This is a genomic window from Halomonas sp. GD1P12 (genome assembly GCF_025725645.1).
Classification (GTDB): domain Bacteria; phylum Pseudomonadota; class Gammaproteobacteria; order Pseudomonadales; family Halomonadaceae; genus Vreelandella.
Genome location: NZ_CP107007.1, coordinates 1358289 through 1814412 on the forward strand (window position 1 = coordinate 1358289; position 456124 = coordinate 1814412).

Consider the following 456124-nt stretch of genomic DNA (forward strand, 5'->3'; position numbering starts at 1 on the left):
ATGAGCCGGCGCGTCGAGTAGAGGTTGCGGTTACGCGAAAGCAGGGCAATATGCATACAGGGCTCCGGTTCGGATCACGATAAGAGGTGCAGGTTTAGGGTTCGCCGTGCAAAAAAGCGGCGCCCGGCGCGACCAGCAGGCGGCGCATGGCGCGACGACCCAGCAGCATCGGATGGCGCATATTGCTGCGGTCGGTGAGCGTTAGCTCGACGGGGAAATTGAGCTCGCCCAGTATCACTGGCGTGCGAATCACGTAGCGCCACTCGCTGTGGCCGTTGGAGCTGGTGACGCGGCGCCGGTCATGCAAATGGAGCGTATAGCGGTGCGAGGGCGTGGCGGGCCCGCCGCTATGGGTAACAAAGCTGATCCAGAGCTGGCCGTGTTCGTCCTCTTCGGTCGTGATCTCCTCGGCGTGAAGCGCCGAGGTGCGCGCGCCGGTATCGGCCTTGCAGCAAAGATGCAGGCCAAGTTCCGGCAGGGTCACCATTTCGCGACGCCCGATGACGGCTTTCGCCTGATAAGGTAGTTCCTTCACGATCACTCCTTGCGCGCCCGGGTCGAAGGCCCGGGCCGAATTCCAGATAAGGCCCGGGTATCGCTACGAAAACGGATTGGCTTCAACCACCGGCTTGATTAACGGCTGACTTTATTAACGACTGACTTTATTTATGACTGGTTTCATTAACGTTAGTGGCGCGGGGCCAACTTCGCCAGCCGCGATTGTACGGCGCTGCCCTCGGGGGCATCGCGCAGCGTCATGAGGACCAGAAGCCGCAGCCGCGGAACCAGCGCGATATCGCGCACCGCGGTGTTGAAGTCGGTGTCGTCGCGCGCCGCCAGGCGGTGCAGAAACAGCGGTAGCCGCTCGGCGTCTTCTAGCCACTCCCAGCCGCGCCCGGCGATCGCCGCCAGTACGTCCGGCCCGCACGCCGCTGAGTCCTCGAGCAGCGCCAGATACCAACGCCCTACGGCCGCGCTTTCACTGGCGCCCACCGCGCGTACGCAGGCGCACAGCGTTTCGATATCGCCTTCGCTTGCGGCAAGCTCGCCGCGCTCGATCAGTGCCATTACCAGCCGCTCGTCGAGCGCGCAGTGTTCCAAACACTGACAGAGTGGGCGAATCACATCGCGCTCAAACTGGTTTGCCGTAATCGAATCGGCCAGGCGTTGCTGGGTGAGCGCGTCGCTGCGCACAGTGTAGTCGGCAATACCCTGAAGGCCCAATGCCTGCCAGTCGATGGTCTGCTGACCGCTCAGGTAAGCCTCCACCGGCTCGAAGTGCTGGCTGGCGGGAAGATGCTGGTCGAAGGTGGCGCGAGCGTTGAGCATGGCCTGAAACGGCAGGCTCGGGGTGAAGGCCAGGGGGTTGTCCTGCATGAAGTGCTCACTGCTCGCCTCATTCTGACCAACGTTTGCCACGTTACGCCCCAGGGTTTCCACCAGGCGGTTCAAAAAGCCGTCGCGGGAAGCCGGCGACAGCATGCCCTGTTCGTCGAGGGCAAAGGCGAGAAACCAGATCGCGGGCTCGGCCATGTCGCCGATGCGAAACGCGACGGCCACGCGCGCCTGCCCCTGCCAGGGCATGGGCCAAGCCGTCTCACCGCGCTCGAAGGCGGCCAGCGTCTCTCGCGGGCACGGGGTGACGCGTCGGCCCATATGGTAAATGGCCACCTCGGCGCCGCTTCGCTTAAAGAACTCGTCCAGGGTATTCAGTGCTTGCATGTGATCCTTTCCTTTCGCGAACGGGCACTCTACCTTGAGCCGCTCCCGGTGTCAGCCGGAGTTTGCGCGCTGACGCCTCTTGATGATCAAAAATTGAACAACTTGACCCAGGGCCCATCGCCGTAAGCGTCTCGTCACCTTTCCATAGTTTATCCACAGCCTCTTGCAGGTTTTCTGTGAATCCGTGGATAACCGTAAAAGTGGCGGCAAAGCGATGCGCGCCCTCATGGCAACGCGGGCGCGAAAAGGCGATAATGGCACGTTCATGCACCGACTCCCCAGGAGCTTATGAGCGTACATCCATCGCTTCACCAGTCGCTGCGCGAGCTCGAAGCCGCGATGAAGGCGGCCGGCCTCTGGCGTATGCCCACCCCGGATGCCCCGGCGTTCGAGAGCCGTCAGCCATTTTGCGTCGATACCATGTCGCTGCCGCAGTGGCTGCGCTTCGTCTTCATCGCAAGACTCGACGCGCTGGTCGAGGCCAAGGCGCGAATGCCGGCAAAGTGCGAGGTCGCCCCGGCGGTCGCCGCCTATCTTCAGCAGGAGAAGGTGCGCGCAAGCGATCAACTGCTGGTCGTTCAGGCCGTCGAGCGCGTCGACAAGGTCGTGACCGAAGGCTAGAAATGCCGCTTACCTGTTAAGCACTGGCATGCCAAAAGCCCGGCGTCGAGCGTCGGGCTTTCTTTTTGCAAGCGTTTGAACGATCCATGGGCTAGAAGCGGTAGCCAATCCCCGCCATGACCACCACCGGGTCGATGTCGATACTGCCGGCCGCGCTTCCCGCCACGGTGGCGTCGCTTTCGATATCCAGGTACCAGGCCGCAGCGTTCAAGCTCCAGTGCTCGTCGATGATCAGATCGAGTCCAAGCTGTCCCGCCGCGCCCCAGCTGTCGTCCAGCGCCAGCCCCACGCCGTCGATATCTACTTCCTCGCTTGAAAAACGGGTGTAGTTGACCCCGGCGCCGACGTAAGGCTGAACCCGCGACTGGGTGCCGCCGAGCGGGTAGTACTGCAGTGTCAGCGTCGGTGGCAGGTGTTTGGTCGAGGCGATGTTGTCGCCGTTCAAGCGAACGTCGTGCTCGAAGGGGAGGGCGGCGAGCAGCTCGACGCCGAGCTTGTCGTGAAAACGGTAGCCGAGTGTAAAGGCGAAGCCCGACTTATCCTCGACATCGACACCAAGGTCGCCCAGCGCCGTATCGAGCGTGCCGTTATCACTTTTAGGGGCGACCTTGGCGACCCCGATGCGGGTGAAGAAATCGCCCTGGCCGTAGGCCAGCGCCGGGGTGCTGGTAATGAGGGCGGCCGCGGCGAACCCGGTGGCAGTGATAGTGGTAGTCCAGAGTCGACCCATGATGCTTCCCTCGTGATAGCGTGACGTTTGGCGCTGATAGCGTTGGTACAGCGTAACGCCAGCGGCAGAGGGCCTTTTTGATCTGGCTCAACGACTTAAGCGACGGGGTACAAAAAAGGCCACCCGAAGGTGGCCTTGCAAGCGTCTGGGCGACTAGCGTTCGATATGGCGATACTCGCCGGCATCGCGAGTGGCGCTACTAACCACCATGATCGCGATGAACGAGGCGATGAAGCCCGGGATGATCTCGTAGATGCCCGGCCCGCCCAGAAATTCGGCGTTGAAGCCCAGCGTGATCCAGAGCATCACGGTCACTGCACCCACCACCATACCGGCAATGGCACCGGCGCCGTTGGTGCGCGACCACATCAGCGACAGCAGAATCAGCGGACCGAAGGCCGCGCCGAAACCTGCCCAGGCGTTACTCACCAGCCCCAGTACCTGAGACTCCGGGTCGGAGGCGATGATCGCGGCAACGATCCCCACCAGCGCCACGCTCACTCGGCCCACGGTCACGGTCTCTTTCTCGGAGGCCTCCTTGCGCAAGAACAGCCGGTAGAAGTCTTCGGTCAGCGACGACGAGGCGACCAGCAGCTGGCTCGAAATGGTACTCATCACCGCCGCCAGCAGCGCCGCGTAGAGGAAGCCGGTGATCAGCGGGTGGAAGAGCAGGTCTGCGAGGATGATGAAGATCGTCTCCGGGTTTTCCACGTCCATGCCGTTACGGATGGCGTAGGCGCGCCCGAAGATACCCAGCGATACCGCACCGATCAGCGACACCGCCATCCAGCTCATGCCGATGTTGCGTGCGATCGGCACGTCCTTGAGGCTGCGAATGGCCATGAAGCGCACGATGATGTGCGGCTGACCGAAGTAACCAAGCCCCCAGGTGACTGCGGAGAGCCAGCCGATGAAGGTGAGCCCGTCCGTCCAGGAGAGCAGCGTCGGGTCGACCTCGTTGAGGGTTTGCGAGGCCTGAGTGAAGCCGCCGCCGCCTTCGCCGAACAGCACCACCGCCGGCATGATGATCAGCGCCAGCATCATGATACAGCCCTGCACGAAGTCCGTCAGGCTGACCGCAAGAAAGCCGCCGACCACGGTATAGACCAGCACCACGCCGAGCGTGATGATGATGCCGGTACCGTAGTCGCTGAACCCACCCAGGTTGATCACCCCGGCGAAAGCGCTCTCGAACAGCCGCCCACCGGCGACCAGGCCCGATGCGGTATAGACCGCGAAGAAGACCACGATGACGATTGCCGACACCGTGCGAAGCGACAGCGCCCGCGTCGGAAAGCGGTTGGCCAAAAACGCCGGAATGGTGATGGCGTTGCCGTAATGCACGGTCTGCTCACGCAGGCGCGGTGCCACCAACAGCCAGTTGAAAAACGCGCCCACGAACAGGCCGATACCGATCCAGGCCGAGCCCAGCCCCGAGACGAACATCGCCCCGGGCAGGCCCAACAGCAGCCAGCCGCTCATGTCCGAGGCGCCGGCGGAGAGCGCGGCTACTTTCGGACTCAAGGTTCGCCCGCCGAGCACGTAGTCCTCGGAGGTGGAGGTCGAGGTGCGCATGGCATAGAGGCCGATGCCCACCATGAGCGCAAAATAAGCGAAAAGACTGATCCACACGCCAATAGCCATGGAAGTTCCCCTTTGGATTTTAAGTAAAGATCGGCGCGACTTATTGTTATCGACTCAAAAGCGATTCGCCGGCCGAGCAGTCAATTTTACTTCACCCCCTGAAGGGGTGAAGGTCAAGGTTTTTATTCATCACACGCTATTCGTCACACGCTATTCGTCACCAAGGGCCAGCAGCGAGGCGTTGCCGCCGAGTGCCGCCGTATTGTTGGTGATGGTTTTCTCGGTGACGAAGCGCTGCAGGTAGTGCGGGCCGCCCGCCTTCGGGCCGGTGCCGGAGAGGCCCTGGCCGCCGAAGGGCTGCACGCCCACCACCGCGCCGATGATGTTGCGGTTGATATAGACGTTGCCGACACGAATGCGCTTGGCGATGTGGGCAGCGAACGACTCGTTGCGGCTGTGAACGCCGAAGGTGAGCCCGTAGCCGCGGGCGTTGATGGTATCGATCACCTTTTCGATGTCGCGGGCTTTATAGCGCACGATGTGCAGTACTGGTCCGAACTGCTCGCGCTCGAGCGCCTCGATGCTGTCGATGGTGAAGGCCACCGGCGCCACGAAGGTGCCGTTCTGGGTGTACTGAGCCGCCATCGGCGTTTCGGCGACCAGACGGTTCTCGCCCTTGAGCTTTTCGATGTGCGCCATCAGCCCTTCGCGAGCTTCCTCGTCGATCACCGGGCCGACGTCGGTGCCGAGATCGCGCGGGTCGCCGATGCGCAGCTCGTTCATCGCGCCCTGGAGAATCTCGATGACCCGGTCGGCGATGTCATCCTGCAGGTAAAGCACGCGCAGTGCCGAGCAGCGCTGGCCGGCGCTTTGAAACGCGGACTGGATCACATCGACCACCACCTGTTCCGGCAGGGCGCTGGAGTCCACGATCATCGCGTTCATGCCGCCGGTTTCGGCGATCAGCGTCGGCAGCGGCGCGTTTTCGCGCGCGGCGAGCGAGCGGTTGATCAGCTGCGCGGTGTCGGTGCCGCCGGTGAAGACCACGCCGGTAATGCGCGAATCGCCGCTCAGCACGCTGCCCACGGTCGGGCCGTCGCCGGGCAGAAGCTGTACCACGTCGCGCGGGATGCCGGCCTCGTGCATGAGCTCGACCACACGGTGGGCGATGATCGAGGTCTGCTCGGCGGGCTTGGCGAGTACGGTGTTGCCAGCGACCGCGGCGGCGACGATCTGGCCGCAGAAGATCGCCACCGGGAAGTTCCACGGGCTGATCGCGGCGAACACGCCCTTGCCGCCCATGGTCAGGCGGTTGGACTCACCGGTCGGGCCGGGCAGCTCGATCACCTCACCAAAGGACTCCTCGGCGCGCATGGCGTAGTAGCGGCAAAAATCCACCGCTTCCTTGATTTCGTCGACGCCGTCGGTCAAAAGCTTGCCGCCTTCACGTGAGCACAGCGTCATCAGCTCCGGCATGTGCTCTTCCATGAGATCCGCCAGCCGGCGCAACATCGCAGCGCGCTCAGAAACCGGCGTGTCGTCCCAGCGCGGGAACGACGCCCAGGCGGCGTCCAGCGCTTTGGCCGCCTGCTCCTTGCTCGTCCACTGCACGGTGCCCACGCTCAGGGAACGATCGAACGGCACCTTGACCTCGTGGGTCGCACCCGCATCGTCTTCGATGTCGAAGGCCAGCAGCGGTTTGACCGTGTACTGCGTGTCCATGAACGCGGCCATCTTTTCCTTGAGCGGGTCATGATGGCTGCGGATGTTCAGGTTCACGCCGCGCGAGTTCTTGCGCTTCGGGCCATAAATGTCGCGCGGGGCCGGAATGCGGGTATTGGTATAGGTATCGTACTGCTTGAGCGTCTCGACCGGGTGCTGGCAAAGCCACTCTACCGGCACGTCCGGGTCGACGAGCTGATGCACGAAGGAGGAGTTGGCGCCGTTTTCCAGAAGCCGGCGGACCAGGTAAGGCAGTAGATCCTTGTGGGCGCCGACCGGGGCGTAGATACGGCAGTACGTACCTTCCGGGGCGCGGGTGAGGGCGGCATCGTAAAGCGCCTCGCCCATGCCGTGCAGGCGCTGGAACTCGAAGGCACGGTTGCCGGCATTGGCCAGCTCTACGATCGCCGTCACGGTGTGAGCGTTGTGGGTGGCGAACTGCGGGAAGATGCGCCCCTGGGTGTCGTCACTGAGCAGAAACTGTGCGCAGGCCAGGTACGCCACGTCGGTACACGCCTTGCGGGTGTAGACCGGGTAGCCGTCGACGCCCAGCTGCTGCGACTCCTTGATCTCGCTGTCCCAGTAGGCGCCTTTCACCAGACGCAGCGGAATCTCGTCGCCCTGCTCGTCGGCCAGCCGGTTCAGGTAGTGGAGCACCGGCAGCGCGCGTTTGGAGTAGGCCTGGACCACGAGGCCGAAGTGGCCCCAGCCGCGGGCAGCGTCGCTTTCGTAAATGGCGCGGAACACCTCGAGCGAAAGCTCCAGACGGTCGACTTCTTCGGCATCGATGGTCAGCGCGACGTCGAGCTCGCGAGCGCGGCGAACCAGCTTGATCACGGTATCGACCAGCTCGGCGAGCACCTGCTCGCGGCGGCCGAACTCGTAGCGCGGGTGCAGCGCGGAGAGCTTGATCGACACCGACGGCTTCGGCGTTTTGGCGTCCAAACGCTGGGAGGTCTTGCCGACAGCCTCGATGGCCTTGGCGTAGTCATCGAAATAGCGCTTGGCGTCGTCACGGGTGCGCGCGGCTTCGCCCAGCATGTCGTAGGAGTAGGTGTAGCCCTTGTTGAACAGCGGCTTCGAGCGCTTGAGTGCCTCGTCGATGTCGCGCCCGAGTACGAACTGCTTGCCCATGATCTTCATCGCCTCGACCATGGCGCGGCGAATCACCGGCTCGCCCATGCGGTTGACCAAGCGGTTGATGAAGTTCGCCGGCTGGCCTTCACGCGGGTGGTCGAGCTTGAGCACACGGCCGGTCATCAAAAGCCCCCAGGTCGAGGCGTTGACCATCCAGGACTCGCTCTTGCCGACGTGGGACTGCCAATCCGCCGGGCCCAGCTTGTCCTCGATCAGCGCGTCCGCCGTGGCCTTGTCCGGAATGCGCAGCATCGCCTCGGCCAGACACATCAGCATCAGGCCTTCGTGAGTGTCCAGGCTGTACTGCTGTAACAGCTCGTCGATGGTGTCGACGGCGGTATCCATTTTACGCACGTCGCGCACAAGCTCGGCGGTGTTGGCACCGATACGTTCGAAATCCTCGCGCCCGGCGTCCAGCACCTTGATCAACTCGGCAACGTAGTGGTCTTCATCGACGATGTAATGATCGCTTACGGTCTTCAAAAGCGAATCGAGATCGGTTTGCCACACGGCAGGGTCACGCATTTTTTTGGCGTTGAGCATTTTGGCCCCCGGGAGTTGGTAGGTGGAAAACGGCCGAGCGGTACGCCCGATGACGCTCGAATGTAGAGCGCCGGGCGAGCGGGTGTATGTCAGTTTCGCGCCAAAACGTGTCGATTTCACGGAAAGCGCGGTGTCGTGTCGCTGGCACGACGCTCTGGGCTCAGTGTCGTTGGCTTAACGCCATCCGTCGAGCGTGGCGTGGGATGACGCGGCGCCGGACGCCGCCGTGCCGGGCGCCGCTGCGCCCGGCGCGGGCGTACTCAGCTGATTGCGCAGCGCCCGCGGTGAGCAGCCGTAGCGGCGACGAAAGGCGTGTGAAAGCGCGCTTTGATTGGCAAAGCCGGTTTGTACGGCAATGTCGGCCAGCGCCAGCCGGCTCTGGGCGACCAGCTCCCGCGCCGCGCTCAGGCGCTTTTGACGAACGTACTGCCAGGGCGAGAGCCCGGTTTGGGTGCGAAAGCGTGCCGAGAAGTGGGCCTCGCTCAGACACGCCAGCCGAGCCAGATCCGCCACCTTCAAGGGCTCAGCGAGCCTTGCGGTAATGAAGCGGTCGATCGGCGCCAAATCCAGCTGGCGGCGCGAGGCGGGCAGGGGGGTCGCCAGGCGCGCCTTCAAGGCGCCGAGCAGGGTTGCGGCGACCCGGTCGGGCTGTTGCTCCAGCGCCTGGCCATAAAAACCGTGATCGAGTTCGCTTTCGACGAACGCCAGGTAGTGGCGAAGCGCGCCGTCGAGGGCGAAAAAGCGCGGCGCGTCGAACAGCGCGATCAGTTCGCGGTGCTCGCCGGTCAGCGCCGGGGCGTCATCGGGAATATCGAAGATGAGCTGGCGGTTGTAGCCCTGCCCGGAGTAGTAGTGTTCGTGGTTGGCGGGCACCAGGCAGCCGGAAAACGCGTTGACTCGCCCGCCGAGCCCCTCGATCTCGAACGTCGACGAGCCGCAGAGCGTGATCACGATCTGATGGAAGTCGTGAGCGTGGCTCTTGACCGCGCTCGAAAGCGGCAGTTGGCGAATGGTGCTAAGCATTGACGAACTCCTCTCGGGCATGGCGGGACGTTAGGGTCTGTCTGAAAAGTCGGTGAGCGAAGACAAGACAAGGCAAAAATTGGCGAAGAAACGGAGTTTTCAGTGTGTAAATGAGTATTCTGATCGAACTCGCGCACGAGCCAATTTTTAACGCCATATTGTCGAGCGCAGGCACTTTTCAGACAGAGCCTAGCGCTGGCGCAGGGCGGTGTGTGCGGCAAGGTGATCGCGCAGCGCCTGAAGCTCCTGCTGGCCCGCCGCGTTGAGAAGCGGCTTGCCCTGGGCGATCTGCCAGCGCCGGCCGTACTGTTCCATGAGCTGTGAGGCCCGGCGGCGCACGCCGTCGAGATACTCGTCATGACGAATGGGGTAGCCGATCATGGCGTTCCACTCGGTTTCGCTGACCCGGCTTGCCAGCGCCTTGTCGAAGAGCGCGAGCAAATCCTTGGGCTCGGTGCGATAACGCGGGGTGCTGGTCGTCATCAAGATGACCAGCACCGAACCGATCACCAGCAAACAAACGCCAAGCACCAATAAATAAAGCGCCATTACTCGTGCTCCTTACCGGTTCGAACGCGGTCGCCGCCCGCTTGCGGGTAGAAAATTTTTGTCCCGTTGAGAACTTTTTACCAAATCGCTGTCAGATAGTGTACAGGCAACGCGTTATAGCCTTCGCTACGGCCGCATCCTTGCGACAGTAGCCGCTAGAAGTGTTGTACTGGCTTCTTTTTCGATCCCTTGCTTCCGCTGCCTTCTGGCAGCGGTTTTTTTTTGGCTTGCCTATACTACTGCTATTTTGACCGGTCTGCATTGATCAGGCGCTTGCGCTAAATGCGGCGAAGCGCCGGCATTGACACACAAGGAGCCGACTATGGATGCCCGCGAATACATGAACCGTAAAGGCGTTGGCGTCGAGCGCGACCCGGATCGGCCCAATACGCTGGAAGAGAAAGCCTGGGCCAGGGCTCGAGGCGCCGGTGACGGGCGGCCCAAATCCGGTACGCCCCACGACTGGGAAGACTGGGAACGCTACCACGAGGATCTGGCGGACGACGCCGATACCCTCGAGCAGAAAATCGATAAAGAGGCGCATCGTAAGGCCGTCGAACGCGAGCGTCGCGAGAAAAAAGCGCAACACGCACCGGTAGAACGCGAAGAAGTGAGCTCGCCCGCCAGGGCCAGCGCCGTCGAGCACTTCACTCCCGAACCCGCTAAGCCCGATAAAGTGGCGGCGCCAACGCCGGACGTCAAATCGCCGGGGAACGACTCAGTTAAAGTCTCGGTCGATGAGCCTGCCGGACTCAAGGCCGCCTACGCGGCGCTGTCGGTACTGCTGCCACCGCTGGGTATCGGACTTGCCGGCGGCGGGGCCAGGCGCGTGGCGATCGCGCTGGTATTGACGCTTTTGGGCTGGCTGCCCGGCATCATCTACGCACTCGCCTGGGTGCTTCGCCGCTAACGAACCTCGTGCGCCGAGCTTTACCTTTTCCCCGAGCGCCGTATAATCCCGTCAACCTTTAATAATAGCTGGGGTTTACTATGGGGTATCTCGTTGGCGTCACGGCGCTCTGGGCGTTCTCGTTCTCGCTGATCGGTGTCTATCTTTCCGGGCAGGTGGATAGCTACTTCGCCGTGCTGGTGCGGGTGTCGCTGGCGCTACTGGTGTTTCTGCCGTTTTTGCGGCCCAGACTTTTGAGCTGGCGCGACCGGTTTACGCTCATGGCGCTTGGTGCGCTTCAGCTCGGCGTCATGTACACCTTTCTCTACCACTCCTTTTTGCTGCTTTCGGTGCCCGAGGTGGTGCTGTTCACCGTGCTCACGCCGATCTACATCGCGCTGCTCGACGACCTGCTCTTTCGACGCTTCACACCGATCTATCTGGTGACCGCGACACTGGCGGTGATCGGCGCCGCAGTGATTCGCTACCAGGGCGTGGACAGCGGCTTCTGGCTCGGTTTTTTGGTGGTCCAGGGCGCGAACTTGAGCTTTGCAATCGGCCAGGTGGGGTATCGCCGGCTGGCCGCCCGGCAGTCTCAAACGCTTGCCTGGCACCACGTGTTTGGCTGGTTTTTCATCGGCGCGCTGATCGTCGCACTGCCGGCCTTTTTGCTATTGGGTGACATTCAGGCGCTGCCCACCACGACGCTTCAGTGGGGCGTACTCGCCTGGCTTGGGCTTGCGGCCTCGGGCGTGGGCTATTTCGCCTGGAACCAGGGGGCGACCCGGGTCGATGCCGGCACGCTTGCGATCATGAACAATGCGCTGGTACCGGCGGGGCTGATCGTCAACCTGGTAATCTGGAACCGCGACGCCGATATAGGGCGGCTGGCACTGGGCGGGCTGATCATCGTCGCCTCGCTCTGGCTCAATCAGTGGTGGCTCAAGCGCCGCCAACTCACCGGCACGCTCGAGCGCGCCTGAGCCGCCAGGTTGTCGCTCTCAAGGCCTGCTTTGCCGATAAGTATCGGATAAACAAGGCGCCGGATTTGCCCGCGTGCGGGCGGGTCTTCATAATGGGCGATAACGACAGTGAGAGCCGCCCATGCCCACCACGCCAACCCGTACGTCCAGCATGACCAACGCGACGGTCGAAAGACCGTTCAATACGATCGGCCTGATCGGCCGGCTCGGCAGCGACAAGGTAGTCGATTCGCTCTCGCGGCTGGTGGCGTATCTGGTCGAACATGACTATCGCGTGTTGGTCGAGGATCGCACTGCCACGATGATTCCCGATCATGGCCAGCCGGAAACCAGCCGGCGCATGCTCGGCGAGCGCTGCGACCTGGTGATCGTGGTCGGCGGCGATGGAAGCCTTCTGGGCGCGGCGCGCTCGCTGTGCCAAAGCGGCACCCTGATTCTGGGCGTCAACCGCGGGCGGCTCGGCTTTCTCACCGATATCTCCCCGGACGAGCTCGAAACCCGGGTCGGTGAGGTGCTGGCGGGGCAGTTCGAGGTCGAAGAGCGCTTTTTGCTCGACGCGGTGCTCTACCGCAACGGCGTGGCGGTGGGCCGGGGCGACGCGCTCAACGAAGTGGTGGTGCACCCGGGCAAGGCGGTGCGCATGATCGAATTCGAACTCTTCGTCGACGGCCGCTTCGTCTACAGTCAGCGAAGTGATGGGCTGATCGTCGCCACGCCTACCGGCTCGACGGCCTACGCGCTCTCCGGCGGCGGGCCGATCATGCACCCCAAGCTCGACGTCGTAACGCTGGTGCCGATGTTTCCCCATACGCTTTCGAGCCGGCCGATCGTGATCGACGCGGCGAGCGAAATCCGGATTCATATCGGCGAAACCAACCACACCTACCCGCACATCAGCTGCGACGGCCAGACCCGCGCGGTGGCCAAGCCCGACGACGTGCTGGTGATCACTCGCAAGCCCGCCCGCGTTCAGCTCGTTCATCCGTTGGGCCACAATTTTTACGACATCCTGCGCAGCAAGCTGGGCTGGAGTCATCGGCTGGGGGATTGATGAGCCAGGGGTATGATCTCATTGGCGACGTCCACGGCTGCGGGGCGACGCTTTCGACGCTGCTCGAAAAGCTGGGCTACGAACAACGCGCCGGGGTGTATCGCCACCCGACGCGCAAGGCCGTCTTTCTGGGCGATTTGATCGACCGCGGCCCGCGTATTCGCCTGGCGGTGCAGATCGCCCGGCGCATGGTCGACGAAGGCGAGGCCTATATCGTGATGGGCAATCATGAGCACCACGCCCTGGCCTACACCCATCCCGCTCCGAGGGGGAGCGAGCGGCGCTGGCTGCGCGAGCATTCGCCGCGCCACAACCGCATCATCGCCGACACGCTCTACCAGTACCGCGACCACACCAACGAGTGGGAAGACACGCTCGCCTGGTTCAAGACGCTGCCGCTGTTTCTGGAGTTCGACGACTTTCGCGTGGTGCACGCCTGCTGGGACGCAGCGCTGATCGAGGCGCTCAAGAAGCGCTCGCCCAACGCGTGTCTGACCGATGAATTGCTGGAGGAGTCCGCCGACTCATCGACCGAGGCGTTTGCCATCGTCGACCGGCTGACCCGAGGGCCCAGCATCGCACTGCCCGAAGGCGTGGCCATCCACTCCGGCGATGGCTTTACGCGCAAAAGTTTTCGCGCCCATTTCTGGGCCGCCAATCCCAAGCGCTGGGGCGACGTGGTGTTTCAGCCGGACAACCTGCCGGATCACCTGGAAACCCGGCCGCTGAGCGAGGCCGAGCGCGAAGGGCTTGGCTATTACGACGCCGAGCAGCGGGCGCTGTTCATTGGCCACTACTGGTGTGAGGGGATTCCGGCGCTGCCCGCGCGCAACATCGCGTGTCTGGATTACAGCGCGGTGAAGTATGGGCGGCTGGTGGCCTATCGTTTCGACGGCGAGCGTGAATTGAGCGCCGACCGCTTCGTTTGGGTGGACGTTCACCGTGAAGAGAGCAGCCGCATTTGAGCGGGCTACCGAGCGCTTTCTAATTCAGATTATGAGTAGATACATTAAGAAACATCTTTTTTTGAAAATGGCTGAACTAACCCCGCCGCTGGCTATCAGAGTAAGTGTTCCCTTGAATGATCCCTTGCTTTAAGCCGGCGGCCCCCTCCGCCGGTTTTTTTATGCGCACGATTTACGCTCATGACGAAACCACCGCGCCGGGCAGCCGATCCTTTACTCCAGGGAGGTGTCATGCACCCCGTCATGCTGTTACCCGTTGATGCCGACACGCGTGAGCTTCGCCAGGCGCTCTGGCACTACCGGATTGGTCATCGGATCACCGAAGAGCCGGAGGGCCTGACGCTGTGGCTCGCCGACCCCCGTCAGAAAACCGAGCTGACCGCGCTGGTGCGCCGCTGGCAGCAGGGCGAAACGCTGATTACCGGCCCGCGCCCCCAAAGCGCTCAGCGCACTCAGGGCGCCACGCTTTTACGCCGCCTGCCCGTTACATCGCTCATCATCGGTTTGAGCGTTTTAGTCTTCGTGCTCATGAATACCCTGGGCGACGGCGTACTTACGGCGCTGACCATCGTGCCGGTGGGCGTCGCCAACGGCCAGCTGGTGGCTCAGAGTCTGATGGAGACGCTGACCGGCGGCCAGCTGTGGCGGCTTTTGACGCCGGCATTTTTGCACTTTGGCCTGATGCACCTGATCTTCAATCTGATGTGGGTGTGGTACTTCGGTCGTCAGATCGAGGCGTTGCAGGGCAGCCGCGTGATGTTGGCGCTGCTGCTGGTGGCGGGCATCGGCTCGAATCTGGCGCAGTACGCCACCGGCACGGTGCTGTTCGGCGGCATGTCCGGGGTGGTGTATGCGCTGTTGGGCCACGTCTGGCTCGTCTCACGTAAGCGCCCCGAAAGCGGCTTTTTCGTGCCGCAGATGCTGGTGGTGTTCATGCTGGGGTGGATGGTGTTCACCATGACCTCGCTTGCCGAGTGGGTGGGCTTTGGCAACGTGGCCAATGAGGCGCACCTGGGCGGGCTACTCGTGGGGCTGGCCTCGGGCTGGTACTATTGCGCCAAACGTCCACGGTCCACGCCCTGACCTTCGATACGACTGGAGCCCTGCATGAATGATATGAGCTTTGAGCGCATGATCAGCCAGATGACCCCGAGCATTTACGAAAGCCTCAAGCAGGCGGTATCACTGCGTAAATGGCCGGATGGCCGCTTTTTGACCGCCGAGCAAACCGAGCTTTGTCTCGAGGCGGTGATTCGTTTTGAAATCGAAAACAACGTGCCCGACGAGAACCGGGTGGGCTATCTCGAGCGGCGCACCTGTGGCGCAGGGGCTACCGGCGCGGGCGTTTCGCCGGAGATGGCGGGCCTGGGCCGGGATGTCTCGGGTGACTGATCTGTTCGCAAGCGAGTCAAGCGCCGTGCGTGTGTCCGGCCATCTGAGCAAAATGGCGGGCACGCTCGAGGCACCTGGCAGTGAAGTCACGTATCACCTGCGCGCCGGCGAGCAACGACTGGCGCTCAACGCGTTGATCGGCACGCCGCTTCGCCTGCACTTTGATGGCCACATTGCCTGCACCCACTGCGGGCGCAAGACCAACAAGAGCTTCGCCCAGGGCTACTGCTACCCGTGCTTCAAACGCCTGGCGCAGTGCGACACCTGCATCATGAAGCCGGAAACCTGCCACTATTTTCAGGGCACCTGCCGCGAGCCGGAATGGGGCGAGGCGCACTGTTTCACCCCGCACATCGTCTATCTGGCCAACTCCTCCGGGCTCAAGGTCGGCATCACCCGCAAGACCAACATGCCCACCCGCTGGATCGACCAGGGCGCCATCCAGGCGCTGCCGATCATGGAAGTGGCCAGCCGCCAGCAGTCCGGCTTCGTCGAGATGCTGTTCAAGGAGCACGTATCGGATCGCACCAACTGGCGCGCCATGCTCAAGGGCGAGGTCGAACCGCTCGATCTGATCAAGGAGCGCGACCGGCTGCTCGAGGCCGTTGCCAGCGGCCTGGACGCGCTACGCGAGACCTACGGGGGGGAGGCGATTCGGTTACTCGATGAAACCCCGCTCGATATTCGCTACCCGGTCGAGTCGTTCCCCCGCAAGATCGCCTCGCACAATTTCGACAAGCAGCCGGTGGTCGAGGGCGTACTGAACGGCGTCAAGGGCCAGTACCTGATCTTCGATACCGGCGTCATCAACCTGCGCAAGTTTACCGGCTACCATGTAAGCGTTGACTCGCTTTGCTAGCCAGCCCGTGGCTAGTTGGCTAAGGTAAGAACAGCCTCAACCCCTGACCGGCCCGGCAGAGGCGGGCGGGGGGCTCGGTGAACGTGCTCACTCGATTGCAAGCCTTCTGGCTGGCTCGGCCTTCCGGCGGACTCCAGCGTCTTCATTTGACGTGCTTCTCATTCGAAAGCGCTTTTAAAGCATTGCAAGGACGCCGTGATGCCCTGGTTAAAACTTCTTCATATCGCAGCGCTGGTGATTTGGTGCGGCTCGCTGCTGTATCTCCCGGCGCTGTTAAATCACAGTCTGGCGCTTCGCCGGGATGCGGGCTTTGCTCAGGGCACCCCGCCCATGCCGCGTTTTTTCTACAACACCGTTGCCACACCCGCCGCACTTTTGGCGATCGGCTCCGGCACCCTGCTGTTTCTACTTCATGACTTGATGGGCGGCTGGCTGATTTTGAAGCTCGGCGCGGTCGTGCTGATGGTGGCAGCCCACGGCGCCTTTGGCTGGCTAATTCTGCGCCTGGAAATGGGGATCTATCGCGGCGTCAAAACCGCCACGCTGCTGGGGCTTCTGCTCAGCCTGGTGGGGATCTTCGGCGTGCTGGGGTTCGTACTGGCAAAGCCCCTGGCGTGGGGCTAGGCGATGAGAAATAAAAGGTGCTTCAAGCGTAAACAGTGTGGCGTGGGCCGTGGGGCGGTGTCATTCGTCGACGTCGACGCCGACCGCGTGTTCGTAAACGAGTTGGCCGCCGAGCCAGCCGGCCAGCGCAATCAGGGCGCCGGTGACCAGCGATATCGCAAGCCCCCAGGGCAGAATGGCTTCCGGCGAATTCAGACGCAACAGCCAGTTCAGCGAGGCAAGCGAGAGCATCACCACGGCGACGATGGCATGGCTCCAGCCAGTGATCAAACGGCGAATACGCGACACCGTGACCAGATCAATTATGCCGGCGATCGAGGCGATCCAGCCGCCAAAGGCACCGACGCCTGCAAGCCACAGGCCGCTGCGCTCCCAGAAGGGGTCACCCGTGTACCAGTAACCCAGATCGCTTGCGACCAGCGCCATCAATGCCGCCACCGGGAAGTGAATCATGACCGGATGAAGCGGGTGACCGGCCAGCGAGGCGCGGCTTTTTATGGAACGCTGCGGAGTGGATGCCATGGACACGTCCTGTGGGCAGACAAAGGGAAAAGAGTATGAGGGAACGTAACCATTCGGCGCCGCCCCCAAGGCGTATTCAACGCGCATCGCGACGGCGGGTCAACCTGGCCGCGTTAACGCTTTTACTGGCCGCGCCGATACTATTGGCCGGCTGCGGCGGCGACCACTCGATCTTGAACCCGGCGGGGCCGGCGGCGCGCGATATCCGCCTGATCTGGTTCGTCATGCTGGGCTTCGGAACCGTCGTGTTCGTCGTCGTGATCGCGCTTTGGCTCTATACCTTCAAAAAGCGTTACGTTACCCGCACTCCCGCCCAGGAGCGGCGCATCGGCCGACGCTGGATCATCGGCGGCGGTATCATTCTGCCCACACTCACGGTCATTGCGCTTTTGATGTTTGGCGTGCCCACCGGCAAGCGCATGCTGACGCTGCCGCTGGACGAGCCGCCGGAGGTGATCGAGGTCATCGGGCATCAGTGGTGGTGGGAGGTACGCTACCCGGGGGCCGAAGGTGGTGAGGTCGTGACCGCCAATCAACTCATGATGCCTGCCGGCGAGCCGGTGGACTTTCATGTCACCGCCGCCGATGTCATCCACGGCTTCTGGATTCCGCGTTTGGGCGGCAAGATCGACATGCTGCCCGGGCGTATCAACCGCATTCGCCTGGAGGCCGACGAGCCCGGCGTGTTCGGCGCCCAGTGCGCCGAGCTTTGCGGCGTGGGCCATGCTCATATGCAGCTTCACGTCGAGGCGCTGCCGCGTGCGGAGTTCGACGCCTGGCTTGCCGCGCGCAGTGACGAGGCGCTGGCCGAGCTTGCCGCCCAAAACGCAGCCTTCGATACCGCCCGCGACAACTTCACTCGGTTCTGTTCTGGCTGCCACCAGGTGGCGGGTATCAGTTCGAGCAACATCGGCCCGAATCTCTCGGATGTCGGTGGCCGCGAAGCCTTGGGCGCCGGCGTAATGGCCATGGAGGAGGGCGCGGTCTACCAGTGGCTGAGAAACCATCAGACGCTCAAGCCCAGTAACCTGATGCCGCGACACGACGATCTGGATAACGAAACGCTTAGGGACCTGGGTGCCTGGCTGGAGACTTTAACCCCATGACAACCATCAATCGTCAAGCGACGCCCCAGGACCCGCAAGAGCCGGGGGACGGCCGCACGCTGCACGACGACCTGCACGACATTTGGGGCAACCCGCGCGGCATCAAGGCGCTGACCATCGTCAACCACACCACGCTCGGGTTACGCTTCATGATCACCGGGATGGCGTTTTTCCTGTTCGGCGGCATTTTGTCGATGCTGGTGCGCACCCAGCTCGCCACACCCGACCAGAACTTCATGACCCCGGAGATCTATAGCCAGGTCACCACCATGCACGGCACGGTGATGATGTTCTTGTTCGCCATTCCCGTGCTCGAGGGGCTGGCGATCTACATGATTCCGAAGATGATCGGCGCCCGTGATTTGGTCTGCCCCAGGCTGACCTCACTTGGCTACTTCTGCTACCTTTTCGGCGGCATCATTCTGGCCTCGAGCCTGGTCATCGAAATGGCGCCCAATGCCGGCTGGTTCATGTACACGCCGCTTTCGAGCAGCGAGTATTCGCCGGGGCTCGGCTCGGATTTTTGGCTGTTGGGCATCACCTTCGTCGAAATCTCGGCGCTCTCCGCCGGGGTCGAGATCGTCGTCTCCATATTGCGCACCCGCACCCAGGGCATGGCGCTGCACAAGATGCCGCTGTTTGCCTGGTACATTCTCGCCATGGCGCTGATGATCGTGGTCGGCTTTCCACCCTTGATTCTGGGCAGTATCCTGCTCGAGCTCGAGCGTGCGGTCGGCATGCCGTTTTTCCAGGTGGCCGGTGGGGGCGATCCGCTTTTATGGCAGCACCTTTTCTGGCTCTTTGGCCACCCGGAGGTGTACATCATCTTCCTGCCCGCCGCGGGCATCATTTCCACGCTGATTCCGGTATTCGCCGGCCGGCCGATCGTCGGCTACGGCTGGGTGGTGTTCGCCATCATCGTCACCGGCTTCATCAGCTTCGGGCTTTGGGTGCACCACATGTTCACGGTGGGGATCCCCCAGCTCGCCCAGGCGTTCTTTTCGGCGGCGAGTATGCTGGTGGCGGTGCCCACCGCCATTCAGGTGTTCGTGTGGCTGGCCACGCTGTGGCTCGGTAAACCGAAATTCAAACTGCCGATGCTCTGGGTGTTGGGCTTTTTGATCATCTTCGTCTGCGGCGGTTTGACAGGCGTGATGCTGGCGCTGGTGCCGTTCAACTGGCAGGTACACGACACCCACTTCGTGGTCGCGCACATGCATTATGTGCTGGTCGGCGGCATGCTCTTTCCGCTGATGGCGGGCTTCTACTACTGGCTGCCGCTGTTCTCCGGGCGCATGCCGTCGGAAACCATCGGTCGCTGGGGCTTCTGGCTCACCTTTTTGGGCTTCAACGGCACGTTCTTGATCATGCACTGGACCGGGCTTCTGGGCATGCCGCGGCGTATCTACACTTATGAAGCGGGTAACGGCTGGGAGATCTTCAACCTGCTCTCGTCCGTTGCCAGCTTCGTGATGTCCGCCGGCATTGCCATGGTGTTGATCGATATCGCGCTGCACTTTCGCTTCGGCAAGCCGGCCAAACACAACCCCTGGGGCGCGGATACGCTTGAGTGGGCCAATACGATGCCGCCAAGCGCTTATAACTTCGTAAGCCTGCCTAACATCGAAACCCGCCACCCGCTGTGGGACAACCCGGATTTACCGCGCACCATGGCCGAAGGCAAGCACGGCCTGGCGGTGGCGAGCCACGGGCGGCGCGAGATGTGGGGATCTGATTCCATTACCGGCAAGGTGCGCGAAATCGTTCACCTGCCGGGCAACTCCTGGTGGCCGTTTCTGGCCGCGCTGGCGCTGGCCGTGGTGTGTGTCAGCCTGCTGACGCGCCTCTACCCGGTCGCCGCGGTGTTCGTCATCGTCGCCGGGGTGTTTTTGCTGCGCTGGGCCTGGGAGAACGGCGCCCACCCCAAAGCCGCCCCGGACGCCGAGGTCAAGGAAGGCGACCCGCCCCTGCATTCGCGCACCATGAGCGGGCCCGGCGTCTGGGCGATGGCGACGTTCTCGATCGCCAACGGGTCGTTCTTTCTTTCGTATCTTTTCGGCTGGTTCTATCTCTGGACCGTCTCACCCGAGTGGCGCATGCCCGAGGTGTCGCCCCTTTCACTGCTGGTGCTGGTCAGCGCCGGCATCGCGCTCACGGTGGGCGCCGGCGTCATGGAGAAGCTGGTACGCGGGCTTCGCGCCCGCCGCGATAGCGGCCTGATGGGCGGGTTTTTCATCGCCGCGCTGCTGGGCGCGGTGCAGGTGGGGCTGGTGCTCTGGTCGCTGCTGAGTGCCGGGCTCGAGCCTACCCAAACCAGCCACGATGCGATTTTACTGGTGGGGCTGGTATACGCGCTGTTCCATGGGGCGCTTGCGATGATTCTCACCGCGATGCAGGGGTTTCGCGTGCGCTACGGCTACGTGGGTGCCCACGCGCCCTTCGAGCCGGCAGTGGTGGTGCAGCTTTGGCGCTACAACCTGATGACGTTCTGGGTGCTGGTCGGCGCGCTCGGCGTGCTGCCCCGCGTAATGGGAGGCTAGATGATGCCAACCGCGTTCAAGCGACTACACCTTGGCCATCCGGCGCATTTGATCGTCGGGCTCACGCTCTGGAGTATCTGGTTCGTGGCGGTGTACGGCGGGCTGTCGGTGGCCTGCGCCGTAGCGCCGCCGGCACCGGATCAAGGCTCACTGACGGGCCTCAACCTGGGGCTTGGGCTTGTCAGCGTCGCCACCACCGTTTTGCTTTTCTGGCTTGCCTGGGCCGGCTGGAAGGTAGGCCGCGAGCTTACCGGCCGGCCGCGCTTTAACGCGCTGGTCTCCGCTGGGCTCTATCTCTTCTCCGCCTTTGGGGTGGTCTTTACCGGCATGCCGATCATCGGCGTGCCGCCCTGTCTGTAACGCCGGTGGGGCGATCGACGCCATGAGCGATAGCGCGCCCGCCGGCCCGACCGCGCTTTTTAGTCTGCACGGCATGTGGTGTACCAGCTGCGCGCTTGCCGTCGAAGGCGTTTTGAAGCGCGCACCCGGCATTACCCAGGCAAGCGTTCACTATCCCACCGCCACGGTGTACGTACAGGGCGAGGCACAGGCCATCGCGCTTGCAACTCTTGCGCCGCGGGTCTCGCGCATCGGCTATCGGCTGGGCGAGCTCGAGGCGGTGCAGGACGCCGCCGAGCGGCTCGAACAAGAGGGGCGCTACCTGAGTCTTCGTTTGGGGGTCGCCGCGGTGTTCGGCATGTGGACGATGCTCGCCTCGATTCTGATCTACGCCGGCGCCGTACCGGCGGGGCGTATCGAGCTGGTCATGGCCTGGGTTTCCGGCGCCTTTTCGCTTCCCGTGGTGCTCTACGCCGGCGTGCCGTTCTACCGCGCCGGGTTTCGTACGCTGTTGGCCCGCCGGCCAGGCATGGACGTGCTGGTGAGCCTGGGCGTGCTGGGGGCGATGGCGGTGTCGGTCTGGCTTCTTGGCCAGGGGGCTGTCGAGGTGTACTTCGATACGGCCGTCATGCTGATCGCGCTCTTGCTGGTCGGGCGACTGGCCGAAACGCTGTGCCGCCAGCGGGGCCTGAAAGCCTTCGAGGCCTTGGCGCTGGCGCCGGGCGACATTACCCTGGAGCGGGAAGGGCAAATCGCGTCGCACCCGCTGAGCGCTGCGTGCATGAACGATGTTCAACGCCTGGCGCCGGGCGAGACCCTGCTGCTCGACGGTGAACTGATGAGCGCCGGCTGGTTCGATACCGCCACGCTCTCCGGTGAAAGCGTGCCGCGCTATCTGGTCACGGGCCAGCGGGTTTACGCCGGCTACCGCTTCATCGAGGCCGACGACGAAGTGGCCCTTCGGCTTCGGGTAAACGCTACCCCCGGCGAGCGGCGCCGGGATCATTTGTGTGAGCAGATGCGCCTGCTGCAAACCCAAAAGGGCGAGCTTCACAAGCTGGCCGACCGTTTCGCGGCCTGGTTGAGCCCTGTCGCGCTGGTACTTGCGCTAATCACGCTGCCCGTGGCCTTCATGCTGGGCGCGAGCCTTGAAGAGGCGGTGGTACGAGCGCTTTCCGTGCTGGTGGTCGCCTGTCCCTGCGCGGTGGGGCTGGCCGTGCCGCTGGCAACGCTTGCCGGCAGCGACCAGGCGCTGCAGCGCGGCGTGGCCCTGCGAGACCCCGGCGCGTTCGAGACGCTGGCCCGAGTGCGTGCGGTGGCCTTCGATAAAACCGGCACGCTCACCGCTGGCCGCCACCGGGTCGTTCACGCCGAGTGCCGCGATGCGCTCGGTGGTGACTTTCATCGAAAGCTCGCCGCCGCCACCCGGCAAAGCGAGCATCCGCTGGCCCAGGGGCTGTTGCGCTGGGCGCTTGAAAGTGGCGATAAAACTGACGAAGAGGAGGGCGCAAGCCGCGTGGTGCGCCTGGACGAAGTCGCCGGCGCCGGGCGGGTGATCGCTTTTGAGCGCGGCGAGCGCTGGTGGATGGGAAGTTTGGGCTGGCTTGGCGAGCGCGGCGTCACGCTTGAAGGTGCGGCCCATCAGGCCGACCATGCCTTTGCCTCCCAAGTGGTGCTGGCCGACGAGCGCGGGTGGCTGGCAACGTTTTATCTAGCCGACCCGCCGGTGGAGGATGGCCGGGCGAGTGTTCGCGCGCTGCAGGCGCAGGGCTATCTCACGGCGCTGATCAGCGGTGACCGCCAGGGCGCGGTGAGCTGGCTGGGTGAGCAGGTGGGTCTGGCGCCCAATGCGTGCTACGCCCAGCGCTCGCCGGAGGCGAAAGCACGGCTGCTGGCGGGGCTGGCGTCACCCACGCTCTATGTTGGCGACGGGGTCAACGACACGCTGTGTCTGGCCGCCGCGGGGGTGGGCGTTGCGCCCATGCAGGCAAGCGACGCCGCCCGTGAAGGGGCGGCGGCCCAGCTGCTTCGCCCCGGCGTTGGCGGCGTGGTCGAGCTTCTGCGCTTGGCCAGGCGTACCCGCAACGTCATGCGCCAGAACCTGGTGTTCTCGGCGGTGTACAACACCCTGGCGCTGGGGCTGGTCATCGTCATGGCGGTGCCGCCGCTGGCGGCGGTGCTGGCCATGGCGGCGAGCTCTTTAAGCGTGACGCTGAACGCCGCCCGGCTCGCCTGGGCGCCGGTCGACGGTGACCCCGCAAAGGCCTCGCCATGAGCCGGGTCATCGTCTGGGTCGAGGCGCAGCTTCTATGGCTGGTGATGGCGGTGGCCGCGCTGGGGCTTTTGTACCCGGCGGCGGGCGTGGCGCTGGCGCCGCTGATTGGCCCGCTGCTGGCGCTTTTGATGTTCGTCATCAGCCTGACCTTCGATGCCCATCAGGTCGGCGCGGTGCTGCGCCGCCCCTCGCGGCCGCTGCTGGCGCTTTGTCTGGTGTACGGGCCGATGTCGCTACTGGGCTGGCTGACCGGGCGGCTCTTTTTCGGCACCGGGGCGCTCGCCGCGGGGCAGACGCTTCTGGGCACGCTGCCCACCGACGTGTCATCACCGCTTCTGGTGCTGATGGCGCGGGGCAACGTGGCGATGGCGGCGGTGTTCAACGCGATCACTACGGCACTTTCACCGCTGCTGGTCCCGCTGCTGTTTCTCGCGCTTACCGGCATCGAGCTCGACGTGCCGCTTTTCGCCATCGTGGTCGAGCTTTTACTGATCGTTTTCGTTCCGACGCTTCTGGGCGTGGCGCTGCGCACCCGGTTCAGCACAACGCTTGCCCGCTTTGACGACCGCTACGCGGGGCTGGGCTCTATCATCTATCTGCTGATACTGCTGGCGGTGGTGGGGCCCAACGCCGCGACCATTCTGGGGTACGGCGCCTACGCGCTAGTGATCGCTGCCGCAGCGCTGTGTTTGAACCTGGCAGGCTACGCAGTGGGCACGGCGTCCAGGCTGATCACCAATGAGCGGTCAGAGGTGGTGGCGTATCTCTTTACCACGAGCAAGAAGGAGTTCAGCATTGCGGCGGCGTTCGTCGCGGCCTCCGGGCTTTCGCCGGAGATCGCCATTCCCGCGGCGTTTTTCGCCGTCATCCAGATGATTACCTCGCCGCTGGCGGCCAGACTGCTCGTCCGTCGCCCCACTAGCACTTGGGTGAGCGATAAGCGCTAGCAGTAGCCCAGCGCCTCGCCCAGCCTTGTGGCGTGCTCTTTTACCCAGCCACGGTCGATCGCGCCCCAGCTCTCGATCACGTAGCGGCCGATGTTGTGCCGCTCGCCTTCTTGCCCCTCAAAAACGCAAACGATATCGAGCTCGTCGAGCGACTTGATCGTGTCCTGAGCGGTGCGCCGGGGCATGCCGGTGGCCTCGATCAGTGCCGGCACGCTGGCCACGCCCTGGTCGATCAGGTGGGCGACGTAGAGGCGGCGGTAGAAACTCGATCGGGTCTTGCTCAGTGGCTCATTCAAGGGCTTTGTCATTGGGCGTTCCGGTTCGATGGTTGGGGAGGGCGTTAATCGAAATAAGTGAGCGCGGTCACGCGGGCGTCATCAGGCTGTCACCTGCGGCGCGCAACGTGAAGGGTGAACGTGCCCCACGTTGCCAACCGCCGGAGGGATCACCATGGTAGAGACGACCCATCGCGCCGCGCCAGAGAGCTACGCTCGCCCGGCGCAAAAGGAGAAGCAGGGCCGCCTGCGCCAGTGGCTCACGCTATTGCTGTTAGTCTACTTTCTGATCTGCGCGGTATCCATCGTCGGCGACGGCTTCAAGCTCGCCACCGGCGATCACGCCGAGCGCCTGTTCGAGTTCGCCACCAACCCCTTCGTCGGCCTGATGGTCGGTATCGTCGCCACCGCCCTGATCCAGTCGTCCTCGACGGTGACCTCGGTGATCGTTGGCATGGTGGCCGGGGGGCTGCCGGTCGCGGTGGCGGTACCCATGGTCATGGGGGCGAACATCGGCACCACGGTGACCAATACGCTGGTGAGCCTGGGCCACGTCAACGACAAGAACGAGTTTCGCCGCGCCTTTGCCGCCGCCACCGTGCACGACTTCTTCAATCTGCTGGCCGTGGTGATTTTGCTTCCCATCGAGATCCTGTTCCACCCGCTGGAGCGCATGGCCGGCGCCGTGGCCGGCGTTTTCTATGGCGATGCCGATCTTTCGCTGGATAACGTCAATATCGTGGGCCAGCTGACTCAGCCGGTGACGGACACGGCAGATCAGTTGGTGGCGAGTTTGCCGGCGGTGGCCGGTGGTATCGCCTTGATCGTCATCGGCGTGGCGCTGATTTTTCTCTCCATTCGCTACATCGGCAAGCTGTTGAAGACGCTGATGGTTGGGCGCGCCAGGCAAATCATGCTCAGCGCCATCGGCCGCGGGCCGTTCACCGGCGTGGCCTCCGGGGCGCTGGTGACGATGCTGGTGCAGTCGTCCTCCACGACCACCAGCCTGATGGTGCCCATGGCCGGCTCTGGCGCGTTCACGCTGCGCCAGATCTATCCGTTCACCATCGGCAGCAATATCGGCACCACCATGACGGCGCTGCTGGCCGCCACGGCGATTTCCGGCGCCACGGCGCTGTTGGCGCTGGAGATCGCCCTGGTGCATCTGCTTTTCAATCTGTGCGCCGTGCTGATCATCGGCGGACTGCCGTTTCTGCGTCTGCTACCGGTGAAAGGGGCGCAGTGGCTGGGCCGGGTCGCCGCCGAGCGCAAGGCGCTGGCCGCCGGCTGGGTGCTGGGCGTGTTCATCGCGCTGCCGGCCCTGCTGATCGCTGTTACCGTACTGTAAGGAGGGCGCCATGAGTATTGAACAAGGTTCCAGGCCAAGCCTGCACACCACCTCGACCGCCGAACTCAAGGCGATGTTGAACGACTCGGTGGAGATCATCGACGAAATTCGCGCTGAGCTCGACGCCCGAGAAGCCCAGACTCAGGAGCTCGAAAAGATGGACACCCTGATGGTCGAGGCGAGGCCGAAGCTTCAGGAGATTCGCGGCTTCTTCGCGCTGGTGCTCGACGAGCTCAAGGCGCGGCGCGGCCCGAACCGTTAGCGCTGGCTAGTCGAACAGGTCGCCCTGAGCGCGGGGTGGCCTGAAGTCGCGCGTGTTGAGCCCCTGCTCGGCGCGGGGCTGCATGCCCCATTGACGGCTGGCGCGCTTGAAGCGCTGCTCGATCATGTCGACGAACACGCCTTCACCGCGAAAGCGCTTGCCGAACGCCGCCTCGTTGGTCTTGCCGCCCCGGCACTGGCGAATCAGGCTCATCACCTTGTCGGCGCGCTCGGGATAGTGGGCCATCAGCCACGCCTGGAACAGCGGCGCGACTTCGCGGGGCAGGCGTAGAAGCATCCAGCTCGCGGTGCGCGCGCCGGCGCCGCGGGCCGCTTCGATCAGCCGCTCGATTTCGTGGTCGGTCAGCCCCGGTATCACCGGCGAGATCAACACCCCCACCGGCACCCCGGCGGCGCTGAGTTCGCGAATCACCTTCAGCCGTGCCTGGGGCGAAGCCGCTCGCGGCTCCAGGGTGCGCTTCAAGTCGCCGTCCAGGCTCGTCAGACTCACCAGCACCCGCACCAGCCGGTGCTCGGCCATGCGCTTTAGAAGGTCCAAGTCGCGCAGCACGAGACTTCCCTTGGTCACCAGCGTGACCGGGTGGCGGCATTCGAGCAAAAACGCGAGCAGGCTCCGAGTGGTGCGATATGTCGCCTCGATTGGTTGATAACAGTCGGTGTTGCCGGAAAGATTGATCGGCCGGCAAACGTAGCCGGGTTTCGCGAGTTCGTCGCGCAGGTGCTCGAGCATGCCGGTACGCGCGATCAGCCGGGTTTCGAAATCGAGCCCCGGCGACATGTCCCAGTAGGCGTGCGAGGGCCGAGCGAAGCAGTAGATGCAGCCATGCTCGCAGCCGTGGTAAGGATTGAGCGAGCGATCAAAGGAGAGATCCGGTGAGCTGTTCCACGCAAGCGCGCTCTTGCTTGGCTCCTCGCGTACCTCGGTGGCAAGGCTTAAAGGGGCGTGCTCCTGCCACCAGCCGTCGAATTCCTCGACGCTGACACTCGGCGCAAAGCGGTTGTGCGGGTCGAACGTTGCCCCGCGGCCCTTGTGAACGATACTGCCCGGGGGGAGGGCGCGTGAATCCGACATGACGCTATCCGATCGGCAATAGGTTGACTGTATGAATATACACTATATTACCGCTCATGCTAACGACAACCGCTGGCCGTGGTGAACGGCGTGTCACTGAAATCGCGCTAAACGTTCATCCCGCTGTCATCTGGCGTGGCTAATTTAAGTCTCTCTTAATCAATGACTTGGATGAACAGCATGGTCGCTTTCAAACGCTGCGCGCTCGCGCTTGCTTTAGGGTCCGTTTTTGCCACGCCGGCGCTTGCCCAACCACACGGTGCCAAAAACGTCATTCTGATGATCACCGACGGCGCGGGCATCGAAACCTTCCGCGCCGCCAGCTACTACCGCCACGCAGTGCTGGGCCAGGAAGTGTACGACGACTTCGACACTCAGGTCTTCACCGCCACCTACCCGCTGACCACCGCCACCGAGCCGACCATGAGCGACGAAGGCAAGGTCGAGTTCGACCCCGCCGAGCTCTGGAGCGATGAGGCGGCCGAGGGCGTGGGCTTCGAGGGCAAACTGGGCGACTACGACGGCTATTTCGCCGGCTACAACTACGCCCGCGAGAACTTCACCGACAGCGCCGCCGCCGGCACGGCGCTGGCCACCGGCCAGAAGACCTACAACAGCGCCATCAACTGGTCGAACAATGACGAGCGCATGAAGCACATCGGCGAGTACGTGGTCGAAAGCGGTCGGGCGCTGGGCGTGGTGAGCTCGGTGCAGCTGAGCCACGCGACGCCCGCCGCGTTTCTGGGCCACAGCCCCAGCCGCAACGAATACGCAGCACTCGGTGAAGAGATCATCGATTCCGGACTTGCCACCGTGGTGTTCGGCGCCGGCCACCCGTACTTCGACGACGCCGGTAACGCGGTCGACAATCCGGACGAAGACGCCTTTCGCTACGTGGGCGGCGAAGCCACCTGGCAGCGTGTGCTCGACGGCGACACCGATTACCAGTTGATCGAAAGCCGCGACGACTTCGAGGCGCTGGCCAACGGCGAGCTGACCCTCGAGGCGGACAAGGTGCTGGGCGTGGCGCAGAACCACGCCACGCTGCAGTTCAACCGCCCGGGCGTGGAAGCTGGCAACCTGATCGAGAACGTGCCGAACTTGCCGACGCTGACCCGCGGCGCGCTCGAAGTGCTCAAGCAAAACGACGAAGGCTTTTTCCTGATGGTCGAAGGCGGCGCCGTCGACTGGGCCGCGCACGCCAACAACCTGCCGCGCCTGGTCGAGGAGCAGGTCGATTTCAATGAAGCGGTGGAAGCTGCGGTCGAGTGGGTCGAGGCGAACAGCGACTGGGACGAGACGATGATCATCGTTACCACCGACCACGGCAACGGCCTGCTGCAGGGCCCGGATTCGGATCAGAACGCCTACAGCCCGATCGTAAGCCAGGGCGCCGGCGCGCTGCCGCTGGTACGCTGGCACTCGGATAACCACACCCGCGAGCTCGTGCCGCTTTACGCCCAGGGCGCCGGCGCCGAGTACTTCCTCGATGTGGCCCAGCCCGATGAAGGCCTCTCCACCTACGGTGTGGACGAAAACGCCCAGCAGTGGGTGGACAACACCGATGTATTCCGCGCCGCGATGAACGCGCTCGGTATCGACGAGGACAGCGACACGCCGTAACGTCCCTGTGCAGGCATAAAGCCCCCGGTGAGTAATGGCCGGGGGCTTTTTTGTGCGTGTTTTAGAACGCGTGCGATGAACGTATGCTGACGGTTTTGCCGGGAGTCTTCATGCGCGCCTTCTCGATCATCGCGATTCGCCTTCTCGCCGTCTATCTCGTGACCCGCCCGCTCATGGCGCTGGCGTCGTCGCTGCCCGCGGCCTTCGCTACGGCAGAGGCGTTCGAAGACTGGCGACTACTGTTCTCCGCCAGTCTCGTGCTGCCGTGTTTGCTGGGCGTGCTTTTATGGTTCAAGGCGCCCGCGCTTGCGCAAAGGCTTCACCCGAATGAGTCGGCGTCTGACAGCGTGGTAGGGGAGGCGGGGCTCGTGCGTGCGGGCAGCTTTCTCATCGGCGTGTATCTGGTGGTACAGCACCTGAGCAGTCTGCTTTCCCGCTGGCAGTGGGGCGGGGGGCTCGACATCGGCTCGCTCGCCGCGCTCCTGATCGGCCTGGCGCTGATACCGGGGGCCAGCGCCATGGGTAAACTGTTCCATCGATTGCGGGAATTTTAATGGGCTTGGGAACTCGCCATGCGCTCGCGTGTCGATTTGGGTAAGATGGTACCCGCTACATCTTTGGTATAAGAATGATGGGCTTGTAAAGTCACTGTCGTAAAAGGTCACCGCCGTTTGAGCCCGCGGCATCAGGTCACCGACATTGGTTAAAGAGGTCGTTAGTCATATGAGAACTCCCCATGACGTGCTCAACGAGTGGATGCAGGCAATCAACAACGCCGACGTCGAAGCGCTGCTGTCGCTCTACGATGAGAACGCCGTACTGATTCCCACCTTTTCCAACCGTATTTCCAACACCCGCGAGAAGCATCGCGACTATTTCGAGCGCCTGGGCGCGCGCCCGGGTCTGAGCATCACGCTGCACGAAAAGACCCTGATCATTCAGGAAGTCTCCGAAACCGTTGCCGCGCTGACCGGCCTCTACAACTGGCGCTTTGAGGTCGAAGGCGAGCTTCTGAACTTCGAGGCGCGCTTTAGCTACGTCGTTGATCTTTCGAAAGAAGCGCCGATTTTGCACCACCACTCCTCGCAAATTCCGCGTATGCTGTAAGGTTGTCGGCACCCGAAAAACGCCAGGCTATTCGAGCCTGGCGTTTTCATTTTTAAAGGTTTTATTCATGTTCGAGCTTCCCGCTCTTCTTATCATCGACATGCAGCGCGGCATGAGCGACCCCGCTGTAGGGGCTCGCAACAATACGTACGCCGAGGCGAATATTGCGCGCCTGCTCGGCGCGTGGCGTCATGCTCAGGGCCCTGTCGTTCACGTACGCCATATCTCCCGCTCGCCAGATTCCCCTTTCTGGCCGGGACAATGCGGCGTCGAGTTCCAGCCGGCACTGGCGCCGTGGGAAGGCGAGCACGTGGTCGAGAAGAACGTTCCCGATGCTTTTATCCATTCGGGTCTCGAGCGCTGGCTTCGCGTGCGCGATATTCAGCGTCTCGTCGTCGTGGGTGTCAGCACCAGCAACTCGGTGGAGGCCAGCGTGCGAAGCGCGGGTAATCTCGGCTTCGATGTCACGGTCGTTCATGACGCTACCTTCACCTTCGCCAAACGCGATTATGCTGGGGTGGAACGCTCGGCTGACGAGGTTCACGCCATGTCGCTTGCGAATCTGAATGGGGAGTACGCGCGTATCCGCTCGACCGAAGAAATGCTCGATGAGGCGTTAGAAGAATGATTGAACTGGCAATGGCGGGAATCTCCCTGTTTGGTTTGGGTGACTGGACCTGTACCTCGGACAATGTCTACCCGGACGGCATGGAAGAGCACATCGAAAGTCGCGTCACGACACGAAAGGATCTCACCTATGAGGAAACGCTGACGCTCGACTATCGAACGAGCAGCGTTCCGGGAAGCCATTCGCGTCTGCAGGTCTTCATCACCGGGCATAAGGACGTTGTCGGCCACACGTTCATTGCCTACCCCGAAGAGATAGAACTCGTTCCTCGCACGGATGAGCTCAGATTGTTTTCGCCCGAGTTTCTCGAAGCAAGCCGCGCTTTTTATCTCGAGCCTTCGGCGCCGATCGAAGTGGTCTCCCGCGATGAACACGCCATGATTCTGCGCCTCAAGGAGTCCGGCGAAGAAACGACCTGCCAGGCAGTGAGCGCAGGGGCATAGCGTTTTTTCAAGCGTTAGAACAGCCAGCGCCAAAGCGCTGCGCAGACGATACCCACGGCGATGGACGCAAGCGGGCTTTTTAACGCGACCGCCACCAGCCCGGCGGCAAGGGCCGCGACGCGGGTGGCGTGATCGCCGTCGACGATCATCGGCGTCAGGATGGCGATGAGTACCGAGCTCGACATGGCGTCGATAAAAAGGCGCACGTTCGGTCCAAGCGTCAGTCGCGCCATGACGATCAGCCCCAGCACCCGCGAGCCATAGCCGACAAGTACCATGATCGAAATGGCCGCAAGCGACGACCAGACGGTCGGTGTCATCATTCGCTCACCTTCACGCTCTGGTATCGGGCAAGCAGCACTGCGACGCCCCCACCGGTCAGTGCCCCTACCATGACGTGAAGAAAGGGCGGCAGCCACCAGTACGCCAAAAGCGCGCTAGTGCCCGCCGCAAGCCAGGGCAGCACCATGAACGCTCGCGGCCGATTGCCGATCACGATCACCAGCAGAAAGCAGAGCATGATCATATCCAGCCCGAAGCGCTCCGGGTGAGTGATGCCACCGCCGAACACGAGCCCCACGCCGGTTCCCAGCACCCAGGCCGCCCAAAGCGCAATACCGCCGCCCAGCAAAATACCGACATTGCGCTCGCCCTGGTGGTATTTGGAAAGCGCCAGCGCCCAGTTCGAATCCGTCACCAGGAAAATGACCGCAAACCGCTGCCGGCGCGGTAAAGGCGCAAGCCAGGGGTAGAGCGAGGCGCCCATCAGCATGTGCCGAGTGTGAATCGCAAGTGTCGTACCTGCCAGTGCCAGCAGCGGCAGCGGCGCTTGCCAAAGTTCCAGCGCGGCGAATTGCGAGGGGGCGGCGAACACCAGCGCGCTCATCGACATCGCCTGCCATGCGGCCAGGCCATGGTGTGAGGCCGCTACGCCAAAGGCAAGCCCAAAGGCGATAGTGAAACACGCCAGCGGCAGCATCAGGCGGATGCCTTGCCACGTACCGGCGATATCGAGCGTTGTCTCGTTTTGTTGACCCATCATGGATTTACCGGCAATGAGAGAGATTTTTCAGTAAAAAACAAACAGGCCTGCTTGTTTTTATTTTTACATAAGTTTAGATTCGATAATGCATTAGCGCTTCAAAGTTTGAAACTTGCAAACGTTAAATACGTAATAACATAACATTAATAATGATGTTTAATTTGCTCCAGGAAACCTGACCATGAACTTCAAACGCACATCACTCGCGGTGGCCGTTTCTGCATTCGTCCTGCCCGCTTTAAGCGTCACGGCCCAGGCTGAAACGTCTTTCATCGCTAACTCCTTTTACGATCAGCAGCACCCCCATTCACGCTACGGCTATATCGAGTGGGCGGAGATGGTCGAAGAGCTCTCCGGGGGAGAGCTGGCGCCCGAGGTTTATACCGGCACGGTGTTACTGGCCCCTCGCGCCAACCTTCAGGGTATTCAGGACAATATCGTTCAGGTCGCGCACCACGCCGCGATTTATACGCCGTCCGAAATGCCGGTCGCCAACGCCGTGCAGGAGCTTGGTTTCAACTACGCCGATCCGCTGGTGAGCATTCTCGCCGTGACCGACTTCAGCATGAACAACCCCACGCAGCTGGCGGAGTGGGAAGATCTCGGTATCGTCTACCTGGGGGCCTACAGCACGCCGCCCTACGTCATGTTCTGCCGCGAGCCGGTGCGTAATCTCGAGGAGCTGCGCGGCAAGCGCATTCGCACCGCGGGTTCGACCGTATCAAATTGGGTGGAAGAGGCGGGTGGTACGCCGGTCAACGTGCCTTCCAGCGAAATGTACAGCGGTCTCGACCGCGGCTCGCTGGACTGCGCGACCAACGCGGCCAACGACCTGATCGACCGCTCGCTGTGGGAAGTGGCGGAGCACACCACGCTTTTGCCCACTGGCATGTACTGGTCTGGCCCGCAGTGGGGCTTCAACGAAGGTTTCTGGGCCGGCTTGAACGATGAAGAGCGTGATGTCTTCAAACAGGCCACCGCTCAGGCCATGACGCGCATGGTGGTTCAGTTCATCGCTGCCGCGGAGTCCGCCATCGAAGAGGCGAAAGAGCACGGCAACAACGTCTACGAGCCGGAAGACGACCTGATGGCTTCCGTCGAAGCCTTCCGCGAAAAGGCGCTGTCCGGCGTTTACGACAAGGCGCGCGACGAGTACGGCGTGGAAGACCCCGAAGCGCTGATCGATGATTTCCTCGCCACCATTGACAAGTGGCAAACCCTGCTGGAAGGCGTCGATCGCACCGATGAAGAAGCGCTGGCCCAGCTTGCGATGGACGAAATCTACAGCAAGCTCCCGGCGGATTACGGTATTTATTGATTTGACGTAGAGTGGCTTTTTTCAAGCCAGCCAATATCTACAAGATCGATAAGGGACCGTCATGACGAAGCGACAGAATCAGGAAGAGCGTTCACGCAATACCCAGGCACGCGTGATGCAGGCAACGATCGAATGCGTGCTGGCCAAGGGCATACGTGACACTTCGACTGTGGATGTCGCTCGTCAGGCCGGGGTCTCTCGAGGGGCGCTGGTGCATCACTACCCGTCGAAAACGCTGTTGATGCAGTCGGCGCTGGAGGATTTGCTCAACCGCGAGGTCGAAAGCGTTCGCCAACTGACGATCAGCGTGCGCGAGGGCAACTTCGATTTCGACAGCCTCTTGAGAGTACTTCATGAGCACTTCAAGGGGGATCTGTACATGGTGACGCTGGAGTATCTGAGCGCCGCGCGTACCGATCCCGACATCATGAAAGTGCTCATTCCCCTTGCAGCCAGGTTCAACGGTTCGTTGGAAGCCATCTGGGAACAGCTGGTGGCAAGCTCTCGGCATACGTCGCGGCAAAACCGCGTGGCGCTGAACGCCACGCTTTGCATGATGCGCGGTATGGGCGCGCAAAGCATATGGCGCGACGACCCGGAGCTTTACCACGACATGCTGATTTTCTGGAGGGATGCCCTCATCGAGCTTGGCTTTTCATCTTCCCAGGCTATGACAAGAGAAACTGTATGATCGCGCGCATCGTTGAATCCTTGAGTCAATGGGTCGCCAAAAGCGCGCTGGTGCTGGCCGCGCTGTTTCTGATCCTGATGGCGCTTCACGTCACGCTGGACGTAGCGCTTCGCTTTTTCTTCGGCAAGTCCTTCACCGGTACCCTCGAGTTCGTCTCGTTCTATTACATGGTCGCGGTGGTCTTTCTGCCGATTGCCTACGTCGAGCTTCAGCGCGAGCACATCAGCGTCGATGTCGTGGTGGGGCGCCTGCCTGCCCGCGTGCAGCTGGCGTTCTACCTGTTCGCAGGCGCTTTGGGGTTGGTCTATTTCGGCATGCTTTGCTACCAGAGCTACCTGGACGCACTGCGGGCCACCCTGCGCCAGGAAACCGCCATGGCCAACTTCACGTTCTACCTGTGGCCCAGCCGCTGGGCGCTGCCGGCCGGCTTCGCCGCCATGTGCCTGGCCATTCTCGCCAACATGATCAAGGCAGTGCGACTGCGCCAAGCCCTGTAGGAGCAACCCCATGAGTAATATCGAGATAGGCGTGGCAGGTATTGCCATCGCTTTGGCCTTGATCGCCTTGAGGGTGCCCATCGGCATCGCCCTGGGGCTTGTGTCGATCATTGGTATCGGCGAAATGACCAGTATGCGCGTGGCTTGGGGCATGATTTCCGCCACGCCGTTTGACTTCGCCGGTACCTGGGAGCTGACCGCCGCCCCCATGTTTTTGTTCATGGGCTATCTATGCACCACCACGAACATGACCCAGGGGCTTTTTCAGGCGATGCGGCTTTACCTGGCGCGCCTGCCCGGCGGGCTTGCGGTCTCCAGCGTCATGGCCTCGGCGTTTTTCGCCGCCGCCTCCGGTTCGAGTGTGGCCACTTCTGCTGCCATGTCGCGCATCGCCGTGCCGGAAATGCTCAAGCACAACTACGACAAGGGCCTGGCCACCGGCACCGTGGCGGCGTCGGGTACGCTTGGTTCGCTCATTCCGCCCAGCGTACTGCTGGTGCTCTACGGGGTGTACGCTCAGGTCTCAGTAGGCCAGCTGTTCATGGCGGGCTTTCTACCCGGCGTGCTGTCGGCGCTTCTCTACATCGCGATGATCATGGTGCGTACCAAGCTCAACCCGAGCCTGGCCGGGGATGCCAACGTGCGCTCGAGCTGGTCTGAAAAGTGGGAGGCGTTCAAGAACATCTGGCCGCTGCCGCTTCTGATCGCGCTGGTGCTCGGCGGTATCTTCACCGGCATCTTCTCGCCGACGGAAGCCGGCGCCGTGGGTACCACCATCGCAGCGGTCATTGCGCTGGCACGGCGCACGCTCACCGTTGCCGCCGTGCGCGAGGCGGTGACGCAAACGGCGGTGAGCACCGCCAGTATCTTCATCATTCTGATCGGCTCGCTCTTTTTCACCCGTTTTCTGGCGATGAGCGGCGTGCCCTCGGCGTTTTCCGAGCTGATTCTTGGCGTGAGCACCGAGACCTGGTGGATCATTCTGGCCGTCGCCCTGATTTATCTGATTCTGGGCATGTTCATCGACTCGATCGGTCTTCTGCTTTTGACCCTGCCACTGATTCTGCCGCTGGTGGAAGGGGCGGATCTCAATCTGGTCTGGTTCGGCATCATCGTCGTCAAGCTTTTGGAGGTCGGGCTGGTCACACCGCCGATCGGTCTCAACGTCTACGTCATCAAGGGGTCGCTGGGTAATAGCGTCAGCCTGAGCGAAGTCTTCAAGGGCGTGAGCTGGTTCATCGTCATGGACATCGTTGCGCTGCTGCTCATCGTGCTGATCCCCGCGCTGTCTCTTTATCTTCCGCAGAAAATGTTTTGACGCCTTCACTTCAAGGAACTTCCATGTCTACGATTCGTTTCATCAACGCTAACGTCATCGATTCCCGCGCCGGCAAAGTGCTGAAAAACCACGAGGTGCGTATCAAGGATGGCCGTATCGACGCGGTCAGCGCCTCACCGCTCGAAGGCAGCGACGACCAAATAATCGATGCCAAGGGCCACTACCTGATGCCGGGGCTCGTGGATTCCCACGTCCACGTCACCGCGATTACGCCGAACTTCGCGCTGCTGGGAACGCTGTCGCCGTTCTACGTTGGCGCCAAGTCGTCCGAGCTTCTGGAAGCCATGCTGATGCGCGGCTTCACCACCGTGCGCGACGCCGGCGGCGCGGATTACGGTTTGGCCAAGGCGGTGGACGAAGGTGCTTTGGCCGGGCCGCGGATCATGTACGCCGGGCGCGCGCTCTCCCAAACCGGCGGCCACGGCGACATGCGCGGGCCGGGCCAGCAAACGTTCGAAGGCTGCTTTTGCTGCGCCGGCCTTGGCCGCGTGTGCGACGGCGTAAGCGAAGTGCGCCAGGCCGCCCGCGACGAGATCCGCAAGGGCGCCACGCAGATCAAGATCATGGCCTCGGGCGGTGTGGCTTCACCCACCGACCGTATCGACAGCACCCAGTTCTCGCTGGAAGAGATCGATGCCATCGTCGAGGAAGCGACGGCCGCCAATATTCACACCATGGCCCACGCTTACACCGCTCGCGCCATCAACCGGCTGATTCCGCGCGGTGTGAAAACCATCGAGCACGGCAACCTGATGGACGAAGAGAGCTGCCGCCTGTTCATCGAGCACGACGCCTACCTGACGCCGACGCTGAGCACCTACGACGCGCTGGCGCGCGAAGGGGTCGAGGCGGGCATGGCCGAAGAGCTGCAGCGCAAGGTGTTCGAAGTGCTCGAGGCCGGCGGCAAGGCGCTGAAAATGGCCCAGGAGCACGGTGTGAAGATGCTTTACGGCTCCGACCTGCTTGGCCGCATGCAGGTCCATCAGCTCAACGAGTTCCACCTGCGCAAGGACGTGGTGCCCGCCGACGAGCTGATCCGCGGTGCGACCAGTCACGCCGCGGATGCCTACGGCTGCGTGGGCGATTTCGGCGAGATCATTCCCGGCGCCCGCGGCGATGTCATCCTTCTCAAGAACAACCCGCTCGAAGACATCACCGTTCTGACCAAGCCCGATGAACAGCTCATGCTGATCATGAAAGGCGGCGTGGCGTACAAGAATACGCTCTAACCCCGCCAAGGGATTTAAAAAGCCGCCGACGCGATTTCGCGTCGGCGGCTTTTTTATGTGTATCGGGCGACAATCCCCACGTGCTGATCGTCTATATACCTTCTTGCAGCGGGCAGGGCGCTGTGCCATAACATCAGACATCGCTAAACGTGACGCGCTGCCCGGGGCGCCGGTTAGCCATCACCCCACGACCTACAACAACAGCCATCAGGGGATTACTGTCATGCCAACGTTTCGCTACCGGCGCCTGGCGCTGAGTATACTCGTCGCCGCCAACGCCTTACCGCTCTCGGCGCTGGCCGCCAGCACGTTCGATGACTCCTTCAACGAGACCGTCTTTTTCGGCGATAGCCTGACCGACAGCGGCTACTACCGCGCCACCATCGGGCAGCTGCTGCCCATCCCGCCCGACCAGCTCGACCTCGTCGGCCGCTTTACCGATAACCCGGGGCCGGTGTGGGCTGAACACGTCGCCGCGCGCTACGACAGCAACGCCGCTCCCGCCAATGCCGGGGGCAATAACTACGCCGCCGGCGGGGCGCGGGTAGCCGCTTCTTCGAGCAGCCTGTTCGGCGCCGCGCCTTCGGTGAGCGATCAACTGACAAGCTACCTGGCTTCGACCGGCGGCGTCGCCGACGGGGATGCGCTCTACGCCGTATGGGGCGGGGCGAACGATCTCTTTACCGTAAGCAGCGGGGCGGACGCCGCAAGCGTCATTGGCAATACGGCCGTAGCCACCGCCGGGCTCATCTCTACGCTGCAAGGCGCTGGCGCCCGCCACGTGCTGCTTTTTAACGTGCCCGACCTTGGCCTGACGCCGCGCTTCAACGGCGACCCGGCTACCCGCGCCGGTGCCACCGCGCTTGCCCGGCAATACAACGAGACACTTTATACCGCCGTGGCGGCAAGCGACGCGGAGGTGATCCCGGTCGATACCTTCGCACTTCTGCAGGAGGTCGCTGCCGCGCCCGGCGCCTACGGGTTTACCAACGTCGTTGATCCCGCCTGCACCCTGCCGCTGCCGCTTTGTAACCAGGCGACGCTGGTCGCGCCGAATGCCGGCGAACGTTACCTGTTCGCCGACGAGATCCACCCCTCGAGTGCCACCCACCGCATCATCGGCGAAGCCGTGGTATCGCTGATCGAGGCGCCGCAGCTGCAGCAGCTGGTGACCCACTCGGCGGTGCTGGGTGGGCGAACCCGCGCCAACCGGGTCGCCGAGCACCTGAACGCCATACCGCTTGATAACGGCGTGCGCTGGTGGGGTGATCTTCGCGCCGAGCGCCAGCAGCCGGGTTCGAGCGATTTGTATGATGCCAATACGCCGTCGGGGCTTCTTGGCGTGGACTGGTACCAGGACGGCGTCGTGCTGGGCGGGTTCGCCGGCTACGGCGATCAGGACGCCGACTTTGGCGGCGGTCGCGGAAGTTTTCAGCAACAGGCGTCGACGCTTGGACTGTTCACCGGCTGGTACACCGACAGCGCCTGGGCCAACGCTCAGCTGAGCTACAGCTGGCTCGATGTCGATACCGACCGCGACGTTCAGCTGGGCAGCGCCACTCGGCGCCACAGCGGGTCCACGCAGGGTAACAACCTGACGGCGGCAGTGAACGCCGGCGTCGATGTAAGCGCCTTCTCCGTTGCCGGAAGCGATATCAAAACCGGCCCCATCGCCGGGCTGACCTGGCAGCGCGTCGAGCTCGACGGGTTCGATGAAACCGAACGCTCCTCGACGGCGCTTGCGTACCCCGACCGGGACGTCGATTCGCTCATCGGGCGGCTTGGCTGGCAGGTTCGGCGCGACGGGGCGACGTTCAACCCCTACCTGCAGGTGAGCTACAGCCGCGAATTCGAAACGAGCGACGCTGGCCGCGCCACGCTGCAAACCCTGCCACAGCTGGGCGATTACCGCGCGCCCCGGCTCGATCTTGACCGCGATTACGTCGAACTCGATGTGGGGGCTCGCGCAACGCTTGGCGGTTTCGACGCTCAGATTGGCGCCAACGTCGATGTCGAAGACGCTGACAGCAGCGCGCTATTCTTGAGTTTGGGTAAGCGATTCTAATTCGGCAGGTTCTCGCGCTCAGTGTATTCAAGCGCCACGGCTACACCCCGCAGTACGGTTTAATCATCGCACGTCGGGGTGTAGCCATTGGTACGCGGCAAAGTGAACCTACCGCTCATACCTTGATATCGATACTGACCGCGGCCGTAGCAGTATTGGCGGTTGAAGTCGGCAGCAGTTGGCCCAGGGTCGAGTAGAGCGCGTGAGATTCGGCCCTGGCAAGCGAATGGTCGACCTTCTCCATCTCTTCTTCGGCTTGTTTGAGCTCGCGGCGCGCTTCTTTTTCTTCCTTATTCAGGGAAAACTTCAGCTCGCTGGCCGCCTCCTGAAACGCTTTTTTGGCATCGGTCAAAATCGAGCGCAGCGCGTGTTCGCTTGCGCTAATGGTTGGGGGGCGTTCGGTGCCTGGTAACGCGAAAGAGAGGGCCTGCGCCAACACATCCAACGGTGCGAGCGTATCCTTTGGCTCCTGCTCCTGCTCCTACTCCTGCGCTTCCAGTTGCTCGCTGTCGCTTGCGGGCTCCTCGGCGGTAGCCGCCTCGGCGCTTTCGAGCGTCGCGTTGGCGGCCTCGACACCGCGTTCGGCGCTGCTGGCCTCGCTTTGCGCGTTCGCGTTGAGCGGCGCCGATACGCCGGCGTGACCGCCTTGGGCCGCGTTGACCGTGGGCGTCATGGTGGGGCCTGCGCTCGCGCCACCGCCACCGCCGCTTAGCTGACGCGCCGCCGCACCCAGCTCCCGGGCAATGGATTTGAGTTCGCTGGCCATCGCCTTGAGCTGCTCTGGCGAGGCAAAGCGCATCATCGCTTTCAGCGACTCCAGCCGCTGCTTCAAAAAGCCCACCTTTTGCGACGCATTCTGCATCGCCGATCCCCTGGGGCTTGGCAGCGACGCCAGCGCTTCGAATGCTTCTTTCTGTTTCTTGAGCCGTTTAGTCTGAGGGTCGTCCGTGCTGGGGGCGGCAACCGACAAGGGGTGGCCTGTTACCCGCGCCGCGCTCGGCCCAGAGGAGGGCTCACGGCGAGTATTGACCATCATCAGGTTGGAAAATCCGATCTTCATGGCCGATCCCTCATTTTTATTAATAGAATCTATCGACTATTCCGATGTTAACTTTAGTAAGATCAGAGCTAATCGTTTTTCCCACTGTCAGGGAGCTGGAAAGATATGGCTTACGTTAACCCCGTTATTCTTGCTGCGCACAGTGTAAAACTTGAGCCACTAGCGCACGACCACGAAGCGGGCCTGCGCGCCGCAGCCGCCGATGGCGAGTTGTGGAATTTACGTGTCACACCGGTGCCTTCACCTGATGAAACACGCGCCTTTATTGAAACCGCCTTGAAAGACCGTGAGGCGGGCCACCGTTTTGCGTTTGCCGTTATCGATGAGGCCAGCGGTACCGTGCTGGGTACTACGAGCTATCACGACATTTTGCCTGAGGTAAAACGGGTGGAAATCGGCCACACCTGGTATGCCAAACGCGCGCAACGTACCCATATCAATACCACCTGTAAGCTGCTGCTGTTGACACATGCGTTCGATACGTTGGGTTGTAACGTGGTGGGCTGGCGCACCGACAACTTCAACTACGCAAGCCAACGTGCCATTGAGCGGTTGGGCGCGAAAAAGGACGGTGTGATACGCGGGCATAAGCTGCGTCGCGATGGCACCATTCGTGACACGGTGATGTATAGCCTGCGCAGTGGAGAGTGGCCAGAAGTGCGCGCGCATCTCAACTACTTATTGAGCCAGCCTCGCAGCTAATCAATAGCGCTCTGGCTCTAATACACACATGGCAATAGGACGCTGGTCAAAGCCCCTCCAATCAAATGTGCTACAGCCAAAGCGAGAAGGCACACGAATTTTGGATAGAAAGGCAAAATTTTCTTTGCTAGCAATAGGATCAATGAGCTAAATTTGACTTGGTCGGCTAGATAACCTCAATGAAGCGCCAGCACGTTCATTAAGGTTATGCAGTCGGGTATATAGTCATTGTTATGCCTAAAAGGAGTTGCCGAGTTTGAGTGAGAAAAACAACCACTATAAAGAGCTTATGAGCAGAATGAAGTCTGCCCATGAAAAAGGGTTTTATCTCGAAGCATGTTGGTTTGCATATACAGTTCTAGAAGACCGGCTTCTATCTGCTCTTAAGCAGTCGGGTGGCACTACTTATGCTAACCATCGCCCAATTCGAATGCTAGGTAAAAAAATGCAGGAAATTCGGCAGCGAAAGCCGAATGACCCGCTACTGGCTGCTTACTTCAACGACCCTCTTATGGATCGTATCCATCAATGGAAAGAAGATCGCAACGATTTAACTCACGCAATGGCTGATGGCACTAAGTCAATCGCAGAAATAGATAAATCGGCTTATCTGCTCAGTACATCTGGGGCAAAACTAGTCAATGAAGTATGTTCAGCGGCAAGACGGCTAAAGAAAAATCGTGAAAAGGTATAATAAACCACACAAATTCGTTCCGGCTGCAAAAGGCGCAGCCTCCACCGGACTCGCTAGCGCTCGCCGTTTAGCGGGGCGTTATGTGTCGTTTTTATTCATCAGTAATAATTAAACTCTGTTGTTTGATATTTTATAGGAAAAGTTTGTGTCATTAATGAGAATGAATCATGTCCGAAGCGAAATCAAAAAGCTCGCAGACGTGATTAAAAAATTGATTAAAAATTACGACGTTGATTTTATGGAGTATGATGAAAGTTGCCTCAGTGTTGAAAGTTCATTTGTAGATAGAAAAAATGCTGCACAAGCGAATCAAGATTATGACCTTCTATATGAAATTAATAAAGAAGAGAGAGAGTTTACAGATCTTCAGAAAAACCTGAAATCTCTTGGACAGTTCCAAAATGAACTTATGCTCGTAAAACATGTTGCACTAATGGAAAGCATGATTGTGAATTTGTTTTGGTGCTTAACTAAAATGCTTCAGCACTCAAATTATGAGAAGGAATACTTTTCCGAGGAGGTGAATTTCTCAGATAGTTTCAAGGCTGCTAGCAAAATTAATGAATTGACAAAAGGAGTGATGAACTTAAAGAAGTATAAATTCTGGTGCCTGTATGAAACCTTAAAGACAATACGGAATGTGGTTGCTCATGGTGATCCACTCTTTGTAATCACTTATAGAAGGGTTGAAAAATTCAATAGTAAAATCAATCTTATTCAATTGAGCTCTGAAAAGAATGAATGCGTACATACTAAGAATATGTGTCCAAGCAAGCTTCACCCTACGTATGATAGCAAATCTAAATGGTACTGTTGCTTAAAAAGTGATTTGCATGGGCTAGTTCAGTTGAATGAGATGTGTCTTGAGTTTGTTGAAGATGTCAGGAGTTCATATATTAGCTATGGTAAAAGCAATGGTATGTCTACTCATGAAATCTATGGCTGCCTTCCCGTAAACTCACAACGACGATAGTCACACCTCAAAAAAGCAATCAAGCGGCATAAATAAGCTTGGCCTGTTTCGCTGTACTCACAATTATAGCCAAGCTTATTTTTCCGCTTATTGCGGCGTTATAAATGGAGATTAAATTATGAAGGTAATATCACTCTTTAACCACAAGGGCGGAGTTAGTAAGACAACTACAGCATTCAATCTCGGATGGATGCTGGGAGAGCTAGGACACAAAACTCTTGTGGTAGACGCAGACCCACAATGCAACCTTACCGCATTAGTGCTAGACTATAATTCAGTCGACGATATTGAGGACTACTATTCAAAGAACCCGGGATGTGACCTTTCGACGGGACTTCAACCGGTAATGTCTGGCAGATTGACTGGTCTTGTTGCGGGAAGTCCTGCAAGAACTGAAAACCCCAATCTATATATTTATTGCGGAAATTTGGCTCTCTCGGAGATCGAAACGCAAGTTAGTGTTGCTTTAACTACCAGCACTGCAATACCCGCGATTAAGAACTTGCCCGGAAGCATTGGAGAATTGCTTAGAATAACCGGTAAAGAGCATGAATTTGACTACATAATAATAGATATGAGCCCAAGTGTTGGTGCTTTGAATGAATGTTTACTGATGTCAAGCGACTATTTTATTGTTCCAACGTCTCCTGATTTTTTCTGTGCTCAAGCTATCAAGTCACTTTCGAACGTGGTTCCCCGATGGAACGCTGATGTTGCTCCGTTCAGAGACGCGACAGTTGACTATCGGTTGCCAGAAAATCCACCAAAGTTTATTGGTTTTATTTCTCAAAGATATAGGCCACGTAGTGGCGCACCAGCAAAATCTTTTCAGCGATGGATTGATGTTATTAAGGAAACCGTTTCAACCAAACTTATTCCATCACTTCACCCAATAGGAATGACGATATCTGAGAAAGACTTTAACAAATACTCGAAGACTGGAGAGCCGTTTAATCTTGCTAATATTGCAGACTTTAATTCGCTGATTGCGCAGTCTCAAAAATTTAATGTTCCAATATTTGCATTAACTGATGACCAACTTGAGCAGGGTGGTGTGATACTTGACAATATGAAAGAAAGTAGAGAGAACTTTAAATTAGTGTTTCGACAAATGGCCGAAGAAATTCATGAAATGACAGAGAATCTATAACCAAGCCAATTACGGCGACGGCTACTGCATTGCGGCTTCGCCTCCATTCAGTAGCCGCGCATACTGGCCGGCGTTATCACATTTATTTAGGATCACCTGCTAGAATTTATTTTAAAACGCTAAAAACCGTAGGTACTGTGCTTAATATCGAATTCGGGAGGTAAAGGTCGGACCCGGTAAAAAAGCGATAAATAGAGTAGAGCCTGCACTACTCAACAGAGTAGTAAAAATGCCTCGGCAAACGCCAAGGCATTTTGCGTGCCATCGTTTAAAACGGTTTTATCAGCTTACCCTTTCTTTTTTCCGGCCTTCTTACCACTTTCCGCTTGGCCATCCTCCTCAGCACTACCACCCGGAAAATGCCCCCGCACCAGCTCCAAAAGCCCCTGCGTCGAAGCGTCAAAATCCGCCGCGTTGGTATCAATACGCTCACTGATTTCGCCGGCAATACGCTTGCCAAGCTGTACGCCCCATTGGTCGAACGAGTTGATATTCCAGATCACGCCCTGGACGAACACCTTGTGCTCGTAAAGCGCGATCAGCGCGCCCAGGTTTTTCGGCGTCAGTTCGTCGAGCAGTAGGGTGCTGGAGGGGCGGTTGCCGGGGCAGCTGTAGGGGTCCTGGCTGAGTTCCTGGCCGGCGCTTTGGCTGCCTTCCATGAAGGCGTTGGCCTGGGCGAGCATGTTGGTCAAGAGCGCGAAGTGGTGCTCCTCCATGCCGGGCTCGGGTTTGAGTGAGGCGATGAAGTCGATCGGCACGTAGCGCGTGCCCTGGTGCAGCAGCTGGAAAAACGCGTGCTGACCGTTGGAGCCGGTCTGGCCCCAGACGATCGGCCCGGTCTTGTAGTTGACCGGGTGGCCGAAGATATCCACCGATTTGCCGTTGGACTCCATGTCCAGCTGCTGCAAAAACGACGGCAGCTGGTTCAGCGCCTGGTCGTAAGGCACGATGGCCTGGGTCTCGGCCCCGATGAAGTTGATGTACCAGATGCCGATCAGCGCCATCAGCACCGGCATGTTCTGGGAGAAGGGCGCCTCGATGAAGTGGCGATCCATCTCGTGAGCGCCTTCCAGCAGCTCGATGAAGCCCTCGAAGCCGATGGAGAGCGCGATCGGCAGGCCAATCGATGACCACATGGAGTAGCGCCCGCCCACCCAGGCCCAGAACTCGAACACGTTCTCTTCACGAATGCCGAATTCCATCGCCGCTTTGCGGTTGGTGGAAGCCGCAATGAAGTGCGCGCCAACGTCGGCGTCATCCCCGGCGTTCTCCAGAAACCAGCGCCGCGCGGTCTTGGCGTTCAGAAGCGTCTCCTGGGTGGAGAAGGTCTTGGTCGAGACGATGAACAGCGTGGTCGCCGGGTCGAGCCGTGAGAGCACCTTCTGGATGTGGGTGCCGTCGACGTTGGAGACGAAGTGAAAGTGAAGCTCCGGGTGGCGGTACTTCAGAAGGGCGCGCACCGCCATGTTGGGGCCCAGGTCCGAGCCGCCGATGCCGATGTTGACCACGTCCTTGATGGGTTTGCCGCTGTAGCCTTTCCACTCGCCGCTTCTGACCGCCTCGGAAAAGCGCTTGATCTGCTCGCGGGTGCGGGTGATCTCCGGCATCACGTCCTCGCCATCCACGTACACCGGCTCGTCGCCGGGGTTTCTGAGCGCGGTGTGCAGTACCGGGCGGTTCTCGGTGACGTTGATGATGTCGCCGGAGAACATCTGCGCCCGGCGCTGAACCAGCGCGGAGTGGTCGGCCAGCTCCAGCAGTTTGGTCAGCACGTCGTCGGAGACGTGATGCTTGGAGTAGTCCAGAAACAGCCCGCCCACGCGCAGGCTCATTTTTTCGAAGCGCTTTGGGTCGCTGGCAAAGTAGTCGCGAATGCGGTCGTGATAAGTTTTATCGCGCAGGCGCTCGAGGGCCTGCCAGGTGACGCTGCGGGTGAGTTGGAACATGGGCAGAAGTACCTTATTGAAAGCGCTGGCCGGTCAGTCGCCAGCGCGTATTGTTGTGTAAAAATACTACATAAAACATGGTGGAGCGCAAACGCCGGGCAAAAAAAAGCGCCTTTAACGTAATAAAACCAACCGTTAAGGCGCTTTTTCAATCATGTGAGCTTAGCTTGCCACGACCACCTGCGCCGCGCCGCGCTTCAAAAAGGCGTAGCTCACCGCGGTAATCAGCGAACCTATGATGATCGCGCCCAGGTAGAGCAGTACGGGGGTGATCGCGCCGGGAATCAGAAGCACGAAGATGCCGCCGTGGGGCGCCATCAGCTTGGCGCCGACCAGCATCGAGAGCGCGCCGGTCACCGCGCCGCCGGCGATGCAGCAGGGGATCACGCGCAGCGGGTCCTTGGCGGCGAAGGGAATCGCGCCTTCGCTGATAAAGCACAGCCCGAGCACGAAGGAGGCCTTGCCCGCTTCACGCTCGGCGGGGGCGTACTTGTAGCGCGCCAGAACGCTTGCGAGCCCCATGCCGATCGGCGGCACCATGCCGGCGGCCATGACCGCCGCCATCGGCCCATAGGTGTTCGAGGCGATCAGGCCTACTCCGAAGGTGTAGGCGGCCTTGTTGATCGGCCCGCCCAGGTCGACGCACATCATCGTACCCAGCAAGAGCCCGAGGATGACCGCGTTGGTCGAATCGAGCGACTCTAGATAGTTCTCCAGCGCCGTCAGCAGGGCGGCGACCGGTTCGCCGATGATGTACACCATCACCAGCCCCGTGATCAAACTCGCGACAAACGGAATGATCAGAATGGGCTTGAGCGACTCGACGCTTGAGGGAAGCTTCACGCCGCGGGTGACGGCCAGCGCCACGTAGCCCGCGAGAAAACCAGCGAGAATACCGCCGATAAAGCCGGAGCCGATGTCGGCGGCGAGCATCCCGCCGATCAGCCCCGGCGCGATCCCTGGCCGGTCGGCGATGGAGTAGGCGATATAGCCCGCCAGCACCGGTACGATCAGCCCCATGGCGCTGCCGCCGATCTGCATCAAGGCGGCTGCCAGTGTTCCGGGCTCTTCGAACGCCTCGATACCGAACACGAACGACAGCGCAATGATCAGCCCGCCCGCCACCACCATCGGCAGCATGAACGACACCCCGGTGAGCAGGTGCTTGTAAACACCTTTCTCCTTGAGGCTTTTGGTCTGGCTGGAAGCGGGGGCGGCAGCGCCGCCATCCTCTACGCTGGCATCAGCCAGCGCCGCTTCGATGGTCACCTGGGGCTTTTTGAGCGCCGTGCCGGTGGAGGTGCGATAGACCCGCTTGCCCGCAAAGCGCGTGGGGTCGACCTCGATATCGCAGGCGAGGATCACCACGTCGGCCCGGGCGATCTCTTCTTCCGTGAGCTGATCCTGAGCGCCGACCGAGCCCTGGGTTTCTACGCGAATCGCGTGGCCAAGCGCGCGGCCCGCCTCGCTGAGCGCCTCGGCGGCCATGAACGTGTGGGCCACGCCGGTGGGGCAGGCGGTAACCGCCACGATGCGTTTGGCGCCCGTGCCCGCAGTGTCGGCGGGTTCGGCGTCGGCCGGCATTGGGGCCGGGGTGTAAAGCGGCGCCTCGCGCTTGGCGGTGGCGAGAAATGCGGCCGGGTCCGGCAGTGCCTGTTGAATGCTGCCGTGATAGAGCCGCTTGCCTTCGAAGCGGGCCGGGTCCGGCACCTGCTCGGCGGCCACCACGATCAGATCAGAAGCGTCGATTTGCTCGCGGCTGGCCTGCTCGACCGGGGCCAGCTCGCCGTGCATCTCGACGTGCGCCTGCCAGCCAAGCCGCGTGGCGGCCTGCTCCAGGCGCCGGGCGGCAAGAAAGGTGGTCGCCATACCGCTGGGGCAGTTGGTGATGAGAATAACGTTCATTGAAAGGCTCCCTCGGGACTACCGGCGTGCAGGCGCTCGACGTGAGTCTCTTGTTCCAGGGTTGAAAAGTCGCGGGCATCGGGGTCGCCAACGCCTGGGTGGCGCACCGACTCCGCGGAAAGCGCCGTTGCAAAGCGAAGGGTCTGCTCTGGCGGCCACTGGCTGAGCAGACCGTGCAGCATGGCGGCCACGAACGTATCGCCGGCGCCCACGGTGTTGACCGGGCGAACGCGCGGCGGCGTCGTGCGCCAAGCGCCCTGGGCGTTGACCCAAGTGACGCCGTGTTCACCGGCGGAGAGAAGCGCGTGGTCGATCCCCGCCCGGTGCAGGCGCTGGGTCGCCTCAAGGCGACGCTCGGCGGTGTCGAGCGGCTTTCCCGCCCAGTCGGCAAGCTCGAGCTCGTTGGGCTTGACCGCGGCTGGGGCGATGTCGATGGCGCACTTGAGCGCTTCATTGCTGGTATCGACCCAGAGCGGCACGCCGGTGGCCTTGAGCCGGCGTAACAGATCGCCGAACGCCTCGAGGTCGAGCCCCGGCGGTAGGCTCCCGGCCAGCACCAGCGCGTCGAGCGGTGCGGCCTTTTGCGCGTTTTCCACCGTGGCGATCAGCGCAGCGATTGAGTTGGCGTCGACCGCGATGCCGGGGCCGTTGATGTCGGTGACCCGGCCGCTTTTTTCGGCAAGCTTGGCGTTGATGCGGGTTTCCCCCGGCACGCGCAAGAACGCATCGGTGAGGCTGAGCTGTTCGAAGGCGCGCTTGAAAGGGCCGTCGTTATCGGCGCCGAGAAAGCCGCCCACGATCACTTCATGGCCGAGCCCGGCCAGCACCCGCGCCACGTTGACGCCCTTGCCCGCGGCGTCGAGCTGGGCGTGATGCGGGCGGTTGACCGCGCCGGGTGCCAGCGTATCGAGGGCGAAGGCAAGATCCAGCGCCGGGTTGAGCGTCAGCGTCATGATCCGCGCCATCAGTTGGCCTCCAGCGCGTCGCGCACGTCACCCGCCGTCGCCTTTGAAAGCGCAAGTGCCGCGCAGCGTTGGGCTTCATCGAGGTCGAACTCGCGAAGCCGCGCTTTCACCAGCGGCACCTGGCGGGCGGTAACCGAGAGCTCGTCGACGCCCAGGCCCACCAACACCGGCACGGCGGCGGCGTCGGAGGCAAGCTCGCCGCACACGCCGACCCACTTGCCCTGGGCGTGGGCGGCCTCGACGGTCATTTGAATCAGGCGCAGCACCGCCGGGTGCAGGCCGTCGGCCTCGGCGGAGAGCGCCGGGTGGCCGCGGTCGATGGCGAGTGTGTACTGAGTCAAGTCGTTGGTCCCGATCGAGAAGAAGTCGACCTCGGCGGCCAGGCTCGGCGCCAGCAGCGCGCTCGAGGGAATCTCGATCATGACGCCCAGCTGCACGTCTGAGGCGCGCTCGGCCTCGGGAATTTCGCCCAGCAGGCGGTCGAAGATCGCCTTCACTGCGCGAAACTCGGCCACGTCCTTGACCATCGGCAGCATGATGCGAAGCGGGCGCGCGTTGCCCTGGGCGTCCGGGGCGGCGGCCATCAGAAGCGCTTTGAGCTGGGTTTCGAGCACCTGGGGCTCGGTCAGCGCCAGGCGAATGCCGCGCAGGCCCAGAAACGGGTTGTCCTCCTGGGGCACCGGCCAGTAGGGCAGCGGCTTGTCGCCGCCGACATCCAGCGTGCGCGCCACCAGCGGCCGGCCGGCCAGCGCCTCGAGTGCCTGGCGGTACTCGCCGGTTTGGGTGGCCAGGTCCGGGGCGCTCGAGTGCGCCATGAACAGAAACTCGGTGCGCAAAAGACCCACGCCTTCGGCGCCGCGCTCCACCGCGTCCGCCGCATGCAGCGTATTGCCCAAATTCGCGGCGACCTCGACCGGGTGGCCGTCGCGGGTTCTGGCGGGCTCGAAGCGGCGCTCCCAGGCATCCGCTTCGCGCGCCTGAAGATCGAGCAGCTGCTGCTCGGCGCGGCTCAGGCGCTCCTCACTAGGCGAGGGCGTTACCCGGCCGCGGTCGCCGTCGAGAATCATCATGCTGGCATTGCCCAGCGCCATCACCGCGCGACCGGCGCCCACGACGGCGGGAATGCCCAAGGCGCGCGCCAGAATCGCGCTGTGGGCGGTGGCGCCGCCGCGCTCGGTCAAAAGGCCTTTCACTTTCTCGGTATCCAGGCGCGCCACGTCCGACGGGCCGACATCCTCGGTCACCAGAATGTAGGGGTGTGCCGGCGGCTCGGGAAGCTCGAAGTCGCACAGCACGCTGAGCACGCGGCGGCCTACGTCGCGAAGGTCCGCGGCGCGCTCGGCCAACAGCCGGTCCGCCAGCATCTCCTGGGCGTGGGCAGCGGTGTCGATCGCCTCCCACCAGCCCGCCTCGGCGGAGCGGCCCTCACTGATCGCGTCTTTCGCGGCGTGATGAAGCTCCGGGTCGTCGAGCATTTCGGCGTGCATCGAAAGAATGTCGGCCACGTCACCACCGGCGGCGTTGCGCACCAGCGCGCTAAGCTGCGCCTTGCTCTGCTCGATCGCGGCCCACAGCCGCTCGCGCTCGATGTCGGCATCCGCGGCCTTTTCCGGGTAGTCGAACTGCGGTGCGCGCAGCACGAACACCGGGGCGATCGCAAGCCCGGGGGAGGCGGCCACGCCCTGATGGGGCGTATCCGGGGCAAGCGCAGGCACCGCTTTCTCCTCATGGTCGGCGGCGGCGGGGGCGGCGAACCCGCCGTCAAAGGGCGTGACCTTCTCGCCCAGGCCCGCTTCGATGGCGCCGGCCACGGCTTCGAGCGCGGTCTCGGCGCCTTCGCCTTCGGCAGAGAGCGCAAGCCACTGTCCGCGTCGGGCGCCCAGGCCGATCACCTTGGTCAAACTCGCCGCGGAGACGCTGGTCGGGCTTCCCTCTTCAAGGCGCACCTGAACGGCCACGGGTTGGCTGCGCGCCACCTGCACCAGCTGTTTGGCCGGGCGGGCGTGCAGGCCGTGGGGGTTAAGCACGCGCACGCGCCGGGTCGGCGTGGCGGCGTTCTCACCGGCCAGCAGCGAAAGCGCCCGGGCGGCGTCGGCACTGGCCAGGGTGTGGCTCTCGACGTTTTGAAGCAGCGTGTCGAGCTGCGTCAAAAGCGGTAAATGGTAGTCGGCGTTGGCCGCCAGGCAGAAAAGGGCGTGCACCGGGTGGCCGTCGTTTTCAAGCGTTTCATCCGCCGGCGTGGCGAGCGCCAGCGCCGGGGTGATGGAGGTACTGGCGTGGCGGGTCAGCCAGTAGCCGTCGCCCAGCCACATCGGCGGTTTTTCGGCGATCGCGGCGATAAAGGCGTTATCCACCAGGCCGCCCTCGTAGAGCCTGGCCGCGGCGGCCAGCGCCAGCTCCTTAACGCCCTGAGCGGGAAACTTCAGGCACAGCGTCTGACTATCGAGCTGGGGAGTCGGCACCTGTTTGGTCAGCAGCGCAGCGATCTCTTCGCGCGAGCCGGCGCGTGCCAGGGCATCGGCCACGCCGTCACGGTCCAGCACGTGGGTGAGCGCGCGTAGAATGTTCAGGTGCTCGTCGTTTTGCGCGGCGATGGTCACCAGCACGTGGACGCGGTGGCCGTCGTGCCATTCGACGCCCTCTGGGAACTGCAGCACGCGCACGCCGGTTTGGCGCACGTGCTCGCGGCTTTCCGGGGTGCCGTGGGGAATGGCGATGGCGTTACCCAGATAAGTCGACGACTGGGCTTCGCGGGCGCGCAGCCCGTCACGGTAGCCGGGGGCGGCCAGCCCCGCCTCGATCAGCGCATCGGCGGCGGCGTCCAGCGCGGCGTGCCAGTCGCTTGCCTGGCAACCCGGCAGGATATCGTGAGGGCCAAGTGTGAGCATTGAATTCTCCTGTAAGGCGGGCAGGCGCGGTGCGTACACCTCGCCCTCGCGTAATGCTATTCTCGATGACGCTATGCTGAAACGATTCACCCGAAGGCACAAGGGGTGTGTTTTTAGACGTTGGTAGGGGCTTAGTCAATAGGGGCTTAGTCAAGGCGCTGATACACTCAACGGCACATTGTGAGGACACGACATGACACTTGCCGACATTGCACGACTGGCCGGCGTTTCGCGCACCACGGCAAGCTACGTGATCAACGGCCAGGCGGAGCAGCGCCGCATCAGCGCGGCGACCATCGAGAAGGTGATGAGTGTGGTGCGGGCACACCGCTATCACGTCGACCCTCAGGCGGCGGCGCTACGGCGCGGGGCGAGCCGGGTGTTTGGGCTGATCGTGCCGGACCTTGAGAACGCAAGCTACGCGCGCCTCGCCAAGCGCCTGGAGCGCGGTGCCCGCGAAAAAGGCTACCAGCTGCTGGTGGTCAGCTCCGACGACTGCCCCGACAGCGAGCGCCAGCTCGCTCTGGCGCTGCGCGCCCGGCGCTGCGACGTGCTGATCACCGCCAGCTGTTTAAGCCAGGATGACCTGTTCTACCTGGAGCTTGCCCGCGACGGCGCGCGCATCGTCGGGGTGGACCGGGGGCTGTCGCCGTCACGCTTTGCAAGCGTGGTGAGCGACGACTTCGAGGCGGCGCGGGAGCTGACCCGCTCGGTGATCGATGAGGCGACCAGGCGGATTCTCTGGATGGAGGCGATGCCCGGGCTTTCGATCAGCCGCGACCGGCGCGCCGGTTTCGAGGCTGCCCTGGCCGAGCGCGAACTGGACGGGCAGATTCTCTGCGCCAGCCGCTACGAGCGCGGCGAGGGCGCCGAGCTGCTGGCGGCGTTCGAACGGGAAAACGCGCCAGTGGATGCCATCGTCACTGCCTCCTATACGCTGCTTGAAGGTGTGTTCGACCACTATCTGGCCAAAGGCGGGCTTTCCGAGCGCGTCCGGCTTGCCACCTTTGGCGACCACCGCCTGCTCGACTTTTTGCCCCAGCCGGTCAACACCGTCGCTCAGGATCACGATGCGATGGCCAGGCGAGTGCTGGCATGTGCGCTCGATGCCATCGAAGGGCGCGCGCAGACCGGTCAGCAAGTGGTGCCGCGCCAGCTGCGCACCCGTTAGGCGCTAAAGAGCAAGGAACCTGGGCGGGTCATTCGGCCCGCTCTGGCGCGCGGGCCTGGGCCCAGGCCTCGGCGTCGGGGATCATCATTGCGTACTCCTCGTCGATGTAGTGTGAGGAGAGCATGAAGTCGGCGCTGGCCGCGTTACAAGCCACCGGCACGTTCCAGAGCGCGGCCAGGCGCAAGAGCGCTTTTACGTCCGGGTCGTGGGGCTGCGGGGCGAAGGGGTCCCAGAAGAAGATCAGCATGTCCAGGCGCTGCTCGGCCAGACGCGCGCCGATCTGCTGATCGCCGCCGAGCGGGCCACTCATCAAGCCTTCGACTTCCAGCCCCAGCGCCTTTTTGAGCCGCCCAGCGGTGGTGCCGGTGCCCAGGAGCGTATGTCGGCGCAAGGTGTCCTGCCAGCGCGTTGCCCACTCCATCAGCTCGGTTTTTTTGCCGTCGTGGGCAATCAGCGCAATACGCTTTTGGGCGGCAAGCGTGCGAGAGGCCTGGCGAGGTGGGCGCGCATCAAGCATGGATCACTCCTGTTCTTTTTCTAATCGGATTAAAACACGACGGTGGCTTTATAAAGGATCACTCCTCTAACGCGAGCACTTTCATCGTGTTGGTGCCGCCGTGGGCGTTCATGTGATCGCCGCGGGTAAGAATGACATGCTCGCCGGCGCGCGCCAATCCGTGGGCCTTGAGCAGCGCCAGCGCCTCGCGATTGACCTCGGCGGCCTCCATGTTTGAAGTATCGAAGGGAATCGAGACCACGCCGCGATAAAGCGCCATGCGCCGCTGCGCGATGGGGCTGTGGGCAAGGCCCACGATGGGCAGCGCCGAGCGGATGCGCGAGGCGATCAAGGGCGTATAGCCGGTCGAGGTCATGCAGGCGATGGCGCGCACGCCGGTCAGATGGTTGGCGGCGTACATCGCCGATAGCGCAATGGTTTCATCGATGCGCTCGAAGCCTTCGTGAATGCGGTGATTCGACGACTGGGCCAGGCGCTCGCGCTCGGCGCCCAGGCAGACCCGCGCCATCGCTTCGACGGTTTCCACCGGGAACTCGCCGGCGGCGGTTTCGGCGGAAAGCATCACCGCGTCGGTGGCGTCCAGCACGGCGTTGGCTACGTCGAACACCTCGGCCCGGGTGGGCAGGGGCGATTCGATCATCGACTCCATCATTTGCGTGGCGGTGATCACCGCCCGGTTGAGCGTGCGGGCGTGTTTGATGATGCGCTTTTGGGTGCCGATCAGCGCCTCGTCGCCGATCTCCACGCCCAGGTCGCCGCGCGCGACCATGACCGCCTCGGAGGCCTCGATGATGCCATCGAGGGTTTCATCGTTGGCCACTGCCTCGGCGCGCTCGAGCTTGGCGACCAGGCCGATTTCACGGCCGGCCTCGCCGAGCAGCTCGCGCGCCTCGATCATGTCCGCCGCGCTTCGCGGAAACGACACCGCCAAATAGTCGACGCCGATCTCGACCGCACTTTTCAGGTCTTCCTTGTCCTTTTCGGTCAGCGCCGGGGCAGAGAGACCGCCGCCTTGCTTGTTGATGCCCTTGTTATTGGAGAGCTTGCCGCCCACGTGCACCGTGGTATGCACCTCCTGACCCTGAATGGCGCTCACGTCGAGCACCACGCGCCCGTCGTCGAGCAGCAGCCGGTCGCCCGGGGAAACGTCATCGATCAGCGCCTTGTAGTCACAGCCCACGCGCTCGGCGGTGCCCTCCTGGCTATCCAGCGCCATGTCCAGCACGAAGGCGTCGCCTGCCTTGAGATTGACCGGGCCATCCTTGAAGCGGGCGATGCGAATTTTCGGGCCCTGCAGATCCCCAAGCGCTGCTACGCTTTTGTTCAGGCGCGCGGCGATCTCGCGCACCGCTTCCAGCCGGCGCTGGTGATCTTCCTTCGCGCCGTGGGAGAAATTGAGCCGCACGACATCGACCCCCGCCTCGATCATCGCCTCGAGCACGCCGGGACGGTCGCTGGCCGGGCCCAGCGTTGCAACGATTTTGGTTCGACGCAGGGGAAGGGCGGGGGCGTTGTTGCTCATTGGGGCGTCTCCTGAACGACGTTGGCCGCGCGGCGAAAAGCGGGCCAAATTCCACGATTAATGATTGGACCAGGATAACGTTTTTATAGTAATTTTACTACATATTAGAGAGGCTAACGGCGAAGAGCGCCTGAATACGACATGATCGGCTTCATTTACGCGTATCTTTCACTTTTTTGTAATTTTTTTACTGAATTGGCGATTTTGCCGCTGCTTGCCTTCTTCCCGTTTCTCGACCGATTTCAACCCCGGTTTTTATCTGCCAAACGAGGTGTCTCATGAGCATCAAGATTGCCATCAACGGTTTTGGTCGTATCGGCCGCAACGTGCTGCGCGCGCTTTACGAAAACGGCTATCGCGACCGCTTCGAGGTCGTGGCGATCAACGATCTGGGCGAGGCGTCGCTCAATGCCCACCTGCTGCGTCACGACACCGTGCACGGCCACTTCCCCTTCGCCGTCGAGCACGACGAAGAGAGCATCACCGTGGATGGCGACCGCATCGCGATCTCCTCCGAGCGCGACCCGGCCAACCTGCCCTGGAAGGCGCTTGGCGTTGAGCTTGTGATGGAGTGCACCGGGCTTTTCTCCAAGCGCGCCGCTGCCGCCAAGCACATCGAGGCCGGTGCCAAGCGCGTGCTGATTTCGGCGCCGAGCCCGGACGCCGACGCGACCGTCGTGTTTGGGGTCAACGATGACATCCTGACCGCCGAGCACACCGTCGTCTCCAACGCTTCCTGCACCACCAACTGCCTAGCGCCGGTGGCCAAGGCGCTCAACGACGCCGTCGGCATCGAGAACGGACTGATGACCACCGTTCACGCCTACACCAACGACCAGAACCTGTCCGACGTCTACCACTCGGACCCGTACCGCGCGCGCAGCGCCACGCACTCGATGATTCCGACCAAAACCGGCGCCGCGGCGGCGGTCGGGCTGGTGCTGCCGGAGCTCGACGGCAAGCTGGATGGTCTGGCGGTGCGCGTGCCGGTCATCAACGTATCGCTGGTGGATCTGACCTTCACCGCTGGCCGCGATACGACCAAGGCCGAGATCAACGAGATCGTCGAAAAGGCCGCGGCGAACTCCAAAGTGCTGGCGGTCAACGCCCAGCCGCTGGTGTCGATCGACTTCAACCACGACCCGAACTCCTCGACGTTCGACGCCAACCACACCCGGGTCAACGGTCGGCTGGTCAAGATCATGGCCTGGTACGACAACGAGTGGGGCTTCTCCAACCGCATGCTCGATACCGCGCTTGCCATGCACAAAGCGGCGCAGTAAGCCGGTCACCCGGGGCTGTGCCTCGGGTGGCTTCTCACATCGAAAGGGGCGGGGCGCCATGGGCGCCGCGCCCCTTTTCGTTAACGCCCGCTTTTGGCACGTGCCGGCGCCGAGGGCGCCTGCACGTGTAAACGCTCAAAGCTTGATGCGATAGCGCGCGAAGCCGTTGTCACCGTCCCCGGCGGGTTCGATGTCCGTGGTCTGTGCCACGTCGTCCAGGTAGCGCTGCGCGCCGGGCCCGGTGTCGAACAGCGCCGTGGTGTCCGGCATCGGCTTGAACGACCAGTTGAAATCTGCCGCCGGGTCCACCGTTCCCTGCTCGACGATATAGCGCACGATGATGTCGCGGTTGGTGTCCGGGCCAACGAAGATGACCGCATCCGCGTCGATGCCGGGGAAGTTGCCGCCGCCGCCGGCGCGGTAGTTGTTGGTGGCCACCACGAACCGCTGTTCCAAATCGATCGGCGCGCCGTTAAAGGTCAGATCGACGATGCGGCGCGCCTCCGGGCGGGCAAGCTCTCCTTCGGCGGTGTAGCGCGCGGGCTTTGACAGATCGATGCGATAGCTCACGCCGTCGATCACATCGAAGTTGTAGGAGGGGAAGTCCTTGTTCAGAAGCGGCGCATCCACCGCGCCCTCGGGCACCCGGTGGAACATGCCGGCGGACATCTCGAGCCACTCGCGCACCTGGGCGCCGGTGACCGCCACGGCGCGAATGGTGTTGGGGTAAAGATACAGATCCGCCACGTGCTTGATGGCGATATCGCCGGCCGGAACGTCGGTGTAGTAGTCGGGCCCGCCGCGGCCGCCGGTCTTGAACGGCGCGGCGGCGGAGAGCACCGGCAGATCCGCGTACTCGCCGTTTTTCAGCATCTCCTTGATGTACCAGGTCTGTGCATTGGCGACGAGCTGAACCGAGGGATCGTCCGCGACCAGCGCGAAGTAGGAGTAGAGCGGCGCGGCACTTCGTCCGACCGGCGTGCGGATGTAGTCGAGTGTCGCCTGGTGCTCCTCGCTGACGGCGGCGGTGACGGCGGCGCTGGAGGTCACGGTGGGCACCACTTCGCGGCTCTCTTCGCGGTGATAGATCGGCCGCGCCTCGGTGGTGAAATCGACAATGCGCCAGCGGTCGCCGTCGCGTTCGAGCATCAGGTCGATCAGTCCCATGTGCGAGCCCCAGAAGCCCGCCATGACCGCCGGCTTGCCCATCAGCGTGCCGCGCTGCGGGTCGACCCCGTCGATGTTCTGAAAGTCGGTGGGACCGGGAAAGACCAGATGCTGATGGCCGGTGAAGATCGCGTCGATCCCCTCGACCCCGGCCAGATGGAGCGAGGCGTTCTCCATGCGCTCAGTCGGCCGCGCGCCGTCGATCCCCGAGTGTGACAACGCCACGATGATGTCCGCGCCTTCCTCCTTCATGACCGGCACCCAGGCGTTGGCCGCCTCGACGATATCGCGGGTATTGGCTGCGCCCGCAAGATGCTTTTCGTCCCATACCATGATTTGCGGCGGCACGAAGCCGATGAAGCCCACCTTGACGGTGCTGGCGCGCCCGGCGCCATCGATGATCGTCTTCTCCTTGATGAGATAAGGGCGCAGGAAAAGATCGTCGTCACGCGGGTTGGCCGCCAGCGCGCCGCGGGTCAGGTTGGCGCAAACGTAGGGAAAGTTGGCCCCGTTGAGCACCTTGAACATGAAGTCCAGGCCTTAGTTGAACTCGTGATTGCCCAGGGTGGCGACGTCGTAGCCCAGCACGTTCATGGCGTCGATCACCGGATGACGGTCGCCTTCACGCATGCCGCGTTCGTAGGCGATGTAGTCGCCCATTGGGTTACCCTGGAGAAAGTCGCCGTTGTCGATCAGCATCGCGTTGGTGGACTCTGCACGCACCGCGTCGATCAAGGAGGCGGTGCGGGCAAGCCCCATGGTGTCGTTGGGCTGATCGGCGTAGTAGTCGTAGGGCAGCACGTTGACGTGAATGTCGGTGGTTTCCATCAGCCGTAGGTGCGCCTGCCGGGGCGAGGCGTGCACGGCGAACGGGTGCAGCAGAATTAGCGAGGAGGAGGCGGCAAGCCCGCCCAGAAAGGTGCGGCGTGACAGGATATACGGCGCTTGGTGTAACGACATGCAGTACTCCAAAAGGCAAAAGGCGGTAGGGTTTTCTTTAAAGCGTAGCGAGACCCTATGACGCTACGTTGACGCCCCTGTTTTTTTAATAGGTTAAGACGCTGTTTTGACTATAAAAGAAAAGGCCCAAAAGCGGATAGCGCGTGGCGCGCCAAAAAAATTTTAAAAAAAGTGCATCCAAACGGGAGGCTCGTGTGTATCCCCTGTACAGCCGCCGGGAATGATGCGGCTGACAACAACCTTTAAGGAGACTGAAATGATTATTCAACATCTAACGCGTGCTACCCTGGCGACCGCCCTGATTGCATCCTTCAGTCACGCTGCTCTGGCACAAACGCCAGAGGACGTCCAGGTACCGGACGGCCACGCCGTTGCGCTCGAAACCGTCGGCGTTGGTGCGATCAAATACATGTGTGAAACCAACGATTCCGGCGACGTCGAGTGGGTCTTCAAGGGCCCGAGCGCGGCGCTCAACGACAGCGACGGCAACCAGGTTGGCAGCTATTACGGCCCGCCCGCCACGTGGGAAGCGCTGGACGGCTCCAAAGTGACCGGTACCCAGCTTGCCACTGCTGACAACGGTGAAGGCAACATTCCGCTTCAGCTGGTCGAAGCCAACCCGGCCGAAGGTGAAGGCGCCATGACCGGCGTTACTTACATTCAACGTTTGAACACCGAAGGCGGCGTCGCCCCGGACATGGAGTGTAACGCCGACCACGAAGGCGCGACCGCCATCGTCACTTACCAGGCCGACTACAACTTCTTCATGGCCGAGTAAGTCTCGCGCTATAAGAAGCAGTGAGGAGGGCTTGGCCCGCCTCAGTTGAATCAAGGGCTCGTTAAGCGGGCCCTTACTCGTTATGCTACCTCCGCGCACAGGGAAATGAGCCAGCGCATCACGAGGGAGCATGGCTGTGTCCGAAAACATCAACGAATTAGATGTCGCCGAAACGCTACGACGCTGCACCAACGGAGAGCAGGAGGCGCTTCACGCCCTCTATCGCCAGGAAGGCGCACGGATGCTCGGCGTCGTTTTGCGTATCGTCAAGGACCGCGGTATGGCGGAGGACATCGTCCACGACGCCTTTCTGTCGATCTGGCAGCGGGCCGATACCTTCGACCCGCAAAAGGGCGCCGCCCGTACCTGGATTTACAGCATCGCCCGTCACTTGGCGCTCAACGCCATTCGACGACGTGACCTGAGTGGTGACGAGGTCGAGCCGGATACCCTCGAGCAGCAGGATGTGAGACGCCCGGAAGGGCAGAGCGTCGACGCCTTCGACTGGCAAACCGGCCAGCGAATGGACGAATGCTTGAAAGAACTCGATGTCGAACGCCGCAACTGCGTGCTTCAGGCCTATGTCGATGGCTTGAGCCATGCAGAAATCGCCGCACACACGGGTGCGCCGCTGGGCACGGTCAAGGCCTGGATCAAGCGCAGCCTGGTGCGTTTAAGGGAGTGTCTGGCATGAAAGCCGCCGATCAACACGATGACAACCACGCCCTGGCGGGAGAGTACGTTCTCGGCACGCTGAGTTTTACCGAGCGCCAGGCATTCGAAGCGCGCCTGGAAAACGACCCAGCCCTACAGCAAGCGGTCCGCGACTGGGAAGAGCGCTTTTTCCCCTACAACGCGCTGACCGAGCCGGTGGCCCCGAGCGATTTTCTCTGGCCACGTATTCAGCGAAGCCTCGACGAGCGCCGCCCGGCGCCGGTCGACACGGCCTCGTTGTCGAACCCGCCCGTCCAGGCGCCCAGCCTTTGGCAGCGCCTTGGCTTCTGGCGCGCGGTGTCCGGGATGGGCGTCGCCGCCACGATCCTGATGGCCGCGCTTTTGCTGCTGCAGCCGCTGGGCCCCGCCACGCCGGAGTACATGGTGGTGCTGCTGGCGCCGCAGAGCCAGTCTGCCGGTTGGGTGGTGCAGGCGGCCAACCGCCGTCAAATCGAGCTGATACCGCTGGGCACGTTCGAGGTGCCCGAAGGCAAGACGCTGGAGTTCTGGACCAAGGCCGACGACTGGCAGCGGCCCGTGTCACTAGGGCTGGTCGAACCCGGCGAGCCCATCCGCCTGAATCTCGATGACCTGCCGCCGCTCGAGGACAACCAGCTCTTCGAGCTCACGCTGGAAGACGCCACCGGTTCGCCCACCGGCCTGCCCACCGGCCCCATCGAGTATATCGGGCGCGCCGTGGAGATCTGAGCCCTCAGAAAAAGCTCAAGCCCACCTGGAAAAGCCGCTCGACGTCGCGAATCCGGCGCTTGTCGATCACGAACAGAATCACGTGATCGCCGCTTTCCACCGTGGCGTCCCCGTGGGCGATGATCACCTCCTTGCCGCGCACCATCGCCCCGATGGTCGTGCCCTCGGGCAGGTCGATGTCGCGCACCGCCCGGCCCACCACTTTCGACGACTGCTTGTCGCCGTGGGCGATCGCCTCGATCGCTTCGGCAGCCCCGCGTCTGAGCGAATGCACGTTGACGATATCGCCCCGGCGCACGTGGGTTAAGAGGCTACCGATGGTCGCCTGCTGGGGTGAAATGGCGATATCGATCTCGCCGCCCTGCACCAGATCCACGTAGGCGGCGTTGTTGATCAGCGTCAGCACCTTCTTGGCCCCCAGCCGCTTGGCCAGAAGCGACGACATGATGTTGACCTCGTCGTCGTTGGTCAGCGCGCAGAAGATGTCGCAATCCTCGATGTTCTCCTCCTCGAGCAGCCGCTTGCTGGTGGCGCTGCCGTGGAGCACCACGGTACGGTCGAGCCGCTCGGAGAGCGTGGTACAGCGCTCGAGACTGTGCTCGATGATCTTGACCTGATGGCTGTGCTCGAGATGCTCGGCCAGGCGCTCGCCGATGTTGCCGCCGCCGGCGATCACCACCCGGCGAAAGCCGCGCTCGACGCGCCTGAGCTCGCTCATCACCGCGCGGATATCGCGCCGCGCGGCGAGAAAGAACACCTCGTCGTCGGCTTCGATCACCGTATCGCCGCGCGGGATGATCGGCCGGTTGCGCCGGTAGATCGCCGCTACGCGGGTGTCGACGTTGGGCATGTGGCGCCCCAGAAAGGCGAGGTCCTGGCCCACCAGCGGGCCGCCGTAGAACGCCTTGACCGCCACGAGCTGGACGAGCCCACCGGCGAATTCCAGCACCTGCAGCGCCCCCGGGTGTTCGATCAAGCGGCGCACGTGATCGGTGACCACCTGCTCGGGGCTGATCAAGACATCGATGGGAATCGCTTCGTGGGCAAACAGGCCCTTGCGGGTCAGATAGGGCGTGGCGCGCACCCGGGCGATCTTGGTCGGCGTGCGAAACAGCGTATGCGCCACCTGGCAGGCGATCATGTTGACTTCGTCGGAGTTGGTGACGGCGATCAGCATGTCGGCGTCCTCGCAGCCGGCCTGGCGCAGCACGATGGGGTAGGAGCCGGCGCCGGTGACGGTGCGAATATCGAGTTTGGTGTGCAGCTCGCGGAGCTTGGCGGCATCGGTGTCGACCACGGTGATGTCGTTCTCTTCACGCGCGAGGTGTTCGGCCAGCGTACCGCCGACCTGGCCGGCGCCAAGAATGATGATTTTCATCGGGGCAGGTTCACTTGATCAACAGGGCAGCGTCGATAGTCCCTTATTCATGGGGAAGCTGTCGAGAGCACGCGGTCGCAAGATCCCTCCAAAACGCCTTGAATGGCGTTTTTTTACGCCTTTTTAACGCCTGAGGCTCCAAACGACATCGAATTTTTACGCCTGCTCTTCTTATGCTCGTTGGGTCAATCACAGGAGGCGTATTGATGAATATTGTACTGCTGATCATCGCGACGGTTACGGCCACGTATCTGTTCTACGCATTAATCTGCCCCGAGCGTTTCTAGGAGATCGCCATGAACGACATGATCGCCATTTACGCGCTGGTGGCACTGCTCGGCGTGCCGCTGGGGCTCTACATGGGGCGGGCGCTGGGGAGTAGGCGAACCCGGATGGATGCGCTGTTCGCCGTCATTGAAACCCCCATCTACCGCCTGGCAGGTATCGACAGCCATCAGAGCATGACCTGGCAGGCCTATGCGCTGGCCATCCTGAAGCTCCATGCAGGGCTGATCCTGCTGGCCTGGCTGGTCTTCATGTTCCAGGGCATGCTGCCGCTGAACCCGGACGGTATCGCCGGCATGCCCTGGGATACCGCGCTGCATACGGCGGTATCGTTTGCGACCAACACCAACCAGCAGCACTACTCGGGCCAGGCGCAGCTTTCGCACCTGAGCCAGACGCTGGCGATTGTCACGCTGCAGTTTCTGACCCCAGCCACGGGGCTTGCGGTGCTGGTGGCCATCGCGCGCACGCTGTTGATCAAGCGCGGCGCCAGCGTGCTCAAAGGCGTGGGCAACTACTACCAGGACCTGACCCGCGGCGTGGTACGCGTTCTGCTGCCTCTGGCCGTCGTGGTGGCGCTGCTGCTCACCTGGCAGGGCGTACCGGCAAGCTATCAGGCGGCGCCTCAGGTTGAAATGCTGGACCCCCAGGTCGAGGAGGTACAGTCCATTCCGCTCGGGCCGGTGGCCTCCATGGTTGCCATCAAGCAGCTGGGCACCAACGGTGGCGGCTGGTACGGACCCAACTCCAGCGTGCCGCTCGAGAACCCCACGCCGCTTGCCAACGTGATTGAAACCGCCTCGCTTACGCTGATTCCGGTGGCGCTGCTGTTTGCCATTGCCCTGATCAGCGGTCGTCGGCGGCTCATGCTGGGGGTGGGGGTGGTGATGCTGGTGTTCTCGCTCGTCTCCACCTCGGTGGTGGTCTACTCCGAACGGATGCCCAACGTCGCGCTTGCCGAGCTTTCCCAGCCCGGGGCCAACCTGGAGGGCAAGGAGCTGCGTTTCGGTACGGACCTTTCCGCGCTGTGGGGCAGTTGGACCACCCAGACCTCCAACGGCTCGGTCAATGCCATGCACGACAGCTTCAACCCCATGGGCGGCATGATGCTGCTGATGGACATGTTCGTGAACGTGACCTTTGGTGGCATAGGGGTGGGGCTGATTGGCTTCTTTCTCTACCTGATGCTGGCCGCCTTTGTCGGCTCACTGATGGTCGGCCGGGCACCGGAGCTTTTCGGCAAGCCCCTGGAGACCCGCGAGATGCGCTGGATTTCCTTGGCAATTCTGGCCCAGCCGCTGGTCATTCTGGGGCTTTCGGCACTCACGGTGGCCATGCCTGGCGCCGTGCAGAATTCGAATCCCGGCTTCCATGGCCTGTCCCAGGTGCTCTACGAATTTACCTCGGCATTTGCCAACAACGGCTCCGGTTTCGAGGGGCTGGGGGACGCCACGCTTTGGTGGAACCTTGCCTGCGTGGTGGCACTTCTGGTGGGGCGTTTTCTGCCCATGCTGGTGCCTCTGGCGGTGGCCGCGTGGCTGGCGGGCAAGCGCGCGGCTCCTGCTGGCCGGGGCACGCTTCCCATGGACAGCCTGGCGTTCATGGGCCTGACCGCCGGGGTGATCGTGATTGTCAATCTGCTGGGCTTTTTGCCGGCGCTGGTGCTGGGCCCCATTGCCGAAGCCGTCGTGCAGGGCTTCTAGGAGAAACGAGATGTCAGATACACCGTTAGTCAACAAGCCACGCCGTTCGCTGCCCGTGGGGCAGGTGGTCACCGGCGCGATCAAGGGCCTGGCGCCGCAGCTTCTGGCCCGCAATCCCGTCATGGCCGTGGTCGCCATTGGCACCGTGGTGTGCTTTGCGCTGACCCCCGTGGCCTTTGCCCAGGGTGAAAACGGTGGCTTTGCCCTGGCCATTGCGCTGCTGCTGCTGGCCACGGTGCTGTTCGCCACCGGCGCGGAGTCGCTGGCGGAGTCACGCGGCAAGGCGCACGCCGGGGCACTGCGCAAGACCAAGGGGGAACTCACCGCGCAGAGGCTCGATGCCGATGGCTCGACCCACCCAGTGTCCGCCGATTCCCTGCGCCGCGGCGATAGGGTGAAGGTGATGGCCGGTGAGCTGATTCCGGCGGATGGCGACATCGTCGAGGGCGCGGCGTCCATCAACGAATCCGCGGTGACCGGCGAATCCGCCCCGGTACTGCGTGAAGCCGGTACCGATAACAGCGGTGTCAGCGCAGGTACCAAGGTGCTGTCGGATCAGCTGATCATTGAGGTAAGCGCCAACCCAGGCGAGTCGCTGCTGGATCGCATGATTGCCCTGGTCGAAGGTGCCAGCCGTCAGAAGACGCCTTCGGAGCTGGCGCTGTCGGTGCTGCTGGCCATGCTCACCCTGGTGTTTCTGATCGTGGTGGTGACCCTGGTGCCCATGGCTGCCTTCGTCGGTGTGGAAACGTCCACGGTGATGCTGGTGGCGCTGCTGGTGTGTTTGATTCCCACCACCATCGGCGGCCTGCTGCCGGCCATCGGCATTGCCGGCATGGAGCGCGCCCTGCGCGCCAACCTGGTGGCCAAGTCGGGCAAGGCCGTCGAGATTGCCGGCAGCATCGATACGCTGCTGCTGGACAAGACCGGCACCATTACCCTGGGGGATCGCCGCGCCACGGAGTTTGCCCCCTGCCAGCAGGTATCGCGCCAGCGCCTGCGCGACGTGGCATTCTTGACCTCACTGGACGATCCGACCCCGGAAGGCCGCTCGATTGTCGCGCTGGCCACCGAGCAGGGCGTGGATAGTCAGCTCAGTGAAGAGGCCGACGGCGCCACGTTTGAAGCCTTCAGCGCACAGACCCGGCTATCCGGCGTTGACCTGACGAGTGGACGCACGCTGCGCAAAGGGGCACCCAACGCCATCGCCGCTTGGGTGACGGCGCAGGGCGGCGAGATACCCGGCGACTACGAGCAGGTGATTGCGCGTATTTCCCGAGACGGCGCCACGCCCATCGCCGTGGCCGAAGGCAAGCAGCTGCTGGGCGTGGTGGCACTGTCTGACGTGATCAAGAGCGGTATTGCAGAGAAGTTTGCCGAGCTGCGCGCCATGGGCATCAAGACGGTCATGATCACCGGCGACAACCCGATCACCGCCTCGGCGATTGCCGCCACGGCAGGGGTGGATGACTACATTGCCGAGGCGACGCCGGAGCGCAAGCTGGCGCTGATTCGCGAGGAGCAGGCCAGCGGTCGCCTGGTGGCCATGGTCGGGGACGGCACAAACGATGCGCCCGCGCTTGCCCAAGCGGATCTTGGTCTGGCGATGAACTCGGGCACTCAGGCCGCCCGCGAAGCCGCCAACATGGTGGATCTGGACTCCGACCCCGGCAAGCTGATCAGCGCGGTGGAAATCGGCAAGCAGCTGCTGGTGACGCGCGGAGCGCTGACCACGTTTTCGCTGGCCAACGACGTCGCCAAGTACTTCGTCATCCTCCCGGCGCTGTTTGCCGCGAGCATTCCAGCGCTTGGCGTGCTGGATGTGATGAATCTGCACTCGCCCACTTCGGCGGTGCTGGCCGCGGTGCTGTTCAATGCGCTGATCATTCCGGCACTGATCCCCTTCGCCCTGCGCGGGGTGTCGGTCAAGGCGGCCTCAGCCACGGAGCTTCTGCGTCGCAATCTGCTCATCTATGGGCTTGGCGGGCTGCTGCTGCCGTTCCCTGCCATCAAGCTGCTGGACATGCTGATCGCCCTGTTCCTTTAGGAGAAACATCGATGGAAACTGTCGAGAACGTCGAGCAAGAAACGTTACACGTGGAAGACGAGGCCCTCCAGACACGCGCCTCGTGGAGCAGCGCGCTGCGCTTTCTGGCCGTGATGGCCGTGCTTTTGGGGCTTGCCTACCCGCTGGCCACCACCGCCGTCGGCGGCTGGCTGTTTCCGGAACAGGCGGGCGGCAGCCTGCTGCGGGACGCCTCGGGAAGGGTCATCGGCTCCCGCCTGGTCGCCCAGACCTTTGTGGGCAATGAATACTTTATCGGCCGACCCTCTGCCGCGGGCAACGATGCGGCCAGTGTATCCGGCTCCAATCTGGCACCCAGCAACGTGGCGCTGCGCGAGCGGGCTGAAGCCGACGCCCAGGCCATTGCCCTGCGTGAAGGTGTCAGTGTCGATCAGATACCTGTCGATCTGATTACCGCCTCCGGTTCCGGGGTTGACCCGCATATTTCGCCGGAAGCCGCCAGGCTCCAGGTGGCAAGGGTAGCGCAGGCACGCCAAATCGACGAAGCTAGCGTGACCGCGCTGCTTGAGCCCGCCCTTGAGAATACCGGCTGGCTGGGGGCGCCGATGATCAACGTGCTGCGTCTGAACGCAAGCCTTGATGAACGCTACCCGGCTGCACCGGGGGCTGACTCGGCAGCAAACGATACCCCTTCAAACACCGTGGAGTGACACGATGTACTCAGCGGATCCGCGGCCCGATCCCGATGCATTACTCAAAGCCGCGCGCCGGGAGGCGCGCGGCTGTTTGCGTGTATTCCTGGGCGCCGCTCCTGGCGTCGGCAAGACCTACACCATGCTGCGCACCGCGCGTGAACGCATGGAAGAGGGCGAGGATATCGTGATCGGCGTGGTGGAGTCCCACGGGCGTGCCGACACCGAGGCGCTGTGCGAGGGGCTGGCGCGCATTCCGCTTTCGCCCCTGCAGCACCACGGGCGAACGTTTCACGAGTTCGATCTCGATGCCGCCCTGGCGCGGCGCCCCGGCATTCTGCTGGTGGATGAACTCGCCCATCGCAATATCCCCGGCAGCCGCCACGCCAGACGCTATCAGGATATCGAGGAGCTTCTGGAGGCGGGCATCGACGTGTGGACCACGGTCAACGTCCAGCATCTGGAGAGCCTCAATGACGACGTCGCCCGGATTACCGGCATCCGCATGCGCGAAACCGTGCCCGATACGCTGCTCGAGCGCGCCCGCGATGTATCGCTGGTTGACCTCACGCCCGAAGAGTTACTCGAGCGTCTGAGGCGTGGCAAGGTGTACATCCCCGAGCAGGCCCGGGCCGCCATGGAGGGGTATTTCAACGAGTCGAACCTCAACGCGCTGCGCGAGCTGGCCATTCAGACCATGGCCGAGCGGGTCGATGCCGATGTAAAGGTGGCCATGGACGCCGGCGGGCGGGCGGGGCCCTGGCCGGTCAGGCCGCATCTGGTCGTGGTCATCAACGGCGGTGACGAGGATATATCGCTGGTGCGCGCGGCCCACCGGATGGCCGAGCGGCGCCTGGCGGTGTGGCGCGCCGTCTATGTAGACAAGGGCGCCGACAGCGCCGAGCAGCAGCTGGCGGTCGAACAGACCTTCAGCCTGGTGACCCGATTGGGCGGTGATTCGCTACGCCTGCAGGGGCAAAGCCAGCTGGGGGAAGTGGTCAATTACGCCCGCGCCATCAATGCCACCACGATCGTGGTGGGGCGCGAGGTCAGACGCCGCGCATGGCCATGGTCGCGGCCGCTGGCTCAGCGGTTGCTGGCCCGTGCCGAGGCATTCGATATCGTCGTGGTGGCAAAGGGGAGCGGCAACCGCCGTCGGCCGCTGCGTCGCCTGGGGGTACGGCTGCGTCCTTCTCAGTTCATCGCCACCAGCCTGGGCGTGGCGGCGTCGCTTGGCGTGGCGCTTTTGCTGGAACCCTGGCTGGAGCTTGCCAATCTGTCGCTGGTGTTTCTGGCCGCGGTCCTGTTCAGCGCCGTATGGGCAGGCACCACCATGGCCATGTTCAGCGCCGTGGCCGGTTTTCTGGTGTTCAATTTCTTCTTTACCCAGCCGCGCCTGACCTTTGCGATGGTGGAGCGCGGCCAGCTGCTGACGGTGGTGCTGTTCTTTCTGGTGGCCCTGGTGGTGGGCCAGCTTGCCGGGCGCGGGCGTCAGCGGCTGATGGCGCTGCGCGCAAGCCGCGATCAGACCCGGCTGCTGCTGCGCTACGCCGAGCAGCTCTCCATGGCGACCGACAGCAAGGGCGTTGCCAAGGTGGGGGTGGATACCCTGGTGGACTGCTTTATGGTGCCTACCGCCTTTCTCGAGAGTGCCGAAAGTGCCAGCGAAGTGCGCGTAGTGCATGCGCTGCCGGCTTCCGAGCACCTGGACATCACCGCCCGGCAGGCCGCGGTATGGAGCTGGCAGCACCAGAAACCCAGCGGCCGCGGCACCCAGACGCTCAGCCAGCAGGCCTGGCGCCTGACGCCGCTGACCGTGCAGGGGCAAGGCGTGGGCATGCTGGCGCTCAAGCTGTCGGCGGCTCCCAAGGCCTTGAGCCACGAGCAGGAAGCGCTGATGGATACCCTGGTGCGCCAGCTCAGCATGGCGCTGGAGCGTACCCGCCTGGTGTCCGAGCTCAACGCCACGCGGGTGTCCGAGGAGAACGAGCGGCTGCGCTCGGCGCTGCTGTCATCGGTCTCCCACGATCTGCGCACGCCGCTTGCCTCGATCATCGGGGCGACCAGCTCGCTGATCGACCTCAGGCCACAGCTCAGCGACAGTGACCAGCGCGAACTGCTCGACGGTATTCTGTCCGAAAGTGAGCGCCTTAACCGCTACATCCAGAACCTGCTGGACATGACGCGTCTGGGCCACGGCACGCTCAAACTCGAGCGTGACTGGGTGGCGTTCGAGGACCTGATCAACTCGGCGCTCAAACGCCTGGGGCACTCCTTGAAGCACGTGACGGTGCGCCGGTTTTGGCCCGCGTCACTGCCGCTTTTGTACGTTCATCCGGCGCTGATCGAGCAGGCGCTGGTCAACGTGCTGGATAACGCCCAGCGATTTTCACCGCCGGGTGGGGAGCTTTCCATCAAGGCGCATCTGCGTGAAGGAGAGCCCGCGACGCTGGTAATCACCATCGAGGATCAGGGGCCGGGCATTGCTCACGATCTGCGCGAGCAGGTATTCGACATGTTCTACAGCGGTGGCGACGGCGACCGCAGTGCTCACGGCAGTGGCCTGGGGCTTGCGATCTGCCGCGGCATGGTCGGCGCCCACGGGGGCACGATCAGTGCCGATACCGCAGAAAGCGGGCGGGGCACCGCCATCATCATGACCCTGCCGCTATTGGAGACCGACCCAGGAAGAGCCGATGAAGAGTGAAGGCAGCACACGCATACTGATTGTTGACGACGAGCCGCAGATCCGGCGTTTTCTGCGCATCAGTCTGGCGTCCCAGGGGTACTCGGTAATCGAAGCCGAGAACGGCGAGCAGGCGCTGGGCGCGGTGTATACCCAGGCGCCGGACGTGGTGCTGCTCGATCTGGGACTGCCCGACATGGATGGCCATGAGGTGCTGCGCGGCATCCGCGAGCACAGCAGCGTGCCGGTGATCGTGGTCTCCGTGCGCGACCGTGAAGAGGAGAAGGTCAGCTCGCTGGATAACGGTGCCAACGACTACGTGACCAAGCCGTTCGGCATTCAAGAGCTTCTGGCGCGTATCCGCGCCGTGCAGCGCCAGGCGCTGCGGGCGAAGGGCGAGGCGGTCGCCCGCTGCTATACAAGCCAGGGGCTCACCATTGACCTGGAGCTTCGCCGGGTAGCGTTGAACCAGGTGCCGGTGCACCTGACTCGCAAGGAGTTCGCGGTGCTGGCCCGCCTGTGCCGCTATGCGGGCCGGGTGGTGACCCAGACCCAGCTACTCAAGGAAGTGTGGGGCCCGACCCACGTGGACGATACCCACTACCTTCGCATCGTGGTCAGCCGGCTGCGCCAGAAACTCGGCGACGACCCCCAGACGCCGGTACTGCTGCAGACCGAAGCCGGCGTCGGGTATCGGCTTCTAGTGGAGCCCGTGCGCGCGCACGCCATCTAGCGACGCCAGAACATCGGTGTCATCAGTACCACCACGGTGAGGATTTCCAGCCGGCCCATCAGCATGCCGATGCACAAAAGCCACTTCGCCGCGTCCGGCAGGGTGTAGAAGTTGCCGGCCGGGCCAATGGTATCGCCAAGCCCCGGGCCCACGTTGGCGACCGCCGTGGCCGCCCCGGTCACGGCGGTTACCAGGTCCAGCCCCAGCACAGAGAGCAGCAGGGCCAGCACCGCGATGGTGATGAAGAAGAAGAAGGAAAACGCCACCACGCTTCTGGAAATATCGCTGGTAACCGGCTGCTGGTTATAGTGCGTGGTGAAGACACCGTTGGCATGAATCAGATAGCGCAGCTGGTTGCGCAGCATCAGCATGGCAATCTGGAAACGGAAGATCTTCATGCCACCGCTGGTGGAGCCGCTGCAGCCCCCGACAAAGGTCAGGTAGAAAAACGCCACCACCGGCAGCGACCCCCACAGCGTGTAATCATCCGACGCGTAGCCGGTGGTGGTGACAACGGAAATCACGTTGAAGGTAACGTGGGTGAGCGACACGAACCAGTCATCGCCCTGAAGCACCCGCCAGGCGCTGAGGATCAGGATCGCCGCCAGCAGCAGCTTCAAGAGCCCGCGTACCTGCTGGTCTTTCCACAGCGCGCTGCGTGAGGTGCGGATAAAGCGGATATACAGCACGAAGGGCAGCGCACCGCTGAGCATGAAGGCGCTGGCCATCCACAAGAGCCAGGGCTTTTCCGCATAAGCCCCGAAGGAGGCGTCGGAGTTGGCAAAGCCGCCTGTCGAAAGCGATGACATGGCATGCACGATGGCGTCCAGTGGGTGCATGCCGCCTAGCCAGTAGCAGATCATGGCCAGTAGGGTCAGCGCCACATAGATGCTCAAGGTGGCCTTGGCAATGCCGCCTGTTCGCGGCATCACCTTGTCCGACCAGTCGGAGGACTCGGTATGGAAAAGGCGCATGCCGCCCACTTTCAGAAACGGCAGAATGGCGATGCCCATCACGATGATGCCTATACCGCCGAGCCACTGCATCAAACCCCGCCAGAGCTTGAGGCCGTCAGAAAGATGCTCGATGCCCACCATCACGGTGGAGCCGGTGGTGGTGATCGCCGACACCGATTCGAACACCGCATTGGTGACGCTCAATTGCGGGGCGCCCAGAATCAAGGGAAGGCTTGCAAAGCCGCTGACGCTCGCCCAGCTTGCCGCGGTTAGCACAAACATCTGCCAGGGTTTAAGCTCAATGGGAACGCGGTGCGTCGCGGCAAGCGCCCCCCCGGCGAGCGTCATCACGATCACGATCGCCAGAATGAAGGCCTTGGCGTCCGGGTCATGTTCCCAGAGCAGCACCACTAGCGGCACCAGCATGAAAAGCGCCAGCACTACCCAGAGCACCGCCAGAATTCGCACGATGGGCGCAAAGCGCCGGCGAAGCGCCCAGTGTTTCACTCTATGCACATTCAAAAAGGGCATTGCGTTCCCTCGAGGATCATCCAGCGCTATCTCAGCACGGGGTAGTATAAAAAGTCTGTAAAAAGTAAGGGATACTTTTTTTATGCCAGCAAGTCTTTAGCGAGCGGTCTTGGCTGGCACGGCGGCGTATTCAGACGCGCTGGCCGAGCAGTGATCATTTAGTAGTAAAATTACATCGTTTATTGCGTATAGTGGCCGCCATCGGATAACTTTTAGGTAATTAAACAACGTTGAGCGGCCTCAAGATTCAAGGAGTCACGATGAGCCAGCCCCAATCCCCTCTGGGCGACCCCAACCACGCCATCGATTTGGCGCTGTTCGGCGCGCTGGGGGACCTTGCCACGCGCAAGCTCTTTTTAGCCCTTTATCATCTCGACCGCGAAGGGCTGATGCCTGAGGCCACGCGCATTTTGGGGCTTGCCCGCCAGGAGCACGATACCGAGGCTTTTCGCGAGCTGGTCAATGAGGCGCTCCAAAAACGTCTCAAAAATGATGATCAGGACCCGGAAAGTCTCGCGCGCTTTTTGAACCGGCTCGAGTACCTGCAGCTCGACTTCAAAGAGGCCGAAGGTTACGCCGCAATCAAACAGTGGCGCGAAGGCTCGAAGCATCCCATGGTGGTGTATCTCTCCGTGGCGGCGCGCATCTACGGCGATATCTGCCATAACCTCTCAACGAGCGAAAGCCTCGACGACGATACCCGCGTGGTGGTGGAAAAACCCATCGGCTACGACCTGGTGTCCTCGAAAGAGGTTAACGACGCCATCGGCGCTGTCTTCCCGGAAGAGCGCGTCTACCGCATCGACCACTACCTCGGTAAAGAAACGGTACAAAACCTGATCGCGCTGCGCTTTGCCAACCCCTTGTTCGGTACCCAGTGGAATCAGAACCACATTTCACATGTGGAGATCACCGTAGCCGAGAAGGTCGGTATCGAAGGGCGCTGGGGCTACTTCGACGACGCCGGCCAGCTTCGCGATATGGTGCAAAACCACCTGCTCCAGCTTCTTTGTCTGATCGCCATGGACCCGCCGTCGAATCTGGACGCCGATGCCATTCGCGACGAAAAGGTCAAGGTGCTCAAGGCGCTCAAGCCGTTTACCGGCGAGGCGCTGGGGCGCGACGTGGTGCGCGGTCAGTACATTGCCGGCACCAGCGATGGCCAGTCCGTGCCGGGCTACCTGGAAGAAGACGACGCCAATACCGAAAGCCGCACGGAAACCTTTGTGGCGATGAAAACCGAGGTGTCCAACTGGCGCTGGGCCGGCGTGCCGTTCTACCTGCGCACCGGCAAGCGGATGCCGGAAAAGCTGTCCCAGATCGTCATTCACTTTCGCCAGCAGCCGCACTACATCTTCGACCCCGACCAGCGCGATATCGCCGCCAACAAGCTGATCATCCGTCTGCAGCCGGAAGAGGGCATCGCGCTTCAGGTACTGACCAAGGATAGCGGCCTGGACAAGGGCATGCGCCTGCGCCCCGGCCCGCTGCATCTGGACTTCAACAGCGCTTTTCCCAAGTCGCGGATTCCCGATGCCTACGAGCGGCTGCTGCTGGAAGTGATGAAGGGCCAGCAGTACCTGTTCGTGCGCCGCGACGAAGTCGAGTACGCCTGGCACTGGTGCGACCAGCTCATCGAAGGTTGGAAAACGCGCGAAACGCCGCCCCGGCGCTACCCGGCGGGCTCCTGGGGGCCGGTGGCGTCGATCGCCATGATCACCCAGGACGGGCGCAGCTGGTACGAGGACTACTGACATGAGCAACGCACGTAAAGCGCTGGCCGAACAGCTGGCCGAAGCGGTTTATCAGGCCCTGGCCGAGGATCTCGAGCGCCAGGAGAAGGTGCTTTTGGTCGTCTCCGGCGGCTCCACGCCGGTGCCATTTTTTACCGCCCTCGCCCAAAGGCCGCTTGCCTGGGAGCGGGTGCAGGTGACGCTGGCCGACGAGCGCTGGGTCGATGTCGAAAGCCCGGACAGCAACGCCCGTCTCGTGCGTGAGCATCTGCTGGTGGGGGAGGCGGCAAACGCCGATTTCATCCCCTTGACCAGCGAGGCCGCAACGCCGGAGCAAGGCGTGGAAGAGGTCGCTCGGCGCCTCGAGCCGCTCGCCTGGCCGGCAAGCGTCGTCATTCTGGGCATGGGCGGCGATGGCCACACCGCCTCGCTCTTTCCCGATAGCCCCGAGCTTGGCCTTGCCATGACCACCGATGAGGCGCTGGTCGCGGTGCGCACGCCCAGCCAGCCGCAGCCGCGCATTACCCTGAGCGCCGACCGCCTGCACCAGGCGCGGCGCCACTTTCTACACATCACCGGCGACGACAAGCGCGCCGTACTCGGCAGCGCCATGGGCGGCGACGATGTTCGACAGCTGCCTATCCGCGCCTTTTTAAGCTGCCCGCTGGCCATCTACTGGGCACCCTGACCCCCCCACTGCACGCCCGCGTTAGGGTTTGGAGATTTTATGACAATCGATAAACAGCTTCCGTCCAGCCGTACCGCCGAGCTCGACAGCATCTGCCTCAAGGCCGAGGTCATCCCGGTGATCACCATCGAGCGTATCGAAGACGCGGTGCCCATGGGCCGCGCGCTGATCGACGGTGGGATCAACGTACTGGAAGTGACGCTTCGCACCGACTGCGCGCTCGAGGCCATCAAGCGCATGAAAAAGGAGCTGACGGGCGCGAGCATCGGTGTGGGCACCGTGCTTACCCCCGCCCAGTATCGCCAGGCCGAAGAGGCCGGCGCGGATTTCGTCGTCACCCCCGGCACGACCGAGGCGCTCTACCGCTATGGTGTAGAGAGCCCGGTACCGATGCTACCCGGCGTCTCCACCGTCTCCGAGCTGATGACCGGCTGGCAGTACGGCTACCGCCGCTTCAAGTTCTTCCCGGCAGAATCGAGCGGCGGCGCCAAGGCGATCAAGGCCTTTGGCGGTCCAATTGCCGAGGCGCGCTTTTGCCCCACCGGCGGCATCACGCTGGACAACGCCGAGGAGTACCTGAAACTGCCCAACGTCATGTGCATCGGCGGCTCCTGGCTGACACCGAAAGCAATGGTCGACGCCGAGGACTGGGAGGGCATCAAAAAGCTCGCCCAGCAAGCGGCGGAGCGTTTTCACCACTAGGCTCTTGCGCCAAGTAAAAAAGGCTCGAGCGGATCAACCGCTCGGGCCTTTTTCGTTCAAGAGGGCATGTTAGGCGCCTATGTCTACTCGAAACCGGGAATATCACCTCGAGTAGGCAAGGCAGCGTAGGCGCCGGGGCGGGTAACGGCGTGGGCGCCGCAGCGACAGGCCAGTGTAAGGGCTTCGATCAGCACGTCAGGGTCTTTTAGCGCGCGCTCGATGTTGTCAAGCCGGCAGAGCCGTGCCAGAAAGCCGCCCATGAAGGCGTCGCCACCGGCGGTGGTATCCACCGCCTTGACCGGCGGCGGGGTGAGGCGATGCTCGAAGTGGGCGGTTTTAAGCACGGCTTCGTGAGGGCCGTCGGTCACCAGTATCGCGTTGGCACTGGCGGCCAGGCGCGCGTCGAGCCACCGGGCCGGGGGCTGGTCGCCGCGCAGGTAGTCGAGCTCTTCGCGGGAGACCTTGATGAGCGCGGCCTCGTCGAGCAGCTCAATCACGCGCTCGATCGAGGCCATCCCCCCGGCCCACAGGTTGTGGCGCAGGTTGGCGTCCACGCTGACCAGAGCGCCTGAGCGGCGCGCCCGGCGAGTCAGGGCAAGGGTGGTGTCGAAAATGGCGGGCTCGGTCAGGCTGTTACTGCACACGTGCCAGATCAACGGGCGTGCGAAGGTATCTCCGGGAAGGTGCTTCTCGCGATACAGCAGATCCGCGGCTGGCGGGCGGTAGAAGTCGAAGGTGCGCTCGCCCTCGGCGTCTCGTGAAACGAACGCCAGCGCCGTTCGCGCTTCACGCGTGGTGACGATGCCTTGAGTCTCCACGCCGTGGTGGGCGAGTTCGGCGGTAATGAAGCGCCCGAAACTGTCATCGCCGACCATGCCAAGAAACCGGCTCTTCACACCCAGCCGTGCGCAGGCCACTGCCACGTTGGCGGGCGCGCCGCCGGCATAGGGGGTGAACGTTTCCGGGCCTGCTTCGTCGCCTAATCGGCTAGAAAGCATATCGACCAGCGCCTCGCCAAAGGTCACGACTGGCGTCATGCATACCTCCTCATACGCGCTTTGCGCTCATTGTTTTATTAAGACCCGGGCGCTTGTTCGTGCCCAACAGAGGTGGCTAAGTAACCTCTTCGTTATGCAGTGCTTCGGCGGCGCCCAGTAGCCCCGTCCAGGGGTGGGTGACCACCTGAATGGGAATATCGGCGTTGTAGGCCTGCATCCGGCCCTTGTCGTTGAAGGCGCTTTTGAGCTCGCTTTGTGGAAGCCAGTCGAGCAGCCGGGGCAAGATGCCGCCGCACAAATAGACGCCGCCGCGTGCCCCCATGGTCAGCGTGGCATCGCCGCACACGTTGCCCAGAATCTTTAAAAAGCGCAGCAGTGCCGCGCGCGCCAGGGCGTCGCCGTCGTCGGCGCCCTGGCTGATCTCGGCCGGGGTTTGAAAGCGCGGGGCGACGCCCTCCAGCTCACAATAGGCAAGATAGAGCTCGAAAAGCCCCTGACCGCACAGCACGCGCTCGACACTGACGCGGCCGTAGCGCTTCTGGAAAAAGCGTAAAAGCGCCAGCTCCTGCTCGTCCATCGGCGCGAAACTGACGTGGCCGCCTTCGGTGGGCAGCGGAATCCAGGCGTGGCGGCCGGGAAAAACGCCGGCCACGCCCAACCCAGTGCCCGGGCCGATGATCAGCCGCGCCGAGTGTGGCTGCGCGCGGCCTGACTGTACCTCGAAAAGATGCGTTTCATCGACGTGGGGTACGCCGAGCGCCTGGGCGGTGAAGTCGTTGATCACCTTGAAAAGCGAAAGGCCGAGCGCTGCCTGAACGTCGCTTTTGTCGAACGCCCAGTGGTTGTTAGTCATCTTCACCCGCTCGGCGTGAACCGGGCAGGCGAAGGCGAGACACGCCTCGACAGGGGCCATCTCATCGATGGCACCCACCCGCTCGAGATAATCCCGAATGGCCTCGATGGGCCCGGCGTAGTCGGCGCAGGGCAGATTCAGCATGTCATAGGGCGCCGTGTCGCCGGGAATGACCAGCGCGAAGCGGGCGTTGGTGCCGCCGATATCGCCGATCAGCGCCGGTCGCATCAGGCGTCCTCCTCGCTGATCTGGCTCTGCTGGCGGGCCAGGTCGTCTGCCTCGAAACCGCCGAACACGCCGGCGCCTTCCTCGCCGCGCATCGCCAAATGGCGGAACCCGCCGAAGAGCTCGCGGCCCATCCCGACGTGGTAGGCATCCAGGTTGGCGTGCGCGAGGCCGCGCTCGGCCCAGGTCGCTGGGTCCACTTTGGCTTCGAGCACGCCGGTGTTGGCATCCAGAAAGACCACATCGCCGTCGCGCAGTTTGGCCAGCGGCCCGCCGTCGAGCGCTTCCGGGCTGATATGAATGGCGGCGGGCACCTTGCCCGAGGCGCCGGACATGCGCCCGTCGGTGACGAGTGCGACCTTGAAGCCGCGATCCTGCAGCACGCCAAGGTAGGGCGTGAGCTTGTGAAGCTCCGGCATGCCGTTGGCCTTCGGGCCCTGAAAGCGCACGACCACGACCACGTCGCGGTCGAGCTCGCCGGCTTCGAACGCGCCTTTCATCTGGTTCTGGTCATCAAAAATGCGCACCGGCGCCTCGAGCACGCGGTGCTCCTCGGTGACCGCAGAAATCTTGATCACCCCGCGGCCCAGGTTGCCGTCGAGTACGGTCAAGCCCCCGGTAGGTGCAAAAGGCGTGGCCACCGGTCGCAGTACGTCTTCGTCCAGGCTCGCATCAACCCCTTCGCGCCAGACGAGCTTGCCGTCTTCCAGGAAAGGCTCCTGGGTGTAGGCGGTGAGGTCAGTGCCGAACACGGTGGGAATGTCGCCGTGCAGAAGGCCCGCGCCGAGCAGCTCGCGAAACAGATAGCTCATGCCGCCGGCGGCCTGGAAGTGGTTGATGTCCGCCTGGCCGTTGGGGTAGACGCGCATTAAACTCGGCGTGACCGCGGAAAGCTCGGTGAAGTCGTCCCAAGTCAGCGTGACGCCGGCGGCGGCGGCCATGGCGATCAGGTGCAGGGTGTGGTTGGTGGAGCCGCCGGAGGCGAGAAGCCCGACCACGGCGTTGACGATGGCGCGCTCGTCGATTTGTTTGTAGAACGGGCGATACGTGCCGCCGGGCTCGGTATTGCGAATCGCCTGTTCGGTGGCAAAGCGGGTCAGCGCCTCGCGCATCTCGGTGCCCGGATTGACGAACGACGTGCCTGGCAGGTGCAGGCCCATCACCTCCATCATCAGCTGGTTGGAGTTGGCCGTGCCGTAGAAGGTGCAGGTGCCGGGGCTGTGATAGGACTCGGACTCCGCTTCCAGAAGCTCCGCGCGGCCCACCTTTCCCTCGGCGAAGAGCTGGCGCACCCGCGCTTTCTCCTTGTTGGGCAAGCCCGACGGCATGGGCCCGGCCGGTACGAACATCGCCGGCAGGTGGCCAAAGCGCGCCGCCCCGATAAAAAGCCCCGGCACGATCTTGTCGCACACGCCCAGGTAAAGCGCGGCGTCGAACATGTTGTGCGAAAGCCCTACGGCGGTGGCCATGGCGATGACGTCGCGGGAGAAAAGCGAAAGCTCCATGCCCGGCTGGCCCTGGGTGACGCCGTCGCACATCGCCGGCACGCCGCCGGCGAACTGCGCGGTCGAGCCCATCGCACCCGCCGCCTGGCGAATGGTCGCGGGGAAGGTCTCGAAAGGCTGGTGCGCCGAGAGCATGTCGTTGTAGGCCGAAATGATCCCCAGGTTGGCGCTGTTCATCAGCTTCAGCGAATCTTTCTCCTGCGGGCTGCAGGCGGCGAAGCCATGGGCCAGATTGCCGCAGGAGAGCTCGGCGCGATGCACGCCGCGCTGGTGCTGGTCAGCCATGCGCTTTTCATAAAGCGCCCGGCGCTCCCTGGAGCGCTCGCGAATGCGCTGTGTCACCTTGGCGACGGTGTCGTTCAACGGGGCGGAAGTGGTGGACGTCATGGAAACCTCGGCTAGGCGTTAGTCAGGGCATGCTATGTAGTAATTCTATGTAGTAATTTTACATGCTTTTAGGCCAGTTTAAGACTGTATGGAGCAGCATTAAACCTTTTGGCGCGGATTTTAGTCGCGATTTTGGTAACTTTCCTACTAAAGCGCCCGCGCGGTCGATGAAAAGGGCGGTGAAGCGTACCTGGCGCTCGCAGCCCAAGCTGTTGGCCAGCCCATGGGCGTTTTTCATCAGCATGCTCGAAAGGTTCAGCATGCCCAAAAGGGCGTTAAAGGTGAAGGGTAAGCCGCGATCCAGCCCCCGAGGGTCATGTCGGGAACAGGCGCCAGCGCCCTCGGGCTTTGTTACCATGGTCTGGCAGTCGCCCTCGGCTCGATGGGTGCTTTTTTATACCCACTTATTATAGCTGCTTACTCGTTTACCCATTTGCTTTCGGAGCTCGCCATGCCCCGCGACTTTTCGCGTATCACGCCTTTCGATACCACCCTTCAAACGCGCGCGCGGGCCTATCTCGATACCTTGACCAAGCCGCCGGGTAGCCTTGGCCGGCTGGAAGATTTGGCGGTGTCGCTGTGTCATATCACCGATACGCTCACGCCCCACGTCGACCCGCCCGGCATCGTCGTTTTCGCCGCCGACCACGGCGTGGCCGAGGAGGGTGTGTCCGCCTTTCCCCAGGCAGTGACCGCACAGATGGTCGCCAACTTCGCCCAGGGCGGGGCGGCGATCAACGTCTTCGCCCGCCAGATCGAGGCGCGTATCGAGGTGGTCGACGTTGGCGTGGCAAGCGATGTCCGCACCGAGGGCGTGGTGGACGCTAAAGTACGCCACGGGACGCGCAATTTCGCCCGCGAAAACGCGATGAGCGCCGCCGAGCTCGACCAGGCCCTGCAGGTGGGCGTCGACGCCGTTGAGCGCGCCGCGCGTGCCGGCTGCAGGTGCCTGATTCTGGGGGAGATGGGGATCGCCAACACCACCGCCAGCAGCGCGGTGCTCGCCGCCCTCTTGAACCGGCCCGTCGGCCCGCTGGTGGGCGCCGGTACCGGCCTTGTCGAAGCGCGTCTGGCGCACAAGATCGACGTGATCGAAAAGGCGCTTGTCGCCCGGGCCCCGGGAAGCGAGCCGCTCGAGGTGCTGGCCGCCGTTGGCGGGCTCGAGCTTGCCGCCATGGCCGGGGCGATGCTGGCAAGCGCCGAGCGCCGCCTGCCGGTAGTGGTCGACGGCTTCATTGCCACCGTCGCGGCGCTGGCGGCGGTGCGGCTCTGCCCGCCGGTGCGCGAGGTTCTGATTTTCAGCCACCGCTCCGCCGAGCCCGGTCACGCCGTCGCACTCGAGGCGCTCGCCGCGACCCCGCTGCTCGAACTCAACATGCGCTTGGGCGAGGGCAGCGGCGCCGCACTCGCCTTTCCGCTGTTAAAAGCCGCCTGCGCGATGATCAGCGAGATGGCCACGTTTGAGAATGCCGGGGTGACGCGCTAGTGGGCGTAACGCTAATACTCTTGGCAGTGGCGATCGATCTGGTGGTGGGCGACCCACGCGGGCTGCCGCATCCGGTGGTCGGCATGGGACGGATGATCACGGTGCTGGAAGCGCGGCTCAACCGCGGCGGACGGTACGCGCGGCGGCTCAAGGGGGCGCTATTGACGCTTCTGGTCGTTGCCGGCACGTTTTGGCTCGCAACGCTTCTTCTCAATTGGCTGAGCATGGTGCATCCTTGGCTGAAGGTCGCGGCGGAGCTTTGGCTACTGGCCACCACGCTTGCCATCAAGGGGCTGGCGGACGCAGGCAGAGCCATCGCCGCGCCGCTCGCCAGGGGGGATTTCGAGGCGGCGCGAGAGGCGCTGTCGCGCGTGGTCGGGCGCGATACCGCCACGCTAAACGAGCCCGAAATCGCCCGCGGCGCGGTCGAAACCGTGGCGGAGAACACCGTCGATGGCATCACCTCGCCGCTGTTTTTCGCACTCATTGGCGGCGCGCCGCTGGCGCTGGCTTACAAGGCGGTGAATACGTTGGACTCGATGGTGGGCTACAAAAACGCACGCTTCGCGGATTTCGGCTACGTCTCGGCAAAACTCGATGACGTCGCCAACTGGCTGCCGGCGCGGCTAACCGCCGTGTGCCTGTGGGCGGCGGGGGCGCTCTGGAATTCCCTGGGGCGCGAGCCGCTGGCGGTGGCTGGCGCCTTTACCCACACCCGGCGCCAGGCGCCGCGCCATCCCAGCCCCAACGCGGGCTGGCCGGAGGCGATGGTGGCATGGCTTTTGGGCGTGAAGCTCGGCGGCGTGAACGTCTATGGCGGCGAGCTTTCGCACCGCGCCACGCTGGGGCCGGGGCGCGTCGCGCTAACGGCGCGCCACATCGATATCACCATTGGTCTGATGCACGGAGCCTGGGGGCTTTTTCTACTCATGATGATCGCGCTGGGTACGGCAGGAGAAGCGGTGTGAAAAGCCCAAAAAAGCCGGCCGGCGGCGCGGGTGAAAGGCTCGCGCCGTGTAATATCACGCGCTGCTCGCACTCGAGCGTACGATGATCGTTTTCGTCAGCGGCGGCGCACGCTCGGGTAAATCCCAACTGGCCGAAGCGCTCACGCTGGCGGCGGGGGGCGAGCGCTGCTACTACGTGGCCACCGCCCGCCAGGACGACGGCGAAATGAGCGAGCGCGCCGCGCGCCACCAGGCCCGCCGTGACGCCCGCTGGGTCACGCTGGAGGCGCCGCTCTACCCGGACGAAGCGGTCGCTTCTGTACCCGACGGCCAGGCAGTGCTGCTCGACTGCCTCACCCTCTGGGCCAGCCAGCTACTGTTTGGCCCGGCGTTCGAGCCGTTTGAGGCCGAGCGGGAGGGTCTGCGCTGCCTAAAAAAGCTGCTCGGCGATGCCCGCACTCGAGGCCTGCACCTGGTCATCGTCTCCAACGATCTCAACGAAGCGCCGCTGCCGTCGGACCCGGGCGTCTGGCGTTTCGTGACGTTTTTGCAGCGCCTTCACCGGCTGCTGGCCCAGCAAGCGGACTCGGTGATCGAAGTAATCGCTGGGTGCGCCATCGAGTGGAAGGCTGATCCCGACGTTCATCCCCACCTGGACACCACGTCCCGAAACAGCGAAGAGTCATCGCCGTGAAAAACGCCCTCTACGGCGCCGTGCTGGCGTTTCAATTTCTGACCCGCGTACCGCTGCCGATCGAGTGCCCCTGGAATGCGTCGACCCGGCGCTGGGCGCTGCGCGCCTACCCATTGGTTGGGCTATTCATCGGTGCGCTGCTGTGGCTTTTTGCGCTGGCGTTTGATGCGCTAGCGCTGCCGGCGCCCATCGCCGCACTGGCGCTTTTGAGCCTGTGGGTGGCGCTCGGCGGCGGCCTGCATCTGGACGGCGCGATGGACCTGGCCGATGCCCTTGGCAGCAATCAGCCGCTTGCGCGGCGCTTGGAAATTATGAAGGACCCGCAGGTGGGCAGCTTCGGGATACTGGCGCTTTTTTTCCTGCTCGCCTGGAAGGCGGTGCTGCTCTGGGCGCTGGTTGATATCGGCGCGCCCGCGCTCTGGTTTTTGATCGTGCCGGCGCTTGCCCGCTTTGCCGGCGCCGCCATGCTGGTGCTGAGCCCTTGCGTCCAACCCAGTGGGCTCGCCTACGCGTTCAAGCGCTCGCTGGCCCCTGTGGACGTGGCGCTTTCGCTGGTGCCGCTTTTGGGCGTGGCGCTTTTTTATCCGCCCTTACTTGGCTGGCTGGCCGGGGCGCTTTTGTTTACCGTGCTGTTTCGCGCCGGGGTGCTTCGCGCCTTCAAGGGCATCAACGGCGACATGATTGGCGCGTTAATAGAAGGAGTCGAGCTTTGGCTAGTGATCTTGATGTGGAGCTGGTGGTGGTTCGCCACGGCGTGACCGCCTGGAACCTTGAACGGCGCTACCAGGGCCAGCGTGATATCGCGCTTTTGTTTCCCGACGCCGAGCCGGGGCTCAATGCGCTCAAAAAAGCGTTGGAGGATGAGCACTTCGATGCGATCTACGCAAGCGATCTGACCCGCTGTCGTCAAACCCTCGAGTGGGCCCGGCCCGACGCTGCGACTGAGAGCGTTTATCTGGAGCCCCGACTTCGCGAGCTCGATTTCGGCGAGTATGAAGGCAAGGTTTACGACGAACTCAAGGACAATCCGGGCTACAGGGCATGGATTGATAGCGTTGGAGAGCTTAAAATCCCCGGCGGCGAATCCGCCGGGGATTTGCGCACGCGCCTTGACGGCTGGCTGTCGACGCTTGCCGACAACGCGCGCGCTTTGGGCCACCGGCGCGTGCTGGCCGTCACCCACGGCGGTGTGATTCGTGAACTGAGACGGCGTTTTGAAACCGTGGATTTCTGGGAGGCCACGGTGACCCAGGCCACCGGCCGGCGCCTGAACCTGTCCCATCGCGCTAGAGAAGGAGAGTGGCAATGCAGCTTTTCATCGGCGGTGCCCGCGCAGGCAAGCGCGACGCCGTAAAAACGCGCTTTCAAAACGCCGCCTGGTGGACCCTCGCCCCGGGCCAGCGGCTGGCGGACTGCCACTCGATTCTGATTCCCGACACGCCGCTGGTGATCAACGGCGTGCTCGACTGGGTGGCCCGCGACGGCGCTTTTGATACCGACAGCGACCGCCTGCGCGCCCAGTGGCGCGAGGATCTGGCCGCGCTTTGCCGTGCCGCGAAGGCGTGCAACGCCACGATCGTGCTGATCCTGAGCGAGGTCGGCCGAGGGCTGGTGCCCATGGCGCGTGAGGAGCGCCGCCTTCGCGATCTCAACGGCTGGTTCAGCCAGGACGCCGCGCGCCACGCCGAGCGTGTCTGGTACGTGCGTCACGGCCTGGTGCAGCGCCTGGCCGCGCCCAGCATTGCGCAAGCGAGCCTGGCCGAGTGCGATTGACCTGGCCTTAACGGCTTGCTAGTTTACGCTCACTTTTGGGTGCCGACCTTGCGTCGGTTAAACGGGAAGCTGGTGTCCATTCCAGCGCTGCCCCCGCAACGGTAATCGAGTCAACAACGGCCACTACGCCACTGTGTCGCACGCGACATGGGAAGGCCGCCGTTTGAAAAAGGCCTCGCCTTTTTGCTCGTCAGCCCGGAGACCGGCCCAAAACCACGGTTTCACTACCATCAATGCCGAGTCGCGGAGGGCGTGCTCAGGGCTGATACGGGGCACTCGACCCCGCATTTCCCCTTGCTCCTTCGCCGCGCGGCCATAAAAAAATCGGCCGTGCGGGTGAGCACGGCTCAAGGGGCTTATCATGACCTACGCGCGACCCACCCTGGGGCTTGCCGCCTTTGCGCTCGCCGCACTGCCGCTGGCCGTTCACGCCCAAACGGTGTCTTCGAACACTCCCGAGGAGAAGCAGGCGCTCAACCCGGTGGTCGTAACCGCGGCCCTTGCCCCGCGCACCGCGAATCAAAGCCTTTCATCCGTCACCGTGCTCGATGAGGCCACTTTTCGCCGGCAGGATCCTGTCAGCGTCACGGACCTCTTGCGTGGCCAGCCCGGGGTCGACGTTTCCAGCAACGGCAGCTTCGGCAAGAATGCGAGCGTGTTTCTTCGCGGTACCGGCAGCAGCCAGAACGTGCTGCTGATCGACGGCATTCGTCTGCGCTCGGCCACCAGCGGCGGGGCGGCCTGGGGAAGTCTCGACCCGCGCCTGTTTGAGCGCGCCGAAATCGTGCGCGGACCAAAAGGAAGCCTTTACGGGGCGGACGCCATCGGCGGTGTCGTACAGCTCTTCACCCACGCCCCGGAGGAGGGCGACGGCCCGCAGCCCCGGCTTTCGTTTGGCGGCGGCTCCTTCGGCACGGCGCGCGCAAGCGCAGGGCTCAGTGGGTCAGAGGGCGGCACCCGCTATAGCTTCGCGGCGAGCCACTTCAACACCGACGGCGTGCCGGTGCGCCGAAGCGGTGACGATAAGGGCTATGACAACACCACGGCACTCGCCCGGGTGTCGCACACCTTTGATAACGGGGGCGAGGCCGGCGTACTGGCGCTGCGCGCACGCGGCAACAACGAATACGACGGCGGCGAGAACGACTTTGTCCAGCAGATCGCCGGCGTCTATGCCGAGCTTCCGGTGGGGGATGCCTGGCGCTCGCGGGTGACACTTTCCGAGGCCCGCGACGAAAGCGATAACGTTGACGAGTTCGGCGACTCCACCTTCGATACGACCATCCGCACCGCGCGGCTTGAAAACACCTTCACCGTGGGGGCTCACGAGTTCATTGCCGGCGTCGAGCAGAGCGAAGACCGCATCGACAGCACCGTCGATTACGACGAGACGAGCCGCGACAACACCGCCGCCTTCACCCAAGCGCTTTTCGATTTCGCCCCGTTCACCCTGCAAACCAGCGCCCGCTTCGATCACAACGAAAGCTATGGCGACGAGGTGACTGGAAGCGTGGCGCTCGGCTTCGACCTCGACGCGAACCATACCCTGCGGGCGAGCGTCGGCACCGCCTTCAACGCGCCGACCTATAACCAGCTTTACTACCCGGACTTCGGCAACCCGGATCTGGAATCCGAGACCTCCGAAACCGTGGAGCTCGGCGCCCGCGGCCAGTACGCCTATTTCTTCTGGGACGCCGCGCTCTACCAGACCGACATCGACAACCTGATCGCAGGGCAAGGCGAGCAGTTCAACGTGCCGACCTCGCGCATTCGCGGCGCCGAGCTTTCCGGCGGCGTGGAGCAGGGCGGCTGGACGGTTGCCGCAGCGCTCACCTACACCGACCCGGAAAACCGCGCCACCGGCAACCGTTTGCAGAACCGCGCGACCCAGAGTCTGCGCCTGGACGTGGACCGCGAGCTTGGCGAGTTTTCGGCCGGCGGCTCCTGGATTGCCCAGAACCACCGCTACCGGGATGCGGCTAACGAGGATCGCTTGGCCGGTTATGGCCTGGTGAACCTGCGCGCCGGCTGGGAATTCGCACCGCTGTGGAGCGCCCGGGTGACGCTGGAAAACGCCCTGGATCAGGACTACGTCACCACGCGCTCGTTCGACGGCGCCGACTACATCAACGCCGGGCGCGCGGCGTTTCTGAGCGTCAACTTTGGTCAATAAATGGCTTGTGGGGTTGGCGGCGGCGCTTTGCGTTAGCGCCGCTCGGGCCGAAGTGTGCGCGCTCGATGACCTGGATCGCGAGGTGTGCCTGAGCGCGCCTGCCAGCCGTATCGCCGCGCTTTCGCCTGGCGCGACGGAACTCGTCTATGCCGCCGGCGCGGGTGATCGCGTGGTCGCGGTGGTCTCTTACAGCGACTATCCGCCCGAGGCTCGAGACGTTATCTCGGTCGGCAGCCATACCCGGCTCGATCTGGAAGCGCTGGTCGCGCTCGAACCGGATCTGGCCATCGGCTGGGTGACCGGCAACCCCGCCGAGCAGCTCGAGACGCTGGAAGCGCTCGATATGGCGGTGTTTTATATCGAGCCGCGCAGCGTCGACGGCGTGGCCGGCGCCATCGAGCGCCTCGCCACGCTTGCCGGCACCGAAGCGGAAGGTCGCCGCGTGGCAGAGCGCTTTTTAAGCGACATGGCCGCGCTCGGGGCGCAGTACGCAGGGGAAGCGTCGGTCGATACCTTCTACCAGGTGTGGGACTCACCGCTGATGAGCGTCAACGACGAACACCTGATTGGCCAGGTGATCCGCCTGTGCGGCGGGCGCAACGTGTTTGGCGAGCTGGGAAGATTGGTGCCGCGCCTCGATGACGAGGCGGTGCTCGCCGCCGACCCGGCCGTGATCGTGGCCGGCGGCATGGGCGAGGAGAACCGCGACTGGCTCGATCACTGGACCCGGTACCCCGAGCTTCGTGCGGTGCAAAACGATCACCTCTACTTCGTGCCGCCGTCCCTCCTTCAGCGGCCCACGCCGCGTTTGGCTGAAGGGGCGAGGCTTCTTTGCGGGCATCTGGCGACGGCCCGGGAAGATGCGCCGTGAATGGCCGCTCCCTGAGTTTCTGGCCCGTGGCGCTGACGGCGCTCGCCCTGGCCGCGCTTTTGCTGGCGCTCGCCACCGGCAGCGCTTCGCTGTCGGTGGCAAAGCTCATGCAGGCGCTGTTCGGGGAGGGCGATAGCCTCGCTCATACCCTGGTGTTCGATCTTCGCCTGCCACGCGCCTTGTCCGCCTTTGCCGTGGGCGGGCTGCTCGCCGTGGCGGGGGCGCTGATGCAGGTGCTCTTGCGAAACCCGCTCGCCGACCCCTACGTGCTCGGGCTTTCCGGCGGGGCCAGCATCGGGGCGCTTGGCGCGATGCTGGCGGGCCTGGGGGGACTGCTGGTGACCGGCTCGGCGTTTGCCGGGGCGCTTCTTTCAACGCTTTTGGTGTTTGGCCTCGCTCAGGGCCGCGGCGGCTGGACGCCGGCGAGACTGCTGCTCATCGGCGTGGTCGTGGCCTCGGGCTGGGGGGCGCTGGTCACGTTGATGCTCGCCATGAGCCCCGCCGAGCGCCTGCCGGGCATGCTCTACTGGCTGATGGGCGATCTTGCCTACGCGCGCACGCCCTGGCCGCCGCTGATCGTTTTACTGCTGACCTGCGCGCTTTTGTGGCCGCTGGGGAGAAGCCTCAACGTGCTCGCCCGTGGTTCGCTGCAGGCCGCCGCCCTGGGGGTGACCGTGCGTGGTTTCGAGTGGGGCATCTATCTTTTGGCAAGCCTTTTGACCGCCGTGGCGGTCACCACCGCCGGCAGCATCGGCTTCGTGGGGCTGGTCGTGCCGCACATGCTGCGCCTGGTGCTGGGCAACGACCAGCGCCGTATCCTGCCCGCCTGCGCGTTGGCTGGCGGCACGCTGTTGCTGCTGGCCGATACGCTCGCGCGCACGCTGATTGCCCCGGAGCAGCTGCCGGTCGGTGTCATCACCGCGCTGCTCGGCGTGCCCACCTTCCTGCTGCTCTTGTACCGGAGCCGCCCATGAACCGGCGTGGTGCGAAAGCGCCCGAGGCGAAAGCGCCACGGCTCGAGGCAGAGGGCCTGAAACTTGCCATCCCCGGCAGAAGCGCAGGTGGAGCGATGGAGTTCGCGCTCGAACCTGGTCAGGTGTGGGGGGTGCTCGGCCCCAACGGCGCGGGCAAGACGACGCTTTTGCACACCCTGGCGGGCCTCACCGCGCCGCGCACGGGACGCGTATGCCTGGATGGGCAACCGCTTGGCTCGCTCAGGCGTCGGTCTATCGCCCGGCGGCTGGGGCTCTTGTTTCAGGAGCGCATGGACGGTTTCCCCGCCACGGTCTCCGAGACCGTGATGATGGGCCGCCACCCGTACCTGTCGCTCTGGCAGCGCGAAAGCCTCGAGGATATCGAGCGGCTGCGGTCGGCCCTGAGCGCGCTCGATCTTGAAGCGCTCGCATCGCGCCCGGTCTCCACACTTTCCGGCGGTGAGCGCCAGCGCGTGGCGCTGGCCACCGTGCTGACCCAGAACCCTGCCGTGTGGCTTCTGGATGAGCCGACCAACCACCTGGACCTTCACCATCAAAGCGCGGTGATGGCGCTGATAAGCGTCGAGGCCCGCCAGGGCCGTGCGGTGATGATGTGCCTGCACGATCTCAACCTGGCCGCACGCTGGTGCAGCCACGTTCTGCTGCTCTACCCGGACGGCGAGGCCCTCGCCGGGCGATGCGACGAGGTGATGACGCTGGGCGCTCTGGAGCGGCTTTATCGTCAGCGCCTGAGCGTTGCGCAAATGGACGGCGCGCCGGTCTACATGCCGCGCGTGGAACGCGCCGCACCTTCCACGGATCTTTCTGACAGTGCCTGGAGGCACCCATGACCCCGTTCCCTTTTGCCGCCGTGGTCGGCCAGCACGCGCTCAAGACGGCGCTGCTGCTCAACGCCGTCAACCCGCGCATCGGCGGGGTATTGATCAGCGGCCCGCGGGGCAGCGCCAAATCCACCCTGGCCCGGGCGCTGGCCGCCATCCTGCCGGCCACGAGCCTTGGTCCGTCGCCGTTTGTCACGCTGCCGCTCGGGGCAAGTGAGGAGCGCCTGACCGGCAGCCTGGATATTCAGAAAGTGCTTACCGAGCGCGAGGCCGCCTTTCACGAAGGGCTTCTGGCCAAGGCGCACAACGGCGTGCTCTACGTCGATGAGGTCAACCTGCTGCCCGACACCCTGGTGGATCTGCTGCTCGATGTGGCCGCCAGCGGCGTCAATATCGTCGAGCGCGACGGCCTGAGCCACTCTCACCCGGCGCGTTTTGGCCTGATCGGTACCATGAACCCGGATGAAGGCGAGCTGCGCCCGCAACTGCTGGACCGCTTCGGCCTCTGTTTGGAGCAGCCGGCCTCGATCAGCGTGGAAGAGCGCATCGCCATCGTGCGCCAGCGCGAAGCGTTCGACCGTGACCCCGCAGGCTACGCGGCGGATTTTGACGCCGAGCAGCGCTCGCTGACCCAGCGCATCGAACGCGCCCGGCAGCGGCTCGACGCGGTAAGCGCCCCGGACTGGGTATACGAGCAGATCGCCAGGCGCTGCGAGGCGGCGGGCGTCGAGGGCCTGCGCGCTGACGTGACCTGGCACCGCGCCGTCCAGGCCCACGCCGCCTGGCAGGGCCAGAAGGCCATCGACCAAACCGATATCGACACCGTCGCCCCCTGGGTGCTTTCACACCGGCGCACCCGGGAAGAGACGCCGCCCGCCTCAAACAATCCGCCACCTGCTCCGCCCTCTGAACAGAGCGGCGGCGGCTCGCCGCCCACTGGCAGCAAGGCTCAAGCAGGCAGCGGCGCGGGGCAGCCGGGCGAGGCGGGGCAGTGGGGTGCGATGCCTCCCGTTAACCAAACCCGGCAGACGGAAGCGGCGACCATACCTGAAGCTCCAATGCTGCCGGGGAGTAAGCGCGGCGCTGCCGAAGGCGGCGCCCGCAAGGGCCACCAGTGGGGGCAAGGGGCGCACACACGCACGCTGCCTCCCGCGCCGCACCTGGATACCTTTGCCACGCTTGCCGCCAACCGCGGCGCCTGGCCCTGGCAAACACTCCGCTACCGCCCGTCGCGGGCCGGGCAGCCGAAGGTGCACCTGGTGCTGCTGGATACGTCTGGCTCGACGTTGGGCCAGCGCCTGCTGGGCCGTGCCAAGGGCTGGGTCGAGTCACTTGCTCGCCAAGCGTATCTGGGGCGCGAGCAGATGGCGGTGTTTGGCTTCGGCAACGACACCATCACCTCGTTGCTGCCCCGCCAGCGCGCGCCCAAGAGCCTGGCAGCCCGGCTCGATTCGGCGGAGGGCGGGGGCGGCACGCCGCTGCGCGCCATGATCGTTCAGGCAGGCCAGCTGGTGCGCCAGTGGCAGCGCCGCGAGCCGGGCCTTGCCATTCATACCTACCTGATTACCGACGGCCGCACCCGGGAGTCCCTTGTGGGTCTGGCGCCGCCAGGCGACTGCCTGGTGCTGGATACCGAAGGCGCCAGAGTCAAGCGCGGCCAGGGGGCAAGGCTTGCCCGAGAGCTTGACGCACGCTACTGCACACTGCCAATCAAGGAGTTTTCATGACGGACCATCAACGCCGCATGCAGCGCAAGAAAGACGTGGTCGATGAGCGCATCAGCCAGGCGACGCAGGAGCGCGGCGTGCTGATTCTCCTGAAGGGCAACGGCAAGGGCAAAAGCAGCTCCGCCTTCGGCACCATGGCGCGCTCTCTGGGCCACGGCCAGCGCTGCGCCGTCATTCAGTTCATCAAGGGTCGCCGCGAGACCGGCGAGTACCTGTTCTTTCGCGACCACCCAAGGCTCGACTGGCACATCATGGGCCACGGCTTCACCTGGGAAACCCAGGACCGCGAGCGGGATATCGAGGCCGCAGAGGCCGCCTGGGCCGTGGCCAAGGGGTTACTCGAGAACCCGGAGTACGGGCTGATCGTGCTCGATGAAATGAGCTACATGTTCAAGTACGGCTACCTGGATACCGCCCCCGTGGTCGAGGCGTTACAGCGCCGCCCGGCGCACCAGAACGTGATCATCACCGGACGCACCATGGCTACACCGCTTCAGGAGATCGCCGACACCATCAGCATCGTGCAAGACGAGCGCCACGCGTTTCGCGGCGGCGTCAAGGCGCAAGCGGGGATCGAATACTGATGAACCAACCTTCTGCCAGCTGCCCCGCGCTGTTTATTTCGGCCCCCGCCTCAGGCCAGGGCAAAACCACGCTAACCGCCGGGCTTGCGCGGCTGCTGCGCAATCAGGGCAAGGTGGTGCGGGTGTTCAAGACCGGCCCGGATTATCTCGACCCGCAGATTCTCGCCCAGGCCTCCGGCCAGCCGGTTGATCAGCTCGACTTATGGATGGCCGGTGAAGCCTACTGCCGCCAGCGCTTTTATGAAGCCGCTATCGAGGCCGACTTGATTCTGGTGGAAGGCGCCATGGGCCTTCATGACGGCGAGCCATCCAGCGCCGATCTGGCCGCGCTGTTTGGCATTCCCATGGCCATCGTGATGGATGTCAAAGGCATGGCCCAAACCGCCGCCGCGCTGGTAACGGGGCTGGCTGGCTTTCGTGACGATATCCATGTTGCCGGGCTGATTGCCAACAATTGCGGCTCCCAGCGCCACCGGGAGCTGATTGAAGGCGCGCTGCCTGACACCCTACCGTTCTTGGCCGCCGTACCCCGTGACCCTGAATTGACACTTCCCGAGCGCCACCTGGGGCTGGTGCAGGCCGAAGAGATTCGTTTTGAGCTGGAAGTTCGTTTTGAAGCTGCGGCGCAGGCGCTGGAAGCCGCGGGGCTGCTGGACGCGCTGGCCACGCTTTCGCCGATCAGTTTCAGTGCGCCGACCGAGGCGCTTGCTGCGGTGCCGCAGGCACTGACCGGGCATACGATAGGCGTGGCCCGCGATGCGGCGTTCAGCTTTATCTATCAGGCCAACCTGGATGTACTGGCGCAGATGGGCGCGCGCGTGCGCTTTTTCTCACCGCTTGCCGATGCCGACCTGCCCGAGTGCGATGCGCTGTGGCTGCCCGGCGGCTACCCGGAGCTTCACGCGCAGGCGCTCGCGGCGAACACCGCCATGCTCGATGCCATTAGAGGCTTCTTTCGCGCGGGCAACCCCATTCTCGCCGAGTGTGGTGGCATGCTGTATAGCCTGGAAACGCTCACCGACTATGCGGAGAACACGCACCCCATGCTCGGTTTACTGCCGGGGCACGGCGCCATGCGCGGGCGCCGAGGCTGCCAGGGTATGCAGACCGCCGAGCTGCCCGAAGGACCCATTCGCGGCCATGCCCACCATCGTTCCATGGCCGGGCAAACGCCTGAGCCCATCGCTTACGGGCGCCGTCAGCGCCACCCCGCACCTGGCGAGCCGATCTACCGGGCCGGCCGCCTGACCGCGACCTACTTGCACCTGTTTTTCCCGAATAACCCGGCCGCGGTGGCGCGTCTTTTCAGCCACGCTCCCGGCAACGATTCAGCGCAGGCCACGGCCGCAAGCTCCCATATTGAGGAATCCTTTCATGCAGTTAAATAAAATTCCCGCCACGGTGGTGACTGGCTTTCTGGGTAGCGGCAAGACCACGCTGCTTGCCAATATCCTGCGCCAGATCACCGGCAAACGGATCGCCGTGATCGTCAACGAATTCGGCGAGCAGGATATCGACTCCAGCCTGCTGCGCAGCTGCGCCCTCGACTGTGAGCCCGGTGAAGGCCAAGCGCTCGAGGGTGACGACGGCATCTATGAACTCGCCAACGGCTGTATCTGCTGCACCGTGGAAGAAGAGTTTCTGCCGGTGATGAAAAAGCTCGTCGAGCGGCGCGGCGATATCGACCATATCCTGATCGAGACCAGCGGCCTGGCGCTGCCAAAACCCTTGGTGCAGGCGTTCAACTGGCCGGACGTCCGCCAGCACTGCACCGTGGATGCCATCATTACCGTGATCGACGGCCCCGCCGTGGCCGCCGGGCGCTTTGCCAGCGACGAAGCCAAGGTCGCCGCCCAGCGTCTGGCGGATGACAGTCTGGACCATGACCCCAGCCTGCAAGAGCTTCTTGATGATCAGTTAAGCGCGGCGGATTTAGTCCTGGTGACCAAAACCGATCTGCTGAGTGTCGATGAAAAGGCCCGGGTGGAAGCGCTGGTGCAGGCGCGGGTACCGGCCTCGGTCAAGACGCTGTTTATCGACCAGACCCAGGCCACTGATACGGCCCAGCTGGAAGCCCTGATGGGCATTGGCGCCGCCAGTGAAGCGCATATCGACAAGATTACCAATCATCACGACAAGCACCACGCCGAAGGCGCACACCACGACCACGCCCACGACCACTTCGATTCCTGCGTGATTACCCTGGGCGAAGTAGACGCCACCGCCCTTGAAAGCAACCTGCAGGCGCTGCTGAAAAGCCACGAGATCTACCGCGCCAAGGGCTTTGCCGCTATCCCCGGCAAGCCCATGCGCCGGGTGATTCAGGCGGTGGGTGAGCGTCTTGAGGGCTACTTCGACCGGCTATGGCGCCAGGACGAGCCGCGCCAGACCCAGCTGGTATTTATCGGCCGCGGGCTTGATAGCACCGACCTGCACGAGGCGCTGGCCGCTGCCGAGACTGCGGCGACACCTTAATGCATCTATTTGCCGCCAAGCCCGGAGGCTTTGTCGACGATGAAGGTATCGTCGATCTTCAACAAAGCCCCGCCGAGATCGTCATCCTGTCCGCCGCCGACAGCAATCTTTCGGCGCTGGCTCAGGCCGCCGAGCGGTTGGGGGAGGCGTACCCCTCGGTGCGCCTGGCCAACTGGATGAACCTGATCAAGCCGGCGGCGTATGATCTCTACGAAGATCGGGTGCTGGAAAAGGCCCGGTTGGTGGTGGTGTCGCTGTTAGGTGGCAAGGGCTACTGGCAGTATGGTCATGAGCGCTTGCTGGCCTGGGCGGCGGCGAAGCCGGAGCGCCAGCTGATACTGGTGCCGGGCTGCGACGCGCCGGATGACGCGCTGCTGGAAGACTCGAGCATCGGCTTCGATGACGCCTACCGCGTGTGGCGCTACCTGCGTGAAGGCGGCGTAGATAACGCCGAAGGGCTTTTGCGCTTTATTGCCAGCCACTGCCTAAGCCGTGCGTTTGCCTGGCAGGAGCCCAAGGTGATTCCGGCGGCAGTGATTTACGCCCCGCAGGAACGTGAATCGAGCCGCCCGGCGGCCAGCCTCAGCGAGTGGCGCAAGCAGTATGAAGACGGCCGGCCGGTGTGCCTGCTGCTGTTCTATCGCAGCCATTTGCAGGGCGCCAACACCGGCGTGATCGACGGCATGCTGGCCGCACTCGAGGCCGAAGGGCTGGCGCCGCTGGCGGTGGCCGTGGCCTCGCTGAAGGAGGGGCCGTGCATCGAGTTTGCCAATCATCTCATCGAGCAGACCGGCGCCTCGCTGATCATCAACACCACCAGCTTTTCGGTGAATCGCAACGCCGATGAAACCGACGGGCTGGGCGATGAAATGCATAGCCTGTTCATCGGCCGGCCCGTGGTGCTTCAGGCGATGCTGGCCAGCAGCACGGTGGAGGACTGGCAGGGCATGGCTGCTGGGCTGCACAGCCGCGATGTGGCGATGCAGATCGTGCTGCCGGAAATGGACGGGCGGGTGATCACCCGGGCCGTGGGCTTCAAGGCCGAGGCCTTTTTTAACGAGCGCTGCCAGCTCTCGATTACTCACCACGCCCTGCACCCGGAGCGTGCGGCGTTCGTTGCAAAGCTTGGCCGGCGCTACTGCTGGCTGCGTGAAACGCCCAACGCGCAAAAACGCATCGCCCTGGTCATGGCCAACTACCCCAACCGCGACGGGCGTATCGGCAACGGGGTAGGGCTGGATACGCCCGCCTCGACGCTGAATATCCTGAGCGCCCTGCAGGGTGCCGGCTACCCGGTGGACGAGCTGCCCGCGGACGGCGACGAGCTGATCCGCCGGTTGCAAGGCGCGGTCACCAACGACCACGGCAGCCTCGATCAGCGCGCCTGCTGGCAAAGCATCAGCGTTGAGGAGTATCTAGCCTGGTTTCAAACCCTGCCCGCTACGCTCCAGAACACCATATGGACGCGCTGGGGAGCGCCGCAAGACGACCCCAAGTGCCGCCAGGGGCGGCTGATGATCTCGGGTATCCGCCTTGGGGACACCTTTGTAGGCATTCAGCCCGAGCGCGACTTTATCGAGGACCTGACCCAGTCCTACCACGATATGGAGCTGGCGCCGCCGCACAGCTATCTGGCGTTCTACCTGTGGCTGCGCGAACACTACCGGGTAGACGCGGTGATTCACGTGGGCAAGCACGGCAATCTCGAGTGGCTGCCGGGCAAGAGCACTGCGCTCAGCGCCGAGTGCTGGCCGGATATTGCGCTGGGGCCGCTGCCCCACTTCTATCCGTTCATCGTCAACGACCCCGGCGAAGGGGCACAAGCCAAGCGCAGAAGCCAGGCGGTGATCATCGACCACCTGATGCCGCCGCTGGCCCGCGCCGAGCTGTACGGCCCCATGGCCGAGTTGGAGGCGCTGTGTGACGAGTACTACCAGGCGCTGGATATGGACCCGCGGCGCGAGGCGCTGATTCGCAGCCAGATTCTTGCGCACCTGCGCGACACCGGCATCGACCGGGAACTCGCCCATGCGGTGAACGGTGAGTGCGAGGCCGAGATACTCAACGCCCTGGATACCTTCTTGTGCGATATCAAGGAAGCCCAGATCCGCCACGGCCTGCACATTCTGGGCACGCCGCCGCCGCGTGAAAAACGCGCGGGCACACTGGTGGCGCTGCTGCGCCTGCCAAGAGGCGAGGGCGTGGCAAGCCGTGGCCTGCTGCACAACCTCGCCTGCGACCTGGCGCTCGATATCGACCCGCTGGCCGCCGGCAGCGAGCCGTGGCAGGGCGCCAGGCCCGCTATTCTTGCCGAGCAGTTGGGTGCCCCCTGGCGCACCGGCGCGGACACCCGCGAGCGCCTGGAGCTTCTGGCCGAATGCTGGGTCAACGAGTACGTGCTGGGTGACCGCCCCCTTGAAGCGCTTACCTCAAATTACCCCGCCACGGCGGAGCAGCTGCGCTTTGCCCGCACGCTGTGGGCGACCATGCAGCGCGGCGTGTCGCTGGAAATTCAGTCCCTGCTCGATGGCCTTGACGGCCTTTTCGTACCCGCCGGCCCCAGCGGCGCCCCCAGCCGCGGGCGGCTGGATACGCTGCCCACCGGGCGTAACTTCTTCAGCGTGGACAACCGCTCGATTCCATCGCCCGCCGCCTGGAAGCTGGGCGAAAAGTCCGCCCAGGCGTTCGTCGAGCGCTACCTGCAGGATAACGGCGACTACCCGCGCCGGCTGGGACTCTCCATCTGGGGCACCGCCACCATGCGCACCGGCGGCGACGACATCGCCCAGGCCTTTGCGCTGATGGGCGTGAGGCCCAAGTGGTCGCTGGGCTCCCAGCGGGTGATCGATTTCGAGGTGATTCCTTCCATGCTGCTGAACCGCCCGCGGGTGGATGTGACGCTGCGGGTGTCCGGCTTTTTCCGCGATGCGTTTCCCAATGTGATCCGCCTGTTCGATGCCGCCGTGCAGGCGGTGGCGAGCTTCGAAGAGCCCGGCGACAGCAACACCATCCGCCAGGCGGTGATGGCGCGCCAGAAAACGCTGCAAGACGAAGGCCTGAGCGCCGAGCAGGCAGCGCAAGAAGCTCGCTATCGCATTTTCGGCAGCAAGCCCGGCGAGTACGGCGCGGGCCTTAACCGGCTGATCGAGAACCGCAGCTGGGAAAACGCCGATGACCTGGCCGAGGCCTACCTGGGCGCCGGGGCCTACGCCTACGGCCAGTTTGCGGATTCCGGCACCGCCGCGCGAGGCGCCTTCGAGCAGCAGCTTCAGGGGCTGGACGCCGTAATGCAGAACCAGGATAACCGCGAGCACGATATCCTCGATTCCAACAGCTACTACGCCTTTCAGGGCGGCATGGCCAATGCCAGCCGCGCGCTTGCCGGTCAGGCGCCGGTGATCTACCACGCGGACCACGCCAACCCGGCGGTACCCAGGATTCGCACGCTGCAAGAAGAGCTTGCCCGGGTGATCCGCTCGCGGGTGCTCAACCCCAAGTGGATCAACGCCATGCGCGAACACGGCTATAAAGGCGCGTTTGAAATGGCCGCCACGGTGGATTACCTGTTTGCCTATGACGCGACCACCGACCTGGTGGCCGACTACCAGTACGCCCAGGTCAGCGACGCCTTGGTGCTCGACCCCGCCAACCAGCAGTTTCTGCGCGACCACAATCCGGCAGCCCTTGAAGAGATGGCCGAGCGCCTGCTGGAAGCCGCCCAGCGCGACATGTGGCAGGCGCCCGGCGAACACGGCGCCGCCCTTGAAGACCTGCTGCTGGAAATGGACGAAGCCCGAGAGCGGGGCGGCCCATGAGCGAGCCGCAAGTAAAGGGCTGGTGCCCCGGCGCCTGGCGGCCCATGGCCACCGGTGACGGGTGGCTTGTGCGCGTGCGCCCGCCGCTGGGCGAGCTGACCCGCACACAGGCACTGGCGCTGTGTGAGGCCGCCGAGCGCTTCGGCAGCGGTTTGCTCGAACTGACCCGCCGGGCCAATATTCAGCTGCGCGGCGTGACCGAGGCCAGCTGGCCACCGCTGATGGCGTTTCTCATCGAGCATCAGCTGGTGAGCGACAGCAGTGAGGCCGAACGCCAGCCCCAACTGATGCTGGCCCCGGCGTGGCAAGCGGGGGACGCCACCCACACCATCGCCCGGCAGTTGCAGGCACGGGGCGCGGAGCTTGCCGAAATGCCCGCCAAGGTAGGCATCGCCATCGACGCGGGCGCCGCGCCGGTGCTGCGCGATAGCCCCGCGGATTTTCGCATCGAGCGCTCGGCAGACGGTGGCCTGCTGGTACGCCTGGAGGGCCTCACGCTGGGCTCGGCGGTGACCGATGCCGAGGCCGCCGTGGCGCTCTTGATTCGCCTGACCCACTGGTTCATGCAAAGCGGCGGCGCGGCGGCGGGGCGTATGGCCAGGCACCGCGCACCGCTGCCCGCCTGGGCAGTGGCAGATACGCCCCCGGCCCCGCCCGGCGCGAAACTGGCCATTGGCAAGCATGAGGGGGGCGTGGTAGCTGGCCTGCCGTTTGGGCGGGTAAGCGCCCAGACGCTGCGCGCGCTGGTCGCCTCGAAGGCGGTGAGCGCCCTGCGGGTAACGCCCTGGCGCAGGCTGCTGATCAAGCAGCCGGGCGCCGCCGCCATGCCAGCGCTTGGCGAGGTCATTGTTCAGAATGACGACCCGCGGCTAGTGATGGACGCCTGCCCCGGCGCGCCTTTTTGCCAGCAGGCGAGTGTCGCTACTCACTCCTTGGCCGAGCGGCTGAAGGAGGTGGGCGCCGCCAGCGTGCATATTTCCGGCTGCGCCAAGGGCTGCGCCCGGCGGCAACCGGCCGCCATTTGCCTGACCGGCCGTAACGGGCGTTTTGATGTCATTATCGACGGCCGCGCCGATAGCGCGCCGGTGGCTACCGGGCTGAGCGAGTCTGACGTTTTCATTTATCTGGAGAGTTTGGGTGCCTTACACCTATGAAACCCACGGCCCGGCGATTTACCGGGAGTCCTTTGCGATCATTCGCCGCGAGGCCGAGCTTGCCCGCTTTTCTGCAGAGGAAGAGACCGTGGCCGTGCGCATGATTCACGCCGCGGGGCTTGTCGAGTTGGCCGCGCATATCCATTTTCAATATGACGTGGTCAACAAGGCGCGCGCCGCTCTAGAGGCGGGCGCGCCGATTCTGTGCGATGCGCGCATGGTATCTGAAGGCATTACCCGCAAGCGCCTGCCGGCGGATAACGCGATTATCTGTACCCTCAATGACGAGCGCACCCCCGCGCTTGCCCTTGAGATGGCCAACACACGCTCGGCGGCGGCGCTACAACTGTGGCGCCCGCACCTTGAAGGCGCGGTGGTGGCGATTGGCAACGCGCCTACGGCGCTGTTTCATCTGCTCAACATGCTCGAAGACCCGGACTGCCCGCGCCCGGCGGCCATCATCGGCTGCCCGGTGGGCTTTGTAGGCGCGGCGGAGTCCAAGGAGGCGCTGCTTGCCACGCCAAAGCTTCCCAGCTGCATCGTGCGTGGGCGCCTGGGCGGCAGTGCCGTGACGGTGGCCGCCATCAACGCCCTGGCGGATCGTGTCGAATGAGCAAGGGTTGCGTGTTTGGGGTGGGCCTCGGGCCCGGCAGCCAGGATCTGATGAGCGTGCGCGCCGACCGGCTGATCCGTGGTGCGACGCATATCGCCTATTTCCGCAAGAAGGGCCGCCGCGGGCACGCGCGCAGCATCGTCGAGGGCCTGCTGGCGCCCGGTGTGGTCGAGCTACCCATGGAGTACCCAGTCACCACGGAAATTCCCTTCGATGACCCGCGCTACAATCAACTGCTCTCGACGTTTTACGAACACAGCGTGGCGCAGCTGATCGAGATGACCGAGGCCGGGTGCAATGTCGTCGTGCTGTGCGAAGGCGACCCGTTCTTCTACGGCTCGTTCATGCATCTGTATACGCGCTTGCGCAACCGCGTGCCGGTTTCCGTGGTGCCGGGGATTACCGGCATGTCGGCGGCGTGGACCGCTTCTGGCGCCCCCATTACCTGGGGCGATGACGTGCTCACCGTGGCGATGGCGACACTCCCGGAAGACACGCTTGTCGAGCGCGTGCGCCAAACCGACGCGCTGGTGGTGATGAAGATCGGCCGCCACCTGGACAAGCTGCGCCGGGCGCTGAAAAGTGCCGGGCGCGAGGCCGACGCCTGGCTGATCGAGTACGCCGCCATGGAGAACCAGCGCGTGGTGCCGCTGAAGGATGCCGGCGACAAAGTGCCGTACTTTTCTATCGTGCTGATTCACGGACACGGGAGGCGCCCATGAGCGGCTGGGTCAAAATCGTCGGGTTGGGGCCGGGGGCGGAATCGATGATTACCCCGGAAGTCACGGCCGCGCTCGACCAGGCCACGGACGTGGTCGGCTACGTGCCCTACGTCAACCGCGTCGCCCCGCGGGCGGGCCTGACCCGCCACGGCTCGGACAACCGTGAAGAGATTCGCCGCGCCGAGGCCGCGCTGCGCATGGCGCACGAGGGCCGCCGAGTGGTGGTGGTATCTTCCGGTGACCCTGGCGTGTTTGCCATGGCAAGCGCCGTATTCGAAGCATTGGAAGCGGGCGATGCCGCGTGGCGGGCGCTCGATATTCAGGTACTGCCGGGGATTTCCGCGATGCTGGCCGCCAGCGCCCGCGCGGGCGCGCCGCTGGGGCATGACTTCTGCTGCATCAATCTATCCGACAACCTGAAGCCCTGGGCGCTGATCGAAAAGCGCCTGCGCCTGGCGGCACAAGCGGATTTTGCCATGGCGTTCTACAACCCGCGCTCGAAGTCCCGCCCGGTGGGGTTCGAGCGCACCCTGGATGTGCTGCGCGAAGCGTGCGAGCCCGAGCGCGTGATCATCTTCGCCCGGGCGGTGTCCACGCCGGACGAGTCGATCCGCGTGACGATACTGGGTGAGGCCACGCCCGACATGGCGGACATGCGCACGCTGGTGATCGTGGGATCAACACAGACGCGGTTGATCGAGCGAGAGGGCGCACCGCTGGTTTATACACCGCGATCAACAGAGTGATCGAGCCAGGCCAGCACCTCATCGACGCCGTGCACTTCAAGCCGGGCGGGAAGCGGCGGGCGCTCGATCATGATGACCGGCACGCCAAGCCTGCGTGCGGCGTTAAGCTTGGCGCGGGCGCCGTCGCCGCCGGCGTTCTTGCACACGATGCGCTCGATTCGCTGGTGCTTGAGCAGGGCTAAATCGCCTTCCAGCGTGAAGGGACCTCTATCCACGGTGGTGGTGAAGTGTGTAAGCGGCGGCGGGGCGGTGGGCGCGTCAACCAGGCGAAGCACATAGTGATGCTGGGGCCTGGCGGTGAACGCTGCCAGATGCATGCGGCCAATGGCGAGCAGCACGCGCTGGGGCGGGCCTTCCAGGGCGCTTGCCGCCGCTTCGATACTCGCGACGTGCTGCCAGTTATCATGAGCGCCACGCCGCCATGCCGGGCGCGTCAGGGCAATCGCCGGTACGCCGGTTTGCCGGGCGGCGGCCAGCACGTTAAGGCTCATTTGTGAGGCAAACGGGTGGGTTGCATCAATAATATGGGTGATGCGCTGTTGGGTGATAAAGGCCGCCAAACCCTCGGCGCCGCCAAAACCGCCCACGCGGGTGGGCAGCGGCTGCGCTTTAGGCGCCTTGACGCGGCCTGCATAGCTGAAGATGGCGGCAATACCGCGCTTGCTTATGGCGCAAGCCAGGGCGCTGGCCTCACTGGTACCCCCAAGAATCAGGACATTTATCATGGCGTTAGTTGACAAGGCTTGCTGGCTCACATTGCTTGGGTGGGGGGAGAGTGGCACAGCGGGCCTGACAGCGGCAAGCCGCGAACTGTTGGAGAGTGCCGAGATCGTGTTTGGCGCCCGCCGCCACCTGCGTCTGCTGCCCCCGCTGAACGCGCAGATACGCGAGTGGCCGGTGCCGTTTATTGAGGGCATCCCCGCGCTTCTGGCCGAGCGCGGCCGCCGGGTGGTCATGCTGGTCTCCAATGACCCGTTCTGGTTTGGCGCGGGTACCAGCCTAACGCGTCACCTGGAGGCGTGTGAATGGAGTGCGGTGCCATCGCCCTCGACCTTCAGCCTGGCGGCGGCGCGGCTTGGCTGGCCGCTTGAGCGCTGCACCTGCCTTGGCCTGCACGCCAAGCCCTTGACCCGCCTTCGGCCCTATCTTCAAAGCGGCCGGCGCCTGCTGGTGCTGCTGCGCGATGGCGCCGCCGTGGCGGAACTGGCCGCGCTGGTTAAAACATTCGGCTTTGCGGAATCCCGGCTACATGTGCTGGAAGCGCTGGGCGGCGCGGAGGAGCGCATCCGCACGCTGGGCGTGGATGACGCGCTTCCCGAAAATATCGCCCACCCGGTGGCGGTAGGCATTGAAGTCGCCGGTAACGGCCCCGCGCTTCCCCTGACACCCGGCCTTGTCGATAATTTCTTCGAGCACGACGGCCAGATCACCAAGCAGGCCGTGCGCGCACTCACCCTTGCCGCACTGGCCCCCAGACCCGGCGAGCGGCTATGGGATATCGGCACGGGCTCTGGCTCCATTGCCATCGAGTGGCTGCTGGCCCACCCGGATAACCAGGCCATCGGCTTCGAGCAGCATTTTGATCGCGCCGCCCGGGCGCGGCGCAATGCGCACAATCTGGGCGTCGATTGGCTGGACGTCAACGAAGGCCGCGCCCCGGAGGTACTCGAAAACGCGCCGCTTCCCGATGCGGTGTTTATCGGCGGCGGGCTTTCCCAAACACTGCTGGACGCCTTATGGCAGGTGTTGCCCAGCGGCACGCGGGTGGTGGCCAACGCGGTCACGCTGGAATCCGAAGCGCTGCTGGCCCACTGGCAGCAGCAGGCCGGCGGTGAACTGCTGCGCTTGGAGCTGGCCCACGCCGCGCCCATGGGCACGCGGCGGGGCTGGAAAGCCAGCTACCCGATCGTGCAGTGGCGCGGCGTTCGATGAGCATACAAACAGCCGTCAGCCCCGCGCACACCGTTGCCGGGTTCGGCTTTCGCTCGCGGGCAACGCAGGCGTCGCTTGCGCAGGCGCTGGATCAGCTGATCGCCGAGTACGGCCCCATCGACCGGCTGGCGGTGGCGCACAGTATGCTGCCTTTGGTTCAAGCGCTGGGAAGCGCCCGCCACATCCCGGTAATCGGCGTGGCGGATGCAGCACTCCCCAGCGCCACCACGCTGACGCATTCGGCCTACAGCCTGCGCGAAAAAGGCACCGGCAGCGTGGCCGAGGCCGTGGCGCTGCTGGCCGCAGGCCACGGGGCGCGGCTTTTGGGCCCGCGTACAGTTTCAGACGATAGAAAGGCCACGGCCGCGGTGGCCACTAAAGCGTTGCAAGGAGTTGGATGATGACGGTTCATTTTATTGGCGCAGGCCCCGGCGCTCCGGATCTTTTGACGCTCAGAGGGCGCGATTTGATTGCCGCCTGCCCGGTGTGCCTGTACGCGGGGTCGCTCGTCCCCGAAGAAATTCTCGAGCACTGCCCATTTGATGCGCGCATCATCAACACCGCGCCGCTGTCGCTCGATGAGATCATGCAGGAAATCCAGACGGCCCACGCGCAAGGCCAGGATATCGCCCGGCTGCACTCCGGCGATCTTTCGGTGTGGTCGGCCATGGGCGAGCAGCTGCGCCGCCTGCGGGCGCTTGCTATTCCCTATAGCGTCACCCCCGGCGTGCCCTCGTTTGCCGCCGCGGCCGCAACGCTAGGCCAGGAGCTGACGCTACCCGGCGTGGCGCAATCCGTGGTGCTGACCCGCACGCCGGGCCGGGCAAGCGCCATGCCGGAAGGGGAGACGCTTGCCCACTTCGCCCGCACCGGCGCGACGCTTGCCATTCACCTCTCCATTCACAACCTGGCCCAAGTGGTAGAAAGCCTGACGCCGCACTATGGCAAAGAGTGCCCGGTGGCGATTGTGTGGCGGGCCAGCTGGCCGGACGAGCACGTGGTGCGCGCTCGACTGTCCACGGTGGAATCCCTGATCGACCACACGCTCCAGCGCACCGCGCTGATTCTGGTAGGGCCGGTGCTCGAATCCGACGACTTCCAGGAAAGCAGCCTGTACGCGGTCGGTTATGATCGCCGCTTTCGGCCCCAATCGGCGGATTCACCATTTGCCAGCGGCGAGGAGGGCACGCCGTGATCGAACTCGCCTTTATCGGCATCGGCACCGGTAACCCGGAGCACGTCACGCTCGCCGCCGTGCGCGCGCTGAACGCGGCGGACGTGGTCCTTCTGCCGCGCAAGGGTGAATCAAAAGCGGACCTCATCGACCTGCGCCGCCTGCTCTGTGACGAGCTGCTGGAGGAAGAGAGCCCCACGCGCATCGTCGAGTTCGACCTGCCCACCCGCGATGGCAAGGCGCCGTACCTGGGCGCGGTCAACGACTGGCACGCGGCGATTGCCGCGGTATGGGCGCAGCTTCTGGACGAACACCTACCCCAGGGCGGGCGCGCCGCCATGCTGGTATGGGGCGATCCTTCGCTTTACGACAGCAGCCTGCGCATCGCAAAGCGCCTGCTGGACGCCGGGCGCGCGCTCACAGTCAACGTCATCCCCGGCATCACCAGCCTGCAGGTGCTCACCGCCGAGCACCGCATACCGCTCAACGCCCTGGCGGGGGCGGTTCATATCACCACCGGCCGGCGGCTGCGCGAGAATGGCTGGCCGACCGATGCCGAAACCGTGGCCGTCTTGCTCGACAGCGGCGGGGCGTTCAGTGTGCTCGAGGATAAGCACGTGCATATCTGGTGGGGGGCGTATCTTGGCATGGAGAAGCAGTGCCTGATCGAAGGGCGCCTGAAAGACGTCGAGCAACAGATTCTCGAGCGCCGGACCGCGCTTCGCGACCAGCACGGCTGGATCATGGATAGTTATCTGCTGGCCCGCGAGCCGCTTCTTTGAGTGCCGGTAGGCATCTGGAAGGTTTTTCCATAAAATGATGGCCACCGTTTTAATCGCCGCTGTTGGGACGACGCCGATGTACGAGAACCTGCCGGTCATTTCGCGCTCGGCCTTTTTCAGCCGCCGAGTGTTTCCGTTTCTATGGCTATCGGTGGTGGGATTCATCTTCCTGGTCGGGCTGATCACCGCAGATTCTTTTACGCTTTTTCTGCTGATACCGTTGATCATGCTGGTGGCGGGCTGGCGGATGTTCAAAAAGGTGTTCGCCGGCGTGGCCGACCGCGTCTACGACGGCGGCGATCGCCTGATTTTCGTTTATGGCGAGCGGCACGAAACGATCAAGCTCAAGGACGTGATGAATGTGAACTACGCCGCCATGAGCTCGCCGGACAAGGTCACGTTAACGTTGCGCGAGGCCACTGCCAGTAGCCGCGTGAGTCGCGAGGTGGCGTTTCTCCCCATCCGCCGCAAGCTCGGGTTCGCGGAGATCTCGTTCAAACGCCTGCGGCTCGAAAACCCTCAGGTCGACGAGCTGATCGAACGCATCGACCAGGCCCGGCGCGACGACCAGCGCGCAGGATAAGGCGCTTCTCATTTCGCGATGCTTAAGGGCACTGAATCTTCCGGCGCTCACGATTTCCAACCATCACCTCACCACGCACTGACACCCAAGGAGCACCCCATGAGCTTTTATGTCTACCTTTCTGGCGAGATCCACACCGACTGGCGCGACGATATCCAGCGCGGTGCCGACGCCGCCGGCCTGGATATCGTTTTCACCGCCCCGGTCACCGACCACGACGCTTCTGATGCCGCCGGCGACCACCTGGGCAAGCCCGAAAACGGCTTCTGGCGCGACCATCAATCCTCCAAGGTCAACGCCATCCGCACCCGCACGCTGATCGAACAAGCCGATCTCGTCGTCGTGCGCTTCGGCGACAAGTACAAGCAGTGGAACGCCGCGTTTGATGCCGGTTACTGCTCAGCACTCGCCAAGCCCTATATCACGCTGCACGCTGAAGATATCGTTCACCCGCTGAAGGAAGTGGATGCGGGGGCGCAAGCCTGGTGTACGACTACTGATCAAGTTGTCGAAACGCTGAAGTACGTTCTTAAAGACTAATTCCCCAGCGCCTCCCGCAACCGCCCTCATTCTGGTGTTGTGGGAGGGCGCTTCAGCGCGCGACGGGCGGCGCCAGCCGCCCCGATGCCGCCAAAGCCCTCGTTATCCGTCATAACATTAACTTAAGCCAATCCCCCGTCATCCCTCTCCAAGCGTCACCACTAGAATTTCACACAGGCCTACGACCTATTGCTGACCGATGTCACTAAATTACCACGTGACCTAAGATAAATTTGTGAATAGAGTATGATTGAAACAGGCAAAACGAGCGGGCACGCGAATAATGAATGTGCTACTCAGGATTTTTGAGAAAATTTATAAAACAGCGAGTTATAGTTATTTTGTGTCGGCTGTATAGCATCAATGAATGTGCTGGCGCGTTTATTGATGCTATGCAGCCGTCTATATAATCACTGTTACGTTCACTGCCACTCCGTACAAAAAAGGATATATGAATGAGTGCATCAAAGATTGAGATTAAAATTGGCGAAATAACTTTCTCCGGTGAAGGGGAGCCGGCCTGGCTATCTGAACAGCTGGATAAAATTTTAGACAGGGCCGAGGATCTCATGGCCCTAGCTCCAGTTATTAACTCATCACCTCCTCACGGCGGCAATAGCGATCATGAAGAGGCTGATCTATCAGGGCATGACGAGATCGCTTCGAAGCCTCTTGGCATATGGCTTAGGGATAGGAATGCCGACACCAACCAGAATCTCAAGTTTCTAGCAACTGCGGTATGGGTCGAGTCTAAGGGCCAAAACAGACTTCAAACGAAAGACGTAACAGGCGCATTAAGCAATGCCAATCAAAAACGGCTTGGCAACGCCACCGAATGTTTGAACCAAAACGTAAAGCAGGGTTTCTGTGAAAAGGAAGGGAAACAATTTTATGTCACTGAGGAAGGAAAGCGTAAATTGGATATAAACTAATATGGCTGAACTTAAAACTCTGCTCGGTTCGTTGCCAGCGGGGCTCCGTACGCCGCTAATTAAAGAATATAAGAAATTAACACAGAACTATATGGAGCATAGGTGGGAGCCAGCCGAGTTAAGTGTAGGCAAATTGTGTGAAATAGTTTACTCAATTATTAATGGTCATGTTGATGGTAACTATCCCACATCTCCATCAAAGCCTCGAAATATGGTTGCAGCATGCAGGCAGCTCGAAAATGAGGCTTCTCTACCTAGAAGCTTTCAAATTCTTATACCGAGAATGCTACCAGCTCTTTATGAAATTCGAAACAATCGTGGAGTAGGGCATGTAGGCGGCGAGGTCAATGCAAATAACGTTGATGCAACTCTTATGCTTACAATGGTTAATTGGGTTATGGCGGAGTTGGTTCGTGTTTTTCATACTGGCTCCCTTGAAGAAGCGCAAACCGCAGTAGACGCGCTTGCTCAACGAAGTACGCCATTAATCTGGGATAATAAAGGCTTTAAAAAAGTATTATCGCCCAATATAAACCTAAAGGATCAGATTTTATTGCTTTCATCATCGACGGATAAGAATGTGAGTATTGCTGAGCTGATGGAGTGGACCGAGTCTACGAATAAAACATATTACAAAAAAATATTGAAATCCTTGCACAAAGAAAAGCTTGTGCACTTTGACGAGAAAGAAGGAAAAGTCACCTTATTGCCATTCGGAAGCAACAAGGTAGCAAGCATCGTGGAGCAGCATGCAAAAACGTAACAATCGCATGTTGTCGGACTGGTTTTTCGCTGCGCTGCAAACCGGTCGCAAATGCGGACGTTAACCATTCTCGATAGGTTATAGGTGGAGACTAATAAATGGAAGAGGTGGCTATTGAAATTGCTAGTCTTGAGGTCTTAAGCGACCTGATAAAAATCGGGATACCAGCACTTTCTGGTTTACTTTCTGGCGTAGTGGTCGGCTTGGTACCTTACTTTATTGAAAAGCAGCGCCTCAGGGATTTAAAACAGCAAGGGGCAGTAAAATTCCAAAGAGAAAAAGTCGCCGAGCTAATCGATGCCCTGTCAATTTTCTCTGGCCACCTATATCGATACGTATCGGCACAGCAATCACTTTTTTATAATTATAATTAAGCGACCGAAGAGTATGTGAGTCAGGCTGGGCAGGAGATGCTTGCAAATGAATATCACTTAAAGAAAGCGCGGGCAATCGCGGGTCTAATCGGTGAAAAAAACCTTTTGAGTTTGCTGGAGGAGTATGATGGACAAGCCTCTGAGACCATTAATGCAGTAATCAAGGGGGTTCCCGATCCCGAAAACTCGATTAAAGACTTAAAGCTAATGGAACGGAAGGTTATAAAGAGCCTCGATGTTCTATTGCGTTACCAGAATGATTAACAAGGCAATGCACGCAACAAGCGCGTGACGGCGGCGTTATGTAGCTGCAATTCAGTAAAAGGACCCGTTGGAATGGCTAGAAAAGCGAAGGGGGGCGGAGTTGCGCTGCTGATAGCGCTTGTAGTCCTAGCGGTACTTTATGAGCTCTTTATATCGTATTGGACGATCATTCTTTTACTCGCCATAGTCGGAATTGTCGCATTCGTGCTCTGTGCAGCTTTTATAGATCCTGTGGAGTACAGTGGTTCAGGAAATTCAAACAATCATAGCGGCATCGAGAAGAAAGACAAAAAGCCTGAGCGGCTTCGAGTCCTAGAAGAAAAATATAAAAATGAGCAGCTTGCTCGAAAAATTTATGGCGGGTACTTCTGGCAAGGTCAATCGGAATCGCAATTACGCGACTCGTTAGGGCAGCCGGAAGCGATCGATACTAAGGTCTTAAAAACAAAAACTAAAGAGGTTTGGAAGTATTATCCAATCGGAAGGCGAAGTTACGGCCTACGAATTACACTAGACGACGGAAAAGTAGTTGGATGGGATAAAAAAACATAACTGTTCGTTGCAGTTGCTCTTCCAAAGCGCTGCCACGTTTCGGGTGTCCTCCGCAGCCTTTGGCTGCTCCGGCGGCAACTAAGCTTAGGCGCTGGCCGGAATGATGTGTGCTATTTCTTACGATTGTTGGAGGATTAAATGATCACTGAAGAAGTCAAGAAATACATCGATCGAAGCGTTTTATGTTGGCTTGCAACGGTGGACCGCGACGGAGATCCGAACGTGTCTCCGAAAGAGGTCTTCGCCGCCTACGAAAATGACCGCCTCGTGATTGCCAATATTGCATCGGCTGGAAGCATGCGGAATATACTATCGAACGATGCTGTCTGTGTTTAGTTCGTGGACGTGTTCGTGCAAAAGGGTTTCAAGTCGCGCGGCCGCGCGAACTGTGTGGCACGGTCAGATTCTCGTTACGCCGGCTTGGCAGAGCCACTAGAGGAAAAGGTCGCGGGCAAATTCAAGATTCATAGTCTAATTGAAGTGCGAATCACTGCCGTCAAGCCGATCCTCGCGCCGAGCTACCAGTTCTATCCAGAAACAACTGAGGATGATCAAGTCCAAAGCGCGTTGACAGCATACGGTGTGTCTCGAGCCTAGAGACGGGGTGCTTCGTTGGGAGGCTAAACTTAACAAGGCTCTCCAGCGCTATACCGCTGCGCGATTAGCCGCGGCTGAGTCCTCACGTTAGTCGTCCAATTGCTATTTTCCGGTGAGGAAGGTGTTATGACTGATCATAATGCCCCCCAATAGCAAAAACGTATATAGAGGTGTCGTCGAATCGGTATATAAGTCTATCTTTCTGTGAAATGCGCCGTGACCATAGGCCTGATAAGTTGTGTTTCAGTGGTTCAGGTTTGCCTATCCCAGTGGAGGGGTCGTCGGAGCGGAGCATCTCTTTCAGCAATTTGCAGAGGGCTTTGTGCAGCTTCTTGTCTTTCTCTCGCATCCTTTCATAGGCTTCCCAGGTGCTGCCCTCAAATACCAGTGATCTCATTCAGCTGCTCATCATTGGGTGTGTATCCTTGGCCACGGCTGTGAGTCTCGAGTGAAGTCGCAATTTGCTGCATCAGGTCTCGGTTCTGGAGCACATGCAGGGTTTCCTGCTCTCTTTCCCAGTCTTCAGCACTCATGATGACGAAAGCCTCTCCGGCGCGACGTGTCACCTTGAGGGGTTCATGGTTGTTAACAACCTGCTCTACAAGGCTTTTCAGGTTGTCTCTAAATTTGTTTACACTGATGATATCCATGATTCCACCATTACGTACGGAAACTCCGTACAACTGTATCGCAATAGCCCTAACAAGACCAGTCACGGCTACGTCTACCACATTGCGGCTTTGCCTCCATTTTGTAGCTGAGCGTGCTGAGCAGCGTTATAAAATAGCGAGTTAAAAAATGACCCTACCAGGCAGCTGCCTCTGCGGCGGCGTCCAATACGAAATAACCGGCCCCCTTACCGACGTTTACCACTGCCACTGCTCCATGTGTCGCAAGCTCCATGCGGCCGCGTTTCGAACCTGCGCCAAGGTGCAGGCTTGTGACTGGCGAACCGTCAAAGGCGAAGAGCTGCTCAAAACCTATGAGTCGTCGCCGGGGGAGTTCAAGGTGTTCTGCTCGACCTGTGGGTCCAGCATTCATACCCGGTTTGCTGAAAAGCCGGAGGTTTACGCGCTTCCCCTCGGCACCCTCGATGTTGATCCCGGTATACGTCCAAACCGCCATGTGTTCGTGGGTAACAAGGCGCCGTGGTTCGAGATTGCCGATGATTTGCCCCAGTTCACTGAAAATGGCTGAAGCAGTGTTGCTCGGGCTTAATATCATTTTCAAAGCCCAGCCATTACTCTATGCACCCAGCTTACCCAAGGCGCTCCATCGATCTTATGACGAGAAAAACACTAGGCTTGAAGGTCAAACGGCAGCAAGAGGCCAAACCCGCCGACGTCGTTGAAGATCAATTCCTGGATGATCCCGAAAAACGCTTTCTAAATGGCGTTGCGATTCATCCGTGCCCACGCATTGGGCTGGAAGCCGGCTCCACCGAGCGCAGCGTGTGGGCGATGGATTTGATCACGCCTATCGGGATGGGCCAACGCGGGTTGATTGTAGCCCCCCCCCAGGCTCCGGCAAGACGATGCTGTTGAAACACATCTGCCAGGCCGTGGCTGAGGAGCACCCGGAGATCAAGCTGTTTGCTACCCGAGTTTTTGAAGAACGGTTTGTTAAAACTATCAGGTTTGAAATGGCTAATAAATAAATTAAACTTAATTCCTAAGATTGCCGAACACTTGTTTCTTGTGTCTTTTATTGTAGGAGTTAGCTCTAATGCCCACGGATCGCATTTTATCATCACCAAGTTACATGGTTTGGGAACTATTCCAAGCACTTCGACGACTTTGTGTTCGCGTCGCTGAATCCAGTGATGTAGAAGATGACTCTACGGCGCGACAAGATGCTGCACTTTGCGTTATCCTCGCGGTGCAATGTGTGGAAGTGTTTTTCAATGTGTACTTTCGAATTCTCATAACTGAACCCGCATATGCGCACGCTGTTGAAAAAATTTCTGCCGATCTAACTAGCACTCGGTGCGGCCTTGATAGAAAGATTAAAGAGTGGCCACTTATCGTATTCGGTCAGAAACTTAATCTCGGTGAAGGTGCCGGACAACAGTTTATAACACTAAAAAATATCCGGCATGAGCTAATGCATTTCACAAGTACCCATGAAACCTTTTCTATTCCCGGTATCGCAATTCATGGCATGGCGGATACAAGCGTCTACCACTCGCTTTCTACGAAGACGGCGATTGAGGCACTTAATACCGCCGAGGAATTTCTGTGCGAGGTATTTATATTGAGAGGTATCTCAACCGAAAACTTGTCACATGCACTACATTCTTGGACAGGCAAGCCACCGACATAAGGATATAACTTATATTAAAAGTAAGCTTCGCCAAAACCCGCGTAGTCGGCTTAACTTCTTATTATAAATAGAGAACTTATGAAAACAATTTTAGCTCAGCAATTTAGACATTTCGCGAGGAGTGACTTTATTCCGAATGAGAGTTTGAAAGAAGCTTTCTTCATTTTCTTTATATGGGCATTTCCAGCATTCCTATTTGTTATTTGGGCTAACGCCTTTTACTCGGAAGTTGAGTTTTATCAGGCCGCAATCAGTGAGGGCTTAGGTCCTAATCTTTGGAATGTAATTGGCTCTTTTGGCTTATTTGCATTCGGTGTAGCATTAATGTTTTCAAAATTTTCTATCCCTGCCTTGATTGCCAAACAGATACTGTCAAATACCTATGCAATAGGTTGTCTTACGTTTGGTCTTCTGGTTGGTCAATGGTCTGTGTTGCTTCCAATAGAGGGGATGGTTTGGTGGCAGCGGGGCTTGTTTAATATTACTTCTGGGTTTTTATTGATTGTTGTTTTTTTATACAATCTGGCGATCTGGTATTTAAGTTTCTTGATTCAAAAAGAATCCGGCAAAAAGTCCGATTTCTTGATAAAGCTGGGGCATATGCACTGGGTGTGGAGATTTGCAATGGGCTTATGTATTGTTTTGCTAATCACTTTGTTATTTATACCGGAAACCTGAAGTGTATTAAACTCATACATATTCGCTACTTCTGGCTGCCGGGCACTCGTATCTTGCGTCGTTTATGCCAAGCTTTAAGTCTGTAAAAAATTCCTTTGAAGGGTGAGTTTTATGGAATCGAGGAAAACAAATAAGTATAGGTTATTATGCCACGCTCCAAGCTCGATAACCATGATCAGAACGCCGTGTTAGTAATCAACTACTAATATCAGGTCTAGTTCGATACCTTTTCATAAAAGTTGGACTTATTCGTTTTTTTACACCGAGTATCGTAATGATATGACCGTTCTGCTACCTGTACTATATATTCAATTGATTTAAAGCGAACCAGCGAACTTATGACACGAAAAACACTAGGCTTGAAGGTCAAACGGCAGCAAGAGGCCAAACCCGCCGACGTCGTTGAAGATCAATTCCTGGATGATCCCGAAAAGCGCTTTCTGAATGGCGTCGCGATTCATCCATCCCCACGCATCAAGCTTGCAGCCGGTTCCACCGAGCGCAGCGTGCGGGCGATGGATTTGATCACACCCATCGGGATGGGCCAGCGTGGGTTGATCGTGGCACCCCCAGGCTCGGGCAAAACGACGCTGCTCAAACACATCTGCCAGGCCGTGGCCGAGGCGCACCCGGCGATCAAGCTGTACGCCTTGCTGATCGATGAGCGCCCGGAAGAAGTGACTGACTTCAAGCGCAGCGTGTCGGCAGAGGTCCATGCCTCCTCGTCAGATGAAAGCTACACCCACCACGTGCAAATGGCCGATAAGCTCTTGGCAACGGCGCGTAGGCAAGCCGGCGAAGGGCACGATGTGATGATCGTGATCGACTCATTAACGCGGCTTTCGCGTGTGCATAACGCCGAGCAGCGGGGCAATGGCCGCACCATGTCCGGCGGGCTGGATAGCCGGGCGATGGAAATACCGCGCAAGCTGTTTGGTGCGGCGCGAAAGATCGAAAACGGTGGGTCGCTCACCATTCTGGCCACCGTGCTGGTGGAGACGGGCAGCCGTATGGATCAGGTGATTTTCGAGGAGTTCAAGGGCACGGGCAATATGGAGATCGTGCTGTCACGCGACGTGGCCAATCAGCGGATCTTCCCGGCCATTGATATCGCCAAAAGCAGCACCCGCCGGGAAGAGCTTTTGATCGATGCCAGGGATATCGAAAAAGTACGCACACTGCGTCGCGCATTGACCCCGCTCAAACCCGTCGAAGGCGCGCAGAAGCTTTATGAGCTATTGGAGAAATACCCGACTAATGCCGAGCTGCTGGACGCGTTTTCACCCGCTTGAAGATTGGAGTAAACGTTGATGGCTCAGCGTTTACTCCTGGGCGGCGGTGATGGGGCCTGATCGCAAAAGTGGTCGTCGCGAAGCTCACTCTATTATTCGTTCAAAACGTGAGCTTCTGGCTTCGTGCTAGCGCTTGGCTTTTTTTGCATGGTTCAGGTGTGAAACGGGCACCGCTTTCTTGACCGGGAAGCCTTCAACTTCCCGGCGCTCGATGAGACTGTTCAGCCGCTTTTCAATGGCGCAAAGGTTCTTGAAGTCGCTGATATCGACCAGGGAGATGGCTTCACCCGTGGCCCCCGCACGGCCGGTTCGGCCAATACGGTGAATGTACTCTTCCGCCGGAAAGGGTAAATCGTAGTTCACCACGCGGCTCAGCTCGCCAATATCCAGCCCCCGCGCGGCAACCCCCGTAGCGACCAGATACTTGAGTTCACCGGATTTGAATTGCCCCAACACCGTTTCGCGCATCGCCTGGCTTCGGCCGCCGTGGATGGAGTCCGCTTTGATGCCGCGCTTTTCGAGCTGGGCGACCAGCTTAGCGGCGCTATGTTTCTTCTCGACGAAAATCAGCGCCTGATCCCACGCATTCTCGGTGATCAAGTGGCTCAACAGCGCCGACTTGGTGTCTTTATCGACCGTGATGAGCCACTGCTCGATGCTGGCAGCGGCGCGCACGTTCGGGGTAATGGAGATGTCCGCCGCCAGCTCGGTCTTCTTGCTGTTGGAAAAGTTTGATGCCAGCGCGCGAACCTCGTTGGTCATGGTGGCCGTGAACAGCAGGTTCTGACGCTTTTCCGGCAGGCGCACGAGGATCTTGTGAATGTCATCGACAAAGCCCATATCGACCATTCTGTCCGCTTCGTCCAGCACCATGGCTTCGAGTTCATCGAAGTGCACCGCCCGCTGATGCGCTAAATCCAGCAGCCTGCCTGGCGTGGCGACGAGAATATCGACCCCTTCGATCAGGCGCTCTTTTTGCGGCGCGGTATCCACGCCCCCGTACGCGGCCATGGAGGTCAGGGGCAAATGCCTGGCGTATTGCGCCACACTTGCCTCGACCTGAACGGCCAGCTCCCGGGTCGGCACCAGAATCAGCGCGCGAATGCGTTTGCCGCGCAGCTCGCCCGCCGTGCTGAAGCGTTCGAGCAGTGGCAGAACAAAGGCCGCGGTTTTGCCCGTGCCGGTCTGGGCGGTGGCCACCAGGTCCTTGCCCGAGAGAATGACAGGAATCGCTTGTTCCTGGATGGGCGTGGGCGTTGTGTAGCCGAGTTCGGTAATCGCTTGAACCAGAGGGCTGGATAAGCCGAGTTTTGCAAAGGGCATGAGGGGCTCTGACGGATCGTCTTGGATGGGGTCGAAAAGAAAAGTGGCGCAGTATAGCGCAGAGCTTGTTACGGTGCCGATTTATCGCCTTGTGATGGCTTTAAAGGCGCTCGCCAATGTCGACCGAGCCTCGTGGTTCTAAATGACGGGTGCCGCCGTGTGATAATTGCGCCGTTGGGCATGAACACGCTGAGTATCCATCAGTTGAACATTGATCGAGTAACAGGCCAAGAGGAATAGATGAGCTGGGTCATTCTGTTTATCGCGGGTCTTCTGGAAATCGGCTGGGCCATCGGGCTCAAGTACTCCGAAGGCTTTACGAAACTCTGGCCGACCGCATGGACGGTATTCTCGCTGGCCGCGAGTTTTCTACTGCTGGGCCTCGCGCTCAAGAGCCTGCCTGTAGGCACTGCCTACGCCATTTGGGTAGGGATCGGCGCGGTGGGCACGGCGGTGCTGGGCATCGTGCTGTTTGGTGAATCCGTGGGCGTACTCAAGCTGGTGAGTTTGACGCTGATCGTGGCGGGGCTGGTGGGGCTCAAGCTTTCCCACGCGTGACGAAGGGTAGGGGGCAGAATGGAAACACCGCACTACTTGCTCGACGGGCAGTACGAAATCACGACCGTCGCTTTCGAGCCGCGCATGTCGCTTTGGGTCTATTCGCCGGTCATTCGGGAGCGCGCCACCGGCTATGTGGTGCTCGATCTCACGAGCGGCCTTTGGGATCTGCGCCGCGTCAACGAGCGCTTGGGGCGAATCCTCCTGATGCTGGCGCGCTTTCCCGAAAGCGACCGCGAGTACGTCGTCGAGGTGGCCCCGGCTGAGGCCATCGCTATCGTAGAGGGCGAGGCGTATCCGCTGTCAGCGCTCGAAGCCGCGCTGAACGCGCGATCACCTAGCGGGTAATTCTACCGCTACCAGCCGCACGAACCCCGCACCGATTCGATGCGCTCTTCGATACCTTCGATGTTGAACGTGAGCTCGATGGGGTCGCCCTCGGCCGGCGTCGCGTTGAGGCTCAGCGTTTGCGCACCGAACAGGCTTTCGATGAACGGGATGGCCTCGTCGCCCTGCCAGAAGCCCAGCGCGTGGCCGTCGTCGATCGGCGCCATGTCGACCGGCTCGGGATCGGCGTCATCGAGCGCTACCGTGACGCTTTCGTACTTGTAGGCCTCGCTTTCGTCCTGATCGAACAGGTTGAAGTAGGCCACGGTCGTATCCTCGAAGCAGCGAAACACCACCGTCGGGTAGGCAAGTCCGGTCGCGTGGGTCTTGAGCACGACGAAGTGGAGATCCAGCTCCTCGTCGTGATGCTCTTCGGTTTGCCACTGCGAGCCGGCGGGTTCGTCCTGGGCGAGGGCCATGGCGGGTATGAGGGTTAAAAGGGCGAGCAGGGTTTTATTGATCTTCATGCATTGTCCTTCGAGCGCGTTCGTTTCGATGGGGGCGTTATCATTTCTCGGTTTCTCGATATTAAACGATAAAACGTCGAGCGGTGCCTTTGCCGTACTCGATAACGCTACTCCTTCGCCGGCCGTTTGCTCAACAGATCCGTTTCACTGGAGGTCTGCGCGATCTCTTCTTCTACCTTTTTCATTAGCTTCTCGTCGGGCCGCGCGTCGAACACGCCGTCGGTCTGTTCGCCTTTGAGTATTTGCTGAGCGCGCGCTTTCGCCTGCTGTTTCTCCTTGTCTGCGGCGCTATCGAGCTCCGGTTCGGTCGCTGCTGGTAAGGCCGAATCGCGCTCGGCGAGCTTCCCGCTTTGAATACGCATCAGCGACTCCTCAAGCTCCGGGCGAAAGCTGAGCCGATAGATCGGCTCGGGCAGGGTGAAGCCGTGATGCTCCAACGCGTGCTTGGTTTCGCGGATAGCGATGCTGCGCGCCTTGCCGAAATCCGTGGTGGACTGGTTCACCCAGCCCTGAAACTCCAGCACGATGTTGGAATCCCCCACGTTGGTGATGACCCCCACGGCCTTGGGTTCGCCCAGCACGAAGGGCAGCCCGTTCAGAGCATCGAGGCCCACCTTGATGGCGGCCAGCGGGTCGTCGTTGGCATCCACGCCCAGCTCGAAATCGAAGCGGCGCTCCGGGTTTTGGGTGTAGTTGAGGATGATGCCCTTGAACACGTCGGCGTTGGGAATGCGCAGCTGGTTGCCTTCCAGCGTCATCAGAATGGTCGCGCGCGAGGTCAGGCGCACCACGATCCCTTCACGGTCGTTGATGACCACGTGATCGCGGGCCTGAAAGGGCTGGCGGATGCTGAGCATGAGTGAGGCGATGTAGTTCTCGATGGTGTCCTTGACCGCAAAGCCGATCGCGATGCCGATCACCCCGGCACCCCCCAGAAGGGTGCCGATGATGGTCTCGGCGCCCACCAGACTCAACGCCATGATCAGCCCCAGTACGATGAACACGACCTTGATCGTTTGCCCCACCAGCTCTGCGACGAAGGGGTTGGGCGTGACTCGCTGCCAAAGATGCGTGCGATTCGAGAGCCACGCCCCGAACCAGGCCACTACGCCAAAAATCAGAAAGCCCACCACGATCAGCGGCAGCGCGCGCAAAAGGCTCTGGCTCTTGGCGCGTAGCCCTTGGTAAGCAGTTGCAACGTTGTCCTGAACATCCAGCGTGCGGTCGATCTGATCATCCACCATGACCACGTCGGTCAGCCGATTGGCCAGCCCCACCGCCTGCTGCGCCTTGCGCTCGTTGGCCGTTTCCCCGGCCAGCGTCACGATCCCCTGGGTCACGCTGACCTCGACTGCCGAGAGCCCCTCGATTTCGGAAAAGATGCCGCCAATGCGCTGAGCGATCTCCGCATCCTTTTGCGGCGAAGGCGTGGTTTCGATTTGTCCTGCTGGCGATTCGCCACTCGGCTCTACCGGGGCAGTAGCATCGTCGCTGGCGTAGGCGAAGGCGCTCAGCAGCATACCCAGCAGCAGTATTGTGGCAGGAAAGCGAAGTACACGAAGTGTGCGGAGAGGGTGAAAATAAGCGGCCATGACCATCCCTGGTGTCGTCATCGAAATCGGTACGCGTTAGCCAAGTCTAGTGGGTTTTTCTGGCTCAACGTGGCCGGGTGCTCAAATACATCGATGCGCTAAATGTTCACCAGCGCTCGGCCTTCCGGCACTGTTTGACGATATGCTGGCGCTGCTGCTGAAGACGTATCCAGCCTTTTTCGGGCAGGCCGGCAGCTAGCAAGCGGCTCTTGAGTTCGTCTGAATCGCTGTACGATTGAAGGCTTTGACGCAGCCGCTCGATTTCGCGCTTGATGAAGGGGTAGCTCATGCGACTTTGCGCGGCCAGCGTCTGCCAGTCCCGTGGCAAAAGCTGCCAAGCGTTGGTTTGTTCGCCGATGGAAAAGGCGAGATGTGGATCGAACCCTAGTACCACCGTTCCGACCAGGTCGTAGGCCGGTGCCATGTGCCACTTGCCTTTCTCATCCTGAAGTAGGGACACGTTCTTTGCGTGTCCGTCGCTATTGCCGACGAGCGCGTTGAAAATTTGCCAGCGAAGCAGCTGCGTAAGCGCTGGGGCCGGCGGTTTGCAGACTTCCCTGATGCGCTGTATGCACTCGCTAAAGTGCGGCCCGCCGTGCTCCTGGTATTTATGTGTACGGGCAAGGCCCAGGGCTTGGCATAAATCTTCCTGATGTATTCGCACGCGCTGCCCGTTTACGTTGCTGCGATCAAAGCGTTCGACGATCAGCAGCGCGTGTTTTCCCGTATGGCGTACGAACGTGGCCGGGCAGGGCAGACCTACCAGGCTTGCGAGCGTATTGAGATACAGCTCGTTATAAATGATCAGGTCGCGCCCCTCGACCGCGAATTTGACGATGTGGGACGAAGACGACAACCCCTGAGGTAAGTGAAAACGTTCGTTTTGCCAGATGACCGGTATCTTATCCTGCGCACCGGCCAGTGACAGGCGCGGCTGAACACTCCCTGGAGATGGATGAAAAAGCGCGTAGCGCTGTTTGAAGCCCGCCCATTCGTTTAGATCGGTGGGTGAAAGAGGCACGCTTTCTGATTGTGTCTCTAGCGCTTCAGGGGTGAGGTGAGGCGGCAGAACCAAAAGCGCGCCGGCGCAATCACCGCCGATCGCGGCCAGTAGTGCAAAATCGTCATCGGGAATGCCCAGCTGGCGGATCAACGCGGCCCGTGCCTGCTCTTCGGGAAGCAGGTTGCCGAACCAGTGGTGGGCCGTCAGCGTCTCGGGCGGCCAGAGGCGTTGATCAAGGGGCAAACTGTTGGAGATGGCGTGCCCGTTGGCCTGCCATTGGGCATCGTATTCGAACCCCATCAGACGTCCATCGTCACCGCGCCACAGCGCGCCAACCCGCTTTCGGCCGGACCATACGTTCAAGTGATCAACTATCATGTATCGATATCCGTAGGCTGTGCCGAAAGCTCGATTCCCAGCGTTTCCAGCACCAGTAGAACCCGGCCCAGGCCGCAGGAGGCTCGGCCGTTTTCCAGCTCGCTCAGAAAGCGCATGCTCACTCCGCAAAGCCCCGCCAGCGTTTCGAGGGTCAGCGCTTGGCGTTTGCGCGTTTGGCGTATGAGCCGGCCCAGGTCTTCTGCGCGGGTAACGGTCAAGGGCATAGCGGCGGCGGTATTTTCAGAAGCGTTCATGAGTTATATTTTTCCCTTTAAGGAAAAAATGGGTCGGATACCGGTCAGTGTAGCGTTTTTATCCCTATTGGGAAAATACGTATTCATCAAAGTGTCAATGCTCTGTTTTTATCCTTGTAGGGAAGATTTTGAGAGTGGGCGAGAGAACGCGTCGAGGGCAAAAAAAGGCTTGTTCTCTTGGGCCATGCAGATTTAATTATTTAAATAGATGCTGAAAATGACACCAGGTTGAAAAGCCGTTGTTTAGGGAAGCCGAAATGACCGGGTATTTCGCCGATAAAGGCGTTGGGCAGCGATATGATCGATATCGTCCGAAAGCCCATCAGGCACTTTTTCAGATCATGAAGCGTCATCTACCTGTCGAGCGTTTTGAACGAGCGGTGGATGTCGCGTGCGGTACTGGCGACTCTACCATTCCCCTGCTGGATATAGCCCGGGATGTCGTCGGTATCGATTCATCGAGCGAAATGTTGAACATTGCACAAGAGCGTGGTCTTGCGGTCAGAAAAGCGGATTACACCGCGCTTGCCGAGCTGGGCCGTTTTGACCTTATCTCCACGTGCATGGCCTTTCACTGGTTCGACGTTGCACAAGCGGTGGCTGTTTATAAAGCTGCGTCCCAGCCTGGGGCTGTCTGGATCGTTTACAATTTCTCATTTTTGGGGCATGCGACATCGCACCTGTTCAATGAATGGTTTCGTAACGACTATCTGACACGATATCCATCACCGCCACGTACGCGCTACGAAAACATGAAGCTCACCGACGACCCCGAACTCTGCACTCTTGCAAGCGAAAAGGGCTGGCTGCCGATAACATTCTCGCTCGACTCTCTGGTGGGGTATCTCACCACGCAGTCGAATATTGAAGACGCCGTTCGAAAGGGCAGGGACCTGAACGCCATTGTGTCCGAACTACGCGAAGACCTTTCCTGTATTGATCTGACCGGCACCTTCCAGTACGCCTACTCCTACGAGATTCTGCAGTACGCCGGGCGCTAATCAAGACTGCCGCACAATCACTTGGCGAATTTCGTTCGAGGTGAACGTGGACTACAAAGAGGTGTGCGCCGGCGAGGTTCCCCTTCCGCTTTTACTTGAAGCGGATCCCTCCGAGCGCAGCATTGCATCCTATCGGAAGAACGCGTGGTGCTTCGCTGTGCACAGCGCCGGTGAAACGATTGGCGCATGTATCGTTAAACCGATCGGCGTGAAGACCGCCGAAATTGTCAATATCGCGGTATGCCCGCCGTTTCAGAAGCAGGGGATAGGCTCTGGCTTGCTGAGCTATACGCTAGGTGAGCTTAAAGCCAGGAACATGCAGCGGGTAGAACTCAATACCGGGGCGTTCGGCTATCAACTGACCTATTATCAGCGCCACGGGTTCAGAGTCGATCGAGTCTTGAAAAATCATTTCCTGGAAAATTATTCCGAACCGATCATCGAAAATGGCCTGCAGCACCTGGATGCGTTGAGACTATATCGTGTACTCGATTGACACCAGATGTTCTCACTCTGCGAGTGGCATCATTGTGGCCCCGCCAGGCTCTGTCAAATGGCGTGCCGCTATGTGATAACTTAATAAGCAATAGCTTATCAACATCGCAAGCGATACGAGGAAAAGGGATGCGCTACCTTGAAACTCACAGGCTGCGGCTTCGTCCGCTTTCTCTAAACGATTTGTCGGCTCTCACTTCAATTCTGGGTGACCCAGAGGTCATGAAATATTCCATGCGCGGTGTGTTCGATGAAGTGGCCACACGCCAATTCATCGAGTGGTGCTGTACGTGCTATGCAGCCCACGGAATGGGCCCAATGGCGCTGGTGGAGAAGGATACTAACCTGCTGATCGGTTTTTGCGGCGTCAGCCCTGAAGAAATCGGTGGCGTTGAAGAGATCATGCTGGGATACCGGCTGGCCGCGCGCTACTGGAATCAGGGCTTTGCTCCCGAGGCGGTAAAGGCAGTGCTCGATCAAGCGTTCAACGAGAAGTCGCTGCCCTCAGTCGTTGCCCTGATCGAGCCAGAACATACGGCCTCGCAAAAGGTCGCCGCGAAAGCAGGATTCGATCATTTCGAGATTCAGGAATATCACGGCTGCACGTTGCGAATGTATCGTCAGACGCGGGAACAGTGGTGCTCTAGTAAAGGAAACATGACAGAGAGTGGACTTGCATCGTAGCGCTGATCGCTTACGGGTCTTCAAGGTTTTTTCACCTGCTTATAGGCTACTGTGAGGCCGTCGTGCACGCCAAAGCACAACACATCAAGCCGCCACTTTTAAGCTGCTCACTCGTTTTGACTGATCGGATGCCGAGTTGATGGACAAGACTGCTCAAAGCCTGGATGGATACCACCGCTGCGCTTGGTGCGCGGTGTCACCCGGCGAGCTCGAGCCTTATCACGACCGCGAGTGGGGCTTTCCGGTCGCCGATGATCAGCGCCTGTTCGAAAAGATCAGCCTAGAGGCGTTTCAGGCGGGGCTGAGCTGGCGCACGATTCTGGCCAAGCGCGAGCATTTTCGCACGGCCTTTGCCGGGTTCGATTTCTACAAGGTGGCGGCTTTCGATGAACGTGACGTCGAGCGCCTGCTCCAGAACGCCGGTATCGTTCGCCATCGCGGCAAGATCGAGGCGGTAATCAATAACGCCCGGCGCGCGGTTGAGATGGTCGAGCAGGAGGGCTCGCTCGCGGCGTACTTTTGGCGCTTCGAGCCCGAGGCCAATGAAGTGGCCGTGCCGCAGAGCGTCTCGACCTCGCCAACCTCCGTAGCACTCTCGAAAGATCTCAAGAAGCGGGGCTGGAAATTCGTGGGGCCGACTACGGTGTTCGCCTTCATGCAGGCGATGGGGATGATCAACGATCACGCCGAGACGTGTTTTTTACGTCCTCATATCGAAGAAGCCCGCCGAACATTTATCCGACCCGCTCATTAACGCGTGAGACTATAAATAGCAAAGCTCGCAGCGGCCACGCGCGTTACAATGGCGAAAAGGCCGCCCGGTAAGACAGCCGCGTCCATTCATTCGATTTTCAAGGTAGTGCTGTGATCAACACCAAAATCCATAAGGCGGTTTATGAGCTGGCCGAGAAGCTGATGAAGGCCGCTCACCACGAGGACCGTGAGAGCTTCGAGGCGCTTTATGGCGAGCTCGAGGCGCTCTGTATCGACAACGAGTACACTGAAAAGGATCACCCGGAGCAGTGGGAGACGCTGGCGGACTTCACCGAGGAGTCGGATGAGGCGCTGGCGCTTTACCAGAAAGCGCTGGATAAAGCCGCGGCCCGGCCCTTGCCGGACTATGTCGCCTCGATCGGCTACTCCATGGCGACGCTTCAGGTGGAACTCGATGAGTCGGATGCCGCTCTCAAGAGCCTGCGCCAGGCCAAGGCCAGCGCCGCGCACATCGAAGATGACGAGCTAAAAGCCGAGATCGACGCGCTTTTAACCACGCTGACCCCCCGTTAGGATTCAATCTTGACCAATAACGATATTTTCCGCCGCCTACGCTACGCCTTCGATTTGAAGGACACCGCCATCGTCACCATTTTCAAGCTGGCTGACGTCGAGGTGTCCCAGGAGCAGGTCACTGCCTGGCTCAAAAAGGATGACGACGAGGCCTTCAAATCAATGCGAGACAAGGATCTGGCGGGGTTTCTGAACGGCTTCATCAGCTACAAGCGCGGCAAGCGTGAAGGCCCGGCACCGACACCGGAGTCCAAACTCACCAATAATCAGGTATTTCAGAAGCTGCGCATCGCTTTGAACCTGCAGGCCGAGGACATTCTGGCGCTGTTCGAGAGTGAAGGGCTGCCGCTGAGTTCCCACGAGCTGAGCGCGTTCTTTCGCAAACCCAGCCACAAGAACTACCGCGAGTGTAAGGACCAGGTGCTGCGCACCTTCCTGATGGGCCTACAGCATCAGCACCGCCCAACGCCACCGGCATCCTGACCGGCGTTGACCGCTGAGCGCGGCGCTCGACATAAAAAAGGCCACCTCGACAGGTGGCCTTTTGCGTGGACGCTTTGATCAGAACTCGAAGCCGAAGTTGGTCAAAAACGCGGTGTTCCAGCCGTCGTCGACCGGCGAGCCGAAGTAGTTCAGCCCGTTCTTGTTCGAGACGATATCGAACCAGGCGAAGAACGGCCCGGCGGTCATCTGCACGCCCAGATCGTTGACCATCGGGTTTTGCTGATCGCCGAAGCCGCCGTTGAGGCTGGTAAAGTCGTTTGAAGGGTCGATCACGCTGAAGTCGTTGAAGAAATAGAGGCTTTCAACCGGGCCCCAGTCCACGTCCATGTTGTAACCGACGCTCGCCGAGTAGATTTCGCCCTGAGCGGGAATCAGGTAGTTGAAGTTGAACGCGCCGATCTGCAGGGCGTTATCGGAAATGCCCGAGGTCGCCTCGTCGGGATTTTTAGCGTTGTACTCGTAGGTGGTAGCCTGGACCAGCGTGCGCCAGTTGCCGTAGCTTCCGTCCACGCCGAGTGCCGCCGACCAATTGTCGCCGCTGCGTTCGGTGTTGCGGTTGTAGAGCTGACCGCCCTTCGCCGAGACGTTCACCTGGGTGGCGTAATCGGTGTCATGGCCGAAGGTGTAGCCTAGGCGCGCCGCGACCTGGTTCTCTTCGCTGTTGCCCTGGGCGCCATCGCCCACGGCGTTGGCGCCGTAGTGCTCGTTGCCATCGCCCAGACTGTCGCTTTTGAAAAACGCAAGCGAGGTGTCCCAGGGCCCGGCGGAGTGATCCCACTTGATGCCGGCGTTCTGGTTATCGTTGAAGCCCGCCAGATAGCCCAGGTTGCCGTACCAGCCCAGGTAGCCGTAATCCATGTTGCCAAAGGGCGTCTGCACCAGGCCCAGCTTGAACGAGTCTTCCTCGGTGGGGTTGTAGCCGATCCAGCCGTGCTGCAAAAAGTGGTAGTCGTCGTAGAAGCGGTAGGCCAGCGAGTAGTCGATAGCGCCGGTTTCACCCTGAACGGTCACGACGAACTTGCCGAAGTCGAGATCGCCCGAGGTGTCCTTGCTCTGGCTATCCCAGTCGTTGACGCTGCCGCTGAGTTCGAGCAGCCCACCGATTTCGACCTGCTGCATCTCTTGAAGCGTTTGCTGGTTCTGCTGGGCGAGCTGGGCCTCTTCGCCGTTGGCCGAGGTGCCCGTGGCGGTGCCCTCACCATAAGCGTCCTTGCTGGCGTTGCTTTGACTGGAACCGCTTTGATTGGAACCGCTCTGGCCAGCGCCGCTCTGGCTGGAGGTGCCCTGATTCGATGCCATCGATTGGTCGTTGTTTGATTCGCCGTAGGACTGCTGGCGTTCGAGCTGCTCGATGCGCTGCTGCATCTGGTTGAGCTGGGCGCGCAGCTCGTCGATGGTTTGCGAGTCACTGGTTTGTGCCTGGGCGCTGGAGAGCATGGCCGCAGAGACGCTAAGCCCGAGTGCCAGTCGCTTGAACTGGCATACGCGTGGGTATGACATGATGTTTTCCTTGCGAGTGTCGTTTTATATGCCGTTTTTTAATTATTGAAGGCTGGCTGGGTTACATACCGCCGATCACCGAAAGCGGTATGCGAGAAGGCGTGAGAGGCGCTGCCCGCTCAATACCCTAGTGACAACGCTTGGCTAAAGCAAATACGGCGCTTGCCAGCGTCACCTGCGCCGGCTGAATTAAACAGGGTCAACGCTTTGCACGTTGAAAGGCGTTGTCACGAGCTAAAGCCCGACGCCGCACGACCGATATACAGAAGACACCCTTTTCCACACGAGCCCCCTTTATGCCTACTTCGCACCGTACCTTAATGGCGGCTTTCGCTTTATCCATACTACCCGCCCACGCCGTTGCCCATAGCGACCCGGCCGAAACCGCGGTGATGGCCTGGCTTGCCAGCATCGACAGCGGAGAGTTCGAGAAAGCCTGGGAGTCGGCGTCGCCGCTTCTACAGCGCCCGCTATCGCCGGATATGCTGGCGCGCACCGTTGAGCTTGCGCGAAAAGACATGGGGCCGGTGGAGTCGCGCCACCCGCTGCGCGTGGTCAGCGACACCTCCATGCCCGGTGCGCCGCGCGGGGATCTCAAGATCTTTACCTTTCAAACCAGCTTCGCCAACAAGCAGGTGACCGAGACCGTCACGCCGCACTTCGAGGATGGGACCTGGCGGGTGAGCGGCTACTACGTGCAGTAGCCGATATTCTCGGGTTCGCCCTTGGCATACATGGTTAGTTCTTGACGCACACGAACAGCGCGTTGCCCGTTTCGCCGTTCCAGGGCGTGATCGCCTGGAAATCATGCTCGAACACTTCGACGGTAAAGTAGGGCGTTAGCAGCGCGATGAGTTCCTTGAAGCTCACGGCGACCATGGCGTGTTCGTCGACCCAGCGCTCGCTCTGCCCGGCGGTGGTTTTCTCGATACAGAGTTTTAGCGACTGACGCTCGCCTTTACCCGGGTAGTGCCAGCCGGAGCTGAACGTGAACGTCTCCTCTTCCCGGCGCGCGGTGTGTTTGACCGAAAGGGCGTTGTCGATCTTCTCCTTGTCCACGGCATTGAAGCAGATTACGCCGCCCGCCTCGAGCGCGCGCCAGGCGCTTTCGATGCACGCCTTTAGGCGCTCGACATCCGCGTTGTAGTGAATCGAGTAGAGAAAACAGGTGATCAGATCCTGCGGCTCACCGACGACGAAGTCGCCCATGTCCTGATGGCTGAAACGCGCCTCGGGGCAGCGCCTGGCGGCCTGCGCCAGCATGGGCGGGTTGAGGTCGAGTCCGATGCTATCAAAGCCTGCGTCGAGAAAGTGGCGCACGTGGGGGCCGGTGCCGCAGGCCAGATCCAGATGGCGACGCCCGCCGTTGCCGAAAAGCTGATTCAAGCGCTGTACGGCGCGGCTCTGCGCCGGGTAGTCGATCTCCTCGCACATGACGTCGTAGTAGCGGGAGAGGTCGGTATACAGGGCGTTGGCAGACATGACAGGCAGCGCTCGAAAAGGGGGTGGCGCATGGTAAACGAGCGCTTTGGATTTTAGAAGCCCGGTGTCAAAAGGCCCTCAGAATGGGCAATCGCCGCTTACGTTCCCATATTTGGTGTGAAGCGCATGCTGACCGCGAGCCGGTTCCAGCCGTTCATGGCGATCACCTCTAAACACCAGCGGTGTTTTCTCCGCTGGTGCCAGGGTCAGCTATGCTTACAGTGGCTTTGAGCCGTGGTGGGGTTTGCCACGGCGGCCATCAACCGATCCAAGGAGGTCATCATGGATGACGCCGTTTACTGGTACGCCGTGGCGACGGTGCTGCTGTTTGTGAAGATGTGGGCGACCGGGCTGTACCAGGGGTATCACCGTATTACCAAAATGACGTTCAAGACCCCGGAAGACGCGCGCATGGCGGGGAAGGAGCCGTCCAGGGAGGAACTTCCTCAGGTGCAGCAGGCGAGTAAGGCCTGGTCCAACGATCTGGAGAATATCCCCATCTTTTTGGCTCTGGGCGTAGCCTACGTGCTGGTCGGGGCGTCGCCCGGGCTTGCCATGTGGTTGTTCATGGTATTCACCGCGGCGCGCTACGCGCATACGCTCGCCTATCTTGCACGCCTTCAGCCCTGGCGCACCATCGCCTACGGCGTGGGGCTTGTGTGTATGATCGTTATGGCGATTCAAATTCTGTTGGCGCTGTAATCGCCATTGGCTGGTCGCGGCGCCACTCGCCGGGCGGGCGTATCTCCACGCGCGCCCAGCAGCGGCGAAGTTGCCGTTCGTCGCCAAAGCCGGACTCTTCGGCGATGCGGTCGAGTGTCCAGGCGGTTTCAATCATTAGGGTTTTGGCTCGCTGTAGCCGCAAACCGCTGATGTAGTCGCTCACCTGCATGCCGGTCAGCTGTTTGAACTGACGCCGGAAATGTCGCTCGCTCATGGCGGCTTGGGACGCCAGCACCTCCGCCCGCCAGGCCTTCACGGGGGCGGCGCTAATGGCGTCCTGCACACGGTGAATACGCTCATCCACGTGATTACGGCCTTCGAGCCAGGCGCCGAGCTGGGGCTCCTGACCGCTGCGGCGCAAATAAAGAACCATCTCGCGCGCCACCGAAAGCCCCAGTGCGTGGCCGCCCATACGGGTCAACCAGTGCAGCATGGTATCGATGCCCGTGGAAATGCCCGCGCTGGTCAAGTAGCGCCCGTCTTCGATGAAGATACAATCGCCCTGCACGCGGGCCCCAGGCGCCTTCTCGCGCAGCTGATCCAAAAGGGTATGATGGGTGGTGCAGCGGCGGCCGTCGAGCAGGCCGGCCTCGGCCAGCAACAGCGTACCGGAGCACACCGTCATCATGGTATCGACCTGGTTAACGTTGGCTCTCAGCCACTCGATACACGCCCGCTGAGCTAACGGGTCGACCGCGCTGCGATACTGACCGGGGATTAGTAGCAGGTCGTGGTGCGAAAGCGCGGTCGGCAGCGGCGCGATGCCGCCGAGGGTAAGAGGCCCTAGCCACTCGAGCGCCGGGCTCGGTCCCAGGTAGCTGATCTCGATTCTCAAGGAGAGGCGCTCAGCGCAGTGCAGTACCTGAAGCGGGCCGATCAGATCGAGCGGCACTTGGCCTGGCATCATCAGCACTGCCACCCGCAGGGGGGCATTCCCACGTGCGGGCGGCGAATTCAGGGGTCGAAAGCTAGTCACGCCGGGTTTGCCACTCATCGATCATGTTTTGAGTATCGATGATACGCGCAAAGCGGCCCTCCAGCACCAGCTCCGTGCGCGCCTTGATATCCTCGGCGGACCAGGTCACACCGTGGCGCGTCATGGGAAACGTGAGCGTGGCGTCGCTGACGAAGTCGACTTCGAAGCCCAGATCCGAGGCGACCCGCGCGGTGGTTTCGCAGCACTGCTCTGTACGAATACCGCTAATCGCCAAGCGAGAGATGGCGCGCTCGCATAGCCATTGTTCGAGCCCGGTATCGCTAAACGCGTTATGTACGCGCTTGTGAAAGGTAATCGCCGTGGGGTCATCAAAGCCGTCGAGCGGTTGAATCATCCCCTGGTCGGGGTCGAACGGCCCTTGGCTTCCCGGCGCTTCATGGAAAATGCGCACCACTGGAATACCCTCAGCGTGGGCAGCATCGAGCAGGGCGCGCTGCTTCGGCTTCCAGGCATTGGCCAGGCTCTCGACCCAATACTCCTTGGCAGGAAAGGAGGCCTGAACGTCGATCAGAAGCAGGGCGGTCGCGGGGTTTGAAGCGTTGGTAGGTGCCATGGTGAACCTCTTGATTTGAGTGAGGTTCCAGCTTAACGAGGCGCTGTCACTACGACGAGACAACTCACGGCCACAAACCGGACGAAAACGGCCATTGCGCCTTTCGGCGCAGGATGCTCGATTTCGGGTTGGCGCTCCCATGTGCAATGGATAGGATGACGATTTCAACACGCCCAGCGAGAAGCCGCCATGCTACTAGCCGCAACGCCCGAACCTCCGTACTACGCCGTGATCTTTACCTCGACGCTTACCGAGCACACCGAAGGTTACGAGGTAATGGCCGCGCGCATGGTCGCGCTCGCCGCCGAGCAGCCGGGATTTTTAGGCGTGGAGTCCGCACGCGAGGAGGTAGGTGTGACGGTTTCCTACTGGGCGGATATCGAGTCGATCAAGGCGTGGAAAAATCACGCCGAGCACCAGGAGGCGCAGCGGTTAGGCCATCAGCGGTGGTATCGCCATTTTCGCACCCGCATTGCCAGGGTCGAGCGTGACTACGGGGTCTAGGACGACATAATCAGTCCCGCTAGAAACTGCAGCAACAGAGCCAACAGCAACACCGACAGGCCGACCACAACGCTGGTCAATAGGGCGTGGCGCTTCCAAAGCACCAATACCCGATGGCCGAAGCGGCTAACCAGCCAGGCCAGCCCATAGTAGCGAAGTCCACGTGCGATCAGGGCCGCCAGCACGAACAGCAGCACCGGATAGTTCGAAAGTCCGGCGGTGATCATGGCGACCTGAAACGGAATCGGCAGAATACCGATAGCCAGAATGGCGGCGAAGCCGTACTGATTGAAAAACGTCTGGAAGGTCTGAAAGCTCTGCTCGATTCCCATGAAGGCGATGAACCAGGTGCCGATCGACTGAAAGAGCAAAAGCCCCACGCCGTAGCCGACCAGCGAGGCCAACAGGCATCCGGCGGTGGTGACCGCGGCCAGTCGCCAGATGCGCTCACGGTTGGCGGCCATCAGCGGAATTAAAATGAGTTCGAGCGGAATGGGCAGAATGATCGTTTCAAGAAACGACAGCGTACCCAAAAGCCAGAGCATGTTTTTGGAGCCGTTAAGGCGCGCAAGCCACGCTTTGGTACGCTTCGATGCCATGGCCATGTGCGTTTCTACATCCCCGGGTTGATGCGGCGATAGATACTCGCGAGCACACTGTAGGCGCCAAAGGCGAACAGCCCGATGGCCACGAAAGCCAGCAGCCACTGACCGAAGGCCTGGGTGCGAAGTGCGCTAAACACCTCTTCGGTACCGCCGGCTTCACTGGGGTTGATATGATACGCCGCCATGATGAAAAAACCGCCGACAATCAAAAATACGATGCCTCTTATGACCAAACCGAAGCGGCATACCGGGTACGCCCAGCGTTTGGTGGATTCAGGCATATCGAAGTGTTTGTCGAACTTGGCTTTTGCGCCCTTGAGGCAGTGGGCCACCCCGGCGCCAATCACACAAAGCCCTACCAGCCCCACCAGGTAGCGGCCGAAAGGCTGCTCGAAAAGCCAGCCCACTGCGCCCTGGGAGCCGCCGGAGCCGCTTGAGGAAGATCCGCCAAAACGAAAGATCAGGCTGGCGGCATAGAACGCCAGCAGCGTATGGGTGACCGCGCTGATCAAAAGTCCTGCACGAATGGCGAGCCCCTTGGGGTCGGTGCCGTGATTGTCGGCGTCCTTGATCGCCTGAATACAGCGCCACATGGCGTAGCCCACAAGCCCCAACGCGATTAGCCCTAGCAGCACCTGGCCGAACGGCGCGCTCAGAAGACGCTCGAGTGCGCCGCGGCTGCCTTCGGTTTGCCCGCCCTGGCCGAAAACGGCCAGCGCCGCCAACCCCCCGACCAGCAAATAGACGATACCGCGTGAGGCGTAGCCCATACGGGCGTAGAGCTGAATGGCGTCTTTATGATCGGGCGTGTTATGAGCCACGACGTCCTCCTGACTAAAATGGCGACGCTTCATAGTCCTGTATGAAGCCGGTGCCCCGAGCTGGGCGCTTGAAAACCTACCCTGTAGGGTAGGTGATCGAGCGCCAAAGGACTAACGCTTTCGGCATGGGCGCTTTTGTCACCCGGTCACGACTCATTTTCGAAAGGTACGGTAATGAACGCATCGACTCCTCTTTTCTGGCGTGACCCGCGTTTGCCTCAGGTAGAGCTTCGCTGCATCAGCGATGCTCGCCAAGTCGCCTACGCACTCCATAGCCATACTCACTGGTCGCTCGGCGCGGTCACACAAGGGAGAAGCTCGTTCTACTATCGAGGCGATACGCACCCCATTCGCGCGGGGGATTTGGTGCTGATGAATCCTGGTTGGGTGCACGCCTGCAACCCCATCGAGCATGAGCCCTGGGCGTATATGATGCTGTACGTGGAGGTCGCTTGGGTGAGCGAGCTACGCTATCGCGCGGGGCTCTCAAGCGGCCCGGAGTGGCAGGATATTGCCACGGCGGTACTGTCAAAGCCCGCGCTCTACCGCCGTTACCGGCGTATGGCGACGTGTTTGAGAAGCGACAAGGCGAGCCTCGATGAAAAACGCGCGGCGCTTACCGAGACACTTTTGCCGGTGCTGACACATTTGGCGATGACCCCTGCGCGCTCACCCGCGCACGTGCCGGCGGCGCTGGAGCGCCTGGCCGCATATCTTGACGATCACGCGCAAGAGGCGCTCACGCTCGAGCGGCTATGCCACGTGAGCGGCTACAGCGAAGGGCACCTGATTCGAGGCTTCAAACGCCATTACGGCATGACGCCTAGAGCCTATCTGATCAATCGGCGCGTCCAGCTGGGGCGCGAATGGTTAAACCAGGGCCACTCCATCGCAGAGACGGCGCTGGCGCTAGGCTTCAATGACCAGCCCCACTTTCAGCGCACCTTCAAGCGGCTACTCGCTGCCACGCCGCATCAGTATCGAACGCCTTCAACGTCGAAGCCTTCGCTAGTCCAGCACGATGAACAGACAGCTCACGGCCAGCAGTAGCGCAAGCACACGGTTGATCACGACCAAAAGGGTCGGATTGCTCACGTAGCGCTTCAAAAACGCCCCGGCGTAAACCCAGCACGACAGCGATAGCCAGCAGATGGGAAGATAGAGCGCGGCAAACAGCAGCGTCAGCTCGGCGCTGGCGCCGGTGTAGGCGCTGATGCCGGAGGCACAGGCAAGCCACGCCTTGGGATTGAGCCACTGCATCACCGCGCCGGTCCAGAACCCGGGGGCTTTGGCGGGCGCACGGTGGGAAAGCCTGCCGTCATCCAGTGCCAGTTTAGCGCTCAGGTAGAGCAAAAACGCCACGCCTGCCCATCGCAGCAGGATTTCCAGCATTGGCCAGTGACGCAAAAGCGAATAAAGCCCGGCGCCTACGCTTAGAAATAGCGCGATGAAGCCAAGCGTGGCGCCGGTCACGAATACCAGGCCGCGCGCAATGGGGTAGTGAGTGCCGCTGCTCAGGCACACCAGGTTGACCGGCCCCGGCGAGATGGAGGCCGCCAGGGCAAAGGCGGACATGGGCAGCAGTAGCGAGATACTCATGGTGATGATTCCATGGTGGAGAAGAGGGCCAGAGTATTTCAATGCCAGCCCCCTGGGTATTGTAAAAAATTGAGGTGGCGCCGCGGCGCTGTCGCATTGTGTGAAAGCGGAATGGTTCAGGGTTGAAAGGAGCGCAGGATTCGGGTCGGCAGCCGGTCACAAGGCGCTTAGACTTCGAAGAGCAGAAACAACGGAGCGGGCAATGGACGAGTACGGGCGGATCGAAAAGGCGATGGCCTACATGGTGGACAACGCGGCGAGCCAGCCAAGCCTTGCCGAGGTGGCCGCTCACGTGTACTGGAGCCCCGCGCACTTTCAACGTGTTTTTCGCCGCTATGCCGGCATTTCGCCCAAGCGTTTTCTACAGGCGCTGACCCTTGAGCGCGCCAAGCGCCTGATGGCCTCGACCGATTCGCTGCTTCAGGCCGCCCATGCGGTGGGGCTTAGTGGCGGCTCCCGGCTTTACGATCACTTCGTCTCGCTCGACGCGGTGACCCCGGGCGAGCACAAGCGACAGGGCGACGGGCTCACCATTCGCTACGGCGTTCACTCAACCCCCTTTGGCGCGGCGCTGGCGGCCACCACCGAGCGGGGTATCTGCCGGCTGGGGTTTATCGGCGCCAATGGAATGGGCGAGCAGCTCGCCGGGCTAACCGCTGCGTGGCCCAAAAGCCAGCTAATTCACCAGCCCGAGGCCACGCGCTACGTGGTGGAGGCGCTTTTCGACGGCGCGTTTGGTGACGCGCGAGCACTGTCGCTGCACGTGGCGGGCACCAATTTTCAGGTTGCGGTATGGCGCGCGCTGCTCGCGATTCCCGCCGGGGAGCTTGCAAGCTACGGTCAGCTGGCCAAAGCGCTTGGCAAGCCCGGCGCCTCAAGGGCGGTCGGCAGCGCCGTTGGGGCGAATCCGGTCGCGCTCTGGATCCCATGCCACCGGGTGATCCAGCAAAGCGGGGCGCTGGGCGGCTACCGCTGGGGCGTGGCGCGCAAGCAAATGGTGCAGGCCTGGGAGAGCAGCCAGCAGAGTGCGAAAGAGGGCAGCCCCGGGTCGGGTCGGCTATCGTTAACCTGAACGAGTTAAACAAGGGAGAGCCCCATGAACGTCGATGCGATTCAGGCCGATATCACGACACTCGATGTTGATGCGATCGTCAACGCCGCCAACCAGTCGCTGATGGGCGGCGGCGGGGTGGACGGCGCGATCCACCGCGCCGCCGGGCCCGAACTCAAACAGGCGTGCCGCACGCTCGGCGGCTGTGAGACAGGCGATGCCAAGCTGACCGACGGCTTCAGGCTACCGGCTCGCTATGTGATCCACGCCGTTGGCCCGGTATGGAACGGCGGACAGCGCGGCGAGGCCGAGAAACTCGCCGGCTGCTACCGCCGCGCGCTGGAACTCGCCGCGTCCGTCAATGCCCGCTCCATCGCGTTTCCCAGCATCAGTACCGGTATTTACCGCTTTCCCATCGAGCGTGCCGCCGAGGTCGCGGTTGAAACGGTCAAGGCGGCGCTGAGTGAACACTCGACGGTCGAATCGGTCACGTTTTGCTGCTTCTCGGAAAGTGACCTGGCGGTGTATGAGGCGCTGCTCAATCGATCAGCCCGTTAGCGTCGAAGAACGGGTAGGGGCCGGGGTAGCGCTCGATGAACCCCTGGTGGGTGATCAGCCCGCTTTGCGGGGTATAGGCGTGCAGCAAATAGCCCGGCGGCTCCAGCTGAAAGTGCGCCGGCCCATCCATGCTTAGATCCAGGCTCACCTGGTGCGACACCCCCGGGCAGCTGAGTGCGAGAGTACCGCCAAAGCGCGCTTGCAGGCTGCGATGCAGGTGCCCGCACAGTACGCGCTCGACCTGCGGATGGCGCGCGATCACCGCTTCGAACGCCCCGGCATCGAGCAGTGGCTGATGATCCATATGGTCGATACCGCTGACAAACGGATGGTGGTGCAGCATGACCAGCGTCGGGGTGTCCGGGCGCTTTGCCAGGGTAGCCTCCAGCCACGCAAGGCTTGCGGCATCGAGCTCGCCGTGGGGCTTGCCGGTTACCAGCGTGTCCAGGCCGATCAGGCGGATCGGGTAGTCGTCGATTACCCAGTGCAGATATTCGGGGTGCTGGAACAGGTAGCGATGGCTCTCAAGCGCCTCGCGCAGGTTGGCGCGGTGATCGTGGTTGCCGGGAATGACGTAGAAGGGCCGCGTCAGCGCCTCGGTCAGCCTGGTGAACGTGGCGTACTCCTCGGGATGGCCAAAATCGACCAGATCGCCGCTGATGAGTACCAGATCCGGGCGCGGTGTCAACGCGTTGAGCGTGTCGATCGCTTGGGTCAGGGCACGCGCCGTATCGACCTGGCGGTAGGAGAGCTTGCCGCCGGCCTTGATATGCGGGTCGGTGATCTGGGCAATCAGAAAGGGCTTATCCATGCGCGCTTGCTCCGCTGGCCGATGGGTGAAACAGCGCCTGCTCCGGGATCATCAGGCCGATTTCACTGCCCGTCGGCCAGCTTTGGCGTGACGAGACGCGTACCGATAGCGTCGTGTCATTGCCGGTATCCACTGCCAGCTGCTGTGCCTGGCCCAGAAAAACGCTCTCGATGATGCGGCCCTTGAGCTGGGCGTTCTCGATGGGCACCACCTGGATGTCTTCCGGGCGGCAGTAAAGGGTGTTGGCCGTGGCCAGGTGCGAGGCGCGCAGCGTGCCGCCGGGTACGCAAAACGTGCCGTCGGATATCTGCGATTGCACCGCGAGGCGGTTGACTGCGCCGATGAAGTCCGCCACGAACGCGTTGGCAGGCTGGTGATAGATCTCGCGCGGGCTGCCGAGCTGGGCGATGCGCCCGGCCTGCATCACGGCGATGCGATCGCCGAGCGCCATGGCCTCGTCCTGGTCGTGGGTCACGTACACCGCAGTGATGCCGAGCTCGCGCAAAAGCGCACCGATCTCCAGGCGCAGCCGGTCGCGAAGCTTGGCGTCGAGTGCGGCCAGCGGCTCGTCGAACAGCAGCACGCGGGGGCGCACGGCAATCGCCCGGGCCAGCGCCACGCGCTGCTTTTGCCCCCCGGAAAGCGCACCGATCGAGCGCTCGGCGTAGCCCTTTAAATCCACCATCTCCAACACCTCCGCTAGGCGACGGTCGATCTCGGCGCGGGAAAGCTTTTGAATGCGAAGCCCGTAGGTAATGTTGTCGGCCACGTTCATGTTGGGAAACAGCGCGTAGTTCTGAAACACCATGCCGACATCGCGCTTCTCGATGGGCAGGGCGGTGACATCACGCTCGCCGAACTGCACCTGACCGCCCGGGTCCGGGCGCTCCAGGCCGCTGATGATTCTGAGCGTGGTGGTCTTGCCGCAGCCCGAGGGGCCCAAAAGCACCAACGTTTCGCCCGCCTTGATGTGAAGATCCAGCGGCTCAAGGGCGACGTGCCCGCCGGCGAAGGTGCGGCTGCACCGGGTCAGCGTGATACTCGAGGATAAGGACATGATCGCTCTCTAAAACGTATTCAATGGAGGGGGCGGGGTTAGCGGCGCGGCCCGGTCAGCTTTCCGGCCCACTGGATCATCACCAGAAGCGGCACGATCATGAGCAGAAACACCAGCGTGTAGGCGGAACCCACTTCCAGGCGCATCGAGGCGTAGCTGTCGGCAAGGCCGACCGGCAGAGTCTTGGTGAGCGGAGTGTGCAGCATCCAGGTGATGTTGAATTCGCCGATCGAAAGTGTGATCACCATCAAGGCCCCGGCCAGAATGCCGCTGGCGCAGTTGGGCACGACCACGCCGAAAAAGCGCTGCCAGGGGCTCGCCCCGAGACTCGCCGCGGCTTCCTCCAGAAGCGGCAGGCGGGCGGTGTGCATCACCGAATGCACCGCGCGCACCATGAACGGCAGAGTGAACAGCACGTGGCCGATCAAAATGAACAGCCAGCTCGAGCGAAACTCGCGGAAGCTGCCGTAGGCCAGCAAAAGCGCCAGCGCTGTGGCAAGCCCCGGTACCGCCACCGGCAGCAGCAGAAGTTCCTCGATGGCGTGCGCGACGCGGTGGCGGCTTCGCAGAAGCCCGTAGGCCGCCGGCACACCGATCAACGTGGTGATGACCAGACACGCCAGCGCCAGCTTGATCGAAAGCCAGATGGTGTCCGAGTAGAGCACCCACACCTCGCTGACCCAGCGCAGCGTCAGCCCGCTTTGCAAGCCCTGAAAGTAGTTCTCGGTCAGCCCCGCCATGACCGACATGGCGATGGGCACGATCATGAAAAGGCAGACCAGCAGGGTGAACCCCAGCTGCAGTGAAAAACGCAGGCGCTGACTCATACCGAGGCTCCCAGGGCGTTGCTCGCAAGCTTTCGCGCTAGCGCCAGCGCCGCCCAGGTAATCAGCCCAAGCACCACTGAAAGCGCCGCCGCCATCGCGAAGTTGGCGTAGTTGGTGAATTCGCCGTAGATGTTCAGCGGCAAAATGGGCAGCCGCGTCCCCAGGGTGAAAGCGGTGCCGAAGGCGCCCATGCTGGTGGCGAAGCAGATCGCGCCGGTGGAGAGCAGCGCCGGGGCGATGCCGGGAATGATCACATCGCGCATCACCCGCCAGTGGCTGGCGCCGAGCGCGCGCGCGGCCTCCTCCAGGCTCTGATCGAGGTTGTCGCAGGCCGCCATCACGGTGGTGATCACCCGCGGGATCGAGAAGTAGAGATAGCCGATGAACAGGCCCAGCAGCGAGTAGGCAAACACCCAGCGCTCACCGAACAGCCACAGGCTGGTCTGCGCCAGCGCCCCCTGGCGCCCGCCGAGCATGATGACCAGAAAACCCACCACGACGCCGGGAAAGGCGAGTGGGAAGGTCAGGATCGCCACCAGCAGCGATTGGCCCGCAAAACGGTGGCGCGCTAGAAAGAAACCGGCGAAGCCGGCAATCCCGACCGCCGCGACCGACACCGCCAGCGAAAGCGTGACGGTGGTCGCCAGGCTGATCAGGTACTGGCGGTGGGTCAAGAGCGTCAGGTAGGCGCTAACGCCGCTGGCGCGATCCGCCTCCGCCCCCATCAGCAGAAGCCGCGAGAACGGTAGTAGCCAGAACGCCGTGAAGATGGTCAGCGCTGGCACCAGCGCGACCAGGGTAATCAGCTGCGCCCGGCGGGAGGTGCGCCGGTGTCGGTCGAGAAAAGCAGCCCCGAAGGGCTGCTTGAGTGTGGCGGACATGATCAGCGAACCTCCGAGAGATACCGCTCGGAGAACTCGCGCTGCGCCTGCGCCATGGCCGCGTAATCCACCGCGCTTGCGCGGGCGTAGTCGCTGTCGGGCAAAAACACCTGACGCGCTTCGTCGGAGATCGCCTCTTCGCGTACCGGGCGCAGGTAGGCGTCGGCCCACACCGCCTGGCCCTCGTCAGATAGCACGAAATCGAGCACTTCGCGGCCGTTGTCCGAGTGGGGCCCGTTCTTGACCAGGCTCATCACGTAGGGCACCACGATGCTGCCCTCTTCGGGAATCACGAACTCGACGTTGGCGCCATCGCTGTAGCGGGCGCGGTAGGCGTTGAAGTCGTAGTCCAGCAGGATCGGAATTTCACCGGAAAGCACGCGCGCGTAGCTGGTCTGCTTGGGCACGATGGGGTCGTTGTCGGCAAGCGCGTTGAAGTAGTCGATGGCCGGGGTGAAGTCCTCGAGGTCACCGCCGAGGGCCAGGTTGACCGCGGTGGCACCCACGTAACCCACGAAGGCGCTGGCCGGGTCGAGATAGCCGATCATGCCGCGATAGGCCGGGTCGAGCAGGTCCTCCCAGGAAGTCGGCACCGGCGCGCCGTCGAGCGCATCGACGTTGACCATGAAGCCGAGCGTGCCGGAATGGATGGCGAACCAGTTGCCTTCCGGGTCCTTCAACCCCTCCGGAATCTCGTCCCAGTGCTCGGGCTGATAGGGCTCGACCACATCGTCTTCCATGGCCTGAATACCAAAGGTGACCCCGTAGTAGACCACGTCCGCCACTGGACTCTGCGCCTCGGCGACCAGCTGGGCCAGCGACTGGCCGGAATTCTTGTTGTCCTGGGGCACCTGGATACCGGTTTTCTCTTCGATCAGCTCAAGCTGGGCGCCCCAGTCCGCCCACTCAGGCGGGCAGTTGTAGCAGATCGCGGTAGTGGCGCCTTGCGCCGCGGCAAGGCTCGAGACACCCGTCAGGGCGGTGGCAAGCAGCAGACGTACGGGAGTGTTACGCATGGTGAGAACCTCGTTGGGTCGAACAGAGAGCAGTGATGGCAACAGGAGGTGCCACGCTTTCGCCTTCGCGCAGGGTGTAGGGCAGAAGCGGTGGCGCGGGTTGCTCGCCTTCGAGCAGAGCGAGCAGGGCGTTGACGGCCTCGCGGCCGATGTCGGCGCGGGGCTGCTCGATGGTGCAAAGCGAGGGGTAGAGGCATTTGCCAAGGGCAATGCCGTCGAACCCCATGATCGAGACGTCGCCGGGTACCTTGACCCCGGCGCGGGTGAGTTCGCCGATCAGGCTGATGGCGAGCAGGTCGTTGGTAGCGATCAGCGCGGTGAGGGCATTTGGGCCTTCGAGCTGGCTTTTGATCGGGGCGAGTTCGGCCCGGGTATGGCGCGGCATCTCGAGCAAGGCGCGCGACGTAAGCCCCGCGTTCTGCATCATTTGGCGGTAGCCCTCGAAGCGCTGGCGGGCCCGGTCGGATTGCAGAAGCGGCCCGGCCACCATGCCGATGTGGGTGTGGCCGAGATCGATCAAGTGGCGGGTGGCCGCTTCGCTGGCAGCGCGGTTATCCACGCCAATCGAGGGAAAGCCGCTTTCGCCCGCCGGGTTATAGACCAGCAGGCAGGGCGTGGACTCCCGGCGCAGTGAGGTGAGTAGCGGGCTCTGGTCGGCATCCGCCACGGTCAGCACGAGCCCATCCACCCGCTGACGCAACATCGACTCGACGATGTCACTCTCGCGGGCCGGGTCGTACTCGCTGGTGGTGATCAAAAGCGAAAAGCCGCGCTCGCGGGCGGCGACCTCCATGGCCTGAAGCTGCTCGGCGAACACCGGGTTGTCGAGGCTCGGCACCATGACGCCGATCATCCGGGTGGCCTGGGCGCGCAGCTGACGTGCCACGGTGTTGGGCCGAAAACGCAGCTCCCGAGCGGCGGCCAGGACCTTTTCGCGGGTCTGGTCGCGCACTAGTTCAGGGCTTGAAAAGGCGCGTGCCGCGGTGGCCCGAGAGACCCCTGCACGCTTTGCCACGCTCGCTATATCCGCCATCGGTCATCCTGTGTCGAAAAATGAGATCGATCTCATTGGTGATCACAGAGGCTAGCGGTGCTTCATGACAACGCCGTGTCGGTTGGATGTCCGTTTTAAAAAAACGGGAAAGGTTTAATTAATGCCCAAACACCGACCAGCCGGTGCGCTGGACGAACATCTCCAGTGCCCGGGCGCCCAGCAAACTATTGCCGTAGGTGTCGAGACCCGGCGACCAGACTGCCAGCGACCCGCGCCCTGGGGCGATGGCGAGAATGCCTCCGCCGACGCCACTTTTGCCCGGAAGCCCCACGCGAAAGGCGAACTCGCCGGAGGCGTCGTAATGGCCGCACATCATCATCAAGGAGTTGATCCGCCGCGCCCGCTGGGGCGAGACCACGCGCAGGTTGCTGGGCTTGTTGACCCCGTTCGAGGCGAGAAAGAGCCCGGCGTGAGCGAGCTGCTCGCAGCTCATGGCGATGGCGCACTGATGAAAATAGGTGCCCAGCACCTTGTCGACATCGTGGCGAAGGCGCCCGAAGGCCTTCATGAAGTGGGCAAGCGAGGCGTTGCGGTCCTTGTGCGCCATCTCAGAAGCGGCGACCTGGCGGTCGAAGCAGATACTCGTATCGTCGGCGATATAGCGCACGAAGCTTAGAATCTCGGCAAGCGACTCCCGCGGCTCGTGCCCCATCATGATCGCATCCACCACGGCGATCGCACCGGCGTTGATGAACGGATTACGCGGCTTGCCGCCTTCGTGTTCGAGCTGAACGATAGAGTTGAACGGATCTCCCGAAGGCTCACGGCCGACATTGGCCCACAGGCCGTCGCCGAGCTTGCCAAGCCCCATGGTGAGCGTGAACACCTTCGAAATGCTCTGAATCGAAAACGGCGTGGCCGCGCACCCGGCCGAGAAGCGTTCGCCCTCGACCGTGGCCAGGCTGATACCGAACTGATGAGGGTCGACCTCGGCGAGCTGGGGAATGTAGTCGGCGACCTTGCCGCGCTCGGTTTCACGAGCGAGCTGTTCGGTGATGTCGTTTAAAAGCGTTTGCATGGCTGGCGATCGATGGCGTAAAGGGCCAATTACCCTAGCCGAAACCGCGCAGCTTGTCTGCCCAGCGGTCGGTGCAAGGCTTGCCGTGGGTCGGTAGTGAGCGTTTGATGAAAGCGGCTTGAATGACCAACCGGTGATTCATTAAAAAGAATTATAGGACCGAAGAGGGGGATGCTCATTATTTGACGAAATATCCCCATTTAAAGGCCTAACTCTTTTAAATGGTCTAATAAAAATGGGCTAGATTTGGCGCACTAAATGCGAGAATGACACCGTCGGGGTTTGCGGTACGGCGTTGGACGTTCTCCTGCTCGCCGTCACGCTCATTCAAAGGGCTCCCATGAAAATCTCGAATGTTCATTTGCCTGCCGCGCCGTTCAAACCTCGCTCGCTGGTCGTCGCGGTCGCACTGTCGTTTTCCGCCGTTTCACTTGCCGGCTGCAGCTCCGGCGGCGGTGGGGGAGGTGGCGCCCCGGATGACTCCTCTACCGGCATTTACCAGCCCGAGCCTGCCCCCGCCCCGGTTGAACCGCCTCCTGCGCCTGCACCTGCTCCGGTTGAACCGCCGCCGATCGAAAAGCCGCCGGTCAGTCGGGTGCCCGTGGAATCACCCACGGATGAAGCGCCTTCCAATCGATATCCCATGATCGAGCCGCTGGGTGTGCGGGTCGGCATCGTCGATAGCGGCTTCGATATCGACCGTATCCTCAATAACGATGTCGTGATCGACAGCCTGAACGTGCATACCGGGCTCAAGGATGTAAGCGGGGGCAATGAGTGGCACGGCAGCGTGGTCGCCTCGACTATTTCCGGCGGTCAGCTCGGTAACGCCCGGCTGGATCTGATCAAGGTAGAAGATGCCAGTGGGACGACCTACAGCAGTACGCTGGATTACGGTATTGGCGAGGCGGCGCTTCGCGGGGCGCGGGTCATCAATACCAGCTTCTCGCGGCGGCTGGAGGCCAGTGACCCGCGGCTGAGCTTTAACGGCGTTTCGACGAATGAGTCCTATCAGCGTGTCGTTAATGCCAACGATGGCAAGGGCGCGGTGTATGTCGTCAGCGCCGGTAACAGCGGCGCGGCAATCGATACCCAAGGCAAACCGCTGTATGCAAGCCAGCCGGCGCTTTTCGAGATGACGCTGATTGCCGTGGGCAGTGATGAGCAGGGCAATCTGCACCCGTTGAGCAGCTTTCCAGGCGACGATGCCCGGCTACAGTCGCGCACGCTGGCCGCGCCTTTCGTCAACCGTCAGGTGGGGGCGCAGGGCACGTCCATTTCGGCGCCCCGGGTGGCGGAGTACGCTGCGGGAATCATCGCGCGCTGGCCTCACCTGACAGCGCAGCAGGTGAGCCAGCGCCTGCTGGAAACCGCGCGCCGCGACAGCGCACTGTTTGGCCAAAACAGCTGCGGCGCCTCAGGCACCGCCAACTGTGGTTTCTTCTATTTAGGTCAGGGGGCCGCCGATATCGACGCGGCACTGGCGCCTGCCGGCGAGCTGGTCGTTCCCAGCGGCGAGAGCGTGGCACTTGGCGGTGAATCTGCCAGCGCCTCCTTCGCCCAGCTCTCCGGCGCCTACGGCGATGCACTCGCCAGTACCCAAGCGCTTGAAAACGTTGCGGCGTTCGACGCGCTGGGGCGCGACTACGCGATCGACCTGAGCGGCAATGCTCAGCCGCGCAAAGCGTACGATGACCAGCTGCGCAACAGCATGGAGCGCGTTGCCAGCGCTTCGGTTCAGGCGGTCGATACACAGTTCATAGACAGCGGCGCTTATCAGTTCACGGCGAGCACGGATAGCGCTGGCACCCCGCTTGCGAGTCGTTTCGACGTGGACTTCGGCGCGGCGGGCCTCGGCACGGCCGGTCTCGGCGCGGCTGGCTTCAGCGCTTTTCGCTTCGACGGCGATCAGGCAAGCCCGATGAGTGGCTACGCCGAGTCGTCGATGATGCCGATGATCTCCTTTCAAGGCGGCTCGGCGCTGACCCAAGGGCTCGATAGCGTCAGCGGCGTGCAAACCCGCTACGCGCTGGGCGAGCGTGTCGAGGTGAGCGCCTCGCACTGGGCCGGCGACGTCGAAGCTTCCAAGGAGAGCCGCTACCGCTCGAACCGCTCGGATATCGGCGCCTCGTTCACACTGACGCCGGCGCTGAGCCTCGCGACCCATATTGGCCGGCTGAACGAGCAGGAAGGACTGCTTGGCGCTCACGGCACCGGCGCACTGAGCCTCGGGGAAAACAACCACATGACGTTTGCTGGCGTCGAACTTCAAATGGTGTTGGGCAGCGGCTTCAGCGGGTTCGCCGAATTCGAGCAGGCCCGTGGTAATGCCGGTGGCAGCGGTTTGCTGGCAAGCGTCGATAACATCGTGGCTCGTGAGATGGCGCTGGGCGCGCAGTGGCAGGGCCAGGGGGCGCGCGCCGATGAACGGCTGGCGCTGAGCGTTCGCCAGCCGCTGCGCATCGAGAGTGCAGATGCCAGCGTCGAGGTGCCGGTCGGTCGGCACCTCGACGGCACCGTGGTGCGCGAAACCCGTGAGGCGTCGCTGTCGCCTTCCGGGCGTCAGGTGGACATCGAGCTTGGTTACGCTTTCGCCAGTAGCGAACATAGCGAGTGGCAGGTGAATCTACTGCACACCCTCGAGCCCGGCCACGACGCCGACGCGCCCGACGATACGGCGGCGGTGGTCAACTATCGCTACCGCTGGTAGGTGACGCCGCCCCATTCCCTTTGCATGGCGGCTGCTATGGCCATTGCCAGCCCCGCCGCCAGCCGCTAGAGTTCGCCCTTTTAAATAGGGGCGCGCGTATGGCCACGCTGATGATTCAGGGCACGACCTCGGATGCGGGTAAGAGCACGGTGGTGGCCGGGCTTTGCCGGGTGCTGGCGCGCCGCGGCGTATCGGTGGCGCCCTTCAAACCCCAGAACATGGCACTCAATAGCGCCGTGACTGTCGACGGAGGCGAAATCGGCCGCTCCACCGCGCTGCAGGCGATGGCGGCGGGGGTAGCGCCTCATAGCGACATGAACCCGGTGCTGTTAAAGCCCGAAAGCGACCGTGGTGCCCAGGTGATTCTGCGCGGCCGCGTGCATGGCCATATGGACGCGCTCGACTACCACACCTTCAAACGCACCGCTTCCGAGAGCGTCATGGCCGCCTGGGAGGCGCTGAGCGAGCGCTTCGACGTGATCATCGCCGAAGGCGCGGGTAGTCCTGCCGAGATCAACCTGCGAAAAGGCGATATCGCCAATATGGGCTTCGCCGAAGCCGTCGACTGCCCGGTGCTGCTGGTCGGCGATATCGACCGCGGCGGCGTGTTCGCCCAGCTCGTCGGTACGCTGGCACTTTTGAGCGCGTCCGAGCAGGCCCGCACTCAAGGCTTCATCATCAACCGCTTTCGCGGTGATATCGGCCTGCTCGGCTCCGGCCTCGAGTGGCTCACTCAGCACACCGGCAAGCCGGTCTTCGGCACGCTGCCGTATCTCAAGGGCCACCTGCTCGACGCTGAGGACGCTATCGCCGGGGTTCAGGCCGAAAAAAGTGCCCAAACGCTGAACGTGGTGGTGCCCAGGCTTCCTCGCATCAGCAACCACACCGATTTCGACGCCTTACGCCTGCACCCCCAGGTCACGTTGAGCTTCGTTCAGGAAGGCGAGCCGATTCCTCCGGCAGACGCCATCATTCTGCCCGGCAGCAAGAGCACGCTGAGCGACCTTGGCTGGCTCAAGCGAAATGGCTGGGAGGCGGCGATTACTCGCCATCTGCGTTACGGCGGGCGCGTGCTGGGGATCTGCGGTGGGTTTCAAATGCTCGGTGACTGGGTCGAGGACCCGCAGGGGCTCGAAGGGCCCGCCGGGCGCGTACCGGGGCTCGGGCTTTTGGCGCTCACCACGACCATGGCCAAAGGCAAACAGCTTCGAAACGTGGACGGAGTGATGATCGAAGAGGGCGTGCGCGTGAGCGGCTACGAGATCCACAACGGCGTTAGTCACGGCGCCGCGTTGGAGCGCGCGCTGTTCGATCTGGGCAGTCATCTCGACGGTGCCATAAGCGAAGATGGCCAGGTGCTGGGCACTTACCTTCACGGGGTGTTCGATGGCGCCGAGGCGTGTCAGGCGCTGCTTGCGCGGCTGGGGCTGGCATCGAGCAGTGTGGTCGACTATAGCGCCCATCGCGAGCGCGAGCTGGAACGCCTGGCCGACACGCTGGAGGCGCATCTGGATATCGAGCGAATTCTCGACATACTCGAAAACGCGCCTTCGAGCAAAGGCCAGGCTCGAAGGCGTTTGGAATAGGGAAGGGGTTATTCCGGGCCGGTATCCGAATCGGGCTGGGGGTTGCCTTCTTTCTGTGAGCGTCGGCTGCGGCTCGCCATCAGCGTGATCTCCACGTTGCTGCCCTTGCACAGGCGGCTCGCCTCGGTGCAGGTACGCGCCGGGTACTGGCCCGCGTCGAAAAATTCGGCGTAGACGCTGTCGAGTTTGCTGATCTCACCAAGGTCGGTCATGTGAATATCGACGCGGACCACATCGCGCCACTCAAGTTCTTCCTGGCGCAGCATGCGCTCGAGCTCGCGCATGATACGGTGGGTCTCCTTGGCGACGTCGCCGATGACCTGATCCTCTTCGACGATATCGGCAATGGTCAGTCCGGAAATGAACACATACTGGTCATCCACCACCATGTGGCTGCCGGGAAAATCGGGTTTGGGCAGGGTCGGGTCGTTGATGAACTGGGGCACGGGCTCTCCTTGTCGGCCTGGGGGATATTGCGTTCTGTGCGACCAGCCTGGCACATGAGCGCTTGCTTTGCGTGATCGCTCTGGCACCCAGGCGCGGTTTGCTCTAGGCTTGCGAGCCTTGAACGGCGCTGCACGCGCGCCGATGTTGGTCAGAAATAAGCACGATGAGAGAGCGCAATGAAGGTTGTCCAGATTAAAGAGCCCCGCGAGCGCCGCGCGTGTCTCGCCAAACTGTGTGCAAAGGTGTACGGCCAGCAGGCGGGCCTGACCCCGCTGGTGGTCTTCACGGGCACCCAAAACGTTTTGTTCGAGCAGGAAGCCGCGCGGCTCATCGCCGGTACGGGAAGCGGCGGCGAGATTCTGGCGCTGGCGCTACTGGTGCTCGACGAGAAGGGCGAGGGCATGACGCTGAGTTTGGCCTGGGAGCAGCGTGAGGGCGCCAGGGCGCGGCTGATCAGCGAGCTTAGCCTCAACGTGCCGCTCAAGGTCGAAGTGGGCGAGCCCTCTCAGGTGGCGTTTTATCAGGATTGCGGACTCAAGCGCTGGTTCGACGGCGAAAACGGCGAGCGGGTCGGACTCAACGCCCGCCATCCGGCGACGCGTCTCGAGGACGTTTCACCCACCCTGACGCTGGATCACGACCGGATACTGCGTCGCTTCAAGCACGACCCGAAAGCGTTCGAGGCGGCCAAGCGTGATTTCCTGGAAGGCCTCGAGCGCGCGCCGAGCGCGCTTTAACGTCATTCGAGCCTGGCCTTTGCTCGTATAAAAAGTGGCTGCGAAAGCAAAGCACTTATGACATCAAAGCACTGACGACATCAAAGCACTCACGAAAGCTCGCGCATGGCCGTTTCGAGCCCTTCGACGGTCATCGGGTACATGCGATCCTCGACGATCTCCTGAATCAGCTTCGTCGAGTAGGTGTACTCCCAGGTGCGCGGCAGGGCCGGGTTGAGCCATACGAGTTTCGGGAAGTGCTTCGTCAAACGCTCTAGCCAAACGCCTCCCGGCTCCTCGTTGAAGTGCTCGACGCTCCCACCCGGGTGGGTGATCTCGTAAGGTGACATCGCCGCATCGCCCACCACCACGACCTGGTAATCCGACCCGTAAGTGCGCAGAAGCTCCCATGTCGAGAGACGTTCGCTGCCGCGGCGGCGATTGTTTTTCCAGACGCCTTCGTAGACACAGTTGTGAAAGTAAAAGTATTCCAGGTACTTGAACTCAGAGCGCGCCGCGGAGAAGAGCTCCTCGCACACGCGCACGTGATCGTCCATCGAGCCGCCGACGTCCAAAAACAGCAGGATCTTGACGGCGTTATGGCGCTCCGGACGCATCTGCACGTTTAAAAGCCCCGCATCGCGGGCGGTTTCCCGAATGGTGCCCTTGATGTCGAACTCTGAACGCGCGCCCTGGCGGGCGAACTTTCTAAGCCGACGTAGCGCCATTTTGATATTGCGCGTGCCAAGCTCCAGGCTGTCGTCGTAGTCGCGAAAGCGGCGCTCGTCCCACACTTTGGTGGCGCGGCGATGGCGCGAGCCGTCCTGGCCGATACGGATGCCTTCCGGGTTGTAGCCGTAGGCGCCGAAGGGGCTGGTGCCGCCGGTACCGATCCACTTGTTGCCGCCGGCGTGGCGCTCTTTCTGCTCTTCCAGACGCTTTTTGAAGGTGTCGATTAGCGCCTCGAGCCCGCCCAGCGACTCGATCTTCGCTTTCTCCTCCTCGGAGAGCTGCTTCTCGAATTCGCGACGCAGCCACTCGTCCGGAATCAGCGCCTCGATGCCGGCCTCCACGCTTTCGAGCCCCTCGAACCAGGCAGCGAAGGCGCGATCGAAGCGGTCGAAGTAACGCTCGTCCTTGACCATCACCGTGCGCGCGACATGGTAGAAGCTTTGCATATCGGCGAATACCACGCCGGACTCGAGAGCCGCGTGCAAGTCGAGCAGCTCGCGCAGCGAAACCGGCACCCCAGTGCGCTTCAACGTCTCAAACAGGCCGATGAACATGGCTTAACGCCCCGGCCCTTTTTGGCGGCGCATCATGAACGCGAGACGTTCCAACAGATGGGTATCCTGTTCGTTTTTGATCAACGCCCCGGCCATGGGCGGCAGCGCTTTTGAGGGGTCGCGGTGATAAAGCGCTTCACGGGAAAGCTCGTCGCTCATCAAAAGCTTCAGCCAATCGACCAGCTCCGAGGTCGAGGGCTTTTTCTTGAGCCCTGGCGCCTCGCGCAGTTCAAAAAAGACGTTGAGCGCCTCGGAAACGAGCGTTGGCGCGATGTCGGGAAAGTGGACATCGACGATCGCTTGCAGGGTGTCGCGATCGGGAAAGTCGATGTAGTGGAAAAAGCAGCGGCGTAAAAACGCATCCGGCAGCTCTTTTTCATTGTTCGAGGTAATGATGATGATCGGGCGGTGCCGGGCGCGTACGGTTTCACCGGTTTCATAAACGAAGAACTCCATGCGATCCAGCTCCTGAAGTAGATCGTTGGGGAACTCGATGTCCGCCTTGTCGATTTCATCGATCAACAGCACTACGCGCTTATCGGCGGTGAACGCTTCCCACAGCTTGCCGGGACGAATGTAGTTGGCGACGTTCTCGACACCCTCGACACCCAGCTGGGAGTCGCGCAGCCGGCTGACCGCATCGTATTCGTAGAGCCCCTGAGCCGCCCTGGTGGTCGACTTGATGTGCCAGGTCAAAAGCTCGGTATCGAACGAGCGGGCAAGCTCCTCGGCCAGCAGCGTTTTTCCTGTCCCCGGCTCGCCCTTGATCAAGAGCGGGCGCTCGAGCATAACGGCCGCGTTGACCGCCTGCTTGAGCGCCTCGGTTGCGATGTAGGAGGTAGTGGAATCGAACGCCATGGGGGCTCCTTTGAAGGCCGGATGGGAAGCGGATCAAGATGCGATAGCGGATCAGTTTACGTGGCACGTGGCGTGTCACAAAGCGTCGTCACCGCGTAACGCTGGGGCCAGCAGTACGGCAAGTGGCTGAAGCAGCGAAAATTTTCCGATCGAATACGACTTTAGTGCAACGCAATGATGCAAAAACGGGTTTTTGTGCCCGCTGATGGTGCGCGTTAAAAGAGCATGAACAGGGGCGCAGTAAGTGGTGATACGGAATTTTTTTATATGTAGTTGATTTTTAAAGTGTAAAAAAATAGTGGCACGCCGCTCGCAATATAAATGGGCAAGAGGCATACGAATAGAATCAAACGACTTCTCGATTCTCCCTTCGTTGCCATGTCGTCCAACCGGACGATACACCGAGTGAGCTGGCGTGCTCCACCTGGGTCCCCTTCGGGGGACCTTTTTTTATGCCTATAAAACAGCGGTCGTTAGAAAAAAATATTATAAAAGACTTCCACTGAATGTTTGGAAACACTGTTCGATTAGTATATATTGTATAAGTAAGCCGGAGGCAACGGCGTCGTTCGTGGCAAATTGAGCCATCGGCAAACTAAAAGGATGACCGTGATGAGCAAAGTTAAAGTAATTTCAGCTGCCGTAATTTCTGCAAGCGTTCTAATGGCAAGCCAGACCGCGCTTGCCTACCAGGCGGGTGACGTCTTCGTTCGCGGCGGTTACGCTAAAACCGATACCGGTTCCAGCAACGGTAACCTTCTGGGTAGTTCGCTGGATGTTCAAAACGAAAGCGGTTTCACCTACGGTTTGGGCTATCTGTTCACCAACAACGTGGGCATCGAACTCAACGGTTCTGAGAAGTTCGAGCATCAATTGAACACTGACGCCCTGGGCGACGTGGGTACTACCGACCGCCTGCCGGTCAACCTGATGGTCAACTACTACCCGCTGGGTGGCTACGAGTCCAAAGTGCAGCCCTACGTGGGTGCGGGTCTCAACTACACCCGTTTCTCCGGTGTGCCGAGCGATGTCGAAATCAAGGACAGCTACGGCGCGGCGGCCCAGGTAGGTATCGATCTGGCAGTCACCGATAACGTCATGCTCAACGGTTTTGCCAACTATGCCGACGTCGATTCCGACTATCGTGTCAACGGCGACACCATCGGTAATGTCGAAATGGACCCGGTTACCATTGGCGGCGGCGTTACACTACGCTTCTAAAATGGCGTGATCGATTTTCGATCCATGAACATGAAACGCCCGGCGAAAGCCGGGCGTTTTTGTATGAGCGCATCTAACCGATTTACTATCACCTGTAAAAGCCCTGGAGAAGAGCCGGCATGACCGCAGGATTCGTTGATACTCACTGCCACTTCGACTTCCCCCCGTTTTATGGCGATGAGCTGCGGAGTCTGGAGCAGGCACGTCAGGCGGGTGTTGAAAAGATTATTGCGGTTGGCGTTACGGCAAAGCGCTTCGACGGCGTCATGGCGCTGGCCGAGCGGTTCGAGCCCATCCATGCCGCGCTCGGGATTCACCCAATAACCATTAGTGAATTCAAGGAGGAGCACGTGAGCCAGCTCGAGGCGTGGCTCGAAAAGCGCCCCGAGAAACTGGTCGCCATCGGTGAGATCGGGCTGGATCTCTTTATCGACAACCCGCAGTTCGAAAAGCAGGAAGCGCTGCTCGACGCGCAGCTCAAACTGGCCCGCCGGTTCGAGCTGCCGGTGATCCTGCACTCGCGGCGCACCCACGATAAGCTCGCGATGCACCTGCGTCGCCTGGCGCTACCTAAAACGGGTGTCGTGCACGGCTTTGCCGGAAGCCTGCAGCAGGCTCAAGCGTTCATCGAGGTGGGCTATTTTATTGGCGTAGGCGGCACCATGACCTATGAGCGCGCCACCAAGACGCGCCGTACGCTTGCGCGGCTACCGCTCTCAAAACTGCTGCTGGAAACGGACTCGCCGGACATGCCCGTTCAGGGGTTTCAGGGCGAACCCAACCGGCCCGAGCGTATTCAACACGTGTTTAAAAGCCTTTGCGAGATTCGCGAAGAGTCACCGGAGGAGATCCTCGATGCCATCCGCGACAACAGCCGCCGGCTTTTTGGAATTTAGCCGGCGGGTTGCCTCGCTCTCTGCTTCAGGGCGCCCGCTTCAAGGCGTTAGATTCTCGAACCCCGATTCGGTGACCACGACGTTGTCTTCGACCCGAATGCCGCCGCAGTTGATTAGCGAGTCCACCAGCGGCCAGTTGATGGCAAGCTCGCGCTCCTTGAGTGGGGCCAACAACATGGGAATGAAGTAGAGCCCGGGCTCGATGGTGACGACCATGCCGGGTTTGAGCGTGCGGGTCAGGCGCAGCGCCGGGTGCTCTTCCGGGGCGGGCAGGGGAGAGCCGCTTTCACTCTTGAGGCCCGCCACATCGTGTACCTGTAGGCCCAGCAGATGGCCAAGACCGTGAGGGCAAAAGGCGCGGGTAACGCCGAGATCGACTGCGCTTTCGACGCTGTCCTTATAAAGATCGAAACTCACCAGAATGTTCGCCAGGCGGCGGTGCATCTGTTGGTGCAGCGTCAAAAATTCGACGTTGGGTCCGATGCTCTGAACCAGCTCGTTTTTGAGCCCGTACAGCGCCACGACCAGAGCGGCGAAGATTTCCGGCGCGTCCGGGCCGACGTGGGTGCGGGTGATGTCGGCGCAGTAGCCGCGAAAGCGGTGACCCGCATCCACCAGCAGGCTGTACCTGTGCTTCGGCGGAGTCAGGTCGTAGTGCTGATAGTGCAGCACGCCGGCGTGGCCGTTCAAACCGACGATATTCTGATAAGGCACCATGGACTCGCGCTGACGGCTCGCGCCCAGGTAGGCAAGCTGAACGTCGAGCTCGGCGCCCACGCCAATGAACGCCGCCTTGGCCGCCTGATGGCCCGCCTTGGCCAAACGGTTAGCCTCGCGCAGGCAGGCGAGTTCGTAGTCGCTTTTGATCACGCGCAGCTCGTCGAGCGCGGTGATCAGCGCCTGAGGCATGAACTGCGCCCCGGACAGCGCCTTTTGCTGACGCGCGTCCAGGCGCTCGACGTCGCCGATCACCGCCGCTTTGGACGAAAGCGCTGGAGCGGTGGGCTCCTTGCAGAGCGTGATATCGAAGGCTTCGATCCAGGGCTCTTCGGGTAGAGTGGTCGTCAGATGCCAGAAATCGCTCGGGGCGTAGAGCAGCAGCTGGGGCTTTTGCCCTGGCTTGATGACGACCCAGCTGCGCTCGGCCCCGGCCAAGCCGACCCAGTGCATGAAGTGTCCATAGGCCTGAAAAGCGGGTGCGTGGTCATCGGCGAAGAAGGGCTCACTATGGCCGCTGTAGATGGCCACGCTCTCGAGGCCTTCGCGCTCGAGAATCCCGGCGTAGGCGCGATCCAAGCGCTTCAAGTGCGCCAGCTGTAAGGCAAAAAGTGTCTCTGACATGGTCGTCCCTTTTAAACGTGAAGCGCGGGTAGCTCGCTCCAGAGCCTCTCCAGCTCGGCGTGGTGTTTTTTCTGATGGCGGTACAGGCGAAGCTCCGTGGACACGTCGAAGCGAGTATCCCCGGCGCGCACCAGCGCGCCGCTTTCGAGCTCGGCGCTGACGTTTCGCTCGGGCAGCCACCCCATACCATAGCCCAGAAGCACGAGTTCCTTGATATTCGCCGCAAAAAGATTGTCGCTTTGCGCGCTCAGGTAGCTGCTGTGCGAAAGCCTTGCCAGGTGGGCCTTGATCGCCCCGCCCAGCAGGCTGCGCTTGGGATAGGCAAGCCAGCGCACCGGTTTGGTGGGGCTTCCGGGAAGCTGGGCGCCGGGCTGATGGGTCAGGCTTGCCGCGATGACGGGAATCAGCCGCTCGGTGCCGATCACCCGGTAAACGCAGGCGCTGGTGTCGATATCCGGATCGAAACGCCCGGTCGGCCAATAGCAGATCGCCAGATCGCATTCGGCGCGGCCCAGCGCCTGAAAGTAGTCGCTGGCCGCCCAGCCCGTCGCCCGCAGGTAGGGCTGGACCTGATGCTGCCAGCCCAGTCCTTCGAGCCACTCAGGCATGAACCGTGACAAGAGACTTTGCGGCGCGGCCAACATGATGCGGCGCTGCTCGCCGGCGCTGATCTCCTGCACCCGGTCGCGGGTCAGGCGCACGCGGTCGGTGATCTGCTCGCAAAGCGTCAGAAACTCTTCACCTGCCGGGGTCAGCGATAGCGGCAGCGTTTGGCGGTTGATCAACGTCGCGCCCATCTCCTCTTCCAACAGCTTGATACGCCTTGAGAAGGTGGGCTGGGTGACATGCTGCTCGTCCGCCGCCCGCGAGAAGTGCCGGGTTCTGGCCAGGGCGATAAAGTCTTCTAGCCAGCGGATTTCCATGCCTTACCCCATCGTGATGAAAAAGCGACGCCAGACGGGTGACGCGGCGTCACAGTCGGCCCTCTTCGACGCCGTGACAGGCCACCCGGGTGCCGTCAGGCTGGGTTTGCAACAGCGGGATCTCCGCCTTGCAACGCGCATTGGCGTGGGGGCAGCGTCCGTGGAACACGCAGCCGCTGGGCAAATTCACCGGCGTCGGCACCTCGCCGGAAAGGCGAATATGTTGTGGCCGGTCATCCTTGAGCCGCGGTATCGCCGATAACAGCGCCTGGGTGTAGGGGTGGCGCGGCTTGTCGAATAGCGTAGCAGTGGTCGCGATTTCGCACACCGTGCCCAGGTACATGACCGCCACTCGCGTGCCGAAATGTTCTACCACCGCCAGGTCGTGGGTAATGAACAGATAGGTCAGGTGGCGCTCGCGCTGAGCGTCCATCAGAAGGTTCAGCACCTGGGCCTGAATGGAGACATCGAGTGCGGAGATCGGCTCGTCGGCGACGATGAATTCCGGGTCCACCGCAAGCGCCCGGGCGATGGCGATGCGCTGTCGCTGACCGCCGGAGAACTCGTGGCCAAAGCGCTTGCCCCAGTCCGGGTCGATGCCCACCGAGCGCATCACCGTCTCGACCTTGTCGGCTACCTTCGCGCGGTCCCACTCCGGGTGATGAAAGCGCAGCGGCTCTTCCAGGGTTTGCTGGATGGTCATGCGCGGGTTGAGCGAGGCGTAGGGGTTTTGAAAAATCATCTGCATGCGCTTGCGATAGGGCAGCAGCTTTCGCGCGCTCAAATCGTCGATACGCTGACCGTCATAGCGTATTTCGCCTTCCGAGGGGCTCAAAAGCCCCATGACGGTACGTGCCACCGTCGACTTGCCGCAGCCGGATTCGCCCACCACGCAAAGCGCCTCGCCGCGCTGAATGTCCAGATTGACGCCATTGATCGCGTGCACGTGCTCCTGATGGCGTGTGATCCTGCCTTTCTTGAAGCGCAGCTGATCGAGAAAATCACCGGACAGCGAGAAACGCTTTTTCAGGTCACGAATTTCAAGCAGCGCATCGCCGCGCGCGCTATTCGGCGCATCGCTTGCGATGACGTTCTCGGTCGGCTCTGCGTGGGTCGCCTCGAGGCTCATGGGGTTTCCTCCTTCAGCCGACGGTCTTCGAGCATTTCCGCCACCATATGGCAGGCCACTCGGCAGTTCCCGGTGTCGACGAAGCCGGGCACCTGCTCGACGCACGCCGCGCGCGGCTCGCCGTTTGAGCGAATGCGAAAGTCGCAGCGCGGATGAAAGGCGCAGCCGCTGGGCAAATTGGAAAGTGAGGGCATGCTGCCGCGGATCTGGTTGAGCTTCTCGCCGGGCGTGGCCATTTGCGGTAGAGCGTTGATCAGCCCTTGGGTGTAGGGGTGCTGCGGGTCGTTGATGATTTCGCGGGTCGGGCCCTGCTCGATCACCCGTCCGGCGTACATCACCAGCATGCGTTGGGTGACCTGGCTAACCACACCCAGGTCGTGGGTGATCAGGATCAAACCGACGTTGTGCTGCTCGCACAAATCGAGCAGCAGCGCCATGATTTCGGCCTGGATGGTGACATCCAACGCGGTAGTGGGCTCGTCGGCGATGATGATGTCCGGATCGAGCAGCAGCGCGATGGCGATGATGATGCGTTGGCGCATGCCGCCGGAGAGCTCGTGCGGGTATTGATCGAGGCGCTTTTCCGGCGACGGGATCTGCACCTGCTGGAGCTTGTCCAGCGCAATGGCGCGGGCGGCTTTGCTGGAGATCCGGCGGTGCGCTTTCAGACACTCCACCATCTGCTCGCCGATCGACAGCACCGGGTTGAGCGTCATCATCGGGTCCTGGAAGATCATCGAGATACGGTGGCCGCGTACCTTCCTGAGTGCCCGCTCGGACATCGTGTTGAGCGTTTGGCCCTCGAACGTGACGCTACCGCCAGCGATAAAGCCGGGTTTGGCGATCAGGTTCAAAAGCGAGAAGGCCGCCACGGATTTGCCCGCGCCGGATTCGCCAACGATGCCGAGGCGCTCGCCCCGGTCCAGGGTGAAGCTGACGTCGCGCAGCGCGCGTACTTCGCCCTGGCGCAGCGCAAAGCGCACGTCGAGTCCTGAAACTTCGAGTAGTGCCATGGTGGTCTCACCCCTTGTAGAGTCGTGGGTTCATGACATCGCGCAGCCAGTCACCGAGCAAATTGATCGAGAGCACCAGCACCACCAGCACCGCACCCGGAATCAGCGTGATCCACCAGGAGCCGGACTGGATATAGTCGAACCCGGCCTTGATCAACGAGCCAAGCGACGGGTGGGTCTCCGGCATGCCAAGGCCCAGAAACGAGAGCGCCGCCTCGGAGATGATGGCGTTGGCGATCTGTACCGTGGAGATGACGAAAATGGGCGACAGCGTATTGGGCAGCACGTGGCGAAACATGATGCGCCGGCTCTTGAGTCCCATCACGCGGGCGGCGTCGACGTACTCCTTGCCCCGCTCGGCCAGCACCGAGGCGCGCACGGTGCGCGCGTACTGCGGCCACTCGGCCAGGCCGATGATCAGAATCAGCATGATCACCGCGTACTGGCTGTAAAAGGCGCTACCCATGGTCGCCTTGACCACCGCGCCGACCACGATGGCCACCATTAGCGTCGAAAACGACAGCTGGATGTCGGCCAGGCGCATCAACAGCGCGTCCACGCGCCCGCCAAGGTAGCCGGCCATCAGGCCAAACGTGACGCCAATCAGCGCCTGCAGAATCACCGCGCCGAAGCCGATCAGAAGCGACACGCGCGTCCCGTAAAGAATGATCGACCAGAGATCGCGCCCCTGAGCGTCGGTGCCCAGGGTGTAGCGCTCATCGAAACCGTCGATCCAGAACGGCGGCAATTCCGAGTCGAGAATGTTGATCTGACGCAGATCATAGGGGTCGGTCGGGGCGATCAACGGCGCGGCAAACGCTGCGATCACCAAACAAATGAAGACGAAAAGGCACAGCTGGGCGGTGCGGTCGCGCTTGAAGCTGTACCACAGATAGGAGTCGCGCAGGCGCTCCCAGCGGCTCGGGGCGGTCGTGGCACTCATGCGGGCTTACCTGTCAGTTTGACGGTGGGGTTAACGAAGCCGTAGATCAAATCCACGATGGTGTTCGTCACCACGAAAATGACGCCGACGATCATCAGGTAGCTGACGATCAGCGGAATGTCGGCCCGGTTGATCGCTTCCAGGAACATCAGTCCCATGCCGGGCCATTGGAAAACGGTTTCGGTCAGGATGGTATAGGCGACCATCGTGCCGATCTGCACGCCGCCGACCGTAATGACCGGCAGCATGGTGTTCTTGAGCGCGTGAACGAAGTAGATGCGGCGCATCGAAATGCCCTTGGCGCGGGCGTACTTCACGTACTCGGACTGCAGCACTTCCATCATCTCGGCGCGAATCAGGCGAATGAACAGCGGCAGCATGATCGAGGCGAGCGAAATGGCGGGCAGCACCAGATGCTGTAAACCGTTCAGGCTCGCCAGATTAGTGTCCCAGTGGCCGACCACGTGGACGAGATCATACCCGCGACCGAAGGAGGGCATGTTACCCGAGGTCGAGAGCACCCCGTTGAGCCAGGCACCCCAGGCCGTCTGCTCGGGAAAGAGCGTGATCGTGATACCGATCGAAAAAATCTGGATCAACACGATCGCGGTCAAAAAAACCGGGACCGAGATACCGATGATCGATACACCCATGAAAAAGCGCGACACGAGGGATCGCGGCTTGATCGCGCTGTAAACCCCGATCGGCACCGACAGCACGACGATGATCAGCGTGGCAGCGAACACCAGCTCGAGCGTTGCCGGCAGGTGGCGGGCGATGACCTCCAGCGCCGGCTCGCGGTAGAAATAGGACTGGCCGAAGTCGCCCTGAAGGGCGTTTGTGGCAAAGCGCGCGTACTGCACCAGGAAGGGGTCGTTGAGACCCAAACGCTCGCGCAGCGCCTCGCGCTCGCTTTCGGGGACCGACTGACCCACCAGCTGTTGTACCGGGTCACCCAGGTTGTCCTGAATGGCGAAGGCCAGCACGCTGATGACGAACATCACCAGTACCGCGTGCATCAGCCGCTTGATGAGAAATGCAATCATGGCGTACGCCACCTGTGTGTACGTTATCAGGAAGGTCGTTGGCAAAAAGCTCTGGGGTCAATGCCGGATAAAGCCCAACGCAACGCTTCGCTCTCCACCGGGTGGAGAGCGAAGCATCCGTGCTAAAGCGTCGAGCCTGATGGGCCGTAGTGACCCTGGAATTACCGGGTGATGACCAGATCGCCCAGGTAGGGGAAGTCGATCGCGTTGACGACCGGCTCGATGTCGACACCGTCGGCAGCGGCGTAAGCCAGGTTCTGCCAGTGAAGCGTGATGTAGCCCACGTCTTCGTAAAGCATGGCTTCGGCTTCTTTCAGCATCTCGGCGCGTTTTTCCAGATCGGTTTCGCTGTCGGCCTCGGTCACCAGCGCGTCGATCTCCTCGTTGCAGTAGCCGCCGTAGTTGTACTGGCCAGCGCCGGTCTCTTCATCCGGGCAGAAGGTCAGGTACTGGAACAGGTTGGCGGTGTCTTCGGTATCCGAGTGCCAGCCGACCATCGCCATGTCCGAGCCGCGCTCGTCGTACTCCGGCCAGTACTGGGCCAGCGGCATGGTGCGAAGATTCACGGTGATGTTGATGCGCGAGAGCATGTTGGCGACGGCCTGGGCGATCTGGGCATCGTTCACGTAGCGGTTGTTCGGGGCGATCATGTCGATGGTGAAGCCATCTTCATAGCCCGCTTCCGTCATCAACTCTTGAGCGCGTTCGATGTCGTAGCGCGGAACAAGCTCTGGATTGTGGCCGACGTAGCCTTCAGCGGAGAGCTGACCGGCGGGTGTGGCGAAGCCGCGCATCAAACGATCGGCGATGCCTTCCTGGTTGATGGCCAGATCCACGGCCTGGCGCACGCGAACATCCTGAAACGCCTCGACGCGCTCTTCGTTGAGCTGGAAACCGATGATGCGCGTACCGGGCACCTCGATCAGATTAATATTCTGTGCCTCACGCACGCGATCCAGATCGTTGGGCGGTACGGCGTCAATGAAGTCCACGCCGCCGGAGAGGAGGGCAGCCACGCGGGAGGCGTTCTCGGAGATCGGGGTCAAAATGATCTCGGATACGTTACCTTCGCTTTCGGTATCCCAGTAGTCGTCGAAGCGCTCGAAGTCCACCTGCACGCCCTGACGGCGGCTGGTGACCTCGAAAGGTCCGGTGCCCGAGATATTGCGCGAGGCAAAGGAGTCGCCTGCCTTGACGATTTCAGACTTGTCGCTGCCATCCTCTGTCTCACCGGTATAGAACTCACTGTCCATCGGGAAGATGTAGGTGGCCAGGTTGAGTAGCAGCGGATAGGGCTCGGCAGTGGTGATTTCGACGGTGTAGTCGTCGATGGCTTCTGCACTTTCGACCGGCTCGAAGATCGCGCGGTAGTCCGGGCTCTCCTTGAGACGCTCGATGGTCCAGACCACGTCCTTGGCGGTGAACTCGTTGCCGGAGTGGAAGGTCACCCCTTCACGCAGCGTCATGCGCAGGTGCGTATCGTCGACTTGTTCCCACTCAGTGGCCAGGCGCGGCTCGAACTGGAAATCCTTGGTCCAACGCACCAGGGGGTCGAAAGAGAGATGTGAAAAGCGCAGCATACCGCCGGAGAGTTGCTCGTGAATATCCAGCGTTTCCGGGTCGGCAGCGTAGCCGATACGCAGTGTTTCGGCGCTCGCCGCCGTCGACACAAGCGCGGAGCCTGCAAAGGCTGCGCCGATGATCGAAGCCAGCAGGGTTTTTTTAAAAACGGCTTTTTTGGACGTCATGTTTGTTCCCATCCCACGTTATTGTTGATTCACTGTGACCCGCGCCGTTGAGCTACCGGCGCTGGTTCAAAAGACACGGTCAGTGCCAGCATCGAACGCCAAGCGGCACTCTCGAAGGAGGTTTTGAGAGTGCCGCGCCCTCAACGGCGCAGTGCTAATAACATAGAGAGAGGCCATCACCGGACACAATCGAAAAAATGACACGACTCATTCATCTGCTGAATGAGCCGGCGCCAGGCCGCACCGTGCCTTATATATGAAATAAAACTAACGTATGATTTATCCCCTGCCAGAACAGGAGAACGCCATGATTGCGCGCACGCTGACATCCTTACGACGCCTTTTGGGCGCGCTGACCATGCACGCCGCGTTAGCAACGCTTTTATCGGCGACAGTGCTGGCAGACACCGAGCCGGCGCCGGCGATCAGCGCCACCTTCGACGATGAGCCGATGGCCTGGTATCTCCACGGAGAAAATGAGGATGTCAGCGCCAGTTTCGTCGAGCAGCGCCAGGCACTGGTGGTCGATATTACGGGGTTTACCGACGCTAGTGATCCGAGCCCCCGCGACTCGCTGGCGCTGCGACTATCGCTGAGCGAGGCGGGCGAGACGCTAACGCTCGAGCAAGCCGAAGCGGTCTACTTCATTAGCAGTGACACCACCGGGCCCGTGTACCACGCGGCGGCTGGCGCGCTTAACGTCACCCTGACACGCGCCGAGCGCGATGGCGCCTGGCTCACGCTTGTCGGTCGGATCGACGGTGATTTTGAGCTCGAGCGCGCCCCCGGGGGCCAAAGCGAAAATGAGCCCGCCACGCTTTCGGGGCGCTTCGAGCTGCGCGCTCGGCGGGTGGAGTTTTAAAGACAGTTTCAAGGGCTAGCCAAAGCGCGATTCGAGCCAAGCGTTGATGTCGCTGGACTCATAAAGCCACTCGGTCTGACCGCCGTCGCGTTCGATGCGAAGACACGGCACCTTGATCTTGCCACCGCCTTGCTCGAGCGCCTGTCGGTGCTCGGCGTCGTGCTGGGCATCGCGGGTTTCGATAGGGAGATTCAGCCGGGCGATCTCCTTGCGTACCTTGATGCAAAACGGGCAGCTACGAAACTGGTAAAGCGCAAGTGCCTGGCAAGCTTCATCCACCTGGGCCTGCTCATCAGTCGTGCGCTCCTTACCCTGGGGCGTGGAGAGTTTTTCCTGAGCCAGCATGAACGGCGTCACTACCAGGCGAACGCCGCGAAAGAAGGTGCGAATCACACTACGCATCGTGTACTCCAAAGGGCGAAATAGCGCCCCGCTCGAAAGGGTGGGTGGATAAAGCGGCAATCCTGCTACAAAGCGCCTTCGTTGTCACACCGTGGGCGGATTAATTGAGCCGCAGTGGTGAGCGCTCGGCCAAGGCATGCTAGTCTCATCGGCTGATTTTTTTACGTTTTTCATGTGCGCCGCTGCAAACGCGATGTCGGCGAGTAAGGGAGCGACCCATGCATCTGCATGTTATCGGTATCTGTGGCACTTTCATGGGGAGTTTGGCGCTGTTGGCCCGCGAGCTTGGCCACCGGGTCAGCGGATCGGATGCCAACGTCTACCCGCCCATGAGTACTCAGCTCGAGGAGGCGGGTATCGCCCTGATGCAGGGGTACCGCGCCGAGAATCTCGGCCCGGATATCGACCTGGTGGTGGTGGGCAACGCACTCTCGCGCGGAAACCCCGAGGTCGAGGCGCTTTTGAATTCGACGCTGCGCTACACCTCCGGCGCGCAGTGGCTCGCCGACTACGTGCTCCCCAGCCGCCAGGTCATCGCCGTTGCCGGCACCCACGGCAAAACCACCACGGCGAGCCTGCTCGCCTGGTTATTGGAGAGCGCGGGCCAGGCGCCGGGTTTTCTGATCGGCGGCGTGCCGCGCAACTTCGGCGTCTCGGCGCGCCTGGGGGCACCGAATGGCCCCTTCGTGGTCGAGGCCGACGAATACGACACCGCCTTTTTCGACAAGCGCTCCAAGTTCGTCCACTACCGTCCACACGTTGCCGTGCTCAATAATTTGGAGTTCGACCACGCCGATATTTTCCCGGACTTGGCCGCGATCGAGCGCCAGTTCCATCACCTGGTGCGCACCGTGCCGGGCAACGGCTTGCTGCTGGTGGCCGACCATCAGCCGGCGCTTTCGCGCGTGCTCGACATGGGCGCCTGGACACCGGTAACCTTTTTCGGGAGCGACGCGCAAAGCCCCTGGCGTTACCAGCTGGAGCAGCCGGATGCCAGCCGGTTCAAGGTCATTTTCGAGCAGGGCGACACCTCTGAGGATGGCGTGGTGGAGTGGGGGCTGACCGGCGAGCACAACGCCTGCAATGCGCTCGCCGCACTCGCCTGCGCGCGCCAGCTGGGCGTGGACCTGCCGCGGGCCTGTGCTGCGCTTTCACGCTTTCAAACCCCGCGCCGCCGCCAGGAAGTGCGCGGCGACATCGCCGGCGTTCAGGTGATCGACGATTTTGCCCACCACCCCACGGCAATCGCCGCGACCCTGAAAGGCCTACGCGCTGCCACGCCCAAGGGGCGGCTTCTGGCGGTCATCGAGCCGCGCTCGAATACCATGCGGCTGGGAGCGCTGCGTGACCGCCTGAAAGCCTGCGTAGACGATGCCGATGCGGTGTTCTGGTTCGAACCTGCCGGGCTTGACTGGTCGATGGCCTCGCTGGTCGACGAGCAGGGCCACGGCGCGCTCTATCACGATATCGACGCGCTGGTCAGTGCGGTGGTGGCCAAGGCGCTGCCTCAGGATCGCATCGTGGTGATGTCCAACGGCGGCTTTGCCGGGGTTCACGAACGGCTTTTGAGCGCGCTTCGCGCCAGGGAGAGCTAAATGTCGACACAGCCAGGTACCGCGCCAACCTTCAAGGCGCCAGTGAGCGTGGCGCTGACCGGCGCTTCCGGCGCCCAGTACGGGCTGCGACTGATCGAGGTGCTCATCGAGGCCGGCCACGAGGTGTGGGTGATGATCTCCAAGGCCGCGCACATGGTGATCGCAACCGAAACCGATGTGGATCTGCCCGCCAAGCCCGAGCGTCTGCAGGAGGCCTTGACGGCGCTGAGCGGGGCCTTCGAGGGCCAGATTCGCTGCTTCGGCCGCGAGGACTGGATGGCGCCGGTCGCCTCGGGTTCCGGGGCGCCGTCGGCGATGGTGATCTGCCCCTGCTCGACCGGCACGCTGTCGGCGGTCGCCACGGGGGCGAGCAACAATTTGATCGAGCGCGCCGCAGACGTTGCGCTCAAGGAGCGGCGAACGCTGGTGCTGGTACCGCGGGAAACCCCGTTCTCGGCGATTCATCTCGAGCACATGCTGACGCTGAGCCGGCTGGGCGCGGTGATTTTACCTGCCGCTCCCGGGTTCTATCACCGCCCGCGCACGATCGATGAGATGATCGATTTCATCGTCGCGCGCATTCTCAATCAGCTCGGTATCGCCCACACCCTGATGCCGCGCTGGGGCGAAGGCGAATAGGTAGGCCCCGCTGAGGTTTGGCCGTTCATATCGACTTTTTCAAGGATTCACGCACATGCTCTCCTGGGCCACGCTTTCCGTCTTCATTCCCACTTTTTTGTTCGTATCGCTGACGCCGGGTATGTGCATGACGCTTTCAATGGTGCTGGGCATGACCCAGGGCGTCAAACGCACGCTCTGGATGATGGCCGGGGAGCTTCTGGGCGTGGGGTTGGTGGCCGCAGCGGCGGGCGCTGGCGTGGCCGCGCTGATGCTCAAGCAGCCGGCGCTCTTTACCGTGTTCAAGTGGGTTGGCGGGGCGTATCTTGCGTATCTTGGCGTGATGATGTGGCGCTCGCGAGGGCGCATGGCGATTCCTGACCAGATCGAGACCGGAAAGCCTGCCGGGCGCCTTCAGCTGGCAAGCCAAGGGTTCGTCACGGCGATTGCCAACCCGAAAGGGTGGGCGTTTTTCGTCGCCCTTTTGCCGCCGTTTCTCGACAGCAGCCGGGCGCTTTTTCACCAGCTCGTCGCGCTGATCGCGGTGATTCTCGTCATCGAGTTTGCAAGCCTTCTGGTTTACGCCACCGGCGGCAAGACCCTTCGTAAAACGCTGGGCAAAAGCGGTAACGTGCGCCTGATGAACCGCATTGCCGGCACGCTGATGATCGGCGTGGGGCTCTGGCTGGCGCTGGGCTAGGCTCTGTCTGAAAAGTGCCTACGCTCGACATTACGGTGTTAAAAATTGGCTCGTGCGCGAGTTCGATCAGAATACTCATTTACACACTGTAAACTCCGTTTCTTCGCCAATTTTTGCCTTGTCTTGTCTTCACTCACCGACTTTTCAGAAAGACCCTAGGCAGCTCGCTTTGACTATACCGGCGGCAAAAAGGCGATGCGCAGGCCGACCAGTATTACCGTTATTCCCATCAGCGCGGTAAACGGGCAGGGTGACAGCGGCGCCCGCGCACGGTGTTGCCATAAAAGCCGGGTCAGCGCGCAGACCGAAAGCCCCAGAAGCGCCCCGCCGATCAGGTCACTCAGCCAGTGCACGCCAAGCAGAAGTCGCGACAGCGCCATGGGCAGCACGATGATGATCGCTGCCCAGTAGACCCACAGGCGATAGCGACGCGAACACTCGGCGGCGATGAACGCGGCGGCAAGACCCACCACTACCACGAAGCCGGACGTATGGGCGCTGGGGTAGGAGAGCGAGCCAACCAGGTAATCCGGCGTCTCCGGCCGGGCGCGGCCGAATACCGCCTTGCCGACAATATTTAAAAGCGCAACGCCGCCAAGCGCTGCCCCCCAGCACGCGAGCACGTCGAAGCGCCGTTTGAGCACAAGCCACAGCGCCCAGGGCGTCATCAGTACCGCAATGCCGAGCTTGTCGCCGAGTTTGGCCAACCCCAGGCTAAACCACAGCAGCGGCTCGGTTCGAAGCCAGTCGAACAGCCGCTGGGCCTGCAGATCGAGCGTTAGCGACTCCGGGGAGGTCAGCACGTACAACGTCCAGGCGCAGAACCCCGTCAGTGCGATGATCAACAGCAGCAGCGAGGCCAGCGGTACTTCGCCGGACTGACTCATGGCAAGCCAGGGGCGGCGCGCCAAAGGCAGACGCCGCGCCAGGCGCGCGGTCATCAAATAGAGCCGGCCGTGGCGTCCCACCTGGGCGCGCCCCCAGGAGAACACGACCGCCAGTGCCACTGTGATCGCGCCAATGACCATCAGTGCGGCTTCGATGTTAGGCGGAAGTGTCAGGTAGCGCTGCCAGGTGTGGCCCAAAAGATAGCCCGGCAGCACGTAGGCGGGTGCCCATACCAGCGCCGAGCTCAGGTTGGCCCATACGAAGGTACGCGGGCGCATTCGCATCATGCCGGCAATCAGCGGAATGATGGGCCGCACCGGCCCGACGAAGCGGCCGATGAACACCGAATAGATACCGTAACGCTCGAAAAAGCGCCTCCCGCGCTCCAGCCACTCTGGATGCTGGGACAGCGGCCACCGGCGCGTTATCTGTTCGCGGTAGTCATAGCCGAGCTTGAAGCTGACTCCGTCGCCGGCGACCGCGCCGAAAAACGCGGCCAGCAACAGCCCCAGCATATCCACTCCCTGATGGCCCGCCATGGAGGCGGCTGCGGTTACCAGCACCACGCCGGGGACCAAAAGGCCCACCACGGCCAGCGACTCGAGCGCCGATATCAAAAAGATCAGAAGAAGCAGCGTAAAAGGTGAAAGCGATAGATCCATCAGCTGTTCGGCGAGCGACACAAAAGACTCCGTTCATGGTCGGGGTGCTGTGTTAATCAATGACGATGTAGCGTTTCCGATAGCCGCTCGAGACGCAGAATGAAGGGAGTAAAACGCTCGTCGGGCCGCGGTAAGCATACACCGATGCGCGCCTCGAGCGGGCCGGTTTCGATCAGCACTCGCCTTGAAAGCGCCCGATAAAGACGCTCGCGTACCAGTAGCGCGCCGCTTTCGCTGGTGTCCGGCAGAACCAGCCAAAAATTCGCACCGCCCAAGCGGCCCAGCAGGTCGTGATCGCGACAGCGGCGGTTGACCTCGCTACAAAGCGCCTCCAGCAGCGCTTTTTTCGTGCGAAGGCCGAACTGCTCTTCGGCCATGTCGAGCTGGGGCAAATGGAGCACCAACACCGCCAGTCGTTTGTCGAGCAGCCGCGCGCGCTGGAACTCGTTGCTCAGCCGCTCCTTGAGCGTATCGATATCGTAAGCGTCGCATTCGTTGTCATGAGGATCAGAGGCGCGCAGCAGCGCATGGCGTCTGGCCAGCTCCCAGGGCGGCAAAGCGAACATTAAAATGATCGCCAAATAGCCGAAGGAAAGAGGAAAAAAATCGCTTTCGACCGGCGGTATCAGCCACCAAAGCGGCGTATAGAGCAAATTCAAACAAAGCGCGCTCCAGTGCGGGAGCAGCACGAACGCCGCCGCCACCGGAAGGCCCAGCCAAAGCAGTGAGTGTGCCAGGCCGAAGTAGAAGGCCGAGGAGACGCCGATATAGGCGCTGGCAAGCAAAATTGCCCGAGGCCCGTAAGGCGAAAGAGCGCGGCCGCAGTGCAAAAGCACCGCCGTTATCAGTAGCAGCGTGATAAACAGCGGCACCATCAGTTCGCGATAGTAGCCCATGGCGTAGAGCCACAGCGTATAACAGGCGGTAATCAGCAGGCAGGCAACATACGTCAGTGACATCAGCGCCCGCGGATGTAAATATCGGGTCATGAACAGCACTCTCTGGGCGCGTCGATCGCGACGGATTGACGGGTGAGCGATTTGATCGTGATCGGCTCTGATCCAAGCTCGCTGAGCGCAACGTACTGACAACGAGTGTCGCCGGGGAGCGCACTGCAAAGCCGCTGGCGACGCTCGTTCATGTCATGAGGGTCGGTGCACAGCAGCAGCACTGCAAGCGATGATCCATCGAGGCGGTAAACGCTCTCGAAAGCGTGCGTCAAATTGCAAAGGCGCTGGGCGCAGGACCAGAGCTGATGACGCTTGACGTGAACGATCATCACCTCGGCGTGGATGTTTTCGCGTTTGGCGCGAATCTGCTCACGGTTCAAATCGCGCAAAAGCTGCTCGGCGGGCCACAGATTGAGCCCCGGAATCAAGCGCAGCCGCTGGCGTACGCTGGAGCCGTGCACGTCGACCAGCTTACGGCTTTGGGCATAGGCCAAAAGTGATAGAACACCCAGCGCCAGCAGTAGCATCAGCGCTTGAGCCATGGGCGTGGCAAGCGCCACTAGTACCCAGCTGACGGCGGCGCCCAACACGTTGAAGGTGAGCATCATCCGGCTTTGAGGGAGCAAGAAAAATGCCGCCCAGACCCAAACCAGGATGCCATGGCGCTCCGGCGCGGCCGCGATCAGATACAGCAGCAAAAGTATGGTCAACAGTTGCCAGCTTAGATCCCGCGAGCGGCGCAGGTTGAAGTCCATAAGGGTCGCTGTGAGCAACAGCCAGAACGCGCCGACCCAAAGTGCAATTGCGGCGGGAGCCGGTGCCCCGTAGGACCAGAAAGCGAGCGCGGCGGCGGCCAGCAGCAGGTTGATTCTCAAAAAGCATACTTTGTACTCGTTTGGCATGGTAACTGACTGCTGACTCGGTTTGAGAAGAGGGCCTGATGCGAAAAAGCGACGCTACGTCTAAGGCGTACGGGTGGTTCGAATTCGAAAACTCAGTATAACGTTTAGTCTATTTATTTTGTGGGTGATAATGTTATTAGATGTTTCCACCGTTGCAGCGGGCAGCCGTCGAGCGGACGGTCCGACTCGCTGACACCTGCCAAATCTTGCCAACACCCGCCAATACGGGGCGAGTCTATGCAGGCACCACGATGACCACACTGGGAGAGAGCATGAGCGTTGCAAGCGCCGATCACGATAACGCCCTGACCGCGCTGGCCGAAAGCGACGTGCCGGCCTATATGAAAGAGCTTGGCCAGCGCGCCCGGGCCGCGGCGAAAACGCTGCGCGCCGCGGATAGCGGGAGTAAAAACCGCGCGCTTTGCGCGATCGCTCGCGAGCTCGACGCCGCCCGCCCGGCGCTTTTGGAGGCCAACCAGGCGGATCTCGAGCGCGGCCGCCAAAACGGCCTGGATGCGGCGCTGTTGGACCGGCTGGCGCTGACCGAAGCGCGCATCGACGCCATGATCACGGGCCTCGAGCAGGTCGGCGCGCTGCCCGACCCGGTCGGGGAAATCAGCGCGATGAACTACCGCCCCAGCGGTATCCAGGTCGGCAAGATGCGTGTGCCGCTGGGTGTGATCGGCATCATCTTCGAGTCGCGTCCCAACGTCACCATCGAGGCGGCGAGTCTGTGCCTCAAATCCGGCAACGCCTGCATTCTGCGCGGTGGTTCCGAGGCGCAAGCGTCCAACGCCGCGCTCAACGCCTGCCTTCAGGCCGGCCTTAAAAGCGCCGGGCTTCCCTCAAGTGCGGTGCAGGTCGTCGCCACGACCGACCGCGCCGCAGTGGGCGCGCTGATCACGATGCCCGAGTTCGTCGATGTGATCATTCCCCGGGGGGGCAAGTCGCTGATCGCGCGTATCTCCTTGGAGGCGCGGGTGCCGGTCATCAAGCACCTCGACGGCGTTTGCCACGTCTATATCGATGCTACCGCGGACCCGGCCAAGGCGCTCGCCATCGCCATCAACGCCAAGACCCATCGCTATGGCACCTGTAACACCATGGAAACGCTGCTGGTCGACGCTGCTGTCGCCGACCTCATTTTACCGGAGCTCGCGCGGGCCTTTGCCGAGTTCGAGGTGGAGCTTCGCGGCTGCGAGCGCACCCGCGCGCTGCTGCCACAGGCGCTCGAGGCCACCGAGGAGGATTGGGCGGCCGAGTATCTGGCGCCGATTCTGGCCGTGCGCGTGGTCGACGGGATCGATGACGCCATGGCGCACATCGAGCGCTACAGCTCGCAGCACACCGATGCGATCGTCACCGAGGACTATTCGCTTGCCCGGCGATTCATGGCCGAGGTGGATTCGAGCTCGGTGGTGGTCAACGCCTCGACCCGCTTCGCCGACGGCTTCGAGTACGGTTTGGGCGCGGAGATCGGTATCTCCACTGACAAGCTCCACGCCCGCGGCCCGGTCGGTCTCGAAGGCCTGACCACACAAAAGTACGTCGTGCTGGGCGAGGGCCAGGTGCGTCAATGAGCGAAGCGCCTGCCAACGTCGCCATGCTCGGCGGCACCTTCGACCCGGTTCATCTGGGCCATTTGAGAAGCGCCGTCGAAGTGCGCGAGGCCCTTGGCGTCGAGCGTCTTCACATGGTGGCCGCTCCACGGCCGCCGCTTCGCGATACGCCCCAGGTCGCGCCCGAGGAGCGCTTCGCGCTGCTGCGCGCCGGTATCGGTAACACCCCTGGACTGATCGCCGATGACCGCGAGCTCAAGCGAGACGGTCCCTCCTACAGCGTCGCGACACTCAGAGAGCTTCGAGGCGAGTACGGCGACCAGGCGCGGCTCAGCATGGTAATTGGATTCGACACCTTTTTACGCCTGGCCCAGTGGCACCAGCCCGAGGCGATCTTCGAGCTGGCCCACCTGGTAGTGATCGCGCGGCCCGGCTATAGCGACACGTTGCCGCCGGCGCTTGCGGAACTGGTCGGCCATCGCGCAGTCGATACGGTCGTCGATTTGATGGAGCATCCGTTTGGACGCTTTCTTTTTCTCGAGCTTGACTCGCGCATGGCGATTTCCGCCACTGAGGTTCGGGCGCGCCTGGCCAAAGGCAAAAGCGTGCGCTACCTGCTGCCCGAGGCCGTCGAGACGCAGATTTTTGCCCGCGAGCTCTATCAAAGTCGCTAATAGCGCTGGTAGTCGGTATAGAAGCCGTTACAATGGCCCGCTATTTGTTGACCACCACACGAGGATATTCGAGGAGTCATGCAAATCGATACACTGAAAACCCTGGCGATCGACGCGTTGGAAGAGCTCAAGGCGCGCGACATCACCCAACTGGACGTTTCGCAGTTGACTCAGGTCACCGACCTGATGCTGATCGCCAGCGGCACGTCGACCCGTCACGTCTCCGCGCTTGCGCAAAACGTGGTCGAAAAGGCCAAGGCTGCCGGGCTCAAGCCCCAGGGCGTGGAAGGCGGCGATAACGCCGACTGGGTGCTGGTCGATCTGGGCGACGTGCTCGTTCACGTCATGCTGCCCGAAGCCCGCGCACTTTACGATCTGGAGCGCCTCTGGGCGGATCTGCCGAGCGACGGCGCCGGTGACGAGATGATCAACGAAACGCTGCAAAAGCCGGACCAGCGCATTACGATGTCGTAAGTTGCTGATTGAAATGAGCATCGATTCATGAAAGTGCGTCTTCTCGCCGTGGGCACCAAAATGCCCGGCTGGGTCGAAGAGGGTGTCGACACCTACAGAAAGCGCCTGCCGCGCGAGTTTAGCCTCGAGATCGAGGAGATCGCGCTGGGCCCCAGGGGCAAAAACGCCGACGTCGCTCGCGCCCGGGCCCAGGAAGGGCAGCGCATCCGCGAAAAGCTTCGCGGAGATGAACTGGTCGTGGCGCTCGAAGTCGATGGCAAGCGTATCAGCACCGAGCAGCTCGCCCAGGAAGTGGGGCAGTGGCGCATGGAAGGGCGCGATATCGCGCTGCTGGTCGGCGGGCCGGACGGGCTGGAGCCTTCCGTGTCTGCGCTTGCCCACCAGCGCTGGTCGCTTTCGGGGCTGACGCTTCCACACCCGCTGGTGCGGGTCATGCTTGCCGAGCAGCTCTACCGCGCGTGGACGCTGCTCATCGGTCATCCTTACCACCGCTAGGCGCACGGCCGGGCACCCCATGCCCGCGTCGGCTCGTGCCAGTTTCAAGAGTTGCCTGCTGTTATGCGCAAGCGCCGCGACACGCTAAAAAACGCCGAACAGGAACTTCGCATTTTCCGGGTCAGGTCGCTTTTGGCGATCGTGTTCGTGCTGCTACTGACCGGGGTTCTGACCGGCCGTCTCGCCTATCTACAGATCGTACAGCACGACCTTTACACCACCCGTTCGGAAAAAAACCGCGTGCGCGTCGAGCCACTGCCGCCCACACGAGGGCTGATTTTCGACCGCAACGGGGTGCTGCTGGCGGAAAATCGCCCAACCTACAACCTGACGTTGGTGCGCGAGCGCGTCGACGACCTGGATGAGACATTAGCGCTTCTGGTCGAGCTTCTGGAGCTGCCCGAGGAGGAGATCGAGGCCTTCAACGTACGCTCGCGCCAGCGCCAGCGCCCCTTCCAGCCGGCGCTGTTGATGAGTGATCTGAGCGAGGATCAGATAGCCCGGCTCGCGGTCAACCGCCACCGCTTGCCCGGCGTCGAGGTCGAGGCGCAGCTTTTGCGCTACTACCCGGATGCCGAGATCATGTCCCATGCGCTTGGGTATGTCGGACGCATCAACGCCGACGAGCTCAAGGAGCTGGACACTGGCCGCTACGCCGGCACGCACTTTATCGGTAAAACCGGGGTCGAGCGTTTCTACGAAGAGGAGCTGCACGGCGAGGCCGGCTTTCGCAAGGTAGAGACCAACGCCCGGGGGCGGGTGCTTCGAGAGCTCGGGCGCACCGACCCGGTACCCGGGCAGAACCTGACGCTCACGCTCGATAAGTCGATGCAGGCGCTCGCCTACGAGCTCATGGACGGCCGCCGCGGCTCGATCGTGGCGATCATGCCTGCCACCGGTGAAATCCTCGCCATGGTCTCGACGCCGGGCTTCGATACCAATCAGTTCGTCACCGGCATCGACGTGGCGTCCTACCGCGGGCTTCAGGAAGATATCGACCTTCCGCTTTTCAATCGCGCCATTCGCGGGCACTACCCGGCGGGCTCGACGATCAAGCCGTTCATGGCGCTGGCCGGACTGATCGAGGGCGTGATCACGCCGGACACCACGATCAACGATCCAGGCTACTACCAGCTGCCCAACGACTCGCGCCGCTACCGCAACTGGCTGCGCTGGGGTCACGGCCGGGTCAATCTCGAGCGAGCGCTGGCGGTCTCCAACAATACCTACTTCTATTCACTGGCCCACGACTTGGGCATCGATAACATTCACGAGCAGCTCAGTAATTTTGGCTTTGGCCAGCGCGTGGCGTTTGATGTGCAGGGCGAAAGCACCGGGCTTTTGCCGTCGCGGGAGTGGAAGCGGGCGCGCTTCAATCAGGCCTGGTATCCTGGTGAGACGTTGTCGGTGGGGATCGGGCAAGGGTATCTACAGATCACGCCATTGCAGCTTGCCAGCGCCACGGCTACGCTTGCCAACCGTGGACACTGGGTGAAGCCCCATCTTGCGCGGCGCATTGGGGGCGAACCGATGCCAGCAGTGCTGCCGGATACGCTGGATGATATCGAACTCAGCAATGACAGCTGGTGGGATCGCGTTTTCAGCGGGATGGAGAAAGTGCTCTCCGGTAGCGAAGGGACCGCGCGGCGCACCGGCGTCGGTCTCGAGTACCGGATGGGCGGTAAATCCGGGACCGCCCAGGTCTTTTCACTGGGTCAGGATCAGCGCTATAACGCCGACCAACTCGAAGAGCGCCTGCGTGACCATGCGCTGTTCATGGCCTTCGCACCGATCGAGGAGCCTCAAATTGCGGTGTCGGTGATCGTCGAGAACGCCGGCGGCGGCAGTACCCACGCCGCGCACCTGGCACGTGCCATGACCGATGCCTGGCTTTTGCGCGACCAGGCCCCCGAGGCCGAGGAAATACTCGATGAAATGAGCGATGAAAGCACCGGCGTGGAGGGTAACTGATGGTGCCTTGGCCACTACCCCGCAGCTTTCGCCGCCACCCGGTTCGTCCGCCGGATAGCGGTATCGCCCGGCGCAAGAGTATCTGGGAGCGCCTGCACCTGGACCCGTGGCTTTTGGCCATGCTGTTGGTACTGATGGCCAGCGGGCTGATAGTACTTTACAGCGCATCGGGTCAGCGCATCGAGGTCGTCATCGCCCAGGCGATACGTTTTGGACTGGCGCTGGTAGTGATGTTCACGCTGGCCCAGCTCAGCCCCACCACCTTTCTGCGCTGGGCGCCGCTGGCGTATGGCGTGGGGCTTGCCATGCTGGTGGCGGTCGAAATCGTTGGCGATATCGGCATGGGCGCCAAGCGCTGGCTCGAGATTCCTGGCGTAATTCGCTTTCAACCCTCGGAAATGATGAAGTTGGGGGTGCCTCTGATGGTGGCGGCGTACCTGAATCGCTGCCAGCTACCGCCCAGGCTTCGCGATCTGGTGGTATGCGCCATCATCATCGGGGCGCCGGTGGTGCTGACTGCGATTCAGCCGGATTTGGGTACGTCGCTTTTGATCGCAAGTGCCGCGGTGCTGGTCGTACTGCTGGCAGGGCTTTCCTGGCGGCTGATCGCGTTTATCGCGGCGCTGGCGGGCGCGGCGCTGCCGCTTTTGTGGATGAACATGCACAACTATCAGCGCCAGCGCGTGCTGACGTTTCTCGATCCGGACAGCGACCCGCTGGGGTCGGGCTGGAACATCATTCAATCCACCACGGCGATCGGCAGCGGCGGCATCTGGGGCAAGGGCTGGCTCGAAGGTACCCAGTCGCAGCTCGAGTTTCTGCCCGAGCGCCATACCGACTTCATTATCGCGGTGCTGGGCGAGGAGTTCGGCCTCGTCGGCATGACGCTGCTGCTCGTGCTCTACACGCTGATCGTTAGCCGTGGGCTGTGGCTCGCCGCCGGCTCCCAGGCGACCTTCGGGCGACTTTATGCCGGCAGCATCATTTTGACGTTTTTCATTTATGTCTTCGTCAACGTCGGCATGGTCAGCGGTATTCTGCCGGTGGTGGGCGTGCCGCTACCGCTGGTGAGCTACGGCGGGACATCGAGCGTGACCTTGATGGCCGGCTTCGGTATTCTCATGTCGATTCATGCCCATCGGCGGCTGCTGTCGCGTTAGTGCTTGACCGGTGTTGACGCGATTTTATGACAAAGGAGTGTGGGGAATGGGCAGGACCCGAAAAAGCGTTGGCGGCATTGTGTTGGCGGTGGCGATGGCCGGCGCCTTACCGGCGTGGGGCGAGCCGGAAAGCGCATTTGACCCCGAGCGGCACCCGGCGACAGCGGAGCTGATCGACGAGCTCTCAGGTCAGGGTATTCCCCGGGCGTGGCTCGATCAGGCGCTCGACGAGGCGAGCTTCAGCCAGGAGGTGCTCGACGCCATGGAAGGCGCCGCCGAGCGCCGGCTGGAATGGCACGAGTACCGCGATATCTTCATGAGTGACGAGCGAGTCGAGCAGGGCGCTGCGTTCATCAGCACCCAGCAGGAGGCTTTTGATCGCGCAGAGCAGCGTTACGGCGTACCGCCCGAGGTGATCGCAGCGATCATCGGTGTGGAAACCTATTACGGGCGCTACAAGGGCGATCACCGCGTGCTGGATTCGCTCGCGACGCTCGCCTTTTACCACCCATCGCGCGGGCGCTTTTTCCGCGGCGAGCTGGCGGCGTTTTTGGCCATCACCCACGAGCAGGAGGTCGCGCCGGAAAGCGTGCTGGGCTCCTACGCCGGGGCGATGGGCTATCCGCAGTTCATCCCCACCAGCTACCAGGCTTACGCGGTCGACTTCGATGGTGATGGGCGCCGCGATTTGTGGGAAAATTCGGTCGATGCGATCGGCAGTGTCGCCAACTACTTCGCCGAGCACCGCTGGCAGGCCGGCGCGCCGATCTACCACGAGGCAGCCGGCAGCGAGGCCGCCGAGCAGGCGCTCTCATTCAACCAGACTCGGGCGCCGAGTGTGACGGTTCGCGAAGCTGCCGAGGCGGGGCTTATCAGCGACGATGAGCTCGACCCGTCGCTTGAGATCGTGCCGCTGGCGCTCAAACTCGCCGACGGCCAGACCCGCTACGGGGTCGGCGAATACAACTTTTATGTGATCACTCGCTACAACCACAGTCACCTTTACGCGATGGCGGTGGTCGAGCTCGCCGGGGCCATTGCCGACACGCTTGAGGGCCAGCAATGAGACAACTGTTCAAACAGACCCGCGCCCTGGGCGCGGGCGCGGCGCTGCTGACGCTCGTGACCGGGTGCGCGGGCCAAAATGCGCCGACCACGGTCAATGCCAACCATCCGCCTCGCGAGGCGTCACCGGCTGCGGCGAGTACCGCCAGCGGGAGCGGCGAGCGCTACGCCATGAGCGGCGATGCCTACCCGGTCGAGCCGCCGGATGTCAGCCAGGTACCGGATGCCCAGCCGCGCATCGAGGCGCCCTCAAGGGCAGGCAACCGCTCGACCTATCAGGTGTGGGGCGAAACATATCACGTGCTGCCGAGCGCTTCGGGCTATACCAAACAAGGCACCGCCTCCTGGTACGGCGAGAAATTTCATGGTTACGCCACCTCCAACGGCGAAATCTACGACATGTACAAGATGTCGGCGGCGCACCGCTCGCTGCCGCTGCCGACCTTTGCCCGAATCACCAGTCTCGATAGCGGCAATTCGGTCATCGTGCGGGTCAACGACCGCGGCCCGTTCCACAGCGACCGCGAAATCGATCTCTCCTACGCGGCGGCGGCGCGCCTTGGAATTCTGGACAACGGCACCGGCCGGGTACGCGTCGAAGCGATCGACCCGCAGCAGTGGCTGGCCAATCGAGGCGGGGGCGCAAGGCCCGTGCCCGCCGCTGCGTCTTCGCGGGCGCCCGCCGTAGCGTCTGTACCGGCGCAGGCCGCCGCGCCAACACCGGCGCCGGCGCGCGCTCAGCCGGCGACAGGCGGTGATGAAATCTATCTACAAATCGCCGCGCTCGGCAACGAAGAGAGCGCCCGCGCCCTCCAGCAGCGCTTGGGCGGCGAGCTTTTACACTCGGTGCGTGTGCAAAGCGATGACGATGTACACCGCGTACAGGTCGGCCCCATGTCGCCGAATCAGGAGCAGCAGGCCCGAGTGGCGCTGGGCCAGGCAGGCTTCTCTCAGGTTTTCGTTGTGAGATAATCGGCGGTGTCCGATACCTTTCGTTTTTTGACGTTTTATTGATGCAAGTGAGAAGTGAGTAATGACTATTTTCAATGCGTTTCGCCGTACCGCTCGTCTTTGTCTGATCGCAACGGTGACCGCAGTGGCCCTGCCCGCCACGGCTCAGGTGATTCCCCAGCCCCAGACCATCATCCCCGCGGCGCCGCAGCTTGCCGCGAGCTCCTGGATTTTAATGGATGCCGATAGCGGCCGCGTACTGGTCGAGCACAACGCCGACGAGCGTCTGCCGCCGGCGAGTATCACCAAGCTGATGACCGCTTACATGGTGGAGCGCGAGCTCGACCGCGGCACCATCAACATGAGCGATATGGTCAACATCAGCGAAAACGCCTGGCGCACCGGCGGCTCCAAGATGTTCATCGAGGTGGGCGACCAGGTGTCGGTGGAGGATCTGCTCCACGGTATCGTAATCGTCTCCGGTAACGATGCAAGCGTGGCCATGGCCGAGCACCTGGCCGGCGGCGAAGCGCCCTTTGCCGACCTGATGAACCAGCACGCCGACCGGCTCGGCATGCGCAACACGCATTTCGAAAACGCCACGGGCTTGCCCCACGATAACCACTACTCGTCGGCCCATGACCTGGCGCTTTTGACTCAGCACATCATCAATGACTACCCCGAACACTATCAGATCTACTCGCAGAGAAGCTTTTCCTACGGTGGTATCGACCAGCCCAACCGTAACCGCCTGCTGTGGCGCGACCCGACCGTCGATGGCTTGAAAACCGGCTGGACCAACGATGCCGGTTATTGCCTGGTCTCCTCGGCCAAGCGTGACGACATGCGCTTGATTTCAGTGGTAATGGGCACCAACTCCGAAGAAGCCCGCGCCCAGGAAACCCAGAAGCTTCTAAGCTACGGTTTTCGCTTTTATGAAACCATGAAGCTTTACGAGCGCGGCGCGGTACTTGCCACCCCGCGGGTTTGGGGCGGTGATATCAACGAGCTTCGCGTCGGTGTAGATGGCGAAGTCTTCATGACGCTACCGCGCAATCGCAACGAAGAGCTGCGCGCGCGCCTGAACCTGGACGAAGACCTCCAGGCCCCGGTCGCCGTGGGCGACAACGTCGGTACGCTGGAAGTCTACCTGGGCGAAGAGATGGTAGGCGAGCGCCAGCTAACCGCGCTTGAAAGCGTGGAAGAGGGCGGGCTGTTCAAGCGCCTGTTCGATCAGGTACAGCGCTTTTTCAGCGGGCTGTTTAGCCGTTTCACCGACTAAGCGTTTGATATCTCCGCGCGCCTACCGGGCGCGCCATTTTGCAGTTAACTTTTGCAACCAAAGGCAAGCCATGAAAAAGGGTGCAAACAACGGGTTTCGCGACCTGCGCACGCAAAAGCCAAGCGAGCCCCCGAAAATCACGTTCCCATGTGACTATCCGCTCAAGGTCGTGGGTGACGCCGCGCAAGACTTCGCCGCCATCGTCTGTCAAATACTGGTGAAGTACGACCCCGAGTTCGATGCCGGCGCCATGCAGGTAGTGGATAGCCGCAACGGCCGCTTTCAGTCGGTGCGGGTATCGATTCGCGCCACCGGCGAGCAGCAGCTTGGCGCGCTGTTCGAAGAGCTCAAGGCGACCGGCCGTGTGCACATGGTCGTGTGATGAACGATCGCGTGATGGACGAGCGTTCGATGGCAAATGACGCCCCCATCGAGCTTTACCGGCTCGGCCGTCAGGCTTATGAGCCGGTCTGGCATGCGATGCGCACGCTCACCGACGAGCGCGACGAGACAACGCCGGATCAGTTCTGGCTCGTCGAGCACGACCCGGTGTTCACCCAGGGCCAGGCCGGCAAGCCGGAACATCTGCTGATGCCCGGCGATATCCCTGTGGTGCAAACCGATCGGGGCGGGCAGGTGACCTACCACGGCCCGGGCCAGGTGGTGCTCTACCCGCTTCTGGACGTGCGCCGCGCCAAAATCGGCGTGCGCGAGCTGGTGAGCGCGCTGGAAAACGCGGTGATCGAGGTGCTCGAGAGCTTTGGTATCGGCGCCCGGGCAAGACCGGACGCCCCCGGCGTCTACGTGGCAACGCCTTTGGGCGAAGCCAAGATCGCCTCGCTCGGGCTTCGCATTCGCCGCGGCGCAAGCTACCACGGCGTGGCGTTGAACGTCAGCGCTGATCTTGCGCCTTTCGCGCGCATCAACCCCTGCGGCTACGCCGGTATGGCGGTGACTCGCCTGCAGGATCTGATCGAGCCGTCAGGGCCTGAGGCAAGCTGTGATGAGGTGGGTGAGAAGCTTGCCCGCGCGCTTGCCGCAACGCTCAAACGCTCGCTTGGACCGGTTCAGACCAAAACGCTTTAGCGCAAAACGGTAAAAGTGAGCGACGACGCATCGGCGTGATATAAAAAAGCGCCTGCCCCAAAAGGGCAGGCGCTTTTTGATGGGCGCTTGAAAGGCGTATCAGCCGACGTTGAACGCCGGAATGCGGTTTTCATCCTGCTGCTGGCCCGGGACGGCGGCCGGCGCGGCAAGCCCCAGATTGTTCTTTTCGAACACCTTGTCGGCGCGGTAGCTCGAGCGTACCAGCGGCCCGGAGGGAACTTCCATGAAGCCTTTTTCCAGACCCAGTACGCGGTAGCGGTCGAACTCTTCCGGGGTCACCCAGCGCTCCACCGGAAGGTGGTTCTTCGTCGGGCGCAGATACTGACCGAGCGTGACGATATCGACACCGATCTCGCGCAGATCGTCGAAGGTCTGCAGGATCTCTTCATCGGTTTCGCCAAGGCCCAGCATCAGGCTCGTTTTGGTGATCACGTCCGGGCGGTGCTTCTTGGCATGCGCCAGCACGTCGAGGGTCTTGCGGTAGCCGGCGCGCGGGTCACGCACGCGAGAAGTCAACCGCTCCACGGTTTCCACGTTCTGGGCAAAGACCTCGAGCCCTGAATCGACCACGCGCTCGATGGCGTCCAGCCGGCCATCGAAGTCCGGCGTCAGTGCCTCGACCACCACGTCCGGGGTCCGCGTCTTGATCGCCTGGATGCAACTGGCGTAGTGAGCGGCGCCACCGTCATCGAGGTCGTCCCGGTCGACAGAGGTCAGCACGATGTAGCGTAGCGCCATCAGCTCGACAGACTTGGCAGTATTCTCGGGCTCTTCATGATCGAGCCAGCCGTGAGGGTTACCGGTATCCACGGCGCAGAAGCGACACGCCCGGGTGCATACCGAGCCCATCAGCATGATGGTGGCGGTGCCGTTGCTCCAGCATTCGCCCATGTTGGGGCAGTGCGATTCGGCGCACACCGTACTCAAGCGGTGGGTGGAGACGTTCTTCTTCACCGCCTCAAAACGCTCGCCGCCGGGAATCTGGGCGCGCAGCCACTTGGGCTTGCGCTCGAGTGACGGCGACTGGGGCTCTTCGCGGCGAACCTTCATGCCATCCTTGATGGCGGAGGTGCCGTGCTCGTTACGATACTTTTGGCCGCTGGACACACGCTGTGTGGGGGTGTTGCTCATAAAAAGCGCCTCTCTACTGTGCAACGGGCTAAATCAAGGAGCGGGTTTGAAAAGCGCGAACGACCGGTCGATCAACCGGCGCTTTCTAAAAGACACTCCTTAAAGTGCGGTCTCTACGCCGCTGGCCGAACCGGCGCGATACGACGTAGGTAGTAGCGCTAATGTAACATAGTTGGCAAGGGGCAAAACAGCGCCAGCGCCGGTCACGGGGGGCTTTCAACCGGCAGGCACGACACCGCGTGACCCGGTAGCGGCGTGGCGCGGGCCTGAAAAAAGCGGCGGTACTCATCCAGGCGCTCTTTAGTGAAGCGCAAAAAAAGCTCGGCGACTGGGGTCAGGAGCTGATCGCGTCGGTTAACCGCGCACCAGGACCTGCGAATCGGAAAAGCGGGAAGCTGCGGGCTTGCCAACAGGTGGTGCTCGAGCTCGAGCTTGACCGCCAGCTGAGGAAGTACCGCCACGCCCAGGTGCGCCATGACGCCCTGTTTGATGGCCTCGTTGGAGCCAAGCTCGATTCGATGGGCAAGGCCTACTTCCTGATCGGCGGCCAGCTGTTCGAAGGCGTTGCGCACGCCGGAGCCGGGCTCTCGCATTAGTATGAAGTGGCGCGCAAAGTCCGCAAGCGTGGGCGAGGGCATGGTCAATAGCGGGTGATCCGGCCATACCACCGGAATCAGCTCGTTCTCCAAAAGTGGCGTCACCGAGAGCGCGTCGTTTTGCGGTACCATCGCCATGATCACCAGATCGTCGCGCTGCTCGGCCAGGCGTTCGAGTGCCTGGCTTCGATTGCACACTTTCAAGCGCACGTTGATATCCGGGTACTGGGCGCGAAAGCGCGCAAGCAGATAGGGCACCACGTATTGGGCGGACGAGACGGCAGCGAGATTGAGCTCGCCCTTGATGCGCCCATCGAGATCCGACAGGTTCATCGAAAGCCTGGCCAGCTGACCGATGATTTCCCGGGTGGAAATCGCCAGCGTATCCGCGGCGGGTAGCGCGTAGAGCGTTTTCCCTGCGTAGTTGAAAAGCGGCGCTTTCAGAGCGTGCTCGAGCTGGCGAATTTGGGCGCTCACCGCCGGCTGCGTGAGCCCGAGCTGCTCGGCGGCGCGAGAGTAGGAGCGCTTTTGATAGACCGCCTGAAACACCTGGAGCTGGCGAAAGGTCAGACGATTGAGCAGGCCGGTCGGGGTCATGCAATCCTCGATCAGTAACAGGCCGCGGCAAGGGTCGATGAGCGGCGGGCCAGGTGCGGGGAGATGCTATCACCGAAAAGGTCGCCACGTCCCGACGGTTTCGACGTTATCGACGCTTTGACTGCTTTGGTCTAGACTATATTGCATTGCAGCATGAGGGCGTGTTGCGTGGATGCGTCTCGGGCACCAATCCATCAGGAGAAACCATGAATTTTCTCGCTAATCCCTTACTGTCGGGTCGCTGGCTCCCCGGACTTCCGGGTCAGAAAAGCGGCGAGGCCTCATCCGGCCAGCAGGCGCTGGTCAGCATGATGGACCCGTTTGGTTTTGGCCGCGCTGCCGCGAGTTACTGGCGTGATAGCATCGAGCGCAGCATCCTCTATTGGGACGTCATGCGCGTGCGCGGTAATCAGTATCTCGAGCACATGGAGCTGACCAAGCCCAGCGTGCTGGGATTCAAGACCGAAGTGGTGATGGACGGTCGTACCCTTGCACACCCCACCAACTACGAGCTTCTGCGCGTGCTTCCCCCGGAAGGTACACACGTCGACCCCAAAAAGCGGCCCTTCGTGGTGGTCGACCCACGCGCCGGCCACGGCCCGGGCATTGGCGGCTTCAAACCCGACAGTGAATTGGGCGTGGCGTTGAAAGCAGGCCACCCGTGCTACTTCATCGGCTTTTTGCCCTATCCGGAGCCTGGCCAGACCGTCGAGGACGTGGTCGAGGCGGAAGTCGAATTTCTGCGTCATATCATTTCGCTGCATCCGGACATCACCGAAAAGCCAATGGTGGTGGGTAACTGCCAGGCGGGCTGGCAGCTGATGATGGCGGCGGCATTGGAGCCGGACGTGTTCGGCCCCATTTTGATCGCCGGCGCGCCGCTATCCTACTGGGCCGGCGAGCGCGGCAAGGCCCCGATGCGCTATACCGGCGGTATGGCCGGCGGTAGCTGGATCACCGCGCTGACCAGCGATCTTGGCAATGGCCAGTTCGACGGTGCCTGGCTTGTGCAGAATTTCGAGCGCCTGAACCCGGCCAACACCTACTGGAAGAAGCAGTATCACCTGTACGCCAATGTCGACACCGAATCCACGCGTTATCTTGAGTTCGAGCGTTGGTGGGGCGGGCACGTCATTCTCGGCGGCGATGAAATTCAGTACATCGTCGATAACCTGTTCGTGGGTAACCGTCTTTCCACCGCGCAGCTTGTGAGCCGTGACGGGCGGCGTATCGATCTTCGTAACCTGCGCTCGCCGGTGGTGGTGTTCTGCTCCCGCGGCGACGACATTACCCCGCCACCCCAGGCGCTTGGCTGGATTCGTGATCTCTACGAGGGCGAAGACGATATCGTCGCCAACGAGCAGACCATCATCTACTGCATGCACGATACCACCGGCCACCTGGGAATCTTCGTTTCCGGCAGCGTTTCGCGCAAGGAGCACTCGGAATTCACGGCCAACATGGACTACATCGATGTCATGCCGCCGGGGCTTTATGAAACGACGATAACGCATGCCAGCGAGCGCAAGGACGCCGACCTGATCGAGCGCGATTATCTGCTCGAATTCACCCCGCGGAATTTTGATGAGCTGGACGACGAGGTACATCACCGCGTCGATGACGACCGGCGCTTTGCCACCGTTGCACGTATCTCTGAAATCAATCTGGGCTTTTACCGGCTCTACCTGCAGCCCTTGATTCAGGCGATGGTCACCCCGGAGTCGGCGCGGTTCATGCGTCGAATGCACCCGATCCGCTTGGGGTATCGGCTGATGTCGGATCGCAACCCCTTGACCGTGTTCTTGCCCATGATGGCTCAGGCGGTACGTGAAAACCGGGTCGAGGTAAGCGACGACAACCTGTTTAAAACGCTCGAATCCTTTGTGTCGGACCAGATCGTCGATGGGCTCAATACTTTCCGCGACGTTCGCGATGGCGCCACCGAAAAGATGTTTCTGTCGATGTACGGTCAGCCGCAGCTTCAGGCCGCAGTAGGGCTTTATGGCGATGCCCACGTACATCGCCGCCGCCCGGGGGCGGAGCCCGAGCACCTTCGCTTCATCGAACAGCGCAAGGAGGCGCTGCGCGAAAAAATCAGCCAGGGCGGGCCGCTCGAGGCGGTGGTTCGCTCGATCATCTACGTACTGGGCGGTGCGCCCGCCACTGACGAGCGCAATTTCAAGCGCCTGCGCGCCTCTCGTGCCGAACTTGAAACCCAAACGACGCTCGAGGAGTTCAAGCGCCTGGTGCGCGAGCAGTTCTTCATTTTGAAACTCGACCGCGAAAAGGCGCTCGAGTCGCTGCCGACGCTGCTGGAAGGCGAGGACAACGCCGCGTTGGACAAGCACGTGCAGCACTTGAGCCAGGTGTTTGGCGCCAGCGGTGAGCTTAGCGAGCGTGGCGCCGAGCGCTTCGAGCAGATCAAGGTGCTTTTTGATCGTGCGCGCAGCCCGGAAAAACCCGTCGAGGCATCGGCGCCCGCTTCCGTCGCGCCGGCTCAGGAAGCGAAAGTCGACGTCGAAGACGATGCGTCGAGCACCAGTGCTGACAGTGCGGCGAGAACGTCGGCAGCCGGCAAATCCGTTGAAAGCGCCGAGGATCAGCAAGCTTCATCGAGTGCCGCCGCGTTGACCAAAGCCGACGAGCAGTCTTCTCCAAACGAAACCGCCGCTGAAAAAGTTGAAGCGCCGGACGCTGACGCCAAACCCTCGAGTGACGCCGGGGTGACGTCAGCAAAGGCGAGCAAGGCCAAAGCCGGCGGCGCCAAGCGCACCAGCACCTCGCGAGTCAAGCCGCGTACACGGCGCTAACGATGTAACGTTTTTCGAGTGACGTTAGCTCCAACGCCCCCGGCCTGTCCGGGGGCTTTTTTATTGCCTCTGGTCGATCGGGGTCGAGACGATCAGGATTTAAAGGCGCGGGGCTTTTTTGAACGAAAATTTGCAAACGCGGGGTTAGACCCCTATTTAGTAAAGGGCGCCTGGCGTATGGCGCCACTGGCGCTTGGGAAAGGGCTGGGGTAGGGTAGGCGCATTTTTCAGGCCGCCTGGCGTTTTAAACGTTTTCAGCGCGGCACGTATTTAGAGCGGCTCTTGGGCACAGCGCGCAAGAGCGCTCTTGAACGCTTAGGCAACAGGAAGTGGAGCACTATGGGCAAGTCACTGGTCATCGTCGAGTCGCCCGCCAAGGCGAAGACGATCAATAAGTATCTCGGCAACGATTTTATCGTTAAGTCGAGCGTGGGTCATATTCGTGACCTGCCGACCAGCGGCTCGGGCAAGACCGCCGTCGACCCCAAGGAGCGCGCGCGCCAGGCCGCAGCGACCCGAAAGCTTTCGCCGGATGAAAAGGCGGAGTACAAAAAGAAGAAAGCCCACGATCAGCTGATTCGGCGCATGGGTATCGACCCGGCCAACGGCTGGGAGGCCCATTACGAAATTCTCCCCGGTAAAGAGAAGGTCGTCGCCGAGCTCAAAAAGCTCGCGGAAAAGGCCGACGCCGTCTATCTCGCAACGGATTTGGACCGCGAAGGGGAGGCGATCGCCTGGCACCTGCGCGAGACCATTGGCGGTGACGATGCTCGCTACAAGCGCGTGGTGTTCAACGAGATCACTAAAAACGCCATTCAGGATGCGTTCAAGTCGCCGGGGGCGCTCAATATTCCCCGTGTGGAGGCCCAGCAAGCGCGGCGCTTTCTCGACCGCGTGGTCGGCTTCATGCTCTCGCCACTTTTGTGGGCGAAGATCGCCCGCGGCCTTTCCGCTGGGCGCGTGCAGTCGGTGGCGGTGCGCCTGATCGTCGAGCGCGAGCGCGATATTCGCGCCTTCATCCCTGAAGAGTTTTGGGACGTGCACGCCGATCTGGTGTCGCCAGACGGCGTACCGGTACGTTTCGCGCTCGCCCGTCAGGATGGCCAGGCGTTTCGCCCGACCTCACAGGATGAGACCTACTCGCGCATCGAGGCGCTGAAAAGCGCCTCGCTCTCGATCACCAACCGTGAAGACAAGCCGACCAGCTCCAAACCCGGCGCGCCCTTCATCACCTCGACGCTGCAGCAGGCGGCCAGCGGCCGGCTCGGCTTCTCGGTGAAAAAGACCATGACCATGGCCCAGCGCTTGTATGAGGCGGGCTACATCACCTACATGCGTACCGACTCCACCAATCTGTCAAAGGATGCGGTCGAGAGCGCGCGGGACTATATCGAGGGCGAATTCGGTAAGCGCTACCTGCCGGAAAACCCCAACCGCTACTCGAGCAAGGAGAGCGCCCAGGAGGCCCACGAGGCGATTCGCCCCTCCGAGGTGTCGCGCAAGGCGAGCGATCTTTCCGGCATGGAGCGCGACGCCGAGCGCCTTTACGAGCTGATCTGGCGCCAGTTCGTTGCCTGCCAGATGGTGCCGGCGGAGTACCTGTCGAGCACGCTGAGCGTCGAGGTAGACGGTTATGATCTGCGCGCCAAGGGGCGGGTGCTGAAGTTCGATGGCTATACCCGGGTCATCAAGCCTGCGGGTAAAAACGAAGATCAAAGCCTGCCGGACCTGCCGGTCAAAACACCGATGACGCTGGAGGCGCTCGACCCGCAGCAGCACTTCACCAAGCCACCGGCGCGCTACACCGAAGCGAGCCTGGTCAAGGAACTCGAGAAACAGGGCATCGGTCGGCCCTCGACCTACGCGGCGATCATTTCGACCATTCAGGATCGCGGCTACGTCAAGCTTGAAAGCCGGCGCTTTTACGCCGAAAAGCTCGGCGATATCGTCACTGAGCGCTTGAAGGAGTCGTTTCCGGATTTGATGGACTACTCCTTCACCGCGCGCATGGAGGATAGTCTCGACGAAGTGGCCGAAGGTGAGCGCAACTGGCAGGCGCTGCTCGATAGCTTCTACGGCGAATTTCGTGAAGAGCTTGGCCGGGCGGAAAGCGAGGAGGGCATGCGCCCTAACCAGCCGGTGCCCACGGACATCGAGTGCCCGGCCTGCGGGCGCGACATGCAGATCCGCACCGCTTCGACCGGCGTGTTTCTGGGCTGCAGCGGCTACAACCTGCCGCCCAAGGAGCGCTGCAAGACCACTATCGACCTGATCCCCGGCGAGGAAGTGGTGGCCGAAGACGCCGGCGAAGAGGCGGAAACCGATGCGCTTCGCGCCAAACGCCGCTGCGGCAAGTGCGGCACGGCGATGGACAGCTACCTGATCGATGAAACGCGTAAGCTGCACATATGTGGCCAGAGCCCGGACTGCACCGGTTTCGAGGTGGAGCACGGCAAGTTCAAGATCAAGGGCTACGAAGGTCCGGTCATCGAGTGCGACAAGTGCGGCAGCGAAATGCAGCTCAAGTCCGGGCGTTTCGGCAAATACTTTGGCTGTACCAACAGCGAGTGCAAGAACACGCGCAAACTGCTGAGAAGCGGCGAAGTGGCCCCGCCGAAGATGGACCCGATCCCGATGCCAGAGCTCGCCTGTCAAAAGGTCGAGGATCACTACGTGCTGCGCGACGGGGCGAGCGGGCTGTTTCTGGCCGCCAGCAAGTTTCCCAAGAATCGTGAAACGCGCCCGCCGCTGGTCAAGGAGCTCAAGGCGCATAAGGATGAGCTACCGGAGAAGTACCACTTCATTCTCAAGGCGCCGAGCGAAGATCCGGATGGCCGCCCGGCGCAGATTCGCTACTCGCGCAAGAACAAGGAGCAGTACGTGATGACCGATGAAGAGGGCAAGGCGACCGGTTGGAAGGCCACCTTCGAGGGCGGCAAGTGGCACGTCGAGGACAAGCGCAAGTGAGTGCCCGGTCCCGCACCAACCAACTGCTCTATCAGGCGGAGCTTCTGATCGAAACGCCGGTTCATGACGACGAGCATTACGTGACGCGCCAGATGGCGATCGAAGAGGGAGCACTGGCGCTATTCGAGCTGGCGCTGGAGAGCTTTCTCGCCGAGGTCACCGAGCACGCGCGCCTGGATACGCGCCGCTGGCAGACGCTGTTGGCAGCCGACGGCCCGGAGCTTGCCGAGCTGATTCGTCTGCGCGATTTGGCCGGCCAGCCCGAAAGCTGGCTTGGCTGGCTGATCGGCGCGCTTTTGAAGCTTCACGGCGATGAAGGCGCGGCCAAGCGGCCCATCAACAACCCTTCGATGATCGCGCTTGCAAGCGAGGCTTCGTTTGCATCCTCACTTTATCAAAGCGTTCAGGCGGCCAAAAAAGAGATGACGGCGCTGCGCGAAACCAGCCACGAGTGGTGATTCATCCGTTTTCTGGGGAACCCGGCCGGCGCCAAATGCTCTAGAGTACGCGCTTGAAAGAAAGTGTCGAGCGGGCAACGGTGACTGCCCGCGCTGTTCACAAGGAGAACTCATGGATACGCGTTACAACCAGGTCAAGGATTTGATTACGTGGGCCGCGGACTACCACGCCCGCATGGCCAAGCGCTACAGTGACGGCGCCGATCGTACCGACAACGAGCGGCTGTCGATGGCGTTGACCTATCTCGCCTCTCGCGAGGTCAAGATGCAAAGCGGACTCGAGGCGCTGTTTCACGACGGTTCTGATCATAGCGAAGTGATGGAGCTGTGGTTCGACGAAACCGGCGATTTCCCCCAGCCGCCAAGGCTCGAGGCGATTACCCAGCGCAGCGTGGCCGACTCGATCGACGGGGTGATCGAAACCGCATCAGAAGCCCAGGAGAATCTTCGCGCGCTTTATGCCCACCGCGCCGAGTGCGCCAAAATCGAGGAGGAAGCGGCGTTTTTCAACTCTCTCGCCGAAGGGCACGAAGCCGAGCTTCGCAAGATCGTGACCAGCATGCGCGAGTTCGAGGATATCTGATTTTAGCCTGGGCGCTGACAGGCACCGGGGCAATGGGGTATAAACGTTCCAGCCCATTCATACCCGCTGGCCGGTTGCCCCGGCCCGTACCGAGAGCCGATCGATGCCCGTAAACCGCCGCCGCTTTTTAGCACTCGCCATGGGCTTTCCGGCCGTGGCCAGTGCCAACGTCATTGCTCCCGTGACACCGGCACCGAGTGATCTCGTGGGCACGCTCATCAGCCGCGCGGCGGCGCCGCGTCACAGTAGCGAGCTTTGGGTGCTGATCGACGATCAGGCCTCATCGTTGAGTATTTTTCGCGGTAGCGACCGAATCGAGCACTTCTCGCCGATTTCCCGGGGAACCGGTGGGGCGCGTACCCACCGGGTGCGCGGCGATAGCACCACACCCCTGGGCGAATTTCGCATCTACCGCTTCAATAACCAGAGCAAGTGGCGCATTTTCATCGGTATCGACTACCCCACGCCGGCCCATGCGCGTATGGCGCTGGAGAAGGGTGTCTATACCCAGGCCGATTACGAGGCCTACTTCGACGAGTACCGCCGCTACGGCTTTCCGCCGCAAAACACCGCGCTCGGCGGGGCGATCGGTATTCACGGTATCGGCACCTCCGATCCAGACATTCATGGGCGCTATCACTGGACCCAGGGCTGCATCGCCGTCAACAATCAGCAGATCGAGCGCATTGCATCGCTGGTCGATGTTGGCACTCGCGTTGTGATCCGCTAGTATGATGGTGATCCATAAGGAAGTTCGAGGTTTTGGACGGTGACTATAGACAAGCGTTGTGGACTAATATAAAACAGCGTTTGACTTCGACAACGTGACCCGAATCACACGTGATTGGATCATCGAGTCGGTCATTGGAAAGAACCTTTACCGCAGGTAGACAAATCTTAAGCTAGCTTCTAGCCTTACGCTTTGTCAGACCTTCAACGTAGTACCCAAGGAAGACTCAAGGAGAACATCATGACTCTGAAGACTGCTCTGAAAATGACTGCTGCCGCTGCTTCTCTGGCCGTTCTGGCTGGTTGTGCCTCTACCAGCGCGCTGGAAGAAGTACGCATGACTGCTGAATCTGCACAGGCTGACGCTGCAGAAGCTCGCAGCATGGCTTCTCAGGCTCTGAACACTGCAAACCAGGCTCAGCGCGACGCGCAAGCCGCTCTGCAGATGTCTGAGCAAGGCCGTGAAGAAATGAGCCGTCAGTTCCAGCGCTCCATGCAGAAGTAATTCTGCATGGACCACTGAGCACTCAAACGGCTCAGCGGTCTGCGTTAGATGTAAAAAAACCCCGCCTTGTGCGGGGTTTTTTTAATGCCTGAGGTCAGCGCGGGATACGCGGCCGCTGATCGAGCGGGCATAAAAAAGGGCGCCCCGGTGGGGTGCCCTTTTTCACTGTTTACACCCTTAGGCGTCGCTGTCAGACTCGACGGTGGCACTCAGCTCGATATCCTCGAACAGGCCCTGACGCTCGGAAGGCGCCTTTTCGGCGGGGGACTCGGGCGCCGGGGCCGGGGCCTGGGGGCCGTAAAGGGCGACGAAACGGCCGTTCGGAGACTCGACCGCGCGCTTGACCTGTTCGTAGTCGATCTCGAGTTCCTCGTCGGTCAGCGACTCGACGCGCTCGATGGCGTTCAAAAGCGGCTCGAAGTCGCCCACGTTCTCTTCGAGTTGCGGGTAGGACTGCACGTAAAGCGTGCCGTCGGCACCCCAGCCGGCCTTGAACGGTGCATCCATCAGGTTGACCTGGGTACCGCTGGGTACGCGCTCATAAAGCGACTCGATATCTTCCGGGTACATGCGAATACAGCCGCGGCTGACGCGCATGCCGACCCCGTCTGGGCGGTTGGTGCCGTGAATCAAATAGCTCGGCATGCCCAGCAGGATCGCGTGACGGCCCAGCGGGTTGTCCGGGCCGGCGGGCACGATTTCCGGTGCCGGGTCGCCGCGCTCGGCCGCTTCACGGCGCATGGAGGCGGGCGGAGCCCAGGCCGGGTCCTTTACCTTGACCGTGGTCTGTGTCATGCCGACCGGCGTCGCGAACTCTTCACGGCCCACACTTACCGGATAGGTTTCGACGATACCGGGACTGTTTTCCGGGTAGTAGTAGAGGCGAAGCTCGGACAGGTTCACCACGATCCCCTTACGCTCTGCCGGCGGCAGAATGTATTGGGCCGGAATGATCACTTCGGTGCCTTCACCGGGTACCCAAAGGCTCACATCCGGATTCGCCATGCGGATCTCTTCGTAGCCGATGTTGTGGCGCCTGGCGATATCGAGCAGGGTCTCTTCCGGATCGTCTACCGTGACGGTGTAGTACTGGCCGACGATGTCGCCTTCTTCCGGCAGACGGAAATGGCCGCGGGGCAGCTCGCGCTGCGCGCTGACCTGCTCGGCGCTGGCAAGCGCGTCGGCGTCGAGGCCCGGTGTCGCCACCTGGGGCGGCTGTTCGGCCGCCTCTTGCGCGTAGGCCGGGGCGCCCAGGGTCGCGGCCAGCAGTACGGCCAGGCTGGTTGGCCCCCAAAGGTTAAGGGTGCGTCGTGTTTTCATGGTCGTTCCTAATGAGTTGATCCACCGCCGCATGGCGGCCTGATTCGAGCCTATCCGCTTGTGTAGGCGGCTTAAGGTCAAGTTTGCATCAAGGTTCACGCTGCCGCTACTTTTTGGTTGAGAAGACCCAACAGGTTTTCGACGGCCTCGAAGCGCTGCTCGGGTTTTTCCATGGCGAATTCGAACTTCAAGGTGTCCGAGCCGTCGAGGCGGTAGTGCGCCGGCGAGGTTTGAATGAGCTTCACCAGGGTGAGCGGGTCGACCTGGGTGTCGGCACTGAACAGAACCCGTCCACGGCTTTCGCCGGCCTCGATACGCGCGATGCCCAGCGGTTCGGCGCGATGGCGCAAGCGAGTCTGTCGCATCAGGTTCTTGAGCGGTTGCGGGAGCAAGCCGAAACGGTCGATCAGCTCGACCTGGAGCTCCTTGAGCTCGGCATCGCTTTGCGTATTGGCGATGCGCTTATACATCACCAGCCGCTGCTGCACGTCATGAATATAGTCGTTGGGGATTAGCGCTGGCAGGTTGAGCCCTATTTCGACGCCGGTATTGAACGGGGCTTCGATATTGGGCGTTTTGCCGGCGCGGATCGCCTTGACCGCGCGATCGAGCATTTCCATGTAGAGCGAGTAGCCGATGGTTTCCATCTGGCCGCTCTGCTCGTCGCCCAAAAGCTCGCCGGCGCCGCGAATTTCCATATCGTGGCTGGCGAGCTGAAAGCCCGCACCCAGATCGATGGAGGCACTGATGGCTTCCAGGCGCTTGACCGCATCGCGGGTCATCGACTTGGGCGGCGGCGTCAGAAGGTACGCGTAGGCCTGGTGGTGGCTGCGCCCAACCCGCCCGCGCAGCTGGTGAAGCTGAGCCAGCCCGAACTTGTCCGCGCGCTCGATCAGGATGGTATTGGCGCTCGGTACGTCGATACCGGTTTCGATGATCGTCGAGCAGACCAGCACGTTGAAGCGGCGGTGATAAAAATCCGACATCACGCGCTCCAGGCTTCGCTCCGGTAGCTGGCCATGGGCCACGCCCACGCGCGCCTCGGGCACCAGCTCGCGAAGCTGCTCGGCGGTGTTCTCGATGGTCTTGACTTCGTTGTGCAGGAAGTAAACCTGGCCGCCGCGCAGAATTTCTCGCAGCAGCGCCTCCTTGATCAGGCTTTCGTTGCGTTGCTGAACGAAGGTCTTGACCGACAGACGCCGGGCCGGGGGCGTGGCGATGATCGAAAGATCGCGAATGCCGCTCATCGCCATGTTCAGCGTGCGTGGAATCGGCGTGGCGGTGAGCGTGAGAATGTCGATCTCGGCGCGCAGGGTCTTGAGCTTCTCCTTCTGGGCGACTCCAAATCGGTGCTCCTCGTCGATGATCAAAAGCCCCATTTTGGGCAGTTCGACGCTTTTCGAGAGCAGCTTATGGGTACCGATGACGATATCCGCCTGGCCCTCCTTGATGTTCTCGAGGGTTTTGGTCATCTCCTTGCTACCGGTGAAGCGCGAAATGAGGCTGATGTTGACGGCGGTGTCGGCGAAGCGGTCGCGGAAGTTCTCGAAGTGCTGGCGGGCGAGCAGGGTGGTGGGTACCAGCACGACCACCTGACGGCCGGACTGTACCGCCAGAAACGCGGCGCGCATCGCGACTTCGGTCTTGCCAAAGCCGACATCGCCACATACCACGCGATCCATCGGCTGGGGCGAAATCATGTCACCGATGACCGCCTCGATCGCGGCCTTCTGATCCGGCGTCTCCTCGAACGGGAAGCTGGCAGCAAAGCGGTTGTACTCGGCGTCCGGCGTGTCGTACACCGTGCCCTGCTGGGCCTCGCGCCGGGCGTAGATATCGAGCAGTTCCGCGGCGGTATCGCGAATCTTTTCGGCGGCCTTGCGTCGCGCTTTCTCCCACTGGTCCGAGCCGAGCTTATTGAGCGGGGCGTTTTCGTCATCGGCGCCGTTGTAGCGCGAAATCAAGTGGAGGCTGTCGACCGGCACGTAGAGTTTGGCACCGCCCTCGTACTCCAGCGCCAAAAACTCGTTGGCCTGGCCGCCAGCTTCCAGTGCCTCGAGCCCCAGGTAGCGCCCGACACCGTGGGCCTGGTGAACCACCGGCGCGCCCTCCTTGAGCTCGGAAAGATGGCGTACCGCCAGCTCGTTGTCGTCAGTCGCTTTCTCCTGGCGCCGGGTCTGGCGCACCACGTCGCCGAAAAGCTCGGTTTCGGTGATGACCGCCACGTTCGGGTCGGTCAGCCATAGCCCGCTCGATACCTGGCTTTCGGTGATGGCGGCGCGCGTTTGGCCGGCCATGAACGCGTCGAACCCGTCCACCGCCTCGAGCCCCAGGCGCAGCGGCGCTAATAGCTCCTCGAGCGCTTCGCGCCGCCCCCGCGATTCGGCGACGAACAGCACGCGCGACTCCGGGTTAGTGGCCAAAAAACCGGAAAGCGCTTCGAACGGCTTCTGCGCCCGCGCATTGAGGGCGAGAGCAGGCAGCGCCTGAGCCTCTGGTGCTTGGGAGTGACGCTGAGTGGCGCCGTCGTGAAGAAGCTCCAGCCGGGGGCGCTCCTTGATGCGGGCAAACAGGTCGTTGACCGGTATGAACGCGCGGCTCGGCGGCACCAGCGGGCGGGTCGGGTCGACCCCCAGGTTCTCATAGCGCGACTCGATCGCGCGCCAGTGCTGCTCGGCGGCCTCGTACACGTCCGGCAGAAGCGCAACCCGCGTGTCTGGCGTGACGTGCTCGAAAAGCGAGGCGGTTTCGTCGAAAAACAGTGGCAGGTAGTGCTCGAGCCCCGGGGAGGGGATCGCCTTGAGCGCATCGTTATAAAGCGGACACTGGCGCGGGTCGACGTCAAACAGGGTTTCGAACTGCTCGCGAAAGCAGGCGATGGCGCTGCGGCTCAGCGAATACTCATGGGCGGGCAGAAGCTCGATCGCCTCGACTTTTTCCGTGGAGCGCTGGTTGCCTGGATCGAAATGGCGCAGCGTGTCGATCTCATCGTCGAACAGGTCAATGCGGATCGGCTCATTTACCCCCATGGGGAACAGGTCGATCAGCGCGCCGCGCATGGCGTACTCGCCGGGCTCATACACGGTTTCGACCGCCCGGTAGCCGGCCCGCATTAGCGACTCGCGAAAGCTTTCGCGCGCAAGCGTCGCGCCGGCTTTGAGCGTCATGACGCGCCCGGCGATGTAGTCGACCGGCGCAAGGCGCTGCATCAGCGTGTTGATCGATATCAGCACGATGCCCTTGACGCCTTTTTGGAGCAGCTTCAGCGTTCTGAGCCGCGCTGAGACGATATCCTGGTGCGGAGAAAAGCTGTCGTAAGGCAGCGTCTCCCAGTCTGGAAACGGCAATACCGGCACCTGACTGTAAAAAGCCAGGTCCTGTTCCAGTCGCTGGGCACTGGCGGTGCTTGGCGTGATGACCAAAAGCGGGCCGTTGCCTGCGATGCGCGCCAGTGCCAGCGCCGTTGCACTGCCCGGCGGCGCCGTTAAATAGAGCGTATCCCGTACCCCCTGGGGGCTGGGTGGGTCGAGCAGGGAAAAAGAGGACATAGTCTAAGTATCTATCGTGTGAATATCTGTCGTATGAATGTCTGTCGTTTAAGCGACGATCGCTTGAATCCGTGTCGATGGGTAGCTGTCATGTGACGGCTGATCGACTAAAGTTTGTGTCCGGGCAAATCGAGCATCATACACCATAGGCCATGACAGGTTGAGCTGCCCGGCTAGAGGCGCTCCGGGTCGGTTTTGCGTAGCGGCAAGCGCGTTTTGAGTTTGTAGTCAAATGGACGTTTCTGTAATACCCCTACACGGCGTGCGACTATCCTTTGATTGCGGCCTCACTGTAAGCCCCGGATAATACACGTCGATTATCTTCCCCGATCCAACACGTAAAGAGGCCGCCCGTGAGTCAGTCAACGCTCGAGAACGTTTTTCAACAGTGGCAAAGCGACGAAGCACTTGCCGAGCAGATGATTCCGCTGGTCGGGAAGCTATATCGTCAGAACAACGTTGTCGCCACCATGTTCGGGCGCTCGCTGATCAAAAAGTCGGTCATCCGCATTCTCAAGGATCACCGCTTCGTGCGTAAAATCGAAGGCACTGAGCTGTCGGTCCAGGACACGTTCCCGATCGTCGAGGCGATGGCGGCGATGAATCTGGGGCCGGCCCACGTCGATATCGGCAAGCTCGCGGTCAGCTTCAAGCATCAAGGCGGCGGTGATTTGAACGCCTTTTTGACCCGCGAGCTCGATGAGATCGTCGACGGCTACCAGGCGGGCGCAAGCATTGGCGAGCCCAAGGATGTCGTGCTTTATGGTTTTGGCCGTATCGGCCGGCTATTGGCCCGCGTGCTGGTGGAGAAGGCCGGTGGGGGCAATCTTCTGCGCCTGCGTGCGATCGTGGTGCGCGGTCGCGGTGATATTGGCAAGGATCTCGAAAAGCGCGCGAGCCTTTTGCGCCGCGACTCGGTTCACGGCCCTTTCGAGGGCTCGATTTCGGTCGGCGTCGAGGCGCGCACCTTGACCGTCAACGGCAACGTGGTGCAGGTGATCTACGCCGACTCGCCGGCGGAGGTCGACTACACCGTTTACGGTATCCATAACGCGGTAGTGGTCGATAACACTGGCATCTGGCGCGACGAAGCGGGCCTTGGCCAGCACCTGGAGTGCAAGGGCGCGGCGAAGGCGCTTCTCACCGCGCCGGGCAAGGGCGACATCAAGAACATTGTCTACGGCATCAACCACACGTCTATCGGTGCCGATGATCGTATCGTTTCGGCGGCCTCTTGCACCACCAATGCCATCGTACCGGTGCTCAAGGTGCTCAACGACGAGTATGGCGTCAAGACGGGCCACGTCGAAACCGTACACGCCTACACCAACGACCAGAACCTGATCGACAACTATCATAAGGGCGATCGTCGCGGTCGCAGCGCCGCGCTCAACATGGTGTTGACCGAAACCGGCGCGGCCAAGGCGGTGGCCAAGGCGCTACCGGAGCTCGAAGGCAAGCTGACCGGCAACGCCATTCGCGTGCCCACGCCCAACGTCTCCATGGCGATCTTGAACCTGACGCTCGAGAAGGAGACCGACGCCGCCTCGCTCAACGACTACCTGCGCCGTATGTCGATCGATTCCAACTTTCAAAAGCAGATCGACTTCGTCGACTCGGCGGAGGTGGTGTCGTCCGATTTCGTGGGTAATCGCCACGCCGGTATCGTCGATGCCAAGGCGACCATCGCCAACGGCAACCACGCGGTGGTCTACATGTGGTACGACAACGAGTTCGGCTACAGCTGCCAGGTGATCCGCATTCTGCAGCACATGTCCAACGTCGAGTTTTTGAAACTGCCGCGCCACTGACGCTCTCGCAATGCTCAAGGCCTCAAACGCCACCGATAAGGTGGCGTTTTTTTATGGGTAAATAAACCTGGGTGTATATGTATATAGCACTTTAGGAGGCGGTGGTGGATGTGGTCATTGGCCGCGCTTATCTTTATAATACGGTAGATTTTTCGGGGTGGTTCAAGCGTGCTTGGGCCTGACTGGTAACAATCTGCACAGCCAACAAAAAATCTCTATGCAGAAAAGAAGCATTCGAACCCCTTACCTTCGTATATCCGATCCATCAACTGGGCGAGACTATGATCGAAGTCAAAAAAGGCCTGGATCTTCCCATCACGGGAGCGCCTGAGCAGCGTATCGACGATGCGCAGCCAGTGCGCCATGTGGCCATCCTGGGTACTGACTACGTTGGCATGAAGCCAACCATGGAAGTTCAGGAAGGGGATAAGGTCAAACTGGGCCAGCTACTGTTCACCGACAAGAAAACGGAAGGGGTGCGCTTTACCGCTCCGGCCGGCGGTGAAGTGGTAGCCATTAACCGTGGCGAAAAAAGACGTTTACTCTCTGTGGTCATCAAGGTCGACGAAAACGAAGAAGCGATGACCTTCGCTTCTCACGAGCGTGACGCCTTGGCCACTCTCGACCGCCAGCTGGTCGTCGACCAACTGGTCGAAACAGGGCTTTGGACGGCGCTGCGTACGCGACCCTTCTCGCGCACGCCGGCGCTCGACGCGACGCCTTCCGACATCTTCGTCACCGCGGTGGATACCCATCCGCTCAGCGCTGACCCCGGTGTCATCATCGATGAAAATACCCAGGCATTCGAAGACGGCCTCAAGGTGCTAACCCGCCTGACCGAGGGCAACGTTTTTCTGTGCACGGGTGAAAACGCCTCCATTCCCGGTGGCGACATCGAGGGTGTGAAGACCGAAAGCTTCAAGGGGCCGCATCCGGCGGGGCTGGTCGGCACCCACATTCACTACCTGTCGCCGGTCGCGCTGCACAAGAGTGTATGGCACATCGGCTATCAGGACGTGATCGCTTTCGGCAAGCTGTTTTCTGAAGGCAAGCTCGACGTTAGCCGGATCGTCGCCGTGGGCGGCCCGCGCTCTGAAAAGCCGCGTCTGGTACGTACGCGCCTCGGCGCGAACCTTGACGAGCTTTTCGAAGGCGAGGTGATCGAGCCGCACGGCACGCGGATCATTTCCGGCTCTGTCTTCTCGGGCTTTGCCGCCGAAGGCAAGCTGACCTATCTCGGCCGCTTTCACAATCAGGTGAGTCTCCTCGAAGAGGGTAACAAGCGTACCTTCATGGGGTGGCTTTCGCCCGGCACGAACCGCCACTCGGTCATGGGCATTTATCTGTCCAAATTCAAGGGGCTCAACAACTTCGCGCCGACCACCTCCACCAACGGCTCCGAGCGGGCGATGGTGCCGGTGGGCAACTACGAGCGGGTTATGCCGTTGGACGTGATGCCGACCCAGCTTCTGCGGTCGCTGATCGTGGGTGACATCGAATCTGCCATGGACCTTGGATGCCTAGAGCTCGACGAGGAAGACCTCGCGCTTTGCACCTACGCGTGTCCCGGCAAGTACGAGTATGGCCCTATCCTGCGTGACAACCTCACCATGATCGAGAAAGAGGCCTGATATGGGTATCCGACAGACACTCGACACGCTCGAGCCGCACTTCCACAAGGGCGGCAAATACGAGAAGTTCTATCCGCTTTATGAAGCGGTCGACACCATTTTCTATTCGCCGCCGAGCGTGGCCAAGACCACCGCTCATATCCGCGACGGTATCGATCTCAAGCGGATCATGATCACCATGTGGCTATGCACGTTCCCGGCCATGTTTTTTGGCATGTGGAACGCCGGCTGGCAGGCTAACGTCGCGATCGATGCGGGCTACGCCTCAATGGGCGGCTGGCGCGAAGCGATCATGATGGCGGTGGCCGGCGGCCACGACCCGGGCAGCTTCTGGGCGAACTTTGTGCTCGGCGCGACCTACTTTCTGCCGATTTATCTCGTGACTTTCGCCGTCGGCGGGTTCTGGGAAGTGCTGTTCGCGATCAAACGCGGCCACGAGGTGAACGAAGGCTTCTTCGTGACCTCGGTGCTCTACGCCTTGATTTTGCCCGCCACCATCCCGCTTTGGCAGGTGGCGCTGGGTATCACCTTCGGCGTCGTCATCGGTAAGGAGATCTTCGGCGGTACGGGCAAGAACTTCCTCAACCCGGCGTTGACCGGACGGGCGTTTTTGTACTTCGCCTACCCGGCGCAGATCTCCGGCGACAGCGTTTGGGTCGCCGCCGATGGCTATACCGGTGCGACCGCGCTCTCCATGGCGTATCAGGACGGCATGGATACTCTGGCCAACACCTTCAGCTGGACGGACGCCTTCCTTGGCTTCATTCCGGGGTCGGTGGGTGAGGTATCGACGCTGGCGATTCTAATGGGTGCTGCCGTACTGCTCTGGACCAAGGTCGCGAACTGGCGAATCATGCTCGGGGTCTTCCTCGGCATGGTGATCACCAGCACGCTGTTCAATCTGATCGGCTCCGACTCCAACCCGATGTTCGCGATGCCCTGGTACTGGCATTTGGTCATCGGCGGCTTCGCTTTCGGCATGGTGTTCATGGCGACCGACCCTGTATCGGCTTCGATGACCAATCAGGGCCGCCTGGTCTTTGGTGCATTGATCGGTGTGATGACGGTATTGATCCGCGTGGTGAACCCGGCCTTCCCGGAAGGCATCATGCTGGCGATCCTGTTCTCGAACCTGTTCGCACCCTTGATCGATTACTTCTTCGTCCAGGCCAATGTCAAACGGCGCAAGAAGCGCGTCGGTACACCGGCCGAGGAGACTGCCTAATGGCACAAGGTAATAACTCCATCAAGAAAATTCTGATCGTGGCGTTTTCGCTATGTATCGTCTGTTCGGTGATCGTGTCGACGGCCGCGGTGGCGCTTCGCCCCACCCAGCAGCTCAACCAGGAGCTCGACCGTAAAACCAACATCCTCAACGTGGCCAAGCTTTACGAGCCGGGGATGGATGTCGAAGAGGCGTTCAGCGAGCAGATCACCGGGCGCGTCGTTGAGCTCGAGACCGGTGAGTACACCGATCAGTATGATGCCGACGAGTACGACGGTTTCGAAGCCTCGCGCGATCCGGCCACTGGCCGCACGCTCTCCGGTGACCGTGACATTGCCGGTCTTTCGCGGGTCGAAAGCTACTCGACCGTCTATCTTGTGGGTGATCCCGACAGCCCCGAGCAGATCGTGCTGCCGATTCGCGGTCAGGGCCTGTGGGGCCGTATGCGCGGCTTTTTGTCCGTGGAAGGTGACGGCAACACCATCGTGAGTATCACCTACTACGAGCACAGCGAAACGCCCGGGCTCGGTGCGGAAGTGAACAACCCGCGCTGGCAGGCTCAGTGGGAAGGTAAAAAGATCTACGACGACGAGGGTGACCTGTCGCCGGAAATTCACCTGACCAAGGGCGGCGCCAGCAGCGAGTACGAAGTGGATGCGCTGTCCGGCGCCACGCTGACCAGTAACGGCGTGACCAACATGCTGCAATTCTGGCTCAGCGAAGAGGGCTTTGGCCCGTATCTGGCGCGTTTTCGTGAAAACGCCGAGCCGGATGACGCCGAAGACACCGACACCAACTTCAACGACGTTGAGGGGGCTTGATCATGGCGGATGTAAATGCAAAGGGCGTGTTGACCGCGCCCATATTTCAGAACAACCCCATCGCACTGCAAATTCTGGGGATCTGCTCGGCGCTGGCGGTCACCACCAGCATGAGCGTATCGCTGGTCATGGCGCTGGCGGTTATCTTCGTTACCGCGTTTTCGAATCTGTTCGTCTCGCTGATTCGTAATCACATCCCGTCCGCGATCCGGATCATCGTACAGATGACGATCATCGCCTCGTTGGTCATCGTGGTCGATCAGATTCTGAAAGCCTACGCCTACGAGATGTCCAAGCAGCTCTCGGTGTTCGTTGGTCTGATCATCACCAACTGCATCGTGATGGGACGTGCCGAAGGCTTCGCCATGTCCAACACGCCGGGCATGTCGTTTCTCGACGGTATCGGTAATGGCTTGGGTTACGGCTTCGTGCTGATGGTCGTGGGTTTCTTCCGCGAGCTTCTGGGTGCAGGCAGCGTGTTCGGTTTCACCGTTTTGCCGACCGTGCAGGATGGGGGCTGGTATATCGGTAACGGCCTGCTGCTTCTGCCGCCTTCCGCGTTCTTCATCATCGGCCTTTTGATCTGGGTACTGCGCTCGATCAACCCGGAGCAGGTCGAGGAGAACGAGTTCAAGATGAAGGAAAACACCAAGCCGAAGGAGGCCGTGTAACATGGAACACTATCTGAGCCTTTTCGTCGCTTCGGTGTTCGTCGAGAACATGGCGCTTGCCTTCTTTTTGGGCATGTGTACGTTCCTGGCGGTCTCGAAGAAGGTCTCCTCGGCCATTGGCCTGGGCATCGCGGTCATCGTAGTACTGACCGTCACCGTGCCGGTGAACAACCTGGTCTACACGTACCTGCTTCAGGAAGGCGCGTTGACCTGGACCGGTATCGAAGGTGCCGAGAACATCGACCTGTCGTTTTTGGGTCTGCTCTCCTATATCGGCGTCATCGCCGCACTGGTCCAGATCATGGAGATGTTTCTGGACAAGTACGTGCCGTCGCTCTACAACGCGCTGGGCGTTTTCCTGCCGCTGATTACCGTGAACTGCGCCATCCTCGGTGGCGTACTGTTCATGGTCGAGCGTAGCTACAACTTCGGTGAGGCCGTGGTGTATGGCTTCGGTGCCGGTACCGGCTGGGCGCTGGCGATCGCCGCACTCGCGGGTATCCGCGAAAAGCTGAAGTACAGCGACGTTCCCGGTGGCCTACAGGGTCTGGGTATTACGTTCATCACCGTTGGCTTGATGTCCCTGGGCTTCATGTCCTTCTCGGGCATTCAGCTTTAATCGGCCGGTGTTCTCGGCGGCGCCTCGTCGCCGAGAACACCCTCAGCAATAGGAAACCGACATGGTTGATACATCCATCATCTTGCTCGGTGTTGTCATGTTCACGGTCATCGTCATCAGTTTGACGGCGATCATTCTGGCAGCGCGCAGCAAGCTCGTGAGTAGCGGGGACGTGACGATCGAAGTCAACGACGACCCCGAGAACACCCTGAAGACCCAGGCCGGCGGCAAGCTTTTGAACACGCTGGCGGCCAACGGCATTTTCCTCTCCTCCGCCTGTGGCGGCGGCGGCTCCTGCGCGCAGTGCAAATGCCGCGTGGAAGAGGGCGGCGGCTCGATTCTGCCGACCGAAGAGTCGCACTTCACCATGCGTGAAAAGAAGGAAGGCTGGCGTTTGTCCTGTCAGGTACCGGTCAAGCAGGACATGAAGATCGAAGTGCCCGAAGAAGTGTTCGGCGTCAAGAAGTGGGAAACCGTGGTTACCGCGAACCCCAACGTTGCGACCTTCATCAAGGAGCTGAACCTGAAGCTTCCCGAAGGCGAAGAAGTGGCCTTCCGCGCCGGTGGCTACGTGCAGCTGGTGGCCCCGCCTTACGATATCAAGTTTTCGGATTTCGATATCGACGAGGAGTATCGCGGCGACTGGGAGCAGTTCAACCTGTTCGACGTTCGGCACAAGAACAACGAAGAGGTCATCCGCGCCTACTCGATGGCGAACTACCCGGAAGAGAAGGGTCTTCTCAAGTTCAACATCCGTATCGCCACGCCGCCGCCCAAATCGGACCACCCGCCGGGCCTGATGTCGACTTACGTCTTCAGCCTGAAAGAAGGCGACAAGGTGGAAGTCATGGGGCCGTTTGGTGAGTTCTTTGCCAAGGACACCGATGCCGAGATGATTTTCATCGGCGGTGGTGCCGGCATGGCGCCGATGCGCAGCCACATCTTCGATCAGTTGAAGCGTTTGAAGACCGATCGAAAAATCTCGTTCTGGTACGGCGCGCGCTCCTGGCGCGAAACGTTCTACAACGAGGAGTACGATCAGCTGGCCGAGGAGTTCCCGAACTTCGAATGGCACCTGGCGCTTTCCGATCCGCTGCCGGAAGACAACTGGGAAGGGGCGACGGGCTTCATCCACAACGTGCTCTACGAAGAGTACCTGAAGGATCACCCGGCGCCGGAGGACTGCGAGTACTACATGTGCGGTCCGCCCATGATGAACGCCTCCGTGATCAAACTGCTGCTGGATATGGGCGTTGAGCCGGAAAACATCATGCTGGACGACTTCGGCGGTTAAGAAGTCGATGTACGCAGAGCGGGGCTGGCCATGGGCCGGCCCCGCTCTTTTTATAGCGCTTGCACGCCCGTTTCGATGAACCAGGTTCAAAGCCGGTTTTGGTTAAAAGGCCTACTGCCTGATCATACCCCGTATTTACGGTATAATGAGGCCGTACACCTTGAGTAACGACGCACAACTGCTCCGCCAGGCACTTTTGCTTATCGCAACTGTCTCGAGGGCAGGTAACGTCCCAGGAGGTTTCAATGGCTATTTGGCTACTGGTATTTGGTTTCATGGCGCTGATCATGACCGCGATGGCGGTGGGTGTGCTGGTCGGGCGCAAGCCCATTGCAGGCTCCTGCGGTGGCTTGAATCAGATCGGCATGAAGGACGGCTGCGATATTTGCGGCGGCAAGGACAAGGTTTGCGAGGAAGAGAACCGCAAGCGCGGAAGCGCTCGTCGTGCAAGCGACGAGAGCCGCGGCGCGGATCTGGGCTACGACGCCACGCGGCGCTGAGCGCCACGCAAGGGACAGGACCGCACACGCGTTAGCGTGCGCGAAATGGGATCGAGGAGACGCAGACGGTATGGCGGTTCACAATTACGATGTCGTGGTGATCGGTACGGGGCCCGCGGGCGAGAGCGCGGCCATCAACGCGGCAAAGAACGATCAGCGCGTGGCCATCATCGAGAAACAGCCGCAGGTCGGCGGAAACTGCACCCACTGGGGGACCATTCCCTCCAAGGCGCTGCGCCACCAGGTCAAGCAGATCATGGCGTTCAATACCAACCGCATGTTTCGCGACATCGGCGAGCCGCGCATGTTCTCCTACCCACGCGTCATGGAGCGCTCTCGCGATACCATCGATAAACAGGTCGAAATGCGCACCACCTTTTACGCGCGCAACCGTATCGACCTGATTCACGGCACCGCGCGCTTCAAGGATGAGCATACGCTCCTCGTTCGCGACCGTCAGGAAGGTGTCGAGGAGCTGGTGGCGAAGAAGTTCGTGATCGCCACTGGCTCGCGCCCGTACCGCCCGGGTGACATCGACTTCAGCCACCCGCGCATCTACTGCTCCGACACCATTCTTGCCATGGCGCACACGCCGCGCACCCTGGTGATCTTTGGCGCCGGCGTCATCGGCTGTGAGTACGCATCGATCTTCTCCGGGCTCGGTATCAAGGTCGATCTGATCAACAGCCGCGATAGTTTGCTGTCGTTTTTGGACGACGAAATCAGCGATGCGCTGTCGTACCATCTGCGCAAGCACGGCGTGCTGATTCGGCATAACGAGGAGTACGACCGTGTCGAGCCCGACGAGTCCGGCGTCGTGGTCTATCTTAAATCCGGCAAGAAGATTCGTGCCGACGCGTTCCTGTGGGCCAACGGGCGCACCGGTAACACCGATTCACTCGGCCTTGAGAATATCGCGCTGCAGCCCAACGGCCGCGGCCAGCTCAGTGTCGATGATCACTACCGTACCGAGCTTCCCCATATTCACGCCGCCGGGGATGTGATCGGCTGGCCGAGTCTGGCCAGCGCCGCCTATGATCAGGGCCTGAACTCGAGCAACGAGCTGCTCGACAAGGAGTATCGCTTCGTCACCGATATTCCAACCGGCATCTACACCATTCCCGAAATCAGCTCCTTTGGTCCCAACGAGCGCGAGCTGACCGAGGCGAAGGTGCCCTACGAAGTGGGCAAGGCGTTTTTCAAGGACACCGCCCGGGCGCAGATTACCGGCGACACGGTCGGGATGCTCAAGATTTTGTTCCACCAGGATACGCTGGAGATTCTGGGCATCCACTGCTTCGGTGACCAGGCCTCGGAAATTCTTCATATCGGCCAGGCGATCATGCAGCAAGAGGGCGAGGCGAACACGCTGCGCTACTTCGTCAATACCACCTTCAACTACCCGACCATGGCCGAAGCCTACCGGGTGGCGGCGCAAAATGGGTTGAATCGGGTGTTTTGATCAAACGCCTTCGATCGAAAAGGGCCCATTGGGCCCTTTTTGTTTCTTGTGGTCGAAATGTCAGTCGTCCAGTAGCTCCTGAGCGCGCGCCTGCCACGGGCCTGCGATTTCGGCGGCTCGGCGCAGCGCCGCTTGTGACGCCTCCATATCGTTTTCGAGTGCCAGCAGTAACCCCATATTCAGCCACGCTGCGCCAAGCGTCGGGTCTGCGCGGGTAGCCGCCTCGAAGGCGTGGCGCGCGCTGCTCGGTTCACCTTCGCTATAAAAGGCGTTTCCCAGCGCGAACCAGGCTAGCCCGCTTTCAGGGTGACGCTCGACCAGCGCCTGCCAGCTGGGTAGTGCCGCGCTTGCGCCGTTCAGCGCCTCGAACGCGCTGATGGCGTCCAGCGCGCCGCGCGCCGAGACATCGACGGGCAGCTCTCCTGGCGCCTTGACCACGAATCCCCAGCGCTCGCTGCGCGCCCAAGTGGCGTCGAAACGGCTGAAAGCGAGCGCATGACGCTCGATTTCCCCGCTTCGCAAGAGCAGCCGCTCGTTGGCCAAATCAAAACCGATCGCGACCGCGTAATGCCACAGCGGGTAGACAGGCAGCGCCAGGTTCTGCATCACCACGACCGGCTCACCCGCGTCCAGGTGGCGCAGCAACGCATCCAGGGTGGGGCGGATTACATAGGGGATCAAGTCATGACGGCGCACACTGGCGAGCATTTCCGGCTGCAGGCTGCCTTCGCGACCGGGCAGGTACACCTCGCGAATGAGCGTCTCCAGGGCTACGCTTTCGCCTTGATGGTTGAGCACCATGGCCAGACTCGCCGGGCCGCACTGATACTCGCGTTGGGCGAAGAAGGGCACATCAGTCAGCTCGACGCGAGGCGTGATGGTTCGATACGTGCTTTCGAGCAGCACCGGATGTCGCGCACAGCCGCTAAGCCAAAGGGCGAGTACAAAAACGCCCGCAGTGCGGGCGTAGTGAGCGAGACGACGCATCGAATGCTTAGCGCGTGAACGGATAGACGTCGGTCAGACCGAGAATATCGGTGATCAACAGGATGATGAATACGGCAAACAACGCGCCGACTACGCCGCTGGCGCCAGCGGGCAGCTCGTCCAGACGCTGAGCCATCTCTTTCGCTTCGCTATCGCTTAAAGCGGCCACGCGGGCCTGAACCTCGACCGGGTCGACGCCCTGGTTAACGAGGGCCTGCTGGACATCGGCACGGGCGAGCACGTCGCTGATACGCTGACGCTCGGCGCCGGCCTGGTCGCTGGCGAGCACTGACTGCGTGGAGATCAGGGCGCGATTGGAGGCGTCCACAGAGGCCATGATCGGAAGGCTGGTGACGACCAACGCTAGAATCAACAGGGCAGACAGGGTGGAACGCAGGGTTTTCATGGTATTCGATCCTTGAACGCTATCAGAGCGCTTTTTCTAATAAAGTTGGTTATGAAGGCGCCACGCAAGAGCGGCGCACTAAACCCCGATGCGGTAGGTCCACGGGGTTTCGGCGAGTATACCCTTGGCGCCGCCCATCGTCATCGCCAAATCGTGAAGGCCTGGCCAGAGCGGCACGCCACTGGCGCCCTTGACCGCGAGATCGAGTCGCTGAGCCATCAGCAAAAGCTTGTGCAAACGCTTCATCGGCAGGCGGCTGATCGCCTTTTGATAGGCCGGTCGGCGCTTGTCGAAAATCATCGGCTTTTGCGTCTTGCAAGCGTGCTCGAAGCTTTGCCCCTGATCCAGATGCTGGTGCAGCGACAGAAGCGTTCGAAGTTCTCGGGTCAATGCCCAGAGGACGATCGGCGCTTCCACGCCTTCGCTTCTAAGCCCGGTGACGATTCTTGAGACACGCTGCGGCTCGCCCTTGAGGCACGCGTCGGACAGGTTGAAGACGTCGAAGCGGGCGCTATCCTCGACGCCCACGGCGATGCTGTCCACGTTGAGCCGCGTATTCGGCGGGTGAATCAGCGCAAGCTTTTGAAGCTCCTGGTCGGCGGCAAGCAGGTTACCTTCGGTGCGCTCGCCCAAAAGACGCGCGGCGTCCAGATCGATCTGCACGCCGTGAAGCCCGGCGCGGTCACGCAGCCAGTAGCCGAGCCGGGAGGCATCCACCGGCCACACCGGCACGAACAGCCCGTGCTTGTCGAGCGCCTTGAACCAGGCGCTTTTCTGCTGCTTGGCGTCGAGCTTGCCCATGCTGATCAGCAGGACATCGTCGCTTTGCTCCATCAGCTCGGCGTACTGGGCGAGCGCTTTCGCGCCCTCCTGGCCGAGCTTTTGGGTGCCAAGGCGCAGCTCCAAAAGCTTGCTGCTGGCAAAGAGCGACAGGTTGCTGGCGGTTTCGAGAAGCCGCCCCCAGGCAAAGTTGGGCTCCACGTCGAGTACTTCGCGCTCCTCGATGCCGGCGCCGCGCGCGGCCTGGCGCACGGCGTCGCAGGCGTCGCGATGCTGAAGCGGCTCTTCACCGGCGACGATCACCGCCCGCGGAAGCTTTTTGGCGAGCTGGCCGCCTAGCTGGTCGGCAAAGACCTTCAAGGCGACGCCTCAAGTGTCGCCAGGCGCTCGACGATGCGCTGGGCGAGCTGACGCGATAGCGTCTGTTTCGCCTCGTCCAGCAGCAATTCTCGGTTCAAGAGGTCGTCCTCGTTGATACGAATGCGCGTGGCCGTCGAGACGATATCGTTATTGAGCGCGTAGGCGCCGTTCTCACGCTGCTGTACCGAAAGCGTTACGCGCATGGTGAGCTCGTGGTCACGGTTGGCGCGGCCTTCGCTTCCCAGCGACCGGTTCTCGACCACCGGCGTGCCCAGCGTGACCCGCCAGGGGGCGCCCGGGGTCACGTCGGTGCCCTGGCGGGTAAGTAGGCTGTCGAGCTCGCGGGCAAGCGACGTGGAGGTGTCGCCTTCGAGGCTGAGCGGCGGCAGGCTGGTCAATGTGCCTTCGCGGCGCAGCCGAAAGCCACAGCCTGCCAGCAGCGCCGCCGATACGGCGACGCTCCCCAGTGCGAGTAACCGCCGGCGTGTATAGAGTGTGCTCATCCGCCCACCACGATGTTGACCAGCTTGCCCGGAACCACGATGACCTTACGCACCGTTTGGCCCTCGAGATGGCGCTGTACGTTGTCGTTCTCCATCGCCAGACGCTCGATGGAGGCTTTATCCGCATCCGCCGGTACCTCGAGGCGGGCGCGCAATTTGCCGTTGACCTGCACGACAAGCTCAAGGCTGTCACGGGTCAGCGCCGCTTCATCCACCGCGGGCCAGGTCGCCTCGATGGCCGGCTCCTGGTGGCCAAGCTGCTGCCAAAGGGTGTGGCAAAGGTGCGGGGTGATCGGCGCGAGAATCAGTACGCAGGCCTCGAGCGCTTCGCGTGCCACGGCCAGGCCCTGGCTGGCGGTTGCATCGAACTTGCCGACGGCGTTGGAGAGCTCCATCACTGCCGCGATGGCGGTATTGAAAGTGGTGCGCCGACCGATGTCGTCGCTCGCTTTCTTGATCGTCTCGTGCGTCTTGCGTCGCAGAGCTTTTTCGTCGTCGTTAAGCGCGCCTTTATCCAGCGGCTGGGGCTCGCCGGCCTCCATGTGCTCGCTGACCTGACGCCAGATACGCTTCAAAAAGCGGTGCGCGCCTTCGACGCCGGAGTCGGACCACTCGAGCGACTGCTCCGGCGGCGCGGCGAACATCATGAAAAGACGTACCGTGTCGGCGCCGAAGCGCTCGATCATCGACTGCGGGTCGACACCGTTGTTTTTCGACTTGGACATCTTCTCGATGCCGCCCATCTCGACCGGCTCACCGTCGCTCACCAGCACCGCGCTGATCGGGCGGCCCTTGTCGTCGCGCTTCACATCGACGTCCGCCGGGTTGAACCACTGCTTACCGCCGTTATCGAGCGTGCGGTAGTAGGTCTCGGCGATGACCATGCCCTGGGTGAGCAGCTGCTGGAACGGCTCATCACTCTCGACCAGGCCGAAATCTCGCATCAGCTTGTGGAAGAAGCGCGCGTAGAGCAGGTGAAGAATGGCGTGCTCGATGCCGCCGATGTAAAGATCCACCGGCAGCCAGTAGTTGGCGCGCTCGTCGAGCATCGCCTCGTGGTTATCGGCGCAGGCGAAGCGGGCGAAGTACCAGGAGGACTCCATGAAGGTGTCGAAAGTGTCGGTTTCCCGCGTCCAGCCATCGCCCAGATCAAAAAATTCGGGCATTTTCTTGAGCGGCGAGCCCGAGGCGTCGACGGTGACTTCCATGGGAAGCTCGACGGGTAGCTCATCGTCGGTGAGCGCCACGGTCTGACCTTCCGGGCCGTACTTGACCGGAATCGGCGCGCCCCAGTAGCGCTGGCGGGCCACGCCCCAGTCGCGAATACGGAAGTTGGTTTTGGTTTCGCCGCGGCCAAGCTCGGCAAGCTTTCCGGCAATGGCGTCAAACGCCGCCTCGAAACCGAGCCCGTCGAACTCGCCGGAGTTGATCAGCGTGCCGTGCTCGACAAAGGCTTCCCGGCTTAGATCCGGCGTCTTGCCGTTCGCATCGGCAATCACGGGTTTGATCGCGACGCCGTATTTGGTGGCGAACTCCCAGTCGCGCTGGTCGTGGGCGGGTACGGCCATGACCGCGCCGGTACCGAACTCCATGAGCACGAAGTTGGCAACGTAAACCGGCACGCGCTCGCCGGTGATCGGGTGCACGGCCCGGTGGCCGGTGGGCATGCCGAGTTTCTCCTTGGTCGCCATTTCGGCTTCCGAGGTGCCGCCTCTGGCGCACTCTTCGCAAAATGCGGCAAGCTCTGCGTTGTGCTCGGCGGCCGCTTTGGCAAGCGGATGGCCGGCGGCGACGGCCACGTAGGTCACGCCCATCAGCGTATCCGGGCGAGTGGTGTAAACCGACAGCGGCTCACACGCGTCGCCGCCCTGGGCTTCGATGTCGAAGCTGAGTTCGACGCCCTTCGACTTACCGATCCAGTTGCGCTGCATGGTCTTGACCTGCTCGGGCCATTCGACCTTGTCGAGATCCGCCAGCAGTTCGTCGGCGTAGTCGGTGATCTTCAAAAACCACAGCGGAATCTCCTTGCGCTCGACTAAAGCGCCGGAGCGCCAGCCGCGGCCTTCGATCACCTGCTCGTTGGCCAGCACCGTCTGGTCCACCGGGTCCCAGTTGACCGTGGACATCTTCTTGTAGACCAGGCCCTTTTCGATCAGCTTGCCGAAGAACCACTGCTCCCAGCGGTAGTAACTCGAATCGCAAGTGGCGAATTCGCGGCTCCAGTCGTAGGCGAAGCCCAGCGCCTTGAGCTGGGTGCGCATATAATCGATATTCTGGTAGGTCCATTCACCCGGCGGCACCTGGTTTTGAATGGCGGCGTTTTCCGCCGGCATGCCGAAGGCGTCCCACCCCATGGGCTGCAGAACGTTCTTGCCCTGCATCCGATGAAAGCGCGAGACCACATCGCCAATGGTGTAGTTGCGCACGTGGCCCATGTGGAGCTTACCGCTGGGGTAGGGGAACATGGAGAGGCAGTAGAACTTTTCGCGATTGGCGTCTTCTACCGCCTTGAAGCACTGGTTCTTGTCCCAGTACTGCTGGGCGTCACGTTCGATCTCGCGAGGGCTATAATGTGCATCCATCGGTTTTTTCAATGCCTTGGCGTAGTTCGCCCGATTCGGGCGCGGTATGAATGAGAATGACGGCTGTCAGATCAGTAATGCCGATTGTATCCTATGCTGGTGTAACCTTGAACGGTTAGCCAGCGATAGCGGCCAGGCAGTCAAGCGCGGTATTTAAAGCGGTATTGAGAAAGGAGAGCATCCATGGAACGAGATAACGACCACCGTTTACGCGAAGGCTACGAGCGTCTTTTGGAGCGCATGAAAAACGGCGCGGGCGAATTGACCTGGACGAACCTGCAAAAGGATCTGGACGACGCCGTCGCCTTCGAGGCCGAGTTCGAAGAGTACACCAAGGACGAGCTGGCGCTGCTGCGCGCCTGGGTCGAGCGCGATTTGAAAGACATGCGCCACTACATGGCGGACTCCGGCAAGCAGGTGGCTCAGTGGCTGGGGATCGACGTCGATACGCTGTCGCGGCGAGTGGTTGAGTCGCTTCTATCCATCGCCGATCGCAGCGTGGTCGAGCGCGAACGCTTCGAGGATGACCTGGAAGCCGCCCGGGCAGATTACTGCGAAGGCGAAATGGCCGCACCCGGTCTCATGGCCTGCGTGCACTGTGATACCCAGGTCATGCTCGAGCGTGTCTCGCGCATCGAACCTTGCCATCAGTGCGGTCACCGCTACTTCTATCGCTTCCCCACGAAAATCGTCGAAACCTGATATTCGGCTTGTGACGCCGGCTCAGTTTCCGAACGTTCCGATGCCTGCGATCGCCGCCAGCGAGAGCAGGCTCATGATGGCGGCGTACACCAGATTGTCGTGCATCATCTGATAGCCGCTGACGCCATAGCGCCCCTGCAGCGACAGGTTGATCCCGGAAAGCGGCCCGACACTGGTGCCGACCGCCCAGCCGCTGAGCGCCACGAAGGCGAAGAGCGTCTGCTCCTGAGCGTCCAGGTTCAGGACCGAGGCCAGTATCGAGACGCCGATGATCGGGTGAAGCCCGGCCAGCGCGCTTATCGTAATGGCGGCGAAACTCGCCATCGCCTGAACGATCCCGAAGTGCTCGAAGAGCGTCCAGTCGTCACCCGCCGCCGCGCTGACCAGCGTTGAAAGCCCGATGGTCAAAAGCCCCGCCGCCAAAAACAGTGAAAGCTCGCCGCGCATCGCGGGCAGGCGGTTGAAAACGTGCTGTCGAACCCGTTTGACGGTAAAGGCCGGTCCTTCGTGCAGGTTCGCCACCACCGCTACGGCGGGAACCAGAAAGGTAATGATGCTGACGATCGACAGCAGCGGTGTCAGCACGAAGTGAAACAGCATGACGCCCATGGCCATGCCCAGCGGCATGAACAGGCTTTTCGGCGAAAGCGAAAAGCCATCGACCTCGCGCAAATCGAAGCGCCGATTAAGCTCGAAGGTAGTGATCACCCCGGAGAGCATCGCAATCGGAAAGCCCACCAGCGCAATCTGGCTGTACTCGACCGCCGGTGCCAGAGCGATCACCACGCCCATCGAGGCGAAAAACGGCGACCAGAGTGCCGCACTCGAGAGTCCGCGGTTCAGCGCCAGAAACTGGGGGGCGGTGAGCGGCGCGCGTCGCGCGATCCGGTCGCCCACCATGAAGACCGTGGAGAGGTTTAAAATCGTGCCGAGAAAATGAACCCCCAGCCAGGTGCGCAACACGCCGCCGCTGCCGGTGAGCCGCTTGCCCGCCGCGGGCCGATTGCCCTGGCGCCCCACCAGCGAAATGAAGCTCACCCCGACCAGCATCGCGACGACGAATACGTTGCCTTCGAGCACGTGCGGCCAGTCGATGGGTGCTCCGTACACCAGATGGGCGGTCAGCAGCATCGACGCCCCCATCCCGATCAGTACGCCCGCCTGAAGTCGCGAGCGGCGCGGAATATCGTTCCATAGCAGCACCACCGCCGCCCACAGCAGGTAGCTCACAAGCGGATGTGTATCGGTCCAGGGCGTGAAGCCGGCGATTTGCGCCACTAAACCCGAAAACGCCAGCGTTCCCGCCAGACGCCGCCGCGCGGTGGTTCTGTCCATGAAGACTCCTTTAAAACGTGACTCGCAGGCTAATGAAATCGGCCCGTAAAAACCAGCGCGGTCTGTCGCGTGTTAATCAGTTGGCGCACGCGATAAGCGGCTATCCTTTGATTATCGTTAAAGACTTTGCGTACCATCGAGTGATGGCAACGGCTGGCTGTTGTAACAGCGATTTTTTCAATAACAACGATGGGAGAGTGTCATGGAAACCTTGTCAGAGCATCAGGGCCGCTGTGTTTGCGGCGCCGTTAGCATCACCGCCCGCCCGGAAAGCCTGAACGTCGACGTTTGCCACTGCGCGACGTGCCGCCAGTGGAGCGGGGGGCCGCTGATGGTAGCCAGCTGCGGTACCCGCGTCGATTTCGAAGGGGAAGAGCGGATCTCGACGTTCGCTTCGTCCGAGTGGGCGCAGCGCGGCTTCTGTAGCGGCTGCGGCACGCACCTGTTCTTTCGCCTCAACGCGTCCGGGGAGTATCTGGTGCCGGTGGGGCTTTTGCAGAGCGACGGTGCGTGGCGGCTCAAAAGCCAGGTCTTCATCGACCAGAAGCCGGCGTTCTACTCGTTTTGTGAGCGAACCCACGACCTGACCGGCGAAGAGCTTTTTGCCAAACACGCCTGAGGCAAGCGTGAAGATGCAAGAACTGGCCTCGTTTCAGGATGGTTTTCTACTCGGGGCCGGTAAGCTCTATCAATGAGGACCTTCTTGTGAACACGTTTCGCCCGCGCCGTTTGAGCGCGGCTCAACGAATAGCCGGCGCGATCATTGCGCTGGTAGGGCTGGTCACGCTTTTGCTGGGCCTGCTGATGGGCTACGCGCTTATCGGTGAGCTGAGCGATTCGTTGACGGAAGGGGCACTGAGTCTTGCCATCTTCTTCTCCCTGTTGACCGGGCTCGGCACGATCGCGCTGGCCGCCGGCTGGGGGCTGGCGCGAGGAAAGCGCGAGAGACCCCGCGAAGTGTGGGTCCCCTGGCAGGCGCTGATGCTTGCCGGAGTGCTAATCACGACCGCGATGCTCGCCTTTATGGGCCACGCTCTTTGGCACGGTAGCCCAATGGGAGGAGCCGCGGCTAAAGGGGTCAGCATGCTGATGGGATTGGGGCTTGCGTTTTTGGCGTCCGGTTTTTACCGGCGCAAAAAACGCGGACGTAACCTGTTTCGCTAGCTCGCTGCCTGAAGGGAGCGCGTGGGTTAAACGCTTGAAAGCGGTACGTTCTCCAGATCAACGGAGTATTGGCACTGGCCTTAAGGAAAACGCCCGGGCGATGCACGTCGACCCGGGCGTTTTACGTAGTACTTTTTTGAAAACGATTAGCGAACTACTTCCTTCTCCGGCTGGAAGATCGTGCCCATATCGGTCGAGAAGGGCGCTGCGTACTCATTCTCGATTAACGGGATAGCGGCGACGCGTTCGGCGCGGCGCAGAAGGTTTTTGTAGAGGTAGCGGTTGTACACCGCCCACAAATGAAAGGTCAGGAACGTGACGATGAAGCCTGCCGCCAGCAGCTGCAGCATCGTCGAGCTGTAGAGCTGTTCGATGATGGCATCCTCGACGGTGTAGAACGTATGCAGCCTTGAAAGTACCACCAGCCATAAGCCGAGCGTTGCCAGCGCCATCACGGTATCGCGCGTGCGGTACTGCCAGCATTTTTGGCAAGGGTTATCGATGATCACGGGCATCAGCTTGTTGCTCATTGAAGGGCTCTCCTCTGTCGGGGCTTTGCCAGGTGGCTAGCCGTCCTTTTTGGCGCGTCATCGCTTTGGGGAAGGCGATGATCACGGTGACCAGGTTGAGTATCCAGTACGCGAAGGGGTACCAGATGCTCCAGTAAACGCACTTGAGAATGTCGCGGTCGTAACGGCTGTCGATGTAAAAACTCACCGAAAACTGAATGAAACTGATGAAAATCAAAATGCTGCTGAAATAGGAGAGCACGCTGCCGGTCACCGGCCACTCGTCCGGCGTCAGCGCCTTGCTGACCAGCCACGCAACGATCAGCGCCAGTACCGAGTAGCACCAGACGACGCTGACGATGTACTCGAGCATCAGGATCCAGAAGCGACGGTTCTTCCAGCGCATGGTTTGGGTGAAGTAGCGCAGAAACACTTCGCCACCGCCCTGGGCCCAGCGCAGGCGCTGCTTGAAAAGTCCGCGCAGGGTTTCCGGCATCAGCACCCAGCACATGGCGCGGGGCTCGTAGCGAACCTGGCCACCGTCGAGCTGGAGGCGCCAGCTCACATCGATGTCTTCGGTGATCATGTCGGTGCTCCAGCCACCGATCTTCTCGATCGCCTGACGGCGAAATGCGCAGATGACGCCCGAGATGGTGAACACCATGCCGTAGATGCGCTGGGCGCGTTTGATCAGGCCGATGATCGCCGAGAACTCGCCGGTTTGAATCTTGCCGATCGCCGTCGAGCGGGTTCTCACCCGGGGGTTGCCAGTGACGCCGCTCACGCGAGGGCTTGCGACGAAGTGGCTGACCATGAAGCCGACGGCGTCGTAATCGAGAATCGCATCGCCATCGATGCCCACGATGATGTCGCCGCTGGCGTGGGCCAGGCCGTTGTTCATGGCGCTGGCCTTGCCCTGGTTGGGCTGATCCAGCACTGTCAATTTGGGGTAGCGCGCGGCGAGCACCTGTAGGCGAGCCAGCGTGTCATCGCGACTGCCGTCGTTGATCGCCACGACGTCCATGTTCGGGTAGTTCTGCTTGAACAGGTGCTGCACCGTCTCGTCGACGTTCAGGCCCTCGTTGTAACAGGGCAGCAGCACCGTGACCGCCGGGGCCGACGGGTCGAACTGAAACGGGGTCGTCTTGGGCTGCTTGCGCTCCCAGTGCAGGTAGAAATACACGCCACCGCAGATCCAGATGGTGGCCATGACACTTGGGTAGCCAAGCGTAAAGGTGGCCAGAAGGTCGAGTAGGTTCATGGCAGTTTTCTAAAGCGTTGGCCCTGGGAAAAGTACGGTCTGATCACGTCGATATTGGGATGATTTTCATGGAAATCGTCCGGGTAGTAGCCGATGTGCTTGATACCTTCCTCTCGCAGAATACGGATCCACTCGGCGATCTCTTCACTCGGAATCGGTGTCTGGGTACGCCAGTCCTGAGTTTGAAGTTCGAACACGAGCTGCTGGGCACTGACCCGGGAAAGTGAACGCCGAGCAAGCTCTCTGAGCCAGCCGTTGGGGTCGTCGTCTGCCTCCTCCATGTAAGGCATCGCCATGACCGCCACGTAGTTGTAGGCCTGAGCGAAGCCTTCGGGACTTTGCGAGAACCACTGCTGACTTTCCGGGTTCATGATCGTGGTGGCGTACAGGTTGCGCGAGCTGGTGAACGCCTTGTTGTCCGACTGACGGTAGTAGTTGGCCGAGCGTAAAAGCTCCCGAGTAAAGTCCGCCAGGTACTGCTCCTTGAAGTCGGTCCAGCGCTGTATCTGATTCTCCTGCTGAAGCGCTTCGATATCACCGGGCAGGCCGGCGTTTTCATAGGCGCTGAGTGCCGCCGGGCTTGCGTCCTCGTGATCGGTGAAAAAGGCGTCGTCGTGAAAGAGCACGCCGTCGAACTTGGTCAGACGCCCCAGATCCTGGTAGATCTCGTTGATAATGCGGCGGTTGTCGGCATCGAATGGGGTGAGCCTGCGGTAGTGCTCCGGCGCCTCGCCTCCGGTGCGGTCGTTGAGAACGTAGCGATGGCCGTCACCGAGATCGAAGGAGAGCACCGGCATCCAGGCGTACACCTTCACGCCGGCGCGCTTTTTGAGCTGCCAGGCCACGCGGTTGAACAAATCGGCACGCATCGGCAGGTGGCGGTTGGGGAAATAGAGCTCGTTGGCAACGCCGTCACCCTCCGGGTCGGCGAACGCCTGGAGATAAACCGTGGTGATGCCGTAGCTATAGATACGCTGAATCAGTCGATCCAGATTCTGCTCCTGCTGAACCGGGTCCGGATCAAAAACGTAGTCCAGATCCACGTGTACGATGCGAAGGGACTCTTTCTCCCACACGTTGTTGGCGAGAATCTCGCCCAGGGTCTCCAGGCTGGTCTCCTGATCGATCAGGTAGCGGTGAATGCTCGCAAGCGACTCGCCTGAGCGGTTGGGCGAGCTCAAAAGGCTGAAGGTGTAGCGCATGCCTACTTCGGCGGCCAGATCGATGGTCGCCTGGCTGTAAGCACCGTAGGGCCAGACCATCATGCGCGGCTCGCGCCCCAGGTGCTCTTCGAACTGCTCGCGGGTGCGGGCCATGTCGGCGCGAATGCGCGCGGTATAGGCGGCTTCGCTTTCATAGCCGGTCTGGCGGTTCCAGATCGTGGTAACCGCCGCACCCTGCTCGTTGCCCTGAGGGTTGCCGAGCACACCCTGGTGAAGATCGAAAGTATGCGAGGCGATCTCGACCAGCGGCGACTCGTCGAGCTCGCGGACCTGATCCCAGCTCAAAAAACGGCTGCGGGGTAGGGTGATATTGCCGTAGGGCACCTGGCCGCCGGCAGGCACGTCGAGCCAACTGCCCACCACGGCCTGGACGGCGGGGAAATCATAAAGCTTCAACAGCGGAAAGACGATGTCGTAAAAGCTTGCGTAGCCGTCGTCGAAGGTCAACAGGACCGCCTTGTCCGGCAGCGGTGCGCCGCCGTTACGGGCATCGAGGATCTGCTGAAAACTGACCGGCCGGTAGCCCTCGGCATCGATCAAGTTGAAGTGCTCGACCAGTCGGGCGCGGGTAATGGTCTGGGGGTAGATCGGCAGGTTCGGCGTGACCTGACGGTCGACCACGTCGTGGTAGCTGATGACGACGAAATCGTCAGGGGTGCGTTCGGCGTGCGCCTGAACGCTCAACAAGAGCAACACCAGACCGGTAATGAGCGTGCGCCAGTGCATTACAAGAATCTCCAGATAAAGCCAGCGGTGAAGGTGTTGTCGTACTCGGCAATGCCGTCATACACCGCGCGTTCGCGGGTGATGCCGTATTCGAGACTGAACGTGGGGGCAAGCTCGAAACGGTGGCCGTAGCCGATCGACCAGGTGTTCTCGTCGTCGAACTCTTTTTGCCAGTAGCGTCCAGCGCCGAGCGACAGCGTTTGAATGAAGCTTTGGCGGTAGTCCAGCGGGATTTCGTAGTTCACCGACAGCACGCCCGCCACGTTCGCATCGCGCTCGGGGTTGAAGTAGCTCGCCTCGACCTCGTCATTGGCCGATGCTGCGACCTGGGCCTCGCCGTTCACCTGCCAGCGGTCCAGGTGATAGAGCGTCTCGCGCCAGTAGCCGTAGGCCGAGCGGCGAAGGTTGCCGTCATCGAAATCCATTGCCGACACGCCAAGGGCGCCTGCGCCGCGTTCGTCGCGGTAAAGGGCGATTTCACCGCGATAGCGGTCGGCGCTGACGCCGTCGTTGAGCGCGCGAAGCGGGGTGTCGAGGGTGTTGTGCTCCGCCGCGACGGTGGCCGTCACGTGATCGCTGGCGGCGTATCTGAGTTCGGCCTGAGCGACGAAGTCATTGCCCAGTTGAGCGCCGTGACCCGCCGACAGGACCACCGTTGCCGGGTACAGGTTGAGCTCGTAGCCCGCAACGGTCGTGCCCGCGCGCAGGTCCTGGTCGTCGAACTCGCCGTACTGATTGGTTTGAGTGATGAACGGGCGCGACCCCTGGGCATTACGCGGCCCGTCGAGGCGCACTTGCGAGCGCCACTCTTTCGATGCCTGGGTGCTCACGCCTTCGCCGCTGCTCCGGGTAAACGAAGCGCTCAGCTGCGGGGCACGGGCCTCGCGCCACTCGCGGGCCAGCTCATCGCGGGACGGGCTGGGCCGGGCATCAGTGATCTCGCGGGCGATTGCATCCGTCGTGCCGGCCCACTGGCCGCGCTGAAGCCGCGATAAAAGGACGCCGTGCTCGGCCTGATAGCGCTGATCCGGCGCAAGCATGGGCTCGGCGCTTTGGTAGGTGGCTTCAGCCTTTCGCGGCAAGCCTCGAATACGCTCGAGATCGCCTTGGGTAATCGCCAGGTAAGGGTCGCCAGGCGCCTGGTCCTGATAGGCCGCCAGCCTGTCGCTCGCTTCCCCTATCCGGCCGCGCCAGGCGGTCAGCAGCACATCGAGCAGCAGCACCTTTTGGTAGTTGGCGTTGGGAATTTGCGTCGTGCGGGTAAAGTCCCAGCGGTACTCCGGCTCCTGAGTGAGCCAGCTTTTTAATAGCCGGTCGGCTTCGGCAAAGCGCTGCGCATCGGTGTAGCTAAAGAACAATCCCTCGTTGAGTGGGTCGTCCGGGTTGATCGCCATACCCGGCGAGCGCGCGATGATCCCGCGATAGAGCGTGGCGGACTCATCGGGGTGGCCAAGACCGCCAAGTGCCAGCGCACGGGCGCGGAGCACGTAATCGGGCAGGGTGCCGTGCTGAAGCTCCAGGCGTTTGGAGAGTGCCTCGGCTTCACTAAAGCGTCGAAGCTCGGCAAGCGCGACCACCTTGTCGTACTCGGCCAGCGTTTTGAGCTGATCGGGAAGCTCAGCGTTGGCCAGCACGGTTTCGAGCTGGCTGAGCCCGCTTGCAGTGCGCGAGGGTGTATCGGTATGAATGCCAAGGCGAATATCGGTGACCGCTTCGTAATAGGCCAGCCAAAGCCGGTCGCTGGCACTGAAAACGTCCGGATTCTGATTCATCAGATCGCGTGCCGCGCCGCTGGCGCCCAAACCTACCGCCAAGCGGTAAATCGCCTGCAGTTCGCTTGTGTTGCTCGGATCCCGCTCGATCAGCGCCTGGCGGGCAGCGAGCTCCTGGGTGGCGTTTTGCGTGCGCGAGGCAAGATAGCCGCGCGCCTCCAGCCCCTGCGCCGTCGTGCCCGCGACCTGCTCGTAGTTCTCGAGGTTGATTTGAGCCTGGGTGTAGCGCTCGAGGTCGGTATTGACCAGCGCCTGCCCTAGATACCCCTGGCCATTTTGCGGATCACGCCGCGCCAGCGCCTGATAGAAGGCCAGCGCCTGCTCATGGGCCTGCACGCGCCGCGCCGCGCCGCCAAGGTTTTCGAGTTCGTTGGAGCGGTACTGCTCCAGAGAGCAGCCGGCGCAAACGGCCAGCGCATCGTCGAAGCGTTCGGCGCGCAGTAGAAGCGCGATCAAATCAGCACGCACCCATTCATCGCCGGTCTGTCGATAGAGCGTTTCGAGACCGCTGATCGAGGAGGTCAGGTTGCCCTCCCGCGCGTCTAGAACCAGTGCTTCACGGGTGAGATCCGTGGTGCTTTGACCATGGGCCGCTCCTGCCATCAGGCTTGCGAGCAGGCCAAGAGGCCAAAAGCGGCGAAGAGGGCTTTGCATGGGTGCGTATCCTACACAGGCTAGAGTGGTCACATTTGTGTAAGTAAATGTAACTTTTAGTGTATAGGAGTTTACTTAATGTAAAATCAGGAAGAAAATTGAACGATATAAGTGCCTATTTCGTTTCTAAACAAGGTGTAATTAATGCCTTTTAATGGGTTTTAATTTTATTTTAATCATTAGAATGAAAGCTACTCGTACAGCTTTTCAATAGCTTGCCGTCAGCGCCTCGATCATCTGCCTGGCCGCATTGGAGAGCGTACGGTCGGTATGGACGAGATAGCCAAGCGGGCGCTCAATGGGCGGCGTTTCAACGTTTAGTTCCACAAGTGTGTCGTCGAGCATTTTTTCCGGCAGTACGCTCCAGCCAAGCCCAACGCTGCACATCATTTTAAGCGTTTCGAGGTAGTTGGTCGCCATCCCCACGGACAGCGTAAGACCGACGCCAAGAAAGCGCTTTTCGATCAGCGAGTGAGTGAATGTTTTGAGCCCGGGCATGACACAGGTAAAGGTGCTGAGCCTGTCCAGGGTGAGTGGTGTCTGCTTACGCGCCAGCGGATGATCCGGCGCGCAGACGAAGCAGAGTCTGTCACGCCAGAGTTCGGCCGTTTCGAGCTGTTCGGACGGTGTCGGGGCGAGGGTGACTACGGCGATTTCGAGCGTGCCATCGATGACGCCCTGGTAGGCGAGCTCCGAGTCCTGAAAGCGAAGGTCCAGCGCCACGTTCGGATGGCGCTCGGTGTAGCGCTTCAAGATCGGCGGCAGACGATGAAGCCCGATGTGATGGCTCGTGCCGAGCGTCAGCGTTCCGCCTACCTGACCGGAAAGATTGGCCAGCGCCCGTCGGCTATCTTCGACCGACTGCATGATATGAAGCGCGCGAGGCCGTAGTAGCCGGCCCGCCTCCGTCAGCGAAATGCGCCGCCCGATGCGATCAAAAAGCCGCGCGCCTACCTGGGTCTCGAGCGTGGCGATGCGCTTACTGATGGCCGGCTGGGTAAGATGAAGCTGCTCGGCGGCCCGCGAAAAGCTCTGCGTATCGGCGACGGCAATGAAAGCCTGCAGACTTTGGGTATCCATGGCGTTTTTACTCGGTGGGCTGCTATTCCATTATGGAATCTATTGCATGAATAACATGAATTGCTTTTATGCGCGAGGCGCGTGACACTGACGCTATACATAACGATTGACCCTATAACGCCCGAAGAGGCGGCTTGAAAGAGCACCGGACCGAATCAGCAGGGCACCGCCCGGGAGAGCAGCATGTCAGAGCAACACGCCACGTCAGGTCAAACCCTTTACGACAAACTCTGGAATCAGCATCTGGTCAAGCAGCGCGACGACGGTACCGCGCTCATTTACATCGACCGCCAGTTGCTCCATGAAGTGACCTCGCCCCAAGCCTTCGAGGGTCTGCGCTTGGCCAAGCGCAGGCCCTGGCGCCTCGATGCCAACCTGGCAACGCCGGATCACAACGTGCCGACGACGCAGAAGGAGCGCGCCGCCGGCAACAGTGGCATCGAAGACCCGGTCTCGCTGATCCAGGTACAGACACTCGACGACAACTGCGTCGAGTACGGCATCGAAGAGTTCAAGATCAACGACCCGCGCCAGGGCATCGTGCACGTGGTGGGCCCGGAGCAGGGCGCCACGCTTCCCGGCATGACCGTGGTGTGCGGTGACTCCCATACCGCGACCCACGGCGCCTTCGCCGCGCTCGCCCACGGCATTGGTACCTCGGAAGTCGAGCACGTGCTGGCGACCCAATGCCTGCTGGCGCAAAAAATGAAGAACATGCAGGTGCGGGTGGAAGGCGAGCTTGGCCTTGGCGTGACCGCCAAGGACGTGGTGCTGGCGATCATCGGTGAGATCGGCACCGCCGGCGGCACCGGCTACGCCATCGAGTTCGCCGGCAGCGCCATCGGTTCGCTATCGATGGAAGGGCGCATGACCGTGTGCAACATGGCCATCGAAGCCGGCGCCCGGGTGGGCCTGATCGGCGTCGACGACACCACCATCGACTATCTGGCCAAACGCCCCTTCGCCCCGACCGAGGAGCAGTGGGAGGCCGCGGTGGCCGATTGGCGCGCGCTGGTGTCCGATGACGATGCTCATTTCGACAAGGTCGTGACCCTCAAGGCCGAAGAGATCGAGCCTCAGGTGAGCTGGGGCACGAGCCCCGAAATGGTCACCGGCATCTCCGGCCAGGTGCCGGATCCGCTGGCCGCCTCCGATGACACCGTCAAGCGCAGCCACACCCGGGCGCTGGAGTACATGGGCCTGCAGGCGAACCAGAAGATCACCGATATCAAACTCGACAAGGTGTTCATCGGCTCCTGCACCAACTCGCGCATCGAGGATTTGCGCGAGGCCGCGAAGGTCGCCAAGGGTAAGAAAGTGGCGGACTCCATCAAGCTCGCCATGGTGGTGCCGGGCTCGGGGCTCGTGAAGCGCCAGGCGGAAGCCGAAGGCCTCGACAAAATCTTTACTGACGCGGGCTTCGAGTGGCGCGAGCCGGGCTGTTCGATGTGTCTGGCGATGAACGCCGACAAGCTCGGCGCCGGCGAGCACTGCGCCTCGACCTCGAACCGTAACTTCGAGGGCCGTCAGGGCTACGGCGGGCGCACCCATCTGGTGAGCCCGGCGATGGCCGCCGCCGCCGCGATCGCCGGCCACTTCGTCGACGTGCGCACGCTCCCCGCCAATGATGCCAACCACGCCCAGGAGGCCTAAGCCATGAAAAAGTTCGAACGCATCGAGGGTCTGGTGGCACCGCTGGATCGCGCCAACGTCGACACCGACCTGATTATTCCGAAGCAGTTTCTTAAATCCATCAAGCGCACCGGCTTTGGCGTGAACCTGTTCGACGAGCTTCGTTACCTCGACGAGGGCCAGCCCGGCCAGGACTGCTCCAAGCGCCCGCTCAACGACGGCTTCGTGCTCAATCAGCCGCGCTACCAGGACGCCCAGGTGCTGCTCGCCCGGCGCAACTTCGGCTGCGGCAGCTCCCGCGAACACGCCCCCTGGGCGCTGGAAGACTTCGGTTTTCGCGTGGTCATCGCGCCAAGCTTCGCCGATATCTTCTACAACAACGCCTTCAAGAACGGCATTCTGCTGATCACGCTGCCCGAAGAGCAGGTCGAGCAGCTGTTTCAGGAAGTCGAAGCGATGCAGGGCTACCGGCTCGACGTCGATCTGGAAAATCAGCGCGTGACCACGCCCGGCGGCGACGCCTTCCCCTTCGAGGTAGACGCCTTTCGCAAGCACTGCCTGCTCGAAGGGTTGGATGATATCGGCATTACGCTGCAGGACGAGGACGCCATTCGCGCGTTCGAGGAGAAGCACCGCCAGGCGCGCCCGTGGCTTTTCCGTCAGAGTGCTTGACGTTTACCGACGCTTTTTAAGGAATTCGTATGACCCAGAAAGTATTGCTGCTGCCCGGCGACGGTATCGGCCCGGAAATCGCCGCCCAGGCTGCGCGCCTGTTGAAAGCCTGCCAGGACGCAGGGCTCGATATCGAGGTCGAAGAAGCCCTGGTGGGCGGTAGCGCCTATGACGCTCATGGCGAGCCGCTGCCCGCTGAGACGCTTGAAAAAGCCACATCTGCCGATGCCATCCTGCTCGCCGCCGTCGGCGGTCCGAAGTGGGACAAGATCGAGGATCTCTCCAAACGTCCTGAGAAGGGCCTTTTGGGCCTGCGCAAGAACCTCGGGCTTTTCGGTAACCTGCGCCCGGCGCTTTTGTATCCGCAGCTGGCCAGCGCCTCGAGCCTGAAGCCTGAACTGGTGGCCGGGCTCGATATCATGATCGTGCGCGAGCTTACCGGCGGCATCTACTTTGGCCAGCCCCGCGGCATCGAGGAGCGTGACGGCGAGCGCGTAGGTTTCAACACCTACATCTATTCGGAAAGTGAGATCGAGCGCATTGGCCGGGTCGCCTTCGAAATGGCGCAAAAGCGCGGAAAGAAACTCTGCTCCGTGGACAAGGCCAACGTACTCGAGGTCACCATTCTGTGGCGCGAAGTCATGGAGCGGCTGGCGCCGGAGTACCCGGACGTCGAGCTCTCGCACATGTACGTCGATAACGCCGCCATGCAGCTGGTGCGCGCGCCCAAACAGTTCGACGTGGTGGTCACCGGCAACATGTTCGGCGATATCCTGTCGGATGCCGCCGCCATGCTCACCGGCTCCATCGGCATGCTGCCCTCGGCTTCGCTCAACGAAACTGGCCAGGGCATGTACGAGCCCTGCCACGGCAGCGCCCCGGATATCGCCGGGAAGAACATCGCCAACCCGCTGGCCATGATGCTCTCGGTGGCCATGATGCTGCGTTATTCGCTGAACGAAGCCGGCCTGGCCGAGCGCATCGAAACCGCGGTGGGCAACGTGCTCGACCAGGGTCTTCGCACGGCAGACATCGCAAAGCAAGGCGAAACCAGCGTGTCCACCGTCGAGATGGGTGACGCGGTAATCGAGGCGTTCAACGCGCTGGCCTGATGGTCGCTTCGTTTTCCACGGCGTCGGCCGCTTTGCGCAGCGGCCGACGTCTTTTGTTATAGTGGTGAGACAGGATTCAATTTACGGGAGATCAAAGCATGTTGAAGGTCGGTTTTGTCGGTTGGCGGGGCATGGTGGGTTCGGTACTCATGAACCGTATGCAGGAAGAGGGTGATTTCAACGGCATCGAACCGGTGTTCTTCACCACCTCTCAGGTCGGCCAGCCAGGCCCCGACATCGGTGTCGACGTGCCTGCGCTCAAGGACGCCTTCGATATCGAGGCGCTCAAGGCGCTGGACGTGATCATTACCTGCCAGGGCGGCGACTACACCAAAAAGGTGTACGGCGATCTGCGCAACAGCGGTTGGAACGGCTACTGGATCGACGCCGCCAGCACCCTGCGCATGGAAGACGAAGCGACCATCGTGCTCGACCCGGTCAATCGCCACGTCATCGACGAGCAGCTGGCCAAGGGCGCTAAAACCTTCGTGGGCGGCAACTGTACCGTCAGCCTGATGCTAATGGGGCTAGGCGGGCTTTTCGAGGCCAACATGATCGAGTGGATGACCTCGATGACCTACCAGGCCGCCTCCGGCTCCGGCGCCAAGCACATGCGCGAGCTTTTGAACCAGATGGGCGATCTGCGCGAAAGCGTGGCGTCGGAGCTTGCCGATCCGGCCAGCGCCATTCTGGAGATCGACCGCCAAGTGACCGCCAAAATGCGCGGGGGAGATTTCCCCACTGAGAACTTTACAGCACCCTTGGCCGGTAGCCTGATCCCCTGGATCGACAGCAAGCTCGACAGCGGTCAAAGCCGCGAAGAGTGGAAGGGCTTCGTCGAGACCAACAAGATTCTGGGGCTTGGCGACAACCCGATTCCGATCGACGGACTTTGCGTGCGCATTGGCGCCATGCGCTCGCACAGCCAGGCGTTCACCATCAAGCTCAAGCAGGATGTGCCGCTCGACGAGATCGAGGACCGCATCGCCAAGCATAACGACTGGGTCAAGCTGATTCCCAACGACAAGGAAGCGACCATCGCCGGCCTCACGCCGACCGCCGTGACCGGCACGCTGGACGTGCCGGTAGGGCGGTTGCGTAAGCTCAACATGGGCGGCGAGTATCTCTCCGCCTTTAGCGTTGGCGACCAGCTTCTGTGGGGCGCGGCGGAGCCGCTCAAGCGCATGCTGAAGATTCTGCGCGAGCACTGATCGCGAGCGTCGTCATCGCTTGAAAAAGGGAGGCCCAGGCGGCCTCCCTTTTTATTTGCCCGGCTAAAAAATCGCTAAACTCGCGTAGGAGGGTCGTACTCACTGGGGTATGGTAATAAAGTATGATGGAGTGCCTGCGCGGTGGGCGCTGGGTAATCAATCTCGAGGGGCCTGGATGAAAAAAACGCTCGCCGGGGGCGTCTGGTGCGCTCTTGCAACGCTCAGTCCGGCAACGCTTGCCGTAGAGTTCGGGCCGGCCACGACGCTTTCGCCGCTGCAGGCACCGCTCGATGCCAGGATCAGCCTGCTGGCCGTTGATAACCTGCGCGTCGAGGATATCAGCGCGGCCGTGGCCGAGCCCGCCGCGTTCAGCGCTCTGGGCCTTGCCTGGTCGCCGCTGCTCTCTGACGTCGAGGTCATTCCAGTGCGTCAGAACGGGCGTACGTTCTTACGCTTGAGCGGCGCCCGCGCCGTCGATACGCCCTGGCTCGACGTGCTGATTACGCTGACCACGCCAAGCGGTCGCCAGACGCAGATGGTTACGCTGCTGTTCGACCCGGTGGATTATCTGCCTGGCACGACGGACACTGGGCTTGCCGCCACTCCCGCGCCTGTATCGTCGCCTTCGCAACCGGCACCGGCATCTGCCTTGTCTTCCAACGCGCCGTGGGACGCGCCAACGGCGTCCTCGACAGGCACGTCCTCAACAGGCACGTCCTCGCCAGGCGCATCCCATGCCACGGTCGCCCGCGGCGACACGCTGTGGAACATCGCGCTTCGCACCCGCCCGCCCGGCGTCGACGTTCAGCAGATGGTCATCGCCCTGGCCGATGCCAACCCGGCGGCCTTCGAAAGCGGTGGCATCGACACTCTCAGAGTTGGCCAGCGCCTCGAGATCCCGGGACGAGAGCAGGCGTTGCGCCTTAGCCCGCAGCAGGCGGCGCAGGCCGTCACTGCGCGAAGCGCGGCGATCCAGGCGCCCGGTATCGAGTCCGACCCGCCGCCGGCCTCCAGCTCACAAATGGCGCAAAACGCTCCGCTTGAAGAGCCCGCAGATTCCGCCGAGCGTCTGCCAACCGAGGCGCCTGCACCCAGCGAGCGCTCACCAGCCACGGACGCGCCGCTGATGGCGGAAAGCGCTGGAGAAGAAGAGCGCGAAGAGGTCGCAGGGGACGGTGGCGAGTTGGTCGAGGCGCTTGCGCTGATGAACGATCTGGCCAGTGAGACGCCGAGCCGGGAGGTCACACCGCAAAGTATCGAGGCGGCACTGGCGGTCAGCGGCGAGCCGATCCCCGACGGTCGGGCCTGGGCCAACAGCCCGCTGTCCACCGATGTGCTTGGCCAGGTGCTGGCCTCGCTTTCGCCTTTCGCCACGGTTGAAGCCGCGCCGACGGAAAGCGAGTATCGCGCGATGCTCGACGAGCAGGCGCGCCAGGCCGCCGAGATCGAGTCGCTCACACTTGAGGTGGCCGAGCTGCGCCAGGCGCTCGACGAGGTGCGCGCCCTGGCCTCGACTCCTGCTCAGACGCCAACGACCCAAACGCTATCTGGCGCGGCGGCGCCTGACGCACCGGCGCCCAGCACGGCGGCGCAAAGCAGCGCCCGCGAGGTTTCTCTCGGGCCGCTGGCGCTTTTACGCGAGCACTGGGTCTGGCCGGTAGGGCTTGGGTTGGCGCTATTGCTGGCCGCGATGGTGATCAGTCGCAAACGCCGCGAGCGCCAGTGGGAGCCTGCCCCAGTCGCCGCGCCGTCGCCCGTGAGCCCTGACGCGTCGGCCAGGCCCGCACCCGCCGGCCCCGCCCGGGCCGAGCCCACCGTAAAGCCCGCCGCGCCGGCAAGTGCCGCGCCCGTGGAGCCAACCAAAGCGCCTGCACCGGAGGCCGCCCACCAGCCCGAACCGCCCGCCGCCGTGCCACCCGCCGCCGTCGAGGAACCCGCGCCGACAAACGTGTCGCTCGGCGAGAAAGAGCGCGCCCGCGAGGCACAAGAACCCCCGACCTTTCACGCCATCACCGAGGCGCCCGTGCCGCAGACCCTGGCGCTCGAGCGTCGCGCCTTGAGCGGCCAAGCGCGCGTTCGGCCAGCGCCAAGCGAGTGGGAAGAGGGTGGGGCCTCGATGGCGTCGAGCGTCGGGGAGCCCGCACCCGCCACGGCAGAGGAAGAGGAAGCACTGGCGCTGGCGCCTCAAAAGCCGGCTCGGCCGCCCAACCATACCATCGACTACCGGCCTGAAAGCCTGACGACTACCGATGAAGCGCCGTCTGCCCCGAGTGAGTACCCGCCGCCCGTAGCCGAGACGCCAGCGTCGAGCCCCGAGTGGGAAATCGAGGAGGTAGCATTTAAACCGCGACGTCGGGATAATGGCTGATCCTTTTCCCTGATTTCCAATACGGCGTGGCTGATGACGCTTTTTTACCATTTCGATGAAACCACGCCGCTCGACGGACGGCTGGCGCTCGGTATTGAATACGACGGCACACGCTTTTGCGGCTTTCAACGCTTGAAGCACGCCGCTTCCGTTCAGGCGGCGGTGGAGGAGGCGCTGGCTAAAGTGGCCGGCGCGCCGGTGCAGATCCACGCAAGCGGTCGCACCGACTCCGGCGTCCACGCGACCCGCCAGATCGTTCACTTCGACCCGCCGGCCGCGCGCAGCGAAAAGGCCTGGATCTTCGGCGCCAATACCAACCTCCCCAGGGATGTCGCCATTCGCTGGGTCAAACCGGTCGGCGACGATTTCCACTCTCGCCTGGGGGCGCTGGCACGGCGCTACCGCTACGTCTTCTTGAACCAGCCCAGCCGCCCGGTGCTCGAGCGCCATCAGGTCACCTGGTGTCGCGACCCGCTGGATGCGCCCGCCATGCATCGCGCCGCCCAGGCGCTGGTGGGCGAGCACGACTTTTCGAGCTTTCGCGCGGCGGGGTGCCAATCCAAAACGCCCTGGCGGCAGATGCATTTTTGCGAAGTGAGCCGCCACGGACAGCTGGTGGTAATCGACATTCAGGGCAACGCCTTTTTGCACCACATGATCCGCAATATCGCGGGGGCACTGGCAAGCGTGGGGCGCGGCGCAAAGGATGAAAGCTACATTGCGGCGCTACTGGCGAAGAAAAGCCGCCGGGATGGCGACGTCACCGCGCCGGCCTGCGGGCTTCACTTCGTCGACTCGGTCTTCGACGAGCGCTTCGCGCTTCCCCGCGAGCCGCTGGGGCCCCATCTTCTGGCGTTCACCGGTGAGTGGACCGGTGACCGTACGCTTCCAGACAATCCACGCATCGCCGCTCGCCGCAAGCTTTCTTTCGCCCCCAAAATGGATTCGCCTGCCCGCGAAAATCCTGTTGATGAAAATTCTGCAAGCTAAGCCTTGCCGGGCCAACGGCTTTGCAGGCCCTAAATCCCCGTTATCCGGAGAAGCGCCATGCGCACGCGCATCAAGTTTTGTGGAATGACCCGAGCGGAGGATATCGACGCCGCCGTGGGCCTCGGCGTCGACGCGCTGGGGTTCGTCATGTGGCCGGGCAGCAAGCGCGCCGTTTCCCAAGCGCGTCTGGAGGCGTTGAGTGCCCGAGTGCCGGCCTTCGTCACAAGGGTCGGGCTCTTCGTCGACCAGCCGGTGGAGGTCATTGAGCGGTGTCTACCGACTCTCGATCTGCTGCAGTTCCACGGCAACGAATCAGCGGCGTTTTGCGAGCAGTTCGGGCGGCCCTGGATCAAGGCGCTGCGCATGCGCGACGACGTGGATCTTCAGCGCGCGGCGCGGGAGTACTCGGGCGCCCGGGCGCTGCTGCTCGATGCCTATCGCCCGGGCGTTCCCGGCGGAACCGGGGAAACCTTCGACTGGTCCAGAATTCCCGCAGATCTCGAAAAACCTGTTATCCTCGCCGGTGGATTGACCCCGGCCAACGCCGGTGACGCGGTGGCGCGCGTAGCGCCTTTTGCGCTGGATGTCTCCGGTGGTATCGAGGCCGCCCCGGGCGTCAAGGACCCGGTGGCGATGAGCGGTTTCGTGCGCCAGGTAGCACTCGGCGACGCCGGGGCTTGCTACTGAGTCGAGGCCATCAGGTTCTATTCACTCAATAACCACGTTCATTTACCGTTTGCCTGCTCGGGCGATCTTGTGAGGTACCTCTGTGACTGTTTCAGCGACTGGTGATACCGAAACTGTGAAGACCCGGTTCAGCGATTTGACCAAAATGCCGGACGCGCGCGGCCACTACGGCCCCTACGGTGGTCGCTTCGTGTCGGAAACCCTGAGCTTCGCGCTCGAAGACCTGGAAAAGACCTACGCCAGCCTGCGCGACGACCCGGACTTTCAGGCCGAGTTCGATTTCGATCTGGCCCATTATGTCGGCCGACCCTCGCCGCTTTATCATGCCAAACGCTGGTCCGAGGCGCTCGGCGGCGCGCAGATCTGGCTCAAGCGCGAGGATCTGAACCACACCGGCGCGCACAAGGTGAACAACACCATTGGCCAGGCGCTGTTGGCGAAAAAGACTGGCAAGCCTCGGGTGATCGCCGAAACCGGTGCCGGCCAGCACGGTGTGGCCACCGCCACGGTCGCAGCAAGGCTGGGGCTTGAGTGTGACGTCTACATGGGTGCGACGGACGTCGAGCGCCAGAAGCTCAACGTTTACCGCATGCACCTGCTCGGCGCTCGGGTGATTCCGGTCGAGTCCGGCACGCGCACGCTGAAGGACGCCATGAACGAGGCGCTCAGGGACTGGGTCACCAACGTCGATAACACCTTCTACATCATCGGCACCGTGGCGGGCCCGCACCCGTACCCACAGCTGGTGCGTGACTTCAACGCCGTGACCGGGCGGGAAGCGCGCAGACAGTCGCTCGAGCAGATCGGCCGGCTGCCGGATGCGCTGGTCGCCTGCGTGGGCGGTGGCTCCAACGCCATCGGGCTCTTTTACCCGTTTCTGGAGGATGACGATGTCGCCATGTACGGCGTCGAAGCCGGCGGCGACGGCGTCGAAACCGGCCGCCACGCCGCCCCTTTGGCCTCCAATGCCCCCAGAGGCGTGCTGCACGGCAACCGTACCTATTTGATGTCTGACGAAGCGGGGCAGGTGTCGGACACTCACTCGATCTCTGCCGGGCTCGACTACCCGGGCGTGGGTCCGGAGCATTCGCTCTGGAAGGATGCCGGGCGCGTCAACTACGTGGCTGCCAACGATAAAGAGGTGCTCGAGGCGTTTCGCGAGCTGACCCGCATGGAAGGCATCATGCCGGCGCTGGAGTCCGCCCACGCGCTGGCGCACGCCAAGGTGCTGGCGCCGACCATGCGTGCTGACCAGCACATCGTGGTCAATCTCTCGGGTCGTGGCGACAAGGACATCATGACCGTTGCCGACATTGATGGACTCAAGTTTTAAGGGTGAGCATGAACCGTATCGATCAGCGCTTCGACGAACTCAAACGCCAGGGCCGCAAGGCCTTGATCCCCTACATCACCGCCGGCGACCCGGGCCCGGAGCACACCGTGGGCTTCATGCACGCCCTGGTCGAGGCCGGTGCCGACGTGATCGAGCTGGGCGTGCCGTTTTCCGACCCCATGGCCGACGGCCCGGTGATTCAAAAGGCCTGCGAGCGCGCACTCTCCAAAGGCACCCGGCTGGTGGACCTTCTGGACATGGTCGCCGAGTTTCGCCAGGCCGATAGTGAAACGCCGGTGGTGCTGATGGGCTACCTGAATCCGATCGAACGCATTGGCTATGCCCATTTCGCCGACCGGGCGGCAAGCGTTGGCGTGGACGGTGTACTGGTGGTGGACATGCCGCCAGAAGAGGCCGAGGAGTTCGGGCCGCTATTGAAAGCACGTGATTTGGCGGCAATTTTCCTGGTTGCACCTACCACTTCCAATGCCCGAGCCGCTACAATATGCGCCCACGGTGAAGGGTATCTTTATTACGTGTCGCTCAAGGGCGTCACCGGCGCCGCCACGCTCAACGCTCAGGACGTGGCCGAGCATCTCGCGCCGCTGCGTGAAATGACGAATCTCCCGCTCTGCGTGGGCTTTGGCATTCGCGACGGCGTCACCGCCGCCGAGGTCTCCAAGGTGGCCGATGGCGTCATAGTCGGCAGTGCGCTGGTGAACCGCATTGCCGATAATCTGGAGACGCCGGAGGTGATCGCCGGCGAGCTTAAAAGCGTGCTTGCCGAGATGCGCGCCGCGATGGACGCCTGAGCCTCTTCATCGGCTAAACTGTTTTTATGACGAACTTTGATCGACGACACTCACAGCCTGGCAAGGCCGGGCGTTGACGACTACGGAAGCCTTTTTGATATGAGCTGGTTAGACAAAATCGTACCCTCCATGGGCCGTATCCAGCGTAAGGACCGTCGTGCCAGCGTGCCCGACGGTCTTTGGCGTAAATGCCCCAAGTGTGAAGCGGTTCTCTACCTGCCGGAGCTGGAAAAACATCAAAACGTTTGCCCCAAGTGCGACCACCACTTGAGGCTGACCGCGCGCAAACGCCTTGACTGGTTTTTGGACAAGCAAGGGCGCCAGGAGATCGCTGCCGATCTCGAACCCGTCGACCGGCTCAAGTTCAAGGACTCCAAAAAGTACAAGGACCGCTTGAGCGCCGCTCAGAAGGAGACCGGCGAGAAGGATGCGCTGATCGCCATGCGCGGCGAGCTCGACGGTCTGCCGATCGTCGCCGTCTCGTTTGAATTCACCTTCATGGGCGGCTCGATGGGCGCGATCGTGGGCGAGAAATTCGTCCGCGCGGCGACCGTCGCCCTCGAAGAGGAAATTCCGCTGGTCTGCTTTGGCGCCTCCGGCGGGGCGCGCATGCAGGAGGCGCTGTTCTCCCTGATGCAGATGGCCAAGACCTCCGCGGCGCTTGAAAAGCTCAAGCAGGCGGGCGTGCCTTATGTCTCCGTGCTGACCGACCCGGTCTTCGGCGGCGTGTCGGCGTCGCTTGCGATGCTCGGTGATCTCAACATCGCCGAGCCCAACGCGCTGATCGGCTTTGCCGGCCCGCGGGTCATCGAGCAGACGGTGCGCGAAACGCTTCCGGAAGGGTTCCAGCGCAGCGAGTTTTTGCTCGAGCACGGCACCGTCGACATGATCGTTCATCGCCACGAAATGCGCGAGCGGGTCGGCGGCGTACTGCGCAAGCTCACCCACCAGAGCGCGCGCCCTCTTGATCAGGAGAGCGTCGAGGCAGCGGCCGAGGTCAATGAGCCGGTGGTAGACGAGGAGGCGCTGGCAAGCGAGGTCGAAGCCAAGTCCAAGGCGGCCCCGACCGGCTCTTCAAGCGATGAAGCCAACCGCAATGCCTGACACGTTAGCCGGCTGGCTCGAACACCTGGAAACCCTGCACCCGGTGGGTATCGACATGGGGCTCGAGCGCGTGTCAAACGTGGCCGAGCGCATGGGCCTTTTGGAGCGACCGGTCGCCACGCGCGTAGTCATGGTGGCAGGCACCAACGGCAAGGGCTCGACGCTTGCCATGATGGAGGCCGTCGCCCGCGCTCACGGCTACCGCACCGGCACCTATACCTCGCCGCACCTGGTACGCTACAACGAGCGCGTAACGATCAACGGCCAGCTTGCCGGTGACACCGAGTTGATCGAAGGCTTCGAGCGGGTCGAAAAGGCGCGCACTCAGGAGCCGGCGATCAGCCTGACCTATTTCGAGGCGGGAACGCTCTGTGCGCTGTGGTGTCTTTCTCAGCAGGCGCTGGATCTGGCGTTTCTGGAAGTGGGATTGGGTGGGCGTCTGGACGCGGTCAATATCGTCGAGCCGGACGTGAGTATCGTGACGACTGTCGCCCTCGATCACGCCGATTACCTGGGCACCGACATCGAGCAGATCGGTCGCGAAAAAGCCGGTATTTTCCGGCCGCTGAAGCCCGCCGTGTTAGGCAGCCGGTCTCTGCCGGTGAGCGTCGCCGAGACCGCTATCGAAATGGCCTCGACGCTTCATGCGCTGGGCGTGGCCTTCAAGCACAGCGCTGACGCCAAGGCGAGTAACGATCTGATCACCCGCTGGTGCTGGCACGGCTTGACCGACGAAGGCGACACCGTCTCCCTGGATGCGCTCATCGACCCGGGGCTTCCCATCGACAACGCCGCCACCGCACTCCAGGCGCTTGCACTCGTCGGCGTGAGCTTCGACGCCGCGCTGGTCAACCAGGCGTTTCGCTCGCTGATCGTGGCCGGCAGGATGCAGTGGATCGGGCAGTGGTGCCTGGACGTAGGTCACAACCCTCACGCCGCTCGCTATGTCGCCAGCCGTTTGCCAACGCTCGACGAAGGCGCTCGCCAGTGGGCGCTGATCGGTATGCTCAAGGACAAGGACGCCGATGGCGTGCTGGAGGCCCTGATGCCTTGCATCAGCGACTGGGTCTGCGTAAGCCTTAACGGTGAGCGCGGGCGGCCCGCCGAGGATCTTGCCGAGCGCATTAGAGCGAAGGGCGGCGTGGTTCACGCTTTGGCCGATTCTCCTACACAGGGCGTCGACATCATTGGGGCCGAGCTCGACGGCCGTGATCGCGTACTCGCCATGGGGTCGTTCAAAACCGTTGCCGCGCTTTTGGAGTACCCGCTGCCGCAGGCCTGACACAGCCACCGCGCTACATCTGGCGCTCGAGCCGACCCCACGCTGTAAGGAGAGGGATATGAAATACGGTAAAGCGGAACGCATTAGCGGAATCGTGATACTCCTGGCGCTGCTGGCGATTTTTGTGCCGTGGCTGATGGGCGACCCGGCTCCTCGCGAGGAGCGTCCTCAGCCCACGTTCGTCATTGAACAGCCCGAAAGCGTGGCGCGTCGTGACGTTCCCGCGCCCCAGGCACCGGCGAGCGTCGAGGCGCTGACCGACGGTGAATCGGCCCAGGGTGGCGATGGTCAGGAGGCTATTGATGCCGTGCCGGCCGACCCCCGGGCACCCCTCACCGATCGCGTCGCCGCCGCCCAGAGTGGCTCCAACGCCTCGCAGCCGACAGAAGAGGCGCCGGCCCAGTCGGACCCGATCGCCGAGATCGTGGCGGCCAACACGGCAACGTCGAGCACGTCATCGAGTGCGAGCCAATCCGCCTCGGCACCCGCGACTGCCGCGCAGGGTGAGTGGGCGGTTCAAGTTGGCAGCTTCGGCGATATCTCCAACGCCCAGCGCCTCTCGGAGCAGCTTTCGAACCAGGGGTTCAGCGCTTTTCGCCGCGCGCGGGACAACAACCTCACCTCGGTCTACGTCGGCCCCTATGCCACCTCGGAAGAGGGTGAGTCGGCGATGGCGCTGATCAAACAGCGGGCCAACGTTCAGGGGCTGCTGGTGCGGGTTAGAGATTGACGATGGCGCTCACCTGGCTCGATGCGCTGTTTCTGGCCGTGATGGCACTGTCCATGATGGTGGGGTTTTTGCGTGGCTTCGTTCGTGAAGCGCTGGGGCTGAGCGCCTGGGTCGTGGCGCTAATGGTGGCCCGGGTGCTCGCCGACCCGGTCGCCGAGCTCTTGAGCGGCATGATCGACAGCTACGATGCGCGCCTGGTGTTGGCCTTTGCGCTGGTGATCTTTGCGGTGATTCTGCTTTGCGGCATCGTGATTCGACTGGTGCACGCAGCGATCGTGTGGGTCGGCATGGGGCTTTTGAACCGCTTCGCCGGCGCCGCCTTTGGCTTGGCCCGGGGCGTAGTGGTGCTGTTGATCGCCACGGTCCTGATCACCTTGACGCCGTTTTCGGATTTACAGGCCTGGCAGCAGGCGAGCCTACGCCCCCCCTTCATCGAACTAAGAGACTGGGCCGTCAGCCAGCTTAATCAATGGGAGCGCGAGCTTCCCCGAGCGCCCGAATCGCTTCGCGATATCAGCCTGCCCGAGCTTCGCTCGTTTGGGCCGTCGGACGACTCCTCGAGTGCGCCTTTGCCCTCCTCGAACGTGCGTTGACGCGGCGGGGAAATAGCGATGGCGGACAAGTAACATTCAGGTTTGAACACGCTCGAGCTTGCCTTGGGGTAAGCCGCAGCACAAAGAGAGGTAACACGAATGTGCGGTATTGTGGGCCTTCTGGCCGGGCAAGCGGTGAATCAGGGCATTTACGATGCGCTGACCGTACTTCAGCACCGAGGGCAGGACGCCGCGGGCATGATGACGTGGAGCGAGGGACGCTTTCTACTGCGCAAGAGCAATGGCCTGGTGCGCGATGTCTTCCACACCCGCCACATGGCGCGCTTGAAAGGTCATCTGGGGATCGGTCACGTGCGCTACCCAACGGCGGGCTCCTCGAGCGAAGCCGAATCCCAGCCGTTTTACGTCAACTCGCCCTACGGCATTGCGCTGGCGCACAACGGTAACCTGACCAACTCCGAGCAGTTGAAGCAGGAGCTTTTTTCGACCGATCTTCGCCACATCAATACGAGCTCCGATTCGGAAGTGCTGCTCAACGTGTTCGCCCACGAGCTCGGAAAGCAAGGCCTGCATTTGACCGCCGAGGACATCTTCGATGCGGTGCGCCGGGTGCATCGTCGCTGCAAGGGCGGCTATGCGGCGGTAGCGATCATCAACGGCTTCGGCATGGTCGCATTTCGCGATCCGCACGGCATTCGCCCGGTGGTGTTCGGTACCCGTCAGGAGGGCGATACCCAGGAGGTCATGATCGCGTCGGAATCCGTGGCGCTGGACGTCGGTGGCTTCGAGCTCGAGCGCGACCTGGGCCCGGGCGAGGCGATCTTCGTCGACATGCAGGGCAACTACCACACCCAGGTGTGCGCGGACCGCCCCGAGCTTTACTCCTGCATTTTCGAGCACGTTTATCTCGCGCGCCCGGACTCGCTGCTCGACGGCGCCTATGTGTACGGCACGCGCATGCAGATGGGCCGCAAGCTTGGCGATCGTATCCTCAACGAGTGGCCGGATCACGATATCGATGTGGTCATCCCGATTCCCGATACCTCGCGCACCTCGGCGCTGGAGATGGCACAGCACCTGGGCGTGACCTATCGCGAAGGGTTCATGAAGAACCGCTACATTGGGCGGACCTTCATCATGCCGGGCCAAACCCAGCGCAAAAAATCAGTGCGTCAAAAGCTCAACGCGATCGACGTCGAGTTTCGCGGCAAGAACGTGCTGCTCGTGGACGATTCCATCGTGCGCGGCACGACCTGCAAGCAGATCATCCAGATGGCTCGCGACGCCGGCGCGCGCAACGTCTACTTCGCCTCCGCCGCGCCGCCGGTTCGCTACCCGAACGTCTACGGCATCGACATGCCGGTCGCCTCGGAGCTGATCGCTCATGGGCGCACGGAAGCGGAAGTGGGCGAGCTGATCGGCGCCGACCGCATTTTCTATCAGGACCTTGACGACCTGAAAGAGGCGTGCCGCGAAGTGAACCCCGACATGAAGGAGTTCGACTGCTCGGTCTTCGACGGACATTACGTGACCGGCGATATCGACGAGGCGTACCTGGCCGTGCTGGAAGCCAACCGCAACGATGCCGCCAAGGATCAAAGCGCCGGCGATCACGCGCTGGTCGACATGCACAACCAGGACGACGATCTGGACGACTGACACGCCCACGGATTGCCAAAGGTAGCTTTATGCAGGACGACTTCGATCACTCAAACGACGCTCCCGAGTACGCGCTTGACACGCTGGCCATTCGCGCCGGCCATCACCGGACGTTCGAGCAGGAGCATTCCGAGCCGATCTTTCCGACCTCGAGCTTCGTCTACGAAAGCGCCGCCGAGGCGGCGCGCAAGTTCGGTGGCAAGGAAGCCGGTAACGTCTATTCCCGCTTCACCAATCCGACCGTGCATACCTTCGAGCGCCGTCTGGCGGCGCTCGAAGGCGGGGAGCGCTGTGTCGCGACCAGCTCCGGCATGGCGGCGATTCTTTCGACGGCGCTGGCGCTGCTCTCCCAGGGCGACGAGATCGTCGCCTCGCGCTCGCTGTTTGGCTCGACGGTAAGCTTGTTCGACAAGTATCTGGGCAAGTTCGGCATTACCACGCGTTACGTCGAGCTTTCCGATCTCGAGGCCTGGCGGCAGGCGATGACGCCCGCCACCAAACTACTGTTTGCCGAAACGCCGTCGAACCCGCTGTCTGAGGTGGCGGACATCGCAGCGCTTTCAATGATCGCCAAAGAGCATGGCGCTTTGCTTGCCATCGATAACTGCTTTTTGACCCCGGCACTTCAGCAGCCTATCGCGCTGGGCGCTGATCTTGTGATCCACTCGGCGACCAAGTACCTGGACGGGCAGGGGCGCGCCATCGGCGGCGCCGTGGTAGGGCGCTTTGATCTGCTCGAAGAGGTGTTCGGCGTGGTGCGCACCTGTGGCCCTTGCCTGAGCCCGTTCAACGCCTGGATTTTCACCAAGGGGCTCGAGACGCTCTCGCTGCGCATGAAGGCTCATAGTGAAAATGCCCTGGCACTGGCCAGGTGGCTCGCCGAGCATCCGGCGGTCGAGCGCGTGCACTACAGCGGTCTTGAGCATCACGCCCAGCACGCACTGGCCAAAAAACAGCAGCGCGGCTTCGGCGCCGTGCTGGGGGTCGAGGTCGTCAACGGCCAGGAGGGTGCCTGGCAGGTGATCGATGCCACACGGCTTTTGTCGATCACTGGCAACCTGGGCGATGTCAAAACCACCATCACCCACCCGGGCACGACGACCCATGGCCGGCTGTCTGATGCCCAGCGCGAGGCCGCCGGGATTGCCCCGGGGCTGATCCGCATCGCGGTGGGGCTGGAGGACCAGCAGGACATCCGCGCTGACCTTGCCCGCGGGCTCGATGCGCTGGCAGGCTAGTGCAAGGGCTCTTTCAGCTCTCTTCAAACCCCGCCCTGGCGGGGTTTTTCGTGTTTGAATCGGCTAGGTGTAAAGGTCGCGTTCGAAAATGTTGACGCCAACCGTATTGTTAGCGTGGTAATAAACGGTTTTTACGAACGAACTGTCCCGCTTTTTTCAGCGGTGCTCACACCGGTAAACCGTTATGCTCTGCCCACTTTCCAAATCAAAACCTTATTTACCGTTCTGACAACAAAAGACGGTAACTCTTCATTAGGGACCGGGGCATGTGGCGCAATACACGAAGCGGGTGGGGGCTTGTCAGCATTTCGTTTCACTGGCTCAGTGCCTTGACCGTGATCGGCCTTTTTATACTAGGCTGGTGGATGACCGGTCTTGGCTACTACGACCCCTGGTACAATCAGGGGCCTTGGGTACACCGCTCGATCGGTATCCTGCTGTTGATGGTCACCACCGCGCGTATTGTCTGGCGGCTCGTGCAGCCTACCCCAGAAGGTGAGGGCAGCCGGTTCGAGCGCCTTGCCGCCCACGTAGGGCATATCGGCCTGTACGTGCTGCTGCTTCTGGTAATGCTGAGCGGCTATCTGATTTCGACGGCGAACGGGCGAGGCGTAAGCGTCTTCGACTGGTTCGAGATGCCGGCGGTGCTGTCGAGTCTTCCCAATCAGGCGTCCATTGCTGGCGACATTCACTGGTACAGCGCGGTGACGCTCATCGTCATCGCCGCGGGCCACGCGCTGGCCGCGCTCAAGCATCATTTCGTCAACCGTCATACGACGCTTTCGCGTATGCTCAGCCCAGCCGATAGCCGACGCCGAGCTTAACGATTTCACCCGGGTCGCCGGAGGGCGCCCCGACTCAACCAGGGAAAGAGAGGAGACGTTTCAATGTTGAAAAAGAGCCTTGTTGCAACTGCCGTTGCTGCCGCTGCGCTGGTACCGCTAAGCCAGGCCCAGGCCGCCGATTACGTGGTGGATACCGAAGGCCAGCACGCCTTCGTACAGTTCAAGATCAGCCACCTGGGCATGTCCTACATTCTGGGTAGCTTCGAGGAGTTCTCCGGCGAATTCACCTACGACGAAAACGATCTGGACGCCTCAACCGTCGAGATGGAAGTGCAGGTCGATAGCCTGAACTCCAATCACGCCGAGCGCGACCGTCATATCCTGAGCGAGGACTTCCTCAACGCCAGCGAGTACCCGACGGCCACGTTCACCTCGACCGGTTTCGAGTCCGAAGGTGACAACGAAGGCACGCTGACCGGCGAGCTGACGCTGCACGGCGAAACCCAGGAACTCGAAATGCCGGTGACCCTGATCGGTGAAGGTGACGACCCCTGGGGCAACTACCGCGCTGGTTTCGAGGGTAGCACCATGATCACCCTAAGCGACTACGGTATCGACATGAGCGACTTCCCGGAAGCCATGCACGAGCTCGAACTCTACGTGGTGTTCGAAGGTATCCGCCAGTAAGTCCACCGTGTTAAAAAGCGCCATCGCCCCGGCCGGGGCGGTGGCGCTTTTGCGTTTTGAGTCGCAAAAAATTTTCGATAGGAGTTTCGTCTTGGCCACTTCGCGTCAGCACACTCTGGGCCTCACCTTGTGGCGACAAACCTGGCCGATGGCCATCGGCGTTCTCGCGCTGCTGGGCTTTCAACTGGTCGATAGCGCTTTCATTGCGCGCCTGGGCACGGCGCCGCTGGCGGCGCAGTCGTTCACCTTTCCGCTCTCGTTTTTGATCATCGGCGTGCAGGTCGGCATGGGAATTGCCATCGCCGCGCTGGTCTCTCGGGCGCTGGGGGCGGGCGAAGACGAGCGTGCACGGCGCCTGGGAAGTCTCGTACTGCTCGCCGGTGGCGGCGTCATCGGCGCGCTATGTATTCTGCTCTGGCTGTTACAGACGCCTATTTTCACGCTTCTTGGCGCCGATGATACTGCACTTGGCTATATACGAACCTACTGGGGCCCGCAGCTTTTTTCTGCCTGGCTGGCCGCGCTGTTATACTTCGTTTACAGCCTTTTTCGCGCCCACGGCGATACTTACCTCCCCGGCAAGATGATGGTGCTCAGCAGTGCGGTCAACCTGGCGCTCGACCCGCTGCTGATCTTTGGCGCAGGCGACTGGCCCGGGCTTGGGCTTCCTGGCGCGGCCTGGGCGAGCGTCGTCGCCTTTGGCGTCGGGCTCGCGGTGATTAGCCGCAAACTGGCACGCCATCAGTGGCTGGCGTTCGACGGCATTGTTCTTGAAGCGCGAGCCTCCTGGCGACGTTTTATCGGTATCGCCGGGCCTGCGATGGTCAGCCAGCTAATGCCGCCGCTGGCCGCGATGCTGGCGATCACCGCGGTTGCCGGGCTCGGCGATGTTCAGGTGGCGGCCTGGGGGTTGGCGAATCGGCTGGAAACCATGTCGCTGATGGTGATTCTCGCCATGACCATGTCGCTGCCGCCCTGGCTTGGCCGCTGCTATGGGGCGGGCGACTGGGCACAGATTCATCGGCTGATGCGCCTGGCGCTCAAGGTGGCGCTGGTGTGGCAGCTTGCCCTCGGCATCGTGCTGGCACTCGTTGCGCCCTGGGTGGCCGCGGCGCTGGCGGGTAACCCGGAGGTGCGCGAGGCGCTGACGCTTCTGATCCGCTTCATGCTGCCAAGCTATGCGCTGCTCGGCGTATGCATGCTGGTGGTGTCGGCAGGCAACGCGCTGGGCTGGCCGCTTCGGGCGATGCTCTTGTCCAGCGCGCGGCTGTTCGTGTTCTACCTGCCGTCTCTGTGGCTCGGGACGCTGCTTTTCGGCTGGGTGGGGCTGGCCGCCGGCGCCGCGATCGGCAACGTGATGGCCGGACTCGCCGCCTGGATCGTGCTGCGGCGCATACTGTCGCGCCCGCACCGCCAGGCGGCGCCTGCCGATATCAGGGATGACGCGCTTTCTGAAACGCGAAGTAGCTAAACAGTAGCGCCATGGCAAGATAGCCCATGACGAAGTCCGGTGCGGCGTTGAGCGCAAGCTTCGGTGCGTGCATCAGGCCAACGAACGAGAAGCCCGCCGCGACCAGCGCGAAGATGGCCGCCTTGCGAAAGCGGTGGTCGATGGCGCACACCGTCATCGCGCCGAGCAGAATGGCCATGAACATGGCGCCCTGGCCCATCACCACGATGGCCGAGGAGATACCGCTGACGACCTCTTCAGCGCCGCGGTTGAAGCGGGTCGAGACGTAGTTGGCGAAGTAGGGCAGCATGGCCAGCGCGACCGCCGGATAGTAGCGGGTGTCGTTGGCCTGGAACGCGGTGGTGATCATCGAAATGCCCACGAACACCAGGATGGGGGCGACCACGGAAACGGGAATGATCGCCGCGAGGGCGGCGATCAGCCCGAGCATGGTCGCCAGGCCATACACCGCGCCGTTGGCAATGCTGTAGCCGCGCCCGGCGCCCATCCACTTGGCGCCGACGGTAGCGATGTACACCGTGGTTGGAAACACGCCGCCGAACAGCGCGCCGATCATGGTGCCTGCGCCGTCCACCGCCTGACATTCGCGCACGTCGTATTTATCGCCGGCGGCTTCCATCGCCTCGACGTTGTTCATCGTCTCGATGGCGTTGTAAAGCGTGATGGGTAGCACCACGGTCAGCACCGCCAGCATCCCGCCGAACAGTAGCCCAAGCCCGTCCCACCAGGCCCAATTCGGCAGCAGCGGATAAAAGCCCAGATGCGTGAAGGCGTCACTAAAGCGCTCGCCACCGGCATCGCCGATCAGGTACGCCATCACCGTGCCCAGCACGATGGCAAACAGCGACGTGGGAAGTTTGAACGGCATGCTCACCCGGGCGATCAGCCCCACGATGGTAATGCCCAGCACCAGTAGCCCGATGACCGGCATCTCCAACGTCTTGAACAGCATTTCGCCGGCGATGAACGTGAGCGCCACGCCCGCCACCGCGCCGAGCATGGCCGCTCGCGGCAAATGGTGTTGCACGAAGCGCCCGACCAGGCTCACCAGCGCCTCGATGGCGCCGCTGATGAAACAGGCCGCCACCGCCACCTGCCAGGCGAGCGTGGCATCGCCGGTCAACTGCTTGGCCGGTAGCAGCACGCCGAAAAGAAAGACGAACATGACCGGCGTCGAGATACCGTAGGAGAGCGCGGTCACGTCGCTTCGCTGCTCCCGGTGGGCCAAGCGCGTCGCACTCCAGGCGTAGTAGAAGTTGCCCGCCATGACCGCGACCGCCGCCCCGGGCAGAACCTGCCCGAAGACGATCTCTGCGGGAAAGTCCATGCCCAGCATGGTGATCGCGATGATCACGAAGTTGGCAATGTTGTTTTGAAACAGCGCGAAAAACGCGTCGGTGTCTTCTTTTTTATACCAGGGATAGCGAAAGCCGTGGGCCGCCATGGAAAGCCTCGGAAATTTGACTGATCGGTCAGTTTTGATGATCGGAAACAAAAGCGCCCAGACGATTGTCTGGGCGCTTTTGAAGGTACTGCGTTACTCGTTGACGGCGGCGATCGCCTTGGCCAGATAGGGCAGGTTCTCCTGAGAGAAACCGGCCACGTTGGCCCGGCCCGAACGAACCATGTAGATGCCGAACTCGTCGCGCAGGCGATCGACCTGCTCCGGCGTCAGGCCGGTGTAGGAGAACATGCCACGCTGCTCGGCAACGCAAGCGTACTTGTCAGCGAGGCCATAGGGCCTGAGCGCTTCGACGAAATCGCGGCGCAGCGTATTGATGCGATCGCGCATTTCGGTCAGCTCTTCACGCCACATCTGGCAAAGCTCCGGGTCGTGGAGAATTTCGCTGACGATGGCACCGCCGTGCGCCGGCGGATTGGAGTAGTTTTCGCGCGCAACGATGGCGACCTGAGAGCGCACGTTCTCCATCTGCTCTTCGTCCTTCGCCACCAGAATCAGCGCACCGGTACGCTCACAATAGATGCCGAAGTTCTTTGAGCAGGAGCTGGTGATGATCACCTCATCCAGGTTCTCTGCGAGAAGGCGTACGCCGTAAGCGTCCTCTTCCAGCCCTTCACCAAAGCCCTGGTAGGCGAAATCGACCAGCGGTAGAAGCTTGCGCTCTTTCACAATCTCGAGCACTTCCTGCCACTGCGCCTGGGAGAGATCGAAGCCGGTCGGGTTGTGACAGCACGCGTGCAGCACGACAACGTCCCCCTCGGGAATCTTCTTGAGCGCGTTGACCATGCCTTCGAAGTCCAGGCGGTTGTCCGGGTCGACGTAGGGGTACTTATGAAGCTCGATCCCTGCCGAGGTGAAAATACCGTGGTGGTTCGGCCAGGTGGGGTCGCTGACCCAGATGCCCTTGCCCGGCATCTGGCCGGCGATGAAGTCCGCCGCCAGTCGCAGCGCGCCGGTGCCGCCGGGGGACTGGGTGGCGCTGGCGCGTTTCTGGCTCAGTACGCTCGAGTTTTCACCCAGTACGATCGGCAGCACGGCTTCACCGTAGGCGGGCGCGCCGTGAGAACCAATGTAGGTTTTGGTTGTTTCGTTATTGAGCAGACGAGCCTCTGCTTCCTTGACGGCGCGCATGATCGGCGTATTGCCGTTGGCATCGCGATAAACGCCGACGCCCAAATCCACTTTCTGTGGGTTGGTGTCTTTTTTGAAAGCATCGATCAGTCCAAGAATGGCATCACCCGGGACCCGCTCAATATGCTCGAACATTGAAATGACTACCTCGTTAAGCGATGAATAATATGCAGCGCTTTATGATGCCATCGCGTTACGGGAACTGCCACACCGCTGGCCGGGTAATCGGTAAAAGAGTCGCCGTCTTGAGCGCCCTGGCTTCACTGGATGGAGTAAACGCAGTCTCGCCCGGTGTCCTTGGCGCGATAAAGCGCCTTGTCTGCGCGCTTCAAAAGTGTGGCGAGTATCTCCTGCGAGCGGTACTCAGCGACCCCGATGCTGATGGTGACCTCCCCGGTGCCGGCGCCCAAATCGAGCTTCGCGATACTGTCGCGCACGCGCTCGGCGACGCGGTAACAGTGGCCAAGCGTTGTGCGTGGTGCTACCGCCACGAACTCTTCACCCCCCAGTCTTGCCAGCATGTCGCTGTCGCGCAAAAGCGCTCTGGTGCGCTCGGCCAACGCGCGCAGAATCTCATCGCCGTAGGCGTGACCAAACCGATCATTGAAGCGTTTGAAGTGATCGACATCGATCATCATGATCGAAAAGGGGGTCGAGTCTTGCTCGCTGATCATGCTCAAACGGTTGAGCTCCAGCATTAGTTTGCGGCGGTTGGGAAGCCCCGTCAGCACGTCGGTATGGCAGCGTTTCTCGAGACGCTGCTCGTTCACCACCTGGCCTGTGATGTTCATCATCATGCCGTTGAAGCGAACGCCGCCGTCAACCCGCACCGGTGACGCGCTGACGCCGATCCAGTAGGCCTTGTGAGAGGGGTGACAAAGCTTGAAACGGGTAGCTAGCGGCACGAGCCAGCGCGCGGAGCGCTCGATGGCGGTGCTCACCATCGGCCAGTGTTCGCCGGTAAGCTGTGCGATGGCCGCGTTGGCGCTGTCGGCCAGCGCCGCGCGGTCCAGGTGGTCGAGTATGTCGCGATCGCCTTCCAGATAGGTAAAACGCAGGGTGCCATCTGGCGAGCGGTCGAGCTGAAATATGACCCCCGGTAGGCAGGGCAGAAGCGCTTCGGTGGTGGGCGCCGTCAAGGATGAATTGATCACGTACATGCGGTGTACCACATGGGAAACGTTGAAAAAATGAAAAATGAGCTGACAGGGTAGCGTGTTAACGACCGGGTTTCTGTAAGCCTTTACTGACATCGACCGTGGATCTTTATATTTTATCGTCATAACCATGGCCGTTTTTAGTCGCATAATTATTTAATGGTTGGCTAACGTTGACTGCGTTGAAACGATGTTTTAGGAGAATAACTGGCGGGTGTCGGGCAAGTTAACTACTGTTTTTAAATACCAACTTTGAAAATCAACAGATTCCTCAGGGACGCACCATGGCAGACGACACCAAGCTGGATCAACAACCCGCCGGTCAGCCCCGCGGCGGCAAGCTCAGCACCAGCGAGCTCTTCAAACATAACCGCGTTCGGGCCATTGCCGGTATTGCCGCCGTGGCCGTCGTTTGGGCCATCATGGCGCAGTCCAACGCCAATACCCATCGCGATCGTATCGACGTTCTGGAAAACGATTTGGCGACGTCCGAGCAGCAAAATCAGCGCTTGAGCCAGCGCGTTAGCGAAATCGAGCAGGCGGAAACCGACCTCGGCGCGATGCGCGAAGAGATTGCTTCGCTCGAGCAGCGCCAGGCGGAGGCCCAGCAAAGCGTGCAGCAGGCCGAGGAAGAGGCCCAAACGATTCAGTCGCGTCTCGAAGAACTTCAAAACCAGCGCGATTCGCTCGAAAAGGAAGTCGAGAGCCTCGAACAGGAGCTTCAAAACGCTCAGGAAAACATGCAGTCGCTGCGCGACGAGCGTGACGAGATCACCTCGACGCGTGATGAAGCGCAGTCGAATCTGGACCAGATCGAGCAGGCGCGTGAAAGCGCCGAAGAGGCCCGTCAGGAAGCGGAAACCGCGCGCCAGCAGGCCGAAGAGCAGCGTCAGCAGGTACTCGACGCGCAAAACGAAGCTCAGCAGCAGCTCGAGGAGCTCGAAAGCCAGGTGAGCGACGCCGAAGAGCGCCTCGCATCACTACAAGAAGAGATCGACAGTGCCCAGCAGGAGGTCGATCAGCTGGAAAGCGAGCGTGAAAGCGCAAGCAGCGAGCGCGATGATCTTCAGTCGGAAATCGATTCGCTCACCGAACAGCGCGATGAGCAGGCGCAGAGCCTGACACAGGTTCGCTCGGAAATGGACGATCTCATGGTGGCCCTGGATATGGGTCGCGAAGAGCTCTCAAACGTCGAAAGCGATATCGAAACGCGTGAGCAGCAGCTCGAGCGGCTGGAAAGTCAGCTCAGCGACTGGCGCGAAGAACTATCCGCGCTCGACGCTCGCCTTGAAGTCGACGACGCCAGCGAAGACGAGGTGCCCAATCTGGCTCCCAACGGCCAGCAGTCGAATCAGGGTGGTCAGAGTGGACAGAGCCAGTCGTCTCAGGGGGAGTCTGATCAAGCCCAGAACCGTCAGGGCCAGGGGTCACAGGGCCAAAGCGGACAGAATGGTCAGAGCAGCGCGCAGAATCAGGGTGGACAGAGTCCGACTGGACAGAGCCCGACTGGTCAGAGCTCAAACCAGTCCGGCCAATCCAACGGTGCTTCTTCGCAGGACGATGAAGGCGAGGAGGAAACCGACGAGCAGAGTGCTGCCCAGTAAAGCGTTTTCCCTTGAACGGGCAGCATTAAGAAGTCGCTACGCGGGTACGGCAAACGCCGTACCCGCTTTTTATCGTTTCGAGTTTATGAACCGGGCGCCAGCGCGTATGATTTAGCCACTTAAACGCTGTGCAAAGGAGCGTACAATGGATGGGATCAAGCACATAATCGCAGTAGCGTCCGGCAAGGGGGGCGTGGGGAAATCCACCGTCACCGTAAACCTGGCGCTGGCGCTCGCCGCCCAGGGGTATCGCGTTGGAGTGCTCGACGCCGATATCTATGGCCCAAGCCAGGCGCAAATGCTCGGTGTGGAAGAGGGCACGCGGCCTCAGCCTGCCGGTGAAAACGCGTTTATGCCGCTTCAGGCCCACGGGCTCAAGGCAATGTCGATGGCGTTTTTGGTCAATTCCCGCGATGCGATGGTGTGGCGTGGCCCGATGGTCGTTGGCGCCTTTCAGCAGATGCTCAATCAGACCCAGTGGGGCGAGCTCGACTTTCTGCTGATCGACATGCCGCCGGGCACCGGCGACATCCAGTTGACACTTGCCCAAAAGGTGCCGGTATCCGGCGCGGTGATCGTCACGACCCCCCAGGATATCGCGCTTCTGGATGCGCGCAAGGGCATCGAGATGTTTCGCAAGGTCAACGTGCCGGTGGTGGGCGTGGTCGAGAACATGAGCCTTTACAAGTGCGAAAGCTGTGGCCATGAGGCGGCCATTTTCGGTACTGGCGGCGGCGAGCGCATCGCTCAGGAGTACGCCACGAAAGTGTTGGGGCGCCTCCCGCTGGCGATGTCCATTCGCGAGCTGGCGGACTCCGGCAAGCCCACGGTGGTCTCGAGCCCCGAAAGCGACGAGAGCCAAACCTTTGCCGAAATCGCCCGCCAGGTGGCGGCTTCGGTGATGGGAACGCAGCAAAGCGGCCCCACGATTTCCTTTAGCGAGTGATGAGCAGCAATGAGTATTCAGTCTGACAAGTGGATTCGCCGCATGGCGCAAAGTGACGCCATGATCGAGCCCTTCGAGCCGGGGCAGGTGCGCCACGTCAACGACCAGCGGGTCATCTCCTACGGCACATCGAGCTACGGCTACGACGTGCGCTGCTCCGACGAGTTCAAGGTGTTCACCAACATCCACTCGGCGATCGTCGACCCCAAGGCCTTCGATGACAAGAGCTTCGTCGACGTGAAGGGCGATGTCTGCATCATTCCGCCCAACTCCTTTGCGTTGGCGCGCACCGTGGAGTACTTCCGTATCCCGCGTAACGTGCTCACCATTTGCCTGGGGAAATCCACCTACGCGCGCTGCGGTATCATCGTCAACGTCACGCCCCTGGAGCCAGAGTGGGAGGGTCATGTGACGCTGGAGTTCTCCAACACCACCAATCTTCCGGCGAAGATTTACGCCCACGAAGGTGTGGCGCAGATGCTTTTTCTCGCCGCCGACGAGGAGTGTGAAACCTCCTACAAGGATCGGGGCGGCAAGTACATGGGCCAGCGCGGCGTGACGCTGCCACGTACCTGACCTCACAGGTCATCGCATCAACAGCCGCATAAAAAAAGCGCGCTCGGGAAGGCGCGCTTTTTGCTATCAAGGGAGCCGTCAAACGTCTTCGTCGAGCTCTTCGGCGGCGTCGTCATGAGACAGGCGCATCCCCTGGGGCGGTAGCGGCTGGCCGTCGATGGTGACCTTATCGCTTGAGTAGTTGAGCCGGCCCTGCAAAAACCACTGCACGGCAATGGGCAGAATCAGATGCTCGCGGGCGTGCACCTTGTCTTTTAGCCGCTGCTCATCGTCGTCTTCATCGATGCGACACTCGGCCTGCAGCACGACCGGGCCGCCGTCGAGCTCCTCGGTGACGAAGTGTACGCTACAGCCATGCAGATCGCGCCCGTCGGCCAGCGCTCGGGCGTGGGTGTTGAGCCCCTGATAGTCAGGTAAAAGCGACGGGTGGATGTTGAGCATTCTGCCCAGAAAGCGCTGTACGAAGCGCGGCGTCAAAATGCGCATGAAGCCTGCCAGCACGATCAAATCCGGCTCGTGGCGCTCGATCACCTTGATCAGCGCGCCGTCATAGGCCTCGCGGCTTTCGTACTCGCGGTGGGGCAGCGCAACGGCTTCGATGCCGGCTTCGTGGGCGCGCTTGAGCCCGAACGCGGCGGGCTCGTTGGAGATCACCGCGACGATTTCGCCGCCCAACCGGTCGTGATTCTGGGCTTCGATCAGCGCTGCCAGGTTGCTGCCGCTGCCGGAAATAAGCACCACGATGCGGCGCTGATCGACCGGCTCTGGCGTCATGTCGTTGAGCGTGTCGCTTGTGTACTCGTTATCGCTCACTGGCTGGCCTCTCCCGCGGCCAGGTTCTCGAGAATCACGGCGTCCTCTTCGCGCTTGACGATTTCGCCGATGCGGTAAACGGTTTCGCCCTGATCCTGCAAATAGCTCATCGCCTCGTCGGCCTGCGCCTGGGGCACGACTACCACCATGCCGATGCCGCAGTTGAGCACCCGGTGCATCTCCACTTCGCTGACGTTGCCCTTGGCCTGCAGCCAGTTGAAAACCTCCGGGCGCTTCCAGGTACTGACGTCGACCCGTGCGGCCAGGTGCTCCGGCAGTACGCGGGGGATGTTTTCTAAAAGGCCACCGCCGGTGATGTGCGACAGCGCGTGAATCGCAAGCTCGCTTTCGCGCAGCATTGAAAGCAGCGACTTGACGTAGATGCGCGTCGGCGCCATCAGCGCATCGCCCAGCGGCTGGCCATCCAGCGGCTCATCGAGGGCAGACTCGCTGACCTCAAGAATCTTTCGAATCAGCGAGTAGCCGTTGGAGTGAGGGCCGGACGAGGCGAGGCCCAGCAGCACGTCGCCTTCGTCGACCTGGCTTCCGTCGAGAATCTCGGATTTTTCGACCACACCGACGCAGAAGCCGGCCAGGTCGTAGTCATTGCCTTCGTACATGCCCGGCATTTCCGCGGTTTCACCGCCGACCAGCGCGCAGCCCGCTTGCTCGCAGCCGGTGCCGATGCCGGTCACTACGTCGGCGGCGATATCGACATCGAGCTTGCCCGTAGCGTAGTAGTCGAGAAACAGAAACGGCTCGGCGCCGGCAACGACCAGATCGTTGACGCACATGGCGACAAGGTCGATGCCAATGGTGTCGTGCTTGCCAAGATCCATCGCCAGGCGCAGCTTGGTGCCCACGCCGTCGGTACCGGTGACCAACACCGGCTGACGGTAGCCCTCGGGCAGTTCGCAAAGCGCGCCGAAACCACCCAGACCGCCCATGACCTCGGGGCGCGTCGTGCGCTTGGCCACGTGCTTGATACGCTCTACCAGGGCGTTGCCGGCATCGATATCGACTCCGGCATCCTTGTAGCTAAGTGACGGGGAAGCCGGAGGAGGGGTTGTCTGGGTCATGACAGGTCCTTTGGAGCCTATGGCAGTACGGGATAGGAAGGGTCGCGGCCGAGGGCGGCCGATAATTCGGCGGATTGTACCATTTGGCATCGATTGCCGCATTGTCCTGTCGAGTTATCGTGCAAGACACGTTATCTTACAACGATAACATGACGTTATGTCGCGACAGGCGACCCTTTAAGGAGCGATTCGAGTATGCGCCACTCTACCTGGGCTGTGGTGTTTATCCTGCTGCTGGTGGGCCTTGTGTACCTGCTTGATTCGGTGCTGATGCCGTTCGTGGCAGGCATGATCCTCGCTTATCTGGTCGACCCTATCGCCAACAAACTCCAGCAGTGGGGCATGAAGCGCCCGCTGGCGGTGGCCAGCGTCTTCGTCGCGCTCTTTTTACTGCTGGCCGCGGCGCTGTTGATCCTGATTCCGCTGATCGTCTCGCAGATCAAGCAGCTTGGCGAGGCGCTGCCGGACATCTTCACTTGGGTCGAAAATCGCCTGGCGCCCCAGGTGCTGGAGTGGACCGGCTATGACGTGCGCGCCGAACTTGGCAACGTGAGAGCCACGCTGTTGGAGAATTGGCGCGACGCCGGCGGTTATCTGGCCCAGGCGCTGGCGAGCATCGGCCGTTCCGGGGCGGCGTTCGTCACCTGGATCACCTACGTGGCGCTGATTCCCGTGGTCACGTTCTATTTGCTGCTCGACTGGGACCGCCTGCTGGCCAACATGGCGGATCTGGTGCCGCGCCACTACGCCCGCGATACCGCCAGACTCGCCAAACGCTGCGACGCGGTGCTGGCCGCATTCCTGCGCGGCCAGCTTCTGGTCATGCTGAGCCTTGGCGTGATCTACGCACTAGGACTTACGCTGATCGGGCTCAATTTCGGCCTTTTGATTGGCGTGGTGTCGGGCCTTGTCAGCATCGTGCCTTTCTTGGGGTTCATCGTTGGGCTGGGGGTGGCGCTGGTGGTCGCGTTTTTCCAGTTCGAAAGCTGGTGGGGGCTTGTTGGCGTACTGGCCGTGTTTAGCGTGGGTCAGGTAATGGAGAGCGTGGTACTACAGCCAAAGCTTTTGGGCGACAAGATCGGCCTGCATCCAGTGGCGGTGATCTTCGCCGTACTGGCCGGGGGCAGTCTTTTTGGACTGACTGGCGTACTATTGGCGCTACCCGCCGCGGCGGTCATCATGGTGCTTCTGCGCGAGGTGATCGAGCGGTATAAAAATAGCGAGCTGTACGGCGAGGCGAAGCTTACCGGCGCCAAGTCGCTCAACCGGCTCGATCACGACAGGGACAGGGAGATTCCATGAGCAGAGTGCCGGCTCAGCTGCCGCTGGGCGTCGGGCTTCGCGACGACGCCACCTTCGATAACTACTTCGCATCCAGTGCCAATGCCTCACTTCTGACCTCGCTTGGCCGCCAGCTCGAGCCGGACGCGGAACCCTTCGTCTATCTATGGGGCTCGCCCGGTAGCGGGCGAAGCCACCTGTTGCAGGCCGCCTGCCACGCCGCCTCGGATCGTGACAAGCGCGCGCTCTATCTACCGCTGGCGGATTTGGGGCACTTCCCGCCATTGATGCTTGAGGATATCGAACGCCTCGACCTGGTGGCGATCGACGATCTGGAGTGCGTGGTTGGACGCAAGCGCTGGGAAGAAGCGCTTTTCCATGCCTTCAACCGGCTGCGTGACGCAGGCAAAGGGCTAATCATCGCCGCCAGCGCCCCACCGCGCCAACTCAACGTGGCGCTGTCGGACTTGGCTTCACGACTGAGTTTCGGAGTGACGTATCACCTGCATTCGCTGGACGACGCGGACCGTCTGCAGGCGTTGAAGCTGCGCGCCGGCGCCAGGGGAATGGAGCTTCCCGACGACGTGGCCCGCTATATTTTACACCGCGGCCCGCGGGAGCTTGGCGAGCTTTGCACGGCGATCGAAACTCTCGACCAGGCGTCGCTATCGGCCAAGCGAAAATTGACGATTCCCTTTGTTAAATCGGCGCTTGGCTGGTAGCCGCCTTCAAGCGGCCGGGCGATTTTTTGCTAGGCGGTTTCCCGCATCGAGCTGGCCAGCTGCTGCGCTTTCTGCATATTTTCTTCGGTCAGTTTTTGGCTTTTTTGAAAGAAGTCGCGCTGAATCGATGTCATCTGATCGGCATTGCCTTTGAGGCGCTCGGCCAGCGTTTTAGCCACACGCTGCTGGCCTTCCATATAGTCGCGAAGCTCGGCGGCGTCCTTTACCTGCATTAGCTGGCGCGCCTGCTCCAGGCCTAGATCGACGTAGGCTTTTTGCGCATTGAGCTGGGCGTTGAACAGCTTTTCTGATGTGTTCACGCCGAGCGAAACGAAGGCCTGCAAGGGGCCGAGAAAAAGCGAATGGAACTGCTCGTTGGTTGGCGATTGTTGGAACGTTGCCATGGTGTTTCTCCCGTTAGTCGATGGAAAGGAACAAGGCCCATTCTCGAAGCCGTGTTCTTACGCGTGTTACGTCAATCTTTTGACGTTTAGCATAAATCCTTGCTGCTTTGCAGCATAGCAACGGTCTTTGTGCGCTGCAACATGGCGGCGCTGTTGGAGAACGGTGCAAAGGCCAGGGTAGCGATCAATCGATAGGCGCTCAATTGACGCCAGGAACCGGCTCGACGTTGTCGATAGCCGCTCCAGTGGCTAGGGTAAAGTGGGTAGTTTGCTAAACGCGTCAATAGCAGCCGAACGAGCGGCTCGCTTAAAAGGAGAAAACGTATGGAAACACGTATCGAGCGCGACAGCATGGGAGAACTCGAGGTGCCGGCAAACGCGCTGTATGGCGCTCAAACCCAGCGGGCGATCAATAACTTTCCGGTATCGAACACGCCCATGCCCACCGCTTTCGTTCATGCGGTAGCCCGCATCAAGCTTGCCGCTGCGCGCAGCAACCTCTCGCTTGGTCATCTCGACGAGCCGCGCGCCCGCGCCATCGAGAAAGCCGCTCAGGCGGTGATCGACGGCGAGCACGACGACCAGTTCCCCATCGATGTCTACCAGACCGGCTCCGGCACCTCGACCAACATGAACGTCAACGAGGTGCTGGCGACCCTTGCCTCCCGTGAAGGCGTCGAGGTCACCCCCAACGATCACGTCAACATGGGGCAATCGAGCAACGACGTCATCCCCAGCGCCATCCACGTCGCCGCCGCGATCGCCGTCAAGGAGTCGCTGCGCCCGGCACTGTTGACCCTGCGCGATGCGATCGACCAGCGCGCCGAGGAACTCAAGAACGTCGTCAAGACCGGACGCACCCACCTGATGGATGCCATGCCGCTGCGTATGGACCAGGAGCTTGGCGCGTGGTCGAGCCAGGTCGGCCAGGCCATCGAGCGTTTTGATAGCGCCATGACGCGCTTACAGCGCCTGGCCCAGGGCGGTACCGCCGTGGGTACCGGTATCAACGCGCCGGAAGGCTTTGCCGAGAAGATGGCCGAAGAGCTCAGCCGTCAGACCGGGCTTTCGTTTACGCCCAACGACAGCTTTTTCGCCAGTCTTTCGAGCCAGGACGCCGCCGTCGAACTTTCGGGCCAGCTCAAAGGGTTTGCCTGCGTGGTGATGAAGATCGCCAACGACCTTCGCTGGATGAACTCCGGGCCGCTCGCGGGGCTTGGGGAAATTGAACTCGAGGCGCTGCAGCCGGGAAGTTCCATCATGCCGGGTAAGGTGAATCCGGTGATTCCCGAATCCGCGGCCCAGGCAGCTGCCCAGGTGATCGGTCTCGATAGCGCTATCACCGTGGCCGGGCAAAGCGGTAACTTTCAGCTCAACGTCATGCTGCCGCTGGTGGCCTCGAATCTTCTAAGCTCAATCACGCTAATGAGCAATACCGCAAGCCTTCTGGCCACCCGCGCGATCGCCACCTTCAAGGTACGCGAGGATCATCTGCAGGAGCCGCTGGCGCGAAATCCCATCCTCGTGACCGCGCTCAACAGCACCATCGGCTACAACGCCGCCGCCGCGGTCGCCAAGAAGGCGTACCAGGCACGGCGGCCGATCATCGATGTGGCAGAGGAGGAGACCGATCTGGATCGCGAGACCCTCGAGCGGCTGCTTGATCCGGCCGTGCTGACTAAAGGCGGCGTTCCGGAGTGAGCCAACGGGCAGGGCGGGTTACTTCTCCTGTTTCTCCGTCTTGCCCTCAACAATCGTCTCGTCGGCCTCTTCACGCTCCTCTTCGCTTGCATCCGGCGTTGGCTGCTCGTCCTGACGAGAAGGGCGATAGCAGAAGGTGGCGAGAATCGGGAAGTGGTCCGAGCCAAATCCTTCCAGTCGATGCATGTCGACCAAAGTGAAGTGCTCGGTGACGAAAATATGGTCCAGCGGCCAGCGCATGAACGGATAGTTGGCATGAAAGGTGCTGAACATGCCGCGCCCGCGGCGTGGGTCGAGCATGCCGCCTACGCGACAGAAGCGACGCGTGGTACGCGACCAGGCGACATCGTTGAGATCCCCCGCGACCAGGGAGGGTTTCGGATCTTCGTGGATGTGTTTACCTACCCATAAAAGTTCGGCATCGCGCCATAGTGACTTGTCACTTTCGCTGGGGGCAGGTGGGCGTGGGTGAACTGCGTAAAGGCGTATCCGCGCGCCGCTTGCCAGCGTAACGTAAGTGTGTACCGACGGAATATCGTCCTGGATCAGCCATTTGACTTCGGTGTCGGTCAATTCGAGGCGCGAATAGAGGTGCATGCCGTAAAGATTGTCCAGCGGTACTCGAACGCTGTAGGGCCACTTGTCGTTGAGCGCCGCGTCGAGCTGGTCGCCCCACCACTGATCCGACTCCAGTGTTAAAACGATGTCCGGCTGATTCGTTTCGATCAACTCGATCAGACCCTTGGCATTCCGGTTAGGCGTCAGCACGTTGGAGACCAACAGCTTGAGGGTTTGATCTTCAGGCGGGTTTTTTGCGTTTTGAACCTCAAGAGGCCAGAGTTTCGTCCAGGGCAGTATGTAGCCGACCTGCACGAACAGGGCGATCAGCGAGAAAATGCCGGCGACGGAGCGCCAATGGCCGGGGTCGAGCAGGAAATAAACGGCCAAGGCGTTTAAAAGGGCGGCGATGGCGATTTGAACACGGGGAAATTCGAAGCTGCGAACAAGCCACCATCGCAGACGAATGTGCGGGACCGCCGTGACCAGCAGCAAGAGCAGCGAAATGCCGCCCAACAAGAGCTCAGGCAAACCAGCCTCCTTAACATGGGATAAACAATACACGAGTAAGCTTAGCTGGCCCGCGAAAGACGTGTCGATGTAAAAGAGAACTTTCTTTTCAACACTCTATAAAAAAGCGTTCGATAAAAAAACGGTTGCAATTACGCCGTGAAAAGATAGAATACGCACCGCACTGAAGGACCATAGCTCAGTTGGTTAGAGCGCCACGTTGACATCGTGGAGGTCGGCGGTTCAAATCCGCCTGGTCCTACCATCTGCCGCTTTCAGGCAGTGAATCGGTGAATAGTGAAGGACCATAGCTCAGTTGGTTAGAGCGCCACGTTGACATCGTGGAGGTCGGCGGTTCAAATCCGCCTGGTCCTACCAGAATTCAAAAACGCCCCGGCCTTTTGGTCGGGGCGTTTTGCGTTGCGTGGAAAGTAAAACCGTCAGGCCGCGCTGCCGGGCAGGGGCAGGTCGGTGCGCGCGATGAACGTCGCGACCAGTGACTCGATGCCGGCTTGATCTTCCTGGCTGAAGCGAGCGGGCTCTGGGCTATCGATATCGAGTACGCCCCACACCTTGCCACCGACCACGATGGGGACGACCAGCTCCGCGTTCGAGGCGGCGTCGCAGGCGATGTGATCCGCCACGGCGTGCACGTCGTCGACCCGCTGGGTCGTTTGAGTACGCGCTGCTGCCCCGCACACGCCCTTGCTGAAGGGTATCGGGTTGCAGGCGGGCTTGCCTTGAAACGGGCCCAGACTCAAAAGTTCGGGCGTTCGCTGCAAATAAAAGCCGACCCAATTGAGTGAGTCGAGCGCTTCCATGATGAAGGCGCAGGTCTGAGCGGTATTGGTCAGCCAGTCGCGGGTGTCGAGCAGCGACTCGAGCTGGCGATTCAACAGTGCGTAGTCGGCGCAGGCCATGGGCGGGCCTCCTTGATCTCTTGAAATGAAACAGGTCGGCCATAAAGGCCGACCTGCTGAATGCCCGGTCTCATGAGGCCGGTTTGTCATTGCCGTGAGCGGTTATTCGGTCCAGCCAGGTACCGCGCCGCCCTGGAACAGCTCCTCGGCTTTTTCGATCACTTCATCGCGCTGGTAGGCGTCGACGAGCTGCTGGATCTCTTCTCGCTCCTCGTCACCGCTTCTTACCGCGATCAGGTTGACGTAGGGCGACTCTGCACCTTCGCGCACCAGCGCATCGTCCAGGCTCAGGCCTGCCGGCTGGGCGAAGGTGTTGTTGATGAACGCCATGTCGACGTCCGGCAGAATGCGCGGAAGCTGAGCGGCTTCGATTTCGCGGAAGCGAAAATCGCGCGGGTTCTCGGCGATGTCGATCGGCGTCGCTTCCAGGTTCTCCGGGTCGTTGAGCGTGATCAGGCCTTCGTTATGCATCAGAATCAGCGAGCGGCCTTCGTTGGTCGGATCGTTGGGCAGCGCGATCTGGGCGCCGTCCGGCAGCTCATCAAGGCTCTCGTACTTCTCCGAGTAGGCGCCAATCGGGTAGACGAAGGTGTAGCCGGCGGCGACCAGGTCGTAGCCGCGGTCACTGTTCATCGTTTCGAGGTAGGGCGCGTGCTGGTAAGCGTTGGCGTCCAGGCTACCGTCGGCAAGAGCGGCGTTCGGCGTGACGTAGTCGGTGAACTCGATGATCTCGACGTCGAGGTTGTACTCATCCTTGGCGATACGCGCGGCAACCTGCATCACTTCGGTTTCCGGGCCGGCCACGGTACCCATTTTGATGCTTTTGGCTTCCTGCGCGTTGGCGACGTTGATCGCTAGGGCCAGCGCGGTCAAACCGCCGAATAGCTGCTTTTGCATGATGTCTCTCCTGTTAACGGGCGTAACGATTCTAACGTAATGGGTATTATAGCAATAAAAAACCGGCCCATAATGCTTTCGAGTTATATATGTGCCATGCCGGCCGATTTCAAGGCGCTATTTACGGTCGCTCTTGCGCACCAGATAGTCGCCCAGGCTCTGAAAACCCTGCACCATGACCACCAGCACGACCACCGTGACCAGCATAATGGTGGGGTTGAAGCGATTGTAGCCGTAGCGAATGCCCAAATCCCCCAGCCCGCCGCCACCGACCGCGCCGGCCATCGCGGAGTAGCTCACCAGCGTCACTACGGTAATGGTGAGGCCGGTGATGATGCCGCCGCGCGCCTCGGGGATCAGCACCTTGCAGATGATCTGCCAAGGGGTGGCGCCCATCGCTTGGGCGGATTCGACCAACCCGGGCGAGATTTCGTTGAGTGCGCCTTCGATCAGGCGTGCCACGAACGGAATCGCCGCGATGGTTAGCGGCACCGAGGCGGCGTTGATGCCGATCGAGGTGCCCACCAGCATGCGCGTGAACGGAATGATGGCGACCATCAGAATGATGAAGGGGATCGAGCGGCCGATGTTGGTGACAAGGCTCAGCACCTGGTTGAGCACCGGCATCGCCATGATCTGGCGCGGGCGGGTCACGTAGAGCAGCACGCCGAGTGGCAGACCCAAAAGCGTCGCGATGACCCCGGAGACCGCGACCATATAGAGCGTATCGAGCGTGGCCTGGAGAACAAGATCAAACATCGCGCTGGACATAGCCTAGTACCTCTACCTGTAGTTGATGCGCTTGAAGATACGCCATGGCTTGTTGGGTCTGCTCGGGGCTTCCCAACAGCTCGGCGATCATCAGCCCCAGCGTGCGCTCCTGAATGGATTCGACCTTGGCCTGCAGAATGCTGACATCGACACTGCACTCGCGGGCGAGGCGCGAAATGAGCGGCGTGGAAACCGCATCGCCCGAGAACGTCAGACGCACGACCGGATGGCTCTGCGGCCCCTGGGTGTCGGAGAGTCTTGCGATCAGCTCCTTGGGCGGGCTGAGCTGCAAGAAGTCGTTGAGAAACTCGCGGCCGAGCCGCGTACTGGGGGCAGTGAAGAAGTCGCCGACGTCGGCGTCCTCGACCAGCTCGCCGCCGGAGATCAGGCTGACCCGGTGGCAGATCGACTTCACCACCTCCATTTCATGGGTGATCAGCAGAATCGTGATGCCAAGCGTTTGGTTGATGTCGCGCAGAAGCTCGAGAATCGAGCTGGTCGTTTGCGGGTCGAGCGCCGAGGTCGCCTCGTCGCACAACAGCACCTGGGGGTTGCTCGCCAGCGCCCGGGCGATCGCCACGCGCTGCTTCTGGCCGCCGGAGAGCTGGGCGGGGTACATGCGAGCCTTGTCGACGAGTCCCACCATTTCCAAAAGCGGCGTGACGCGCGTTTTGATATCGGCGCGCTTTTGACCCATTAGCTCCAGGGGCAGGGCGACGTTGTCGAAGACCGTGCGCGTGGTCAGCAGGTTGAAGTGCTGAAAGATCATGCCGATGCGGTGGCGAGTGCGGTTGAGCTCACGCCGCTTGAGGGTGGTGATGTCGCGGCCGTCGAGCGAAACGCGGCCTTCACTCGGGCGCTCGAGCAGGTTGACGCAGCGAATCAGCGTCGACTTGCCAGCGCCGGAAAGCCCGATCACGCCGTGAATGGCGCCTCTTGGAACGGTGAGATTGACGTTCTTGAGGGCGTGGACCGCGCGGGGGCCGCTGCCGAAGGTTTTACTGACGTTACTAAGTTCGATCATGGCGTCTGCCTTTATGTGAGGCCGAAGACGGGAAGTGGCGGGGTTAAAAAAAGGGTTAAAACAAAGGGGCTAAAACAGAAAAGCCACCCCGACGGGTGGCCATCAATGCTGGGCTCGCCCTTTTAGCTGCACTTCACCGCCGTTGGCTGGTGGACGCCCGCAATCCGGGTATAAATCGGCGTCTATCGTCGTTGCGGCGAAAGTCTAAATAGCCCCCGGCGGGTTGTCAACGTAGACCAGGTGCCAAGCGGTGACTGACAAAATCGGTCGCGATCGGCGCACGGGCAAGCGTTTTGAGTGCCGTTATCGCGCATTCAGCAGGAATGCGCTATTGCCAACAATCGATACAAACGCACTTTGGCCTGGCCGGCTTAAAAGGCGATAATGACGCTTTAATCCCGGCCCTCGATGGTCGGGCGCCAATCAGGGGGAGTGATGTTTACAGGTATCGTGCAGGGAGTCGCTCGCGTGGTCGAAGTGCGCGAGCTCGAGGAGTTTCGAACCCACGTGGTGGCGCTCGAGGCGCCGCTCAACGAAGGGCTCGAGCTCGGGGCGTCGGTATCGCATAACGGCGTATGTCTGACCGTCACCGCAATCGACGGCGAGCGGGTCAGCTTCGATTTGATGCGCGAAACGCTCAGGCTGACCAATCTTGGTGCGCTTGGGGTCGGCGACTGCGTTAATATAGAGCGCGCCGCGCGCTTTGGTGATGAGATCGGCGGCCATTCGATGTCCGGTCACATCATCAGCATGGCGGACGTGGTGGCCATCGATGAAGCGCCCAACAACCGCCGGCTCTGGTTCTCGCTGCCCGCAAGTTTCGGGCGTTTCGTGTTCGAGAAGGGCTATATCGGCGTCGACGGTATCAGCCTCACCGTGGGCGACGTTCGCCCGGCCGGCGAGCGTGTGGAGTTCAGCGTCAACCTGATTCCCGAGACGCTCGAGCGCACGGTGTTGGGTGAGCGCCTACCGGGGTCTCGGGTAAATATCGAAATCGACCCGCAAACCCAGGTCATCGTCGAGACCGTCGAGCGGGTGCTGGCAGCGCGCGGGTGAGCCCGACGTAGCGCAGGGGCACACGGCGTTGGTCGGGCCGGTTTGACCGAACGGTTAATACATGGCCTGAAGCTTGCTAGACAGTGAGTGGCAACGAAACGGCGGGCTTGCCCGCACTCATGAGCGGCGCACTACCGGCTCGCATCGGTTTGGGGCTTTCGGTAGACTGTGCGGCTTTTCTTGGCAAAGGGCGCAGGGATCACAACGATATGAAGGGTCTGGATAACTATTTCAAGCTCACCGAGCAAAACACCAGTGTCAAAACCGAGGTGATCGCGGGCATCACCACGTTTTTGACCATGGCCTACATCATCTTCGTCAATCCGAGCATCCTGTCGGAAGCGGGGATGGACTACGGCGCGGTGTTCGTGGCGACCTGTGTCGCCGCCGCCATCGGCTGTTTCGTGATGGGGCTCTGGGCCAACTACCCCATCGCCCAGGCGCCGGGCATGGGCCTCAACGCCTTCTTCACCTACGGCGTGGTACTGGGAATGGGCTACACCTGGGAGGCGGCGCTCGGCGCGGTGTTCCTTTCAGGCTTGACCTTCTTTTTGCTGAGTATCTTCAAGATTCGCGAGTGGATCATCAACTCCATTCCGATGTCTTTGCGCCTCGGTATCGCGGCGGGTATCGGACTGTTTCTGGCCATGATCGCGCTCAAGAACGCCGGTATCGTGGTGGAAAACCCGGCAACGCTGGTGTCGCTGGGCGATTTGACCCAGCCCTCCGCCATCTACGCGATGGTGGGCTTTTTCGTGATCACCGCTCTTGCTTATCGAAACGTCACCGGCGCGGTGATGATCGGGATTCTCGGTGTGACCGTAGTCTCGATGGCGCTTGGTCATAATCAGTACGGCGGGTTGATGTCGATGCCGCCGTCCATTGCGCCGACCTTCATGGCGATGGATCTGGCGGGCGCGTTGGACGTGGCGATGCTCAGCGTCATCTTCGCCTTTCTGTTCGTCGATTTGTTCGACACCTCCGGCACCCTGGTCGGCGTTGCCCACCGCGGCAAGCTGTTGGATAAGGACGGCAAGCTTCCGCGCATCGGTCGCGCGATGATGGCGGACAGCACCGCGTCCATGTCCGGCGCGGTACTCGGCACCTCGACCACGACGAGCTACATCGAATCCACCGCGGGCATCGCCTCCGGCGGGCGCACGGGCCTCACCGCGGTGGTGGTTGGTGTGCTGTTCTTGATCAGTCTGTTCTTCGCCCCGCTCGCCGGCTCCATTCCCACCTACGCCACCGCCGGCGCGCTTTTATACGTAGCGGTGCTGATGGCGGGAAGCCTGGCCCATGCCAACTGGGACGATGCCACCGACGCAGCCCCCGTGCTGATCGCCGCGCTCGCCATGCCGCTTACGTTCTCCATCGCCGACGGCATCGCGCTTGGGTTCATCAGCTTCGTGGGCATCAAAGTGCTCTCTGGGCGCTTTGCGGATCTCAATCCGGCGGTGGTCGTGCTGGGGCTTCTGTTCGCAGTTAAATTCTTCTTTTTCGGCTAGGCAGGCGCCTGGCCTTTTACCAACCCATGAGAGACGCGATGAGCATCTACGGCGACTACATCAAGTCCGTTATTCGCACGGTTCCCGACTGGCCTGAACAGGGCGTCAATTTTCGCGACATTACCCCTTTGCTACAAAACAGCTCGGCTTTTCGTAAACTGATCGATAGCTTCGTGCACCGCTATCAGGACATGGATCTGGATGCCATCGCAGCGATCGATGCGCGCGGTTTCATCATCGGCGCGCCGCTGGCCTACGAGCTTGGCTGCAGTTTCGTGCCGGTACGCAAGAAGGGCAAACTGCCGTTCAAGACCATCAGCGAAACCTATACGCTGGAGTACGGTCACTCCGAAGTGGAGCTTCACGCCGATGCCTTCGAACAGCAGGATCGCATTCTGCTGATGGACGATCTGATCGCCACCGGCGGTACCATGCTCGCCGCCGCCAACCTGATCCAAAGAAGCGGTGGTCAGGTCGTGGAAACCTCGACGATCATCGATCTGCCGGAGCTTGGTGGCTCACAAAAGATTCGCGACGCAGGCTTTAGCGTATTCGCGGTATGTTCCTTCAACGAAGACGAGTGACGCCCCCATGAGCAGCGAACGCTACCATCAGCATTTCACGGTTTCCTGGGACCAGCTTCACCGCGACGTGCGCGCCCTGTGCCACCAGCTCATCGAGCGCGACTTCAAGGGGATCGTTGCGATCACGCGAGGCGGACTGATTCCTGCCGCGCTCATCGCCCGCGAGCTCAACATTCGCCTGATCGATACGGTCTGCATCAAAAGCTATGACCACATGGATCAGGGCGGGCTTGGTGTATTGAAAGGCGTCGATCATGACGGCGATGGTTGGCTTCTGGTCGACGACCTGGTCGATACTGGCAAGACCGCTCGCGCGGTGCGCGAAATGCTGCCCAAGGCGCACTTCGTCACCATTTACGCCAAGCCCGACGGTCGTCCGCTGGTCGATCAATACCTGACCGAAGTCGGCCAAAACTGTTGGATCCAGTTTCCCTGGGACATGGGCGTTGCCTATGTCGAGCCGCTCGCCGACCAAATCAAAAAGTGAGATGAGATGACCGACCCTTTACCGACAGAGTGGAGTCAGTGGCTGGGCCAAGAGTTTCAGGCCGATTACATGGCCTCGCTCAAGGCGTTTCTGGCCGAAGAGAAAGCGGCGAAAAAGGTGATTTACCCGCACTCCTCGAACTGGTTTCGTGCCTTCGAGCTGACGCCGCTTTCACAGGTAAAGGTCGTCATTCTGGGCCAGGACCCGTATCACGGGCCCAATCAGGCCCATGGGCTCTGCTTTTCGGTCATGCCTGGCGTGCCGGTGCCGCCGTCGCTGGTCAATATTTACAAAGAGCTTGAAAGCGACGTCGGCTTTACACCGGTCAACCACGGCTTTCTGGAAGACTGGGCAAAACAGGGCGTGCTGCTTTTGAACACCGCCTTGACCGTCGAGCGCGGTAATGCCGCCTCGCATCGCGGCAAGGGGTGGGAGGGTTTCACCGACGCGGCAATCAAAACGGTGAGTGAGCACGCCGAGCCGTGCGTTTTCCTGCTGTGGGGTAGTCACGCCCGACAGAAGAAAGCGCTGATCGATCAGTCGCGGCATTTGATTCTGGAATCACCGCACCCGTCGCCGCTGTCGGCCCATCGCGGTTTTCTGGGGAATCGTCATTTCTCCCAGGCCAATCGTTTCCTGGAAGAGCAGGGGCGCGCGCCGATCACTTGGCAATTGCCCGCGACCCCTTAACCTTGCCCCCGGTTGCGGGTAGAATAGCGCGCAATTTTGCGCCGGCCGGGCGCTTTTAACCCTGCAGTGAGGTAGTTCCATGAGTGTTTACGCCATTAATCATCCGCTCGTCCAGCACAAGTTGGGCCTCATGCGGGAAGGGGGTCTGAGCACCAAGAGCTTTCGCGAACTGGCAGGGGAAGTGGCCAAACTGCTGACCTACGAAGCGACCAAGGATCTCGAGATCGAGGATCACGAGATCGAGGGCTGGAATGGCGAGCGCATCAAGACCCAGCGCTTGAAGGGCAAGAAGGTCACCGTCGTGCCGATTCTACGCGCAGGCCTTGGCATGCTCGAAGGTGTCACCGACCTGATCCCGAGCGCCCGGGTCAGCGTGGTCGGGCTTTATCGCGATGAAGAGACGCTCCAGCCGGTACCCTATTTTTCCAAGTTCGCCAACGATATCGAAGAGCGTATGGCGATCGTCATCGACCCGATGCTCGCCACCGGCGGCTCGATGATCGCCACGCTCGACATGCTGCGCGAGCGCGGCTGCGAAAGCATGAAAGTGATCGTGCTGGTCGCTGCGCCGGAAGGAATCGAGCGTGTGCGCGAGGCGCACCCGGATATCGATATCTACACCGCCTCCGTCGATGAGCGCCTGGACGAGAACGGCTATATCGTGCCGGGGTTGGGCGACGCCGGCGACAAGATCTTCGGAACGCGCTGATCGCGTTTTATACCGTGCCCCTTGCGCTTTGCGCCGGGGGCTTTTTTTTGGGTGGCCACTATGAGCCGCCCGCATCGCAACTGATAACGCCGGTGCCCGTTGGGTACCAAGAGTACGTTAAGGAACGTGATATGAGTACCGCTTCATCCCGTGAGTCCTGGCCCAGAACGCTTCTGACCGGCGCCCAGATGCTCTTCGTGGCCTTTGGCGCGCTGGTGCTGGTGCCGCTTTTGACCGGTCTTGACCCGAGTGTGGCGCTGTTCACCGCCGGCGTGGGTACGCTGGTCTTTCACGGCGTGACCCGTCAAAGCGTGCCGGTGTTTCTGGCGTCATCCTTTGCCTTCATTGCGCCGATTCAAGGCTCGATCGCCCACTTTGGCGTCTCGGCGACGCTTGGCGGGCTGATCGCCGCGGGTCTGGTTTATACCGTTATCTCGCAAATTATTCGTCTAAAAGGGGTGGGGTGGCTGAATCGACTGCTGCCGCCGGTCGTGGTGGGACCGGTGATCATGGTGATCGGCCTTGCCCTGGCACCGACGGCGGTGAGTATGGCGGTGGGAGATACCAGCGATAACATCGGCTACGGTCAAGCGATCTTTCTCTCCATGGCGAGCCTTTTCGTCACCCTGGTGCTGGCGGTGTTCGGTCGCGGGCTTCTACGTCTGGTGCCGATCATGGGTGGGGTCGTCACCGGCTATACGCTGGCGCTGATCATGGGTGTGGTCGACTTCACGCCCATCCGCGAGGCGGCCTGGCTGTCGGTACCGGCCTTCACCGCGCCGAGCTTTCACTGGGCGGCGATTCTGTTCATGATTCCCGTGGCGATCGCCCCGGCGGTCGAGCATATTGGCGACATGGTGGCGATCGGCTCGGTCACGCGGCAAAACTATCTGGAAAAGCCCGGCCTGCATCGCACGCTGTTGGGCGACGGCCTGGCCACCATGGTGGCGGCGCTGTTCGGCGGCCCGCCCAACACGACCTACTCGGAAGTCACTGGCGCCGTCACGCTCACCCGCGCGTTCAACCCGATCTACATGATCGTCGCCGCCGTGCTGGCGATTCTGCTGGCCTTTATCAGCAAGCTCGGCGCGCTGCTGCTGACCATTCCGGGGCCGGTCATGGGCGGCATCATGACGCTGCTGTTCGGTTCGATCGCGGTGGTGGGCATGAACACCCTGGTGCGCGCGGGGCAGTCGTTGACCGAGCCGCGCAACCTGGTCGTGGTGTCACTGATCCTGGTATTCGGTATTGGCGGCATGCAGTTTGGCGGCGGCCAGTTCACCCTTCAGGGCGTTAGCCTGGCCGCGCTGGTCGGTATCGTGCTTAATGCCATTCTCCCCCCGGAAAAAGAGCTCGCCTAGGCGGGCGTGGAGATGCTCTTGCAACCCATCAGTGCGCCGTTTCCGGTGCTGGGCGTGGCGGCCTGGAGCGGAACGGGCAAGACAACGCTTCTGACCGAACTATTGCCGCGCCTTAAAAAGGCCGGCCTGAACGTGGGTGTGATCAAGCACGCCCACCACGCCTTCGATATCGACAAGCCCGGTAAGGATAGTTACCGGCTTCGCGAGGCCGGCGCCGCGCCGATGCTGGTGGCATCCAACCAGCGCTACGCGCTGATGCAGGAGACGCCGGCGCAGAGGCAAGCCGGCCAGGAAGGGCCGGATCTTTTACACCTGCTGTCACTCATGGCGGCACACCGGCCGGACCTGGTCATCGTCGAGGGTTTCAAGACCTGGCCGCTTTCCAAGCTCGTGCTCTACCGCGATGGCATTGGCGATGAGTCGATTATACAAAGCGACAACGTGGTGGCGGTGGCGCTCAAGGGCGAAGCCCCCGAGCGGCTTGACGCTTCTATCCCGCAGCTAAACCTTGATAACATCGACGAGATCGCGCGCTGGGTACTCGAATGGACCCGCGCGCACCGTGACGAGAGCACCGCAATGACCAGGGATAACGACATGCAGCTGACGCATCTGAACGCCCAGGGCGAAGCCAATATGGTGGATATCGCCGATAAAGAGGAGTCCCGCCGGGAAGCGGTGGCGTCAGGGCGCATCGTCATGGCGCCGGCTACGCTCAAGCTCTTGAGCGACGGCGAGCTTCCCAAGGGCGATGTGCTGGCCACGGCGCGTATCGCCGGTATTCAGGCAGCCAAGCGCACCTCTGAACTGATTCCGCTGTGTCACTCGCTGTCGCTGAGCAAGGTGAGCGTCGACTTTACGCTCGATTTCGACACCGGCGCGGTGAATGTCGAGGCGCTTTGCCGGCTCAGCGGGCGTACCGGTGTCGAAATGGAGGCGCTAACCGCGGTGTCGGTGGCGTGCCTGACGCTTTACGACATGTGCAAGGCGGTCGACAAGGAGATGCGCATCGAGGCGATTCAGCTCGAGAGCAAGCAGGGTGGGGTGCGCGGCGACTATCAGCGCCAGAATGGGCCGATCGTCACCGGTGAGGGTAACCCGGGCGAGGTGAGCGTGGGCGAGCGCTGTAGCGTGTCGCCCTGCGTACGGGTCAAGTTTCTGGCCGAGCTGCGTGAGCAGGTCGGCGAAAGTGATCTATCGCTGTCGCTTTCTGATCTCGAAAGCCGCGACGTGGCCGGGCTCAAGGCGTACCTGAAGGCGCGCGACGCGCGCTTTTCCGCACTGGCGGACAAGCGCACGCTCTGCGCCGTCAACCAGGTGATGGCCAACGATAGCGCGCCAATCACCGATAAAGACGAGATCGCCTTTTTCCCGCCAGTTACCGGAGGCTGAATGCAGACGCCTTCCTCTGAGCAAGCGCTCGCTTCGGGAGCGGATACGCCGCCTATTCACATCCGCGTGCAGCAGGAGGCCTTCATTTTTGATGAGGGCTACGAGACGCTCATCGAACATCGTCAGGATGTCGGGGCGCTGGTGAGCTTCACCGGCCTCGTACGCGATTTCAACGAAACGCCGGACGTCACGGGGCTCACGCTCGAGCACTATCCGGGCATGACCGAAAAGGCGCTCACCGATATCGCGGTGGAGGCCGCTTCGCGCTGGGCGCTCAAAGGCGTGGTGATTGTGCACCGGGTCGGGCATCTGCGCCCGGGGGATCCGATCGTACAAGTGGTGGTGGCCAGCGCTCACCGGCGCGACGCCTTCAGTGCCTGCGACTTCATCATGGATATTCTCAAGACCCGCGCACCCTTCTGGAAAAAGGAGCACTCGCGCCAGGGCGATTACTGGGTCAAGGAGCGCGCCACCGATTTTGACGATGCCGCGCGCTGGTAGGAGGCGATCAAGGAGGGCGTTGGTGGGCGCGTGTAAGGGGCTACCCGGCTCAAGCGCCGGGCGGCTCGGTCGCCATGATCTGAAGGTGCACCTCCGGCAGATGCTGGCAGTGGTGTCCCAGCCAGCGAACCAGCCCCGGCGTCAGTGCTTCTCTGAGTTCGGCGAGGGAGTCGACTTCGATTTCGTCGAGCCGCTCGTCGAGCCAATCGCTAAAGCTCTCTTCGTCGATGGGGCTGGCGCCACTGGCGTCTAGCATCAAACGCCCGATACGCTGCCAGCCGGTCTCAGAAGCGCATACCGGCAGTGCCAGAAACAGCGTGCCGCGCCGCGCGCCGCTCGACTGGCCGTCCGCAAGCCCGGGGTGGCGCGTCACGCTGTTTTGATCCACCACCTGGGGCAACTGCGGGTGGCGCGCCTCAACGCGTAACCCTTCGTTATCCAGACATAGCATATCGCCATTGACCGGGGCCAGCGGCGCCTTGATGCCGAGCTCTTGCGCCAGCGCCTGGTGCGCCTGCTGATGCACCGTTTCGCCGTGAACCGGCAGCAGCGCGGTGGGCCGAACCCAGCGGTAGAGCGTTTTGAGCTCCTCCTGGGCGGGATGGCCGGTGGCGTGAAGCTCCGGGTGGTTGTTCTCGTCGAAAAGCTGAACGCCGAGCTGAGTGAAACGCTTCTTGAGCGCCGCGATCGGGCGCTCGTTGCCGGGAATCGCCTTGGCGGAAAAAATGACGTTATCGCCGGCTTCCAGGTCCATGAACGGGTGGCGGCCCTGGGCCAGGCGCTGGAGCGCGGCGCGCGGCTCGCCCTGGCTTCCGGTGGCGATCACCACCACTTCGTCCGGTGGCAGATAGCCCAGGTCCTGGGGCGGCACCAGCGGCGGAAAATCGTCGAGATAGCCAAGACCGCGGGCCACACCGACCATGCGCTCCATCGAGCGGCCCATCAGGCTCACACGGCGCCCGCTTTGGGCCGCCGCCTGGCCGATCGCCCACACACGCGCCAGATTGCTGGCAAAGCAGGAGACCACCACGCGCCCGGTACAGGCCTTGAGCGTTTGCGTCAGCGCGTTGGCCACCGAACCTTCGCTGCCGGCACTGCCCGGAAGCGGCGCGTTGGTCGAATCACCCACCACCAGATCCAGCGGTGCCAGCGCCTGAAAGTGCGCCGGGTCGACGCTCGGGCCGATCAAAGGCGTCGGGTCGAGCTTCCAGTCGCCGGTGTGCAATACCCGGTAGCCGCCGGCGAGCATCATGATCGCGCAGCTCTCGGGAATCGAGTGGGTCATCAGTAAATAGCGCAGCGTGAACGGGCCCTCTTCGAGGGCATCGTTGGGCTCGATCACGCGAATCGCGGCGCTTGAAAGATTGTGTTCGGCAAACTTGTGACGGAGTAACCCGGCGGCCAGGGGCGTGGCGTAGATCGGGCACTGCCATTTGGGCCAAAGCCAAGCGACCGCGCCGATGTGATCCTCATGGCCATGGGTGATGTAGAGCGCTTTAGGGGTAATCTCAAGCTCGGCCAGCGTATCGGTGCTGGGCACCTGTAGCGGAGCGCTGGGAAGATCCTGTCGAATCATCATCCCGCAATCAATGGCGATCCAGTGACCATCGAAACCATAAAGCGTCAGGTTCATTCCTATTTCACCGCAGCCCCCAAGCGGCAAAATGCGCAGGGGCGGTCGGCGTCGGGGGCGAAGTTGAACGCGGGATGGATCCATTGATTTTGAACAGCCTGAAAAGTAAGACTTTAACTATACGGTAAGGCGGGGGCGGCTAACAATCCTGGCAGTGTTCCCGATCGCCGCTTGCGCTACACTAACGCCCCCCAAGGCCTCAACGGTTCTTGACGACCCCGTCGGGTCGCGTCTTCGAAACGTGTATCAAGAGTGTATTCATGTCGCATTATTACCGTTTAGTGGTTTCCTGCCCCGATCAGGTAGGCATCGTGGCGCGCGTGTCGAGCTTCATTGCTCAGCACGGCGGCTCCATCACCGAGGCGAGCCAGCACTCGGATCTGCAAACGGGCCGATTTTTCATGCGCTACGAGATTCTCGCCGACTCCATCGGCATGAGCGCGGCCGAGCTCGAACAGGCGTTTGCGCCCATCGCCAACGCGTTTTCGATGCAGTGGGCGCTGGTCGATACCCAAAAGCGGCGCCGGGTCGTGATCATGGTGTCGAAAGAGTCCCACTGCCTGGTCGATCTGCTCTACCGCTGGCAGGCTGGCGAGCTCGACTGCGACATCGTGGGCATCATCTCCAACCACCCGGACATGCGCGCGCTAAGCGAGTGGTACGGGATCGATTATCACCACATCGCGGTCGACCCCAGCGACAAGCAGCCCGCGTTCGATGCGGTGCAGCGCCAGGTCGAGGCGCTCGAGGCGGACTGCATCGTGCTGGCGCGCTACATGCAGATTTTGCCGCCGGCGCTCTGTAGCCAATACGCCGGCCAGATCATCAACATCCACCACAGCTTTTTGCCGTCGTTTGCCGGTGCCAAGCCCTATCACCAGGCGTTCGAGCGCGGCGTGAAGCTGATCGGCGCGACCTGCCACTACGTGACCGAAGAGCTCGACGCCGGCCCGATCATCGAACAAGACATCCACCGCGTCAGCCACTGTCACACGCCCACGGATCTGGTGCGCTTTGGCCGCGACGTGGAGAAGTCCGTGCTCGCCCGCGGGCTCAGGTGGCACCTGGAAGATCGCGTGCTGATCGACGGCAACAAGACGGTCGTCTTCAACTAAAAAACGGGGCACGAAAGTGCCCCGTTTTTGGTTTATAAGCTTGAGGATGACAATACGGGCCGCCGTGCCGGGCTGACCGTAGCGAGGGTCTTTCGCCATGGATGGCGAAAGTAGCGCCCAGGGAAGGGTTCACAGCGCCCTCGCGCAGGGTTGCCCGGCACCGCCACATTTCCCTGTCTCAATCGATAGGTCAATTAACCCAGCGCCTGGCCACTGCCGCCGCGAATCACGCCAACGCCGACACCTTCGATATCGAGCTGCTGGGTGCGAAGATCGATTTCGATCGGAGCGAAATCGCTGTTCTCGGCGTGCAGCGTGACCTGGTGGCCGTCGCGGCGAAAACGCTTGACGGTGACTTCGTCCTCGAGGCGCGCCACGACGATCTGGCCGTCGCGTACCCGCTCGGTGCGGTGTACCGCCAGCAGGTCGCCTTCCAGAATGCCGATATCCTTCATCGACAGCCCGCGTACGCGCAGCAGGTAGTCGGCCTTCGGCGTGAAATACTCCGCCGGCAGCGGGCAGTAACGATCGATGTGTTCGGCGGCCAGAATCGGGCTGCCCGCGGCCACTTCGCCGATGATCGGCAGCCCCTGGGTCGCGGATTCGACGCTGTCGCTGGCTTCAGCGGCGGATTCCGCTGCTTCCACCCCTTCCTGATTGGGCAGGCGGATGCCGCGGGAGGTGTGGCGAATGATACGGATGGCGCCCTTGCGCTCGAGCGCGCGCAGGTGCTCTTCGGCCGCGTTGGGTGAGCGAAAGCCCAGCGCTTTGGCGATTTCGGCGCGGGTGGGTGGGTAGCCGTACTCGTTCATGGTCTTCACGATAAAATCGAATACGTGCTGCTGACGAACGGTAAGAGGACGAGGCATGGCTGACTCCAGGGTAAAAGGTAACTATAAAAAATGACTTAAATATATGTGTTTAAGTATACAGTATGTTCCTCTGTCCAGTATATGACTCAAGCCACGGATTATAAAGCCGTTCGCCTTTAAAAGAGGGCATATCAGGGTTTCGCACGATTGAGCCCGGCGTTTTAATGACCTACTATTTCGCGATGTTTTAAACACTCGTTTTCTGGAGGGCGCCATGGCGCAGTCTGATACCGTCACGCGTATTCTGGATACGGCGGAGGTGCTGTTCGCCGAGCGTGGCTTTGCAGAGACCTCTCTGCGCAACATCACTAGCAAGGCGCGGGTGAACCTGGCGGCGGTGAACTACCACTTCGGTTCGAAAAAGGCGCTGATTCAGGCGGTGTTTGCGCGCTATCTCGACCCCTTCAGCCAACGCTTTCACGAAGCGCTGGATGAGCTGCACGCCCGCTATGGTGATGATGAGATTCCTCTGGAAGTACTGCTCGAAACCATGGCCACGACGGTGTTGACCGTGCCGGCCGAGCGCAACAGCTTGAAAGTGTTCATGCGCCTGCTGGGGCTCGCCTACAGTCAGGCTCAGGGCCACCTTCGCCGCTATATCCAGGAGCAGTACGGCGATGTCTTCACTCGCTTTGTCGAGCTCGTTCGCCGCGCCACACCCGGCCTGCCCGACGCCGAGCGCTTCTGGCGGCTGCACTTCATGCTCGGCACGGTGATCTTCACGCTCTCCGGGCTCGATGCGCTGCGCGACATCGCGGCCAAGGAGTACAACGAGCAGGTCTCGGTACGTGATCTGGTGCGCCGACTGCGCCCGGTGGTCGTTGCCGCCATGAACGCGCCGCTTCCCCCGGCGATCGAGGAGGCTCATCATGGCCACGCCCATTCTGGCTGAGCTGCCGCCAACCGAGGCGCCATGGCTTGAAATCGACCTCACCGAGCAGCGCCTTCGCGCCTGGCAGGGAACGCGGGTGGTTCACGAATGCACGGTGTCGTCCGGTGCAAACGGGGTGGGGCAACACGAAGGCAGCGGCCAGACGCCTGGCGGCTGGCACTACGTGCGCGCCTCGATCGGCCAGGGCCTGCCGGAAAACGCGGTGTTTCGCGGGCGCCGCTTTACCGGTGAAGTTTTTAGTCCCACTTTGGGTGAACAAAATCCTGATCGTGACTGGATTTTGACGCGTATTCTTTGGCTCTGCGGGCTCGAGCCCGGGGTCAACCGTGGCGGATCCGTCGACTCCCAACGCCGCTATATCTATCTGCACGGCACTCCACCACATGAGCCCATGGGCGTTGCGGCGTCCCACGGCTGTGTGCGCCTGAGAAATCAGGACCTGCTGTGGGTATTCGAGGTCGCCGTGCCGGGTACGCCGGTTTGGCTTCATACCTGACCCACGACCCGCCGGTTTTGTTTGAGCGCGGCGATCGACTAGAATGAGCGCCCGTTTTGTTGGATAGATGCCGATGACGCAACCGCTTGGCCCGGTCATGCTCGACCTCGAAGGGCCCTTTATCACGCGCGCCGAAAAAGCGCTTCTGGCCGATACCGCCGTGGGCGGGGTGATCCTGTTTTCACGCAACGTCGAAAGCGCCGAGCAGGTCAGCGCACTGTGCCAGGACATACGCCGCATTCGACCCGATCTGCTGCTCGGTATCGACCAGGAGGGCGGTCGTGTCCAGCGCATCAAATCCGGCGTGACGCGCCTGCCTGCCATGGCGCGTATCGGCGAGCTTTACGCCGAAGACCCGGAGCAGGGCGGGCAGCTGGCAAGCGACACCGGCTGGCTGTTGGGCATGGAGATGGCAGCCTGCGGGCTCGACCTGAGCTTCGCGCCGGTGCTCGATGTGGAGAGCGGAGTGTCGAGCGTGATCGGCGATCGCAGCTTCAGCGACAACCCGGAGCACGTCGCCGCGCTCGGCGCTCGCTTCATCCACGGCCTCCACGAGGCGGGCATGGCCGCCATCGGCAAGCACTTTCCCGGCCACGGCGGCATCGAAGCCGACACCCACGTGACGCTTGCCGAAGATTCCCGCTCCCTTGCTGCGCTCAAGGCCCGGGATCTGTTGCCATTTACCCGCCTGGCCTCGCAGCTCGACGGCGTCATGCCCGCTCACGTGGTGTATTCGGCGTTCGATCCGCGCCCGGCGGGCTTCTCTCCCGCTTGGCTTGGGATGCTTAGAGAATCGCTCGGTTTCAAGGGCGCCATCTTTTCTGATGATCTCACCATGGCCGGGGCCCACGTAGCGGGCAGCCCCGTCGATCGCGCCCAGGCGGCGCTGGCCGCGGGCTGCGACATGCTTTTGGTATGCAACGACCGCGACGCCGCGCTCGAGGTGGTAGGTCACTGCCAGGCGCTTGGCAACAAGCGCATCGGCAAGTTGCGCTACGCCCGCGCGCGGCCGGATCTCAAGGCGCTGTCCGCGCTCAAGCGCTGGCGCCGCACGAATGCAAGGCTTGGCGAGCTAGTCGATTAACACACGGCGCGCCCAACTCGACACCTCTTTAGACTCTCGAAGCGCGGGCGGCTGATCGCGCTTCGTTTTTTTGCTACCGCTACCGGAGCCCATGATGGCCAAACTCGATAAAGAAGCGCTCGAATCATTGGATTCGATGCGCGAACTGATGGATAACGCCGACTGCCTGATCACCCAGGCCCAGGTCGAAGAGGCGCTGGACCGCATGGCAGAGGCCATTACCGCGGATTTGGGCGACAAGCTGCCGGTTTTTTACTGCGTGATGAACGGCGGTCTGATCACCACCGGCCACCTGCTGACGCGTCTGGGCTTTCCGCTGGAAGTGGATTACCTGCACGCCACGCGCTATCGCAACGAGCTGCGCGGCGGCGAGCTTTTCTGGCGCGTCTCGCCGGAGGTGCCGATGGCCGGGCGTCACGTGGTGATCATCGACGATATTCTCGATGAAGGCGCCACACTCGCCGCGATTTTGAAGTATTGCGAAGAGGCCCAGGCGGCCAGCGTCACGACCGCGGTGCTGGTCGATAAAAAGCACGATCGCAAGGCCGTGCCCGGGCTCAAGGCGGACTACTGCGGCCTGGAGGTGGCGGACCGCTATGTGTTCGGCTTTGGCATGGATTACAAGGGCTACTGGCGCAACGCCCCGGGCATCTTTGCGCCCAAGGGCCTTTGAGGCGTTTTCGATCGTACTGTTTAACGGGGTGAGAAGCGCCGCGCCAGTCCCGTTTCAGCGATCATGCGCGTCGAGATCTCCTCGATCGAGAAGCGCGTGGTGTCGATAAACGGAATGCTCATCGCCCGGTAGAGCGACGCCGCCTGTTCGACCTCCTGCACGCACTGATCGATCGAGCTGTAGCGGCTGTTCGGGCGGCGCTCGTTGCGAATCGCCGAGAGCCGTCGCGGGTCGATGGTCAGCCCAAAAAGCTTGTGGCGGTGAGGGGCGAGCACCCTGGGAAGCTTGAGGCTTCCGTCCTCGTCCAGATCGTCGTCGGTCAGCGGGTAATTGGCCGCACGGATGCCGAATTGCAGCGCGAGATACAGTGAGGTGGGGGTCTTGCCACAGCGCGACACGCCCACCAGGATCACGTCCGCCTGATCGTACTGGTGGGTGCGCGCGCCATCGTCGTTATCGAGCGCAAAGTGCACCGAGTGGATGCGATCCATGTAAACGTCGTCGCTGCCGATGGCGTGGGTGCGGCCCACGCTGTAGGAGGAGTGGGTCGCAAGCTCCTGCTCCAGCGGCTCGAGGAAGGTCGAAAAGACGTCGACCTTGAAGCCTTCGGCGCGACGGATCACATCGCGAATGTCCTGATCGACGATGGTGTCGATGATGATCGGGCGCTGGCCGTCGCGGTTGGCGGTGGCGTCGATGATGTCTGCCAGCGCCTGGGCCTTTTCGATCGTATCGATGTAGGGCTTGGTCAGCATCGTGATCTCGACGCCGCTGAACTGCGCCAGAAGGCTTCGTCCCAGACTTTCGGCGGTGATGCCCGTCCCGTCGGAAATGAAAAACGCCGTGCGTTTCATGTCGTTCTCCTGCCTGTGAATTCAAGCGCTATTCTTACCGCTTCATCGCGCCAGCACAACGTGTCGCAAACGCGAAGCCAAAGGCCGCTCGCAGGCGCCCGACTACAGAAAAGCCCTTCAATGCCGCTATGTTGTAAAAAACCTTCAGTGACTTGTTACTTAGACTAATGGCGAATACGAGGGGCGGGTGATAGGGTGACACGCTCGATGACAGTGACCGACATGACGGGGTTGCCCCGTCACCTGGTTCAAGGCGCGGTGGACGTTAGCCGTTGAAGACAAAAGGGGTGTTGCGTGCAAGAGTACATTGTGTGGTTCGAGCAGTTGGGCATGAACGACGTCGAGCGCGTGGGCGGCAAGAACGCCTCGCTCGGCGAGATGATCTCCAACCTGGCGGAAGCCGGTGTCACCGTCCCTGGCGGCTTTGCCACCACCGCTCATGCCTATCGCGAATTTCTCGCCCATGAAGGCTTGAACGACCGTATCAACGCGCTGCTGGCGCGTCTGGACGTCGACGACGTCAAGGCGCTTGCCGAGGCGGGTAGCGCCATCCGCCAGTGGATCATCGATACGCCGTTGCCGCCGAGTTTCGAGGCCGCGCTGCGCGATGCCTACTCGGCACTTCAGGAGCGCCACCCGAATCTCAAGGCCGCGGTGCGCAGCTCCGCCACCGCGGAAGATTTGCCGGACGCCTCCTTTGCCGGCCAGCAGGAGACCTTCCTCAACATAGAAGGCTTCGATAACGTCAAACGCGCCGTGCACGAAGTGTTCGCCTCCTTGTTCAACGACCGTGCGATCTCCTACCGCGTGCACCGCGGCTACGCCCACGAAAACGTGGCGCTCTCCGCCGGCGTTCAGAAAATGGTGCGCTCGGAAACCGGCGCCTCCGGCGTCATGTTCACTCTCGATACCGAGTCCGGCTACCGTGACGCGGTGTTCGTCACCGCCTCCTGGGGGCTGGGAGAAACCGTGGTGCAGGGCGCGGTCAACCCGGACGAGTTCTACGTTCACAAGCCGACCCTTGAAGCCGGCCGCCCGGCGGTACTGCGCCGCACGCTCGGTTCCAAGTTGATCAAGATGGTTTACGGTGAAAGCGCCAGCGCCGGCAAGTCCGTGGCCACCGTCGACGTGCCGCTTTCCGATCGCGGACGCTTTTGTATCAACGATGAGCAGGTCATGGATCTTGCCCGCCAGGCGATGATCATCGAGAAGCACTACCAGCGGCCAATGGACATCGAGTGGGCGCTGGACGGCGACGACGGCAAGCTCTATATCGTTCAGGCGCGCCCGGAAACCGTGGTTTCCCAGCAGGAGGGCGGCAAGCTCGAGCGCTTCCACCTGAAAGAGAAGGGGCGCAAGCTGATCACCGGGCGCGCCATTGGCCAGCGGATCGGCAGCGGTACGGTCAAGATCGTGATGACGCCGGACGAAATGGACAAGATCCATGACGGCGATATCCTGGTGACCGACATGACCGATCCGGATTGGGAGCCGATCATGAAGCGCGCCTCGGCGATCGTCACCAACCGCGGTGGGCGCACCTGCCACGCGGCGATCATCGCCCGCGAACTCGGCATTCCCGCGGTCGTGGGCTGTGGCGATGCCACCACGGCGCTGCGCGAGGGTGTGGACGTCACGGTGTCCTGCTCCGAAGGCGACACCGGCAACGTCTACGAAGGACTTCTGGATTACGAGTGCAAGGTGTCGAGCGTCGACGCCATGCCGGACATCCCGTTCAAGATCATGATGAACGTCGGCAACCCGGACCGCGCCTTTGGCTTTGCCGGGCTACCCAGCGCCGGTGTGGGCCTTGCGCGCCTCGAGTTCATCATCAACCGCATGATCGGCGTTCACCCCAAGGCGCTTCTGGAGTACGACCGCCAGACGCCGGATCTCAAGCAGGTGATCGACGCTCGCACCGCCGGCTACGATGACCCGGTCAGCTTCTACGTCGACAAGCTCGTCGAGGGTATCTCGACGCTGGCGGCGGCGTTCTATCCGCAGCGCGTGATCGTGCGCCTGTCGGACTTCAAGTCCAACGAGTACGAAAACCTGATCGGCGGCAAGCTTTACGAGCCCGGCGAAGAGAACCCGATGCTCGGCTTTCGCGGCGCTTCGCGCTACGTGTCCGAATCGTTTCGGCCCTGTTTCGAGCTCGAGTGCAAAGCGCTCAAGCGGGTACGCGATGAAATGGGCTTCAAGAACGTCGAGATCATGGTGCCCTTCGTGCGCACGACCGGCGAGGCGAAACAGGTCGTCGAGCTGCTCGCCGCCAACGGCCTGGAGCGCAGCGCCGGCGTGGACGGCCTGAAAGTGATCATGATGTGCGAGCTGCCGGCAAACGCCTTGCTGGCCGACGAGTTTCTGGAGTACTTCGACGGCTTCTCGATCGGCTCCAACGATTTGACCCAGCTAACGCTTGGGCTCGATCGTGACTCCGGTATCGTCGCGCACCTGTTCGACGAGCGTAACGAGGCGGTCAAAAAACTGCTCTCCATGGCGATCCAGGCGTGCAAGGCGAAAGGAAAATACGTCGGCATTTGCGGTCAGGGGCCGTCGGATCATCCGGAGCTTGCCAAGTGGCTGATGGAGCAGGGCATCGACTCGGTTTCGCTCAACCCGGACGCGGTGCTGGAAACCTGGTTCATGCTGGCCGGTGAAACCATCGCCTAAATCGATACGTTTTTTAAGCCTCGACCCGCCCGGCCATTGTGCCGGGCGGATGCGTTTTATAGGCTATCTTGTTGAGTGAGTGTCGAACCCCGTTTTTTCCGTTCAGATGTGCCGGCGTTTACGCGTTGAGACGTCAAAGGAGTGATCATGCAGTTACTACGGGCAACGCTGCCCCTGACCGGCCTGCTGCTGGTGCCGCTTTACAGCTTTGGCTTCACCTACGAAACGCCCGCGGTGACGCCGGAGGTGGGATCGGGCTATGAGGAAAAGCCGGGCTGGGCCAATGAGAAATTCGCCGTGGCCGCCGCCAACCCGCTGGCGACCGACGCGGGGTATCAAATCCTCAAGGCCGGCGGTAACGCCCTGGACGCCGCCATCGCGGTGCAGATGGTGCTGACCCTGGTCGAGCCGCAGTCCAGCGGCATCGGAGGCGGCGCCTTTTTGATGTACTACGACGGCGAAAACGTCAGCGCCTTCGATGGCCGCGAAACCGCACCGCAGGCGGTGGATGAAAACCTCTTCATGCAAGACGGCGAGCCGATGGCGTTCATGGACGCGGTGGCAAGCGGGCGCTCGGTGGGCGTGCCCGGCACGCTCAAGATGCTGGAGACCGCCCACGCCGCCCACGGCCAGCTGGACTGGGCGTCGCTCTTCGTGCCGGCGATTACGCTGGCCGAAGAGGGCTTTGAAGTGAGCCAGCGTTTGCACACGAGCCTGGCCGACGACCCGGCGCTGCGCGATGACCCGCTGGCGGCGCGCTTTTACTATGACGAGGCGGGCGAGGCGCTCGCGGTCGGCGAGACGCTGACCAACCCGGCGCTTGCCGCGGTGCTGCGCCGTATTGCCGATGAAGGCAGCCGCGCGTTTTATGAAGGCGACGTCGCCGAGGATCTGGTTGCGCGCGTGCAAAACCACCCACAGCGCCCCGGCGCGATCACGCTCGATGATCTAGGCGGTTACGAAAGCGTCAATCGCGAGGCGATCTGTACGCCCTGGCAGCAGTGGCGTGTGTGCGGCTTTCCGCCGCCGTCCTCCGGGCACCTGACGGTGATGCAGATTCTCGGCATGCTCGAAAGCCAGCCCATGGTCGAAGCGCCGCTGGACAACGGTGCGGCCAGCAGCGGCTGGCTTCACCAGTTTCTCGAGGCGTCACGGCTCGCCTTTGCCGATCGCAACCGCTATATCGCCGACCCGGACTTCGTCGAGGCGCCGGGCGGCGACTGGACCACCATGCTGGCGCCGGCCTACCTGGAAAGCCGCAGCCAGTTGATCGAAGAGTCGAGCATGGGTGAGAGCGCCGAGCCCGGGAACCCCGGCGAGTTCGAGGTGAGCTACGCAAGCCAGCCGACCCAACCCGAGTACGGCACCAGCCACATCAGTATCGTCGATGAAGAGGGCAACGCCCTGGCCATGACCACCACCATCGAGCAGGCATTCGGGTCGCGCATCATGGCCGACGGCGGCACCGAGCTTGCCGGTGGTTATATGCTCAACAACGAATTGACCGATTTTTCGTTCACGCCCGAGGTCGACGGTGAGCCGGTGGCCAACCGGGTCGAGCCCGGCAAGCGCCCGCGCTCGAGCATGAGCCCGACGCTGGTGTTCGACCAGGAGAGCGGCGACTTCGTTGCAAGCCTGGGCTCCCCGGGCGGCGCCGCAATCATTTCCTACACCGCGCGAACGCTTCTGGCCATGCGCGACTGGGGCCTGAGTGCTCAGGAGGCGCTGAACCTGCCCCACGCGGTGACCCTTGGCGGCGATGTCTGGCTCGAAGAGGGGCGCTTTCCCGAGGCCACCATCGGCTCGCTCATGGAGCGTGGGCACAACGTCAGCGAGCGCGAGCTGACCAGCGGCCTTCAGGCGATTCGCCGCTTGGAAGACGGCACGCTTTTCGGCGGCGCCGACCCCCGCCGCGAAGGCGTGGTCATGGGCGAGTAGCCATGGGCGAATAGCCTTTTACAACGGGCTACTCGCGTAGCCAGTTGCGCAGCTTCACCAGCATCAGACCGCCATCGCTCAAGCGTTGGCGGTCTTTTTTGAGCGCGTTGAGCCGCTCCGGGTAGTCGGTGATGATCGCGTCGACGCCCAGGTCGATCAGCGTCGACATCCGCGCGCGGTCGTTCACCGTCCAGGCGTGAATTTCGTAGCCGTAGCGCGCGGCGAGTTCGATCTCCTGGTGGGTGATGCGGTTGTGTCTTAGCCCCAAGGCGTCGAACTGACGCCGGTCAAGGGTGCCCGGCAGGATGAGCTGGGCCAGCAGCGTTACGCGTAGCGAAGGCGCCTGCTCCTTGAGGAAGCGCGCAATCGCGGGGGTCATGGTCGCCACGCGCATCTCCAAAAGCGCGTTGGGAAAGCCGCACTCACTCATGGCACTCAGCGCGCTTGGCTGGCGCGCCCAGCAGCGATAGCGAATATCCGACTCCCTATCCAGCGCCGCCAGCACCGCCTCGGCGAGGCGCTGCTGGTTTTCCGGGGCGGCTTTCATGTCGATCATCAGCCCCGCCCGACCGCGCACCGTTTCCAGCGTCTCGTCGAGCCCGGCAATGGCTTCGCCTGCGAAGGCGTCGCCGAACCAGCTGCCCACATCGAAGCCGGAGAGCTCCTCGCGGGTCAGCTCAACGAAGTCGCGTGGGTCGCCGGTCAGGCGCGTAAGGCTTCGGTCGTGGTACAAAAGCACCGCGTCGTCGGCGGTGAGGCGTACGTCGAGCTCCACGTAGTCGACGCGATCCTCGAGCGCCCGGCGCACCGCGGAAAGCGTATTCTCCGGCGCTACCATGGAGCTGCCACGATGGGCGATCACCTTGACGTTGTCGCCCAGCTCGAAGCTATTGAGAATCCACCAGGCCTGCAGTCCGGCAAATGCCAGCACTGCAAGCTCTGGCGCCCAGGTGAAGCGGCTGGAACGTTCGCCGGGTGCAGGCGACGGTTCGCCTCTGCCAAGCTGCTGGTAAAGGCAGGCCGAGAGCAGCGCGTTCAGCGCAATGCCGAGAAACGTGATGGTCAGCGTGATCAGCACAAAGCCAGTGAGGTAGGCAAGCATCGCTGGAATCAGCACCGCGCTTCGCTCCGGTAGCCACCAGAGAAGCGGGGTGACGACCAGGTCAAAAAGCCAGGTGACGAGCACCGGTAGCGCCACGATCAGCACCAGCAGCGTGAGCACCACCACGCCGATCGAGCGGCGCCAGCCTCGGGTGAGAGGCACGCTCTGTTTGAGCGCCGATAAAGGCGAGCAGCGCGTCAGGGCGACCAAAGGGAGCGCCAGCATCCAGCGAAGATAAAGCCAGGCGGCGAGGCTCATCCAGCCAAGCACCAGCGGCAGCGCGCAGGCCAGAAAGTACCAAAGCACTGGCGGGCGAATGCGCTGAAGATAGTAAAGGTCGATGCCGCCGAGCAGCGCATCATAAAGCCAGGCGAGCGCGACCATGAACGGCGCCAGCAGCAGCAGGTGTGACCCCACCTGAACGACGACCAGCCCGGCAAGCTCAGGCAGGCGTCGGGTACTTTGCCACAGCGCCTCGAAGGCGAGTTGATAGTGGTTGTTGCGCGGCCGGGTCGCCACGACCAGCATGCCGGCCTGTTGCCAGTAGATCAGCAAAAACGCGAACCAGAGCCCCACCGACAGCGTCAAAAGCCCGAGCGGGCTAAAAAGCAGCGCGGTCAGCGCCTCGGTGGTGATGACGGTGCGGTTGAGCGTGGCTAAAAGCTTTTGCGACAGCCAGCCGATGGCCGGCAGTAAAAGCGCCGAGGCCAGCAGCGTATAGAGCAGATGAAAAGCGATCAGCGGTCTCAAGTGATCCTTGAGCGTTCGGTAAAGGGCACGGCCCAGCGGTTTCAGCGGCTGCATGGCAAACACGTTCGAAGTGATGGAGCGCGCGGCGCCGGCGCCGCGCCCGATGGTCGATCAGTGCGCATTCTCTAGTCGAGAGCGAGCTCGGTGTCGGACACCAGGATGCCGTTGTTATCGGCGTAGAGCCACTGACCCGGTGTCAGCGTCACACCGCCGAAGGTGACGGGAATGTCGCGTTGTCCCTCGCCGTTTTTCTCGCTTTTGCGCGGGTGGCTTCCCAGCGCCATCACCCCAAGGGGAAGCGTCGCCAGAATATCCACGTCGCGCACGCAGCCAAACATGACCACCCCTGCCCAGCCGTTCTCCGCCGCCTTGAGTGCGAGCATGTCGCCAAGCATCGCGCAGCGATAGGAGCCGCCGGCATCGACCACCAGCACCGCGCCGTTGCCAGGCTCGGCTACCGCCTCCTTGACCCGCGAGTTGTCCTCGAAACACTTGATCGTGCGCACGGGGCCGAAAAAGGCGTCGAGACCGCCCAGGTTCACGAACAGCGGGTCGAGCACGGCCACTTCCGGGTGAGCGTCGCATAAATCCGGGGTCACAAGGCCTGAGGGAGAGGCGGGCAGGGTCGTCATGGGGCAGCACTCCTTGGCAAAAACGAAACGGGTGAAAGCGAGCGATAAAAAACGCCCCGCCCTCAAAAGAGGAGCGGGGCGTTCGGTCATCGGCTCAGAGAGGAAAACGGATAACCCCTCTGCGATGGTGCGAGCATCGGCGATGGGTCGGTTACCACAAAGCGGTTAGGCTTCCTGAGCAACCGGAATCACGTTCGAGGCAATCTTCTGATACTCCTCGATTTCGTGGAAATTCATGTAACGATAGATCTCGCCGGCCATGGCGTCAAATTCACCCATGTAACGCTGGTACTCTTCAACGCTTGGCAGGCGGCCTTCGACGGCGGCAACCGCCGCCAGTTCCGCCGAGGCAAGGTACACGTTGGCACCATCGCCCAAACGGTTCGGGAAGTTACGTGTAGACGTAGACACCACGGTGCTTTTCGCTTCGACGCGGGCCTGGTTACCCATACACAGTGAACATCCCGGCATTTCCATCCGCGCCCCGGCGCGGCCGTAGATACCGTAGTACCCTTCTTCGGTCAGCTGATGCTGATCCATCTTGGTCGGCGGTGCCAGCCACAAACGTGTCTTGAGGCTGCCCGCCGGCTGTTTCTCGAGCAGTTTACCCGCCGCGCGGAAGTGCCCGATATTGGTCATGCACGAGCCGATGAAGACTTCGTCGATCTTCTCGCCGGCAACGTCGGACAGAAGCCGCGCATCATCCGGGTCGTTCGGCGCACACAGCACCGGCTCCTTGATTTCATCGAGATCGATTTCGATGATCTCGGCGTACTCGGCGTCCTTATCGGCGCGCATCAGGCTCGGATTGGCAAGCCAGGCTTCCATCCCTTCGATGCGCCGGCTAATGGTACGCTCATCACCGTAGCCGTTGGCGATCATCCACTTCAACAGCGTGATGTTCGACTTCAGGTATTCGGTCACGCTCTCGTCAGACAGCGTAATGGTGCAGCCCGCTGCACTACGCTCGGCGGAGGCATCGGAAAGCTCGAAGGCCTGCTCGACGGTCAAATCCTCGAGACCTTCGATTTCGAGAATGCGGCCGGAGAAGGCGTTCTTCTTGCCGGACTTGGCAACGGTCAGAAGCCCCTGCTTGATGCCGTAAAGCGGAATCGCGTGGACCAGATCGCGAAGCGTAACGCCAGGCTGGCGCTTACCCTTGAAGCGCACCAGTACCGACTCCGGCATGTCCAGCGGCATGACGCCGGTGGCGGCGGCAAAGGCGACCAGACCAGAACCCGCGGGGAAGGAGATGCCCATCGGGAAGCGGGTGTGCGAGTCACCGCCGGTGCCGACGGTGTCCGGCAGCAGCATACGGTTGAGCCAGCTGTGGATGATGCCATCACCTGGGCGAAGCGAGACGCCGCCGCGGTTCATGATGAAGTCGGGCAGGGTGTGGTGGGTATCCACGTCCACGGGCTTGGGGTAGGCCGCGGTGTGGCAAAACGACTGCATCACCAGATCCGCCTGGAAGCCCAGGCACGCCAGATCCTTGAGCTCGTCGCGGGTCATCGGGCCGGTGGTGTCTTGCGAGCCAACGGTGGTCATCTTCGGCTCGCAGTACATGCCCGGGCGCACGCCGGGAAGATCGCAGGCCTTGCCGACCATCTTCTGGGCCAGCGTAAAGCCCTTGCCGGTATCCTTGGGCTGCTCGGAGAGGCGGAATACGTCCGAGGCGGGAAGGCCGAGGGACTCGCGCGCCTTGCCGGTCAGGCCACGGCCGATGATCAGCGGAATACGGCCACCGGCGCGTACTTCATCCAGAATCAGCTGGGTCTTGAGTTCGAACGTGGTGAGGACCTCATCGGTGCCGTGCTTGCACACCTTGCCCTCGTAAGGGTAGATATCGATGACATCACCCATCTCGAGCTTCTCGACATCCATTTCGACGGGAAGCGCCCCGGAGTCTTCCATGGTGTTGAAGAAGATCGGCGCGATCTTGCCGCCAAAGCAGAAGCCGCCGGCGCGCTTGTTGGGCACGTACGGCATGTCGTCACCGAAGAACCACAGCACCGAGTTGGTCGCGGACTTGCGTGAGGAGCCGGTTCCTACGACGTCGCCAACGTAGGCGACCGGGTAGCCTTTTTCCTTGATCTCGTTGATCTGATCGAGCGGGCCGCGCGAGCCGGGCACTTCGGGCTTGATGCCTTCGCGCTCGTTTTTGAGCATGGCGTTGGCGTGCAGCGGAATATCCGGGCGCGACCAGGCGTCAGGCGCCGGGGACAGATCATCTGTGTTGGTTTCGCCGGGCACCTTGAACACGGTCAGGGTGATCTTTTCCTCGAGCGCAGGCTTGGAGAGGAACCACTCCGCCTCGGCCCAGGAGGCGATGACGTCTTTCGCCACGGCGTTGCCATTTTTGGCGCGCTCTTCCACGTCGTGGAAGGCATCGAACATCAAAATAGTGTGCTTGAGCTGCTCGCCGGCTTCCCTGGAAAGCTCCTCATTATCGAGAAGCTCGACCAGGGAGACGATGTTGTAGCCGCCCTGCATGGTGCCCAGAAGCTTGACCGCGTGCGTCTTGTCGACCAGCGGTGACTCGGTTTCACCCTTGGCAACGGCGGTCAGAAAGCCCGCCTTGACGTAGGCGGCTTCGTCGACGCCCGGCGGAATACGGTTGGTGAGCAGATCTAAAACGAACTCCTCTTCGCCGGCCGGCGGGTTTTTCAAAAGCTCGATCAAGGCCGCGGTCTGTTCGGCGTTCAGGGGCTTGGGTGGTACGCCCTCGGCGGCGCGTTCCTCGACATGTTGGCGATAAGCTTCAAGCACGTTGGGGCCCTCTCGTTTTCTTGATGGTACCCGGCCAGCCCGCACGGTTTCGGGCATGCCTGGGCACGTGATAGTCGCTTGAAAGGCAGCGTCTGGTGGATGGCGGCGATTCTACGTGAAACTGTCGACAATGTTAAGCGAGCAGCCCCACTGACCTTTTGTGCGGTCTCCCCAGCGTGACAAACGCCCGTTTAAACAGGCTTTTCTTGATCAGTCGAGCTGTCAATGTTCGCCGCGCACACGCGTATCACGTTAAAAGCCGTTTGCAATCACACCGCTATAGACCATTTAATAATGAGAGCGTTAAAGGCGCGGGCGGCTGTCAACGGTCAAGACTCCGCCAAAGCGCTACGCCGGGCGCAAACCGTGGCCAAAGTTGAGTTAAATACGTGCTATGGTTTTGCCGTCAACGTTTGAAAAATGACGATGACCCGAAGACACGGACGCCGCGCCAGGGCGTTGTACCGTATTTCATTAGCAAAGGCGCTTGGTAACCGTATATGTCGATAGAGTTAGCCGAATTGAAGTCGCAGGATCACGCGCTTGGCGCCGAAGACCTGCTGCCGGAAAGCCTCAGCGCTTTTCTGGCATGTAAAACGCCGGATGCGTGGCTTGGCTGGGCGCTGGCCAACCCGCAAACGCTGCTGATCGATCACGCTCAGTGCGAAAAGAAAGCTGCCTCCACGGCGATGCATCTTCTATATCGCCATGTCGACCAGCCACTGCTGCTTTCCAAAATGTCGCAGCTCGCCCGCGAGGAGCTTCTGCATTTCGAGCAGGTGGTCGGGCTGATGGAGCGTCGCGGCGTTACCTATACCCACCTGAGCGCGTCGCGCTACGCCGAAGGGCTCAGACAGCACCTGCGCGCCAACGAGCCGGAGCGGCTGATCGATATCCTGATCATTGGCGCCTTGATCGAGGCGCGCAGCTGTGAGCGCTTCGCGCGGCTGATTCCCTACCTCGATGAAGAGCTCGCCCGGTTCTATCGCACGCTGGTCAAGTCGGAAGGGCGCCACTTCGAGGATTACCTGCTGCTGGCGCGGCAGCAAACGGCAGAGCCGATCGATGATCGCATCGCTTTTTTCGTGGCGCGTGAAGCCGAGCTGATCACCTCAACCGATACAGCATTTCGTTTTCATAGCGGTGTGCCGGCTTAAGTCGAGCCCCGTCCAGACAGGATGAGTCTCATGCGCGATGCCAAGCAGATCGACAAGCTGACCCTTTTTGGCCATTTCTCCCTGTCGCTGGGAGAGGACGTACTGACCCATTTCAGCTACGACAAAGTCAAGGCGCTGCTGATTTATTTGTGTTTGCATCGCCAGCCCGTCAACCGCGCCGCGCTCGCCGAGCTGCTTTGGCCGGATCAGGGGCTCTCCTCCGGGCGCACCAACCTGCGCCACGCCCTTCACTGTCTGCGCCAGTCGCTTGGCGACAACGCCGACACGGTGCTCAACGTGTCGCGTCAGACCATCGCCTTCAACCTGCCGGCGCACTGGCAGGTCGATCTGCACGAGCTGCAAACGCTGCTCGAAGGCCCGGCGGATCTCGATAGGCTCGAGGCGGTGATGGCCTGTTACCAGGGCGATCTGGTCGAAGAGCTGTCGCTTGCCAACTGCAGCGAGTTTCAGCGCTGGCTGGTACAGACGCGCAACGAGTGGCGCCAGCGGGTGATCCGCTTCGCCGAACAGGTGCTCGAGACGCAAAGCGACGTGCCGGACGCGATGATCGAGGAGCTGGTCAGCAGCTTCTCGGGTTACGGTCCGTTTCACGAACGGCTGGTACGCCAGCTCGCCGAAAACAATCACATGGCCGCGGCCCACGAGCAGTATCAAAGTTATCTGCAGCTGTTGGCGCTCTCGGGACAGCAGCCCGAACCTGGCTTTCTACAGCTGGCAAGCTACTGGTCCGACGGCCAGGTCGAGACGCAGATCGTCAGCCCCCAGGGCGCCTACTCGAGGGCGCTGGCCGCCGACAGCAAGCCGCTGCGCGAGGACGAAATCGAGCTACGTCAGCTCTCGGTCATGGCCATTCGCCTGACGCTCAAGGGCGACTGGCAGGAGCGCGGCGCCATGCGCCACTGCCTGACGCTCCAGCTCGAGCTTTTGCGCTGGCTGGAGCAGCAGTGCCATCACCTGGGCGGCTTTTGGCTTCCCGGGGCGACCGGCGGGGTAGGGCTTGCCTGCTTCGGCACCCACGGCCCGGCCCACCAGCTCGCCGAGCTGGTAGCGCTTTACGAGCACTGCCGCCAGGCGCTGCCCCAGGAGATCACGCGGCGCTGGAGTATCGAGCAGCAGGCGCCGAGTTTCGAGCTCGCCGCAGGGCTCAACAGCGGCCGGGTCGTCTATCTGCCCGAGCGCCAGCTCGCCGATCCCCTGGGTCAGGTGACCCAGCTTTCGCTGTCGCTGATGAGCGCCGCCGAAGGCAGTGAGCTGGTGATTTCGCAAGAGGCGAGCCAGCACATGCCGCCGGCGCTCGACTTGCAGCCCAGGCTTTCGTCGCGGCTGGTGGCCAGTGATGGCCGCGTGCGCCTGCGCGCTTTGGTGTTGGGGCAAAACGAAGGCGGGCGTGATGCCACGCCGCCGAGTCTCATCGGCCGCGAAACCGCGTTGAGAGCGCTGCGCGACGGCCAGGCGCGGGCGAGCATCGGGCTGCGCCAGAGCATTCTGGTGCGCGGCGGCACGGGCATGGGCAAGTCCGCGCTGATGGTCGGTTTTCGCCAGTTGGAGCTCAGTCGCGACGCGGCGGTGTGCTGGCTGCCCACCACGCGCCTTTCGGTACTGGAGCCCTACGGCGTCGCCCGCCAGCTGCTTGCCTGGCACTGCCAAAAAGCGTGTGATCTGGAAACGCTCCACGCGCTGCAGCAAACGCTCGAGATAACGTCCCTCGACGAGGCGCGCCAGGAGCTTTTGGAGCAGGCTCTGGGCGCGCGGGAAGTCGAGGATAGTGCCCAGCTCACCCAAAACGGCGACGCCGTGGAGCTGGTCGCAAGGCTTCTACATCGGCTGATCGAGCGCGAGGCGCAAAGCCGCACGCTGCTTCTGATGATCGACGATTTGCAGTGGCTCGACGAACCCTCTTTCAAGGTGTTGACCGGGCTGCAGGCCAGGCTTCCCATCAACACCGCCTTCATGCTGGTGGCCAGCCACCACGGCCGCGAGCCGCTGCCGGTCAAGCTGCACTGGGACCAGCAGATATCGCTTGGCAAACTCGACGCTGGCCAGTCCGGGCGGCTTTTGACCCAGCTTGCCAAACGCTATCAGATCCACCTGAGTCCAAGGCTCAAGAATCAGATCGTCGAGCGCTGCGATGGCGTACCGCTCTATCTACAGGAGATCTGCCGGCGGCTGGACATGGATCGTCGAGAAGGTCGCAGCGTGCAGTTCAACGAGCTGCCCAAGGGCCTTTTGGGCCTTCTGACCAGCCGGGTCGACCAGCTCGAGCGCGACCGCGACATTGCTCACGTGGCGGCGGTGCTCGGCCGGCGTTTTCGCTTCGACATGCTGCTCGCCGCCAGTCAGACCGACAAGAGCCGACTGTTGAAGGCGCTGGAGCATATGCGCCAGCTCGAAATCATCGATGCCTTCGAGCAGCCCGGCATTGAGAGCGAGTATCAGTTCAGCCATCAGCTGCTGCACGAAGCGGCGTACCTCTCCTGCCCGAAGGACGTGCGCAGCGCGCTTCATCAGCAGGTCGTCACGCTGATCGAAGAGCGCTTTCCGATGTGGATCAGCCGTCACCCCGGCGACTTTGCCAATCACCTGCGCCGCAGTGGCCACCAAACCCGCGCCGCGCGCTACTTCGAACTCGCTGCCCGTGAGGCGCTCAAGGTCAGCGCCAACCGCACCGCGCTCAAGATGGCGGATTTCGGTCTGGGCTGTCTGGGGGAGGCGGCGGATCACCTCGAGCGTGAAGTGAGTCTTCTCACCGTCAAGGGCCAGGCTGCTTTCGCCCTTGAAGGCCACGGCTCGCCGACCGCTCACGAGTGTTTCGTCAGCGCCCGGGAGCTTTTGCGCGACGCGGGAGGCGACCCGCTCGAGGACCCGGAGGATCTCGAGCAGATCTTTCTGGTCAAGTGGGGGCTTTGGTTGAGCCGCAGCCAGCGCTATGCCCACGCCGACGCCTTTGCGCTGGCCGCGACGCTTTCCAATATCGCCAAGCGGCTGGAGGATCCGCGCTATGGCCGGCTCGCCGACTACGCCGGCGCTCAGTGCGAGTACTGGGCTGGACGTATCGCTCAGGCGTTCGACCACTTCAACGAGCTCGACCCGCTCAATGCGCCGATGATGATCGAGTGGCTGCCGTTCTCGGAGCACCCCCAGGTGAGCGCGGCCTGCTTTCAGGGCTGGACGCTGTGCCTTCGCGGCGATTACCAGCGTGCCGAGCGCCATATCGCCGCGGCGATTCGTCTGGCCGAGAAAATTGGCCACCCCGGCACGCTTGCCATCGCCCTGATGTTCGCCACCGCGCTCTATCGTCAGCTCGGTCACGTTCACCTGGCGGCGCGCCACGCCGAGCGCGCCGCGGCGATGACCGCGACACCGGATCTACAGCTATGGCAAATCTCCGCTCAGGGCGTGCTTGGCTGGCAGCAGGCGCTCAGCGGTGACCCGGCGGGGCTATCAAGGCTCAAGGAGAGCCTCGATCAGATGGCGGAGCTCAATGGGCGCGACCGCTTTCAGCGTCCGGTGCTTTGGTACGCCGACGCCTGTATCGAGCTTGGGGAGCTCTCTACCGCTGAGGAGTATCTGGATCAGTGCCTGACCATCGCCCGTGAACGCAGCAGCCTGTTTTTACCGGAGATCGCCACCCAGCTTGCCAAAGTGCGTCATCTGCAGGGTTACTCGAAAAGCGAGGTGACCGCGCTGACCGAGCTTGCCATCGACCACGCTCGCGAGCAGGGCAATCGCCACCACGAGCTCGCCGCGCTCGAGTTCTGGCTGACCCATATTGCCCCAGAGGATCGAAAGACGCGTGAGCTCTTCCGTGAAAAGCTTTCAAGCGTCAGCCACAGCGATGCGCCGGTGCTGGTGCGCTGGATCAACCTGTTGGAACGGCGCCTGCCGCAGCCCGCCGGGATGGAGGGCTAAAACGCCGGTTCCAGGTGAGTCGGTCGAGGCGAGTCAGGTACTCGCCTCGAGCCAGGCGAGCGTGGCTAGCGCCTGGTCGCGGCGCTCCCCGCACACGTCGTGATCGAACACGAACCGCGCGCAAACCGCTGGCCGGCGCGGATCACCGAATAGCCGGCACAGGTTGTCGTCATCGAGCTGGACGCAGCGAACGCCGGCAGGCTTGCCGCCGGGCATCCCCGGAATGGCGGAGCTGATCGATGGCGCAATACAGCACGCCCCGCAGCCGGCGCGACAGCCGCCGTTGGGGGCGGCGGGCTTCTCTCTGGCAATCAGCGCCGCCATGCTCACACCCCCTCGCTTTCGCCGGTGGCGCCCTTGTTGAAGCCCTCGAACGCATGTACCCGCGTCGGCGTGCCCGTCTCGCTTGCGATCTCTTTGGCGAGCCAGCGGGCGATGTTCTCGACGGTGGTTGGGTAGGGCAACACCGCGCAGCGCTCCACCGGCAGGGTGAGGGCGAACGCGCCTTCGCCGGCCATGTAGCGACACGTCAGCTGTGTTTCGCCTTGCGTATCGATATCGGCGCGCTCGAGCAGGTAGCGCTGGTCGAGCCAGCTTGCCCAGCGACGCTCGATCGCTGGCTGGCGCTCGCCGTGCTGATAAATTTCGAGGCGCGAGCGGTGACCGTGGGCGATACGCTGGCAGTTGCCGTCGTGACGCTTCAGCCCGTGGCTGTAGCCATAGGCCGCGCCGTCGATGACCTCGTCAAAAAACGTAAGCGTCACCCGTTCGACGTTCTCCGGGCAGGTCCGGGTCAGCGTTTGGCTGATCGAGTCGGCGAGTGCGGCGCGCTCGATGGTGGCCGCCTCGATCAACGTAAAGGCCTGGAGTGGGCCGCGCACCTCAAATGCGTAGGGCGCGGTGGCACGCACGCAAAGACCTTCGTCGCAGGCTTCGACACTCACGCCCGGCGCCTGCACCGGTACCAGTAGCGTGTGGTCGACCCCGGCGTCGAGCGTCTTCTTGATGAAGGGTTTGACGCGACCGAAATCGAACAGCATACCGTCCTCGCCAAGCTCGCCTTCCAGGGTGGCATCCACCTGCCAGCTCACGCCGGTCAGGCCGTTTTGCGGGCACCAGACCGAGACATCGATATGACTGAGTTCTTTAACGAAAAGGGCCATTAGGCGAATCCTGCGATCTTGTGCGTCTGAAGCGACAGCCGCCAGCGTGGATGGGCCATGCAGTAGGCGGTGGTGGCACGGACACGGGCCTGGTTGTCCGCGGGCGTGCCCTGGTCCATCGGCTGAAGGAAGAAGTGGGTAAAGTCGAGCGCCTCGAAGCGTTTTGGGGTGGCCTCAGGCTGCGGGTAGACGAGCTTCAACTCGTCGCCGGCCAGTACCTTGAGCGTCGTGGCTCCCTTGGGGCTGACGCAGAGCCAGTCGATGCCCGGGGGCACGCTGACGGTGCCGTTGGTTTCCACTCCGATCTCGAAGCCTTCCGCCTTGATGGCCTCGATCAGTGCGGTGTCGAGCTGCAAAAGCGGCTCGCCGCCGGTAAACACCACGTAGGGCACGGCGCCGCTGGCGGCCTCGGGCCATAGCGCCTTGAGATGCTCGGCCAGTGCTGCGGCATCATGAAAACGCCCGCCGCCTTCACCGTCCACGCCGATGAAGTCGGTATCACAGAAGGTGCACGCGGCGGTCTCGCGGTCCACCTCGCGACCGGACCACAGATTGCAGCCAGTAAAACGACAAAATACGCTGGCCCGCCCCGCCTGGGCACCTTCGCCCTGCAGGGTGTAGAACGCTTCCTTAACGTGATACATCGCTCGCCTCCGAATCATTGGTCGAGGCGTACTCGAGCGGGTCGGTCACCCCGTTTTCGGCAAAGGCGGCCAGGCGCTCGCGGCAGCTGCCGCAGCGCCCGCAGGCGAGTTCGCGGCCCTCGTAGCAGGTCCAGGTGTCGCGGTAGTCGAGCCCCATGGCCAGGCCCTCGCGCAGAATCTCGGCCTTGGTGGCGGCAAGATAGGGCGCGTGCACCTCGATGGGTTCGAAGTTGGCGATCGCGGCGGCGTGGCGCATCGCCTCGACAAACGCCGGGCGACAGTCCGGGTAGAGCACGTGATCGCCGCCGTGGGCGCCGTAGTCGACGCGCCCGGCGCCGATGTTCACCGCCTTGGCGATGGCCAGCGACAATAGGATCATGTTGCGATTGGGCACCACCGTCGCCTGCAAATTCTCTTCGGCGTAGTCGGCATCGGGCATGGCTGCGGCGTCGTTGGTCAGCGCGGAGTTGTCGATCAGCCCGTGAATGGCGCGAATGTCCACCACCTGATGAGGAATCTCGAGCGTTTCACACACCTTTTTGGCGGTGTCGAGCTCGCGGCGGTGGCGCTGGCCGTAGTCGAAGGAGAGCGCGTGTACGCCAAGACCTTCTTTCAAGGCGCGATGAAGAACGGTAAAGGAGTCCATGCCGCCGGAGTAGATCACCACGGTGGCGGGGGAGTGTGTACAGGAAGGGGATGACATGCTAATACTCGCTGGCCGGAGAATTTATTGAGCCTTGACGGCAAGAGTCCGGGGTCCGGTCCGGAACGCAGCGCAGTTTACGCACTCACGGCGCGCTTGGCTAGCGCCCACGCCCGGGCTACCCTACGCCAGAGCGTTGGCACGTTCGCACCTTGAGCGCGGCGCCCCGCACGTTCATTCAGCTTTTCGAGACGCACTCATGGCGACCATAGAACATAGCGAAATCGTCCACGCTCCGCCCGAACAGGTATTCGAACTGCTCCGGCGCGTCGAGGATTTCGCCGACTACTCCGATATGATCCACTCGATCGACACGCTTGGGGACAACCGCTACCGCTGGCACGTTCGCGCCCTCGGCATGGACTGGGCCTTCGATGTCGAGGTCACCGAGATAGACGCCCCCCACACGCTTGCCTGGGAGTCGCTTGATGGGGTGAAAAACCAGGGGCGCTACCGGCTAGAGCCGGTCGGGGAGGGCACGCGCGTCTCGCTCACCCTGACCTATGACATTCGCAACCGTTTGATGGAAAAAGCCGTCAACAAGGCCGCCAAACCCATGGTCGGCAAGGTGAGCCGGCAGATCCTCGACCGGGTCGAAGCAAGGCTCAATGGCTAGACACGGGTATTTCTGCTGGCGCTGGGTGGCGCTGTTCGCCCTGCTGGCAATGCTTGGTTACGTCTGGCTCTGGTACTCGCCGAATTTGTCGGCTCTCAAGCGTTGGGCCGCCGACACGTCCCATCACCCGGCCATCATCGCAAGCGTCATGCTGATCATGGCGGCCACACTTGCCATCGGGCTTCCCGGCAGTATCGGGCTTTGGCTGATCGCGCCGTTCTATCCGCCGCTGGCCGCGACCCTGATGCTCACCTTGAGCAGCGTCGCCGGCGCCTGGGTCGCTTACCTTCTGGCTGCGCGGTTTCGCGCGCGGATAACCCCCAGCGGGCTTACTGCGCGCGTGATGCAAACGCTCGAGCGGCGAAGCGATATGCTGACGCAGTGCGCGCTCAGGATTTTACCGGGTTTTCCCCATTCGGTGATCAACTACGCCGCCGGGCTTGGCGGGCTCGCACTCAAACCCTATCTCGCCGCGGCGGCGCTGGGGCTTTCGATCAAGTGGGGGGTGTACAGTAGCGCGATTTATAAGACGCTCGAAGCGATCGAGCAGGAGAACGCGCTGCAGTTCGACATGCTGTTGCCGCTTCTGGCGCTGACGCTGTTGTTACTGGCCGGGGCGTGGTATCGGCGCCGCGTGGACGCGGCGCGCGAAAGGCACTAAAAAAAGGGGGGAATGTCAGTGCGGCTGGTGCATGGCGGCGTCAAGATGGCCCACGACCTCGGCCCAGTCCGCATCGTCGGCAATCGCTTCGCGCAAAAACGCCGCCTGAGCGTCGTTCCAGCAGCTTGCTTCAGCAATCGGCGTGGACGCCGGAAGCGGCCCCTGTTTCTCGATGAACGCTTCGATGGAGGCCTTGTCCGAGGCAAGCCCCAGCTGCTCGAAGAGATCGCTGAATTCGTGTACGGGTTGATCCATCATTTTCTTCCTTTCCTTGGGTTGTCATCGACAAGGCTGAGCCTTGCCTTAAAAAAATAGTCCGAATATCGCACGGCGCCAGCTTAGCCCTGGCGCTCGCCTACCAGCGGCGTCAAAAAGCGCTGGCGGCGGTCCGCTTCACCGATCGGTTGCGCCAACAGATGAACGAGTTTGGTGAGGGCGGCCTCTGGCGTCATGTCCGCCCCTGATAGCACGCCGGCATCGAAAAGCCCCGCGCCCGCGGCGTAGGTGCTGAAACGAACGCTCCCCTGAGGGCAGGTGCTCACCGCGGCGAGCAGTTTGCCCTCGCCGCAGGCCCTGGCCAGCACGGCTAGAAGCGCCGGATCGCCGGGCAGATTGCCCGCTCCCCAAAGCTGGAGCAGCGCGCCTTTCACGCGCGCATCTCCCAAAAGCGCTTCCAGCTGCCAGGCGCTGATGCCGGGCCAGAGCGCAATGCGGGCCACTTCGCCCTGGGCAAGCGGCGCGTAGCTTGCAAGCTCGAAACGGGGCGCGCCGCGCTGGCTCGCGCCAAGCCCTCGGCTTGGGTACTCGATGACATCCTCGCCTACGCGCTCGCCCAAAAGCGGGTAGTTGGGACTTTCAAACGCGTGGGGGGCTTCGCTGTGCTGTTTGACGCTTCGTGCGCCGCGCAGAAGCTTTCCAGCGAAGTAGACCCCCACCTCCTTGAGCGTGGGGCTTGCGGCGTAGCGCAGCGCGCCATGGATGTTAGCGAGGGCGTCGCTGTTGGGTGCTTCCAGCGGCTGCATGGCGCCAGTCACGATCACCGGCCGGTCGAGTCCCTGGAGCTGGTAGGCAAGGCTCGAGGCGGTGAAGCTCAGCGTATCGGTGCCGTGAAGAACCACGAACCCCCGATAGTCGACAAAGCGCTCGGCGATCAGCGCGCCGATGCGCTGCCAGGTGAGCGGGGTGGCCGCGCTGGAGTCGATCAGCGGCTCGAGACTTTCGACGTCGAACGCCGGAAGCCTGCTCTGCTCATCGATCGAGAGCGTTTCCAGCGCGCGTGCAAGGCGCGTATCGAAGCCGCTACCGGGCGCCAGGCCAGAGGCACTGGCGTGCATGCCGATCGTACCGCCGGTGTAGATTACGAGCACGCGCTCGCCGCGGCGGGCGTCGTCGAGAAGCCTGGGAGCCTTGTTCATGCAATGTCCTGTCGAGTAACGTGAAGCCTGCCGCTGGCGTCGTCGAGCTGGCGGTTGCGACCGGCCAGATGGGCGAAAACGACGCAGACCCCGATCAGCGCCAACAAGAGCCAGGCAATGTGCTCGATACGCGCGCCGACTTCCAGCAAAAGACCCACCCCAAACGGGCCGGCCGCGGCGATGGTATAGCCTCCGCCCTGAACGAGCCCGGAGAGTTTTCCGGCAAGCCCCGCGTTAGCGGTGCGCAGCACCAAAAGCCCGAGTGCCAGGCTGAAACAGCCGCCCTGGCCCACGCCGAGTGACAGTGCGCCCAGCCAGCGCCAGCCAAGCGGGGCGATCATCAAAAGGAACAGTCCCAGCGCGGTCGCGGCGAGCATGGCAAAAAGCGCCGGGCGCTGGTCACGGCCAAGGCGCGCAAGCCAGGGGGCGCCGAGCGCCGAGCCGAGCTGACACACGATCGAGACCGCCATGAGAAATCCCGCCTCGCTCTCCCCGTAGCCTCGGTAGATCAAAAGCGACGGCAGCCAGCCAAAGACGATATAGGCCATGGAGGATTGAAGCCCCATGTAGAGCATGATCTGCCAAGTCAGGGGCTGGCGCAAAAGCGCCGACAGCGACGCGCTGGCGGTGGCTGTTTGAACGCTCGCGGTCGGTTTGGGCGCAAACGAGACCCACAGCACCAGCGAGGCAAGCGCGAGCAGCCCCCAGCTTGCCAGGCTCAAGGGCCAGCCGCCCAGCGCGTTCGCCAAAGGAACGGAGAGCCCGGCCCCCAGCGCGCCGCCAAGGCAGAGCGCCATGGTGTAAAGCCCGGTCAAAAGGTCCGCGCTTTGGGGCAGCTCACGTTTGACGAGCCCCGGCAGCAATGTGCCCGCAATGCCGATGGAAGCGCCCGCCAGGGCGGTAGCGACGAACAGCGCCCCATCAAGCGGCACGGGGCGCAAAAGCAGTGCCGCGGTCAAAAGCGCAAGAGCCGCGCTGAGCGCCCGCTCGGCGCCCAGTCGGCGCGAGAGCAGCGGGGCTAGAGGTGCAGCGAGGCCCAGTGAGAGTACCGGCAGGGTGGTCAAAAGGCCCGCCGCCGCCGGGCTAAGCCCGGCGTTTTCCTGCAAGCGGTTGAGAAGCGGCGCCACCGATGAAAGCGCCGGGCGCAGGTTCAGCCCCACCACGAACATCAGGGCGATAAACGATAGCGCTCGCTTCGAAGCCATGACTACTTAAGGTGGCGTCGCAGGTCGCCCCGAGCGACATCCATCAGGGTGATGAAGTGATAATCTTCGGGCGTTTCCAGGCAGTCCACGCGAACGTCGGTGCGCATGCCCTTGTTGATATCGAGCTTTTCGAAAATCTCGAGCGTGACCTTGCGCGCGGGCTTGTCGCCAGGCGAAAGAATTCCGTCGTCGAGGGTGAAGGTTTCCAAAAGCGTGGCGCGCACGCGCGTGGTGTTGCCTTCACTGAGTACGCGACGAATGAACAGCCACCCTTCGCACACCAGCGCCGAAGTTTCATCGCTTTCACGCAGAAACAGCGTGCGGTAGCAGGCGCCTTCGGTGGCCGCCTTGTCCGCCATGCTGCGGTAGGCCTGGATCACCTGGTTGGGCGTTACCTTGGCATCTTCAAGACGCTGCGTAATCCCCTGATGCTCGCGGCTCAGCTGCTCCTGGCGTTGAAAGACCAGCCACTGCCGATAATCATTGATACGTTGAGACGCCATAATCACTCCCTGAACAGGTTCTGCTGGACGCGAAAGGCGCGCGCCCGAAAACGCACGACTTTCGCATATTCACCGACAACGCGCTAGCGACGAGCGCGCCGGCGCGGCGCCTTGTCCGATTTTTCGCCTTGGCGCTGGTTCTGGCCTTGGCCCGAGCGTTGGCCTTGACCGCGCCCGCCGCCGGGTTGACGCTGACCGCGGCGACCGTTTTCGATCGGCTGGGGCTTGGCGTTGGGGTCGGGCTCGAAGCCAGGCTCAATCTTTTTCGGCAGTGTTTGTTTGATCAATTTCTCGATGCCGGCCAGCAGCGCGTGCTCGTCAACGCAAACGAGCGACACCGCCTCGCCGTTGCTGCCGGCGCGTCCGGTGCGCCCGATACGGTGGACGTAATCCTCGGCGACGTTGGGCAAATCGAAATTGACCACGAAGGGCAGCTCGTCGATGTCGAGCCCGCGTGCGGCGATATCCGTGGCGACCAGTACCTGCAAATCGCCGCTTTTGAACGCGCCCAGCGCCCGGGTGCGTGCGCCCTGGCTCTTGTTGCCATGGATCGCCATGGCCGGAATCTCCTGCTTGGAGAGCTGCTCGGCCAGGCGGTTGGCGCCGTGTTTGGTACGGGTGAACACCAGCACCTGGAACCAGCCGTGCTGGCTAATCAGGTGCGCCAGAAGCTCGCGCTTTTTCTCCCGATCGACGCGGTACACGCTCTGCTCGATCTTCTCGGCCGTGGTGTTGCGCGGGGCGACTTCGACTAGCGCCGGGTTATCCAGAAGCTGTGTGGCCAGCGTCTGGATCTCGTTGGAGAAGGTGGCGGAGAAGAGCAGGTTTTGCCGCTTGTTCGGCAACAGCTTCAAAATGCGCTTGATGTCGTGGATAAAGCCCATGTCGAGCATGCGGTCGGCTTCGTCGAGCACCAGGATTTCGACTTTTGAGAGGTCGACGTGGCCCTGCTGCTGCAGATCCATCAGCCGCCCGGGCGTGGCGATCAGCACGTCGAGGCCGTTCTTGAGCGCCTGGACCTGCGGGTTCTGGCCCACGCCGCCGAAAATGATGTGCGACGTGAGCGACAGGTACTTGCCGTAATCGGTCACGCTTTCACCGACCTGAGCGGCCAGCTCACGCGTCGGCGTCAGCACCAGCGCGCGCACCTGGCGCTTGCCCGGGCGCTTGCCGTTGTTCAAAAGCTGTAACAGCGGCAGCGTGAACCCGGCGGTCTTACCCGTGCCGGTCTGGGCGCTGGCCAGCAAATCGCGCCCGGCCAGCACCAGCGGGATGGCTTTTTGCTGGATGGGCGTTGGCTGGGTATAGCCCTGGGTGCTAATGGCGCGTAGTAAGTCGTCCTGCAGACCAAGTTCGGTAAAGCTCATGCGTTCTCCGCCATCGCACAGCGAAGGCGCTCGTGCGCGCTTGCTGGGCCAGGTTCGTAATGAATAAAAACGCGCGGGGTCGCCCCGCGCGGCAGCGAAGTTTGCCAGATAGCGCGCCTGGCTGCGAGGGGCATTTGAGATCGACGCTTTTTAAGCGCCGCATAAAGACCTCGCGCCCGGCACAAAATACCGAGCGCGAGAAGGGCGTTGCGAGCGGGGGATTAGAAGTAACCGCCGGTGCGAATTTCCCTGGCGATATCACGGGCAACCTGATCCAGGCTCTGACCAAGCGCGCGCACCAGTGCCGGGTAGCCATCCTCTCGAAGCTCGGTTTCGGCGTTGAAGCTTTCCAGCGCCAAAAGCTCGTTGCCGGCGCCGCGAAGCTGCCACTGGCCGCTGGCGACGGCGTTGCCATCATAGCGCCCCTGAAACTGATCCACTTCGAGCGAAAGCGTCAGCGCATCGTTTTGACGGCCCTGGGCACCCACCACCTGCACCAGTGGAAGCTCCTGGGAGAGGCGCGCGCGAAGCCCGCGCTCGAGCTGGCGGCCAAGCTCTTCCGCCCACTGGTGTTCACGCGCCGCGTTGAGGGTGATGTCGTCGAGCTGCATGACGATGCCGTCGACGTCCAGGTAGTGCGAAAGCCTGGGCGCGCGTACCTGCAGCGTGCGCTCCGTTGGGGTAGCAGGCGTGGCGATAGGCGTGGCGGGCAGCATGTAGCGCGCCGGCGGCGTCACGCTCGAGGCGCAGCCGCCGAGAAACAGGCCAAGCCCCATGATGGCGGCGAATGTCAGCGTTGGGTTGCGCATGGCGTCATCCTCTTATCGCGGGGCGCGCGGAATCGGGTCTTCCGCATCCAGGTTGTCGAAAAGCAGCGCCCGCGGATTGTCGTTGAGCGTGCGCGTCAGCGGCTGAAGATCGCGCATCAAACGATCGAGGCGCTCGATGGCCGACGTCAGATCCTGATAGGCCGGCGACGAAGGCGAAAGCCCTTCGATCGTCGTGCGCAGCTCCTCGAGCGTAGCGTTGACGTTGCCACCCAGTGCCTGGGTGTCCGGGTCGCTCAAAATGGCGTTGAGCGATGAGCTCACCTCGCGCACCTCGTTGAGCACGCTTTCCGACGCCTGCAGGTTGCGATCGAGCCCGGCCAGTAGTGGCTCCACCTCGAGCGCGTTGAGCTTGTCCAGAAGGCTCGTGACCTGGGCCTGAATCTGGGCGAAGCCGCCAGCGACGGTGGGGAAGATAGTGCGCTCGGAGAAGGTCTCGTTGACGTGCTGCCCGGCCAGGTCGCGCTGGAAGTTGAGGTCGACGAATAGCGCACCGGTCAGCAAATTGCCGTTTTTGAGCGAGGCGCGAAGGCCCAGATCGAACATGCGATCAAAGCGCGCCTCCCATTCTTCGAGGTCGATATCCTCGCTTTCGATGCCCAGGCGTTGGGGTTCGATGCGGATCAGCACCGGAATGGCGAACTGTGCCCGAGAGTTGGGCTGTGGTGCAGTGAAGTTCCAGGGCACCGCGGCCACGGTGCCCATGCGCACGCCGCGAAACTCCACCGGCGCGCCGCGCGAAAGCCCGCGCACGGTATCGTCCACCAGCAGCACGTACTCAAGATAGCGGTTGAAGGTGCCTTCGCGCGCGTCGTCCTCGTCGGCGTAAAGCGTAAAGCGGGCGTTGTTGGCCACCGGCCGCCCCATCGGCAGCTCCTCCGGCACGCCGAAGGTGACGCCGCCGCCCAACAGCGCTTCGAGGGATTCGACGTTGACCCGCACGCCGTCGGCGTCGAGGCGAAAATCGATACCGCTGGCGCTCCAGAAGCGCGTGCTGTCGGTGACGAGCTGGGCGTAGGGCTCCTCGATGAAGATCTGATGCTGCATGGTGCGTGACTCTGCATCGAAGCGGTTGTCCTCGACACGGCCCACGGTATAGCCCTGGTAGGATACCGGGTCACCCACGCGCAGCGAGTTGCCGAGCTGGCTGACCAGGCTAATCTGTAGCCCCGCCTGGCCTGCCACCGCCACCGGCGGCACGTCGCTTAGCTCGAACTCGCGCCGGGGCTCCTCGGAGCGCCCGGGCTGAAGCTGGATGTAGGCGCCGGAAAGCACCGTGCCGAGCCCGCTGATGCCTTCACGGCCGATACGCGGCTTGACCACCCAAAAGCGGCTATCCTCACGCAGCATCGCCTCGGCCTCGGGCTGAATACGCGCGCTCATCACCGCGTGGGAAAGGTCGTCGGAAAGCCGCACGCTCTGCACGATGCCGATCTCCACGTTGCGGCTTCGAATCAGAGTGCTGCCGGCCTCGATGCCCTCGGCATTGTTGCTGGTCAGCGTAATCAGCGTTCCTCGGCTGGTGTAGTTGTCGTAGACCAGCCACAACCCGATCACCAGCGCGACGATCGGCACGATCCAAATGGGCGACAGGCGTGTCTGACGAGACGATTTGGCCCGATGCTGCTCGTTCTCTTCGGGTGGGGGGGTGTCGAGTTGCGGTGAATCCTCAGCCATCCACTGATTCCTTGGTCGCTATTTTAAACCGGGTGTTGAGCCTGTGCCTGGTTGGGCGCGGGGGTGGGGTGTCCCACAGAAGGCGCGGGTCGAAAGCCATCGCGGCGAGCATGGTTAGCACGACCACTGCGCCAAAGGCAAGCGCGGCGGGGCCCGGGGTGATCGACATCAGCGAGCCCGCGCGAATCAGCGCCACCAGAATGGCGACCACGAAGACGTCGACCATCGACCAGCGGCCGATGAACTCGGTCAATCGGTAGAGCCGAGTACGGCTTTGCGCCCTGAGCTCGTCGCTTCGCCTGGCGATCAGGCAAAGCCAGGCCAGGGCGAAGAGCTTACCCACCGGGACGATGACGCTGGCAATGAAAATGACTGCCGCGACCGGCCAGGAACCCATCTGAATGAGTTGCACCACGCCGCCGATGATGGTCGATGGCGAGCTCGAGCCTAGGCTGGTGGTGGTCATGATAGGATAAACGTTGGCCGGAATATACATGACCGTGGCGGCGAAGAGCAGCGCCCAGGTGCGCTGTAAACTGTGCGGTACGCGCCGGTGCAGCGTCTCGTGGCAGCGCTGGCAGCGCACCTTGCCCTTTGCCGGCAGCCGGTTGATCAGCCCGCAGGTTGGGCAACCCGTCACGCCCTGGCCGGCGGCGGTGGTGCCGGTCAGCGTGCCTTCCGGGGCCAGCGGCTCGCCTTCCAGTGAAAACCACATCCAGTCGGCGTCCAGCGACTGGCTGGTCTTGAGCAAAAGTATGGCGAAGATACAAAAGGCCCAGAAGGAGATGCCCAGATGAATCTGGGCGAGCCCGGCGACCTTGATCAGGCTCACCAGCGCGCCGATGATGAAGACATCCGCCATCATCCAGGGAAGAAAGTGGGCGAGCGAGCGGGCGATATCACGGCTATAGGGCATGTGGCGGCCGCGCAGCAGCCCGTACTGCAACCACATGACGCCAAACAGGTAGAGCGCTGGCAGCACGGCGATGGTCATGATGACCGCGATGGCCACCAACGGCTGGTGAAAGTTGATCAGCGTGGTGGCGGTCTGGGTCAGCTCGATGCGGTTACTCACGCCGCTGACGTTGAAGCTAACGAAGGGGAATGACACCGCCACCAGCAGCGCCACGAACGCCGCGATCGCTAGTGCCATGCTGCGCTGGGCCGGGTAGCGGTTACGCTTGACCAGGGTGTGCAAGCAGCGCGGGCAGGACGCCTTTTCACCAGAGCCCAGCGGCGGCAGAGCGCTGACCCAGTCACATTCATGACAGGCGCGCAGGCGCCGGCGTGTTAGCCGCGTCTCTGGCGGCAACGTATCGACTAGCGGCGGTGAAAGTGCCACGGTAGGGCGTTTCTTGAACTGGTAGTAGCGCAATTCGCTCGTCTCGACAATGCTTTGGGTTCGATTAATACGTTGAGCGGTCAGGGCTGTCAAACGTCGCCGACCGCCTCATAAACAAAATAGCCTAAACGGTCGATGCACACTTGACCCGCGACACTGGCTGAATAACGATGCGGGCGCTTTTGCCTCTTTTATATCCCTGACGAAGGACTTCGTATGCTGCTCGCTGCTTTGGCGGTCGTGATTGGTCTGGTACTGCTCATCTGGAGCGCGGAAAAATTCATCGAGGGGGCCGCGGCGACCTCGCGCTGGCTCGGGCTTTCGCCGTTGTTGATCGGGATGCTGGTCATCGGCTTCGGTACCTCGGCCCCGGAAATGATGGTCTCGGTACTGGCGGCGCTTCAGGGCAACCCGGGCCTTGCCGTCGGTAACGCCTACGGCTCCAACATTGCCAATATCGGCCTGGTGCTGGGTTTCATTGCGCTGCTGGCCCCGCTTGCCGTGCACTCGAGCGTGATTCGCAAGGAAATGCCGCTTCTGGTCATCGTTATGGCGCTGACCGGCTACATGCTGTTCGATGGCTGGGTATCGCGGCTCGAGGCGGTAGTGCTGCTGGTAGCGCTTACGCTGTTCATCGGCTACAGCATCTGGCATTCGCGCACTCAGCAGCAGGACCCGCTGGTCGAAGAGGTGACCCAAAACCTCGATGCCCAGCCCATGTCCAAAGGCAAGTCGGTCGCCTGGACGCTGATCGGGCTAGTGCTTTTGATCGTCAGCTCGCGGATGCTGGTGTGGGGCGCGGTCGAGATCGCCCAGGCCTTCGGTGTCAGCGACCTGATCATCGGCTTGACCGTGGTGGCGGTGGGCACCTCGCTTCCCGAGCTCGCCTCGTCGATCAGCGCGCTGCGCCGAGGCGAACACGATATGGTGCTGGGCAATGTCGTCGGCTCGAATCTTTTCAATAGCCTGGCGGTGGTGGGACTTGCCGGTGTGATCACACCGATCGAGGCCGGGCGCGAGGTGCTGGTGCGCGACTGGAGTGTGATGACCTGCATGACACTTTTGATGGTGCTGTTCGCGTTTTCCTGGCGCGGAAGGCCGCGGCGAATCAACCGGTTGGAAGGCGGTGTGCTGTTCGCAGCCTTCGTTGGCTACACCGCGTACATGGTCAGCGTGGTGGTCATGAGCTGAGCAATATCACGATAAATTGATGTGCGTCATTGCGACACATCATTGGCACCGAGCAGCCCGTGTAACCCGGGCGTTGACGCAGTAAGATGAAAGCGTGAGTAAAAATTAGCCTGGCCATTGCAACGGTCAATACCTTCCTGACACGACCAGGCTTTTGTTACCCATGGGCGCGCCTTACTTTTCCCCGGTTTCAGGAGAGTGTCATGGAACTCGACCCCTTGATGTTGTCGCGAATACAGTTCGCCTTCGTCGTCTGTTTTCACACGATCTTCCCCGTCTTCACCATAGGGCTTGCGTCCTACATCGCGCTGCTTCACGGACTCTTTTTCAAGACTCAGAACCCGGCCTGGGATCGGTTGGCGCTGTTCTGGACAAGAGTCTTCGCCGTGGTGTTCGCCATGGGCGTGGTGTCGGGCATCGTCATGTCCTTCCAGTTTGGCACCAACTGGAGCAACTTCTCGCTGGCGGCGTCCAACTTTATCGGCCCGGTGCTGAGCTACGAAGTCGTGACCGCCTTCTTTCTCGAAGCGGCCTTTCTCGGCATTCTGCTCTTTGGTCGCGGCAAGGTGCCGGAGGGCGTCCACCTGTTCGCGGCCACCATGGTTGCGGTGGGTACCTTCATTTCCGCGTTCTGGATTCTCGCTGCCAATAGCTGGATGCATACGCCGGCCGGCGTGGAGCTGATCGATAACCGCTTCCACGTGACGTCCTGGAGTGCGGCGATCTTCAACCCCTCCTTCCCGTACCGCTTCGCCCACATGGCGGTGGCCTCGTTCATCACCGGCGGGTTCGTGGTGGCCGGCGTTAGTGCCTGGTTCTTGCTGCGCGGCCGCGACGTGGCAGCAAATCGCCGGGCGCTTTCCATGTGTTTGTGGCTTTTGATGGTGCTCACGCCGGCTCAGGCGGTGATCGGTGATTATCACGGCCTCAATACGCTCGAGCATCAGCCGACCAAAGTAGCGGCGATGGAAGGGCACTGGGAAACCAGCGGCAACGTACCGCTATTGCTGTTCGCGATTCCGGATCAGCAGGCCCAGGAAAATCACTTCGAAGTGGGCATTCCCAACCTTGCCAGCATCATCTTGACCCACACCCTCGACGGCGAGATTCCCGGCATCAGCGAAGCCCCGCCCGCAGAGCAGCCGCCGGTCGCGCTGGTGTTCTGGTCGTTTCGCGTGATGGTGGGCCTTGGCCTTGTCATGATCGCCGTTGCCTTCGCCGGCCTGCTTCTGCGCCGCCGGGCCCGGGTCTATGAGAACACGCTGTATTTGAAAGTGCTGGTCGGCATGATCGCCACGCCGTTTCTGGCGGTGCTGGCCGGCTGGATTGTCACTGAATCCGGCCGCGCCCCTTGGCTTGTATACGGCATGATGACCCACGCCGAGGGCCTGACGCCTTCCTTGACCGGCGGCATGGCGCTGTTCTCGCTCACCGGTTACGTGCTGGTTTACGCCGTGGTGTTCTACGCCGGCATCTATTATCTCACCCGCGTGGTGCGCAACGGCATGCTGCCCCACGACGCCCGGGCAGAGGTCGACCCGGACGCCGACCGTCCCAAGCGCCCACTTTCCGCCGCGCATACCCCCTTTGACGACGACGTTGAGCCGGTCAGGAGCTAATCATGGAAATGTTCGATCTCTCTATCATATGGGCTGTGATCATCGGGTTTGGCGTCATCATGTATGTGTTGATGGACGGCTTCGACTTGGGGATAGGCATTCTCTTTCCCTTCGCCCCGGACGAGGATGCCCGGGACGTCATGATGAACTCTGTCGCCCCGGTGTGGGATGGCAACGAAACCTGGCTGGTGCTGGGCGGCGCGGGGCTTTTAGGCGCCTTTCCGCTGGTCTACTCGGTCTTTCTGCCCGCGCTCTACATTGGCGTGTTCCTGCTGCTGGCGGGGCTGATCTTCCGCGGTATCGCTTTTGAATTTCGCTTCAAGTCACGGCGCAACCGCCGCTGGTGGAACCGTGCGTTCTGCTGGGGCTCGGCGGTCGCGGCGTTCGCTCAGGGCGCGGTGGTCGGCGCCTATATTCAGGGCTTCCCCGTCGAGGACTTCGTCTACACCGGCGGCGCATTCGATTGGCTGACCCCGTTCTCCGTTCTTACCGGGCTTGGGCTGATGGCAGGCTATGCGCTTTTGGGTGCGACCTGGCTGATCATGAAATCCGAAGGCTATATCCAGGCGTGGGCCTACCGGATCACGCCGATGCTGCTGGCGGGCGTACTGATCGTATTCGCGATCATCAGCCTCTGGACACCGTTCATCGACGGGCTGGTGTGGGAGCGCTGGTTCGGCCAGCTGCGCTTTATCTGGATCTTCCCGACGCTGGCGCTGCTGTGCGCGTTCATCGTTTTTCGAAGCGTCCAGCACAAGCGTGAAGGCGTTCCGTTCGTGGCCACCGTAGGGATCTATGTGTTTACCTATCTTGGCCTGATTTTCAGCAAGTGGCCGGTGATCGTACCGCCGAACTACACGCTGTGGGACGCCGCCTCGGCGCCGGAATCACAGCTTTTCTTGCTGATCGGCGTGCTCTTCGTCATTCCAGTCGTGCTGACCTATACCGCCTGGACCTATTGGGTGTTCCGCGGCAAGGTTCGCGTTGGTGAGGGGTACCACTAACCCCATGAGATCGGCACCTCCATCCCCTGCGACCCTGACGCCGCGCCAGTGGCTCAAGCAACTGGCCCTGGCTGAGAAGAAAAGGCTTTCGGGCGCGGCGGTGTGCGGGGTGCTGGCCGGGGCCAGTACCACCGGCCTGCTGGTGGGGCTGGCTTGGCTCGTCGATCAGATTCTCGTACACGCCCGACCGCTGTCAGGGCTTTCGAGCATTTTTTTAATGCTTTTGGCGTTGGTGGGCCTTCGCGCGGCACTCCAGTGGGGCCAGGAGGTGCTGGCGTTCGAGGCGAGCCTTCGCATTCGCCAGCGAGTGAGAACATTGCTTCTGGACAAGCTTGCCACGCTCGGCCCGCTCTGGCTCACCCATCATCAAAGCGGGGCGCTGGCCACTCAGCTCGTCGAACACGTCGATGCGCTGGAGGGCTATTTCGCGCGCTTTCACCCCCAGCTTCGCATCGTGCTGATACTGCCGCTGCTGATTGCGGCGGTCGTCGGTGCGCTCGATTACGTCGTGGTCATCTTTTTGCTCCTGTCGGCGCCACTGATTCCGCTGTTCATGGCGCTGGTAGGCATGGGCGCCGAGCGGATGAACCGCGAGCAGTTTAGTGCCGTCTCGAGACTCTCTGCTCACTTCGTCGACCGGGTGCGCGGCATGAGTACGCTACAGCTATTCGGGCGCACGGCGAAAGCGCGCAGGGATGTCTGGTACGCCACCGACGAATACCGGCGGCTGTCGATGAAAACCTTGCGCCTGGCGTTTCTCTCCTCGGCGGTGCTCGAGTTCTTCGCCTCGGTGGCCATCGCGGTGGTAGCGATGTACGTGGGCTTTGGGCTTTTGGGCTATCTCGATTTCGGCCCGGCGGCGTCGCTTTCGCTCTTCTCCGGGCTTGCCGTACTGCTGCTGGCGCCGGAGTTTTTCCAGCCGCTGCGCACGCTTTCTCAGCACTACCACGACCGGGCAACGGCGCTGGGTGCCGCGGAAAGTCTGGTATTCATTCTCAACGAGCCCGACTGGGTGCCTCAAACGCATGTTGTACCTCGACATGACTCAGCGCTTTGCGAGTTGAAAGGCGTTTCGGTGGGCTATCCCCAGCGCGACGCCATTTTATCGCACGTTGATCTCGCCATCGCGCGAGGCGATATCCTGGCGCTCACCGGCGCTTCCGGTAGCGGTAAGTCATCGCTTCTGGCGCTGCTGGCGGGCTTTATGGCGCCACAGGAAGGCGCGCTCTATCGCCGCTCGGGCCAGATCGCCTGGCTCGACCAAAGCCCGTGTCTGATTCAGGGAAGTCTTGCGGAAAATCTGAGACTCGCCAATCCCGAAGCGGGCGAGAGGGCGCTATTGGACGCGCTCGCTCGGGCAGGGCTTGGGGAGCTACTCACCGCGCTGCCTCAGGGGCTCGAAACGCCGCTTGGCGAGCGGGGTGTTGGGCTTTCCGGCGGGCAGGCGCAGCGGCTGGCGTTGGCGCGGGTCTATCTCAGCGCCGCGCCGCTGGTGCTGCTCGACGAGCCGACCTCGAATCTCGATGCCGCCACCGAGGCGCTGGTGATCGATGCGCTTAAGGCCTGGGCCAGGGATGGGCGTACGCTGGTGATCGCCACACACCACCCGCAGGTGCTGACGATCGCCACCCGCCATCTTCACTGCGACGGCGGCCGCGTTTTGGAGGTCACGCCATGAAAGAGCTGATCTGCGCTTTTCGCCCCTGGATCTTTCTGCTGACAAGGCGCCGGCGCGTTTTTTTGATCGGCGCGGCGCTGATGCTGACAACGGTTTTGGCAGGGCTTGCGCTGTTGGGACTTTCGGGCTGGTTCATCACCGCCTGCGCTTTCGCCGGTATGGCGCTGGCGGCGGGGCTGCCCTCGACGCTGGATATCTACGTTCCCGGGGGCGGTATCCGCTTTTTTGCCCTGCTTCGCACCGTCGCGCGCTATGTCGAGCGTTTATATAACCACAACGCAGTGTTGACGCTGCTGGCGGATCTGCGCTTCAAGGTATTTGGTTACCTGACCCATCTGGACGCCGCCTCCTTGAGCCGACGCCGCGCAGGCGATTGGCTGACCCGGCTCACCGCCGATATCGATACCCTCGATAACTTCTACCTGCGCCTGTTAATGCCGCCGCTGGTCGCGCTGCTGGCGATCGGTTTGCTGTCCCTTTTCATCGCGCTTTGGCTGCCGGGGCTTGCGGTGATCGTGGGGATGAGTCTTGGCGCGCTGTGGATGGTGCTTACGTTTGGCTTCGCCTGGTCTGGGTTTCGCCAGAGCCATCAGCAGGTGCGCGATCAGAGTGCGCTGCGTAACCGGGTGCTCGACCAGATCCAGGCCAGCGCCGAGCTTGAAAGCTACCAAACCAGGCGTTGGCACCAGATGCATATCGAAGCGCTGGAGGCCGGTGCCGGCGCCAATCAGCGTCGGCTGGCGGCGAAGGCGGCGTTGGGTAACGCGCTGATCCTGCTCGTTACGGGCGTGCTTTTAATCGGGGTGCTCTGGTTTTTAAGCCAAGCCGCGCTCGTCGATGATATCGCATCGCCGGTGGCGATCATGCTGCTGCTGGTCGTGCTCGGCGCCAGTGAACTCTTCACAGCGCTCCCGTCTGCGTTCATCAAGCTCGGGGCAAGTTACGCAAGCGTTCGGCGCCTCAACCAGCTAACGCCGAAGGCCGTTTCTGACGAGCAACCTTGCGCGATATTTCCAGAAGGTTCTCCTGGCGTCAGTGTGACGCTGAGTGATGCTGGCTATACCTATCCGGCCATGTTGGCGCCGGCGCTATCAGGGATTTCGCTGAAAGTGCCTGCCGGTGCGCGCGTGGCGATTACCGGCGCATCCGGGGCGGGCAAGTCGACGCTCGCTCATCTAATTCTCGGGAGACTAGTGCCGAGTAGCGGAAGTATGACGGTGGGGGGGCAGGCGCCTTGCGCGCTTTTAAATGATGAGCGCGCCAGCGGCTTCGCCTTTCTCTCCCAGCAGGTCGATCTTTTCGATGCCACCCTTGCCGATAATCTTCGCCTGGCCAACGAGTCCGCCGACGATGAAGCGCTTTGGCAGGCGCTCGAGCGCGTGGCGTTGGCTGATTGGGTGCGCCGCGAGCCCGAGGGACTTCAAACACCCGTGGGGGAGAAGGGGCGCAAGCTCTCCGGTGGCCAGGCCCGGCGCGTAGCGCTGGCACGTCTTTTTCTGCGAAATCCAGGCGTCGTGCTGCTGGATGAACCCTTCGCCGGCGTCGACAGTGACACCGCTCGCCACCTGGCGGCGTCGCTCGATCAGTGGCTCGTGGGTCGAACGGCGATCTACTTCGTTCACCAGATCGACGATGTATCGCTGCTTCCGGGGCTCACGTATAGTCGTTCCCTTTGCCACGGTCAGCTGGATTCGGCCAGCGTTTGATGCCGTATCTTTCAAGAGGGGAAATCATGTACGAGTACCTGCGCCAACTGCCCAAGACCGAACTTCACCTGCATATCGAAGGGTCGATCGAGCCGGAGTTGATGTTTCGCTTGGCCAAACGCAACGGTATCGCGCTCGATTACGCGAGCGTCGAGGACGTCAAGGCAGCGTACCGATTCGATAACCTGCAGGGATTTCTGAATCTCTACTACCAGGGCATGAACGTACTGCGCACCCGTGAGGATTTTTATGATCTCGCGATCGACTATTTCAAGCGCGCAAGAGATGAAGGCGTGGTGCATATCGACATGCACTTCGACCCGCAGGCGCACCTGGTTCGCGGCGTGGCGCTGGACGAGGTAATGGAGGGGCTCTTTCGGGCGAAAGAGGAGGCCGAGGCGTCGTTGGATTTGTCAATCGGCATGATCATGGCATTTTTACGCGACCGCTCTCAAGAAGAAGCACTCGAGGTGTTCGAGCAGGCCGCTCCCTACTGGACACGGCTCGACGCAATTGGCCTGGATAGCGCTGAGCGCGACAATCCGCCGGTCAAGTTCAAGGCATTGTTCGAGCGCGCCGCTAAAGAAGGGCTGGCGCTGGTCGCCCACGCCGGCGAAGAGGGGCCGGCGGACTACATCCGCCAGGCGCTCGATGAGCTCAAGATAACGCGGGTGGATCACGGTGTCCGCTGCCTGGACGATAGCGAGCTGGTCGAGCGTCTTCGAAGCGAACAAGTCGTGCTGACCGTTTGCCCTCTTTCGAACGTTTGCCTGAAAGTGATCGACGAGCTTGGCGAGCATCCGCTTCCTGCGCTCATCGAAGAGGGGCTGAAAGTCACCATCAGTTCCGATGACCCGGCCTATTTCGGCGGTGGGTTGCTGGCCAATCATGTTGCTTGTCGTGATGCCTTCGGCTGGGACGAGTCCGTGTTCAAGGCGCTCAATCGCAACGCGCTGGAAGAAGCCTTCATTGCCGAGCCGCGCCGTAAAGCGTTGCTCCAGCGCCTCGATTCCATAGGCGAGTGATAAAAAGTGCGCTATAGGGTTGACGTATAACCATAAGTGAGTAGAATACGCACCACATCGAACGGGCAGCGCCCTTCGGTCAGCTCTTTAACAATTTGATCAGGCAATTCATGTGGGCGTTTGCCGATGAGGGTGACAAGTCACCTTATATCAAGGCAGACGAACACAGCGATATCTTTCGAGGTATCACGGTAAATTCGTTTGAACCTTGAGCCAGGATTGATTCGCCTCTGCGTCATGTCGTCGTACATGGGGCAGGCAAGAATCACATTGATTTTAAACTGAAGAGTTTGATCATGGCTCAGATTGAACGCTGGCGGCAGGCTTAACACATGCAAGTCGAGCGGCAGCACGGGAAGCTTGCTTCCTGGTGGCGAGCGGCGGACGGGTGAGTAATGCATGGGAATCCACCCGATAGTGGGGGATAACCTGGGGAAACCCAGGCTAATACCGCATACGTCCTACGGGAGAAAGGGGGCTTCGGCTCCCGCTATCGGACGAGCCCATGTCGGATTAGCTAGCTGGTGAGGTAACGGCTCACCAGGGCGACGATCCGTAGCTGGTCTGAGAGGATGATCAGCCACATCGGGACTGAGACACGGCCCGAACTCCTACGGGAGGCAGCAGTGGGGAATATTGGACAATGGGCGCAAGCCTGATCCAGCCATGCCGCGTGTGTGAAGAAGGCCCTCGGGTTGTAAAGCACTTTCAGTGGGGAAGAAGGCCTGCCGGTTAATACCCGTCAGGAAGGACATCACCCACAGAAGAAGCACCGGCTAACTCCGTGCCAGCAGCCGCGGTAATACGGAGGGTGCAAGCGTTAATCGGAATTACTGGGCGTAAAGCGCGCGTAGGTGGCTTGACAAGCCGGTTGTGAAAGCCCCGGGCTCAACCTGGGAACGGCATCCGGAACTGTCAGGCTAGAGTGCAGGAGAGGAAGGTGGAATTCCCGGTGTAGCGGTGAAATGCGTAGAGATCGGGAGGAATACCAGTGGCGAAGGCGGCCTTCTGGACTGACACTGACACTGAGGTGCGAAAGCGTGGGTAGCAAACAGGATTAGATACCCTGGTAGTCCACGCCGTAAACGATGTCGACCAGCCGTTGGGTGCCTTGTGCACCTTGTGGCGAAGTTAACGCGATAAGTCGACCGCCTGGGGAGTACGGCCGCAAGGTTAAAACTCAAATGAATTGACGGGGGCCCGCACAAGCGGTGGAGCATGTGGTTTAATTCGATGCAACGCGAAGAACCTTACCTGCTCTTGACATCCTGCGAACCCGGAAGAGATTCCGGGGTGCCTTCGGGAACGCAGAGACAGGTGCTGCATGGCTGTCGTCAGCTCGTGTTGTGAAATGTTGGGTTAAGTCCCGTAACGAGCGCAACCCTTGTCCCTATTTGCCAGCGCGTAATGGCGGGAACTCTAGGGAGACTGCCGGTGACAAACCGGAGGAAGGTGGGGACGACGTCAAGTCATCATGGCCCTTACGAGCAGGGCTACACACGTGCTACAATGGCCGGTACAAAGGGCAGCGAACTCGCGAGAGCAAGCGAATCCCGAAAAGCCGGTCTCAGTCCGGATCGGAGTCTGCAACTCGACTCCGTGAAGTCGGAATCGCTAGTAATCGTGGATCAGAATGCCACGGTGAATACGTTCCCGGGCCTTGTACACACCGCCCGTCACACCATGGGAGTGGACTGCACCAGAAGTGGTTAGCTTAACCCTCGGGAAAGCGATCACCACGGTGTGGTTCATGACTGGGGTGAAGTCGTAACAAGGTAGCCGTAGGGGAACCTGCGGCTGGATCACCTCCTTAAACGATGCGTCATCCTCGCGGTAAACGTCCACAATGAATTGCCTGATCAAGTGATAGAGCAAACGGTTTGGCACGATCCCCTCTTGGGTCTGTAGCTCAGTTGGTTAGAGCGCACCCCTGATAAGGGTGAGGTCGGCAGTTCAAGTCTGCCCAGACCCACCAGATTCCCGTAATGCCCGCATTAAAAAGCTCTTCGTATGGTGGTCTGTACGTTGTTGCGTTTTGTTGTGTCTCACGGAAATTGATGGCAAGAGGTGAAGTTGCAAAACGATGGGGCCATAGCTCAGCTGGGAGAGCGCCTGCCTTGCACGCAGGAGGTCAGCGGTTCGATCCCGCTTGGCTCCACCATTATCTCGTTGCCGTGTTGTTGTACCGTTTGTTGTTTTGTGATCATTGACAAGGCAGGGTTTTAAAAGCCGTCTTGTCACTGTTCATCGAACAGTCGCTCTTTAACAATGTATATCATGCTGACAGTATCGAATGACGATACGGTGACATGGGCTTCGGCTCCTGTGATCGTGACGTGATCTCGATACGCAATTGTTTTGTGATACGTCTCAAGCGTATCCGGCAATCGTTGTCATTGCGGGCCCGGACTCCTTCGGGTTATAGGGTCAAGCAATGAAGCGCACACGGTGGATGCCTAGGCAGCCAGAGGCGATGAAAGACGTGGAAGCCTGCGATAAGGTTCGGTGAGGTGGCAAACGACCTGCGACCCGAACATCTCTGAATGGGGAAACCCACCGACCACAAGGTCGGTATCGTATCCTGAATACATAGGGATACGAGGCGAACCGGGGGAACTGAAACATCTAAGTACCCCGAGGAAAAGAAATCAACCGAGATTCCCCCAGTAGCGGCGAGCGAACGGGGACCAGCCCTTAAGTTGTGCAATCGATAGGCGAACAGTCTGGGAAGTCTGACCATAGCGGGTGATAGTCCCGTAGCCGAAATCCGAGCACAGTGAAATCGAGTAGGTCGGGGCACGAGAAACCCTGATTGAAGACGGGGGGACCATCCTCCAAGGCTAAATACTCCTGGCTGACCGATAGTGAACCAGTACCGTGAGGGAAAGGCGAAAAGAACCCCGGCGAGGGGAGTGAAATAGATCCTGAAACCGTGTGCGTACAAGCAGTGGGAGCAGACTTGTTCTGTGACTGCGTACCTTTTGTATAATGGGTCAGCGACTTATATTCAGTGGCGAGCTTAACCGAATAGGGGAGGCGTAGAGAAATCGAGTCTTAACTGGGCGACCAGTCGCTGGATATAGACCCGAAACCGGGCGATCTATCCATGAGCAGGGTGAAGGTTGAGTAACATCAACTGGAGGCCCGAACCAGGATCTGTTGAAAAAGATTTGGATGACTTGTGGATCGGAGTGAAAGGCTAATCAAGCCCGGAGATAGCTGGTTCTCCTCGAAAGCTATTTAGGTAGCGCCTCACGTATCACCACCGGGGGTAGAGCACTGTTTCGGCTAGGGGGTCATCCCGACTTACCAACCCGAGGCAAACTCCGAATACCGGTGAGTGCAGCGTGGGAGACACACGGCGGGTGCTAACGTCCGTCGTGAAAAGGGAAACAACCCGGACCGTCAGCTAAGGTCCCCAAATCCTGGTTAAGTGGGAAACGATGTGGGAAGGCTCAGACAGCCAGGAGGTTGGCTTAGAAGCAGCCATCCTTTAAAGAAAGCGTAATAGCTCACTGGTCGAGTCGGCCTGCGCGGAAGATGTAACGGGGCTAAACCAGGTACCGAAGCTACGGGTTCATCCTCTGGATGAGCGGTAGAGGAGCGTCGTGTACGCCGATGAAGGTGGATCGAGAGGTCTGCTGGAGGTATCACGAGTGCGAATGCTGACATGAGTAACGATAAGGGGAGTGAAAAACTCCCCCGCCGGAAGACCAAGGGTTTCTGTTCGATGCTAATCAGAGCAGAGTGAGTCGGCCCCTAAGGCGAGGCCGAAAGGCGTAGTCGATGGGAAACGGGTCAATATTCCCGTACCGGACATGATTGCGATGGGGGGACGGAGAAGGCTAGGTGAGCCGGGCGCTGGTTGTCCCGGTGAAAGCAGGTAGGCTGAATGCTCAGGCAAATCCGGGCGTTCAAGGCCGAGATGCGAGACGAACTGACCACGGTCAGGAAGTCACTGATGCCACGCTTCCAGGAAAAGCCTCTAAGCTTCAGATCATGTGCGACCGTACCCCAAACCGACACAGGTGGTCAGGGTGAGAATCCCAAGGCGCTTGAGAGAACTCGGGTGAAGGAACTAGGCAAAATGGTGCCGTAACTTCGGGAGAAGGCACGCCGGCGTAGGGTAGAGGGACTTGCTCCCCGAGCCCGAACCGGCCGAAGATACCAGGTGGCTGCAACTGTTTAGTAAAAACACAGCACTCTGCCAACGCGCAAGCGGACGTATAGGGTGTGACGCCTGCCCGGTGCCGGAAGGTTAAGTGATGGTGTTAGCCCTCGGGCGAAGCTCCTGATCGAAGCCCCGGTAAACGGCGGCCGTAACTATAACGGTCCTAAGGTAGCGAAATTCCTTGTCGGGTAAGTTCCGACCTGCACGAATGGCGTAATGATGGCCACGCTGTCTCCACCCGAGACTCAGTGAAATTGAAATCGCCGTGAAGATGCGGTGTACCCGCGGCTAGACGGAAAGACCCCGTGAACCTTTACTATAGCTTCACACTGGATACTGATGTTGCCTGTGTAGGATAGCCGGGAGGCTAGGAACTCCGGACGCCAGTTCGGAGGGAGCCACCCTTGAAATACCGGCCTGGCATCATTGGTGTTCTCACTCCGACCCGTCATCCGGGTCGAGGACAGTGTGTGGTGGGTAGTTTGACTGGGGCGGTCTCCTCCCAAAGAGTAACGGAGGAGCACGAAGGTACCCTCAGCACGGTCGGACATCGTGCAATGAGTGCAAGAGCATAAGGGTGCTTGACTGCGAGACAGACACGTCGAGCAGGTGCGAAAGCAGGTTCTAGTGATCCGGTGGTTCTGTATGGAAGGGCCATCGCTCAACGGATAAAAGGTACTCCGGGGATAACAGGCTGATACCGCCCAAGAGTTCACATCGACGGCGGTGTTTGGCACCTCGATGTCGGCTCATCACATCCTGGGGCTGAAGTCGGTCCCAAGGGTATGGCTGTTCGCCATTTAAAGTGGTACGCGAGCTGGGTTTAGAACGTCGTGAGACAGTTCGGTCCCTATCTGCCGTGGGCGTTGGATGTTTGAGAAGGGCTGCTCCTAGTACGAGAGGACCGGAGTGGACGCACCTCTGGTGTTCCGGTTGTCACGCCAGTGGCATTGCCGGGTAGCTATGTGCGGACGGGATAACCGCTGAAAGCATCTAAGCGGGAAGCCCCCTTCAAGATGAGACATCCCCGAGGCCTTGAGCCTCCTGAAGGGCCCAGCGAGACCAGCTGGTTGATAGGCACGGTGTGGACGCACCGCAAGGTGTTGAGCTAACGTGTACTAATGGCCCGTGAGGCTTGACCCTATAACACCCAAGGGGTTCGGCCCGCAGTGACAACGAAGCAAGAACCGGATACGCACGAGCATGAAGCGAAAGGCTTCATGTCGAACGGGACGATCACGAAACCGTCAGCCGATATACATTGAAAGTTACGCCTGACGACCATGGCTTGCGTGAACCACCCGATCCCTTGCCGAACTCGGAAGTGAAACCGCAACGCGCCGATGGTAGTGTGGGGTCTCCCCATGCGAGAGTAGGTTATCGTCAGGCACCTATTCGAAAAAGCCCCGAGCACTCTGTGTTCGGGGCTTTTTTTTATGCGCGAAGGAGAGGACCGATGGAGAGCAGAGCGGCTGCGCCGCACTGCCGGTTAAAGTCTGCTTCTACAACAACCCATCACGGCTATGCTGGCACTCGCCGTTCGCCCAGGTCTCGAAAATGGCGCGATCGTCTGCCAGCATCATGAGCGCGAAAAGGCGCTCGCCTAACGTGCTGCAGCGGCGAATGCGGCGGCTCAATAGTTCGGTGGCATTTGGGTCAACCACAACGAAGTCCGCCTCGAGACCAGGCTTTAGTTGGCCAATTTTTTGGTCGAGCGAGAGCGTTTTGGCGTTCCCATGGGTCAGGCCATAAAAACCCTGCCATGCGGTGAGCGGCTGATTGTTGAGTTGGCCTACCTGATAGGCACTTTTAAGCGTCGCAAAGCCGGTCAAGTCGGTGCCTGCGCCAATGTCGCTTGCGTAGGTGAACGCCATGCCCGCGCGGTCTGCCGCGTCACGATCGAAAAGCCCACTGCCCAAAAACAGATTGGAGCTGGGACAGAAGGCGATGTTGGCTCCCTGGGCGGCCAGGCGCTCACGCATACTCTCATTTAGGTGTACGCCGTGGGCAAACGTACTTTTAGGCCCCACGAGCCCGGCGCGTTCGTAAACGGCCAGATAGTCCTGGCTGTCGGGAAAGAGTTCTGCCACCCAGGCAAGCTCGCCTCGATTTTCCGCCAAATGGGTTTGAAGCCAAAGCGTTGGGTCACTGCGCAAAAGCGCACCCGCAGCATCCATTTGCGCTTTTGTCGAGGTCGGTGCGAAACGAGGCGTGACGCTATAGCCCAGCCGCTCCCGTCCGTGCCAATCGGCGATCAGTCGCTCGGTATCCTGGATGCCGGTTGTGCCATCGAGAAGCGCCTCGGGCGCGTTGCGATCCATCATTACCTTGCCACCCAGCATACGTAGTCCGCGTGTCTGGCAGGCACCGAAGAAAGCGTCCATGGAGATCGCGTGGCTCGAGCCGAATACCTGGGCGGTCGTCGTTCCCGCGCGCAACATTTCGTTCAGGAACGCTTGCGAAAGCACCTCGGCGTGCTCGGCGCTTTGGAAACGACACTCCTCGGGAAAGGTGTACTCGTTGAGCCAGTCGAGCAGCTGTCGGCCGTAGGAAGCCATGATATCGAGCTGCACGTAATGGACATGGCTGTCGATAAAGCCCGGCATGATCAGCTTGTCGCTGTGATCGATGATATCGACGCCGGCGGGAAGCTCGCTGGAAAGCTCGCTAAAACGACCTACCGCGTGAATCAGTCCCTCCCTGAGCCATAAAAGACCGTCTTCGAAATGCTCGACACTGCCAGCAGCGGGCCGGTCCTGGGCGCCCGGAGGCTTGGCGAAACTCAAAAGTTCGGCGCGGATAAACGTATTCTGGGTCACGGTCAGGTCACTTGAACGGGTTGATGATCGTTGAAAAGTGCGCGAAGCGGGGCGCTTTCGAGCCCTCGGGTGGCGCTATCAGGGTAAGTATCGATAAGCCATAAAAGCTCGGTCACTGCCGCAAGCGCGATGGCGTAAGGTGACTTGTGATGCAGCTTGGCACCGTTGAACGTGCCAATCGGGCTGCGTACACGCTCGATAGAGGCAGGCGAATGACCCGCTCGCTGAAGTCTGCCTGTGAAACTGGCCCACTTGCTTTCGGAACCGATCAGGCCGATCGAGGCGATATCATCGCGCTCGATGAGTGCTTCGATCAGAGCGTAGTCCTCATCGTGGCTGTGGGTCATCACCAGCGCGTGACAGCCCGACGGTAGCGCGTTGATGCGTTGGCCTACGTTCTCGAGGGGTAACAGCGACAGACGAGGCGACTCAGGCGTCAAAGGTAGCGTGTCTGGGCGGCTATCGCACCAGTAGCGCTGCCAGTCGAGCGGATCGGTAAGCTCTATCACGTGTCGTCCGATATGGCCCGCACCAAACACCGCCAAGTGAGTTTGCGTACCCGGAAACACTTCCAGCAGAACGTTGACGAAGCCACCGCAGCACTGACCACTTCGCCCGCCAAGCGCGAACGCCTCCAGATGAAAGCCGGCTTTGTCCTGCTCCAGATAGCGCCGCGCCGCCTGAATGGTCTGCCACTCGAAGGTACCGCCGCCCAGGGTATCGAAGACGTGATCCGAGGTGACGATCATGCGTGCACCGGGTTCACGAGGGGTCGAGCCCTGAGCGGTCACCTGAGTAGCCAGTACGTGCGGCGTGCCGTTTTGTTGGCAATCGTGCAGCGCGGCGTGCCAAGTCGTATTTGCGGCGCCGCTCATAGCGCTTTGGGCCTGATGGCCTGAGCGGCCAGCATGACCCGCTCGGGGGTTGCCGGGGTGTCCAGTGCCGGCGAGCATCGATAGTGCGTCAGGCTCGACAGCGCGTCGCGCAGCGCCGACCAGACGCTGATGCCCAGCATGAAGGGCGGCTCGCCTACCGCTTTGGAGCGATAAAGGCTCGCCATCGAGTTAGGGTGGCCCTCCATGAGCGAGACATTGAAGACCGGCGGCAAGTCGCCAAAGGTGGGAATCTTGTAGGTGGCCGCGCTGCTGCTTAAAAGCGCCCCCTTGTCGCTCCACTTGAGCTCTTCACTGGTCAGCCACCCCATCGCCTGGATAAAGCCCCCTTCGACCTGACCAATATCGATCGCCGGATTGAGCGCATCCCCGACATCGTGGAGCACATCGACCCGATCGACCCGGTACTCACCGCTCAGTGTGTCAACGCTTACTTCAGAAACGGCGGCGCCGAAGGCGAAGTAGTAGAAGGGACGGCCCTGGCCCGTTGAACGGTCGTAATGAATCAATGGCGTAGCGTAAAAGCCTTTCTCGGAAAGCGAGACCCGGTTGAGGTAGGCGGTTTGCACCAGCTCCCCCCAAGGCAAGTGATATTCGCTTTCGCCAAATCCGGCGATCAGCTCACCCTCTTCCAGGCGCATGCCTTCGCGATCCAAACCGCCTTCGAAATGGGCGGCGGCAAAATCGAACAGGCGCTCACGCAGGCGGCTCGCCGCGTCGCGCGCCGCCATGCCATTCAAATCCGCGCCGCTGGACGCCGCTGTGGGTGAGGTGTTGGGCACCTTGTCGGTACGCGTGGCGCTGATGCGCACGTCGTCCAGATCGAGCCCCAGCTCGCGGGCGACGACCTGACAGATCTTGGTGTGAAGACCCTGGCCCATTTCGGTGCCACCGTGATTGATCATCACGCTGCCGTCGGTATAGACGTGTAAAAGGGCGCCGGCCTGATTGAGGTGCTGTGCGGTGAACGAAATACCGAACTTCACCGGCGTGAGCGCCAGCCCTTTTTTGATAACCGGGCTCGAGGCGTTGAACGCAGTCATGGCATTACGGCGGGCCCAATAATCGCTGTCTTTTTCGAGCTTTTCGACCAGCGTATGCAGCAACGCAATTTGATCGACGGTTTGCCCATAATGCGTCGTCTCACAACCCTTGCGGTAGAAGTTGCGTTTGCGAACGGTCAAAGGGTCTTCGCCGATCTGGCGAGCGATATCATCCATCGCAGCTTCGATCGCCATCATTCCCTGGGGGCCGCCAAAACCGCGAAAAGCGGTGTTGGACGCCGTGTGGGTTTTCGCCCGGTGCCCGGTCACGCGGGCGTTGCCCAGCGAATAGGCATTATCGGCGTGAAACATGGCCCGATCGACGATAGCGTCCGAAAGATCTGGCGAATAGCCGCAGTCGCCAATTACGGTGATATCACCGCCCTGAATGACGCCGCGTTCATCGATGGCCAAACGGTAGCGGTTGTGAAAAGGGTGACGCTTGCCGGTGACCTGCATATCGGCAGTGCGCGGTAGCCGCAGGCGGGTGGCGCGGCCCGTGCGTCGTGCGATGATGGCCGCGATGCATGCCCAGGGTGAGGCTTGCGTCTCCTTACCGCCGAAACCGCCGCCCATGCGGCGCACCTCGACCGTGACCGCGTGAAAAGGGATACCCAATACCTCGGCGACCAGCTTCTGCGTTTCGCTGGGGTGCTGGTTGGAAGTATGGACCAGAACGCCTTCGTCCTCGGTGGGAAACACTACGCAGGCCTGGCCTTCTAGATAAAGATGCTCCTGTCCGCCGACGAACAGCGTGCCTTCAACGAGCGTTTGCGCGTGCGCAAGGGTTGTTTGCCAATCGCCGCGTTCCTGGACGTGAGTCGGGCGTACCAGCTCACCCTGTTCGACGGCGGCCACCGGGTCGAGGAGGGCGGGGCGCTCATCGATTTCGATAGTGGCGAGTGTCACCGCGCGCCGCGCCGCCTGAAAGGAGGTCGCCGCGACGGCAAACAGACATTGGCCGGCGTAACTGACATCGCGGTCGACGAAAATCGGGTCGCCCGGAAAGACCGGGCCGATGTCGGTGTGGCCCGGCACATCGGCAAAGGTGATAACGTCCACCACGCCTTCAGCCTGACGCACCGCGTCGAGCTCGAGTGTCGTCAGCGTGCCAAACGCCGCTGGTGACAGGCCAAGCGCTACGTGTAGCGCATCTTCCGGTGTCTTGAGGTCATCGATGTAGCTCGCCTTGCCGGTTACATGCTTGCGAGCACTTTCGTGATGGCTCGACGAGCCGGCCTGACGCCGTCCGTCGCTGTCAACGGTGTGGCGCGCCAGGGGCCCGGAGCCCTTGATGTGATCGTCGAGTTCGCGCCGGGCGTGACGGCTTTCGCTATCGAGCTTAGTGAGCGTACGCATGAATCATGACCTCTTGAGTGGGCATGGTGAGCGTCAGGTAAAGCCTCTCCAGCAGATTGGCTGCCGCCTGTTCACGGTAGTGGCTGCTACCCCGCACATCCGACATGGGCTCGAAATCCTTGGCCAACGCCCGCTGCGCCGCTTGAAAACTCGCCTGAGTCACCGGTTGGCCTTCGAGCGCGGCTTCAGCGTGTAACGCACGTTTCGAGATGGCGGCCATGCCGCCAAAGCCAAGGCGTACCTGGCTAAGAACGCCATCGTCGATAGCATAGTGAAAGGCGCCAAGAACGGCGGAAATATCGTCTTCACGGCGTTTGGAGAGCTTCCAGACGCGCAGCGTTGCGTGCTCGGTCAGCGCAGGAATGAATATACGGCTGACCACCTCGTCGCTTTGCAGGGCGGTTTTTTTATAATCGATAAAAAAGCTTTCGAGCGGCAGACTGCGCGCGCCGCTCGGCCCCGCGATTTCGAGCCAGGCCCCCAGTGCCAAAAGCACCGGCGGCGTATCGCCGATAGGAGAGGCGTTGGCAATGTTACCGCCCAGCGTGCCGCGGTTTCGAATCTGGCGAGAGCCCAGCCGGGAGAGCAGGTGGGCAAACGCAGGGAAATGGCGCTCGAAAAGCGTTTCAAGCTCGGTATACGTCACCGCCGCGCCGATCCACCAGCCTGGCCGGGACGGGTCGTCACTCGCCTCGATATGGCGTAACTCATCCACCCGGGTCACATCGATCAGCTGATTGAGCGCCTTGAGCTGCTGGGTGTTCTCAAGCCACAGATCGGTGGCGCCGGCCACCAGCCGTGCGTTTGGATGACGCGCGCGTAGCGTCAGCAGCGCATCGAGCGAAGTGGGGCTTTTAAAAAAGAGTGCGTCGCCCGGCGGGTCGTTGGATGGCATCGATTGTGCGGCAGAGCTGGCGGCATCGAGCCAGACCGGCGACTGCCAGCGCATGGTTTGCATCTGAAGTGCCGCATCGCGAATGGGGCGGTAGCCGGTGCAGCGGCAGAGATTTCCCCCCAGCGCTTCTTCCAGTACCCGATGGCTAAAAGGCGCTTTGAGCGCATTTCCCTGATAGAGGGTAAAAAGCGACATGACAATGCCCGGCGTGCAAAAGCCGCACTGACTGGCATGACACTCGATCATCGTCTGCTGGGCGGGATGTAGTCCTTCAGCCGTTTCGAGCCCTTCAACGGTCACCAACAGTTTGTCTTGCAGTTGATGCGCTGGCGTAATGCAGGCGTTGACGCTAGCAAAGTCCGCGTTCGGCGCATTAGCGTCGCGTAGGGCAACGGTGCAGGCGCCGCAGTCGCCAGAGGCACAGCCTTCCTTGGTGCCGGTGTACCCAAGCGTATCGCGTAGCAGGTTGAGCGCGCTGGTATCCGGCGCTACGTTACAGCGTTTCAACACGCCATTGAGCAAAAACTCGACGCTTGCCATGGTCGTCCCTCTTTTTTGTTCTGACCAATCGGTCAATACGCTAGAGCTTGGGTTAAAATAAATCGATGTGCAAGACTTTGTTGGGTGCCCTCAAACGGTGCTGGGGCGCGCTTTTTTAGTGCGTTTCATCGGCCGTTATCAAAGCAGCCGCCACCGTTGTTCAACGCTCAAGGAAGCCCTATGGAAAGTCCCCGGCAAACCCCAAAGGAGAGAGGCGGGCGTGAGGCCCAGGAGAAGGCCATTCTGGACGCGGCCGAGTGCGTTTTCGCGCTGCACGGCTACCGCGGAGCGAGCCTGCAGGCCATCGCCGACCGGGCCAGCCTTCCAAAGGCCAACATTCTTTACTACATGGGAAACAAGCAGGCGCTATATCTCAAGCTATTGGGCCGGATGATGACGCGCTGGAACGCGGTGATCGACGATATCACCCCGCAATCCGATCCGCGCGAGGTACTCGGTCGCTTTATTCGCACCAAAATCGAGCTTGGTCAGCGCTATCCCGAGGGCTCACGTCTGTTCGCCGCGGAAATTCTGGCCGGGGCGCCATTTCTCGAGCACTACCTGGAAGGCGAGCTCAGGGCCTGGGTCGAAAGTCGCGCCGCTGTGATCAAAGCCTGGTCGGCGATGGGGAAAATGGACGACGTCGATCCGCGCTATCTGATATTTCTGATCTGGTCGTCGACCCAGCACTACGCCGACTATGGCGCTCAGGTGAATGCCATCCTCGGGCGTGAGCGCTTGAGTCACACAGACATTGCCGATATCAGCGCTTTCCTGGAGCGAGTCATTTTGAAAGGGTGCGGTATTGGGTGAGCGTTACCTGCTCTTGACGTACAGGTCAGGTTTGAAGCGCAACGCGCGTGCCAAAAGCCAAGCGCTCTTCGGGTGAAACGGTTTGGGTCGGAGCGCCGATCATTTCATCGAAGACATCGGAGTGTGTTAAAACGGCATCGGTAAAGCCAAGCGGCCTAAACGCCCGGCTTACCCATTGCGGGCCGGTATAGCGCACCGCACGTTGACTCTCATCCACTAGCGTTAGTACGTCTTCTCGACCGTGAAGGCGAACCACGTACCAGCTACTATCCAGCGCATGAATCTCGATGCGGTAGGTGGCTGCCGGCACGGTCTCTTTAGCAAGCGCTTCCAGAGTAATGGTGTCGAGTGGCATCGAAGCACTCCTACTGCGGTGGTTCGGAGGCAACGCCTGGTACGCGGTAACGTGCTCCTTCGGCGCGCTGCTCCTCGAAGCGCTGATTTTCGTCTTCAGGTACGACACCGATCACGGTTTCCTGAGAGCCGTCAGGCCAGGTGTAGGTCGTGCAGCCGGAAATGCCGGCCAGCACGGCGGCCATCAATGAGGCAGACAAGAAGGTACAGCGTTGAAACATTGAATAACTCCCCGGGAATTTTTTGCGTGGATACGAAACCATCTTGTCTACGGCGCGATAGTGCTACCCTGACTCGCCAAACTATAGCGGATAGTGGCGCCCACCGTCGCGCAATTTAGCCAACACAGGAAATCGCTGGTACGCGACGCTCTACAGGCAGGGCCGGCATTGGGTAGAAAAGCGAATGTCGCGAAACTCCCGCCGCCACGTATAAGGTCGAGAGCGCGTCTTTCTCGCTGTGCCGAGTTCGGATCGCTTCAAAGCCTTGGCTAAACCGAAAGTTCTATTTCAAACGTTCAATTTCAAGGCGCGCGTATCTTCAAGAGCCGGGCCGACGGTAAGGAAACAGTATGCAGACCGCCATGGAGAAACGGTTGAAATGGCTTGATTATCTCACGCTAGCGGGAGTGCTTTTGACAGCCTGCGTGATTCTTCTAGGCGCCTGGACTCGGCTCGTTGATGCCGGGCTTGGCTGCCCCGACTGGCCTGGCTGCTATGGACGCCTTTTGGTGCCGGATAGTGAACACGCCGTACTCAAGCATCCCGATGCGCCGCTGGAGCCCGCCAAGGCGTGGATGGAGATGATTCATCGCTATATGGCAACGCTTTTGGGAGCACTGGTCGTTTTGATCGTGTTATTGGGCCGCGCGCTTCGTCGCCTTGAAGACTATCCCTGGCAGTTGAGCCTCACGCTGCTGGGCATCATTGCATTGCAGGGTGCCTTCGGCGCGTTTACCGTTACGCTCAAGCTTTGGCCTCAGGTGGTGACGCTTCACCTTCTGGGCGGTATTGGCGTGCTCATGCTGTTTCTATGGCTTTATCTACGCGTTCGTAGAAGTCGACAGCAAAAGCCTTTGAGGAATCGTGCAGGTAACGCGCTTTGGGCGCTCGCCGCTTTGCTTTTGGTACTGCAACTGGCACTAGGCGGCTGGGTTACCAGCAACTACGCCGGGCTTGCTTGTCAGGGTGTTCCTACCTGTAACGCGCAGTGGTGGCCGCCGATGGATTTCAGCGAAGCGCTACATCTAACGCAAACGGTAGGCCCGAACTATTTGCACGGGCAGCTACACGCAAAGGCGCGCACCGCCATTCAGGTCATCCATCGATTCGGGGCGCTGCTTTTAGGACTTGCTTTGATGGCGCTTTTTTTACGGTACAGACGATCTGCTTCACTTCGTGGCGTGCTTGGATTGACGCTTGGCGCCTATCTTGCTCAAGCGGCGTTGGGCGCAGCGAACGTATTGATGTGGTTGCCGCTCTGGCTGGCCCTACTGCATACCGCCGGTGCAATACTGCTTTCGGCAAGTTTTTGTTTGGCCTGGTGGAGCTGGCGTCAGCTAAATGAAGAAAACAGCGTGATAAAACAGCCGCGTTGAACTAATTTCTCGATAACATTGGGCAAATCAGCTATATAGAGTGTACAATTTCCGCACAAATATTGATTCGGTAAAGGCAAAGGCATGTATAAACTATCGAGCGATGAGCACATACGGCCTGACAGGACTGGCGCATGAACTCTCTTTGGGCGTTAATACTGCTACTCGTGGGCGCGGGCGTTGTGATTGGATTGAGCGTCTACGCCATTACACTGCGCAAAGAGGTCAAAAGGCGCGAGGCCTTTCGTCTTGAAGAGGATCAACGTGCCCAGCAAAACAGCCTCGAAAACCTCGACTATGTGGCAAGCGCCTTGGTGCAGGAGCAGGTCGATATCACCGAAGGCAGCTGGCGATGTAAAGTGTTGCTCGAAATAGTCGACCCAAGCCTTACCGAACGTAAAGAGTTTCAAGCGTTCGCCGATGTGTATAACCGAACGCGCCATTTGAAGACGCATTCGGCCAGAAAGCAGCTCACTGCGCGTGAACGCATGCAAGAGGACAAGGAGCGCATCGAAGTGGAAACCGAAATGCGTTCGGACGTATTGAAAGCGGCGAAAGCGGTGCTTGAATGGCGCGCCAAGGGCCGCTCGGCGCTACACTAATTGAGCAAAGCTCTTCTATAGACGCGCCCTGGAAGTTAGCGTACTTTTCTTGGCGTCAGTTACAAGAGTTTTGCTATGCTAGATATGCCGATATTGGCAAGAAGTTGATATCAAGGCATTGATGCCATCCAGCTTGCCTCACAGGTAGGGGACGATTGGCGAATCGATCGGGTAAGTGAGCTTTGGTTCATTACACACCGATCAAACGAAAAAACGGATGCTCTCGTTATATAAGAAGCATTGGACCAACGTGGTTAATCGACCTCGTTAGCATTGGATCAAGAAGGAGTCTTGCATGAAAAAATCAACGACAGGCTTGCTCATCGGGTCGGCTTTGGTAGTAGGCCTTTCCGGGTGTGCCAGCTCTGCTTCCCAATCGTCAGGTCAAGCCAGCGCTAGCAGCGATCGCAGCTGGTATCAGCATCCGGCCGTTTGCGGTCTGGCTGGTGGTTTGATCGGTGGCGGTATCGGTTACGGCGTTAGCGGTCGTTCTGACGAAGAAAGCGGTGCCGCTACCGGCGCAGCCGCTGGTGCGGCTATCGGCGCTCTGCTGTGTGCCGACCGCACGCCCGAGCCGGTCGAGCCGCAGTGCCCGACTTACGGCGAAGTACCCGCTGGCGTTGCCACTGACGCGCAAGGCTGCCCGCTGGATTCCGATAACGACGGCGTACCGGACTACCGCGACCAGTGCCCGGGTACTCCGGCCGGCGTACAGGTTGACGCCGTAGGTTGCCCGCTGGATTCCGATAACGACGGCGTGCCGGACTACCGCGACCAGTGCCCGAACACTCCGGCCGGTGTCGAAGTCAACGCATTGGGCTGTGAAGAGAGCGTTGTACTGCAAAACGTTAACTTCGAGTTCGACTCTGCGCGCCTGACGCCTGGAGCCCAGCAGGTTCTGAACGGCGTTGCCGAGCGTCTGGTCAACAACCAGGGCGTTCGCGTTAGCATCGCTGGTCATACCGACTCTGTTGGTTCCGACCAGTACAACATGCAGCTGTCTCAGGAGCGCGCCGAGTCCGTGGCTCGTTACCTGAACCAGCGTGGCGTACCGGCCAGCGACATGCGCGCTGTGGGCTACGGTGAAGAGCGTCCGATCGCGACCAATGACACCGACGCAGGTCGTGCTCAGAACCGTCGTGTAGAACTGGACGAGTGGAACTAAGCCACTCGTGACGTAATGGATACTTAGGTATCCGTTGCCGATCCGAATCGCATTTGCGGTCAGGATCCAAATAAAGCGTCGGCTTCGGCCGGCGCTTTGCTTTTTGGCGTTGGCGCCAGCGTTTCGCCACATTTCTTTCCAATGGCGTTTCTTTCCCATTTCAAACTTGATCCATTCCTCTCAACGCCGCTTTAAGCTTGTTACCGGCGTTTACTGAACGATTTGTGACCCTTTCGTATACATTCCCGCGGCTGAATGTTAATGATAAATATTGTCATTTATTTTTTTAGTGGTACGCTATGTAACCACTGGACAGACGTAAATCGTTATTATGTTTAACGAATACAAGGCGTGGCAGCCCGGCTGTCGTTTAACCGCAATGGAGAAGTATCGTGCTGAAAAGGCCCTTCTTTAGCTCGCTGGGAGGCTGGAGCGTCTGCGTATTGGTGAGTACTCACGCGATCGCAAGCGATGAAGCTCTCGACCAGGCCGCACAGGGCGTCGAGGCCCAACAACAACAGTCGGCCCTTCAGCAACAAATCGATGCCGCTGATGAGCAGACGCGCACGGCCCTTGAAGAGCTCAGAGAGCTCGAGCGTGAAACCCGCTCGCTCAAAGCGTCGAATGCCGCTCTTGCCGCACGCTTGGCACAGGAGGCCGAGCGGCAGCAGACGCTGGGCAGTGCACTGGATACCGTTAGCGAAACGCGTGCAGCACTTCCCGTGATCGAGCAGGACATGACCGAGCAGCTCACGGCGTTCATCGAAAACGATCTTCCGTTTCTTCTCGACGAACGCCTTGCGCGTATAGAGAATCTTCAGGGGGCCAGTAGCGCCGAGCGCATCGAACAGCTCTTGGAAACCTGGCGGGTAGAGCTCGAGTACGGCCGCGCAATCGATCACTGGCGCGGTCGGCTGACGCTTGAAGAGGGGAGCGCTCGCGAGGTCGACTATTTGCGCGTCGGGCGTATTGGCTACTACTACCTGACGCCGGACGGGCGTGAAGGCGCGCTCTGGAACGCCGAGAGCGGCCAGTGGCAGCCACTGGGCGAGCACGGCCGGCGCGAAGTGCGAAACGCCCTGCGCATTGCCGACGATCAGCGCACACCCGAGCTTCTCTACCTCCCGCTATCGATCACCGCCGAGCAGGAAAACCCGTCATGAACGTATCAACACCAAAGCGCTGGCGTGCGCTGGGCGCCTTCGTTCTGGGCTGTCTGCTAGTGACACCGGCGCTTGCGCAAACGAGCCAGTTTTCATCGTTGAGCGAAGCGCGCGAGGCCGCCGAGGCGCGCGACCAGGCTCGACTGGAAGGCTTTTTGAACGACCAGCAGGCGCTCGAGCAGGCGCTGGCGGATGCCCGCGCCGCCAACGCCGACGCTCTGGCGCGCCGGGAAGCGCTAGCCGAGCAACAAGAAGCGCAAACCGAACGTGGCAACGCGCTCGCCAGCCGTCAGGGCGAGCAGGGCGAAGAGCTCTCTTCGCTGCTCTCGACGCTTGCGCGCCAAAGCGATGAAGTACGCAACGAGTTGGGCGCGCAAAGCCTTCTCACGCTGGGCGCTGCCGAGCTGCCTCCGCGACTGGACAGCGTGGACGTGCTGGAGCGCGCCCAGCTCGAACGCGTGGTCGACAGCCTCGCCAGGCTTAGCGTTGCCACGGGCCAGGCCGAGCGCGTGCGCTTGCCAGTGGCCGATGCCGGAGGCAACATCGAAGAGCGCGATGTCGTGCGGCTCGGTGATTTTGCCGCCTTCACCGACACGGCGCTTTTGCGCGTCAGTGAAGAGGACGGTTCGGTGTCGACGCTGCCGCGCACCCCAAGCGAAATCGAGCGTGTCCTGGGGGAGTATTATCGCGGCGACAGCCGTGAGTTTGCCATCGACCCGTCTCAGGGTAGCGTGCTCACGGCACTGACACAGCAGCCAAGTCTTTGGGAGCGCTTTCAGCAGGGTGGCTATGTGGGCTATGTGGTCGTCGTACTCGGGGTGATCGGGCTTTTAGTCGCACTGGCGCAATATCTCTATTTGTGGGTCGTCAGCGCTCGCGTCAATCGCCAGCGTCGCTCGCTCGATAACCTCAAGGATAACAACCCCCTGGGGCGCGTGCTGCATCGCTTCAAGGACATGGACAAGCACCAAACGCCCGAAGCGCTGGAAGCGCGTCTGGACGAGGCGGTATTGGCAGAGCTTCCGCGCATCGAGCGCGGCCAGCCGATGGTCAAGCTACTCGCCGCGATTGCGCCGCTGTTGGGGCTTTTGGGTACCGTGTCCGGCATGATCGTTACCTTCCAGGCGATCACCGTGTTCGGCACCGGCGACCCGCAGCTGATGGCCGGCGGTATCAGCCAAGCACTGGTGACCACGGTACTGGGGCTGGTGACGGCGGTACCGCTGTTGTTCGCACAAACTGCGCTCTCGAGCCGTAGCCGCTACCTGACCCAGGTCATCGAAGGCGAAGCCAGTGCTACGCTTGCCGATCATCTGGAAGCGCAGTCCGCCCATGATGGCAAAGTGGTGAGCTAAATGCCGACGCTTCCTCTCTGGCTCGAGCCCGTCGAGCGGCTGATCGAAGCGGGCGGGGTCGTACTGGTGGTGCTCGCCGTCGTCGCGATTGCGGTGTTTGCCATGGCGATCGAGCGCTGGTGGTACTACCGAGTCACGTGGCGGCGCGCCCGTCGGCAGCTGATCAAGCGCTGGACCGCGCGCGAGGATCATCGCAGCTGGAGCGCGCGCACGCTGCGCCAGGTCTGGTCCGATGCGCTGGTTCGCCGGCTGCGCCGACCCTTGCCCTGGCTCAAGCTACTCGTCGCACTCTGCCCATTGCTGGGGCTTTTGGGCACCGTCACCGGCATGATCTCGGTATTCGATAGCCTGACCTACAGCGACACCCAGCAGGCCCGCGCGATGGCCGATGGCGTGGCGCGGGCAACGCTCCCCACGCTGACGGGTATGGCCATTGCCGTTGTAGGACTTTTATTCATTAGTCGCCTGGAGCACGTGATCCGTCGCGAGGATCAGCGTCTTCACGATCGATTGGCGCGTGCCCTGGAGAGTAACGATGCGTAGACGTCATTCAGCCGATAGCGCCGCGGAAGGCGCCGATGTCAACCTGACGCCAATGCTCGACGTGGTGTTCATCATGTTGATTTTCTTCATTGTCACCACCAGCTTCATCAACGAAAGCGGCATCGAGATCGAGCGCCCAGAGTCGAGCTCGGCAAGCCCACGTCCGGATGCTCAGGTGTTGGTCGCGGTCACGCCGGAAGGCGCGGTTTGGGTCGATGGTCGCCCCGTGGACGTTCACAGTGTCGGTCGGGAAGTGGCGGGGCTCTTGAGCGCCGACGGCTCCGTCGTGATTCAGGCCGACCGCGACGCCACCACCGGGCTTCTCATCGAAGTCATGGATCGCCTTCAGCAGGCCGGAGTCGACCAGGTGGCGGTGGCCGCGAGCCGGGGCGCGCAATGATTCGTCGCCTGCTATCGCTTCTGGCGGGCGCGGCGCTGGCGGTCGGGCTTTTCTGGTGTCTGGCCCTTCTGGTCACGCCGCCGGATCAGCCTTTTGAGGAGCCTGAGATCACCATGAGCATGAACATGGTCGAAGCCCCCGAGATCGCGCCGGAGCCGGAATCACCGGCGCCGGCGGAGGCGCCGCCGCCCACCGCCGCCCAGCCGCCGCCCATGCCGACGCCGGAACCGCTGGCGAGTGCGGACAGCGCCATTGCGCTCCCGGAAGTGGAGCTTCCCGACGAGCCGGTCGAGCCCGTTGAGCTCGACAGTGACCTGCCGGAACTGACCGAAATCACGCCGGAGCCGGTGCCCGAGCCGACCCCCGAACCTGAACCCGAACCAACGCCGCAGCCCGCGCCTCAGCCGGCACCGACGCCATCGCCCCAGCCGGCGCCTTCACCTTCGCCGTCACCGACGCCGGCCCAGTCTGCGCCCGCACCCGCGCCGCAAGCGCCGGTTTCCAATGAGCCGGTGAGCGTCGGGCAGATCGCAGCAACCAGTAAAACGGACCCGGTCTACCCGAATCGTGCGCTGCGGCGCAATATGGAAGGGTTTGTCGAAGTGAGTTTCGTCATTCGTCGCGATGGCAGCGTGGATGCCGGCTCCATTCAAGTGATTAATGCGCAGCCGCGGCGCGTGTTCGAGGACTCCGCGCGAGATGCCATTGCCAGCTGGCAATTTCCACCCAGCCAGCAGCTGCGCCGCGCCACCCAGCGCATCGACTTTCAACTGAGGTAGCCATGAAACGTTTAGCGCTTTTACTGTTTAGCGGTTGGGTCGCAGCGGCCCAGGCCGACGCGCCGCTCTCTGGCGATATCATTCGTGACCTCAATGCGTTGCAGGGCTCGCTTGCCAGCGCCCAGGGCGAGCAGGCGCTCGAAAGTGTCGTCGAGCGCGCGCTTCGTCAGGCCGAGCGCCTTGAAAGCGGCAACCGTTCGGATCAGTGGGCGAGTGCGCTCTATTACCAGTTGGCGGCCGGCGCCCTGTCGCGCCAGGGCGATACCGGCGCCGCTGCCGACCGGCTTGCCAGCGCTCGGGCGCGCTCGAGCGTCGGCGGCGAGCAGGCCCGCCGCTGGCTTCGCGAAGAAGCGCAGCTACGCCGCGCCGCTGGGCAGCGTACTCGAGCGATTACGCTTTACCAGCAGTGGCTAGAAAACGGCAGCGACGCCGACATGAGTTGGCAACTGGTGCGACTACTGGCCGACGATGACCAGTGGGACGCCGCCGCCGAACGCCTCTCGTCGCTTCTGGAGCAGAGCGAACCAACAACCGAGGCTCGCCAGGCGCTGGCTTTGAACGTCATGCGCCGCGCCGGCCAGGGCGAGCAGGCGCTTGGCTGGCTGCTCGAGGGCCTGGATGAGGAGAGTAGCAGCGACGAGTGGCGCCAGGCCGCCGGGCTTGCTCAGCAGGCGGGGCAGGCGGATGTAGCCGCCGGGCTTTGGGAAACTGCGTGGCAGCTGGGAAAATTCGAAAGCGACGAAGATTTCGAGACGCTGATCCAGCTTCATTTTGCCGGGGGCACGCCCGCCCGAGCCGCCGAGCACCTCCAGGCGGCGCTTGACGGCGAGCGCCTGGCGCGCAGCGAGGCTACCCTTCGCCGTGTGGCTGCGGCCTGGAGTCGGGCGAAAGATCGTGAGCGGGCGCTCGATGCATGGCAGGCGCTTGCCGAGCTAAGCGGTAAAGCCGAACACTGGCGCCGCTATGGCCAGCTCGCCTACGCCTGGAACGATGAGGCCCGCGCCGAGCGCGCCTGGCAACAGGCCCAGGCGCTTGGCGACGAAGAGGTCGATGCCTGGCTTGCAAGCTTGCACTAAACGCGCCCGAGCAACGCCTGACACTGTCAGGGGGCGAGCGTGAGCGCGAAATCGCTCCAGGTCGGGGCGTGATCTGAAGGGCGCTCCATGGCGCGCAGGTCGTAATCGATACCGGCGCCGCTCGCCTTATCACGAAGGGCTTTCGTGGTCAGAATGTAGTCGATCCGCAGCCCGCGTTTGGGCTCACGGTCGAAGCCTTTCGAACGGTAGTCGAACCAGCTAAAACGCTCGTCATCATCCGGGTGACAGACGCGATAGCTGTCCGTCAATCCCCAGGCCTTGATGCCTTCGAGCCACTCGCGCTCGATCGGCTGAAAGCTGGTTTTGCCCTCGCGCAGCCAACGCTTGCGAGCCGGCTCACCGATACCGATGTCCTGATCTTCAGGAGAGATATTGAAGTCGCCCATGATGGCCAGGCGCTCGGTTGGTTGGTGGCGCGTGTCGAGCAGGCGTGAAAGCTGCTGGTAGAAGCGCTCCTTGTGGGGAAACTTGGTCGGGTGCGACACGTTTTCCCCCTGGGGGAAGTAGCCGTTGTAGATCGTGACCGGCTCACCGTCTTCGCAGGCGAGCGTAACGCCGATCATTCGCCGCTGGGCGTCTTCCTCATCATCGGGGAAGCCGTAGACCACGGACTGTGGCTTCTGGCGAGTGAGCATGGCCACGCCGTAGTGCCCTTTTTGGCCGTAATAGACGACGTGGTAACCCATCGCCTCGACATCCTTGATCGGAAACTCGCTATCCTGCACCTTGGTTTCCTGCAGACCGATGATGTCCGGGGCCTGGATGTCGATCAGCGCTTGAAGCTGATGCAGGCGGGCGCGGATACCGTTGATATTGAACGAGACCAGACGCATCAGGCGTTGTCTCCCGGCGCAGGGTCGTGCTTTCGCTCGGGATGGATCTCGATGGATTGGCCGCTTTGCTCGCGGGCGAGCTTGCGTACCGCCTGGAGTTTGCGCTGCTGCTGCTTTTTAGCCACGAAACGCCGCGAGGGTGCGACCTGATCCGGGTTCTCCTTGCGCCACTTTTTATAGTCCTTGCGCCGGCCGGTACGAATGGTGACCTTGTCCGCCAGCGAACGGGTTTTTTTCTTACGCGTCATGTCGCGCTCCTTGATCGATTTGATCGCCATTCTAACAGGCAAGCGTTTCGGGCACACCGGGCACCGCTCTAATTGGCGCGCCCTGTGATACACTATGCGCGTCGTGATGCCAACATCCACCGTAATGGACAGATAGAAAGCCTATGAGCGAGTCGGAACAGACCACAGCATCGGCCCAGAACCGCAAGCCCAAACGTCGTCGCCGTAAGCCGCGCCGCCGTCAATCCGGCTGGGATTTACGCCAGTTTCAGGTGCCCGCCGTGGCCGGCAAGTGGCGCTTTCATGACTTCGATTTGCCGCTGCCCTTGATGCGCGCCATCCACGCCCAGGGGTTCGAGTACTGCACTCCCATCCAGGCCGAGGCGCTGCGCCAGACGCTTCTGGGCGGCGATATCGTCGGCAAGGCCCAGACCGGTACCGGCAAGACCGCCGCGTTCTTGATGTCGGTGCTCGCCTACTTTCTGGAAGAGCCGGCACCGAACGGGCAAAAGCCCGGCGCGCCCAGGGCGCTGATCATCGCGCCTACCCGGGAGCTTGCGCTGCAGATCGAGAAGGACGCCAAAGCGCTTTCGCGCTTCACCGATCTTGCCGTTGCCAGCGTCGTAGGCGGTATGGAGTATCAGGCCCAGCGCGAAGCGTTGACCAAAAACGTCGACATTCTCGTGGCCACGCCCGGTCGGCTTTTGGACTTTCATCAAAAGCGTGATATCGATCTCTCCGAGGTCGAGGTATTGGTGCTCGACGAGGCCGATCGCATGCTCTCGATGGGTTTCATCCCCGACGTCAAGCGCATCATCCGCTACACGCCAAAGAAAGAGGAGCGGCAGACGTTCCTGTTCTCGGCCACCTTCACCGACGATATCCTGAACCTTGCCAGTCAGTGGACGCAGACCCCGGCCCACGTCGAGATCGAGGTCACCGTCGAGAACCAGGCCGACATCGATCAGCGTGTCTACCTCGTCTCCGACGATGACAAGCAGCGTCTGCTGGTCAAGCTTTTGGAGCAGGAGAGCTTCGAGCGCGTGATGGTGTTCGGCAACCGCCGGGATCTGGTGCGCAAGCTCGATAGCGCGCTGAGAAAGGCGGGTGTGAGCGTGGCGATGCTCTCTGGTGACGTGCCCCAGGGCCAGCGGATCCAGACCCTCGAGGAGTTTCGTGAAGGCGCGATCCAGGTGCTGGTTGCCACCGACGTTGCCGGTCGCGGTATCCACATCGAAGACGTCAGCCACGTGATCAACTATACGCTGCCGGAAGACCCGGAGGACTACGTTCACCGGATCGGCCGCACCGGTCGCGCCGGTGCCAAGGGCGTGTCGATCAGCTTCGTGGGTGAAGAGGATGCGTTCTCGCTGCCGGAAATCGAGCGCTATATCAATGACAAGCTGCCCTGCGAGCATCCGCCGGAAGGCATGCTTTAAACGCGATGCTGGACAACGAGCTCAAGGCGAGCATCCAAACGGCGTATCGTCAGGTGGTCGAGGAGCTGTCGCTGACGCCACGCTACGGTCAGCGGCTGATGATCGCCGAAATCGCCCGCACGCTGGGCGATATCGAAGTCGATGGTGAAGGCAAGCGCGTCAGCGACCAGCACGTTTGCGTGCTGGAAGCGGGCACCGGTACCGGCAAGACGCTCGCTTATTTGATTTCGGCGCTGCCGGTGGCCAAGGCCCGCGGTAAGCGCCTGATCGTCTCGACCGCCACGGTCGCCCTTCAGGAACAGGTGCTCAACCAGGATCTGCCGGCGCTCTCCCGCCACAGCGGGCTAACGTTCAAGTACGCTCTGGCCAAGGGGCGGGGGCGCTATGTCTGCGTGGCGCGCCTGGATCAGGCGTTGGAAGGCGTTGAACCCAACCCGACCCATTCGCTGTTCGAGCAGTCGCTGGCCGAGCAGGGCAGCGAGTTTACCGTGCTGGCCACCGACATGGCCGAAGCCTACGGCAGCGGCACCTGGGAGGGCGACCGCGACAACTGGCCTGAGTCGATCGACGATAGCCACTGGCGGCGCTTGACCGTCGATCATCGCCAGTGCACCGGTCGGCGCTGCGGTCACTTTGGTGCCTGCGCTTTTTTCCGCTCAAGGCGCGAACTCGAAAACGCCGATATCATCGTCGCCAATCACGACCTGGTGCTCGCGGATCTGGCGCTCGGCGGGGGGGCGATACTGCCGGACCCGGCGGAGTGCATTTTCGTGTTCGATGAAGGTCACCACCTGCCGGACAAGGCGCTTTCCCACTTTGCCCACCGCTTTGCGGTCAACGCCTGCCTGCGCTGGCTGGGTACGCTGAAATCGAGCCTTGGCGAGCTGAACACGGGCCTTGGTGGTCAGCCTACCATTGCTCGGCTTCTGGCAGGGCTTCCCGAGCTCTTGCGCGGGCTCGAGCCGGCGCTGGGCGATGTGTTCAGCCTGGGCCACCAGCTCGCCGGACGCGACCGGGGACTAACGGACGATGAGTCTCTGCACCAGTTTCGCTTCGAGAAGGGGCAGCTGCCCGAGGCGCTCAGAGAACAGGCGAGCCAGTTGGTTACTCAGTTCGCGACCCTTTCGCGGGCGCTCGAGAGCATCAGCGATATTCTGCGTGAAACCCTGGACCCGGATAAGCAAACCGGTCTTGAGCGCGAGCAGGCCGAAAGCTGGCTGCCGCTGGTGGCGCTGCTGCACGGGCGAAGCCTGGACGCCCACGCGCTGTGGCAAAGCATGAGTGAGCAGGACCCGCCCAACGCGGCGCCAAGCGCGCGCTGGGTCACCCTGAGCCGCGCCGGCGGCGAGCCGGAGATCGAGTTCTCGGCAAGCCCGGTATCCGCGGCGCATACGCTGGCCAAACACCTCTGGGGGCGCTGCCACGGTGCGGTGGTGACCTCGGCCACATTAACCGCGCTTGGGCGCTTCGAGCGCCTTCAGGAGCGGGCGGGGCTGGCTAACCGCTACCGTTATCAGGCGCTGCCAAGCCCTTTCGACTACGCCAACGCGGTGCTGAGAGTGCCGCCAGAGGCGGTGGATCCGGGCGACCGTGACGCTCACGAGCGTGCTATCGTCACCTTCGTCGACTCGCTCGATGAACGTGAGGCGGTGCTGGTGCTGTTCTCGTCGCGCGCTCAGCTCAGAGCGGTCGAGAAGGCGCTGACGGAAAAGGCCCGCGAGCGGGTGCTGGCTCAGGACGCGCTGCCCAAGCGCGAGCTGATCGAACGCCATCGCGCCGCGGTGGATCGGCGCGAGGGCAGCATCATCTTTGGTTTGGCAAGCTTTGCCGAGGGCATCGATCTGCCCGGCCACTATCTGACGCACGTGGTCATTACCAGGCTGCCTTTCGCGGTGCCGGACGACCCCGTAGGGGCAACGCTTGCCGAGTGGATCGAAAGCCAGGGCGGTAATCCATTCATGCGTATCAGCGTGCCGGACGCCTCGATCAAGCTGGTTCAGGCCTGTGGCCGGCTGATTCGAAAGGAGAGCGATCAGGGCGTGATTACGCTGTTGGACCGGCGAGTCATTACGCGCCGCTACGGCCAGGCGCTACTGGACGCGCTGCCGCCGTTTCGCCGCGAGATCAGCGCTTGAGGCCAAGGCATAAGGTTTGGCGTCGGGTTTGAAGATGAAAGCCGCACAAAAAAAACGCCCCGCGACTGCTCGCGGGGCGTTTTTTGTGGTCTCGTATCAATGTGCTATTTACGTTTGGCAAGCACCGGGGCGAGCTGGTCGTTCATTTTTCTGAACGCCTCTACGGTGGTATCCCAATCGATGCAGGCGTCGGTGATCGACACGCCGTAGGTGAGCTGGCTGGTATCCGCCGTGAGCTTTTGGTTACCCCAGCCCAGGTTGGATTCGACCATCAGGCCCATGATCGAGGTATTGCCCTCGAGAATCTGATGGGTGACGTTTTCCAGTACCAGCGGCTGCAGCGCGGCATCCTTGTTGGAGTTGGCGTGAGAGCAGTCGATCATGATATTGGCGGAGAGCTTCGCCTTGGCCAGCTCCTTTTCGGCAAGCGCGACGCTGACGCTATCGTAGTTGGGTTTGCCGTTGCCGCCGCGCAGCACCACGTGGCCATAGGCGTTGCCGCGGGTGCGAATGATCGATACCTGGCCTGCCTGGTTGATACCGAGGAAGTTGTGCGGGTTGGCCACCGACTCGAGCGCGTTCATGGCGACGTCCAGGCTTCCGTCGGTACCGTTTTTGAAGCCAACCGGGCAGGAGAGGCCAGAGGCCATCTCGCGATGCGTCTGCGACTCGGTGGTGCGCGCGCCGATCGCCGACCAGCTGATGCAGTCCTGCAGATACTGCGGCGAAATCGGATCCAGTGCCTCGGTGGCCAGCGGTAGGCCGAGTTCGGCAAGCTCCACCAGCAGTTTGCGCGCGATGTGAAGCCCTTCATCGATCTCAAAGGAGTCGTTCAGGTGCGGGTCGTTGATCAATCCCTTCCAGCCGACCGTGGTACGTGGCTTCTCGAAGTAGACGCGCATGACGATATAGAGCGAATCACTGACCTCATCGGCGAGGGCACGAAGCTTTTTGGCGTAATCGATCGCGGCATCCACGTCGTGAATCGAGCAGGGGCCCACGACCATGAGAAGGCGCGGATCCTTGCCATCCAGAATGTTCTGGATGACCCGACGGCCCTCGATGACGGTCTGCTCGGCTTTTTCGGTCAATGGGACGGCGGTTTTCAACGCGTCCGGCGTCGTCAAGACATCCTGAGCCAGAACGTTTAAGTTACTCACTTGTTGATCGGACATGGTGCTTCCTGTACGTGGCAGCCTGGGTAAAATTGGGCACTACTATGGCGCGTTAAGAGAGTAAAAATCAATTGTTACGGAACCCGGTGTTAACCGATAGTGTCTGCTCATGGATTTGATACGCGCGGCAATGTGCTTGATGCACGGCAGATAACGCGTAACACTACGTACATGGAGTACGTGCATGGAGTACGTGCAAGGAGCGCTAACGCCTCTATCGCCTATCAGGTAGGCGGTCACGCAAAAAAGTCCGACGCTAGTGTCGGCAAGGCCGGGCCGCGCTCGATACGGGCCACTGTTCCAGTCGTTCGGCGGGCCGGTTTATAAACCGCTCCGTATGAGTGACGTCCTTGGCCAATCAGTTTATTTACGGTCAATGATTTATTTAATTTGCCCAAGGGACGCTATGTTGCATGCTGTTAAAGCCCGCCTCGGAGGGCGAAGGGTATCAAGGATCGGCGTTAAGCGTTCGAGCCGGGGGAGAGTGTGAATGAGCACTCGTGAAACGGATCAGCAGCTGGTTGAACGTGCCCAAAAAGGTGATTTACGCGCTTTTGATCTGCTTGTGAAAAAATATCAGCACAAGATAATCGGACTGATCGGTCGCTACGTTCACGATCATGCCGAGGTTCAGGATGTCGCTCAGGAAGCGTTCATCAAGGCGTACCGGGCGCTTGGCAAATTTCGTTCGGAAAGCGCTTTCTATACGTGGATGTACCGTATCGCGATCAACACGGCAAAAAACCATCTCGTTTCGCGCGGACGCCGCCCACCAGGCAGTGATCTGGATATCGTCGATGCCGAGATGCTCGACCAGAGCGGCCGGCTAGCGGACAGTGAGTCTCCTGAAGCCTCGATTGCGCGGGACCAGCTCGAGGCGGCAGTGTTCGAGGCAATCGAGCGCCTGCCGGACGATCTGCGTACCGCCATTACGCTTCGCGAGCTTGATGGACTTGCCTACGAAGATATCGCCCAAGTCATGCAGTGTCCGGTGGGCACGGTGCGTTCGCGCATTTTTCGGGCGCGCGAAGCGGTAGATGAACATATTCGGCCGCTGGTCAGCACCTCACGCAATAGCCGCGATGAGTAAACGCCAGATGGCGCGGGCCGCGAGAAAATCCCATAAGCAATTTCACTTTTTTGTGAACTGTCAGCGGTCAACGACGTCATAGTGCGTGACCAGATTAACCAGCAAGTAAACAGCAAGTATGGCGCGCCGTCAGATCAATCAAGTGATTGGTAATGCCTTGATGGGGCGCGCCAAACTCAAGTGTTGGCCTGTGAATACGCTCGCGGCCATACCGACAACCGTGGCTCGAGACGTTTTTAAACACAGCGTGAGGGTGTAAGTATGAGTTTGAATACACGAGAATCACTATCGGCATTGATGGATGGCGAAAGCGAAGAGCTGGAGCTTCGCCGCGTGCTCAAGTCACTGCCCGAAGAAGCAGGCGCTGCCGAGTCCTGGCGCCGCTACCACTTGGCTCGCAGTATGATGCAGCGCGAGCGCTCGGTTGATGTGAGCCTTGACCTCTCCGCCGGTATCATGGCCCGGCTTGAAAACGAGCCGGCGCCGCAGCTCGATGCACAGCAAGACACGTCGAGCATTGGCTCGCTTGCCAAACCCGGTCGCGTCTCGTTTGCCCGTGGGGCGAGCGTTGCCGCTGCGGTATCGCTGATGGTCGTCACTGGGGTGCAGTTTTTGAACAGTGACGGCAGCGTTTCAACCGCCACTCAAGGAGGCAGCGACTTGGCCGCGGTGTCTTCGAACGCTGGCGCTCAAGTGCAGCCGGCAAGCTTGGGCGGTACCAATGCGGTGGCGTCTTCTGACGTTCCCATGTTCGAGCCAACCGCGTTTCGTGTGAACGGCCAGGCCGGTCGCAGCGGCTTGATGAACGTAAGCGAATCATTTGGCGCCTCGACGCCGGCGGTGTCCAACGCGGCTCAGACGTTTTCTGCGCCCACGAGCGCCATTGACGCCGATCAAATCAACCTGCTCCAGTCCTACCTCGAGCAGCACGCGCAGGGCGCCGCCGCAGGCAGTGGCGATAGCTGGATGCCGCTCATGCGCTCATCCTCTATCGTCGAGCCGCTTGGTCAGCGCTAATCGGCTGGCGCGACCGGCAGTTCAGTAAGCGTTTTTATCGGTAGCGATTAAAGGATGAGGGATGATCGTGAGGGTCGAGGTAGCGTCGTGGTTTGCAAGGGGGGCGCTCTGTGCAGCAGTCGTGGCGCTTTCGTTTCCCGCAACTGCTCAGGCGAGCAGCGAGGCCGATCAGCCCTCCACGGCGCCCTCGACAGAAGCGGCTCGCCAGACCTGTTCCACCCCGCTTTTAACTCAGGCGCCGAGTTCCGTCGACGAGCGGCTAATCCGCACGATGCTGGCAAGCCACTGCTATGAATACCAGGCCCGCGCGGTCTCCATCAACAGTATCGGTGTACGCACGCTGGCGCTTTCTCATCGCGTCCAGGATGGGGTGCGTCAGCAGGTCGTTCAGCACCTGGATGGTCCTTCTATTAGCGTCGAGCGCCGTTCTCAGGCCGGCAAGCTGGCTTGGGCGCTTCCCGGTGAGAGCGATTTCGATATTGCGGTTACGCCCCGTGCCTGGGCTGAACACGTCGAAACCTATTACGATGTATCGCTCGAAAATGAAGAGCGCGTGGCCGGGCGCGTGGCGTCCAGACTGCGCTTCGAGCCTCACGATGACAATCGTTACGCCCATACCTGGTGGGTCGATGAGGAGACCGGCCTGTTGCTCAAGCACGAGCTGAGCGATACCCAGTCCCGCGTGGTCGAAACCTTTCAGATGACCCAGCTTCAATCGCCGTCGCTTTACGAAGGCCCGCTCATGAGCGAGCAAAGCCGTGGTTTGGCGGACCCGGATTGGGAAGTCAACTGGCTCCCAGAGGGCTTCGTAGCGCAACCGGCCCAAATCACCAGCAGTAACCCCATGGCGCAGCGCTTTTTCAGCGACGGCCTTTCGTCGGTGAGCGTGTTTGCCGCGCCAGTGGGCGATGAAGCGCTCGAAGCAGGCGCCTACACGCTGGGGGTTTCAGGAATCGCGATCGAGCTTGTCGATATCGAAGGTGAGCGCTGGCAGCTCGTAGCGATCGGTGAGCTGCCGGCCGGGCAGGTGCGCCGCATCGTTCAGTCGATCGAGTTCGGTGCACACGTTCCTGGCCGCGGCTAAAAGCCTGCTTGCGCCTACCCGCTCGGCACGTATCGTAAGGCTTGGTAAAGCGGTTAGCAGGCAAATGGAACGTTTTTCCCAGCAATGAGTCTTTAATCTGCTTGATGGCTCGATGAGCCGAATCCCTTCCCAGGTGTGATTGCTGTTAGAACGAGGAGCTTTATCCCATGAGGCGTTCGGTTGTTTCCTACTCGCTTTGGCTGTGCATGACGGCGCTGCTGATAATGGGCCAATCGGCCTACGCACAAAACCTTCCCGATTTTACCGAGCTGGTCGAAGACGCCGCCCCGGGCGTGGTCAACATCTCGACCAGCCGAACGGTTCAGCGAAGCGGCCCCGACATGCGCGGCTTCGGCGGTCAGGACATTCCGGAAATTTTCCGCCACTTCTTCGGCGACAGCTTCCCGGCACCACCCGGAGAGCAGGGGCGCGGTCGTAGCGAAGAGCGCCAGTCTCTAGGCTCGGGTTTCGTTATTAGCGCCGATGGCTACGTGCTGACCAACGCACACGTGGTGCAAGATGCCGACGAAATTCTCGTGCGTTTGAACGATCGTCGCGAGCTTTCCGCCGAGCTGATCGGTAGCGACCAGCAAACCGACGTGGCGCTTTTGAAAATCGATGCCAACAACCTGCCGGTACTCAATTTGGGCGATTCCGACGATCTTCAGGTCGGCGAATGGGTGGCGGCCATTGGTTCGCCCTTTGGTTTCGACCATTCGGTGACCGCGGGTATCGTCAGCGCGATCAATCGCACGCTGCCGCGCGACGCCTACGTGCCTTTCATTCAAACCGATGTCGCGATCAATCCGGGTAATTCTGGCGGGCCGCTTTTCAATCTCGAAGGCGAGGTCATCGGCATCAACTCCCAGATTTTCACCCGCAGCGGTGGCTTCATGGGGCTCTCCTTCGCGATTCCGATCAACGTGGCGATGAACGTGGCCGACCAGCTGCGTGAGGAAGGCCACGTCAACCGCGGCTGGCTAGGCGTGATGATTCAGCCTGTCTCCCGCGATCTGGCCGAATCCTTTGGCATGGACGACGCCATCGGCGCGCTCATCGCGGATCTTGACCCGGAAGGCCCGGCGGCACAAGGCGGCCTGCAGGCCGGGGACGTGATCGTTGGCGTCAACGGTGAAGAGGTCGACCGCTCCAGCACGCTGCCACGCCTGATCGGTCGCGTTGCTCCCGGAAGCGATGTGTCGCTAACGGTCATTCGCGACGGAGAAGAGATCGAGCAGACCCTTCAGCTCGGCAGCTGGCCTGAGTCCGAGCAGGGCAGTGCCGCGAACGGTAGCAACGAACAAACCCGCTTGGGCGTGAGCGTGGGAGAGGTAAGTGAGGAGCTCCAGGAGCGTTTGAGCATTGGCGGCGGTGTGGAAGTTCGCCAGGTCGAGGCGGGCAGCGTTGCCGCTGACGCCGGTATTCAGCCAGGCGACGTTCTCGTCAGCGTCGATCACAAGAGCGTGACGTCTGCCGAGGAGCTTGCTGGCATCGTCGAGTCACTACCCAACGACCGCGCCATCCCGGTGCGCCTCTACCGCGACGGTCGCTCGCTGTTCATCGCGCTGCGCTTGCAAGAGTAAACGGCTTTACTCGGATCACGCCGAGTCGATACAAAGTGATCGTCAACGCCCCGGCCCGCCGGGGCGTTTTGCCATCAGTGGTTCGACCGCGCAGGGCGTGAAGTGGACCAGGCGCTCGGGCGCGGCGCAATGAACATGGCACCCGCGTCTTGCTAACGGTACAATGCTGCCAATTATTCATTGCACGTGGCCGTGTTATTTTTTTGTACTGTACAGGGCTTCGTACATACCCCGGATTGCAAAGCGTAATGTCATCAGAAAATACCAGTAAAATTAAGCATATTCGCAACTTCTCCATTATCGCGCACATTGATCACGGCAAGTCCACGCTGTCGGATCGTTTGATTCAGACCTGCGGGGGCTTGACCGATCGCGAGCTCAAGGAGCAGGTGCTCGACTCGATGGATATCGAGCGCGAGCGGGGGATCACCATCAAGGCGCAGTCGGTGACGCTTGACTACACCGCCGCCGACGGCAGCGTCTACCAGCTCAATTTCATCGACACCCCCGGCCACGTCGATTTCTCCTATGAAGTCTCCCGCTCGCTTTACGCCTGCGAAGGGGCACTGCTGGTCGTCGACGCCGCCCAGGGGGTCGAGGCGCAGTCGGTGGCCAACTGTTACACCGCTATCGAGCAGGGCCTCGAGGTGCTGCCAGTGCTCAACAAGATCGACCTGCCCCAAGCCGACCCTGATCGCGTGGGTCATGAGATCGAGGAGATCATCGGGCTCGACGCGACCGACGCCTGCCAGGTCTCGGCGAAAAGCGGCATCGGCATCGGCGAGCTTCTGGAGCGGCTGGTGCGCGATATTCCGCCGCCCAAGGGTGACCCGGATGCGCCGCTTCAGGCGCTGATCATCGACTCCTGGTTCGATAATTACCTGGGCGTCGTCTCGCTGGTGCGTCTTTTCGACGGCACGCTCAAAAAGGGCGACAAGATTCGTATCAAGTCGACCGGGCGCGACTGGAACACCTCGGAAGTCGGTATCTTTACGCCGCTCAAAAAGGAAACCGGCATGCTGCGCGCCGGCGAGGTCGGCTTTATCGTTGCCGGTATCAAGGAAATTCACGGCGCGCCGGTCGGTGATACCATCACCCATACCAAATCCCCAGATGTGGCCCGGCTTCCCGGCTTTCAAAAGGTCAAGCCCCAGGTCTATGCGGGCATGTTCCCGGTCAGCGCCGACGATTATGAGGATTTTCGCGACGCGCTCGAAAAACTCGCGCTCAACGACGCCTCGCTCGACTACGAGCCGGAGAACTCCGACGCGCTGGGCTTTGGTTTTCGCGTAGGCTTTCTGGGCACGCTCCACATGGAGATCGTTCAGGAGCGCCTCGAGCGCGAGTACGATCTCGATCTTTTGACCACCGCGCCCACGGTGGTTTACGAGCTTGCGATGAAAAACGGCGACGTCAATTACGTCTCCAACCCCTCGAAGCTTCCCGACATGGCGGATGTCGACGAGATGCGCGAGCCGGTGGTGCGGGCGAGCATTCTCGTGCCCCAGGACTACGTCGGCAACGTGATCACCGAGTGCGAGCAGCGCCGGGGCACGCAGCGCGACATGCAGTTTCTGGGCAGCCAGATCCAGCTCACCTATGAGCTCCCCATGTCAGAAGTGGTGATGGACTTTTTCGATCGGCTCAAGTCGATCTCCAAGGGCTATGCGTCGCTCGAGTACAACTTCGAGCGCTTCGAGGCGGCAAAACTCGTGCGCCTCGACGTACTGATCAACGGTGACAAGGTCGATGCGCTGGCGGTGATCATTCACCGTGACCACGCTCACTCCCGCGGGCGCCTGCTGGTCGAGAAAATGCGCGAGCTGATTCCGCGCCAGATGTTCGATGTGGCGATCCAGGCGGCCATCGGTGGTCAGGTCGTGGCGCGCTCTACCGTCAAGGCGTTGCGCAAGAACGTAACGGCGAAGTGCTACGGCGGTGACGTCAGCCGTAAGAAAAAGCTGTTGGAAAAGCAGAAGGCGGGTAAAAAACGGATGAAGCAGGTCGGGCGTGTGGAAATTCCTCAGGATGCCTTCCTTGCTGTGCTCAAGGTCAACGACTAGGAAGACGACACCCTCATGGATTTTTCACTACTAATGGTACTGGCCGTCGCGATCACCGGGGTCATCTACCTGCTCGACGCCTTGTGGTTTCGCCCGCGTCGCCGCCGCCGCCTGATCAATGCCGAAGAGGCCGCCCAGGGCGAACTCGACGCCACCACCCGCGCCAAACTCGAAAAGGAGTCCTGGCCGGTCGACTATTCGCGCTCGCTGTTTCCGGTACTGCTGGTCGTGCTGGTGGTTAGAAGTTTCATCGTCGAGCCGTTTCAAATTCCCTCCGGTTCCATGCGGCCGACGCTCGAGGTGGGCGATTTCATTCTGGTCAACAAGTTCGCCTACGGGTTGCGCCTGCCGGTGATTAACGAGCGCTTCGTCGAGGTCGGTGAGCCCGAGCGCGGTGAAGTCATGGTGTTTCGTTTCCCTGACGAGCCGTCGGTGAACTTCATCAAGCGCGTGGTGGGCCTGCCGGGCGATCGCATTCGCTATGAAGGCAAGCAGCTCTACATCAACGGCGAGCCGGTCGCCAAAACGCTGATCGAGGAGGGCCCCGCCGCCTCTCCGCAACAGCTATTATTGAATGAGCGGCTGGGGCCGGTCAGCCACGCCATCTACAACAATCCTCGCGACCCGGGCCCGCAGATGGGCGAAGTCATCGTGCCCGAGGGCGAGTATTTCATGATGGGTGACAACCGCGACCAGTCCAACGACAGCCGCTACTGGGGGTTCGTGCCGGAGGAAAACATCGTCGGGCGCGCGTTTGCCGTCTGGATGCACTGGGACGGTGGACTGCCCAGTTTTTCGAGCGTAAGGCGAATCGAATGAGTCGCACCGCCCAGGTCAACGTCGAAGACGTAGGAGCATCGTGAGTAATTCCCTGAACGCTTTTTGCCGACGAATCGGCTACACCTTTGGCGATGAGTCGCTTCTGGAGCTGGCGATGACCCATCGCAGCTTCGGTGGGCGCAATAACGAGCGCCTGGAGTTTCTGGGCGACTCGATCGTCAATTTCGTCATTGCCGAGGCGCTTTTCGAGCGCTTCCCCCAGGCCCGCGAGGGCCAGCTTTCTCGCCTGCGCGCGCGCCTGGTCAAGGGCCAAACGCTGGCAGAGCTTGCCCGTGAAATGGCCTTTGGCGAGTGTTTGCGCCTGGGCTCCGGCGAGATGAAAAGCGGCGGGCACCGACGCGAGTCGATTCTGGCCGACGCGGTCGAGGCGGTGATCGGCGCGATCTACCTCGACGCCGGTATGGATGCGGTACGCGAGCGAGTGCTCGCCTGGTATCGGGAGCGTCTTGAGAGCACCTCGCTGCAGGACACTCAAAAGGATCCAAAAACCCGTCTGCAGGAATTTTTGCAGTCACGCCAGGCGGCGCTTCCACGCTACGAAGTCGTCTCCGTAAAGGGCGAGGCCCACGCTCAGACCTTTACCGTCGAGTGCTATATCGATCTTTTGAGCGAGCATACGACCGGTAAAGGCCCTAGCCGGCGCCACGCCGAGCAGCAAGCCGCCGAAGAGGCGCTCACCCACCTTGAAAAAACTCCCGGAGATCCCGCGTCATGAGTCAAACCTGCGGCTTTGTGGCCATCGTTGGGCGGCCTAACGTAGGCAAATCGACCCTCATGAATCGTATTCTGGGGCAGAAGGTGTCCATCACCTCCCGGCGCCCGCAAACCACGCGCCATCAGGTGATGGGTATCAAGACGGTGGACGAGACCCAGTTCATCTATGTCGATACCCCGGGCATGCACATCATGTCCAAGGATCGCAACAAGGCGATCAACCGCTTCATGAACCAGGCGGCCACCCAGGCGCTTCGCGACGTCGACTGCGTGGTCTTCATCATCGATCGCACGCGCTGGACCGAGGAAGACCAGGCGGTGCTGGCGCGCCTGGAGCACGTCAAGGCGCCGGTGGTGCTGGCGGTCAACAAGGTGGATCGCCTGCAGGACAAGGCCTCGCTGCTGCCCTGGCTTAGTGAGGTCGGCGCGCGGCGCGACTTCGCCGCGGTGATTCCGATTTCCGCCAAGCACGGCACTCAGGTCGAGGCGCTGGAAGAGGAGGTCGCCAAACACCTGCCGGAAAGTATCCACTTCTTCCCGGACGACCAGATCACCGATCGTAGCCTTCGCTTCATGGCCGCTGAGCTCGTTCGCGAAAAAGTCATGCGCCAGCTCGGCGACGAGCTGCCGTACCAGATGACCGTCGAGATCGAGGAGTTCCGCGAGACCGAGCGCGTCACCCATATTAGCGCCCTGATCCTCGTCGAGCGTCAGGGGCAAAAGGTCATTTTGATCGGCGAAAACGGCGAACGTATCAAGAGTATCGGCCGCGAGGCGCGCCTCGATATGGAGCGCACCCTCGGTACCAAGGTGATGCTGAACCTGTGGGTGAAGGTCAAGCGCGGCTGGTCCGACGATGACCGGGCGCTCAAAAGCCTGGGTTACGATCTCGATTGAGCCCACTATCTTGAGCAAAGCCACCATGGCCGAGCCCGCGTTTTTGCTTCATCGGCGGCCCTATCGCGAAACCAGCGCCCTAGTCGATCTGCTAACGCTGAACCACGGGCGCATTCGGGCGGTCGCGCACGGCGGCCAGCGCCCGGGCTCCAAATCCCGCCAGCGTTTGCAGCCATTCACGCCGTTGTTCGTGGCCTGGCGCGGCGATCATGAGTTAAAGCGTCTGACCCTGATGGAATCGCGCGGACAAACGGCGCTGCTGGTAGGGGAGGGGCTTCTTTGCGGACTCTACGCCAACGAAATCGCCACTCGGCTGCTGCCTTTGGAACTCGCCGCCGAGGAGGTGTTCGCCTTCTATAGCGCCCTACTCGACGCGCTGCCCCAGCCAAGCGGACGGGCGCTGGCGCTTCGCCGCTTCGAGTGGGCGCTGCTCGACGCGCTCGGGGCGACGCCGCGCTTCACCACCCCGGAAGGCGACGCTCTCGACCCTCAAGGGCGCTATCGGTTCGAGTCGCAAAGCCGCGCGTTCGTACCTTTCGAGCGTGGCATCGAAGGGCGGGCGCTGCGCATTCTCGACCAGGGCGACTGGACGCCGGACGGGCTTTCCGGGGCGCTGAAGGCGGTCATGCGCGCCGCGCTCGCGCCGCATTTGGGGTCAAAGCCTTTACGCTCGCGTGAGCTGATGGTGGATCTGGCCCGGCGCCGCGCGAGTTCGGGAGAATCCTGACGTGTCCCATCCGGGCTCCTGACATCCTGGTTTCTCAACGTTAGCCTTTAAACCGACGCATTCATTTTTGGATCACGCACTGGAGAGCGCCATGCACCCCCCGCGGATTTTACTCGGTGTCAATATCGATCATATCGCCACGCTCAGGCAGGCCCGCGGTACGCGCTACCCGGACCCGGTGCAGGCCGCACTGCTGGCAGAAGAAGCCGGTGCCGACGGCATCACGGTCCATCTTCGCGAAGACCGCCGCCATATCCAGCCGCGGGACGTGCGCCTTCTGGCCGAGATGCTCACCACGCGCATGAATTTGGAAATGGCGGTGACTGAAGAGATGCTGGCGCTTGCCGAAGAGCTCAAACCGGCCCACGTTTGTCTGGTGCCGGAAAAGCGTGAGGAGCTGACGACCGAAGGCGGGCTGGACGTAGTGGGCGGCTTCGATCAGATTCAGAGCGCCTGCGAGCGCCTGGCGCGGGCCGGCTGCGACGTGTCGCTGTTCATTGATCCGGAGTTCGAGCAGATCGACGCCGCGCACCGCGCCGGGGCGCCGACCATCGAGCTGCACACCGGCGCCTTCGCCGAGGCGGTCGTGGGTTCGCAAGCGGCCAAGGACGAGTACGCCCGGCTCAACGCCGCCGCAATTCATGCGGTGTCGCTGGGGCTGGTGGTCAACGCGGGCCACGGCCTTCACTACCATAATGCGGAGGCGATCGCCGCGCTTCCCGGCGTCAACGAGCTCAATATCGGTCATGCCATCATCGCCCGCGCGCTGTTCGTGGGCCTCAAGGAGGCGGTGGCGGAAATGAAGCGATTGATCATCGCCGGTCAGGAAGCGGGGTTGATGGCTGCGCTCGATGATCATGAGCACTCGCATGATCACGATCACGCAAACGGCTGCTGCGGGCACTGAGTGTGATCGTGGGGATTGGATCGGACATTGCGCGGGTCGCGCGCTTTGAAACCGCCATGGTGCGCCACGGTGAACGCTTCGCCGCGCGCATCCTGGGCCCGCTTGAGCACGAGAACTGGGTGAGCCGACACCGTTCGCCGGCATTCCTGGCAAAGCGCTTCGCGGCCAAGGAGGCGTTCGTCAAGGCGCTGGGGCTTGGCCTTCGCGCGGGCATGCAGTGGCGCGATATTCAGGTGCTCAACGATGCGCTCGGCAAACCCGTTCTCGAGTTTACCGGCGAAGCCAGGCGGCTTTTCGAGCAAAGCGGTGCACAAAGCGCCCATGTGTCGATCAGCGACGAGGCGGAGTATGCGCTCGCCTTCGTCGTACTCGAACGCTGACGGCACGATCAAACGAGCATGAAGCGTTGGGCGCTCAGCGCCCGGATTTCGTCGAGCAGGGCCATCGCCTGCGCCTCGAGCGCTTTTGAGATCCGGGCCGATTCATCGACATCATGGCGGTGAAGCGCTTGTTCGAGCTCAAAAGCCGCCTCACCAAGCGCCGGGGCGCCGCAGTAACGGCAGGCGCCATTGAGCGCGTGAACCGCCTCGAGCAGCGCCTCACGATCGTTTTGCTCGAGCGCCTGCTCGATCTGCGCCTTGCTTTGCGTCAGACTGTCGATCAAAAGCAGCAGCTGGCGCTTGGCGAACGCCTCGCTTCCACCAGCTCGAGCGGCGCCCAGCGCCAAATCGAGTGCGGGCGGCGAGCTGTTCGTTTTGATCTCGCCGGCCTCCATCAGTTCATCGGCTGGCGACACCAGCGTCATGCCCAAAAAGCGTTTGATCAGTTTCTCCAGCGCGGCTTCGTCTACGGGTTTGAGTAACACATCGTCGAAGCCCTGGGCGAGCCAGCGCTGGCGCTGGTGCTCGGGGACGTGAGCGGTGACCGCCACGATCGGGCAGCGCGCCCAGGTATCATCGATCTGGCGAAGCGCCCGGGTGGTCTCGAGCCCGTCCAGCCCCGGCATGCGAATATCCATCAACACCAGATCGAAGTGGCGCATCCGCGCATATTCGAGCGCACCGTAGCCGCTGTCGGCCAGCACCACCTCAAGGTGGTCGCTCTCCAAAAGCGCCTTGAGCAGCATACGATTCGCGGCGTTATCGTCCACGATTAGTACGCTGACCGGCCCTGTTGGTGCGAGCTCGTCTTCGACGTCGTCAGCCGGTGTGGGGCCGCCGTTAAACAGCGTCTCGAGGGCTGCTATCATCCGGCGGCGTGTGAGCGGTTTACTGATGATGTCGCCGCCAAACGGCAGCGGCCAGTCGGGCAGGTCGAGCTGCACGCCCAGCGCAAGGATCAGGGTGGGGCGCTGGGCCTGCTCGATCACCGATTCCCAGTAATGCCGGCGTGGGGCGACGAAGTCCTGCGGGGTAAGCGCCAACATCAAAAGCGTCGTGTCATCGGTGTCGGCAAACGATACCGGGCGGGCGCCCCAATGAGCCAGCCAGTTTTCCAGCATGGCGCGGGTCGTGGGGTGAGGCTCGTGCAAACGCACCACTATCTGCTTCAAATCGAGCGGCGGGCGCGCGCTGACCGCGCCGTGGGCGCGCAGGGGGAGTGTGAACGAGAAGCGCGCGCCTTCACCCGGTGCGCTGTCGATCGAAATATCGCCGCCCATGCGAGCAATCAGCTGGCGGCAGATGCTCAGGCCCAGGCCGCTGCCGCCGTACTCCCGCGAGTGGCTGGGAGAAGCTTGGGTAAAGGCATCGAATAGCCCGTGCTGCTGCTCGGCGCTGAGGCCGATTCCGGTATCGCTGACGCTGACGTTGAGTACGGCGTGCTGGCCCTCTTGTTGCCCCAGTTCGGCGCGCACCACGACCTCTCCTACGCTTGTGAACTTGATGGCGTTGCCGACCAGGTTATTGAGTACCTGCTGAAGTCGCATCGGGTCGCCGCAAAGCGGCGTGGGAATATCGTCGAGGAGAAGACCCAATAGATGGAGCCCCTTTCGTTGAGCCTCCGGTGCGTTCAGGCCAATGACGTCATCGATTACCATCGCCATGTCGAACGCCACCTCCTCGAGGTTGAGCTGGTCGGCCTCGATTTTCGAAAAATCGAGTACGTCGTTGACCAACCGCAGCAGGTTGTCGCAGCCGCGGTGGACCTGGCGCAGCCACTCGAGTTGGCGCTTGTCGAGTTCGGAGCGTCCGAGTAGGCGGCAAAAGCCGATAATGCCGTTGAGCGGCGTGCGGATTTCGTGGCTCATGTTGGCCAGAAACTCGGACTTGACCGCGTTGGCCTTGACCGCGCTACGATGCGCAAGATCCAGTTTGATGCTCTGCTCCTCGACGGTTTCCATCGACTCACAAAGCTCCCGGGTGGCAAGCTCGATCTGGCGCTGCATGTCGCGCTGAAAGTGCTGGAGATGCTCGCCCACCTCGTTGATGCTTTGCCTCAGCGCGTCGAACTCGGCCGCCTCATGCTTGCCCAAACGGCGTTCATAATCGCCGTGAGCAAGGCGAAAGAGCGCCTGGTTGGCGCGTTCGAGCGGACGCGTGAGATAGCGGCTCAACGCGCGCCATAACAGCAGCAAAACTGCCCCCAGCCCGGCGCCGCCCAGACTCAGCAGCGCCAACAACCGGTAGCGCTCCAGGGCAAGCGTACGGGTGTCGACTTCGGCTTCGAGCCAGCGGCCACTGCCGCCGGCGCCCGCCCCGTCGTTACCGTGATAGATCGACAGCGGGACCTGCAAGCGCCAGATGTTTCGGTCTTCGATGAGAGTGGTGCTGCGGGGCACGCTGAGCCGCTGAGCCGCCAGAAGCGGGCGACCCAATGCCAACACCCGGTTGCCCTGCTCGTCGAACAGCGTCAGCGCCCGCAGAGCGTTGTACTCCATGAGCTGGCGCGCCAGGCGCTCCACGCGCAACTCGTCGCCCTCACCCAGGGCGTCGTTGAGCCCTGGCGCCAGCGCTTCACTGGCGCCGACCAGTCGCTCGGTAAAAAGTCGCTGCTGGGTACCGGCGTTGTGCAGAAGTAGTAGCGCGGCCATGGCGGCGTAAATGACAAGCGGAATGCCTACCAGGGCCAGCAGCGTACGCGTATTCAGGGACATGAATGAAACTCATTGATTCCGTGGGTTACCTGTCCAGTCACAGGCAGCCTCGATATAATGCAACACAACGGTGACGATAAGGAATGGACGATGGACTATCCCACGCTTGAAGATGTGATCGGTAATACGCCGCTGGTGCGGTTGAAGCGCATCAGCGCCGGGCGTAACAATACGCTGCTGGCCAAGCTCGAAGGTAACAACCCGGCGGGCTCGGTGAAGGACCGCCCGGCGCTGTCGATGCTGGCCGAGGCAGAGGCGCGCGGTGAGATCACGCCAGGTGACACCCTCGTGGAAGCCACCTCGGGCAATACCGGTATTGCGCTGGCCATGGCCGCCGCGATCAAGGGGTACAACATGGTGCTGGTGATGCCGGAAAACGCCTCCAGCGAGCGCAAGCAGGCCATGGCCGCCTTTGGCGCCACGCTGATCTCGGCAAGCCAACAGGGCGGCATGGAAGAAGCGCGTGACATCGCCGATGAGATGATCGCAAGCGGCAAGGGCAAGCCCCTGAACCAGTTCGCCAACCCGGACAATCCGCTGGCGCACTATCGCACCACCGGTCCGGAGCTTTGGCGTCAGACCGGCGGCGAGATCACCCACTTCGTCAGCTCCATGGGCACGACAGGGACCATCATGGGCGTGTCGCGCTATCTGAAAGAGCAAAACAGCGCGATCGAGATCGTCGGCCTACAGCCGGCGGATGGCGCGAGCATTCCCGGTATTCGTCGCTGGCCAGAAGTGTACCTGCCGGCCATCTTCGAAGCCCCGCGGGTGGATACGGTGCTCGATATCGGCCAAAAAGAGGCCGAAAGCCACATGCGAAGGCTCGCCCGTGAAGAGGGTATTTTTGCCGGCGTTTCCTCCGGCGGGAGCCTGGCGGGCGCACTACGGATTGCCGAGCAGGTGGAAAATGCGGTGATCGTTTTCATCGTCTGCGACCGTGGCGACCGCTACCTCTCGACCAATTTGTTCGATACGGCTTCGTAGGCCGGCTCATCTAACGATGTGCGCATGGCCAAAAGCTCTAACAGGCGCCGATTTTTTTGAAACATGATGATTGGAATACACAATGCTCTGGATAGACCACACGGTGCTGGATCGTTTTTATGCTGGGTAAAAAGCGGCCGTCGCGCCCCAAATCCGGGCATTCGGGGCTTGCCCGTACGCCTGCCGCGGCGCCGATAAAAGGGGCCGATGGCACTGCCTTGACCATCGACCGGCTCGCCCACGACGGGCGCGGTATCGCCCATGACGCGGAGGGCAAAACCGTGTTCGTCGAACAGGCGCTGCCCGGTGAAACCGTCGAGGCGGCGGTGCATACCCAGAGAAAGCGCTTCGACGAGGCTCATATCAAGGCGCTTTTGACGCGCTCGGAGAATCGGGTCACGCCGCCGTGCCCCTATTTCGAGCGCTGCGGCGGCTGCGATTTGCAGCACCTGGCGCTACCGGCCCAGCGCGAGCACAAGCGCCAGGTGGTCAAGGAGCTCTTCGCGCGTCAGGGCATGACGCTATCTGAAATTACGCCGCTTGACGGCGACACCGAACACTACCGCCGTCGCGCTCGCCTCGGCGTGCGCGTGGATGGCCAGGAGAACGTGCTGCTGGGCTTTCGCGCAGCGGGTAGCCACCGCCTGGTGAATATCGCGCACTGCCACGTGCTGGTGCCCGAACTCTCGTCGCTGATCGCCCCGCTCAAGGGGCTGCTCGATACCTTGAGCGCCCCGCGTCAGGTAGGGCATCTCGAGCTGATCAAACCAGCCGGGGCGCCGGTAGTGCTGGTGCGCCAGCTCAAGGCCAACGCTCAGGACGCCGCCGCCTGGCGCGCCTTTGCGTTTGAGCAGGGCGTTAGCGTAGGCGCCTTCGTCGGGCGTGAGAACGCGACACTCGAGTGGTACGGCGAGGCGCCGGCGCTCGAGGATGAGCTGTACCTTGACCCGGATGGTGTCGAGCAAGAGCCACCGCTCAACGTGACCCTGGGCTTCGAGCCGGGAGACTTTCTTCAAGTCAATCAGCAGGTCAACCAGCGTATGGTGAATCAGGTGTTGGAGTGGCTGACACCGACGCTTGCATCCTCGCCGGCGCCACGCGTACTTGATCTCTTCGCCGGGATCGGTAACTTCAGTGTGCCACTGGCGCTCAAGGGCGCGAACGTGCGCGCCGTGGAAGGCAGCCAAACCATGGTCGCGCGGATCGAGCAAAACGCCGCGCGCCACGGGCTCGATATCGCCGCCCGGCAGGCGGACTTGAGTCGTGAGGCGAGCGTAGCGGCGCTGTTCGAAGACGATCAAGGCGTCGATGCGGTCGTGCTCGACCCGCCGCGCGACGGCGCCGAGGCCATTTGCCGGGCGCTTGGCCGCTACCGCGTGCCCCGCGTGGTCTATATCTCCTGCGACCCTGCAACGCTTGCGCGCGATGCGGCGCATCTTTTAAGCCAGGGCTACCGCGAGGCGGCAGTGGCCGTGGCGGACATGTTCGTACATACCGCACACGTCGAAACGATGGTGCTGTTCGAATACCGAGGTTAGACCCTCATTTGGCGCTACACTTACAGCGGGATAAGCGCCGTTAGTTTAAAGGACGAGTCATTGCCATGGTGAAAGTGCGTGAAGACCAGCCGCTAACCCAGACCGGCCGGGTGGATGTAGAGCAGTGGTTGACGCGCCTGAAAGAGAGCGTTCGCCTACCCGAACCCGAGCGGCTGATCGAAGCCTGCGAGCTGGCCGAAATGCTCGAGCGCCAGGCACCCAAGACCCATCGCGTATGGCTGTCGCCGGGCATGAGCTTTCGCATGGGGCTCGAAATGGCGGACATCCTCGCCGATCTCAAGCTCGATCAGGCTGCGCTCGAGGCAGCGGTGCTCTACCGCTCGGTGCGCGAAGGACTGATCAGCCTGGAGGGCATCACCAAGCGTTTTGGCGAAGAGGTATCCAACCTCATCGACGGCGTGCTGCAGATGGCGGCCATCAGCTACCCGCTGACCTCGAATCACGCCATGGCCCAGCACAATCAGCAGGAAAACCTGCGCAAGATGCTGGTCAACATGGTCAGCGACGTGCGCGTGGCGCTGATCAAGATCGCCGAGCGCACCTGCGCGCTACGCCAGGTCAAGGACGCCCCGCGCGAGAAGTGCCTGCAGGTCGCCCGCGAGGTCGCCGATATCTATGCGCCGCTGGCACACCGCTTGGGCATCGGCCAGATCAAATGGGAGCTCGAGGATCTCTCTTTTCGCTACCTGCACGAGCAGGACTACAAGACCATCGCCAAACTGCTGGCGGAGAAACGTCTCGACCGCGACCGCTACATTCAGGACGTGGTGAGCACGCTCGAAACGTTGATGCGCGCCCAGAACATCAATGAGTTCGATGTCAAAGGGCGGGCCAAGCACATCTACTCGATCTGGCGCAAAATGAAGCGCAAGCGGATCGATTTTTCTCAGGTACACGACGTGCGCGCGGTGCGCATTCTGGTGCCCGCGGTCACCGACTGCTACACGGTGCTGGGGATCGTGCATTCACGCTGGCACCACGTACCCAATGAATTCGACGACTACATCGCCAACCCGAAGAAAAACGGCTATCAGTCGCTTCACACCGCCGTCATGGGGCCGGAAAACAAGGTGCTCGAAATCCAGATTCGCACCTTCTCCATGCACGATGAAGCCGAGCTAGGCGTCTGCGCCCACTGGCGCTACAAGGGCCACGACACCAACGCCAAAAGCCGCAGCTACGAAGAGAAGATCGCCTGGCTCAGGCAGGTACTCGAGTGGCAGGATGAGGTCGGCGGCTACGGTGACCTGCGTGAAGGGCTTGCAAGCGACGTCGCCCCGGATCGGATCTATGTCTTCACCCCGGACGGCCACGTGATCGATCTGCCGCGCATCGCCACGCCCATCGACTTCGCTTATCGGGTGCATACCGAAATCGGCCATCGCTGCCGCGGCGCCAAAATCAACGGGCGCATCGTGCCGCTCAACTACAAGCTGAAAACCGGCCAGCAGGTCGAAATTCTGACCGCGACCAAGGGCGGGCCGAGCCGCGATTGGCTCAATCCCAGTCTGGGCTACGTGCGCACCTCCCGCGCGCGGGCCAAAATTCAAGCCTGGTTCAAGCATCAGGCACGGGACCAGAACCTCGAAGAGGGTCGGGCGCTGTTCGAGCGTGAGATGAAGCGCCTGGACGTCGACGGCCTCGATATGCAAAAGCTCGCCGAAGCGGTCAACTACCAGAGCGCCGATGACATGTACGCCGCCCTCGGGGCGGGGGATCTGCGCATCGGCCAGGTGCTTCATCAGGCCCAGCAGCTCTTTGGCGAAAGCGACGACCAGGAAAAACTCGCGCGGCTGTTGGCCAAACCGCGCCGCCAGCAGAGTAAGGCGCCTCAGGGCGATATCACCGTACTGGGCGTTGGCAACCTGAAAACCAACATGGCGAACTGCTGCAACCCGGTACCTGGCGAGCCGATCATCGGCTTCATCACCCAGGGGCGCGGCGTGACGATTCATCGTCAGGAGTGCCCGAACGTATTGCAGCACCGCCTCGACGAGCCGCAGCGCATCATCGAGGTGGAGTGGGGCGAGCGCGCCCACACGCGCTACCCGGTGGCTATCGAAATTCAGGCCTGGGACCGCTCGGGCCTTCTGCGCGACGTGACTGGGCTTTTGGGCAACGAAAAGGTCAACGTATTGGCAGTGAACACCCTGACCGACACCGATGAAAGCATCGCAAGGCTTCGTATCACCCTGGAAGTTGATGGGCTCGAAACCCTGGGGCGGCTTTTCTCGCGTATTCAGCAGCTGCCCAACGTCACCGAAGTGCGAAGGCTGCGCGACGCCGACCCGGAAAAAAACGCGCGCAAGGGGAGTCACTGATGCGCTATGAATTGGCGGACCTGCTCGAATTGATGCGCGTGTTGCGCGACCCCGAACAGGGCTGCCCCTGGGATGTTGAGCAGCGCTGGGACACCATCGTGCCCCATACCATCGAGGAGGCGTATGAAGTCGCCGATGCCATCGAGCGGCGCGCCTTCGATGAGCTTCCGGGCGAACTCGGTGATCTGCTCTTTCAAATCGTCTATTACGCGCAGTTCGGCCTCGAGGAGCAGCGCTTCGATTTTTTCGATGTGGTCGACACGCTCACGCGCAAGATGATTCGCCGCCACCCTCACGTGTTTCCCGAAGGCACGCTCGCCTCACGGCGTGCCCCGGGGGAAAGCGCCGACGAGGTCGAGCAGCGTCAGGTCAAACACCGCTGGGAGGCGCTGAAAGACGACGAGCGCAACGGGCGCGCTATTGATAACGCCTCGACGCTGGACGATGTGCCCAAAACGCTACCGGCGCTGAGCCGCGCCCACAAGCTCTCCAAGCGCGCTGCGCGGGTCGGGTTCGACTGGCCGGATACCCGCGGCGTGCTCGACAAGATTCGTGAGGAGCTTGGCGAGGTCGAAGAGGCGCTGGCCGCCAATGATACGGCCCACGCGCGCGAGGAAGTCGGAGATCTGCTGTTCGCCGTGGCCAATCTCGCGCGCACCCTCGATGCCGACCCCGAGACGTGTTTGCGCGCGACCAACGCCAAGTTCGAGCGTCGCTTTCGCTACGTCGAGCGCGCCCTCAATGAGTCGCAGCGTTCGATGTCAAACGCCACATTGAATGAAATGGAGCGCCACTGGCAGGCCGCCAAGCGCCAGGAGCGCAGTTAACAACAACACCCCACACGGACTTTCCGGGAGGCCAGGTTAATGAGTCATGATCTACACGAATCGCTTCGTGAGAACGTACGTATTTTAGGTGACAGTCTCGGGCGTACCATCGCCGACGACCTGGGACAGAGCTTCGTCGACAAGATCGAGACGATTCGCGCCCACGCAAAGCAAGGCCGCCAGGGCGATACGCTGCAGCAGCGCGCGCTAATCGAGTACCTGCGCGAGCTGCCCGAGCGTGATTTGTTACCGGTCACCCGCGCATTCAACCAGTTTCTCAACCTGGCCAACATCGCCGAGCAGCACTACCGCGCGCGCTTTCGCCGGGTCGAGGATTACAAGCCCGGCACCCAGCCCGTGCTCGGCGAGCTTCTGGAGCGCGCCCGTCAGGCCGGCAACTCGCCGCGCTCGCTGGTGGAAACGCTGGCCAACATGCGCGTCGAGCTGGTGCTGACCGCACACCCGACCGAAGTCATTCGCCGCACCCTGATTCAAAAGTACGACGCCATCGACGAGTGCCTGAGCGTCATCGAAAGCGCTGACGAGTACCCCGAGCGCGGCGAGCGCGCTCGCGGGCGGCTTAACGAGCTGATCAGCCAAGCCTGGCATACCGATGAAATTCGCCACGAGCGGCCCACCCCGGTCGACGAGGCCAAATGGGGCTTCGCGGTGATCGAAAATTCGCTGTGGCAGGCGGTGCCGGATTTTCACCGCGATTTGGACAACCTGCTGCTCGAAACCGCCGGCGAGCGCCTGCCGCTGGACGCCGCGCCGATTCGCTACGCCTCCTGGATGGGCGGCGACCGTGACGGCAACCCGAACGTGACCGCTCGCGTGACCAAAGAGGTGCTGCTGCTTGGCCGCTGGATGGCGGCGGATCTCTACCTTCGCGATCTCGATCAGCTCAAGACCGAGCTTTCCATGTGGAAGGCAAACAGCGCCATGAAAGCCGAAGTGGGCGACGTTGCCGAGCCCTACCGCGAGCTTTTGAAGCGCCTGTTGCAAAAGGTCGAGGCGACGCGCGACTGGGCGAAAGCGGGCCTTGACGGTTACAACTTCGACGGCGGGCCGATCATCGAAACCCGCGATCAGCTCTACGCGCCGCTTTTGGCCTGCTACCGCTCGCTGTGTGACGTTGGCCTCGACACCGTTGCCAATGGGGCGCTGCTCGATACGCTGCGCCGCGTGGCGGTATTTGGCGTCACGCTCACCAAGCTTGACCTGCGCCAGGAGGCGAGCCGCCATAGCCAGCTGATGGAGGAACTGACCAGCGAGCTTGGCCTTGGCCACTATCAGCAGTGGGACGAGGCCGACCGTCAGGCGTTTTTGCTCGAGGAGCTGGCCTCCAGCCGACCGCTCATTCCCAGACGCTGGGAGTGCTCGGCGGAGTCTCGTGAAGTGATCGATACCTTCAAGGTGATTGCGGGTGAGCACGCCGAGGCGCTCGGCACCTACATCATCTCCATGGCCGCCGAACCCTCGGACGTACTCACCGTTGCGCTGTTGATGAAAGAGATCGGTGGGCGAGTGTCGCTGCCCATCGCGCCGCTGTTCGAGACGCTCAACGACCTGGACAACGCCGCTGGCGCCATCGATAAACTGCTGGCGTTGCCGGGTTATCGGTCGCTGGTCAAGGACCGCCAGGAAGTGATGATCGGCTACTCCGACTCCGCCAAGGACGCCGGCCAGCTGGCCGCGGCCTGGGCGCAGTACCGCGCCCAGGAGTCGCTGGTCGAGGTGTGCAAGCGCCACGGGGTCGATTTGACGCTGTTTCACGGGCGCGGCGGCACCGTCGGGCGCGGCGGCGGCCCGGCCCACGCGGCGATTCTCTCCCAGCCGCCGGGCTCGGTGAATGGAAGTCTGCGCGTGACCGAGCAGGGTGAGATGATCCGCTTCAAGTTCGGCCAGCCGGATATCGCGCTGCGCTCGATGGAGATCTACGCCTGCGCGGTGCTGGAGGCCACGCTGTTGCCGCCGCCGGCCCCGCAGCCCGAGTGGCGAAAGGAGATGGACGAGCTCGCCCGCGTGGCGCATGCGGGCTATGTCGGCGTGGTCCGCGAGGACCCGGACTTCGTGCCCTATTTCCGCGCGGTGACGCCAGAAGGCGCCCTGGGGCGGCTGCCGCTGGGTTCGCGGCCGACCAAGCGCCGTCAGGACGGCGGCGTAGAAACCCTGCGCGCCATTCCGTGGATCTTCGCCTGGACCCAGATACGCCTGATGCTGCCGGCCTGGCTTGGCAGCGGCGAGGCCTTCGCCAATCGCCTCGAGCAGCCCGGCGGGCGAGAAGTGCTCCAGGAAATGCGGCGCGAGTGGCCGTTTTTTGGCACCTACCTCGACATGCTCGAGATGCTGCTGGCCAAGGCGGACGTGGCGATCGCCGCCTACTACGAGCATCGGCTGGTCGATGAGCCCTCACTCAAGGCGCTGGGCAAGCAGCTGCGTGAGCGCTTCGCGCGCCTGGAAGTCGCCGTGCTGGATATCGCCGATCAAAAGGCGCTGTTGGAGAACACGCCGCTGATTCGTCAGGCGATCGACGTGCGCAATCCCTACATCGACCCGCTTCACGGCCTGCAGGCGGAGCTCTTGCAGCGTAACCGCGACGCCGACGGCGCGATCAGCGCCGACCTTTCCCGCGCGCTGATGGTCACCATGGCCGGCATCGCCGCCGGACTCAGAAACACCGGATAACGCCCCGTGCGTAGCCTCTTGCCGCCGCCTTTGGGCGGCGGCGTCTCTTTTTAAACGCAAGTCAGGCGTGTTATGTCGCTTAAAACATCGACCCGGATCAACAAGTACATCAGCGAAAGCGGGCTCTGCTCGCGCCGCGAGGCGGACCGCTTCGTCGAGCAGGGCAACGTTTACATCAACGGGCGCCGCGCAACGACCGGCGATCAGGTCGTGCCGGGAGACCGGGTCAAGGTCAACGGCCAGGAGATCGAGCCCCAGGAGGAAGAGGACCTGGTGCTGATCGCGCTGAACAAGCCGGTGGGCATCGTCAGCACCACCGAGTCCAGCGAAAAGGCCAACATCGTCGATTTCGTCGGCCACGGCGTGCGCATCTTTCCCATCGGCCGCCTCGACAAGGACTCCCAGGGGCTGATCCTGCTGACCAACAACGGTGATCTGGTCAACAAGATTCTCAGAGCCAACAATAATCACGAAAAGGAGTACGTGGTCACGGTCAACAAACCCGTGACCGACGAGTTCGTTAGCGGCATGCAGGCCGGCGTGCCGATCCTTGGCCAGGTCACCAAAAAGTGCAAGGTGGAGAAGGTGTCGACGTTTGCCTTCAACATCACGCTGGTGCAGGGCCTCAATCGCCAGATTCGCCGCATGTGTGAATATTTCGGCTTCGAGGTGGTGGAGCTCGTGCGCACGCGCATCATGAACGTGTCGCTCAAGGGCCTTACCCTGGGCGACTGGCGCGATCTAACGCCCAGGGAGATCGACACGATCGTCGCTCTTACCGAGGGTTCCGAAGCCGCGCCGCCGCCGCCGCCGCCGGCGCAAAAGCCAAAACCGCGTGCGCGAAAGGGCACTTCCAGCAAAGCGGGTGCTCCGCCCAGGGGAAGAAGCGGCACCGCGCACAAGGCCAAACCCGCCGGGCGGGGCAAGCCCGGTAACGGCAAACCCGCGCCCAAGGGGGCCGGCAAGCCCCCGGCAAAGGGCAAGCCTGCCGCTCAGGGCAAGCGAGCGGGAAAGCCCGCGGGTAAGCCGGTCAATAAAACCGCCGGTAAGCCTTCGGCAAAAAACGGCGGCAAGCCGGCAGCAAAGGGGCGGGCCGTATCGGCCAAACCCGCGCGGGGTAAAGGTAAGCGCTAGCGCCGTAAAACGATATCCCGGAATCAAACAACCGAGCGCTTGTGAAAGCGCTCGGTTTTTTTGCCAATGTTCGAAGCATCACGCCAGCAGGAAGTTACCGATCAGCTCCTTGCCGCCTTCGGTGGCGAACGACTCCGGGTGGAACTGGATGCCGTGAATCGGGTAGTCGCGGTGCTTGACGCCCATCAGCTCGAACTCGCCGGCGGCCTGCCAGCGCTTGCGCTCGGCAAAGTCCGCCGCCGGTAGCCCGCCGACGGTCGCGGTCACTTCCAGGCATTCGGGAAGCGAGGCCGCATCGGCGATCAGCGAGTGGTAGCGCATGACTTCGAGCTGATCCGGTACGTCCTTGAAGACCGAGCGGCCGTCATGATTGATCGGGCTGATCTTGCCGTGCATCGGCAGCGGCGCCTTGATCACCTGCCCACCAAAGACATGAACGATGCCCTGCATCCCCAGGCACACGCCCAGAAGCGGCGTGGTCGGGCCAAGCTTCTCGATCACCTCACCGCAGACGCCGAAGTAGCGCGGATCGTTAGGGGAGCCCGGCCCCGGCGAGATGATGATGCGATCTGGCGCCATGGCCGCCACGGCGTCGAAGTCGATCTCGTCGTTGCGCTTGACCGTAATATTAAAACGCTCGAGCGCGCCGCGGTTTTTCTCCGCGGTCAGAATCTCGCCGATGAACTGGTAAAGGTTGTAGGTGAAGGAGTCGTAGTTATCGATGATCAAAACGTTCATGCCGGGTTCTCCGTGGCGGTTTCTGATCCCTTGACGTCTTCCGGCTCGTCCATGAACGGCGCCAGGGCCTTTCGGGTGCCGGCGAACTTGCGGCGGATCTCCTCGTACTCATCCTCGGCGTTGCTGTCATAGACGTTGCCGCCGCAGGTCTGCACGTAGGCGTTTTCGCCGTTGACGAACACGGTACGGATGGGAATGGCGAAGGTGCAGTCGCCGTTGAAGGAGAATTGGCCCACCGCGCCGCCGTAGGGCCCGCGGCCATCGGTCTCCAGGTCATCGATGATCTTCATCGCCTCGATCTTTGGCGCGCCGGTCAGAGTGCCGGCGGGGAAGTTGCTGGCGAGCGCGGTGAACATGTCCTCGTTTTGATCGATGATACCGACGATCTCGCTGGAGATATGCTGCACGTGGCTAAAGCGCTTGATGTCCATCAGGCTTCTCACCTTGACCGTGCCGAACTGGGCGACCCGGCCGATATCGTTGCGATGCAAATCCACGATCATATTGTGCTCGGCGATCTCCTTGGGATCGTTCAACAGCGCCCGGGCAAGCTGGGTGTCTTCCTGAGCGGTCTTGCCACGGGTCGTGGTGCCGGCCAGTGGAAACGTCTCCATTTCGCCCTGGCGCAGGCGGAACAAAAGCTCCGGGCTTGCGCCGATCAGGCGCTGCTCGCCGAACCGGACGTAATACATTTGCGGTGACGGATTGATGCGCCGAAGCTCACCGTACAGCGCCAGCGTATCGCCTTCTATGCGAAAGCGCTTTTTGAAGCCCACCTCGCACTGGAAGACCTTGCCATCGACGATATCCTGCTTCACCTTCGCCACCGCCGCCGCGTGCTCGTCGCGGGTCATGGTGTCGCCAAGGGCGGTAATCTTGAGCGCGCCGGGGGCAACATCGTCGGACTCGATCAGCCCCTGCAGATACTCGAAGCGGCTGTCGTCGTAGTAGAAGTAGGTGACCTCGCCGGTCATCTTGTCGAGAATCAGCCCGTCCTTGTATAGGCCGAAGCGGAAGGTGTCGAAATCGTCGCTCGCCTTGAGCGTAAGCGTCGGCTCGAAATACTGCATGGCGTCGTAACCCAGGTAGCCGGACAGGCCGCCGGCGTACTTGCGCGAGATGATGTTCTGCGGCATCAGCGAGCGCAGAAGCTCGTAAGGGTTGTCGCTTTCGTAATGATCGATCTCACCGTCGCGGTGCTCGATCGTGAGCGTTTGGCCGTTGGCGTAGATCAAGTATTCCGGGTCGAAGCCGATGATGGAGTGACGCGCCATGTGGCTATCTTCGCCCAGAGATTCGAGCATGTAGCAGTTCTCGAAAGCGCGCTCGATCTTCTGAAACAAAGCGAAGAAATCGCAGTCGGCGGCAAGCGTGACGTAGTGTGGCTTTCGCGGCAGAGTAAAAGGCGTGGGGCCGGCGCTCATGGAGTGTCCTTGAATACGTGTGTGTTGGAAGAAAATGCCCGGGCGCCTCGGGAAACCGTAGCGATGCCGACGCCCAGCGTTTCGGCGATTTTTCGGTGCGCCACGCCTTCATCGAGCAGCTTGAAAATTTGTAGCCGTTTAGCGATTTCCTGATACTCTGAAGGCGTTAGCAGGCTATCGAGCGCGTGATCCATCGCGCGCTCTGTGTCGATGTCGAGCAGATAGCGCACGAGCTCGGACTTGAAACCATCCTCTGCCGCCTTATCTGGTACGTTGTTAGCCACGTTAAAAGCCTTTTCGTTTGTACTAGTGTACTAGTACATAACGTTTTGGCACGGCCTGTCAAGCCGATCGCCTTCCAACGCCATCATGTACACCCCTAGTAAGCGCACCGCGCCATCCCGAGAGAGTCGATGACCCACATTTTCATTCAAGCCTTTATCTATCTACTGGCGGCGGTGATCGCCGTGCCGCTGGCCAAGCGTTTCGGGCTCGGCTCGGTGCTGGGGTATCTGGTCGCGGGGGTGGTGATCGGCCCAATGCTTGGGCTGGTGGGTCAGGAAACCGACACCATCCAGCATTTTGCCGAGTTTGGCGTGGTGATGATGCTGTTTCTGGTCGGGATGGAGCTCGACCCCAAAAGCCTCTGGGCCATGCGCGTAAGGCTTCTGGGTCTTGGCGGGCTGCAGGTGGTACTGACCGCCGCCGCCGGTACCGCGATCGGCGTATGGCTCGGCGTGGTGTGGCAAACGGCGCTCGCCGTCGGGCTGGTGCTGGCGCTCTCTTCTACCGCCATCGTGCTCCAAACGCTGAACGAAAAGGGGCTTTCCGCCACCGAAGGCGGGCGCAGTGCTTTTTCCATCCTGCTGTTTCAGGACATGGCGGTGATCCCCATTCTGGCACTGATTCCGCTGCTGGCAGTGGCCGGCGTGGATGGAAGCTCAACTCAGACCGGTCACGACAACGCCGACCTGGTGGCGAGTCTGCCCGGTTGGGCCCACGCACTGGTGGTAGTGGGAGCAGTCGGGTTCGTGATTGGCGCCGGTTATTACCTGATGCCGCTGCTGTTTCGTTACGTAGTGAAATCGAATCTTCGCGAAATCTTTACCGCCAGCGCCTTGATGCTGGTGATCGGGATTGCCGCGCTAATGGGGCTTGTGAATCTTTCACCGGCGCTGGGCGCCTTTCTGGCCGGCGTCGTGCTGGCAAACAGCGAGTTCAAGCATGAGCTCGAGGCCAATATTGAGCCGTTCAAGGGGCTATTGCTGGGGCTTTTCTTCATTACCGTGGGAGCGGGCATCAATTTTGGCGTGCTCATCGAGCAGTGGCATGCCGTGGTACTGCTGGGCCTGGGTGTTATGGCGGTCAAGGGCGCGCTGCTGATCGGGCTTGCCTACGCGTTTGGCATTCGCGGCAGCAACGGCTGGTTGATGACACTCAGCCTGGCCCAGGCCGGCGAGTTTGGTTTCGTGCTTTTGACCTACACGCGTCAGAACGGCGTCATTGGCGAAGGGCTTGCCGAGCTTCTGGCGCTGGTGGTGGCGTTTTCGATGTTTTTGACGCCGCTTTTGTTCATCGCCTTCGACAAGCTCGTGGTGCCGCGCTATCTCGCCGGCAAAACCGAGGCCCAAAAGGCCGATGACTTCGACGAGGAGTCACCGGTGATCGTCGCCGGTGCCGGGCGCTTTGGTCAAATCGTGTGCCGGCTGTTGAGAGCGAGCGACGTGCCGCTGGTCGCGCTGGATCTCGAGCTCAAGCAGATCGAGAACGCGCGCAGTATCAATATCAAAAGCTATTTTGGGGATGCCAGCCGTGCGGATCTGCTCGACCGCGCCGGCATCGCCAACGCCCGCCTGCTGGTGGTGGCGATCGATGACCTGGACCGCGCCGTGAGCACCGTCGAGCACGTCAAACGCTTTTATCCGAACGTGTGGGTGCTGGCCCGTGCCTTTGACCGCGGCCACGGCTATCGCCTGCGCGAGGCCGGCGCCGATGACGTGGTCAGCGAAACCTACCACTCGGCTCTGGAACTTGGCAGCCACGCGCTCACCGCGCTCGGCGTACACCCGATGCGCGCCAAGAAGATGGCCTGGTCCTTCGTGCAGAGCGAAGACGCACACGATGCGGAGCTATTCGAGGCGTGGAAGGAGATCGAAGGCGGCCAGCGCTTCAGCCGCCGTTATGGCGAGCTCTTTAGACGTCTGGAAGAAGCGCTTAGCAGCGCCATGGATGAACAGGAGAACGAGCCACAAAAAGAGGACGTGCCGATCTGGACCGCGCCGGTAGACGTGCCGGATAAAAAAGAGTGATCGAGTTCGAGGCGAAGGGTCGTAAGCGCATAGGTGACGGCGAACACGTTTAAAGGCGAGTCAGCCCAGCGTTTGGGTCAACGCGCTGGCGATCACCTCGACGAGTCTTTTGGACCGGTGGTTGATGGCGCGGTTGGGGTAAATAGCCACGATTTCCAGAGGAGCCGGCGTGTGATCGAGACTGATCTCGATCAGGCGACCGATGTCGAGATACTGCTCGCAAAAAACTCTGGGTATGATGGCGTAGCCGATACCTTTCAACGCGCCGGCAATCAGTAGTTGGCTACTGTCCACCTTATAGCGCGAGCTGACGTTGAGGTGAAATAACGCGTTATCCTGGCCAATGAAGTGCCAGGGGTTCTCTTTAAGAGCCAGAAGTGTCGATAGGCAGGGCAAACTTTCAAGCTCTGCGATAGTTTTTGGCATTCCATGCGTTTTTATCAACTCAGGGGAGGCAACAACGACGCTGGAAAGTTTAACGAGTGTTCGCAGGATTAAACTACTGTCTTCGAAGTTGCCGCGATGATAGGCGATAGAAATATCGATATCTCTTCTTACGGGATCCAGCGGTGCCATGCTCGTAATGCACTCGATAGAGACATTGGGGTGGGCAAGTGCAAACTCGGCAATTATCTCGTTAAGCCATTTAACGCCAAACTCGGAAGGTATCGCTAGGGTGATCTTTCCGGATAAGTAGCCTTGCTCGGACTTTATTTCGTTTTCAACCTCGTCGAGCTCGGTGATAAGTGACGCTGCTTTTTGATAAATACGCTTGCCTTCCTCGGTCAAGCGAAGGTGCCGGGTACTTCGCAGTATCAACTGCTTGCCCAGCTGATTCTCGAGCTGTGTGAGCTGCCTGGCGATCGTCGAATTGGGAATTCCCAGCGCTTTTGAGGCCGCCGTGATCGACCCCTGATCGGCAACGACCACGAATATTTTCAAGTAATTTAAATTCATTTCACCAGATCTGGGAAAGTGTTTTTCATAAAGTAATGTTGTGCACTACTAAAGTCAATATTAAGGTTTTGTCATTATGCTTTATGACTTTTAAGTGCCGCCAGCCCGTGTTTTACGTTATTCGAGGTTGATATGAAAGATACTGTTGAAATAGATAAAAGCGAAACACAGGAATGGCTGGATGCATTAGCGTCGGTCGTTGATAGAGAAGGCGAAAATAGAGCGCGATTTCTATTTGATTCATTGCACTCTTATTCAGAAAAACAGGGTTTAAATATTGCGCGTACGTTTAATACCGCGCACCGTAATACGATTGCCGTTAGTGATGAGCCGGACTACCCGGGTAATCTCGACATCGAACGTAAGCTTCGCGCTGCCATTCGCTGGAACAGTATTGCCATGGTCGTGCGCGCCAATGCAAAAGACAAAAGTATCGGCGGTCACCTTGCAAGCTATATGTCCAGCAGTACGCTTTACGAGGTGGGGTTCAACCACTTTTTCAAAGGATCCACTTCGCGTTGTGAAGGAGACCTGGTCTATTTTCAAGGCCATATCTCGCCGGGTATCTACGCTAGAAGCTATCTCGAAGGGCGCTTGTCTGAGGCGCAGTTAGACCGCTTTCGCCGCGAAGTCGGTGGTGGCGGGCTGCCGTCCTACCCGCACCCTTACCTCATGCCGGACTATTGGCAGTTCTCAACGGTGTCGATGGGGCTCGGGCCCATTCAAGCGATCTATCAGGCGCGCCTGATGAAGTACCTGCATAACCGGGATTTAAAGCCCCTTGGTGAGCGTAAGGTATGGGCTTTTCTCGGTGATGGTGAGTGCGATGAGGTCGAGACGCTCGGCGCTTTGAACCTGGCAAGCCGCGAAAAGCTCGACAATCTGATATTTGTGATCAACTGCAATCTCCAGCGCCTTGACGGGCCGGTACGCGGCAACGACCGCGTCATGGAGGAGCTCGAAAGCTCGTTTTTGGGCAGCCACTGGAACGTCATCAAGGTCGTTTGGGGGAGCGGCTGGGATGCGCTGCTCGAAAGCGATCACGATGGTCGCCTGCAGCGGCTGATGGACGAAACCGTTGACGGCGAGTATCAAAACTTCAAGGCTCAGGGCGGCGCTTATACGCGCGCGCATTTTTTCGGCAAGGATCCCGAGCTGCTTGCACGGGTCGAGCACTTATCGGATCAGGACATCGAAAATTTGACACGCGGCGGCCACGACTCGTCAAAGATTTACGCCGCCTATCAAAAAGCCGTCAAAAGCACCAACGGCAAACCCACCGTGATTCTCGCGCATACCGTAAAGGGGTACGGCATGGGAAGCGAGCATGGTGAGGCCGACATGGAAGCGCACAACATCAAAACTATGGAGCTTGAAGGGCTCAAGCGTTTGCGTGATCGTTTTGCTATTCCCGTCAGCGATGAGCAGCTCAAAAGCGGCCCGATGCCCTATTACCGGCCAGGTAATGACGCCCCGGAAACCGACTACCTTCATGCGCGGCGCACGCTGCTCGGCGGATACCTGCCCGCGCGCAATACCGACCACGAGACGCTATCCATTCCGGCGCTTGACGACAAGGTATTCACCGCGCAGTTAAAGGGCACGCGCGAGCGCAAAATATCGTCCACGATGGCGTTCGTTAGAGTGTTGACCGGGCTTACCAAGCACAAGCAGCTGGGCGAGCGGATCGTACCCATCATTCCCGATGAAGCGCGCACCTTCGGCATGGAAGGCATGTTTCGTCAGTTGGGCATCTATGCGGCGGGCGGGCAGAAATACGCGCCTGTCGATGCCGGCCAGATCATGTACTACCGCGAAGACATCAAGGGCCAGATTCTGGAGGAAGGTATCACCGAAGCCGGTGCGATGGCCTCCTGGATCGCGGCGGCCACCTCCCATGCCAATCATGGCAAGATACTGATCCCGTTTTATATCTACTATGCAATGTTTGGTTTTCAGCGCATCGGGGATCTTGCCTGGGCCGCCGGCGATATGCTGACGCGTGGTTTCATGATCGGCGGCACCGCCGGGCGTACCACCATCAATGGTGAAGGCCTGCAGCACCAGGACGGTCACAGCCACCTAATGGCCTCCGCCATCCCTAACTGCCGTACCTATGACCCTACCTACGGTTATGAAATCGCCGTCATCGTTCAGCACGGTTTAAAAGAAATGTACGAACGGCACAAGGAGTGCTTTTACTACCTGACGATCATGAACGAAAACTACGCTCATCCCGCCATGCCTGACGGCGCCCAGGAGGGCATCATTCGTGGTATGTACTTGCTGCAGGCAGGCGAGGACGACCAAAAAACCCGCGTTCAACTACTAGGCTCGGGCACCATACTGCGCGAGGCCGAAGCCGCGCGGGAACTGCTGCTCGATTTTGGCGTAGCCGCCGATGTGTGGAGTGTGACTAGTTTCAACGAGCTGCGTCGCGAAGCGCTCGAGTACGACCGGCAACGATTTATGAAACCCCAAGAGGTGCATGAAAAACCCTGGCTCACTCAAGCACTCGAAAACCGCTCAGGCCCGGTCATCGCGGCCACGGATTACATGAAACTTTACGCCGACCAGGTGCGCGCTTGGGTGCCGAATGATTATTACGTGCTGGGTACCGATGGCTTTGGCCGCTCCGACAGTCGCGAACAGCTGCGCGCCTTCTTCGAGGTCGACCGCTATTACATTGCCTGGATGGCGCTCGTGGCCCTTTGCGAGAAAGGTGAGGTCAGCGCGGGCATTGTCGAGCAAGCCATTATTCGCTTCAATATCGAGCCTGACCGGCTTTCTCCGCTTGTTAGTTAAGCGTTGGTTATCACAAACGATTATCGAAACAGAGGGAGAGAAAGCCTTGGAAAATGACACTATCACTGTGACCGGACACCAGATCCATGCGGCTCCCTGTGTGCGCATGCTGGCGCGTACGCTAGGGGTCAATCTTGCCGAGGTGGAACCCAGCGGTTTGAAAGAGCGCATCGTCGAGGAAGATGTCAAAAACTTCGTTCGCCACGTCATGGACGAGCGAAAAAGAAAGAGCGAATAAGCTATTTTGTATTCAGCTCAAAATACGCTGGCAGCTTCGATATATACGAGTAGTTTATACAACCCGGTTAAGGGAACACTTAAAACGGCAAATGAATCGAGGCGTTGAGCTGGGTCAGGTGGCTGAGCGTCGGCGCGTCGATGCGCTCGTACTCCAGACGGCTGACTAGCCGTTTGACGGTCATGGTCGCGCCGAAGCCTTGCAGCATGGCGGTGCCGCTTTCGCTGCCTTCGAGCTCGTTTTCGCCGCGCCACTCGGTCAGCCCGGATTTGGCATAGACGCTGAACGCGCCCATTCTAAGCCCCGCAACCAGCGCGCCGCCCAATGCCAGGGTGTCCTGAACTAAAGGAGCTACGCTCGAGGTGGTGAATACCTCTTCGCTTTCGCGGTAGGCGATTTCGGCGCCGATATCGACCTGGGGAAAATGCTCGGGGCTAAAGCCCGCGGTCAGGCGAAAGCCAGAGGTGTAGCTGTCGATACTGTTGAGATTGCTTCCCTCGAGCACTACGCCGTTGGACAGCGCCACCATCTCGCTGTCCGGGGCGGTGTAGGATTTGGGAAGCAGTTCGGTATTCAGGTAGCTGCTTTCGCTTGCCAGACACAGCAAGGGAAAAGAGCTGCCGAGAACGCCGCATAAAAGGGTGCTTGCCAAGCGGTTTGCTGGCATTGTCTTATCCTTTTTTAAAACCAGGCCCAATCCAATCCTAGCAACGCCCTTCGATTTCGACCACTTCAATTGCGCGATTGGTCAAATTTGTCAGCAAATTCTTTCCCATCGCCGCAAAACGCTCGCCAAACACCCACTGCGGCGACAGCACCGGTGCCGCTGTCACCTGTTCCTTATCGCTTTGACGCGCCCGCCAGGCGCGGGCTTCGTCGCTCACATTTTTTACCTCGAGTTCCATGAACCCGCAGGTGCGCAGCCGCGTCAAAAGAGCCTCGAGTGTCAGAAGGTGAGTGTGCTCGGCGCTGGCCGCCCAGGGCACGGGATACCGCAGCGCCACGCGGCGGTTGCCCCGGGTCAGCTCGTGGAGCACCAATCTCCCGCCGGGGCGCAGCACGCGGTGAGCCTCTTCGAGCACCGGCGCAAGCGCTGGCATGTTCATCAGGCTGTGCTGAAAAATCACCGCGTCGAAGCTGTCGTGCGACAAGGGGAGGCGGCGGGCGTCGCCGGTGATTACAGCGTAGTCGACGCTGCTTGCGGCAAGCTTGCCGATACTTTGGTTCAAGGCGTTGAAGCGGTGGGTGATGTCGAGCCCGGTCATCAAAAAGCCAAGCGAGGCGCCCAAACGCACGAGCCCGCCAAGCCCCGCGCCAATATCCAGCACGCGCGGCTGATCCACCGGGTCGAGTCGCTCGAACAGCCGCATTGACGCCTTGAGCCCGCCGATATGGAGCTGATCCAGCGGGGCGAGTTGAAAAGGCGTGGCGCCGTCCGGGTAGTGGCGCTTGATTTGCTCGAGCACCGCATCGTCGCGTAGCGCCTGGTGGTAGTGGGCGGCCAGCGAGTGCGACTCGCTCACGACAATGTCTCCTTGTCCAGTCCCAGCTCGTGCGTCGAGATCTCGCGCATCTTGAATTTCTGGATCTTGCCCGTCACCGTCATGGGGAACGCGTCGACGAACTTGAAGTAGCGGGGAATCTTGAAGTGAGTGATCTTGTCCTTGCAGAAGGCGCGCAAATCCTCACCGGTGATCTCCCCGGCATCGGCGTTGAGCCGAACCCAGGCAATCAATTCTTCGCCATACTTCTCGTCCGGAACGCCCGTAACCTGAACATCGGCAACGTCTGGATGGGTATAGAGAAACTCCTCGACCTCCTTGGGATAGACGTTCTCGCCGCCGCGAATCACCATGTCCTTGATGCGCCCGACGATTTGCAGATAGCCCTCGTCATCCATGGTGGCAAGATCGCCCGTGTGCATCCAGCCGGCGCTGTCGATGGCCTCCACCGTGGCCTGTTCGTTGTTCCAGTACTTGAGCATGACGCTATAGCCGCGCGTGCAAAGTTCGCCGATCTCGCCGCGAGGAAGTACCGCGCCGCTTATCGGGTCGATGACCTTGCTTTCCAGGTGCGGCTGGGTACGGCCCACGGTGGAGACACGCTTGTCGATCGTGTCATCGGCCCCGGTCTGGGCGGAGACCGGGCTGGTTTCGGTCATGCCGTAGGCGATCTGTACGCCCTTCATGTTCATCTTCTCGATCACCTGCTTCATCACCGCCGCCGGGCAGATCGATCCCGCCATGATGCCGGTCCGTAGATTCGAGAAGTCGGTGGCGGCAAACTCCTCGTGCTCGAGCTCGGCCAGAAACATGGTCGGCACGCCAAACAGGGCCGTGGCGCGCTGCTCGTGCACCGCCTTGAGCACCTGCCCGGCATCGAAGCTCTCGCCGGGGTAAATCATCGCCGCACCGTGGGTCATGCAGCCCAGATTACCCATTACCATGCCGAAGCAGTGGTAGAGCGGCACCGGAATCACCAGCCGATCATTCGGGGTGAAGCCCATGCTCTCGGCGACGAAAAAGCCGTTGTTGAGGATGTTGTGGTGCGAAAGTGTTGCGCCCTTGGGAAAGCCGGTGGTGCCGGAGGTGTACTGAATGTTGATTGGGTCGTCGAACTGGAGCGTGGCCTGCAGCGTATCGAGGGTCGCCTGGTCGGTGCGGCTCGCCTCATCCAGCATATCGCGCCAGCGCCACATCCCGGGGTGGCGCTCATCGCTCAGATTCACCACGCACTCGAGCTGGGAAAGGCGCTTCGAGCGAAGCTTGCCCGGCTCGCAGGTGTCAAGCTCCGGGGCGAGTTCAAACAGCATCGCGCGGTAGTCCGCCGTCTTGAAACGGTCGGCGCAGATTAGATAGCGCGCCCCGGACTGGTTGAGCGCGTAGTCGAGCTCACTTGTGCGGTAGGCCGGGTTGATGTTGACCAGAATCGCACCTATCTTGGCGGTGGCGAACTGCGTCAGCGTCCACTCCGAGCCGTTGGGCGCCCAGATGCCCACGCGGTCGCCGCGCTGGACGCCAATGGAGAGCAGCGCGCGGGCGCAGCGGTTGACCTCTTCATTGAACTCGCGATAACTCCAATGCACGTTCTGGTGCAGCACGATCAGCGCATCGTTATCCGGGTACTGCGCGGCGATCTCGTCGAGCTTGTCGCCGATGGTCATGCCCAGAAGCGGCTTATCGGCGACGCTGCTGGTGTAGCTCGGTAGAGTGGGAGTATTCTGCGCCATGAGGTCTCTCCTGATTGTTGTTCTGATAGCTGTTCTGATAGTTGTTGTGGCCAAGATCGAGAAAATGGATGGGCCTAGTGCGCTTCCAGGGCGCGGGCGACTTTCGAGGCGGGTGCGCGGCCAAGTTGCCCGGTGATCCACTCGCCGGTTTCGATGATCGACTCAAGATTCACGCCGGTCTCGATACCTAGCCCCCGCAGCAGATAGAGCACGTCCTCGGTTGCCACGTTACCGGAAGCACCCTTGGCGTAGGGGCAGCCGCCCAGCCCCCCGGTCGAGGCGTCGATGACGGCCACGCCCCGCTCGAGCACCGCAAAAAGGTTGGCGATCGCCATGCCGTAGGTGTCGTGAAAGTGCGCCGCCAAATGCTCGACGGGCACAACCTTCGCTACCTCGTCGATCATCTGCCGGGCTTTCAACGGCGTGCCGACGCCGATGGTGTCGCCCAGCGACACCTCGAAGCAGCCCATCTCATAAAGCGCCCCCGCCACCCGCGCCACCTGGGCCGGGGCAATGTCGCCTTCGTAGGGGCAGCCCAGCACGCAGGAAACGTAGCCGCGCACGCGCACGTTCGCCTGCCTGGCGCGGGCCATCACCGGCTCGAAACGCGCAAGCGACTCGTCGATCGAGCAGTTGATGTTTTTTTGCGAGAACGCTTCAGAAGCGGCGGCGAACACTGCAACCTCGGAGACGTTCGCTTCCAGCGCGTTCTCCAACCCTTTCAAATTCGGGGTCAGGGCGGAGTAGGTCACGTTCGATTCGCGGTGAATGCCCAGCATCACCTCCCGGGCGTCGCCCATTTGCGGCACCCACCTGGGGGAGACGAAGCTCGCCGCCTCGATATGGGTAAGCCCTGCTCGGGCCAGGCGCTCGATCAGCTCGACCTTGACGGCAGTGGCCACCACCTCGCCGGGCTCGTTTTGCAGCCCGTCCCGCGGGGCCATGTCGACCAGACGTACGCGTTGTGGAAGGGCCATGGTCACGCTCCTTCGTCGGTCGCGGCGAAGTCCAGTAGTACGTCGCCCTGGCCAACACTGTCGCCGGCGGCGAAGCGAAACTGCTCGACCGTACCGTCTGCCGGTGCACTCAAGGTGTGCTCCATCTTCATCGCCTCCATCACCATCAGCGGCATGCCTTTCTCGACCGGCGCGCCGGGCTCGACCAGAAGCGCCACCACGGTGCCGTGCATCGGCGCGGTCAAGCTTGCGGCGGCCTCGATCGCGGCGTGGTTGAGCGCATCCAGGCGCTGCCAAACGAGCCGGGTTTCACCCGCGCTATCGCTCAGTACCAGGTTGTCTTCTTCGAGCTGAGCCTGAAAGCGCCGGCGGTGGCCGTTTAGTGTGACCGCCACCGCATCACCGGCAAGCCTCGAGAGCGACCCTTCGAATCGCTCGTTTTGAACGCGTAGCGTCCAGCCGGCTTGCGCGCGAGTGCGGGTCGCTTCGACCACCACGGTCTCGCTCTCTTCGCGCTTGTCGGCCAGCGCGATACGCACCTTGTGCGGCGCGTTCAGGCGAAAGCCGTCACTGTGCGCCCAGGGCGACACATCCTGACGGCCGGCGCTTTTCGCAAGCGTCTCGATGGCCACCAGCGCGGCGCGAGCGTACGCCTGGGGCGTCGGCTCGTTTTGACGGAATAGGTCGTCGTGGTGGCGCACGATGAAACCGGTATCGAGCTCGGCGGCTTTGAATGCCGGATGCCCGGCCAGGCGCTGCAGAAAGGCGCGGTTGGTCACCACGCCCTGCACGTCGAGGGCGGCCAGCGCTCGGTTCAGCGTGGCGAGCGCCGCGTCACGATCCGTGCCGTGAGTGATCAGCTTGGCGAGCATCGGGTCGTAATGCATCGAGACCACATCTCCGCTATCAACGCCGCTGTCCAAACGCACCTGAGCTGTCTGAAGCCCCGCGCCCTCTATGTCGAGCGAGAAGCGGGTGAGGGTGCCGGTGGCGGGCAGAAACTCGTTGGCCGGGTCTTCGGCGTAAAGGCGCGCCTCGAAACTATGGCCGTTCAGGGTGAGTTCGCTTTGCGCGCAGGGCAGCGGCTCGTTCATGGCGACTCTCAGCTGCCACTCGACCAGATCGAGCCCGGTCACCATCTCGGTCACCGGGTGCTCGACCTGCAGGCGCGTGTTCATCTCCATGAAGTAGAAGGCGCCGTCGACGTCGAGCAGAAACTCGACGGTGCCCGCGCCCACGTAGCCGATCTCTTTCGCTGCGCGCACGGCGGCCTCGCCCATGGCGGCGCGAAGCGCTTCCGTCATGTGCGGCGCCGGAGCCTCTTCCAGTACTTTCTGATGGCGGCGCTGAACGCTGCAGTCGCGCTCGAAGAGATAGACGCCTGCGCCAAAACGGTCGCAGAATACCTGCACCTCGACGTGACGAGGCTTGACCAGATACTTCTCGATCAGCATGCGGTCATCGCTGAAGGAGGCTTTTGACTCGCGCCGGCAACTTTCGAGGGCAGCCTGGAAGTCGGCCTCGCGTTCGACCACGCGCATGCCCTTGCCGCCGCCGCCGGCGCTCGCTTTCAGCATGACCGGGTAGCCGATGCGGTTGGCCTCCGCCAAAAGAGTGTCGTCGCCTTGATCGTCACCGTGGTAACCCGGTACCAGCGGCACGCCGGCGTTTGCCATGCGCGCCTTGGCGGCGGACTTGTCACCCATGGCGGCGATCGCGGAGGCGGGCGGGCCGACGAAGGTAATACCCGCGGTTTCCAACGCCTCGACGAAGCGGCCGTTTTCAGAAAGAAAGCCGTAGCCCGGATGCACCGCGGTGCTCCCGCTTTGGCGAGCCGCTGCGATCACCGCCTCGATGTTCAGGTAGCTTTCGCGGGCGGCAGCGGGGCCCAAACGAACGGCCTCGTCGGCCTCGCGCACGTGGCGGGCGCTGGCATCGGCATCGGAGTAGACCGCTACGGTCTTGATACCCAGCCGGCGCGCGGTGCGCATCACTCGGCAGGCGATCTCACCGCGGTTGGCCACTAACAACGTATCGAACTTGCTGGTTGCTTTACTCATGGGCGCTCCCCGGCGTTATCGGTGTCATCCTGCGGTGCCCAGGCAGGCAGGCGCTTATCGAAAAAGCTCGAAAGCCCCTCCTGGCCCTCGTCGCTTACCCGCAGCTCGGCGATCGTCTGACACGTTTTTTCGCGGGTAGCGTCGGAATCCGGCGATTGACCCACGGCGGCGAGCAGGGCCTTGGTCGCCCGCTGCGCCCGGGGTGAGCCCGCCAAAAGCGTTTGGGTCATGACCTCTACCGCGTGATCCAAGGTCTCCGGCTCGACTACCTGGTGGGCAAGGCCGAGCGCCAGCGCCGTGTCGGCGTCGATCACCTCGGCACTCAGCGCGTAACGCCGCGCTTGCCGGGCACCGATGGCGCGCTGAACGTAAGGGCTGATGACCGCCGGCGACAGGCCGATCTTGACCTCGGAGAGGCAGAATCGGGCCTTTAGTGAGGCGATGACCACGTCGCAACACGCGGCCAGGCCCACCGCGCCGCCAAAGGCTGCACCCTGTACCCGACAAAGCGTCGGGCAGGGCAGGGTATCGAGGCGGTACATCAGATCAGAAAGCTTGCGCGAATCCGCCAGGTTATCGTCATGGCTGTAGTCGACCATGCGCTTCATCCAGTGGAGATCCGCCCCCGCCGAGAAGCTTTTGCCTTCGGAGCCGAGCACCAACACCCGCACCTCCTGGCGCTCGATGGGTTCGAGCAGTCCTTTCAGGTGGTCGGTCAGCTCGGCAATCAGGTGGTCGTCGAAAGCGTTGTGTACCGCCGGGCGGTTCAGGCTCAGGTGCGCCACGGCGTTTTCAATCGTCAGTGTCGAATGGCTCATCAAATGGCTCATGGCATCACATCCTGAACACGCCAAAGCGCGTCTCTTCGATCTCGGCATTCATCGCGGCGGCCAGGGAAAGCCCCAGCACGTCGCGGGTCTGGAGCGGGTCGATCACGCCATCGTCCCAAAGCCTTGCGCTAGCGTAGGTGGGGTGGCCCTGGCGCTCGTACTGCTCGCGGGTCGGCTTCTTGAACGCCTCTTCGTCATCCTCCGACCACGCGCGGTCTTCGCGCTCGTACTGCTCGCGCTTGACCTGGGCGAGCACGCCGGCGGCCTGCTCGCCGCCCATCACCGAAATACGCGCGTTGGGCCACATGAACAGTAAATTCGGATCATAAGCGCGCCCGCACATGCCATAGTTGCCGGCGCCGAAGCTGCCGCCAATCAAGACGGTGAACTTGGGCACTTTCGCGCAAGCCACGGCGGTCACGAGCTTGGCACCGTGCTTGGCGATGCCTTCGTGTTCGTATTTGGAGCCGACCATGAAGCCGGTGATGTTCTGCAAAAACACCAGCGGTACCTTGCGCTGGGCGCAGAGTTCGATGAAGTGCGCGCCTTTCACCGCGCTCTCTGAAAAGAGCACCCCGTTGTTGGCCACGATCCCCACCGGGTGGCCATGGATATGCGCAAACCCGGTGACCAGGGTGTCGCCATAGTAGCGCTTGAACTCGTCGAATTCGGAGCCATCGACGATGCGCCCGATCACTTCGCGCACATCGAACGGTTTCTTGAGATCGACCCCCACGATGCCGTAAAGCTCTGCGGGGTCGAGCCTGGGCGGGGCGGGCGCTTTCATGGCGAGCTTCCCGCGCTTTTGCCAGTTGAGCCGGGCGATACAGCCGCGGGCGAGCTGAAGCGCGTGCATGTCGTTTTCGGCGTAGTGATCCGCCACGCCGCTGACCTTGGCGTGCACGTCGGCGCCGCCCAGGGCTTCGGCGCTGATGCTCTCGCCGGTGGCTGCCTTGACCAGCGGCGGGCCGCCGAGAAAGATCGTACCTTGTTCCTTGACGATGATCGACTCGTCCGCCATGGCCGGTACGTAGGCGCCGCCGGCGGTACAGGAGCCCATCACCACGGCGATCTGTGGGATGCCCTCGGCGGACATCGTGGCCTGGTTGTAGAAGATGCGCCCGAAGTGGTCACGGTCAGGGAACACCTCGTCCTGACGGGGCAGAAAGGCGCCGCCGGAGTCGACCAGGTAGATACACGGCAGGCGATGCTTGCGGGCGATCTCCTGGGCGCGAAGATGCTTTTTCACCGTCAGCGGAAAGTAGGTGCCGCCCTTGACCGTGGCGTCGTTGGCGACGATCACGCACTCAACGCCCTTGACGCGGCCGATCCCGGTCACCACGCCGGCAGCGGGCACGTCGCTTTCGTACACCGCGTGGGCGGCCAGCGCCGAGAACTCGAGAAACGGCGCGCCTTCGTCGATCAAATGATCGATCCGATCGCGCACGAAGAGCTTCCCACGGCTTTCGTGACGCTCGCGGGCGCTGGCGCCGCCGCCCTGGGCGACAACCTCGGTCAGTTCGAAAAGCGTGTCGACCTCGGCGCGCAGGGCGGCGTCGTTTTGCTGGAACAGGTCACTGCGCGGGTTGATCTGGGTGGTCAGTATGCTCATCGCGCCCCCTTAACGACTTTCGCTGAACAGTTCGCGGCCAATCAGCATGCGGCGAATCTCGCTGGTGCCGGCGCCGATCTCGTAGAGTTTGGCGTCTCGCAGAAGCCGCCCGGTAGGGTACTCGTTGATGTAGCCGTTGCCGCCGAGCAGCTGAATGGCGTCCAGCGCCACCTGGGTCGCCTTTTCGGCGCAGTAGAGGATCACCCCGGCGGCGTCCTTACGCGAGGTCTGGTCCCGGTCGCAGGCGCGGGCCACGGCGTAAAGATACGCCCGGCAGGCGTTGAGCGTGGTGTACATGTCCGCGACCTTGCCCTGGACGAGCTGGAACTCACCGATCGATTGCTCGAACTGCTTGCGCTCGTGGATGTAGGGCACCACCACGTCCATGGCAGCCTGCATGATGCCGATGGGGCCGGCGGCGAGCACCGTGCGCTCGTAGTCCAGCCCGCTCATCAGCACGCGTACGCCCTTGCCGACCTCACCGAGCACGTTCTCTTCGGGCACCTCGCAGTCCTGAAACACCAGCTCGCAGGTGTTGGAGCCGCGCATGCCGAGCTTGTCGAGCTTCTGCGCGGTGGAAAATCCCGGCATCCCCTTTTCGATCAAGAAGGTGGTAATGCCTTTCGAGCCGGCATCCGGGTCGGTCTTGGCGTAAACCACCAGCACGTCGGCATCCGGACCGTTGGTGATCCACATCTTGTTGCCGTTCAAAACGTACTTGTCGCCGCGCTTCTCGGCGCGCAGCTTCATCGATACCACGTCGGACCCCGCGCCGGGCTCGGACATGGCCAGTGCTCCTACGTGTTCGCCGCTGATCAGCCTCGGCAGATATTTTGCTTTTTGTTCGGGGGAGGCGTTGCGCTTGATCTGATTGACGCAGAGATTGGAGTGGGCGCCATAGGAGAGCGCGACCGAGGCGCTGGCGCGCGAAATTTCCTCCATGGCGATACAGTGAGCGAGATACCCCATACCGCTGCCGCCATCCTCTTCCGAGACGGTGACACCCAGAAGGCCCATGTCGCCAAACTTGCGCCACAGGTCGTTGGGGAATTCGTTTTTCTGGTCGATCTCGGCGGCGCGCGGAGCGATCTCGCTAGCCGCGAAGGCATTCACTTCGCGGCGCAGCATGTTCATATCCTCGTCGAGGCCGAAGTCGAGTTCCGTATAAAGAGAGTGCATCGTCGGTCACCTTGATGTTGTTAAGTTATTGACTCGATGGGGCGCTGTGGCGTGCTCAATGGAGCGCTTCAGCCCGAGACGTTGGTGCGTTCCTCATCGGCCTGCTTCTGGTTGAGCTCTTCGAGGGCCTGACGGCAGCGAATCTCGGCGCTTTCGAGTTCGAGCTGCACCATGGTGATGTCCTTCATCTGCTGCTCCAGCGCCGCACGGCGCTCGCCGATCTTTTCCAGCATCAGGTGGAGCTGCTTTTCACTGCCGCGCCGGGTTTCATCCCATAGCTCGAACAGCTCACGAATTTCGGCAAGCGATAATCCCAGGCGCTTGCCACGTAGCGTGAGCTTCAAGCGCACGCGGTCCTGGCTGCTGTAAATACGGGTCTGACCTCGGCGGGCGGGGCGCAGAAGTTCCTGGTCTTCGTAAAAGCGAATGCTGCGCGTGGTGACGTCGAACTCGGCGGCCAGCTCGCTGATCGAGTAGGTTTTGCTCATGGCGTGATCTCTTGACGGCTGTTCTCATGAAGCTATTTTCATGAAGCTGTTTTCATGGAACCCTGATTGGCAGGCTAAAACAAGTTTACGTTAACGTAAAGATATCTCTTTCGAGGCGCGGCTTCGGTATCGCACATAAACTTGTTGTTAAACATAAGGATCGGTAATTATTAGAAAAAAGCGTTATATCGTGTAGACCAAAGTGGTAATTGCTTTCGAGCGACGAGGGTTGCTAGGTTGCGTTTAGCCTTACGTATAGGTAAAGGTCCAAGGCTCATTGAATTCAAGTGACCCTCTCGTCACAAACGGCCGGTACAACGACAACAGCGGCCAACCGCCACGAAAGCGAAGCGCCTCCTGGAAGGGCCTTCGCCGGGCCATTACAACAAAAACGATAGCCAGAGGTCTTCGCCAAATGCAGACAGAGACGGTTGATCCGATCGCGATGCTGGAAACCCGCGGGCTCACCAAGTCCTTTCGCGGCTTTACTGCGGTGGACAACGTCGATCTTCGGGTGCAGGAAGGGCATATTCACGCGCTGATTGGCCCCAATGGTGCAGGCAAAACCACCGTTTTTAACCTGCTCACCAAGTTCTTGCCGCCCACCTGCGGCGAAATCCTCTACCGCGGTAATCCGATCACATCGCTAAAATCGAACCAGATCGCCCGGTTGGGACTGGTGCGCTCGTTTCAGATTTCGGCAGTGTTTGCGCACATGACCGCCCTCGAAAACGTGCGCGTGGCGCTTCAGCGCCGATTGGGCACGTCGTTTCACTTCTGGAAATCGGAGAAAACGCTTACGCCACTCAATGAGCGGGCGATGGCGCTGCTCGATGAAGTCGGGCTTGCCGCCTACGCCGATACCCTGACCGTCGAGATGCCTTACGGGCGCAAGCGGGCGCTGGAGGTAGCCACGACCCTTGCGCTGGACCCGGTCATGATGCTGCTGGACGAGCCCACCCAGGGCATGGGTGCCGAAGACGTCGATCGTATCGTCGAGCTGATCAAGCGCGTATCCAGGGGCCGCACGGTGCTGATAGTCGAACACAACCTTAGCGTGGTGAGCCGCCTTTGCGACCGAATCACGGTGTTGGCTCGCGGCGCCGTGCTGGCCGAAGGCGACTACCCCAGCGTGTCGAGTAACCCGCTGGTACGCGAGGCGTACATGGGCAGCGACGACGTCGAGACAACCCGTGAGAGGGTGAGCGCATGAGTACCGCCAGTGATGAGACGGTTCGCGAACCCGTTGAAGGGCGCACGGCTACGCGGTCGCGGGACATTCTCAAGATTACTGATCTGCACGCCTTTTACGGCGAATCTCATATTCTTCACGGGGTGAACGTCAACGTAAAAGAGGGCGAACTGGTCACGCTTTTGGGGCGCAACGGCGCCGGGCGCAGCACAACGCTCAAGGCCATCATGAACATGGTGGGCCGGCGCACCGGGTCGATCGTCATCGGCGGTCAGGAAACGCTCGCCATGAAGCCTCACCACATTCCGCGGCTCGGCGTGGGTTACTGTCCGGAAGAGCGCGGCATTTTTGCAAGCCTCGATGTGCACGAGAACCTGCTCTTGCCGCCTACGGTCAGCTCCGGTGGCATGAGTCTGGACGCCATTTACGCGATGTTACCGAACCTTTACGAGCGGCGCAAAAGCCCCGGCACGCGGCTCTCCGGTGGCGAGCAGCAAATGCTCGCCATGGCACGGATTCTGCGCACCGGCGCGCGCATTCTCCTGCTCGACGAGATTACCGAGGGGCTGGCGCCGGTCATTGTACAGGCGCTTGGTGACGTGCTGGTCAAGCTCAAGGCCAGCGGCATGACCATCGTGCTCGTCGAGCAAAACTTTCGTTTCGCTGCCCCCCTGGCGGATCGCCACTTCGTCATGGAGCACGGCGAAATCATCGAGGAGATCAGCGCCGCCGAGCTCTCATCCAGGCGCGAGCATTTCAACGCGCTGCTGGGTGTGTGAGTGAGTCTTTTGCATGGCAGGAGACCGCGGGAGAACGAAGCAGCCTCCGGCGGAGCATCGATAAAAGAAGCGGTAAACGCAGCACCCGTTAAACGTCCGACAACCAACCATAACAACAAACCCTAACGGCTAATCATAACGGCTAATCATAACGGCTGATCATAACTACAAGGCCTCAGGCCCGGAGACGAACATGGCGCTTATCCAACAACTGCCGAGCAAGAAAACGCTGGTGTCGAGCATCACCGTCGCGGTGGCATCGACCCTGACCCTTGCCGCTCACGCCGAGATCAGCGATGGCGAGGTGCGTATCGGTTATCTGGCCGATATGTCCGGCACCTACCGGGATCTTGCCGGCCCCGGCGGGTTGACCGCCCTTGAAATGGCGGTCGATGACTTTGGCGGCAGCGTCAACGGCTCGCCGATCAAAGTGTTCAGCGCCGACGACCGTAACAGCGCCGATGTGGGCGCCAATACCGTGCGCGGCTGGATCGACCAGCAAAACGTCGATATGGTCGGAGGGCTCGTCGCCTCGTCGGTCACGATCGCCGTGACCAAAGTGCTCGAGGAGAACGACCGGCTGGGGCTCGTCTCGGGCTCGGCGGCCTCGAGTGTGACCAACGAGCACTGCACGCCCAACCATATTCACTGGGTTTACGATACTTACCCGCTGGCCAACGGCACCGCCAAGGCGGTGGTCGAGCAAGGCGGCGACAGCTGGTTTCTGCTCACCGCGGATTACGCCTTCGGCCACGCGCTGGAAGCGGACGTGACCAGCGTAGTGGAAGCCAACGGCGGTGAAATCGTCGGCGGCGTGCGCCACCCATTCCCCACCAGCGATTTCTCCTCCTACATTTTGCAGGCCCAGGGGTCCGGGGCGAAGATCGTTGGTCTTGCCAACGCCGGTGCCGATACGGTCAACGCCATCACCACCGCCAGCCAGTTCGGGCTAACGCAGTCCGGCCAGCAGCTGGCGGGGCTTTTGATCTTCTTGAACGATGTGCACGCGCTGGGTCTTGAGGCCACGCAAAACCTGCTGCTCACCACCGGCTGGTACTGGGACATGGACGACCAGGCCCGCGAGTGGGCACAGCGCTACTTCGATGAGGTGGGTAGCATGCCGACCATGGTTCAGGCGGGCATCTACTCGAGCACCATGCACTACTTGAAGGCCGTCGAGGCCGCCGGCACCGACGAGGCCCAGGCCGTGCGCGCGCAGATGGCCTCCCAGCCGATCAACGACTTCTTTGCCCGCAACGGGCGCATTCGCGAAGACGGGCGGATGGTGCACGACATGTACCTCGCCCAGGTGAAAACGCCGATTGAGTCCACCGGCGAGTGGGATCTCTACGAGATTCTCAGCACCATTCCCGCCGAAGAGGCCTACCGCCCGCTTGCCGAGAGCCAGTGCGATTTGGTGCAGAACTAATCTCGGGCCGTCAACGCGGGGCGGTGAGCCCGCCCCGCAGGAGAGATCGCAATGACGATGATATTCGGCGTGCCCATGGCGGTGTTCATGGGCCAGCTTACGCTGGGGCTGGTCAACGGCGCCTTTTATGCGCTCTTGAGCCTGGGGTTGGCGGTGATCTTCGGGCTTTTGAAAATCGTCAATTTCGCCCACGGCGCGCAGTACATGCTGGGCGCCTTTGCCGCACTTCTGGCCTTCAACACTTTGGGCATCAATTACTGGCTGGCACTGGTGCTGGTGCCGCTTACCGTGGGCGGGCTCAGCATGCTGATCGAGCGCTTTCTGCTTCGCCGCATCGCTCATCTGGATCATCTGTACGGGCTGCTTCTGACCTTTGGTTTGGCGCTGATCTTCGAGGGCACGCTGATCAACTTCTTTGGCGTGTCAGGCGCGCGCTACGCCACGCCGGAGATCCTGCAGGGCGGATTGAATCTCGGATTCATGTTTTTGCCCACCTACCGCGCTTGGGTGCTGGTGGCCGCACTGGCCATGTGTCTGTTTACCTGGTTCATGATCGAGCGTACGCGGCTCGGGGCGTATCTACGCGCGGGCACCGAGAACTCCAAGCTGATGCAGGCCTTCGGGGTGAACGTACCGCTTTTGATCACGCTGACCTACGGTTTCGGCGTGGGGCTGGCCGCCTTTGCTGGCGTGCTGGCCGCGCCGCTTTATCCGGTGTCACCCACCATGGGGTCGAGCCTTCTGATCGTGGTGTTTGCCGTGGTGGTCATCGGCGGGATGGGCTCGATTCTGGGCGCCATTTTAACCGGTTTAGGCATGGGCGTGATCGAAGGGCTCACCAAGGTGTACTACCCCGAAGCCGCCAATACGGTGATCTTTTTGGTGATGATACTGGTTCTCATGCTGCGCCCGGCCGGGCTTTTCGGAAAGGAGGCATAGCCATGTCGGACTCACAAGCGCTGAGCGCGCCGAACGTCGAGGCCAGGCGAAAGCGCCGGGCGGGGCAGCGCCGCGCGCTATTGTACGTGGTACTGGTCGCGGTGGGCCTGGTGGCACCGCTGCTGGCGTATCCGGTTTTTTTAATGAAGATTCTCTGCTTTGCGCTGTTCGCCTGCGCCTTCAATCTGCTGCTGGGCTACGCCGGTCTTTTATCCTTTGGACACGCCGCGTTTTTGGCCAGCGGCGGCTATGTCACCGGGTATCTTCTGGCAAGTTACCCGGGGCTTACGCCGGAGCTTGGTATTCTAGCGGGGACGCTTGCCGCCACGCTACTGGGATGTCTGTTCGGGGTGCTTTCGATTCGACGCCAGGGCATCTATTTCGCCATGGTGACGCTGGCGTTGGCGCAGCTAATGTTCTTCGTGTTCATTCAGGCGCCTTTTACCGGCGGTGAGGATGGCCTTCACGGCGTGCCCCGGGGCGAGCTCTTTGGGCTGATCAGCCTGCAGAGTAACCTGGCGATGTACTACTTCGTTTTCGCGGTGTTTCTAGTGGGCTTCGCGCTCATTCAGCGCACCGTGAACTCGCCGTTTGGTCAGGTGCTCAAGGCGATTCGCGAAAACGAGCCGCGGGCGGTGTCGCTTGGCTATAACGTCGACGCCTACAAGCTTCTGGCGTTCGTGCTCTCGGCCGGACTTACCGGGCTCGCCGGGGCGACCAAGACGGTGGTGTTCCAGCTCGCCTCGCTCACCGACGCCCACTGGCACATGTCCGGCGAGGTGATCCTGATGACGCTGCTGGGCGGGGTCGGCACGCTGTTAGGGCCGCTGGCAGGCGCCTCGCTTGTCGTCAGCCTTCAGCACCTGCTGGCGCAGTCGCCGCTGGGTAACTGGGTCAGCGTGATTCTCGGCGCCATCTTCGTGCTCTGCGTGCTGAGCTTTCGAAGCGGCATCGTCGGCGAGCTCGCAACGCTTTATCGCAAGAATTTCAAGTAACCAGCCTTTCATTTAAAGACGCCTCAAGGCGTCTTTTTTTATCGCGCAGGACTTTATGGAAACACAGTGCCTACGCCAAAGGTTCTAAGGGCCAAGCGTTGCGCGCGGCTGGTTTAAAATATAAGTTAACGTTAACGTCAATTTGCGTGACCCCTAATAAATAACGACAACACGCGGGGCGAGGCGCCATAGGCGCTCGGCCTCGATGGAGACTTCGCCATGAATTTCGAGCTAAGCGACGACCAGGTAGCCTTTGCGGAGTTGGCCAAGGACTTTGCCGACAAGGAATTGGCACCCCACGCCGCGCAGTGGGACCGCGAGGCGCACTTTCCCGTCGATGTGATCAAGCGCGCCGGAGAGCTGGGCTTTTGCTCGCTCTACGCCCCGGAGAGCGTTGGTGGGCTTGCGCTATCGCGGCTGGATGCGAGCATCATCTTCGAGCAGCTTTCGATGGGCTGCACCTCGACCACCGCTTATCTCACCATTCACAACATGGTCACCTGGATGCTGGCGAGCTTCGGCCAGCCGGACGTCGTCGAGCAGTGGGGGCCGCGACTCGCCACCGGCGAGCTTCTGGGGTCGTACTGCCTGACCGAACCCGGTGCGGGGTCGGACGCCGCCTCACTCAAGACCACCGCCCAACGTGATGGCGATGCGTACGTGCTGAGTGGTAGCAAGATGTTCATCTCCGGCGCCGGCAGCACCGATTTTCTGGTCGTGATGGCGCGTACCGGGGGTGAAGGCGCCGGCGGCGTCTCCGCTTTTGCCGTGGATGCCAAAACCGACGGCATCAGCTACGGGCGCAAGGAGGACAAGATGGGCTGGAATAGCCAGCCTACGCGCATGGTGACCTTCGACGACGTACGCGTGCCGGCCAACCACCTGTTGGGCCGTGAAGGCGACGGCTTCAAGATTGCGATGAAGGGCCTGGACGGTGGGCGCATCAACATCGCGACCTGCTCGGTCGGTACCGCCCAGCGTGCGATCAATGAGGCGCGCGACTACCTGCGCGAACGCAAGCAGTTCGGCAAGCCCCTGGCGGAGTTTCAGGCGCTGCAGTTTCGCCTGGCCGATATGGTCACCGAGCTTGTGGCGGCGCGCCAGCTGGTGCGCATGGCCGCGACCAAACTCGACGCTGGCCACGCAGATGCGCCGACCTACTGCGCCATGGCCAAGCGATTTGCCACCGACATCGGGTTCAAGGTGTGTGACGAGGCGCTGCAGCTTTTTGGCGGCAACGGCTACATCAAGGAGTATCCGGTGGAGCGCTTCGTGCGTGATACGCGCGTTCACCGCATTCTGGAAGGTTCCAACGAGATCATGCGCCTGATCATTGCTCGCCGGGCGTTGGCCGAGGGAGCCGGCGAGCTATAGTAAAGAGCTATAGTGAAGGTGACGTTTTAAACGAACGCCAGGAGCGGCGATTCACACCATAAGGATACCTTGATGAGTAGCGTACTGTTTGACGAGCACGCCACCGACGATGGCCATATCGTGGGCGAAATCACGCTCAACGCCGAGCGCTCGCTCAACGCCTTGACGCTCGAGATGATCGAGCTGATGCGCCCGCAGCTCGCCGCTTGGCAGGAAGACGCGAGAGTCGTGGCCATCGTGCTCGACAGCGCCGGCGAAAAGGCCTTCTGTGCCGGGGGCGACGTGGTCAGCCTGTATAAATCGATTACCGGCGACCAGGATCCGCACTTTCCCGAGCGCTTTTTCGAAAGCGAATATCGCCTCGACTATGAGCTTCATACTTATCCCAAGCCGATCGTTTGCTGGGGTAGCGGAATCGTCATGGGTGGGGGCATGGGGCTACTGAGCGCCTGCAGCCATCGCGTAGTGACCGAAACCTCGAGACTGGCCATGCCCGAGGTCACCATCGGCCTCTACCCGGACGTTGGCGCGAGCTGGTTCTTGAACCGTTTGCCTGTCGGCACCGGGCGCTTTCTGGCCATGACAGGAGGCCCGGTCAACGCGGTGGATGCGGTGCATTTAGGGCTTGCCGACCGCTGTATCAAGAGCGACCAGTACCCGGCGCTCATGGCCTCTCTGACCCAGGCGCGCTGGCAGCAGGAGGGCACCATCGACGCCCAGGGCGTGGTCAATCGCACCCTGCGCGAGCTGGAGCAGGCCTCGAAAACCACCTTTCTTGATCTCGACACGCCGGTTCTCAACGCAACACCCTTGATTCGTGAGCTGATGGATCACGACACCACCGAGCAGATCGTGGCCGCGATTCTAGCGGTTGAAAGCGAGGACAGCTGGTTCAGCCGCGCCCAGAAGACGCTGGCCCACGGAAGTCCGGTGTCGATCGCGCTGATCGACGAGCAGCTCAAACGCGCGAAGTACATGTCGCTTGCCGAGGTCTTTCGCTCGGAGCTTGCACTGTCGGTACAGTGCTGCCGTCACAAGGAGTTTCCCGAAGGCGTGCGCGCGCTGCTGGTCGACAAGGACGGCTCGCCGGCCTGGAGCTACCCGGACGTCGCCTCGGTCGAGCAGTTCTTCATCGACGAGCTTTTGGCCTCGCCCTGGCAAACGAACCCGCTGGAAACGCTCGGCTAACGCGGGTTTCGAGTCATCCAGTGGCTTCTTGACCATCCAATTTCAATAACAAGGACAATCACCATGACCAGGATCGCTTTCATCGGTTTGGGTAACATGGGCGGCCCGATGGCCGCCAATCTGGCCAAGGCCGGCTTCGACGTGCATGCCTTCGATCTCAGCCGGGAGGCGCTTGCAAGCGCCAAATCCCACGGCTGCGAAGTCGCCGCCTCGGCGGCAGACGCCGCCCGTGGCGCCGACATCGTGATCTCCATGCTGCCCGCCGGCCAGCACGTGCGCTCGCTGTTCGTCGATGGCGAAACGCCGCTCAAGGAGATCATCGAGCAGGGCGCGCTGGTCATCGACTCCTCTACCATCGATGCCGAAAGCGCCCGGGATGTCGCCGCGGCGCTGGAGAAGAAGGGGATTGGCTTCATCGACGCGCCGGTATCCGGCGGGGTAGGCGGCGCCCAGGCAGGCACTCTGACCTTCATCGTGGGCGGCAGCGAAGAGCAGTTCAACCGGGCCAGGCCCGTGCTCGACGTGATGGGCAAGAACATCTTTCACGCGGGCGAGCACGGCGCCGGGCAGGTTGCCAAGGCGTGCAACAACATGATGCTCGCGATTTTGATGGCCGGCACCTGCGAGGCGATCAACATGGGGGTGAAAAACGGCCTCGACCCCGCGGTACTCTCGGAGATCATGAAGCAAAGCTCCGGCGGCAACTGGGCGCTGAACGTCTACAATCCGTACCCTGGCGTGATGGAGAACGCCCCGGCGTCGAACGACTACCAGGGCGGCTTTCTGACCGACCTGATGGTCAAGGATCTGGGGCTGGCCATGGATATCAGCCAGCAAAGCGCCGCGCCGGTACCGATGGGCTCCGCCGCCCGCGCCCTGTTTACGCTGCACAAGGCAAACGGTCACGGCCGGCTCGATTTTTCAAGCCTGATGACGTTCTATCGGGACAAGAAAGATGGAGAGTGAGGGAGGCCTTGCTACTTGCCTTGACGAGCACCAAACTGGATTTTCATAACCCACCAACGAAGGATCGCCATGATTACGCTTTGGGGCCGCGACAACTCCACTAACGTCAAAAAAGTGCGCTGGGCGCTCGAAGAGCTCGACATCGCTTACGAGCAGGTTCAGGCCGGGCTTCAGCACGGCGTAAACGATACAGCGGCGTATCAGGCCATGAATCCAAATGCCCTGGTGCCGACGCTCAAGGATGACGCCACCGACAGCGTTCTATGGGAGTCCAATACTATCGTGCGCTATCTGGCCGCCCAGTACGGCGAGGGCACGCTTTGGATCGATGAGCCCGCCAAGCGCGCCCAGGCCGAGAAGTGGATGGACTGGGCCAATACGCGGCTCAGCCCGGCGCACCGTGTCATGCTGATGAGCTATGTTCGCACCCCACCCGAAGCCCGCGATCTGCAAAAGCTGGAGGAGGGCACCGCCGCCTGCGAGGAGCTCTTCGCGCTTCTGGACGATGCGCTGGAACGTCAACCCTGGTTCTCCGGCGACGCGTTCGGTCTGGCCGATATCGCCGTCGCGCCGTTCATTTACAACTTGTGGAACTGCGGCCTTACCTGGAATCCGCGCACCCACCTGGAGCGCTGGTACCAATCACTGACCGAGCGGCCGGCGTTTCAGAAAGTGGTGATGATTCCCGTTAGCTAAGTGGCTTGCCCGCGCGAGTACGCGGGCGCCTGGCGAGAGCCTTGGCTAATAACGCGCTTCCAGTTTGGCCAGCGCCTTGTCCAGCGCTTCCAAAATCGGCACCGTCAAGCCGTGCTGCCGAGCGGCCGCGATCAGGGGCCCCAGAATCGCCGCCCGTTCGGTGGGTCGGCCGGCCTCCACATCCTGCAGCATCGACGCCTTGTTATTTGCGGTGCCCTCAATCACGTCCCACACCAGTGCCCGCCAGCTATCCTGCTCATCACCCCCATCCGGTGCCACGATCTTCTCAAGCGCCATGATGGCCGCGACTTCGCGGATCACTGCCTCGACGTCACTGGCATAAGCCGCGCCGCGCAGCTCGCCGTTGCGTATGCCATGGATGGCCACTAATGGATTGATTGCGGCGTTCACCGCCAGCTTCTGCCACAGTCGGCGCCGAATATCGTCGACGGCGGTGGTCGCAAGCCCGGCGCGATCAAGTTGTGCTGCCAGCGCCTGTGCCAAAGCGGTGTGGCGTCCGTTCAGGTTGCCGATGAAGGTGTGCCCACGCCCGGCGTGATCGATACGGTCATTACCGGTGACATACGCGCCTTCCGTTGTGCTGGCACATAGCACCGGGCCGGGCCATCGGTTGGTGAGTTCAGGCTGCGTGAGAAAGCCGTTTTGCCAAAGTACCAGCGGGGTAGTGGCCGGTAGCAGCGCGTGCAACGTCTCAAACGCTGGCTCGACGGCCATGGCTTTGGTGGTGATATGCAGCCACGCGGGCGGCGCAGACGCCCCCTGCGTCAACTGGGCGGGCGTGGCGCAGGTTATCGATTGCGTTCGTCGCTCGCCTTTTGCAGAGTGCAGCGTTTGAAAAAGTGGCAGCGCGCGCCGGCCAATCAGCGTGACCTCGCACGTTGGCGCGAGCGAGTGGGCGAGCAGTCGGCCTATTGCGCCCGGGCCAAGTATCCAGTGTGATGCGTTCATCAAGGGCGACACTTCATTGCGATAGTGCCTTCACCATAGCGCGTTCACTTTCTGCAAACGAGGCCGAACAGCGGACTTTGGTTCGTCTGCCGCTTGGGGGCTTTTGATCGCTACTTCAGGTCGTTGGAGAAACGCTGTATCGCATCCACCACCTGCTGGGCGCCTTCCTGAATTTCCAGAATGACGCTGCCCGCCTGGCTTGCAAGCTCCAGCCCTTGCTCCGCTTCTTCTCGGGTGTTGAGCATCTGCCGCGTGACGTCATCCGACAACCGCTGGTTTTTTTCTACCACGCCGCCGATCTCCACCGTAGCGGCGCTGGTGCTGGCTGCCAATTTTCGTACCGCGTCGGCCACGACCGCGAACCCGCGCCCCTGTTCGCCGGCCCGCGCGGCTTCGATGGCGGCGTTGATCGCCAACAGGTTGGTCTGCACCGCAATGCCGCTGATCGTTTGGACGATGGCGTTTATCTGTACCGACTGTTGACTCAGCGCTTCGATACTGCCGTTCGCGGCCTGCATTTCCTCCGCAATTTGGCGCATGGTGTCGACGGTCTGCTGCACGACGTTCGCGCCTTTCTTTGCGCTGATATCGGTTTGTTGTGATACTTCAAACGCCAGGGTGGCGCCTTCGCGTACCAGGGCTTCTCGCGCCACCTGGTCGGTGACGACGCTTGCAAACTTCACCACTTTACAGAGATGGCCATCGGCGTTGTAAACCGGGTTATAGCTGGCTTCCAGCCAAACTTCATTGCCTCGGCTATCGAGCCGTTTAAAGCGGTCCGACACGTATTCACCGCTATTGAGCTTTTGCCAAAAGCCTGCGTACTCCGGCGATTCCACTACGTCCCTGGGGCAGAACATGCGGTGGTGGCGGCCAGCGATGTTTTCCAGCCGGTAGCCCGTTGCCTGCAAAAACTGCTCGTTGGCAGTAATGATGGTGCCATCGAGGTTGAACTGGATCACGGCGGTGGAGCGAAGCAGCGCCGCAATGAACGACTCACTCTCCTTGGCCCCTTCGACTTTCTGAGTGACCTCGCGCCCGTAGCCCTGAACGAAAGAGAGCTTGCCGCTTCTTTTACGTATCGGTAGCCAGTCGATATTCAGCCAGACGAGCGAACCGTCGGCATGTAGGTAGCGATAGTTGTCATTGACGGGGTCGAACGCGGCGATGGCCTGATTAAAGGCTCGAAAGCAGGGTAGCTCCGTCACGTACGTCGGAAGAAAGTCTTTTAACGGTTTGCCTAACAACTGCTCGCGCTTGTAACCCAGCGCACTGGCAAAGCCTTGATTAAGCGCTGAAATACGCAGGTCAGCGTCCAGCGTGATGGACAGCATTCCCCGCTCCATCTGGTTCTGGATCTGACGAAGCGTTGCGACTCCTCCACGCTGAGTTTTTGGTTTTTTCTTGAGGCGAAGGTTAAACATCAGCAAACTCCGGATAGCGATATCGCTAGCTATCGGCAAGCCTGGCATTCGCTTGAGTTATTCAGTTAAAAAGAAGCGTTGAACAAGCGAGCAGCCAAGAGTTTTGCCGGGTACGCTTTGGTCATTCACTACTAGAACAACAGGGTATGATGGTATGGCTTTTGAAGGCGAGCGAACCGATAAAAAGTTTTAACCAACGCAAGACGCTGAAATTGGCGTTTGTTGCGATTACCATGAACGCTTTATGAGCATGCTTCAGGCCGGTATCATGGTGAAAGCTTTAGAGGGTCATGGCTTGAATTTTTAACGACCGGGATGACAACCTTGCGTCCTACTTCCACTTAATATAATGAGACTTTACGGCATGCCTTATCCTTCATCAGTCTCTACCCGTGGTCATTGGTACGCTATTCAATGCAAGGGAAACGAATCTTTTAGAGCTGAAGAAAATCTGCTAAGACAAGGGTATACCGTTTTCCATCCGACGCTTTCGGTTCGAAAAAAACGCGGTGGCCGTCTCGTACACGTGACTGAGCCGCTGTTTCCTCATTATCTGTTTATTTTTCTGGACCAGATACAAAGTAATTGGCGACCTATTCGCTCTACGCGTGGGGTTAGCAAACTGGTTGCCTTTGGTCAGCAGCCCGCGGTGATCGATGAGGAGCTTATTCATTCACTCAAGCATCAATGCAGCCCGCAGCAGGTTGGACTCTCATTCGAAAAAGGGCAAACGGTGTCTCTGGAAAGCGGCCCTTTCACCGGGCGCACAGCGATTTTTCAACAGGAGCTGGAACGTGCCGGCACGGGGGAAGAGCGCGCCATTATCTTGTTACAGTGGCTCAATCGTACCCACGAGGTGGAAGTTCCGGTTGCTCATCTGACGTGATCATTACCACTTTTGGATTGGTACTGAGCTTCTTGCCAACCACGCAATTCGCCCATATAAAAGTTTGTGGAGTGGCGATATAGGGTTTATCCCCCACCATTTACAGTTTCGTTCTATCAATTTCTCTTTGATTTCGCCGCCGATGCCTTCCTTGTCCCTTATCCTGATAGCGCTATTCTTTTTGTCAGGCGGCATTGCCCATTTCGCCCTGACCGATTTCTTCATTCTGGCCATGCCGGACTATCTGGGTTTTCACCGGGAGCTGGTGCTCATCAGCGGTGTCTTCGAGCTGTTGGGCGCCGTGGGTATTCTGGTTCCATCGACTCGAAAGCTGGCGGTCTGGGGGCTGATAGCGCTGATGGTGGCCGTGTTTCCGGCCAATGTGCATATGGCGCTTCATCCCGAGGCGTTTCCCTCCATCCCCGTGTGGCTTCTTTATGCTCGCTTGCCGCTTCAGGCGCTGCTGATCGCGTTCGTCTGGTGGGCCATTCATCGCAAAGCGCCCCGCTGAGAAATGCGATCAGGGTCGCGCGTTGGGCTTTGAAGTGGGGGAAGCCTTGAAGGTATTGTGCACGTGCCAACGATATCCCGACGAACTTCATCGTCATGAACGTGCTCCCTGTCGTGGCTGCAAGTCCCGCGCCGTGCGGGTGCGCTCGACGCACCTGCCCAATGAGCTATCCTGCTGATTTTACCTTTAGGAAGAGTTGAGCGATGACCCACGCCACCATATCGCAGCAAGGTACCCTTCACTGCTTCCCCGCCGGGCTTCGCGACGAGCAGGGAGCGCTCGTCAATGTGGAAGTGTCTGCCGTGCTTTTTGACGGCCAACGCCTGATTCTGGCCAGCGACAAACCGATCCCCGGCGAGACGCGCTCGGCGGTGTTCACCGTTGCCATGACCGACAACTGCCCGGACGATAGCCAGCTTGAGTACTTTACCGCGCCGCTGATCAAGCGTGCGATCAAGTACGAGGACATGTCGCTGACCGCCGACGGCCGACATGTGCTGGCCACCACGGGGTTCGATCGTATCGACGGCGAAAGCCACGACCTGAACGACTATAACCACCTGTTGATCTGGCCACTGGGCCAGCCGGAAAAAGTGCAGGCGGTGGACCCGGACCCGCGCGACGGGGTCGAAGGCTCGCTCGAGCTTCGCCTTAAATTGAACGACGCCATCGGCTTTCCCTACTACAAGATCGAAGGGCTCGCGGCAGTGCCCGGTGAACAGGATGAGGGTCTTCTGCTGTTCGGCATTCGCGAGCAGGGGCAGGCCTTCGATGACTTTCGCTACGTGAGCCGCATCGTTGGCGCCCACTACCGAATCGATGAAAACGCCAATCTGGTGTTCACCGATAACATGCGCGAATACTACGCTTTCGAGCCAGGTCAACACCCGGCGGTCCGCTTCGATTGCGGTCTTTCGAGCCTGGAGTATGACCCCTACCACCAGCGGCTTTTTCTGCTGAACAGTTTCGAAGTGGTAGAGCAGGGCCAGGAGCGCATTGGCGGCTATCTGTGGAGCGTGAGCCTCGAGGAGTTCTACGCGGGCAAGCCCCCGACACTGGTGACAACGCCTTCCGGCGAGGCGCTTGAGTTCGAGCACAAGGCCGAGGGGCTCGCGGTGCTGGACCGTGATCGACTGTTCGTCGCCTACGACAACGACCGCCACTTGGGGCTGGGAAGCGTCGATGAGCGCGATGAGCGCCACGCCTGCGAAGCCCCCTACACCATGCTGCAACTCACGTGAGGTGTCGCATCCGCTGGGCGGGGAAGTGCGTTTTAGGCGCGCCGCTGCTGGCAATTGTGGTGCTACTGGCCGGCTGCGATGAAACGCCGACCGGACGCTCGCGGCTGGCGCTGGTACCGCAGACCCTGATGGCGCAGATGGGGCAGGACTCTTTCGAGCAGCTGCAAAACACTAATCGCTTGAGCCAGAACGAGTCGGCCAATCGGCTCGTGCAGTGCGTAGCGCGCCACGTCGTGGCTGGCGCCGAAGCCAGCTACCCCGATCTCGTGTTTCCCGACCGCTGGGAGGTCGTGGTGTTCGAGGAGGCCTCGCCCAACGCCTTCGCGCTGCCCGGCGGACGTATCGGCGTGCACAGCGGTTTGCTCAACGTGGCCCAGACGCCGAGCCAGCTGGCCACCGTCATCGCTCACGAGGTCGCCCACGTGCTGGCCGATCACGGCAACGAGCGTTTGACGCAGGAGCTGGGTATCAAGGCGGGGCTTTTGGTGGTGGGCATGCTCGGGGAAGGGGAGCTGGGTCAGCAGCAGCTCATGCAGGCGCTGGGTATTGGTGCCCAGCTCGGAATCACGCTGCCGTTTAGCCGCACGCACGAGCAAGAGGCCGACCGCATGGGGCTGATCATCATGGCTCGTGCCGGGTTCGACCCGAGTGAAAGCGTTGCGCTTTGGCGTAACATGGCTAGAGCCGGTGGCGACCAGCCGCCGGAGCTTCTTTCCACGCACCCGGCACACCAATCACGTATTAGCGCGCTGGAGCAACAGCAGGAAGCGACCCAACGCGTTTACCGGTCGGTAACCCACGCCCAGTGCCCAGGTTAAGGCACGTATCGGCCAGCCGGGCGCTCGGCGCTGGCGAAGCCGCGTGAGTGCGTTACGCTGAAAGCAGCGCGGCTTGGCGTTCGCTGTAACGCCGGTTCGGGCCGCTCGAATGCCCACTATAGATTCAGTCAGAAGGTGCCAGGATGGCCAACGATTCCCACCCCAATAGTCACACACCCAGTGCCGCGCCGCTTCGCTCCGTCGCCTGTGGCTCGCATCGGCTATTGATGGCCGCGGTCGAGCGCGACAGCGGCTGTCTGGAAACCGGGCGGTATCTGATCAGTTTTCGCGACGGAATGCTCGATGAGGGCATCGAAGCGCTAAAAGCGTGCCAGTTCAGGGTAGCGGATGCCCGAGACTTCGACGGTCAGGCAGTCAATCTGGAAGAGGCCGGCGACGCCGAAGCGATGATCTTCCCGGAACTTGGCGTGGTATTGATCGGCGGTGATGCGTTGGAAAGTCGCGGTATGAGTATTCATGACGACGCCTTTAAATGCCCTGCCATCGAGATCATCGAGCCCGAGTACTTCGCCTTTGCGGAGAACTCCGAGTACCTGCGCGGTTTCCTGAGTGCCGCCAACGCCATCGCGCGAGACCTGGGCGGAGATCGATCCGAGTGCGATGAGGACGCCCCGATCAACAACGATATTACCTGGGGGCTTGCGCGCTGTAAGGTGGCCCAAAGCCGATTCACCGGGGCGGGCATCAAGGTGGCGGTGTTGGACTCCGGCATGGATATGAATCATCCGGATTTCACTGGCCGTGCGGTCGAAAGCCGCTCGTTTGTCGGTGAGCCGGTGCAGGACATGAACGGTCATGGTACCCACTGTATCGGCACCGCGACGGGCCCGCGAAACGCCGCGGGCAAAACGCCGGGCTATGGCGTGGCGTTCGAGGCGGCCATTTTCGCGGGCAAGGTGCTGACCAACGCCGGCGGCAGCACCGGCGGCAGCGTACTGGCCGGCATGAACTGGGCGGTGGCGAATCGCTGCGAGGTGATTTCGATGTCGCTGGGTAGCCAAAGCCCGGTACAGACGGCTTACACCCGGGCAGGCGCGGCGGCGCTCGAAAAAGGGTGTCTGGTGATCGCGGCGTCCGGCAACGACAATGCCCCGACCGGTGCTCCGGCAAATTCGCCGACCATCTTCTCGGTCGGCTCGCTCGACCCAAACCTTGCGCGCTCGAACTTTTCCAACGTGGGCAAGGTCGAGATCGCCGCCCCCGGGCGTGATGTGTTTTCCGCCTGGCCGCGGCCGGTCAATTACAAGAGCATCAGTGGCACCAGCATGGCCACGCCCCACGTGGCCGGTTGCGCCGCCCTCTGGGCGCAGTCGGACGCCTCGCTGCGCGGTGCGAGCCTGTGGCAGCGGCTTATAGCGTCGGCCCAATCGCTGCCTCTAAGCGAGGAGCAGGTCGGTGCCGGGCTGGTTCAGGCGCCTTGAATCATGGCCACCGCCGGTGCAAGGCGCCTGAATAACAGCGCCTCGCGCCGGCCATCTATGGAGAGTCATCGTGGCAAGAATCGAGCTTTGGATCGTCACCGTTGCCAGCGGCTGCTCGATCGGTGAACTCGCCGACCGGCTTGGCCGAGAAGGCTTGGCCGTGCGCGAGCTGCTGGAGGAGATCGGCTGCATTACCGGCGAGGCCGATAGCGCCACCGCTGAGCGCATCCGGCATATCGATGGCGTAGAAGATATCGCGCCTGACATTCCTTTCGAACTTGGCCCAATGGATAGCGACACTCGCCGATAGACCGCTTTTACAAGGAAACTTTATAAGGAAACACCGCATGACTCACGATTGGCTCGCCTTTGCCAAGTCGCTTCGTTCCATCGCCCAAACCGGCCAGACCTACACCACCAACAAGTACGAGCTCGAGCGCTACCGCCAGCTCGAAACGCTGACCAATCAAATGTTCGCGGTGCTGGGCGACGTACCCGTGGAGAAGATCGAAAACCTGATCATTCCGGACAAGGGCTACGCCACGCCCAAGGTGGATGTGCGCGGCGCAGTGTTCGATGAGCACGGCCGGGTGCTGTTGGTGCGGGAGATCAAGGATGGCCTTTGGACGCTGCCCGGCGGCTGGGCGGACATCAACGAAAGCCCCAGTGAAGGCGTATTGAAGGAGATTTTTGAGGAGTCCGGCTACCGGGCAAGCCATCCGCGACTCGCCATGCTCAAGGACCGGAGCCTTCACCCGTACGCCTACTACTCGCCGGACCACATCTACAAGCTGTTTTACGTTTGCACGCTGGAAGGCGGCGCGTTCGTGGCCAACAACGAAACCGACGCCGCGGACTTCTTCGCCCTCAACGATCTGCCGCCGCTCTCCGAAGGCCGCACGCTGCCCATCGATATTCACGAGTGCTGGGCTTTTGCGGCCTCCAACGCGCCGGGGATCTATAGCGATTAAGCGCTGCGACCGCGCCAGCGCTTTTTTTGATGACCGCCTTTGATCGGCCTGAACGTTACCGCTACGCCGGTTGCCCAGAGCGCGGTCTTGTTCAGGGCGCTAAAAGGTGGCTTTCTTGAACGCCATCTTCGTTTGGGCCTCGCCCAAGTCCCAGAAGAGCCCTGCCGCCATGACAAGCCCTTCACGAACGATGCTTTCCAGCAGGTGCTCGTTCGGGGCGTGCTGATTGCACGCCGGGTAGGAGTGGGGCAGCCAGACCGTGGGAAGGCCCAGCACGTCGGAAAAGCAGTGATTGGGGATCGTGCCGCCCAGATTGGGTAGAATGTGAACCTGGCCGTCGAGGCTTTGCTCGGCGGATGCGGCGACAAAGCCGACCCAGGGGTGGCTCGGGTCCAGGCGGGTCGCGGCGTAGCCGCCCAGCATCTCGAGGGCAATATCCTCGAAGCCCAAGCGGTCCAGATGCTGTCGCAGGTTGGTCTCGGCGGCCTGCCAATCGGTGCCTTTGATAAAGCGAAGCTGAAGCACGGCCTCGGCGCGCTCAGGTACCGCGCCGACGGGCTTGTCGGTGCGCCCGGCGCTAATCCCCAGAATTTCGAGCGTGTTGGCACCATAAAGCCGCTCGCCGTCGGTGAGCGATGCCTCCCCCCAGGCCGGGTTGATCATCGGGTCCATGGCGCCACCGCCCACCGGCAAGTCGCGAATCAGCCGCGCGACGTCTTCACTGATCGCCGGTGCCTTGAGAAAGTCGACGAGCACTTCGCCGCGTTGGGAAACGAGTGTGGCCAGAGCGTTACTCAGTACCGCCGCCGGGTTAGTGATCACGCCGCCCCAATTGCCGGAATGGCGCCCGCCGTTTCCGGTATCAAGCGTCAGCTTGAGCTGCAGCACCCCGCGAGAGCCGAGAAACAGGGTGGGCATGTCGTCGCGAATGCGCGGGCCGTCAGAGGCAAGAAACAGATCCGATGAAAGCGCGTCGCGGTAGAGCCGGCAGGTCTCTTCGAGCCCGGGCGAGCCGATCTCTTCGCTCATTTCGAACAGCATCTTGACGTTGTAGCCTAGCGTGCCGCCGCGCGCCTCGATCACTGCTTCGAGGGCGGCGAGGTTAACGCTATGCTGACCCTTGTTGTCCGCGGTGCCGCGCCCGTACACGCGGCCATCGACGAAGGTGAGCGTCCAGGGGTCGATACCGTCACTCCAGGTACTCTCCTGGCCATCGGTGACATCGCCGTGGCCGTAAAGCAGCAGTGTCGGCAACGACACATCCTCGATACGCTCACCGATCAAAAGCGGCGGCAGGCCCTCTTTCGGATTGGGAATGCGCCGGCAGGTGAAGCCAAGTCGGCTCAACAGCGGCTCGATCTCATCGTCCAGGTACGCCGACAGCGTTGCTCTGCACTCTGCGTCCTGGCTCACCGTGCGCAGGGCAACGCGGCGTGCCAGAGTATCGTAAAACTCGCCGCTGGAGAGCGTTTCAAGCGCTAGGTCGATGGCGTGTTGTCGGTTGGCATGCGCGGTTGCGGTCGCGGTCGTCATGAAGCCCTCGTCGTGCGGTTAAAGTGAATGGTTTGAGCGTATCGTTTGCCCTGATTTGCGGCAATCAATAAAATATCAATTGAGCTTTCTATTTTTTGCAAACAAAGAGCGCCGGTCTGGCGCGCTTTCTACTGCGACTGCCTTGCAACGGGACACCCGAGGATCGCCATGCAGGAACTCAACTTGCGGTACTTTCAAAGTGTGGCGAGAACCGGCTCGCTGTCGGCGGCGGCGGGGGAGCTTCACGTGGCGGTGTCGGCGGTCAGCCGTCAAATCACCAATCTGGAGCAGCGTCTGGAGCTCAAGCTGTTCAACCGTCAGCCGCGGGGTATGGTGCTGACCGAGGCGGGCAGACTGCTTCAGGCCTATGCGCTTCGCAACCAGCTGGAGCTCGACAGCGTGGTCGAGCAGATGCGCGGGGCAACGGCCCGGCAGCGCCAGACCATCCGCGTGGCCTGCCCGGACGGCATGGCCTGGCACTGTCTGCCCAGCGTCATTGCCCGCTTTGTTATCGATCATCCGGAAATCGGTTTCGATATCGAGGTCGTCGAGTCCGCTCGTGCCTCTGAGCTCGTCAAACAGGGTAGCGTTGATATCGCGCTGACGTTCAGCCTGTCGGTGGATATCGGCGTGCAGGTGGTGTCGAGCTACAGCGCCGCGATCGGCGCACTGATGAGAAACGATCACCCGCTGGCGGTTGTTGAGGCGCTGGAGATGAAGGATCTGGCCGACTACCCGCTGACCGTGTCGGACACCGGGTCGACGGTGCGTTATCTGTTCGACGTGGCGTGCAGCCTCTCCGGTGTAACGCTTCACCCGCGCATCACCTGTAACACGTTGGGCGTGACGTACACCGCGGTCAGCGAGCATTCGAACATGGTGGGTCTTTGCAGCGCGATGTCGGTCAGTGGGCGCGTGCAACAGGCAGGGCTTGTTCACATTCCGTTCAAGGAGCCTCAACTGGCCCAGCGCAGCCTGCAGGTGCAGGTGATGGCAGATCGCCTTTTGCCCGAGCACACCGAGCGGTTTTTGGACACGCTCAGCGCAGCGCTGAGCGAGGCAGAAAAAACCGCCTTCGCCGGAAAGGGCGAAGGCGGTAAGTGATCAATCAGGCGCTCAAGCCCTCAAGCCCTAGAAAGGACCGTAGTTGATCGCCACGGCCACGCCGACGAAGAGCGCACCGGTGACGATCCAGAGCAGCACCAGCGGCAGCACGAACCTGAACCACTCCACGTACGAGACCCGGGCGATGGCCAGACACGCCATCAGCGTACCGGAAAGCGGGGTAACGATATTGGTCACCGCATCGCCGAGCTTGAAGGTGATGAAGGTGGCCTGGCGCGTCACTTCGAGCATGTCCCCGATCGGCACCATGATCGGCATGACGATGGCTGCCTGACCGGTACCCGAGGTAATCAGCCCGTTGAACAGCAGGTTGAAGCCGTACAGAAGTTCCATGGCCATTACCTTGCCGTGGCCATCGAGCGAGGTGGCCACGCTGTGCACGATGGTATCGATCAGCTGTGCCTGGCGCAGCAGCACGATCACCGCAGCCGCCACGCCGACCACCAGCGCCCCGTAAAGCACGTCACCCGCGCCACTCATCAGCCGCTTGATGAAGTCGTTGGGCGAAATTCTCGCGATGCAGGCCGTCGCCACGCCCATCATCAAAAAGGTGGCGGAGAGCTGCGGGATGCTCCAACCGTAGTTGAACGCGCCAAAGATAAAGAGCCCGAAACCAAAGACGAACAGTCCAAGCACCAGCTTGTGGGTCAGGTTAAAGGCCGTGATCTCGTCCGGCTCTCGGCCAGCCTGAGCATCTGCGAAGGCCTCGGCTCCCATGACGCTGGCCGTCGGATCCTGCTTGATGCGTTTAGCGTAGCGGCAGATGTAAGCGGCTGTGATTCCCAAAAACACCACAAAGATGGCGCCGCGGTAGACAAAGCCGGAAAACAGCGGAAGCTCGGCGATGGTTTGCCCGGTCACCGTCACGGTGGGGTCGAACACGCCTGCGCCAAAGCCCGCGTAGGAGCCCAAAAAGATGATGGCGACGCCCACCACCGGGTCGAGCTTCATCGAACGCGCCAAAAAGAGCCCGATGGGAATGAACGCGATCGCCAGGTTCGCGCCCACGCCCACCGAGGCGAGCGTGGCGAACGTGCCACAAAAGATCCAGATCAGCACGTTCTGGCGGCCTTTGGCCATCGCGATCAAACGGTGAATACCGGCGCTGATCGCCCCGGTGGTTTCGATGACCTTGAGCACGCCGCCCACGATCAAAATCAGAAATACCAGCGTCGAAGCCGCCACCAGCCCGTTGTGCATGGCGGTAAAAAGGTCCATTACGCTGAGCGAATCCCCGGTGATATAGCGAAAGCTCTCGGTATCGACCTGGGTCAGCCCGTTTTCGACCGTTCGTTCGTAGGTGCCGGCGGGCACGATGTAGGACGCGATCAGTACCAGCACCATGAAACCGAACAGGATAATGAATACATCCGGCATGGCGCGCTTTTTCTTCACCGGCTGCGCGTCCGCCTCGATAGAATTCGGCGTCTCTTTCATCGTTCTCTCCGCTTTGAGCGTTATGGTTTTAGTGAGAAAGCGTGCGGGTGGGGTTTGTCATCACTAGCGGCAGGCGGGCGCGGCAACGTTTAAAACGAGCTCGCGATCAACAAGAGGCGGCGGCCGCTTTTAGTGACGTTACCCGGCGGTCCGTGCAAACAGCGGAAAACCCTTCAGGTCGTTATCGAAATCAAACTACCAGGGAAGCCAAACGGCGGCAATTGTGTATTTATCAAAGCGCCTTTCTGTTTTGAGCAAGCTAATGGCGCCCGTCGGATGAGCGCCGCTGATTTTTTATTGAAACAATAATCATTATTAAATTAAGCTCGACGGCTTTTTAAATTATTTTTTAAACCCTAATTTTTTAAACCTGTTCTTTTAAACCCTATAGAAGGAGCGCGGCATGGCCGTTAGTTCGAAAGCGCTGGTGATCGTGGGCGCCGTGGTCGTGGTGGGCGCGGGGGGCTATCTCGGCGCTCAGGCGATCGTGGGCAATGAAGTGGAAAAATCGCTGAACCAGGCGTTCGAGCGCATCGACGCCTCGCCTGGCTGGCGCGTCACGGACATCGAGATCGACCGCTCGCTTTTCGAAACCAACGCGCGTGCCACGCTCGGCGCCGTCGGTTTCGAAGACGCCACCGCCGCGCTCGATCTGCACGTGGATCACGGTGTGCTCAAAAGCCCGGTGACCGGCACTCTGCACCCGAATGAGACACTTTTCGAAGGCGATATCGATATCGACATGGTCGCCTCCTGGAGCGGGGTCGAGGGACAGCTCACCGCCGATACGCTGGGCTTTAAGGAGTTCGACGGCGAGGCCACCGGCGTGGTGATGGCGCTCGATATCGAGGACGACACACGCTGGCACGTCGATACGCGCATCGAGGCACTCGGGTTTACCTACGTCGATGGCTCGGTCGTGCGCCTCACCACGCCGCGTTTCGAAATGGATACCCGCGGCGATGAAGGCAGCGAGGTGGTGCAGCGACTCGAGCTTCCCCGCGCAGAAATTGCGACCCAAGGGCTCAACATCTATTTGGACGACGTCGTGTTTGATGCCCTGACGCAGCCCTCCGCCGAACTCGACGACAACCCCCGGCGGGTCGATCAAGCCGGCACCTTCAAAGTGGCAGATGTCGGCGTTGACGGGACATCGATGGGCAGCCTATCGATGGAGATCGCCGCCGAGCGCTGGGACATGCAAGCGTTTCAGGACTATAACGAAGCTTTTGCCATGCTGAGTGCCCAGAACTATCGTCGCGAGCGAGACCCGGCAAGCTTCGACGAGGCGCGCTACCGCGAGTCGCTGACTCAAGCAATCGACAACGGCTACACGGTGTTGGCCAGCAGCCCCGCAGTCAGTATCGACCCGCTGAACGCCCATATCGTCGTGCCGGCGCTGAATCTCGATTTTAAACCGCAGTTGAAGATCGACATGGGCTTCGACGGTGAGAATCTCTCGAAAGAGGCGCTTTTTAGTCTCGCCCGCCATACCGATACGCCGGCACGCGAGCTCATCACACCTCAAAATGCCCCCATGAGCGAAGCGCAAGCCAACGCCTACTTCAGTGAGCGCGTCCATTTCGAGGCCAGCATGGTCACCCCGCCGGAAGCGGTGATGGATGAGCTTCCGCTGATGGCACGCTTTTTGATCGACGCCGAGCGTGAGCAACAAACGCTCAAGTGGGAGCAGGGCCAACTGACCCTCAACGGGGAGACGCTGTTTTAGGGGGGCATTCCCGCCGCTGTTTACCCCGTTGGCCCCCGCTGCGGTGAGACCTGTATCGCCGGTGGGGGGCATCGTGCCCAAGTCCTTTGGCGTTGAGCTCGGCGACCTTTTTATACCGTTATCTTAGGCTGGCTAAAAAGCACTAGCCAACCTGATGGAATATTCAAAAAATCGAGTTTTATTTAGCGTCAGAAATCGGTATCAGGATTTACGGGTCGTCTTTCTGGCGGTGGTGCTTTTACGCCGAGGCGTACTTTTCGATCCCGTGCCGCTCTTTCGCGTTCTTGTCGTGCGTTTTACCGGGGCGGCGGTTTCGCCCTGGGCCGTTTGCAGGCTCGAACGCAGCCGGCCAGCATCGCTTTGCTTCAAGAGCCCGTGCAGGTCTTCGATCAGCGCCTGTTGAAAGGCGGGGGCGCTGTCGCTTTGCTCGGCGATGGCGCTTAGCCGCTGCTCCCAAAGCGCGGTGCGCTCCGGTGTGCTCACCGCGTTGGGTAGGGCGCTGATCAGCGCGGTGCCCAAGCGGGTTGCGCGCAGTGCCTTTTGCTTGCGCACGAGATAGCCGCGCTGCACCAGCGTTTCGATGATGCCGGCGCGGGTCGCCTCGGTGCCCAGGCCATCGGTGTCGCGAAGCGTGCGGCGCACCTCAGGATCCTCCACGTAGCGCCCGATATTCATCATTGCCTTGATCAGGCTGGCGTCCGTAAAAGGCTCCGGCGGGCGAGTCTCTTTCTCCTCCACGCCGGCATTCAGCGCCCGGCAGGGCTCGTTTTGCGTCAGCGGTGGCAGCGGCGGCGCGTCCTCTTTGGTGGTGAACAGCGGCTTCCAGCCGGGGGCGAGCACGCTCTGACCCCGGGCGCGAAAGGCCTCGTTCAAGAGGTGAAACTCCGCCTTGACCTCGAAGGTTCTCAGCACCGGATAAAATTGCGCCATCACGTTGCGCACGATCAGGCGAAATACCTGGCCGTCGATGTTGGAAAGCGCCGAGAAGTCGGCGGGCTTGCCCGTTGGGGCCAGGGCGTGGTGAGCGCCGACCTGCTTGTCGTTCCAGGCTTTCGAGCGCAGCGAAAAATCCGCGCCGGCAAGCCACCCGGCGAGCGTTTCATCGTTTCGACAGGCACCCGCCAAACTCTTTTGAGCGAGCGGCAGATGCTCTTCGGGCAGGTAGCGACAGTCCGAGCGCGGGTAGGTGATCAGTTTGTGCTGCTCGTAAAGGCGCTGGCACACGTCGAGCACCGTCTGCGCGGAGAGCCCGAAGCGGCGCGCGGCGTCAACCTGAAGGGCCGAGAGCGAGTAGGGCAGCGGCGCGTTCTGGCGCTTCTCGCTTTGTTCGAGTTTGGCAAGCCGGCCCTCGGCGCCGGGGAGTTTTGCTGCCAGCGTATCCGCCGGGGCGCGCTCGAGTAGCCGGCCCTGGTCGTCCAGCGGTTGGCGCTCGCCGGGTACCCACCAGGCACGAAGCTGGCCTTGTGCCACCTGGAGATCCACCCAAAGTGGGTAGAACGGGTAGGGCGCAAAGTCGCGAATGGCGTTGTCGCGGCGCACGATCAGCCCGAGCACCGGCGTCTGTACCCGGCCCACGGAAAGCACGCCGTTGTGACCAGCCTGGCGGCCGGTAAGCGTCCAGGCGCGGGTCAGGTTGATCCCGTAAAGCCAGTCCGCCCGGGAGCGTGCCTGGGCAGCCTGAAAGAGCGGCTGGAACTCGGCGTTGCTCTTGAGTCTCGAGAGCGCGCGAGCCACCGCCGGGCGGTTCAGGTCGCTGATTAAAAGGCGCGATACCGGCCCGCGGTAGTTCAGGTACTCGATCACCTCCTGCACCAGAAGCTGGCCTTCGCGGTCCGGATCGCCGGCGTGCACGACTTCGCTTGCCTGCTTGATCAGCTTGCGGATCACGGCGAGCTGGCCGCGGGCCTTGGCGCGCGGCGCCAGTTTCCAGGTGCCAGGGACGATCGGCAGCCGGTCCAGGCGCCACTGTTTGTCGGCGGGGTCGTAAACCTCCGGGGCGGCCTGTTCAAGAAGATGGCCCAGACACCAGGTCACGGTGGTGTCGCCGCAGGCGATGGCGCCGTCCAGGCGCTGGCCACTGCCCGGCAGCGCATCGGCGATGGCCCGGGCGAGGCTGGGTTTTTCGGCGATAATCAAGCGCATACCGGCGTTACCTTAACGAGTCGTGAAATTGCGCCTATGGTAACAGAGGGGATGAATAAGGCGCAGCGCGCGGAAAGCACGCTTGGACACATTGACCAATGAGGAAAACCGATGCGCGATCGCGGACGAACACGGCGTTTGATGGGCCTTGGCGCCCGCACCGGCGGGGCGATGCTGAAGACCCGGCTGGGCGGTCAGGCGGATTGGCGCGCGCTGGGCGAGGCACTGTTCGAGGGGCTCTCGGAACTCAAGGGCCCGGCCATGAAGATGGCGCAGATGATGTCACAGTGGGACGATCTGTTGCCGCCGGACCTTGCCGAAGAACTTGCCCGCCTGCAGCGTCAGGCCGAGCCGATGCCTTGGCCGCGCATTCGTGAAGCGCTGGTGCTGCAGTACGGCGACCTGGACACCCATTTTCGCGAGATCGAAGAGCGCCCCTTCGCCAGCGCATCCATGGGGCAGGTGCACAAGGCCATCACTCGTGATGGCGAAACCGTCGTGCTCAAGGTTCAGTACCCGGGCCTTTCAGCGGTGCTCGAAAGCGACCTGGCGCAGCTTAGGCGCATCATGCGCCTGGGGCGCTGGTTCAAGGTGCCCCAGGCGCGGCTGGATGCGATGTTCGAGGAGCTCGCCGCCGGGCTTCGCGACGAGCTCGACTATCAGGCCGAGGCCCGAGCGCTCGCGCGCTACCGGGCGCGCTATGCCCATGATCTGCGGCTGGTCATACCCGAGCCGCTGATGGCGCTTTCCGGTACCCACGTGCTCGCCATGCGCTTCGTTGGCGGCACGCCGCTGCGTGAACTCGAAAGCATGGAGGATGCCACGCGCCAAAAGGTAGCGCAGACGCTGGCGGACTGGATCACCGAGGAGCTTTTCACCTTTGGCGAGCTGCACGCCGACCCCCATGCCGGTAATTTCGCCGCCGACGCCCAGGGACGGCTAATCATTTACGATTTCGGCGCGGTGATTCCGGTACCTGAAGATCGGCTCATGGCGATGATGGCGCTGTTGAAGGCAACGCTTGAGAAGGATGCGATGGCCATGGACGAGGCGATGCGCGAGATGGGCGGCCGCCAGGGCCAGGGCGCGCCGCTGACGCTTTACCGCGAAGCCGCCGAGTGCGTGGCTCCGCTGTTCGCGCCTGGCGAGCAGGACTTCGGCGATGTGCGCGTGCATCGGCGCCTGCGCGAGCTTTCGCCCAAGGTATGGGGCGCGATGGATCGGCTGCAGCCGCCGGCGGATACGCTGCTGCTGTCGCGGGCGCTCAACGGCCACTATTGGAATTTGGTACGCCTGAAGGCGCGCCTTGATATGCACGCGCGCGTCACGCCGCTTCTGGACTGGGCCGGCTTCGCGCCGCCCGAGCGGTAAGCCGTTAGTCCAGCGCCTTGAGCCAGAACACCAGCGGCTTCCCGGTCTCTTCACGCTCGCCGATATCCTTCCAGGCAAAGCGCGCGGCAAGCGAGGCCTGGCGGCGATAGCCAAGGCGCTCCCAAAAGCCGTGCAGCGGTTGGTAGCCCTCGGGTTTGGCCGGGTGGTGGGGGGAGCGCTCCACGGCACAAAAGGCAGCGGTATCGAACCCCTGAGCCCTGGCGTGCTTTTCGCGTTCGGCCATGAACGCCTTGCCAAGCCCCTGACCGCGGTATTCGTGCAGCAGCACCGACTCGCCGTAGTAGAACACCCCGGCCGGGTCGATCCCTGCGGCTTCGAAAGGGGCGCGGAATTCGGCGACTTCATTGGCCAGCGGCTGGCCCGTGGAGGCGCCGACCAGCGTATCGCCATCGAAAGCAAGCACGAACAGGCTCGTTGGGTTCTGCGCGTAGCGGTCCAGATACTCGGCCTCATAGGCCAGGTCGCCGTCGTACAGGTAGGGGTAATCGGCAAAAACGCGAATGCGCAGGCGGGCGAGCGCTTCGAGGTGCGGCGTGATCGCCAGCCCCTGGCAGATGGCGAGAGAAACGGTGGTCATCGCGGCTCCGAAAATGGTCAACGTCAAGCGTGCGTGGCGGTAAGCTCGTCGAACAGTAACAGCCACTTCTCGCCGCGCCAATCCTTCTGCGAGAAGCCCTTGGGGCGTGCTAGACTATGGCGCTTTCAAAACAGTGGAGATGGCAATGCTGGCGGTATGGGTCGATCAACTGCTGGGTTTTGCCTCAGGGGCACTCTCGGCAATCAGACAGCAGGAACACTACCCGGATTTCATGACCTGGGTGCGCGCCCGCGGCGCCGAGTTTTTCAACGGCGATATCGCCACCGCCCAAGCGCTGGCGCCGATTCTATGGTCCCAGGCGCCGCTCGAGCGTTTGGATTTCGCCAGCGAACCCCTGGCCACGCCCGGACGCAACGAGCCCTGCTGGTGTGATTCCGGTCGCAAGTACAAGCAGTGCTGCCAGCGCGTCGATTTCCCGACCGACATTCCGGCCCAGATGATGTGGATGCTCTCGCTCAAGGAGTGGAAGGGCGCCACGCTCAAGGCCGCTCTCGACAGCCGCTGCGCCCCGGCTCAGGCGCTGCTCGAAGCCGGGCTGATCGCCGCCGAAAGCGGCCAGACCGGCCGCGCCATGCAGATTCTCGAGTCGCTGTTTGACGGCAGCGACTGGTCGCGCCTGCCCGACCAGGCCGAACCTGCCTTTGAAATCCTGCTCGATATTTACCAGGAGCGCGGCTTCACCCGCAAGCGCGCCGACCTGCTCGACGAGGTCATGGAGCGCGGCCCGCTGTTTCTGCGCGGCGTGGCGCTCGAACGGCTGTGCCTGATGCATCTGGACAACGACGATCTCGACAGCGCCCGCGGCGCCTTCATCAAAGCGATGCAGGCGCTGCCGGACTCGCCGACGCTTGCTTACATCGAGGCCATGCTGCTGCTCCACGAAGGCCACGAGGAGGAAGCGAAGGAGCGCGCCGACTTCTGGTACCGTCGACTTTCGCGCCAGGGCGGGCTCGACGAGGAGCAGCTCGAGTTTCTGTCGGCGCTGGCGGACAACCCCGGCGCGACCCTCGCCGATCAGCTGTTGAGCGCCGAGGAAGATCTGGCCACGCCGCTGATTTCGCTGCAGTCGCTGCTGGCCGCACTCCCCATCGCGCCAAAGCTCGATATCAAGCCTTCCGAAGACGGCGAGCGCCTTCACTACACCACCACCGCCCGCGAAGAGACGCTCTTCGCTGCCTGGCACGAGCAGTTTCAGGTGTGGGTCGACGACGACGTGGCGCTGGGTTTTCGCGACGACCCCTGGGGTAACGCGGTGGAGTGGATGTCCGAGCTCTGCGCTCACCCGGAGTGGCTCGACGCCCCCCAGGTCGTGCAGGATGTGACCCTGGCGCTGACCAGCCGCTTTGGCAGCCTTCCCTGGATGGCGCCGAGCCTACTGGAGCCGCTGGCGGTGCGGCTTTCGCGCTGGCTGCAGCAGGCGCGCGCTGCCGGTGAGGGAAGTCTTTGTTGGGACGACGCTCACAACGTCATGCTGCTGCGCACCGGCCTTGCGCTGGTGGTCGGCATGGAGCGCGGCGCCCGGCAACACTCCCGCGAACTCGCCGAGGAGCTTTTGGCGATCGACCGCGAGGATAGCCTCGGCCTCAAGGAGCTGGTGCTCGACCAGCTCTTGCGCGACGACCGCAACCAGGAGGCGCTCACGCTCACCGAAGCATGTGAAAAGGACGACGGCTCCCAGGTGCTGGGGCTTTTAATGGGGCGCACGCTGGCGTTCTACCGTTTGGGTGAGTACGAGGCCGCCGAGAACGCGCTGGGGTTGGCGATGGCCCACAACCGTTACGCGCTGGAGCTTCTGTGCGCCGAGAGCCCGAAGCCCTCGCACCCCCACGCCGACGGGCAGGTCGATCCGGGCTCGCGCGCCGAGGCGTGGCAGTACCGCACGCTGATGCGCGATCAGTGGCGCACTACCAAAGGGGCGCTCGAATGGCTCGAACAGCGCCGGTCAAAGGCCAAGACGTCCTGATCGGCTTTTTTTGAGCGACTTGTCGCGCTAGCGTTTTGGCGCGCCAAACAGATCGCGGTCCCGATTGACCCATACGGCAAGCAGTACCGCCGGTAGCCCCAGCACGGTCGCCACCACGAAAAAGGTGGCGTATCCGTGGCTTGCCACCACCAGCCCGCCAAACCCGCTTAAAAACTTGCCCGGCAGCGTCATCAGCGATGAAAAGAGCGCGTACTGGGTCGCGGTATAGGCTTTCGACGTCAAGCTCGACAAAAACGCGATGAATACGGCGCTCGCCAGCCCGTTGGCGAGGTTATCGCCAATGATGGTCACCACCAGCATCGGCACCGCATCGCCGATCAGCGAAAGCGCGGTAAAAAGAAGGTTGGTCATCATGACGAACGCGGCGCCGCCGATCAAGAGTGGACCAATACCGTAGCGCGCCACCAGAAGCCCGCCCAGGATACCCCCGGCAATGCTCATCGCGATGCCGAAGATGTTCGTCACCGCGGCGATGGTTTCGAGCGAAAACCCAAGATCGATATAGAGCGGATTGGCCATCGAGCCCATGGCCAAATCGCTGATTCGAAACACCGCAATGAACACCAGAAGCCCCAGCGCCTTGACCCCGAAGCGGCGAAAGAAATCGAGAAACGGGCATACCACCGCGCCGATCGCCCAGGCGGTGATGCGCCGAAGCCACTTCGGCCGGCCGCGGCTTTGGCGCAAAAACGCGCGCACGCTGGGTTCGCGTACGAGCTGAATCGAAAGCGCGGCGCGCGGCGGCTCCGGGCGAATCAGCACGGTCAGCGCGCCCACCGCCATGAGCCCGGCCATGCCAAGGTACGCGATCTGCCAGGAGTAGTGCGCCGCGAGATAGAGCGCCCCGGCGCCGGCGGCAATCAGGCCGCAGCGGTAGCCGATGATGTAGGTCGAGGACATCGCCGCCTGCAGGTCGTCGTTGGCCGACTCGATCCGGTAGGCGTCCACGGCGATATCCTGAGTGGCGGAGCCAAAGGCGACCAGCAGCGCAAACGCCGCTACCAGGCCCAGGTTGCCTACCGGGTCGACGCCGGCCATGCCCACGAGCCCTGCGGCGATCAACGCCTGGGCCAGCAGCATCCAGCCCCGGCGCTGGCCAAGCATGCGGCCGAGTACCGGTAGCTCCAGGCGGTCGACCACCGGTGCCCAGAAGAATTTGATCGAGTAGAGAATGCCGATCCAGGAGAAAAAGCCGATGGCGGCGACCTCGACGCCGTCGCTTCGAAGCCAGGCCGACAGCGTGGAAAACACCAGCAGAAAGGGGAGCCCGGCGGAAAATCCCAAAAACAGCATGGTCATGACCGGCGCACAGAAATAGACAGCCAGAGCGCTTTTCCAACTGCGCCTGGGGGTAGGGATTGCCATCGTCGAGAAACTCCAGAAAAAACCGGGCGGGGTGGCCTTGAGAAAAGGCGTCAATGCTAAACTGCTCGCCTGAAAGAACCGACAGCTTACCGGAGAGGAGTTTTCCGTGTCGATTACGCCCCATCAGGTCGTGACCCTGCACTACGTACTGAGCGACGTTACCCAAACTGGCGCCGAAAAGGTGCTCGATGACTCCCGCGCGCGCCAGAAGCCGCTGGAGTACCTTCACGCCCACGACAATATTCTGCCCGGGCTCGAGCACGCCCTGGCGGGCAAGGCGCCAGGTGATACCTTTAGCATCACGCTGGCCCCCATCGATGCCTACGGGCTGCGCGATGAAGCGCTGGTGAAAACGCTTGCCAGGACGGCCTTTAGCGGCGCCAAGCTCGCCCCCGGCAGCCGTTTTCAAACCGAAGGCGAGGCGGGACCGCAAATCGTCACCGTGCTATCGGTTGAAGGCGACAGCGTGCGCGTTGACATGAACCATCCGTTGGCCGGGCGAACGCTTGGCTACCGGGTCGAGGTGCTCGATGTGAGGCCTGCCAGTCGCGCCGAACTCGCCAAGGGCCATCCGCTGCCCCCGGGAACCGAACACGATAAGGTAGAAGATCGCAAGGTGCTGTAACGCCCGCTATTGATAGCGCATGACGTCAGCGTGCATCGGGGCCAAACGGCCAAGCAGTTCGTTTTGCGCCCCAAGCGCTATGTTCTCTTCGCGCAGCGCGGCCGCCAGATGCTCGACCAGCTGATTGAAGTGGGCATCGGTAATCCCCATGTTCTGGTGGGCGCGCTCCATCGGCGGACCCTCGTAGCGGCATGGCCCGTTGCTGACGGCGCAAAACTGGTTGGCAAGCGAGCCGGCCAAGTGGTCAATATTGGTGTTGGCGAAAAAACCGACCAGTTCAGGGTCATCGGCGACGCGATAGAGAAAGCGTTCGACTACTGCCTCGATCCCGCTTTCACCGCCCAAGCGCTCGTAAAGCGTGGTCGATGGGGCGGTGTGGGCGCAGCCGCCAAGGCTCAAGAGGATCGTGATCAGCGCCGCTGTCTGAAGAGCGCGCCGCGCCTGATATCGATACGCATGGGTGGGAGTTTGTGTCATCGCGCCCTCGCTCAAAAAGCTGCCTGAAGTGAAAGATAGCCGCCGCGCTGCGAGGCAAGACCTGCGATGTCACCCAGATCGAGCCAGGCAGCTGTCAGTGAAACGTGCTTGTTGAAGAAGTAGGCGCTATAGAGACTCTGCCAGTCCTCTTCGCGGGCCACGCTCAGATTGTCGGGCTTTTGCCGATACTCCGTGCCCACGATCCAGCGCGGGGTGAGAAATACCCCAGCGCTTGCCTCGGCGACCCACTCGCGGCCCCCCTGGTCGCCGCCAAATCCCAGAAGACCGCCCTGGTTGGCCTCGGTGTTGCGAAGCGTAGCGTTGAGCATGACGTTGCGCCCGGCCACGGCGGCGAACAGCAGTTTGCTTGCGCTGAGATAGGCGTCAGTGCCTTCGGTATGCTCGGCGCCAAGCGCGGTTGGAGTCGCGCCATCGACGAGCCGTTTGTGCAACACGCCCGCGCTCCAGATGCCCAGCGGGTGATACAGCACGTCGCCGAGCAGGCGCACCTTGGCACCGAATATGTCCTGCTCGAGCTCCCCGCCCAGGGTTTGTAGCTCGAAGCGTTGGCGGGCGTAGGAGAGTTCGACCCGGTCAACAATATTCAGGCTGGCGCCGCCGACCGTCAGGCGGTAGTCGTCGAGCCACGCGCGCGAGACGAAGGCCGTGGCGCCAAACTCCTCGTCGCTTGCGGTACTGGCAAGCACCGCCCAGGGGGAAAGCCCGCCACCGGCGGCGCCTTCGATGGCGCTGACGCCGCCGGTGCTCATGATGCGACTACCGGCCTGGGCGCTACCGGACGCGACCATAAGGCCCAAACAGGCGATGCCTGCCAGCCGGCAAAGCGTTCGCGCGATGGATGACGTTGCAGTAAAGCGAAACATGCTGACCCTCCCGGGTGTACTCGAGTATTAAACCGGCAGGCCCGGCGTTGGCAGCGATAGCGTCTCGAAGGCGTCGAGCCACGCCGGCAGCGCGTCGGATGGCATCGGCTTGGCAATCCAGTAGCCCTGCAGGTGGTCGCAGCCAACCTCGCTTAAAAGCTCGGCGCTGGCGCGATTCTCGACGCCTTCAGCAACGACCTTGAGCCCGAGGCTATGCCCCATTTCGATGGTCGAACGCACGATGGTGAAATCGTCCGCCTGGGTGTCCAGCGCCAGCACGAAGGACTTGTCGATCTTGAGCTCGTTGACCGGCAGGCGCTTGATTTGCGCCAGCGACGAATAGCCGGTCCCGTAGTCGTCGATGGCGATGCTCAAGCCCATACGGCCAAGCTCGAGCAGCGTTCTTGTGGCGACCTCGACATCCTGCATCATCGCGCTTTCGGTTACCTCGACGCTGAGCTGCCGAGCGCCAAGCTGGTACTGTTTCAACAGCGCCGCGATACGTTGGCAAAGCCCGGGGTCCATCACGTCGCTGGTCGACAGGTTGACCGCCACCGACAGGTGGTAATCACGCTGCTTCCAGCGAGCGAGCTGCTCGCAGATATGTGAGAGCATCCAGTTGGTCAGCATGCCGATTTGGCCCGAGCGCTCGGCCAGTGCGATGAACTCGTCCGGCGGAATGAAGCCAAGCGTCGGGTGCTGCCAACGCATCAGCGCCTCGCACTGATTGACGCGTCCGGTGCGCGTATTGACCTTGGGCTGATACGCCATCCACAGTTCACCGTTATCAACCGCGCGCTTGAGATCACGAATCAGCGTGAGCTGGCGCTGGTGTAATTCATCCTGTCCTTGCTGGTAGCGCTGGTGAATACAGCGCTGGCGTTTGGCCATGTCTAACGCGATATCGGCACGGCGCAGCAAAAGTTGAGTCGAGTCACCGTGATCGGGAAAGTGAACTTCGCCGATGCTGAGCGAAGGCGTTATCGGCGAACGATCCAGATGAATGGGCGCGGATAGCGCGGCAAAAAGAGGGCGGCGCCAATCGGCATCGGTCTCGATGTCAACGTGCATTAAAAGCAGTTCATCGCCATCCAGCCGGTAGGCACTACGTCGGCCGCTTTCGAGCTGATGCAATCGCTGGGCAAGCGTTACCAGCACGTTGTCGCCCAGGGCGTAGCCGAAGGTATCCTTGATGTCGCGAAAATTGTTGATCGCAAGGCGCATCAGGATAAAAGCGGAGCCGGCGGCAATGGCGCGCTCTATCTCCTCCTCGGCACAGATACGATTGGGAAGATCCGTTAAAAGATCATGGCGCGACTGGTAGTGAAGCACGGCCTCACGCTTGGCGATCTCGTCTTGCATGGTCAGAAGCGTCGAGGCGAGCTGGCCGGTTTCGCTGTGCCTGGTGCCGCTGGCAAGATCGTCGACGCGCTCACCACGACCGATGCGCTTGGCCGCCGATGCCAGCGCCATCAGCGGCCTGCTGATGCTGCGGGCGCTCCACATGGCCACCACAGCGGTCGCGATCAAAATCAGCGCCACGATGCCCAGAAGCTGCCAGCGAAGCGACCGGTAGGCGCCCAGTAACTCGTTGCGGGAAAGCTGCAAAAGCACGTGGGTTTGGGCGTTGCCGCCGGCGTAGAGCATGCTCGAGTAGGAGAGGTACTCGTCATCTGGCGTCATCTGACCGGTCAACGAGTAATCGCCGTTTTGAAGCTGTTCGCTGTTGTCGTTAATCAGCGTTAAGGCCAGGGCCTCTGGGTGGGAGCTTGAAAGCGAGCTGATACGCCCCTGCTGGTAGGTCACAATACTGACGTCGAGGCCGGTCAGCGCCTTGATCTCGCTGGTGACCGCCTCGTTGATCAAAAAACCCATGCCGACCCAGCCGATCAGATGCGGCGCGCGTACCGGCAGCAATGCAAACTCATAGGGCTCGCCCTCGGTTACCACAACCCCGACTGCCGAGCCGTTAAGGTTGGCGCGCTCGAAAAGCTGGGGAAAGGGCATGGCGCTATCGCGGGCGTGGTGGCTGCCTGCCAGTACGCGGCCATCCAGGTCGGTCAGCAGCACGATATCGGCGTTGGCGCGGGTGCCGTGATTGGCCAGCACCGAATAGAGCGTTTCATTGTCCTGAGTCGATACCGCGCTTTTGAAACCGAAATCGTCGGCGAGAATGGCAATGTTGTTGCCAAGCTGGTCACCGCGGGCGCTCAAGAGCTGTTGGAACACATTGGCGCCGACTTCCAGTCGCTGATTGCCCTTGACGATGATGTCGTTTTGCGTCGCACGCAGAAACGCCGCGCCGGTCGCCAACTGCGACAGGATCACGACGGTAAGCAAAACCAGCATCAAGCGCGTTCTAAAGCGCATGGCGACCTCGGACAGGCGGCGCAGGCAAACACCAGGGCTGAAGGCATGACAAAGCGACGAACAGGGTCACGTTAATGCTCGTTGGCCTGATGAAAACGCTGCTGTAGTGGTGAAAGAGGTGGCGTTTCTGGCGTTAGCGCGTTGAGCTCGAGTTGAACGTTCAGCGGCTGATCACCAGAAATGTTGCCTTCCCACCAGATTTGCTGGCGATCATCGAGTCTTGGGTGCCAAACGCGCACCGCGTGCTCGCCCTCCGGCAGCGTCGGCGTTTGTACCACGCCGTCAGGACCGGTTTTGTCGGCGAAGGGGGCGTCAGTGACGACGATGAACGCCTGCATCTGATCGTGAATGTTGCATCCCAGTACCACGACCCCTGGCTTATCGAACAGCACCGGCTCCGGGGTTTCCTGTAGATACAGGTTGAGCTCAAACGTTTTCGCCGGTGAAAAGGAGTAGACGTGGTGGCGCGTCGTATCCTGGTTGGGAAACGAGACGTAGCTTCCTGCCGGCACGGTGAGCACATGGGGGTGAAACGCCGCCCCGCGTTGATAGATCTGGCCTTCACGCGCCGGCGCCGCGGCGCCGGCGTAGTGGACTTCGACCACCGCGTCTTCGAGCGGGGCGCCAGTGCTGTCGGTCACGGTAACGGTGGCCGCCGACACGCTAAAGGAATAGGTGAAAAGAGCACATGCGGCAAAGCGCGCCAAGTGGTGTCGAACACGTTGAGTGGTTAATGCCACGAAGCCCCCGGCGTTGCTTGATAAGTAGTGAGATCTATCCTGTGGCTTTAGCCACTTCAAGTCATTCTTTACGGCTAACGGTAAGCCAACTTTAGGAAAAAAACAGTAAATAAATTGATCAGGTTTGTACTGATACCGCGTTTTGGCGATCCTTGCCAACGCTACCCGTCGAGTAAGAGCGCGTGAGAAAAAGCCGAACGGTGAGTGGGGTTCACAATGAAATAGCAAGCGTTAGAGCCAGCGAGAAAGCATCGGACACTCTTTGAGTCGCGTGCGCTTGATAGAGAGTAGTGAGGAGAAACGCCGTTTGAGACTAGCGCCAGGCGCTTTGCCAAACCCGCAGTACGCGCTCGGGGTACCAGGTGTTGCCCAAACTGCCGTTGTAGCGGGCAAGCGCTCGGGTAAAATCACCGCTCTCGACGGCCAGATAGTGGGCCAGAATCGTGCAGCCGTAGCGAAGGTTGCGGTGGGGGTCGGTCAAATCGTCGATGGGAAGGCCAAGCTCGGCGACCCAAAAGGGCATGATCTGCATGAGGCCCGTGGCGCCGGCGGAGGAGACCGCGTCCGGCCGAAAGGCGCTCTCCACCTCGATCAGCGCCAATATCAAACTCGGCGGAAGCCCGGCGAGCCGAGCCTCCTGATAAAGCCTTGTGAGCAGTGCGTCGCGCTGGCCGGCATCACTAATGAAGCGCGAAAGCGGCGCGTGCATGCGCGCGGCCCATTGGCGCATCGCGGTGTCCTGATAGGCAGCGCCGTCGAGGGTCGAGCGAAGCGGGGGCTCGGCGGCGCTAACCGCTGGTGCTACCACCAGACATAACGCCGCCAGTGTAAGGGCTGATGTAAGCCGCGCCACCACGCTCGCAGCGAGCCTGCGTCAGGCGTTCAGGCCGGACTTTTCGCCCAAAAACGCGACGATCTGATCTTCGGCGACCATGGTAGCCTCAGCGTCGCGGCGGCCCTTGTACTCGAGCTCGCCGTTATCCAGGCTGCGATCGCCGATCACGATGCGGTGAGGTACGCCCATCAGCTCCAGGTCGGCGAATTTCACCCCCGGGCGCGTATCGCGGTCGTCCAGCAGTACGTCGAAGCCGGCGTTGGTCAGCGTTTGGTGGAGCGCTTCAGAGGCTTCGCGCACGCGCTGGGACTTGTGCGCGTTCATCGGCACCAGCGCCACGTTGAACGGCGCGATGGCGTCAGGCCAGATGATGCCGGCATCGTCGTGGTTCTGCTCGATCGCGGCGGCCACCACGCGAGTGATGCCGATACCGTAGCAGCCCATCCACGGGTGCAGGGTCTTGCCGCTGTCGCCGAGCACCTTGGCGTCCATCGCCTCGGAGTATTTGGTGCCGAGCTGAAACACGTGACCGACCTCGATGCCGCGCTTGATCGAGAGCGTACCGTGACCGTCCGGCGACGGGTCGCCTTCGACCACGTTGCGCAGATCCGCCGCTTGGGGCAGCGCCAGATCGCGCTCCCAGTTGATGCCGAAGTAGTGCTTACCTTCGATATTGGCGCCGGCGCCAAAGTCCGACATCAGCGCAACGCTATGATCGACGATGATCGGCATATCGAGATTCACCGGGCCGAGTGAGCCAAAGCCCGCGCCAGCGGCGGCGCGAATTTCCTCTTCGCTGCCCATGGTGAGCGGGGCGAAAACCTCGGGCAAATTCTCCGCCTTGACCTCATTGAGCTCGTGATCGCCGCGCACCAACAGTGCGATCAGCCCACCGTTGGCAGCGCGCACGATCAGCGTCTTGACGGTTTTCTCGATCGCCAAGCCGTGCTGTTCGACCAGCGCGGCGATGGTTTTGGCGTTGGGCGTATCGACCAGGTGCATCTCCTGGCTGGGTGCTTCGCGCTTGGCATCGCTACCCAGCGGCGCCGCCAGTGCCTCGGCCTTTTCCATGTTGGCGGCGTAGTCGGAGCCGTTGGAGAAGACGATGTCGTCCTCGCCGGAGTCGGCCAGCACGTGGAATTCATGCGAACCAGTGCCGCCGATCGAGCCGTTATCGGCGATCACCGGGCGAAAATCGAGCCCCAGGCGAGTGAAGATGCGCGTGTAGGCGTCATACATGGCCTGGTAGGTATCGGCCAGCGACGCTTCGTCGGCGTGGAAGGAGTAGGCGTCCTTCATGATGAACTCGCGCGAGCGCATTACGCCAAAGCGCGGGCGAATCTCGTCGCGAAACTTGGTTTGAATCTGATAGAAGTTGATCGGCAGCTGCTTGTAGCTCGACACCTCGCGGCGCACCAGATCGGTGATCACCTCTTCGTGGGTCGGGCCAACGCAGTAGTCGCGCTCGTGGCGATCCTTGACGCGCAAAAGCTCCGGGCCGTACTGCTCCCAGCGGCCGGACTCCTGCCATAGATCCGCCGGCTGTACCGCGGGCATCAGCACTTCCTGGCCGCCGGCGCGGTTCATCTCTTCGCGCACGATCCGCTCGACCTTGCGCAGCGTGCGAAGCCCCAAGGGTAGCCAGGTATAGAGGCCCGAGGTCAAACGACGGATCATGCCGGCGCGCAGCATCAGTTGATGACTCACGACCTCCGCATCGGCCGGGGTCTCTTTCAAGGTGGCAATCAGTAGTTGGCTGGCGCGCATGAGCGTGAAACTTCCTTTTGAGTCGGTAATACGTAAAACGTGGCGATCGAAATAGCGTAACGCGGCGCTGTGAGGCGCTTTCAAGCGTTGAATGATTGCATTGTACGAGCACGCGGTAAAGCCGGCAAAATTAACCCCGCCGCTCCGGCGCCGGATGCAATCGTGCTAGACTCCGCCGCTTCAAGGGGTATAACCGACCCGGCGCGCGCTCGAATGAAGGCGCTTTTCTCGCTTGGGGTCACCATCACTTTTAAGGAAGGGAATCGATGAAGCAGCTCAAACGTCGTGGTGCAAGCATTGCTTTGGTGGGAAGTCTCGTCGTGAGCATGAGCGGCTGCGGTACGCTGTTTCATCCCGAGCGCAAGGGCCAGCTCAGCGGCAATGTCGACCCGGTGGTCGCTATCGCCAACGGCGTTGGGCTTCTGTTTTTCATTCTGCCCGGCGTCATTGCCTACGCGGTGGATTTCTCCAACGGTACGATTTATCTCCCGAGCAATACCAGCGCCTCCATCGATACCTTCACGCTCGACGACACCTCGGATCTTGCCTCGCTCGAGCGGATTCTTTCCGACAAGGCCGGCCAGCCGGTCGATCTGCACAACGAATTGATGATCATGGAGGAGGTGGAAAGCCTCGACGAGGCGCTTGCCATGGTGCGCATGTCCGGCGTCCACGATAGCGAGCGCCTAGGCGTTCTTTGATCGCCGGTTGATTCTCCGGTCTCAGGCGCGCTCGCGGGGTCTGGTCAACTTCAGGGTGATGAGCCCAAGGAGCAGTCCCCAGAAAGCGCTGCCGATCCCCAACAGGCTGACACTCGATGCGGTCAGCAAAAACGTTACGATGGCCGCGTCGCGCTCTGCGGCGTTGGCAAAGGCACCGGCCAGCCCGCCGCTAAGCGTACCCAGCAGCGCAATGCCGGCCAGCGCCACGATCAGTGCCTGGGGCAGGGCGTTGAAGAGCCCGGTGACCGTCGCGCCGAATAGCCCCATCACCAGATAGAACGCGCCGGCCGCCGCACCCGCCGCATAGCGCCTTCGCATGTCGGCGTGGGCGTCCGGGCCAATGCAGACCGCCGCGCTGATCGCCGCCATGTTCAGGGCAAAACCGCCCAACGGGGCCAGCGCCATCGTGGCCGCCCCGGTCCAGCCCATCAGCGCCGAACCGTTGGGCTGATAGCCCGCCGCTCTCAGTACCGCCACCCCAGGCAGGTTCTGGGTCGCCATGGTGATGATGAAAAGCGGAATGCCGACGCCGATCAGCGTCGTTGGCGCAAACGCGGGAGCGGTGAAGGCAGGGGCGGCCGGCGTCAGTGGAATGCTGCCCGCGTCGACCTGACCCAGCATCACCGCGGCAACGAGCCCTACCAATAGCACACCCGGGACCGCCAGCGCCGGCCAGAACCGGCGCCCGATCACCCAAGCAACGAGCATGATCATCGGCAGCATCCACTGGCTCTGCATGACCCCGAAAAGTTCCAGCCCGAATCGCAGCAAGATACCCGCCAGCAGCGCCTGGGCAATCGCGTTGGGAATGTGGCGCATCAGCCGCTCGAATAGTCCCGTGACCCCGCATAGCGTGATCAAAAGCGCTGAAAAAAGAAACGCCCCGATTGCCTCGTCCATTGGCACGCCCGGCAAGCTCGTGACCAGAAACGCCGCGCCCGGCGTCGACCAGGCGGTCAGTAGCGGCATGCGGTAGTAAAGCGACAGCCCGAGCGTGGTTAGCCCCATGCCGATTCCCAGCGCCCAGAGCCAGGAGCTAATCTGCGCCGCTGTCGCCCCCGCCGCCTCGGCGGCCTGAAACACGATTGCCGCGGAGCTTGTGTAGCTGATGACGACCGCGACCAGCCCCGCCGTTACGGTCGAAAAACTCGTATCGCGCCAGAGCGAGAAGCGGTAAGGCTGACTGTTTTCTGAGGTGGACATGGGTGGCCCCGATTGCAATTGAACGTTATAACGCACAAACGCGACGTTACCACCGTGCGCTATAGCGCACAATGGCCAGCAGAGGCGACCAGATGGCTTACAGCAGGTAAACGAGGAAAAAGACGCCAAAAAAACAAGCGCCGCCCCAAGGCGGCGCCGGGCGATCAACCGGCCCTATGTGACGGGTCAGGAATGCTTGGAAAGCGAGTGGGATGGCGCTTCATGTAAGCGTGGCAGGCTCTGAGCACGCGTACATCGTCGTACTTGCCGCCGGCGAGTTGAAAGCCCACGGGCAGGCCCTCACTGGTGAAGCCGCAGGGCACGGAGGCCGCCGGCTGCTGGCTAAGGTTGAATGGGTAGCTAAACGAGGCCCACTCTTCCCAGTCGCGCATGTCGCTTCCCGGCGGCACCTCGTGATTGATCTCGAAAGGCGAGAGCGTCACCGACGGCGTCATCAACAGGTGATACTCGCGGTTGAAGTGCTCCAGGCGCTGGGTGATGTAGGCGCGCTCGTTGAGTGCGCGGAAAAACTCCAGCGCCGTCCAGCCTTCGGCTTCCTTGGCATTGGCGACCAGCCCCGGGTCCAAAAGCTCGCGGTGCTTGTCATCGAGCTGCTCCCACTGGTGAAGCGAGGCGGTGAACCAGAGCTTTCTGAAGGTATCGATGGCCGGTGTCAGCCCCGGGTCGACCTCGACCACTTCGGCGCCGAGCTCGGCAAGCGCGTTGGCGGCCTCGCGTACCTTGTCGGCGATCTGCGGGTCGACCGATGCATAGCCAAGATCAGGCGAGTAGCCGATTCGCAGGCCTTCCAGGCTTTTGCCGAGATCCTCGCCCCAGCAGTCGGGCTGGCCGCGGGTGGCGTAGGGGTCGTGGTAGTCGTAGCGGCCGATGACGTTGAGCATCGCCACCGAGTCTTCCACTGAGCGGGTGATCGTGCCCAGATGCGAAAGGCTCGGCTCCTTGGCCGGCGGCCACTGCGGCACCCAGCCGTAGCTCGGTTTGAAGCCGAAGGTGCCCGTGAAGGCGGCAGGGATACGAATCGAGCCGCCGGAATCGCCGCCCTGGTGCAGCACCCCCATGTTCAGCGCCGCCGCCGCCGCCGCGCCGCCGGAGGAGCCACCGGCAGTAAGCCTTGTATCCCAGGGGTTGCTGGTGGCGCCGAACACGCGGTTGTCGGTCACCGCTTTCCAGCCAAACTCCGGCGTGTTGGTCTTGCCCAGAATGATCGCGCCGGCCTCGCGCAGCATGCGCGCCGGCGGGCAGTCGGTGTCGCACAGCGCTTTCGAGGTGGTCAGCGACCCTTCCCGGCAGGGCATCCCTGCGACCTGCGCGAGATCCTTCATCGATACCGGCACGCCGTCGATCGGGCTTAGCGGTTTGCCCTGACCCCAGCGGCGCGCGGAGGTCTTGGCCGCGCTTTCGGCGCCTTCACGGTCGACGTGCACATAAGCGTTCACCTGGTCGTTGAAACGCTCGATACGCTCGAGGGCGGCACGGGTGGCTTCCAGCGGCGACGCCTGCTTATCTTGATAAAGCGTACGCAGGGAGTTGGCGTCCATCAGGCCTAGATCGGTTTCGCTCACGGTAGCTCCTTGTCGATTGTCGTCCTTGGGTGACGCCGCTTGGGGGGCTCCTCAAGCGTCAAGTCGCTGTAAGCCTAGGCAACGAACGCATTAGCTGCAAAACTTGCGCTTTTGATTCTCATCCACGCCCTGCGTACTCGGGGCATGTCAGGAGCCCTGGATGGCAAGCCCACCGACGCCGATCGCCGCGCACGTTACCCATACCGTCAAACGCCTTCGCCGCGAGCGGGCGTGGAGTCTGGACCGCGCCGCGGTCGAAACCGGCGTGAGCAAGGCGATGCTCGGTCAAATCGAGCGGGGGGAGTCGAGCCCAACGGTCTCGACGCTTTGGAAGATCGCCAGCGGCTTTCGCGTGTCGTTTTCGAGTCTTTTTGACAGTGGCGCGGCGACTCGTGAGGCGCTCGAGTGCGACCAGCACGTGCCAGTGTGGGGGGAGGATAGCGTGGGCATGCAGGCGCGGCTGCTGTTTCCCTTCGATCCGCTGTTGGGTTTCGAGATGTTCATGATCGAACTCGCCCCCCACGCGTTGAGCGAGTCCGCCCCGCACGCCGCCGGCGTGGTCGAGCATATCGTGGTGGTGGAAGGCGAGCTTCAGTTTTGTCTGGACGGGCAGTGGCAGTCCCTGAAAGAGGGCGAGGGGCTGCGCTTTTTAGCCGACCGGCCCCACGCCATGCGCAACGCTACCGAAAAGCGGCTGCGCTTTCACGATGTGATCCACTACCTGCCGGGCGCGGCGTCCGGCAACTGAGCGCGCAGCCAGCGGATCTCCTCGGGCCAGTTTGCCGGCTCGACGGTTTCGAGAATCAAGGGGATGCCGTCGGTGCGTTCATCCTGAATGATGGTGATAAACGCCTCCAGGCCGATATTGCCCTTGCCCAGGCTATGGTGGCGATCCACGCGGCTTCCAAACTCGCTCTTGGCGTCGTTCAGGTGCATGCCGCACAGATACTCGAACCCCACCACGCTTCCCAGCTCGTCGAGGGTCTGCTCGGTCGCCCGGGCGCCGCGCAGATCGTAACCGGCGGCGAAGGCGTGGCAGGTGTCGATGCACACGCCGACCCGGCTTTTATCCTCGACGTGCTCGATGATGGTGGCGAGATCCTCGAAGCGCCAACCCAGATTCGTGCCTTGCCCGGCGGTGTTTTCGATCACCGCGGTGACGCCCTGGGTTTGATCGAGTGCCAGGTTGACGGATTCGGCGATACGCAGCAGACAGTCGCGCTCGCTGATCTTTTTCAGAAAGCTTCCTGGATGAAAATTCAACAGCGAAAGCCCTAGCTGCTCGCAGCGCTGCATTTCGTCGAGAAACGCCGCGCGGGACTTCTCGAGGCCTTCGGCTTCCGGGTGACCCAGGTTGATCAGGTAGCTGTCGTGGGGAAGGATCTGGTTCGAGGCGAAGCCGTGCTTTTGGCAAGCCTTCTTGAACGCGCTAATGGCCTCGATGGTCAGGGGTTTGCCTTTCCACTGGCGCTGATTCTTGGTGAATAGCGCAAACGCGTTGGCGCCGATCTCGACGGCGCGGTGAACGGCCTGATCCGGGCCGCCGGCCGCGCTAACGTGCGCACCGATATACTTCATGACAACTTCCCGAGGTCTGCGAGTGTAACGCTATTATGCCGGTTAACGCTGATCCAAAAAACGCTTGAACGTTTCCGGCTGGTCGGTGATCGCGCTCGAGACCCCCCAGGCCCAGCGGGGCTCGAAGGCGCTCGGGTCGTTGGGGGTGTAGCAGAGCACCTTATAGCCCGCCTCGACCATCGCCATGGCCTGGGAGCGCTTGAGCCGCGTCCAGTCCGGGTGAACGCTGAATGCCTCGAGCTCTTCACACAGCGTTTGCCAGCGCGCGGGCGTGGCGCCGAACAGCACACCAAGGGCCAGGCGGTCGGGGCCGGCAAGCGTTCGGCAGCGCCTGAGCGCCTTTTCATCGAACGAGGAGACGATACGCCGCTCGGCGGGGATTCGCTCCATCAGCGGCGGCAGCGCCGCATCGACCAGCGCATTGGCGTCGCGGCCCTTGTTGACCTTGATCTCGAGATTCACGCCCATGCCGAGCTCGTCGAGAAGCGCGAGCATCTCGTCAAGCGTCGCCATTTTCTCACCGGCGTAGCGGTCGCAAAACCAGCCGCCCACGTCGAGCGCCCTGGCGCTTTGCAGGCTAAGCTTGGAAAGCTCGCCGCGCCCGTCGGAGCAGCGGCGAACGTCCTGGTCGTGCCAGATGACCGGCGTGGCGTCGCCCAAAAGCTGCACGTCGAGCTCGACCCAGGTAGCGCCGGCATCAAACGCGGCGCGTACTGCCGCTAGCGTATTTTCCGGGGCGGCAGCCGAGTAGCCGCGGTGGGCGACGAGCGCCGGTAACAAAATGCCGGGGTGCGACATGGGAATTCACCGAGTGCTGGTTGAAAACGCTCAGTCTAGCATGGGCGTATGACAACCCAATGGCACCGCTTGATTTATAACGGTTAACGCGGTTGGATGACGCTCTTTAGCCGTTCACTCACACAGGAGAAAGTGGTCATGGCCAAGCGGATCGAGTTTGCAACAACCGGCGGCTCAGACGTGCTCGAGCTCAAGGAGGTCGACGTCAAGGCGCCGGGCAAGGGCGAGGTGCGCATCGCCAATAAGGCGGTGGGGCTCAACTTCATCGATATCTATTTTCGTACCGGACTCTATCCCGCGCCCGGCATGCCCTCGGGGCTGGGCACCGAAGGCGCCGGCGTGGTAGACGCGGTGGGTGAGGGCGTAAGTCACTTGAAAGAGGGCGACCGGGTCGCCTACGCCCAGGGCCCGCTGGGGGCCTACGCCGAGCTGCACACGCTGCCCGCCGACAAGGTCGTAAAGCTCCCCGACGGTATCGACTTCGAAACCGCCGCGGCGAGTATGCTCAAGGGCCTGACGGTGCAGTATTTGCTGCGCCAGACCTATGAGCTCAAGGGGGGTGAGACCATTTTGTTTCATGCCGCTGCCGGTGGCGTGGGCTCCATCGCCTGTCAATGGGCCAGGGCGCTGGGCGTAAAGCTGATCGGTACCGTGAGCTCAAACGAGAAAGCCGCGCTTGCCGAGAAAAACGGCGCCCGGGCGACGATCAACTACTCGAAAGAGAACGTGGTCGAGCGGGTGCGCGAACTCACCGGTGGCCAGATGTGCGACGTGGTCTACGACTCCGTTGGCAAGGATACCTGGGAGACCTCGCTTGATTGTCTGAAGCCGCGCTCGCTGATGGTCAGCTTCGGTAACGCCTCGGGCCCGGTCGAAGGTGTCAATATCGGCATTCTCAACCAGAAGGGGGCGCTCTATGTCACGCGCCCGAGCCTCAACGGTTACGCCGACACCCGCGAGCGCCTGGAGCAGATGTGCAGCGAGTTCTTCGAGATGATCGAAAGCGGCAAGATCGACATCGACGTGGCCAACCGCTATCCGCTGGCAGAGGCCGGCAAGGCTCAGGATGCGCTGCAGTCGCGCCAGACGACCGGCTCGACCATCCTGCTTCCCTGAATTCGAACCTGAAGGCCTGCTTGATGCCACCCCAGAATCGGGGTGGCGTATCGATCAGGCATCCGGGCCGTCATAGGCCATATCGAAAAAGCGCTTTTCGATGCGGCTGGCCTCGACAAAGGGCGCGCGCAGGCTCTCGAAGCTTTGGGTTTCGCCCACCCGGTTGAGCTCGCTTTTAAGAAAGTCGACCCACTGTACGAAAGCCGGCTCGTTATGGATCACGATCCAGTCGCGGTGCTCGGCGCGCTCGGGCGGCGGCGTCGGGCTTCGCTGCGCCCACTCCAGATAGAGCCACTCTGCCACCACCAGCACCACGAGAATCAGCGCGTAGTCCTGGGAGGCGCAGGCCCGGTCCATCAACTCGACGAAGGCTTGGGTCGGCTCGGCAATGGGCGGGTTGCGCCAGTGATTTTCGGCCACACCGAGGGCCTGAAAGGAGTCGATGAAGTAGCGGTACTCGCCGCCGGCCAGCACGCTGAGCTGGCGCGCGTGGGTCAGCCGCGCCTCGGGATCATCGGCGGCGCACACCGCCGCCCCGAGTAGCCGCACGAAGCTGTCGCAAAAGCAGAAGTCCTGTACCAGGTAGCGGGCGAACACCTCGTCATCGATGTGACCGCTCAAGAGCTCATCGACGAAACGGTGATTGACCGAGGCGTCCCAGTACGGGTTGGCCGCCTGACGCAGCCGCTGGCATAGATCCATGAGGTTATCTCGCTGTTATCGTTTTCAAAGAGGAGTGACTGGGTAGTTTAGCGAGCAGGGCACATGATTCAAACGTGCTTGTGAGTGGGCGCCACCGCCGATCACGTTTAAAAAAACTCGCAGAATCAGTTAACTTATATTGTGTTTTGATCTATCAAGTGGGATACACCACACCGCCGGCGCTTGGGCTCGGCGTTTAATGGAGACACCGTTACATGGCGATCGAGGCTATCGGATTGGCCCCCAGTACGCTCATTTTCATGATACTCGCTTTGACGCTGGTCGCCTTCATTTGGGGCCGCTTTCGCTATGATGTCGTCGCCCTGGCCGCGCTATTGAGTTCGGTACTGCTGGGGCTGGTGCCCGCCGACGAGGCCTTTGCCGGTTTTGGCCACCCGGCGGTGATTACCGTGGCGGCGGTGCTGGTGATCAGCCGCGGTTTCGAGCGCTCTGGCGTAGTGGATATCATCGCCGCCCAGGTGATGAAAGCCGGCGAGCGCCTGCTGTTGCAGCTGCTGGCACTGGTGGGCACGGTTGTGGTGCTTTCCGGCGTGATGAACAACGTCGGCGCGTTGGCGCTACTGCTGCCGGTGGCCATGCGCCTGGCGCGGGAACACAACACGTCGCCCTCGCTTTTGCTGATGCCGCTGGCGTTTGGCTCGCTGCTCGGCGGGCTCACGACGCTGATCGGCACGCCGCCCAACATCATCATTTCCACCTACCGTGGCAACATCACCGGTGAAAACTTCAGCATGTTCAGCTTTTCACCGGTCGGCGTGGCGGTGGCGCTGGCAGGGCTTGCGTTCATCGTGCTGCTGGGCTGGCGCCTGACGCCCAAACGCAACAGCGCCGCCGGTGCGGCGGACATGTTCGACACCGCCAACTACCTGGTCGAGCTCAAGGTCTCGCAAGAGTCCAGGGCCAACGGGCTGACGCTGCAACAGCTTCGCGACGAGCTCGACGAAACCATTCCCGTGCTGGCCGTGGTGCGCGATGACAACCGCCGGGCAGGGTACTCGTTTCACGGCGTGCTCAAACAGGGCGATATTCTGCTGCTCGAGGCGGGACCGGAGGAGCTTCAACTTCTCGAGGACAAGGCGGGCTTGAGCGCGGTCGCCGAGCTCGAGGAGGACGACCGCGAAGAGGACGAGCGCGCCGCAAAAAACGCCGATAAAGCGAGCGAGCCAGCAAAAGATGAGGCCATCGATACCGAAGGCCTGCAACTGGTCGAGGCGGTGGTGCGAAGCGGCTCGATGATGATCAATCGCAGCGTGCGTCAGCTTCGCTTGAACCACCAGTTTGGTCTGCACCTGGTGGCCGTGGCCCGGGACGGCGGGCGCTTGAAGCAGCGCCTGCGCGACATTCGCTTTCAAACCGGCGACGTGCTGCTGCTTCAGGGCAGTGAAAAGGAGATCAACGATAGCCTCTCGTCGCTTGGGTGTTTGCCGCTGGCCAGCCGCGAGCTACACCTGGGGCAGCCGCGCAAGCTGGCGCTATCGCTGGGGATTTTCGCCTTGGCCATCGTGTCGATGCTGTTCGATTTGCTGCCCGCGGCAGTGGCCATGAGCACGGCGGCACTGGTGTCGCTTCTGATCGGCGTGCTACCGCTGAGAGAGGGGTATAACGCCATCGACGGGCCGGTGATCGTGCTGCTGGCGGCGATGCTGCCGGTGGGCGAGGCGCTTGAAACCAGCGGCGGCGCTGATATCATCGCCAATTCGCTGTTGTATTTTGGCGCCGAGTGGCCGGTCGTGGTGTCGCTTTGCGGGCTATTTCTGCTCTGCATGCTGCTCTCCAATATCGTCAACAACGCCGCCGCCGCGCTTTTGATGGCCCCCATCGCGGTGAGCCTGGCCAACGGCTTCGATGTCGCGCTGGAGCCGTTTTTGATGGCGGTGGCGGTCAGCGCCTCCAGCGCGTTTTTGACGCCCATTGGACATCAGTCGAACACTCTCGTGCTTGGCCCCGGTGGCTACCGCTTCAGCGACTACTGGAAGCTTGGGCTTCCGCTGTCGCTGGTGGTGATGGTAACGGCGATTCCCGTGATTTTGCTGGTGTGGCCGCTGTCGGGCTAAAGTGCTCGCGCAGGTGTAAATGCATCGTTAAACAATAGGCGGGCATCCTGATTGCCCGCTGAATCAAAAGGCTCGGCCCATGAATCAGCAACACCGCCAGGACGCCATCGTCGAACTGGTCCGCCTGCACGGCTACGTGAGTATCGAGCAGCTCACCGAGCACTTCACGGTGACGCCGCAAACCGTGCGCCGCGATCTCAATACGCTCTCGGACGAAGGGCGCATTCGCCGCGTTCACGGCGGCGCCGGGGTGGAGTCGAGCACGGTCAACACCGCCTACAGCACGCGCAAGACGCTCAACCTGGGGGAGAAGGAGCGCATTGCCCGGGCGCTGGCCGAGCAGATTCCGGATCACTCGTCGCTGTTCATCAACATCGGGACCAGCAACGAAGTGATCGCTCAGGCGCTTTTGGAGCACAAGGGCCTCGAGATCATCACCAATAACCTCAACGTCGCGGCCATTTTGCAGCGCAAGGAGGATTTCTCGGTGATCGTTGCTGGCGGCCAGGTACGCTCTCGCGACGGCGGCATCATCGGCGAGGCGACCATCGATTTCATCAACCAGTTCAAGGTCGACGTGGGCGTCATCGGTATCAGCGGTATCGACGAAGATGGCTCGCTTTTGGAGTTCGATTATCAGGAAGTACGGGTCGCCCAGGCGATCATCGCCAACTCGCGCCGGGTGTATCTGGCCGCGGACCACTCCAAGTTTCACCGCAATCCGGTCGTGCGTCAGGGCAATATCGCCCAGCTCGATGCGCTATTCACCGACCGCCGCCCCCCGGAGCCGATCGTCAAGCTTTTGAGCGAACACGGCGTGGCGCTGCATATCGCCTGAACCTACCCACATTTCACTTTGATAGCGTGTCCTGACTTCAAAAGGTCAGGGCCGTCACGCCCAGCCGTCTGTTTAAATAAATAGCGCTTTTTTATTCAGGGCCGCGACAAAGATCGCGGCTTTTTCGTTCGACGTTATGCCGACTAACGCCGCGTAAAAGGGCCGAAACGTTCGATAATACGCTCGTTTGAAAACGGCTGACACGATAAACGCGAAGTACGACACTCTGTCGTTTAACTACAACCAGAGACCCTGCCAATGGCGGATTGTTGGCCAAACGAGGCTCGACCATAGTCACACCATGGCTTTGAAACACCAACCCTTTCAAAGCCCGGCGCGCCTACTTAACCGGTCAATGCGTGCCAGCACGGCACCGCGAGGTCTACCGCCTGCGGCGTCTGCGCCCACCCTTAGGCGCTTATAAGCTCATTAGCCGACAGTGATAAAACAGACACAGTGATAAAACAAACACAGTAATAAAACAAACAGAGGTGGTTTATGAACTGCATCGAACTCACTCAGCAGGCCGACCGTATCGCCAGCACGTTCAGCAAGCAGGAACTGGCCAAACTGGTGCTGGCGCTCAAATGTCAAGGCGAGTCGCTTCAGCAGGCGGTCGAGGTGATCGACACGATCGACACCCGCGCAGGCTACTCGATGGAACAGGCCTGGGAGGAGGTACTCGCCCAGGATTCGCAGCTGATTATCGAAGACGAAGAGTAGCGCCTTTGAACGAGAAAGCCCCCGCGAGGGGGCTTTCTCGTTTTTACCGATAACGCCGTTATTCGGCCAGAGCGGCTTCCGAGCGCGGGGCGTTGGGGCGGGTCGTATCCGGGTTCTTGGCGAAATAGGTATCGAGCCGGGTCTGGGCCTGGTCGCCGAACAGCACCTCACAGGCTTTTTTGAGCCCCTCGGAGTTCATCAGCTCGTCGCGGTGAACCACCAGCGATACCTTGGCGCGCCGGCGCAGAAAGTCCTCGAGTTCGGTGATCATCTCGTGATCGCGGGCGTACTCGAGCTCGCAGCGGACGTACTCGGTCTTGTCGATCAGAATTTCCGCCTGGCTGGGGTCAGCCTTGATTTTTTCCAGCAGGCCAAAGGCGTCGTTGCCGTAGCGCCGCCACAGCCGCGACGAGAGCTTCTCGTTGGACGTGGCCGGCGTCAGCGCGTCGAGTTTCGCGTCGCGGGCTTGCTGCATGAACGATGCCTTCACCTTGTCATCCGGCTCGCCGTACCAGCGCGTGGCGGGGGCGCCAAGCGTTACCCCGAGCTTTTGCACTTCGTCACTGATCTCCTCACCCACGTTCAAACAGTCGGTCAACTTGCCGCCAAAAATACTGATATGGGCGGTGGATTCGTGAGTGTCGATCACGTGCTTGCGCGAGAGCTGCAAAAAGTCGCGGCTCTGGCCCTTGTCCGCCTTGACCGCCAGCGGGCGCACGCCGCAGCGGGTGGAGATGATGTCCTTTTCGGTCAGCGGCGTTTCGAGGCTCAAGCGTGCATTGATGTTCTCGAGCACGAACGCGATGTCTTCCTGCGTGACCTCCGGGTACGGGTTCTCCATGTGGGTATCGGTGGTGCCGATGCAGGTGCGGTTCCCCATGGGGATGACGAAAAACAGCCGGCCGTCGTTGGCGAAAAATGCCAGCACCCGCTTTTGCTCGGTGAGCTGCGGCACGATCAAATGAATGCCCTTGGAGTAGAGGTGCTGGTGCGAGGTGGACTGCTTCGTCAGCGCGTTGTGCTCATCGACCCAAGGGCCGGCGGCATTGATCAGCACTTTTGAGCGGATGTTGAAGGTATCGCCGGTCATCACGTCGCGCGCGCGGGTCACCCAACACCCGTTTTCGCGCTCGGCACCCAATGATTCGACGTAGTTGGCCGCCACCGCGCCGAAGGTCATTGCCTGGCGCACGAAATTGAAAACGAAGCGGGCGTCGTTGTCGTAGAGATACGCATCGGAGTACTCGAAGCCCCCAACGGCGTTTTCAGTGTCGATGATGGCCTCTTCCTGCTTGATGTTCTTTGGCGACAGCAGGCGGGGTCGCTTCGTAAAACCGTTACCCATCAGCCAGTAGAGCCAGGTACCCGCCCATAGATAACGCGGCGAGTGGCGAAAGCCCTTGGAGATAGTCGTGAGAAAGCGGATCTCCTTGACCGTAGAAGGGTAGCTCTTGATCAGGTGATTGCGGCTTTTACAGAGCTTTCGCACCAGCGCGAAGTCGTTGCTCTCCATGTACTTGATGCCACCCCACACCAGATTCGAGGAGTGCATGCTGGTGCTGCCGGCGAAGTCGCCGCGGTCGATCACCGCCACTTTCGCGCCTTTACCCGCGAGCGCCGAGGCGGCGGCGGCGCCGTTGATGCCGCCGCCGATGATCAGCACGTCATACTCTTCACTTGGCAGCTTTTCGAGATTCTGAGTTCGAAGCGTCATGGCGAATTCCGTTGGGTCGAAAGCGCGAACGTGGATACGTCGCTTGATATTTTCAATAACGAAACTATAGATGATCGTTTTCGAACATTCAACGCGTTTGACACGCGCAAATGCCAAGCGAAAGGCATAAAAAAAGCCGGCCCAGGGCCGGCTAGAGATTCGATAAAAGAGGTGTTACTTGACGCTCTCCTCGGCATTGACCGGCGGCGCCTTGGGCGCAGCGGGATTGTGATCGATCAGGGTGGACTTGTCGGTGGCGAACTCGTTATAGGCGAAATCGTCCACGGTGAGCATCTCCAGCACCTCTTTCTCGAAAGTGCGCATGAATTCGGCGTCTTCCTGACTGACGATGCCTGCTTCCAGACCCGCTTCGACCCGGGCTTCCGGATGCAGCGCGGTTTGCGCGATCTCGCCCTTGGCGTAGGCCTTGTTGACCGTGCGGTAGATCTTCTCGGCGCGCTCGTACTCCACCAGCAGCGCGTTGTAACGCGCCAGGGGGTTGCGCTGTTCGCCGTCGTCCTGGTCCCAGGTATTGCGCAGCAGTTTGGTGCGCAGTGCGCTGTGGGTGGATACACGATGGGCGATATCGCGGGCGAAATCGTCGTGGGGTTTGTTCCAGCGACGGCCCAACGGCATCACCACAATGTTTAGCACCTTGCCCAGCGCGCGATTGGGCAGGTTGTCGAAAATCTCGACAAAGGCCTGCTCGGCGCGGTGCAGCAAGAAGCGGCAGCTATAGTGCAGCAGTGACTCTTCACCTGCGACCTTGTCGCCGGCCTGCCACTGCTTGAGTACCATGGAGGCGAGATACAGGTTGGAAAGCACGTCGCCCAGGCGCGCCGAGATCATCTCGCGCTTTTTGAGCGCCGACCCCAGGCTTGCCATGGCAGCGTCGGCGCACAGGCCAAAGCCTGCGGACAGGCGTGCGATGTCCTGGGCGTAGGCGGCGGCGGGAGCATCGAACGGCACCGAAGGCTTGCCGATGCCGATTCCCAGCGTCAGCGCGCGCGCGGCGTTGCCGAAGATCAGCCCGGCGTGCTTGAAGAACGCCGTGTCGAAAGCCTTGACGTCGTTTGCGTCCTTGGCGGCGAGTTCATCGAGTACGTAGGGGTGGCAGCGAATCGCGCCCTGACCGAAGATCATCAGGTTACGCGTCATGATGTTGGCGCCCTCCACGGTGATCGCCACCGGGTTGGCGCTGTAGCCGATCCCCAGATAGTTACGCGGGCCGAGCGTGACCGCCTTACCGCCGTGCACGTCCATGGCGTGGCTTAGAATTTCACGCTGGAACTCGGTGAGCTGGCTTTTTAGAATCGCCGAGGGCACCGCAGGCTTTTCGCCGTGGTCGATCAGGTTAGCGGTTTGATACACCGTGGCCTGGGCGATGTAGCCAAGCGCAGCCATTTTGGCCAGCGGCTCTTGCACGCCTTCCATTTCCGCAACAGGAACGTTGAACTGACGACGGACGCGCGTAAAACCGCCGCTCCAGCCCAGCGCGTAGCGTGCGGTGCCGGTAGCGCCCGAGGGCAGGGTGATGCAGCGTCCGATAGACAGGCACTCGACCAGCATGCGCCAGCCCTGGCCGATCATGTCCTGGCCGCCGATGATGGTATCCAGCGGCACGAACACGTCCACGCCCTTGATCGGGCCGTTCATGAAGGGGCTGCCGATCGGGTGGTGACGCCGGCCGATCTCCATGCCCTCGGTGTCGCGGGGAATGAGTGCCAGCGTGATGCCGCGATCTTCTTCGTCACCGAGAAGTTTTTCCGGATCGAACAGGCGAAACGCCAAGCCTACTACGGTGGCGATCGGTGCCAGGGTAATCCAGCGCTTCTCGAATGTCAGCTTGATGCCCAGTACTTCCTTGCCGTCGACGGTCTGCTTGCACACCACGCCGGTGTCCGGCAGTGAGGTGGCATCCGACCCCGCCCGAGGGCCGGTCAGGCCGAAGCAGGGGATTTCACGGCCGTCGGCCAGGCGCGGCAGGTAATGATTCTTCTGCTCTTCGGTGCCGTACTTCATCAAAAGCTCACCCGGGCCGAGCGAGTTGGGCACGCCCACGGTGACCATCAGGGTTTCATTGGCGGAGAGCTTTTGCAGCGCCATGGACTGCGCCTTGGCGGAAAAACCAAGACCGCCGTACTCCTTGGGAATGATCATCCCGAAAAAGCGTTCTTTCTTCAGGAAGTCCCAAAGCTGCTGAGGCAGGTCGGCGCGCTCGATGGAAATGTCCCAGGCGTTACACATGCCGGCAGCGGTGGCGCACTGGTTATCCAGAAACGCCTGTTCGTCCTCGCGCAGGCCCTCGTCCTTATAGCTTAGAAGGGCGTTCCAGTCCGGCTTGCCGGAAAAGAGCTGGCCGTCCCAGGACACGCTGCCGGCCTCGAGCGCGGTACGCTCGGTGTCGGACACTTTCGGTGCCACCTTTTTGAACATGCCAAAAACGCGCGGCGTAAGCCACAGCCTTCTCAGCGCCGGCAAACCCGCTGCCGCCACGCCAAGCGCTACCAGCAGAAGAAGAAAGCCGATGACCGGGGCGTCGAACACCAGCCCGATTAGGCCAAGCACGGCCAACACCCCGACGGCCGGCGCCGCGCCGGCCTCCCGGCGCATCACGACGAGCAGGCCCACGATGGCCAGCACGATCAGCAGTAGCGTGAGCATAGAATCTCTCCATATCGTTTATAAGGATTATTCAAACGTGGTTGGGGGTACGTATTTAAACGGATGTTTGAATAGTGGCAGACTCGCGCTATCCCGCGCAAGTACTTCACCCTGGCGTCGAGTATCGCTCTCAGTATAGTGGTTGATGCGCCGTATGAACTCTTCGAGCCTGACGCGATACGCAAAATATGCGTCAAGCGATAAAACGAAAAAACGCCGCGGGCCGCCGCGGCGTGCAAAACGTGGTCAGGCGGTCGTTTGAGCTATCGCTTGGGCGCTTTTCGCGCCGGCGCACTGCCGGCCACGTAGTAGTCGACCTGCTCGCGCGGCAGCGGCGCTCGATTGCGGATATGGTCGGCGATTTTTTCCGCCAGCATCAGCGTCGGCGCATTCAGGTTGCCGGTGGGAATCAGTGGAAAGAGCGAAGCGTCGACGACTCTAAGCGCCTCGAGCCCGTGAACGCGGCCCTGGCCGTCGGTGACGGCATCAGGGCCTTCACCCATTTTGCAGCTGCCGCAGGGGTGGTAGGCGGTTTCCGCATGCTCGCGCACGAAGGCATCCAGCGCCTCGTCGCTTTGCACCTCTGGGCCCGGTGCGACTTCGCGGCCGCGGTAGCCATCGAAGGCCGGCTGGTCGATGATCTCACGGGTCAGACGAATGGCGTCGCGAAACTCCTCCCAATCCTTCTCCGTCGCCATGTAGTTGAACAAAATGCTGGGCGCCGCGCTCGGGTCTTTCGAGCGCAGGCGCACGCGCCCACGGCTTTCCGAGCGCATCGAGCCGACGTGGGCCTGAAAGCCGTGCGCCTGCACGGCGCTTTTGCCGTTATAGCTGATGGCGATGGGCAAAAAATGGTACTGAAGGTTTGGCCAGAGCTCGTCGTCGTTCGAGCGAATGAAGCCGCAGGCTTCGAACTGGTTGCTCGCGCCGATGCCAGTGCCCTTGAACAGCCACTCGGCGCCAATTTTGGGTTGGTTGTACCACTTCAGCGCCGGGTAGAGTGAGATCGGCTGCTTGCACTCGTACTGAATGTACATCTCCAGGTGATCCTGCAGGTTTTCACCCACGCCGCAAAGCGCGTGAACGACCTCGATGCCAAGCGCTTTCAAATGCTCCGGCTCGCCCACGCCGGAGCGCTGCAGAATCTGCGGCGAGGCGATCGCGCCGGCGCACAAAAGCACTTCGCGTTTGGCGCGCACCCGGTGCGTCTGCCCCTTGCGATGGTAGCGAACCCCTACCGCGCGCTTGCCCTCGAACTCGATGGCATCGGTGAGCGCGTGGGTTTCGATGCGCAGATTGCCGCGCTTTTTTGCAGCATCCAGGTAGCCCCGAGCGCTGGAGGCACGCCGCCCCTTGGGCGTGACGAAACGGTCCATCGGGCCAAAGCCCTCCTGGCGGTAGCCGTTGACATCATCGGTCTCGGCGTACCCCGCTTGTTTGGCGGCCTCGATGAAGATGCGATAGAGCGGGTTGTTGTCACTTTTTGGCGTGGTGACGCTGACCGGGCCGTTACCGCCGTGGTAGGTATTTTCGCCAATGTCGCGGGTTTCGCACTTTTTGAAGTAGGGCAGACAGCTTGCGTAGTCCCACGCTTCCAGGCCCGGCTGTTTCGCCCAGTGGTCGTAATCCAGGGCGTTACCGCGGATGTAACACATGCCGTTGATCAGCGACGAGCCGCCCAGGCCCTTGCCCCGACCGCACTCCATGCGCCGGTGGTTCATCCAGGGTTCCGGCTCGGTCTCGAAGGCCCAGTTATAGCGCTTGCCCTGCAGCGGAAAGGCCAGCGCCGCCGGCATCTGGGTGCGAAAGTCGAACCGATAGTCCGGCCCGCCGGCTTCGAGCAGCAGCACGCTCGTATCCGCGTCTTCGCTCAGCCGCGCGGCCAGCACGTTACCCGCTGAGCCGGCGCCGATGATGATGTAGTCAAACTCGCCTTGCCAGGCCATGAACACCTCCCAGAATCGAACTCGTGATACTCGCGTAGCGCTTGCCGCTCGAAACGTTAGAAGACCGAGGCAAACGGCCCCATTTCGATCTGCACCGATTTGGTCTGGGTGTAGTGGTAAAGCGTCTCGACACCGTTTTCGCGGCCGATGCCGGAGGCTTTATAGCCGCCCACCGGCATCTCGGCGGGGGAGTCGCCCCAGGTGTTGATCCAGCAGATTCCTGCCTGGAGTTTATGAATGACGCGATGCGCGCGGTTGAGCGACTCACTAAACACGCCCGCCGCCAGACCAAAATCAGTGTCGTTGGCGCGACGTATCACCTCAACCTCGTCATCGAAGGCGAGCACCGACATCACGGGGCCGAAAATCTCTTCGCGTACGATGCGCATATCATCCGTGCAGTCGGTGAACACGGTGGGCGCCGCCCAGGCGCCCCTTGCGTACTCGCCCTTTATCCACTCATCGCCGCCGACAAGCACGCGCGCGCCTTCCTGCTTGCCCAGTGCGATGTAGGAGAGCACCTTCGACTGATGCTCGAAGCTTACCAGCGGGCCGAAATTCACTGCCGGGTCCAGCGGGTCGCCCGCCCTGATACGCCGAACGCGCTCGACGAGCCTGGCCTCGAACGCTTCCTTGACGCTCGCCTCGACGAAGACCCGCGTGCCGTTGGTGCAGACCTGACCGCTGGAGTAGAAATTGGCCATCATGGCGGCATCGGCGGCGCGCTCGAGATCCGCGTCGGCGAAGACGATCAGCGGCGACTTCCCGCCAAGCTCCATGGTGACTTCCTTGAGCGTGGAGCCCCCGGCGGCTGCCATCACCCGTTTGCCGGTACCCACCTCGCCGGTGAACGACACCTTCGCGATGCCCGGATGCTCGGTGAGCATCGCGCCGACCTGGCCGTCACCCTGCACTACGTTGAATACGCCGTTGGGCAGACCGGCCTCGGTGAAAATCTCGGCGAGCTTCAACGCTGAGAGCGGGGTGACCTCGCTTGGCTTGAACACCACCGCATTACCCGCGGCGAGCGCCGGCGCCGCTTTCCAGCAGGCGATCTGGATCGGGTAGTTCCAGGCGCCAATCGCGCCGATCACCCCAAGCGGCTCGCGCCGGGTATAGACAAAAGAGTCCTCGCGCAGCGGAATCTGGCTGCCTTCCAGTGCCGGCGCCAGGCCGGCGAAGTATTCGAGCGCATCGGCACCGGTGGCGATGTCCACGCTCGCGGTTTCGCTGATCGGCTTGCCGGTGTTTTGGGTCTCGAGCCTTGCAAGTTCGTCGTTGCGCTCGCGCAAAAGCGTCACGGCCTTGAGCAGCACGCGCGAGCGCTCCATGCCCGTCATGGCGGCCCACACGCGCTGACCCTGGATTGCCGCCTCGACGGCGCGGTCAACGTCCTGCTGGCTTGCCTGCCCCACGCGCGCAAGCGTTGCGCGATCGAAGGGATTAACGACGTCGAACGTCTCGCCAGAGGTGGCAGCGACCGTGCGGCCGTCGATGTAAAGCGGCTCGATGTGTTGAGTATCCATACAAGACTCCTTTAAAGCGTGTCGTCAGTCAGCGGGCTAAGCGGTCAGTAGCCGGTCCAGGTGCGCAAGCGCCAAATCGCGGGCGGCATCGGCGTCGAGCCCTTCTCGAGCGAGGGCGCCGCGAAGCCAGAGCCCATCGATCAACGCGGCCAGGTCTTTTGCCGCGTTTTTCGCCTGCTCGCGCGGCATCGCCTTGCAAAACTGGTAGCAAAGGTTGGCGTAAAGGCGGCGGTCGTTGATGGTTTGCAGCCGCGCCAGCGCCGGGCGGTGCATGCTGCTGGCCCAGAACGCCAGCCAGGTCTTGGCTGCCGGGCCGCTGATCTGGGAACGATCGAAGTTGCCTTCGATGATGGCACCGATCTGCGCGCGGGCGCCTTGCTCATTCAGTGCGCGGCGTCGACGGGCGACCGCCTGACTCAAATCGGTCAGGATTTGGCGCATGGTGGCCTCCAAAAGCCCATCCTTGCCGCCGAAATAGTGGCTGATGATGCCTGAAGAGACGCCGGCGTGGCGGGCGATACGCACGATGGTGACCTCGCCAAGCCCCACTTCGTCGATGGCAGCCATGGTGGCCGCGATCAGCTGCTGACGGCGAATGGGCTCCATTCCCACTTTGGGCACGATGACCTCCCTGAATCGTTGGATACCGTTTGGTTTAAAGGGCAAGGCGCTCACGGCTCGATTTGAAATTCCGCACCTATCGTGATGTTCTTATAGCGTGGCATTTTTTAATTGAACGTTCAATCAATAAAACCGCGTTCACTTGACCGTGCTATAGCGGCTAAGCTAGGTCGACACCCACAGGAGATAGATGATGAGCAATACGAAAAAGGCACGCTTAGGCGCACTGGCGGTCATGACCGCGCTGCCCGCAACGGCGATGGCCGATGAATGCAGCACCGTGCGCTTTGTCGAGGTTGGCTGGACCGACATTACCGCCACGACCGCCATGGCCAGCGAAGTGCTCGAGGCGCTGGGTTACGAGCCCCGCGTGGACACGGTATCGGTGCCGATCGCCTACGCTGGCCTACGCAACAACGACTTCGACGTATTTTTGGGCAATTGGATGCCGTCGATGGCCTCCATCAGCGACCCGTACGTGGAAGACGGCGACGTGGTGCGCCTTACCGAAAACCTGGAAGGGGCGAAGTACACCCTGGCGGTGCCGCAGTACGTGTATGACGCCGGCGTAACGTCGGTTGAGGATCTGGCCGAGCACGCCGACGAGTTCGATCGTCGTATCCACGGCATCGAAGCGGGTAACGATGGCAACGAGCTGATCGAGCAGATGATCAGTGACGACGCCTATGGGCTGGGCGATTGGCAGGTGATCGACTCGAGCGAGGCGGGCATGCTCTCGGAGCTTAGAACCCGCGTGCCCAACGAGGAGTGGATGGTGTTTCTCGGCTGGGAGCCGCACCCCATGAACACCAACTTCGAGATGGCCTATCTTTCGGATGCCGACGACTACTTCGGCCCCAATCTGGGCGGGGCGACGGTGTACACCAACACCCGCGCCGGCTTCGTCGAGCAGTGCCCGAACGTCGGCCAGCTGCTCGAGAACATGAGCTTCACCCTCGAGATGGAAAACGAGCTGATGGCATCCATCATGGATGACGGCGTCGCCGCCCGTGACGCCGCCAACGCCTATCTGAAAGAGCACGATGACCTGCTGGCCGAGTGGCTCGACGGCGTGACCACGATCGACGGTGACGAAGGGTTACCCGCAGTACGTGAGGCGCTTTGACCGCAGCGCTTTCTCCAAAGCCCGTTGAGTTTTAACCACTTGGCGAAAAAGGCAGGCCATTTTGGCTTGCCTTTTGCGTTTAAAGTGGGCATACTCTGCACCCGCTGATGAGGCAAAGGCTACGTAGCTCAGCTGGTTAGAGCACATCACTCATAATGATGGGGTCCCCTGTTCAAATCAGGGCGTAGCCACCACATCACGCGCGATACAGCCAGTTTTAAAAGGTCTGTATCACTATGGTGGCCCCTTAGGTCCTCCCGCAACGCGAAACTGCAAACCCCGCCAGGCCCGGAAGGGAGCAACGGTAGTGGTGGATGCGTGTGCCGGGATGTGGCTTTTGGGGCCGCCACCCGTTTTACCCCCCCCCTTTTTTTTTATTCTGATTCTGTTTTTGACTTCCCCCATTCGTTGAACCACTCGTTTCGCGCGTTCGATACCATGCCTTCGGTACGGTGATGCAAGGGGCGTCATGAAAACGCTTTTCCTGTGGCTTTTAACCTGCGTATTGATGCTGGCGCTGCTATTGGCAGGCCCGGCGTGGCTACTCTTGACCGACCGCGTCGAAACCGGCGGCCATTGGTCCAGCGCCAACCGTGACTCCGCCGGGCTGGCGCCGCTGCCCGAGGCGTACGCGCCGGCGGTGGTGCAGGTGTACGCCGCGCGGGCGTTTAGCTGGCGCGGGGCGTTTGGCGTGCATATCTGGATTGCGACCAAGGCCGAGGGCGCGCCGAACTACCGGCTGCATCAGGTGCTGAGCTGGCGCCGACCCACAGTGGTATCGGCCAGCGATACGCCGGATCGGGCCTGGTTTGGCCAAGCCCCGACCCTGCTGGCTGATTATCGCGGCAGCCAAGCTGCTCGGTTGATTCCTCTTATAGAGGACGCCGCTACCCGCTACCCGCAAGTCAATCTTTATCGCGTCTGGCCGGGGCCCAACAGCAACAGTTTCATTGCCTGGATGGTGCGCCAAATCGATGGCCTCGACATGGCGCTGCCGGTAACGGCGGTGGGTAAGGATTATCTTTTCGGCAGCTGGTTCGCCGCCACGCCCAGCGGCACCGGCTATCAGTTTTCGCTCGGTGGTGTGTTTGGCGTGATGTTTGCCTGGGAGGAGGGCGTCGAGCTGAATCTGTTAGGGCTCAGCCTGGGAGTGGATGTACTGCGCCCGGGGCTAAAGCTTCCTGGCATTGGGCGGATCGGCATGACGCGTCCGGTCATTCGGCCCGAATAAACCGTCGCGCTCTTTGTTTGCAGATACATTTTTATTCGATTAGTATTTGCAGACAAGGTTTTGGAGAGTAGCGATGCAAACAGTCACCCGTCTTGAAGGTAACAAGGCCGCCGCTGCCGTCGGTTTGAAGACCGCGGTGCGCATTCTCGATAAATGGCAGGCCAGCAACGAGCAGGGCGAGGCGATTTTGCGCGTCTCACACTCGACCTACGCGCGCGCGCGGCGAGGTGACCTTGCAGAAATCAAGCTCGATAGCGACCAGCTCACCCGCGTAAGCTACCTGCTCAACATTCACGCCGCGCTGCGTACGCTGTTCGAGAATCCGGAGAACGTTTACGGGTTCGTTTCCATGGCCAATCATAACCCCTACTTCAACGGCCGAACGCCGCTCGAGGTGATCGGCGGCGGTGATTTCGCGGCGCTGTACGAGACTTTCAAGCGTCTCGATAGCCTGCGAGGCGCGCAGTGGTAGCGCCTAAAGAGCTTGCGCCGATTCCGTCGAACCGGGTGGTCGGGTATCGGCTGATCAACAGCAAGTTTCCGCCGATCGCGCTATTTGACGACGTGGCTGACCGCGACGAGTTCGAGGCGCTTTATCAGCTTCAGGCGTTGACCAACCCACGCCTGTGTAACGAGCTGGGCAATTTGGCGCTGCTGCCGCTGGAGGAAATTCCCTTTCACATTCGCGGCTGCTCCTACGCCGCGGCTGCGTTTACCCACGTCAATCCGGACGGTTCTCGCTTTAGTGACGGCAGTTTTGGTGTGCTCTATATCGCCGATACGTTGGACACCGCCATTGCCGAGGTCAGCCATCATCAAACGGCGTACTGGGAGCGGGTGCCGGCGCTGCATTTTGAACGCTTCGTATTTCGTGGGCTGCGCTGCACGTTCGATGAGAAGGCGTGTCGTGATGGCCTCGCGCTCGAGAGCAGCCACACCATTTACGACCCGGATAGCTACACCGAGTCCCGCACGCTGGGCCACGCGCTTCGCCGCGCCGGTGAGCCAGGGCTTCGCTACCGCTCGGTACGCCGCGAAGGCGCGGTGTGCTGGGCACTGATGACCCCGCGTTGGGTGGAGGATGTCGTCCAGACCACGCATATCGAAATGGTCTGGAACGCGGGGCTGGCTCAGGTGAATCGACTCACGACCCTTGGCCCCCGCTGATACAAGGGGGAAGCTAACCGGCGTTGTCGTCGGTAAAGCGCTGCATGATGGCAAGCGTTTCGTCGCTGACGTGATGCTCCATGCCTTCGGCGTCGATGCGTGCGGTGCTGTCGGGCACGCCGAGTGCGCGCAGAAAATGGAGGACGACGTCGTGACGACCGCGGGACGTCTGGGCCATCTTCCTACCTTCATCGGTTAGAAACAGCGAACGGTAGGGCTGGCTCGTGACCAGCCCCAGCTCGTTGAGCCGGCGAATCATTTTTGACACGGTTGCCTGGCTGACCGCCATGCGGTTGGCGATATCCGCGGCGCGCGCCTCGCCCCGGTGATCCAGCAAATCCCCGATGAGTTCGACGTAATCCTCGATCAGTTCGGTTTCATGAGCGTTGCGCACCGTTTCGTACTGGCGTGCGTGCTGCTCGACCGGCGGTAGCGCATCGTGGCTGTGGCCGCCCTTGAGCGAGCGGTGCGGCGTGGATTCATCACTCATTGGCAGGACTTACTGACGGTAGATGGAAAGTGTCGCGTGGCGCGCCTGAGTATCGACCCCGATGGGGGCGTAGGGCGAGCAATCGCCTCGGTGCTTTCGCAAAGCCGACCACGTTTGCGGGCATACTAGCACATCGGGGCGAAGAGCGGAGCAGGTAAGGCGTCTGTGATAATTTCTACTCGGGGTTCACCATGTTGGCTGGCGCGCCGACCTATTCGCGCTCGTTGAGCGACTGAATCTGGCTTTGTACGCCCAGCGCCTCTTCCACGTCGACCTGAAAAGCGATGCCGGTCCCCGGCGTTTCGTCGAACTCGCCGGCGTCGGCGATTGAATCCAGCACAGCGCGGCTTTTTTGCGCATCGACCAGAAAAAGTAGCACGTCGCGCTGAGCGGTGATTTCGATGCCCAGAAAACCACGCACCTGGTGGCGACCTTCGCCGCGGGCGTTGTTGATCACGGTGGCGCCCGTGGCGCCAGCCTCGCGGGCGGCGTTCATGACTCGGTCGGTGAGTGCATCCTCCACCAGTGCCACGATCAGTTTGAAACGCATGCTTCTCTCCTTTCTACCTTGTGTTAGACACGCTTGGCGCCATCGGCGCGCTTTCGTTTGGCAAGTAGCTGGCTGAGCCGTGCGTAGGCCATGACGCTCATGATCGGGAACAGGCAGGCCAGGGCGATCATGCCGAAGCCGTCCGCCAGCGGGCTGCGCCCGGGAATGGCACCGGCGATGCCGAGCCCGAGCGCGGTGATGATCGGCACGGTGATGGTCGAGGTGGTCACGCCGCCGGAGTCGAACGCCAGCGGCACGATGGCCTTCGGCGCGCGCAGGGTCTGCAGAATCACCAACACGTAAGCGCCAATGATGAACCCGTGAAGCGGCCAGCCCATGACGATGCGCCAGACGCCCAAAGTGATGCCGACCGCCATGCCCAGCGCCACCGCAATGCGCAGCATCAAGGGATTGAGCGTGCCGCCGGAGATCTCACCCGCTTTCAGCGCCACTGCCATTAGCGCTGGCTCGGCAATGGTGGTGCTGGCGCCGATGGCAAAGGCGAACAGGTAGACCCAGTAGTAGTCGCTCCAGTGACGCGCCGCCCCGTCGGGCAGCGCAGGCAGAAATTCCGCGTGGGTCAGCTGCTGCGCCATGAGCTCCCCCAGTGGGAACAGCGCGTTTTCGAGACCCACCAGAAACAGCGCCAGCCCAAGCCACACCATGACGAAACCCAGCGCGATGTGCGCCGGGCGCTTTAGCGGCTTTCGAATCACGCCGTACTGAAAGCCGAACACGATCAGTACGATCGGCGCGATGTCGCCAAGCGTTGCCCAGAGGCTCTGCCAGAGGTTCACAGCCCACCGCCTGTCAAGGCGCCAGGGCCCAGGATGCCGAAGGCGAGCACGAAAATGATCGGCATGATCGAGGCCAACGCAATCAGCCCGAAACCGTCGAGCATCGGATTGCGGCCCTTGATGCTGGAGGCCAGGCCCACGCCCAGTGCGGTGACCAGCGGTACGGTGATGGTCGAGGTCGTCACGCCACCGGAATCGAAGGCAATGCCGACCAGCTCCGTGGGGGCGAAGAGAGTGAGCATCAGCACCAGCACGTAGCCGCCGACGATCAGTGGCGGCAGCGGCCAGCCCTTGATGATGCGCATCACGCCGAGTACGACCGCGGCGCCCACGGAGAGCGCCACCACCATTCTGAGCGTCAGCGCAAACCGGGCCTGGCTGGTTTGCTCGATCAGCCCGCCGTCAAAAAGCACCTGACCAGCCCGCGCGGCAACCGCGATCAGCGCAGGCTCGGCCACCGTCGAGCCAAAGCCCAGTGCGAAGGCGAACAGCAGCAGCCAGAAAAGCGAGCCCTTGGTGACGAAGGCGTGGGCCAGGCGCTCGCCCAGCGGAAAAAGTCCAAGCTCGAGCCCCTTGATGAATAGCGTCAGCCCCAGCAGCACGCAGAGTATTCCAAAAGCGAGGTCGGCGAGTGCCAACGTATCCGGCAGCGGTTGGCGAATCACCACGAGCTGGAAAAAGCCCATCACCAGCACGATCGGCGTTAGATCGCGCAGGCTGTTTTTGAGCTGGTGTAACATCGAGAGAGCGAAAAGCATGGGGTCACGTCCAGGGGGCGTCGGATCATGTTACCCAACGCCCCGGTCCGGTTCATGACCTGGGACAAGCTTTGTGGTGAACCTAAAAGCTTCCGAACAGCGTACCCAGCGTAATGACGCTAACGAGTGCCGCTATCGGCAGTACGATCGTGACCATGGCGATGTTGGCGTAGGATTGGCGGTGGGTGAGCCCGCAGATCGCCAATAGCGTAATCACCGCGCCGGAGTGGGGCAGCGTGTCCATGCCGCCAGCGGCCAACGTTGCCACGCGGTGCATCAGTTCCGGGTCGATACCTGTCTGCTGCGCCATGGCGAGATACTCCTCGCCCAGGGTTTCAAGCGCAATCGATAGCCCGCCGGAGGAAGAGCCTGTAATACCGGCCAGCACGCTCATGGCAAGCGCCTCGGAAATCAGCGGATTGTTTGGGGAGACGTTGAGCACCGCGTCGCGAATCAGGGCGAAGCCCGCCAGACTTGCGATCACCGCGCCGTAGCCCACTTCCGAGGCGGTGTTGAAAATCGGCAAAAGCGAGCCGAGACACCCCTTGTTGATCGTCGCTTTCAAATCCGCCCAGTGGCGCCAGCGCGTCACCATCAGCCAGGCCGAGGCGCTGAGTAGCGCAATCAAAATCGCCCACAGGCCGGCTTGGCTATCGGCAGAGACGTTGTCGAAGGCGGCGTCGATGAAGCTCAAATCCAGCGCCGGGAACACGCCGTAAGTGAACAGCGCGTTGAGGCCGATCACCATGACTAGCGGAATCAGTGCAGGCGCCAGCGCCATGGTCGCCGCGGGAGCGTCGTCCGGCGTATCTTCGCGCTTCTTCTCGGTATGCGTGCCGTAGCCCTCGCCGTTGGCGCTGGCCTTGCGAACTCTGGATTGAAGATAGGTGATGCCCAGCCCCAGCATGATTACGCCGCCGATCACCCCAAGGCCTGGCGCGGCGAAGCTGTTGGTGCCGAAGTAGGGGATAGGGATGGCGTTCTGGATCGCCGGCGTGCCGGGCAGCGCAGTCATGGTAAAGGTGAACGAGCCCAGCGCAATGGACGCTGGAATCAGGCGCTTGGGCACGTTCGCTTCACGAAAGAGCTCCCGGCTGATCGGGTAGAGCGCAAACGCCACCACAAACAGCGACACCCCGCCATAGGTCAGCACCGCGCAGGCCATGACCACGGTGAGCACGACATGGCGCGTGCCGAGGCGCTTGACGATGCCGGTCGAGATGGCGTGCGCCGCGCCGGAGTCCGCCATCAGCTGGCCAAACAGCGCCCCCAGAATGAACAGCGGAAAGAACTGGGTCACGTAGCCGCCGAGCGCGCTCATGAAGGTATCGGTATACACCGGCAGCAAAAAAGCGCCGTCGCCGGAGAGCAGCACCGCAAGCGATGCCATCAAAGGCGCCAGCAGCAGTACCGAAATCCCCCGGTAGGCCAGAAACATCAGTAAAACGAGAGAGACGATAATCGCCAGCATGCTCATGAGTCGTCAGGCCCTTGATGGTTTGAAAGATCGATAAGGGCAAAAGCGTAGAGGCGATGCTGCAAGGCAGCAATGGTGAGGCGACTAAAGTCGTAAGCAAGCAAACAGAGCCAAACGGGGATTAGCCTGCTAAAAAGCCGGCGCATCTGCTAAGATTCGCCACCTTCTGCTTGGATGCAAGCTTCAATCCGCTTTTCAAGGCTTTGGGTAATTCGATGAATGCAGTCATGATTGCAGTGCTCGTGATGGTGGCACTGTCGCTTTTGCGTGTCTCGGTGGTTTTCGCGCTGGTGGCCGGGGCGCTGGTAGGGGGGCTGGTCGGCGGGCTATCGCTGGAGGAGACGCTTGGCGCGTTCAACGACGGCGTCGGCGGCGGCGCTCAGGTGGCGCTGGCTTATGCCACGCTCGGCGCGTTTGCCGTGGCGATCTCACGCTCCGGCCTTCCGGATATGCTGGCCAACCGCCTGATTCGGCTGCTGGGCCAGGAGGCCACGGCGGCGCACCAGAGCCGGGTCAAGTGGATCCTGCTTGGTGCCGTTCTATTGATGGCGATCTTCTCGCAAAACGCCATTCCCGTGCATATCGCCTTCATTCCCATTCTGATCCCGCCGCTGCTGGCGCTGATGAACCGCTTGAAGCTCGATCGTCGGGCGGTGGCCTGCGCGCTCACGTTTGGGTTGACCGCGCCCTATATGCTGCTGCCGGTGGGCTTTGGCGCGATCTTTCTCAACGATATTCTGCTGGCCAACCTCAACAGCGCCGGTGAGCCGTTGGGACTCGACATCACCCGCTCGATGGTGCCGATGGCGATGGCCATTCCGGTCGGCGGCATGGCCATCGGCCTTCTGGTCGCGCTGTTTGTGAGCTATCGCGGCGCGCGCGGCTACGCGGAAAAAGAGGTCGCGGCGAGCACCTCGCTCGTGTCTACCGCCCCGGCCACGCCTCATGCGTTGGGGCTTGTCATGTCCGGCGTGGCGATCGTGGCCGCCCTCGGGCTTCAGCTCTATACCGGCTCGATGATTCTGGGCGGGCTCGTGGGCATCGGTGTGCTGTCGATGGGCGGCATCTTCAAGTGGCGCGAGGCGGATGACCTCTTCACCAGCGGCATGCGCATGATGGCGCTGATCGGCTTTATCATGATCTCGGCGGCGGGCTTTGCCGAGGTGATGAAAGCAACCGGCCACATCGACACGCTGGTCAACGGCGCTTTCGAGATTTTCGGCGACAACCGGGGCCTGGCCGCGCTGACCATGCTGCTGGTGGGGCTCTTCATTACGCTGGGGATCGGCTCATCGTTTTCGACCATTCCGATCATCGCCGCCATTTTCGTGCCGCTGGCGGTACAATTCGGCTTTTCGCCCATGGCCACGGTCGTACTGGTGGGCACCGCCGCCGCGCTCGGCGATGCGGGCTCGCCGGCCTCGGACTCGACCCTTGGGCCGACCTCCGGGCTCAATGTCGATGGTCAGCACGATCATATCTGGGACAGCGTGGTGCCGACCTTTTTGCACTACAACCTGCCGCTGATCGCGTTTGGCTGGCTCGGCGCCATGTGGCTCTAACAGCCCTGCGCATACAACAAAAGAGGCAGCGTCGGCTGCCTTTTTTGTGCGTGGCGTATCGCTCTGCCCTGCCTAGCGCTCCTTGGGCAGGTGCGCTTCGAACGCGCTCAACAGACCGCGCAGAAGTGACAACTCCTTACGGCTGGGCTGGGCGCGGGTAAAAAGCGTTTGAAGCTGCTCTTCGGTGCGGGCGTGGGGCTGGGTCAGAAAACCGCTTTCGCGCATTAGTCGCCCCAGGTGTACCTGGAAGTGGTCGAGCTGCTCGCGGGTGGGCGGTGTGGCCTCCACCGGGCGCTGGTAGGAAAAATCGCTTTGTGGGCGCCGGCGCCAGGCGCGGTGCACCTCATACGCCAGAATTTGAACCGCCTGGGAGAGGTTGAGAATACCGTACTCCGGGTTGGCGGGAATGCTCACCTGGTGGGTGCACTCGCGAATCTCGTCATTGGTCAGCCCCGAACGCTCGCGGCCGAACACCAGCGCCACCGGGGCGTGTTCGGCGTTCTCCACGGCGCTTTGGGCCATCTCGTCGGGCTCGTCGAAGTGCGGCAGCGGCAGGCTTCTCAGGCGAGCGCTGGCGCCAATCACCTGCACGCAATCCTGCACCGCTTCATTCAGGCTTGTGACTACGCGAGCGCTTTCGAGCACGTCCGTGGCGCTGGCGGCCAGGCGGGTCGCCTCCTCGCTTGGGAATTCACGCGGGTTGACGAGCACGAGATCAATCAGGCCCATGGTCTTCATTGCCCGCGCGGCGGCGCCAATGTTGCCGGGGTGGAAGGTATGAACGAGCACGATACGAATTCGGGAAAGCACGGCGAAAGACCTTGGCGTCTGGAAAAGCGCGCATGGTAGCACGCTTTAAAGCCCGGGCAGTACGCGTGCTGACAAGAGCTCAACGCAAAGAACCCCGCACGAGGCGGGGTTCTTTTGAGGCTAGCCGTAAAAGGCTAGCTCAAGGCGTTACAACGGGGATTGGGGGCTTACATCATGCCGCCCATGCCACCCATTCCGCCCATACCACCCATGTCCGGCGCGGCTTCTTTCTCTTCCGGATCGTCGGCAATCATGCACTCGGTGGTGATCATCAGGCCAGCGACGGAGCCTGCTGACTGCAGCGCGGTGCGGGTCACTTTCGCCGGGTCCAGTACGCCCATTTCGAACAGGTCGCCGTACTCGCTGGTTTGCGCGTTGTAGCCGAAGTTGCCTTCGCCGTCCTTCACGCGGTTGATCACGACCGCAGGCTCTTCACCGGCGTTGGTCACGATCTGACGCAGCGGCGACTGCATGGCGCGCAGGGCCATGTTGATACCGTGGTTCTGGTCTTCGTTGTCACCGGTCAGGCCCTGTACCTTGGCCATGACGCGAACCAGCGCGGTACCGCCGCCAGGTACGACGCCTTCTTCGACCGCTGCGCGAGTAGAGTGCAGCGCGTCTTCAACGCGGGCTTTCTTCTCTTTCATTTCGACTTCGGTCGCAGCACCCACACGGATAACCGCGACGCCGCCGGCGAGCTTGGCAACACGCTCCTGCAGCTTCTCCTTGTCGTAGTCCGAAGAGGTCTCTTCGATCTGCGCGCGGATTTGATTGACGCGTGCTTCGATGTCGTTTTCCTGACCGGAGCCATCGATGATGGTGGTGTTTTCCTTGGACATGGTCATGCGCTTGGCGGTACCCAGATGATCCAGGTTCGCCTGCTCGAGCGTCAGACCCACTTCTTCGGAAATCACGGTGCCGTTGGTCAGGATCGCGATGTCCTGCAGCATGGACTTGCGACGATCACCAAAGCCCGGCGCCTTGGCGGCGGCCACTTTGACGATACCGCGCATGTTGTTCACGACCAGTGTCGCCAGCGCTTCGCCTTCGATGTCTTCAGCGATGATGGCCAGCGGCTTGCCCTGCTTGGCAACGGCTTCCAGCACCGGCAACAGCTCGCGGATGTTGGAGACTTTCTTGTCGACCAGCAGGATGTACGGGTCTTCGAGTTCGACGGACATGGTGTCCTGGTTGGTGACGAAGTAGGGCGAGAGGTAGCCACGGTCGAACTGCATGCCTTCGACCACTTCCAGCTCGTCTTCGAAACCACGGCCTTCGTCGACGGTGATGACGCCTTCCTTGCCGACCTTGTCCATCGCTTCGGCGATGATTTCACCGATGCGCTTGTCGCCGTTGGCAGAGATGGTGCCGACCTGGGCGATGGACTTGGTGTCGGTGCAGGGCACGGACATCGCCTGGATTTCCTTGACCGCCGCTGCAACCGCCTGGTCGATGCCGCGCTTGAGGTCCATCGGGTTCATGCCCGCGGTCACGCCTTTCAAACCCTCGGCGACGATTGCCTGGGCCAGAACGGTAGCGGTGGTGGTGCCGTCGCCGGCGGCGTCAGAGGTCTTGGAAGCGACTTCCTTGACCATCTGCGCGCCCATGTTTTCGAACTTGTCTTTCAGTTCGATTTCCTTGGCGACAGATACACCGTCCTTGGTCACGGTCGGCGCGCCGAAGGACTTGTCCAGTACCACGTTGCGGCCTTTCGGGCCAAGCGTCACTTTTACCGCGTTGGCCAGCGTATCAACGCCGCGCGCCATACGTTTACGAGCATCATCTGAAAACTTGACTTGCTTAGCTGCCATGATCGTTACTTCCTGAATTCAAGATAAAAAGTGTGAAAGTAAATACGCGAGACAGTCGAATTAGCCTTCGACGACCGCCAGAATATCGGCTTCGCTCATGATCAGAACTTCTTCACCGTCGATTTTCTGCTTTTCGACGCCGAAGCCGTCCTTGAAGATCACGGTGTCGCCTACCTTGACGTCGAGGGCGCGAACTTCACCGTTGTCCAGAATGCGGCCGTTGCCTACCGCGAGTACTTCGCCCCGCGTGGGCTTTTCCTGGGCGTTGCCCGGTAGCACGATGCCGCCAGCGGTTTTCTGTTCTTCTTCCACGCGACGAATAACGACGCGATCGTGCAAGGGACGGATATTCATGCTCTCGTTCTCCTGAGGTTCGTCAAAGCCCGGCGGGCAATTTTTAAGTGAATTCTCGTGGCAGGGCCTCGAGAAGCGAAGGCATTTTGCCTTCATGTCAAAGGCAACCGCGTATGCCGTTGCCGAATCTGTGCTGACTCGAAAAGTGGGGGCTAGCCTGATCCTTTCAAGGCCCCGGTGACAAAAAAATTATCCCGGGCGCCTGGACTTAAGTCTAAAAACCCTCTAGCTGGATCAGCGCTGGCGCTGATCGTCGCGGCTGATGAATTCACCCTCGAGCGTGGTGGGCTCACGCTCGTCAAATCCGGCGCGGTGCTCATTTGAGCCGGCCCGCGACTCCCGGTGTGTTTGCTGGTCATGGCCAAACGGTGCCTCAGCGGTATGCGCGCCCGAGCGCTGTGACTGACCCGGCTGATAAACGCTCGCCTTGAGGCCAAACCAGGTAAACGCCCGGCCCATCAGTCGGCGGGCGTTGGGAATCAAGCACGCAAGGCCCAGAGCGTCGGAGAGAAAGCCCGGCGCCATCAATAGCGCGCCGCCGAAAATCAGCGCCGCGCCGGTGAAAAGCTCGGAAGACGGAATTTCGCCGGCCTGTAGACGCGAGCGCGCTCGTGCCAGGGTCGACACTCCTTCGCGGCGAATGAGATGAAGCCCGATAAAGCCGGTGAGGAGCACCAGTATCAACGTGGTCATTAGGCCGATATGGCTTCCCACCGAAAACAGCACGACGAAGTCGAGCAGGGTGAAAATCGATATAAACAGTAATATGGGCATGGCTGCCTCCCGCTAACGTTAGTACCCTCTATGGTGTCAAAAAACGTAAAAACAAGCAGCCACGTGTGTCATCAGCTCATCAACGCCGCTTTTGAACGTTGGATCAACTGGGGAAAAATCAAATGAACGTGGATAACAAGGTGATCGCGATTACCGGCGGGGCCCGGGGGTTGGGCCTGGCCATGGCCAAGCATTTGGGGGAGCAGGGCGCCAGCGTCGCGCTTTTGGATACGCATCGTGACACGCTCGATAAGGCCGTAGCGTCATTGAACGAGCGCGGCATTCAGGCGAAAGGGTTCGTGGTCGACGTTTCAGACGAGGCGTCGGTGATCGACGGTTTTGCCGCCATTAAGGAGGCGCTTGGCCCGGTCAGCGGCTGCGTCAATAATGCGGGGATCACTGACGATGCAATGCTGGTGAAAGCCCGGGAGGGCGCAATCGAAAAGCGCATGTCGCTCTCGGCCTGGCAACGTGTGATCGACGTGAACCTGACCGGCGCGTTTCTCTGCGGGCGCGAAGCCGCCACGCAGATGATCGAGGCGAACCACGCGGGCGTTATCGTCAATATTTCGAGTATCTCCAAAGCCGGCAACATGGGCCAGAGCAACTACGCCGCAGCCAAGGCGGGGATCCACGCGCTGAGTGTGACCTGGGGCCAGGAGCTCGCCCGTTACAATATTCGCGCCGCGACCGTCGCCCCTGGCTTCGTGGCCACCGAGATGACCGCCGCGATGCGTCCGGACATGCTCGAGCGCATCAAGAAGAGCGTGCCGCTCAAGGAGCTTGGCGAGCCGTCCCACATCGCCCAAAGCGTGGCGTTCGTGTTCGAGAACGACTACTTCACCGCCCGCATCATCGAGTGCGACGGAGGACTGCGCCTTTAACGTTCAGGCGCCGTTACGACTGCGAACACTATTGGGCCTTGTGAAGCTCGATGTCCTTGGCCCACTTCACGACGCGCTTGCGCGAGCGACGACTCACCAGGCGTTCGGTATCGATACTGGTGGGAACGAGCTGGCGGTTGGGTTCCGCGTTCATGACGAGATCGAAACGGCGTGAGGCGCCAATGGGCAGGTCTTCCGGCCCGTAAATGGCGATCACGCGGATTTCGAGCTGCAGGTTCGACTGCTCGAGAGAGCGCTGGTCGACGTCCCAGTGGTTCTGAATCTGATTGACGATCGAGCCAAAGCTTTGAAGATGGATATGATCGCCCGAGTCCAGCGGCCCCTGGTGGGTGCGGTAGCAATCTTCCTCATCGTCATCGCTTTGCTGCTGATACTCGACGATGTCCAGATGGTAGTCGTGGCTGTCGGTGTGCAAAACCGCAATGACGTGCTGAATGTAAACCGACTCGGTGCTCATATTACTGACCAGACACAGCGCATCCAGCCCAACGCCTTTACCCCGGTTGATAATCACGCGCGGACGGCGCTGGCGAGAGAAGTTGTAGTAGAGCAGTTGAGCGTAGAAAAGCCAGACGAACAGCGTACAAATACTGGTGACCGCCGAGATGGCCTGGGCGTTGTTATTGAGCCACTCCATGGCTGTATCCTTTTAACAAATGAGGGTGGGTGGATAATCTATCCGAGCGTCGATGTAAAATCCTTGATGTATGTGATGCAATGTCGTGTCAGCGGTGTGTTGGCTTTATCCTTGCGCTTCGCGAAAGCGCAGGGGACCTTTCTCAAGGGGCTTTGCTACCATAAGCGTTTGGCGGACGTGACGCACCGTTTCAATGATCCAGCAACGCATTTAGAGGTGACATCGTGATACGAAAGTGGGTGCTGGCTGTGGTCCTGATATTGGTTAGCGGCTCGGCTCTGGCGTGGAATGGTGCGCTAGGGCTCGAGAACGGGCTTTCGCATCTGCAGGTAAGAGCGTTGATCGATCTCGAACACGATCCAGCGATGGACGAACAAGGGCCCCCGGCGGTCAAACGCTATCACGCGCTCGAGGCGCCGAGAGAAGTGCATCCGGCAACCTATCTCTACACCTTCCACGATGATTGGCTGACCGAGCTGCAGGCGACGTACAAGGGCAAATATGCGCGCGCCGAGGCAGAGAGAATCCGGGATCTTTATGGCCCACCTAATACTCATGAGACCATTACGCTGGAAAGCGGTACCGATGCGGACTTCTACGTCTACATGCCGCACAACTTTAACCTGATCCGCATGGCCGATAAGATCGAGCTTACCGAGGTCGACGATGAGAGCGGCACGATGAACTCGCTAGTGGTGGACTACGCGTTTTCGCCACAATGAGAGATAGTTCGGAAAGATATAGCTTGAAAGGAGAGTCGATAAAGCCGTCAAGGGGCGTTAACCGAGTCACAACTTGGTCACATCGATTAATTCAGTAGGCTTGAAAGGAACTGCTGGAAGAGAGAAATACGAGGAAAATCAAATTGGTGCGGATGGGGAGACTCGAACTCCCACACCTTACGGCACTAGAACCTAAATCTAGCGTGTCTACCAATTCCACCACATCCGCAGAAGACGAGGCGTATGGTACCAACTTTTCGAGCAGGGTCAATACGCTAGCGCGGGTATTTTACCCGCGGGAGGGCGAAATGGCGTGGACACGTTGGGTTTTGACGGCCGGTAGCTGGCTCAAGAGGGCGCTGCCGGGCTACTGCGCTTTTTGCCTGTCGTCTCACGCGCGTATCGAGGGCTGGTGCGATGAGTGTTTTGCGCTGTTAAAGCATAACGATGCCGGCTGCCCCCGCTGTAAAGAGCCGTTAACGTCCTTCGACCATCAGACAAGCGCCCGGCTTTGCGGCCACTGCCTGAGTGCGCCGCCAGCGTTTACCGTGACCACGGCGGAATATCTTTACGACGGGGCCGTCAAGGCGCTGGTGCGCGACTTCAAGTTTCAGGCCTCGCCCCGCGCGGGGACGCTGTTGGTCGAGCTGATGCTCGCAAAGCCGCCGGCGCAGTTGGGGCAGGCGCTGCTGCCAGTACCCATGCACCCCGGCCGTGCTCGTGAGCGCGGCTTCAACCAGGCCCACTGGTTGGCCCATGAGCTTTCGCGGCGGCTCTCACTGCCCTTGCTTGGCGCCACCTGTGTCAAGCAGTTGCCCTCGCAGCGTACGCTTGGCCGCCGCCAGCGGGCGGCCAACTTGAAGGGGGCGTTTCGACTATCTGCGCCGCTGCCGGCGCACCTCACTATCATCGACGATGTCGTCACCACCGGCGCGACCGCCCACGAACTCGCGCGGCTGGCGCTTGAGCAGGGCGCTGAACGGGTCGACCTTTGGGCGCCGGCGCGGACGCCGCTGGGCAACAGCTGATAGAATCCAAGTTTTGTTCAGGAACTCTCTTATGGTCGATGCGATGGCCAATGCCACGGCCCATGACTTTAGCGCGCTTTCCCCGGACGTCGTCATGTCTGCCGTGGAATCCGTCGGTGTCTATCCGGCCGTCGAGCCCTTCGCGCTCAACAGCTACGAAAACCGCGTGCTGATGTTTCAGGACGACGACCGAGCGCGCTGGGTGGTGAAGTTTTACCGCCCGGCGCGCTGGTCAAACGCGGCGATCCAGGAAGAGCACGATTTTCTCACCGAGCTCGACCGGGCTCGTGTGCCGGTAAGCGCCCCCTGGCGCAATGACGAAGGCCAATCGCTTTTCGAGTATCAAGGGCTTCGCTTTGCCCTGTTTCGCCAGTGCGCCGGGCAGGCGCCGGAGCTCGACAACCCGGCGCACCTCTTTGCGCTTGGTGAAGCGCTGGGGGCGCTTCACGAGCAGGGCGCCCAGCGCGTTTTCGTGCATCGCCACACGTTCGACGTCGACGCCGACATCGAGGATGCAAGGGGACGGGTGCTGGCAAGCGACCGGCTCGATGCGCAGCAGCGCCGGGCCTATTCGAGCGCGGTCGATAAAACCCTGACCGCGCTTGCGCGCTGCGACTGGGCCAGCGCTCCCTTGATTCGCATCCACGGCGACTGCCATCTTGGCAACGTACTTGGCCGCGATGAGCACTTTACGCTGGTGGATTTCGACGACGCCATGATGGCGCCGGCGATTCAGGACGTCTGGATGCTTCTGCCCGAGGACGAGCAGGGGTGGCAGGCGAGGCTAAGCGAGGTCGTCGAAGGCTACGAGCAGAGCCGGCCCTTTCCGAGCGAGCAGTTAACGCTCATCGAGCCGCTGCGCGCCTACCGGCTGATTCGCTACACCGCCTGGCTCGTGTCGCGCTGGAGCGATCCGGCCTTTCCCCGCGCCTTTCCCTGGGTGGGCGATAACGGCTACTGGGATCAGCACATTCGCCAGCTCGAACAGCAGCTGTTGCAGCTCGAGCAGCCGCGCTGGCTGGCTTGACGTTTTACCGCTCGATGTCGGGATGTGGATGTTTCGTCACGCTTTTTGAACGGCTTGACTCTGCCTTCCCCGCGCCGGGTAGGGTAAAATGCGCCCAGCATACTGCTTATCTATTCACTGCTGTCCGAAAGCCAGGTTGAACGAGGCTCATCATGACCGATGACATTGCAAAGAACTATCGCGACATTATTACCGCGCTCGGCGAGGACCCCGACCGGGAAGGACTGCGCGATACCCCGACCCGTGCCGCCAAGGCGATGCAGTTTCTCAATGCGGGTTATAAAACGTCATTGGACGAAATCATCAACAACGCCGTATTCGAGTCGCAGACCGACGAAATGGTGCTGGTGAAAGACATCGAGCTCTACTCGATGTGCGAGCATCACCTTTTGCCGTTCATCGGCAAGTGCCACATTGCTTACCTGCCGGATGGCAAGGTGCTCGGGCTCTCCAAGTTCGCGCGTATCGTCGACATGTACGCCCGGCGCATGCAGATCCAGGAGAACCTGACCCGCGAGATCGCCGAAACGGTGCAGGAAGTGACCGGTGCCAAGGGCGTGGGCGTGGTGATCGAGGCGCGTCATCTGTGCATGATGATGCGCGGGGTCGAAAAGCAGAACTCCAGTATGACCACCTCGGTCATGCTCGGGCGCTTTAGAAGCAGTCAGGCCACGCGCCAGGAGTTTTTGACTTTGGTTAACTGAGTCGGCTTGGCCTTACGAAAATGTGCGATGGGTCGGGTAAACATTTGGTCAAACGCATCGATTCGTCCTAGCATGACATGTTTAGCTCGATAGAGAGTTTGGCCAATAGCGACCACCTTTCGGTCAGGAGTATGTCATGGAAGCGCTCAAGGAAACCGAACTGTACTGCCCCTTTGCCTATATCGACGGCAGCTGGGTCGCCGCGGACAGCGGCGAGCAGATCAACGTCATCAATCCGGCGACCGGCGAGAGCATGGGAGACATGCCGCGTCTGGGCCGGGCGGAAACCGAGCGTGCGATCGACGCCGCCGATCGCGCGCTCCCCGCCTGGCGGGCGATGACCGCCCAGGAGCGTTCGGATCTGCTGTTCAAATGGTTCGATCTGATGATGGAGCATCAGCACGATCTGGCCGTTTTGATGACCCATGAGCAGGGCAAGCCGGTCAAGGAAGCCGAAGGCGAGATCGCTTACGCGGCGAGCTTCATTCGCTGGTTTGCCGAAGAGGCAAGGCGCATCTACGGCGAAACCATTCCGGCCACGAGCGCCAACCAGCGCATCGTGGTGACCAAACAGCCGGTCGGCGTGGTCGGCGCCATCACTCCCTGGAATTTCCCGGCCGCCATGATTACCCGCAAAGCGGGCGCGGCGCTGGCCGCTGGCTGTACCATCGTGGTCAAGCCCGCCAGCCAAACGCCGTTTTCCGCCACCGCACTTGCGCTTTTGGCCGAGCGTGCGGGCATTCCCCGGGGGGTGTTCAACGTGGTGCCGGGGAGCGCCAGCGAGATCGCCGCAGCGCTGACCGAGTCCCCCAAGGTCCGCAAGATCACTTTCACCGGCTCCACTGAGGTGGGCCGCGACCTGATGGCCAAGGCCTCTCAACACATCCAGAAAATTTCGCTGGAGCTGGGCGGTAATGCGCCGTTCATCGTGTTCGAGGATGCGGACCTGGACGCCGCTGTCGAAGGCGCCATGGCGGCCAAGTTTCGCAACGCCGGCCAAACCTGCGTCTGTACCAACCGTTTTCTGGTGCAGTCCAGCGTCATCAACGCCTTCTGTGAAAAGCTCGCGGCGGCGATGAACAGCGAATTGCACGTCGGTGATGGCACAAAACCCGACATCAACATCGGCCCGCTGATCGACGATAACGCGGTCAAGAAGGTGAGCGAGCACGTTCAGGACGCGGTGGACAAGGGCGGCGAGCTGCTGCTCGGCGGTCAGCCGCATCCGCTCGGTGGTAATTTCTTCACCCCGACGCTGATCAGCTTCGCTAACGACTCGATGAAAGTGGCCCGTGAAGAGACGTTCGGCCCGCTGGCGGCGGTCTTTCCTTTCGATGACGAAGAGACCGCCATCGAAATGGCCAACGATACCCAGTACGGACTTGCCTCCTACTTCTATTCGAAGGATCTGGCGCGCGTTTGGCGGGTCGCCGAGGCGCTGGAGTACGGCATGGTCGGTATCAACACCGGTTTGATCTCCAACGCGGCGGCACCGTTTGGCGGCGTGAAGGCGTCGGGCCTGGGTCGAGAGGGCGGTCATCAGGGCCTGGAGGAGTACCTGGAGACCAAGTATCTGTGTATCGATCTGGGAAACTGACGTTCGATACTGCTTTCTCGATGAAAAAAGCCCGGGCATTCGCCCGGGCTTTTTGATTTAGCGGTATCGCGCGCGGCGATGTCGCTTGGCTCAGCGCCACGTTAGTGGCGGAAGTGGCGCATGCCGGTAAAGACCATGGCGATATCGGCCTCATCGGCGGCGTCGATCACCTCCTGGTCGCGCATGGAGCCGCCGGGCTGGATCACAGCGGTGATACCGGCCTTCGCCGCGGCATCGATGCCGTCGCGGAAGGGAAAGAAGGCATCAGACGCCATGACCGAGCCGGGCACCGTAAGGCCTTCATCTTCGGCCTTGATACCGGCAATTTTGGCCGAATAAACGCGGCTCATCTGGCCCGCGCCCACGCCGATGGTCTGGCCATTTTTGGCATAGACGATGGCGTTGGATTTGACGAACTTCGCCACGCGCCAGGCGAAGAGCAAGTCACTCAGCTCCTGCTCGGTGGGGGCACGCTTGCTCACCACGGTCAGCTCGTCGCGGGTGACGCTGCCCTGGTCGAGCTCCTGTACCAGCAGACCGCCGTTGACACGCTTGTAGTCCAACGCTGCGCCCGGGTGTGCTCCAGTCAGCGGCGCGACTTCCAGAAGGCGCACGTTCTTTTTCGCCGCGACGATCTCGGCCGCTTCATCGCTGATGCCGGGGGCGATGATCACCTCGACGAACTGGCGATCGACGATCGCCCTTGCGGTGTCGGCATCGAGCGCCACGTTGAAGGCGATGATGCCGCCAAAGGCACTGGTCGGGTCGGTGGCGAACGCCTTGTCGTAGGCCTCGAGCGCCGTGGCACCGGTGGCTACGCCGCAGGGGTTGGCGTGTTTGACGATCACGCACGCGGTTTCATCGAACGCCTTGACCGCCTCGAAGGCCGCGTCGGTATCCGCCACGTTGTTGTAGGAGAGCGGCTTGCCCTGGCGAATCACGGCGGTGGCCACGCTCGGCTCGCTGGCATCGGGGTCGATGTAGAACGCCGCCTGCTGATGCGGGTTCTCGCCGTAGCGCATGTCCTGTTTCTTTTCGAGCTGCAGATTGAAGGTGCGGGCGAACGCGGCGTCGCTGTCGCTGACCTTGCGACCCAGGTAGTTGGCAATGGCGCCATCGTAGCTGGCGGTATGCTCGAAGGCCCTGACCGCCAGGTCGAAGCGAGTGGCGTCGCTTACCGCGCCGTTTTGGACGGCCATTTCACCGAGTACGCGGGCGTAGTCGTCGGCGTTGACGACGATGGTGGTGTAGGCGTGGTTCTTGGCGCAGGCACGCACCATCGTCGGCCCGCCGATATCGATATTCTCGATGGCGTCCATCAGGGTGCAGTCGTCGCGGGCGACGGTCGCGGCGAAGGGGTAAAGATTCACCACCACCATGTCGATCGGGTCGATGTCGTTTTCGGCCATTACCGCATCGTCCTGGCCGCGGCGGGCCAGAATGCCGCCGTGAATTTTCGGGTGCAGGGTCTTGACGCGGCCGTCCATGATTTCGGGAAAGCCGGTATGCTCGGACACTTCCTGAACCTCGACGCCGTTTTCCTGCAAGAGGCGGAAGGTGCCACCGGTGGAGAGCAGGGCGACGCCTTGCTCGACCAGCCCTTTGGCGAAGTCGACGATGCCGGTTTTATCGGAGACGCTGAGAAGGGCGCGGCGAACGGGGGTGGGGGTGCTATCTGCCATTGGGGTGCTCATGGAAGTTAGGGATAAAAAGAGTCAGGGATTAAAAACGACGACGCCCCACTCAAGGGGCGTCACTTTCAATAAGACCGTACTGCTTGAGTTTTTTGCGCAGCGTACCGCGGTTAAGGCCCAGCACGTCGGCGGCGCGAGTCTGGTTGCCGTCGGTGTGATCCATCACGCAGGCCAGAAGCGGCGCCTCTACTTCGGCCATCACCATGGCGTACAGATCAGTTGCCTGACTGCCATCGAGATGCTCGAAGTAACGGCGCATCGCGCTCTCTACGGCTTCTCTGAGCGGCTGAG

General features: G+C 61.7%; 418 protein-coding genes, 6 tRNA genes, 3 rRNA genes, 1 other RNA gene, 3 pseudogenes and 1 riboswitch (2 of these 432 only partly in view). Of the genes and pseudogenes, 263 read left to right on the top strand and 168 right to left on the bottom strand.

Annotated elements, in window-relative coordinates; translation table 11 throughout:
* The 3 genes from rimK to OCT39_RS06320 all read right to left on the bottom strand — a co-directional run.
* On the bottom strand, positions 1-56 hold the 5' portion of the coding sequence (gene rimK / locus OCT39_RS06310) for a 30S ribosomal protein S6--L-glutamate ligase (RefSeq protein WP_263586812.1). Its footprint begins 853 nt before the window's first position; only the first 56 of its 909 coding nucleotides appear in the window; the start codon lies at positions 54-56; the stop codon falls past the left edge of the window.
* 38 nt (positions 57-94) lie between these two features.
* Positions 95-535, bottom strand: a complete 441-nt coding sequence (locus tag OCT39_RS06315) for an ATP-dependent zinc protease (RefSeq protein ID WP_263586813.1) — start codon at positions 533-535, stop codon at positions 95-97.
* Positions 536-687: 152 nt separating this feature from the next.
* Positions 688-1722 (bottom strand): DUF3549 family protein, encoded by a 1035-nt coding sequence (locus tag OCT39_RS06320; RefSeq protein WP_263586814.1) that lies wholly within the window; start codon positions 1720-1722, stop codon positions 688-690.
* A gap of 288 nt (positions 1723-2010) precedes the next feature.
* On the opposite strand from OCT39_RS06320, the gene OCT39_RS06325 reads away from it, so the two are divergent.
* The gene (locus OCT39_RS06325; RefSeq protein ID WP_263586815.1) at positions 2011-2343 is read left to right on the top strand and encodes a YqcC family protein; all 333 of its coding nucleotides are present in this window, start codon (positions 2011-2013) and stop codon (positions 2341-2343) included.
* Positions 2344-2434: 91 nt separating this feature from the next.
* Here the strand turns inward: OCT39_RS06325 and OCT39_RS06330 are convergent, their stop codons facing one another.
* The 5 genes from OCT39_RS06330 to OCT39_RS06350 form a co-directional block, all read right to left on the bottom strand.
* Positions 2435-3073: an OmpW/AlkL family protein gene (locus tag OCT39_RS06330; protein WP_263586816.1), complete on the bottom strand. Its 639-nt coding sequence runs from the start codon at positions 3071-3073 to the stop codon at positions 2435-2437.
* Between the two features lie 153 nt (positions 3074-3226).
* Positions 3227-4717, bottom strand: coding sequence for a sodium/proline symporter PutP (gene putP / locus OCT39_RS06335; protein ID WP_263586817.1), 1491 nt, complete (start codon positions 4715-4717; stop codon positions 3227-3229).
* A gap of 150 nt (positions 4718-4867) precedes the next feature.
* A complete protein-coding gene (putA, locus tag OCT39_RS06340) occupies positions 4868-8059 on the bottom strand; it encodes a bifunctional proline dehydrogenase/L-glutamate gamma-semialdehyde dehydrogenase PutA (protein ID WP_263586818.1) in 3192 nt (1063 codons plus the stop codon).
* A 174-nt stretch (positions 8060-8233) separates the two neighbouring features.
* Entirely contained in the window at positions 8234-9082 is an 849-nt protein-coding gene (locus tag OCT39_RS06345) for a helix-turn-helix domain-containing protein (protein ID WP_263586819.1), read from the bottom strand.
* Positions 9083-9271: 189 nt separating this feature from the next.
* Entirely contained in the window at positions 9272-9631 is a 360-nt protein-coding gene (locus tag OCT39_RS06350; RefSeq protein WP_263586820.1) for a hypothetical protein, read from the bottom strand.
* Positions 9632-9953: 322 nt separating this feature from the next.
* On the opposite strand from OCT39_RS06350, the gene OCT39_RS06355 reads away from it, so the two are divergent.
* The 8 genes from OCT39_RS06355 (at position 9954) to OCT39_RS06390 (ending at position 16394) form a co-directional block, all read left to right on the top strand.
* Positions 9954-10541 carry a YqaE/Pmp3 family membrane protein gene (locus OCT39_RS06355; RefSeq protein ID WP_263586821.1) on the top strand — a complete coding sequence of 196 codons (588 nt, stop codon included), beginning with the start codon at positions 9954-9956 and terminating at the stop codon, positions 10539-10541.
* Positions 10542-10621: 80 nt separating this feature from the next.
* Positions 10622-11503, top strand: coding sequence for a carboxylate/amino acid/amine transporter (locus OCT39_RS06360; RefSeq protein ID WP_263586822.1), 882 nt, complete (start codon positions 10622-10624; stop codon positions 11501-11503).
* A 121-nt stretch (positions 11504-11624) separates the two neighbouring features.
* Positions 11625-12554 (top strand): NAD(+) kinase, encoded by a 930-nt coding sequence (locus OCT39_RS06365; RefSeq protein ID WP_263586823.1) that lies wholly within the window; start codon positions 11625-11627, stop codon positions 12552-12554.
* Positions 12554-13519: a metallophosphoesterase gene (locus OCT39_RS06370; protein ID WP_263586824.1), complete on the top strand. Its 966-nt coding sequence runs from the start codon at positions 12554-12556 to the stop codon at positions 13517-13519. The genes OCT39_RS06365 and OCT39_RS06370 overlap by 1 nt, the downstream gene beginning before the upstream one ends.
* 231 nt (positions 13520-13750) lie before the next feature.
* Complete coding sequence (locus OCT39_RS06375) at positions 13751-14602, top strand: rhomboid family intramembrane serine protease (RefSeq protein ID WP_263586825.1); 852 nt, start codon at positions 13751-13753, stop codon at positions 14600-14602.
* A gap of 24 nt (positions 14603-14626) precedes the next feature.
* Positions 14627-14911 (top strand): YeaC family protein, encoded by a 285-nt coding sequence (locus OCT39_RS06380; protein ID WP_263586826.1) that lies wholly within the window; start codon positions 14627-14629, stop codon positions 14909-14911.
* Positions 14895-15770, top strand: coding sequence for a DUF2797 domain-containing protein (locus OCT39_RS06385; protein ID WP_263586827.1), 876 nt, complete (start codon positions 14895-14897; stop codon positions 15768-15770). The genes OCT39_RS06380 and OCT39_RS06385 overlap by 17 nt, the downstream gene beginning before the upstream one ends.
* Positions 15771-15968: 198 nt before the next feature.
* Positions 15969-16394: a CopD family protein gene (locus tag OCT39_RS06390; RefSeq protein ID WP_263586828.1), complete on the top strand. Its 426-nt coding sequence runs from the start codon at positions 15969-15971 to the stop codon at positions 16392-16394.
* A gap of 60 nt (positions 16395-16454) precedes the next feature.
* On the opposite strand, the gene OCT39_RS06395 is transcribed toward OCT39_RS06390, so the two are convergent.
* A complete protein-coding gene (locus OCT39_RS06395; RefSeq protein WP_263586829.1) occupies positions 16455-16916 on the bottom strand; it encodes a DUF2231 domain-containing protein in 462 nt (153 codons plus the stop codon).
* Between the two features lie 35 nt (positions 16917-16951).
* Here OCT39_RS06395 and coxB point away from each other — a divergent pair, with 35 nt between their 5' ends.
* Genes coxB through OCT39_RS06420 form a run of 5 tightly spaced genes read left to right on the top strand, consistent with a single transcriptional unit; the run spans position 16952 to position 24123 of the window.
* Positions 16952-18022, top strand: a complete 1071-nt coding sequence (gene coxB, locus OCT39_RS06400) for a cytochrome c oxidase subunit II (RefSeq protein WP_263586830.1) — start codon at positions 16952-16954, stop codon at positions 18020-18022.
* Positions 18019-20562, top strand: coding sequence for a cytochrome c oxidase subunit I (gene ctaD / locus OCT39_RS06405; RefSeq protein ID WP_263586831.1), 2544 nt, complete (start codon positions 18019-18021; stop codon positions 20560-20562). Before coxB ends, ctaD begins: the two co-directional genes overlap by 4 nt.
* The gene (locus OCT39_RS06410) at positions 20563-20922 is read left to right on the top strand and encodes a hypothetical protein (RefSeq protein WP_311958201.1); all 360 of its coding nucleotides are present in this window, start codon (positions 20563-20565) and stop codon (positions 20920-20922) included.
* A gap of 22 nt (positions 20923-20944) precedes the next feature.
* The gene (locus OCT39_RS06415; protein WP_263586832.1) at positions 20945-23176 is read left to right on the top strand and encodes a heavy metal translocating P-type ATPase; all 2232 of its coding nucleotides are present in this window, start codon (positions 20945-20947) and stop codon (positions 23174-23176) included.
* Positions 23173-24123: a bile acid:sodium symporter family protein gene (locus tag OCT39_RS06420; RefSeq protein WP_263586833.1), complete on the top strand. Its 951-nt coding sequence runs from the start codon at positions 23173-23175 to the stop codon at positions 24121-24123. The genes OCT39_RS06415 and OCT39_RS06420 overlap by 4 nt, the downstream gene beginning before the upstream one ends.
* Here the strand turns inward: OCT39_RS06420 and OCT39_RS06425 are convergent.
* Positions 24120-24431, bottom strand: coding sequence for a winged helix-turn-helix domain-containing protein (locus OCT39_RS06425; RefSeq protein WP_263586834.1), 312 nt, complete (start codon positions 24429-24431; stop codon positions 24120-24122). The genes OCT39_RS06420 and OCT39_RS06425 overlap by 4 nt on opposite strands.
* 142 nt (positions 24432-24573) lie before the next feature.
* On the opposite strand from OCT39_RS06425, the gene OCT39_RS06430 reads away from it, so the two are divergent.
* Together OCT39_RS06430 and OCT39_RS06435 are read left to right on the top strand one after the other, a co-directional pair.
* A complete protein-coding gene (locus tag OCT39_RS06430) occupies positions 24574-25746 on the top strand; it encodes a Na/Pi symporter (protein ID WP_263586835.1) in 1173 nt (390 codons plus the stop codon).
* 10 nt (positions 25747-25756) lie between these two features.
* Positions 25757-26008, top strand: a complete 252-nt coding sequence (locus OCT39_RS06435; RefSeq protein WP_263586836.1) for a hypothetical protein — start codon at positions 25757-25759, stop codon at positions 26006-26008.
* A 6-nt stretch (positions 26009-26014) separates the two neighbouring features.
* Here OCT39_RS06435 and OCT39_RS06440 read toward each other — a convergent pair whose 3' ends face one another.
* Complete coding sequence (locus OCT39_RS06440; protein ID WP_263586837.1) at positions 26015-27100, bottom strand: PA0069 family radical SAM protein; 1086 nt, start codon at positions 27098-27100, stop codon at positions 26015-26017.
* Positions 27101-27280: 180 nt separating this feature from the next.
* Between OCT39_RS06440 and OCT39_RS06445 the strand changes: the two genes are divergently transcribed.
* From OCT39_RS06445 to OCT39_RS06465, 5 genes are all read left to right on the top strand, one after another.
* Positions 27281-28723, top strand: coding sequence for an alkaline phosphatase (locus OCT39_RS06445; RefSeq protein ID WP_263586838.1), 1443 nt, complete (start codon positions 27281-27283; stop codon positions 28721-28723).
* 110 nt (positions 28724-28833) lie between these two features.
* A complete protein-coding gene (locus OCT39_RS06450) occupies positions 28834-29277 on the top strand; it encodes a hypothetical protein (protein ID WP_263586839.1) in 444 nt (147 codons plus the stop codon).
* 169 nt (positions 29278-29446) lie between these two features.
* Entirely contained in the window at positions 29447-29830 is a 384-nt protein-coding gene (locus OCT39_RS06455; protein ID WP_263586840.1) for a nuclear transport factor 2 family protein, read from the top strand.
* Between the two features lie 67 nt (positions 29831-29897).
* Positions 29898-30458, top strand: a complete 561-nt coding sequence (locus tag OCT39_RS06460) for a cysteine hydrolase family protein (protein ID WP_263586841.1) — start codon at positions 29898-29900, stop codon at positions 30456-30458.
* Positions 30455-30901: a hypothetical protein gene (locus OCT39_RS06465; RefSeq protein WP_263586842.1), complete on the top strand. Its 447-nt coding sequence runs from the start codon at positions 30455-30457 to the stop codon at positions 30899-30901. The genes OCT39_RS06460 and OCT39_RS06465 overlap by 4 nt, the downstream gene beginning before the upstream one ends.
* 14 nt (positions 30902-30915) lie before the next feature.
* Here the strand turns inward: OCT39_RS06465 and OCT39_RS06470 are convergent, their stop codons facing one another.
* A complete protein-coding gene (locus OCT39_RS06470) occupies positions 30916-31224 on the bottom strand; it encodes an AzlD domain-containing protein (RefSeq protein ID WP_263586843.1) in 309 nt (102 codons plus the stop codon).
* Positions 31221-31943: an AzlC family ABC transporter permease gene (locus tag OCT39_RS06475; RefSeq protein ID WP_263586844.1), complete on the bottom strand. Its 723-nt coding sequence runs from the start codon at positions 31941-31943 to the stop codon at positions 31221-31223. Before OCT39_RS06475 ends, OCT39_RS06470 begins: the two co-directional genes overlap by 4 nt.
* A gap of 181 nt (positions 31944-32124) precedes the next feature.
* Between OCT39_RS06475 and OCT39_RS06480 the strand changes: the two genes are divergently transcribed.
* From OCT39_RS06480 to OCT39_RS06505, 6 genes are all read left to right on the top strand, one after another.
* A complete protein-coding gene (locus tag OCT39_RS06480) occupies positions 32125-33261 on the top strand; it encodes a C4-dicarboxylate TRAP transporter substrate-binding protein (RefSeq protein ID WP_263586845.1) in 1137 nt (378 codons plus the stop codon).
* A 61-nt stretch (positions 33262-33322) separates the two neighbouring features.
* Complete coding sequence (locus OCT39_RS06485) at positions 33323-33952, top strand: TetR/AcrR family transcriptional regulator (RefSeq protein WP_263586846.1); 630 nt, start codon at positions 33323-33325, stop codon at positions 33950-33952.
* Complete coding sequence (locus OCT39_RS06490; protein WP_263586847.1) at positions 33949-34449, top strand: TRAP transporter small permease subunit; 501 nt, start codon at positions 33949-33951, stop codon at positions 34447-34449. The genes OCT39_RS06485 and OCT39_RS06490 overlap by 4 nt, the downstream gene beginning before the upstream one ends.
* Before the next feature lie 10 nt (positions 34450-34459).
* The gene (locus OCT39_RS06495; RefSeq protein ID WP_263586848.1) at positions 34460-35767 is read left to right on the top strand and encodes a TRAP transporter large permease; all 1308 of its coding nucleotides are present in this window, start codon (positions 34460-34462) and stop codon (positions 35765-35767) included.
* A gap of 23 nt (positions 35768-35790) precedes the next feature.
* Complete coding sequence (locus tag OCT39_RS06500; protein WP_263586849.1) at positions 35791-37017, top strand: metal-dependent hydrolase family protein; 1227 nt, start codon at positions 35791-35793, stop codon at positions 37015-37017.
* 223 nt (positions 37018-37240) lie between these two features.
* Entirely contained in the window at positions 37241-39082 is a 1842-nt protein-coding gene (locus OCT39_RS06505; RefSeq protein ID WP_263586850.1) for an autotransporter domain-containing protein, read from the top strand.
* A gap of 115 nt (positions 39083-39197) precedes the next feature.
* Here the strand turns inward: OCT39_RS06505 and OCT39_RS06510 are convergent, their stop codons facing one another.
* Positions 39198-39527: a hypothetical protein gene (locus OCT39_RS06510; RefSeq protein ID WP_263586851.1), complete on the bottom strand. Its 330-nt coding sequence runs from the start codon at positions 39525-39527 to the stop codon at positions 39198-39200.
* 36 nt (positions 39528-39563) lie between these two features.
* A complete protein-coding gene (locus tag OCT39_RS06515) occupies positions 39564-40142 on the bottom strand; it encodes a hypothetical protein (RefSeq protein WP_263586852.1) in 579 nt (192 codons plus the stop codon).
* Positions 40143-40247: 105 nt separating this feature from the next.
* On the opposite strand from OCT39_RS06515, the gene OCT39_RS06520 reads away from it, so the two are divergent.
* The 4 genes from OCT39_RS06520 (at position 40248) to OCT39_RS06535 (ending at position 43661) form a co-directional block, all read left to right on the top strand.
* The gene (locus OCT39_RS06520) at positions 40248-40844 is read left to right on the top strand and encodes a GNAT family N-acetyltransferase (RefSeq protein WP_263586853.1); all 597 of its coding nucleotides are present in this window, start codon (positions 40248-40250) and stop codon (positions 40842-40844) included.
* Positions 40845-41100: 256 nt separating this feature from the next.
* Positions 41101-41538 carry a hypothetical protein gene (locus tag OCT39_RS06525; protein WP_263586854.1) on the top strand — a complete coding sequence of 146 codons (438 nt, stop codon included), beginning with the start codon at positions 41101-41103 and terminating at the stop codon, positions 41536-41538.
* 145 nt (positions 41539-41683) lie between these two features.
* A complete protein-coding gene (locus OCT39_RS06530; RefSeq protein WP_263586855.1) occupies positions 41684-42511 on the top strand; it encodes a hypothetical protein in 828 nt (275 codons plus the stop codon).
* A 118-nt stretch (positions 42512-42629) separates the two neighbouring features.
* Positions 42630-43661, top strand: a complete 1032-nt coding sequence (locus tag OCT39_RS06535; RefSeq protein ID WP_263586856.1) for a ParA family protein — start codon at positions 42630-42632, stop codon at positions 43659-43661.
* A gap of 287 nt (positions 43662-43948) precedes the next feature.
* Here OCT39_RS06535 and pgi read toward each other — a convergent pair whose 3' ends face one another.
* The 4 genes from pgi to ptsP all read right to left on the bottom strand — a co-directional run bounded on the left by pgi (position 43949) and on the right by ptsP (position 51365).
* A complete protein-coding gene (gene pgi, locus OCT39_RS06540; RefSeq protein WP_263586857.1) occupies positions 43949-45607 on the bottom strand; it encodes a glucose-6-phosphate isomerase in 1659 nt (552 codons plus the stop codon).
* Positions 45608-45769: 162 nt separating this feature from the next.
* The gene (locus OCT39_RS06545; protein ID WP_263586858.1) at positions 45770-47512 is read right to left on the bottom strand and encodes a PTS fructose-like transporter subunit IIB; all 1743 of its coding nucleotides are present in this window, start codon (positions 47510-47512) and stop codon (positions 45770-45772) included.
* Positions 47509-48477, bottom strand: coding sequence for a 1-phosphofructokinase (gene pfkB, locus OCT39_RS06550; protein WP_263586859.1), 969 nt, complete (start codon positions 48475-48477; stop codon positions 47509-47511). Before pfkB ends, OCT39_RS06545 begins: the two co-directional genes overlap by 4 nt.
* A complete protein-coding gene (gene ptsP / locus OCT39_RS06555; RefSeq protein WP_263586860.1) occupies positions 48477-51365 on the bottom strand; it encodes a phosphoenolpyruvate--protein phosphotransferase in 2889 nt (962 codons plus the stop codon). Before ptsP ends, pfkB begins: the two co-directional genes overlap by 1 nt.
* 193 nt (positions 51366-51558) lie before the next feature.
* On the opposite strand from ptsP, the gene cra reads away from it, so the two are divergent.
* Positions 51559-52536 (top strand): catabolite repressor/activator, encoded by a 978-nt coding sequence (gene cra, locus OCT39_RS06560; RefSeq protein ID WP_263586861.1) that lies wholly within the window; start codon positions 51559-51561, stop codon positions 52534-52536.
* Positions 52537-52564: 28 nt separating this feature from the next.
* On the opposite strand, the gene OCT39_RS06565 is transcribed toward cra, so the two are convergent.
* Both OCT39_RS06565 and pyk read right to left on the bottom strand, forming a co-directional pair.
* The gene (locus OCT39_RS06565) at positions 52565-53053 is read right to left on the bottom strand and encodes a methylglyoxal synthase (protein ID WP_263586862.1); all 489 of its coding nucleotides are present in this window, start codon (positions 53051-53053) and stop codon (positions 52565-52567) included.
* A 58-nt stretch (positions 53054-53111) separates the two neighbouring features.
* On the bottom strand, positions 53112-54575 hold the full coding sequence (pyk, locus tag OCT39_RS06570; RefSeq protein WP_263586863.1) for a pyruvate kinase: 1464 nt from the start codon (positions 54573-54575) through the stop codon (positions 53112-53114).
* 278 nt (positions 54576-54853) lie between these two features.
* On the opposite strand from pyk, the gene gap reads away from it, so the two are divergent.
* Complete coding sequence (gene gap, locus OCT39_RS06575; RefSeq protein ID WP_263586864.1) at positions 54854-55858, top strand: type I glyceraldehyde-3-phosphate dehydrogenase; 1005 nt, start codon at positions 54854-54856, stop codon at positions 55856-55858.
* Between the two features lie 135 nt (positions 55859-55993).
* On the opposite strand, the gene OCT39_RS06580 is transcribed toward gap, so the two are convergent.
* Positions 55994-57553 (bottom strand): bifunctional 2',3'-cyclic-nucleotide 2'-phosphodiesterase/3'-nucleotidase, encoded by a 1560-nt coding sequence (locus tag OCT39_RS06580; RefSeq protein ID WP_263586865.1) that lies wholly within the window; start codon positions 57551-57553, stop codon positions 55994-55996.
* Positions 57554-57565: 12 nt separating this feature from the next.
* Positions 57566-57985: a metallophosphoesterase gene (locus OCT39_RS06585; protein ID WP_263586866.1), complete on the bottom strand. Its 420-nt coding sequence runs from the start codon at positions 57983-57985 to the stop codon at positions 57566-57568.
* 256 nt (positions 57986-58241) lie between these two features.
* Here OCT39_RS06585 and OCT39_RS06590 point away from each other — a divergent pair, with 256 nt between their 5' ends.
* From OCT39_RS06590 to OCT39_RS06600, 3 genes are all read left to right on the top strand, one after another.
* Positions 58242-58763, top strand: a complete 522-nt coding sequence (locus OCT39_RS06590) for a DUF3455 domain-containing protein (protein ID WP_263586867.1) — start codon at positions 58242-58244, stop codon at positions 58761-58763.
* Positions 58764-58893: 130 nt separating this feature from the next.
* Positions 58894-59457, top strand: a complete 564-nt coding sequence (locus OCT39_RS06595; RefSeq protein WP_263586868.1) for a sigma-70 family RNA polymerase sigma factor — start codon at positions 58894-58896, stop codon at positions 59455-59457.
* The gene (locus OCT39_RS06600) at positions 59454-60185 is read left to right on the top strand and encodes an anti-sigma factor domain-containing protein (protein ID WP_263586869.1); all 732 of its coding nucleotides are present in this window, start codon (positions 59454-59456) and stop codon (positions 60183-60185) included. Before OCT39_RS06595 ends, OCT39_RS06600 begins: the two co-directional genes overlap by 4 nt.
* Positions 60186-60189: 4 nt before the next feature.
* On the opposite strand, the gene trkA is transcribed toward OCT39_RS06600, so the two are convergent.
* Positions 60190-61563: a Trk system potassium transporter TrkA gene (trkA, locus tag OCT39_RS06605; protein WP_263586870.1), complete on the bottom strand. Its 1374-nt coding sequence runs from the start codon at positions 61561-61563 to the stop codon at positions 60190-60192.
* Between the two features lie 206 nt (positions 61564-61769).
* Between trkA and kdpF the strand changes: the two genes are divergently transcribed.
* The 6 genes from kdpF to OCT39_RS06630 all read left to right on the top strand — a co-directional run bounded on the left by kdpF (position 61770) and on the right by OCT39_RS06630 (position 69688).
* The gene (gene kdpF / locus OCT39_RS17440) at positions 61770-61850 is read left to right on the top strand and encodes a K(+)-transporting ATPase subunit F (RefSeq protein WP_106376159.1); all 81 of its coding nucleotides are present in this window, start codon (positions 61770-61772) and stop codon (positions 61848-61850) included.
* Between the two features lie 9 nt (positions 61851-61859).
* Positions 61860-63551, top strand: a complete 1692-nt coding sequence (gene kdpA, locus OCT39_RS06610; protein WP_263586871.1) for a potassium-transporting ATPase subunit KdpA — start codon at positions 61860-61862, stop codon at positions 63549-63551.
* A gap of 10 nt (positions 63552-63561) precedes the next feature.
* Entirely contained in the window at positions 63562-65598 is a 2037-nt protein-coding gene (gene kdpB, locus OCT39_RS06615; protein ID WP_263586872.1) for a potassium-transporting ATPase subunit KdpB, read from the top strand.
* Positions 65599-65609: 11 nt separating this feature from the next.
* Positions 65610-66287, top strand: coding sequence for a potassium-transporting ATPase subunit KdpC (gene kdpC / locus OCT39_RS06620; protein ID WP_263586873.1), 678 nt, complete (start codon positions 65610-65612; stop codon positions 66285-66287).
* A gap of 76 nt (positions 66288-66363) precedes the next feature.
* Positions 66364-68976, top strand: coding sequence for a sensor histidine kinase (locus OCT39_RS06625; protein WP_263586874.1), 2613 nt, complete (start codon positions 66364-66366; stop codon positions 68974-68976).
* A complete protein-coding gene (locus tag OCT39_RS06630; RefSeq protein ID WP_263586875.1) occupies positions 68966-69688 on the top strand; it encodes a response regulator in 723 nt (240 codons plus the stop codon). Before OCT39_RS06625 ends, OCT39_RS06630 begins: the two co-directional genes overlap by 11 nt.
* Here the strand turns inward: OCT39_RS06630 and OCT39_RS06635 are convergent.
* The gene (locus OCT39_RS06635) at positions 69685-71175 is read right to left on the bottom strand and encodes a TrkH family potassium uptake protein (RefSeq protein WP_263586876.1); all 1491 of its coding nucleotides are present in this window, start codon (positions 71173-71175) and stop codon (positions 69685-69687) included. The genes OCT39_RS06630 and OCT39_RS06635 overlap by 4 nt on opposite strands.
* Positions 71176-71435: 260 nt before the next feature.
* Here OCT39_RS06635 and zwf point away from each other — a divergent pair, with 260 nt between their 5' ends.
* From zwf to OCT39_RS06650, 3 genes are read left to right on the top strand one after another with little or no spacing between them, the layout of a single operon-like run.
* Positions 71436-72929, top strand: coding sequence for a glucose-6-phosphate dehydrogenase (zwf, locus tag OCT39_RS06640; RefSeq protein ID WP_263586877.1), 1494 nt, complete (start codon positions 71436-71438; stop codon positions 72927-72929).
* A 1-nt stretch (position 72930) separates the two neighbouring features.
* Positions 72931-73596: a 6-phosphogluconolactonase gene (pgl, locus tag OCT39_RS06645; RefSeq protein ID WP_263586878.1), complete on the top strand. Its 666-nt coding sequence runs from the start codon at positions 72931-72933 to the stop codon at positions 73594-73596.
* A 39-nt stretch (positions 73597-73635) separates the two neighbouring features.
* Positions 73636-74298 (top strand): bifunctional 4-hydroxy-2-oxoglutarate aldolase/2-dehydro-3-deoxy-phosphogluconate aldolase, encoded by a 663-nt coding sequence (locus OCT39_RS06650; protein ID WP_263586879.1) that lies wholly within the window; start codon positions 73636-73638, stop codon positions 74296-74298.
* A gap of 83 nt (positions 74299-74381) precedes the next feature.
* On the opposite strand, the gene OCT39_RS06655 is transcribed toward OCT39_RS06650, so the two are convergent.
* The 4 genes from OCT39_RS06655 to OCT39_RS06670 all read right to left on the bottom strand — a co-directional run bounded on the left by OCT39_RS06655 (position 74382) and on the right by OCT39_RS06670 (position 78624).
* A complete protein-coding gene (locus OCT39_RS06655; protein WP_263586880.1) occupies positions 74382-75335 on the bottom strand; it encodes a carbohydrate kinase family protein in 954 nt (317 codons plus the stop codon).
* Positions 75336-75411: 76 nt separating this feature from the next.
* Positions 75412-76377 (bottom strand): glucokinase, encoded by a 966-nt coding sequence (gene glk, locus OCT39_RS06660; protein ID WP_263586881.1) that lies wholly within the window; start codon positions 76375-76377, stop codon positions 75412-75414.
* Positions 76377-78266 (bottom strand): phosphogluconate dehydratase, encoded by a 1890-nt coding sequence (gene edd / locus OCT39_RS06665; RefSeq protein ID WP_263586882.1) that lies wholly within the window; start codon positions 78264-78266, stop codon positions 76377-76379. Before edd ends, glk begins: the two co-directional genes overlap by 1 nt.
* A gap of 58 nt (positions 78267-78324) precedes the next feature.
* Entirely contained in the window at positions 78325-78624 is a 300-nt protein-coding gene (locus OCT39_RS06670) for a hypothetical protein (RefSeq protein WP_263586883.1), read from the bottom strand.
* Positions 78625-78717: 93 nt separating this feature from the next.
* Here OCT39_RS06670 and cobT point away from each other — a divergent pair, with 93 nt between their 5' ends.
* The 19 genes from cobT to cobJ all read left to right on the top strand — a co-directional run bounded on the left by cobT (position 78718) and on the right by cobJ (position 99862).
* Positions 78718-79752 carry a nicotinate-nucleotide--dimethylbenzimidazole phosphoribosyltransferase gene (gene cobT, locus OCT39_RS06675; RefSeq protein ID WP_263586884.1) on the top strand — a complete coding sequence of 345 codons (1035 nt, stop codon included), beginning with the start codon at positions 78718-78720 and terminating at the stop codon, positions 79750-79752.
* Entirely contained in the window at positions 79752-80720 is a 969-nt protein-coding gene (gene cbiB / locus OCT39_RS06680) for an adenosylcobinamide-phosphate synthase CbiB (protein WP_263586885.1), read from the top strand. The genes cobT and cbiB overlap by 1 nt, the downstream gene beginning before the upstream one ends.
* An 82-nt stretch (positions 80721-80802) precedes the next feature.
* On the top strand, positions 80803-81393 hold the full coding sequence (locus OCT39_RS06685; RefSeq protein WP_263586886.1) for a bifunctional adenosylcobinamide kinase/adenosylcobinamide-phosphate guanylyltransferase: 591 nt from the start codon (positions 80803-80805) through the stop codon (positions 81391-81393).
* The gene (locus tag OCT39_RS06690; protein ID WP_263586887.1) at positions 81390-82151 is read left to right on the top strand and encodes an adenosylcobinamide-GDP ribazoletransferase; all 762 of its coding nucleotides are present in this window, start codon (positions 81390-81392) and stop codon (positions 82149-82151) included. Before OCT39_RS06685 ends, OCT39_RS06690 begins: the two co-directional genes overlap by 4 nt.
* Entirely contained in the window at positions 82103-82747 is a 645-nt protein-coding gene (locus OCT39_RS06695; RefSeq protein ID WP_263586888.1) for a histidine phosphatase family protein, read from the top strand. Before OCT39_RS06690 ends, OCT39_RS06695 begins: the two co-directional genes overlap by 49 nt.
* On the top strand, positions 82699-83166 hold the full coding sequence (locus OCT39_RS06700; protein WP_263586889.1) for a bifunctional adenosylcobinamide kinase/adenosylcobinamide-phosphate guanylyltransferase: 468 nt from the start codon (positions 82699-82701) through the stop codon (positions 83164-83166). Before OCT39_RS06695 ends, OCT39_RS06700 begins: the two co-directional genes overlap by 49 nt.
* A gap of 20 nt (positions 83167-83186) precedes the next feature.
* Positions 83187-83392: riboswitch (cobalamin riboswitch) on the top strand.
* Between the two features lie 135 nt (positions 83393-83527).
* On the top strand, positions 83528-85339 hold the full coding sequence (locus tag OCT39_RS06705; RefSeq protein ID WP_263586890.1) for a TonB-dependent receptor domain-containing protein: 1812 nt from the start codon (positions 83528-83530) through the stop codon (positions 85337-85339).
* Positions 85329-86210 (top strand): cobalamin-binding protein, encoded by an 882-nt coding sequence (locus tag OCT39_RS06710; RefSeq protein ID WP_412031139.1) that lies wholly within the window; start codon positions 85329-85331, stop codon positions 86208-86210. Before OCT39_RS06705 ends, OCT39_RS06710 begins: the two co-directional genes overlap by 11 nt.
* The gene (locus OCT39_RS06715) at positions 86207-87184 is read left to right on the top strand and encodes a FecCD family ABC transporter permease (protein WP_263586891.1); all 978 of its coding nucleotides are present in this window, start codon (positions 86207-86209) and stop codon (positions 87182-87184) included. The genes OCT39_RS06710 and OCT39_RS06715 overlap by 4 nt, the downstream gene beginning before the upstream one ends.
* A complete protein-coding gene (locus tag OCT39_RS06720) occupies positions 87181-88035 on the top strand; it encodes an ABC transporter ATP-binding protein (protein ID WP_263586892.1) in 855 nt (284 codons plus the stop codon). The genes OCT39_RS06715 and OCT39_RS06720 overlap by 4 nt, the downstream gene beginning before the upstream one ends.
* Positions 88032-89753 carry an ATP-binding protein gene (locus OCT39_RS06725; RefSeq protein ID WP_263586893.1) on the top strand — a complete coding sequence of 574 codons (1722 nt, stop codon included), beginning with the start codon at positions 88032-88034 and terminating at the stop codon, positions 89751-89753. The genes OCT39_RS06720 and OCT39_RS06725 overlap by 4 nt, the downstream gene beginning before the upstream one ends.
* On the top strand, positions 89750-90337 hold the full coding sequence (gene cobO, locus OCT39_RS06730; protein ID WP_106375451.1) for a cob(I)yrinic acid a,c-diamide adenosyltransferase: 588 nt from the start codon (positions 89750-89752) through the stop codon (positions 90335-90337). The genes OCT39_RS06725 and cobO overlap by 4 nt, the downstream gene beginning before the upstream one ends.
* Positions 90337-91725, top strand: coding sequence for a cobyrinate a,c-diamide synthase (locus tag OCT39_RS06735; protein ID WP_263586894.1), 1389 nt, complete (start codon positions 90337-90339; stop codon positions 91723-91725). Before cobO ends, OCT39_RS06735 begins: the two co-directional genes overlap by 1 nt.
* Entirely contained in the window at positions 91712-92812 is a 1101-nt protein-coding gene (gene cobW / locus OCT39_RS06740; protein ID WP_263586895.1) for a cobalamin biosynthesis protein CobW, read from the top strand. Before OCT39_RS06735 ends, cobW begins: the two co-directional genes overlap by 14 nt.
* On the top strand, positions 92812-96627 hold the full coding sequence (gene cobN / locus OCT39_RS06745) for a cobaltochelatase subunit CobN (RefSeq protein WP_263586896.1): 3816 nt from the start codon (positions 92812-92814) through the stop codon (positions 96625-96627). Before cobW ends, cobN begins: the two co-directional genes overlap by 1 nt.
* Positions 96624-97781 carry a cobalamin biosynthesis protein CobG gene (locus OCT39_RS06750; protein WP_263586897.1) on the top strand — a complete coding sequence of 386 codons (1158 nt, stop codon included), beginning with the start codon at positions 96624-96626 and terminating at the stop codon, positions 97779-97781. The genes cobN and OCT39_RS06750 overlap by 4 nt, the downstream gene beginning before the upstream one ends.
* Positions 97765-98394 carry a precorrin-8X methylmutase gene (locus OCT39_RS06755; protein WP_263586898.1) on the top strand — a complete coding sequence of 210 codons (630 nt, stop codon included), beginning with the start codon at positions 97765-97767 and terminating at the stop codon, positions 98392-98394. The genes OCT39_RS06750 and OCT39_RS06755 overlap by 17 nt, the downstream gene beginning before the upstream one ends.
* A complete protein-coding gene (gene cobI / locus OCT39_RS06760) occupies positions 98391-99116 on the top strand; it encodes a precorrin-2 C(20)-methyltransferase (protein WP_263586899.1) in 726 nt (241 codons plus the stop codon). Before OCT39_RS06755 ends, cobI begins: the two co-directional genes overlap by 4 nt.
* Entirely contained in the window at positions 99113-99862 is a 750-nt protein-coding gene (gene cobJ, locus OCT39_RS06765) for a precorrin-3B C(17)-methyltransferase (RefSeq protein ID WP_263586900.1), read from the top strand. The genes cobI and cobJ overlap by 4 nt, the downstream gene beginning before the upstream one ends.
* Here cobJ and OCT39_RS06770 read toward each other — a convergent pair.
* The gene (locus OCT39_RS06770) at positions 99838-100587 is read right to left on the bottom strand and encodes a cobalt-precorrin-6A reductase (RefSeq protein WP_263586901.1); all 750 of its coding nucleotides are present in this window, start codon (positions 100585-100587) and stop codon (positions 99838-99840) included. The two genes, cobJ and OCT39_RS06770, sit on opposite strands and share 25 nt — an antisense overlap.
* On the opposite strand from OCT39_RS06770, the gene cbiE reads away from it, so the two are divergent.
* From cbiE to OCT39_RS06830, 12 genes are all read left to right on the top strand, one after another.
* A complete protein-coding gene (gene cbiE, locus OCT39_RS06775; RefSeq protein WP_263586902.1) occupies positions 100586-101794 on the top strand; it encodes a precorrin-6y C5,15-methyltransferase (decarboxylating) subunit CbiE in 1209 nt (402 codons plus the stop codon). The two genes, OCT39_RS06770 and cbiE, sit on opposite strands and share 2 nt — an antisense overlap.
* Positions 101791-102195, top strand: coding sequence for a cobalamin biosynthesis protein (locus tag OCT39_RS06780; RefSeq protein WP_263586903.1), 405 nt, complete (start codon positions 101791-101793; stop codon positions 102193-102195). Before cbiE ends, OCT39_RS06780 begins: the two co-directional genes overlap by 4 nt.
* On the top strand, positions 102195-102989 hold the full coding sequence (gene cobM, locus OCT39_RS06785) for a precorrin-4 C(11)-methyltransferase (protein ID WP_263586904.1): 795 nt from the start codon (positions 102195-102197) through the stop codon (positions 102987-102989). The genes OCT39_RS06780 and cobM overlap by 1 nt, the downstream gene beginning before the upstream one ends.
* On the top strand, positions 102986-103750 hold the full coding sequence (gene cobF / locus OCT39_RS06790; RefSeq protein WP_263586905.1) for a precorrin-6A synthase (deacetylating): 765 nt from the start codon (positions 102986-102988) through the stop codon (positions 103748-103750). The genes cobM and cobF overlap by 4 nt, the downstream gene beginning before the upstream one ends.
* Positions 103751-103787: 37 nt before the next feature.
* On the top strand, positions 103788-104333 hold the full coding sequence (locus OCT39_RS06795; RefSeq protein WP_263586906.1) for a hypothetical protein: 546 nt from the start codon (positions 103788-103790) through the stop codon (positions 104331-104333).
* 99 nt (positions 104334-104432) lie between these two features.
* Positions 104433-104873 carry a YtoQ family protein gene (locus OCT39_RS06800; RefSeq protein WP_263586907.1) on the top strand — a complete coding sequence of 147 codons (441 nt, stop codon included), beginning with the start codon at positions 104433-104435 and terminating at the stop codon, positions 104871-104873.
* A gap of 455 nt (positions 104874-105328) precedes the next feature.
* The gene (locus OCT39_RS06805) at positions 105329-105805 is read left to right on the top strand and encodes a hypothetical protein (RefSeq protein ID WP_263586908.1); all 477 of its coding nucleotides are present in this window, start codon (positions 105329-105331) and stop codon (positions 105803-105805) included.
* Between the two features lies 1 nt (position 105806).
* Positions 105807-106568, top strand: a complete 762-nt coding sequence (locus OCT39_RS06810; protein ID WP_263586909.1) for a hypothetical protein — start codon at positions 105807-105809, stop codon at positions 106566-106568.
* 98 nt (positions 106569-106666) lie between these two features.
* Positions 106667-106942 (top strand): hypothetical protein, encoded by a 276-nt coding sequence (locus tag OCT39_RS06815; RefSeq protein WP_263586910.1) that lies wholly within the window; start codon positions 106667-106669, stop codon positions 106940-106942.
* Between the two features lie 15 nt (positions 106943-106957).
* A complete protein-coding gene (locus OCT39_RS06820) occupies positions 106958-107206 on the top strand; it encodes a hypothetical protein (RefSeq protein WP_263586911.1) in 249 nt (82 codons plus the stop codon).
* A 72-nt stretch (positions 107207-107278) separates the two neighbouring features.
* Positions 107279-107758, top strand: a complete 480-nt coding sequence (locus tag OCT39_RS06825) for a hypothetical protein (RefSeq protein ID WP_263586912.1) — start codon at positions 107279-107281, stop codon at positions 107756-107758.
* Positions 107759-107896: 138 nt separating this feature from the next.
* Positions 107897-108094: a pyridoxamine 5'-phosphate oxidase family protein gene (locus OCT39_RS06830; RefSeq protein ID WP_263586913.1), complete on the top strand. Its 198-nt coding sequence runs from the start codon at positions 107897-107899 to the stop codon at positions 108092-108094.
* Between the two features lie 385 nt (positions 108095-108479).
* On the opposite strand, the gene OCT39_RS06835 is transcribed toward OCT39_RS06830, so the two are convergent.
* Both OCT39_RS06835 and OCT39_RS06840 read right to left on the bottom strand, forming a co-directional pair.
* Positions 108480-108752, bottom strand: coding sequence for a Txe/YoeB family addiction module toxin (locus OCT39_RS06835; protein ID WP_318152980.1), 273 nt, complete (start codon positions 108750-108752; stop codon positions 108480-108482).
* Entirely contained in the window at positions 108733-109005 is a 273-nt protein-coding gene (locus OCT39_RS06840) for a type II toxin-antitoxin system Phd/YefM family antitoxin (RefSeq protein WP_263586914.1), read from the bottom strand. The genes OCT39_RS06835 and OCT39_RS06840 overlap by 20 nt, the downstream gene beginning before the upstream one ends.
* 148 nt (positions 109006-109153) lie before the next feature.
* Here OCT39_RS06840 and OCT39_RS06845 point away from each other — a divergent pair, with 148 nt between their 5' ends.
* The 5 genes and pseudogenes from OCT39_RS06845 (at position 109154) to rho (ending at position 112647) form a co-directional block, all read left to right on the top strand.
* Complete coding sequence (locus OCT39_RS06845; protein WP_263586915.1) at positions 109154-109552, top strand: GFA family protein; 399 nt, start codon at positions 109154-109156, stop codon at positions 109550-109552.
* Between the two features lie 86 nt (positions 109553-109638).
* A pseudogene (locus OCT39_RS06850) lies at positions 109639-109967 on the top strand (transcription termination factor Rho); the annotation flags it as partial.
* Positions 109968-110080: 113 nt separating this feature from the next.
* Positions 110081-110677, top strand: coding sequence for a hypothetical protein (locus OCT39_RS06855; RefSeq protein WP_263586916.1), 597 nt, complete (start codon positions 110081-110083; stop codon positions 110675-110677).
* Between the two features lie 78 nt (positions 110678-110755).
* The gene (locus OCT39_RS06860) at positions 110756-111355 is read left to right on the top strand and encodes a hypothetical protein (RefSeq protein ID WP_263586917.1); all 600 of its coding nucleotides are present in this window, start codon (positions 110756-110758) and stop codon (positions 111353-111355) included.
* Between the two features lie 338 nt (positions 111356-111693).
* On the top strand, positions 111694-112647 hold the full coding sequence (gene rho, locus OCT39_RS06865; protein WP_263586918.1) for a transcription termination factor Rho: 954 nt from the start codon (positions 111694-111696) through the stop codon (positions 112645-112647).
* Positions 112648-112773: 126 nt separating this feature from the next.
* Here the strand turns inward: rho and OCT39_RS06870 are convergent, their stop codons facing one another.
* Positions 112774-113970, bottom strand: a complete 1197-nt coding sequence (locus OCT39_RS06870; protein WP_263586919.1) for a DEAD/DEAH box helicase — start codon at positions 113968-113970, stop codon at positions 112774-112776.
* 240 nt (positions 113971-114210) lie between these two features.
* Here OCT39_RS06870 and sugE point away from each other — a divergent pair, with 240 nt between their 5' ends.
* Both sugE and OCT39_RS06880 read left to right on the top strand, forming a co-directional pair.
* A complete protein-coding gene (gene sugE / locus OCT39_RS06875; RefSeq protein WP_263586920.1) occupies positions 114211-114528 on the top strand; it encodes a quaternary ammonium compound efflux SMR transporter SugE in 318 nt (105 codons plus the stop codon).
* Between the two features lie 18 nt (positions 114529-114546).
* Positions 114547-114876 (top strand): hypothetical protein, encoded by a 330-nt coding sequence (locus OCT39_RS06880; RefSeq protein ID WP_263586921.1) that lies wholly within the window; start codon positions 114547-114549, stop codon positions 114874-114876.
* 8 nt (positions 114877-114884) lie between these two features.
* On the opposite strand, the gene OCT39_RS06885 is transcribed toward OCT39_RS06880, so the two are convergent.
* From OCT39_RS06885 to OCT39_RS06900, 4 genes are all read right to left on the bottom strand, one after another.
* Entirely contained in the window at positions 114885-115382 is a 498-nt protein-coding gene (locus OCT39_RS06885) for a type VI secretion protein (RefSeq protein WP_263586922.1), read from the bottom strand.
* Positions 115383-115489: 107 nt separating this feature from the next.
* On the bottom strand, positions 115490-116974 hold the full coding sequence (locus OCT39_RS06890) for a mechanosensitive ion channel family protein (protein ID WP_263586923.1): 1485 nt from the start codon (positions 116972-116974) through the stop codon (positions 115490-115492).
* Positions 116975-117080: 106 nt separating this feature from the next.
* Positions 117081-118355 (bottom strand): HipA domain-containing protein, encoded by a 1275-nt coding sequence (locus OCT39_RS06895; protein WP_263586924.1) that lies wholly within the window; start codon positions 118353-118355, stop codon positions 117081-117083.
* Positions 118352-118609 (bottom strand): helix-turn-helix domain-containing protein, encoded by a 258-nt coding sequence (locus tag OCT39_RS06900; protein WP_263586925.1) that lies wholly within the window; start codon positions 118607-118609, stop codon positions 118352-118354. The genes OCT39_RS06895 and OCT39_RS06900 overlap by 4 nt, the downstream gene beginning before the upstream one ends.
* Positions 118610-118866: 257 nt before the next feature.
* Here OCT39_RS06900 and OCT39_RS06905 point away from each other — a divergent pair, with 257 nt between their 5' ends.
* The 6 genes from OCT39_RS06905 to OCT39_RS06930 all read left to right on the top strand — a co-directional run bounded on the left by OCT39_RS06905 (position 118867) and on the right by OCT39_RS06930 (position 122559).
* Positions 118867-119610 (top strand): class I SAM-dependent DNA methyltransferase, encoded by a 744-nt coding sequence (locus OCT39_RS06905; RefSeq protein WP_263586926.1) that lies wholly within the window; start codon positions 118867-118869, stop codon positions 119608-119610.
* Between the two features lie 46 nt (positions 119611-119656).
* A complete protein-coding gene (locus OCT39_RS06910) occupies positions 119657-120106 on the top strand; it encodes a GNAT family N-acetyltransferase (protein ID WP_263586927.1) in 450 nt (149 codons plus the stop codon).
* 128 nt (positions 120107-120234) lie between these two features.
* The gene (locus tag OCT39_RS06915) at positions 120235-120789 is read left to right on the top strand and encodes a GNAT family N-acetyltransferase (RefSeq protein ID WP_263586928.1); all 555 of its coding nucleotides are present in this window, start codon (positions 120235-120237) and stop codon (positions 120787-120789) included.
* 139 nt (positions 120790-120928) lie between these two features.
* Entirely contained in the window at positions 120929-121543 is a 615-nt protein-coding gene (locus OCT39_RS06920; protein ID WP_263586929.1) for a DNA-3-methyladenine glycosylase I, read from the top strand.
* Between the two features lie 110 nt (positions 121544-121653).
* Positions 121654-122076, top strand: a complete 423-nt coding sequence (locus tag OCT39_RS06925; RefSeq protein ID WP_263586930.1) for a tetratricopeptide repeat protein — start codon at positions 121654-121656, stop codon at positions 122074-122076.
* 9 nt (positions 122077-122085) lie between these two features.
* Positions 122086-122559: a DUF1456 family protein gene (locus tag OCT39_RS06930; protein ID WP_263586931.1), complete on the top strand. Its 474-nt coding sequence runs from the start codon at positions 122086-122088 to the stop codon at positions 122557-122559.
* 78 nt (positions 122560-122637) lie between these two features.
* On the opposite strand, the gene OCT39_RS06935 is transcribed toward OCT39_RS06930, so the two are convergent.
* The gene (locus OCT39_RS06935; RefSeq protein ID WP_263586932.1) at positions 122638-124080 is read right to left on the bottom strand and encodes a hypothetical protein; all 1443 of its coding nucleotides are present in this window, start codon (positions 124078-124080) and stop codon (positions 122638-122640) included.
* A gap of 296 nt (positions 124081-124376) precedes the next feature.
* Between OCT39_RS06935 and OCT39_RS06940 the strand changes: the two genes are divergently transcribed.
* Entirely contained in the window at positions 124377-124784 is a 408-nt protein-coding gene (locus tag OCT39_RS06940; protein ID WP_263586933.1) for a DUF4019 domain-containing protein, read from the top strand.
* 34 nt (positions 124785-124818) lie between these two features.
* On the opposite strand, the gene OCT39_RS06945 is transcribed toward OCT39_RS06940, so the two are convergent.
* Entirely contained in the window at positions 124819-125562 is a 744-nt protein-coding gene (locus tag OCT39_RS06945) for a class I SAM-dependent DNA methyltransferase (protein WP_263586934.1), read from the bottom strand.
* A gap of 282 nt (positions 125563-125844) precedes the next feature.
* Here OCT39_RS06945 and OCT39_RS06950 point away from each other — a divergent pair, with 282 nt between their 5' ends.
* Positions 125845-126264: an MAPEG family protein gene (locus OCT39_RS06950; protein ID WP_263586935.1), complete on the top strand. Its 420-nt coding sequence runs from the start codon at positions 125845-125847 to the stop codon at positions 126262-126264.
* Here OCT39_RS06950 and OCT39_RS06955 read toward each other — a convergent pair.
* Positions 126233-127192 (bottom strand): GlxA family transcriptional regulator, encoded by a 960-nt coding sequence (locus tag OCT39_RS06955; RefSeq protein WP_263586936.1) that lies wholly within the window; start codon positions 127190-127192, stop codon positions 126233-126235. The genes OCT39_RS06950 and OCT39_RS06955 overlap by 32 nt on opposite strands.
* A 61-nt stretch (positions 127193-127253) precedes the next feature.
* Positions 127254-127835, bottom strand: coding sequence for an isochorismatase family protein (locus tag OCT39_RS06960; protein ID WP_263586937.1), 582 nt, complete (start codon positions 127833-127835; stop codon positions 127254-127256).
* A 189-nt stretch (positions 127836-128024) separates the two neighbouring features.
* Here OCT39_RS06960 and OCT39_RS06965 point away from each other — a divergent pair, with 189 nt between their 5' ends.
* Positions 128025-128339, top strand: coding sequence for an antibiotic biosynthesis monooxygenase family protein (locus OCT39_RS06965; RefSeq protein ID WP_263586938.1), 315 nt, complete (start codon positions 128025-128027; stop codon positions 128337-128339).
* Here OCT39_RS06965 and OCT39_RS06970 read toward each other — a convergent pair.
* Both OCT39_RS06970 and OCT39_RS06975 read right to left on the bottom strand, forming a co-directional pair.
* Positions 128336-128938, bottom strand: a complete 603-nt coding sequence (locus OCT39_RS06970; protein ID WP_263586939.1) for a YqaA family protein — start codon at positions 128936-128938, stop codon at positions 128336-128338. The two genes, OCT39_RS06965 and OCT39_RS06970, sit on opposite strands and share 4 nt — an antisense overlap.
* Positions 128939-128952: 14 nt before the next feature.
* A complete protein-coding gene (locus tag OCT39_RS06975) occupies positions 128953-129765 on the bottom strand; it encodes a DUF1206 domain-containing protein (RefSeq protein WP_263586940.1) in 813 nt (270 codons plus the stop codon).
* A 174-nt stretch (positions 129766-129939) separates the two neighbouring features.
* Here OCT39_RS06975 and OCT39_RS06980 point away from each other — a divergent pair, with 174 nt between their 5' ends.
* A complete protein-coding gene (locus tag OCT39_RS06980) occupies positions 129940-130815 on the top strand; it encodes a helix-turn-helix transcriptional regulator (protein ID WP_263586941.1) in 876 nt (291 codons plus the stop codon).
* Here the strand turns inward: OCT39_RS06980 and OCT39_RS06985 are convergent.
* Positions 130774-131364: a LysE family translocator gene (locus tag OCT39_RS06985; protein WP_263586942.1), complete on the bottom strand. Its 591-nt coding sequence runs from the start codon at positions 131362-131364 to the stop codon at positions 130774-130776. The two genes, OCT39_RS06980 and OCT39_RS06985, sit on opposite strands and share 42 nt — an antisense overlap.
* Positions 131365-131566: 202 nt before the next feature.
* Between OCT39_RS06985 and OCT39_RS06990 the strand changes: the two genes are divergently transcribed.
* Positions 131567-132436 (top strand): bifunctional transcriptional activator/DNA repair enzyme AdaA, encoded by an 870-nt coding sequence (locus tag OCT39_RS06990; protein ID WP_263586943.1) that lies wholly within the window; start codon positions 131567-131569, stop codon positions 132434-132436.
* Positions 132437-132460: 24 nt separating this feature from the next.
* Positions 132461-132973, top strand: a complete 513-nt coding sequence (locus OCT39_RS06995; protein ID WP_263586944.1) for an O-acetyl-ADP-ribose deacetylase — start codon at positions 132461-132463, stop codon at positions 132971-132973.
* Here OCT39_RS06995 and OCT39_RS07000 read toward each other — a convergent pair.
* The 7 genes from OCT39_RS07000 to OCT39_RS07030 form a co-directional block, all read right to left on the bottom strand.
* Positions 132954-133784 carry a phosphodiesterase gene (locus tag OCT39_RS07000; protein WP_263586945.1) on the bottom strand — a complete coding sequence of 277 codons (831 nt, stop codon included), beginning with the start codon at positions 133782-133784 and terminating at the stop codon, positions 132954-132956. The two genes, OCT39_RS06995 and OCT39_RS07000, sit on opposite strands and share 20 nt — an antisense overlap.
* The gene (locus OCT39_RS07005) at positions 133777-134841 is read right to left on the bottom strand and encodes an ABC transporter ATP-binding protein (protein WP_263586946.1); all 1065 of its coding nucleotides are present in this window, start codon (positions 134839-134841) and stop codon (positions 133777-133779) included. Before OCT39_RS07005 ends, OCT39_RS07000 begins: the two co-directional genes overlap by 8 nt.
* 38 nt (positions 134842-134879) lie before the next feature.
* On the bottom strand, positions 134880-135668 hold the full coding sequence (locus tag OCT39_RS07010) for an ABC transporter permease (RefSeq protein WP_263586947.1): 789 nt from the start codon (positions 135666-135668) through the stop codon (positions 134880-134882).
* Positions 135665-136549, bottom strand: coding sequence for an ABC transporter permease (locus OCT39_RS07015; protein ID WP_263586948.1), 885 nt, complete (start codon positions 136547-136549; stop codon positions 135665-135667). The genes OCT39_RS07010 and OCT39_RS07015 overlap by 4 nt, the downstream gene beginning before the upstream one ends.
* A 2-nt stretch (positions 136550-136551) precedes the next feature.
* Positions 136552-137565, bottom strand: coding sequence for an ABC transporter substrate-binding protein (locus OCT39_RS07020; protein WP_263586949.1), 1014 nt, complete (start codon positions 137563-137565; stop codon positions 136552-136554).
* Positions 137558-138598 (bottom strand): LacI family DNA-binding transcriptional regulator, encoded by a 1041-nt coding sequence (locus OCT39_RS07025; RefSeq protein ID WP_263586950.1) that lies wholly within the window; start codon positions 138596-138598, stop codon positions 137558-137560. The genes OCT39_RS07020 and OCT39_RS07025 overlap by 8 nt, the downstream gene beginning before the upstream one ends.
* 118 nt (positions 138599-138716) lie before the next feature.
* On the bottom strand, positions 138717-139637 hold the full coding sequence (locus OCT39_RS07030) for a glutaminase (RefSeq protein WP_263586951.1): 921 nt from the start codon (positions 139635-139637) through the stop codon (positions 138717-138719).
* 340 nt (positions 139638-139977) lie between these two features.
* On the opposite strand from OCT39_RS07030, the gene OCT39_RS07035 reads away from it, so the two are divergent.
* Complete coding sequence (locus OCT39_RS07035; RefSeq protein ID WP_263586952.1) at positions 139978-142347, top strand: S8 family peptidase; 2370 nt, start codon at positions 139978-139980, stop codon at positions 142345-142347.
* Positions 142348-142445: 98 nt separating this feature from the next.
* Positions 142446-143933, top strand: coding sequence for a cobyric acid synthase (locus tag OCT39_RS07040; protein ID WP_263586953.1), 1488 nt, complete (start codon positions 142446-142448; stop codon positions 143931-143933).
* An 8-nt stretch (positions 143934-143941) separates the two neighbouring features.
* Here OCT39_RS07040 and OCT39_RS07045 read toward each other — a convergent pair whose 3' ends face one another.
* Positions 143942-144379 carry a RidA family protein gene (locus OCT39_RS07045; RefSeq protein WP_263586954.1) on the bottom strand — a complete coding sequence of 146 codons (438 nt, stop codon included), beginning with the start codon at positions 144377-144379 and terminating at the stop codon, positions 143942-143944.
* Positions 144380-144556: 177 nt separating this feature from the next.
* Between OCT39_RS07045 and OCT39_RS07050 the strand changes: the two genes are divergently transcribed.
* Positions 144557-145117 (top strand): hypothetical protein, encoded by a 561-nt coding sequence (locus OCT39_RS07050; protein ID WP_263586955.1) that lies wholly within the window; start codon positions 144557-144559, stop codon positions 145115-145117.
* Between the two features lie 89 nt (positions 145118-145206).
* Here the strand turns inward: OCT39_RS07050 and OCT39_RS07055 are convergent, their stop codons facing one another.
* Entirely contained in the window at positions 145207-146382 is a 1176-nt protein-coding gene (locus OCT39_RS07055; RefSeq protein ID WP_263586956.1) for a vWA domain-containing protein, read from the bottom strand.
* A gap of 3 nt (positions 146383-146385) precedes the next feature.
* Complete coding sequence (locus OCT39_RS07060) at positions 146386-147240, bottom strand: AAA family ATPase (RefSeq protein WP_263586957.1); 855 nt, start codon at positions 147238-147240, stop codon at positions 146386-146388.
* A 612-nt stretch (positions 147241-147852) separates the two neighbouring features.
* Here OCT39_RS07060 and OCT39_RS07065 point away from each other — a divergent pair.
* Both OCT39_RS07065 and OCT39_RS07070 read left to right on the top strand, forming a co-directional pair.
* Positions 147853-148461, top strand: coding sequence for an OmpW/AlkL family protein (locus OCT39_RS07065; protein WP_263586958.1), 609 nt, complete (start codon positions 147853-147855; stop codon positions 148459-148461).
* A 119-nt stretch (positions 148462-148580) separates the two neighbouring features.
* Positions 148581-149357, top strand: coding sequence for a TatD family hydrolase (locus OCT39_RS07070; RefSeq protein ID WP_263586959.1), 777 nt, complete (start codon positions 148581-148583; stop codon positions 149355-149357).
* Positions 149358-149396: 39 nt separating this feature from the next.
* Here OCT39_RS07070 and pepQ read toward each other — a convergent pair whose 3' ends face one another.
* The 7 genes from pepQ to OCT39_RS07105 all read right to left on the bottom strand — a co-directional run bounded on the left by pepQ (position 149397) and on the right by OCT39_RS07105 (position 157500).
* On the bottom strand, positions 149397-150698 hold the full coding sequence (pepQ, locus tag OCT39_RS07075; RefSeq protein ID WP_263586960.1) for a Xaa-Pro dipeptidase: 1302 nt from the start codon (positions 150696-150698) through the stop codon (positions 149397-149399).
* An 11-nt stretch (positions 150699-150709) separates the two neighbouring features.
* On the bottom strand, positions 150710-151621 hold the full coding sequence (locus tag OCT39_RS07080) for a LysR family transcriptional regulator (protein WP_263586961.1): 912 nt from the start codon (positions 151619-151621) through the stop codon (positions 150710-150712).
* 49 nt (positions 151622-151670) lie between these two features.
* Positions 151671-152750, bottom strand: a complete 1080-nt coding sequence (locus OCT39_RS07085; protein WP_263586962.1) for an ABC transporter ATP-binding protein — start codon at positions 152748-152750, stop codon at positions 151671-151673.
* Positions 152747-153763: an ABC transporter ATP-binding protein gene (locus tag OCT39_RS07090; RefSeq protein WP_263586963.1), complete on the bottom strand. Its 1017-nt coding sequence runs from the start codon at positions 153761-153763 to the stop codon at positions 152747-152749. The genes OCT39_RS07085 and OCT39_RS07090 overlap by 4 nt, the downstream gene beginning before the upstream one ends.
* Before the next feature lie 7 nt (positions 153764-153770).
* Positions 153771-154706, bottom strand: a complete 936-nt coding sequence (locus OCT39_RS07095) for an ABC transporter permease (protein WP_263586964.1) — start codon at positions 154704-154706, stop codon at positions 153771-153773.
* Positions 154703-155752 (bottom strand): ABC transporter permease, encoded by a 1050-nt coding sequence (locus OCT39_RS07100; protein WP_263586965.1) that lies wholly within the window; start codon positions 155750-155752, stop codon positions 154703-154705. Before OCT39_RS07100 ends, OCT39_RS07095 begins: the two co-directional genes overlap by 4 nt.
* Before the next feature lie 161 nt (positions 155753-155913).
* Positions 155914-157500, bottom strand: coding sequence for an ABC transporter substrate-binding protein (locus tag OCT39_RS07105; RefSeq protein WP_263586966.1), 1587 nt, complete (start codon positions 157498-157500; stop codon positions 155914-155916).
* A gap of 307 nt (positions 157501-157807) precedes the next feature.
* Between OCT39_RS07105 and OCT39_RS07110 the strand changes: the two genes are divergently transcribed.
* A complete protein-coding gene (locus OCT39_RS07110) occupies positions 157808-158362 on the top strand; it encodes a hypothetical protein (protein WP_263586967.1) in 555 nt (184 codons plus the stop codon).
* A 15-nt stretch (positions 158363-158377) separates the two neighbouring features.
* On the opposite strand, the gene OCT39_RS07115 is transcribed toward OCT39_RS07110, so the two are convergent.
* The gene (locus tag OCT39_RS07115) at positions 158378-158764 is read right to left on the bottom strand and encodes a glutaredoxin family protein (RefSeq protein WP_263586968.1); all 387 of its coding nucleotides are present in this window, start codon (positions 158762-158764) and stop codon (positions 158378-158380) included.
* A gap of 218 nt (positions 158765-158982) precedes the next feature.
* Here OCT39_RS07115 and mpl point away from each other — a divergent pair, with 218 nt between their 5' ends.
* From mpl to OCT39_RS07130, 3 genes are read left to right on the top strand one after another with little or no spacing between them, the layout of a single operon-like run.
* On the top strand, positions 158983-160359 hold the full coding sequence (mpl, locus tag OCT39_RS07120; protein WP_263586969.1) for a UDP-N-acetylmuramate:L-alanyl-gamma-D-glutamyl-meso-diaminopimelate ligase: 1377 nt from the start codon (positions 158983-158985) through the stop codon (positions 160357-160359).
* On the top strand, positions 160360-160998 hold the full coding sequence (locus tag OCT39_RS07125) for a flavin prenyltransferase UbiX (RefSeq protein ID WP_263586970.1): 639 nt from the start codon (positions 160360-160362) through the stop codon (positions 160996-160998).
* A gap of 55 nt (positions 160999-161053) precedes the next feature.
* Positions 161054-161677, top strand: a complete 624-nt coding sequence (locus OCT39_RS07130; RefSeq protein ID WP_263586971.1) for a LysE family translocator — start codon at positions 161054-161056, stop codon at positions 161675-161677.
* A 173-nt stretch (positions 161678-161850) separates the two neighbouring features.
* Here the strand turns inward: OCT39_RS07130 and OCT39_RS07135 are convergent, their stop codons facing one another.
* From OCT39_RS07135 to OCT39_RS07145, 3 genes are read right to left on the bottom strand one after another with little or no spacing between them, the layout of a single operon-like run.
* Complete coding sequence (locus OCT39_RS07135; RefSeq protein WP_263586972.1) at positions 161851-163248, bottom strand: bifunctional DedA family/phosphatase PAP2 family protein; 1398 nt, start codon at positions 163246-163248, stop codon at positions 161851-161853.
* Positions 163249-163283: 35 nt separating this feature from the next.
* Complete coding sequence (locus tag OCT39_RS07140) at positions 163284-164216, bottom strand: diguanylate cyclase domain-containing protein (protein WP_263586973.1); 933 nt, start codon at positions 164214-164216, stop codon at positions 163284-163286.
* Positions 164213-165079 (bottom strand): hypothetical protein, encoded by an 867-nt coding sequence (locus OCT39_RS07145; RefSeq protein ID WP_263586974.1) that lies wholly within the window; start codon positions 165077-165079, stop codon positions 164213-164215. The genes OCT39_RS07140 and OCT39_RS07145 overlap by 4 nt, the downstream gene beginning before the upstream one ends.
* A gap of 272 nt (positions 165080-165351) precedes the next feature.
* Here OCT39_RS07145 and OCT39_RS07150 point away from each other — a divergent pair, with 272 nt between their 5' ends.
* The 11 genes from OCT39_RS07150 to lipB all read left to right on the top strand — a co-directional run bounded on the left by OCT39_RS07150 (position 165352) and on the right by lipB (position 175796).
* Positions 165352-166659, top strand: a complete 1308-nt coding sequence (locus OCT39_RS07150) for a glutamate-5-semialdehyde dehydrogenase (protein ID WP_263587301.1) — start codon at positions 165352-165354, stop codon at positions 166657-166659.
* Positions 166656-167312: a nicotinate-nucleotide adenylyltransferase gene (gene nadD, locus OCT39_RS07155; RefSeq protein WP_263586975.1), complete on the top strand. Its 657-nt coding sequence runs from the start codon at positions 166656-166658 to the stop codon at positions 167310-167312. The genes OCT39_RS07150 and nadD overlap by 4 nt, the downstream gene beginning before the upstream one ends.
* Before the next feature lie 78 nt (positions 167313-167390).
* A complete protein-coding gene (gene rsfS / locus OCT39_RS07160; protein WP_263586976.1) occupies positions 167391-167786 on the top strand; it encodes a ribosome silencing factor in 396 nt (131 codons plus the stop codon).
* A gap of 27 nt (positions 167787-167813) precedes the next feature.
* Complete coding sequence (gene rlmH / locus OCT39_RS07165; protein WP_263586977.1) at positions 167814-168281, top strand: 23S rRNA (pseudouridine(1915)-N(3))-methyltransferase RlmH; 468 nt, start codon at positions 167814-167816, stop codon at positions 168279-168281.
* A gap of 63 nt (positions 168282-168344) precedes the next feature.
* Entirely contained in the window at positions 168345-170252 is a 1908-nt protein-coding gene (mrdA, locus tag OCT39_RS07170) for a penicillin-binding protein 2 (protein ID WP_263586978.1), read from the top strand.
* Complete coding sequence (gene rodA, locus OCT39_RS07175) at positions 170252-171412, top strand: rod shape-determining protein RodA (protein WP_263586979.1); 1161 nt, start codon at positions 170252-170254, stop codon at positions 171410-171412. Before mrdA ends, rodA begins: the two co-directional genes overlap by 1 nt.
* A gap of 46 nt (positions 171413-171458) precedes the next feature.
* Entirely contained in the window at positions 171459-172478 is a 1020-nt protein-coding gene (gene mltB / locus OCT39_RS07180; protein WP_263586980.1) for a lytic murein transglycosylase B, read from the top strand.
* Positions 172475-173449 carry a septal ring lytic transglycosylase RlpA family protein gene (locus tag OCT39_RS07185; protein ID WP_263586981.1) on the top strand — a complete coding sequence of 325 codons (975 nt, stop codon included), beginning with the start codon at positions 172475-172477 and terminating at the stop codon, positions 173447-173449. Before mltB ends, OCT39_RS07185 begins: the two co-directional genes overlap by 4 nt.
* A 61-nt stretch (positions 173450-173510) precedes the next feature.
* Complete coding sequence (locus tag OCT39_RS07190) at positions 173511-174710, top strand: D-alanyl-D-alanine carboxypeptidase family protein (RefSeq protein ID WP_263586982.1); 1200 nt, start codon at positions 173511-173513, stop codon at positions 174708-174710.
* A 70-nt stretch (positions 174711-174780) separates the two neighbouring features.
* On the top strand, positions 174781-175092 hold the full coding sequence (locus tag OCT39_RS07195) for a YbeD family protein (protein ID WP_263586983.1): 312 nt from the start codon (positions 174781-174783) through the stop codon (positions 175090-175092).
* A 29-nt stretch (positions 175093-175121) separates the two neighbouring features.
* Positions 175122-175796, top strand: a complete 675-nt coding sequence (gene lipB, locus OCT39_RS07200; protein WP_263586984.1) for a lipoyl(octanoyl) transferase LipB — start codon at positions 175122-175124, stop codon at positions 175794-175796.
* Between the two features lie 99 nt (positions 175797-175895).
* Here the strand turns inward: lipB and lipA are convergent, their stop codons facing one another.
* Positions 175896-176948 carry a lipoyl synthase gene (gene lipA, locus OCT39_RS07205; protein ID WP_263586985.1) on the bottom strand — a complete coding sequence of 351 codons (1053 nt, stop codon included), beginning with the start codon at positions 176946-176948 and terminating at the stop codon, positions 175896-175898.
* Between the two features lie 203 nt (positions 176949-177151).
* The gene (locus OCT39_RS07210) at positions 177152-178141 is read right to left on the bottom strand and encodes a LysR family transcriptional regulator (protein ID WP_263586986.1); all 990 of its coding nucleotides are present in this window, start codon (positions 178139-178141) and stop codon (positions 177152-177154) included.
* 206 nt (positions 178142-178347) lie between these two features.
* Here OCT39_RS07210 and OCT39_RS07215 point away from each other — a divergent pair, with 206 nt between their 5' ends.
* From OCT39_RS07215 to OCT39_RS07240, 6 genes are all read left to right on the top strand, one after another.
* Entirely contained in the window at positions 178348-180951 is a 2604-nt protein-coding gene (locus tag OCT39_RS07215; protein ID WP_263586987.1) for a DUF3141 domain-containing protein, read from the top strand.
* Between the two features lie 339 nt (positions 180952-181290).
* Positions 181291-183918 (top strand): type I DNA topoisomerase, encoded by a 2628-nt coding sequence (topA, locus tag OCT39_RS07220; RefSeq protein WP_263586988.1) that lies wholly within the window; start codon positions 181291-181293, stop codon positions 183916-183918.
* Positions 183915-184376, top strand: a complete 462-nt coding sequence (locus OCT39_RS07225; protein WP_263586989.1) for a DUF6586 family protein — start codon at positions 183915-183917, stop codon at positions 184374-184376. The genes topA and OCT39_RS07225 overlap by 4 nt, the downstream gene beginning before the upstream one ends.
* A gap of 112 nt (positions 184377-184488) precedes the next feature.
* The gene (locus tag OCT39_RS07230) at positions 184489-184959 is read left to right on the top strand and encodes a 2-hydroxyacyl-CoA dehydratase (RefSeq protein WP_263586990.1); all 471 of its coding nucleotides are present in this window, start codon (positions 184489-184491) and stop codon (positions 184957-184959) included.
* 103 nt (positions 184960-185062) lie between these two features.
* On the top strand, positions 185063-185689 hold the full coding sequence (locus OCT39_RS07235; protein WP_263586991.1) for a L,D-transpeptidase: 627 nt from the start codon (positions 185063-185065) through the stop codon (positions 185687-185689).
* 240 nt (positions 185690-185929) lie between these two features.
* Entirely contained in the window at positions 185930-186193 is a 264-nt protein-coding gene (locus OCT39_RS07240; protein WP_252109286.1) for an Lpp/OprI family alanine-zipper lipoprotein, read from the top strand.
* A gap of 177 nt (positions 186194-186370) precedes the next feature.
* On the opposite strand, the gene OCT39_RS07245 is transcribed toward OCT39_RS07240, so the two are convergent.
* Positions 186371-187513, bottom strand: a complete 1143-nt coding sequence (locus OCT39_RS07245; RefSeq protein WP_263586992.1) for a L,D-transpeptidase family protein — start codon at positions 187511-187513, stop codon at positions 186371-186373.
* Positions 187514-187608: 95 nt separating this feature from the next.
* A complete protein-coding gene (gene mfd / locus OCT39_RS07250; RefSeq protein WP_263586993.1) occupies positions 187609-191061 on the bottom strand; it encodes a transcription-repair coupling factor in 3453 nt (1150 codons plus the stop codon).
* 353 nt (positions 191062-191414) lie between these two features.
* On the opposite strand from mfd, the gene OCT39_RS07255 reads away from it, so the two are divergent.
* From OCT39_RS07255 to sthA, 9 genes are all read left to right on the top strand, one after another.
* Positions 191415-192872 carry a glyceraldehyde-3-phosphate dehydrogenase gene (locus OCT39_RS07255; RefSeq protein ID WP_263586994.1) on the top strand — a complete coding sequence of 486 codons (1458 nt, stop codon included), beginning with the start codon at positions 191415-191417 and terminating at the stop codon, positions 192870-192872.
* Positions 192873-193153: 281 nt separating this feature from the next.
* Positions 193154-194503 (top strand): Na(+)-translocating NADH-quinone reductase subunit A, encoded by a 1350-nt coding sequence (locus OCT39_RS07260; RefSeq protein ID WP_263586995.1) that lies wholly within the window; start codon positions 193154-193156, stop codon positions 194501-194503.
* A gap of 1 nt (position 194504) precedes the next feature.
* A complete protein-coding gene (locus OCT39_RS07265) occupies positions 194505-195728 on the top strand; it encodes an NADH:ubiquinone reductase (Na(+)-transporting) subunit B (RefSeq protein ID WP_263586996.1) in 1224 nt (407 codons plus the stop codon).
* Complete coding sequence (locus OCT39_RS07270) at positions 195728-196549, top strand: Na(+)-translocating NADH-quinone reductase subunit C (protein ID WP_263586997.1); 822 nt, start codon at positions 195728-195730, stop codon at positions 196547-196549. Before OCT39_RS07265 ends, OCT39_RS07270 begins: the two co-directional genes overlap by 1 nt.
* A 2-nt stretch (positions 196550-196551) precedes the next feature.
* The gene (locus OCT39_RS07275; RefSeq protein ID WP_263586998.1) at positions 196552-197220 is read left to right on the top strand and encodes an NADH:ubiquinone reductase (Na(+)-transporting) subunit D; all 669 of its coding nucleotides are present in this window, start codon (positions 196552-196554) and stop codon (positions 197218-197220) included.
* A gap of 1 nt (position 197221) precedes the next feature.
* Positions 197222-197839, top strand: coding sequence for an NADH:ubiquinone reductase (Na(+)-transporting) subunit E (nqrE, locus tag OCT39_RS07280; RefSeq protein WP_227390977.1), 618 nt, complete (start codon positions 197222-197224; stop codon positions 197837-197839).
* A 61-nt stretch (positions 197840-197900) separates the two neighbouring features.
* Positions 197901-199133 (top strand): NADH:ubiquinone reductase (Na(+)-transporting) subunit F, encoded by a 1233-nt coding sequence (nqrF, locus tag OCT39_RS07285; protein WP_263586999.1) that lies wholly within the window; start codon positions 197901-197903, stop codon positions 199131-199133.
* 245 nt (positions 199134-199378) lie between these two features.
* Positions 199379-199633, top strand: coding sequence for a (Na+)-NQR maturation NqrM (gene nqrM, locus OCT39_RS07290; protein ID WP_263587000.1), 255 nt, complete (start codon positions 199379-199381; stop codon positions 199631-199633).
* A 70-nt stretch (positions 199634-199703) separates the two neighbouring features.
* Complete coding sequence (gene sthA / locus OCT39_RS07295) at positions 199704-201095, top strand: Si-specific NAD(P)(+) transhydrogenase (RefSeq protein WP_263587001.1); 1392 nt, start codon at positions 199704-199706, stop codon at positions 201093-201095.
* A 60-nt stretch (positions 201096-201155) separates the two neighbouring features.
* On the opposite strand, the gene OCT39_RS07300 is transcribed toward sthA, so the two are convergent.
* From OCT39_RS07300 to leuS, 5 genes are all read right to left on the bottom strand, one after another.
* Positions 201156-202082, bottom strand: coding sequence for a PA2778 family cysteine peptidase (locus OCT39_RS07300; RefSeq protein WP_263587002.1), 927 nt, complete (start codon positions 202080-202082; stop codon positions 201156-201158).
* A 7-nt stretch (positions 202083-202089) separates the two neighbouring features.
* A complete protein-coding gene (locus tag OCT39_RS07305) occupies positions 202090-202488 on the bottom strand; it encodes a PA2779 family protein (RefSeq protein ID WP_263587003.1) in 399 nt (132 codons plus the stop codon).
* Positions 202489-202566: 78 nt separating this feature from the next.
* The gene (gene holA / locus OCT39_RS07310; protein ID WP_263587004.1) at positions 202567-203628 is read right to left on the bottom strand and encodes a DNA polymerase III subunit delta; all 1062 of its coding nucleotides are present in this window, start codon (positions 203626-203628) and stop codon (positions 202567-202569) included.
* Positions 203625-204131 carry a hypothetical protein gene (locus tag OCT39_RS07315; RefSeq protein WP_263587005.1) on the bottom strand — a complete coding sequence of 169 codons (507 nt, stop codon included), beginning with the start codon at positions 204129-204131 and terminating at the stop codon, positions 203625-203627. Before OCT39_RS07315 ends, holA begins: the two co-directional genes overlap by 4 nt.
* Positions 204128-206713, bottom strand: a complete 2586-nt coding sequence (gene leuS, locus OCT39_RS07320) for a leucine--tRNA ligase (RefSeq protein WP_263587006.1) — start codon at positions 206711-206713, stop codon at positions 204128-204130. Before leuS ends, OCT39_RS07315 begins: the two co-directional genes overlap by 4 nt.
* A 183-nt stretch (positions 206714-206896) precedes the next feature.
* Between leuS and OCT39_RS07325 the strand changes: the two genes are divergently transcribed.
* A complete protein-coding gene (locus OCT39_RS07325; RefSeq protein WP_263587007.1) occupies positions 206897-207415 on the top strand; it encodes a zinc ribbon-containing protein in 519 nt (172 codons plus the stop codon).
* A 21-nt stretch (positions 207416-207436) separates the two neighbouring features.
* Here the strand turns inward: OCT39_RS07325 and OCT39_RS07330 are convergent, their stop codons facing one another.
* A complete protein-coding gene (locus OCT39_RS07330; protein WP_263587008.1) occupies positions 207437-208750 on the bottom strand; it encodes a hypothetical protein in 1314 nt (437 codons plus the stop codon).
* Positions 208751-208952: 202 nt separating this feature from the next.
* Between OCT39_RS07330 and OCT39_RS07335 the strand changes: the two genes are divergently transcribed.
* Both OCT39_RS07335 and OCT39_RS07340 read left to right on the top strand, forming a co-directional pair.
* Complete coding sequence (locus tag OCT39_RS07335; protein ID WP_263587009.1) at positions 208953-209369, top strand: GFA family protein; 417 nt, start codon at positions 208953-208955, stop codon at positions 209367-209369.
* Between the two features lie 86 nt (positions 209370-209455).
* On the top strand, positions 209456-209914 hold the full coding sequence (locus tag OCT39_RS07340) for a hypothetical protein (RefSeq protein WP_263587010.1): 459 nt from the start codon (positions 209456-209458) through the stop codon (positions 209912-209914).
* A gap of 146 nt (positions 209915-210060) precedes the next feature.
* Here OCT39_RS07340 and OCT39_RS07345 read toward each other — a convergent pair whose 3' ends face one another.
* The 5 genes from OCT39_RS07345 to OCT39_RS07365 form a co-directional block, all read right to left on the bottom strand.
* Positions 210061-210444 (bottom strand): PgaD family protein, encoded by a 384-nt coding sequence (locus OCT39_RS07345; RefSeq protein ID WP_263587011.1) that lies wholly within the window; start codon positions 210442-210444, stop codon positions 210061-210063.
* The gene (gene pgaC, locus OCT39_RS07350; RefSeq protein ID WP_263587012.1) at positions 210410-211684 is read right to left on the bottom strand and encodes a poly-beta-1,6-N-acetyl-D-glucosamine synthase; all 1275 of its coding nucleotides are present in this window, start codon (positions 211682-211684) and stop codon (positions 210410-210412) included. Before pgaC ends, OCT39_RS07345 begins: the two co-directional genes overlap by 35 nt.
* Positions 211681-213633 (bottom strand): poly-beta-1,6-N-acetyl-D-glucosamine N-deacetylase PgaB, encoded by a 1953-nt coding sequence (gene pgaB, locus OCT39_RS07355; protein WP_263587013.1) that lies wholly within the window; start codon positions 213631-213633, stop codon positions 211681-211683. Before pgaB ends, pgaC begins: the two co-directional genes overlap by 4 nt.
* Positions 213633-216059, bottom strand: a complete 2427-nt coding sequence (pgaA, locus tag OCT39_RS07360; protein WP_263587014.1) for a poly-beta-1,6 N-acetyl-D-glucosamine export porin PgaA — start codon at positions 216057-216059, stop codon at positions 213633-213635. The genes pgaB and pgaA overlap by 1 nt, the downstream gene beginning before the upstream one ends.
* Positions 216060-216266: 207 nt before the next feature.
* Complete coding sequence (locus OCT39_RS07365; RefSeq protein ID WP_263587015.1) at positions 216267-217139, bottom strand: LysR family transcriptional regulator; 873 nt, start codon at positions 217137-217139, stop codon at positions 216267-216269.
* A 183-nt stretch (positions 217140-217322) separates the two neighbouring features.
* Here OCT39_RS07365 and leuC point away from each other — a divergent pair, with 183 nt between their 5' ends.
* From leuC to OCT39_RS07455, 18 genes are all read left to right on the top strand, one after another.
* A complete protein-coding gene (gene leuC, locus OCT39_RS07370; RefSeq protein ID WP_263587016.1) occupies positions 217323-218792 on the top strand; it encodes a 3-isopropylmalate dehydratase large subunit in 1470 nt (489 codons plus the stop codon).
* A 3-nt stretch (positions 218793-218795) separates the two neighbouring features.
* Positions 218796-219443, top strand: coding sequence for a 3-isopropylmalate dehydratase small subunit (gene leuD, locus OCT39_RS07375; protein ID WP_263587017.1), 648 nt, complete (start codon positions 218796-218798; stop codon positions 219441-219443).
* Positions 219444-219472: 29 nt separating this feature from the next.
* Complete coding sequence (gene leuB / locus OCT39_RS07380) at positions 219473-220555, top strand: 3-isopropylmalate dehydrogenase (RefSeq protein ID WP_263587018.1); 1083 nt, start codon at positions 219473-219475, stop codon at positions 220553-220555.
* Between the two features lie 98 nt (positions 220556-220653).
* Positions 220654-221766 (top strand): aspartate-semialdehyde dehydrogenase, encoded by a 1113-nt coding sequence (asd, locus tag OCT39_RS07385; protein ID WP_263587019.1) that lies wholly within the window; start codon positions 220654-220656, stop codon positions 221764-221766.
* Between the two features lie 175 nt (positions 221767-221941).
* Entirely contained in the window at positions 221942-224134 is a 2193-nt protein-coding gene (locus OCT39_RS07390; RefSeq protein WP_263587020.1) for a FimV/HubP family polar landmark protein, read from the top strand.
* A gap of 33 nt (positions 224135-224167) precedes the next feature.
* Positions 224168-225124, top strand: coding sequence for a tRNA pseudouridine(38-40) synthase TruA (truA, locus tag OCT39_RS07395; RefSeq protein ID WP_263587021.1), 957 nt, complete (start codon positions 224168-224170; stop codon positions 225122-225124).
* A 57-nt stretch (positions 225125-225181) separates the two neighbouring features.
* On the top strand, positions 225182-225811 hold the full coding sequence (locus OCT39_RS07400) for a phosphoribosylanthranilate isomerase (RefSeq protein WP_263587022.1): 630 nt from the start codon (positions 225182-225184) through the stop codon (positions 225809-225811).
* Positions 225812-225956: 145 nt separating this feature from the next.
* Positions 225957-227144: a tryptophan synthase subunit beta gene (gene trpB / locus OCT39_RS07405; protein ID WP_263587302.1), complete on the top strand. Its 1188-nt coding sequence runs from the start codon at positions 225957-225959 to the stop codon at positions 227142-227144.
* A gap of 8 nt (positions 227145-227152) precedes the next feature.
* Positions 227153-227956: a tryptophan synthase subunit alpha gene (trpA, locus tag OCT39_RS07410; RefSeq protein ID WP_263587023.1), complete on the top strand. Its 804-nt coding sequence runs from the start codon at positions 227153-227155 to the stop codon at positions 227954-227956.
* A 99-nt stretch (positions 227957-228055) separates the two neighbouring features.
* Complete coding sequence (gene accD / locus OCT39_RS07415; protein ID WP_263587024.1) at positions 228056-229060, top strand: acetyl-CoA carboxylase, carboxyltransferase subunit beta; 1005 nt, start codon at positions 228056-228058, stop codon at positions 229058-229060.
* A complete protein-coding gene (gene folC / locus OCT39_RS07420) occupies positions 229053-230342 on the top strand; it encodes a bifunctional tetrahydrofolate synthase/dihydrofolate synthase (RefSeq protein ID WP_263587025.1) in 1290 nt (429 codons plus the stop codon). The genes accD and folC overlap by 8 nt, the downstream gene beginning before the upstream one ends.
* A 58-nt stretch (positions 230343-230400) precedes the next feature.
* The gene (locus OCT39_RS07425) at positions 230401-231072 is read left to right on the top strand and encodes an SPOR domain-containing protein (protein WP_263587026.1); all 672 of its coding nucleotides are present in this window, start codon (positions 230401-230403) and stop codon (positions 231070-231072) included.
* 2 nt (positions 231073-231074) lie between these two features.
* Complete coding sequence (locus OCT39_RS07430; RefSeq protein ID WP_263587027.1) at positions 231075-231665, top strand: CvpA family protein; 591 nt, start codon at positions 231075-231077, stop codon at positions 231663-231665.
* 99 nt (positions 231666-231764) lie between these two features.
* The gene (gene purF, locus OCT39_RS07435) at positions 231765-233285 is read left to right on the top strand and encodes an amidophosphoribosyltransferase (RefSeq protein ID WP_263587028.1); all 1521 of its coding nucleotides are present in this window, start codon (positions 231765-231767) and stop codon (positions 233283-233285) included.
* Positions 233286-233314: 29 nt separating this feature from the next.
* The gene (locus tag OCT39_RS07440) at positions 233315-234523 is read left to right on the top strand and encodes an O-succinylhomoserine sulfhydrylase (RefSeq protein ID WP_263587029.1); all 1209 of its coding nucleotides are present in this window, start codon (positions 233315-233317) and stop codon (positions 234521-234523) included.
* Between the two features lie 266 nt (positions 234524-234789).
* The gene (locus OCT39_RS07445; protein WP_263587030.1) at positions 234790-235347 is read left to right on the top strand and encodes a cytochrome b; all 558 of its coding nucleotides are present in this window, start codon (positions 234790-234792) and stop codon (positions 235345-235347) included.
* Positions 235348-235410: 63 nt separating this feature from the next.
* Positions 235411-235995 carry a YceI family protein gene (locus OCT39_RS07450; protein ID WP_263587031.1) on the top strand — a complete coding sequence of 195 codons (585 nt, stop codon included), beginning with the start codon at positions 235411-235413 and terminating at the stop codon, positions 235993-235995.
* A 148-nt stretch (positions 235996-236143) separates the two neighbouring features.
* On the top strand, positions 236144-237466 hold the full coding sequence (locus OCT39_RS07455) for an MATE family efflux transporter (RefSeq protein WP_263587303.1): 1323 nt from the start codon (positions 236144-236146) through the stop codon (positions 237464-237466).
* Here OCT39_RS07455 and OCT39_RS07460 read toward each other — a convergent pair.
* From OCT39_RS07460 to OCT39_RS07470, 3 genes are all read right to left on the bottom strand, one after another.
* The gene (locus OCT39_RS07460) at positions 237429-238910 is read right to left on the bottom strand and encodes an NCS2 family permease (protein ID WP_263587032.1); all 1482 of its coding nucleotides are present in this window, start codon (positions 238908-238910) and stop codon (positions 237429-237431) included. The genes OCT39_RS07455 and OCT39_RS07460 overlap by 38 nt on opposite strands.
* Before the next feature lie 93 nt (positions 238911-239003).
* Positions 239004-240194, bottom strand: coding sequence for an aromatic amino acid transaminase (locus OCT39_RS07465; protein ID WP_263587033.1), 1191 nt, complete (start codon positions 240192-240194; stop codon positions 239004-239006).
* A gap of 125 nt (positions 240195-240319) precedes the next feature.
* Positions 240320-241219, bottom strand: coding sequence for a GGDEF domain-containing protein (locus tag OCT39_RS07470; protein ID WP_263587034.1), 900 nt, complete (start codon positions 241217-241219; stop codon positions 240320-240322).
* A gap of 281 nt (positions 241220-241500) precedes the next feature.
* Between OCT39_RS07470 and OCT39_RS07475 the strand changes: the two genes are divergently transcribed.
* The 3 genes and pseudogenes from OCT39_RS07475 (at position 241501) to dcd (ending at position 244342) form a co-directional block, all read left to right on the top strand.
* Positions 241501-242820: a kinesin gene (locus tag OCT39_RS07475; protein WP_263587035.1), complete on the top strand. Its 1320-nt coding sequence runs from the start codon at positions 241501-241503 to the stop codon at positions 242818-242820.
* 130 nt (positions 242821-242950) lie between these two features.
* Positions 242951-243766, top strand: a pseudogene (apbC, locus tag OCT39_RS07480) (iron-sulfur cluster carrier protein ApbC); the annotation flags it as partial.
* A gap of 9 nt (positions 243767-243775) precedes the next feature.
* On the top strand, positions 243776-244342 hold the full coding sequence (dcd, locus tag OCT39_RS07485) for a dCTP deaminase (protein WP_252109239.1): 567 nt from the start codon (positions 243776-243778) through the stop codon (positions 244340-244342).
* Positions 244343-244420: 78 nt separating this feature from the next.
* Here dcd and purN read toward each other — a convergent pair whose 3' ends face one another.
* On the bottom strand, positions 244421-245155 hold the full coding sequence (gene purN, locus OCT39_RS07490; protein WP_263587036.1) for a phosphoribosylglycinamide formyltransferase: 735 nt from the start codon (positions 245153-245155) through the stop codon (positions 244421-244423).
* Positions 245152-246234, bottom strand: a complete 1083-nt coding sequence (gene purM / locus OCT39_RS07495; protein WP_263587037.1) for a phosphoribosylformylglycinamidine cyclo-ligase — start codon at positions 246232-246234, stop codon at positions 245152-245154. Before purM ends, purN begins: the two co-directional genes overlap by 4 nt.
* 195 nt (positions 246235-246429) lie before the next feature.
* Here purM and OCT39_RS07500 point away from each other — a divergent pair, with 195 nt between their 5' ends.
* Together OCT39_RS07500 and hda are read left to right on the top strand one after the other, a co-directional pair.
* A complete protein-coding gene (locus tag OCT39_RS07500) occupies positions 246430-247536 on the top strand; it encodes an AI-2E family transporter (protein WP_263587038.1) in 1107 nt (368 codons plus the stop codon).
* Positions 247533-248237, top strand: coding sequence for a DnaA regulatory inactivator Hda (gene hda / locus OCT39_RS07505; protein WP_263587039.1), 705 nt, complete (start codon positions 247533-247535; stop codon positions 248235-248237). Before OCT39_RS07500 ends, hda begins: the two co-directional genes overlap by 4 nt.
* Positions 248238-248266: 29 nt before the next feature.
* Here the strand turns inward: hda and OCT39_RS07510 are convergent, their stop codons facing one another.
* Positions 248267-248641, bottom strand: a complete 375-nt coding sequence (locus tag OCT39_RS07510; RefSeq protein ID WP_263587040.1) for a phasin family protein — start codon at positions 248639-248641, stop codon at positions 248267-248269.
* Positions 248642-248965: 324 nt separating this feature from the next.
* Here OCT39_RS07510 and OCT39_RS07515 point away from each other — a divergent pair, with 324 nt between their 5' ends.
* Positions 248966-250342 (top strand): class II fumarate hydratase, encoded by a 1377-nt coding sequence (locus OCT39_RS07515; RefSeq protein ID WP_263587041.1) that lies wholly within the window; start codon positions 248966-248968, stop codon positions 250340-250342.
* Positions 250343-250360: 18 nt separating this feature from the next.
* Here the strand turns inward: OCT39_RS07515 and OCT39_RS07520 are convergent, their stop codons facing one another.
* Positions 250361-251431, bottom strand: a complete 1071-nt coding sequence (locus tag OCT39_RS07520) for an endonuclease/exonuclease/phosphatase family protein (RefSeq protein ID WP_263587042.1) — start codon at positions 251429-251431, stop codon at positions 250361-250363.
* Between the two features lie 167 nt (positions 251432-251598).
* Between OCT39_RS07520 and OCT39_RS07525 the strand changes: the two genes are divergently transcribed.
* Together OCT39_RS07525 and OCT39_RS07530 are read left to right on the top strand one after the other, a co-directional pair.
* Positions 251599-251675, top strand: a tRNA-Val gene (locus OCT39_RS07525).
* Positions 251676-251711: 36 nt separating this feature from the next.
* Positions 251712-251788, top strand: a tRNA-Val gene (locus OCT39_RS07530).
* Between the two features lie 62 nt (positions 251789-251850).
* On the opposite strand, the gene OCT39_RS07535 is transcribed toward OCT39_RS07530, so the two are convergent.
* The 4 genes from OCT39_RS07535 to OCT39_RS07550 form a co-directional block, all read right to left on the bottom strand.
* Positions 251851-252330 carry a GAF domain-containing protein gene (locus tag OCT39_RS07535; protein ID WP_263587043.1) on the bottom strand — a complete coding sequence of 160 codons (480 nt, stop codon included), beginning with the start codon at positions 252328-252330 and terminating at the stop codon, positions 251851-251853.
* Positions 252331-252432: 102 nt separating this feature from the next.
* Entirely contained in the window at positions 252433-253227 is a 795-nt protein-coding gene (locus tag OCT39_RS07540) for a MetQ/NlpA family ABC transporter substrate-binding protein (RefSeq protein ID WP_263587044.1), read from the bottom strand.
* A gap of 117 nt (positions 253228-253344) precedes the next feature.
* Entirely contained in the window at positions 253345-253998 is a 654-nt protein-coding gene (locus OCT39_RS07545) for a methionine ABC transporter permease (RefSeq protein ID WP_263587045.1), read from the bottom strand.
* Positions 253979-255022 carry a methionine ABC transporter ATP-binding protein gene (locus tag OCT39_RS07550; RefSeq protein ID WP_263587046.1) on the bottom strand — a complete coding sequence of 348 codons (1044 nt, stop codon included), beginning with the start codon at positions 255020-255022 and terminating at the stop codon, positions 253979-253981. The genes OCT39_RS07545 and OCT39_RS07550 overlap by 20 nt, the downstream gene beginning before the upstream one ends.
* Positions 255023-255457: 435 nt before the next feature.
* Between OCT39_RS07550 and OCT39_RS07555 the strand changes: the two genes are divergently transcribed.
* From OCT39_RS07555 to moaE, 10 genes and pseudogenes are all read left to right on the top strand, one after another.
* Positions 255458-256078 carry a riboflavin synthase subunit alpha gene (locus OCT39_RS07555; RefSeq protein WP_263587047.1) on the top strand — a complete coding sequence of 207 codons (621 nt, stop codon included), beginning with the start codon at positions 255458-255460 and terminating at the stop codon, positions 256076-256078.
* A gap of 209 nt (positions 256079-256287) precedes the next feature.
* Complete coding sequence (locus OCT39_RS07560; RefSeq protein WP_263587048.1) at positions 256288-257586, top strand: NCS2 family permease; 1299 nt, start codon at positions 256288-256290, stop codon at positions 257584-257586.
* A gap of 38 nt (positions 257587-257624) precedes the next feature.
* Positions 257625-258170 (top strand): adenine phosphoribosyltransferase, encoded by a 546-nt coding sequence (locus tag OCT39_RS07565; protein WP_252109226.1) that lies wholly within the window; start codon positions 257625-257627, stop codon positions 258168-258170.
* A 7-nt stretch (positions 258171-258177) separates the two neighbouring features.
* Entirely contained in the window at positions 258178-258657 is a 480-nt protein-coding gene (gene gpt / locus OCT39_RS07570; RefSeq protein ID WP_252109225.1) for a xanthine phosphoribosyltransferase, read from the top strand.
* A 6-nt stretch (positions 258658-258663) separates the two neighbouring features.
* Positions 258664-259347, top strand: a complete 684-nt coding sequence (ung, locus tag OCT39_RS07575) for a uracil-DNA glycosylase (RefSeq protein ID WP_263587049.1) — start codon at positions 258664-258666, stop codon at positions 259345-259347.
* Positions 259348-259426: 79 nt separating this feature from the next.
* A complete protein-coding gene (upp, locus tag OCT39_RS07580) occupies positions 259427-260056 on the top strand; it encodes a uracil phosphoribosyltransferase (protein WP_252109223.1) in 630 nt (209 codons plus the stop codon).
* A gap of 131 nt (positions 260057-260187) precedes the next feature.
* Positions 260188-261417, top strand: a complete 1230-nt coding sequence (locus OCT39_RS07585; protein WP_263587050.1) for a uracil-xanthine permease family protein — start codon at positions 260188-260190, stop codon at positions 261415-261417.
* 12 nt (positions 261418-261429) lie between these two features.
* Positions 261430-261954: pseudogene (gene mobB / locus OCT39_RS07590) on the top strand (molybdopterin-guanine dinucleotide biosynthesis protein B); the annotation flags it as partial.
* Between the two features lie 60 nt (positions 261955-262014).
* On the top strand, positions 262015-262809 hold the full coding sequence (gene moaC, locus OCT39_RS07595; protein ID WP_263587304.1) for a cyclic pyranopterin monophosphate synthase MoaC: 795 nt from the start codon (positions 262015-262017) through the stop codon (positions 262807-262809).
* Positions 262810-263310 carry a molybdopterin synthase catalytic subunit MoaE gene (gene moaE / locus OCT39_RS07600; RefSeq protein WP_263587051.1) on the top strand — a complete coding sequence of 167 codons (501 nt, stop codon included), beginning with the start codon at positions 262810-262812 and terminating at the stop codon, positions 263308-263310.
* Positions 263311-263359: 49 nt separating this feature from the next.
* On the opposite strand, the gene OCT39_RS07605 is transcribed toward moaE, so the two are convergent.
* Positions 263360-264943 carry a ribonuclease J gene (locus OCT39_RS07605; protein WP_263587052.1) on the bottom strand — a complete coding sequence of 528 codons (1584 nt, stop codon included), beginning with the start codon at positions 264941-264943 and terminating at the stop codon, positions 263360-263362.
* 260 nt (positions 264944-265203) lie between these two features.
* Between OCT39_RS07605 and purU the strand changes: the two genes are divergently transcribed.
* Positions 265204-266058: a formyltetrahydrofolate deformylase gene (purU, locus tag OCT39_RS07610; RefSeq protein ID WP_263587053.1), complete on the top strand. Its 855-nt coding sequence runs from the start codon at positions 265204-265206 to the stop codon at positions 266056-266058.
* Positions 266059-266252: 194 nt separating this feature from the next.
* On the opposite strand, the gene lexA is transcribed toward purU, so the two are convergent.
* Positions 266253-266927: a transcriptional repressor LexA gene (gene lexA, locus OCT39_RS07615; RefSeq protein WP_263587054.1), complete on the bottom strand. Its 675-nt coding sequence runs from the start codon at positions 266925-266927 to the stop codon at positions 266253-266255.
* Between the two features lie 217 nt (positions 266928-267144).
* On the opposite strand from lexA, the gene OCT39_RS07620 reads away from it, so the two are divergent.
* From OCT39_RS07620 to OCT39_RS07635, 4 genes are all read left to right on the top strand, one after another.
* Positions 267145-267822, top strand: a complete 678-nt coding sequence (locus OCT39_RS07620; protein WP_263587055.1) for a TetR/AcrR family transcriptional regulator — start codon at positions 267145-267147, stop codon at positions 267820-267822.
* Positions 267800-268318 (top strand): L,D-transpeptidase, encoded by a 519-nt coding sequence (locus OCT39_RS07625; protein ID WP_263587056.1) that lies wholly within the window; start codon positions 267800-267802, stop codon positions 268316-268318. Before OCT39_RS07620 ends, OCT39_RS07625 begins: the two co-directional genes overlap by 23 nt.
* Positions 268319-268391: 73 nt before the next feature.
* Positions 268392-269402: a beta-N-acetylhexosaminidase gene (gene nagZ / locus OCT39_RS07630; RefSeq protein ID WP_263587057.1), complete on the top strand. Its 1011-nt coding sequence runs from the start codon at positions 268392-268394 to the stop codon at positions 269400-269402.
* A 94-nt stretch (positions 269403-269496) separates the two neighbouring features.
* Positions 269497-270075, top strand: a complete 579-nt coding sequence (locus tag OCT39_RS07635; RefSeq protein WP_263587058.1) for a hypoxanthine-guanine phosphoribosyltransferase — start codon at positions 269497-269499, stop codon at positions 270073-270075.
* A 20-nt stretch (positions 270076-270095) separates the two neighbouring features.
* Here OCT39_RS07635 and OCT39_RS07640 read toward each other — a convergent pair whose 3' ends face one another.
* The gene (locus OCT39_RS07640; RefSeq protein WP_263587059.1) at positions 270096-270929 is read right to left on the bottom strand and encodes a pyruvate, water dikinase regulatory protein; all 834 of its coding nucleotides are present in this window, start codon (positions 270927-270929) and stop codon (positions 270096-270098) included.
* A 294-nt stretch (positions 270930-271223) separates the two neighbouring features.
* On the opposite strand from OCT39_RS07640, the gene ppsA reads away from it, so the two are divergent.
* Positions 271224-273602 carry a phosphoenolpyruvate synthase gene (gene ppsA / locus OCT39_RS07645; RefSeq protein WP_263587060.1) on the top strand — a complete coding sequence of 793 codons (2379 nt, stop codon included), beginning with the start codon at positions 271224-271226 and terminating at the stop codon, positions 273600-273602.
* Positions 273603-273749: 147 nt separating this feature from the next.
* Complete coding sequence (gene ggt / locus OCT39_RS07650; protein ID WP_263587061.1) at positions 273750-275540, top strand: gamma-glutamyltransferase; 1791 nt, start codon at positions 273750-273752, stop codon at positions 275538-275540.
* A gap of 28 nt (positions 275541-275568) precedes the next feature.
* Here the strand turns inward: ggt and OCT39_RS07655 are convergent, their stop codons facing one another.
* The 3 genes from OCT39_RS07655 to acnB form a co-directional block, all read right to left on the bottom strand.
* A complete protein-coding gene (locus OCT39_RS07655) occupies positions 275569-277446 on the bottom strand; it encodes a glycerophosphodiester phosphodiesterase family protein (RefSeq protein ID WP_263587062.1) in 1878 nt (625 codons plus the stop codon).
* 71 nt (positions 277447-277517) lie between these two features.
* Positions 277518-278024, bottom strand: a complete 507-nt coding sequence (gene rraA, locus OCT39_RS07660) for a ribonuclease E activity regulator RraA (protein WP_263587063.1) — start codon at positions 278022-278024, stop codon at positions 277518-277520.
* A gap of 165 nt (positions 278025-278189) precedes the next feature.
* A complete protein-coding gene (acnB, locus tag OCT39_RS07665) occupies positions 278190-280793 on the bottom strand; it encodes a bifunctional aconitate hydratase 2/2-methylisocitrate dehydratase (protein ID WP_263587064.1) in 2604 nt (867 codons plus the stop codon).
* Positions 280794-281293: 500 nt separating this feature from the next.
* Here acnB and OCT39_RS07670 point away from each other — a divergent pair, with 500 nt between their 5' ends.
* Together OCT39_RS07670 and OCT39_RS07675 are read left to right on the top strand one after the other, a co-directional pair.
* Positions 281294-281950: a tRNA-(ms[2]io[6]A)-hydroxylase gene (locus tag OCT39_RS07670; RefSeq protein WP_263587065.1), complete on the top strand. Its 657-nt coding sequence runs from the start codon at positions 281294-281296 to the stop codon at positions 281948-281950.
* A 30-nt stretch (positions 281951-281980) separates the two neighbouring features.
* A complete protein-coding gene (locus tag OCT39_RS07675) occupies positions 281981-285880 on the top strand; it encodes an AAA family ATPase (protein ID WP_263587066.1) in 3900 nt (1299 codons plus the stop codon).
* A gap of 33 nt (positions 285881-285913) precedes the next feature.
* On the opposite strand, the gene OCT39_RS07680 is transcribed toward OCT39_RS07675, so the two are convergent.
* Genes OCT39_RS07680 through queC form a run of 4 tightly spaced genes read right to left on the bottom strand, consistent with a single transcriptional unit; the run spans position 285914 to position 288390 of the window.
* Positions 285914-286204 carry a YkgJ family cysteine cluster protein gene (locus tag OCT39_RS07680; protein ID WP_263587067.1) on the bottom strand — a complete coding sequence of 97 codons (291 nt, stop codon included), beginning with the start codon at positions 286202-286204 and terminating at the stop codon, positions 285914-285916.
* 2 nt (positions 286205-286206) lie between these two features.
* Positions 286207-287043 (bottom strand): 6-carboxytetrahydropterin synthase, encoded by an 837-nt coding sequence (locus OCT39_RS07685; protein ID WP_263587068.1) that lies wholly within the window; start codon positions 287041-287043, stop codon positions 286207-286209.
* Entirely contained in the window at positions 287043-287687 is a 645-nt protein-coding gene (gene queE / locus OCT39_RS07690) for a 7-carboxy-7-deazaguanine synthase (RefSeq protein WP_263587069.1), read from the bottom strand. The genes OCT39_RS07685 and queE overlap by 1 nt, the downstream gene beginning before the upstream one ends.
* The gene (queC, locus tag OCT39_RS07695) at positions 287674-288390 is read right to left on the bottom strand and encodes a 7-cyano-7-deazaguanine synthase QueC (protein WP_263587070.1); all 717 of its coding nucleotides are present in this window, start codon (positions 288388-288390) and stop codon (positions 287674-287676) included. Before queC ends, queE begins: the two co-directional genes overlap by 14 nt.
* A gap of 199 nt (positions 288391-288589) precedes the next feature.
* On the opposite strand from queC, the gene OCT39_RS07700 reads away from it, so the two are divergent.
* Both OCT39_RS07700 and OCT39_RS07705 read left to right on the top strand, forming a co-directional pair.
* On the top strand, positions 288590-289006 hold the full coding sequence (locus OCT39_RS07700; RefSeq protein ID WP_263587071.1) for an SRPBCC family protein: 417 nt from the start codon (positions 288590-288592) through the stop codon (positions 289004-289006).
* Positions 288999-289667 (top strand): TVP38/TMEM64 family protein, encoded by a 669-nt coding sequence (locus OCT39_RS07705; protein ID WP_263587072.1) that lies wholly within the window; start codon positions 288999-289001, stop codon positions 289665-289667. The genes OCT39_RS07700 and OCT39_RS07705 overlap by 8 nt, the downstream gene beginning before the upstream one ends.
* A 15-nt stretch (positions 289668-289682) precedes the next feature.
* Here the strand turns inward: OCT39_RS07705 and OCT39_RS07710 are convergent, their stop codons facing one another.
* From OCT39_RS07710 to OCT39_RS07745, 8 genes are all read right to left on the bottom strand, one after another.
* The gene (locus OCT39_RS07710) at positions 289683-289922 is read right to left on the bottom strand and encodes a DUF2789 domain-containing protein (RefSeq protein WP_263587073.1); all 240 of its coding nucleotides are present in this window, start codon (positions 289920-289922) and stop codon (positions 289683-289685) included.
* Positions 289923-290005: 83 nt separating this feature from the next.
* Complete coding sequence (locus OCT39_RS07715; protein ID WP_263587074.1) at positions 290006-291082, bottom strand: asparaginase; 1077 nt, start codon at positions 291080-291082, stop codon at positions 290006-290008.
* Complete coding sequence (locus OCT39_RS07720; protein WP_263587075.1) at positions 291079-292287, bottom strand: MFS transporter; 1209 nt, start codon at positions 292285-292287, stop codon at positions 291079-291081. The genes OCT39_RS07715 and OCT39_RS07720 overlap by 4 nt, the downstream gene beginning before the upstream one ends.
* Positions 292288-292289: 2 nt before the next feature.
* Entirely contained in the window at positions 292290-292793 is a 504-nt protein-coding gene (locus OCT39_RS07725) for a hypothetical protein (protein WP_263587305.1), read from the bottom strand.
* An 80-nt stretch (positions 292794-292873) separates the two neighbouring features.
* Positions 292874-294157: a DEAD/DEAH box helicase gene (locus tag OCT39_RS07730; protein ID WP_263587076.1), complete on the bottom strand. Its 1284-nt coding sequence runs from the start codon at positions 294155-294157 to the stop codon at positions 292874-292876.
* A gap of 221 nt (positions 294158-294378) precedes the next feature.
* A complete protein-coding gene (locus tag OCT39_RS07735) occupies positions 294379-294966 on the bottom strand; it encodes a membrane integrity-associated transporter subunit PqiC (RefSeq protein WP_263587077.1) in 588 nt (195 codons plus the stop codon).
* Positions 294967-294978: 12 nt separating this feature from the next.
* Positions 294979-296661 carry an intermembrane transport protein PqiB gene (gene pqiB, locus OCT39_RS07740; protein WP_263587078.1) on the bottom strand — a complete coding sequence of 561 codons (1683 nt, stop codon included), beginning with the start codon at positions 296659-296661 and terminating at the stop codon, positions 294979-294981.
* Positions 296654-298003 (bottom strand): paraquat-inducible protein A, encoded by a 1350-nt coding sequence (locus tag OCT39_RS07745; protein WP_263587079.1) that lies wholly within the window; start codon positions 298001-298003, stop codon positions 296654-296656. Before OCT39_RS07745 ends, pqiB begins: the two co-directional genes overlap by 8 nt.
* 216 nt (positions 298004-298219) lie before the next feature.
* Here OCT39_RS07745 and OCT39_RS07750 point away from each other — a divergent pair, with 216 nt between their 5' ends.
* From OCT39_RS07750 to rrf, 11 genes are all read left to right on the top strand, one after another.
* Complete coding sequence (locus tag OCT39_RS07750; RefSeq protein ID WP_263587080.1) at positions 298220-299194, top strand: calcium/sodium antiporter; 975 nt, start codon at positions 298220-298222, stop codon at positions 299192-299194.
* Between the two features lie 203 nt (positions 299195-299397).
* Complete coding sequence (locus OCT39_RS07755; protein ID WP_263587081.1) at positions 299398-300813, top strand: cytochrome ubiquinol oxidase subunit I; 1416 nt, start codon at positions 299398-299400, stop codon at positions 300811-300813.
* Between the two features lie 2 nt (positions 300814-300815).
* On the top strand, positions 300816-301817 hold the full coding sequence (gene cydB / locus OCT39_RS07760; protein WP_263587082.1) for a cytochrome d ubiquinol oxidase subunit II: 1002 nt from the start codon (positions 300816-300818) through the stop codon (positions 301815-301817).
* A gap of 4 nt (positions 301818-301821) precedes the next feature.
* Positions 301822-303495 (top strand): thiol reductant ABC exporter subunit CydD, encoded by a 1674-nt coding sequence (gene cydD / locus OCT39_RS07765; RefSeq protein WP_263587083.1) that lies wholly within the window; start codon positions 301822-301824, stop codon positions 303493-303495.
* Positions 303492-305201 (top strand): thiol reductant ABC exporter subunit CydC, encoded by a 1710-nt coding sequence (gene cydC, locus OCT39_RS07770; RefSeq protein ID WP_263587084.1) that lies wholly within the window; start codon positions 303492-303494, stop codon positions 305199-305201. Before cydD ends, cydC begins: the two co-directional genes overlap by 4 nt.
* Positions 305202-305227: 26 nt before the next feature.
* Positions 305228-306226, top strand: a complete 999-nt coding sequence (locus OCT39_RS07775; protein WP_263587085.1) for an adenosine deaminase — start codon at positions 305228-305230, stop codon at positions 306224-306226.
* A 278-nt stretch (positions 306227-306504) separates the two neighbouring features.
* Positions 306505-308039, top strand: a 16S ribosomal RNA gene (locus OCT39_RS07780).
* A gap of 85 nt (positions 308040-308124) precedes the next feature.
* Positions 308125-308201, top strand: a tRNA-Ile gene (locus OCT39_RS07785).
* A gap of 110 nt (positions 308202-308311) precedes the next feature.
* Positions 308312-308387, top strand: a tRNA-Ala gene (locus OCT39_RS07790).
* Between the two features lie 264 nt (positions 308388-308651).
* Positions 308652-311540, top strand: a 23S ribosomal RNA gene (locus OCT39_RS07795).
* 130 nt (positions 311541-311670) lie between these two features.
* Positions 311671-311786, top strand: a 5S ribosomal RNA gene (gene rrf / locus OCT39_RS07800).
* Together the 16S, 23S and 5S rRNA genes with 2 tRNA genes alongside form the textbook arrangement of a ribosomal RNA operon.
* 113 nt (positions 311787-311899) lie before the next feature.
* Here rrf and guaD read toward each other — a convergent pair.
* Genes guaD through xdhA form a run of 4 tightly spaced genes read right to left on the bottom strand, consistent with a single transcriptional unit; the run spans position 311900 to position 317946 of the window.
* Positions 311900-313222 (bottom strand): guanine deaminase, encoded by a 1323-nt coding sequence (gene guaD, locus OCT39_RS07805; protein ID WP_263587306.1) that lies wholly within the window; start codon positions 313220-313222, stop codon positions 311900-311902.
* On the bottom strand, positions 313219-314091 hold the full coding sequence (xdhC, locus tag OCT39_RS07810; protein WP_263587086.1) for a xanthine dehydrogenase accessory protein XdhC: 873 nt from the start codon (positions 314089-314091) through the stop codon (positions 313219-313221). Before xdhC ends, guaD begins: the two co-directional genes overlap by 4 nt.
* Positions 314088-316511: a xanthine dehydrogenase molybdopterin binding subunit gene (xdhB, locus tag OCT39_RS07815; protein ID WP_263587087.1), complete on the bottom strand. Its 2424-nt coding sequence runs from the start codon at positions 316509-316511 to the stop codon at positions 314088-314090. The genes xdhC and xdhB overlap by 4 nt, the downstream gene beginning before the upstream one ends.
* The gene (xdhA, locus tag OCT39_RS07820) at positions 316495-317946 is read right to left on the bottom strand and encodes a xanthine dehydrogenase small subunit (protein WP_263587088.1); all 1452 of its coding nucleotides are present in this window, start codon (positions 317944-317946) and stop codon (positions 316495-316497) included. The genes xdhB and xdhA overlap by 17 nt, the downstream gene beginning before the upstream one ends.
* A gap of 180 nt (positions 317947-318126) precedes the next feature.
* On the opposite strand from xdhA, the gene OCT39_RS07825 reads away from it, so the two are divergent.
* Entirely contained in the window at positions 318127-318759 is a 633-nt protein-coding gene (locus OCT39_RS07825; RefSeq protein ID WP_263587089.1) for a TetR/AcrR family transcriptional regulator, read from the top strand.
* 25 nt (positions 318760-318784) lie between these two features.
* Here the strand turns inward: OCT39_RS07825 and OCT39_RS07830 are convergent, their stop codons facing one another.
* Positions 318785-319114 carry a DUF6482 family protein gene (locus OCT39_RS07830; protein WP_263587090.1) on the bottom strand — a complete coding sequence of 110 codons (330 nt, stop codon included), beginning with the start codon at positions 319112-319114 and terminating at the stop codon, positions 318785-318787.
* A 10-nt stretch (positions 319115-319124) separates the two neighbouring features.
* On the bottom strand, positions 319125-319334 hold the full coding sequence (locus tag OCT39_RS07835; protein WP_263587091.1) for a hypothetical protein: 210 nt from the start codon (positions 319332-319334) through the stop codon (positions 319125-319127).
* A gap of 350 nt (positions 319335-319684) precedes the next feature.
* Here OCT39_RS07835 and OCT39_RS07840 point away from each other — a divergent pair, with 350 nt between their 5' ends.
* The 9 genes from OCT39_RS07840 (at position 319685) to OCT39_RS07880 (ending at position 327793) form a co-directional block, all read left to right on the top strand.
* On the top strand, positions 319685-320710 hold the full coding sequence (locus tag OCT39_RS07840; protein ID WP_263587092.1) for a COX15/CtaA family protein: 1026 nt from the start codon (positions 319685-319687) through the stop codon (positions 320708-320710).
* 134 nt (positions 320711-320844) lie between these two features.
* Complete coding sequence (locus OCT39_RS07845; protein ID WP_263587093.1) at positions 320845-321312, top strand: DUF2489 domain-containing protein; 468 nt, start codon at positions 320845-320847, stop codon at positions 321310-321312.
* A 295-nt stretch (positions 321313-321607) separates the two neighbouring features.
* Complete coding sequence (locus tag OCT39_RS07850; RefSeq protein WP_263587094.1) at positions 321608-322477, top strand: OmpA family protein; 870 nt, start codon at positions 321608-321610, stop codon at positions 322475-322477.
* Between the two features lie 392 nt (positions 322478-322869).
* On the top strand, positions 322870-323640 hold the full coding sequence (locus OCT39_RS07855) for a DUF3450 domain-containing protein (protein ID WP_263587095.1): 771 nt from the start codon (positions 322870-322872) through the stop codon (positions 323638-323640).
* Positions 323637-324995, top strand: coding sequence for a MotA/TolQ/ExbB proton channel family protein (locus tag OCT39_RS07860; protein WP_263587096.1), 1359 nt, complete (start codon positions 323637-323639; stop codon positions 324993-324995). Before OCT39_RS07855 ends, OCT39_RS07860 begins: the two co-directional genes overlap by 4 nt.
* Positions 324996-325538, top strand: a complete 543-nt coding sequence (locus OCT39_RS07865; RefSeq protein ID WP_263587097.1) for a MotA/TolQ/ExbB proton channel family protein — start codon at positions 324996-324998, stop codon at positions 325536-325538. It abuts the gene before it with no gap.
* On the top strand, positions 325531-325938 hold the full coding sequence (locus OCT39_RS07870) for an ExbD/TolR family protein (RefSeq protein ID WP_263587098.1): 408 nt from the start codon (positions 325531-325533) through the stop codon (positions 325936-325938). Before OCT39_RS07865 ends, OCT39_RS07870 begins: the two co-directional genes overlap by 8 nt.
* On the top strand, positions 325935-326717 hold the full coding sequence (locus OCT39_RS07875) for an energy transducer TonB (RefSeq protein ID WP_263587099.1): 783 nt from the start codon (positions 325935-325937) through the stop codon (positions 326715-326717). Before OCT39_RS07870 ends, OCT39_RS07875 begins: the two co-directional genes overlap by 4 nt.
* A gap of 2 nt (positions 326718-326719) precedes the next feature.
* On the top strand, positions 326720-327793 hold the full coding sequence (locus OCT39_RS07880; protein ID WP_263587100.1) for a hypothetical protein: 1074 nt from the start codon (positions 326720-326722) through the stop codon (positions 327791-327793).
* A gap of 26 nt (positions 327794-327819) precedes the next feature.
* Here OCT39_RS07880 and xthA read toward each other — a convergent pair whose 3' ends face one another.
* Entirely contained in the window at positions 327820-328647 is an 828-nt protein-coding gene (xthA, locus tag OCT39_RS07885; RefSeq protein ID WP_263587101.1) for an exodeoxyribonuclease III, read from the bottom strand.
* Positions 328647-328895 carry a hypothetical protein gene (locus OCT39_RS07890; protein WP_263587102.1) on the bottom strand — a complete coding sequence of 83 codons (249 nt, stop codon included), beginning with the start codon at positions 328893-328895 and terminating at the stop codon, positions 328647-328649. Before OCT39_RS07890 ends, xthA begins: the two co-directional genes overlap by 1 nt.
* A 143-nt stretch (positions 328896-329038) precedes the next feature.
* Between OCT39_RS07890 and OCT39_RS07895 the strand changes: the two genes are divergently transcribed.
* Complete coding sequence (locus tag OCT39_RS07895) at positions 329039-330313, top strand: DEAD/DEAH box helicase (protein ID WP_263587103.1); 1275 nt, start codon at positions 329039-329041, stop codon at positions 330311-330313.
* A gap of 5 nt (positions 330314-330318) precedes the next feature.
* The gene (dinG, locus tag OCT39_RS07900) at positions 330319-332448 is read left to right on the top strand and encodes an ATP-dependent DNA helicase DinG (protein ID WP_263587104.1); all 2130 of its coding nucleotides are present in this window, start codon (positions 330319-330321) and stop codon (positions 332446-332448) included.
* 104 nt (positions 332449-332552) lie between these two features.
* Here the strand turns inward: dinG and OCT39_RS07905 are convergent, their stop codons facing one another.
* The gene (locus OCT39_RS07905) at positions 332553-333623 is read right to left on the bottom strand and encodes a 3-deoxy-7-phosphoheptulonate synthase (protein WP_263587105.1); all 1071 of its coding nucleotides are present in this window, start codon (positions 333621-333623) and stop codon (positions 332553-332555) included.
* Positions 333624-334113: 490 nt separating this feature from the next.
* Between OCT39_RS07905 and rpoE the strand changes: the two genes are divergently transcribed.
* The 11 genes from rpoE (at position 334114) to acpS (ending at position 344925) form a co-directional block, all read left to right on the top strand.
* A complete protein-coding gene (rpoE, locus tag OCT39_RS07910) occupies positions 334114-334713 on the top strand; it encodes an RNA polymerase sigma factor RpoE (RefSeq protein ID WP_263587106.1) in 600 nt (199 codons plus the stop codon).
* 261 nt (positions 334714-334974) lie between these two features.
* A complete protein-coding gene (locus tag OCT39_RS07915; protein WP_263587107.1) occupies positions 334975-335730 on the top strand; it encodes a sigma-E factor negative regulatory protein in 756 nt (251 codons plus the stop codon).
* 61 nt (positions 335731-335791) lie between these two features.
* The gene (locus tag OCT39_RS07920) at positions 335792-336814 is read left to right on the top strand and encodes a MucB/RseB C-terminal domain-containing protein (protein WP_263587108.1); all 1023 of its coding nucleotides are present in this window, start codon (positions 335792-335794) and stop codon (positions 336812-336814) included.
* A gap of 167 nt (positions 336815-336981) precedes the next feature.
* Positions 336982-338397 (top strand): DegQ family serine endoprotease, encoded by a 1416-nt coding sequence (locus OCT39_RS07925; protein WP_263587109.1) that lies wholly within the window; start codon positions 336982-336984, stop codon positions 338395-338397.
* Between the two features lie 248 nt (positions 338398-338645).
* A complete protein-coding gene (gene lepA, locus OCT39_RS07930; protein WP_263587110.1) occupies positions 338646-340460 on the top strand; it encodes a translation elongation factor 4 in 1815 nt (604 codons plus the stop codon).
* A 15-nt stretch (positions 340461-340475) separates the two neighbouring features.
* Positions 340476-341279, top strand: a complete 804-nt coding sequence (gene lepB, locus OCT39_RS07935) for a signal peptidase I (protein ID WP_263587111.1) — start codon at positions 340476-340478, stop codon at positions 341277-341279.
* A gap of 40 nt (positions 341280-341319) precedes the next feature.
* Positions 341320-342015 carry a ribonuclease III gene (gene rnc / locus OCT39_RS07940; RefSeq protein ID WP_263587112.1) on the top strand — a complete coding sequence of 232 codons (696 nt, stop codon included), beginning with the start codon at positions 341320-341322 and terminating at the stop codon, positions 342013-342015.
* The gene (era, locus tag OCT39_RS07945; protein ID WP_263587113.1) at positions 342012-342911 is read left to right on the top strand and encodes a GTPase Era; all 900 of its coding nucleotides are present in this window, start codon (positions 342012-342014) and stop codon (positions 342909-342911) included. The genes rnc and era overlap by 4 nt, the downstream gene beginning before the upstream one ends.
* A gap of 25 nt (positions 342912-342936) precedes the next feature.
* Complete coding sequence (gene recO, locus OCT39_RS07950) at positions 342937-343638, top strand: DNA repair protein RecO (RefSeq protein ID WP_263587307.1); 702 nt, start codon at positions 342937-342939, stop codon at positions 343636-343638.
* Between the two features lie 91 nt (positions 343639-343729).
* Positions 343730-344545 (top strand): pyridoxine 5'-phosphate synthase, encoded by an 816-nt coding sequence (pdxJ, locus tag OCT39_RS07955; protein WP_263587114.1) that lies wholly within the window; start codon positions 343730-343732, stop codon positions 344543-344545.
* Positions 344546-344547: 2 nt separating this feature from the next.
* On the top strand, positions 344548-344925 hold the full coding sequence (acpS, locus tag OCT39_RS07960; RefSeq protein ID WP_263587115.1) for a holo-ACP synthase: 378 nt from the start codon (positions 344548-344550) through the stop codon (positions 344923-344925).
* Positions 344926-344933: 8 nt separating this feature from the next.
* Here the strand turns inward: acpS and OCT39_RS07965 are convergent, their stop codons facing one another.
* Positions 344934-347639 (bottom strand): ATP-binding protein, encoded by a 2706-nt coding sequence (locus tag OCT39_RS07965; RefSeq protein ID WP_263587116.1) that lies wholly within the window; start codon positions 347637-347639, stop codon positions 344934-344936.
* A gap of 90 nt (positions 347640-347729) precedes the next feature.
* Between OCT39_RS07965 and cysM the strand changes: the two genes are divergently transcribed.
* From cysM to rluF, 6 genes are all read left to right on the top strand, one after another.
* The gene (gene cysM / locus OCT39_RS07970) at positions 347730-348626 is read left to right on the top strand and encodes a cysteine synthase CysM (protein ID WP_263587117.1); all 897 of its coding nucleotides are present in this window, start codon (positions 347730-347732) and stop codon (positions 348624-348626) included.
* A gap of 119 nt (positions 348627-348745) precedes the next feature.
* On the top strand, positions 348746-350164 hold the full coding sequence (locus OCT39_RS07975; RefSeq protein ID WP_263587118.1) for a TRAM domain-containing protein: 1419 nt from the start codon (positions 348746-348748) through the stop codon (positions 350162-350164).
* A 65-nt stretch (positions 350165-350229) separates the two neighbouring features.
* On the top strand, positions 350230-352506 hold the full coding sequence (relA, locus tag OCT39_RS07980) for a GTP diphosphokinase (protein ID WP_263587119.1): 2277 nt from the start codon (positions 350230-350232) through the stop codon (positions 352504-352506).
* A complete protein-coding gene (gene mazG, locus OCT39_RS07985; RefSeq protein ID WP_263587120.1) occupies positions 352506-353333 on the top strand; it encodes a nucleoside triphosphate pyrophosphohydrolase in 828 nt (275 codons plus the stop codon). Before relA ends, mazG begins: the two co-directional genes overlap by 1 nt.
* 39 nt (positions 353334-353372) lie before the next feature.
* The gene (ppc, locus tag OCT39_RS07990) at positions 353373-356021 is read left to right on the top strand and encodes a phosphoenolpyruvate carboxylase (RefSeq protein ID WP_263587121.1); all 2649 of its coding nucleotides are present in this window, start codon (positions 353373-353375) and stop codon (positions 356019-356021) included.
* Between the two features lie 72 nt (positions 356022-356093).
* Entirely contained in the window at positions 356094-357155 is a 1062-nt protein-coding gene (rluF, locus tag OCT39_RS07995; protein ID WP_263587122.1) for a 23S rRNA pseudouridine(2604) synthase RluF, read from the top strand.
* Between the two features lie 78 nt (positions 357156-357233).
* Here the strand turns inward: rluF and OCT39_RS08000 are convergent, their stop codons facing one another.
* Genes OCT39_RS08000 through OCT39_RS08010 form a run of 3 tightly spaced genes read right to left on the bottom strand, consistent with a single transcriptional unit; the run spans position 357234 to position 359601 of the window.
* Entirely contained in the window at positions 357234-357893 is a 660-nt protein-coding gene (locus OCT39_RS08000) for an anthranilate synthase component II (protein WP_263587123.1), read from the bottom strand.
* Positions 357890-359317 (bottom strand): anthranilate synthase component I family protein, encoded by a 1428-nt coding sequence (locus OCT39_RS08005; protein WP_263587124.1) that lies wholly within the window; start codon positions 359315-359317, stop codon positions 357890-357892. Before OCT39_RS08005 ends, OCT39_RS08000 begins: the two co-directional genes overlap by 4 nt.
* Positions 359314-359601: a trp operon repressor gene (locus OCT39_RS08010; protein WP_263587125.1), complete on the bottom strand. Its 288-nt coding sequence runs from the start codon at positions 359599-359601 to the stop codon at positions 359314-359316. The genes OCT39_RS08005 and OCT39_RS08010 overlap by 4 nt, the downstream gene beginning before the upstream one ends.
* A gap of 129 nt (positions 359602-359730) precedes the next feature.
* Here OCT39_RS08010 and OCT39_RS08015 point away from each other — a divergent pair, with 129 nt between their 5' ends.
* Positions 359731-361626, top strand: a complete 1896-nt coding sequence (locus tag OCT39_RS08015) for a monovalent cation:proton antiporter-2 (CPA2) family protein (RefSeq protein WP_263587126.1) — start codon at positions 359731-359733, stop codon at positions 361624-361626.
* A 60-nt stretch (positions 361627-361686) separates the two neighbouring features.
* On the opposite strand, the gene OCT39_RS08020 is transcribed toward OCT39_RS08015, so the two are convergent.
* Complete coding sequence (locus OCT39_RS08020) at positions 361687-362583, bottom strand: LysR family transcriptional regulator (protein WP_263587127.1); 897 nt, start codon at positions 362581-362583, stop codon at positions 361687-361689.
* 132 nt (positions 362584-362715) lie between these two features.
* On the opposite strand from OCT39_RS08020, the gene aceE reads away from it, so the two are divergent.
* On the top strand, positions 362716-365388 hold the full coding sequence (aceE, locus tag OCT39_RS08025) for a pyruvate dehydrogenase (acetyl-transferring), homodimeric type (protein ID WP_263587128.1): 2673 nt from the start codon (positions 362716-362718) through the stop codon (positions 365386-365388).
* Positions 365389-365434: 46 nt separating this feature from the next.
* A complete protein-coding gene (locus tag OCT39_RS08030; protein ID WP_252108577.1) occupies positions 365435-365626 on the top strand; it encodes an E3 binding domain-containing protein in 192 nt (63 codons plus the stop codon).
* 79 nt (positions 365627-365705) lie between these two features.
* Here OCT39_RS08030 and OCT39_RS08035 read toward each other — a convergent pair whose 3' ends face one another.
* The 9 genes from OCT39_RS08035 to OCT39_RS08075 all read right to left on the bottom strand — a co-directional run bounded on the left by OCT39_RS08035 (position 365706) and on the right by OCT39_RS08075 (position 375980).
* Positions 365706-366293 (bottom strand): hypothetical protein, encoded by a 588-nt coding sequence (locus OCT39_RS08035; RefSeq protein WP_263587129.1) that lies wholly within the window; start codon positions 366291-366293, stop codon positions 365706-365708.
* Positions 366294-366330: 37 nt separating this feature from the next.
* On the bottom strand, positions 366331-367149 hold the full coding sequence (locus OCT39_RS08040) for a class I SAM-dependent methyltransferase (RefSeq protein ID WP_263587130.1): 819 nt from the start codon (positions 367147-367149) through the stop codon (positions 366331-366333).
* Positions 367146-368855, bottom strand: coding sequence for an AMP-binding protein (locus tag OCT39_RS08045; protein ID WP_263587131.1), 1710 nt, complete (start codon positions 368853-368855; stop codon positions 367146-367148). The genes OCT39_RS08040 and OCT39_RS08045 overlap by 4 nt, the downstream gene beginning before the upstream one ends.
* A gap of 74 nt (positions 368856-368929) precedes the next feature.
* On the bottom strand, positions 368930-369832 hold the full coding sequence (locus OCT39_RS08050) for a hydroxymethylglutaryl-CoA lyase (RefSeq protein ID WP_263587132.1): 903 nt from the start codon (positions 369830-369832) through the stop codon (positions 368930-368932).
* A 2-nt stretch (positions 369833-369834) separates the two neighbouring features.
* Positions 369835-371871, bottom strand: coding sequence for an acetyl/propionyl/methylcrotonyl-CoA carboxylase subunit alpha (locus OCT39_RS08055; protein WP_263587133.1), 2037 nt, complete (start codon positions 371869-371871; stop codon positions 369835-369837).
* The gene (locus tag OCT39_RS08060; RefSeq protein ID WP_263587308.1) at positions 371868-372689 is read right to left on the bottom strand and encodes an enoyl-CoA hydratase-related protein; all 822 of its coding nucleotides are present in this window, start codon (positions 372687-372689) and stop codon (positions 371868-371870) included. Before OCT39_RS08060 ends, OCT39_RS08055 begins: the two co-directional genes overlap by 4 nt.
* A gap of 16 nt (positions 372690-372705) precedes the next feature.
* Entirely contained in the window at positions 372706-374313 is a 1608-nt protein-coding gene (locus OCT39_RS08065; protein WP_263587134.1) for a carboxyl transferase domain-containing protein, read from the bottom strand.
* Between the two features lie 9 nt (positions 374314-374322).
* Positions 374323-375492 (bottom strand): isovaleryl-CoA dehydrogenase, encoded by a 1170-nt coding sequence (locus OCT39_RS08070; RefSeq protein WP_263587135.1) that lies wholly within the window; start codon positions 375490-375492, stop codon positions 374323-374325.
* A 68-nt stretch (positions 375493-375560) separates the two neighbouring features.
* Complete coding sequence (locus tag OCT39_RS08075; protein WP_263587136.1) at positions 375561-375980, bottom strand: MerR family transcriptional regulator; 420 nt, start codon at positions 375978-375980, stop codon at positions 375561-375563.
* Between the two features lie 415 nt (positions 375981-376395).
* Here OCT39_RS08075 and OCT39_RS08080 point away from each other — a divergent pair, with 415 nt between their 5' ends.
* The 9 genes from OCT39_RS08080 (at position 376396) to OCT39_RS08120 (ending at position 385538) form a co-directional block, all read left to right on the top strand.
* A complete protein-coding gene (locus OCT39_RS08080) occupies positions 376396-377193 on the top strand; it encodes an ABC transporter ATP-binding protein (protein ID WP_263587137.1) in 798 nt (265 codons plus the stop codon).
* Positions 377190-377951 (top strand): ABC transporter ATP-binding protein, encoded by a 762-nt coding sequence (locus OCT39_RS08085; protein ID WP_263587138.1) that lies wholly within the window; start codon positions 377190-377192, stop codon positions 377949-377951. The genes OCT39_RS08080 and OCT39_RS08085 overlap by 4 nt, the downstream gene beginning before the upstream one ends.
* A gap of 193 nt (positions 377952-378144) precedes the next feature.
* Positions 378145-379380, top strand: coding sequence for an ABC transporter substrate-binding protein (locus OCT39_RS08090; protein ID WP_263587139.1), 1236 nt, complete (start codon positions 378145-378147; stop codon positions 379378-379380).
* A gap of 51 nt (positions 379381-379431) precedes the next feature.
* Positions 379432-380319, top strand: a complete 888-nt coding sequence (locus OCT39_RS08095; RefSeq protein ID WP_263587140.1) for a branched-chain amino acid ABC transporter permease — start codon at positions 379432-379434, stop codon at positions 380317-380319.
* Positions 380320-380321: 2 nt separating this feature from the next.
* Complete coding sequence (locus OCT39_RS08100; protein ID WP_263587141.1) at positions 380322-381314, top strand: branched-chain amino acid ABC transporter permease; 993 nt, start codon at positions 380322-380324, stop codon at positions 381312-381314.
* Positions 381315-381533: 219 nt separating this feature from the next.
* Entirely contained in the window at positions 381534-382688 is a 1155-nt protein-coding gene (locus OCT39_RS08105) for an acyl-CoA dehydrogenase family protein (RefSeq protein ID WP_263587142.1), read from the top strand.
* Positions 382689-382760: 72 nt separating this feature from the next.
* On the top strand, positions 382761-383876 hold the full coding sequence (locus OCT39_RS08110) for an enoyl-CoA hydratase/isomerase family protein (RefSeq protein WP_263587143.1): 1116 nt from the start codon (positions 382761-382763) through the stop codon (positions 383874-383876).
* A 45-nt stretch (positions 383877-383921) separates the two neighbouring features.
* Positions 383922-384842, top strand: a complete 921-nt coding sequence (gene mmsB, locus OCT39_RS08115; RefSeq protein WP_263587309.1) for a 3-hydroxyisobutyrate dehydrogenase — start codon at positions 383922-383924, stop codon at positions 384840-384842.
* A 69-nt stretch (positions 384843-384911) separates the two neighbouring features.
* A complete protein-coding gene (locus OCT39_RS08120; RefSeq protein ID WP_263587144.1) occupies positions 384912-385538 on the top strand; it encodes a glutathione S-transferase family protein in 627 nt (208 codons plus the stop codon).
* A gap of 45 nt (positions 385539-385583) precedes the next feature.
* On the opposite strand, the gene OCT39_RS08125 is transcribed toward OCT39_RS08120, so the two are convergent.
* Both OCT39_RS08125 and OCT39_RS08130 read right to left on the bottom strand, forming a co-directional pair.
* Positions 385584-386507 carry a ketopantoate reductase family protein gene (locus OCT39_RS08125; RefSeq protein WP_263587145.1) on the bottom strand — a complete coding sequence of 308 codons (924 nt, stop codon included), beginning with the start codon at positions 386505-386507 and terminating at the stop codon, positions 385584-385586.
* A gap of 110 nt (positions 386508-386617) precedes the next feature.
* Positions 386618-387979, bottom strand: a complete 1362-nt coding sequence (locus OCT39_RS08130) for a PAS domain-containing methyl-accepting chemotaxis protein (protein WP_318152981.1) — start codon at positions 387977-387979, stop codon at positions 386618-386620.
* A 316-nt stretch (positions 387980-388295) separates the two neighbouring features.
* On the opposite strand from OCT39_RS08130, the gene rfaH reads away from it, so the two are divergent.
* From rfaH to OCT39_RS08165, 7 genes are all read left to right on the top strand, one after another.
* Positions 388296-388817, top strand: coding sequence for a transcription/translation regulatory transformer protein RfaH (rfaH, locus tag OCT39_RS08135; protein ID WP_263587147.1), 522 nt, complete (start codon positions 388296-388298; stop codon positions 388815-388817).
* Positions 388818-388968: 151 nt separating this feature from the next.
* On the top strand, positions 388969-389328 hold the full coding sequence (locus OCT39_RS08140) for a DoxX family protein (RefSeq protein ID WP_263587148.1): 360 nt from the start codon (positions 388969-388971) through the stop codon (positions 389326-389328).
* 203 nt (positions 389329-389531) lie between these two features.
* Positions 389532-390569, top strand: a complete 1038-nt coding sequence (locus tag OCT39_RS08145) for a hypothetical protein (protein WP_263587149.1) — start codon at positions 389532-389534, stop codon at positions 390567-390569.
* 44 nt (positions 390570-390613) lie between these two features.
* Positions 390614-391387, top strand: coding sequence for a M48 family metallopeptidase (locus tag OCT39_RS08150; RefSeq protein ID WP_412031141.1), 774 nt, complete (start codon positions 390614-390616; stop codon positions 391385-391387).
* A 143-nt stretch (positions 391388-391530) separates the two neighbouring features.
* On the top strand, positions 391531-392829 hold the full coding sequence (locus tag OCT39_RS08155) for a S8 family serine peptidase (protein ID WP_263587151.1): 1299 nt from the start codon (positions 391531-391533) through the stop codon (positions 392827-392829).
* 70 nt (positions 392830-392899) lie between these two features.
* On the top strand, positions 392900-393139 hold the full coding sequence (locus tag OCT39_RS08160) for a hypothetical protein (RefSeq protein WP_263587152.1): 240 nt from the start codon (positions 392900-392902) through the stop codon (positions 393137-393139).
* A 37-nt stretch (positions 393140-393176) separates the two neighbouring features.
* Positions 393177-393800 (top strand): NUDIX hydrolase, encoded by a 624-nt coding sequence (locus OCT39_RS08165; RefSeq protein ID WP_263587153.1) that lies wholly within the window; start codon positions 393177-393179, stop codon positions 393798-393800.
* 99 nt (positions 393801-393899) lie between these two features.
* Here OCT39_RS08165 and OCT39_RS08170 read toward each other — a convergent pair whose 3' ends face one another.
* Positions 393900-395333 (bottom strand): M20 family metallopeptidase, encoded by a 1434-nt coding sequence (locus tag OCT39_RS08170; RefSeq protein WP_263587154.1) that lies wholly within the window; start codon positions 395331-395333, stop codon positions 393900-393902.
* A 168-nt stretch (positions 395334-395501) separates the two neighbouring features.
* Between OCT39_RS08170 and OCT39_RS08175 the strand changes: the two genes are divergently transcribed.
* A complete protein-coding gene (locus OCT39_RS08175) occupies positions 395502-396437 on the top strand; it encodes a LysR family transcriptional regulator (RefSeq protein WP_263587155.1) in 936 nt (311 codons plus the stop codon).
* Between the two features lie 27 nt (positions 396438-396464).
* Here the strand turns inward: OCT39_RS08175 and OCT39_RS08180 are convergent, their stop codons facing one another.
* Positions 396465-397895, bottom strand: coding sequence for a YfcC family protein (locus OCT39_RS08180; protein ID WP_263587156.1), 1431 nt, complete (start codon positions 397893-397895; stop codon positions 396465-396467).
* 403 nt (positions 397896-398298) lie between these two features.
* Here OCT39_RS08180 and OCT39_RS08185 point away from each other — a divergent pair, with 403 nt between their 5' ends.
* Positions 398299-399624, top strand: coding sequence for a YdgA family protein (locus OCT39_RS08185; protein WP_263587157.1), 1326 nt, complete (start codon positions 398299-398301; stop codon positions 399622-399624).
* A 201-nt stretch (positions 399625-399825) separates the two neighbouring features.
* Here the strand turns inward: OCT39_RS08185 and OCT39_RS08190 are convergent, their stop codons facing one another.
* On the bottom strand, positions 399826-401766 hold the full coding sequence (locus OCT39_RS08190) for a DNA topoisomerase III (RefSeq protein ID WP_263587158.1): 1941 nt from the start codon (positions 401764-401766) through the stop codon (positions 399826-399828).
* A 111-nt stretch (positions 401767-401877) separates the two neighbouring features.
* Here OCT39_RS08190 and OCT39_RS08195 point away from each other — a divergent pair, with 111 nt between their 5' ends.
* Complete coding sequence (locus tag OCT39_RS08195) at positions 401878-403137, top strand: ABC1 kinase family protein (protein WP_263587159.1); 1260 nt, start codon at positions 401878-401880, stop codon at positions 403135-403137.
* 4 nt (positions 403138-403141) lie between these two features.
* Here OCT39_RS08195 and OCT39_RS08200 read toward each other — a convergent pair whose 3' ends face one another.
* The gene (locus OCT39_RS08200) at positions 403142-403735 is read right to left on the bottom strand and encodes a GNAT family N-acetyltransferase (protein WP_263587160.1); all 594 of its coding nucleotides are present in this window, start codon (positions 403733-403735) and stop codon (positions 403142-403144) included.
* A gap of 145 nt (positions 403736-403880) precedes the next feature.
* Here OCT39_RS08200 and OCT39_RS08205 point away from each other — a divergent pair, with 145 nt between their 5' ends.
* Positions 403881-405719: an SEC-C metal-binding domain-containing protein gene (locus OCT39_RS08205; protein ID WP_263587161.1), complete on the top strand. Its 1839-nt coding sequence runs from the start codon at positions 403881-403883 to the stop codon at positions 405717-405719.
* A 27-nt stretch (positions 405720-405746) separates the two neighbouring features.
* Here the strand turns inward: OCT39_RS08205 and OCT39_RS08210 are convergent, their stop codons facing one another.
* Positions 405747-407105, bottom strand: coding sequence for an AmpG family muropeptide MFS transporter (locus OCT39_RS08210; protein ID WP_263587162.1), 1359 nt, complete (start codon positions 407103-407105; stop codon positions 405747-405749).
* Positions 407106-407211: 106 nt separating this feature from the next.
* On the opposite strand from OCT39_RS08210, the gene OCT39_RS08215 reads away from it, so the two are divergent.
* On the top strand, positions 407212-407730 hold the full coding sequence (locus OCT39_RS08215; protein WP_263587163.1) for an FKBP-type peptidyl-prolyl cis-trans isomerase: 519 nt from the start codon (positions 407212-407214) through the stop codon (positions 407728-407730).
* Positions 407731-407736: 6 nt separating this feature from the next.
* On the opposite strand, the gene OCT39_RS08220 is transcribed toward OCT39_RS08215, so the two are convergent.
* The 6 genes from OCT39_RS08220 to OCT39_RS08245 form a co-directional block, all read right to left on the bottom strand.
* Complete coding sequence (locus OCT39_RS08220) at positions 407737-408207, bottom strand: group I truncated hemoglobin (protein WP_263587164.1); 471 nt, start codon at positions 408205-408207, stop codon at positions 407737-407739.
* 11 nt (positions 408208-408218) lie between these two features.
* Positions 408219-409091, bottom strand: a complete 873-nt coding sequence (locus tag OCT39_RS08225; protein WP_263587165.1) for a DUF3034 family protein — start codon at positions 409089-409091, stop codon at positions 408219-408221.
* A gap of 27 nt (positions 409092-409118) precedes the next feature.
* A complete protein-coding gene (locus tag OCT39_RS08230) occupies positions 409119-411461 on the bottom strand; it encodes a putative bifunctional diguanylate cyclase/phosphodiesterase (protein ID WP_263587166.1) in 2343 nt (780 codons plus the stop codon).
* Positions 411462-411532: 71 nt separating this feature from the next.
* Positions 411533-412102, bottom strand: a complete 570-nt coding sequence (locus OCT39_RS08235; protein ID WP_263587167.1) for a methylamine utilization protein — start codon at positions 412100-412102, stop codon at positions 411533-411535.
* A gap of 412 nt (positions 412103-412514) precedes the next feature.
* Positions 412515-413057, bottom strand: a complete 543-nt coding sequence (locus OCT39_RS08240) for a transglycosylase SLT domain-containing protein (RefSeq protein ID WP_412031140.1) — start codon at positions 413055-413057, stop codon at positions 412515-412517.
* 18 nt (positions 413058-413075) lie between these two features.
* Entirely contained in the window at positions 413076-414803 is a 1728-nt protein-coding gene (locus tag OCT39_RS08245) for a proline--tRNA ligase (protein WP_263587168.1), read from the bottom strand.
* Positions 414804-415069: 266 nt separating this feature from the next.
* On the opposite strand from OCT39_RS08245, the gene OCT39_RS08250 reads away from it, so the two are divergent.
* Positions 415070-415504: a hypothetical protein gene (locus tag OCT39_RS08250; protein ID WP_263587169.1), complete on the top strand. Its 435-nt coding sequence runs from the start codon at positions 415070-415072 to the stop codon at positions 415502-415504.
* Between the two features lie 21 nt (positions 415505-415525).
* On the opposite strand, the gene OCT39_RS08255 is transcribed toward OCT39_RS08250, so the two are convergent.
* Both OCT39_RS08255 and OCT39_RS08260 read right to left on the bottom strand, forming a co-directional pair.
* Positions 415526-416728: a benzoate/H(+) symporter BenE family transporter gene (locus OCT39_RS08255; RefSeq protein ID WP_263587170.1), complete on the bottom strand. Its 1203-nt coding sequence runs from the start codon at positions 416726-416728 to the stop codon at positions 415526-415528.
* A 164-nt stretch (positions 416729-416892) separates the two neighbouring features.
* On the bottom strand, positions 416893-418311 hold the full coding sequence (locus tag OCT39_RS08260; RefSeq protein ID WP_263587171.1) for an amidase: 1419 nt from the start codon (positions 418309-418311) through the stop codon (positions 416893-416895).
* Between the two features lie 160 nt (positions 418312-418471).
* On the opposite strand from OCT39_RS08260, the gene OCT39_RS08265 reads away from it, so the two are divergent.
* Positions 418472-419059 carry a helix-turn-helix domain-containing protein gene (locus OCT39_RS08265; protein WP_263587172.1) on the top strand — a complete coding sequence of 196 codons (588 nt, stop codon included), beginning with the start codon at positions 418472-418474 and terminating at the stop codon, positions 419057-419059.
* Here the strand turns inward: OCT39_RS08265 and nfo are convergent.
* Positions 419029-419889 (bottom strand): deoxyribonuclease IV, encoded by an 861-nt coding sequence (gene nfo / locus OCT39_RS08270; protein WP_263587173.1) that lies wholly within the window; start codon positions 419887-419889, stop codon positions 419029-419031. The two genes, OCT39_RS08265 and nfo, sit on opposite strands and share 31 nt — an antisense overlap.
* 42 nt (positions 419890-419931) lie before the next feature.
* Positions 419932-420687 carry a glycerophosphodiester phosphodiesterase family protein gene (locus tag OCT39_RS08275; RefSeq protein ID WP_263587174.1) on the bottom strand — a complete coding sequence of 252 codons (756 nt, stop codon included), beginning with the start codon at positions 420685-420687 and terminating at the stop codon, positions 419932-419934.
* A gap of 138 nt (positions 420688-420825) precedes the next feature.
* On the opposite strand from OCT39_RS08275, the gene OCT39_RS08280 reads away from it, so the two are divergent.
* A complete protein-coding gene (locus tag OCT39_RS08280) occupies positions 420826-421803 on the top strand; it encodes an NADPH:quinone reductase (RefSeq protein ID WP_263587175.1) in 978 nt (325 codons plus the stop codon).
* A gap of 54 nt (positions 421804-421857) precedes the next feature.
* On the opposite strand, the gene OCT39_RS08285 is transcribed toward OCT39_RS08280, so the two are convergent.
* Positions 421858-422505, bottom strand: coding sequence for a TenA family protein (locus OCT39_RS08285; RefSeq protein ID WP_263587176.1), 648 nt, complete (start codon positions 422503-422505; stop codon positions 421858-421860).
* Positions 422506-422720: 215 nt separating this feature from the next.
* On the opposite strand from OCT39_RS08285, the gene OCT39_RS08290 reads away from it, so the two are divergent.
* The 3 genes from OCT39_RS08290 (at position 422721) to OCT39_RS08300 (ending at position 426141) form a co-directional block, all read left to right on the top strand.
* A complete protein-coding gene (locus OCT39_RS08290) occupies positions 422721-424580 on the top strand; it encodes an SLC13 family permease (RefSeq protein WP_263587177.1) in 1860 nt (619 codons plus the stop codon).
* Between the two features lie 79 nt (positions 424581-424659).
* Entirely contained in the window at positions 424660-425418 is a 759-nt protein-coding gene (locus tag OCT39_RS08295; RefSeq protein WP_263587178.1) for a DeoR/GlpR family transcriptional regulator, read from the top strand.
* Positions 425419-425916: 498 nt separating this feature from the next.
* Entirely contained in the window at positions 425917-426141 is a 225-nt protein-coding gene (locus OCT39_RS08300) for a hypothetical protein (RefSeq protein WP_263587179.1), read from the top strand.
* 58 nt (positions 426142-426199) lie between these two features.
* Here the strand turns inward: OCT39_RS08300 and OCT39_RS08305 are convergent, their stop codons facing one another.
* From OCT39_RS08305 to betI, 5 genes are all read right to left on the bottom strand, one after another.
* On the bottom strand, positions 426200-427855 hold the full coding sequence (locus OCT39_RS08305; RefSeq protein WP_263587180.1) for a glycerol-3-phosphate dehydrogenase/oxidase: 1656 nt from the start codon (positions 427853-427855) through the stop codon (positions 426200-426202).
* 174 nt (positions 427856-428029) lie between these two features.
* A complete protein-coding gene (locus OCT39_RS08310; protein ID WP_263587181.1) occupies positions 428030-430519 on the bottom strand; it encodes an acyl-CoA dehydrogenase in 2490 nt (829 codons plus the stop codon).
* 263 nt (positions 430520-430782) lie between these two features.
* Positions 430783-432465 carry a choline dehydrogenase gene (gene betA / locus OCT39_RS08315; protein ID WP_263587182.1) on the bottom strand — a complete coding sequence of 561 codons (1683 nt, stop codon included), beginning with the start codon at positions 432463-432465 and terminating at the stop codon, positions 430783-430785.
* 56 nt (positions 432466-432521) lie between these two features.
* Positions 432522-433991, bottom strand: a complete 1470-nt coding sequence (gene betB, locus OCT39_RS08320) for a betaine-aldehyde dehydrogenase (protein ID WP_263587183.1) — start codon at positions 433989-433991, stop codon at positions 432522-432524.
* Between the two features lie 36 nt (positions 433992-434027).
* Positions 434028-434612, bottom strand: coding sequence for a transcriptional regulator BetI (gene betI / locus OCT39_RS08325; RefSeq protein WP_263587184.1), 585 nt, complete (start codon positions 434610-434612; stop codon positions 434028-434030).
* A gap of 193 nt (positions 434613-434805) precedes the next feature.
* Between betI and OCT39_RS08330 the strand changes: the two genes are divergently transcribed.
* The 6 genes from OCT39_RS08330 to OCT39_RS08355 all read left to right on the top strand — a co-directional run bounded on the left by OCT39_RS08330 (position 434806) and on the right by OCT39_RS08355 (position 438136).
* A complete protein-coding gene (locus OCT39_RS08330) occupies positions 434806-435738 on the top strand; it encodes a choline ABC transporter substrate-binding protein (protein ID WP_263587185.1) in 933 nt (310 codons plus the stop codon).
* Positions 435739-435855: 117 nt separating this feature from the next.
* Positions 435856-435932 (top strand) — tRNA-Met (locus OCT39_RS08335).
* 52 nt (positions 435933-435984) lie between these two features.
* Positions 435985-436081: signal recognition particle sRNA small type (ffs, locus tag OCT39_RS08340), an RNA gene on the top strand.
* Between the two features lie 126 nt (positions 436082-436207).
* Positions 436208-436969, top strand: a complete 762-nt coding sequence (locus OCT39_RS08345; RefSeq protein ID WP_263587186.1) for a DUF3750 domain-containing protein — start codon at positions 436208-436210, stop codon at positions 436967-436969.
* Positions 436970-437042: 73 nt separating this feature from the next.
* Complete coding sequence (locus OCT39_RS08350) at positions 437043-437441, top strand: antitoxin Xre-like helix-turn-helix domain-containing protein (RefSeq protein WP_263587187.1); 399 nt, start codon at positions 437043-437045, stop codon at positions 437439-437441.
* On the top strand, positions 437435-438136 hold the full coding sequence (locus OCT39_RS08355) for an RES family NAD+ phosphorylase (protein ID WP_263587188.1): 702 nt from the start codon (positions 437435-437437) through the stop codon (positions 438134-438136). The genes OCT39_RS08350 and OCT39_RS08355 overlap by 7 nt, the downstream gene beginning before the upstream one ends.
* Before the next feature lie 13 nt (positions 438137-438149).
* Here the strand turns inward: OCT39_RS08355 and mntR are convergent, their stop codons facing one another.
* From mntR to OCT39_RS08380, 5 genes are all read right to left on the bottom strand, one after another.
* The gene (gene mntR / locus OCT39_RS08360) at positions 438150-438626 is read right to left on the bottom strand and encodes a manganese-binding transcriptional regulator MntR (protein WP_263587189.1); all 477 of its coding nucleotides are present in this window, start codon (positions 438624-438626) and stop codon (positions 438150-438152) included.
* Between the two features lie 211 nt (positions 438627-438837).
* Entirely contained in the window at positions 438838-439176 is a 339-nt protein-coding gene (locus OCT39_RS08365) for a P-II family nitrogen regulator (protein WP_263587190.1), read from the bottom strand.
* 23 nt (positions 439177-439199) lie between these two features.
* Positions 439200-439973, bottom strand: a complete 774-nt coding sequence (locus tag OCT39_RS08370) for a DUF1538 domain-containing protein (RefSeq protein ID WP_263587191.1) — start codon at positions 439971-439973, stop codon at positions 439200-439202.
* A complete protein-coding gene (locus OCT39_RS08375; protein WP_263587192.1) occupies positions 439970-440731 on the bottom strand; it encodes a DUF1538 domain-containing protein in 762 nt (253 codons plus the stop codon). Before OCT39_RS08375 ends, OCT39_RS08370 begins: the two co-directional genes overlap by 4 nt.
* Before the next feature lie 82 nt (positions 440732-440813).
* Complete coding sequence (locus OCT39_RS08380) at positions 440814-442208, bottom strand: GntP family permease (RefSeq protein ID WP_263587193.1); 1395 nt, start codon at positions 442206-442208, stop codon at positions 440814-440816.
* Positions 442209-442423: 215 nt separating this feature from the next.
* Between OCT39_RS08380 and OCT39_RS08385 the strand changes: the two genes are divergently transcribed.
* Positions 442424-443770, top strand: a complete 1347-nt coding sequence (locus OCT39_RS08385; RefSeq protein ID WP_263587194.1) for a Na+/H+ antiporter family protein — start codon at positions 442424-442426, stop codon at positions 443768-443770.
* Between the two features lie 72 nt (positions 443771-443842).
* On the opposite strand, the gene OCT39_RS08390 is transcribed toward OCT39_RS08385, so the two are convergent.
* The 4 genes from OCT39_RS08390 to OCT39_RS08405 form a co-directional block, all read right to left on the bottom strand.
* Complete coding sequence (locus tag OCT39_RS08390) at positions 443843-444580, bottom strand: RNA methyltransferase (RefSeq protein ID WP_263587195.1); 738 nt, start codon at positions 444578-444580, stop codon at positions 443843-443845.
* A 167-nt stretch (positions 444581-444747) separates the two neighbouring features.
* The gene (gene groL / locus OCT39_RS08395; RefSeq protein ID WP_252108657.1) at positions 444748-446391 is read right to left on the bottom strand and encodes a chaperonin GroEL; all 1644 of its coding nucleotides are present in this window, start codon (positions 446389-446391) and stop codon (positions 444748-444750) included.
* Positions 446392-446451: 60 nt separating this feature from the next.
* Positions 446452-446745, bottom strand: coding sequence for a co-chaperone GroES (locus OCT39_RS08400; RefSeq protein ID WP_252108658.1), 294 nt, complete (start codon positions 446743-446745; stop codon positions 446452-446454).
* 234 nt (positions 446746-446979) lie between these two features.
* Complete coding sequence (locus tag OCT39_RS08405) at positions 446980-447519, bottom strand: FxsA family protein (protein ID WP_263587196.1); 540 nt, start codon at positions 447517-447519, stop codon at positions 446980-446982.
* A gap of 122 nt (positions 447520-447641) precedes the next feature.
* Between OCT39_RS08405 and OCT39_RS08410 the strand changes: the two genes are divergently transcribed.
* Positions 447642-448403, top strand: a complete 762-nt coding sequence (locus OCT39_RS08410) for an SDR family NAD(P)-dependent oxidoreductase (RefSeq protein WP_263587197.1) — start codon at positions 447642-447644, stop codon at positions 448401-448403.
* A gap of 28 nt (positions 448404-448431) precedes the next feature.
* On the opposite strand, the gene OCT39_RS08415 is transcribed toward OCT39_RS08410, so the two are convergent.
* Positions 448432-449061 (bottom strand): hypothetical protein, encoded by a 630-nt coding sequence (locus tag OCT39_RS08415; RefSeq protein ID WP_263587198.1) that lies wholly within the window; start codon positions 449059-449061, stop codon positions 448432-448434.
* A 224-nt stretch (positions 449062-449285) separates the two neighbouring features.
* Here OCT39_RS08415 and OCT39_RS08420 point away from each other — a divergent pair, with 224 nt between their 5' ends.
* Positions 449286-449783: a hypothetical protein gene (locus tag OCT39_RS08420; protein WP_263587199.1), complete on the top strand. Its 498-nt coding sequence runs from the start codon at positions 449286-449288 to the stop codon at positions 449781-449783.
* Between the two features lie 144 nt (positions 449784-449927).
* Here the strand turns inward: OCT39_RS08420 and OCT39_RS08425 are convergent.
* A tRNA-Leu gene (locus OCT39_RS08425) sits at positions 449928-450012 on the bottom strand.
* 79 nt (positions 450013-450091) lie between these two features.
* Between OCT39_RS08425 and OCT39_RS08430 the strand changes: the two genes are divergently transcribed.
* The 4 genes from OCT39_RS08430 to OCT39_RS08445 all read left to right on the top strand — a co-directional run bounded on the left by OCT39_RS08430 (position 450092) and on the right by OCT39_RS08445 (position 454139).
* Positions 450092-450811, top strand: coding sequence for a ComF family protein (locus tag OCT39_RS08430; protein ID WP_263587200.1), 720 nt, complete (start codon positions 450092-450094; stop codon positions 450809-450811).
* 31 nt (positions 450812-450842) lie between these two features.
* Positions 450843-451838: a serine/threonine protein kinase gene (locus tag OCT39_RS08435; protein WP_263587201.1), complete on the top strand. Its 996-nt coding sequence runs from the start codon at positions 450843-450845 to the stop codon at positions 451836-451838.
* 152 nt (positions 451839-451990) lie between these two features.
* Positions 451991-452542: a GTP cyclohydrolase I FolE gene (gene folE, locus OCT39_RS08440; protein ID WP_263587202.1), complete on the top strand. Its 552-nt coding sequence runs from the start codon at positions 451991-451993 to the stop codon at positions 452540-452542.
* A 136-nt stretch (positions 452543-452678) separates the two neighbouring features.
* Entirely contained in the window at positions 452679-454139 is a 1461-nt protein-coding gene (locus OCT39_RS08445) for an NAD-dependent succinate-semialdehyde dehydrogenase (protein WP_263587203.1), read from the top strand.
* Between the two features lie 101 nt (positions 454140-454240).
* Here OCT39_RS08445 and purH read toward each other — a convergent pair whose 3' ends face one another.
* Both purH and fis read right to left on the bottom strand, forming a co-directional pair.
* Positions 454241-455821 carry a bifunctional phosphoribosylaminoimidazolecarboxamide formyltransferase/IMP cyclohydrolase gene (gene purH / locus OCT39_RS08450; RefSeq protein WP_263587204.1) on the bottom strand — a complete coding sequence of 527 codons (1581 nt, stop codon included), beginning with the start codon at positions 455819-455821 and terminating at the stop codon, positions 454241-454243.
* A gap of 61 nt (positions 455822-455882) precedes the next feature.
* A protein-coding gene (gene fis, locus OCT39_RS08455) for a DNA-binding transcriptional regulator Fis (RefSeq protein WP_263587205.1) crosses the window boundary here: on the bottom strand, positions 455883-456124 show its 3' portion. Its footprint extends 73 nt past the window's final position; the window shows 242 of its 315 coding nt (coding positions 74-315); its start codon lies beyond the right edge, outside the window — the gene reads right to left on this strand; its stop codon occupies positions 455883-455885.

Coding starts and splice junctions, on each gene's coding strand:
- zwf (WP_263586877.1), top strand. CDS start 71,436: ATGAGCCAGCCCCAATCCCCTCTGGGCGACCCCAACCACGCCATCGAT.
- OCT39_RS08410 (WP_263587197.1), top strand. CDS start 447,642: ATGAACGTGGATAACAAGGTGATCGCGATTACCGGCGGGGCCCGGGGG.
- OCT39_RS07850 (WP_263587094.1), top strand. CDS start 321,608: ATGAAAAAATCAACGACAGGCTTGCTCATCGGGTCGGCTTTGGTAGTA.
- cydD (WP_263587083.1), top strand. CDS start 301,822: ATGAGATCGGCACCTCCATCCCCTGCGACCCTGACGCCGCGCCAGTGG.
- rlmH (WP_263586977.1), top strand. CDS start 167,814: ATGAAAGTGCGTCTTCTCGCCGTGGGCACCAAAATGCCCGGCTGGGTC.
- OCT39_RS07475 (WP_263587035.1), top strand. CDS start 241,501: ATGGCAGACGACACCAAGCTGGATCAACAACCCGCCGGTCAGCCCCGC.
- OCT39_RS06890 (WP_263586923.1), bottom strand. CDS start 116,974: ATGGCCGCTTATTTTCACCCTCTCCGCACACTTCGTGTACTTCGCTTT.
- OCT39_RS07195 (WP_263586983.1), top strand. CDS start 174,781: ATGAAAAAGGGTGCAAACAACGGGTTTCGCGACCTGCGCACGCAAAAG.
- moaE (WP_263587051.1), top strand. CDS start 262,810: ATGCAGACGCCTTCCTCTGAGCAAGCGCTCGCTTCGGGAGCGGATACG.
- OCT39_RS07260 (WP_263586995.1), top strand. CDS start 193,154: ATGATCGAAGTCAAAAAAGGCCTGGATCTTCCCATCACGGGAGCGCCT.
- OCT39_RS07430 (WP_263587027.1), top strand. CDS start 231,075: ATGGCGCTCACCTGGCTCGATGCGCTGTTTCTGGCCGTGATGGCACTG.
- OCT39_RS07005 (WP_263586946.1), bottom strand. CDS start 134,841: ATGTCCTTATCCTCGAGTATCACGCTGACCCGGTGCAGCCGCACCTTC.
- OCT39_RS06420 (WP_263586833.1), top strand. CDS start 23,173: ATGAGCCGGGTCATCGTCTGGGTCGAGGCGCAGCTTCTATGGCTGGTG.
- OCT39_RS06325 (WP_263586815.1), top strand. CDS start 2,011: ATGAGCGTACATCCATCGCTTCACCAGTCGCTGCGCGAGCTCGAAGCC.
- hda (WP_263587039.1), top strand. CDS start 247,533: ATGAGCAGAGTGCCGGCTCAGCTGCCGCTGGGCGTCGGGCTTCGCGAC.
- OCT39_RS07455 (WP_263587303.1), top strand. CDS start 236,144: ATGGCCATCGGCGTTCTCGCGCTGCTGGGCTTTCAACTGGTCGATAGC.
- OCT39_RS06455 (WP_263586840.1), top strand. CDS start 29,447: ATGAGAACTCCCCATGACGTGCTCAACGAGTGGATGCAGGCAATCAAC.
- trpA (WP_263587023.1), top strand. CDS start 227,153: ATGAACCGTATCGATCAGCGCTTCGACGAACTCAAACGCCAGGGCCGC.
- OCT39_RS08045 (WP_263587131.1), bottom strand. CDS start 368,855: ATGGCGCAGAATACTCCCACTCTACCGAGCTACACCAGCAGCGTCGCC.
- mfd (WP_263586993.1), bottom strand. CDS start 191,061: ATGTCCTCTTTTTCCCTGCTCGACCCACCCAGCCCCCAGGGGGTACGG.
- OCT39_RS06655 (WP_263586880.1), bottom strand. CDS start 75,335: ATGACGCCAGTCGTGACCTTTGGCGAGGCGCTGGTCGATATGCTTTCT.
- trkA (WP_263586870.1), bottom strand. CDS start 61,563: ATGAAAATCATCATTCTTGGCGCCGGCCAGGTCGGCGGTACGCTGGCC.
- OCT39_RS06320 (WP_263586814.1), bottom strand. CDS start 1,722: ATGCAAGCACTGAATACCCTGGACGAGTTCTTTAAGCGAAGCGGCGCC.
- OCT39_RS07560 (WP_263587048.1), top strand. CDS start 256,288: ATGAAGGGTCTGGATAACTATTTCAAGCTCACCGAGCAAAACACCAGT.
- OCT39_RS06970 (WP_263586939.1), bottom strand. CDS start 128,938: ATGGCATCGAAGCGTACCAAAGCGTGGCTTGCGCGCCTTAACGGCTCC.
- OCT39_RS07335 (WP_263587009.1), top strand. CDS start 208,953: ATGGAAACCTTGTCAGAGCATCAGGGCCGCTGTGTTTGCGGCGCCGTT.
- edd (WP_263586882.1), bottom strand. CDS start 78,266: ATGACGTCCACCACTTCCGCCCCGTTGAACGACACCGTCGCCAAGGTG.
- cobO (WP_106375451.1), top strand. CDS start 89,750: ATGACGGACCATCAACGCCGCATGCAGCGCAAGAAAGACGTGGTCGAT.
- OCT39_RS06800 (WP_263586907.1), top strand. CDS start 104,433: ATGAGCTTTTATGTCTACCTTTCTGGCGAGATCCACACCGACTGGCGC.
- OCT39_RS06470 (WP_263586843.1), bottom strand. CDS start 31,224: ATGATGACACCGACCGTCTGGTCGTCGCTTGCGGCCATTTCGATCATG.
- kdpB (WP_263586872.1), top strand. CDS start 63,562: ATGTCAGATACACCGTTAGTCAACAAGCCACGCCGTTCGCTGCCCGTG.
- OCT39_RS06955 (WP_263586936.1), bottom strand. CDS start 127,192: ATGATGCCAGGCCAAGTGCCGCTCGATCTGATCGGCCCGCTTCAGGTA.
- leuB (WP_263587018.1), top strand. CDS start 219,473: ATGACCCAGAAAGTATTGCTGCTGCCCGGCGACGGTATCGGCCCGGAA.
- OCT39_RS08190 (WP_263587158.1), bottom strand. CDS start 401,766: ATGCGCTTGATTATCGCCGAAAAACCCAGCCTCGCCCGGGCCATCGCC.
- OCT39_RS06330 (WP_263586816.1), bottom strand. CDS start 3,073: ATGGGTCGACTCTGGACTACCACTATCACTGCCACCGGGTTCGCCGCG.
- OCT39_RS06870 (WP_263586919.1), bottom strand. CDS start 113,970: ATGCCCTTTGCAAAACTCGGCTTATCCAGCCCTCTGGTTCAAGCGATT.
- lepA (WP_263587110.1), top strand. CDS start 338,646: ATGTCATCAGAAAATACCAGTAAAATTAAGCATATTCGCAACTTCTCC.
- purH (WP_263587204.1), bottom strand. CDS start 455,821: ATGGCAGATAGCACCCCCACCCCCGTTCGCCGCGCCCTTCTCAGCGTC.
- OCT39_RS07230 (WP_263586990.1), top strand. CDS start 184,489: ATGGATACGCGTTACAACCAGGTCAAGGATTTGATTACGTGGGCCGCG.
- OCT39_RS07150 (WP_263587301.1), top strand. CDS start 165,352: ATGAGCGTTGCAAGCGCCGATCACGATAACGCCCTGACCGCGCTGGCC.
- OCT39_RS06900 (WP_263586925.1), bottom strand. CDS start 118,609: ATGAACGCTTCTGAAAATACCGCCGCCGCTATGCCCTTGACCGTTACC.
- OCT39_RS08050 (WP_263587132.1), bottom strand. CDS start 369,832: ATGGCCCTTCCACAACGCGTACGTCTGGTCGACATGGCCCCGCGGGAC.
- OCT39_RS06860 (WP_263586917.1), top strand. CDS start 110,756: ATGAAAACAATTTTAGCTCAGCAATTTAGACATTTCGCGAGGAGTGAC.
- OCT39_RS07140 (WP_263586973.1), bottom strand. CDS start 164,216: ATGACCCGATATTTACATCCGCGGGCGCTGATGTCACTGACGTATGTT.
- OCT39_RS08285 (WP_263587176.1), bottom strand. CDS start 422,505: ATGGATCTATGCCAGCGGCTGCGTCAGGCGGCCAACCCGTACTGGGAC.
- OCT39_RS08195 (WP_263587159.1), top strand. CDS start 401,878: ATGCGCGATCGCGGACGAACACGGCGTTTGATGGGCCTTGGCGCCCGC.
- mazG (WP_263587120.1), top strand. CDS start 352,506: ATGCGCTATGAATTGGCGGACCTGCTCGAATTGATGCGCGTGTTGCGC.
- nfo (WP_263587173.1), bottom strand. CDS start 419,889: ATGAAGTATATCGGTGCGCACGTTAGCGCGGCCGGCGGCCCGGATCAG.
- OCT39_RS06750 (WP_263586897.1), top strand. CDS start 96,624: ATGAGCGAGCCGCAAGTAAAGGGCTGGTGCCCCGGCGCCTGGCGGCCC.
- OCT39_RS08220 (WP_263587164.1), bottom strand. CDS start 408,207: ATGACACAAACTCCCACCCATGCGTATCGATATCAGGCGCGGCGCGCT.
- OCT39_RS07965 (WP_263587116.1), bottom strand. CDS start 347,639: ATGTCCCTGAATACGCGTACGCTGCTGGCCCTGGTAGGCATTCCGCTT.
- rluF (WP_263587122.1), top strand. CDS start 356,094: ATGTCGCTTAAAACATCGACCCGGATCAACAAGTACATCAGCGAAAGC.
- OCT39_RS06770 (WP_263586901.1), bottom strand. CDS start 100,587: ATGATAAATGTCCTGATTCTTGGGGGTACCAGTGAGGCCAGCGCCCTG.
- OCT39_RS06380 (WP_263586826.1), top strand. CDS start 14,627: ATGAATGATATGAGCTTTGAGCGCATGATCAGCCAGATGACCCCGAGC.
- OCT39_RS06535 (WP_263586856.1), top strand. CDS start 42,630: ATGAAGGTAATATCACTCTTTAACCACAAGGGCGGAGTTAGTAAGACA.
- OCT39_RS06515 (WP_263586852.1), bottom strand. CDS start 40,142: ATGAAGATCGGATTTTCCAACCTGATGATGGTCAATACTCGCCGTGAG.
- aceE (WP_263587128.1), top strand. CDS start 362,716: ATGAAAGATACTGTTGAAATAGATAAAAGCGAAACACAGGAATGGCTG.
- cobM (WP_263586904.1), top strand. CDS start 102,195: ATGACGGTTCATTTTATTGGCGCAGGCCCCGGCGCTCCGGATCTTTTG.
- OCT39_RS06685 (WP_263586886.1), top strand. CDS start 80,803: ATGATCGTTTTCGTCAGCGGCGGCGCACGCTCGGGTAAATCCCAACTG.
- dcd (WP_252109239.1), top strand. CDS start 243,776: ATGAGTATTCAGTCTGACAAGTGGATTCGCCGCATGGCGCAAAGTGAC.
- dinG (WP_263587104.1), top strand. CDS start 330,319: ATGCTGGACAACGAGCTCAAGGCGAGCATCCAAACGGCGTATCGTCAG.
- era (WP_263587113.1), top strand. CDS start 342,012: ATGAGTCAAACCTGCGGCTTTGTGGCCATCGTTGGGCGGCCTAACGTA.
- OCT39_RS06960 (WP_263586937.1), bottom strand. CDS start 127,835: ATGGCACCTACCAACGCTTCAAACCCCGCGACCGCCCTGCTTCTGATC.
- OCT39_RS08170 (WP_263587154.1), bottom strand. CDS start 395,333: ATGACGACCGCGACCGCAACCGCGCATGCCAACCGACAACACGCCATC.
- leuD (WP_263587017.1), top strand. CDS start 218,796: ATGAAAAAGTTCGAACGCATCGAGGGTCTGGTGGCACCGCTGGATCGC.
- OCT39_RS08430 (WP_263587200.1), top strand. CDS start 450,092: ATGGCGTGGACACGTTGGGTTTTGACGGCCGGTAGCTGGCTCAAGAGG.
- OCT39_RS06465 (WP_263586842.1), top strand. CDS start 30,455: ATGATTGAACTGGCAATGGCGGGAATCTCCCTGTTTGGTTTGGGTGAC.
- OCT39_RS07500 (WP_263587038.1), top strand. CDS start 246,430: ATGCGCCACTCTACCTGGGCTGTGGTGTTTATCCTGCTGCTGGTGGGC.
- OCT39_RS07840 (WP_263587092.1), top strand. CDS start 319,685: ATGCAGACCGCCATGGAGAAACGGTTGAAATGGCTTGATTATCTCACG.
- OCT39_RS08415 (WP_263587198.1), bottom strand. CDS start 449,061: ATGGAGTGGCTCAATAACAACGCCCAGGCCATCTCGGCGGTCACCAGT.
- OCT39_RS07700 (WP_263587071.1), top strand. CDS start 288,590: ATGGCGACCATAGAACATAGCGAAATCGTCCACGCTCCGCCCGAACAG.
- OCT39_RS07605 (WP_263587052.1), bottom strand. CDS start 264,943: ATGAACCTGACGCTTTATGGTTTCGATGGTCACTGGATCGCCATTGAT.
- OCT39_RS06595 (WP_263586868.1), top strand. CDS start 58,894: ATGGCTGTGTCCGAAAACATCAACGAATTAGATGTCGCCGAAACGCTA.
- OCT39_RS07845 (WP_263587093.1), top strand. CDS start 320,845: ATGAACTCTCTTTGGGCGTTAATACTGCTACTCGTGGGCGCGGGCGTT.
- relA (WP_263587119.1), top strand. CDS start 350,230: ATGGTGAAAGTGCGTGAAGACCAGCCGCTAACCCAGACCGGCCGGGTG.
- OCT39_RS06495 (WP_263586848.1), top strand. CDS start 34,460: ATGAGTAATATCGAGATAGGCGTGGCAGGTATTGCCATCGCTTTGGCC.
- OCT39_RS07215 (WP_263586987.1), top strand. CDS start 178,348: ATGAATTTTCTCGCTAATCCCTTACTGTCGGGTCGCTGGCTCCCCGGA.
- OCT39_RS07735 (WP_263587077.1), bottom strand. CDS start 294,966: ATGCGCAACCCAACGCTGACATTCGCCGCCATCATGGGGCTTGGCCTG.
- OCT39_RS07125 (WP_263586970.1), top strand. CDS start 160,360: ATGTCGACACAGCCAGGTACCGCGCCAACCTTCAAGGCGCCAGTGAGC.
- OCT39_RS08055 (WP_263587133.1), bottom strand. CDS start 371,871: ATGAGTAAAGCAACCAGCAAGTTCGATACGTTGTTAGTGGCCAACCGC.
- OCT39_RS07300 (WP_263587002.1), bottom strand. CDS start 202,082: ATGCGTCGTCTCGCTCACTACGCCCGCACTGCGGGCGTTTTTGTACTC.
- OCT39_RS06545 (WP_263586858.1), bottom strand. CDS start 47,512: ATGAACGTTATTCTCATCACCAACTGCCCCAGCGGTATGGCGACCACC.
- OCT39_RS08125 (WP_263587145.1), bottom strand. CDS start 386,507: ATGAACGCATCACACTGGATACTTGGCCCGGGCGCAATAGGCCGACTG.
- OCT39_RS07685 (WP_263587068.1), bottom strand. CDS start 287,043: ATGGCCCTTTTCGTTAAAGAACTCAGTCATATCGATGTCTCGGTCTGG.
- OCT39_RS07000 (WP_263586945.1), bottom strand. CDS start 133,784: ATGGATAAGCCCTTTCTGATTGCCCAGATCACCGACCCGCATATCAAG.
- OCT39_RS06580 (WP_263586865.1), bottom strand. CDS start 57,553: ATGTTCAAGGTGCTCAACGGGGCCAACTTTCCCTACGTTTGCGCCAAC.
- OCT39_RS07470 (WP_263587034.1), bottom strand. CDS start 241,219: ATGTACGTGATCAATTCATCCTTGACGGCGCCCACCACCGAAGCGCTT.
- OCT39_RS07830 (WP_263587090.1), bottom strand. CDS start 319,114: ATGCCACTCGACACCATTACTCTGGAAGCGCTTGCTAAAGAGACCGTG.
- OCT39_RS06670 (WP_263586883.1), bottom strand. CDS start 78,624: ATGGTAACAAAGCCCGAGGGCGCTGGCGCCTGTTCCCGACATGACCCT.
- rfaH (WP_263587147.1), top strand. CDS start 388,296: ATGCCTTATCCTTCATCAGTCTCTACCCGTGGTCATTGGTACGCTATT.
- OCT39_RS07100 (WP_263586965.1), bottom strand. CDS start 155,752: ATGATTGCATTTCTCATCAAGCGGCTGATGCACGCGGTACTGGTGATG.
- pgl (WP_263586878.1), top strand. CDS start 72,931: ATGAGCAACGCACGTAAAGCGCTGGCCGAACAGCTGGCCGAAGCGGTT.
- OCT39_RS07835 (WP_263587091.1), bottom strand. CDS start 319,334: ATGTTTCAACGCTGTACCTTCTTGTCTGCCTCATTGATGGCCGCCGTG.
- truA (WP_263587021.1), top strand. CDS start 224,168: ATGACGCTTTTTTACCATTTCGATGAAACCACGCCGCTCGACGGACGG.
- OCT39_RS08080 (WP_263587137.1), top strand. CDS start 376,396: ATGCAGACAGAGACGGTTGATCCGATCGCGATGCTGGAAACCCGCGGG.
- OCT39_RS06370 (WP_263586824.1), top strand. CDS start 12,554: ATGAGCCAGGGGTATGATCTCATTGGCGACGTCCACGGCTGCGGGGCG.
- OCT39_RS06940 (WP_263586933.1), top strand. CDS start 124,377: ATGCCTACTTCGCACCGTACCTTAATGGCGGCTTTCGCTTTATCCATA.
- OCT39_RS06430 (WP_263586835.1), top strand. CDS start 24,574: ATGGTAGAGACGACCCATCGCGCCGCGCCAGAGAGCTACGCTCGCCCG.
- OCT39_RS06945 (WP_263586934.1), bottom strand. CDS start 125,562: ATGTCTGCCAACGCCCTGTATACCGACCTCTCCCGCTACTACGACGTC.
- cra (WP_263586861.1), top strand. CDS start 51,559: ATGACACTTGCCGACATTGCACGACTGGCCGGCGTTTCGCGCACCACG.
- trpB (WP_263587302.1), top strand. CDS start 225,957: ATGCCGGACGCGCGCGGCCACTACGGCCCCTACGGTGGTCGCTTCGTG.
- pgaC (WP_263587012.1), bottom strand. CDS start 211,684: ATGAACCTACTCGACCTTCTGGCCACCTTTACGCTTGGCTACCCAAGT.
- asd (WP_263587019.1), top strand. CDS start 220,654: ATGTTGAAGGTCGGTTTTGTCGGTTGGCGGGGCATGGTGGGTTCGGTA.
- OCT39_RS06965 (WP_263586938.1), top strand. CDS start 128,025: ATGCTACTAGCCGCAACGCCCGAACCTCCGTACTACGCCGTGATCTTT.
- OCT39_RS07550 (WP_263587046.1), bottom strand. CDS start 255,022: ATGATCGAACTTAGTAACGTCAGTAAAACCTTCGGCAGCGGCCCCCGC.
- OCT39_RS07865 (WP_263587097.1), top strand. CDS start 324,996: ATGCCGACGCTTCCTCTCTGGCTCGAGCCCGTCGAGCGGCTGATCGAA.
- OCT39_RS06815 (WP_263586910.1), top strand. CDS start 106,667: ATGGAAGAGGTGGCTATTGAAATTGCTAGTCTTGAGGTCTTAAGCGAC.
- OCT39_RS07085 (WP_263586962.1), bottom strand. CDS start 152,750: ATGAGCCTCGAGGCGACCCACGCAGAGCCGACCGAGAACGTCATCGCA.
- OCT39_RS06435 (WP_263586836.1), top strand. CDS start 25,757: ATGAGTATTGAACAAGGTTCCAGGCCAAGCCTGCACACCACCTCGACC.
- OCT39_RS06880 (WP_263586921.1), top strand. CDS start 114,547: ATGGAAACACCGCACTACTTGCTCGACGGGCAGTACGAAATCACGACC.
- OCT39_RS07450 (WP_263587031.1), top strand. CDS start 235,411: ATGTTGAAAAAGAGCCTTGTTGCAACTGCCGTTGCTGCCGCTGCGCTG.
- OCT39_RS07010 (WP_263586947.1), bottom strand. CDS start 135,668: ATGAGTCAGCGCCTGCGTTTTTCACTGCAGCTGGGGTTCACCCTGCTG.
- OCT39_RS08375 (WP_263587192.1), bottom strand. CDS start 440,731: ATGCTTTTCGCTCTCTCGATGTTACACCAGCTCAAAAACAGCCTGCGC.
- OCT39_RS07020 (WP_263586949.1), bottom strand. CDS start 137,565: ATGCGTAACACTCCCGTACGTCTGCTGCTTGCCACCGCCCTGACGGGT.
- OCT39_RS07705 (WP_263587072.1), top strand. CDS start 288,999: ATGGCTAGACACGGGTATTTCTGCTGGCGCTGGGTGGCGCTGTTCGCC.
- xdhA (WP_263587088.1), bottom strand. CDS start 317,946: ATGGCAAGCGTCGAGTTTTTGCTCAATGGCGTGTTGAAACGCTGTAAC.
- OCT39_RS07040 (WP_263586953.1), top strand. CDS start 142,446: ATGGCCACGCTGATGATTCAGGGCACGACCTCGGATGCGGGTAAGAGC.
- OCT39_RS08230 (WP_263587166.1), bottom strand. CDS start 411,461: ATGCGCTTTAGAACGCGCTTGATGCTGGTTTTGCTTACCGTCGTGATC.
- OCT39_RS07670 (WP_263587065.1), top strand. CDS start 281,294: ATGTCGATAGAGTTAGCCGAATTGAAGTCGCAGGATCACGCGCTTGGC.
- OCT39_RS07875 (WP_263587099.1), top strand. CDS start 325,935: ATGATTCGTCGCCTGCTATCGCTTCTGGCGGGCGCGGCGCTGGCGGTC.
- OCT39_RS06895 (WP_263586924.1), bottom strand. CDS start 118,355: ATGATAGTTGATCACTTGAACGTATGGTCCGGCCGAAAGCGGGTTGGC.
- OCT39_RS07090 (WP_263586963.1), bottom strand. CDS start 153,763: ATGGCACTACTCGAAGTTTCAGGACTCGACGTGCGCTTTGCGCTGCGC.
- OCT39_RS06395 (WP_263586829.1), bottom strand. CDS start 16,916: ATGGCATCCACTCCGCAGCGTTCCATAAAAAGCCGCGCCTCGCTGGCC.
- OCT39_RS07775 (WP_263587085.1), top strand. CDS start 305,228: ATGTACGAGTACCTGCGCCAACTGCCCAAGACCGAACTTCACCTGCAT.
- OCT39_RS08350 (WP_263587187.1), top strand. CDS start 437,043: ATGCAAACAGTCACCCGTCTTGAAGGTAACAAGGCCGCCGCTGCCGTC.
- OCT39_RS07680 (WP_263587067.1), bottom strand. CDS start 286,204: ATGGCGGCGCTGATTGCCAGAGAGAAGCCCGCCGCCCCCAACGGCGGC.
- OCT39_RS06915 (WP_263586928.1), top strand. CDS start 120,235: ATGCGCTACCTTGAAACTCACAGGCTGCGGCTTCGTCCGCTTTCTCTA.
- OCT39_RS06980 (WP_263586941.1), top strand. CDS start 129,940: ATGAACGCATCGACTCCTCTTTTCTGGCGTGACCCGCGTTTGCCTCAG.
- ung (WP_263587049.1), top strand. CDS start 258,664: ATGACCGACCCTTTACCGACAGAGTGGAGTCAGTGGCTGGGCCAAGAG.
- OCT39_RS07675 (WP_263587066.1), top strand. CDS start 281,981: ATGCGCGATGCCAAGCAGATCGACAAGCTGACCCTTTTTGGCCATTTC.
- OCT39_RS06845 (WP_263586915.1), top strand. CDS start 109,154: ATGACCCTACCAGGCAGCTGCCTCTGCGGCGGCGTCCAATACGAAATA.
- OCT39_RS07460 (WP_263587032.1), bottom strand. CDS start 238,910: ATGGCGGCCCACGGCTTTCGCTATCCCTGGTATAAAAAAGAAGACACC.
- OCT39_RS06445 (WP_263586838.1), top strand. CDS start 27,281: ATGGTCGCTTTCAAACGCTGCGCGCTCGCGCTTGCTTTAGGGTCCGTT.
- xdhB (WP_263587087.1), bottom strand. CDS start 316,511: ATGCGTACGCTCACTAAGCTCGATAGCGAAAGCCGTCACGCCCGGCGC.
- cydC (WP_263587084.1), top strand. CDS start 303,492: ATGAAAGAGCTGATCTGCGCTTTTCGCCCCTGGATCTTTCTGCTGACA.
- OCT39_RS07465 (WP_263587033.1), bottom strand. CDS start 240,194: ATGTTCGAGCATATTGAGCGGGTCCCGGGTGATGCCATTCTTGGACTG.
- OCT39_RS06365 (WP_263586823.1), top strand. CDS start 11,625: ATGCCCACCACGCCAACCCGTACGTCCAGCATGACCAACGCGACGGTC.
- nagZ (WP_263587057.1), top strand. CDS start 268,392: ATGACGCAACCGCTTGGCCCGGTCATGCTCGACCTCGAAGGGCCCTTT.
- OCT39_RS08210 (WP_263587162.1), bottom strand. CDS start 407,105: ATGGCAATCCCTACCCCCAGGCGCAGTTGGAAAAGCGCTCTGGCTGTC.
- OCT39_RS07270 (WP_263586997.1), top strand. CDS start 195,728: ATGGCACAAGGTAATAACTCCATCAAGAAAATTCTGATCGTGGCGTTT.
- betA (WP_263587182.1), bottom strand. CDS start 432,465: ATGGCCTGGCAAGGCGAGTTTGACTACATCATCATCGGCGCCGGCTCA.
- OCT39_RS06590 (WP_263586867.1), top strand. CDS start 58,242: ATGATTATTCAACATCTAACGCGTGCTACCCTGGCGACCGCCCTGATT.
- OCT39_RS07445 (WP_263587030.1), top strand. CDS start 234,790: ATGTGGCGCAATACACGAAGCGGGTGGGGGCTTGTCAGCATTTCGTTT.
- glk (WP_263586881.1), bottom strand. CDS start 76,377: ATGCGACCGGCGCTGATCGGCGATATCGGCGGCACCAACGCCCGCTTC.
- OCT39_RS08250 (WP_263587169.1), top strand. CDS start 415,070: ATGAAGCAGCTCAAACGTCGTGGTGCAAGCATTGCTTTGGTGGGAAGT.
- OCT39_RS08145 (WP_263587149.1), top strand. CDS start 389,532: ATGACCCACGCCACCATATCGCAGCAAGGTACCCTTCACTGCTTCCCC.
- OCT39_RS07080 (WP_263586961.1), bottom strand. CDS start 151,621: ATGGAAATCCGCTGGCTAGAAGACTTTATCGCCCTGGCCAGAACCCGG.
- groL (WP_252108657.1), bottom strand. CDS start 446,391: ATGGCAGCTAAGCAAGTCAAGTTTTCAGATGATGCTCGTAAACGTATG.
- OCT39_RS08175 (WP_263587155.1), top strand. CDS start 395,502: ATGCAGGAACTCAACTTGCGGTACTTTCAAAGTGTGGCGAGAACCGGC.
- xthA (WP_263587101.1), bottom strand. CDS start 328,647: ATGCGTCTGGTCTCGTTCAATATCAACGGTATCCGCGCCCGCCTGCAT.
- OCT39_RS08330 (WP_263587185.1), top strand. CDS start 434,806: ATGAGCAATACGAAAAAGGCACGCTTAGGCGCACTGGCGGTCATGACC.
- OCT39_RS07145 (WP_263586974.1), bottom strand. CDS start 165,079: ATGCCAAACGAGTACAAAGTATGCTTTTTGAGAATCAACCTGCTGCTG.
- OCT39_RS06810 (WP_263586909.1), top strand. CDS start 105,807: ATGGCTGAACTTAAAACTCTGCTCGGTTCGTTGCCAGCGGGGCTCCGT.
- OCT39_RS06905 (WP_263586926.1), top strand. CDS start 118,867: ATGACCGGGTATTTCGCCGATAAAGGCGTTGGGCAGCGATATGATCGA.
- OCT39_RS06805 (WP_263586908.1), top strand. CDS start 105,329: ATGAGTGCATCAAAGATTGAGATTAAAATTGGCGAAATAACTTTCTCC.
- OCT39_RS06485 (WP_263586846.1), top strand. CDS start 33,323: ATGACGAAGCGACAGAATCAGGAAGAGCGTTCACGCAATACCCAGGCA.
- OCT39_RS07065 (WP_263586958.1), top strand. CDS start 147,853: ATGAGCAAAGTTAAAGTAATTTCAGCTGCCGTAATTTCTGCAAGCGTT.
- OCT39_RS06725 (WP_263586893.1), top strand. CDS start 88,032: ATGACCCCGTTCCCTTTTGCCGCCGTGGTCGGCCAGCACGCGCTCAAG.
- nqrE (WP_227390977.1), top strand. CDS start 197,222: ATGGAACACTATCTGAGCCTTTTCGTCGCTTCGGTGTTCGTCGAGAAC.
- mltB (WP_263586980.1), top strand. CDS start 171,459: ATGGGCAGGACCCGAAAAAGCGTTGGCGGCATTGTGTTGGCGGTGGCG.
- OCT39_RS07210 (WP_263586986.1), bottom strand. CDS start 178,141: ATGACCCCGACCGGCCTGCTCAATCGTCTGACCTTTCGCCAGCTCCAG.
- OCT39_RS08100 (WP_263587141.1), top strand. CDS start 380,322: ATGTCGGACTCACAAGCGCTGAGCGCGCCGAACGTCGAGGCCAGGCGA.
- OCT39_RS06600 (WP_263586869.1), top strand. CDS start 59,454: ATGAAAGCCGCCGATCAACACGATGACAACCACGCCCTGGCGGGAGAG.
- OCT39_RS06885 (WP_263586922.1), bottom strand. CDS start 115,382: ATGAAGATCAATAAAACCCTGCTCGCCCTTTTAACCCTCATACCCGCC.
- OCT39_RS07305 (WP_263587003.1), bottom strand. CDS start 202,488: ATGAAAACCCTGCGTTCCACCCTGTCTGCCCTGTTGATTCTAGCGTTG.
- OCT39_RS08385 (WP_263587194.1), top strand. CDS start 442,424: ATGAATGCAGTCATGATTGCAGTGCTCGTGATGGTGGCACTGTCGCTT.
- OCT39_RS07975 (WP_263587118.1), top strand. CDS start 348,746: ATGCTGGGTAAAAAGCGGCCGTCGCGCCCCAAATCCGGGCATTCGGGG.
- cobN (WP_263586896.1), top strand. CDS start 92,812: ATGCATCTATTTGCCGCCAAGCCCGGAGGCTTTGTCGACGATGAAGGT.
- OCT39_RS07365 (WP_263587015.1), bottom strand. CDS start 217,139: ATGGATACCCAAAGTCTGCAGGCTTTCATTGCCGTCGCCGATACGCAG.
- OCT39_RS07115 (WP_263586968.1), bottom strand. CDS start 158,764: ATGCGTAGTGTGATTCGCACCTTCTTTCGCGGCGTTCGCCTGGTAGTG.
- OCT39_RS08255 (WP_263587170.1), bottom strand. CDS start 416,728: ATGTCCACCTCAGAAAACAGTCAGCCTTACCGCTTCTCGCTCTGGCGC.
- purM (WP_263587037.1), bottom strand. CDS start 246,234: ATGACCCAGACAACCCCTCCTCCGGCTTCCCCGTCACTTAGCTACAAG.
- OCT39_RS06520 (WP_263586853.1), top strand. CDS start 40,248: ATGGCTTACGTTAACCCCGTTATTCTTGCTGCGCACAGTGTAAAACTT.
- OCT39_RS07425 (WP_263587026.1), top strand. CDS start 230,401: ATGAAATACGGTAAAGCGGAACGCATTAGCGGAATCGTGATACTCCTG.
- OCT39_RS08015 (WP_263587126.1), top strand. CDS start 359,731: ATGACCCACATTTTCATTCAAGCCTTTATCTATCTACTGGCGGCGGTG.
- OCT39_RS07870 (WP_263587098.1), top strand. CDS start 325,531: ATGCGTAGACGTCATTCAGCCGATAGCGCCGCGGAAGGCGCCGATGTC.
- OCT39_RS07890 (WP_263587102.1), bottom strand. CDS start 328,895: ATGACGCGTAAGAAAAAAACCCGTTCGCTGGCGGACAAGGTCACCATT.
- nqrM (WP_263587000.1), top strand. CDS start 199,379: ATGGCTATTTGGCTACTGGTATTTGGTTTCATGGCGCTGATCATGACC.
- OCT39_RS06565 (WP_263586862.1), bottom strand. CDS start 53,053: ATGCTTGATGCGCGCCCACCTCGCCAGGCCTCTCGCACGCTTGCCGCC.
- OCT39_RS06920 (WP_263586929.1), top strand. CDS start 120,929: ATGGACAAGACTGCTCAAAGCCTGGATGGATACCACCGCTGCGCTTGG.
- pyk (WP_263586863.1), bottom strand. CDS start 54,575: ATGAGCAACAACGCCCCCGCCCTTCCCCTGCGTCGAACCAAAATCGTT.
- mpl (WP_263586969.1), top strand. CDS start 158,983: ATGCATCTGCATGTTATCGGTATCTGTGGCACTTTCATGGGGAGTTTG.
- OCT39_RS06500 (WP_263586849.1), top strand. CDS start 35,791: ATGTCTACGATTCGTTTCATCAACGCTAACGTCATCGATTCCCGCGCC.
- OCT39_RS06350 (WP_263586820.1), bottom strand. CDS start 9,631: ATGGCGCTTTATTTATTGGTGCTTGGCGTTTGTTTGCTGGTGATCGGT.
- coxB (WP_263586830.1), top strand. CDS start 16,952: ATGAGGGAACGTAACCATTCGGCGCCGCCCCCAAGGCGTATTCAACGC.
- folE (WP_263587202.1), top strand. CDS start 451,991: ATGACCGATGACATTGCAAAGAACTATCGCGACATTATTACCGCGCTC.
- OCT39_RS08070 (WP_263587135.1), bottom strand. CDS start 375,492: ATGCACTCTCTTTATACGGAACTCGACTTCGGCCTCGACGAGGATATG.
- OCT39_RS06415 (WP_263586832.1), top strand. CDS start 20,945: ATGAGCGATAGCGCGCCCGCCGGCCCGACCGCGCTTTTTAGTCTGCAC.
- OCT39_RS07070 (WP_263586959.1), top strand. CDS start 148,581: ATGACCGCAGGATTCGTTGATACTCACTGCCACTTCGACTTCCCCCCG.
- OCT39_RS07925 (WP_263587109.1), top strand. CDS start 336,982: ATGAGGCGTTCGGTTGTTTCCTACTCGCTTTGGCTGTGCATGACGGCG.
- OCT39_RS07050 (WP_263586955.1), top strand. CDS start 144,557: ATGAAGGTTGTCCAGATTAAAGAGCCCCGCGAGCGCCGCGCGTGTCTC.
- OCT39_RS08305 (WP_263587180.1), bottom strand. CDS start 427,855: ATGACGCTTCGAACTCAGAATCTCGAAAAGCTGCCAAGTGAAGAGTAT.
- OCT39_RS07635 (WP_263587058.1), top strand. CDS start 269,497: ATGGCCAAACTCGATAAAGAAGCGCTCGAATCATTGGATTCGATGCGC.
- OCT39_RS07625 (WP_263587056.1), top strand. CDS start 267,800: ATGGCCACGCCCATTCTGGCTGAGCTGCCGCCAACCGAGGCGCCATGG.
- leuS (WP_263587006.1), bottom strand. CDS start 206,713: ATGGATGCACATTATAGCCCTCGCGAGATCGAACGTGACGCCCAGCAG.
- OCT39_RS07915 (WP_263587107.1), top strand. CDS start 334,975: ATGAGTTTGAATACACGAGAATCACTATCGGCATTGATGGATGGCGAA.
- OCT39_RS07060 (WP_263586957.1), bottom strand. CDS start 147,240: ATGGCGTTCGATTCCACTACCTCCTACATCGCAACCGAGGCGCTCAAG.
- OCT39_RS07710 (WP_263587073.1), bottom strand. CDS start 289,922: ATGGATCAACCCGTACACGAATTCAGCGATCTCTTCGAGCAGCTGGGG.
- OCT39_RS08185 (WP_263587157.1), top strand. CDS start 398,299: ATGGCCGTTAGTTCGAAAGCGCTGGTGATCGTGGGCGCCGTGGTCGTG.
- OCT39_RS07110 (WP_263586967.1), top strand. CDS start 157,808: ATGATTGCGCGCACGCTGACATCCTTACGACGCCTTTTGGGCGCGCTG.
- OCT39_RS06985 (WP_263586942.1), bottom strand. CDS start 131,364: ATGAGTATCTCGCTACTGCTGCCCATGTCCGCCTTTGCCCTGGCGGCC.
- OCT39_RS06440 (WP_263586837.1), bottom strand. CDS start 27,100: ATGTCGGATTCACGCGCCCTCCCCCCGGGCAGTATCGTTCACAAGGGC.
- OCT39_RS07315 (WP_263587005.1), bottom strand. CDS start 204,131: ATGAGCACACTCTATACACGCCGGCGGTTACTCGCACTGGGGAGCGTC.
- lexA (WP_263587054.1), bottom strand. CDS start 266,927: ATGCCTCGTCCTCTTACCGTTCGTCAGCAGCACGTATTCGATTTTATC.
- kdpA (WP_263586871.1), top strand. CDS start 61,860: ATGAACGACATGATCGCCATTTACGCGCTGGTGGCACTGCTCGGCGTG.
- OCT39_RS08345 (WP_263587186.1), top strand. CDS start 436,208: ATGAAAACGCTTTTCCTGTGGCTTTTAACCTGCGTATTGATGCTGGCG.
- OCT39_RS07390 (WP_263587020.1), top strand. CDS start 221,942: ATGAAAAAAACGCTCGCCGGGGGCGTCTGGTGCGCTCTTGCAACGCTC.
- gap (WP_263586864.1), top strand. CDS start 54,854: ATGAGCATCAAGATTGCCATCAACGGTTTTGGTCGTATCGGCCGCAAC.
- mrdA (WP_263586978.1), top strand. CDS start 168,345: ATGCGCAAGCGCCGCGACACGCTAAAAAACGCCGAACAGGAACTTCGC.
- lipB (WP_263586984.1), top strand. CDS start 175,122: ATGGCAAATGACGCCCCCATCGAGCTTTACCGGCTCGGCCGTCAGGCT.
- cydB (WP_263587082.1), top strand. CDS start 300,816: ATGGAAATGTTCGATCTCTCTATCATATGGGCTGTGATCATCGGGTTT.
- OCT39_RS07275 (WP_263586998.1), top strand. CDS start 196,552: ATGGCGGATGTAAATGCAAAGGGCGTGTTGACCGCGCCCATATTTCAG.
- OCT39_RS08165 (WP_263587153.1), top strand. CDS start 393,177: ATGACTCACGATTGGCTCGCCTTTGCCAAGTCGCTTCGTTCCATCGCC.
- OCT39_RS08090 (WP_263587139.1), top strand. CDS start 378,145: ATGGCGCTTATCCAACAACTGCCGAGCAAGAAAACGCTGGTGTCGAGC.
- OCT39_RS07510 (WP_263587040.1), bottom strand. CDS start 248,641: ATGGCAACGTTCCAACAATCGCCAACCAACGAGCAGTTCCATTCGCTT.
- OCT39_RS06935 (WP_263586932.1), bottom strand. CDS start 124,080: ATGTCATACCCACGCGTATGCCAGTTCAAGCGACTGGCACTCGGGCTT.
- kdpC (WP_263586873.1), top strand. CDS start 65,610: ATGGAAACTGTCGAGAACGTCGAGCAAGAAACGTTACACGTGGAAGAC.
- OCT39_RS07715 (WP_263587074.1), bottom strand. CDS start 291,082: ATGAACAAGGCTCCCAGGCTTCTCGACGACGCCCGCCGCGGCGAGCGC.
- pdxJ (WP_263587114.1), top strand. CDS start 343,730: ATGCACCCCCCGCGGATTTTACTCGGTGTCAATATCGATCATATCGCC.
- OCT39_RS07825 (WP_263587089.1), top strand. CDS start 318,127: ATGGAAAGTCCCCGGCAAACCCCAAAGGAGAGAGGCGGGCGTGAGGCC.
- OCT39_RS08035 (WP_263587129.1), bottom strand. CDS start 366,293: ATGCCAGCAAACCGCTTGGCAAGCACCCTTTTATGCGGCGTTCTCGGC.
- OCT39_RS07240 (WP_252109286.1), top strand. CDS start 185,930: ATGACTCTGAAGACTGCTCTGAAAATGACTGCTGCCGCTGCTTCTCTG.
- pgi (WP_263586857.1), bottom strand. CDS start 45,607: ATGTTCCAACTCACCCGCAGCGTCACCTGGCAGGCCCTCGAGCGCCTG.
- OCT39_RS07345 (WP_263587011.1), bottom strand. CDS start 210,444: ATGAGCAACAAGCTGATGCCCGTGATCATCGATAACCCTTGCCAAAAA.
- OCT39_RS06735 (WP_263586894.1), top strand. CDS start 90,337: ATGAACCAACCTTCTGCCAGCTGCCCCGCGCTGTTTATTTCGGCCCCC.
- OCT39_RS07720 (WP_263587075.1), bottom strand. CDS start 292,287: ATGGCTTCGAAGCGAGCGCTATCGTTTATCGCCCTGATGTTCGTGGTG.
- nqrF (WP_263586999.1), top strand. CDS start 197,901: ATGGTTGATACATCCATCATCTTGCTCGGTGTTGTCATGTTCACGGTC.
- OCT39_RS07860 (WP_263587096.1), top strand. CDS start 323,637: ATGAACGTATCAACACCAAAGCGCTGGCGTGCGCTGGGCGCCTTCGTT.
- OCT39_RS08275 (WP_263587174.1), bottom strand. CDS start 420,687: ATGTCGCACCCCGGCATTTTGTTACCGGCGCTCGTCGCCCACCGCGGC.
- recO (WP_263587307.1), top strand. CDS start 342,937: ATGGCCGAGCCCGCGTTTTTGCTTCATCGGCGGCCCTATCGCGAAACC.
- upp (WP_252109223.1), top strand. CDS start 259,427: ATGAGTGTTTACGCCATTAATCATCCGCTCGTCCAGCACAAGTTGGGC.
- folC (WP_263587025.1), top strand. CDS start 229,053: ATGCCTGACACGTTAGCCGGCTGGCTCGAACACCTGGAAACCCTGCAC.
- OCT39_RS08065 (WP_263587134.1), bottom strand. CDS start 374,313: ATGAGCATACTGACCACCCAGATCAACCCGCGCAGTGACCTGTTCCAG.
- purF (WP_263587028.1), top strand. CDS start 231,765: ATGTGCGGTATTGTGGGCCTTCTGGCCGGGCAAGCGGTGAATCAGGGC.
- OCT39_RS07620 (WP_263587055.1), top strand. CDS start 267,145: ATGGCGCAGTCTGATACCGTCACGCGTATTCTGGATACGGCGGAGGTG.
- lepB (WP_263587111.1), top strand. CDS start 340,476: ATGGATTTTTCACTACTAATGGTACTGGCCGTCGCGATCACCGGGGTC.
- OCT39_RS06840 (WP_263586914.1), bottom strand. CDS start 109,005: ATGGATATCATCAGTGTAAACAAATTTAGAGACAACCTGAAAAGCCTT.
- accD (WP_263587024.1), top strand. CDS start 228,056: ATGAGCTGGTTAGACAAAATCGTACCCTCCATGGGCCGTATCCAGCGT.
- OCT39_RS07515 (WP_263587041.1), top strand. CDS start 248,966: ATGGAAACACGTATCGAGCGCGACAGCATGGGAGAACTCGAGGTGCCG.
- OCT39_RS08130 (WP_318152981.1), bottom strand. CDS start 387,979: ATGCCAGGCTTGCCGATAGCTAGCGATATCGCTATCCGGAGTTTGCTG.
- OCT39_RS06855 (WP_263586916.1), top strand. CDS start 110,081: ATGCCCACGGATCGCATTTTATCATCACCAAGTTACATGGTTTGGGAA.
- rsfS (WP_263586976.1), top strand. CDS start 167,391: ATGCAAATCGATACACTGAAAACCCTGGCGATCGACGCGTTGGAAGAG.
- cobW (WP_263586895.1), top strand. CDS start 91,712: ATGCAGTTAAATAAAATTCCCGCCACGGTGGTGACTGGCTTTCTGGGT.
- OCT39_RS07750 (WP_263587080.1), top strand. CDS start 298,220: ATGCTGCTCGCTGCTTTGGCGGTCGTGATTGGTCTGGTACTGCTCATC.
- OCT39_RS07105 (WP_263586966.1), bottom strand. CDS start 157,500: ATGACGTCCAAAAAAGCCGTTTTTAAAAAAACCCTGCTGGCTTCGATC.
- cysM (WP_263587117.1), top strand. CDS start 347,730: ATGGACTATCCCACGCTTGAAGATGTGATCGGTAATACGCCGCTGGTG.
- OCT39_RS06720 (WP_263586892.1), top strand. CDS start 87,181: ATGAACCGGCGTGGTGCGAAAGCGCCCGAGGCGAAAGCGCCACGGCTC.
- topA (WP_263586988.1), top strand. CDS start 181,291: ATGGGCAAGTCACTGGTCATCGTCGAGTCGCCCGCCAAGGCGAAGACG.
- OCT39_RS06995 (WP_263586944.1), top strand. CDS start 132,461: ATGAACGTCGATGCGATTCAGGCCGATATCACGACACTCGATGTTGAT.
- OCT39_RS06355 (WP_263586821.1), top strand. CDS start 9,954: ATGGATGCCCGCGAATACATGAACCGTAAAGGCGTTGGCGTCGAGCGC.
- OCT39_RS08435 (WP_263587201.1), top strand. CDS start 450,843: ATGGTCGATGCGATGGCCAATGCCACGGCCCATGACTTTAGCGCGCTT.
- OCT39_RS07190 (WP_263586982.1), top strand. CDS start 173,511: ATGACTATTTTCAATGCGTTTCGCCGTACCGCTCGTCTTTGTCTGATC.
- ctaD (WP_263586831.1), top strand. CDS start 18,019: ATGACAACCATCAATCGTCAAGCGACGCCCCAGGACCCGCAAGAGCCG.
- OCT39_RS08365 (WP_263587190.1), bottom strand. CDS start 439,176: ATGCGTTTCAAACTGATCGTGGCACTGGTGGAGGATGCACTCACCGAC.
- OCT39_RS07130 (WP_263586971.1), top strand. CDS start 161,054: ATGCTCTCCTGGGCCACGCTTTCCGTCTTCATTCCCACTTTTTTGTTC.
- betB (WP_263587183.1), bottom strand. CDS start 433,991: ATGGATACTCAACACATCGAGCCGCTTTACATCGACGGCCGCACGGTC.
- OCT39_RS08245 (WP_263587168.1), bottom strand. CDS start 414,803: ATGCGCGCCAGCCAACTACTGATTGCCACCTTGAAAGAGACCCCGGCC.
- OCT39_RS08060 (WP_263587308.1), bottom strand. CDS start 372,689: ATGAGCCATTCGACACTGACGATTGAAAACGCCGTGGCGCACCTGAGC.
- sugE (WP_263586920.1), top strand. CDS start 114,211: ATGAGCTGGGTCATTCTGTTTATCGCGGGTCTTCTGGAAATCGGCTGG.
- OCT39_RS08445 (WP_263587203.1), top strand. CDS start 452,679: ATGGAAGCGCTCAAGGAAACCGAACTGTACTGCCCCTTTGCCTATATC.
- OCT39_RS07555 (WP_263587047.1), top strand. CDS start 255,458: ATGTTTACAGGTATCGTGCAGGGAGTCGCTCGCGTGGTCGAAGTGCGC.
- OCT39_RS06360 (WP_263586822.1), top strand. CDS start 10,622: ATGGGGTATCTCGTTGGCGTCACGGCGCTCTGGGCGTTCTCGTTCTCG.
- putP (WP_263586817.1), bottom strand. CDS start 4,717: ATGGCTATTGGCGTGTGGATCAGTCTTTTCGCTTATTTTGCGCTCATG.
- OCT39_RS07400 (WP_263587022.1), top strand. CDS start 225,182: ATGCGCACGCGCATCAAGTTTTGTGGAATGACCCGAGCGGAGGATATC.
- gpt (WP_252109225.1), top strand. CDS start 258,178: ATGAGCAGCGAACGCTACCATCAGCATTTCACGGTTTCCTGGGACCAG.
- OCT39_RS07265 (WP_263586996.1), top strand. CDS start 194,505: ATGGGTATCCGACAGACACTCGACACGCTCGAGCCGCACTTCCACAAG.
- OCT39_RS08105 (WP_263587142.1), top strand. CDS start 381,534: ATGAATTTCGAGCTAAGCGACGACCAGGTAGCCTTTGCGGAGTTGGCC.
- OCT39_RS06700 (WP_263586889.1), top strand. CDS start 82,699: ATGCAGCTTTTCATCGGCGGTGCCCGCGCAGGCAAGCGCGACGCCGTA.
- OCT39_RS07540 (WP_263587044.1), bottom strand. CDS start 253,227: ATGCAAAAGCAGCTATTCGGCGGTTTGACCGCGCTGGCCCTAGCGATC.
- kdpF (WP_106376159.1), top strand. CDS start 61,770: ATGAATATTGTACTGCTGATCATCGCGACGGTTACGGCCACGTATCTG.
- mntR (WP_263587189.1), bottom strand. CDS start 438,626: ATGAGTGATGAATCCACGCCGCACCGCTCGCTCAAGGGCGGCCACAGC.
- OCT39_RS07015 (WP_263586948.1), bottom strand. CDS start 136,549: ATGTCCGCCACACTCAAGCAGCCCTTCGGGGCTGCTTTTCTCGACCGA.
- OCT39_RS08380 (WP_263587193.1), bottom strand. CDS start 442,208: ATGAGCATGCTGGCGATTATCGTCTCTCTCGTTTTACTGATGTTTCTG.
- OCT39_RS08290 (WP_263587177.1), top strand. CDS start 422,721: ATGGCGATCGAGGCTATCGGATTGGCCCCCAGTACGCTCATTTTCATG.
- OCT39_RS06835 (WP_318152980.1), bottom strand. CDS start 108,752: ATGAGATCACTGGTATTTGAGGGCAGCACCTGGGAAGCCTATGAAAGG.
- OCT39_RS07030 (WP_263586951.1), bottom strand. CDS start 139,637: ATGCAAACGCTTTTAAACGACATCACCGAACAGCTCGCTCGTGAAACC.
- OCT39_RS07245 (WP_263586992.1), bottom strand. CDS start 187,513: ATGAAAACACGACGCACCCTTAACCTTTGGGGGCCAACCAGCCTGGCC.
- OCT39_RS06450 (WP_263586839.1), top strand. CDS start 28,834: ATGCGCGCCTTCTCGATCATCGCGATTCGCCTTCTCGCCGTCTATCTC.
- queC (WP_263587070.1), bottom strand. CDS start 288,390: ATGTCATCCCCTTCCTGTACACACTCCCCCGCCACCGTGGTGATCTAC.
- OCT39_RS07640 (WP_263587059.1), bottom strand. CDS start 270,929: ATGAAACGCACGGCGTTTTTCATTTCCGACGGGACGGGCATCACCGCC.
- OCT39_RS07755 (WP_263587081.1), top strand. CDS start 299,398: ATGGAACTCGACCCCTTGATGTTGTCGCGAATACAGTTCGCCTTCGTC.
- rho (WP_263586918.1), top strand. CDS start 111,694: ATGACACGAAAAACACTAGGCTTGAAGGTCAAACGGCAGCAAGAGGCC.
- OCT39_RS08200 (WP_263587160.1), bottom strand. CDS start 403,735: ATGACCACCGTTTCTCTCGCCATCTGCCAGGGGCTGGCGATCACGCCG.
- OCT39_RS08020 (WP_263587127.1), bottom strand. CDS start 362,583: ATGAATTTAAATTACTTGAAAATATTCGTGGTCGTTGCCGATCAGGGG.
- OCT39_RS07585 (WP_263587050.1), top strand. CDS start 260,188: ATGAGTACCGCTTCATCCCGTGAGTCCTGGCCCAGAACGCTTCTGACC.
- ppc (WP_263587121.1), top strand. CDS start 353,373: ATGAGTCATGATCTACACGAATCGCTTCGTGAGAACGTACGTATTTTA.
- sthA (WP_263587001.1), top strand. CDS start 199,704: ATGGCGGTTCACAATTACGATGTCGTGGTGATCGGTACGGGGCCCGCG.
- OCT39_RS06505 (WP_263586850.1), top strand. CDS start 37,241: ATGCCAACGTTTCGCTACCGGCGCCTGGCGCTGAGTATACTCGTCGCC.
- putA (WP_263586818.1), bottom strand. CDS start 8,059: ATGCTCAACGCCAAAAAAATGCGTGACCCTGCCGTGTGGCAAACCGAT.
- OCT39_RS06390 (WP_263586828.1), top strand. CDS start 15,969: ATGCCCTGGTTAAAACTTCTTCATATCGCAGCGCTGGTGATTTGGTGC.
- OCT39_RS08280 (WP_263587175.1), top strand. CDS start 420,826: ATGGCCAAGCGGATCGAGTTTGCAACAACCGGCGGCTCAGACGTGCTC.
- OCT39_RS08300 (WP_263587179.1), top strand. CDS start 425,917: ATGAACTGCATCGAACTCACTCAGCAGGCCGACCGTATCGCCAGCACG.
- OCT39_RS06830 (WP_263586913.1), top strand. CDS start 107,897: ATGATCACTGAAGAAGTCAAGAAATACATCGATCGAAGCGTTTTATGT.
- queE (WP_263587069.1), bottom strand. CDS start 287,687: ATGTATCACGTTAAGGAAGCGTTCTACACCCTGCAGGGCGAAGGTGCC.
- OCT39_RS07440 (WP_263587029.1), top strand. CDS start 233,315: ATGCAGGACGACTTCGATCACTCAAACGACGCTCCCGAGTACGCGCTT.
- OCT39_RS07235 (WP_263586991.1), top strand. CDS start 185,063: ATGCCCGTAAACCGCCGCCGCTTTTTAGCACTCGCCATGGGCTTTCCG.
- pqiB (WP_263587078.1), bottom strand. CDS start 296,661: ATGGCTGAGGATTCACCGCAACTCGACACCCCCCCACCCGAAGAGAAC.
- OCT39_RS06990 (WP_263586943.1), top strand. CDS start 131,567: ATGGACGAGTACGGGCGGATCGAAAAGGCGATGGCCTACATGGTGGAC.
- OCT39_RS06635 (WP_263586876.1), bottom strand. CDS start 71,175: ATGCCCTTTTTGAATGTGCATAGAGTGAAACACTGGGCGCTTCGCCGG.
- moaC (WP_263587304.1), top strand. CDS start 262,015: ATGCAGCTGACGCATCTGAACGCCCAGGGCGAAGCCAATATGGTGGAT.
- OCT39_RS06795 (WP_263586906.1), top strand. CDS start 103,788: ATGGCCACCGTTTTAATCGCCGCTGTTGGGACGACGCCGATGTACGAG.
- OCT39_RS08120 (WP_263587144.1), top strand. CDS start 384,912: ATGATTACGCTTTGGGGCCGCGACAACTCCACTAACGTCAAAAAAGTG.
- OCT39_RS08310 (WP_263587181.1), bottom strand. CDS start 430,519: ATGCTCACGCTACTGCTGATCGTGCTGGCCATCGTGGGCCTGCTCGTC.
- OCT39_RS06460 (WP_263586841.1), top strand. CDS start 29,898: ATGTTCGAGCTTCCCGCTCTTCTTATCATCGACATGCAGCGCGGCATG.
- OCT39_RS08005 (WP_263587124.1), bottom strand. CDS start 359,317: ATGAGCGCCGGCCCCACGCCTTTTACTCTGCCGCGAAAGCCACACTAC.
- OCT39_RS08085 (WP_263587138.1), top strand. CDS start 377,190: ATGAGTACCGCCAGTGATGAGACGGTTCGCGAACCCGTTGAAGGGCGC.
- OCT39_RS07565 (WP_252109226.1), top strand. CDS start 257,625: ATGAGCATCTACGGCGACTACATCAAGTCCGTTATTCGCACGGTTCCC.
- OCT39_RS07185 (WP_263586981.1), top strand. CDS start 172,475: ATGAGACAACTGTTCAAACAGACCCGCGCCCTGGGCGCGGGCGCGGCG.
- OCT39_RS08155 (WP_263587151.1), top strand. CDS start 391,531: ATGGCCAACGATTCCCACCCCAATAGTCACACACCCAGTGCCGCGCCG.
- rraA (WP_263587063.1), bottom strand. CDS start 278,024: ATGACGACCCTGCCCGCCTCTCCCTCAGGCCTTGTGACCCCGGATTTA.
- OCT39_RS07325 (WP_263587007.1), top strand. CDS start 206,897: ATGGAACGAGATAACGACCACCGTTTACGCGAAGGCTACGAGCGTCTT.
- OCT39_RS08110 (WP_263587143.1), top strand. CDS start 382,761: ATGAGTAGCGTACTGTTTGACGAGCACGCCACCGACGATGGCCATATC.
- lipA (WP_263586985.1), bottom strand. CDS start 176,948: ATGAGCAACACCCCCACACAGCGTGTGTCCAGCGGCCAAAAGTATCGT.
- OCT39_RS07025 (WP_263586950.1), bottom strand. CDS start 138,598: ATGGCGGATATAGCGAGCGTGGCAAAGCGTGCAGGGGTCTCTCGGGCC.
- OCT39_RS06705 (WP_263586890.1), top strand. CDS start 83,528: ATGACCTACGCGCGACCCACCCTGGGGCTTGCCGCCTTTGCGCTCGCC.
- cbiE (WP_263586902.1), top strand. CDS start 100,586: ATGGCGTTAGTTGACAAGGCTTGCTGGCTCACATTGCTTGGGTGGGGG.
- pgaB (WP_263587013.1), bottom strand. CDS start 213,633: ATGCACTGGCGCACGCTCATTACCGGTCTGGTGTTGCTCTTGTTGAGC.
- OCT39_RS06410 (WP_311958201.1), top strand. CDS start 20,563: ATGATGCCAACCGCGTTCAAGCGACTACACCTTGGCCATCCGGCGCAT.
- OCT39_RS06490 (WP_263586847.1), top strand. CDS start 33,949: ATGATCGCGCGCATCGTTGAATCCTTGAGTCAATGGGTCGCCAAAAGC.
- OCT39_RS06780 (WP_263586903.1), top strand. CDS start 101,791: ATGAGCATACAAACAGCCGTCAGCCCCGCGCACACCGTTGCCGGGTTC.
- OCT39_RS08265 (WP_263587172.1), top strand. CDS start 418,472: ATGGCAAGCCCACCGACGCCGATCGCCGCGCACGTTACCCATACCGTC.
- rodA (WP_263586979.1), top strand. CDS start 170,252: ATGGTGCCTTGGCCACTACCCCGCAGCTTTCGCCGCCACCCGGTTCGT.
- pgaA (WP_263587014.1), bottom strand. CDS start 216,059: ATGCAAAGCCCTCTTCGCCGCTTTTGGCCTCTTGGCCTGCTCGCAAGC.
- xdhC (WP_263587086.1), bottom strand. CDS start 314,091: ATGAGCGGCGCCGCAAATACGACTTGGCACGCCGCGCTGCACGATTGC.
- OCT39_RS06475 (WP_263586844.1), bottom strand. CDS start 31,943: ATGATGGGTCAACAAAACGAGACAACGCTCGATATCGCCGGTACGTGG.
- OCT39_RS08000 (WP_263587123.1), bottom strand. CDS start 357,893: ATGAACGTTTTGATCATCGATAACTACGACTCCTTCACCTACAACCTT.
- nadD (WP_263586975.1), top strand. CDS start 166,656: ATGAGCGAAGCGCCTGCCAACGTCGCCATGCTCGGCGGCACCTTCGAC.
- OCT39_RS06585 (WP_263586866.1), bottom strand. CDS start 57,985: ATGTCGTTACACCAAGCGCCGTATATCCTGTCACGCCGCACCTTTCTG.
- OCT39_RS06345 (WP_263586819.1), bottom strand. CDS start 9,082: ATGCTTAGCACCATTCGCCAACTGCCGCTTTCGAGCGCGGTCAAGAGC.
- OCT39_RS08295 (WP_263587178.1), top strand. CDS start 424,660: ATGAATCAGCAACACCGCCAGGACGCCATCGTCGAACTGGTCCGCCTG.
- rpoE (WP_263587106.1), top strand. CDS start 334,114: ATGAGCACTCGTGAAACGGATCAGCAGCTGGTTGAACGTGCCCAAAAA.
- cobJ (WP_263586900.1), top strand. CDS start 99,113: ATGAGCGGCTGGGTCAAAATCGTCGGGTTGGGGCCGGGGGCGGAATCG.
- OCT39_RS07730 (WP_263587076.1), bottom strand. CDS start 294,157: ATGAGCTTTACCGAACTTGGTCTGCAGGACGACTTACTACGCGCCATT.
- cobT (WP_263586884.1), top strand. CDS start 78,718: ATGCCCCGCGACTTTTCGCGTATCACGCCTTTCGATACCACCCTTCAA.
- OCT39_RS08400 (WP_252108658.1), bottom strand. CDS start 446,745: ATGAATATCCGTCCCTTGCACGATCGCGTCGTTATTCGTCGCGTGGAA.
- OCT39_RS07920 (WP_263587108.1), top strand. CDS start 335,792: ATGATCGTGAGGGTCGAGGTAGCGTCGTGGTTTGCAAGGGGGGCGCTC.
- leuC (WP_263587016.1), top strand. CDS start 217,323: ATGTCAGAGCAACACGCCACGTCAGGTCAAACCCTTTACGACAAACTC.
- ggt (WP_263587061.1), top strand. CDS start 273,750: ATGCAGTTACTACGGGCAACGCTGCCCCTGACCGGCCTGCTGCTGGTG.
- OCT39_RS08225 (WP_263587165.1), bottom strand. CDS start 409,091: ATGTTTCGCTTTACTGCAACGTCATCCATCGCGCGAACGCTTTGCCGG.
- OCT39_RS07330 (WP_263587008.1), bottom strand. CDS start 208,750: ATGGACAGAACCACCGCGCGGCGGCGTCTGGCGGGAACGCTGGCGTTT.
- OCT39_RS06385 (WP_263586827.1), top strand. CDS start 14,895: ATGTCTCGGGTGACTGATCTGTTCGCAAGCGAGTCAAGCGCCGTGCGT.
- pepQ (WP_263586960.1), bottom strand. CDS start 150,698: ATGTCAGAGACACTTTTTGCCTTACAGCTGGCGCACTTGAAGCGCTTG.
- OCT39_RS07905 (WP_263587105.1), bottom strand. CDS start 333,623: ATGTCCGATCAACAAGTGAGTAACTTAAACGTTCTGGCTCAGGATGTC.
- OCT39_RS06480 (WP_263586845.1), top strand. CDS start 32,125: ATGAACTTCAAACGCACATCACTCGCGGTGGCCGTTTCTGCATTCGTC.
- OCT39_RS08095 (WP_263587140.1), top strand. CDS start 379,432: ATGACGATGATATTCGGCGTGCCCATGGCGGTGTTCATGGGCCAGCTT.
- OCT39_RS06630 (WP_263586875.1), top strand. CDS start 68,966: ATGAAGAGTGAAGGCAGCACACGCATACTGATTGTTGACGACGAGCCG.
- OCT39_RS08075 (WP_263587136.1), bottom strand. CDS start 375,980: ATGAGCAAAACCTACTCGATCAGCGAGCTGGCCGCCGAGTTCGACGTC.
- OCT39_RS07055 (WP_263586956.1), bottom strand. CDS start 146,382: ATGTTCATCGGCCTGTTTGAGACGTTGAAGCGCACTGGGGTGCCGGTT.
- OCT39_RS06950 (WP_263586935.1), top strand. CDS start 125,845: ATGGATGACGCCGTTTACTGGTACGCCGTGGCGACGGTGCTGCTGTTT.
- pfkB (WP_263586859.1), bottom strand. CDS start 48,477: ATGGCGCGGATCATGACGCTGACGCTCAACCCGGCGCTGGATCTTGCC.
- OCT39_RS06425 (WP_263586834.1), bottom strand. CDS start 24,431: ATGACAAAGCCCTTGAATGAGCCACTGAGCAAGACCCGATCGAGTTTC.
- OCT39_RS06375 (WP_263586825.1), top strand. CDS start 13,751: ATGCACCCCGTCATGCTGTTACCCGTTGATGCCGACACGCGTGAGCTT.
- OCT39_RS07880 (WP_263587100.1), top strand. CDS start 326,720: ATGAAACGTTTAGCGCTTTTACTGTTTAGCGGTTGGGTCGCAGCGGCC.
- cobI (WP_263586899.1), top strand. CDS start 98,391: ATGAGCAAGGGTTGCGTGTTTGGGGTGGGCCTCGGGCCCGGCAGCCAG.
- OCT39_RS07095 (WP_263586964.1), bottom strand. CDS start 154,706: ATGAGTGCCACGACCGCCCCGAGCCGCTGGGAGCGCCTGCGCGACTCC.
- OCT39_RS07035 (WP_263586952.1), top strand. CDS start 139,978: ATGAAAATCTCGAATGTTCATTTGCCTGCCGCGCCGTTCAAACCTCGC.
- OCT39_RS07895 (WP_263587103.1), top strand. CDS start 329,039: ATGAGCGAGTCGGAACAGACCACAGCATCGGCCCAGAACCGCAAGCCC.
- purU (WP_263587053.1), top strand. CDS start 265,204: ATGTCGCATTATTACCGTTTAGTGGTTTCCTGCCCCGATCAGGTAGGC.
- OCT39_RS07535 (WP_263587043.1), bottom strand. CDS start 252,330: ATGGCCTGCGCCGACTACGCACTGTTGAATCGCCAGCTCGAGTCGCTG.
- OCT39_RS08205 (WP_263587161.1), top strand. CDS start 403,881: ATGCTGGCGGTATGGGTCGATCAACTGCTGGGTTTTGCCTCAGGGGCA.
- OCT39_RS08180 (WP_263587156.1), bottom strand. CDS start 397,895: ATGAAAGAGACGCCGAATTCTATCGAGGCGGACGCGCAGCCGGTGAAG.
- OCT39_RS06825 (WP_263586912.1), top strand. CDS start 107,279: ATGGCTAGAAAAGCGAAGGGGGGCGGAGTTGCGCTGCTGATAGCGCTT.
- OCT39_RS07655 (WP_263587062.1), bottom strand. CDS start 277,446: ATGCAGCCGCTGAAACCGCTGGGCCGTGCCCTTTACCGAACGCTCAAG.
- OCT39_RS06650 (WP_263586879.1), top strand. CDS start 73,636: ATGACAATCGATAAACAGCTTCCGTCCAGCCGTACCGCCGAGCTCGAC.
- ptsP (WP_263586860.1), bottom strand. CDS start 51,365: ATGCTCACACTTGGCCCTCACGATATCCTGCCGGGTTGCCAGGCAAGC.
- OCT39_RS08405 (WP_263587196.1), bottom strand. CDS start 447,519: ATGCCCATATTACTGTTTATATCGATTTTCACCCTGCTCGACTTCGTC.
- OCT39_RS07545 (WP_263587045.1), bottom strand. CDS start 253,998: ATGTCCAGCGCGATGTTTGATCTTGTTCTCCAGGCCACGCTCGATACG.